The 456,395-nt window shown below is 57.7% G+C and carries 436 protein-coding genes, 8 tRNA genes, 1 other RNA gene, 3 pseudogenes and 1 other annotated feature (1 of these 449 only partly in view); of the genes and pseudogenes, 210 read left to right on the top strand and 238 right to left on the bottom strand.

Annotated elements, in window-relative coordinates; translation table 11 throughout:
* Window positions 1–76 precede the first annotated feature (76 nt).
* Window positions 77–511, top strand: coding sequence for a DoxX family protein (locus AC6I8P_RS09800; protein ID WP_058769762.1), 435 nt, complete (start codon window positions 77–79; stop codon window positions 509–511).
* 68 nt (window positions 512–579) lie between these two features.
* On the opposite strand, the gene hglS is transcribed toward AC6I8P_RS09800, so the two are convergent.
* Entirely contained in the window at window positions 580–1,920 is a 1,341-nt protein-coding gene (hglS, locus tag AC6I8P_RS09805; protein WP_498030566.1) for a 2-oxoadipate dioxygenase/decarboxylase HglS, read from the bottom strand.
* An 88-nt stretch (window positions 1,921–2,008) separates the two neighbouring features.
* Entirely contained in the window at window positions 2,009–3,343 is a 1,335-nt protein-coding gene (locus AC6I8P_RS09810) for an MFS transporter (protein WP_104092913.1), read from the bottom strand.
* Window positions 3,344–3,666: 323 nt separating this feature from the next.
* Between AC6I8P_RS09810 and AC6I8P_RS09815 the strand changes: the two genes are divergently transcribed.
* A complete protein-coding gene (locus tag AC6I8P_RS09815; protein WP_021506104.1) occupies window positions 3,667–4,587 on the top strand; it encodes a LysR substrate-binding domain-containing protein in 921 nt (306 codons plus the stop codon).
* Here the strand turns inward: AC6I8P_RS09815 and smrA are convergent.
* A complete protein-coding gene (gene smrA / locus AC6I8P_RS09820; protein ID WP_498030567.1) occupies window positions 4,584–5,150 on the bottom strand; it encodes a DNA endonuclease SmrA in 567 nt (188 codons plus the stop codon). The two genes, AC6I8P_RS09815 and smrA, sit on opposite strands and share 4 nt — an antisense overlap.
* 297 nt (window positions 5,151–5,447) lie before the next feature.
* Here smrA and fnr point away from each other — a divergent pair, with 297 nt between their 5' ends.
* Window positions 5,448–6,200, top strand: coding sequence for a fumarate/nitrate reduction transcriptional regulator Fnr (gene fnr / locus AC6I8P_RS09825; RefSeq protein ID WP_031279133.1), 753 nt, complete (start codon window positions 5,448–5,450; stop codon window positions 6,198–6,200).
* Window positions 6,201–6,319: 119 nt separating this feature from the next.
* Window positions 6,320–7,276 (top strand): universal stress protein UspE, encoded by a 957-nt coding sequence (gene uspE, locus AC6I8P_RS09830; protein WP_058758505.1) that lies wholly within the window; start codon window positions 6,320–6,322, stop codon window positions 7,274–7,276.
* 76 nt (window positions 7,277–7,352) lie between these two features.
* Here the strand turns inward: uspE and pntB are convergent, their stop codons facing one another.
* Together pntB and pntA are read right to left on the bottom strand one after the other, a co-directional pair.
* Complete coding sequence (gene pntB / locus AC6I8P_RS09835) at window positions 7,353–8,741, bottom strand: Re/Si-specific NAD(P)(+) transhydrogenase subunit beta (RefSeq protein ID WP_127834059.1); 1,389 nt, start codon at window positions 8,739–8,741, stop codon at window positions 7,353–7,355.
* 11 nt (window positions 8,742–8,752) lie between these two features.
* The gene (gene pntA, locus AC6I8P_RS09840) at window positions 8,753–10,285 is read right to left on the bottom strand and encodes a Re/Si-specific NAD(P)(+) transhydrogenase subunit alpha (protein ID WP_498030568.1); all 1,533 of its coding nucleotides are present in this window, start codon (window positions 10,283–10,285) and stop codon (window positions 8,753–8,755) included.
* Between the two features lie 538 nt (window positions 10,286–10,823).
* Here pntA and ydgH point away from each other — a divergent pair.
* Together ydgH and AC6I8P_RS09850 are read left to right on the top strand one after the other, a co-directional pair.
* The gene (gene ydgH / locus AC6I8P_RS09845) at window positions 10,824–11,780 is read left to right on the top strand and encodes a DUF1471 family protein YdgH (RefSeq protein WP_021506110.1); all 957 of its coding nucleotides are present in this window, start codon (window positions 10,824–10,826) and stop codon (window positions 11,778–11,780) included.
* Between the two features lie 206 nt (window positions 11,781–11,986).
* Entirely contained in the window at window positions 11,987–13,378 is a 1,392-nt protein-coding gene (locus tag AC6I8P_RS09850; RefSeq protein WP_498030569.1) for a basic amino acid/polyamine antiporter, read from the top strand.
* Here AC6I8P_RS09850 and AC6I8P_RS09855 read toward each other — a convergent pair whose 3' ends face one another.
* The gene (locus AC6I8P_RS09855) at window positions 13,379–13,792 is read right to left on the bottom strand and encodes a hypothetical protein (RefSeq protein ID WP_136546783.1); all 414 of its coding nucleotides are present in this window, start codon (window positions 13,790–13,792) and stop codon (window positions 13,379–13,381) included.
* 175 nt (window positions 13,793–13,967) lie between these two features.
* On the opposite strand from AC6I8P_RS09855, the gene rstA reads away from it, so the two are divergent.
* From rstA to AC6I8P_RS09885, 6 genes are all read left to right on the top strand, one after another.
* Window positions 13,968–14,690 (top strand): two-component system response regulator RstA, encoded by a 723-nt coding sequence (gene rstA / locus AC6I8P_RS09860; protein WP_021506113.1) that lies wholly within the window; start codon window positions 13,968–13,970, stop codon window positions 14,688–14,690.
* Window positions 14,690–16,000: a two-component system sensor histidine kinase RstB gene (rstB, locus tag AC6I8P_RS09865; protein WP_021506114.1), complete on the top strand. Its 1,311-nt coding sequence runs from the start codon at window positions 14,690–14,692 to the stop codon at window positions 15,998–16,000. Before rstA ends, rstB begins: the two co-directional genes overlap by 1 nt.
* Window positions 16,001–16,012: 12 nt before the next feature.
* Window positions 16,013–17,500: a carboxypeptidase M32 gene (locus AC6I8P_RS09870; protein WP_498030570.1), complete on the top strand. Its 1,488-nt coding sequence runs from the start codon at window positions 16,013–16,015 to the stop codon at window positions 17,498–17,500.
* 203 nt (window positions 17,501–17,703) lie between these two features.
* A complete protein-coding gene (gene asr / locus AC6I8P_RS09875) occupies window positions 17,704–18,180 on the top strand; it encodes an acid resistance repetitive basic protein Asr (protein ID WP_071813568.1) in 477 nt (158 codons plus the stop codon).
* A gap of 81 nt (window positions 18,181–18,261) precedes the next feature.
* Complete coding sequence (ydgU, locus tag AC6I8P_RS09880; RefSeq protein ID WP_021506117.1) at window positions 18,262–18,342, top strand: small membrane protein YdgU; 81 nt, start codon at window positions 18,262–18,264, stop codon at window positions 18,340–18,342.
* A 116-nt stretch (window positions 18,343–18,458) separates the two neighbouring features.
* Window positions 18,459–19,265, top strand: a complete 807-nt coding sequence (locus AC6I8P_RS09885) for a trypsin-like serine peptidase (protein WP_021506118.1) — start codon at window positions 18,459–18,461, stop codon at window positions 19,263–19,265.
* Window position 19,266: 1 nt separating this feature from the next.
* Here AC6I8P_RS09885 and hrpA read toward each other — a convergent pair whose 3' ends face one another.
* Window positions 19,267–23,163: an ATP-dependent RNA helicase HrpA gene (hrpA, locus tag AC6I8P_RS09890; RefSeq protein WP_150361046.1), complete on the bottom strand. Its 3,897-nt coding sequence runs from the start codon at window positions 23,161–23,163 to the stop codon at window positions 19,267–19,269.
* Window positions 23,164–23,417: 254 nt separating this feature from the next.
* Between hrpA and azoR the strand changes: the two genes are divergently transcribed.
* The gene (azoR, locus tag AC6I8P_RS09895) at window positions 23,418–24,017 is read left to right on the top strand and encodes an FMN-dependent NADH-azoreductase (RefSeq protein ID WP_021506120.1); all 600 of its coding nucleotides are present in this window, start codon (window positions 23,418–23,420) and stop codon (window positions 24,015–24,017) included.
* A gap of 78 nt (window positions 24,018–24,095) precedes the next feature.
* On the opposite strand, the gene AC6I8P_RS09900 is transcribed toward azoR, so the two are convergent.
* Genes AC6I8P_RS09900 through AC6I8P_RS09910 form a run of 3 tightly spaced genes read right to left on the bottom strand, consistent with a single transcriptional unit; the run spans window position 24,096 to window position 27,231 of the window.
* Window positions 24,096–24,416: a YdbL family probable chaperone protein gene (locus AC6I8P_RS09900; protein WP_166718928.1), complete on the bottom strand. Its 321-nt coding sequence runs from the start codon at window positions 24,414–24,416 to the stop codon at window positions 24,096–24,098.
* 11 nt (window positions 24,417–24,427) lie between these two features.
* Window positions 24,428–24,616, bottom strand: coding sequence for a YnbE family lipoprotein (locus tag AC6I8P_RS09905; protein ID WP_010618431.1), 189 nt, complete (start codon window positions 24,614–24,616; stop codon window positions 24,428–24,430).
* Window positions 24,613–27,231, bottom strand: a complete 2,619-nt coding sequence (locus AC6I8P_RS09910) for a YdbH family protein (RefSeq protein WP_498030571.1) — start codon at window positions 27,229–27,231, stop codon at window positions 24,613–24,615. The genes AC6I8P_RS09905 and AC6I8P_RS09910 overlap by 4 nt, the downstream gene beginning before the upstream one ends.
* A gap of 165 nt (window positions 27,232–27,396) precedes the next feature.
* Between AC6I8P_RS09910 and AC6I8P_RS09915 the strand changes: the two genes are divergently transcribed.
* Window positions 27,397–28,389 carry a 2-hydroxyacid dehydrogenase gene (locus AC6I8P_RS09915; RefSeq protein ID WP_498030572.1) on the top strand — a complete coding sequence of 331 codons (993 nt, stop codon included), beginning with the start codon at window positions 27,397–27,399 and terminating at the stop codon, window positions 28,387–28,389.
* A 15-nt stretch (window positions 28,390–28,404) separates the two neighbouring features.
* Here AC6I8P_RS09915 and AC6I8P_RS09920 read toward each other — a convergent pair whose 3' ends face one another.
* Window positions 28,405–28,677, bottom strand: coding sequence for a putative hemolysin (locus tag AC6I8P_RS09920; protein ID WP_021506124.1), 273 nt, complete (start codon window positions 28,675–28,677; stop codon window positions 28,405–28,407).
* Between the two features lie 188 nt (window positions 28,678–28,865).
* Between AC6I8P_RS09920 and AC6I8P_RS09925 the strand changes: the two genes are divergently transcribed.
* Window positions 28,866–29,522 carry an MgtC/SapB family protein gene (locus tag AC6I8P_RS09925; RefSeq protein WP_021506125.1) on the top strand — a complete coding sequence of 219 codons (657 nt, stop codon included), beginning with the start codon at window positions 28,866–28,868 and terminating at the stop codon, window positions 29,520–29,522.
* A gap of 78 nt (window positions 29,523–29,600) precedes the next feature.
* Here AC6I8P_RS09925 and AC6I8P_RS09930 read toward each other — a convergent pair whose 3' ends face one another.
* Entirely contained in the window at window positions 29,601–29,801 is a 201-nt protein-coding gene (locus tag AC6I8P_RS09930; protein ID WP_010618426.1) for a DUF2767 family protein, read from the bottom strand.
* Window positions 29,802–29,946: 145 nt separating this feature from the next.
* On the bottom strand, window positions 29,947–30,312 hold the full coding sequence (iraP, locus tag AC6I8P_RS09935) for an anti-adapter protein IraP (RefSeq protein WP_136546798.1): 366 nt from the start codon (window positions 30,310–30,312) through the stop codon (window positions 29,947–29,949).
* 325 nt (window positions 30,313–30,637) lie between these two features.
* Here iraP and ttcA point away from each other — a divergent pair, with 325 nt between their 5' ends.
* Window positions 30,638–31,573, top strand: a complete 936-nt coding sequence (gene ttcA / locus AC6I8P_RS09940) for a tRNA 2-thiocytidine(32) synthetase TtcA (protein WP_021506126.1) — start codon at window positions 30,638–30,640, stop codon at window positions 31,571–31,573.
* Window positions 31,574–31,626: 53 nt separating this feature from the next.
* Here ttcA and AC6I8P_RS09945 read toward each other — a convergent pair whose 3' ends face one another.
* The 3 genes from AC6I8P_RS09945 to AC6I8P_RS09955 form a co-directional block, all read right to left on the bottom strand.
* Window positions 31,627–31,773: a hypothetical protein gene (locus AC6I8P_RS09945; RefSeq protein ID WP_021506127.1), complete on the bottom strand. Its 147-nt coding sequence runs from the start codon at window positions 31,771–31,773 to the stop codon at window positions 31,627–31,629.
* 308 nt (window positions 31,774–32,081) lie between these two features.
* Window positions 32,082–33,065 carry a zinc transporter ZntB gene (gene zntB / locus AC6I8P_RS09950; RefSeq protein ID WP_498030573.1) on the bottom strand — a complete coding sequence of 328 codons (984 nt, stop codon included), beginning with the start codon at window positions 33,063–33,065 and terminating at the stop codon, window positions 32,082–32,084.
* 128 nt (window positions 33,066–33,193) lie between these two features.
* Window positions 33,194–34,813, bottom strand: a complete 1,620-nt coding sequence (locus AC6I8P_RS09955; protein ID WP_498030574.1) for a peptide ABC transporter substrate-binding protein — start codon at window positions 34,811–34,813, stop codon at window positions 33,194–33,196.
* Window positions 34,814–35,001: 188 nt separating this feature from the next.
* Here AC6I8P_RS09955 and mpaA point away from each other — a divergent pair, with 188 nt between their 5' ends.
* Window positions 35,002–35,715 (top strand): murein tripeptide amidase MpaA, encoded by a 714-nt coding sequence (gene mpaA / locus AC6I8P_RS09960; RefSeq protein WP_498030575.1) that lies wholly within the window; start codon window positions 35,002–35,004, stop codon window positions 35,713–35,715.
* Here the strand turns inward: mpaA and ycjG are convergent.
* Window positions 35,684–36,670 carry an L-Ala-D/L-Glu epimerase gene (gene ycjG / locus AC6I8P_RS09965; protein WP_498030576.1) on the bottom strand — a complete coding sequence of 329 codons (987 nt, stop codon included), beginning with the start codon at window positions 36,668–36,670 and terminating at the stop codon, window positions 35,684–35,686. The two genes, mpaA and ycjG, sit on opposite strands and share 32 nt — an antisense overlap.
* A gap of 151 nt (window positions 36,671–36,821) precedes the next feature.
* Between ycjG and tpx the strand changes: the two genes are divergently transcribed.
* Window positions 36,822–37,325, top strand: a complete 504-nt coding sequence (gene tpx / locus AC6I8P_RS09970; protein WP_021506132.1) for a thiol peroxidase — start codon at window positions 36,822–36,824, stop codon at window positions 37,323–37,325.
* Window positions 37,326–37,383: 58 nt separating this feature from the next.
* Here tpx and tyrR read toward each other — a convergent pair whose 3' ends face one another.
* From tyrR to pspA, 7 genes are all read right to left on the bottom strand, one after another.
* Window positions 37,384–38,949 carry a transcriptional regulator TyrR gene (tyrR, locus tag AC6I8P_RS09975; RefSeq protein WP_481657657.1) on the bottom strand — a complete coding sequence of 522 codons (1,566 nt, stop codon included), beginning with the start codon at window positions 38,947–38,949 and terminating at the stop codon, window positions 37,384–37,386.
* A gap of 213 nt (window positions 38,950–39,162) precedes the next feature.
* Window positions 39,163–40,236, bottom strand: coding sequence for a YcjF family protein (locus tag AC6I8P_RS09980; RefSeq protein WP_264441289.1), 1,074 nt, complete (start codon window positions 40,234–40,236; stop codon window positions 39,163–39,165).
* Window positions 40,233–41,630 (bottom strand): YcjX family GTP-binding protein, encoded by a 1,398-nt coding sequence (locus AC6I8P_RS09985; protein ID WP_264441290.1) that lies wholly within the window; start codon window positions 41,628–41,630, stop codon window positions 40,233–40,235. The genes AC6I8P_RS09980 and AC6I8P_RS09985 overlap by 4 nt, the downstream gene beginning before the upstream one ends.
* A complete protein-coding gene (gene pspD / locus AC6I8P_RS09990; protein WP_058769747.1) occupies window positions 41,611–41,859 on the bottom strand; it encodes a phage shock protein PspD in 249 nt (82 codons plus the stop codon). The genes AC6I8P_RS09985 and pspD overlap by 20 nt, the downstream gene beginning before the upstream one ends.
* A 48-nt stretch (window positions 41,860–41,907) precedes the next feature.
* Window positions 41,908–42,255: an envelope stress response membrane protein PspC gene (pspC, locus tag AC6I8P_RS09995; RefSeq protein WP_058758492.1), complete on the bottom strand. Its 348-nt coding sequence runs from the start codon at window positions 42,253–42,255 to the stop codon at window positions 41,908–41,910.
* Window positions 42,252–42,476, bottom strand: a complete 225-nt coding sequence (pspB, locus tag AC6I8P_RS10000) for an envelope stress response membrane protein PspB (protein ID WP_021506138.1) — start codon at window positions 42,474–42,476, stop codon at window positions 42,252–42,254. Before pspB ends, pspC begins: the two co-directional genes overlap by 4 nt.
* A gap of 57 nt (window positions 42,477–42,533) precedes the next feature.
* The gene (pspA, locus tag AC6I8P_RS10005) at window positions 42,534–43,199 is read right to left on the bottom strand and encodes a phage shock protein PspA (protein ID WP_021506139.1); all 666 of its coding nucleotides are present in this window, start codon (window positions 43,197–43,199) and stop codon (window positions 42,534–42,536) included.
* Window positions 43,200–43,355: 156 nt separating this feature from the next.
* Between pspA and pspF the strand changes: the two genes are divergently transcribed.
* Window positions 43,356–44,351: a phage shock protein operon transcriptional activator gene (gene pspF, locus AC6I8P_RS10010; RefSeq protein ID WP_498030577.1), complete on the top strand. Its 996-nt coding sequence runs from the start codon at window positions 43,356–43,358 to the stop codon at window positions 44,349–44,351.
* Between the two features lie 119 nt (window positions 44,352–44,470).
* Window positions 44,471–46,156, top strand: coding sequence for a 2-isopropylmalate synthase (leuA, locus tag AC6I8P_RS10015; protein ID WP_498030578.1), 1,686 nt, complete (start codon window positions 44,471–44,473; stop codon window positions 46,154–46,156).
* Here the strand turns inward: leuA and AC6I8P_RS10020 are convergent.
* Window positions 46,107–46,889 carry an AraC family transcriptional regulator gene (locus tag AC6I8P_RS10020; protein ID WP_059008734.1) on the bottom strand — a complete coding sequence of 261 codons (783 nt, stop codon included), beginning with the start codon at window positions 46,887–46,889 and terminating at the stop codon, window positions 46,107–46,109. The genes leuA and AC6I8P_RS10020 overlap by 50 nt on opposite strands.
* On the bottom strand, window positions 46,890–47,753 hold the full coding sequence (locus AC6I8P_RS10025) for an NAD(P)-dependent oxidoreductase (RefSeq protein ID WP_058769741.1): 864 nt from the start codon (window positions 47,751–47,753) through the stop codon (window positions 46,890–46,892).
* Between the two features lie 215 nt (window positions 47,754–47,968).
* On the opposite strand from AC6I8P_RS10025, the gene pqqU reads away from it, so the two are divergent.
* Entirely contained in the window at window positions 47,969–50,092 is a 2,124-nt protein-coding gene (gene pqqU / locus AC6I8P_RS10030; protein WP_498030579.1) for a TonB-dependent receptor PqqU, read from the top strand.
* Between the two features lie 35 nt (window positions 50,093–50,127).
* Here the strand turns inward: pqqU and AC6I8P_RS10035 are convergent, their stop codons facing one another.
* Entirely contained in the window at window positions 50,128–50,607 is a 480-nt protein-coding gene (locus AC6I8P_RS10035; protein WP_058769739.1) for a DM13 domain-containing protein, read from the bottom strand.
* A 416-nt stretch (window positions 50,608–51,023) separates the two neighbouring features.
* Between AC6I8P_RS10035 and AC6I8P_RS10040 the strand changes: the two genes are divergently transcribed.
* Both AC6I8P_RS10040 and AC6I8P_RS10045 read left to right on the top strand, forming a co-directional pair.
* Window positions 51,024–52,022, top strand: coding sequence for a hypothetical protein (locus AC6I8P_RS10040; protein WP_498030580.1), 999 nt, complete (start codon window positions 51,024–51,026; stop codon window positions 52,020–52,022).
* Window position 52,023: 1 nt separating this feature from the next.
* On the top strand, window positions 52,024–52,428 hold the full coding sequence (locus tag AC6I8P_RS10045) for a hypothetical protein (protein WP_498001063.1): 405 nt from the start codon (window positions 52,024–52,026) through the stop codon (window positions 52,426–52,428).
* 130 nt (window positions 52,429–52,558) lie between these two features.
* Here the strand turns inward: AC6I8P_RS10045 and AC6I8P_RS10050 are convergent, their stop codons facing one another.
* The 3 genes from AC6I8P_RS10050 to AC6I8P_RS10060 all read right to left on the bottom strand — a co-directional run bounded on the left by AC6I8P_RS10050 (window position 52,559) and on the right by AC6I8P_RS10060 (window position 54,198).
* Window positions 52,559–53,113 carry an isochorismatase family protein gene (locus AC6I8P_RS10050; RefSeq protein ID WP_058758482.1) on the bottom strand — a complete coding sequence of 185 codons (555 nt, stop codon included), beginning with the start codon at window positions 53,111–53,113 and terminating at the stop codon, window positions 52,559–52,561.
* A gap of 16 nt (window positions 53,114–53,129) precedes the next feature.
* Window positions 53,130–53,555 carry a MarR family winged helix-turn-helix transcriptional regulator gene (locus AC6I8P_RS10055; protein WP_021506146.1) on the bottom strand — a complete coding sequence of 142 codons (426 nt, stop codon included), beginning with the start codon at window positions 53,553–53,555 and terminating at the stop codon, window positions 53,130–53,132.
* 97 nt (window positions 53,556–53,652) lie between these two features.
* A complete protein-coding gene (locus AC6I8P_RS10060) occupies window positions 53,653–54,198 on the bottom strand; it encodes a helix-turn-helix domain-containing protein (RefSeq protein ID WP_159378206.1) in 546 nt (181 codons plus the stop codon).
* Between the two features lie 97 nt (window positions 54,199–54,295).
* On the opposite strand from AC6I8P_RS10060, the gene AC6I8P_RS10065 reads away from it, so the two are divergent.
* From AC6I8P_RS10065 to AC6I8P_RS10080, 4 genes are all read left to right on the top strand, one after another.
* Window positions 54,296–55,474 carry a benzoate/H(+) symporter BenE family transporter gene (locus AC6I8P_RS10065; RefSeq protein WP_021506148.1) on the top strand — a complete coding sequence of 393 codons (1,179 nt, stop codon included), beginning with the start codon at window positions 54,296–54,298 and terminating at the stop codon, window positions 55,472–55,474.
* Between the two features lie 153 nt (window positions 55,475–55,627).
* Window positions 55,628–56,944, top strand: a complete 1,317-nt coding sequence (locus AC6I8P_RS10070; RefSeq protein WP_262255749.1) for an SrfA family protein — start codon at window positions 55,628–55,630, stop codon at window positions 56,942–56,944.
* A gap of 2 nt (window positions 56,945–56,946) precedes the next feature.
* On the top strand, window positions 56,947–59,919 hold the full coding sequence (locus AC6I8P_RS10075; RefSeq protein WP_498030581.1) for a virulence factor SrfB: 2,973 nt from the start codon (window positions 56,947–56,949) through the stop codon (window positions 59,917–59,919).
* Window positions 59,916–62,288, top strand: a complete 2,373-nt coding sequence (locus tag AC6I8P_RS10080) for a virulence factor SrfC family protein (protein ID WP_498030582.1) — start codon at window positions 59,916–59,918, stop codon at window positions 62,286–62,288. The genes AC6I8P_RS10075 and AC6I8P_RS10080 overlap by 4 nt, the downstream gene beginning before the upstream one ends.
* Here the strand turns inward: AC6I8P_RS10080 and AC6I8P_RS10085 are convergent, their stop codons facing one another.
* The 3 genes from AC6I8P_RS10085 to AC6I8P_RS10095 form a co-directional block, all read right to left on the bottom strand.
* Window positions 62,289–62,558 (bottom strand): barstar family protein, encoded by a 270-nt coding sequence (locus tag AC6I8P_RS10085; protein ID WP_262255756.1) that lies wholly within the window; start codon window positions 62,556–62,558, stop codon window positions 62,289–62,291.
* A 2-nt stretch (window positions 62,559–62,560) separates the two neighbouring features.
* On the bottom strand, window positions 62,561–62,995 hold the full coding sequence (locus tag AC6I8P_RS10090) for a ribonuclease domain-containing protein (protein WP_021506153.1): 435 nt from the start codon (window positions 62,993–62,995) through the stop codon (window positions 62,561–62,563).
* An 87-nt stretch (window positions 62,996–63,082) separates the two neighbouring features.
* A complete protein-coding gene (locus tag AC6I8P_RS10095) occupies window positions 63,083–63,433 on the bottom strand; it encodes a helix-turn-helix domain-containing protein (RefSeq protein ID WP_021506154.1) in 351 nt (116 codons plus the stop codon).
* 292 nt (window positions 63,434–63,725) lie between these two features.
* Between AC6I8P_RS10095 and AC6I8P_RS10100 the strand changes: the two genes are divergently transcribed.
* Together AC6I8P_RS10100 and oqxB are read left to right on the top strand one after the other, a co-directional pair.
* On the top strand, window positions 63,726–64,880 hold the full coding sequence (locus AC6I8P_RS10100) for an efflux RND transporter periplasmic adaptor subunit (protein WP_498028005.1): 1,155 nt from the start codon (window positions 63,726–63,728) through the stop codon (window positions 64,878–64,880).
* Window positions 64,881–64,898: 18 nt separating this feature from the next.
* Window positions 64,899–68,054, top strand: a complete 3,156-nt coding sequence (gene oqxB, locus AC6I8P_RS10105; protein WP_058758475.1) for a multidrug efflux RND transporter permease subunit OqxB — start codon at window positions 64,899–64,901, stop codon at window positions 68,052–68,054.
* A 192-nt stretch (window positions 68,055–68,246) separates the two neighbouring features.
* Here the strand turns inward: oqxB and AC6I8P_RS10110 are convergent, their stop codons facing one another.
* Window positions 68,247–68,732, bottom strand: coding sequence for an RrF2 family transcriptional regulator (locus AC6I8P_RS10110; RefSeq protein ID WP_058774737.1), 486 nt, complete (start codon window positions 68,730–68,732; stop codon window positions 68,247–68,249).
* Between the two features lie 778 nt (window positions 68,733–69,510).
* A complete protein-coding gene (locus tag AC6I8P_RS10115; RefSeq protein WP_104092895.1) occupies window positions 69,511–70,698 on the bottom strand; it encodes an MFS transporter in 1,188 nt (395 codons plus the stop codon).
* A 210-nt stretch (window positions 70,699–70,908) separates the two neighbouring features.
* Here AC6I8P_RS10115 and tus point away from each other — a divergent pair, with 210 nt between their 5' ends.
* A complete protein-coding gene (gene tus, locus AC6I8P_RS10120; protein WP_104092894.1) occupies window positions 70,909–71,835 on the top strand; it encodes a DNA replication terminus site-binding protein in 927 nt (308 codons plus the stop codon).
* 53 nt (window positions 71,836–71,888) lie between these two features.
* Here tus and fumC read toward each other — a convergent pair whose 3' ends face one another.
* A complete protein-coding gene (gene fumC / locus AC6I8P_RS10125) occupies window positions 71,889–73,286 on the bottom strand; it encodes a class II fumarate hydratase (protein WP_021506162.1) in 1,398 nt (465 codons plus the stop codon).
* A gap of 197 nt (window positions 73,287–73,483) precedes the next feature.
* Between fumC and manA the strand changes: the two genes are divergently transcribed.
* From manA to AC6I8P_RS10160, 7 genes are all read left to right on the top strand, one after another.
* Complete coding sequence (gene manA, locus AC6I8P_RS10130; protein ID WP_481657666.1) at window positions 73,484–74,659, top strand: mannose-6-phosphate isomerase; 1,176 nt, start codon at window positions 73,484–73,486, stop codon at window positions 74,657–74,659.
* Between the two features lie 129 nt (window positions 74,660–74,788).
* A complete protein-coding gene (locus AC6I8P_RS10135; RefSeq protein ID WP_058769727.1) occupies window positions 74,789–76,288 on the top strand; it encodes a YdgA family protein in 1,500 nt (499 codons plus the stop codon).
* Between the two features lie 133 nt (window positions 76,289–76,421).
* Window positions 76,422–76,985 (top strand): fasciclin domain-containing protein, encoded by a 564-nt coding sequence (locus AC6I8P_RS10140; protein ID WP_031279149.1) that lies wholly within the window; start codon window positions 76,422–76,424, stop codon window positions 76,983–76,985.
* A 43-nt stretch (window positions 76,986–77,028) separates the two neighbouring features.
* Window positions 77,029–77,583: a sigma-70 family RNA polymerase sigma factor gene (locus AC6I8P_RS10145; protein WP_021506166.1), complete on the top strand. Its 555-nt coding sequence runs from the start codon at window positions 77,029–77,031 to the stop codon at window positions 77,581–77,583.
* On the top strand, window positions 77,580–78,227 hold the full coding sequence (locus AC6I8P_RS10150; RefSeq protein WP_104092891.1) for an anti-sigma factor: 648 nt from the start codon (window positions 77,580–77,582) through the stop codon (window positions 78,225–78,227). Before AC6I8P_RS10145 ends, AC6I8P_RS10150 begins: the two co-directional genes overlap by 4 nt.
* A 392-nt stretch (window positions 78,228–78,619) precedes the next feature.
* Window positions 78,620–80,062, top strand: a complete 1,443-nt coding sequence (locus AC6I8P_RS10155) for a methyl-accepting chemotaxis protein (protein WP_233210682.1) — start codon at window positions 78,620–78,622, stop codon at window positions 80,060–80,062.
* 62 nt (window positions 80,063–80,124) lie between these two features.
* Window positions 80,125–80,361 (top strand): hypothetical protein, encoded by a 237-nt coding sequence (locus tag AC6I8P_RS10160; protein WP_058769724.1) that lies wholly within the window; start codon window positions 80,125–80,127, stop codon window positions 80,359–80,361.
* 73 nt (window positions 80,362–80,434) lie between these two features.
* Here AC6I8P_RS10160 and AC6I8P_RS10165 read toward each other — a convergent pair whose 3' ends face one another.
* Together AC6I8P_RS10165 and malI are read right to left on the bottom strand one after the other, a co-directional pair.
* Window positions 80,435–81,760 (bottom strand): glycosyltransferase, encoded by a 1,326-nt coding sequence (locus tag AC6I8P_RS10165; protein ID WP_338670281.1) that lies wholly within the window; start codon window positions 81,758–81,760, stop codon window positions 80,435–80,437.
* 276 nt (window positions 81,761–82,036) lie between these two features.
* Window positions 82,037–83,062, bottom strand: coding sequence for a Mal regulon transcriptional regulator MalI (malI, locus tag AC6I8P_RS10170; RefSeq protein ID WP_031279152.1), 1,026 nt, complete (start codon window positions 83,060–83,062; stop codon window positions 82,037–82,039).
* A 177-nt stretch (window positions 83,063–83,239) separates the two neighbouring features.
* Between malI and malX the strand changes: the two genes are divergently transcribed.
* The 4 genes from malX (at window position 83,240) to AC6I8P_RS10190 (ending at window position 88,356) form a co-directional block, all read left to right on the top strand.
* Window positions 83,240–84,826 (top strand): maltose/glucose-specific PTS transporter subunit IIBC, encoded by a 1,587-nt coding sequence (gene malX / locus AC6I8P_RS10175; RefSeq protein ID WP_498030583.1) that lies wholly within the window; start codon window positions 83,240–83,242, stop codon window positions 84,824–84,826.
* A gap of 2 nt (window positions 84,827–84,828) precedes the next feature.
* Window positions 84,829–86,004, top strand: a complete 1,176-nt coding sequence (locus tag AC6I8P_RS10180) for a MalY/PatB family protein (protein ID WP_498030584.1) — start codon at window positions 84,829–84,831, stop codon at window positions 86,002–86,004.
* A 118-nt stretch (window positions 86,005–86,122) separates the two neighbouring features.
* A complete protein-coding gene (add, locus tag AC6I8P_RS10185; RefSeq protein ID WP_498007531.1) occupies window positions 86,123–87,124 on the top strand; it encodes an adenosine deaminase in 1,002 nt (333 codons plus the stop codon).
* 374 nt (window positions 87,125–87,498) lie between these two features.
* Complete coding sequence (locus AC6I8P_RS10190; RefSeq protein ID WP_498030585.1) at window positions 87,499–88,356, top strand: hypothetical protein; 858 nt, start codon at window positions 87,499–87,501, stop codon at window positions 88,354–88,356.
* A gap of 135 nt (window positions 88,357–88,491) precedes the next feature.
* On the opposite strand, the gene AC6I8P_RS10195 is transcribed toward AC6I8P_RS10190, so the two are convergent.
* The 5 genes from AC6I8P_RS10195 to AC6I8P_RS10215 form a co-directional block, all read right to left on the bottom strand.
* On the bottom strand, window positions 88,492–89,532 hold the full coding sequence (locus tag AC6I8P_RS10195; RefSeq protein WP_498030586.1) for an oxidoreductase: 1,041 nt from the start codon (window positions 89,530–89,532) through the stop codon (window positions 88,492–88,494).
* A 77-nt stretch (window positions 89,533–89,609) separates the two neighbouring features.
* Window positions 89,610–90,527, bottom strand: coding sequence for an arabinose operon transcriptional regulator AraC (gene araC, locus AC6I8P_RS10200; RefSeq protein WP_211726228.1), 918 nt, complete (start codon window positions 90,525–90,527; stop codon window positions 89,610–89,612).
* Between the two features lie 57 nt (window positions 90,528–90,584).
* Window positions 90,585–91,571 (bottom strand): L-arabinose ABC transporter permease AraH, encoded by a 987-nt coding sequence (gene araH / locus AC6I8P_RS10205; RefSeq protein ID WP_498030587.1) that lies wholly within the window; start codon window positions 91,569–91,571, stop codon window positions 90,585–90,587.
* Between the two features lie 17 nt (window positions 91,572–91,588).
* Complete coding sequence (araG, locus tag AC6I8P_RS10210; RefSeq protein ID WP_058758463.1) at window positions 91,589–93,109, bottom strand: L-arabinose ABC transporter ATP-binding protein AraG; 1,521 nt, start codon at window positions 93,107–93,109, stop codon at window positions 91,589–91,591.
* Window positions 93,110–93,283: 174 nt separating this feature from the next.
* Window positions 93,284–94,267 (bottom strand): arabinose ABC transporter substrate-binding protein, encoded by a 984-nt coding sequence (locus AC6I8P_RS10215; protein WP_021506179.1) that lies wholly within the window; start codon window positions 94,265–94,267, stop codon window positions 93,284–93,286.
* Between the two features lie 366 nt (window positions 94,268–94,633).
* Between AC6I8P_RS10215 and AC6I8P_RS10220 the strand changes: the two genes are divergently transcribed.
* Both AC6I8P_RS10220 and araA read left to right on the top strand, forming a co-directional pair.
* Window positions 94,634–96,319 (top strand): ribulokinase, encoded by a 1,686-nt coding sequence (locus tag AC6I8P_RS10220; RefSeq protein WP_498030588.1) that lies wholly within the window; start codon window positions 94,634–94,636, stop codon window positions 96,317–96,319.
* An 11-nt stretch (window positions 96,320–96,330) separates the two neighbouring features.
* Window positions 96,331–97,821 (top strand): L-arabinose isomerase, encoded by a 1,491-nt coding sequence (araA, locus tag AC6I8P_RS10225; RefSeq protein WP_241797861.1) that lies wholly within the window; start codon window positions 96,331–96,333, stop codon window positions 97,819–97,821.
* Between the two features lie 470 nt (window positions 97,822–98,291).
* On the opposite strand, the gene yjfF is transcribed toward araA, so the two are convergent.
* From yjfF to ytfQ, 4 genes are read right to left on the bottom strand one after another with little or no spacing between them, the layout of a single operon-like run.
* Window positions 98,292–99,278 carry a galactofuranose ABC transporter, permease protein YjfF gene (gene yjfF / locus AC6I8P_RS10230; RefSeq protein WP_021506182.1) on the bottom strand — a complete coding sequence of 329 codons (987 nt, stop codon included), beginning with the start codon at window positions 99,276–99,278 and terminating at the stop codon, window positions 98,292–98,294.
* Window positions 99,275–100,291, bottom strand: coding sequence for a galactofuranose ABC transporter, ATP-binding protein YtfT (gene ytfT, locus AC6I8P_RS10235; protein WP_058758461.1), 1,017 nt, complete (start codon window positions 100,289–100,291; stop codon window positions 99,275–99,277). Before ytfT ends, yjfF begins: the two co-directional genes overlap by 4 nt.
* The gene (locus AC6I8P_RS10240) at window positions 100,284–101,804 is read right to left on the bottom strand and encodes a sugar ABC transporter ATP-binding protein (RefSeq protein WP_058774750.1); all 1,521 of its coding nucleotides are present in this window, start codon (window positions 101,802–101,804) and stop codon (window positions 100,284–100,286) included. The genes ytfT and AC6I8P_RS10240 overlap by 8 nt, the downstream gene beginning before the upstream one ends.
* 54 nt (window positions 101,805–101,858) lie before the next feature.
* A complete protein-coding gene (gene ytfQ / locus AC6I8P_RS10245) occupies window positions 101,859–102,815 on the bottom strand; it encodes a galactofuranose ABC transporter, galactofuranose-binding protein YtfQ (protein WP_021506185.1) in 957 nt (318 codons plus the stop codon).
* A gap of 674 nt (window positions 102,816–103,489) precedes the next feature.
* Here ytfQ and ydgT point away from each other — a divergent pair.
* The 9 genes from ydgT (at window position 103,490) to nth (ending at window position 110,854) form a co-directional block, all read left to right on the top strand.
* Complete coding sequence (gene ydgT / locus AC6I8P_RS10250; RefSeq protein ID WP_010618950.1) at window positions 103,490–103,705, top strand: transcription modulator YdgT; 216 nt, start codon at window positions 103,490–103,492, stop codon at window positions 103,703–103,705.
* A 109-nt stretch (window positions 103,706–103,814) separates the two neighbouring features.
* Entirely contained in the window at window positions 103,815–104,258 is a 444-nt protein-coding gene (locus AC6I8P_RS10255; RefSeq protein ID WP_058758460.1) for a DUF2569 domain-containing protein, read from the top strand.
* A gap of 123 nt (window positions 104,259–104,381) precedes the next feature.
* Window positions 104,382–104,963: an electron transport complex subunit RsxA gene (rsxA, locus tag AC6I8P_RS10260; RefSeq protein ID WP_021506188.1), complete on the top strand. Its 582-nt coding sequence runs from the start codon at window positions 104,382–104,384 to the stop codon at window positions 104,961–104,963.
* A gap of 1 nt (window position 104,964) precedes the next feature.
* Window positions 104,965–105,543 (top strand): electron transport complex subunit RsxB, encoded by a 579-nt coding sequence (gene rsxB / locus AC6I8P_RS10265; protein WP_021506189.1) that lies wholly within the window; start codon window positions 104,965–104,967, stop codon window positions 105,541–105,543.
* Window positions 105,536–107,833, top strand: a complete 2,298-nt coding sequence (gene rsxC, locus AC6I8P_RS10270) for an electron transport complex subunit RsxC (protein WP_498030589.1) — start codon at window positions 105,536–105,538, stop codon at window positions 107,831–107,833. The genes rsxB and rsxC overlap by 8 nt, the downstream gene beginning before the upstream one ends.
* Window positions 107,834–108,892 carry an electron transport complex subunit RsxD gene (rsxD, locus tag AC6I8P_RS10275; protein ID WP_058769716.1) on the top strand — a complete coding sequence of 353 codons (1,059 nt, stop codon included), beginning with the start codon at window positions 107,834–107,836 and terminating at the stop codon, window positions 108,890–108,892.
* A gap of 2 nt (window positions 108,893–108,894) precedes the next feature.
* On the top strand, window positions 108,895–109,527 hold the full coding sequence (gene rsxG, locus AC6I8P_RS10280; RefSeq protein ID WP_031279157.1) for an electron transport complex subunit RsxG: 633 nt from the start codon (window positions 108,895–108,897) through the stop codon (window positions 109,525–109,527).
* A complete protein-coding gene (locus AC6I8P_RS10285; protein WP_058769715.1) occupies window positions 109,524–110,225 on the top strand; it encodes an electron transport complex subunit E in 702 nt (233 codons plus the stop codon). Before rsxG ends, AC6I8P_RS10285 begins: the two co-directional genes overlap by 4 nt.
* Window positions 110,222–110,854, top strand: coding sequence for an endonuclease III (gene nth / locus AC6I8P_RS10290; protein WP_058769714.1), 633 nt, complete (start codon window positions 110,222–110,224; stop codon window positions 110,852–110,854). Before AC6I8P_RS10285 ends, nth begins: the two co-directional genes overlap by 4 nt.
* Window positions 110,855–110,906: 52 nt before the next feature.
* Here nth and AC6I8P_RS10295 read toward each other — a convergent pair whose 3' ends face one another.
* Window positions 110,907–111,593: a CTP synthase C-terminal region-related (seleno)protein gene (locus AC6I8P_RS10295; RefSeq protein WP_394516641.1), complete on the bottom strand. Its 687-nt coding sequence runs from the start codon at window positions 111,591–111,593 to the stop codon at window positions 110,907–110,909.
* A gap of 664 nt (window positions 111,594–112,257) precedes the next feature.
* On the opposite strand from AC6I8P_RS10295, the gene dtpA reads away from it, so the two are divergent.
* The 3 genes from dtpA to gstA all read left to right on the top strand — a co-directional run bounded on the left by dtpA (window position 112,258) and on the right by gstA (window position 115,473).
* Complete coding sequence (dtpA, locus tag AC6I8P_RS10300; RefSeq protein WP_058757699.1) at window positions 112,258–113,763, top strand: dipeptide/tripeptide permease DtpA; 1,506 nt, start codon at window positions 112,258–112,260, stop codon at window positions 113,761–113,763.
* Between the two features lie 122 nt (window positions 113,764–113,885).
* Window positions 113,886–114,794: a LysR family transcriptional regulator gene (locus tag AC6I8P_RS10305; protein ID WP_498030590.1), complete on the top strand. Its 909-nt coding sequence runs from the start codon at window positions 113,886–113,888 to the stop codon at window positions 114,792–114,794.
* A gap of 73 nt (window positions 114,795–114,867) precedes the next feature.
* The gene (gstA, locus tag AC6I8P_RS10310) at window positions 114,868–115,473 is read left to right on the top strand and encodes a glutathione transferase GstA (protein WP_181444756.1); all 606 of its coding nucleotides are present in this window, start codon (window positions 114,868–114,870) and stop codon (window positions 115,471–115,473) included.
* 43 nt (window positions 115,474–115,516) lie between these two features.
* On the opposite strand, the gene pdxY is transcribed toward gstA, so the two are convergent.
* The 5 genes from pdxY to anmK all read right to left on the bottom strand — a co-directional run bounded on the left by pdxY (window position 115,517) and on the right by anmK (window position 119,982).
* Window positions 115,517–116,377 (bottom strand): pyridoxal kinase PdxY, encoded by an 861-nt coding sequence (pdxY, locus tag AC6I8P_RS10315; protein WP_058776274.1) that lies wholly within the window; start codon window positions 116,375–116,377, stop codon window positions 115,517–115,519.
* A gap of 53 nt (window positions 116,378–116,430) precedes the next feature.
* Window positions 116,431–117,705 carry a tyrosine--tRNA ligase gene (gene tyrS, locus AC6I8P_RS10320; protein ID WP_059011053.1) on the bottom strand — a complete coding sequence of 425 codons (1,275 nt, stop codon included), beginning with the start codon at window positions 117,703–117,705 and terminating at the stop codon, window positions 116,431–116,433.
* Window positions 117,706–117,844: 139 nt separating this feature from the next.
* On the bottom strand, window positions 117,845–118,501 hold the full coding sequence (pdxH, locus tag AC6I8P_RS10325; protein ID WP_021506201.1) for a pyridoxamine 5'-phosphate oxidase: 657 nt from the start codon (window positions 118,499–118,501) through the stop codon (window positions 117,845–117,847).
* A 20-nt stretch (window positions 118,502–118,521) separates the two neighbouring features.
* A complete protein-coding gene (locus AC6I8P_RS10330) occupies window positions 118,522–118,851 on the bottom strand; it encodes an MliC family protein (RefSeq protein ID WP_498030591.1) in 330 nt (109 codons plus the stop codon).
* Between the two features lie 9 nt (window positions 118,852–118,860).
* Entirely contained in the window at window positions 118,861–119,982 is a 1,122-nt protein-coding gene (anmK, locus tag AC6I8P_RS10335; RefSeq protein WP_104092879.1) for an anhydro-N-acetylmuramic acid kinase, read from the bottom strand.
* Window positions 119,983–120,267: 285 nt separating this feature from the next.
* Between anmK and slyB the strand changes: the two genes are divergently transcribed.
* Window positions 120,268–120,735 carry an outer membrane lipoprotein SlyB gene (slyB, locus tag AC6I8P_RS10340; protein WP_021506204.1) on the top strand — a complete coding sequence of 156 codons (468 nt, stop codon included), beginning with the start codon at window positions 120,268–120,270 and terminating at the stop codon, window positions 120,733–120,735.
* Window positions 120,736–120,776: 41 nt separating this feature from the next.
* Here slyB and slyA read toward each other — a convergent pair whose 3' ends face one another.
* Window positions 120,777–121,214: a transcriptional regulator SlyA gene (gene slyA, locus AC6I8P_RS10345; RefSeq protein ID WP_010618966.1), complete on the bottom strand. Its 438-nt coding sequence runs from the start codon at window positions 121,212–121,214 to the stop codon at window positions 120,777–120,779.
* 150 nt (window positions 121,215–121,364) lie between these two features.
* On the opposite strand from slyA, the gene AC6I8P_RS10350 reads away from it, so the two are divergent.
* From AC6I8P_RS10350 to AC6I8P_RS10360, 3 genes and pseudogenes are all read left to right on the top strand, one after another.
* Window positions 121,365–121,601, top strand: a complete 237-nt coding sequence (locus AC6I8P_RS10350; RefSeq protein ID WP_021506205.1) for a DUF1656 domain-containing protein — start codon at window positions 121,365–121,367, stop codon at window positions 121,599–121,601.
* A 6-nt stretch (window positions 121,602–121,607) separates the two neighbouring features.
* Window positions 121,608–122,465, top strand: coding sequence for an efflux RND transporter periplasmic adaptor subunit (locus AC6I8P_RS10355; protein ID WP_125309672.1), 858 nt, complete (start codon window positions 121,608–121,610; stop codon window positions 122,463–122,465).
* 7 nt (window positions 122,466–122,472) lie between these two features.
* A pseudogene (locus AC6I8P_RS10360) lies at window positions 122,473–124,472 on the top strand (FUSC family protein).
* Here the strand turns inward: AC6I8P_RS10360 and AC6I8P_RS10365 are convergent.
* The 4 genes from AC6I8P_RS10365 to AC6I8P_RS10380 all read right to left on the bottom strand — a co-directional run bounded on the left by AC6I8P_RS10365 (window position 124,473) and on the right by AC6I8P_RS10380 (window position 126,870).
* Window positions 124,473–124,940 carry a hypothetical protein gene (locus AC6I8P_RS10365; RefSeq protein WP_021506208.1) on the bottom strand — a complete coding sequence of 156 codons (468 nt, stop codon included), beginning with the start codon at window positions 124,938–124,940 and terminating at the stop codon, window positions 124,473–124,475. It abuts the pseudogene before it with no gap.
* Window positions 124,941–125,068: 128 nt separating this feature from the next.
* Window positions 125,069–125,587: a superoxide dismutase [Cu-Zn] SodC gene (gene sodC / locus AC6I8P_RS10370; RefSeq protein WP_498030592.1), complete on the bottom strand. Its 519-nt coding sequence runs from the start codon at window positions 125,585–125,587 to the stop codon at window positions 125,069–125,071.
* Window positions 125,588–125,668: 81 nt separating this feature from the next.
* Window positions 125,669–126,565: an aldo/keto reductase gene (locus tag AC6I8P_RS10375; RefSeq protein WP_104092875.1), complete on the bottom strand. Its 897-nt coding sequence runs from the start codon at window positions 126,563–126,565 to the stop codon at window positions 125,669–125,671.
* Window positions 126,566–126,630: 65 nt separating this feature from the next.
* A complete protein-coding gene (locus tag AC6I8P_RS10380; RefSeq protein WP_021506211.1) occupies window positions 126,631–126,870 on the bottom strand; it encodes a DUF1289 domain-containing protein in 240 nt (79 codons plus the stop codon).
* Between the two features lie 220 nt (window positions 126,871–127,090).
* Between AC6I8P_RS10380 and eptA the strand changes: the two genes are divergently transcribed.
* The 5 genes from eptA (at window position 127,091) to rnt (ending at window position 131,797) form a co-directional block, all read left to right on the top strand.
* Window positions 127,091–128,728 carry a phosphoethanolamine transferase EptA gene (gene eptA / locus AC6I8P_RS10385; protein ID WP_215480251.1) on the top strand — a complete coding sequence of 546 codons (1,638 nt, stop codon included), beginning with the start codon at window positions 127,091–127,093 and terminating at the stop codon, window positions 128,726–128,728.
* Window positions 128,729–128,767: 39 nt separating this feature from the next.
* Window positions 128,768–129,364, top strand: a complete 597-nt coding sequence (locus AC6I8P_RS10390) for a TetR/AcrR family transcriptional regulator (protein ID WP_031279165.1) — start codon at window positions 128,768–128,770, stop codon at window positions 129,362–129,364.
* Window positions 129,365–129,413: 49 nt separating this feature from the next.
* Entirely contained in the window at window positions 129,414–130,511 is a 1,098-nt protein-coding gene (locus tag AC6I8P_RS10395) for an alkene reductase (RefSeq protein WP_058776267.1), read from the top strand.
* A gap of 101 nt (window positions 130,512–130,612) precedes the next feature.
* Window positions 130,613–131,020 (top strand): lactoylglutathione lyase, encoded by a 408-nt coding sequence (gloA, locus tag AC6I8P_RS10400; protein ID WP_021314698.1) that lies wholly within the window; start codon window positions 130,613–130,615, stop codon window positions 131,018–131,020.
* 108 nt (window positions 131,021–131,128) lie between these two features.
* A complete protein-coding gene (gene rnt, locus AC6I8P_RS10405; protein ID WP_021506216.1) occupies window positions 131,129–131,797 on the top strand; it encodes a ribonuclease T in 669 nt (222 codons plus the stop codon).
* 53 nt (window positions 131,798–131,850) lie between these two features.
* Here rnt and AC6I8P_RS10410 read toward each other — a convergent pair whose 3' ends face one another.
* The gene (locus AC6I8P_RS10410; RefSeq protein WP_021506217.1) at window positions 131,851–132,183 is read right to left on the bottom strand and encodes a Grx4 family monothiol glutaredoxin; all 333 of its coding nucleotides are present in this window, start codon (window positions 132,181–132,183) and stop codon (window positions 131,851–131,853) included.
* Between the two features lie 366 nt (window positions 132,184–132,549).
* On the opposite strand from AC6I8P_RS10410, the gene AC6I8P_RS10415 reads away from it, so the two are divergent.
* Entirely contained in the window at window positions 132,550–133,341 is a 792-nt protein-coding gene (locus tag AC6I8P_RS10415) for a C40 family peptidase (RefSeq protein WP_498030593.1), read from the top strand.
* 56 nt (window positions 133,342–133,397) lie between these two features.
* On the opposite strand, the gene cydH is transcribed toward AC6I8P_RS10415, so the two are convergent.
* A complete protein-coding gene (gene cydH, locus AC6I8P_RS10420) occupies window positions 133,398–133,487 on the bottom strand; it encodes a cytochrome bd-I oxidase subunit CydH (protein ID WP_021506219.1) in 90 nt (29 codons plus the stop codon).
* A 273-nt stretch (window positions 133,488–133,760) separates the two neighbouring features.
* Here cydH and purR point away from each other — a divergent pair, with 273 nt between their 5' ends.
* Window positions 133,761–134,786, top strand: coding sequence for an HTH-type transcriptional repressor PurR (purR, locus tag AC6I8P_RS10425; protein ID WP_021506220.1), 1,026 nt, complete (start codon window positions 133,761–133,763; stop codon window positions 134,784–134,786).
* Here the strand turns inward: purR and punR are convergent.
* Window positions 134,783–135,694 (bottom strand): DNA-binding transcriptional activator PunR, encoded by a 912-nt coding sequence (gene punR / locus AC6I8P_RS10430; RefSeq protein WP_481657673.1) that lies wholly within the window; start codon window positions 135,692–135,694, stop codon window positions 134,783–134,785. The two genes, purR and punR, sit on opposite strands and share 4 nt — an antisense overlap.
* A 109-nt stretch (window positions 135,695–135,803) precedes the next feature.
* On the opposite strand from punR, the gene punC reads away from it, so the two are divergent.
* A complete protein-coding gene (gene punC / locus AC6I8P_RS10435) occupies window positions 135,804–137,006 on the top strand; it encodes a purine nucleoside transporter PunC (RefSeq protein ID WP_481657674.1) in 1,203 nt (400 codons plus the stop codon).
* Window positions 137,007–137,316: 310 nt separating this feature from the next.
* Window positions 137,317–138,465 carry a cyclopropane fatty acyl phospholipid synthase gene (gene cfa, locus AC6I8P_RS10440; RefSeq protein WP_021506223.1) on the top strand — a complete coding sequence of 383 codons (1,149 nt, stop codon included), beginning with the start codon at window positions 137,317–137,319 and terminating at the stop codon, window positions 138,463–138,465.
* A gap of 48 nt (window positions 138,466–138,513) precedes the next feature.
* On the opposite strand, the gene AC6I8P_RS10445 is transcribed toward cfa, so the two are convergent.
* Window positions 138,514–139,167 (bottom strand): riboflavin synthase subunit alpha, encoded by a 654-nt coding sequence (locus AC6I8P_RS10445; RefSeq protein WP_498030594.1) that lies wholly within the window; start codon window positions 139,165–139,167, stop codon window positions 138,514–138,516.
* Between the two features lie 198 nt (window positions 139,168–139,365).
* Between AC6I8P_RS10445 and AC6I8P_RS10450 the strand changes: the two genes are divergently transcribed.
* The 6 genes from AC6I8P_RS10450 to AC6I8P_RS10475 all read left to right on the top strand — a co-directional run bounded on the left by AC6I8P_RS10450 (window position 139,366) and on the right by AC6I8P_RS10475 (window position 143,437).
* Window positions 139,366–140,739 carry an MATE family efflux transporter gene (locus tag AC6I8P_RS10450; RefSeq protein ID WP_058769700.1) on the top strand — a complete coding sequence of 458 codons (1,374 nt, stop codon included), beginning with the start codon at window positions 139,366–139,368 and terminating at the stop codon, window positions 140,737–140,739.
* A 153-nt stretch (window positions 140,740–140,892) separates the two neighbouring features.
* A tRNA-Val gene (locus AC6I8P_RS10455) sits at window positions 140,893–140,969 on the top strand.
* A gap of 3 nt (window positions 140,970–140,972) precedes the next feature.
* Window positions 140,973–141,049 (top strand) — tRNA-Val (locus AC6I8P_RS10460).
* 12 nt (window positions 141,050–141,061) lie between these two features.
* A tRNA-Val gene (locus AC6I8P_RS10465) sits at window positions 141,062–141,138 on the top strand.
* A gap of 344 nt (window positions 141,139–141,482) precedes the next feature.
* Window positions 141,483–142,895, top strand: a complete 1,413-nt coding sequence (gene pykF / locus AC6I8P_RS10470) for a pyruvate kinase PykF (protein WP_021506226.1) — start codon at window positions 141,483–141,485, stop codon at window positions 142,893–142,895.
* Window positions 142,896–143,200: 305 nt separating this feature from the next.
* A complete protein-coding gene (locus tag AC6I8P_RS10475) occupies window positions 143,201–143,437 on the top strand; it encodes a major outer membrane lipoprotein (protein WP_007374746.1) in 237 nt (78 codons plus the stop codon).
* Window positions 143,438–143,512: 75 nt separating this feature from the next.
* Here AC6I8P_RS10475 and AC6I8P_RS10480 read toward each other — a convergent pair whose 3' ends face one another.
* The 7 genes from AC6I8P_RS10480 to sufA all read right to left on the bottom strand — a co-directional run bounded on the left by AC6I8P_RS10480 (window position 143,513) and on the right by sufA (window position 150,183).
* Window positions 143,513–144,550: a L,D-transpeptidase family protein gene (locus AC6I8P_RS10480; RefSeq protein WP_498030595.1), complete on the bottom strand. Its 1,038-nt coding sequence runs from the start codon at window positions 144,548–144,550 to the stop codon at window positions 143,513–143,515.
* A 62-nt stretch (window positions 144,551–144,612) separates the two neighbouring features.
* A complete protein-coding gene (sufE, locus tag AC6I8P_RS10485; RefSeq protein ID WP_264441319.1) occupies window positions 144,613–145,029 on the bottom strand; it encodes a cysteine desulfuration protein SufE in 417 nt (138 codons plus the stop codon).
* Window positions 145,030–145,049: 20 nt separating this feature from the next.
* Complete coding sequence (gene sufS, locus AC6I8P_RS10490; protein ID WP_498030596.1) at window positions 145,050–146,273, bottom strand: cysteine desulfurase SufS; 1,224 nt, start codon at window positions 146,271–146,273, stop codon at window positions 145,050–145,052.
* Window positions 146,270–147,547: a Fe-S cluster assembly protein SufD gene (sufD, locus tag AC6I8P_RS10495; RefSeq protein ID WP_059012320.1), complete on the bottom strand. Its 1,278-nt coding sequence runs from the start codon at window positions 147,545–147,547 to the stop codon at window positions 146,270–146,272. Before sufD ends, sufS begins: the two co-directional genes overlap by 4 nt.
* Window positions 147,522–148,268 (bottom strand): Fe-S cluster assembly ATPase SufC, encoded by a 747-nt coding sequence (gene sufC, locus AC6I8P_RS10500; RefSeq protein WP_021506231.1) that lies wholly within the window; start codon window positions 148,266–148,268, stop codon window positions 147,522–147,524. Before sufC ends, sufD begins: the two co-directional genes overlap by 26 nt.
* Before the next feature lie 39 nt (window positions 148,269–148,307).
* Window positions 148,308–149,801 (bottom strand): Fe-S cluster assembly protein SufB, encoded by a 1,494-nt coding sequence (gene sufB, locus AC6I8P_RS10505; RefSeq protein ID WP_021506232.1) that lies wholly within the window; start codon window positions 149,799–149,801, stop codon window positions 148,308–148,310.
* Between the two features lie 7 nt (window positions 149,802–149,808).
* Window positions 149,809–150,183, bottom strand: coding sequence for a Fe-S cluster assembly scaffold SufA (gene sufA, locus AC6I8P_RS10510; RefSeq protein WP_010616252.1), 375 nt, complete (start codon window positions 150,181–150,183; stop codon window positions 149,809–149,811).
* A 390-nt stretch (window positions 150,184–150,573) separates the two neighbouring features.
* On the opposite strand from sufA, the gene AC6I8P_RS10515 reads away from it, so the two are divergent.
* On the top strand, window positions 150,574–150,978 hold the full coding sequence (locus AC6I8P_RS10515; RefSeq protein WP_021506233.1) for a hypothetical protein: 405 nt from the start codon (window positions 150,574–150,576) through the stop codon (window positions 150,976–150,978).
* A 30-nt stretch (window positions 150,979–151,008) separates the two neighbouring features.
* Here AC6I8P_RS10515 and ydiJ read toward each other — a convergent pair whose 3' ends face one another.
* A complete protein-coding gene (gene ydiJ / locus AC6I8P_RS10520) occupies window positions 151,009–154,062 on the bottom strand; it encodes a D-2-hydroxyglutarate dehydrogenase YdiJ (protein WP_125309696.1) in 3,054 nt (1,017 codons plus the stop codon).
* A 204-nt stretch (window positions 154,063–154,266) separates the two neighbouring features.
* Between ydiJ and ydiK the strand changes: the two genes are divergently transcribed.
* Complete coding sequence (gene ydiK / locus AC6I8P_RS10525; protein WP_021506235.1) at window positions 154,267–155,379, top strand: AI-2E family transporter YdiK; 1,113 nt, start codon at window positions 154,267–154,269, stop codon at window positions 155,377–155,379.
* Window positions 155,380–155,709: 330 nt separating this feature from the next.
* Window positions 155,710–155,817, top strand: an RNA gene (rprA, locus tag AC6I8P_RS10530) — antisense sRNA RprA.
* 140 nt (window positions 155,818–155,957) lie between these two features.
* Here the strand turns inward: rprA and ppsA are convergent.
* Window positions 155,958–158,345, bottom strand: a complete 2,388-nt coding sequence (gene ppsA, locus AC6I8P_RS10535; protein ID WP_058757679.1) for a phosphoenolpyruvate synthase — start codon at window positions 158,343–158,345, stop codon at window positions 155,958–155,960.
* A gap of 448 nt (window positions 158,346–158,793) precedes the next feature.
* On the opposite strand from ppsA, the gene ppsR reads away from it, so the two are divergent.
* Entirely contained in the window at window positions 158,794–159,621 is an 828-nt protein-coding gene (ppsR, locus tag AC6I8P_RS10540) for a posphoenolpyruvate synthetase regulatory kinase/phosphorylase PpsR (protein WP_021506237.1), read from the top strand.
* Window positions 159,622–159,771: 150 nt separating this feature from the next.
* A complete protein-coding gene (locus tag AC6I8P_RS10545) occupies window positions 159,772–160,818 on the top strand; it encodes a 3-deoxy-7-phosphoheptulonate synthase (protein ID WP_021506238.1) in 1,047 nt (348 codons plus the stop codon).
* Between the two features lie 6 nt (window positions 160,819–160,824).
* Here the strand turns inward: AC6I8P_RS10545 and AC6I8P_RS10550 are convergent, their stop codons facing one another.
* The 15 genes from AC6I8P_RS10550 to AC6I8P_RS10620 all read right to left on the bottom strand — a co-directional run bounded on the left by AC6I8P_RS10550 (window position 160,825) and on the right by AC6I8P_RS10620 (window position 174,703).
* Window positions 160,825–162,264, bottom strand: a complete 1,440-nt coding sequence (locus tag AC6I8P_RS10550; RefSeq protein WP_125309700.1) for a protein adenylyltransferase SelO — start codon at window positions 162,262–162,264, stop codon at window positions 160,825–160,827.
* Window positions 162,265–162,361: 97 nt separating this feature from the next.
* Entirely contained in the window at window positions 162,362–163,105 is a 744-nt protein-coding gene (locus tag AC6I8P_RS10555) for an EAL domain-containing protein (protein ID WP_021506240.1), read from the bottom strand.
* 316 nt (window positions 163,106–163,421) lie between these two features.
* Window positions 163,422–163,880, bottom strand: coding sequence for an NlpC/P60 family protein (locus AC6I8P_RS10560; protein ID WP_021506241.1), 459 nt, complete (start codon window positions 163,878–163,880; stop codon window positions 163,422–163,424).
* Between the two features lie 64 nt (window positions 163,881–163,944).
* A complete protein-coding gene (gene btuD / locus AC6I8P_RS10565; protein ID WP_125309702.1) occupies window positions 163,945–164,691 on the bottom strand; it encodes a vitamin B12 ABC transporter ATP-binding protein BtuD in 747 nt (248 codons plus the stop codon).
* Complete coding sequence (locus AC6I8P_RS10570) at window positions 164,691–165,236, bottom strand: glutathione peroxidase (RefSeq protein ID WP_021506243.1); 546 nt, start codon at window positions 165,234–165,236, stop codon at window positions 164,691–164,693. The genes btuD and AC6I8P_RS10570 overlap by 1 nt, the downstream gene beginning before the upstream one ends.
* Window positions 165,237–165,275: 39 nt before the next feature.
* Entirely contained in the window at window positions 165,276–166,259 is a 984-nt protein-coding gene (btuC, locus tag AC6I8P_RS10575) for a vitamin B12 ABC transporter permease BtuC (RefSeq protein ID WP_021506244.1), read from the bottom strand.
* Window positions 166,260–166,392: 133 nt separating this feature from the next.
* Window positions 166,393–166,695 carry an integration host factor subunit alpha gene (ihfA, locus tag AC6I8P_RS10580; protein ID WP_021506246.1) on the bottom strand — a complete coding sequence of 101 codons (303 nt, stop codon included), beginning with the start codon at window positions 166,693–166,695 and terminating at the stop codon, window positions 166,393–166,395.
* Window positions 166,696–166,699: 4 nt separating this feature from the next.
* Entirely contained in the window at window positions 166,700–169,087 is a 2,388-nt protein-coding gene (gene pheT / locus AC6I8P_RS10585; RefSeq protein ID WP_021506247.1) for a phenylalanine--tRNA ligase subunit beta, read from the bottom strand.
* Between the two features lie 14 nt (window positions 169,088–169,101).
* Window positions 169,102–170,085: a phenylalanine--tRNA ligase subunit alpha gene (gene pheS / locus AC6I8P_RS10590; RefSeq protein ID WP_021506248.1), complete on the bottom strand. Its 984-nt coding sequence runs from the start codon at window positions 170,083–170,085 to the stop codon at window positions 169,102–169,104.
* 71 nt (window positions 170,086–170,156) lie between these two features.
* Window positions 170,157–170,282, bottom strand: a sequence feature (Phe leader region).
* Window positions 170,233–170,277 carry a pheST operon leader peptide PheM gene (pheM, locus tag AC6I8P_RS10595; RefSeq protein WP_121626058.1) on the bottom strand — a complete coding sequence of 15 codons (45 nt, stop codon included), beginning with the start codon at window positions 170,275–170,277 and terminating at the stop codon, window positions 170,233–170,235. (Overlaps the previous feature by 45 nt.)
* A 115-nt stretch (window positions 170,283–170,397) precedes the next feature.
* A complete protein-coding gene (gene rplT / locus AC6I8P_RS10600; RefSeq protein WP_010616241.1) occupies window positions 170,398–170,754 on the bottom strand; it encodes a 50S ribosomal protein L20 in 357 nt (118 codons plus the stop codon).
* Window positions 170,755–170,922: 168 nt separating this feature from the next.
* Entirely contained in the window at window positions 170,923–171,120 is a 198-nt protein-coding gene (rpmI, locus tag AC6I8P_RS10605) for a 50S ribosomal protein L35 (RefSeq protein WP_006118955.1), read from the bottom strand.
* Between the two features lie 99 nt (window positions 171,121–171,219).
* Window positions 171,220–171,762, bottom strand: a complete 543-nt coding sequence (infC, locus tag AC6I8P_RS10610) for a translation initiation factor IF-3 (RefSeq protein ID WP_058757673.1) — start codon at window positions 171,760–171,762, stop codon at window positions 171,220–171,222.
* Between the two features lie 4 nt (window positions 171,763–171,766).
* Entirely contained in the window at window positions 171,767–173,695 is a 1,929-nt protein-coding gene (thrS, locus tag AC6I8P_RS10615) for a threonine--tRNA ligase (RefSeq protein ID WP_021506250.1), read from the bottom strand.
* A 246-nt stretch (window positions 173,696–173,941) separates the two neighbouring features.
* Window positions 173,942–174,703 (bottom strand): DUF481 domain-containing protein, encoded by a 762-nt coding sequence (locus tag AC6I8P_RS10620; protein ID WP_031279185.1) that lies wholly within the window; start codon window positions 174,701–174,703, stop codon window positions 173,942–173,944.
* A 333-nt stretch (window positions 174,704–175,036) separates the two neighbouring features.
* Between AC6I8P_RS10620 and ghoS the strand changes: the two genes are divergently transcribed.
* Both ghoS and AC6I8P_RS10630 read left to right on the top strand, forming a co-directional pair.
* Window positions 175,037–175,327, top strand: a complete 291-nt coding sequence (gene ghoS, locus AC6I8P_RS10625; protein ID WP_058757672.1) for a type V toxin-antitoxin system endoribonuclease antitoxin GhoS — start codon at window positions 175,037–175,039, stop codon at window positions 175,325–175,327.
* A 90-nt stretch (window positions 175,328–175,417) separates the two neighbouring features.
* Window positions 175,418–176,311 carry a fructosamine kinase family protein gene (locus AC6I8P_RS10630; protein WP_058776250.1) on the top strand — a complete coding sequence of 298 codons (894 nt, stop codon included), beginning with the start codon at window positions 175,418–175,420 and terminating at the stop codon, window positions 176,309–176,311.
* 4 nt (window positions 176,312–176,315) lie between these two features.
* Here the strand turns inward: AC6I8P_RS10630 and AC6I8P_RS10635 are convergent, their stop codons facing one another.
* Window positions 176,316–176,852 (bottom strand): YniB family protein, encoded by a 537-nt coding sequence (locus AC6I8P_RS10635; protein WP_021506254.1) that lies wholly within the window; start codon window positions 176,850–176,852, stop codon window positions 176,316–176,318.
* A 144-nt stretch (window positions 176,853–176,996) separates the two neighbouring features.
* On the opposite strand from AC6I8P_RS10635, the gene hxpB reads away from it, so the two are divergent.
* The 4 genes from hxpB to AC6I8P_RS10655 all read left to right on the top strand — a co-directional run bounded on the left by hxpB (window position 176,997) and on the right by AC6I8P_RS10655 (window position 180,612).
* A complete protein-coding gene (hxpB, locus tag AC6I8P_RS10640; RefSeq protein WP_058757670.1) occupies window positions 176,997–177,665 on the top strand; it encodes a hexitol phosphatase HxpB in 669 nt (222 codons plus the stop codon).
* Between the two features lie 199 nt (window positions 177,666–177,864).
* Entirely contained in the window at window positions 177,865–178,452 is a 588-nt protein-coding gene (locus AC6I8P_RS10645; protein ID WP_021506256.1) for a metal-dependent hydrolase, read from the top strand.
* A gap of 186 nt (window positions 178,453–178,638) precedes the next feature.
* On the top strand, window positions 178,639–180,030 hold the full coding sequence (locus AC6I8P_RS10650; RefSeq protein WP_021506257.1) for an L-cystine transporter: 1,392 nt from the start codon (window positions 178,639–178,641) through the stop codon (window positions 180,028–180,030).
* 195 nt (window positions 180,031–180,225) lie between these two features.
* On the top strand, window positions 180,226–180,612 hold the full coding sequence (locus AC6I8P_RS10655; RefSeq protein ID WP_031279187.1) for a DUF6515 family protein: 387 nt from the start codon (window positions 180,226–180,228) through the stop codon (window positions 180,610–180,612).
* Window positions 180,613–180,666: 54 nt separating this feature from the next.
* On the opposite strand, the gene osmE is transcribed toward AC6I8P_RS10655, so the two are convergent.
* On the bottom strand, window positions 180,667–181,002 hold the full coding sequence (gene osmE / locus AC6I8P_RS10660) for an osmotically-inducible lipoprotein OsmE (protein WP_021506259.1): 336 nt from the start codon (window positions 181,000–181,002) through the stop codon (window positions 180,667–180,669).
* A 192-nt stretch (window positions 181,003–181,194) separates the two neighbouring features.
* Here osmE and AC6I8P_RS10665 point away from each other — a divergent pair, with 192 nt between their 5' ends.
* The 3 genes from AC6I8P_RS10665 to cho all read left to right on the top strand — a co-directional run bounded on the left by AC6I8P_RS10665 (window position 181,195) and on the right by cho (window position 184,302).
* Window positions 181,195–182,385, top strand: coding sequence for a multidrug effflux MFS transporter (locus AC6I8P_RS10665; protein WP_498030597.1), 1,191 nt, complete (start codon window positions 181,195–181,197; stop codon window positions 182,383–182,385).
* A gap of 117 nt (window positions 182,386–182,502) precedes the next feature.
* A complete protein-coding gene (gene nadE / locus AC6I8P_RS10670; RefSeq protein WP_021506261.1) occupies window positions 182,503–183,330 on the top strand; it encodes an NAD(+) synthase in 828 nt (275 codons plus the stop codon).
* 111 nt (window positions 183,331–183,441) lie between these two features.
* Window positions 183,442–184,302 (top strand): excinuclease Cho, encoded by an 861-nt coding sequence (gene cho / locus AC6I8P_RS10675; RefSeq protein ID WP_058757668.1) that lies wholly within the window; start codon window positions 183,442–183,444, stop codon window positions 184,300–184,302.
* A 78-nt stretch (window positions 184,303–184,380) separates the two neighbouring features.
* Here cho and spy read toward each other — a convergent pair whose 3' ends face one another.
* The 6 genes from spy to AC6I8P_RS10705 all read right to left on the bottom strand — a co-directional run bounded on the left by spy (window position 184,381) and on the right by AC6I8P_RS10705 (window position 191,291).
* Window positions 184,381–184,875, bottom strand: a complete 495-nt coding sequence (spy, locus tag AC6I8P_RS10680; RefSeq protein ID WP_498030598.1) for an ATP-independent periplasmic protein-refolding chaperone Spy — start codon at window positions 184,873–184,875, stop codon at window positions 184,381–184,383.
* Window positions 184,876–185,210: 335 nt separating this feature from the next.
* Window positions 185,211–186,206, bottom strand: a complete 996-nt coding sequence (gene astE / locus AC6I8P_RS10685) for a succinylglutamate desuccinylase (RefSeq protein ID WP_058757667.1) — start codon at window positions 186,204–186,206, stop codon at window positions 185,211–185,213.
* Between the two features lie 45 nt (window positions 186,207–186,251).
* On the bottom strand, window positions 186,252–187,580 hold the full coding sequence (astB, locus tag AC6I8P_RS10690) for an N-succinylarginine dihydrolase (RefSeq protein ID WP_498030599.1): 1,329 nt from the start codon (window positions 187,578–187,580) through the stop codon (window positions 186,252–186,254).
* Window positions 187,577–189,046: a succinylglutamate-semialdehyde dehydrogenase gene (astD, locus tag AC6I8P_RS10695; protein ID WP_498030600.1), complete on the bottom strand. Its 1,470-nt coding sequence runs from the start codon at window positions 189,044–189,046 to the stop codon at window positions 187,577–187,579. Before astD ends, astB begins: the two co-directional genes overlap by 4 nt.
* Window positions 189,043–190,074, bottom strand: a complete 1,032-nt coding sequence (gene astA, locus AC6I8P_RS10700; protein WP_021506267.1) for an arginine N-succinyltransferase — start codon at window positions 190,072–190,074, stop codon at window positions 189,043–189,045. The genes astD and astA overlap by 4 nt, the downstream gene beginning before the upstream one ends.
* Window positions 190,071–191,291 (bottom strand): aspartate aminotransferase family protein, encoded by a 1,221-nt coding sequence (locus AC6I8P_RS10705; protein ID WP_498030601.1) that lies wholly within the window; start codon window positions 191,289–191,291, stop codon window positions 190,071–190,073. Before AC6I8P_RS10705 ends, astA begins: the two co-directional genes overlap by 4 nt.
* An 870-nt stretch (window positions 191,292–192,161) precedes the next feature.
* Between AC6I8P_RS10705 and AC6I8P_RS10710 the strand changes: the two genes are divergently transcribed.
* Window positions 192,162–193,250, top strand: coding sequence for a porin (locus tag AC6I8P_RS10710; protein WP_031279188.1), 1,089 nt, complete (start codon window positions 192,162–192,164; stop codon window positions 193,248–193,250).
* 93 nt (window positions 193,251–193,343) lie between these two features.
* Here the strand turns inward: AC6I8P_RS10710 and AC6I8P_RS10715 are convergent, their stop codons facing one another.
* The 16 genes from AC6I8P_RS10715 to otsB form a co-directional block, all read right to left on the bottom strand.
* Window positions 193,344–194,783 carry a YchO/YchP family invasin gene (locus AC6I8P_RS10715; protein WP_498030602.1) on the bottom strand — a complete coding sequence of 480 codons (1,440 nt, stop codon included), beginning with the start codon at window positions 194,781–194,783 and terminating at the stop codon, window positions 193,344–193,346.
* Window positions 194,784–195,009: 226 nt separating this feature from the next.
* Entirely contained in the window at window positions 195,010–195,651 is a 642-nt protein-coding gene (cheZ, locus tag AC6I8P_RS10720; RefSeq protein WP_058757663.1) for a protein phosphatase CheZ, read from the bottom strand.
* Between the two features lie 9 nt (window positions 195,652–195,660).
* Window positions 195,661–196,050: a chemotaxis response regulator CheY gene (gene cheY / locus AC6I8P_RS10725; RefSeq protein ID WP_021506272.1), complete on the bottom strand. Its 390-nt coding sequence runs from the start codon at window positions 196,048–196,050 to the stop codon at window positions 195,661–195,663.
* A 39-nt stretch (window positions 196,051–196,089) separates the two neighbouring features.
* A complete protein-coding gene (locus tag AC6I8P_RS10730; protein WP_021506273.1) occupies window positions 196,090–197,139 on the bottom strand; it encodes a protein-glutamate methylesterase/protein-glutamine glutaminase in 1,050 nt (349 codons plus the stop codon).
* Entirely contained in the window at window positions 197,136–198,011 is an 876-nt protein-coding gene (gene cheR, locus AC6I8P_RS10735) for a protein-glutamate O-methyltransferase CheR (RefSeq protein ID WP_031279190.1), read from the bottom strand. Before cheR ends, AC6I8P_RS10730 begins: the two co-directional genes overlap by 4 nt.
* A 104-nt stretch (window positions 198,012–198,115) precedes the next feature.
* Window positions 198,116–199,795 (bottom strand): methyl-accepting chemotaxis protein, encoded by a 1,680-nt coding sequence (locus AC6I8P_RS10740; RefSeq protein ID WP_058769680.1) that lies wholly within the window; start codon window positions 199,793–199,795, stop codon window positions 198,116–198,118.
* 153 nt (window positions 199,796–199,948) lie between these two features.
* On the bottom strand, window positions 199,949–201,610 hold the full coding sequence (locus tag AC6I8P_RS10745) for a methyl-accepting chemotaxis protein (protein ID WP_127833955.1): 1,662 nt from the start codon (window positions 201,608–201,610) through the stop codon (window positions 199,949–199,951).
* Window positions 201,611–201,782: 172 nt separating this feature from the next.
* Window positions 201,783–203,456: a methyl-accepting chemotaxis protein gene (locus AC6I8P_RS10750; RefSeq protein WP_021506277.1), complete on the bottom strand. Its 1,674-nt coding sequence runs from the start codon at window positions 203,454–203,456 to the stop codon at window positions 201,783–201,785.
* Window positions 203,457–203,629: 173 nt separating this feature from the next.
* Entirely contained in the window at window positions 203,630–204,127 is a 498-nt protein-coding gene (gene cheW, locus AC6I8P_RS10755) for a chemotaxis protein CheW (protein WP_021506278.1), read from the bottom strand.
* A 22-nt stretch (window positions 204,128–204,149) separates the two neighbouring features.
* Window positions 204,150–206,141, bottom strand: a complete 1,992-nt coding sequence (gene cheA / locus AC6I8P_RS10760; protein WP_498031164.1) for a chemotaxis protein CheA — start codon at window positions 206,139–206,141, stop codon at window positions 204,150–204,152.
* Between the two features lie 10 nt (window positions 206,142–206,151).
* Complete coding sequence (gene motB, locus AC6I8P_RS10765) at window positions 206,152–207,183, bottom strand: flagellar motor protein MotB (RefSeq protein ID WP_498030603.1); 1,032 nt, start codon at window positions 207,181–207,183, stop codon at window positions 206,152–206,154.
* Window positions 207,180–208,067 (bottom strand): flagellar motor stator protein MotA, encoded by an 888-nt coding sequence (gene motA / locus AC6I8P_RS10770; RefSeq protein WP_021506281.1) that lies wholly within the window; start codon window positions 208,065–208,067, stop codon window positions 207,180–207,182. Before motA ends, motB begins: the two co-directional genes overlap by 4 nt.
* A gap of 133 nt (window positions 208,068–208,200) precedes the next feature.
* Complete coding sequence (gene flhC, locus AC6I8P_RS10775) at window positions 208,201–208,779, bottom strand: flagellar transcriptional regulator FlhC (RefSeq protein ID WP_021506282.1); 579 nt, start codon at window positions 208,777–208,779, stop codon at window positions 208,201–208,203.
* Window positions 208,779–209,129 (bottom strand): flagellar transcriptional regulator FlhD, encoded by a 351-nt coding sequence (flhD, locus tag AC6I8P_RS10780; RefSeq protein WP_325967600.1) that lies wholly within the window; start codon window positions 209,127–209,129, stop codon window positions 208,779–208,781. Before flhD ends, flhC begins: the two co-directional genes overlap by 1 nt.
* 1,117 nt (window positions 209,130–210,246) lie before the next feature.
* The gene (gene otsA, locus AC6I8P_RS10785) at window positions 210,247–211,683 is read right to left on the bottom strand and encodes an alpha,alpha-trehalose-phosphate synthase (RefSeq protein ID WP_498030604.1); all 1,437 of its coding nucleotides are present in this window, start codon (window positions 211,681–211,683) and stop codon (window positions 210,247–210,249) included.
* A complete protein-coding gene (otsB, locus tag AC6I8P_RS10790) occupies window positions 211,680–212,468 on the bottom strand; it encodes a trehalose-phosphatase (protein WP_241797841.1) in 789 nt (262 codons plus the stop codon). The genes otsA and otsB overlap by 4 nt, the downstream gene beginning before the upstream one ends.
* A gap of 358 nt (window positions 212,469–212,826) precedes the next feature.
* Between otsB and umuD the strand changes: the two genes are divergently transcribed.
* Window positions 212,827–213,258: a translesion error-prone DNA polymerase V autoproteolytic subunit gene (umuD, locus tag AC6I8P_RS10795; protein ID WP_058757656.1), complete on the top strand. Its 432-nt coding sequence runs from the start codon at window positions 212,827–212,829 to the stop codon at window positions 213,256–213,258.
* Here the strand turns inward: umuD and AC6I8P_RS10800 are convergent.
* Window positions 213,255–214,160, bottom strand: a complete 906-nt coding sequence (locus AC6I8P_RS10800) for a LysR family transcriptional regulator (RefSeq protein WP_498030605.1) — start codon at window positions 214,158–214,160, stop codon at window positions 213,255–213,257. The genes umuD and AC6I8P_RS10800 overlap by 4 nt on opposite strands.
* A gap of 132 nt (window positions 214,161–214,292) precedes the next feature.
* Between AC6I8P_RS10800 and AC6I8P_RS10805 the strand changes: the two genes are divergently transcribed.
* Window positions 214,293–215,069 carry a DeoR/GlpR family DNA-binding transcription regulator gene (locus AC6I8P_RS10805; RefSeq protein ID WP_498030606.1) on the top strand — a complete coding sequence of 259 codons (777 nt, stop codon included), beginning with the start codon at window positions 214,293–214,295 and terminating at the stop codon, window positions 215,067–215,069.
* 96 nt (window positions 215,070–215,165) lie between these two features.
* On the opposite strand, the gene AC6I8P_RS10810 is transcribed toward AC6I8P_RS10805, so the two are convergent.
* Window positions 215,166–215,819, bottom strand: a complete 654-nt coding sequence (locus tag AC6I8P_RS10810; protein ID WP_058776238.1) for a cupin domain-containing protein — start codon at window positions 215,817–215,819, stop codon at window positions 215,166–215,168.
* Window positions 215,820–216,193: 374 nt separating this feature from the next.
* Here AC6I8P_RS10810 and AC6I8P_RS10815 point away from each other — a divergent pair, with 374 nt between their 5' ends.
* Complete coding sequence (locus tag AC6I8P_RS10815) at window positions 216,194–216,484, top strand: hypothetical protein (protein WP_031279201.1); 291 nt, start codon at window positions 216,194–216,196, stop codon at window positions 216,482–216,484.
* 147 nt (window positions 216,485–216,631) lie between these two features.
* Here AC6I8P_RS10815 and AC6I8P_RS10820 read toward each other — a convergent pair whose 3' ends face one another.
* Window positions 216,632–216,760: a hypothetical protein gene (locus tag AC6I8P_RS10820; protein WP_256378112.1), complete on the bottom strand. Its 129-nt coding sequence runs from the start codon at window positions 216,758–216,760 to the stop codon at window positions 216,632–216,634.
* A 445-nt stretch (window positions 216,761–217,205) separates the two neighbouring features.
* Here AC6I8P_RS10820 and blaOXA point away from each other — a divergent pair, with 445 nt between their 5' ends.
* The 3 genes and pseudogenes from blaOXA (at window position 217,206) to AC6I8P_RS10835 (ending at window position 218,975) form a co-directional block, all read left to right on the top strand.
* Window positions 217,206–218,009, top strand: coding sequence for a class D beta-lactamase (blaOXA, locus tag AC6I8P_RS10825; protein WP_498030607.1), 804 nt, complete (start codon window positions 217,206–217,208; stop codon window positions 218,007–218,009).
* Window positions 218,010–218,220: 211 nt separating this feature from the next.
* A pseudogene (locus AC6I8P_RS10830) lies at window positions 218,221–218,319 on the top strand (glutathione transferase GstA); the annotation flags it as partial.
* A 176-nt stretch (window positions 218,320–218,495) separates the two neighbouring features.
* Entirely contained in the window at window positions 218,496–218,975 is a 480-nt protein-coding gene (locus AC6I8P_RS10835; protein WP_264443697.1) for a glutathione peroxidase, read from the top strand.
* A gap of 74 nt (window positions 218,976–219,049) precedes the next feature.
* Here AC6I8P_RS10835 and AC6I8P_RS10840 read toward each other — a convergent pair whose 3' ends face one another.
* Entirely contained in the window at window positions 219,050–219,376 is a 327-nt protein-coding gene (locus AC6I8P_RS10840; protein WP_058769857.1) for a winged helix-turn-helix transcriptional regulator, read from the bottom strand.
* 205 nt (window positions 219,377–219,581) lie between these two features.
* Here AC6I8P_RS10840 and AC6I8P_RS10845 point away from each other — a divergent pair, with 205 nt between their 5' ends.
* Complete coding sequence (locus AC6I8P_RS10845) at window positions 219,582–220,361, top strand: SDR family oxidoreductase (protein WP_058757650.1); 780 nt, start codon at window positions 219,582–219,584, stop codon at window positions 220,359–220,361.
* A gap of 265 nt (window positions 220,362–220,626) precedes the next feature.
* Here the strand turns inward: AC6I8P_RS10845 and AC6I8P_RS10850 are convergent, their stop codons facing one another.
* Window positions 220,627–221,229 carry a helix-turn-helix domain-containing protein gene (locus AC6I8P_RS10850; RefSeq protein ID WP_498030608.1) on the bottom strand — a complete coding sequence of 201 codons (603 nt, stop codon included), beginning with the start codon at window positions 221,227–221,229 and terminating at the stop codon, window positions 220,627–220,629.
* Between the two features lie 43 nt (window positions 221,230–221,272).
* Here AC6I8P_RS10850 and AC6I8P_RS10855 point away from each other — a divergent pair, with 43 nt between their 5' ends.
* Both AC6I8P_RS10855 and AC6I8P_RS10860 read left to right on the top strand, forming a co-directional pair.
* On the top strand, window positions 221,273–221,959 hold the full coding sequence (locus AC6I8P_RS10855) for a B3/B4 domain-containing protein (RefSeq protein WP_498030609.1): 687 nt from the start codon (window positions 221,273–221,275) through the stop codon (window positions 221,957–221,959).
* Window positions 221,960–221,988: 29 nt separating this feature from the next.
* Complete coding sequence (locus AC6I8P_RS10860; RefSeq protein ID WP_498030610.1) at window positions 221,989–222,882, top strand: dihydrodipicolinate synthase family protein; 894 nt, start codon at window positions 221,989–221,991, stop codon at window positions 222,880–222,882.
* Between the two features lie 197 nt (window positions 222,883–223,079).
* Here the strand turns inward: AC6I8P_RS10860 and AC6I8P_RS10865 are convergent, their stop codons facing one another.
* Complete coding sequence (locus AC6I8P_RS10865; protein ID WP_141495618.1) at window positions 223,080–223,973, bottom strand: LysR family transcriptional regulator; 894 nt, start codon at window positions 223,971–223,973, stop codon at window positions 223,080–223,082.
* Window positions 223,974–224,134: 161 nt separating this feature from the next.
* Between AC6I8P_RS10865 and attM the strand changes: the two genes are divergently transcribed.
* Window positions 224,135–224,926 (top strand): AttM family quorum-quenching N-acyl homoserine lactonase, encoded by a 792-nt coding sequence (gene attM / locus AC6I8P_RS10870; RefSeq protein WP_498030611.1) that lies wholly within the window; start codon window positions 224,135–224,137, stop codon window positions 224,924–224,926.
* Between the two features lie 128 nt (window positions 224,927–225,054).
* Here the strand turns inward: attM and AC6I8P_RS10875 are convergent, their stop codons facing one another.
* Window positions 225,055–226,416 carry an esterase-like activity of phytase family protein gene (locus AC6I8P_RS10875; protein ID WP_498030612.1) on the bottom strand — a complete coding sequence of 454 codons (1,362 nt, stop codon included), beginning with the start codon at window positions 226,414–226,416 and terminating at the stop codon, window positions 225,055–225,057.
* 288 nt (window positions 226,417–226,704) lie between these two features.
* Here AC6I8P_RS10875 and AC6I8P_RS10880 point away from each other — a divergent pair, with 288 nt between their 5' ends.
* From AC6I8P_RS10880 to AC6I8P_RS10905, 6 genes are all read left to right on the top strand, one after another.
* Window positions 226,705–227,286, top strand: coding sequence for a response regulator transcription factor (locus tag AC6I8P_RS10880; RefSeq protein WP_498030613.1), 582 nt, complete (start codon window positions 226,705–226,707; stop codon window positions 227,284–227,286).
* A gap of 228 nt (window positions 227,287–227,514) precedes the next feature.
* Complete coding sequence (locus AC6I8P_RS10885) at window positions 227,515–228,027, top strand: GNAT family N-acetyltransferase (protein ID WP_498030614.1); 513 nt, start codon at window positions 227,515–227,517, stop codon at window positions 228,025–228,027.
* A 275-nt stretch (window positions 228,028–228,302) separates the two neighbouring features.
* Window positions 228,303–228,470: a con-10 family general stress protein gene (locus AC6I8P_RS10890; protein WP_021506316.1), complete on the top strand. Its 168-nt coding sequence runs from the start codon at window positions 228,303–228,305 to the stop codon at window positions 228,468–228,470.
* A 185-nt stretch (window positions 228,471–228,655) separates the two neighbouring features.
* Entirely contained in the window at window positions 228,656–228,853 is a 198-nt protein-coding gene (locus AC6I8P_RS10895) for a hypothetical protein (protein ID WP_275029088.1), read from the top strand.
* Entirely contained in the window at window positions 228,853–229,638 is a 786-nt protein-coding gene (locus tag AC6I8P_RS10900) for a hypothetical protein (RefSeq protein ID WP_275025213.1), read from the top strand. The genes AC6I8P_RS10895 and AC6I8P_RS10900 overlap by 1 nt, the downstream gene beginning before the upstream one ends.
* 79 nt (window positions 229,639–229,717) lie before the next feature.
* Complete coding sequence (locus AC6I8P_RS10905; protein ID WP_275025215.1) at window positions 229,718–229,840, top strand: hypothetical protein; 123 nt, start codon at window positions 229,718–229,720, stop codon at window positions 229,838–229,840.
* 49 nt (window positions 229,841–229,889) lie between these two features.
* Here AC6I8P_RS10905 and AC6I8P_RS10910 read toward each other — a convergent pair whose 3' ends face one another.
* Complete coding sequence (locus AC6I8P_RS10910; RefSeq protein WP_498030615.1) at window positions 229,890–232,241, bottom strand: phosphoketolase family protein; 2,352 nt, start codon at window positions 232,239–232,241, stop codon at window positions 229,890–229,892.
* Window positions 232,242–232,522: 281 nt separating this feature from the next.
* Between AC6I8P_RS10910 and AC6I8P_RS10915 the strand changes: the two genes are divergently transcribed.
* Together AC6I8P_RS10915 and AC6I8P_RS10920 are read left to right on the top strand one after the other, a co-directional pair.
* A complete protein-coding gene (locus AC6I8P_RS10915; protein ID WP_211075038.1) occupies window positions 232,523–232,822 on the top strand; it encodes a hypothetical protein in 300 nt (99 codons plus the stop codon).
* A 193-nt stretch (window positions 232,823–233,015) separates the two neighbouring features.
* Window positions 233,016–233,216: a hypothetical protein gene (locus tag AC6I8P_RS10920; RefSeq protein ID WP_021506322.1), complete on the top strand. Its 201-nt coding sequence runs from the start codon at window positions 233,016–233,018 to the stop codon at window positions 233,214–233,216.
* Window positions 233,217–233,247: 31 nt separating this feature from the next.
* On the opposite strand, the gene AC6I8P_RS10925 is transcribed toward AC6I8P_RS10920, so the two are convergent.
* The 6 genes from AC6I8P_RS10925 to AC6I8P_RS10950 all read right to left on the bottom strand — a co-directional run bounded on the left by AC6I8P_RS10925 (window position 233,248) and on the right by AC6I8P_RS10950 (window position 236,183).
* A complete protein-coding gene (locus AC6I8P_RS10925) occupies window positions 233,248–233,514 on the bottom strand; it encodes a biofilm development regulator YmgB/AriR family protein (protein WP_021506323.1) in 267 nt (88 codons plus the stop codon).
* Window positions 233,515–233,567: 53 nt separating this feature from the next.
* Entirely contained in the window at window positions 233,568–233,858 is a 291-nt protein-coding gene (locus AC6I8P_RS10930; protein WP_058769661.1) for a hypothetical protein, read from the bottom strand.
* Between the two features lie 164 nt (window positions 233,859–234,022).
* Entirely contained in the window at window positions 234,023–234,268 is a 246-nt protein-coding gene (gene ycgZ / locus AC6I8P_RS10935) for a regulatory protein YcgZ (protein ID WP_021506325.1), read from the bottom strand.
* Between the two features lie 473 nt (window positions 234,269–234,741).
* Window positions 234,742–234,927 (bottom strand): con-10 family general stress protein, encoded by a 186-nt coding sequence (locus tag AC6I8P_RS10940; protein ID WP_071813571.1) that lies wholly within the window; start codon window positions 234,925–234,927, stop codon window positions 234,742–234,744.
* A 275-nt stretch (window positions 234,928–235,202) separates the two neighbouring features.
* Window positions 235,203–235,664, bottom strand: coding sequence for a DUF421 domain-containing protein (locus AC6I8P_RS10945; RefSeq protein ID WP_021506327.1), 462 nt, complete (start codon window positions 235,662–235,664; stop codon window positions 235,203–235,205).
* A 12-nt stretch (window positions 235,665–235,676) separates the two neighbouring features.
* Window positions 235,677–236,183 (bottom strand): hypothetical protein, encoded by a 507-nt coding sequence (locus tag AC6I8P_RS10950; protein ID WP_498030616.1) that lies wholly within the window; start codon window positions 236,181–236,183, stop codon window positions 235,677–235,679.
* A gap of 232 nt (window positions 236,184–236,415) precedes the next feature.
* Between AC6I8P_RS10950 and AC6I8P_RS10955 the strand changes: the two genes are divergently transcribed.
* From AC6I8P_RS10955 to dcuR, 10 genes are all read left to right on the top strand, one after another.
* A complete protein-coding gene (locus AC6I8P_RS10955; RefSeq protein WP_058769659.1) occupies window positions 236,416–236,907 on the top strand; it encodes a nicotinamide-nucleotide amidohydrolase family protein in 492 nt (163 codons plus the stop codon).
* Between the two features lie 317 nt (window positions 236,908–237,224).
* Window positions 237,225–237,392, top strand: coding sequence for a con-10 family general stress protein (locus AC6I8P_RS10960; RefSeq protein ID WP_021506330.1), 168 nt, complete (start codon window positions 237,225–237,227; stop codon window positions 237,390–237,392).
* 158 nt (window positions 237,393–237,550) lie between these two features.
* A complete protein-coding gene (locus AC6I8P_RS10965) occupies window positions 237,551–238,024 on the top strand; it encodes a YciE/YciF ferroxidase family protein (protein ID WP_021506331.1) in 474 nt (157 codons plus the stop codon).
* Between the two features lie 27 nt (window positions 238,025–238,051).
* Window positions 238,052–238,567: a ferritin-like domain-containing protein gene (locus tag AC6I8P_RS10970; RefSeq protein ID WP_021506332.1), complete on the top strand. Its 516-nt coding sequence runs from the start codon at window positions 238,052–238,054 to the stop codon at window positions 238,565–238,567.
* A 36-nt stretch (window positions 238,568–238,603) separates the two neighbouring features.
* Entirely contained in the window at window positions 238,604–239,473 is an 870-nt protein-coding gene (locus tag AC6I8P_RS10975; protein WP_021506333.1) for a manganese catalase family protein, read from the top strand.
* A 226-nt stretch (window positions 239,474–239,699) separates the two neighbouring features.
* The gene (gene umuC / locus AC6I8P_RS10980; RefSeq protein WP_498031165.1) at window positions 239,700–240,968 is read left to right on the top strand and encodes a translesion error-prone DNA polymerase V subunit UmuC; all 1,269 of its coding nucleotides are present in this window, start codon (window positions 239,700–239,702) and stop codon (window positions 240,966–240,968) included.
* Window positions 240,969–241,356: 388 nt separating this feature from the next.
* A complete protein-coding gene (locus tag AC6I8P_RS10985) occupies window positions 241,357–241,782 on the top strand; it encodes a hypothetical protein (protein ID WP_223815622.1) in 426 nt (141 codons plus the stop codon).
* Window positions 241,783–242,128: 346 nt separating this feature from the next.
* Complete coding sequence (gene msrA / locus AC6I8P_RS10990) at window positions 242,129–242,665, top strand: peptide-methionine (S)-S-oxide reductase MsrA (protein ID WP_059010355.1); 537 nt, start codon at window positions 242,129–242,131, stop codon at window positions 242,663–242,665.
* A gap of 114 nt (window positions 242,666–242,779) precedes the next feature.
* Window positions 242,780–244,414: a sensor histidine kinase gene (locus AC6I8P_RS10995; protein WP_058769658.1), complete on the top strand. Its 1,635-nt coding sequence runs from the start codon at window positions 242,780–242,782 to the stop codon at window positions 244,412–244,414.
* The gene (gene dcuR / locus AC6I8P_RS11000; RefSeq protein ID WP_021506339.1) at window positions 244,407–245,126 is read left to right on the top strand and encodes a two-component system response regulator DcuR; all 720 of its coding nucleotides are present in this window, start codon (window positions 244,407–244,409) and stop codon (window positions 245,124–245,126) included. Before AC6I8P_RS10995 ends, dcuR begins: the two co-directional genes overlap by 8 nt.
* On the opposite strand, the gene AC6I8P_RS11005 is transcribed toward dcuR, so the two are convergent.
* Both AC6I8P_RS11005 and AC6I8P_RS11010 read right to left on the bottom strand, forming a co-directional pair.
* Complete coding sequence (locus AC6I8P_RS11005) at window positions 245,120–246,085, bottom strand: FAD:protein FMN transferase (RefSeq protein WP_498030617.1); 966 nt, start codon at window positions 246,083–246,085, stop codon at window positions 245,120–245,122. The genes dcuR and AC6I8P_RS11005 overlap by 7 nt on opposite strands.
* A 50-nt stretch (window positions 246,086–246,135) precedes the next feature.
* The gene (locus AC6I8P_RS11010; protein WP_498030618.1) at window positions 246,136–248,916 is read right to left on the bottom strand and encodes a flavocytochrome c; all 2,781 of its coding nucleotides are present in this window, start codon (window positions 248,914–248,916) and stop codon (window positions 246,136–246,138) included.
* Between the two features lie 605 nt (window positions 248,917–249,521).
* Between AC6I8P_RS11010 and AC6I8P_RS11015 the strand changes: the two genes are divergently transcribed.
* Window positions 249,522–251,033: an anion permease gene (locus tag AC6I8P_RS11015; protein WP_058769656.1), complete on the top strand. Its 1,512-nt coding sequence runs from the start codon at window positions 249,522–249,524 to the stop codon at window positions 251,031–251,033.
* Window positions 251,034–251,197: 164 nt separating this feature from the next.
* On the top strand, window positions 251,198–252,841 hold the full coding sequence (gene fumA, locus AC6I8P_RS11020) for a class I fumarate hydratase FumA (protein ID WP_058769655.1): 1,644 nt from the start codon (window positions 251,198–251,200) through the stop codon (window positions 252,839–252,841).
* Between the two features lie 71 nt (window positions 252,842–252,912).
* On the opposite strand, the gene AC6I8P_RS11025 is transcribed toward fumA, so the two are convergent.
* Window positions 252,913–253,077 (bottom strand): hypothetical protein, encoded by a 165-nt coding sequence (locus tag AC6I8P_RS11025; RefSeq protein ID WP_021506344.1) that lies wholly within the window; start codon window positions 253,075–253,077, stop codon window positions 252,913–252,915.
* A gap of 167 nt (window positions 253,078–253,244) precedes the next feature.
* Window positions 253,245–254,765, bottom strand: a complete 1,521-nt coding sequence (gene exaC / locus AC6I8P_RS11030) for an acetaldehyde dehydrogenase ExaC (protein WP_021506345.1) — start codon at window positions 254,763–254,765, stop codon at window positions 253,245–253,247.
* Window positions 254,766–255,037: 272 nt separating this feature from the next.
* Here exaC and AC6I8P_RS11035 point away from each other — a divergent pair, with 272 nt between their 5' ends.
* Window positions 255,038–255,601, top strand: a complete 564-nt coding sequence (locus AC6I8P_RS11035) for a class I SAM-dependent methyltransferase (protein ID WP_021506346.1) — start codon at window positions 255,038–255,040, stop codon at window positions 255,599–255,601.
* Here the strand turns inward: AC6I8P_RS11035 and AC6I8P_RS11040 are convergent.
* A complete protein-coding gene (locus tag AC6I8P_RS11040; RefSeq protein WP_058769654.1) occupies window positions 255,589–256,302 on the bottom strand; it encodes a glutamine amidotransferase in 714 nt (237 codons plus the stop codon). The two genes, AC6I8P_RS11035 and AC6I8P_RS11040, sit on opposite strands and share 13 nt — an antisense overlap.
* Window positions 256,303–256,488: 186 nt before the next feature.
* Between AC6I8P_RS11040 and AC6I8P_RS11045 the strand changes: the two genes are divergently transcribed.
* Together AC6I8P_RS11045 and AC6I8P_RS11050 are read left to right on the top strand one after the other, a co-directional pair.
* Window positions 256,489–257,373: a DMT family transporter gene (locus AC6I8P_RS11045; RefSeq protein ID WP_058757622.1), complete on the top strand. Its 885-nt coding sequence runs from the start codon at window positions 256,489–256,491 to the stop codon at window positions 257,371–257,373.
* Between the two features lie 46 nt (window positions 257,374–257,419).
* Window positions 257,420–258,781 carry a CoA transferase gene (locus tag AC6I8P_RS11050; protein WP_498030619.1) on the top strand — a complete coding sequence of 454 codons (1,362 nt, stop codon included), beginning with the start codon at window positions 257,420–257,422 and terminating at the stop codon, window positions 258,779–258,781.
* A 4-nt stretch (window positions 258,782–258,785) separates the two neighbouring features.
* Here the strand turns inward: AC6I8P_RS11050 and AC6I8P_RS11055 are convergent, their stop codons facing one another.
* Genes AC6I8P_RS11055 through ghrA form a run of 3 tightly spaced genes read right to left on the bottom strand, consistent with a single transcriptional unit; the run spans window position 258,786 to window position 261,066 of the window.
* Window positions 258,786–259,343, bottom strand: a complete 558-nt coding sequence (locus tag AC6I8P_RS11055) for a TorD/DmsD family molecular chaperone (protein ID WP_021506350.1) — start codon at window positions 259,341–259,343, stop codon at window positions 258,786–258,788.
* Between the two features lie 27 nt (window positions 259,344–259,370).
* On the bottom strand, window positions 259,371–260,108 hold the full coding sequence (locus tag AC6I8P_RS11060; protein ID WP_136548503.1) for a phosphatase: 738 nt from the start codon (window positions 260,106–260,108) through the stop codon (window positions 259,371–259,373).
* 19 nt (window positions 260,109–260,127) lie between these two features.
* Window positions 260,128–261,066: a glyoxylate/hydroxypyruvate reductase GhrA gene (ghrA, locus tag AC6I8P_RS11065; RefSeq protein ID WP_498030620.1), complete on the bottom strand. Its 939-nt coding sequence runs from the start codon at window positions 261,064–261,066 to the stop codon at window positions 260,128–260,130.
* 206 nt (window positions 261,067–261,272) lie between these two features.
* On the opposite strand from ghrA, the gene treA reads away from it, so the two are divergent.
* Both treA and AC6I8P_RS11075 read left to right on the top strand, forming a co-directional pair.
* Window positions 261,273–262,949, top strand: a complete 1,677-nt coding sequence (gene treA, locus AC6I8P_RS11070; protein ID WP_421039317.1) for an alpha,alpha-trehalase TreA — start codon at window positions 261,273–261,275, stop codon at window positions 262,947–262,949.
* 245 nt (window positions 262,950–263,194) lie between these two features.
* A complete protein-coding gene (locus AC6I8P_RS11075) occupies window positions 263,195–265,291 on the top strand; it encodes a TonB-dependent siderophore receptor (RefSeq protein WP_498030621.1) in 2,097 nt (698 codons plus the stop codon).
* 62 nt (window positions 265,292–265,353) lie between these two features.
* Here AC6I8P_RS11075 and AC6I8P_RS11080 read toward each other — a convergent pair whose 3' ends face one another.
* A complete protein-coding gene (locus AC6I8P_RS11080; RefSeq protein ID WP_021506355.1) occupies window positions 265,354–265,602 on the bottom strand; it encodes a GlsB/YeaQ/YmgE family stress response membrane protein in 249 nt (82 codons plus the stop codon).
* 184 nt (window positions 265,603–265,786) lie between these two features.
* On the opposite strand from AC6I8P_RS11080, the gene AC6I8P_RS11085 reads away from it, so the two are divergent.
* Together AC6I8P_RS11085 and AC6I8P_RS11090 are read left to right on the top strand one after the other, a co-directional pair.
* Entirely contained in the window at window positions 265,787–266,521 is a 735-nt protein-coding gene (locus tag AC6I8P_RS11085) for a flagellar brake protein (protein ID WP_058757616.1), read from the top strand.
* 89 nt (window positions 266,522–266,610) lie between these two features.
* Complete coding sequence (locus AC6I8P_RS11090) at window positions 266,611–267,738, top strand: mechanosensitive ion channel family protein (RefSeq protein WP_127833936.1); 1,128 nt, start codon at window positions 266,611–266,613, stop codon at window positions 267,736–267,738.
* A gap of 15 nt (window positions 267,739–267,753) precedes the next feature.
* Here the strand turns inward: AC6I8P_RS11090 and emtA are convergent, their stop codons facing one another.
* Entirely contained in the window at window positions 267,754–268,383 is a 630-nt protein-coding gene (gene emtA / locus AC6I8P_RS11095) for a membrane-bound lytic murein transglycosylase EmtA (protein WP_072208977.1), read from the bottom strand.
* Window positions 268,384–268,546: 163 nt separating this feature from the next.
* Here emtA and ldcA point away from each other — a divergent pair, with 163 nt between their 5' ends.
* A complete protein-coding gene (gene ldcA / locus AC6I8P_RS11100; RefSeq protein WP_058776494.1) occupies window positions 268,547–269,470 on the top strand; it encodes a muramoyltetrapeptide carboxypeptidase in 924 nt (307 codons plus the stop codon).
* A 23-nt stretch (window positions 269,471–269,493) separates the two neighbouring features.
* Window positions 269,494–270,156, top strand: coding sequence for an MBL fold metallo-hydrolase (locus tag AC6I8P_RS11105; protein ID WP_021506360.1), 663 nt, complete (start codon window positions 269,494–269,496; stop codon window positions 270,154–270,156).
* Here AC6I8P_RS11105 and AC6I8P_RS11110 read toward each other — a convergent pair whose 3' ends face one another.
* Window positions 270,157–270,570 carry a GNAT family N-acetyltransferase gene (locus tag AC6I8P_RS11110; RefSeq protein ID WP_058757613.1) on the bottom strand — a complete coding sequence of 138 codons (414 nt, stop codon included), beginning with the start codon at window positions 270,568–270,570 and terminating at the stop codon, window positions 270,157–270,159.
* 21 nt (window positions 270,571–270,591) lie between these two features.
* On the bottom strand, window positions 270,592–270,975 hold the full coding sequence (locus AC6I8P_RS11115; protein ID WP_058780734.1) for a hypothetical protein: 384 nt from the start codon (window positions 270,973–270,975) through the stop codon (window positions 270,592–270,594).
* Between the two features lie 219 nt (window positions 270,976–271,194).
* Between AC6I8P_RS11115 and AC6I8P_RS11120 the strand changes: the two genes are divergently transcribed.
* Complete coding sequence (locus AC6I8P_RS11120; protein ID WP_421039319.1) at window positions 271,195–271,551, top strand: DUF4186 domain-containing protein; 357 nt, start codon at window positions 271,195–271,197, stop codon at window positions 271,549–271,551.
* 18 nt (window positions 271,552–271,569) lie between these two features.
* Here the strand turns inward: AC6I8P_RS11120 and AC6I8P_RS11125 are convergent, their stop codons facing one another.
* Window positions 271,570–271,749: a hypothetical protein gene (locus AC6I8P_RS11125; protein WP_031279245.1), complete on the bottom strand. Its 180-nt coding sequence runs from the start codon at window positions 271,747–271,749 to the stop codon at window positions 271,570–271,572.
* A gap of 203 nt (window positions 271,750–271,952) precedes the next feature.
* On the opposite strand from AC6I8P_RS11125, the gene AC6I8P_RS11130 reads away from it, so the two are divergent.
* Both AC6I8P_RS11130 and AC6I8P_RS11135 read left to right on the top strand, forming a co-directional pair.
* Window positions 271,953–272,282 (top strand): hypothetical protein, encoded by a 330-nt coding sequence (locus tag AC6I8P_RS11130; protein ID WP_021506365.1) that lies wholly within the window; start codon window positions 271,953–271,955, stop codon window positions 272,280–272,282.
* A 61-nt stretch (window positions 272,283–272,343) separates the two neighbouring features.
* Window positions 272,344–272,892, top strand: a complete 549-nt coding sequence (locus tag AC6I8P_RS11135) for a hypothetical protein (RefSeq protein WP_058769856.1) — start codon at window positions 272,344–272,346, stop codon at window positions 272,890–272,892.
* Between the two features lie 24 nt (window positions 272,893–272,916).
* Here AC6I8P_RS11135 and AC6I8P_RS11140 read toward each other — a convergent pair whose 3' ends face one another.
* Complete coding sequence (locus tag AC6I8P_RS11140) at window positions 272,917–273,123, bottom strand: DUF2767 family protein (protein WP_021506367.1); 207 nt, start codon at window positions 273,121–273,123, stop codon at window positions 272,917–272,919.
* Window positions 273,124–273,303: 180 nt separating this feature from the next.
* On the opposite strand from AC6I8P_RS11140, the gene AC6I8P_RS11145 reads away from it, so the two are divergent.
* Window positions 273,304–273,552, top strand: a complete 249-nt coding sequence (locus AC6I8P_RS11145) for a DUF883 family protein (RefSeq protein WP_021506368.1) — start codon at window positions 273,304–273,306, stop codon at window positions 273,550–273,552.
* Between the two features lie 332 nt (window positions 273,553–273,884).
* Here the strand turns inward: AC6I8P_RS11145 and AC6I8P_RS11150 are convergent, their stop codons facing one another.
* Window positions 273,885–274,082 carry a DUF6404 family protein gene (locus AC6I8P_RS11150; RefSeq protein WP_021506369.1) on the bottom strand — a complete coding sequence of 66 codons (198 nt, stop codon included), beginning with the start codon at window positions 274,080–274,082 and terminating at the stop codon, window positions 273,885–273,887.
* A gap of 268 nt (window positions 274,083–274,350) precedes the next feature.
* On the opposite strand from AC6I8P_RS11150, the gene AC6I8P_RS11155 reads away from it, so the two are divergent.
* From AC6I8P_RS11155 to AC6I8P_RS11165, 3 genes are all read left to right on the top strand, one after another.
* Complete coding sequence (locus AC6I8P_RS11155) at window positions 274,351–274,533, top strand: type II toxin-antitoxin system HicA family toxin (RefSeq protein ID WP_058757609.1); 183 nt, start codon at window positions 274,351–274,353, stop codon at window positions 274,531–274,533.
* A gap of 39 nt (window positions 274,534–274,572) precedes the next feature.
* Window positions 274,573–274,965: a type II toxin-antitoxin system HicB family antitoxin gene (locus AC6I8P_RS11160; protein WP_022548759.1), complete on the top strand. Its 393-nt coding sequence runs from the start codon at window positions 274,573–274,575 to the stop codon at window positions 274,963–274,965.
* Window positions 274,966–275,049: 84 nt separating this feature from the next.
* The gene (locus tag AC6I8P_RS11165) at window positions 275,050–276,306 is read left to right on the top strand and encodes a mechanosensitive ion channel family protein (protein WP_021506372.1); all 1,257 of its coding nucleotides are present in this window, start codon (window positions 275,050–275,052) and stop codon (window positions 276,304–276,306) included.
* 121 nt (window positions 276,307–276,427) lie between these two features.
* Here AC6I8P_RS11165 and AC6I8P_RS11170 read toward each other — a convergent pair.
* Window positions 276,428–276,583 (bottom strand): annotated as a pseudogene (locus AC6I8P_RS11170) (NADP-dependent isocitrate dehydrogenase); the annotation flags it as partial.
* A gap of 815 nt (window positions 276,584–277,398) precedes the next feature.
* On the opposite strand from AC6I8P_RS11170, the gene AC6I8P_RS11175 reads away from it, so the two are divergent.
* Together AC6I8P_RS11175 and AC6I8P_RS11180 are read left to right on the top strand one after the other, a co-directional pair.
* Window positions 277,399–279,342 (top strand): acyltransferase family protein, encoded by a 1,944-nt coding sequence (locus tag AC6I8P_RS11175; protein WP_481657694.1) that lies wholly within the window; start codon window positions 277,399–277,401, stop codon window positions 279,340–279,342.
* 567 nt (window positions 279,343–279,909) lie between these two features.
* Window positions 279,910–281,046, top strand: coding sequence for an acyltransferase family protein (locus AC6I8P_RS11180; RefSeq protein ID WP_481657695.1), 1,137 nt, complete (start codon window positions 279,910–279,912; stop codon window positions 281,044–281,046).
* A 302-nt stretch (window positions 281,047–281,348) separates the two neighbouring features.
* On the opposite strand, the gene icd is transcribed toward AC6I8P_RS11180, so the two are convergent.
* The gene (gene icd, locus AC6I8P_RS11185; protein ID WP_010617214.1) at window positions 281,349–282,599 is read right to left on the bottom strand and encodes an NADP-dependent isocitrate dehydrogenase; all 1,251 of its coding nucleotides are present in this window, start codon (window positions 282,597–282,599) and stop codon (window positions 281,349–281,351) included.
* Window positions 282,600–282,700: 101 nt separating this feature from the next.
* Between icd and rluE the strand changes: the two genes are divergently transcribed.
* The 8 genes from rluE to AC6I8P_RS11225 all read left to right on the top strand — a co-directional run bounded on the left by rluE (window position 282,701) and on the right by AC6I8P_RS11225 (window position 290,617).
* Entirely contained in the window at window positions 282,701–283,369 is a 669-nt protein-coding gene (gene rluE, locus AC6I8P_RS11190) for a 23S rRNA pseudouridine(2457) synthase RluE (RefSeq protein ID WP_481657696.1), read from the top strand.
* 44 nt (window positions 283,370–283,413) lie between these two features.
* Window positions 283,414–283,887, top strand: coding sequence for an NUDIX domain-containing protein (locus AC6I8P_RS11195; protein ID WP_211725098.1), 474 nt, complete (start codon window positions 283,414–283,416; stop codon window positions 283,885–283,887).
* Between the two features lie 41 nt (window positions 283,888–283,928).
* Entirely contained in the window at window positions 283,929–285,041 is a 1,113-nt protein-coding gene (gene mnmA, locus AC6I8P_RS11200) for a tRNA 2-thiouridine(34) synthase MnmA (RefSeq protein ID WP_058780735.1), read from the top strand.
* A gap of 34 nt (window positions 285,042–285,075) precedes the next feature.
* Window positions 285,076–285,717: a high frequency lysogenization protein HflD gene (gene hflD / locus AC6I8P_RS11205; protein ID WP_222951043.1), complete on the top strand. Its 642-nt coding sequence runs from the start codon at window positions 285,076–285,078 to the stop codon at window positions 285,715–285,717.
* Between the two features lie 44 nt (window positions 285,718–285,761).
* Window positions 285,762–287,132 (top strand): adenylosuccinate lyase, encoded by a 1,371-nt coding sequence (gene purB / locus AC6I8P_RS11210; protein WP_267410748.1) that lies wholly within the window; start codon window positions 285,762–285,764, stop codon window positions 287,130–287,132.
* Window positions 287,133–287,305: 173 nt separating this feature from the next.
* A complete protein-coding gene (phoP, locus tag AC6I8P_RS11215) occupies window positions 287,306–287,974 on the top strand; it encodes a two-component system response regulator PhoP (protein ID WP_010617222.1) in 669 nt (222 codons plus the stop codon).
* A 3-nt stretch (window positions 287,975–287,977) separates the two neighbouring features.
* Entirely contained in the window at window positions 287,978–289,438 is a 1,461-nt protein-coding gene (gene phoQ / locus AC6I8P_RS11220) for a two-component system sensor histidine kinase PhoQ (RefSeq protein ID WP_021506378.1), read from the top strand.
* A gap of 57 nt (window positions 289,439–289,495) precedes the next feature.
* A complete protein-coding gene (locus AC6I8P_RS11225; RefSeq protein ID WP_058776487.1) occupies window positions 289,496–290,617 on the top strand; it encodes a ribosomal protein uL16 3-hydroxylase in 1,122 nt (373 codons plus the stop codon).
* A 362-nt stretch (window positions 290,618–290,979) separates the two neighbouring features.
* Here the strand turns inward: AC6I8P_RS11225 and pepT are convergent, their stop codons facing one another.
* The gene (gene pepT, locus AC6I8P_RS11230) at window positions 290,980–292,206 is read right to left on the bottom strand and encodes a peptidase T (RefSeq protein ID WP_021506380.1); all 1,227 of its coding nucleotides are present in this window, start codon (window positions 292,204–292,206) and stop codon (window positions 290,980–290,982) included.
* 300 nt (window positions 292,207–292,506) lie between these two features.
* Here pepT and potA point away from each other — a divergent pair, with 300 nt between their 5' ends.
* Genes potA through potD form a run of 4 tightly spaced genes read left to right on the top strand, consistent with a single transcriptional unit; the run spans window position 292,507 to window position 296,290 of the window.
* Window positions 292,507–293,622 carry a spermidine/putrescine ABC transporter ATP-binding protein PotA gene (gene potA, locus AC6I8P_RS11235; protein ID WP_058759491.1) on the top strand — a complete coding sequence of 372 codons (1,116 nt, stop codon included), beginning with the start codon at window positions 292,507–292,509 and terminating at the stop codon, window positions 293,620–293,622.
* Window positions 293,615–294,466 (top strand): spermidine/putrescine ABC transporter permease PotB, encoded by an 852-nt coding sequence (potB, locus tag AC6I8P_RS11240; protein WP_104092825.1) that lies wholly within the window; start codon window positions 293,615–293,617, stop codon window positions 294,464–294,466. Before potA ends, potB begins: the two co-directional genes overlap by 8 nt.
* Window positions 294,463–295,236: a spermidine/putrescine ABC transporter permease PotC gene (potC, locus tag AC6I8P_RS11245; protein ID WP_481657698.1), complete on the top strand. Its 774-nt coding sequence runs from the start codon at window positions 294,463–294,465 to the stop codon at window positions 295,234–295,236. Before potB ends, potC begins: the two co-directional genes overlap by 4 nt.
* Before the next feature lie 10 nt (window positions 295,237–295,246).
* Window positions 295,247–296,290 carry a spermidine/putrescine ABC transporter substrate-binding protein PotD gene (gene potD, locus AC6I8P_RS11250; RefSeq protein ID WP_058776483.1) on the top strand — a complete coding sequence of 348 codons (1,044 nt, stop codon included), beginning with the start codon at window positions 295,247–295,249 and terminating at the stop codon, window positions 296,288–296,290.
* A 161-nt stretch (window positions 296,291–296,451) separates the two neighbouring features.
* Here potD and cobB read toward each other — a convergent pair whose 3' ends face one another.
* The 4 genes from cobB to lolC form a co-directional block, all read right to left on the bottom strand.
* On the bottom strand, window positions 296,452–297,285 hold the full coding sequence (gene cobB, locus AC6I8P_RS11255) for a Sir2 family NAD+-dependent deacetylase (protein ID WP_125309342.1): 834 nt from the start codon (window positions 297,283–297,285) through the stop codon (window positions 296,452–296,454).
* Window positions 297,286–297,432: 147 nt separating this feature from the next.
* Window positions 297,433–298,677: a lipoprotein-releasing ABC transporter permease subunit LolE gene (lolE, locus tag AC6I8P_RS11260; protein ID WP_498030622.1), complete on the bottom strand. Its 1,245-nt coding sequence runs from the start codon at window positions 298,675–298,677 to the stop codon at window positions 297,433–297,435.
* On the bottom strand, window positions 298,677–299,378 hold the full coding sequence (gene lolD / locus AC6I8P_RS11265) for a lipoprotein-releasing ABC transporter ATP-binding protein LolD (RefSeq protein ID WP_260641321.1): 702 nt from the start codon (window positions 299,376–299,378) through the stop codon (window positions 298,677–298,679). Before lolD ends, lolE begins: the two co-directional genes overlap by 1 nt.
* On the bottom strand, window positions 299,371–300,570 hold the full coding sequence (lolC, locus tag AC6I8P_RS11270) for a lipoprotein-releasing ABC transporter permease subunit LolC (RefSeq protein WP_166709960.1): 1,200 nt from the start codon (window positions 300,568–300,570) through the stop codon (window positions 299,371–299,373). The genes lolD and lolC overlap by 8 nt, the downstream gene beginning before the upstream one ends.
* A gap of 248 nt (window positions 300,571–300,818) precedes the next feature.
* Here lolC and AC6I8P_RS11275 point away from each other — a divergent pair, with 248 nt between their 5' ends.
* Window positions 300,819–301,028, top strand: a complete 210-nt coding sequence (locus AC6I8P_RS11275; protein ID WP_021506388.1) for a hypothetical protein — start codon at window positions 300,819–300,821, stop codon at window positions 301,026–301,028.
* Between the two features lie 186 nt (window positions 301,029–301,214).
* Window positions 301,215–304,658: a transcription-repair coupling factor gene (gene mfd, locus AC6I8P_RS11280; protein WP_211725120.1), complete on the top strand. Its 3,444-nt coding sequence runs from the start codon at window positions 301,215–301,217 to the stop codon at window positions 304,656–304,658.
* 125 nt (window positions 304,659–304,783) lie between these two features.
* Here the strand turns inward: mfd and AC6I8P_RS11285 are convergent, their stop codons facing one another.
* The 22 genes from AC6I8P_RS11285 to yceD all read right to left on the bottom strand — a co-directional run bounded on the left by AC6I8P_RS11285 (window position 304,784) and on the right by yceD (window position 323,487).
* Window positions 304,784–305,326: a glycine zipper 2TM domain-containing protein gene (locus AC6I8P_RS11285; protein WP_031279257.1), complete on the bottom strand. Its 543-nt coding sequence runs from the start codon at window positions 305,324–305,326 to the stop codon at window positions 304,784–304,786.
* 294 nt (window positions 305,327–305,620) lie between these two features.
* Window positions 305,621–306,925: an NAD(P)/FAD-dependent oxidoreductase gene (locus tag AC6I8P_RS11290; RefSeq protein ID WP_058780742.1), complete on the bottom strand. Its 1,305-nt coding sequence runs from the start codon at window positions 306,923–306,925 to the stop codon at window positions 305,621–305,623.
* A 212-nt stretch (window positions 306,926–307,137) separates the two neighbouring features.
* Window positions 307,138–307,680, bottom strand: coding sequence for an alpha/beta hydrolase YcfP (gene ycfP / locus AC6I8P_RS11295; protein WP_021506392.1), 543 nt, complete (start codon window positions 307,678–307,680; stop codon window positions 307,138–307,140).
* A 39-nt stretch (window positions 307,681–307,719) separates the two neighbouring features.
* Window positions 307,720–308,763 carry a beta-N-acetylhexosaminidase gene (gene nagZ / locus AC6I8P_RS11300; protein WP_267410767.1) on the bottom strand — a complete coding sequence of 348 codons (1,044 nt, stop codon included), beginning with the start codon at window positions 308,761–308,763 and terminating at the stop codon, window positions 307,720–307,722.
* A 15-nt stretch (window positions 308,764–308,778) separates the two neighbouring features.
* Entirely contained in the window at window positions 308,779–309,594 is an 816-nt protein-coding gene (thiK, locus tag AC6I8P_RS11305; RefSeq protein WP_498030623.1) for a thiamine kinase, read from the bottom strand.
* Window positions 309,581–310,177, bottom strand: coding sequence for a penicillin-binding protein activator LpoB (lpoB, locus tag AC6I8P_RS11310; RefSeq protein WP_021506395.1), 597 nt, complete (start codon window positions 310,175–310,177; stop codon window positions 309,581–309,583). Before lpoB ends, thiK begins: the two co-directional genes overlap by 14 nt.
* A gap of 10 nt (window positions 310,178–310,187) precedes the next feature.
* Window positions 310,188–310,553 (bottom strand): YcfL family putative periplasmic lipoprotein, encoded by a 366-nt coding sequence (locus AC6I8P_RS11315; RefSeq protein ID WP_021506396.1) that lies wholly within the window; start codon window positions 310,551–310,553, stop codon window positions 310,188–310,190.
* Window positions 310,554–310,571: 18 nt separating this feature from the next.
* Window positions 310,572–310,922, bottom strand: coding sequence for a purine nucleoside phosphoramidase (gene hinT / locus AC6I8P_RS11320; RefSeq protein WP_021506397.1), 351 nt, complete (start codon window positions 310,920–310,922; stop codon window positions 310,572–310,574).
* A gap of 333 nt (window positions 310,923–311,255) precedes the next feature.
* A complete protein-coding gene (ptsG, locus tag AC6I8P_RS11325) occupies window positions 311,256–312,689 on the bottom strand; it encodes a PTS glucose transporter subunit IIBC (protein WP_058759479.1) in 1,434 nt (477 codons plus the stop codon).
* Window positions 312,690–312,975: 286 nt separating this feature from the next.
* Window positions 312,976–313,767, bottom strand: coding sequence for a metal-dependent hydrolase (locus tag AC6I8P_RS11330; protein ID WP_021506399.1), 792 nt, complete (start codon window positions 313,765–313,767; stop codon window positions 312,976–312,978).
* 17 nt (window positions 313,768–313,784) lie between these two features.
* On the bottom strand, window positions 313,785–314,774 hold the full coding sequence (holB, locus tag AC6I8P_RS11335; protein ID WP_315655797.1) for a DNA polymerase III subunit delta': 990 nt from the start codon (window positions 314,772–314,774) through the stop codon (window positions 313,785–313,787).
* Window positions 314,771–315,406 carry a dTMP kinase gene (gene tmk / locus AC6I8P_RS11340; protein ID WP_275025316.1) on the bottom strand — a complete coding sequence of 212 codons (636 nt, stop codon included), beginning with the start codon at window positions 315,404–315,406 and terminating at the stop codon, window positions 314,771–314,773. Before tmk ends, holB begins: the two co-directional genes overlap by 4 nt.
* Entirely contained in the window at window positions 315,396–316,415 is a 1,020-nt protein-coding gene (mltG, locus tag AC6I8P_RS11345) for an endolytic transglycosylase MltG (protein ID WP_058769629.1), read from the bottom strand. Before mltG ends, tmk begins: the two co-directional genes overlap by 11 nt.
* Entirely contained in the window at window positions 316,412–317,224 is an 813-nt protein-coding gene (gene pabC / locus AC6I8P_RS11350) for an aminodeoxychorismate lyase (protein ID WP_222951054.1), read from the bottom strand. The genes mltG and pabC overlap by 4 nt, the downstream gene beginning before the upstream one ends.
* Window positions 317,225–317,347: 123 nt before the next feature.
* Window positions 317,348–318,589: a beta-ketoacyl-ACP synthase II gene (gene fabF / locus AC6I8P_RS11355; protein WP_031279267.1), complete on the bottom strand. Its 1,242-nt coding sequence runs from the start codon at window positions 318,587–318,589 to the stop codon at window positions 317,348–317,350.
* A gap of 85 nt (window positions 318,590–318,674) precedes the next feature.
* Window positions 318,675–318,911 (bottom strand): acyl carrier protein, encoded by a 237-nt coding sequence (gene acpP, locus AC6I8P_RS11360; RefSeq protein WP_010617251.1) that lies wholly within the window; start codon window positions 318,909–318,911, stop codon window positions 318,675–318,677.
* 153 nt (window positions 318,912–319,064) lie between these two features.
* Window positions 319,065–319,799, bottom strand: a complete 735-nt coding sequence (gene fabG / locus AC6I8P_RS11365; protein ID WP_104186878.1) for a 3-oxoacyl-ACP reductase FabG — start codon at window positions 319,797–319,799, stop codon at window positions 319,065–319,067.
* 10 nt (window positions 319,800–319,809) lie between these two features.
* Window positions 319,810–320,742 (bottom strand): ACP S-malonyltransferase, encoded by a 933-nt coding sequence (gene fabD, locus AC6I8P_RS11370; protein WP_104186880.1) that lies wholly within the window; start codon window positions 320,740–320,742, stop codon window positions 319,810–319,812.
* Window positions 320,743–320,758: 16 nt separating this feature from the next.
* Window positions 320,759–321,712, bottom strand: coding sequence for a beta-ketoacyl-ACP synthase III (locus AC6I8P_RS11375; RefSeq protein WP_021506407.1), 954 nt, complete (start codon window positions 321,710–321,712; stop codon window positions 320,759–320,761).
* Complete coding sequence (gene plsX, locus AC6I8P_RS11380) at window positions 321,713–322,753, bottom strand: phosphate acyltransferase PlsX (protein WP_498030624.1); 1,041 nt, start codon at window positions 322,751–322,753, stop codon at window positions 321,713–321,715.
* 27 nt (window positions 322,754–322,780) lie between these two features.
* Window positions 322,781–322,951, bottom strand: coding sequence for a 50S ribosomal protein L32 (gene rpmF / locus AC6I8P_RS11385; RefSeq protein WP_016192161.1), 171 nt, complete (start codon window positions 322,949–322,951; stop codon window positions 322,781–322,783).
* Window positions 322,952–322,965: 14 nt separating this feature from the next.
* Window positions 322,966–323,487: a 23S rRNA accumulation protein YceD gene (yceD, locus tag AC6I8P_RS11390; RefSeq protein WP_058759469.1), complete on the bottom strand. Its 522-nt coding sequence runs from the start codon at window positions 323,485–323,487 to the stop codon at window positions 322,966–322,968.
* Window positions 323,488–323,630: 143 nt separating this feature from the next.
* Between yceD and AC6I8P_RS11395 the strand changes: the two genes are divergently transcribed.
* Window positions 323,631–324,212, top strand: a complete 582-nt coding sequence (locus tag AC6I8P_RS11395) for a Maf family protein (RefSeq protein WP_262264014.1) — start codon at window positions 323,631–323,633, stop codon at window positions 324,210–324,212.
* 10 nt (window positions 324,213–324,222) lie between these two features.
* Here the strand turns inward: AC6I8P_RS11395 and rluC are convergent, their stop codons facing one another.
* On the bottom strand, window positions 324,223–325,182 hold the full coding sequence (rluC, locus tag AC6I8P_RS11400; RefSeq protein ID WP_021506411.1) for a 23S rRNA pseudouridine(955/2504/2580) synthase RluC: 960 nt from the start codon (window positions 325,180–325,182) through the stop codon (window positions 324,223–324,225).
* Window positions 325,183–325,755: 573 nt separating this feature from the next.
* Here rluC and rne point away from each other — a divergent pair.
* On the top strand, window positions 325,756–329,034 hold the full coding sequence (gene rne / locus AC6I8P_RS11405) for a ribonuclease E (protein WP_498030625.1): 3,279 nt from the start codon (window positions 325,756–325,758) through the stop codon (window positions 329,032–329,034).
* A 182-nt stretch (window positions 329,035–329,216) separates the two neighbouring features.
* Here the strand turns inward: rne and flgL are convergent, their stop codons facing one another.
* The 11 genes from flgL to flgB form a co-directional block, all read right to left on the bottom strand.
* A complete protein-coding gene (gene flgL / locus AC6I8P_RS11410) occupies window positions 329,217–330,182 on the bottom strand; it encodes a flagellar hook-associated protein FlgL (RefSeq protein WP_059010446.1) in 966 nt (321 codons plus the stop codon).
* A 17-nt stretch (window positions 330,183–330,199) separates the two neighbouring features.
* Window positions 330,200–331,843 carry a flagellar hook-associated protein FlgK gene (flgK, locus tag AC6I8P_RS11415; RefSeq protein ID WP_021506414.1) on the bottom strand — a complete coding sequence of 548 codons (1,644 nt, stop codon included), beginning with the start codon at window positions 331,841–331,843 and terminating at the stop codon, window positions 330,200–330,202.
* Window positions 331,844–331,959: 116 nt separating this feature from the next.
* Window positions 331,960–332,901, bottom strand: coding sequence for a flagellar assembly peptidoglycan hydrolase FlgJ (gene flgJ, locus AC6I8P_RS11420; protein WP_021506415.1), 942 nt, complete (start codon window positions 332,899–332,901; stop codon window positions 331,960–331,962).
* Entirely contained in the window at window positions 332,901–333,980 is a 1,080-nt protein-coding gene (locus tag AC6I8P_RS11425; protein ID WP_241797958.1) for a flagellar basal body P-ring protein FlgI, read from the bottom strand. Before AC6I8P_RS11425 ends, flgJ begins: the two co-directional genes overlap by 1 nt.
* Before the next feature lie 39 nt (window positions 333,981–334,019).
* Window positions 334,020–334,730 (bottom strand): flagellar basal body L-ring protein FlgH, encoded by a 711-nt coding sequence (locus AC6I8P_RS11430; RefSeq protein WP_021506417.1) that lies wholly within the window; start codon window positions 334,728–334,730, stop codon window positions 334,020–334,022.
* A gap of 62 nt (window positions 334,731–334,792) precedes the next feature.
* A complete protein-coding gene (gene flgG / locus AC6I8P_RS11435; protein ID WP_021506418.1) occupies window positions 334,793–335,575 on the bottom strand; it encodes a flagellar basal-body rod protein FlgG in 783 nt (260 codons plus the stop codon).
* Between the two features lie 17 nt (window positions 335,576–335,592).
* The gene (locus AC6I8P_RS11440) at window positions 335,593–336,351 is read right to left on the bottom strand and encodes a flagellar basal body rod protein FlgF (protein ID WP_058759464.1); all 759 of its coding nucleotides are present in this window, start codon (window positions 336,349–336,351) and stop codon (window positions 335,593–335,595) included.
* A gap of 20 nt (window positions 336,352–336,371) precedes the next feature.
* A complete protein-coding gene (gene flgE / locus AC6I8P_RS11445) occupies window positions 336,372–337,574 on the bottom strand; it encodes a flagellar hook protein FlgE (protein WP_021506420.1) in 1,203 nt (400 codons plus the stop codon).
* Between the two features lie 25 nt (window positions 337,575–337,599).
* The gene (gene flgD / locus AC6I8P_RS11450) at window positions 337,600–338,274 is read right to left on the bottom strand and encodes a flagellar hook assembly protein FlgD (RefSeq protein WP_021506421.1); all 675 of its coding nucleotides are present in this window, start codon (window positions 338,272–338,274) and stop codon (window positions 337,600–337,602) included.
* A gap of 12 nt (window positions 338,275–338,286) precedes the next feature.
* The gene (flgC, locus tag AC6I8P_RS11455; RefSeq protein ID WP_021506422.1) at window positions 338,287–338,691 is read right to left on the bottom strand and encodes a flagellar basal body rod protein FlgC; all 405 of its coding nucleotides are present in this window, start codon (window positions 338,689–338,691) and stop codon (window positions 338,287–338,289) included.
* A 2-nt stretch (window positions 338,692–338,693) separates the two neighbouring features.
* Entirely contained in the window at window positions 338,694–339,107 is a 414-nt protein-coding gene (gene flgB, locus AC6I8P_RS11460; protein WP_021506423.1) for a flagellar basal body rod protein FlgB, read from the bottom strand.
* Window positions 339,108–339,261: 154 nt separating this feature from the next.
* Here flgB and flgA point away from each other — a divergent pair, with 154 nt between their 5' ends.
* The 3 genes from flgA to flgN all read left to right on the top strand — a co-directional run bounded on the left by flgA (window position 339,262) and on the right by flgN (window position 340,767).
* Window positions 339,262–339,921, top strand: coding sequence for a flagellar basal body P-ring formation chaperone FlgA (gene flgA / locus AC6I8P_RS11465; protein ID WP_021506424.1), 660 nt, complete (start codon window positions 339,262–339,264; stop codon window positions 339,919–339,921).
* A 106-nt stretch (window positions 339,922–340,027) separates the two neighbouring features.
* Window positions 340,028–340,330: a flagellar biosynthesis anti-sigma factor FlgM gene (gene flgM, locus AC6I8P_RS11470; RefSeq protein WP_104186892.1), complete on the top strand. Its 303-nt coding sequence runs from the start codon at window positions 340,028–340,030 to the stop codon at window positions 340,328–340,330.
* A gap of 5 nt (window positions 340,331–340,335) precedes the next feature.
* Window positions 340,336–340,767 (top strand): flagellar export chaperone FlgN, encoded by a 432-nt coding sequence (flgN, locus tag AC6I8P_RS11475; RefSeq protein ID WP_421039334.1) that lies wholly within the window; start codon window positions 340,336–340,338, stop codon window positions 340,765–340,767.
* A gap of 67 nt (window positions 340,768–340,834) precedes the next feature.
* On the opposite strand, the gene murJ is transcribed toward flgN, so the two are convergent.
* The 4 genes from murJ to rimJ all read right to left on the bottom strand — a co-directional run bounded on the left by murJ (window position 340,835) and on the right by rimJ (window position 344,670).
* Window positions 340,835–342,373 carry a murein biosynthesis integral membrane protein MurJ gene (gene murJ / locus AC6I8P_RS11480; RefSeq protein WP_058759461.1) on the bottom strand — a complete coding sequence of 513 codons (1,539 nt, stop codon included), beginning with the start codon at window positions 342,371–342,373 and terminating at the stop codon, window positions 340,835–340,837.
* A 121-nt stretch (window positions 342,374–342,494) separates the two neighbouring features.
* Window positions 342,495–343,415: a Gfo/Idh/MocA family protein gene (locus AC6I8P_RS11485; protein WP_150058331.1), complete on the bottom strand. Its 921-nt coding sequence runs from the start codon at window positions 343,413–343,415 to the stop codon at window positions 342,495–342,497.
* 1 nt (window position 343,416) lies between these two features.
* Window positions 343,417–344,061 (bottom strand): DUF480 domain-containing protein, encoded by a 645-nt coding sequence (locus AC6I8P_RS11490; RefSeq protein WP_059010451.1) that lies wholly within the window; start codon window positions 344,059–344,061, stop codon window positions 343,417–343,419.
* Window positions 344,062–344,076: 15 nt separating this feature from the next.
* Window positions 344,077–344,670, bottom strand: a complete 594-nt coding sequence (rimJ, locus tag AC6I8P_RS11495) for a ribosomal protein S5-alanine N-acetyltransferase (protein WP_021506430.1) — start codon at window positions 344,668–344,670, stop codon at window positions 344,077–344,079.
* Window positions 344,671–344,914: 244 nt separating this feature from the next.
* Here rimJ and mdtH point away from each other — a divergent pair, with 244 nt between their 5' ends.
* The 10 genes from mdtH (at window position 344,915) to AC6I8P_RS11545 (ending at window position 352,724) form a co-directional block, all read left to right on the top strand.
* Window positions 344,915–346,117, top strand: coding sequence for a multidrug efflux MFS transporter MdtH (mdtH, locus tag AC6I8P_RS11500; protein WP_059010456.1), 1,203 nt, complete (start codon window positions 344,915–344,917; stop codon window positions 346,115–346,117).
* Between the two features lie 89 nt (window positions 346,118–346,206).
* Window positions 346,207–346,854 carry a glutaredoxin 2 gene (gene grxB / locus AC6I8P_RS11505; RefSeq protein WP_021506432.1) on the top strand — a complete coding sequence of 216 codons (648 nt, stop codon included), beginning with the start codon at window positions 346,207–346,209 and terminating at the stop codon, window positions 346,852–346,854.
* 115 nt (window positions 346,855–346,969) lie between these two features.
* Complete coding sequence (locus AC6I8P_RS11510) at window positions 346,970–347,533, top strand: lipoprotein (protein WP_021506433.1); 564 nt, start codon at window positions 346,970–346,972, stop codon at window positions 347,531–347,533.
* 218 nt (window positions 347,534–347,751) lie between these two features.
* Complete coding sequence (gene pyrC, locus AC6I8P_RS11515; RefSeq protein WP_021506434.1) at window positions 347,752–348,798, top strand: dihydroorotase; 1,047 nt, start codon at window positions 347,752–347,754, stop codon at window positions 348,796–348,798.
* Between the two features lie 68 nt (window positions 348,799–348,866).
* On the top strand, window positions 348,867–349,112 hold the full coding sequence (gene dinI, locus AC6I8P_RS11520; protein ID WP_021506435.1) for a DNA damage-inducible protein I: 246 nt from the start codon (window positions 348,867–348,869) through the stop codon (window positions 349,110–349,112).
* A 144-nt stretch (window positions 349,113–349,256) separates the two neighbouring features.
* Window positions 349,257–349,526, top strand: coding sequence for a hypothetical protein (locus AC6I8P_RS11525; protein WP_010617279.1), 270 nt, complete (start codon window positions 349,257–349,259; stop codon window positions 349,524–349,526).
* 287 nt (window positions 349,527–349,813) lie between these two features.
* Window positions 349,814–350,068, top strand: a complete 255-nt coding sequence (gene bssS, locus AC6I8P_RS11530; RefSeq protein WP_021506436.1) for a biofilm formation regulator BssS — start codon at window positions 349,814–349,816, stop codon at window positions 350,066–350,068.
* Between the two features lie 106 nt (window positions 350,069–350,174).
* Window positions 350,175–351,290 carry an N-methyl-L-tryptophan oxidase gene (gene solA / locus AC6I8P_RS11535; protein WP_058769615.1) on the top strand — a complete coding sequence of 372 codons (1,116 nt, stop codon included), beginning with the start codon at window positions 350,175–350,177 and terminating at the stop codon, window positions 351,288–351,290.
* A gap of 284 nt (window positions 351,291–351,574) precedes the next feature.
* Complete coding sequence (locus AC6I8P_RS11540) at window positions 351,575–352,147, top strand: cytochrome b (RefSeq protein ID WP_498030626.1); 573 nt, start codon at window positions 351,575–351,577, stop codon at window positions 352,145–352,147.
* 1 nt (window position 352,148) lies between these two features.
* A complete protein-coding gene (locus AC6I8P_RS11545) occupies window positions 352,149–352,724 on the top strand; it encodes a YceI family protein (RefSeq protein ID WP_021506439.1) in 576 nt (191 codons plus the stop codon).
* Window positions 352,725–352,768: 44 nt separating this feature from the next.
* Here AC6I8P_RS11545 and trhO read toward each other — a convergent pair whose 3' ends face one another.
* A complete protein-coding gene (trhO, locus tag AC6I8P_RS11550; RefSeq protein ID WP_021506440.1) occupies window positions 352,769–353,824 on the bottom strand; it encodes an oxygen-dependent tRNA uridine(34) hydroxylase TrhO in 1,056 nt (351 codons plus the stop codon).
* Window positions 353,825–354,091: 267 nt separating this feature from the next.
* Here trhO and AC6I8P_RS11555 point away from each other — a divergent pair, with 267 nt between their 5' ends.
* The 3 genes from AC6I8P_RS11555 (at window position 354,092) to AC6I8P_RS11565 (ending at window position 356,359) form a co-directional block, all read left to right on the top strand.
* Window positions 354,092–355,015, top strand: a complete 924-nt coding sequence (locus AC6I8P_RS11555; protein ID WP_021506441.1) for a Kdo(2)-lipid IV(A) acyltransferase — start codon at window positions 354,092–354,094, stop codon at window positions 355,013–355,015.
* Window positions 355,016–355,572: 557 nt separating this feature from the next.
* Window positions 355,573–355,839, top strand: coding sequence for a hypothetical protein (locus AC6I8P_RS11560; protein ID WP_021506442.1), 267 nt, complete (start codon window positions 355,573–355,575; stop codon window positions 355,837–355,839).
* A 121-nt stretch (window positions 355,840–355,960) separates the two neighbouring features.
* Window positions 355,961–356,359, top strand: coding sequence for a MysB family protein (locus tag AC6I8P_RS11565; RefSeq protein WP_021506443.1), 399 nt, complete (start codon window positions 355,961–355,963; stop codon window positions 356,357–356,359).
* A gap of 1 nt (window position 356,360) precedes the next feature.
* Here the strand turns inward: AC6I8P_RS11565 and AC6I8P_RS11570 are convergent, their stop codons facing one another.
* The 3 genes from AC6I8P_RS11570 to AC6I8P_RS11580 form a co-directional block, all read right to left on the bottom strand.
* Entirely contained in the window at window positions 356,361–356,600 is a 240-nt protein-coding gene (locus AC6I8P_RS11570) for a YceK/YidQ family lipoprotein (protein WP_021506444.1), read from the bottom strand.
* 227 nt (window positions 356,601–356,827) lie between these two features.
* Window positions 356,828–359,380 carry a glucans biosynthesis glucosyltransferase MdoH gene (gene mdoH / locus AC6I8P_RS11575; protein ID WP_058769612.1) on the bottom strand — a complete coding sequence of 851 codons (2,553 nt, stop codon included), beginning with the start codon at window positions 359,378–359,380 and terminating at the stop codon, window positions 356,828–356,830.
* Window positions 359,373–360,908 carry a glucan biosynthesis protein G gene (locus AC6I8P_RS11580; protein ID WP_182688977.1) on the bottom strand — a complete coding sequence of 512 codons (1,536 nt, stop codon included), beginning with the start codon at window positions 360,906–360,908 and terminating at the stop codon, window positions 359,373–359,375. Before AC6I8P_RS11580 ends, mdoH begins: the two co-directional genes overlap by 8 nt.
* Before the next feature lie 278 nt (window positions 360,909–361,186).
* Between AC6I8P_RS11580 and mdoC the strand changes: the two genes are divergently transcribed.
* Window positions 361,187–362,332, top strand: a complete 1,146-nt coding sequence (gene mdoC, locus AC6I8P_RS11585; protein ID WP_021506447.1) for a glucans biosynthesis protein MdoC — start codon at window positions 361,187–361,189, stop codon at window positions 362,330–362,332.
* 40 nt (window positions 362,333–362,372) lie between these two features.
* On the opposite strand, the gene AC6I8P_RS11590 is transcribed toward mdoC, so the two are convergent.
* On the bottom strand, window positions 362,373–363,833 hold the full coding sequence (locus AC6I8P_RS11590) for a phospholipase D-like domain-containing protein (RefSeq protein ID WP_481657708.1): 1,461 nt from the start codon (window positions 363,831–363,833) through the stop codon (window positions 362,373–362,375).
* 152 nt (window positions 363,834–363,985) lie between these two features.
* On the opposite strand from AC6I8P_RS11590, the gene AC6I8P_RS11595 reads away from it, so the two are divergent.
* Window positions 363,986–365,125: a beta-glucosidase gene (locus AC6I8P_RS11595; protein ID WP_127833908.1), complete on the top strand. Its 1,140-nt coding sequence runs from the start codon at window positions 363,986–363,988 to the stop codon at window positions 365,123–365,125.
* Here AC6I8P_RS11595 and AC6I8P_RS11600 read toward each other — a convergent pair.
* From AC6I8P_RS11600 to AC6I8P_RS11625, 6 genes are all read right to left on the bottom strand, one after another.
* Complete coding sequence (locus tag AC6I8P_RS11600; RefSeq protein WP_021506450.1) at window positions 365,122–365,298, bottom strand: hypothetical protein; 177 nt, start codon at window positions 365,296–365,298, stop codon at window positions 365,122–365,124. The two genes, AC6I8P_RS11595 and AC6I8P_RS11600, sit on opposite strands and share 4 nt — an antisense overlap.
* A 313-nt stretch (window positions 365,299–365,611) precedes the next feature.
* Window positions 365,612–367,813 (bottom strand): TonB-dependent receptor, encoded by a 2,202-nt coding sequence (locus tag AC6I8P_RS11605; RefSeq protein ID WP_481657709.1) that lies wholly within the window; start codon window positions 367,811–367,813, stop codon window positions 365,612–365,614.
* 181 nt (window positions 367,814–367,994) lie between these two features.
* On the bottom strand, window positions 367,995–369,365 hold the full coding sequence (locus AC6I8P_RS11610) for an efflux transporter outer membrane subunit (protein ID WP_241797802.1): 1,371 nt from the start codon (window positions 369,363–369,365) through the stop codon (window positions 367,995–367,997).
* Complete coding sequence (locus AC6I8P_RS11615; RefSeq protein ID WP_211724755.1) at window positions 369,362–370,453, bottom strand: HlyD family secretion protein; 1,092 nt, start codon at window positions 370,451–370,453, stop codon at window positions 369,362–369,364. Before AC6I8P_RS11615 ends, AC6I8P_RS11610 begins: the two co-directional genes overlap by 4 nt.
* Window positions 370,450–372,135: an MFS transporter gene (locus AC6I8P_RS11620; RefSeq protein WP_132465245.1), complete on the bottom strand. Its 1,686-nt coding sequence runs from the start codon at window positions 372,133–372,135 to the stop codon at window positions 370,450–370,452. The genes AC6I8P_RS11615 and AC6I8P_RS11620 overlap by 4 nt, the downstream gene beginning before the upstream one ends.
* A gap of 2 nt (window positions 372,136–372,137) precedes the next feature.
* A complete protein-coding gene (locus AC6I8P_RS11625; protein WP_058769594.1) occupies window positions 372,138–372,569 on the bottom strand; it encodes a MarR family winged helix-turn-helix transcriptional regulator in 432 nt (143 codons plus the stop codon).
* A 478-nt stretch (window positions 372,570–373,047) separates the two neighbouring features.
* On the opposite strand from AC6I8P_RS11625, the gene AC6I8P_RS11630 reads away from it, so the two are divergent.
* Both AC6I8P_RS11630 and AC6I8P_RS11635 read left to right on the top strand, forming a co-directional pair.
* On the top strand, window positions 373,048–373,305 hold the full coding sequence (locus AC6I8P_RS11630) for a biofilm/acid-resistance regulator YmgB/AriR (protein WP_125309408.1): 258 nt from the start codon (window positions 373,048–373,050) through the stop codon (window positions 373,303–373,305).
* Window positions 373,306–373,456: 151 nt separating this feature from the next.
* On the top strand, window positions 373,457–374,956 hold the full coding sequence (locus tag AC6I8P_RS11635; RefSeq protein ID WP_498030627.1) for a SulP family inorganic anion transporter: 1,500 nt from the start codon (window positions 373,457–373,459) through the stop codon (window positions 374,954–374,956).
* A gap of 41 nt (window positions 374,957–374,997) precedes the next feature.
* Here AC6I8P_RS11635 and rclA read toward each other — a convergent pair whose 3' ends face one another.
* The gene (rclA, locus tag AC6I8P_RS11640) at window positions 374,998–376,323 is read right to left on the bottom strand and encodes a reactive chlorine resistance oxidoreductase RclA (RefSeq protein WP_338670346.1); all 1,326 of its coding nucleotides are present in this window, start codon (window positions 376,321–376,323) and stop codon (window positions 374,998–375,000) included.
* Between the two features lie 138 nt (window positions 376,324–376,461).
* Between rclA and AC6I8P_RS11645 the strand changes: the two genes are divergently transcribed.
* A complete protein-coding gene (locus AC6I8P_RS11645) occupies window positions 376,462–377,325 on the top strand; it encodes a helix-turn-helix domain-containing protein (protein WP_058780781.1) in 864 nt (287 codons plus the stop codon).
* A 110-nt stretch (window positions 377,326–377,435) separates the two neighbouring features.
* On the top strand, window positions 377,436–377,606 hold the full coding sequence (locus tag AC6I8P_RS11650) for a hypothetical protein (RefSeq protein WP_058769590.1): 171 nt from the start codon (window positions 377,436–377,438) through the stop codon (window positions 377,604–377,606).
* Between the two features lie 112 nt (window positions 377,607–377,718).
* On the opposite strand, the gene AC6I8P_RS11655 is transcribed toward AC6I8P_RS11650, so the two are convergent.
* The 6 genes from AC6I8P_RS11655 to uvrY form a co-directional block, all read right to left on the bottom strand.
* A tRNA-Leu gene (locus tag AC6I8P_RS11655) sits at window positions 377,719–377,804 on the bottom strand.
* 11 nt (window positions 377,805–377,815) lie between these two features.
* Window positions 377,816–377,889 (bottom strand) — tRNA-Cys (locus AC6I8P_RS11660).
* A 43-nt stretch (window positions 377,890–377,932) separates the two neighbouring features.
* A tRNA-Gly gene (locus AC6I8P_RS11665) sits at window positions 377,933–378,008 on the bottom strand.
* A gap of 151 nt (window positions 378,009–378,159) precedes the next feature.
* Complete coding sequence (gene pgsA, locus AC6I8P_RS11670) at window positions 378,160–378,708, bottom strand: CDP-diacylglycerol--glycerol-3-phosphate 3-phosphatidyltransferase (protein ID WP_021508275.1); 549 nt, start codon at window positions 378,706–378,708, stop codon at window positions 378,160–378,162.
* Between the two features lie 68 nt (window positions 378,709–378,776).
* Window positions 378,777–380,609 carry an excinuclease ABC subunit UvrC gene (gene uvrC / locus AC6I8P_RS11675; protein ID WP_058769589.1) on the bottom strand — a complete coding sequence of 611 codons (1,833 nt, stop codon included), beginning with the start codon at window positions 380,607–380,609 and terminating at the stop codon, window positions 378,777–378,779.
* Window positions 380,602–381,261, bottom strand: a complete 660-nt coding sequence (gene uvrY / locus AC6I8P_RS11680) for a UvrY/SirA/GacA family response regulator transcription factor (RefSeq protein WP_021508277.1) — start codon at window positions 381,259–381,261, stop codon at window positions 380,602–380,604. The genes uvrC and uvrY overlap by 8 nt, the downstream gene beginning before the upstream one ends.
* Window positions 381,262–381,693: 432 nt before the next feature.
* On the opposite strand from uvrY, the gene AC6I8P_RS11685 reads away from it, so the two are divergent.
* Window positions 381,694–381,921 (top strand): DUF2594 family protein, encoded by a 228-nt coding sequence (locus AC6I8P_RS11685; protein ID WP_010616664.1) that lies wholly within the window; start codon window positions 381,694–381,696, stop codon window positions 381,919–381,921.
* 31 nt (window positions 381,922–381,952) lie between these two features.
* Here AC6I8P_RS11685 and AC6I8P_RS11690 read toward each other — a convergent pair whose 3' ends face one another.
* Both AC6I8P_RS11690 and AC6I8P_RS11695 read right to left on the bottom strand, forming a co-directional pair.
* On the bottom strand, window positions 381,953–382,564 hold the full coding sequence (locus AC6I8P_RS11690; RefSeq protein ID WP_031279842.1) for an acyl-homoserine-lactone synthase: 612 nt from the start codon (window positions 382,562–382,564) through the stop codon (window positions 381,953–381,955).
* A gap of 124 nt (window positions 382,565–382,688) precedes the next feature.
* Window positions 382,689–383,411, bottom strand: a complete 723-nt coding sequence (locus tag AC6I8P_RS11695; protein WP_021508278.1) for an autoinducer binding domain-containing protein — start codon at window positions 383,409–383,411, stop codon at window positions 382,689–382,691.
* 539 nt (window positions 383,412–383,950) lie between these two features.
* Between AC6I8P_RS11695 and AC6I8P_RS11700 the strand changes: the two genes are divergently transcribed.
* Entirely contained in the window at window positions 383,951–384,625 is a 675-nt protein-coding gene (locus AC6I8P_RS11700; RefSeq protein ID WP_498030628.1) for a DUF4396 domain-containing protein, read from the top strand.
* Window position 384,626: 1 nt separating this feature from the next.
* On the opposite strand, the gene AC6I8P_RS11705 is transcribed toward AC6I8P_RS11700, so the two are convergent.
* On the bottom strand, window positions 384,627–385,325 hold the full coding sequence (locus AC6I8P_RS11705; protein WP_058769587.1) for an extensin-like domain-containing protein: 699 nt from the start codon (window positions 385,323–385,325) through the stop codon (window positions 384,627–384,629).
* A gap of 286 nt (window positions 385,326–385,611) precedes the next feature.
* On the opposite strand from AC6I8P_RS11705, the gene cycA reads away from it, so the two are divergent.
* Window positions 385,612–387,003: a D-serine/D-alanine/glycine transporter gene (gene cycA, locus AC6I8P_RS11710; protein ID WP_021508281.1), complete on the top strand. Its 1,392-nt coding sequence runs from the start codon at window positions 385,612–385,614 to the stop codon at window positions 387,001–387,003.
* A 41-nt stretch (window positions 387,004–387,044) separates the two neighbouring features.
* On the opposite strand, the gene AC6I8P_RS11715 is transcribed toward cycA, so the two are convergent.
* A complete protein-coding gene (locus AC6I8P_RS11715) occupies window positions 387,045–388,019 on the bottom strand; it encodes a metal-dependent hydrolase (protein ID WP_498030629.1) in 975 nt (324 codons plus the stop codon).
* 25 nt (window positions 388,020–388,044) lie between these two features.
* Window positions 388,045–388,680, bottom strand: coding sequence for an HTH-type transcriptional regulator RutR (gene rutR / locus AC6I8P_RS11720; RefSeq protein ID WP_031279844.1), 636 nt, complete (start codon window positions 388,678–388,680; stop codon window positions 388,045–388,047).
* A gap of 308 nt (window positions 388,681–388,988) precedes the next feature.
* On the opposite strand from rutR, the gene rutA reads away from it, so the two are divergent.
* The 6 genes from rutA to rutG are packed head-to-tail and all read left to right on the top strand — an operon-like array spanning window position 388,989 to window position 393,935.
* The gene (gene rutA, locus AC6I8P_RS11725; protein ID WP_058759710.1) at window positions 388,989–390,080 is read left to right on the top strand and encodes a pyrimidine utilization protein A; all 1,092 of its coding nucleotides are present in this window, start codon (window positions 388,989–388,991) and stop codon (window positions 390,078–390,080) included.
* On the top strand, window positions 390,080–390,790 hold the full coding sequence (gene rutB / locus AC6I8P_RS11730; protein WP_141496467.1) for a pyrimidine utilization protein B: 711 nt from the start codon (window positions 390,080–390,082) through the stop codon (window positions 390,788–390,790). The genes rutA and rutB overlap by 1 nt, the downstream gene beginning before the upstream one ends.
* A 42-nt stretch (window positions 390,791–390,832) precedes the next feature.
* Window positions 390,833–391,228: a pyrimidine utilization protein C gene (rutC, locus tag AC6I8P_RS11735; protein ID WP_021508286.1), complete on the top strand. Its 396-nt coding sequence runs from the start codon at window positions 390,833–390,835 to the stop codon at window positions 391,226–391,228.
* On the top strand, window positions 391,228–392,028 hold the full coding sequence (rutD, locus tag AC6I8P_RS11740; RefSeq protein WP_021508287.1) for a pyrimidine utilization protein D: 801 nt from the start codon (window positions 391,228–391,230) through the stop codon (window positions 392,026–392,028). The genes rutC and rutD overlap by 1 nt, the downstream gene beginning before the upstream one ends.
* A 14-nt stretch (window positions 392,029–392,042) precedes the next feature.
* Window positions 392,043–392,564, top strand: a complete 522-nt coding sequence (gene rutF / locus AC6I8P_RS11745; protein ID WP_481658079.1) for an NADH-dependent FMN reductase RutF — start codon at window positions 392,043–392,045, stop codon at window positions 392,562–392,564.
* A gap of 45 nt (window positions 392,565–392,609) precedes the next feature.
* Window positions 392,610–393,935: a pyrimidine utilization transport protein G gene (gene rutG / locus AC6I8P_RS11750; RefSeq protein ID WP_058769582.1), complete on the top strand. Its 1,326-nt coding sequence runs from the start codon at window positions 392,610–392,612 to the stop codon at window positions 393,933–393,935.
* On the opposite strand, the gene AC6I8P_RS11755 is transcribed toward rutG, so the two are convergent.
* A complete protein-coding gene (locus AC6I8P_RS11755; RefSeq protein ID WP_021508290.1) occupies window positions 393,932–394,846 on the bottom strand; it encodes a DMT family transporter in 915 nt (304 codons plus the stop codon). The genes rutG and AC6I8P_RS11755 overlap by 4 nt on opposite strands.
* 110 nt (window positions 394,847–394,956) lie before the next feature.
* Window positions 394,957–395,121: a con-10 family general stress protein gene (locus AC6I8P_RS11760; RefSeq protein ID WP_010616548.1), complete on the bottom strand. Its 165-nt coding sequence runs from the start codon at window positions 395,119–395,121 to the stop codon at window positions 394,957–394,959.
* Between the two features lie 312 nt (window positions 395,122–395,433).
* Here AC6I8P_RS11760 and wrbA point away from each other — a divergent pair, with 312 nt between their 5' ends.
* From wrbA to AC6I8P_RS11775, 3 genes are read left to right on the top strand one after another with little or no spacing between them, the layout of a single operon-like run.
* Entirely contained in the window at window positions 395,434–396,033 is a 600-nt protein-coding gene (wrbA, locus tag AC6I8P_RS11765; RefSeq protein WP_021508291.1) for an NAD(P)H:quinone oxidoreductase, read from the top strand.
* A gap of 20 nt (window positions 396,034–396,053) precedes the next feature.
* On the top strand, window positions 396,054–396,284 hold the full coding sequence (locus AC6I8P_RS11770) for a YccJ family protein (protein WP_021508292.1): 231 nt from the start codon (window positions 396,054–396,056) through the stop codon (window positions 396,282–396,284).
* 52 nt (window positions 396,285–396,336) lie between these two features.
* Window positions 396,337–397,710 carry an NAD-dependent succinate-semialdehyde dehydrogenase gene (locus AC6I8P_RS11775; protein ID WP_498030630.1) on the top strand — a complete coding sequence of 458 codons (1,374 nt, stop codon included), beginning with the start codon at window positions 396,337–396,339 and terminating at the stop codon, window positions 397,708–397,710.
* A 119-nt stretch (window positions 397,711–397,829) separates the two neighbouring features.
* Here the strand turns inward: AC6I8P_RS11775 and agp are convergent, their stop codons facing one another.
* From agp to AC6I8P_RS11790, 3 genes are all read right to left on the bottom strand, one after another.
* Window positions 397,830–399,452 (bottom strand): bifunctional glucose-1-phosphatase/inositol phosphatase, encoded by a 1,623-nt coding sequence (gene agp, locus AC6I8P_RS11780; RefSeq protein ID WP_498007587.1) that lies wholly within the window; start codon window positions 399,450–399,452, stop codon window positions 397,830–397,832.
* A 256-nt stretch (window positions 399,453–399,708) separates the two neighbouring features.
* A tRNA-Ser gene (locus AC6I8P_RS11785) sits at window positions 399,709–399,796 on the bottom strand.
* A 39-nt stretch (window positions 399,797–399,835) separates the two neighbouring features.
* Window positions 399,836–399,923, bottom strand: a tRNA-Ser gene (locus tag AC6I8P_RS11790).
* Window positions 399,924–400,146: 223 nt separating this feature from the next.
* Between AC6I8P_RS11790 and yccA the strand changes: the two genes are divergently transcribed.
* Together yccA and tusE are read left to right on the top strand one after the other, a co-directional pair.
* Window positions 400,147–400,803, top strand: coding sequence for an FtsH protease modulator YccA (gene yccA, locus AC6I8P_RS11795; RefSeq protein ID WP_021508295.1), 657 nt, complete (start codon window positions 400,147–400,149; stop codon window positions 400,801–400,803).
* Between the two features lie 100 nt (window positions 400,804–400,903).
* Window positions 400,904–401,230: a sulfurtransferase TusE gene (tusE, locus tag AC6I8P_RS11800; protein WP_010616552.1), complete on the top strand. Its 327-nt coding sequence runs from the start codon at window positions 400,904–400,906 to the stop codon at window positions 401,228–401,230.
* On the opposite strand, the gene yccX is transcribed toward tusE, so the two are convergent.
* A complete protein-coding gene (gene yccX, locus AC6I8P_RS11805; RefSeq protein WP_058769579.1) occupies window positions 401,231–401,509 on the bottom strand; it encodes an acylphosphatase in 279 nt (92 codons plus the stop codon).
* Window positions 401,510–401,591: 82 nt separating this feature from the next.
* Here yccX and rlmI point away from each other — a divergent pair, with 82 nt between their 5' ends.
* Both rlmI and hspQ read left to right on the top strand, forming a co-directional pair.
* A complete protein-coding gene (rlmI, locus tag AC6I8P_RS11810; RefSeq protein ID WP_031279846.1) occupies window positions 401,592–402,782 on the top strand; it encodes a 23S rRNA (cytosine(1962)-C(5))-methyltransferase RlmI in 1,191 nt (396 codons plus the stop codon).
* Window positions 402,783–402,841: 59 nt separating this feature from the next.
* Window positions 402,842–403,159 (top strand): heat shock protein HspQ, encoded by a 318-nt coding sequence (hspQ, locus tag AC6I8P_RS11815; protein WP_021508298.1) that lies wholly within the window; start codon window positions 402,842–402,844, stop codon window positions 403,157–403,159.
* Window positions 403,160–403,190: 31 nt separating this feature from the next.
* On the opposite strand, the gene AC6I8P_RS11820 is transcribed toward hspQ, so the two are convergent.
* Window positions 403,191–403,604 carry a CoA-binding protein gene (locus AC6I8P_RS11820; RefSeq protein WP_058775393.1) on the bottom strand — a complete coding sequence of 138 codons (414 nt, stop codon included), beginning with the start codon at window positions 403,602–403,604 and terminating at the stop codon, window positions 403,191–403,193.
* 174 nt (window positions 403,605–403,778) lie between these two features.
* Between AC6I8P_RS11820 and AC6I8P_RS11825 the strand changes: the two genes are divergently transcribed.
* Window positions 403,779–404,405 (top strand): YccT family protein, encoded by a 627-nt coding sequence (locus AC6I8P_RS11825; protein WP_021508300.1) that lies wholly within the window; start codon window positions 403,779–403,781, stop codon window positions 404,403–404,405.
* A gap of 68 nt (window positions 404,406–404,473) precedes the next feature.
* Window positions 404,474–404,935, top strand: a complete 462-nt coding sequence (locus AC6I8P_RS11830) for a methylglyoxal synthase (protein ID WP_021508301.1) — start codon at window positions 404,474–404,476, stop codon at window positions 404,933–404,935.
* Window positions 404,936–404,939: 4 nt separating this feature from the next.
* Here the strand turns inward: AC6I8P_RS11830 and helD are convergent, their stop codons facing one another.
* Complete coding sequence (gene helD / locus AC6I8P_RS11835; protein ID WP_498030631.1) at window positions 404,940–406,994, bottom strand: DNA helicase IV; 2,055 nt, start codon at window positions 406,992–406,994, stop codon at window positions 404,940–404,942.
* A gap of 123 nt (window positions 406,995–407,117) precedes the next feature.
* Here helD and AC6I8P_RS11840 point away from each other — a divergent pair, with 123 nt between their 5' ends.
* Entirely contained in the window at window positions 407,118–407,561 is a 444-nt protein-coding gene (locus AC6I8P_RS11840; protein WP_021508303.1) for a YccF domain-containing protein, read from the top strand.
* Between the two features lie 8 nt (window positions 407,562–407,569).
* A complete protein-coding gene (gene yccS / locus AC6I8P_RS11845; RefSeq protein ID WP_498030632.1) occupies window positions 407,570–409,708 on the top strand; it encodes a YccS family putative transporter in 2,139 nt (712 codons plus the stop codon).
* Here yccS and AC6I8P_RS11850 read toward each other — a convergent pair.
* Window positions 409,705–410,334: a TfoX/Sxy family DNA transformation protein gene (locus AC6I8P_RS11850; protein ID WP_021508305.1), complete on the bottom strand. Its 630-nt coding sequence runs from the start codon at window positions 410,332–410,334 to the stop codon at window positions 409,705–409,707. The two genes, yccS and AC6I8P_RS11850, sit on opposite strands and share 4 nt — an antisense overlap.
* A 224-nt stretch (window positions 410,335–410,558) precedes the next feature.
* Here AC6I8P_RS11850 and sulA point away from each other — a divergent pair, with 224 nt between their 5' ends.
* Together sulA and ompA are read left to right on the top strand one after the other, a co-directional pair.
* Complete coding sequence (sulA, locus tag AC6I8P_RS11855; protein ID WP_031279848.1) at window positions 410,559–411,050, top strand: SOS-induced cell division inhibitor SulA; 492 nt, start codon at window positions 410,559–410,561, stop codon at window positions 411,048–411,050.
* Window positions 411,051–411,398: 348 nt separating this feature from the next.
* Entirely contained in the window at window positions 411,399–412,469 is a 1,071-nt protein-coding gene (gene ompA, locus AC6I8P_RS11860) for a porin OmpA (protein ID WP_058759727.1), read from the top strand.
* 68 nt (window positions 412,470–412,537) lie between these two features.
* Here the strand turns inward: ompA and matP are convergent, their stop codons facing one another.
* A complete protein-coding gene (gene matP / locus AC6I8P_RS11865; protein ID WP_021508308.1) occupies window positions 412,538–413,005 on the bottom strand; it encodes a macrodomain Ter protein MatP in 468 nt (155 codons plus the stop codon).
* Between the two features lie 53 nt (window positions 413,006–413,058).
* On the opposite strand from matP, the gene AC6I8P_RS11870 reads away from it, so the two are divergent.
* On the top strand, window positions 413,059–414,921 hold the full coding sequence (locus tag AC6I8P_RS11870) for an AAA family ATPase (RefSeq protein WP_058775388.1): 1,863 nt from the start codon (window positions 413,059–413,061) through the stop codon (window positions 414,919–414,921).
* A gap of 67 nt (window positions 414,922–414,988) precedes the next feature.
* Window positions 414,989–415,507 (top strand): bifunctional 3-hydroxydecanoyl-ACP dehydratase/trans-2-decenoyl-ACP isomerase, encoded by a 519-nt coding sequence (fabA, locus tag AC6I8P_RS11875; RefSeq protein WP_010616565.1) that lies wholly within the window; start codon window positions 414,989–414,991, stop codon window positions 415,505–415,507.
* Between the two features lie 66 nt (window positions 415,508–415,573).
* On the opposite strand, the gene rmf is transcribed toward fabA, so the two are convergent.
* From rmf to rlmKL, 6 genes are all read right to left on the bottom strand, one after another.
* Window positions 415,574–415,741 carry a ribosome modulation factor gene (rmf, locus tag AC6I8P_RS11880; RefSeq protein WP_013508548.1) on the bottom strand — a complete coding sequence of 56 codons (168 nt, stop codon included), beginning with the start codon at window positions 415,739–415,741 and terminating at the stop codon, window positions 415,574–415,576.
* 267 nt (window positions 415,742–416,008) lie between these two features.
* Window positions 416,009–416,575, bottom strand: coding sequence for a membrane integrity-associated transporter subunit PqiC (gene pqiC, locus AC6I8P_RS11885; protein ID WP_058759729.1), 567 nt, complete (start codon window positions 416,573–416,575; stop codon window positions 416,009–416,011).
* Window positions 416,572–418,215: an intermembrane transport protein PqiB gene (pqiB, locus tag AC6I8P_RS11890; RefSeq protein WP_021508311.1), complete on the bottom strand. Its 1,644-nt coding sequence runs from the start codon at window positions 418,213–418,215 to the stop codon at window positions 416,572–416,574. The genes pqiC and pqiB overlap by 4 nt, the downstream gene beginning before the upstream one ends.
* Entirely contained in the window at window positions 418,187–419,470 is a 1,284-nt protein-coding gene (gene pqiA, locus AC6I8P_RS11895; RefSeq protein WP_058780796.1) for a membrane integrity-associated transporter subunit PqiA, read from the bottom strand. Before pqiA ends, pqiB begins: the two co-directional genes overlap by 29 nt.
* A gap of 16 nt (window positions 419,471–419,486) precedes the next feature.
* A complete protein-coding gene (locus AC6I8P_RS11900) occupies window positions 419,487–421,394 on the bottom strand; it encodes an ABC transporter ATP-binding protein (RefSeq protein WP_159378296.1) in 1,908 nt (635 codons plus the stop codon).
* A 5-nt stretch (window positions 421,395–421,399) separates the two neighbouring features.
* Window positions 421,400–423,517, bottom strand: coding sequence for a bifunctional 23S rRNA (guanine(2069)-N(7))-methyltransferase RlmK/23S rRNA (guanine(2445)-N(2))-methyltransferase RlmL (gene rlmKL, locus AC6I8P_RS11905; RefSeq protein WP_264239576.1), 2,118 nt, complete (start codon window positions 423,515–423,517; stop codon window positions 421,400–421,402).
* Between the two features lie 96 nt (window positions 423,518–423,613).
* Here rlmKL and AC6I8P_RS11910 point away from each other — a divergent pair, with 96 nt between their 5' ends.
* Window positions 423,614–424,723 (top strand): YcbX family protein, encoded by a 1,110-nt coding sequence (locus AC6I8P_RS11910; RefSeq protein ID WP_159378298.1) that lies wholly within the window; start codon window positions 423,614–423,616, stop codon window positions 424,721–424,723.
* Between the two features lie 3 nt (window positions 424,724–424,726).
* On the opposite strand, the gene AC6I8P_RS11915 is transcribed toward AC6I8P_RS11910, so the two are convergent.
* From AC6I8P_RS11915 to AC6I8P_RS11935, 5 genes are all read right to left on the bottom strand, one after another.
* Window positions 424,727–425,269 carry a cell division protein ZapC gene (locus tag AC6I8P_RS11915; RefSeq protein WP_058759732.1) on the bottom strand — a complete coding sequence of 181 codons (543 nt, stop codon included), beginning with the start codon at window positions 425,267–425,269 and terminating at the stop codon, window positions 424,727–424,729.
* Between the two features lie 150 nt (window positions 425,270–425,419).
* Window positions 425,420–426,430 carry a quinone-dependent dihydroorotate dehydrogenase gene (gene pyrD, locus AC6I8P_RS11920; RefSeq protein ID WP_021508317.1) on the bottom strand — a complete coding sequence of 337 codons (1,011 nt, stop codon included), beginning with the start codon at window positions 426,428–426,430 and terminating at the stop codon, window positions 425,420–425,422.
* Window positions 426,431–426,550: 120 nt separating this feature from the next.
* On the bottom strand, window positions 426,551–427,555 hold the full coding sequence (locus tag AC6I8P_RS11925) for a glycosyltransferase family 2 protein (protein ID WP_058780800.1): 1,005 nt from the start codon (window positions 427,553–427,555) through the stop codon (window positions 426,551–426,553).
* The gene (locus AC6I8P_RS11930) at window positions 427,552–429,069 is read right to left on the bottom strand and encodes a lipopolysaccharide biosynthesis protein (protein ID WP_021508319.1); all 1,518 of its coding nucleotides are present in this window, start codon (window positions 429,067–429,069) and stop codon (window positions 427,552–427,554) included. The genes AC6I8P_RS11925 and AC6I8P_RS11930 overlap by 4 nt, the downstream gene beginning before the upstream one ends.
* A gap of 102 nt (window positions 429,070–429,171) precedes the next feature.
* Window positions 429,172–429,966 (bottom strand): hypothetical protein, encoded by a 795-nt coding sequence (locus tag AC6I8P_RS11935; RefSeq protein WP_058780801.1) that lies wholly within the window; start codon window positions 429,964–429,966, stop codon window positions 429,172–429,174.
* A 732-nt stretch (window positions 429,967–430,698) separates the two neighbouring features.
* Between AC6I8P_RS11935 and ssuE the strand changes: the two genes are divergently transcribed.
* From ssuE to ssuB, 5 genes are read left to right on the top strand one after another with little or no spacing between them, the layout of a single operon-like run.
* Complete coding sequence (gene ssuE, locus AC6I8P_RS11940) at window positions 430,699–431,250, top strand: NADPH-dependent FMN reductase (RefSeq protein ID WP_104092779.1); 552 nt, start codon at window positions 430,699–430,701, stop codon at window positions 431,248–431,250.
* Between the two features lie 10 nt (window positions 431,251–431,260).
* On the top strand, window positions 431,261–432,220 hold the full coding sequence (locus AC6I8P_RS11945) for a sulfonate ABC transporter substrate-binding protein (RefSeq protein ID WP_150058378.1): 960 nt from the start codon (window positions 431,261–431,263) through the stop codon (window positions 432,218–432,220).
* Between the two features lie 11 nt (window positions 432,221–432,231).
* Window positions 432,232–433,377 (top strand): FMNH2-dependent alkanesulfonate monooxygenase, encoded by a 1,146-nt coding sequence (gene ssuD, locus AC6I8P_RS11950; RefSeq protein ID WP_058775379.1) that lies wholly within the window; start codon window positions 432,232–432,234, stop codon window positions 433,375–433,377.
* Window positions 433,378–433,387: 10 nt separating this feature from the next.
* Entirely contained in the window at window positions 433,388–434,179 is a 792-nt protein-coding gene (gene ssuC, locus AC6I8P_RS11955) for an aliphatic sulfonate ABC transporter permease SsuC (protein ID WP_125308465.1), read from the top strand.
* Window positions 434,176–434,967 carry an aliphatic sulfonates ABC transporter ATP-binding protein gene (gene ssuB, locus AC6I8P_RS11960; protein WP_021508325.1) on the top strand — a complete coding sequence of 264 codons (792 nt, stop codon included), beginning with the start codon at window positions 434,176–434,178 and terminating at the stop codon, window positions 434,965–434,967. The genes ssuC and ssuB overlap by 4 nt, the downstream gene beginning before the upstream one ends.
* A 79-nt stretch (window positions 434,968–435,046) precedes the next feature.
* Here the strand turns inward: ssuB and pepN are convergent, their stop codons facing one another.
* On the bottom strand, window positions 435,047–437,662 hold the full coding sequence (gene pepN / locus AC6I8P_RS11965; protein WP_481657714.1) for an aminopeptidase N: 2,616 nt from the start codon (window positions 437,660–437,662) through the stop codon (window positions 435,047–435,049).
* A gap of 245 nt (window positions 437,663–437,907) precedes the next feature.
* On the opposite strand from pepN, the gene pncB reads away from it, so the two are divergent.
* The 4 genes from pncB (at window position 437,908) to AC6I8P_RS11985 (ending at window position 443,461) form a co-directional block, all read left to right on the top strand.
* Window positions 437,908–439,113, top strand: a complete 1,206-nt coding sequence (gene pncB, locus AC6I8P_RS11970; protein WP_058780857.1) for a nicotinate phosphoribosyltransferase — start codon at window positions 437,908–437,910, stop codon at window positions 439,111–439,113.
* A gap of 155 nt (window positions 439,114–439,268) precedes the next feature.
* Window positions 439,269–440,669, top strand: coding sequence for an asparagine--tRNA ligase (gene asnS / locus AC6I8P_RS11975; RefSeq protein WP_031279853.1), 1,401 nt, complete (start codon window positions 439,269–439,271; stop codon window positions 440,667–440,669).
* A 300-nt stretch (window positions 440,670–440,969) separates the two neighbouring features.
* Window positions 440,970–442,070, top strand: coding sequence for a porin OmpC (ompC, locus tag AC6I8P_RS11980; protein WP_274526761.1), 1,101 nt, complete (start codon window positions 440,970–440,972; stop codon window positions 442,068–442,070).
* 200 nt (window positions 442,071–442,270) lie between these two features.
* Window positions 442,271–443,461 (top strand): amino acid aminotransferase, encoded by a 1,191-nt coding sequence (locus AC6I8P_RS11985; protein WP_021508330.1) that lies wholly within the window; start codon window positions 442,271–442,273, stop codon window positions 443,459–443,461.
* Between the two features lie 31 nt (window positions 443,462–443,492).
* Here AC6I8P_RS11985 and AC6I8P_RS11990 read toward each other — a convergent pair whose 3' ends face one another.
* The 7 genes from AC6I8P_RS11990 to cmoM all read right to left on the bottom strand — a co-directional run bounded on the left by AC6I8P_RS11990 (window position 443,493) and on the right by cmoM (window position 454,134).
* Entirely contained in the window at window positions 443,493–444,122 is a 630-nt protein-coding gene (locus AC6I8P_RS11990; protein WP_058775376.1) for an MBL fold metallo-hydrolase, read from the bottom strand.
* A 36-nt stretch (window positions 444,123–444,158) separates the two neighbouring features.
* Window positions 444,159–444,710: a peptidoglycan L,D-endopeptidase MepK gene (gene mepK, locus AC6I8P_RS11995; RefSeq protein ID WP_031279855.1), complete on the bottom strand. Its 552-nt coding sequence runs from the start codon at window positions 444,708–444,710 to the stop codon at window positions 444,159–444,161.
* 188 nt (window positions 444,711–444,898) lie between these two features.
* Entirely contained in the window at window positions 444,899–446,701 is a 1,803-nt protein-coding gene (ldtD, locus tag AC6I8P_RS12000) for a L,D-transpeptidase (RefSeq protein WP_166709879.1), read from the bottom strand.
* A 156-nt stretch (window positions 446,702–446,857) separates the two neighbouring features.
* Window positions 446,858–451,324, bottom strand: coding sequence for a chromosome partition protein MukB (gene mukB / locus AC6I8P_RS12005; RefSeq protein WP_058780807.1), 4,467 nt, complete (start codon window positions 451,322–451,324; stop codon window positions 446,858–446,860).
* Window positions 451,321–452,049 carry a chromosome partition protein MukE gene (mukE, locus tag AC6I8P_RS12010; protein ID WP_031279857.1) on the bottom strand — a complete coding sequence of 243 codons (729 nt, stop codon included), beginning with the start codon at window positions 452,047–452,049 and terminating at the stop codon, window positions 451,321–451,323. Before mukE ends, mukB begins: the two co-directional genes overlap by 4 nt.
* Entirely contained in the window at window positions 452,030–453,352 is a 1,323-nt protein-coding gene (gene mukF / locus AC6I8P_RS12015; RefSeq protein ID WP_058757757.1) for a chromosome partition protein MukF, read from the bottom strand. Before mukF ends, mukE begins: the two co-directional genes overlap by 20 nt.
* Before the next feature lie 11 nt (window positions 453,353–453,363).
* Window positions 453,364–454,134: a tRNA uridine 5-oxyacetic acid(34) methyltransferase CmoM gene (cmoM, locus tag AC6I8P_RS12020; RefSeq protein WP_058769552.1), complete on the bottom strand. Its 771-nt coding sequence runs from the start codon at window positions 454,132–454,134 to the stop codon at window positions 453,364–453,366.
* Between the two features lie 124 nt (window positions 454,135–454,258).
* Here cmoM and elyC point away from each other — a divergent pair, with 124 nt between their 5' ends.
* Window positions 454,259–455,044 (top strand): envelope biogenesis factor ElyC, encoded by a 786-nt coding sequence (gene elyC / locus AC6I8P_RS12025; RefSeq protein ID WP_021508338.1) that lies wholly within the window; start codon window positions 454,259–454,261, stop codon window positions 455,042–455,044.
* Here the strand turns inward: elyC and AC6I8P_RS12030 are convergent.
* Entirely contained in the window at window positions 455,024–455,917 is an 894-nt protein-coding gene (locus AC6I8P_RS12030; protein ID WP_498030633.1) for a YcbJ family phosphotransferase, read from the bottom strand. The genes elyC and AC6I8P_RS12030 overlap by 21 nt on opposite strands.
* A 109-nt stretch (window positions 455,918–456,026) precedes the next feature.
* Window positions 456,027–456,395, bottom strand: the final stretch of a protein-coding gene (gene kdsB, locus AC6I8P_RS12035) for a 3-deoxy-manno-octulosonate cytidylyltransferase (RefSeq protein WP_498030634.1). Its footprint extends 381 nt past the window's final position; the window shows 369 of its 750 coding nt (coding positions 382–750); its start codon lies off the right edge, out of view; the stop codon is at window positions 456,027–456,029.

The raw sequence follows: 456,395 nt of genomic DNA on the forward strand, positions 1-456,395 counted from the left end.
TCAAATTTTTTGGTTAACTGCAGCGGCGCATTCTGTTTTATGGTTTCAAGTTAACCTGGCGTGACGGAGAGACGCGATGTTTGCTGGCATCAATCAGCTGTTCACCCGGATGAGCGATCACCCGGATTTCGGTAAATTGCTGTTACGCTTAACCTTCGGCGGGCTGTTGCTGTTTCATGGCGAGTTTAAGGCGATTCATGGCGTCGGCTGGATCGCCCATCTGCTCAGCGTCAAAGGCATGCCAGGTTTCATCGCTTACGGTGCTTACATCGGGGAAATTGTGGCACCCATTATGGTCATCGTTGGCCTGCTGACGCGCCCGGCGGCCTTTATCATTGCCGTTAACATGGTAGTCGCAACGCTGCTGGTGAAAATGGGCGCACTCTGGCATCGCACCGATGTCGGCGCCTGGTCGCTGGAAACGGAAGCGCTTTACCTGCTGGGCGCGCTGGCCATCCTGTTCCTGGGTGCCGGAAAATATACGCTGGTGCGCGACGCACGCCTGCAATAATCATCAGAAAGAAAACCAGCCGGCCTGTAAAAGTGATCCTGTCACTTTTCAGGCCGCTTTTCTACGCCCTATTCCTGCACGCCGCAGCGCGCCAGACTGCGCTGTTGCGTCTGCTGATACAGCACCATCTCATCCTGCACGGCGGCACCGAGCGCGGCTTCAAAATCGGCACGACTGGCATTGCCGGCGCTGCGGGCCTGAGTCTGGTTGCCGAGATTCGACTGGAAGATACCGGCCGCGCTCACCGGCAGAAAATCTTCGTAGACAATCGGTTCCGCCTGTAAACGTCCGGTGGCCAGCAGCTGCGCCACGGTTTCCCCGGCGCGCGGCGGCTGATGCTCGCCCTGCGGCGTCAGACGGTAGCGGAACCACGCCAGCTCCTGCTCGCGCAGCGTCTGTTTATCATCAGGAAAATCACGAAACACCGCGCTGAGGTGCTGCTGATGCTGCTGGTTATCGCTGCCGGTACCGGCCTGCGCCAGCAGCCGGTCGTACAGCGCGCGGCCTTTAGGCGTAAGCGCCGCGCCGCGCTGCTCAATTTCACCAAAGCGCGCGGTATGGGTGCCAGGCGTGCCATCATTAAAATGCACCGCCTCTTCCAGCGCTTTGAAGCTGGTCTGGCGCAGCAGAATCGGCACCGCGCGCGGCGGCGGTCCCTCAATCAGGATTTTCGGTTCGATGCCGCGCGAAGGCATCAGCGCCTGCACGCGATCGATGTCCAGCGTGCGTGGCGTCAGGTGATTAATGTGGCAGCCGCGGAAGCACACGACGTCGGCAATCAGGCGATGCTGCTGGCTCAACGCGCGGTAGGTGGCGCTGTCCACCGTGGTGTGCGCATGCCAGCGAAAAGTTTCCAGCGCCTCCTGAACAAAGCGGGCGGCATCGGCAGCATTGAGACCGCCCTGCTGCTGATGCTGTGCGATCAGTGCCCGGCAGCCAGGCGTGAAGATGTCGCGTGCCGCCAGAATAGCCGCAGCTTTGTCACGCAGTGCGGCATCGTCGATCAGCTCCAGCCGCAGCAGCGAGGTGAAAACGCGGAAGGGATTGCGCCGCAGCGCGCTGTCGCTGACCGGGCGAAAGGCAGTAGAGTGCACCGGCACGCCCGCCTGTGACAGATCGTAATAGCCCACCGGCTCCATCCCCATCACGGCAAACATCTGCCGCAGCGTGCTGAGCTCTGCGGCCGTGCCGACGCGAATGGCACCGTGACGCTCCACGCCGAGCCGGCTCAGCTCATCGGCGGCGGCCAGACGGTTTTTCAGCGCCGGCTGCGCTTCTAAGGTGCGTTCGTTAACGGCGGTAACCAGCTGCGTCAGGGTGCCATATTGCGGCACCTCCTGCTGGTACATGGCCGACATGGCCTGAGAAAACAGCGTGCGGATGGCATCGCGGGTGAGAAAGTTATCCATGGTCATCACCTTGGGCTAAAGGGTTGCTGCTACTGTAGATCAACCCTTTAGCGGCGGGTAACATTTTCGCGGAACTGTGATCGCCCTGTCACTCGGTGGCGCGCGGCCGGTCACCAAAGCGGCATTTCAGTACCAGCATCAGCGTGGTCAGCGCCGCCGGCAGCGCCAGCAGCAGAAAGATCTGGCTAAACGACCAGCCGAGGGACAGCAGCTCAGCGCCAACGAAGGCGCTGATGATCGCGCCGATGCGGCCGACGCCGTGCATCCAGCTGGAGCCGGTCGCGCGGGCATGGGTGGGATAGTAACTGGCCGAGAGTGCATTCATGCCGGTGTTGGCACCGTTAAAACAGAAGCCGCTGCAGAAGGCGATGGCGCTCATCAACCCGACCTGCGCCGGGGAAAACCCGAGCGCCACAATGGCGATGCCGCCGCAAAAGTAAATAATGGCCAGCGCCAGATTGGCGTTGATGCGGTCCATCAGCCAGCCGGCAAACAGTGAGCCAACGGTGCCGCCCGCCTGATACATGGCGGTGACGATAGCCGCTTCGGTGACAGACATGCCCAGCGTGTTGATCAGCGATGGCAGCCAGCTGCCAATCAGGTACACCAGAAACAGCCCCATAAAGTAGCCGCCCCACAGCATCAGACTGCCAAACAGATAGCGCGGTGAGACGACGGTGGCCACTGCACCGTGGCGCGCGGCCAGCGGTTCACTGCTTTGAAAATGGCTGTCAGGCCGGACGCTACCCGGCAGCATGCGCGCCAGAATAGCGTGAATGCGCGCAGCGGGCGCGCGCTGGCTGATGAGAAAGCGCACCGACTCCGGCAGGCCGCGCAGCAGAAACGGCAGCACCAGCAGCGGCAGCACGCCGCCCATCAGCATCACCGAATGCCAGTCATAGCGCGGCAGCAGCCACGAGGCGGCAAAACCGCCGGAGGCCGCGCCAAAGGTGAAGCCGCAGAACACCACGGTGATAATAAACGAGCGACGCCGCTCGGGCGCGTATTCGGCCACCAGCGTGCCGACGTTGGGCATCGCCGCTCCCAGCCCCAGACCGGTGAGGAAACGGAACAGCATCATCTGTTCGATGTTTTGCGCCATGGCGGTCGCCAGCGTCCAGAGGCCAAAAAACAGCACGCTGAGCAGAATCATCACGCGGCGGCCGTAGCGATCGGCCAGCGGTCCAGCCACCATGGCACCCAGCGCCAGCCCAATCAGCGCCGCGCTGATCACCATCCCCAACTGATGATTGGTCACGCCCCAGCTGGCTTTCAGCGTCGGCGCGATAAAGCCCATCAGCGCGATATCCATGCCATCCAGCGCTACCACGACAAAGCACAGCGCAATTAAACGCTTCTGCCAGCTGCTTAACGCGCTCTGGTTGATGAGCTGGCGGACGTCAATGGCTTCAGCGCTGGTCACGGTACCACTCCTGCAGGATTATCACGAATAGGTCATCAGTTTTGGTAAAAAAAACGGCGCTTATGATAGCGCATCGTTAACAATAACGGGCAGGATTTTTAAGTGAAATTGAGAATTATTCAACATTTTACCCACTAAGCTACTGATAACGCTGAATGCAGAAACGCGCCCGGATGCCCGGTTATTTATAAAGCCAACTAATACAGTCACTTACTAAAACTTCTCACGCTGACTGTTTTTGTTAATATAATTTTGCAGGTAAGTTAACAGAATCTCGGTCAGCCACTTGCCGCTGACCACTCTGACTCATTACGCTGGCGTTTATGGACAAAAATCATCTCTTTAATCAGCGCATTCGTCTGCGCCATTTACACACCTTCGTGGCAGTCGCGCAACAGGGCACGCTGGGCCGCGCTGCGGAAACCCTCAATCTGAGTCAGCCGGCGCTGTCTAAGACGCTGAATGAGCTGGAGGAACTGGCGGGCGCGCGTCTGTTTGAGCGCGGTCGTCTCGGTGCTCAGCTGACGACGCTGGGAGAACAGTTCCTGACCCACGCGGTGAAAGTACTGGATGCGCTTAACCACGCCGGACAAAGTTTCAACTCGCCGGTTTCCGGACGCCCGATCGTGATCCGCCTTGGCGCCCTCACCACCGCCGCCATGGGGATGCTGCCGCAGATCCTGGATCGCTTCCACGAACAGCAGCCGAACACCACGGTACAGGTGGCCACGCTGCACAATAATGTGCTGCTGGCTGGCCTGCGCGCCGGGGAGTTTGATATTGGCATTGGCCGTATGGCGGACAGCGAAATGATGACCGGCCTGACCTACGAATTGCTGTTTCTCGAATCGCTCAAGCTGGTGGTACGACCGGAGCACCCGCTCTTAAGTGACAACGTCACACTTTCCCGCGCTATGCAGTGGCCGGTGGTGATTTCGCCTGAAGGCACCGCGCCGCGGCGCATTGCCCAGCACATGCTGGATGAACAAGGCTGCTCGTTGCCGGGCAACTGTGTCGAAACCTCGTCCACCTCGCTGGCCCGCCAGCTGGCGCTGCGTTATGACTATGTGTGGTTTGTGCCATCCGGCGCGGTGAAGGAAGATTTAAGTCACAATGCGCTCAGCGCACTGCCCATCGCATCGCCCGGCCCCGGCGAGCCGGTGGGCATTATTACCCGCAGCGGCCACTCGCTCTCGCTAAGCGCGGAAGTGCTGATGGCCACCATCCGCAAATTTCACAGTTAACGGCTGCGTTTGGCGTGGCGTTCGCGATTATCGAGGCGCGCGCGATCGGTTTTGCGCAGCCCGACATAGACTGCGCCGCTGCCGCCGTGTTGCGGTTGCGCACTGCAGAAAGTTTGAACGTCGTCAAATTGTCGCAGCCAGCGTGCCACGTAGCTGCGGACAATATTGGCGTGCGCTTCATCATCCCGCCCTTTGCCATGAATAATCAGCAGATTGCGCAGGCCCTGTTTGCGCGCTTCCAGCATAAAGCTGAACAGCGATTGCCGGCAGGTCTCCACCGGCTGGCGCAACAGATTAAGACTGGCGTCCAGCGTATATTTGCCTAGCCGCAGCTTATCGAGCACGCCCTGCTGAATGCCATCGGCTTTATAATCCAGCGGCGTGTCGCGCGGGATAATCTCAAGGAAGCCGCGCGTCAGGAAGTTTTCCGGTGCGTCGTCATGCGGCTGCTGGCGCGGCGCTTTGGTAGACGGCGCGCGCAGCCACTGGGTGTTGGCGCAATCTTTTAACGGGGTTACATCACCCATGGCATCGCGGAAAAGGTCTTCATCATCAAGGTTCATGGTGTTTTCCTCACGCCTGGTGGTGAATCGGGCGCAACATGCCACCCGAAAGCAAAATAGTAGCAAAGGTTATCGGCTATCACATCCGTCACTTTCTGCGCGGGATCAGGTTGTGTCCGGATGTAAATATGGAAAGAAAACGTTCCAGATCAAAAACCGGCTGGTAATTTGCAGACATCAAAGCCGCGAATACCCAGCATTTGTGCGGTTTTGATCATTATTACTGCTCGGATGAGTTCACATGACAAAGAAAAATGTTAAAATTGACGACAGTCAATAATCATCGAGCGTACCTATATGATCCCGGAAAAACGCAGCATTCGACGTATTCAGTCTGGCGGTTGTGCCATCCACTGTCAGGATTGCAGTATCAGCCAGTTGTGTATTCCCTTCACGCTGAACGAACATGAACTGGATCAGCTGGACAATATTATTGAACGCAAAAAGCCGATTCAGAAAGGCCAGACGCTGTTCAAAGCCGGTGATGAACTGAAATCCCTTTATGCTATCCGCTCCGGCACCATTAAAAGTTACACCATTACCGAACAGGGTGATGAACAGATCACCGGTTTCCATCTGGCGGGCGATCTGGTGGGCTTTGACGCCATCGTCAGCGCGCATCATCCGAGCTTCGCTCAGGCGCTGGAAACGGCCATGGTATGTGAAATTCCGTTTGAAACCCTCGACGATCTGTCCGGTAAAATGCCGGCGCTGCGTCAGCAGATGATGCGTCTGATGAGCGGCGAGATCAAAGGCGATCAGGATATGATCCTGCTGTTATCGAAGAAGAACGCGGAAGAGCGTCTGGCGGCGTTTATCTGGAACCTGTCGCGTCGCTTCGGCCAGCGCGGTTTCTCACAGCGTGAATTCCGCCTGACCATGACGCGCGGTGACATCGGTAACTATCTGGGACTCACCGTCGAAACCATCAGCCGTCTGCTGGGACGTTTCCAGAAAAGCGGCATGCTGGCGGTGAAAGGCAAATATATCACCATCGAAAACCATGCGCTGCTGGCTGAACTGGCCGGCCAGACCGATCAGGCAGCGTAACCGCCTGCCGGGTCGATAAATGTTATTTTATTGATCCGGCAACAACTTTTCCGCTTCTGCCCTGCGCCATCTTAGGCTATCTTTAATCCAACTTCGCTTTGGTTTGAGGAGAGTGCCTTATGTCCCGGTATCAGCATATTCTGGTGGCGATTGATGCTCAGCAGGACGACCAGCCGGCGCTGCGGCGTGCGGTGTATCTCAATCAACGTATCGGCGGAAAAATCAAAGCCTTCCTGCCTATCTACGACTTCTCCTACGAAATGACCACCCTGCTGTCGCCCGACGAGCGCGTCAACATGCGCAAAGGGGTGATTAGCCAGCGCACCGAATGGATCCGCGAACAGGCGCAGGCCTATCTGGAAGCCGGCGTGGATATCGAGATCAAAGTGGTGTGGCATAACCGGCCGTACGAAGCCATCATTCAGGAAGTGCTGGCGCATCAGCATGATTTGGTCCTGAAGATGGCGCACCAGCACGATCGTCTGGAAGCGGTGATTTTTACCCCCACCGACTGGCACCTGCTGCGTAAGTGCCCGTGCCCGGTGTGGATGGTTAAAGACCAGCCATGGCCGGAAGGCGGCAAAGCGGTGGTGGCGGTAAACCTCGCGAGCGAGGAACCGCATCATGATGAGCTTAATCAAAAACTGATCCGCGAGACCACGCGGCTGGCCGAAATGGTGAATCACACCGAGGTGCATCTGGTGGGCGCCTATCCCGTCACGCCGATTAACATTGCCATCGAATTGCCGGATTTTGATCCCAGCGTCTATAACGATGCCATTCGCGGCCAGCATCTGGTGGCGATGAAAGCGCTGCGCCAGAAATTCTCCATCGGCGAGGAGTTTACCCACGTAGCGAAGGGCCTGCCGGAAGAAGTCATCCCGGATATCGCGTCGCATCTCGACGCCGGGATTGTGGTGCTGGGCACCATCGGTCGTACCGGTCTGTCAGCTGCGTTTCTCGGCAATACCGCTGAACAGGTGATCGATCACCTGCGCTGTGATTTGCTGGCGATTAAGCCGGATGATTTCAAATCGCCGATTGACCTCGACGATGAGGAAGATGAAGAGGATTAAATAACGCAGGGCGGCCATCCTGCGCCGCCCCGGTTTGTGCCTGTCAGGGCGGTGACATCACCGCCCTTTTCGTTTCCTACAGCGCGCGCAGAATGCCTTCGACGCTGGCTTTGGCATCGCCAAACAGCATCTGGGTGTTCTCTTTAAAGAACAGCGGGTTCTGCACTCCGGCATAGCCGGTGTTCATCGAGCGTTTGAACACGATGACGTTTTGCGCTTTCCACACTTCCAGCACCGGCATACCGGCAATCGGGCTGCGCGGATCGTCCTGGGCCGCCGGGTTGACGGTGTCGTTGGCACCGATAACCAGCACGGTGTCGGTATCGCTGAAATCATCGTTGATCTCATCCATCTCCAGCACCACATCGTACGGCACTTTGGCTTCCGCCAGCAGCACGTTCATGTGCCCCGGCAAACGACCGGCGACCGGGTGAATACCGAAACGCACCTTGATACCGCGCGCGCGCAGTTTCTCGGTGATCTCTGCCACCGGATACTGCGCCTGGGCGACCGCCATACCGTAGCCCGGCGTGATGATCACCGAGGTCGAGTTTTTCAGCAGTTCTGCCGTCTCTTCCGCGCTGATTTCACGGTGTTCACCCGCCTCTTCGCCCGCGTCGGCACCGCTCACGTCAGTGCCGAACCCGCCGGCAATCACGCTGATAAAGGAACGGTTCATCGCTTTACACATAATGTACGACAGGATGGCACCGGAGGAGCCCACCAGCGCACCGGTGACGATCAGCAGGTCGTTGCTCAACATAAAGCCCGCCGCCGCCGCCGCCCAGCCCGAATAGGAGTTGAGCATCGAGACCACCACCGGCATATCCGCACCGCCAATCGACGCCACCAGATGCCAGCCGAACACCAGCGCAATCACCGTCATAAGGAGCAGCGCAACGACCTGTGCAGCGGTGCTGTCGGTACGCACAAACCACAGCATCAGCAGGAATGAGACCACCAGCGCCGCCAGGTTCATTTTATGGCGATGCGGCAGCATCAGCGCTTTTGAGGAGATCTTGCCGCGCAGTTTGCCAAATGCCACCACCGAGCCGGTGAAGGTCACCGCACCGATAAAGATGCCGAGGAACACTTCGGTCAGATGGATATTTTCCATCACTGCCGACAGTCCTGGCGCGTGGTCAAGGTAGCTGTTGAACCCGACCAGCACCGCCGCCAGACCGACAAAGCTGTGCAAAATCGCCACCAGCTCCGGCATTTCGGTCATTTCGACTTTCTTCGCCAGACGCACGCCAATCGCACCGCCGATCACCATCGCCAGCAGAATCCACGCCACGTTGCCGCTGTGCGGACCAAAAATGGTGGCGAGCAGCGCCAGCGCCATGCCGCTGATACCAAAGATATTGCCCTGCTTTGAGGTCTCATGCTTCGAGAGCCCGGCCAGGCTGAAAATAAACAGAATTGCGGCAACAATGTATGCTGCAGTCACTAATCCGCCAGACATGTTGTTACCCCTTAATTCTTACGAAACATTTTCAGCATGCGCTGGGTGACGGTGAAACCACCGAAGATATTGATGCTGGCAATCAGGACGGCGATAAACGCCAAAAAGGTGACCCAGCCGCCATGGCCCATCTGCAGCACCGCGCCCACCACAATAATGCCGGAGATGGCGTTGGTGACGGACATTAACGGCGTATGCAGCGCGTGACTGACGTTCCACACCACGTAATACCCGACGACGCAGGCAAGCGCGAACACGGTGAAGTGCGACAGGAATTCCGCTGGCGCGACGTTGGCCAGGCAGCCGAACAGCACTACCGCGAGCGCCAGCAGCAGATATTTGCGCCACGGCGCAGCGGGCTTCTCTGCCGCTTTCACCTGCGGCTGTGCGGCAGGTTTTGCGGCCTGTGGCGCAGCAGAGACCTGAATCGGTGGCGCAGGCCAGGTCACTTCGCCGTCACGAATTACCGTGACGCCGCGCACCACGACATCGTCAAAATCAACCACGATCTCGCCGTTTTTCTCTTTACACAGCAGCTTCAGCAGGTTCACCAGGTTGGTGCCGTACAGCTGCGAGGACTGCGTTGGCAGCCGGCTCGGCAGATCGGTGTAGCCGATGATTTTGACGCCGTTGTCGCTCAGCGTGACGCGGTCGGCGACAGTCAGATCGCAGTTACCGCCGGTGGCTGCCGCGAGATCAACAATCACGCTGCCCGGCTTCATGCTGGCCACCATCTCTGCGGTGATCAGCTTCGGTGCCGGTTTGCCCGGGATCAGCGCGGTAGTGACGATAATATCCACTTCCTGCGCCTGCGCCGCGAACAGCGCCATCTCCGCCTTGATAAAGGCCTCGGACATCACTTTGGCGTAACCGTCGCCGCTGCCCGCTTCCTCTTCAAAGTCGAGTTCAAGGAACTCGGCGCCCATACTCTGCACCTGCTCTTTCACTTCCGGACGGGTGTCGAAGGCGCGCACGATGGCACCGAGACTGCCCGCCGCGCCAATCGCCGCCAGCCCGGCCACGCCAGCCCCGATGACCATCACTTTGGCCGGTGGCACTTTACCGGCGGCGGTGATTTGCCCGGTGAAGAAGCGGCCAAACTCATGGGCTGCTTCAACAATGGCACGGTAACCGGCGATGTTCGCCATCGAGCTGAGCGCATCCAGCGACTGCGCGCGCGAAATACGCGGTACGGAATCCATCGCCATCACGGTGATGTTGCGTGCGGCTAATTTCTCCAGCAGCGCCGGGTTCTGCGCTGGCCAGATAAAGCTCACCAGCGTGCTGCCCGCGCGCATCAGGGCGATCTCGCTGTCGTCTGGCGCGTTCACCTTCAGCACGATGTCGGACTGCCAGACATCCTGCGGATTACTGATGCTGGCACCGGCGGCGATAAAACTGTCATCATCAAAGCTGGCGTGCAACCCGGCGCCCTGCTCAACGGTGACGCTGAATCCCAGCTTGATGAGCTGCTCAACGGTCTTTGGCGTCGCTGCGACGCGGGACTCGTTAGCTAACCGCTCTTTGGGTATCCCAATTAACATACTGTTTCCTTTCCATGATTAAAGGATGAGGTTCTGTAAGGGGCACATGCTTAAAAGCCGAAACGCTGTTTCAGCTTTTTATGAGCGAAATGCACTATGTAACAAAGTCTTTATAACCTACTGAAAATGCCCAGGACGATCTAGCGCCATAACGCACACTTATGACATTCACACAGATATTCAGATGCCAGCGATGAATACCGCGGGATGCGACCAGGTTTGCGGCAATATGGAAAATAATCTGCTGTGCCTAATCGTGTCATGACGAATTAACTGTTTTTAAAAACCTATATTTAACAATGCGTTAACTATTCTGGTACTAAGCGATACCGGTTAAAGCGGTAAGCTGACCAAAAAAAAGCCATAACAGCGAAAGATGACAGGCCGATGAATAAAATGCTGGGATTGTCAATGTTATGCGCATAAATTGGCTGAGACAGGCCGATTATTACATGCAATAATCAGCGGCTAATCTGTTATACATCAAGAGTCCAGCACGTTTTCGTACTCAATTTGCGTAAGGCGAAGGATCATTTTTATGAAGCTGAAGAACACCATTCTGGCGTCGACCCTGTTATCACTGCTGGCAGCCAATGCGTTTGCTGCCAAAGAGTTAACGCCAGAACAAGCGGCCGCGTTAAAACCATTCGAACGTATCAATATTAGCGGCCGTTTTAATGCAATTGGCGATGCAACAGACGCCGTGTCTAAAGCCGCCGACGCCAAAGGCGCGGACTCTTTCTACGTGCAGGGCATAAACGACAGCAACGGTAACGGTGGCAACTGGCGCGTTACCGCCGATCTGTACAAAGCCAATGCAGCGAAAGTGGAACAAAGCACGCAATACCGGATGTTCAACGGCGTGAAAGAGCTGCCTAAGGCGGAAGCATATCGCCTTGAGCCGTTTGACACCGTCTCCGTCAGCGGCTTCTTCTCCAGCCAGCCGGACGTGAACGAAGCCATCGCCAAAGCGGCGAAAAACAAAGGCGCGGCCTCCTTCTTTATTGTGCGTCAGGTGGATGCTAACAACGGTGGCAACCAGTACGTGACCGCCTACGTGTATAAAGCCGATGCCAAAGCGCGCGTGGTGCAGGATACGTCTGACTCCATTCCGGCTGATTCAGAAGCCGGTAAAGCAGCGCTGGCTGCGGGCGGCGCAGCGGCGAAGAAAGTGGCAATCCCTGGCGTTGCTTCCTCAGATACGCCAAGCACCAGCGTGGGTCGTTTCTTTGAAACCCAAAGCTCTACCGGTCAGCGTTATACTGTGACGCAGCCGGATGGCCGCAGCGTGCAGGAAGTCAATGCTATCACTGCCGCACAGATGCAGCCGTTTGACACCATCTCCTTCTCCGATCACTTCGGCACGCCAACCGAGATCTCAGAAGCCGTGGGCAAACGCGCCATCGCCAAAGGCGCGAAGTACTATCACATTACGCGCCAGTGGCAGAACCAGAGCGGCGGCAACCTGACCGTCACTGCTGACCTGTTTAAATAATCCCCGCGCAGGGCGGCGCCCGTCGCCCTGCCGTTTGCATAATCCGTGTGCAAATCTGCATAGTCTTGCATTGCCTTCACCGTTCGCTCTCCGTAAAATCTGCCGCCTGTTTTCAGGGTATTCCGTTTTAAACGGGACTGATTGCCACGTTACACTCTGGCTGAACAACTACTACCCAGCACACTCTGCTGCTCAGGAATGGCGTTTTGGATAAAAAATTAGGTCTTAGCGCGCTCACTGCGCTGGTGCTCAGCTCGATGCTCGGCGCGGGCGTCTTTAGCCTGCCACAAAATATGGCGGCGGTTGCCGGTCCGGCGGCGCTGCTGATCGGCTGGCTGATCACCGGTGTCGGTATCCTCTTTCTGTCGCTGGCGTTGTTGCTGCTGACGCGTCTGCGCCCGGAACTGGATGGCGGTATCTTCACCTACGCGCGCGCCGGCTTCGGCGAGCTGACCGGCTTCTGCTCGGCATGGGGTTACTGGCTGTGTGCGGTGATTGCCAACGTCTCGTATCTGGTGATTGTGTTTTCAGCGCTGAGCTTCTTTACCGATACGCCGGATCGCATCGTGTTTGGCGATGGCAACACCTGGCAGGCGATGCTTGGCGCTTCTGTACTGCTGTGGCTGGTGCACTGGCTGGTGCTGCGCGGCGTACAGACGGCGGCCAGCATCAACCTGCTGGCGACGCTGGGCAAACTGGTGCCGCTGCTGCTGTTCGTGGTGCTGGCGCTGCTGGCATTTAATTACGATCGCTTCCGTTTTGACTTTGACGGCGCGGCGCTCGGCCAGCCGCTGTGGCAGCAGGTTAAACAGACCATGCTGATCACCCTGTGGGTATTTATTGGCGTGGAAGGCGCGGTGGTGGTCTCTGCCCGCGCGCGCCACAAGAAAGATGTCGGGCGCGCCACGCTGCTGGCGGTGCTGGCCGCGCTGCTGGTCTACCTGCTGGTGACGTTGCTGTCGCTTGGCGTGGTGCCGCGTGCGGAACTGGCGCAGATGCGCAATCCGTCGATGGCCGGTCTGATGGAACGGCTGCTCGGTCACTGGGGCGATGCGGTGATTGCGGTTGGCCTGATTATCTCGGTGTGCGGGGCCTATCTCAGCTGGACCATTATGGCGGCGGAAGTCCCGTTCCTCGCCGCGCAGCAGGGTGCGTTTCCGCGCAGCATTGCCCGGCAGAACCGCCATAACGCGCCGGCGGCGTCACTGTGGCTGACTAACGGCAGCGTGCAGGTGTGCCTGATTCTGATTGCGGTTACCGGCGCGGATTACAACACGCTGCTGACTATCGCCTCAGAAATGATCCTCGTGCCCTATTTGCTGGTCGGTCTGTATCTGGTCAAAGTGGTACGTGGTCAGCACAAACCGCTGGCCCTCTTGACCGGTCTCGGTGCCAGCGCCTATGGACTCTGGCTGCTCTACGCCTCGGGGCCGCTGCATCTGCTGTTGTCGGTGGTGCTTTACGCGCCGGGTCTGCTGCTGTTCCTGTATGCACGACGCGGTGGCCGCGGCGACCAACCGCTGTTTGCGCTGGAGCGCATCGCCATCGTGCTGTTAATTGCCGCCTCACTGCCCGCGCTGTGGCAGCTGACGCGCTAATCAGTGCGGTTGTAAAGGAATGGAAACGCACAGCAGATCGTTCTGCTGTGTCAGATTGAGCGGCTTGCGGTATTCCAGATGGATGGCGTCAAGCTGCTCAGTGGACAGCGGATAAGGCAGCTGAATATCGAAGCGGCTGATGTGCTGCTGTTCGGCCAGGGTAATAAGGCGGGCAATGTTAATTTCGTCGCTGACCTGGGTTGAAATGATTTGTAATGCTAATTCTTTCAGATGGTCGTCGCTGGCCTGTAAACTGTGCCCGGACTTGCGCGTCACCATGCCAAAAATTGGCATCACGCCGTAAATGGCATCGACAAAGCTCCAGCGTTTTTTGCAGGAAGCGGAAAGGAAGTCACTGTAGTTGAAGCAGATGCGGTCACTGTATCCGGCTGAAGCCAGCTCTTTATCAGACACCCTCGCACTCCTCCTGTTTTCAGTACGATTCCGAACCTTGCGCCAGAACGCGCCGGTAATAATGGCACATTTCACGGTGTACATACCAGTAAGACAAGGATAATTCGTGCGGTAGCGTAGAGCTCAGGACCAGGAAAAGCTATGCTGCTGACATTCTCAGCCATGACAGAGCATTATGAACAAAATTGTCTATGTGGAAGATGAGCCGGAAGTCGGCGAACTGATTGCGGCTTATCTTGGCCGCCACGATATTGAGGTGCTGGTTGAGACGCGCGGCGATCGCGCGGAAGCGACCATTCTCGCCGCCGATCCGGATCTGGTATTACTGGATATCATGCTGCCGGGCAAAGATGGCATGACGCTGTGCCGCGATTTGCGTGCGCACTGGCAGGGACCGATTGTGCTGCTGACCTCGCTCGACAGCGACATGAACCACATTCTGGCGCTGGAGATGGGCGCCAATGACTATATTCTGAAAACCACGCCGCCGGCGGTGCTGCTGGCGCGTCTGCGCCTGCATCTGCGCCAGGCGCACGTGGCCAAACCGGAAGCCGCACCCGCCGTGCAGAGCTCGCAAAAGGTGCTGCGGTTTGGTTCACTCACCATTGATGCGCTCAACCGCCAGGTGATCCTGTTCGACGAACCGATCACCCTTTCGACCGCCGATTTTGACCTGCTGTGGGAGCTGGCGAGCCACGCCGGAGAAATTCTCGACCGTGACGCGTTGCTGAAAACCCTGCGCGGCGTGAGCTATGACGGCATGGATCGCAGCATCGACGTCGCTATTTCACGCCTGCGCAAGAAACTGTACGACAGCGCCACCGAGCCGTTCCGCATCAAAACCATCCGTAACAAAGGCTATCTGTTCGCGCCGCAGGCCTGGGATACCCGCTCCTGATGAGAAAGCTCTTCATTCAGTTCTATCTGCTGCTGTTCGTCTGCTTCCTGGTGATGACGCTGCTGGTGGGTCTGGTGTACAAATTCACCGCCGAGCGCGCCGGACGCCAGTCGATGAACGACCTGATGGCCAGCTCGCTGTTTCTGATGCGCAGCGAACTGCGTGAGATCCCGCCGCGCGACTGGAATAAAACCATCCGCAACCTCGATCTCGATTTATCCTTTGAGCTGCACATCGAACCGATGAGCAAATATCAGCTGGACGAAGCCGACATGAAGCGGCTGCGCGCCGGTGAGATCGTCGCCCTTGACGATCAGTACACCTTCCTGCAGCACATCCCGCGCAGCCACTATGTGCTGTCGGTCGGACCGATTCCTTACCTGTTTTATCTGCACCAGATGCGCATCCTTGATATCGCCCTGCTGGCGTTTATTGGCATGTCGCTGGCGCTACCGGTGTTCATCTGGCTGCGCCCGCACTGGCAGGAGATGCAGCGGCTGGAGAAAGCGGCTCAGCGCTTTGGTCGCGGCGAGCTTGACGTGCGCACCCATTTTGAAAACACCTCCAGCCTGCACAGCCTTGGCGTGGCGTTCAACCAGATGGCGGACAACATCAATACGCTGGTGGCGAGTAAAAAACAGCTGATTGACGGTATCGCGCACGAACTGCGCACGCCGCTGGTCCGGCTGCGTTACCGGCTGGAGATGAGTGAAAACCTCAGCGCGGCAGAATCCGCAGCGCTGAACCGTGACGTCGGCCAGCTGGAGAGCCTGATTGAGGAGCTGCTGACCTATGCGCGCCTCGACCGGCCGCGCGTTGACCTCAATCTGCAATCTTTCGATCTGGCCCAGTGGCTGCGCGTGCACATCGCTGACGTGCAGACCATGAATCCGCAGACGCACATTACGCTGGATATTCCGCAGCTGGAAAACATTGGCGCGGCAGATACGCGCCTGATGGAGCGGGTGCTGGATAACCTCGTTAATAACGCCCTGCGCTATGCGCAGCAGCGGCTGCGTGTCAGCCTGTGGTTTGACGGCGCCATCGGCAATCTGCAGGTTGAAGATGATGGTCCGGGCATTCCGCCGGATGAACGCCAGCGGGTATTCGAACCTTTCGTACGGCTCGATCCCAGCCGCGATCGCGCCACCGGCGGCTGCGGCCTCGGTCTGGCGATTGTGCACTCTATTGCGCAGGCGCTGCAGGGCCAGGTCTCGATTGAGAGCAGTCCGCTGGGCGGCGCCTGCGTGCGCTTCTGCTGGCCAGTTGATCTCCCCCTGCGCGACGTGACGCCGCGCTTACCTTCATAAGGAGCTTGTTACATGACTGCAGCTTATCAGGAACTTAGCCGCACTTTTCAGCGCCTGGCGCGTTTTGGCCATCTGGGCGCGATTGCCGGCGTGGATATGCAAACCACCATGCCGCCGGGCGGCAGCCAGGCGCGTGGAGAAGCGATGGCAGAGCTGAGCGTATTTATGCACGAGCTGCTGACCGACAAGCGCCTCGGCGGGCTGTTTGACGCCGCCGCGCAGGAGTCGCTGAACGATGTGGAACAGGCCAATCTGGGCGAAATGCAGCGCGCGTGGCGCCAGGCAACGCTGCTGCCGGCCTCGCTGGTGGAAGCCAAATCGCTGGCTGGCTCGCGCTGTGAACACGCGTGGCGCAGTCAGCGTCAGGCCAACGACTGGCAGGGCTTCAGCGCTAACCTGAAAGAAGTGGTGAAGCTGAGCCGCGAAGAGGCACAACTGCGCGCCGATGCGCTCGGCGTATCACGCTACGATGCGCTGCTGGATGTGTTTGAGCCAGGCATGACCAGCGCGCAGCTCGACAGCACCTTTGGCGATCTGAAAAGCTGGCTGCCGGACCTGCTGCAAAAAGCGGTAGCCCGCCAGCAGGCAACGCCAATTGCCCAGCCGGTCGGCCCCTTCGCCATTGAATCGCAGAAGCAGCTCGGACTGAGCGTGATGGCGACGTTAGGGTTTGATTTTAATCACGGCCGGCTGGACGTGAGCGCGCACCCGTTCTGCGGCGGCGTACCGGAAGATGTGCGTATCACCACACGCTACAACGAAAACGATTTTCTCAGCGCGCTGATGGGCGTGATCCACGAAACCGGCCATGCGCGCTATGAGCAGAATCTGCCACAGCAGTGGCGCGGACAGCCGGTGGCGCTGGCGCGCTCAACCGCGATGCATGAATCGCAGAGCCTGTTTATGGAGATGCAGCTGGGTCGCAGTCACGCCTTCCTGCAGCATATTCATCCCCAGGTGGTGGCGCTGATGGGCGACCAGCCGGCGCTGGAGCGCAACAACTTTATTCGGCTGACCCAGCGCGTGAAACCGGGCTTTATCCGCGTCGATGCCGACGAGCTGAGCTATCCGGCCCATGTGATTTTACGTTACGAAATCGAGCGGGCGCTGATTGAAGGCGAGATTGAAGTCGAGGATATTCCGGCGTTGTGGGATGAAAAAATGCAGCAGTCGCTGGGGATCGATACGCGCGGCAACTACCGCGACGGCTGTATGCAGGATATTCACTGGACCGACGGCGCCTTCGGCTACTTCCCGACCTACACGCTGGGCGCGATGTACGCCGCTCAGCTGTTCCAGGCGGTAAAACGCGCCATTCCGCAGGTGGACGAATTGATTCAGCAGGGCGAACTGCAACCGGTGTTTGACTGGCTACAGCAGAACATCTGGCAGCACGGCAGCCGCTTCCCGACGCAGCAGCTGCTGATCAATGCCACTGGCGAAGCGCTCAATCCACACTATTTCCGTCAGCATCTGGAACAGCGTTATCTCTCTGCCTGATCCGTGCGGCGGCCTGCCCGGCCGCCGTTTTTTCCACGGAGAGTGATCCGCACTTATCCCCGCCCTGCCCGGTTTTCCTGCTTTGTACAATCCGTTACACGCCGATACCATTCCCTCACTGAAGGCGCGAATTGTTTTACATATAGTGCATTCACCGGCCCCGCAGTGGGCTACACATGAAAAAATAGTTCGAGGGTTTTGCAATGAAAAAATTATTTGCGCTGGTGATCGCCGCTGCTATGGGTCTGTCTTCTGTAGCCTTCGCTGCTGAGACAACAACTGCTGCTCCTGCTGCTGCTGCAACTACCGCTGCACCGGCTAAGCACAAAGCTGTTCACCACAAAAAAGCCGCTGCTCAGAAAGCGCAGGCTGCCAAAAAGCACAAGAAAGTAGAGAAGAAAGCACCAGCGGCTCAGAAAGCGCAGGCGGCTAAAAAGCACCACAAGAAAGCCACCAAACCAGCTGCTCAGAAAGCCCAGGCCGCTAAAAAGCACCACAAGAAAGCCACCAAGCCAGCGGCTCAGAAAGCCCAGGCTGCTAAAAAACACCACAAAGCCACTAAGCCAGCTGCACAGAAAGCTCAGGCGGCTAAAAAGCACCACAAAAAAGTAACCAAACCAGCTGCTCAGAAAGCTCAGGCTGCTAAAAAGCACCACAAAGCGAAAAAAGCTGCTAAATAAGGTTGCCTTGCGCGCCAACACCGCATTAATGATTGAAAACACCCGGTTCTGCCGGGTGTTTATTTACTGGAGTAGCGAAAAATGGTGCGTCGCTATCGCTTCGAAATTATCCTGATTGTCATGATTCTGTGCGGCATTATTGCGGCCAGCTTTTTTATCTAGTCGTTGTAGCGTGCTGATTACTCCAATATTTCTCCCTTTTTTACCGCTCACCGACTATAGTTATCGCTCAAGCGTGATGACCATAACCTCTATTTATTCTCGCCATTGAGAGAACTATGCGCCTGGCTATCCTGTTATTTGTAGGTCTTTTTAGCTTTAACCTCACAGCCCATGCCGATGATGAAGACGGCCCCAGCCCGGAAGAGATTAAGACCCTGTTCTTCGGCAAAGATCATCGTAAAGCCATTACCGACGTCAGTGCGGCGCCGTGGGATGCCATTGGTCAGTTAGAGACGGAAAGCGGCAATCTGTGCAGTGCCACGTTGATTTCGGCCCATCTGGCGCTGACGGCCGGACACTGCTTACTGACGCCCCCGGGCAAATTTGACAAGCCGGTCGCGCTGCGCTTTATGGCGGGTGCCAAAGGCTGGCGTTACGAAATTCATGATATCGACGCGCGCGTGGAGCCTTCGCTGGCGCGGCGTCTGCAGGCGGATGGTGAAGGCTGGATCGTACCGCCAGACGCGGCGCCTTACGATTACGGCCTGGTGATTCTGCACAATCCACCGTCCGGTATCGTGCCGATTCCGTTGTTTGACGGTTCGCGCAGCGATTTAACCGCCGCGCTGAAAACCACCGACCGCAAAGTGACACAGGCCGGTTATCCCGCTGACCATCTGGATACGCTCTACTCGCACAGCGATTGCCTGATCACCGGCTGGGCGCAGCGTGCCGTGCTGTCGCACCAGTGCGACACCCTGCCCGGCGACAGCGGCTCTCCGCTGCTGCTGAAGCGCGACGGCGAGTGGCAGCTGATTGCGGTACAGAGCTCGGCGCCGGCACCGGCCGATCGTTATCGCGCCGATAACCGCGCCATCGCCGTTACATCCTTTAAAGACAAGCTGGAAGCGCTGGCGCAATAAGTCAGCTCAGCTGCTCCATCGCCTGCAGAATACGTTTGTCGGAGATGGGATACGGCGTGCCCAGCTGCTGCGCAAAATAACTGATGCGCAGCTCTTCCAGCATCCAGCGAATCGCCTGTACCTCTTCATCGTCCTGACGCTGCGGCGGCAGCTTGTTGCGCCAGCTTTGCCACGCCTGCTCTACCGCCTGCACTTTCAGCATCCGCGCCCGATCGCTGTGCGGATCGACCGGCAGCTTCTCCAGCCGGCGCTCAATACCGTGCAGATAGCGCAGTGTGTCACCCAGCCGCTGATAGCCGTTGCCGGTGACAAAACCGCGATACACCAGGCCGCTCAGCTGCGTTTTGATATCCGCCAGCGCCAGTGCCAGCGTCATGTCCACCCGCCCCTTGAGGAACTTGTTGATGTTGAACACGCTGGTGAGAATCTGCTCGACCTGGCTGGCGATGGTCACCACCGTGTCGTTGAGTTCGGCGCGTACTTTATCGCGCAGCTGCTCGAAGTTTTCCTGCTGCCACGCCGGCCCACCGGCGTCCGCCATCAGCTTATCCACGCCGCAGGCGATACAGTCATCAATCAGCTCCAGCACTTTGCCGTACGGATTGAAATAGAGTCCGAGCTTGGCTTTGTTTGGCAGCTTCTCGTGCAGATACTTGATCGGCGAAGGGATGTTCAGCAGCAATAACCGCCGCTGGCCGCGCCACATCATCTTCTGCTGCTCGCGTTCACTGTCAAACAGGCGAATCGCGACGCTGTCTTTTTCATCCACCAGCGCCGGCCAGGCTTTGACCTGATAGTTGCCGCGCTTCTGCTCGTAGCTTTGCGGCAGATCGCCGAAGCTCCACAGATGCAGCCCGCGCTGTTCCAGCCCGTCATCCGCCACGTTGGACAGCGTTTCCTGCACCTTGCCCTTCAGCACCTGCTTCAGCTGATGCAGGTCTTTGCCTTCCTGCAGCTTCCGGTTGTGCTCATCCACCACGCGGAAGGTCATTTTCAGGTGATCGGGCACCTGATCCCACTGCCAGGCGTCGCGCTCAATGGTGACGCCAGACATGCGGCGGAACTCACGCTCCAGCGCATCCAGCAGCGGCTGCTCCAGCGCCGTCACGCGGCCAAGAAAGGCTTCGGCGTAGTTGGGTGCCGGCACAAAGTTGCGTCGCACCGGCTTGGGCAGCGACTTAATTAGCGCGATGATCAGCTCGCGGCGCACGCCAGGGATCTGCCACTCGAAACCGGCTTCGTCGACCTGGTTAAGCAGCGGCAGCGGGATGTGCACCGTCACACCATCCGCATCGGCCCCCGGTTCGAACTGGTAGCTGAGCTTCAGTTTCAGGTTGCCCTGATACCAGAAGTTCGGGTAATCCAGCTGGCTGACCTTCTCCGCGCCGTCTTTGATCAGCATCTGCTTATCAAAGCTCAGCAGATCCGGATTGTCCTTACTGGCCTGTTTCCACCAGCTGTCAAAGTGCCGCGCTGAGACCACCTCGCTGCCAATGCGGCGATCGTAAAACGCAAACAGCGTCTCGTCATCGACTAAAATGTCGCGCCGCCGCGATTTGTGCTCCAGATCCTCGATTTCACTGCGCAGTTTCAGGTTATTGCGGAAGAAGGCGTGACGCGTCTGCCAGTCGCCTTCCACCAGCGCATGACGGATAAACAGCTCCCGGCTGAGTTGCGGATCGATGCGGCTGTAATTGACCTTACGCGCCTGCACAATCGGCAGCCCGTACAGCGTGACCTTCTCGGTGGCCATGACTGCGCCCTGCGCTTTCTCCCAGTGCGGTTCACTGTAGCTGCGCTTCAGCAGATGCTGGGCCAGCGGTTCGATCCACTCCGGGTCGATGCGCGCCGCAACGCGGCCCCACAGGCGACTGGTTTCCACCAGTTCCGCCACCACGGTCCATTTTGGCGGCTTCTTAAACAGCCCGGAACCGGGGAAAATAGCAAAACGCGCGTTGCGTGCGCCGGTAAACTCCTGCTTTTCCGCATCTTTCTGACCGATGTGTGACAGTAAACCGGTGAGCAGCGCGCAGTGCACTTCGCGATACGGTGCCGGCTCGCTGTTAAGCGGCATGCCCAGTTCCCGCACCACCTGACGCAGCTGGGTGTAGATGTCCTGCCATTCGCGCACGCGCAGGTAATTGAGATAATCGCTTTTACACTGGCGGCGGAACTGGTTACCGGACAGCGCTTTCTGCTGTTCCTGCAGGTAGTTCCAGAGATTAACAAAAGCGAGAAAATCCGACTCTTTGTCGGCAAAACGCCGGTGTTTCTCGTCAGATGCCTGCTGTTTCTCCACCGGACGCTCGCGCGGATCCTGAATCGACAGCGCAGCGGCAATAATCATCACTTCGCGCACACAGCCAAATTTCTGCGCTTCCAGCACCATGCGCGCCAGCCGCGGATCGACCGGCAGCTGCGCCAGGCTGCGCCCGGACGGCGTCAGTTTGTACGCACCTTCCTCGCTCAGGGTGATCGCGCCGAGCTCCTCCAGCAGGCGCACGCCGTCCTGAATATTGCGCTTATCCGGCGCTTCGACGAACGGGAATGCGGCGATGTCGCCCAGTCCAAGCGCCGTCATCTGCAAAATTACCGACGCCAGGTTGGTACGCAGAATTTCCGGGTCAGTAAACGCCGGGCGGCTGAGGAAATCATCCTCTGAATAAAGGCGGATACAGATCCCTTCCGACACGCGGCCGCAGCGCCCTTTGCGCTGGTTAGCCGACGCCTGCGAGATCGGCTCGATCGGCAGACGCTGCACTTTGGTACGGTAGCTGTAACGGCTGATGCGCGCGGTGCCCGGATCGATGACATATTTAATGCCCGGCACGGTGAGCGAGGTCTCGGCGACGTTGGTCGCCAGCACAATGCGGCGGCCGCTGTGCGCCTGGAACACCCGGTTCTGTTCGGCGTTGGACAGGCGCGCATAGAGCGGCAGAATCTCGGTGTGCGGTAAATCGCGCTTCATCAGCGCATCGGCGGTATCGCGAATTTCGCGCTCGCCGCTCATGAAGATCAGGATATCGCCGCGCCCTTCGCTGCTCAGTTCGTCAACCGCATCGAAAATTGCCTGCAGCTGATCGCGCTCGGTGTCTTCGGCATCTTCTACCACCGGACGATAGCGTACATCGACCGGATAAGTGCGGCCCGAAACCTCGATTACCGGGGCATTATTGAAGTGGCGCGAAAAGCGCTGCGGATCGATGGTCGCGGAGGTGATGATCACTTTCAGATCGGGACGACGCGGCAGCAGCTCGCGCAGGTAACCCAGCAGGAAATCGATGTTCAGACTGCGTTCATGCGCTTCATCGATGATGATGGTGTCATACTGCAGCAGCAGACGATCCTGCTGAATTTCCGCCAGCAGAATACCGTCGGTCATCAGTTTGACCTGGGTGGTTTCGCTGACCTGATCGTTAAACCGCACCTTATAACCGACGGTGCCGCCGGGTGTGGTTTCCAGCTCTTCGGCAATGCGGTTCGCCACGGTGCGTGCCGCCAGGCGACGCGGCTGCGTATGCCCAATCAGCCCTTTCACACCGCGCCCGAGCGCCAGACAGATCTTTGGCAGCTGGGTGGTTTTACCTGAGCCGGTCTCACCGGCGACAATCACTACCTGATGATCGCGAATCGCGTCGGCGATGTCCTGCTGCTTCTGGCTGACCGGCAGATTGTCCGGAAACGTAATGCGCGGCGTCGCGGCGGCGCGCTGCGCCACGCGCTGTTCTGCCGCGGCGAACACCGGCTCCAGCTCAGCCATAATTTCCTGCTGCGCAGCGGGATTTTTCACCTTTGCCGCACCGTGCAGACGACGCTGCAGCGCTTTGCGGTCGCGCAGCATCAGGTTATCGAGCCGCGACCAGAGGGGGGCCAGAGGTGACGTAACGGATGATGACATAGTGATGAATTACCTGTTGTTGCAGTGAGCCGGCACTTGCGGCTCGGCGCCGGGCAGAATTTTCCGGCGGATTCAATCGATTAATGCCCGCCATCTTAGCACAGATTGGAACATCTCACCTGACCGGACGTGCCACCTTATTCAATAATTTCGAACATAGGCCTCGAAATATTGCGCTTTTACCTGCCGGACGAACTCCGTAGAGTGTAACGCATTGAGCGGTAAGCCAACCGCGTAACGTACAGGAAAATACCATGAGCAAAGTTTTAGTTCTGAAATCAAGCATCCTTGCCGGTTACTCACAGTCTAACCAGCTGGCAGACTTCTACGCTGATGAAGCCCGCGCCAAAGGCGACGAAGTGACGGTACGCGATCTGGCTGCCCAGCCGATTCCGGTACTGGACGGTGAACTGGTTGGCGCCCTGCGTCCTTCAGACGCCCCGCTGTCACCACGTCAGCAGGACGCGCTGGCCCTGTCCGATGAATTGATTGCTGAACTGCAGGCGCACGATACCGTGGTTATCGCCGCTCCGATGTACAACTTCAACATTCCTACTCAGCTGAAAAACTACTTTGACCTGATTGCCCGTGCCGGCGTCACCTTCCGCTACACCGAAGCAGGCCCGGAAGGTCTGGTGAAAGGCAAGCGTGCGGTGATCCTCTCCAGCCGTGGCGGCATTCACAAAGACACCCCGACTGACCTGCTGACTCCGTACGTGAAACTGTTCCTCGGCTTCATCGGCATCACCGACGTTGACTTCGTGTTCGCCGAAGGCATTGCCTACGGCCCGGAAGTGGCAACCAAAGCCGCCAGCGATGCCAAAGACGCCATCAAACAGATTGTTGCTGCGTAATCATCATTAAAACAATGCTATCTGTCTTGCCGGGCCTGAGTGCCCGGCTTTTTTATGCCTGCGCTATCGTGGAAGCAGCTATTTCTGCACCCACTGGCCATTGATCCCGCGCACATATTCGCCGCTGCCGGCACGGTTAACCAGCTTCTCGCCGGCGATGCGCGCTACTTCGGCGGTGGTGAGATTGTTCTGCTGCGCCACGCGCTGATACTGCTGGCTGCGGCCGTCATTGATGCGCTTAACCAGCGCCAGCGTCTCGTCATCCTGCTGACGAGCGGCGATGTAACCGCTCAGCGTTTCGCCCACACGCCCCTGCTGGCGCGCCTGATCCAGCGTCAGCGCCCAGGCCGACGGCACCAGCAAAAGCGCCACTAACAGCGCAATCCCCTTGCGTTTCATCGAGCCTCTCCTCAAAACAGTCCGCTCTGATTCTTCAGCAGCGCTTCGACGTCTTTATCCACCTTGATGTGGATTTCATGTTCGATTTTTACGTTCATGTTGATGGTGATTGGCTCTTTGGGTGCGGCGACTTCGATGCGCGGCACACAGCCCAGCAGCGGCAGTCCCGCTGTCAGCACCAGTAATGCCCTCAGGCTCATGGTTTCGGGTCCTTGTTGGATGGCAGGGTGGCGTTTTGCTCCACCCAGGATTGCAAATTATCGCCAAAGCGCAGGCTGCGCCACAGCTGGAACAGGTTTTCCTGATGACGGTAATTAAGATTGACGGACTGGCGGCGGTTACTGAACTGGCTGGTGCCTTTCACCTCGCTTTGCAGAATCAGGTTACCGAAGTTATCCAGATCCAGCGTCGCCCACGAACGGGCAATCTCCATGTAGCGCAGCCAGTCCATCGCCGCCCCGGCGGCCACGTTATTGCTGACAATCGCATCCGCCATGTCTTTGTCCATGCGGAACGTCAGCGGGCCGCTGTTGGCGATCCAGCCCTTTTCGATCAGCCAGTGCGGATTGTTCACCCACAGCGGCAATTCGCCATTCACTTTACCGGACATGGCAAACTGCTTCGGTTTGAGCGCCGTCACCAGCCGGCTGAGATCAATGTCACGCAGCGAAATCCGCGCAGGCTGATGCTGCGGTAAACGCAATGCTGGCATGCTGACGTGCCCGCCGAGCAGATCGAGATTGACGTTGCTGAGCGTCAGCGGCTGGCGCTCCTGCCACGGATAGTGGCCCTGCAGATCCGCGGTAATGTTCTGCAGCGCAAACTGGTTTTTCACTTCGGCGATGCGCAGCGACACCGGCCCGCGGCGCCCCAGCTGCCACTGATGATCTTTCAGGCGGAACGGCAGGGTAAAATCGATGCCGTTGATTTCGCTGTCCGGCATCCATACGCTGCCCTGTTTCACCGCCCAGAAACCGCCCGCCTCAAACCCCTGGCCGCTGGCGGCGGAAAAGGCCATCTGCGCGCGCAGCTCGCCAGACTGAATACGCATCTTCAGATCGCTGCTCAGCAGCGGCTGAAAGACGCTGAGCGACTGCGCCGGCCACCAGGCTTCGCCGCGCAGCCGCTCGCCGTCCCAGCGGCCATGCACGCGCAGCGGTCCGATGTCTTCCGCGGTGAGCTGACCGCGCCACAGAAAATGTCCTGGATCGCGCCCTTTGGCATCGAAACGCAGTTCGGACGGCGGCAGCCAGCCACCGTAGCTGAAGCGCGTCTGGCCGGAACGCAGCGCAAACCCGCCGTTAAACGCCGGCTGTGCCACATCGCGCTGCCAGCGCACCGGCGCGGTCAGCGTCAGGCGCGGCTTATCCACCTGCACCATGCCGTACGCCAGCTGATCAAACCCGGTGTTCAGCGTATCGAGGCTGATCAGGGTGTCGTGCCAGCTGCCGGTGCCCTTCACATCCCATTTGGCGCTAAGCGGCGCCATCACGCCTTCGCCCCAGTAACGCCAGTTCCAGCGTCCGCTGTCTGGCCAGAAGTCGCTGGCGCGCCCGTCGAGATGCAGCCTGAAGCGGCCGAAACTGGGGTCGTGCGCGTTGAGAATCGCCTGTAACCGGCCGTTGATGCCGCGCGAAGCCACGCTGACGCCGGCCAGCGGCCAGCGCGCTTCATCCACTTCCAGCGTCGAGAGTAAGCGTCCGCGCAGGCGCAGCAGTGCGCCAGGCTGCAGGCTGAGCTGCGGATCGCTGAGCATGCCATGTACTTGTCCGGGGATGGTGCCGTACAGCTGCAGGTCGGCAAATTTGCTTTCGCCGGTTAACTGGAACGGCAGTGCGCTGTCAGTCAGGCTCAGCTTGCCCGGCCCAACGCTCAGTACCAGGTTGCCTTTCCCGCCGCGTCCGGCGGTCAGTAAATTGAAGCGGCCGCGGATCTGCGTCTGTTCCAGCCCCTGCTGCCAGTCATCCAGCGTCAGCGCCACGCCGCCCGACAGCGGTTGCGACCCGAACGGCCAGCGCCAGTGACCGGCAGTGATGCGGATTTGCTGCGCATCGACCTGCCACGGCAGCTGTAACAACGGCTGTGGTTCCTGTTGCTGGCGCACCACCAGTTCGCCCTGCTGCTGCTGCCAGTTAAGCGTCAGCGCCAGCGGCTGCGGCCACTGCGTCAGGTTAAGCGCACCGCTGAGCTCACCCGCCACCGGCAGGCCATCGGCAAAAGTCGGCAGCGTCAGATTGCCATGCAGTTCGACCGGTTGCGGCAGTAAAGGATGGCTGAGCTGGAGCTGATCAATGTGCAACTGCTGCCCCTGCATGCGCGCGGCGACGCGCAGGTTGTCGCCCTGATAACGCAGCTGCTGAAGGTCTTTGTCTAAGGTCAGATCGAAGCGGCCCGCATATTGCTGCCATGGCAAAATACTGAGCTGTTGCAGATGGATATCCGCGCCGGGCAGCATCTGCTGCCACTCTGCGAGGCTGCGCGGCGCATCGCGCGTGGCACTGTGCGGCAGCGCCTGCAGACAATCGCTGTTGAGCGCCACCTCGCGCGCATCAAGCTGCCAGCGCTGTTGCGTCCGGCCAAGTCCCACGTCGGCGACCTGCGCCAGCAGGCAGTCGCCGGCCAGATAGCGCACATCAGGAAACACCAGCCGGCCCTGCTGCCAGTGCGGCGCGCCGTGTAGCTCGACGCGGGTATTTTCCGGCAGCCAGATACCTGCCAGCCGCGGCAGCCAGTGCGTCAGCGTTAGCAGCAATCCCAGCAGCAGCAGTATCAGCGCCAGTAGCGCAGCAAGTAGTCGACGGAGGCCCCGCGTCATGGCTGTTAACGTTCCTGTTCTTTACCCAATCCTGACAGAGATGATGGCATGTTACGCCCGGCAAATGAAGGCGTTACCGCTTTAGTCTGGCTGAAGAACAGCAAAATGACGCGGAAAACGTTATCCTGATGTGATACCGACGTAACATTTTTCAGGAGCGAAACAATGAAAGTTGCGGTTTACAGCACCAAGCATTACGACCAGAAATACCTCGAGCACGTTAACGAAGGCTACGGATTTGAGCTGCAGTTTTTTGACTTCCTGCTGAGCGAAACCACAGCAAAAAACGCCGCTGGCTGTGACGCGGTCTGTATCTTCGTTAACGATGACGGGAGCAAAGCGGTGCTGGCGGAGCTGGCGGCGCTGGGCGTGAAATATATCGCGCTGCGCTGTGCCGGTTTCAATAACGTCGACCTCGACGCAGCCGCCGCGCTGGGACTGCAGGTGGTACGCGTGCCCGCCTATTCGCCGGAAGCGGTGGCGGAACACGCGGTAGGCCTGATGATGACGCTTAACCGCCGCATTCACCGCGCTTACCAGCGCACGCGCGATGCCAACTTCTCGCTGGACGGCCTGACCGGTTTCAACATGCATAACAAAACCGCTGGCGTGGTCGGCACCGGCAAGATTGGTGTGGCGACGATGCGCATCCTGAAAGGTTTTGGCATGCGTCTGCTGGCGTACGATCCGTACCCCAGTGACGCCGCGCTGGCGCTCGGGGCGGAATATGTTGATTTGAAAACGCTGCTGGCGGAGTCCAATGTCATCACCCTGCACTGTCCGCTGACGCCGGAAAACCATCATCTGCTCAACGCACAGGCGTTCAGCCAGATGAAAGATGGCGTGATGATTATCAATACCAGCCGCGGTGGGCTGATTGATTCACAGGCGGCGATTGAGGCGCTGAAACAGCAGAAAATCGGCTCGCTCGGCATGGACGTGTATGAGAACGAACGCGACCTGTTTTTTGAAGACAAGTCGAATGACGTGATTCAGGACGACGTGTTCCGCCGCCTGTCGGCCTGCCACAACGTGCTGTTTACCGGCCATCAGGCCTTTCTCACCGCCGAAGCGCTGACGGCGATTTCAGAAACCACGCTCAGTAATTTACAGCAGCTGTCACGCGGGGAAACCTGTTCGAATCAGGTTAAGGCGTAAGGTTTTGCGCCTGCGTTAGCGGGCGCAGGCACCGCCGATCAGCGCCTGTTCGTCGCAGCGACGACCGTTAGCCAGCTGACACATCCCGATGCGTGAACCGTCTAACTGACGCGAGAACGCCAGCGTGCCGCCTGCGCTGTTGCAGTTGGCTTCTGCCATGGACGACATCACAACGTGCGGCTGCACGTGCGCGGCGGTGGCCTGTTGCGGCGGTTCATTGTCGCTGTTGCTGCTGCAGGCAGAGAGTAACAGCGCTGCGCCGGCCAGCAGTAAAGTTGCGGCTTTCATCGGTCGGGCTCCGGGAGTGTGAGCGGAAAAGTCGCACCAGCATATGTCAGCAGCGGTGCGCGATCGATAGGCGACACAGCTTTTTACAAAATTTAATATCGTCATTGGCAAGCAGAATTATCCTGATTGCAGCATTTTCCCTCTTTCTCTGCCTGTTCATACGAAACATCAATCAATAAGGAGGAAGGATGTTAGCCGACATGCTCATCCGCATCGCGTTAGCCGGAATACTGGGCGGACTGATTGGCCTGGAGCGCCAGATGCGTGCTAAGGAAGCGGGCCTGCGCACCCACATTCTGGTCGGTATTGGCAGCGCCATGTTCATGCTGGTGTCAAAATATGGCTTTGCCGATATGCTGACTAACGATCATGTGGCACTGGATCCCAGCCGTATTGCGGCGCAGGTGGTCAGCGGCATGGGCTTCCTTGGCGCTGGCACCATCATCATTCAAAAGCAGATTGTGAAAGGCCTGACGACCGCCGCCGGCCTGTGGGTGACCGCCGCGATTGGCCTGGTGATCGGTAGCGGGATGTACGAAATCGGTATTTACGGCACGGTGCTGGCGCTGGTGGTGCTGGAAACGTTCCGCCGTATCAGCCACTGGCTGATTGGCCGCCATCACACCCTTATCGTCCATCTCAAAGCCAAAAGCGTACCGCTGGTGTTGCTGGTACTGCAGCGCGAAAATTTGCGCTATGGCCACATCGCTGTGGTCAATCGTAACGAAGAGAGCGGCCTGTGCGAGCTGAGCGTTGAGGTGACATTGTCACGCAGATTTCCGATGCACAGCATTTATGACAAAGTGATGGAAATCAAAGGCGTGCAGTCGCTGGAAATGGTTTGACTGCGCTGGCGCTTGCGGGTTAACCGCTGCGGTGGATGTAAGATAAAAAAGCCCGGCACTGAAGGCCGGGCGGCTGGGTTAGCAGGGTTTGAGTTGCCCAATCGCCATTTCAACGGCGCGGTTAGGCGCGCCGGTTAATTCCCGGTAGCGCAGTTGCAGGTTACGCAACTCGCTGGCCAGCACCTCTTTTTCGGTAGCGGCACCGCGCTGCGCCAGTTCCAGATAGCATTGCCCCACCAGCCGGCATGCCTCCTCAAACACCATATCGTACGTTTGCATTGTCCTCTCCTCACCTTTAAAAACTAAAAAAAGCGCTGAATCCATCCTGTCAGCGCAGTGAGAAGAAATCTTTACCCAGATCAATAAATATGCAGTTACCGCTGGCAAAATGTGCGCAATGGTAGCCGACTGCGGCGCTGCGCGATTAGAACGGGTCCTTTTTATCGTCATCGCTGGCGCTGCTCACACCGGTAATACCTTCCAGCGCCTGCTGGTTGATGACATCATCGGCGCTGTCAACCGCACGCGAAATCGTCAACAGATCCTGAAACTCGCTCAGCAAAATAGCGGCGTCCGACTTAAGCATATCGTCAGCCTCGGCTGACTCAATCACCATGTTGATGGCTTTGTTGGCGCTTTCAATAACTTCAGTGACGCCGCCTTTCTTACTGACGGCCAGTACCAGCGCACCGATCAGCAGCGACTGAGCCTCAACGCGCGCGGTCAACTGCTTGGTGGTGGCATCAATTTGTGAAATCTTCGCCAGCATGCTTAACACAACATTTTTCATCGCTTATTCCTCCCTGGGGAAGCAGGCAGTGTACCGCTTGCCAAATCCGCGACAAACTAAAAATTGTGAATAGCGCAACAGGTCTCTGACCGCGATCGCGCGGCGCACAGAGCGCATCACCGGCAAACCCATAAATCGTGCTGGAATTTGGCGCTGTAATCCGTACCATACGCCACAGACTTTTCCTGCTGACTGCGGTCAGCCGGCACCCATAAAGGCCAGCGCAGCGACCCGCAGCGTGCGCAGACACGGTTAATGCAGGCCTGACCAGGGCCGCATCAACGCGACATCCGCAGCTGACCAGCGATCACCGAGACCGAAATTCATGTCTGAACATCAAGAAGTTAATAAAAAAGAGCAGTACAACCTGAACAAACTGCAGAAGCGCCTGCGCCGTAACGTCGGTGAAGCGATTGCGGATTTCAACATGATTGAGGAAGGCGATCGCATCATGGTGTGCCTGTCCGGCGGTAAAGACAGCTACACCATGCTGGAAATTCTGCGTAACCTGCAGCAGAGCGCGCCGGTCAACTTTTCGCTGGTGGCAGTGAATCTTGACCAGAAACAGCCGGGATTCCCGGCACACGTGCTGCCGGCTTACCTCGACACGCTGGGCGTGGAGTATCAGATCGTCAACGAAGACACTTACTCCATCGTTAAAGAAAAAATTCCGGAAGGCAAAACCACCTGCTCGCTCTGTTCACGCCTGCGTCGCGGCATTCTTTACCGTACCGCCACTGAACTGGGCTGCACCAAGATTGCCTTAGGTCACCATCGCGATGACATCCTGCAAACGCTGTTCCTCAACATGTTTTACGGCGGCAAGATGAAAGGCATGCCGCCAAAACTGATGAGCGATGACGGTAAACATATCGTGATTCGCCCGCTGGCCTACTGCCGCGAAAAAGATATCGTGCGATTCGCCGAAGCGCGCCAGTACCCTATCATTCCGTGCAACCTGTGTGGTTCACAGCCGAACCTGCAACGCCAGGTGGTTGCCGATATGCTGCGTGACTGGGACAAGCGCTATCCGGGCCGCATTGAAACCATGTTCAGCGCCATGCAGAACATCGTGCCATCACATATGGCTGATATTAATCTGTTTGATTTTAAAGGCATTAAGCATGGTGATGCGGTGGTTGACGGCGGGGACATTGGTTTTGATCGCGAATCGCTGCCAGCGCAGCCCGTCGGCTGGCAGGCTGACGAGGACGATCAGCCGGACCTGAGCGCTCGCCTCGACGTGCTGGAAATTAAATAACGCGGTGACTTTGCAACATAGAGGCGCGTCGCTGCGGCAACGCGCCTTTTTTATTAGCGGTGCGGTGGAGGATCGCTAATCGGCGGAAACTCAGGATCGTGCGGCGGCTCAGGCTCGGGAATCGGCTGCGGTTGCGGCACGGGTTCGGGAATCGGTGGCGGATCGGTCGGGATAGGTTCGCTGGCGTGAATCATGCGCATGCCGTTCTCCTGTTCGCTGAATGTCTGTTAAGCATAGGAAAGGATGCGGCAGCAAGCCAAACGGCAAAAAAAAAGCCGGCGGATAAGCCGGCGTCGTACGAATCAAATGTGCTATGCAGTAATTCAAAAAAAGGAAGTAAGACAATATGGAGCGCAACGCCCATCGCTTGACGTTGCATTCACCTGCGGGAGAGAGTTTGCCCCGGTTGGGCTATGCGCTTATTGATGTCGATCAGGTTTTTTCCGCTTTTCTCCCCTGCACCGCCACAATTACCCGTTCATGACCTGCAGATAACCCCCTGATAACATCACAGCCAGTTGCGGCGTTTCAGCCACAGCGCGACCCCCAGCACCATCACCAGTAACAACCCGCAGAACATGGTAAAGCCGTGCGGCCAGCTGCCACCGGGAATGCCGCCGAGATTGACGCCAAACAGCCCGGTGAGAAACGTGGCAGGCAGGAAAATCATCGCCATCAGCGACATGGTGTAAGTGCGCCGGTTCATGGATTCCGCCAGCAGCGAGGCCACTTCATCCGCCAGAATACCGGTACGCGCCACGCCCGCATTGAGGTCATCCAGTCCGCGCCCCAACCGGTCCGCGACATCCTGCATGCGGCGGCGATCGTCGTCGCTCATCCACGGCAGTTTCTCGCTTGCCAGCCGCGCATAGACATCACGCTGCGGCGCCATATAGCGGCGCATCACGATCAGCTGTTTGCGCAGCAGCGCCAGTTCACCGCGCGCCGGGACCTGCTGGTCCATCAGCGCATCTTCCAGCGCGATAATTTTATCGTGCATCTCTTCAATGAATTCGCTGGCGTGATCGGTGAGCGCATCGCAGACGTCCACCAGCCAGCTGCCGCCGTCCACCGGCCCGTTGCCGTTTTGCAGATCGGTCAGCACTTCATCGATGGCATACACTTTGCGACGGCGGGTAGAAACAATCAGCTTGTCATTGATAAATACCCGCATCGCCACCAGCTGGTCCGGGCGCGAATCGGCGTTATGATTCACGCTGCGCAGTACGATCATAAAGCCGTCACCGAGGCGCGTCACGCGCGGTCGCATGCTGTCACCGGCCAGCGCATCCCGCACCGCATCAGGGATCAGCGGCGTGTGCTGCAACCAGTCGGCGCTTTGCCGCTGGGTATAGTTCAGGTGCAGCCAGCAGTGAGACTCGCAGTTGATGACATCTTTATCTTCAATGGCGATAACGCCACCCTTGCCGTCGAACTGGCAGGCGACAATCGCATCCGACACCTGCAGCGCTTTTCCTTCAATGACGTTCACGTACTCGCCTCACTAGCAAAAACAATACGATACAGTCTAGCGCGGCGCGGGACAGTTGCAATTACCAGGGTGTGAGTAAAAATGACAGCGCAACCGGATCGTTCACCGCCCTCCGTGGCGGTTCAGCGTCAGTGCTTCTCAATCCACAATTCCCGGCTGTAGGCAACGTCTTCCGGATTAGTGATGGGATAGCCCTTAACCCACGGCTTGATCAGCCGCCCGTTGGTGTACTGGTAGATCGGCGCAATCGGCGCCTGGTCAGCGATGATCTGCTCGGCTTTGTTGTAATCGGCATTGCGCGCCGCCACGCTGGTTTCATTGCTGGCCTTACTGAGCACCGCATCATATTCCGCGTTACTGAAGCGGGAAATATTACCGCTGTGGCTGGCGGTCAGCAGGCTGAGGAAGGTCGACGGCTCATTGTAATCGCCCACCCACGAAGCGCGAATCACATCGAAATTACCGCTGTTGCGGCTGTCGATATAGGTTTTCCACTCCTGGTTCTGCAATGTCACGTCAACGCCGAGATTCTTTTTCCACATCGAGGCCACCGCAATCGCAATTTTCTGGTGACTTTCAGAGGTGTTATACAGCAGCGTCAGGTGCAGCGGTTTAGCCGGGCCGTAACCGGCGGCGGTCAGCAGGGATTTGGCCTGCGCATTCAGTTCCTGCTGGCTGTGCTGCTGCAGAAAGCTCTGCTGCGGCGTGAAGCCGGCGGTGACGTCTGGTGTGAAGTGCCATGCCGGTTTCTCGCCGGTGCCCAGCACTTTTTCCGCAATGATGCGGCGGTCAATGCTCCATGACAGCGCCTTACGCACCCGCACATCCGCCGTCGGCCCTTTCTGGGTATTAAACGCGTAATAGTAGGTGCCAAGCTGATCCGGCGTATACACCTGCCCCGGCAGCTCTTTTTTCAACAGGCCGTACATATTTTTTGGGAAGGATTCCGTGATATCGATATCCCCGGCGCGGTAACGCTTGGTGGCGCTGGATTCTTCATTGATGGGAATGAAGGTCACTTTCGTCAGTACCGAATGGGCGTTATCCCAGTAGTGCGGGTTACGCACCAGCACAATCTTTTCGTTAACTACGCGCTCCTGCAATTGATAAGCGCCGTTGCCCACCAGTTTACCTGGCGCAGTCCAGCCATCGCCGTTTTGCGCAATGACCTTTTGCGGCACCGGGAACATCGCCACGTTGGCCACCATGCTGGGGAACCACGGTAGCGGACGTGACAATGTCACCTTAAGATGCGTCTCATCGGTCGCCACCACGCCCAGCTTGTCCGGGCTCATCTGCCCTTTGGTGATGGCTTCAGCATTCTCAATGCCGCTCAGCGCAGCAAACCAGGCAAAAGGCGAACTGTTTTTAGGATCGACCAGACGTTGCCAGCTATAGACAAAATCCTGTGCGGTCACCGGCTGGCCATTAGACCAGCGTGCGTCTTTGCGCAGCGTAAACAGCCAGGTTTTGTTGTCGTTGCTGCTCCAGCTCTGCGCAACGCCCGGCACGATTTTGCCCTGCGCGTCCTGGTTAGTCAGCCCTTCAAACAGATCGCGTAGCACCTGAATCTCCGGCAGACCGACCGCTTTGAGCGGATCAAGCGAGGCCGGTTCATCTTTGATATGGCGCACGATTTCCTGGCTGCTGGCCAGTTGCGCCCCGGCAGGCACACTGGCGGCATAGGCGGATGAGAGAGCGCTGCTGATGATGAGCGCGGCCAGCGTGGTGCGGAAAGTTAGTTTCATCGCGACTCCTTGACCCGAAAAAAGGGCGACGGCCAAACCAATGCGTCGCCAGCAACTTTTCGCACTTTATCGCAAATCGCTGATTGATAAATAGCTATTTCCCCATCTGCTGTTTACCGTTATGTTGAGGCTGGATGGCAGCTCACAATTTTTGCGGCTGAACGCGATGCATGACAGAGAGGAAGGTTATGTCGACACACCACCCGCGCCCGCTGCGCGGTAAGCTGGACGCCGTCTGGCAACAGTATGGACATTCGGTGCTGGGTGCGCCGCTGCTGTGGTTTCCGGCACCGGCGGCTGACGAAGACAGCGGACTGATTATCGCCGGCACCCACGGCGATGAAAACGCGGCGGTGGCCACGCTCTCAGCCGCCATGCGCACGCTGCCGGACACGCTGCGGCGTCATCATGTGATTCTGGCGGTCAATCCGGACGGCTGCCAGCTCGGGCTGCGCGCCAATGTCAACGGTGTCGATCTCAACCGCAACTTCCCTGCCGCCAACTGGCAAGCGGGCGATACTGTCTATCGCTGGAACAGCGTGGCTGACGCGCGCGATGTGCTGCTGTCGACCGGCACAGCACCGGCGTCGGAGCCGGAAACTGCCGCGTTGTGTCAGCTGATTCATCGTATCCGACCGCGCTGGGTCGTCTCCTGGCACGAACCGCTGGCCTGTATTGATGATCCGCACCACAGCCCGCTGGCCAGCTGGCTGGCGGAACAAACCGGTCTGCCGGTGGTGAGCAGCGTCGGCTACGCCACGCCGGGCTCGTTTGGCAGCTGGTGCGCCGATCTCAGTCTGCCCTGCATCACCGCCGAAATGCCCGCCATCTCGGTGGACGAAGCCACCGAGGTGTATCTCGATGCGATGATCAACCTGCTGCGCTGGCAGCCGTCGTCTTAAGCACGCCGTGCGAGAAGTGCAGCGACGGTTCCACATCGGCCGCCAGCCACGTCGGACCGTCGAGATCAGCAAACGTGGCCTGCGGCGTTAACGGTAGCGCGGCACGAATGGCGCGCGAGGTACACAACATACAGCCCAGCATGATGGCAAATCCCTGCGCGCGCGCGGCCGTGGCCAGCGCCAGCGCTTCGGTCAGCCCACCGGTTTTATCCAGTTTGATATTCACCATGTCGTAGCGCCCGTGCAGGGCTGCCAGACTGTCGCGCGTGTGGCAGCTCTCATCCGCACAGATCGGTAGCGGATGGATAAAATGGGCCAGCGCCGCATCCTGCGCGGCAGGCAGCGGCTGCTCCAGCATCGCCACCTGCAAATCCGCCAGCAGCTGGCAGCGCGCCGCCAGCCCTTCTGCCTGCCAGGATTCATTGGCATCGACGATCAGCGTGGCGTCCGGCACCGCACTGCGGATCGCCACCAGCCGTTCGCTGATCAGATGGTTATCCAGCTTAATTTTCAGCAGGCGCGCGCCGTGCTGCCACAGCGCCAGCGCGCTGCTGGCCATCGCTTCTGGCGTATCGATGCTGACGGTATGCGCCGTGACGATCTCCTGTGCCGGCACCGCCTCACACAGCGCCGCCAGGCTGGTGCGCTGCTGCTGGCGCTCCAGATCCCACAGCGCGCAATCAATCGCGTTGCGCGCGGCACCGGCCGGCAACGCCTGTTGCAGCGCCGCCCGCGTCATGCCGTTTTGTAACGCAGCGAGCTGTGAAGCAATCTGCTGCAGCACCGAAGCCTCACTTTCGCCATAGCGCGCATAGGGCGTGGCCTCGCCAATCCCTTTGAGGCCATCCTGCTCAATCTCCACCACCACCACGTGCGCCTCGGTGCGGCTGCCGCGCGAAATCACAAACGGCGAGTGCAGCGGCCAGGCTTCCGGATAACTTTTCACTGTTCTCATACTGACTCCTCAAATCCATGACGTCATAACGTGCTGGTGCAGCTCCACGTTGAATTAGGCTCGTAAACCCTTAAAATTTATGTCATAAACAAACGCTATACCTGTTCTGGTGGGGTTAACGCCAGATATTTCATCGTTAAAAGGAAATTGTATGTCGCAGAATGTTCACTTTCAGGGCAATCCGGTGCCGGTTGCCGGCCACTTCCCGCAGGCTGGCGAGCAGGCAAAACCGTTCAACCTGGTAGCGAAAGATCTCAGTGATGTGTCCCTTTCTCAGTATGCAGGCAAACGCAAAGTTCTGAACATTTTCCCAAGCATTGATACCGGCGTGTGCGCCGCGTCGGTGCGCAAATTCAACGAGCGTTCTGGCGAAGCTGACAACACCGTGGTGCTGTGCATCTCTGCCGATCTGCCGTTTGCGCAATCGCGCTTCTGCGGCGCCGAGAACGTCAATAACGTAGTGACGCTGTCTACACTGCGCGGTGCAGAATTCATTGAAGGTTACGGCGTTGCCATCGCCGATGGCCCGCTGAAAGGCCTGACCGCCCGCGCGGTGGTGGTGCTGGATGAGAACGATAAGGTGCTGTACAGCGAGCTGGTGAATGAAATCACCGAAGAGCCGAACTATGAAGCGGCACTGGCAGCGCTGAAGTAAGGCTATTGCTGATAAAAAAGCCGTCTGTCACAGACGGCTTGTTGATGCAGAACGCGGATTATTCGCCTTCGCTGCGTTTCTGACCGAGGCCATATTCGCGCAGCTTGTTGGCGATCGCGGTGTGTGACACCCCAAGGCGTTTCGCCAGTTTACGCGTGCTGGGATACGACAGATAGAGACGAGTCAGCACTGAACGCTCAAAACGGCTGGTAATTTCATCCAGCGACCCTTCCATTGCCTCTTCGCCCAGCGACACATCCAGCGCCTGCTCCGGCAGCACGATATCCTGCGGACGCAGTTCATAACCTTCCAGCTGCGTGAGCGCGCGATACAGCGCATTTTTCAACTGGCGCACGTTGCCCGGCCAGTTATAGCGCGTCAGGAACGGCGTCAGCTGCGGAGACAAACGTGGGCGCGGCAGCCCCTGCTCATCCGCGAAGCGCGCCACAAACATTTCGGTAAGCGGCAGAATATCCAGCGGACGTTCGCGCAGCGGCGGCAGATTCAGCGTCAGCACGTTCAGACGATAGAACAGGTCTTCGCGGAACTCACCGCGCTGCACCAGCTCAATCAGGTTCTTTTGCGTGGCGCAGATCACGCGCACATCCACATGCACTTCATGATCTTCGCCGACGCGGCGGAAGGTGCCATCGTTCAGGAAGCGCAGCAGTTTGGTCTGCATGCGCGGCGACATCTCGCCGATTTCATCCAGCAGCACCGAGCCGCCGTTCGCCTGCTCAAAGAAGCCCTTCTTGCCTTCCAGCGCGTTGGGATACGCGCCCGCCGCGTGACCAAACAGCTCGCTTTCAGCGACGTCATCCGGGATCGATCCGCAGTTGAGCGCCAGGAACGGTTTTTTGCCGCGTGCGCTGCGCAGATGGCAGGCGCGTGCCAGCATATCTTTACCGGTGCCGGTGTCGCCAACAATCAGCAGCGGCGCATCGTGCATCGCCAGCTTGCGCGCCTGGTCGATCACCTGACGCATTTTCGGCGTCACCGCCACGATGTGATCGAATTCGGAGTCATCGGTGACGCTGAGATTCTGCAACTGCCGCCCCATGCGCGCGGTGGATTTCAGGGTGATCATCGCACCTACCGGCTGGTCGTTCTGCTCATCTTCCTGCGCCAGATAGATCGGGCGCGCTTCCATGAGGAAATCACGCCCCTGGATCACCACATGCTGCGCCTGCGCGTCAACACGTTCACTCTCCAGCCAGCGCTGGAAATTAAAGCCGGCAATCAGCGTGCCGGCGTTCTGATTACGGATCTTCTGTTCGTCGAGGTTAAACAGGTTCTGCGCCGCCGGATTCGCCAGTTCGACTTTACCTTTCAGGTCGAGGGAGAACACCGGCTCGGGCATCGCCACCAGCAGCGCGCTCAGCGCGCGATGTTCACGTTCAGACGGCATGAAAGACACGGTGCGAACGTCTGTCACGCCCGGTGTACGGCGAATCTCCGCCATCAGGCTACTGAATGCGTCAAATTCCAGCGCAGAAAAGTTGAGGTAGATGCGGCCCAGCGAGGCAATTTCAATGCCGCGCAGGTCAATATTACGGGCAACCAGCAGGTCGAGTAGCTCGCGCGCCAGACCGATACGGTCCTGGCAGAAAACTTCCAAACGCATTGCGATGAGCCTTAGTCAGGTTTTGATTTTAAAGATAATACGCTAACTTGCAGCGCCCCAGAAGGGTTCTGTCATGAAAAGTTGACACTCTGAGGCAGGTGATGAAGAGAAGTGTAGCGGAACAACCAACAATAATCCCGCCAGAAATCACTCTGAGCACAGATAATTTTACCTTTCACGCCATCGGCAGCGTGAAAGGCAGACAAGGTGAGATTATTTAGCAGCCTGACCTGCTTTATCACCACTTTTGGCCAGCGATTCTTTAAGCTGTCCCACCAGTTCACGGCGGAAATCGCCGAGCCGCGGTTTGTCCTCCGCCAGCCACGGCAGCGGACGGCATAATTCCATCGCTTTGATCCCCAGTCGGGCGGTGAGCAGCCCGGCACCGATGCCCTGCGCCGCACGCGCCGAGAGACGGGCGGCGATGTCCTGCGACATCCAGTCCATACCAACTTCGCGCACCAGCTCTGACGCACCGGCAAACGCCATATTCAGTAATACCAGCCGGAACAGTCGGATGCGACTGAAGTAGCCGAGCTCAATGCCGTAGATGGCCGCTATGCGGTTCACCAGCCGCAGGTTGCGCCAGGCGATAAACGCCATATCCACCAGCGCCAGCGGGCTGACGGCAATCATCAGCGTCGATTCTGCCGCGTGGCGGCTGATTTCGCGCCGCGCCTGACGGTCCAGCACCGGCTGCACCAGCTGGGCATACAGTGTGACAATTTCGCGGTCGTTATGGGTTTCGTGCAGCGCCGCGTGCCAGCGCTGCAGTGCCGGATGCGCCTGATCCAGCTGCGCCTGGCGCGCCAGCTTTTCGCAGAACGCCCGGCCTTTGCCGATGCCGTGGCTGGCCAACAGCTCACGGCCAACGTCCCGCTCTTCCGCCCGCTGACGCAGACGATACAGCCGACGCCATTCGCCAATCAGCGCGCCCGCGCCAGCGGCGACAATCAGCCCACCAGCCACGCCGCTGCCCAGTGCAAACCAGTCGCGCGTCAGCCAGGCATCGTGCAGCCACTGGGCGCCCTGCGCCACCACGCTGATGCCAAAGATGCCCAGCCCGACGCCCACCATTTTGCGCCACAGGCTGCGCTTTGGCCGCAGCGCGGCTTCCACCACTTTCTCGCCGGCGCCCTCTTCCAGCGGCTCCGCGTCAGGCGTCACCAGAAACCCCTGTTGCGCGTCGCTGCTAAAGGTGTGCGCCGCGCGCAGGGTCGGCTCCACAGGCTCCTGCAACGGGCGGGCAAAATCTATCCGTGGTTTGAGTGGCGTTTCATTGCTCATCGCAATTTATCTCCCAGTAAAAATTCCAGCGCAGCATCCATGCGGATATGCGGCAATGGCCGATCGACATCCAGCTGCTGCGGCCGGAACTGTTCAAACTGAAACCCCTGCTGCTGCCAGAAGCTGTTGCCCGGCAGGCGCGGCGGTACTTCGCCCGGGTAAAAAGTCAGCGGTTCACCGTCGGAGAGGCGATGACCGCGCAGCGCCGGTAATTTTTCTCCGCGATGATCCACCAGCCCGCTCTCGGTCGCCTGCACCGACGCCAGCCCCAGGCAATCCATGCTGATGCCTTCAAACGCGGCGTTCTGCCACGCGTCCTGCACCAGCTGCTGCAGCAGAGACACCATATTGGCGTGCTGATCGGCAGTGATGTGATCGGCCTTGGTGGCGGCAAACAGCAACTTATCGATGACCGGCGAGAATAGACGGCGGAACAGCGTGCGCTGGCCATAGTGAAAACTTTGCATCAGCTGGGTCAGCGCCAGCCGCATATCATTGAACGCCTGCGGTCCACTGTTGAGCGGCTGCAGGCAATCGACCAGCACGATCTGACGATCGAAGCGCAGGAAGTGATTTTTATAAAACCCTTTCACCACATGCTGACAGTAGTAGTGAAAACGCTGCTGCAGCATGGCGAAATTGCTGCCGGCCGGCGCCTGAAGCAGCTTGCCGGCCTGCTGTTCATCGACGTTGGGCCACGGGAAAAACTGCAGTGCCGGCGCGCCAGCCATGTCACCCGGCAACACAAAACGTCCCGGCTGGATGAAGTGCAATCCTTCGGTTTTGCACTGATGCAGGTAGTCGGTCCAGGCCGCGGCGATCTCCGCCAGGCGGTTTTCATCGGCGGGCGCGAACGGGTCGAGATCGGCGCTCAGGCTGTGCCAGCGCGCGGCCCACTGCTGACGATCGCCCTGCAGCAGGCCGACCATCTGGCGTGACCAGCTGAGATAATCCTGCGCCAGCATCGGCAGATCGAGCAGCCACTCGCCGGGATAATCGACAATTTCGAGGTAAAGGGTGGCGGTATCTTTGAAATGACGCAGCAGAGACTGATCCGGCCGGTAGCGCAGCGCCAGGCGCATCTCGCTGACGCCGCGCGTCGGGGTCGGCCACATCGGCGGCGTGCCGTACAGCTGGGCCAGCCCTTCGTCATAGGTAAAGCGCGGCGTGCCCAACTCACGCTGGGGTACGCGCTTCACGCCCAGCAGTCGCTCTTCGCGTACCACGGAAAACAGCGGCAGACGCGCGCCGCTGTGGACATTAAGCAGCTGGTTAACCAGCGAGGTGATAAAGGCGGTTTTGCCGCTGCGGCTCAGGCCGGTGACGGCGAGGCGCAGATGACGATCCACGCCGCGGTTCATCAGCCCCATCAACTCATTTTGCAGTCTTTTCATCGCTCTCCCTGATGAAACGTGCTGACAGGCGGTTAAACGCCTTACTCAGCAACGGTTCCAGGGCGGCCGCCAGCAACAGGCGCAGCGGACGGCGCGCCACCGATTTCACTGCCCAGCCGGCCAGGCCGCCGGGCGCATAGGTTACTGCACTGATGATGATGAATTTTCCCGCCGACTTCAACGCAGGCGTTGCGCGGCGGCGCAGAGCAGTAAAACGTTGCGTATGCATAGCGCCTCTCTTAGAGCAGCGGACCCGCTGACGGGCCCGCGACAGGGATTAAATCTGGCGGAAACGGCTGCGTACGCTGAAGGTTTCTGAGGTCACGTAACGCTCAATATCGCGTACGTTACGCTCATCCGCGGTGAGCGTGTTCTCCAGCTCATCCAGCAGTTCGCGCGCCGTTGGTGTGCGCTCAGAGGGTGCGTCCAGCGGTTTTTCATCCAGCACGTAGCCGAGGATAAAGTAGGCGGTCACGGTGATCATAAACAGACCGAAAAACAGTGACAGCACCACAATCACACGCAGCAGCCGCACCGGAATATCCAGGTACTCGGCCAGCCCGGCACACACGCCGCGCACTTTGCCCTGCTGCGGAATACGCCACAGTTTGCGTCCGTTCATCATGGCTGCCTCCAGTTCGGGTGTTCGGCATCGAGGATCGCTTCCAGCGCCTCGACCCGGTCACGCATGCGGCGCGCTTCCTGCGTCAGCTGCTGCAGGCGCTGCAGGTCACCGGACGATAGCGTCCCGCCGTTGCGTTTGTTGCTGTAGTGCAGCCATAACCAGATCGGTGCCACAAACAGCACGAAGATCGTTAACGGTATGGCCAGAAATAGTGCGCTCATTGACTCTCCTTTTTCAGTACACCCGGCAATCCGGGCCCGTTAGCAGGCCCGGGGCGATCACTCGCTGCGGTTCATTTTGGCTTTCAGCGCAGCCAGCTGCTGGCTGATTTCGTCATCGGCTTTCAGATCGGCAAACTGCTGGTCCAGCGTTTTGCTTTTACCGAAGCGCTGGCTTTCCGCTTCTGCTTCCATGTGATCGATGCGACGTTCAAACGATTCAAAGCGTGCCATTGCCTCATCCAGCTTGCCGCTGTCGAGCTGACGACGCACATCGCGTGACGATGAAGCCGCCTGGTGACGCAGCGTCAGGGCCTGCTGGCGGGCGCGGGTTTCGCTGAGTTTTTTCTCCAGCTCGCCAATCTCGCCTTTCATGCGATCCAGCGTCTCTTCAACGTGGCTGGCTTCCTGCTGCAGCGCAGCGATCAGGTCGGTCAGCTTCTGTTTCTCAATCAGCGCCGAACGGGCTAAATCTTCTTTCTCTTTACTCAGCGCCAGCTCAGCTTTTTCCTGCCATTCGGCCTGCTGAGTTTCGGCCTGCTCAATACGGCGCAGCAGCTGTTTCTTTTCTGCCAGCGCGCGGGCCGAGGTGGAACGCACTTCCACCAGCGTGTCTTCCATTTCCTGAATCATCAGGCGTACCAGTTTCTGCGGATCTTCGGCACGCTCCAGCAGCGAGTTGATGTTAGCGTTCACGATATCGGCGAAACGAGAAAAAATACCCATAATGATGTTCCTCTGGTTGTCATGTCTTTACGCTCATGACTAATACAAGATGCGTGCCAGTTTTTAATATGCTGATTTTACTGGATTTGACTGTTTTACACGCGCGGCGCAATCCGTTAAAGTAGTGAAATTAATTAATCAGTGGTGAATTTCATCATGGCAAATGGTAAAGACAATCTGCTGGGCGAGTCGAATAACTTTTTAGAGGTGCTGGAACAGGTATCGAAACTGGCACCGCTGGAGAAACCGGTGCTGGTGACTGGCGAACGCGGTACCGGTAAAGAGCTGATTGCCAGCCGCCTGCACTACCTCTCCGACCGCTGGCAGGGGCCGTTTATTTCGCTCAACTGCGCCGCGCTGAATGAAAACCTGCTGGATTCCGAGCTGTTCGGCCATGAAGCCGGAGCCTTTACCGGCGCCCAGAAGCGCCACCTTGGCCGCTTTGAGCGCGCCGATGGTGGCACGCTGTTTCTGGATGAGCTTGCCACTGCGCCGATGCTGGTGCAGGAGAAACTGCTGCGCGTGATTGAGTATGGCCAGCTGGAACGCGTTGGCGGCAATCAGTCGCTGCAGGTTAACGTGCGGCTGGTGTGCGCTACCAATGAGGATCTGCCCGCGCTGGCCGCCGCCGGCCGTTTTCGCGCCGACCTGCTCGATCGCCTGGCGTTCGATGTTGTCCAGCTGCCGCCGCTGCGCGAGCGCCGCAGCGATATTCTGGTGATGGCCGAGCATTTTGCCATTCAAATGTGCCGCGAGCTGGGCCTGGCGCTGTTTCCCGGCTTTAGCGAGCGCGCTCAGCTCACCCTGTTGCAGCACAGCTGGCCGGGCAACGTGCGTGAACTGAAAAACGTGGTGGAGCGCTCGGTGTACCGTCATCACAGCACCGAACAGGCGCTCGACACCATCATCATCAATCCGTTTGCGCCACGCAGCGCTCCTGCGATAACAGAGCCAGCAGCAGAACAGCGTGAAAACGCCCTGCCGGCGCTGCCGCTGGATTTACGCCAGTGGCAAAACCAGCAGGAGCGCGCACTGGTCGAAGCCAGTCTGCAACAGGCGCGATACAACCAGCGCCGCGCCGCTGAACTGTTGCGCGTCACTTATCATCAGCTGCGTGCGATGATGAAAAAACACGGGATCGAAGCACAGTAGGGTTTAACTGACGGGTATCGCTGCGGCAGCTGTCAGTTTTGCACGCCGGGTTGTCAGCTATGCGTGAGCCGCGTCCGGCAGGTTACTGCAGACTACAGGCAGACCTCAAGGAGACCCCCATGCTGACTCAACCTGCTGAAAAATATCGCCCGTGGCCTGTCATCAATCTGGCGGATCGCCAGTGGCCGTCTCGCCAGATCACCCGCACGCCGCGCTGGCTCTCAACCGATTTGCGTGATGGCAATCAGGCGCTGGCCACGCCGATGGACAGCGCGCGCAAATTAGCATTCTGGCAACTGCTGCTGCGCTGCGGCTTTAAAGAGATTGAAGTGGCGTTTCCCGCCGCCTCGCAAACCGATTTTGATTTTGTGCGCCTGCTGATTGAACAGCAGCACATCCCTCACGACGTCACTATTCAGGTATTAACCCAGGCGCGCGGCGATTTAATCGATCGCACCTTTACAGCGCTGCGTGACGCGCCGCAGGCGATTGTCCATCTGTATAACGCCACCGCCCCGCTGTTCCGTGAGCGCGTATTTCGTCAGAGCAAAGCTGAGATCGTCGAGCTGGCCTGCGCCGCCGCGCGGCAAATCCGCGCACGCTGTGCGGCGCAGCCCGCCACACACTGGACCTTTCAGTACTCGCCGGAAACCTTCTGCTTTACCGAGCCGGAATTTGCGCTGGAAATCTGTGAAGCGGTCGCCGCCATCTGGCAGCCGGGACCGCAGCGGCCGATGATCATCAATCTGCCCGCCACGGTGGAAGTCAACACGCCCAACGTGTATGCCGACCAGATCGAATATTTCTGTCGCCACTTCAGCCAGCGCTCGCAGGTGGCCATCAGCGTCCATCCACATAACGATCGCGGCACCGGCACCGCCTGCGCCGAGCTGGCGCTGCTGGCCGGGGCCGATCGCGTTGAAGGCTGTCTGTTTGGTAACGGCGAGCGCACCGGCAACGTCGATCTGGTGACGCTGGCGCTGAATCTCTATACCCAGGGCGTGACGCCTGAGCTGGACTTTAGCGATATGCGCGAGGTGCTGGAAGTGGTGACGCGCTGTAACCAGCTGCCGGTCCATCCGCGCCATCCTTACGCCGGCGAACTGGTGTTCACCGCCTTCTCCGGTTCGCATCAGGATGCCATTCGCAAAGGCTTTGCCGAACGCAGCGCACGTAATGAAGTGGTATGGCAAATGCCCTACCTGCCGCTCGATCCGCTGGACATCGGCTGCAGCTATGAAGCGGTGATCCGCGTGAACAGCCAGTCCGGTAAAGGCGGTGCCGCCTGGCTGCTGGAACAAAATCACGGCCTGCAACTGCCGCGCGGCCTGCAGCAGGATTTCAGCCGCTGCGTGCAGCAGCAGACCGATGCTCACGGCCAGGAGATGACGCACCACGCGCTGTGGCAGCTGTTCTGTCAGCAGTACGGCCTGCAAAAGCCGCGGTGTCGCCTGCTGCAGTCGGAGAGCCATAGCGATGATCAGGGCGAGACGCGGATTAAAGCGCGCCTGCAGCAGGGTCCGCAGCAGCTGACCCTGGAAGGGCGCGGCAACGGACTGCTGTCAGCAGCGGTGGCCGCGCTGCGTCAGCGCTTCGATCTGGCCGTAACCATTGAGGATTACCATGAACACACGCTGGGCAAACGCAGCGACAGCCGTTCGGTGTGCTATATCAGCTGCATCACGCCGCGTGGCGAGCGTGCGTGGGGGGTGGGTATTGATAATGACGTGACGCGCGCCTCGCTGCAGGCGTTGCTTAACGCGGCGGGCGCTTTTCTGCCGCCGGAAAGTAGTTCGCTGGCGTAACGCCCAGCACGCGACGAAACATGGCGCTGAAGGCGCTCGGGCTGTCATAGCCGAGATCGAGCGCCACGGCCAGCACCGTATCGCCCTGCGCCAGCCGGGTCAGCGCCACGCTCAGCCGGGCACGCCGCAGCCAGTCGCTAAACTGCAAACCAGTTTCGCGACTGAAATGGCGCGCCAGCGTCCGTTCCGCCACACACAGCTGCGCCGCCGCGCGCGCCAGCGTCCAGCTCTCGCCCGGTGACTGCTGAATCTGCTGGCACAGCGCCAGCAACCGGTCGCTGTGCGGCAGTGGCAGGCCAAACGGCAGCACGTCCATCACGCGAATCTCATCGAGAATCAGCTCGTAAATGCGCTCGGCGCGACTGCCAGACGCGTAATGCTCCGGCAGCGTGAGCGCGCTGACAATCAGCTCCCGCAGCAGCGGCGATATCTGCACCACCTGACAGCTGGCGGGCAGATCGGCGCGCGCCAGCGGATCGACAAACAGCGTGCGCGCCGCCACGCTGCCAACGATGTGCAGCGCATGACGCGTGCCGGCCGGCAGCCACACGCCGCGGCTGGGCGGCACAATCCAGCTGCCGTGTTGCGTTTCCACTTTCACCACGCCGCTCAAAGTATGTATCAGCTGCGCGCAGTGGTGATAGTGCCACGGCTCCGCATCGCCGTGCGCGTAATCATGCGCATACGGCACCAGCGGACGCTGCGAGAAGTCAAAGTCGAGCCGCTGACTCATTTAGCGTTTCAGGTACTGATAAACCGCCGCCAGATCCTGCTCGCCGTAACCGGCATCGACCGCCTGCTGCCAGACATCGACGATGTTTTCCAGCGCCGGCAGTGAGGTGTCGCCGGCCGCGTCCAGCGCCAGCCGCGCATCCTTCAGCGCCCAGATCAGATGCATCTGCGGCGTAAAGTCGCCGCTGGCAATCATGCCGAGTTTCATTTTGGCGTACGGCGCTGCCAGCGGACCGCCTTCCAGCACCTGCCAGAGATCGTCGGTAGTGAAACCAAACTGCTCTGCCAGCCGGGTGCTTTCGGCAAGACTCTGCATCAGGCCAATCAGCCAGCTATTCACCACCAGCTTCATGCGCGAGCTGGCGCCGGCGGCACCCAGCCACTGCGTCCCTTTACCAATCGCGGCAAACACCTGCTCCGCCGCCTGGGCACGCTGCCGGTCGCCGCTGGCCATCACCAGAATCTGCGCGTTTTCAGCCGGCGCTTTGGTACCGGAGACCGGCGCATCAATAAACACCACGTCCGGCCGTGCGGCCGCCAGCCCGGCGATCAGCGCGTCGGTCGCTTCAACACCGATGGTGCCCATCTGCGCCACGGTAGCCCCCTGCTGCAGTGCGTTCTGCACCTGGTTAAGCGTGGCGCGCGTGGTAGCGCCGTCCGCCAGCATGGCAATCACCACGTCTGCGCCTTCCACAGCCTGCGCGGCGCTGTCGCTCAGCGTCAGGCCTGCGGCCACCAAATCTTCCCCTTTGGCACGCGTGCGGTTCCAGCCGCGCACGGTAAAGCCCTTCTTCAACAGATTGGCGGCAAATGCGTGTCCCATCGCGCCTAATCCCAGTACCGCAACTACAGGTTGCTGATTCATGTTTTCTCCTTCTTCTTACCGCAGGCAAAACGATCACACTGACAGAAATTGGGGCTGACAGCCAGGCCAGAGGTGCGGTGAAAGGACATTTTTCACGCCACACTTAACAGGGTTCTGCCCTACTATTAACGCTTTTCAAACCCGCGCTAAAACGATTAACATACGCGCGATAAATGTCCCGATTGGTTCATTTCACGTCTTTTACGGTTATTAAAATGAAAATTGCTCTTTTGCGACAGGCACCGTTGCTGATGCTGCCTGCACTCCTGCCGCTGCCGCTATTGGCGGCGGACAATGCCAGCAATACCCTGGTAGTAAGCGCCGCGCCCGCGGCCAGTGGACTTTCTGAGCTGGATACTCTGGCGGCGGTCAGCGTTGTCAGCGGCGACGATATGCGCCACGCCGCACCGCGCGTTAACCTGTCTGAAAACCTCACCAGCGTACCGGGTCTGCAAATTCAAAACAGACAAAATTATGCGCAGGACCTGCAGATTTCAGTGCGCGGCTTTGGTTCGCGTTCCACCTTCGGCCTGCGCGGCATTCGCCTGTACGTTGACGGCATTCCGGCCAGCATGCCAGATGGCCAGGGGCAAACCTCGAATATCGATATCGGTTCCATCGATCGCGTGGAAGTGCTGCGCGGCCCGTTCTCCGCGCTGTACGGTAACGCATCGGGCGGCGTGATCAATGTGGAAACCCAGCGCGGCCAGCAGCCGACTACGCTGGAAGCCAGCAGCTGGTACGGCAGCTACGGTAGCTGGCGCAACAGCGTGAAAGCGAGCGGTGCCACCGGTGATGGCAGCCATGCCGGCGATGTTAACTATACGGTGTCGGCTTCGCGCTTCACCACGCACGGCTATCGCGACCACAGCGCCGCGCAGAAAAACCTCGGCAATGCCAGGCTTGGCGTGCGCATTGACGATGTCAGCACCCTGACGCTGCTGTTCAATAGCGTTCACGTTGAGGCGCAGGATCCGGGCGGCCTGACGCCGGATCAGTGGCGTGATAATCCGCGCCAGGTGGCCAGCAACGTCGCGCTGTACAACGCGCGTAAAACCGTCGACCAGACCCAGGCGGGCCTGCACTATCAGCGCCAGATGAGCGATAACGACGATCTCAGCGTGATGCTCTATGCCGGTGAGCGCGAAACCACCCAGTATCAGTCCATCCCGCTGGCGACCCAGCTGAAAGCCGGCTATCCCGGTGGTGTCATTTCACTGGTGCGCCACTACCAGGGCATTGATACGCGCTGGACGCACCGCGCTACGCTGTTGACGCTGCCGGTGATCCTGACCGGCGGCCTCGACTATGAAACCATGAGCGAGAAACGCAAAGGCTATCAGAACTTCACCCGCAGTGACGGCGCCACCGACTACGGCGTGCAGGGTGATCTGCGCCGCAACGAGCGCAACCTGATGTGGAACCTCGATCCCTATCTGCAGACCGCGTGGCAGCTGAGCGATCGCTGGTCGCTGGACGCCGGCGTGCGCTTCAGCACGGTCAATTTCGATGCTAACGACTATTACGTGACCGCCAGCGATCCGGATGACAGCGGCAATCGCCGCTATCACCGCTGGCTGCCTGCGGCCTCGCTCAAATACGCGATTGATGATGGCTGGAACGCCTATGTTTCCGCCGGTCGCGGCTTTGAAACGCCGACGCTGAATGAACTCTCCTACCGCGCGGCGGATCAGGCCGGGCTCAATCTCAACCTGCAGCCGGCCACCAGCAATACCGTGGAGCTCGGCAGCAAAAAACGCCTCGGCAACGGCCTGCTGACCGCCGCGCTGTTTCAGACCGATACCAAAAACGAGATCGTGTCAGACAGCAGTTACGAAGGCCGCACCAGCTACAAAAATGCCGGTGAGACGCGCCGCCGTGGCCTGGAACTCGGGCTCGATCAGCAGTTTGGCTATGACTGGCACCTGAAAGCCGCGTGGACACTGCTCGACGCGCGCTACCGCAGTAACGCCTGCGGCAGCGACAGCTGTGACGGCAAGCGCATCCCCGGTATTGCACGCAATATGGCCTACGCCGGACTGGCCTACGCGCCGGAGCAAGGCTGGTATGCCGGCGGCGACCTGCGCTACCTGAGCGACATTGCGGCCAACGACCAGAATAATGTCAAAGCGCCGGCGTATACGGTGGTGGGACTGAACAGCGGCTATAAATGGCTGGTGCAGAACTGGACGCTGGATCTGTTTGGCCGCGTGGATAATCTGCTCGATCGCCACTATATCGGCTCGGTCATCGTTAATGAGAGCAATGGCCGGTATTACGAACCCGCACCGGGGCGTAATTACAGCGTCGGCCTGACGCTAAGCTACGCTTTCCAGTAATCTAAATGGGGCACCGGCGCACGTCGGTGCCTTATTCAGGTGCGATAACGCGCTGAGCCGACAAATTTCGAAAATTGCTCACTCCAGATTTGTACGGCACAATATTCCTGCGGATCGATGCCTTCCGGCAGCGATTTAATAAAATCACCAAAGTTATTTAAATCGCCAATTAACGCCGATTGATGTTTTATTTGCAGAAATGAGTGCTGATCAAACGCCTGAGTTTTGGTGAGGTAAATTTTATAGTGTGGACCGGGGGCAATTTCCCCCTCAAAGGCGATGACGTTTTCATTGAGATAGACCTTGCCGCTGGCCCAGTACAGCGCATCACTGCCCGGCTGATGGCGATCAAACTCACCGCTATATAGTGCTTGCTGTTTCACCAGATTAACCTCCTTTTGCGTGGCATTTACTTCCGCGGTAATTAACGGTGACAGCACCAGACCTAAGGTAATACCGGTGCCCAGAAAAAACAGGCTGGCGATGAGATAAAGCACGTTTAATTTTTTTAGCATCCCTACCTCCCTGCAGCAGAATAGCGCTGTACTGCTCTGCCCGATCCTGCTGCTCACTGGTGTTAATAAAAACGTAAAGTCAGGCTAAATATTGGTTATCGTGTTGCTGTGCATACTGTGACAGTAACCAGCGCTGTTACAACCAACTCTCAACGGCGGCAGGGAAAGCGAGGCGCAGCAGAATAACCAGTGTCAGGGAGCGGCAAAGACAAGGGCCGGCAGCACCAGCCCTGGAGGGAAAAGATCAGTTCAGCAGCGCGAGAATTTCGTCAGTGGTGCCGGTTTCGCATTTACGCATCTGAGCGCTCACACCACATTTGTTAGCCAACACATTTTGCGCCGCGCAATAGAATTACTTATATTGTTTGCTGCAGTCAGGCGTGCAGGATGTTAGTCAGGGAAGGGAGAAAGGATTCATGACACGTAACATCGCCCCGGGATATTGTGTTGTCGAACGCGCTGGATCACTGGAGTACCAGGCCAGAGAATTGTTTCGCGACACCTGTGCTCCGGCAGTTACCATGTTTATGCAGTTGAACGCTGACACGCCCTGGTTAAGGCCGGGACAGATACTGATTGTTGCTGACCCAGAGACGCCGGCCCCTCTAACCATGCAAGCACTTACAGCATTAAAACAGGCAAAGTCCCGCACTAATAACGCCCTGGTCGGAGTCAGCGTTGACGAGTCCGGTTTTATGCAGAAACACTATGGCATAATTGCTGCGCTAACCAGTGCTGGAGATAAGGTTTTCGGAACCGTCGGTGATGCTGGTGAAAAATACTTCAATGCCATTGAGCAGACGCTTAAGAAAATCGAAGCAAGTTATCAAAACCAGTTTCGCACTCAGGGAACACTGATAAGCCAGCAATTTTTTATTGAGCGAAATCAGTTGTTGAACCAGCTGAAAGAACTGGTCAACAAACCTGTGCTTAGTAATCTTGCTCGATATTCAGTTAAGTTTCAGCAATACGAGAATATGAAACGCGCACTTAACCTGTCCAGTAGATCTATTGTGCATGAGTGGTCTACCGTTGGGATGGGTGGAATTCCAGGCTATTCATATTACGTAGGGAATGCCGCCAGGGCGGCTCGTTTTCTCAGGATGGGCGGTTTTATTGGTATCGGTTTCTCATTTGCAAACACCACTAATGAGGTAGTTAACGCGTGCACCAGGGGACGCGAGAGTGAATGTGGCAAAACTGCCTTTAAAGAATATAGTAAATTCGCCAGCGGTACATTTGCTGGTATTACTGGAGGGACGCTGGGTGCATCTGCTGGTATCGGTATTTGTTTTGCTGTAGGCATAGCCACTGCAGGAGCCGGAGGGGTTGCTTGCGCCGCTGTAGGTTCATTAGTGGCTGGGACTGCTGCCAGCTCAGCAAGTGATTATCTTATGGATCTATGGTTGAAATAGCATGAACACGACTCTTTCTTATGTTGCTCTCGGATGCGCGATCATCCCTTTTTTTATAACTACGCTACAGTTTATTATTTATTTAATTAACAAACGCAAATATAACACTTTGTTATCGCAATATCTCGACAGCGCATTCGAATTACCACCACTGTATAGATTCTACGGCTCCATGGGTTTTTTTGGCTCTTTTGGCATGTCCTACTTCTTCTCCAGGCTTAAAAAAGGCCAGAAAATTATTTTTCAACCCAAAGAGCAGGCGGCTATTTCCACCTTTCTTAATGCTATCGATGCAAACGTAACAAAGTGGCTTGACACTTATTATTACCTGTCAATATTTTCATTACTTTTATATGCGGTTTTTCTAGTAATGAGCCTGATAAAAATGGTTACTATCCAACTTTAAAGCCTACTTCCTGGGCTGTTTCTTTCTTTAAATTAACTATTCATCGCCAGCCTAACATCCAGTAGCGCCAGACAGCCTTCAGCGAGCGGCAAAGATAAGGGCCGGCAGCACCAGCCCTGGAGGGAAAAGATCAGTTCAGCAGCGCGAGGATTTCGTCAGTGGTGCCGGTTTCGCCGAGGCGCGGGAAGATGCGCTCAATGCTGTTGTGGTGGGTTTCGGCGTTCAGGCAGCTCATCGCATCAGTCGCCAGCGTAACGTTGTAGCCCAGCTCGTATGCCTGACGCGCCGTGGATTCCACGCCGATACTGGTGGCAATCCCGCACACCACCACCTGCGTCACGCCACGCTGCTGCAGCTGCTGGTGCAGATCGGTATTGTGGAACGCGCCCCAGGTTTTTTTCGTTACGCTGATATCGCCCGGCTGCGGTGTCATTTCCGGCACCAGCACCGCCCAGTCTGCCGGCAGAGCAGCATCGTGACGCGGCTGCTGATTGCGGCCCGGCGCGCCGCCAGCCACATTCACCAGCACCACCGGCAGCTGTTTCGCGCGAAACGCCTGCGTCAGCTGCGTGGCGCGTGCAATCACTTCATCCGGATGGCGCGGCGTAACCGGCAGGCGGACGATGCCGTGCTGCAGGTCGATGACAATCAGGGCGGTTTGGGCATCTAACGTGGTGACAGCCATGGTGAGTCCTCTCAAATTAGTGGTCAGCGAGTCGTTGCAGTAAGGGAATGGCGGCCAGCAGCGTTTGCTGCTCCTGTGGGCTGAGCAGGCTGCTGATGCTGTGTAGCAGCCAGTCGTCACGCTGGGCGCGATTGCTGGCGATGAGCTGCAGGCAGGCAGCGGTAGGCTGATAACGGGTTTTGCGGCCATCCTGCGCATCAGCCACGCCCTGTACCAGGCCCAGCGTCTGCAGGCTGGCGACCGTGGCACTCATCGACTGGCTGCGCACCCCTTCGCGCGCGGCCAGCTCGGTCACCGTCATTGCGCCGTCGCGCACCAGATACCCCAGCACGGAAACCTGCGGCCAGGTGAGATCGCCCGGCGGGGCCGATTCACGCAGGCGGCGCATCAGTTTGCCATTAATGCTGCGTAACGCGGCAGCGGCGCTAATCAGCTCGCTCATCGCCCTTCTCCTTTACTGATGAGACCGCAGTATATAAATACGAAGGTAAACTGTGTAGTTTGCCTTCGTATCAATTTGTAATTGTGCATCCCGCCGCTCAGCTGCGCTGCAAATAGTGTATCAGGCTATGAAAGCGCAACGGGCTGGCCAGCGGATTGCGGTAGCTGTGCGGCTGATCGGCGGCGAACTGGCTGGCCTCGCCGGCCTGCAGGCGACGCCAGCTGCCCGCCATGCCCAGCAACAGCTCACCTTCCATCACCACCACCTGCTCAATCACCCCGCTTTCGTGCGCTGACGAATCGCTTTGCGCGCCCGCTGCCAGCGTCACTTCCAGCAGATCGAAGCGCAAACGCGCGTCATACGGCAGCAGCGGCTTCACCTGCATTTGTGCATTGGGCTGGCTGAAGGTCGCCACGTCGCCCGACGGCTGCGCCCCGCTCTGCACAAAAAAGGAGAACGGCACATTAAAGCCGGTGGCGATTTTCCATAGCGTGGCGATCGTTGGACTCGACTCGCCGCGCTCAATCTGACCGAGCATGGCTTTACTCACGCCGGTGCGCGCCGCCGCCAGCGTCAGGCTCCAGCCATTAGCCTGACGCAGCTGCTTCAGCGCCTGGCTGAGATGTTGATGCAGATTTTCCATGAATTCTCCTGAAAAGCGGGCGCGCAGTGTACCACTTGTGCGCGCCATACCGTGCGTGCCACAATGTGCGTTATAACGCACAACAGGATGTGATTCCATGACCACTGCGACTGTTCGTCCGGCTTTTTCCTTTCCGATGCTGATTTCCGGCCTGATCGCCGTGCTGGTCGGCTACAGCAGCACCGCGGCGCTGATCTTCCAGGCGGCGCAGGCCGCAGGCGCCTCACCGGCGCAGATTGGCGGCTGGCTGTCAATGCTGGGCGTGGGCATGGGGCTGGCGTCACTCGGCCTGTCGCTGTGGACGCGGATGCCGGTGCTCGCCGCCTGGTCGACGCCGGGTGCCGCGCTGCTGGCCACCAGCGTGCACGGCCTGACGCTGAATGAAGTGGTCGGGGTGTTTGTCGCGACCAATCTGCTGATTGTGCTGAGCGGCGTGACCGGCCTGTTTGCCCGACTGATGAACCATATTCCCCAGTCGCTGGCGGCCGCGATGCTGGCGGGGATTCTGCTGCGTTTTGGCATCGGCACCTTCAGCGGTTTACAGGATCATTTTGCCCTGTGCGGCAGCATGTGTCTGGTGTGGTTGCTGGGCCGCCGCTGGCTGCCGCGTTATGCCATTCTGCTGGCGCTGGTGACAGGCGTACTGGTGGCGCTGGGTCAGCGCGCCATCCACTTTCCGCCTCATGCGCTAACGCTGAGCGTGCCGGAATTTATCATGCCGCACTTTAATCCTGCCGCGCTGATTGGCGTCGGCTTGCCCTACTTCCTGGTGACCATGGCGTCGCAGAATGCGCCCGGTATTGCCACGCTGCAGGCGCATGGTTACCGGCCGCCGGTCTCCGCGCTCACCGGCTGGACCGGCCTGATCGCGCTACTGCTGTCGCCGTTCGGTGGCTTTTCGGTGTGTATTGCGGCGATCACCGCCGCGATCTGCATGGGCGATGATGTCGATCCGGACCCGGCGCGCCGCTGGGTGGCTTCCGCGCTGGCGGGCGTGTTCTATCTGCTGACCGGCTTTACCGGCGCGCTGATCGCCGTGATGCTCAGCGCATTGCCGCCGGTGCTGATCGCCACGCTGGCCGGTCTGGCACTGCTGGCCACGCTGGCGGGCAGCCTGCAGCGCGCGCTGGCGGAACCGGCGCAGCGCGACAGCGCCATCGTGGCATTTCTGATCACCGCCAGCGGAATCTCCCTGCTCGGCGTCGGCTCGGCGTTCTGGGGCCTGATCGGGGGCGTCCTCACCCATTTGCTGCTCAGCCCACGCCGGAACGGTTAACATTTCACCACCCCGCGTACCGTGGGGGGAATAACGCCCTGTTTTCCCCCCTTTTTCCCCCGTTTGATTGCGGCGCATTTGGCTTAAGATCACTACCATCGCCCATCACACCCGATGTTTGGCTTCAGATAACCACCGATAAGGGCCCAACGAGTGGCAAAAACTTTTCTGCGCAGCGGTAATCTCGACGCGTTACTGGCACTGGGGGAGAACGGCCAGCCGGTCTGGGCTTCTGCCCTGCAAATTCGCGAAACCTTACGTTTGCGCCGCCAGACGACACTGGCCAACTGCCTCGCGATCCCGCAGGCCAACGAGCGCGGTGACCGCCTTGACTGGTACGCGCCATTCAGCGGCAAAGTGAAATCCTGGCTGGCGGCCAGCGATCGCGAAAAGCGTCAGGCGCTGGATCAGCTCACCCTTAATCAGCAGGATTTGCAGGCGCTCAGCCTGCGCGCCCGGGATGCCGACAATCCGGCGATGCGCCTGTTTGGGGCGCTGCTGGCAAAGACGCTGCAGTTTCCCGATCAGCAATACGTCTATCTGGTGGATGGCAAGCCGGTGATCACCTTCTGGGGCTTCGTCGACCCGCAGGCGCGCACGCGTGATGATGCGCTGGCCTGCCTGCGCGACAGCCTTGATGAAGAACTGCCGCCGCTGGTGGTGCCCGCGCCGGAGCCAGAAAGGGCTGCCGCGCCTGAACCGGTTGCGGCCCCCGTTGTGGCGGAGCCCGAGCCGGAACTGCTGGCGGAACCCGAACCACAGCCCGAACCCGCACCGCTGAGCGTTGTAGCCGACGCGCCCGCGCGGAAGAAATCCGCACTGCGCCCGCTGCTGCTGGTGCTACCTCTGGCCGCTGCTGCTGCAGCGGGCGTGGCCTTCTGGTTACACGACGCGCCGGTCCGGCCGGCAGAAACCGAAACCGTGCCAGTGGTTAGCGCCGCGCCTGCGCTTGCCCCGGCGATGCTGGCGAAAGCACAGACGCTGGCCGCCACGCTGCCGCACAGCAGTGCGACAGTGACGCCTGCGCCGGCACCGGCTGCCCCACCGGCACCGCCGGAGGTCGTAGCGGAACATACCGAACCGGCCAAAGCGGACGATCTGGTGATGACGCCCGATGACGCGCGCCTCGGCTCGGTGAAATTTATCAATGGTACCTGGCGCGTGACGCTGCGTCAGACCAATCTGCCGACCGGCAAGCCGCCGAGCCTGCGCTATCAGATCCGCAACGGTAAAGGCAGCGCAGTGATTACCCAGGGCGACAATATTCGCTGTAAAGCCGATGTCACCGCCGCCATGACCAGCGCCGGCACCATGGTAGTGCGCAGCCGCTATACTGCCAGCTGCAGCGATAAATCACGCTATCGCATGCCGGAGCTGGTGTGCAAAGCCGGTGATGGCATTGCCAGCTGTACGGCGCAGTATGGCGCCGATCAGGTGTTCCCGTTGACGATTAAGCGTGAGAGTAAGTAACCATGTTGGCTCCCCTGATTGATGACAAACAGAAAATCACGCTGATCGAAGACAGCGGTGTGCAGTTTCTTGATTTTGGTCTGCGCCTGTCCGCGTTACAGGCGCGGCGGCAGTTTGTGCGCCAGACCGCCAATGGTCCGCTGCTGCGCCTCAACGTTGATGGCAACAGCGGCAAGTTTCTGCTCTATCCACAGGATGGCGGTGCCGCTGAGGTGGTGCGCCCGGAAACTGATATCGCGCTGGCCGATTCCCTGACGCTGCTGGCCGGGCAGTGGTTGCCGCTGCCGGTGCTGCGCTGTTCCAGCGGCCGTCGTTTCATCGGTGGCCCGGATAACTGGGCGCGTCTGCGCCTTGCGCCGCTCAGCCAGCCCGACGCGGCGGGCAATACCCATCGCATCACCCTCGCCTTTGATACGCGCCTGGTGGCCGACGCGGACGGCGGTGAGCAGCTGGGGTTGAGCAAAGCCGATGCGCAGAACGGCGTCAGCTTCGCGCTGGCGTGGCACAACTATGAACTGGGCGAGTTCCTCGATCTCACCTGGGTTGACGGCTGGCTGCGCGAGACGTTCAGCCAGCAGGTGTATGCGCTGGAATCACGCCGCGAGCAGGAAGTGAACCAGGCGCTGCGCGAATTTGAATATCAGGCGCACTATCTCAACGTGCTGGAACTGCTGGGCGAACAGCTCGATCTGGCAGAAATCACTATCCAGACGGCCTCACCGCAAACGCCGGCGGTCAACGTGGATATCATTCTTGACGTCGGCAACTCGCACACCTGCGGCATTCTGGTGGAAGATCACCCCGAAGAGAGCAACGGCCTGCGCCAGACCTATGAGCTGCAGCTGCGCGATCTGTCGCAGCCGCACCGGGTCTACAACGAGCTGTTCGACAGCCGACTGGAGTTTGCCGAAACGCACTTTGGCAAAGCCAACTTCTCGCTGGAGAGCGGCCGCGAAAACGCGTTTATGTGGCCCTCGCTGACCCGCGTCGGTCGCGAAGCCAGTCGTCTGGCGCTGCAGCGCGCCGGCACCGAGGGCAGCACCGGCCTCTCCAGCCCGCGACGCTACTTATGGGACGAAGCGCGTTATCAGCCCGGCTGGCGCTTCAACGCCAGCGGCGGCAGCGACGAGCCGCAGGCCACTGCGCTGCCGTTTACCCTGTTGCTCAACGATGAGGGGCAGCCGCTGCATGCCCTGCCGGAAGATGACCGCCTGCCGGTGTTTTCTGCCAGCTACAGCCGCAGCTCGCTGATGACCTTTATGCTGTGTGAACTGCTGGCGCAGGCCATGATGCAGATGAACAGCGTGGCCCAGCGCCAGCGTATGCCGCAAAGCCAGGCGCCGCGCCAGCTGCGTCATGTGATCCTGACGCTGCCGTCGGCCATGCCGAAGCCGGAGCGGGAAATTTTCCGTCGCCGCATGCAGGAAGCCATCGCGCTGGTGTGGAAAGCCGAAGGCTGGCATCCGGCCGACGCCGCGTTTGACGCCGCCAGCCAGGCACACAGCCTGCGTCCGGTACCGGATGTGCAGATGGAGTGGGATGAAGCCACCTGCGGTCAGATGGTGTGGCTGTTCAACGAAACCCAGGTGAACTTTGCCGGTCGCGCGGAAGATTTCTTCAGCAGCATGGCGCGCCCGGATCGCCCGCGCGAAGCGGATGAGCTGCCGGGCAAAAGCCTGCGCATCGCCTCGATTGATATCGGCGGCGGCACCACCGACCTCGCCATCACCCAGTATCGTCTGGATGATGGTCAGGGCAACAACGTGAAAATCACCCCGCGTCTGCTGTTCCGGGAAGGGTTTAAAGTGGCCGGCGATGACATTCTGCTGGACGTGATTCAGCTGTGGATCCTGCCCGCGCTACAGCAGAGTCTGCAAAAAGCCGGCCTGGCGCTGGCGGAACCGCTGATGAACAAGCTGTTTGGACACGACAGCCGCATGGACGGTCAGGCCACGCTGCGCCAGCAGGTCACCCTGCAGCTGTTTATTCCGCTGGCGCAGGCGGTGCTGGAGCGCTATGAAAACTGGAATCCGCTCGACAGCCACAGCGAAATTAACGCGCTGTTTGGCGAGCTGGTGCCGCAGAAGCCAGCCAGCAGCGTGCTGGCGTTTGTCAACGGAGAGATTCAGCGCGCGCTCGGCGGCGACAGCCGTTTCGATCTGCTTGACGTGCCGCTGGTGGTGAGCATGGCGCAGTTGCATGCTGAGTTTCTGCAACACCGGATGGCAATCATCCCGGCGCTGCGCGCCATGTGCGAAGTGGTTTCCCTCTATCAGTGCGATGTGCTGCTGCTGACCGGTCGCCCGTCGCGCTTCCCGGGCATTCAGGCGCTGGTGCGTCATTTGCAGCCGCTGCCGGGTAGCCGCATTTTGTCGCTGGAGGGGTATCACACCAGCGACTGGTATCCGTTCAACAAACAGGGGCGCATTGACAACCCGAAATCCACCGCGGCGGTCGGTGCCATGCTGTGTCTGCTGGCACTCGATCTGCGTCTCAGCAGCTTCTGGTTCCGCGCCGGCGATTTTGAACCCTACTCGACCATTCGCTACCTTGGCGTGCTGGATGAAAACGCCACGCTGAGCGATGACAATCTGTGCTACAGCGAGATTGATCTCGACAGCCACAGCTTCGCGCTGGACCGTAAAAGCAGCTTCCGCATTCGCGGTAACGTCTGCCTCGGTTTCCGCCAGCTGGAGAACGACCGCTGGCCGGCGACACCGCTCTACAGCCTGAGCATTACCGATCCGCAGCTGGCGCGCCAGGTAGCGGGCGAAAGCGTGCTGCGCATCAGGCTGGCGGTACAACCGGGCCCGGATAACCTCGGCCCGGAGCGGCTGGTGCTGAGCGAGGCGCGCATGGACGATGGCACGCGCGTGCCGCTGGAGCAACTGAGTCTGAAACTGAATACGCTGTCGGCCACCGGCAACGCCAATGCGCAATACTGGATCGACAGCGGGAGCGTGTGTAAACGATGAGAACTGCCAAAAAAGCTACGCCGGCGACGCCTGCTAAACGCCTGGGCCTGCTGCAGGAGACGGTTGATGGCGCGCTGAACTGGGTGGAGAGCCACCAGGCGCACTCGCCGCGTCTCGCGCTGGAAGCCGATACGCTGCGGCTCCAGCTGCGTCGCGCCCGCGCTGAGAGCCACGCGCTGGCGCGACAGCTGGCGCGACCGGTCACCCTGGCGCTGTTTGGTCAGTCGCAGGCGGGTAAAGCCTGGCTGTTGAGTGAAATGGTCGGCGACGCGCAGGGCCAGCTGATCGCCCGTCTCGGCGACAAAACCCTGAACTATTTTCAGCACATCAATCCCGGCAATCTCGATTTTGCCATCGCCACCCGTTTCAGCCATCAGCGTGAAGCGCAGTCAGGCGCGTGGCCGCTGGAGATGACGCTGCTGAGCGAAGCCGAGCTGATTCGTCTGATGCTGGCCGGTGCCAGCGCGGACACCCAGCCGGACAGCGCGGCGATTGATGCCGCGCTGCAGCGCCTGCAGCGCCATCGCCAGAGCGAGATGCAGCCCGGCCTCGACAGCGACGCGCTGGTGACGCTGTGGGCGTGGCATCGCCGCCAGCCCGACCACGCCGAGGTGCTGGACCGTCATTTCTGGCCGCAGGCGATTGAGCTGGCACCGTGGCTCAACGTAGACGACCGCGTGCAGCTGTTTGCGCTGCTGTGGCCGCAGCGTCCGGCGCTGAATGAAACCCTGCGCAGCCTGCTGCATCTGCGCCATCAGCTGCGGCACGCGCCGCGCGTGCTGGCACCGCTCAGCCTGCTGGTGGATGACGCCTCGCTGCCCGCTGAAAAGCTCATCGGCCATGACGCCGACCTGAATGAATTGATTGAAGTGTGTCCGGTTGTCGCCAACCGCGTGGGCAAACCGCAGTCGGTACCGCTCGGCTGGCTGGCGCTGCTGACGCTGGAAATCACCCTGCCGCTCAGTTCGACGCCGCGTCAGGCGCTGTATGACGACGCCGATATGCTGGAACTGCCCGCACCGGGCACGCCCGCCGACCGCGATCAGCAGGACGAGCGCGCAAGGCTGCAGGCGCGTGATGCGCTGCGCGCCAGCTTGCTGGAGCAGAAACGTGCCCTGCTGCCGGGCTTCTATGCCGCACGTCAGGGCATCGATTTAATGCTGATTTGTACCGCCGCCAGCCAGCGTCAGGATGCGGATCTCGCCGCCAGCGCGCTGCGCGAGTGGCAACTGCAGCAGAGCGCGACGGCCAGCGCAGACAAGCCGCGCCTGATTTGGGCGATTACGCCGCACGATGCGCGCTATCAGCAGTCGCAAATCAACGTCGATGAAGCGGTACAGCGGCAGATTGGTCAGCCTGGCCAGAGCTGGGGCTCTATGCTGGCGCGCGATCGCGCCGGTGTTGACCGCATGAGCAGCTGGCTGCAGGATGAGATGCAGCCGGAGGCACGGCGCGACCGGCTGGCGCTGCAGCTCAGCACGCTGCAGCAGAAACTGGTGGAGCGTCTGCAGCCGTGGACCGAAGCCAGCGCCACGCCGGAACAGGCCGCGCGGAAACAGGCCATCGCCGATACGCTGCTGAAGTGTTTACAGCATCGCACCGGCCTGCACGGCGAGCTGCTTGAGCGTTTACAGCCCTCGCGCGAAGCGGTGCGCCAGCTGTGGCTGAGTCAGAGCCACGGCAGCACGCCGTCCACCGGCGGTCAGGCAGCCGCGGTGGAGCAGAGCTATTTTGGTATTGGTTTTGAGTTTGACCTGTTTAACGATGAGCCGGTAACCACCGCCGAACCGCGCAGCAGCAGCGGCCAGCGCGATCAGCAGTTTCCTCAGCAGGTGTTCGCGCTGTGGCTGGCACACCTGCGTCAGTTGCCGGAGAGCCAGAGCCTGCTGGCGCTGCTCAACGTTGATAAGCCGACGCTGGAACTGCTGGTGGAGGAGCTCATCACCGCCAGCTTCCGTCTGCAGGTGCTGAGCAAACTGCAAAGCGCGCTCAACGAAACGGAGACGCAGGCCAGTGCCCATGAAGCGCGCACCGATCGCCAGGTGTCGCGTGCCATGACGGTGCTGGGTGACTTTGTCGCCTGGCTCGGCTTCCTGCAGCGGGATGAACGTGAACGGCCGCAGAGTCGCGTCAATCGCGGCAGCCCGATTTTCGCCCGCCCGCCGGCGCCAAGCGTCAGCTTTTCTTCAGGCCAGCGTCTGACGCGGCTGTCTGCCGCGCCGGCTAATCACACCGCCTATTATATTTATGACTGGCTGGTGGGGTTAAATTCGCTGATCGTCGAGAATAACGGCTACACCGGCGGCGGCGATTTGCCGGCCAGCGCACGCCAGACGCTGGCGATTATGCTGCTGCCGCTGCACGCGTAGTCAGTGAGTAATCAGGCGCAGCTCACCCGCCAGCTGCTGCGCCGCCTCTTCCAGCAGCGCCAGCACCGGGGCAAACTCCGCACTGGCGCTGACCTCGGCGACATGCTCCAGATGCAGCGTTGCCGGCAGCGCCATACCGCCGGTCAGCCAGTCCCACAGCGCATCCAGATTGTAACCAAAGCGTTCACCGCAGCCGCTCTGATCGACCAGCGCCTGATAAAAGGCCTGGCGCGTATCCAGCGTGCGAAAATCAAAATGGAGTGTCAGCATAGTCAGGGTACCGGCGTGAAGCTGCGATAGTGATCGGTAGTGAGAAAGATCAGCCCATCAGAAGAGTAAAGCAGACGATCGGCATCGCGGTGGCCGCAGTCGTAATTGACGTCCGCTTCATACCACTGCCGTCCCGCCTGCATCGGCAGCCGCCGTTCGCGGTTACTGAAGCGGTCGCCGCCAATCGCGCGCCCCGGCAACACCTCACACAGGTTCCCCTGCGCCGGGTTCCAGCCCTGACGACGTGCCGCACTTTTGGTGAGATAAAAATCAGGCAAACGGTGATGCTGCTGCAGCCAGCGCGCCACGCGATGTGCATCGGTCAGTTGCGCAATATCCGTCTGTTTTTCTGGCGCAGTACCGCTCAGATGGGGCTTCAGCCCGATCCAGCAAACCACCAGCGCAAACAGTAATCCAATCCAGAGTTTTTTCGACATAGTGACATCCTGAAAAGCAGGACGCCGATAATAGCAGGTTTCAGGCGGGGAAAAACGCGGGCCAGCATGGCTGGCCCTGGCGGAGGTTTACTGCTGCATCGCGCTCGGGGTGTGCGCGGCGTGACGACGCCATGCGCCCGGTGCCACGCCATACTGGCGCTTGAAGCTGCGGTTAAACGACTGCTGTGAATCGAAGCCCAGCGAAATGGCCACGTTAAGGATCGGTTCGTTGGTGGTGGTCAGGCGGTCGGCCGATTTTTTCAGCTTCTTGGCCCGGATGTACTCACCCAGCGGATAGCCGGTGTGCTCTTTGAACATGCGCTGCAGGTGCCACTTCGAATAGCCGGCGCGCCCCGCTACGGTGTCCAGATCCAGACGTGCTTCAATGTTGTTATCAATCCAGTCGATCAGATCGTGAATAAAAGCGTCGCTCATCATCCCATTCTCTCCCGTCGCCATGGCGAACAGTATCAGTATCAGTTGCAATTACACTTTAAGGGTGACTGACTATCGCACTTAATGCAAGTTTTATTATTGCATTAAATGCCGCACTCGCCGTAGGGGCTTTCGCTACCTGTTACGAATTGATCAAAACCGCACATAAAGTGTATCAGATATTCTTGCAGATGCAGTTCGCCCAAGCCTACACTCCTGTGGTTTTAATGCAATCTTAAAAGTTGCAGATTTTTCGTACGTCTCCTTTCTTTTTCACCAACGCGGAATAACAACAATGCATCTGCAAACATATGGGGTTCGTCGGGCCGTAAGCCTGTCAGGAGTGATGTTGCTGGGAAGCCTGCTGGCCGGTTGTGATCGCGGTGTAGCGCAAAATGCGCCGCCGCCTCCGCCCGAAGTGAGTGTCGCGCAGGTGGTGCAACAAAAAGTCAGCCAGTGGGATAGCTTCAATGGCCGCATTGAAGCGGTGCAGAGCGTGCAGCTGCGTCCGCGCGTCTCGGGCTATATCGATCAGGTTAACTATCGCGAAGGCGATGAGGTGAAGAAAGGTCAGGTGCTGTTTACCATTGATGACCGCACCTACCGCGCCACGCTGGAGCAGGCGCAGGCCGAACTGGCCAGCGCGCGGAGCCAGGCGGCGCTGGCCCGCAGCGAGTCGGCCCGTACCGACAAGCTGATCGGCACCCAGGTGGTGTCGCGCGAAGAGTGGGAACAGCGGCGTTCGACCGCCAGTCAGGCGCAGGCCAGCGTGCTGGCCGCCCAGGCGGCAGTCGATATGGCGCAGCTGAACCTCGACTTTACCCGCGTCACCGCGCCAATTGATGGTCGCGCCAGCCGGGCGATGATCACCACCGGTAACCTGGTGACCGCCGGCGACAGCGCCAGCGTTCTCACCACGCTGGTTTCGCAGGACCGCATGTATGTCTACTTTGACGTCGACGAAGCGATTTATCTGCAGTACCAGGCGATGGCGCGTCAGGGCCAGAACCGCGGTTCGCTGCCGGTAGAGATTGCGCTGACCGGCGAACAGGGCTATCCGCACCGCGGCACTGTCGATTTTCTCGATAACCAGCTGACCGCCAGCACCGGCACCATTCGCATGCGCGCCACGCTCGACAATCAGCAGCGTCAGTTTACCCCAGGCCTGTTTGCTCGCGTGCGGCTGCCGGGCAGCGCAGAATTTAACGCGCTGCTGGTCGACGACCGCGCGGTACTGACCGACCAGGATCGTAAATATGTTTACGTGGTTGATGCGCAGGGCAAAGCCGAACGCCGCGATGTTCAACTGGGCGATCTGGCTAACGGCCTGCGTATTGTGCAGCAGGGTCTGAAGCCAGGTGACAAGGTCATTGTCAACGGTCTGCAGAAAGTGTTCATGCCCGGTATGCCGGTAAAAGCGCAGCCGGTGGCCATGCGCTCCGATCAATAATAATCGAGACTGCCCGTTATGGATTTCTCCCGCTTTTTTATCGACCGACCGATTTTCGCCGCGGTGCTGTCGATTTTGATATTTACCACCGGACTGATCGCCATTCCGCTGTTGCCGATCAGTGAATACCCCAACGTGGTACCACCCAGCGTGCAGGTGCGCGCAGAATATCCCGGTGCCAACCCCAAAGTGATTGCTGATTCGGTGGCAACGCCGCTGGAAGAAGCGATCAACGGGGTGGAAAACATGATGTACATGAAGTCGGTGGCCGGCTCAGATGGCGTGCTGGTTACCACCGTGACCTTCCGCCCGGGAACCGATCCCGATCAGGCGCAGGTCCAGGTGCAAAACCGCGTGGCACAGGCTGAAGCGCGTCTGCCGGAAGAGGTGCGTCAGCTCGGCCTGACCACCCAGAAGCAGTCACCTACCCTGACGCTGGTGGTGCATCTGTTCTCGCCCCACGGCAAGTACGATTCGCTCTATCTGCGTAACTACGCCACGCTGAAGGTGAAAGATGAGCTGGCGCGCCTGCCGGGCGTCGGCCAGATTCAGATCTTCGGTGCCGGTGATTACGCGATGCGCGTCTGGCTCGACCCGAACAAAGTGGCGGCGCGCGGCATGACCGCCGGCGACGTGGTCAGCGCCATGCAGGAGCAGAACGTGCAGGTTTCTGCCGGGCAGCTGGGCGCAGAGCCGACGAAGAAAGAGAGCGATTTTCTGCTGTCGATCAACACCCAGGGGCGGCTGGAAGATGAGGCGCAGTTTGGCAACATCATCCTGAAAACCGCCGATGACGGCACGCTGGTGCGCCTGCGTGACGTGGCGCGCATCGAGATGGGCTCCGGCAGCTATGCCCTGCGTTCGCAGCTGAACAACAAGGATGCGGTTGGTATCGGTATCTTCCAGTCGCCGGGCGCAAACGCCATCGACCTGTCGAATGCGGTACGCGCCAAGATGGCCGAGCTGGCAACGCGCTTCCCGGATGACGTGCAGTGGGCCGCGCCTTATGACCCGACGGTTTTCGTGCGTGACTCGATCCGCGCCGTGGTCCAGACGCTGTTCGAAGCCATCGTGCTGGTGGTGCTGGTGGTGATTCTGTTCCTGCAGACGTGGCGCGCCTCGATCATCCCGCTGCTGGCCGTGCCGGTGTCGGTGGTCGGTACCTTCAGCGTGCTCTACCTGCTGGGCTTTTCGCTCAATACCCTGAGTCTGTTCGGGCTGGTGCTGGCGATTGGGATCGTGGTCGATGACGCCATCGTGGTGGTGGAGAACGTCGAGCGGAACATTGAACAGGGCTTAACACCGGTGGCGGCGGCTCACCAGGCGATGCGCGAGGTCTCCGGGCCGATTATCGCCATCGCGCTGGTGCTGTGTGCGGTATTTGTGCCGATGGCCTTCCTCTCGGGCGTAACCGGTCAGTTCTATAAGCAGTTTGCCGTGACCATTGCCATTTCGACGGTGATTTCGGCGATTAACTCGCTGACGCTCTCTCCGGCGCTGGCGGCGAAACTGCTGAAGGCGCACGGTGCGCCGAAGGACCTGCCGACGCGCCTGATCGATCGCCTGCTGGGCTGGGTGTTCCGGCCGTTTAACCGCTTCTTCCAGCGCAGCTCAGACGGCTATGAATCGATGGTCGGCAAAACCCTGCGCCGGCGCGGTGCGGTGTTTGGCGTGTACGTGCTGCTGCTGGCCGGTGCCGGCTTTATGTTCCATACCGTGCCAGGTGGCTTTATTCCGACGCAGGATAAGCTGTACCTGATTGGTGGCGTGAAGATGCCGGAAGGCTCATCGCTGGCGCGTACCGATGAAGTGATTCGTAAGATGAGCGAAATCGGCATGAACACCGAAGGCGTGGCCTACTCCGTAGCCTTCCCCGGCCTGAATGCGCTGCAGTTCACCAATACGCCCAATACCGGCACGGTGTTCTTCGGTCTGAAGCCGTTCAGCGAGCGCAGCCGCACTGCGGCGGAAATCAATGCTGAGATCAACGCGAAAATTTCCAAAATCCAGCAGGGCTTCGGTTTCTCCATCATGCCACCGCCGATCCTCGGTCTGGGCCAGGGATCGGGCTATTCGCTGTATGTGCAGGACCGTGCGGGCCTGGGCTATGGCGCACTGCAAACCGCGATTAATACCCTGTCCGGTGCGGTGATGCAGACGCCAGGCATGATGTTCCCGATCTCCTCCTATCAGGCCAACGTGCCGCAGCTGGATGTGCAGGTCGATCGCGACAAAGCCAAAGCACAGGGCGTATCGCTGACCGATCTGTTCACGACGCTGCAGGTGTATCTGGGTTCGTCTTACGTCAACGACTTCAACAAGTTTGGTCGTACCTGGCGTGTGATGGCGCAGGCTGACGGGGATTTCCGCGACAGCGTGCAGGATATCGCGAACCTGCGCACCCGTAACGATCGCGGTGAGATGGTGCCGATTGGCAGCATGGTGAACATCACCACCACCTACGGTCCGGACCCGGTGATTCGCTATAACGGCTATCCGGCGGCCGACCTGATTGGCGATGCCGATCCGCGCGTGCTCTCTTCCGCGCAGGCGATGGAGAAACTCGAGGCGATGTCCAGCCAGGTGCTGCCGAACGGCATGAATATCGAATGGACCGACCTGAGCTATCAGCAGGCAACCCAGGGCAACACCGCGTTTATCGTGTTCCCGGTGGCGGTGCTGCTGGCGTTCCTGGTACTGGCGGCGCTGTATGAGAGCTGGACGCTGCCGCTGGCAGTGATCCTGATCGTACCGGTGACGATGCTATCCGCACTGGTCGGCGTGTGGCTGACCGGCGGCGATAACAACGTGTTTGTCCAGGTCGGTCTGGTGGTGCTGATGGGGCTGGCATGTAAGAACGCCATCCTGATCGTCGAGTTCGCCCGCGAACTGGAGATGCAGGGCAAAGGGATTGTGGAGTCGGCGCTGGAAGCCTGTCGCCTGCGTCTGCGCCCCATCGTCATGACCTCCATCGCCTTTATCGCCGGCACCGTGCCGCTGATTCTGGGCGAAGGTGCGGGCGCCGAAGTGCGCGGCGTCACCGGCATCACCGTGTTCTCGGGCATGCTGGGGGTTACGCTGTTTGGCCTGTTCCTGACGCCGGTGTTCTACGTGACGCTGCGTAAGCTGGTGACGCGCAAACAGCAGCCGGCGGTGGAAACGCAGACGGTGTAAACGCTAAGGAGTAAAACCCATCCGGGCCATCGTGCCCGGATTTTTTTTGCCTGTCGCGGCATGACGATGTTACACAGCAACAGTGCGCCTCTGCGCCAGAGCACAGCAGCGGGATTTCACAGGATTTACAGGGGTAGATTGCGCGTGCAGAAGCGGAATGGAAAGGTGCGCATCAGCGATGCGCACGCGAGGTTAGCGGTGTTTTTTGCAGAGTTCGGCGATTTCGAGGTCAGGCAGCGGTTCGCAGTTGCTGGTATCGTGCTTTTTCAGCTCGTTAAGGGCATCGGCGACGGTGCGGGTTTCCAGCACTTTAAGCGACGCCTCTTCCGCTTGCTCCGCGATCGATTTGAAGTACCAGCACAGGTTGGCGCTGACCAGGCAGCGCGGTGCGACATCGGGGCGCGACGCCCACAGTTTTTTGTCTTCAATCACTGAAGTGTAGATATCGCGCAGCGTGATCTCAGCGGCCGGACGACCCAGATGGATCGAGCCGGTACGGCCAAGCGTCGAGACAATGATGCCATCGCGCGTTAACGGAACCATGAGTTTCCGAATGAAACTGGGGTTCGCTTCAAGACCATACGCCAGAATGGCACTGGTCGAGCGTTTACCCAATTGCTCCGCCATCGCTACGCTCAAAACCATCTGCAAAGCTGTCGGGAAGCGGTAATCTAGCATTTCTGTTTCCTGAGTTGCGGCCTATCTTCTTGTTTTCATACCGCGGCAGTGAATAATCAATGAGCAATAAATATAACAAACACTGTTGCTTTTTAGAATACCGAAAATGCTTTCCACCCGTGACTAACCTGCGCTATTACCCGCCTTGATATCGACTTAAATTCTTGAATTTAGATAAAAATATTCCAGTATGGCATGCCGCTGACCGCTTTAGCACTCTGAGCCTTGCGCAACAATATGCGCGACGTGTCACTTTTTTGCCCCCACCGCTGTAGCTGCGGGCTGGTGAAGGACGTTGTGACAAAGGGACGATTATTTCTGCACGGGTGTCGCGCCGTGTGCGCAACCGACCTTCAGACAAGCCATTGTTTCTGTGTAAGAAACAAAAACACACCGGCGAAGGGGCTGCGTCAGGGTCGATTAACCGGTTTCTGAAAGGAATAATATTGATCAGGGTCATGATTCCCTTGCTATTTTTTGCACAAAATGCGCGCCGTTACTATTTTCGAGGCGCGAAATAATGTCTGTATTATCCCCGGTCGTCGGCGCGTTATTGCTGACCGTTCTCCCGCTGACGGTGGGCATCATCACGGCGGCAACCAGCTGCCTGAACGCGCCAACCTTATGGCAATGCGTACGAATGGCACCCCTGCCTTTCATTGTCTCGGCTGGCTGCACTCTGCTGTTAAGCGCGTTGTGTTGCCTGCTTCAATATCTGACGGATCGCCACTAAAGCGCAGCAGCGGCCATCTCTGCCCGTTAGCCGTCAGTGGCGATTTCACCCTGCGGATTCCGGAGCGCCTGCCGGCAATTTCCGCTTCAGCACCACCACCAAAAGCACGTTGATGAGCGCCAGCCCGCATAACAGCCACAGTGTAGCCTGCGCGCCGGAATGCTGGAAAATATAGCCGCCAATCAGCGGCGTGAGCGCCTGACCAATCAGCGCCGGTCGCGCCATGCGGCCAACCACAATGGCGTACTCTTCCGGTTTTACCATCGCCAGCGGCAACGTACCGCGCACGATAGCCCGCAAGCCATTTCCTGCACCGTACAGCACCATACTTACCAGCGCCCACGCGGGATAACAGGCCAGCAGCAGTAATCCCAGCGCCACCAGCCCGACTGAGAAGAAAGTGGTCCAGATGGGATGGCCGCGCTTAAACGCCATATCGACAATGCGCGACGCCACCTGGCACGGCCCCAGCAGCGTGCTGATCGCCAGCGCGGCGCTCAGCGAATGCCCGCTCGCCTGCAGCAGAGTAATCAGCTGCACCGATATCGCCGTCATGATCACCGACGCAAGGGTAAAAATGCTGCACAGCAGCCAGAACAGCGTGGGAGCCAGTGAATTCTGTGCGGTATGCTGTTGCCTGGTTTTTGGCATCGATGGTGTGCGCGGCGCCGGCAGCGCATACAGGTAAGCCGGCAGCACCGCCAGACACAGCAGCGCGGCAATGGCCAGACAGGCACCGCGCCACTCCAGCCAGTGGATCAGCAGCGCGATGCCGGGCCACACCAGCGAGGTGCAGAATCCTGAAATCAGCGTAATACCGGTAATCGCGCCACGCGCCTGGCCGCCATATAAGGTGCCCAGCGTGGCGAACAGCGCGTCATACAGGCCCATCGCCATGCCCGCGCCGATAATCAGCCAGGCGAACAGAAACAGCGGCAAATTGTGGCTCAGCGCCATGATCACCAGCCCGAGCGCCATCACCGCCCCGCTCGCCGCCAGCAGTCGGCGACCCTGTGCGCGGGCAATCAGCCGGCCGCACAGCGGTGCCAGCAGGCCGGAGACCAGAATGCCGAGCGAAAGTGCGCCATACACCCACTGCTGCGACCAGCCGGTTTCCGCGATGATCGGGTTAGCCATCACGGCCATCAGATAAAACGATCCGCCCCACGACAGGATCTGCACGGCGCCGAGCGTAACGATAGCGGGCGCGCCCGGTTTTGGCTGATACTCCACAGCTAATATCCGTTAACAGGTAAATCACGGTTATAACATGTTCATCCGGCAGGAAAAATGCCCGCGCGCCCTGTTGAGCCGAATTCCACGCCGGGGTTTCAGCGACTGGATGGATAAATCTTATTTTAGTATGTTGTAACTAGTATGCCTGCTTGCTCGCCGCGTCATTCAGTGCCACCCTTTGGTATGTTGTAACTATGGAGAATTGTAATGGCTCGCTACGATTTGGTGGCTGATTTACACGAATGCGTGAATACGCTGGAGCGCGAACTCACTGCACTGCGGGCGTCGGTTGAACAGCAGCCGCTGTTGCTGGCGCGCGTGTTTAGCCTGCCGGAGATCGAGAAAGGCAAAGAGCATGATGAAATCAACCGCATCGCGGTGACCCAGCATCTCGGTAAACGCGCGCGCGAACTGGCCCTCGCCCACTACTGTCGCCTGTTTATGCAGCATCAGTCAGAAAAACTCAGCACCAAAGCGGCGGTGCGTCTGCCTGGCGCCCTCTGCATTGAGGCGGATGAGGCAGCCAGCCAGCGACTGGAGCAGCAGGTCACGACCATCAACACCCTCAAACAGCGGCTGGAGCAATTAATCACCGTCGACTCCGGCCTGCCGAGCGAGGCGCGTTTTGAGTTTGTGCACCAGCATCTGCGTGGCCTGATCACGCTCAATGCCTACCGCAGCGTCACGCTACTGCAGGCGCCGGATACGCTGCGTTTTGGCTGGGCGAATAAAAACATCATCAAGAAGGTGACGCGCGAGGCCATCGTCGGGCAGCTGGAGCGCAGCCTGAAGGCGAACCGCGCGCAGGCACCGTGGACGCGCGAACAGTGGGCAGAGAAAGTGCAGCAGGAGCTGGAGCGGGTGCGGTCATTGCCGGACGGCGCGCAGCTGAAGATCAAGCGACCGGTCAAAGTGCAACCTATCGCGCGGCTGTGGCGCGCCAGCGAGAAAAAACAGCTGCAGCTGGCCTGCCCTTCGCCGCTGCTGGTGTTGTGCCGCGATCGTACGCAGGTGCCGACGCTGGGTGAACTGCTGGATTACGATGCTGAAAACATCGCGCACCGCTACAAGCCGCTGGCGCAGCCGCTGCACCTGATCATCCCGCGGCTGCATTTATGGAGTGACCGTCTGTAAGGCAAAAAAACAGCGCGACAGGTCGCGCTGTAGTGTCCGGCAGTAAAGCAAAGCTATTGCTTCATGCTGCCAACCATCTCTTCCGGCCGCACCCATTCGTCAAACTGCGCTTCGGTCAGGTAGCCGAGCTGCAGCGCCGAGGCTTTCAGCGTCAGCCCCTGTTTGTGCGCCTGCTTGGCAATTTCCGCCGCTTTGTCATAGCCGATATGAGTATTCAGCGCGGTAACCAGCATCAGCGACTCGTTGAGCAGTTGATCGATGCGCTCGCGGTTGGGCTCAATGCCCACCGCGCAATGGTGATTGAAGCTGTCCATGCCGTCGGCCAGCAGCCGTACCGACTGCAGGAAGTTGTGGATCACCATTGGCCGGTAGACGTTGAGTTCGAAGTTACCGGACGCACCGCCCATGTTCACCGCCACGTCATTGCCCATCACCTGGCAGCACAGCATGGTCAGCGCTTCACACTGGGTAGGATTGACTTTGCCTGGCATGATCGAGCTGCCGGGCTCATTTTCCGGGATGCTGATTTCACCGATGCCGCAACGCGGACCGGACGACAGCCAGCGCACGTCGTTAGCGATTTTCATCAGCGAGGCGGCCAGGCCTTTCAGCGCGCCGTGCGCATGCACCAGCGCGTCGCAGGTCGCCAGCGCTTCAAACTTGTTGGGCGCGGTGACAAAAGGTTGCTGCGTCAGGTCGGCCAGCGCTTTCGCCACGCGCACCGCATATTCCGGATGGGTATTCAGGCCGGTACCGACCGCCGTGCCGCCCAGCGCCAGCTCGGCGACGTGCGGAATACTGTGTTCGATGTGCTTCAGATTGTGCTCCAGCATGGCAACCCAGCCGGAAATCTCCTGGCCGAGCGTCAGCGGTGTGGCGTCCTGCAGGTGGGTACGACCAATTTTAACGATGTCTTTAAACGCGGCGGACTTCTCGCTCAGGGTGTTTTTCAGCACCTCAATTTGCGGGATCAGCTGTTCGCGCAGCGCAATCACCGCAGCAACGTGCATCGCCGTCGGGAACACATCGTTGGAGCTCTGGCTCTTGTTAACATCATCATTCGGATGCACTTTGCGTGACATGCCGCGCTCGCCGCCCAGCAGTTCGCTGGCGCGGTTCGCCAGCACTTCATTCATGTTCATGTTGGTCTGGGTGCCGGAGCCGGTCTGCCAGATGGCCAGCGGGAACTCGTCGCTGTGCTGGTCGGCCAGCACCTCATCAGCGGCGTCGATAATCGCCCCGGCCCGTTCAGCCGGCAGCAGCCCCAGATCGCGGTTCACCTGGGCGGCGGCGCGCTTGGTCAGCGCCAGCGCGTGCACCAGCGCCACGGGCATCTTCTCGGTGGAGATACGGAAGTGCTCCAGCGAACGCTGCGTTTGTGCGCCCCACAACTTATCTGCCGGAACTTCGATCGGACCCATTGAATCTTTTTCAATGCGGTTGGCTGCCATGACTACGTCTCCTTAGCTCAGATTTTGAGGTTTCCGCCTAAGTCGTCTTCCCGCGACGCCTTAGAGCGAGCAAGATTGTCACATACAAGAAATTAACATTATGCGAGCCCATCGCGTTTATTGCACTTGTTCGTGTATTTTCTATGGCACTTTCTGCTTTAATACGCTTATTTACTTACCGTTATTAAGGGTAAACGATGCAAAAATTGAACAATTCGCTGCAAAATTATGCATGGGGCAGCAAAACCGCGCTGACCGAACTCTACGGCATCGAAAACCCGCAGGGATTGCCGATGGCGGAATTATGGATGGGCGCGCACCCCAAAAGCCCCTCTACCGTTGAAGTGAATGGCGTCACCCGTTCGCTGCGTGACGTGATCAACGACGATCCGCTCGCGACGCTGGGCGCAGCGGTAGCGCAGCGTTTTGGTGAGCTACCGTTTCTGTTTAAAGTGCTGTGCGCCGATCAGCCGTTATCGATTCAGGTGCATCCCAGTAAAACCGCCGCAGAAGCCGGTTTCGCGCGTGAAAACGCGGCGGGCATTCCGCTCAGCGCCGCCGAGCGCAACTATAAAGATGATAATCACAAGCCCGAGCTGGTGTATGCCCTGACGCCGTTCCAGGCGATGAACGGCTTTCGCGAACTGCCTGAGATTGTCTCGCTGCTGGAGCCGGTCGCGGGCGCGCATCCGCAGATCGCCCATTTCCTCGAAAACGCCAGCGAAGCCGCGCTGGCTAAACTGTTCGCTACCCTGCTGTCGCTGAAAGACGAGAGCAAAACCCGTGCGCTCGGCGTACTGAAATCCGCGCTGAACGCGCGCGAAGGCGAACCGTGGCAGACCATCAAAACCATCGCCAGCGACTATCCGGACGATAATGGCCTGTTCTCACCGCTGCTGCTGAATGTCATCACCCTGCAACCGGGTGAGGCGATGTTCCTGTTCGCCGAAACGCCGCATGCCTATCTGAAAGGCGTGGCGCTGGAAGTGATGGCCAATTCGGATAACGTGCTGCGCGCCGGCCTGACGCCAAAATTCATTGATATTCCGGAACTGCTGGCCAACCTGAAGTTCGAGGCCAAACCGGCGGCAACGCTGCTCACGCAGCCGCAGACGCAGGGCGACAGCCTCAACTTCCCAATTCCGGTAGAGGATTTTGCCTTCGCCATCCATACGCTTTCGGCCACGCCGCAAACGCTGGCACAGCACAGTGCCGCCCTGCTGTTCTGCATCGAAGGCCAGGCGGTGATTGAAAAGGCCGGGCAGCAGCTGGTCCTGCAACCGGGCGAATCCTGCTTTGTCGCAGCCAGCGAGTCGCCGGTGAGCGCGGCGGGGACCGGGCGTCTGGCGCGGGTGTACAACGCGCTGACGTGAGGCGGCTGACGCCTGCAGCATTAACTGCTATTATTTCAAACTATTAATTAAAAAACGCCTGCGGGCGTTTTTCTTCACCCGTCGCGCGGCCCAACGGTATGCGCACGCAAGGATAAGGACGACTCAGCGATGAAAAAGACCAAGGTTGCCGTAGGTGTGATTGTGGCGCTCGGCGTAATCTGGACTGGCGCAGCGTGGTTTACCGGTAAACAGCTGGAAAGCCACATGGATGAGATGCTGCAAAATGCCAACAGCCAGATCAACGCGTACGCGCCGAATAGCCGTCTGACGCTCAGCTATCAGGATTACCAGCGTGGCGTATTCAGCAGCAAAACCAAACTGGTGATTCAGGCCAGTTCGCAGACCGAAGACAATCCGCTGCTGAAGCCGGGTCAAAGCATCGTGCTCAACGAAACCATCGACCACGGTCCTTTCCCGTTTGCTCAGCTGAAGCGCGGCAACCTGATCCCCAGCATGGCCTCGGTGCACACCGAACTGGAAAACACCGATGCGGTGAAGAAACTGTTTGAACTGACTCAGGGCAAATCGCTGGTTAATGCCGATACCCGCGTTGGTTACAGCGGCGCGACCGATACCGCGCTGCACCTGCTGCCGGTGGATTACAGCAATGCGCAGACCGGTGATCGCCTCGCCACTAACGGCGGCACGCTCAACGTCAGCGCGGACAGCAAAGGCGACAAAGTGAGTCTGCAGGGCGACTTCTCGAGTATCGCCGTCACCAGCAAAAACCAGCTGCAGCAGCCGGTGCTGTTTACCCTTAATGGTCTGAAGCTGGGCGGTGACACCCACCTGAGTCCGGAAGGCGTGCGCGTCGGCGACCAGACCATCACGCTGGATAAGCTCGACGCCAGCATCAACGGTCAGGAAGGCCTGACGCTGGAGAAGCTGGACGGGAAGTCCTCGTTCGACAACAAAGACGGTAAGATTGGCGGCCAGATTGATTATCAGGTCGATAGCATCAGCCTGCAGAAACAGCCGTTCGGCGAAGCCAAACTGGCGATGAAATTTGCGCAGTTTGATGCTCAGGCGGTGAAAACCTTCTCTGACCAGTACAATGCGCAGATGCAGGATCTGCTGAACCAGCCTGGCGTGGTGGACGATCCTATCCGCTACCAGGCCAGCGTGCAGACCATTCTGAGAAATAACCTGCCGACCCTGCTGAAAGGTTCGCCGACCGTAAGCGTGGCGCCGCTGAGCTGGAAAAATGACAAGGGCGAGAGCACGTTCAACCTTAACGTCGGTTTTAACGATCCGGCGACCGTCACCGGTGAACCGCAGAGTCTGGGTGCCGCCGTGGATCGCGTGCTGAAAACGCTCGATGGCAAGCTGAGCATCAATATGCCGATGGCGACCGAAGTGATGCGTCACGTCGGGCTGGCGGAAGGTTATCAGGGTGATGATGCGCAGAAGCTGGCCGATCAGCAGGTGAAAGGTCTGGCGGCAATGGGCCAGATGTTCCGTCTGACGCAGCAGCAGGACGATAACATCACCACCAGCCTGCAATACGCTAACGGTCAGGTCACCATGAATGGCGACAAAATGACGCTGGAGCAGTTCCTGTCGCGCTACATGTTAGGCGCGCCAACCAGCGAAGGCATGCCAGAGTAATCCCCGCGGCAGCCCGCTCCGGGCTGCCGTTTTCCCCCGGCAAAAAAATTTCACCCTTTTCTGCATCCGTTCAGCCGCACCGTACGTATATCCCTTTGTGAGCACCCTTCTGCTCTTTCAATGAGGATATATGATGAAAAAGTTAATCAGTTATGCCGTCCTGTCTGCCGCCCTGCTTGGCGCGAACGCTGCGATGGCGGCCATGCACGCCGATTCGGTGATGGTAGGCGGCGCGGCAATGTATCCACAAAAAAACATTATTGAAAACGCCCTGAACTCGAAGGATCACACTACGCTGGTCGCTGCCGTTAAAGCCGCGGGTCTGGTCGATACCTTACAGGGCAAAGGCCCGTTTACGGTGTTTGCGCCGACTAACGCCGCCTTTGCCAAACTGCCTGCCGGCACCGTTGATGCACTACTCAAACCAGAAAACAAAGCCAAACTCACCAGCGTGCTGACCTACCATGTGGTCGCCGGTAAATATGATATGAAAGCGCTGGAGCAAAAAATTAAACAGGGTGGCGGTAAAGCCGAATTGAAAACGGTGAATGGTCAGCCGCTGTGGATTATGAGCAACGGGCCACACAATATTCAGCTGAAAGATGGTCAGGGTAATGTGGCAAATATCAGCACTTATGATGTAAACCAGAAAAATGGCGTCATTGACGTTATTGATACCGTCTTAATGCCTGAATAACTGTCTATACTCGGTAAGGTTAAACAAACCGGCCAGGAGTATTATGGACGCCTCTCAGGCTGAGCAACAAATAGCCTTAATACAGGCGGTCGCGAAGCGCGATCGCCTGGCTTTTGAACAGCTGTACCGGCTGACTTCCCCGCATCTGTTTGCGGTAGCGCTGCGCATGTTACGCCAGCGGGCGTGGGCGGAAGAGATTCTGCATGAATGCTACATCACGGTCTGGCACAACGCCGCGTCATTTAATAGCGCGCTCAGTTCTCCCCTGACCTGGATGACGCACATTGTACGCAACCGCTGTATTGACTGGCTGCGCAGCGGCTATGCCAGACAATTCCATGCCGATGAAGCCTGGCTCGACGATTTAAGCAGCACGCCGGGTGACGTCAGTCTGGATGAGCAGCACGATCGCGAGGTTGCCCGCCTGCACCACTGTCTGCAGCATTTGAGCAGTGAACAGCGCCAGTCGATTGCGCTGGCCTATTATCAGGGCTTATCACATAGCGACATTGCCGGGTGGCTGCAGCAGCCGGTCGGCTCGGTTAAAAGCTGGATTCGACGTGGCCTGGACCATCTGCGGGAGTGTGTTGGACGATGAGTGACAAGGTGCAGCGGGATGACGCCCTGGCGGCGGAGTACGCCCTCGGCACGCTGCGCGGCAGCGCGCGATTGCGCTTTCAGCGCAGACTGCAGGCCGAGCCGGTGCTGGCGGCGCAGGTCGCCCGCTGGCAGACGCTGCTGGCGGGTCTCGATCAGGCTCAGCCGCCCGTCACGCCGCCGGAAACGCTATGGAAAAAAATTGCCCTTTCTCTGCCGCCCGACAAGCGCGTCGCCCCCGCACGCCGGACGCTGCCGTGGCTGGCTGCCGCCTGCGTCGCGCTGGGCTTCGCGCTGTCGGCTTACTGGCTACGCGAGCCGGTTATGACACCGCTGGCGGTGCTGACCGATGCGCAACACAGTCAGCAATGGGTGGTGAGCGCCAGCCGCCGGCAGGACGTGATCAGTCTGGCGCCGCTGCAGGTCAGCGCGGTCAGGGCGGATCAGAGTCTGGAACTGTGGCTGATTCCGCCGGGCCGGGCACCCGTTTCACTTGGTCTGGTCACCGGAAGTGCGCCGCAGCAGTATCCGATTGAGAAACAGCAGTCGCTGGTTAAGGCGACGCTGGCGATCAGTCTCGAGCCGCACGGCGGTTCGCCAACCGGACGTCCAACGGGCCCGGTGCTTTACAGTGTGAATTTATAATCGGTGATGGTCACGGGTGAAATTAGCGTTAACACGGCAGCGTTTATTATTTGTTGACGCCCAGCGTGTTGCAGGCGGAGTGCTGTTAATCATTGCGGCGTGACTTAAGCTAAATTAACGGGCACTGAACGCTCAATTTCAGCAAACGGCAAAAACAATGAAAGTTTATTTATCCGCCGGCGAGCCTGACTGCCGCGGCCAGGCGAAATAACCCTCTTGTAAATTAATCTGGCATATCTTTGGGAAAGAAATATTTTATCGACGATTCATTTTCTTTTTCAGAATTCCCTGCCATGCTTAAAACGCTAAACCATAGTACGCGATATTATCGCGAACAATAAATAATAACGCTCGACACCATTGTGTCTTAAACGACACCGGGGAAACTCACCATGCAATTTCTTAAAAACTTCACCATTCGCCGGGTTGTGCAGTGCATCCTGGTCGCGGCGCTACTGATTGTGGCGCTGGCCGGGATCTATGGCAGCACGGTGCTGCGCGACATGCATCAGCGCGAACTGCATAACGCCACCCTGACCAGCCAGCTGCTGTTTCTCAATCGCGCAAGTTTAGTGATGGCATCGGGAACCACGGCGGCGAAAGCGGCTGTAGCGACCGATGCCCCGGCCGATAGCGACTGGGCGCCGCTGCGTACCGCCCTCACCGCATCGCCGGCTGACTTTGCGGTGCCTGCGGCTGAGCGCCTGCATTTCCTGCAGCGCGACATCGCAGCGAATAACCATGCCGACCAGTCCGATCGCCAGCGTCTGCAAATGGCCTTTGGCATTGCTGCACTGCTGATGCTCGCGCTGCTGCTGTTCTGTGACCGTTTTCTGGTCACGCATCTGGTACGGCCGCTGGGGGCGCTGCGGGAACATTTCCGCGGCATCGCCGCTGGCGATCTTACGCGGGAACCGCAGGATTTTGGCCGCAACTGTGTGGGTCAGCTGATTCCGCTGGTCAGGCTGATGCAGCAGAGCCTGCTGACCACGGTGCGTGCCGTGCATGACAACACCGACGTGCTACGCAAGGAGTCTGCGGATATCGCCAGCGGCAATGCCGATCTGTCCGACCGCACCACCCGCCAGGCGGCTGCGCTCGAGCAGACCTCGGCCAGCATGGAGCAGCTTAGCGCCACCGTAGAGAAAAATGCCCACAGCGCGGGCGAAGCGCGCGAGCTGGCTGAGGATGCGGCGCGCACCACGCGCGACGGCGAAGCGCTGGTGAAAAGCGTGTCAGCGATGATGGCCGATATCGCCGCCGAGGCCGATAAAATCCGTCAGTTCACCGCCACGGTTAACAGCATCGCATTTCAGACCAATATTCTGGCACTGAACGCGGCTGTTGAAGCCGCTCGCGCCGGTGAGCAGGGACGCGGCTTTGCCGTGGTGGCAGCTGAAGTGCGCACGCTGGCACAACGCAGCGCCAGCGCCGCGAAGGAGATCGAAGGGCTGATTAATGGCACCGTGACGCGCGTTGGCGAGGGAGCGCAGACCGCGCAGCGCGCCGGCGCCATCATGGACAGCGCCACGCAAAGCGTTTCCGCCGTCACGTCGCTGATTGGCCAGATTGCGCTGGCGTCAGACGAACAGAGCAAAGGCATTGCCCAGGTTACGCTGGCCGTGACCGATCTGGATCGCGTTACCCAGCAGAATGCCGCTCTGGTGAAAGAGATCGCCACCTCGGCCGGCAGCCTGAATGGCCGTACCGGAACGCTGGCTGCGGTCATCAGCCATTTTCGTTTTTCTGACAGCCCACCGCCCGGGGCTCAATCCGGGTTAACAACATCCGGCACCGGCACCGCTGCTGTTGCGGCCAGCCTTGCCAGCCTCTGACCGACGCTGCGTGCAGCACATAACAACACCGCCAGGGAAAGGCCACAATAAGAGAAAAATTTATGAGTCATCAATTATTGCAGCACCTTGTACCGGTTCAAACCGATGTCCGCGACTTGCGTATTGCCGCAGGCATGACACAATTGCTTGCCGCGGAGCGCTTCGACCTCAGCCTGCGCGTCTGGCAGATGAAGGAGTCCACCGCAAAACCCTCCCCGCTCAGTCAGGGAGAATATGAGTTTTTGCTGCTGCTGGCGGGCAAACATCCCTTTCTTGATCTGACGACGAAAGCACGTTAACTCACCTGGCGCTGGCCGTCAGGCCAGCGCCGCTCTGCCCCCAGGGTTGATGAGAAGCGGCTAAACCGGCCGGTCATATATCCACTCGCTTTGGTGCGTTCACGCCTGAGGCCCGATCGGCCTCGCCAGCTAACTGATAAAAAGCGTCCAGGCTGGCGCGAAAGCGCGCCGGATCGTGCTGGTCTTTAATTCTTTGCAGCGCCCGCGCCGAGCGGGTGCTGATCGCCTCGCGCTGCGCCATCATCTGCATGATGATCTGTTTGAGCTGCGCAATAATTCTGGCCCTGATCGCCTGTTTCTCCTGCGCTGAACCGATAGCGATTTCAAACATATCATTCAGCGGACAGTCAATAAGCCAGCCGGCCGAGGCCGGGTTTATTTCCGGCAGTGCGCGTACATTGGTGGTAATAACCGGACAGCCGCACGCCTGCATTTCCAGCACTGAAAAGCCGTAGGTATCCTGCCAGGTCGGTAATAATCCGACATCGGTCTGTTCGAGCATTTTCATCAGCCGATCATTTTGCAAAAATGTTTCATGCCTGAAGATTGCCTGCTGATTAATCAGGTCTTCAATCCGCTGATGAAATTGCGCGTCATCCTGCTGCGCGCCGTGCGCGATATTATAGCGATGCTTCAGGTTGCCCGTTAAATTCACCTGCACGCTGTCAGGGTGAATGATGCCTTCTGCCAGCAACTCGCTAAACGCCAGCACCACTTCCGCCCCACCTTTACGATAAAACTCATTGCCGACAAAGCTGAACGTCAGCTTCGCCTGATTCACCGGCCTGACCCGATCACAGATAATTGCCTGTGGCGGATGCAGGGTGTGCAGTTTGGGCAAAATGGCTGCAGCCTGCTGCGGAAACGCCTGTAACAGCTTGATTTGAATTTTTTTCGTCGCGTCGGAGATAGCCAGCAGCGCCGTACACTGCGGTGCCGCGATCAGTTTGAGTTGTTTCTGCAATTGTGGATTATGCAGTTTGGCCATGCCCGGCACCGGCAGCACGCGCGGAATTTCGGTTTCAAATGTCGCCATCCAGCGTTTTTTCGTGCAGGCCACTTCATTAAAAAGATGGATGATTTGTGCATCGTCCGGCACCGAGAACGGTAGCGGCGCGAAAATAAACAACTTATTGGCTTTGCGGATTTTCTGCCTGACGGCGTTACGATAAAACCAGATATTTTTATATTTCAGATTGAGATAATGGTGTGAATCGTTGACGATGATATTTCTCTTTTCCGGATAACCTTTCCCATTTACGATTATTTTCATACGTGCCCCGGCACAGGAAAAATAAGCATAGCTGGCAGTATATTCCTCGCCAGTCACAAATCCAGCGAGCAAGTAAACCCGCGCTAAACAATAAGAAAATACACATTTTGTGACAGGTAATAACATCAGCCAGCCTGAATAAAATACAGGCGCGGCCGGTAAAGAATATTAATCAATACAAAATTCGCGGAATTCAGATAAATGGCTAACGCGTTGATTTTCATTTAACGCTGGCCATATTATGACAGTTTCGTGTCAATATTTGATGCTGAAGCTTAATCTTTATTTTCTGCTGGCCCGCAATGCATAAGCAGAACGATGATCACAGGCCAGCTGACAATCGGTAAGCAGCGGTAACAGAAACGTGGCGAGTAATGATCTGACGCCGGGCGGGCGACAGGCTTAGCGGCCCTGCACCAGCTGCGGCGGCACGATTAACGTCTGCACATCGGCCTGTGGCTGCGCCAGGCGCTGTAATATGCGTTCTGCCGCGCGCCGCCCGACGATGCGCGCTTCACTGCTGACAAACGTCAATGCCGGATCGTTCAGCTCAGGCTGCGGATCGTCGTTGAACCCGACCAGCGCCAGCTGCTGGGTGTAGTAACTGTCCACGGCGTCTTCCCCGAGGGTGCGGCCGCTGCGCAGCGCGCCGAAATAGCAGCCGAGCGTGGTGCTGGCATTGTGGGCCAGGATAGCGGTAATACGCGGATGCTGATGCAGCAACGCCTGCGTCAGCGCGGAGACACTCTGCTGGCGATCGTCACATTCGATAATCCAGTCCGGGCGAAACGGCAAACCGTACTGCAGCAGCGTGGCGCAATAGCCGCCGATACGTTCGGCGCGCGTCAGTGAGGACCCCAGACCGCCCACCCAGGCAATGCGCTGATGTCCCTGTTTGATCAGATACTCGGTGGCCATCCGCGCCGCCTGGCTGTTATCCGGACGCAGCGAATCGACTTTCTCCAGACTGCTGGCGCGCGCGGCGCAGATCAGCGCAATATTTTGCTCCTGCGCCTGTAACCGCAGCGATTCCGCCTGCGCCACCGCACCGCCCAGCACAATGCCATCGGCACCCTGCGCCGCCAGCGAATCAAAACAGCGCTGCAGATGCTGGCCGTGCTGGCCGCTTTGCGTCAGCACCAGCACTTTGCCCTGCTGCTCCAGCACCTCGCTCAGTCCCGCCGTCATTGCCGCATAAAATGGCTGGCTGAGATCGCGGACGATCAGGCCAATCACCCCGCTCTCACCGCCGCGCAGCATGGAGGCTGAGCGGTTACGCACATAGCCGAGTTGCTCAATCGCCTGATTCACCCGCGCGGCGGTGGCGGGTGAAATACGCCCTTTGCCGGACAGCACCAGCGATACCGTGCTGACCGATACGCCAGCGGCCTGCGCGACATCATGGATGGTGATTTTTTGCTGGGACATAGTGTGACGCTATTCGTTGCCGGAAAATTCAAAGAGGTAAAACGTTACACTGATTCACATAAAAATAAAGCCCGATGCTCGTCACGCTTTGTGATTATCACCACAAAAAGCCGTGATAAAACGTTTTATCATCCCCCACCACTTTACCCGCTTGTTACTTTTTAGCCAGGAGAGACTATGCCTCACAGCCAACCCAAAATGTCGCTCTGGGAATTTTTCCAGAGCCTGGGGAAAACCTTCATGCTACCCGTGGCGCTGCTGTCGTTTTGCGGCATCATGTTAGGGATCGGCAGTTCACTCAGCAGCCATGATGTACTGACGTTGATCCCGCTGCTCGACCAGCCGTTCCTGCAATACCTGTTTATCTGGATGGCGAAAATCGGCTCCTTTGCCTTTAGCTATTTGCCGGTGATGTTTGCCATCGCCATCCCGCTGGGCATGGCGCGGGAAAACAAAGGCGTGGCGGCATTTGCCGGCTTCGTCGGCTTTGCGGTGCTCAATCTCAGCGTTAACTTCTGGCTGAACATCAACGGGATTCTGCCGACTACCGATGCGGCGGTGCTGAAAGCCAATAACGTGCAGAACATTCTCGGCATTCAGTCCATCGACACCGGTATTCTCGGCGCGGTGATTGTCGGCATTGTGGTGTTCTGGCTGCACGAGCGTTTCCACAATATTCGCCTGCCGGATGCGCTGGCATTCTTCGGCGGCACGCGCTTTGTGCCGATTATCACTACCGTGGTGATGGGCCTGCTGGGGCTGGTGGTACCGCTGATCTGGCCATTCTTTGCGCGCGCGATCACCGGTCTTGGCTGGATGATCAACAGCGCGGGCGAATTCGGCCCAATGATCTTCGGCACCGGTGAACGTCTGCTGCTGCCGTTTGGCCTGCAGCATATTCTGGTGGCGATTATTCGCTTTACCGATGCCGGTGGCACCATGGAGGTATGTGGTCACAGCGTCAGCGGCGCGCTGACGATCTTCCAGGCGCAGCTGGCGTGTCCGGAAACTCACGGCTTCGCGGAAAGCGCTACCCGCTTCCTGTCGCAGGGTAAAATGCCGGCATTCCTTGGCGGCCTGCCGGGGGCAGCGCTGGCGATTTACCACTGCGCACGCCCGGAAAACCGATACAAAATTAAAGGTCTGCTGATTTCGGGCGTGGTTGCCTGCGTGGTCGGCGGCACCACCGAACCGATCGAATTCCTGTTCCTGTTTGTCGCACCGGTGCTGTATCTGATCCACGCGCTGCTGACCGGTCTCGGTTTCACCGTAATGGCGATGCTTGGCGTGACCATCGGTAATACCGACGGTAACGTGATCGACTTCTTCGTGTTTGGCGTGCTGCACGGCCTTTCTACTAAATGGTACTGGGTGCCGGTGATTGCCGCCGTGTGGTTTGTGGGTTACTACGCCATCTTCCGTTTCGCCATCACCCGCTTCAACATCAAAACACCAGGCCGCGAAGCAGAAACCAGCCGCGTTGAGCAGCAGGTCAGCCGCGCCGGCGTGGGCAAATCCGGCTACAACACGCCAGCGATTCTCGCGGCGCTGGGTGGCGTTGACAACATCACCTCGCTGGATAACTGCCTGACGCGCCTGCGCCTGTCGGTGGCCGACATGAGCAAGGTCGACGATGCCGCGCTGAAAGCCAACGGCGCCATCGGCGTGGTGCACCTCAATCAGACCAATCTGCAGGTAGTCATTGGCCCGCAGGTGCAGTCGGTCAAGGATGAAATGGCCCATCTGATGAGCGCGACGGTGTAAATATGCAGGCGTTTAATTTTGATCGGGTGGTGGATCGCCACGGCAGCTGGTGCACGCAGTGGGACTTTGTCGCCGACCGCTTCGGCGTACCAGATCTGCTGCCTTTCACCATCTCGGACATGGATTTCGCCACCGCTCCCTGCATCATTGACGCGTTGCAGCAGCGGCTGAATCACGGCGTGCTGGGCTACAGCCGCTGGCAGCACGAGGATTTCCTCTCCGCCCTGCAGCACTGGATGCATAGCCGCTTTGCCAGCGAGATCGTGGCAGAGTCGCTGGTGTACGGCCCGTCGGTGATTTATATGGTGGCACAGCTACTGCGCCACTGGACACAGCCGGAGGATGAAGTGCTGATTCACACGCCCGCCTATGATGCGTTTTACCAGACAATCATCGGGAATCAGCGCAGGGTGCTGGAACTGCCGTTGCAGCGCGCTGGCGACACATGGCGCTGTGATATGGCTCAGCTGGAAAGCCTGCTGGCGCGGCCGCGCTGTAAGGTGATGTTACTGTGCAGCCCGCACAATCCCACCGGCAAAGTGTGGCAGCGCGCAGAGCTGCAGCAGATGGCGGCACTGTGCGAACGGCATGGCGTGAGCGTGATCAGCGACGAAATCCATATGGATATGGTGCTGAGCGAGGCGCGCCACACGCCGTGGTGCGAGGTGGCACAAGGCCGCTGGGCGCTGTTTACCTCGGCCTCGAAGAGCTTCAATATTCCGGCGCTGACCGGCGCCTGGGGCATTATTCCGGACGCGGACGATCGCCGGGCGTGGTTTCACGCGCTGAAGCAGCAGGACGGGCTGTCGTCACCGGCGGTGATGGCGCTGGCTGCCACCATTGCCGCCTACCGTCACGGCGCACCCTGGCTCGACGCGCTGCGCGATTATCTGCGTGCCAATATGCAGCACATTGCGCAACGGCTCAACGCGGCGTTTGCCGGGCTTAACTGGCAACCGCCGCAGGCCACTTATCTGGCATGGATTGACACCGCGCCGCTGGCCATTGATGACGTCGCGCTGCAGCAGCGGCTGATCCAGCAGCATAAGGTGGCGATTATGCCAGGCAGCACTTACGGCAGCGCCAGCCGCAGCTATCTGCGTCTCAACGCCGGCTGCCCGCGCAGCAAGCTGGATGACGGGCTGGACCGGCTGATTGCCGCACTGCAATCGTTCTGAACCACAGCGGATGCTGATTAATTCAGCATCCGCTGCCCGCTTTGCGCAAATCACTGGCGCGGTTGCGCAAGATGTTTTTATAATGGTCTGCACTTTACGTTAATTCAGCGAGTGCGACATGATTGATGCGAAACTTCCCCTCACCGACCTTCACCGCCACCTTGATGGCAATATCCGCGCCCAGACCATCCTTGATTTAGGTCGTCAGTTCAATCTTGCGCTGCCCGCCGATACGCTGGATACGCTGCGTCCGCACGTGCAGGTGACCGCCAACCAGCCGGACCTGGTGAGCTTCCTGCAGAAGCTTGACTGGGGCGTCAAAGTGCTGGGCGATCTCGACGCCTGCCGCCGCATTGCGCTGGAAAACGTCGCTGACGCCGCGCAGGCCGGTATCCATTACGCTGAGCTGCGCTTCTCCCCGGGCTACATGGCGATGAACCATCAGCTGCCGATTGCTGGCGTGGTGGAAGCGGTGATTGATGGCGTGCGCGCGGGCGTGCAGCAGTACGGCGTTGATGTGAAGCTGATTGGCATCATGAGCCGCACCTTCGGCGAAGAAGCCTGCCTGCGCGAGCTGGAAGGTTTGCTGGCGCACCGCGACGGCATCACTGCCGTCGATCTGGCCGGTGACGAACTGGGCTTCCCGGGCAGCGAATTCCTCAGCCACTTTAACCGCGCACGCGATGCCGGATTCCGCATCACCGTGCATGCCGGTGAAGCCGCCGGACCGGAGAGCATCTGGCAGGCGATCCGCGAGCTGGGCGCTGAGCGCATCGGTCACGGTGTCAAAGCGATTGAAGACCGCGCGCTGATGGATTTTCTCGCCGAACAGCGCATTGGTGTTGAATCCTGCCTGACGTCGAACATTCAGACCAGCACCGTGGCCTCGCTGGCCAGCCATCCGCTGAAGGCGTTCCTGCAGCACGGCATTCTGGCAACCATCAACACTGACGACCCGGCGGTCCAGGGCATTGAGCTGGCGCATGAATATGAGGTCGCTGCGCCACAGGCGGGCCTGAGCGCCGCTGAAATCCGTCAGGCACAAGAGAACGGCATCGCTATCGCCTTTTTAACCGAGGCGGAGAAAGCCGCGCTGCGCCAGCGCGTGGCGTTAAATTGACCTCTCATTTAATCGGGTTATTATAAATTTATTTGATATCTACTGCTGAAACTTGCACTTTCAGCAGTAAACCATCTAAAAAAATTCACTTCGATACTTAAATTATAACCTGTATTTTTCCGTATCCCTTAACCTCCTGAACATCTTATAAAAAATAACAACTGTAGAATTTCGTTCCCCCGCGAATCATCACTGCGATAAAAACACGTTTCTTAAAATTAAATTTTTGCGAAATCATTAAACTAACAAGTTAAAAATTAAAAGATAAAAAATGTAATTGATAACTATTAAATCAAACGCTAGATTTGATATTGCCTGCACTACTTAGGCATTTAATTATCTGAATTCAGTGTCATCAATGAGAAGGAAGTAAAATGGAATATAACAAGTTTCATTTAGGCAAAACACTTGCGCGCTCCAAAACCAATGACCTTGGACATGGCGCAATCAGATTGAAAGATAGTCAACTTGATCCATTCTGCTTACATTATTCATCTTCAATAAAAAATGATAGCAAAGCAATTAATGCAGATGGTGGTTTTATTAGTAATTATAGATTGCCTGATAATGAGGATGTGATTTTCAAACCTCACCCAGAGAGAGAAAATGATGGCCATGTGATTTATCAATATGCCAAAGATATCTACTTATTGAAAAAAATGCCATTTTGTCTTAGCGACAAACGCTACGCCCCTCTCGAACGTGTACGTATTGAAGGTCTTGATCTGCGAGTGGTGAATGTCTTTATTTTATTGGGTGTTAAAGGAATAGGTCATATTGAGGATGGCCACTTCTATGGCGCCAAAGTGAAGTTTTTATGTAAAGCGACGACACCTGTCAGGCACGTACTAGCCCATACTGTTGCTCTTTTTCCTGAATATGCTCAGGGCACATTTCTCGAGAAGTATTGTAAAAACGTTAACTTTGACAAAATAGGCTATGATGAGAAAAATAATAAGCTCTATGATAACCCTCATCATATTACCCAAACAGGGAAATATTGGTCGAAACTTGGTCTTCCATGGGAAAGAATTGGTAAGCATGGCATGACAAATCCCGGCAAGGCCTTAAAGAAAAGTGCAAGTATTGCTCAAAATGGCATTACTGATAATAAGGGAATTATTTTCTGTAATGCCTGGAAAAGAGGAAACCATTTACAATCATATCCAAAATCAGAAAAGCCCAACTGGAAAGAAATGTCAGTAAATACATTTTTTGACATATTACTTTGAGTTTAAAGAATTCATATACCACTAAAAAGGAATCGTATGTGGCCAACTTGACACTTAAATGATTTGGAATTTTATTATTTGTAAGTTCACTCATTACTTAGAGTGAACTTACATTACCATAATATGCCTTTTTTATTATCGCAGGGAAAGTGTCTGGCGTTTATCCGCCGACTGCAGGCCAAGCTCAATCAGCTCCATCACCTGAATCGCCTCTTCCGCCGTAACCGGGTTGGCACCGTTACCGGCAATGGCGTCGCGGATCGCCGCATAATAGGCCGGATAGTTGCCCGGCAGCGTCAGCAGCTCTTTTTCCACCATCACGTCGCCCTCGGCCAGCGTCAGCGTGCCGTTGCGCATGTCGTAGCCCCACTCTTCACGCGGCGGACGTTCACCGGCTTTCAGACGGTCCTCCTGCGGATCGAGCCCATACTTAACGTAGCTGCCGCGCGTGCCGTGCACCACAAAACGCGCCGATTCCGCCGCTACCAGCATGCTGGCGTGCAGCACCACGCGCCGGGTGGGATAAGTCAGCACCGCGTGGAAGTAATCGGTGGTTTGCGCGCCCGGACGCAGTTCAGCCATGTCGACGTTGATCGCCACCGGCGGTCCAAACAGCTGCAACGCCTGGTCCAGCACGTGCGGTCCAAGATCGAACCAGATCCCGCTGCCCGGGCCTTTCATTTCGCGCCAGCGCTGACGCACTTCCGGACGGAAACGGTCAAAGTGCGACTCCAGATAGCGCACCTCGCCCAGCGTGCCGTCGTTCAGCAGCGTTTTCAGCGTCAGGAAATCGCTGTCCCAGCGGCGGTTATGGAACACCGACAGCAGCAGCCCTTTGGCTTTGGCCAGCTGATCAAGCTCGCGCGCCTGTGACAGCGTCACGGTAAACGGTTTATCGACCACCACATGCTTGCCGGCATTAAGTGCCGCTTTGGCGAGCGGGAAATGGGTGTCGTTCGGGGTAGGAATTACAATCAGGTGCAGCGTCGGGTCATCCAGCAGTGCCTGAGGATCGGCCACCACCTGCACCGACGGCCAGTCAGCGTGCACTTTACTGGCATCGCTGCTGGAGATCGCCGCCAGCTCAACGTCTGGCGTACCGGCGATCAGTGGCGCATGGAAGGTTTTGCTGGCAAATCCGTAGCCAATCAGGCCGACACGTAGTTTATCGCTCATTCTCATTCCTCTTGTTCGTGACCTGACTGATTTAAGACGAATCAGTCAGTAAGAACAAGGCGGAATCACCTGAAAGCTCAGGAGATCGCACTCCGTGCCGGTTGCCAGCTCTCCTGGGCCACCAGTGCGTCGTGCGCATCCTGACTGCGGCGGCGGAAATCGCTCGGACTGACGCCCACCCGCTTGCGGAACACGCGCGAGAAGTAGAGCTGGTCGTCGTAGCCGACCTCGCGCCCCACCGAGGCGATCGGTTCCTGAGTGGTTTGCAGCAGCAGCTTGGCGCGGATCACCCGCTGATCTTCGCGCCAGCGCAGCAAATTAATGCCCATCTGTTCGCGGAACAGATGGGCCAGACGCGACGGCGACAGACAGACGTGGCGCGCCACTTCCTCGATTTTCACCTCGCTGGCCAGATGATTGGTGACGTACTGGCAGGCTTCAATCACGCGCGGATCGCGAATTTGCTGATGGCTGCGCGGATCCTCTTCTACCGCACGCAGCAGCAGGCGTTCCAGCAGATTCATCGCCAGCTCTTCGGCGAAGCGGCGTCCGGAATTATGCGTCTGTTCGATGCTGGCAAACAGGCGGTCAAATTCGACGCGCAGCGCATCCGGCAACCGCAGCCGGCCAACGCCCTGGTTCTGATCCTGCCACTGCAGCCAGTCGGTCCAGTAGGCGCGCGGACGGAAATAGACCCAGCGATGGTGCCAGCACGGACTGTCCGGCGCGCGGCCATAGTAGTGCGGCGTTTTCGGCTGAAACAGCAGCAGGTCGCCTGGCTCGCAGTCAAACGCTGACGCCCCGTCAAACACCCGTCCCTGACCTTTGATGGTCAGATTGAGGATGTAACCTTTCATGCCGTGCGGGCGATCGATAAAAAAATCGAGCTGATCGCCGGCGTTGATTGGCGTCAGGCCGGCCACCAGCCAGGCGTTAAACGGATAGCCCGGCAGTAACGGATTTTGCTGTTCACTCGGCGCTTCGCGGTGGTACATAAGGATCTCCCGGTTCGTGTGACGTTGGGGCGCAGCGTTGCGGCTGCGCCCGCGGGATCAGGCGGTTCTGCTTTTCTGTTTGTAGCGGTCAAAGATCACCGCCGCTAACAGTATCAAACCGCGCACCACATACTGTGAGAATGGCGAGATATTCAATAAATTCATCGCATTCTCGACGGTACCCAGAATCAACACCCCGGCGACCACGTAGGAGATCTTGCCGATACCGCCCTTCAGCGACACGCCGCCCAGCACGCAGGCGGAGATAACGATCAGCTCATAGCCGAGCGAGGTCATCGGCTGACCGCTGGTCATGCGCGAAGCCAGGATAATACCGGCCGCCGCTGATACCAGCCCGGAAAGGATAAAGATGATGATGCGCGTGCGCACCACCGGCACCCCGGCCAGCCGCGCCGCTTCCTCATTGCCACCAATCGCCAGCGTGTTGCGGCCAAAGGTGGTTTTGTTCAGCAGGAAACCGAACACGATCATGGTGGCGATGGTCAGCCAGATCGGTGCCGGCACGCCCAGCCAGTTGGCGTAGCCGAGGGTGAAAAAACGTTCATCCTCAATCCCCACCGCTTTACCGTCGGAGAAGATATAGGCCAGGCCGCGCACAATCTGCATGGTCGCCAGCGTGGTAATCAGCGCGTTAATTTTGAGGCGCGCAATCACGAAGCCGTTAACGAAACCGGTGGCCATACCGAGCAGCAGGCCGGCGGCGACGCCGATCCACAGGCTTTCGGTCATGTTGATCACCACGGCGGTGACGACGCCAGCGCAGGCAATCACCGACGCCACCGACAGGTCGAAATCGCCGGAGGCGAGGCAGAACAGCATGCCGCACGCCACCATGCCGGACATCGACATCGCCAGGCCCAGCCCTTTCATGTTGATAAAGGTGCCAAAATTAGGCACGAAGATGGCGCAGATGATAAACAGCAGCGCAAACACCACCAGCATGCCGAAGTTGTCCCAGATGCGCCCGAGCTGCAGGCCACTGCGCTGCACCGGTGGCGTATTGGACGTGGTAGATGAAGCCATTTTTACTCTCCTTTACCTCAGGCCACGGCGGCCGCTTGAGTGGTTTTCGGCATGGCCAGGCTCAGCGTCAGCTGCTCCGTGGCGGCGTCGTGGGGCAGTTCACCGGCAATCTCACCTTCGCGCATCACTACGATGCGGTCGGCCAGTCCCATCACTTCGGGCAGATCGCTGGAGGCAAACAGCACCGCGATCCCTTTGTTCGCCAGCTGATAAATCAGGTTATAGATTTCATGTTTGGCGCCGACATCAATGCCGCGCGTCGGTTCGTCGAGCAGGATCACGTTCATCTCCTCCGACAACCAGCGGCCCAGAATTGCCTTCTGCTGGTTGCCACCGGACAGATTCATGATCAGCTGATGCGCACCCGGCGTTTTGATGTTCAGCGAGCGAATGTGGTGGTCCGCGTTTTTCGCTTCCCAGCCCGGCTTGATCAGACAGCCGGCACTCAGGTTGTGGCGGCGCGCGCTGATATTGATGTTCTCGCGCACCGAGTGCACCGGGATGATGCCTTCGGCTTTGCGATCTTCCGGGCACAGCATGATGCCGGCGCGGATGGCATCAATCGGTTCGCGAATGTTGAGCTGTTTACCGTCCAGCGTGACCGTGCCTGCGCGCAGCCGGGTGGCACCAAACAGCCCTTTCATCAGTTCGCTGCGGCCGGCACCGACCAGTCCAAACAGACCGACAATTTCTCCGGCGCGCACCGTCAGCGATATCGGCATCCGCACGCCTTTCGCTTCCACCTTGTCCAGCTGCAGACGCACGGGACCCAGCTCACGTGGCGCGTAGCCATAGATATCTCCGAGGTTGCGTCCGACCATCGCCTCCACCAGATCGTCATGGTGGGTATTGGCCATATCCGTGAAGGTGCGCACGTAGCGCCCATCCTTAAACACGGTAATGGCATCGCTCAGCGCGAAAATTTCTTCCATGCGATGCGACACGTACAGCACCACCCGGCCCTGTTCGCGCAGCTGGCGAATCACGCGGAACAGATGCTCAATTTCGCGCGCCGACAGCGAACTGGTCGGCTCATCAAAGGCGATGATGCGCGCGTTGCGCGCCAGCGCTTTGGCGATTTCGACCATCTGCCACTGGCCGAGCGACAGGTATTTCAGCGGCATGTCGGGGTCGATATCCATGCCAAGATTTTTCAGCTGCAGACCGGCTTCGTAGCGCAGCAGCTTACGGTTAACCAGCCCGCGCTTGTGCGGCAGCTGGCCAAGATAGATGTTCTCCGCCACGCTCATTTCCGGTACCAGATGCAGCTCCTGGTAAATGATCGCCACGCCGGCATCCAGCGCATCAACGGTATTGCTGAAGCTTTTCGCTGTGCCTTTGATGCGGATTTCGCCGCCGCTGGGCTGATAGCTGCCGCTGAGGATTTTCAGCAGCGTGGATTTGCCCGCGCCGTTTTCTCCCATCAGCGCGTGCACTTCCCCGGCGCGGCACTGAAAAGAGATATCCTGCAGCGCTTTCACACCAGGGAAGGTTTTGCTGATGCCATGAAATGACAGAAATGCTGGATCCGTGTTCATGGGAACTCCTGAGCCTCTATATTTCGCACCGTAGCGGCGTTGGCTGCGCACATTTACCCCGGTCACTGACCTCAGTAAGCTCCCGGGGATAAACGTGCCTGCCGCCTTGCTACAGCACGAACTATGCCGGCTGACTGTTAATTAACATCACATTGAGGACGGCTTAAAACCGACTTACATCAGCCCTTTCTTCGCCAGCTCGGTTTTGAAATTGTCGCGGGTGATCAGCACCACGTCGGTCACTTCGGTGAATTTCGCTGGCTCCTGCCCTTTGGTCACCCAGTTGTAGAGCATTTCGCTGCTCTTATAGCCGTGCACGTCCGGGCTCGGCAGCAGGGAACCGTAGAAGCCGGTTGGCGCGCCCTTCGACAGCTCGCTTACCGCGTCCACGCCGTTGATACCGATGCCGATCACGTCCGGTGCCTTGAAGCCCTGGCCTTCGGTGGCGCGCACGCCGCCCAGCACGGTGTTGTCGTTCATGCCGACAATCAGCCAGTGCTTCACTTCCGGATGCTGCACCAGCAGCGAGTTACCGGCGTCAAACGCGCCCGGGATATCGTTAGATTTGGTCGGCACCTGATAAATCTGCTTCTCCGGGAAGCCGGCGGCTTTCAGCGCGGCCATTGAGCCACCGGTGCGGCGGCGTGCGGTATCCAGTTCGTTAGCAGTAATCGCCATCACGGCGGTTTGCTTCACATCCCAGCCGCGTTTCTGCATCTCTTTGTACAGCTCCTGGCCCTGACGCTCGCCGATTTTGGTCGCCGCCATCATCACCAGCGGTACGGTATCCATTGGCTTGCCTTTGGCGGTGACAAACTGGTCATCCACGGCAATCACTTTCAGGTCATAGCTGCGTGCTTTGGCGACGATGGCCGAGCCCAGCTTGGGATCCGGGGTACAGATGACAAAGCCTTTGGCGCCGCTCGCCGCCAGGCTATCGATAGCGTTCAGGGTTTTTTCACCGTCCGGCACGGCAATTTTGATCACTTCAAAGCCGAGATCTTTGCCGGCCTTATCGGCGAATTTCCACTCGGTCTGGAACCAGGGTTCCTCCGGCTGTTTGACGAGAAAACCGAGCTTCATGGTCTCGGCGATAGCGGATTGTGACATAAGCGCGGCGAGGCCTGCGGCCGCCAGTGCTTTAGTGAATTTATGCATGATGCTCTCCGGCACAATGGTGTTTTATCGCTGTTATCAACGAATCGGTGTAAACGCTACCAATCAGATTTCACGTTCGGGTACAGCGCAAAATCAGCGCGTTAGCTCAAAGGTTGTACAAAGGCTGTGCAAACGCTGGGCTAGTTGTAGCGGGAAAAGCGCGGAAAAATGTAGAGCGGTATCACATCCCAAAACGATGACTAAATCCTCCATATATTCAGCAAAATTAACCGGACATTAACTTTTGCTGTCGATCACACAACCCCGCCGATGACAGAAAAGTGCATATTCTCAGCCGCTGATGACTAACCGCCGCCCGCGCCCCATTCCAGGATAGAGCGAGACAACTCACACAGGAGAATCCCGATGAGCGCGGGTGCCATAACAATTGGGCTGGATTTCGGCAGTGACTCGGTACGGGCGCTGGCCGTGGAGTGCCACAGCGGTAAAGAGCTGGAAAAGGCGGTGGTCAACTATCCGCGCTGGGCAAAGGGTGAATTCTGCGATGCCCACGCCAACCGCTTTCGTCATCATCCTCAGGATTATATTGATGCGCTGGAACAAGCCATCGTCAGCGTGGTGCAGGCGTTAAGTCCGGCGCAGCGCGCCGCGGTGGTGGGTATTGGCGTCGATTCTACCGGCTCGACGCCGGCCCCCATCGATCGCGACGGCAACGTCCTCGCGCTGCGTCCGGAATTCGTCAGCAATCCCAACGCCATGTTTGTGCTGTGGAAAGATCATACCGCCATAGAAGAAGCCGAAGAGATCAACCGCCTGTGCCGCAGCGGCCAGTTCACCGACTATACCCGCTACATCGGCGGCATTTACTCCTCCGAATGGTTCTGGGCCAAAATCTTGCACGTATCGCGTGCCGATGCCGCGGTGCGTGAGGCGGCGGTTTCGTGGGTAGAGCTGTGCGACTGGGTGCCTGCGCTGCTGAGCGGTACCACCGCACCGGCCGATCTGCGGCGCGGACGCTGTGCCGCCGGGCACAAATCATTGTGGCATCCGGAGTGGCAGGGTTTACCGCCGGCGGCGTTCTTTCGCGCGCTCGATCCCATGCTGGTGGAACAGCTCGATTCGCCGCTGTTCAGCGATACTTTTACCGCCGATGTGCCGGTCGGCACGCTGTCGGGCGAATGGGCGCAGCGTCTTGGCCTGTCAGAACAGGTGATGCTGTCCGGTGGCGCCTTTGACTGCCACATGGGCGCGGTTGGCGCGGGCGCACAGCCGTACACGCTGGTGAAAGTCATCGGCACCTCGACCTGCGACATCCTGATCGCCGACAGCGAACAGGTGGGCGATCGCGCGATCAAAGGCATCTGCGGTCAGGTCGACGGCAGCGTAATGCCGGGCGCCATCGGCTGTGAAGCCGGACAATCGGCGTTCGGCGACATCTACGCCTGGTTCAGTCGCCTGCTCGGCTGGCCTTTGCAGCAGGCGGCGCAGCGCCATCCTGAATTACAGCCGCAGCTGGCCGCGCTGCAGCAGGATTTGATCCGCCAGCTGACCGACGCCTGGGCGGCAAATCCGCAACTCGATCACCTGCCGGTGGTGCTGGACTGGTTTAACGGTCGCCGCACGCCGGACGCCAACCAGCGCCTGAAAGGCGTGATTACCGACCTCAACCTCGGCACCGATGCGCCGGCGCTGTTCGGTGGCCTGATTGCCGCCACCGCCTTCGGCGCTCGCGCCATCATGGAGTGCTTCGAACAGCAGCAGATTCCGGTGCAGAACATCCTGACGCTCGGCGGCATTGCGCGCAAATCCCCTGCCATCATGCAGGCCTGCTGCGATGTGATGAACCGGCCGCTGGACATTGTCGCTTCCGATGAGTGCTGCGCGCTGGGCGCGGCGATTTTTGCCGCCGTTGCCGCCGGCGTTTACCCCGATGTGCCGGCGGCGCAGCAGGTGATGGCCAGTCCGATTGCCGTCACCCTGCAGCCGGACAGCGCGCGCGTGGCGACTTATCAGCAGCTTTATCAACGTTATCAACACTGGTGCCAGGCGGCTGAACCGCAGTACGCCGCGCGCGCCGCATCCGCTAAGTAAAGGAGCGATGAATGGAACAGAAAGTCTGGTTTGTGATTGGTACACAGCATCTCTACGGAGCGGAAACCCTGCGCCAGGTTGAGCAGCATGCGCGCCAGGTGATGGACGGCCTGAACCAGGCCGGTACGCTGCCGGTGCCGCTTGAGCTGAAGCCGCTGGTGAAATCACCGGATGAAGCGCTGGCACTGTGCCGCGAGGCCAATCACGACAGCCAGTGCGTCGGTATCATTACCTGGCTGCATACCTTTTCGCCGGCAAAAATGTGGATTGGCGGACTGAGTATTTTGCATAAGCCGCTGCTGCAGTTTCACACCCAGTTCAATGCGGAAATTCCGTGGGACAGCATGGACATGGACTTCATGAACCTGAACCAGACCGCGCACGGCGGCCGTGAGTTCGGCTTCATTGGCGCGCGCATGGGTCTGCAGCACAGCGTGGTGACCGGTCACTGGCAGGATAAAACCAGCCAGCAGCGTATTGCGCGCTGGATCAATGCCGCCCTGGCGAAGCAGGCCAGCCAGCAGCTGAAAGTGGCGCGCTTCGGTGACAATATGCGCGAAGTGGCGGTCACCGAAGGCGATAAAGTGGCAGCGCAGATTCAGTTTGGCTATGCGGTTAACGGCTGGGGCGTCGGCGATCTGGTTGAGGTGGTGAACAGCGTCAGCGACGGCGATGTCAACGCGCTGGTCGACGAGTACGAGAGCCAGTATCTGTTCAGCGCAGCGGCGTCTGTAAACGGCGACAAGCGGCAGAATGTGCTGGATGCCGCACGCATTGAGCTGGGCCTGAAGCGCTTCCTCGATAGCGAAGGCTGTAAAGCCTTTACCACCAATTTCCAGACGCTGCACGGTATGACCCAGCTGCCCGGTCTGGCGGTTCAGCGCCTGATGGCTCAGGGCTACGGTTTCGCCGGTGAAGGCGACTGGAAAACCGCCGCACTGCTGCACATCCTGAAAGTGCAGGCCGGCACGCGCGCCGGCGGCACCTCGTTTATGGAGGATTACACCTACCACTTCGCGCCGGGCAATGAGCTGGTGCTGGGCTCGCACATGCTGGAAGTGTGCCCGTCGATCGCCAAAGAGGAGAAGCCGCTGATTGATGTGCAGTTCCTCGGCATTGGCGGTAAAGCCGATCCGGCGCGTCTGATTTTCTCGACGCCGGCGGGTCGCGCGGTGAACGCCAGCGTGATCGACATGGGCGACCGCTTCCGTCTGCTGGTCAACGTGGTCGATACCATTGAACAGCCGCAGGCGCTGCCGAAGCTGCCGGTGGCACGTGCGCTGTGGCGCGCGCAGCCGTCGCTGGCCACCGCTTCTGAAGCGTGGATCCTGGCGGGCGGCGCACACCATACGGTGTTCAGCCAGGCGCTGGATGTTGAGGATATGTACCTGTACGGCGAACTGCACGGCATTGAAGTGCTGGTGATTGATGACGAGACGCGCCTACCGGCCTTCAAAGATGCGCTGCGCTGGAACGATGCGTACTACCGCCTGCAACGTTAATAGCCTGAAATGTTGAAGCAAGCCGCGAGGGTATCGCGGCTTTTTTTATGGCGAAACTGCGGTCCAGTCAACAACGGCAGGCGTTACGTAAAGCCGGCGTGAATACCTCCCTGTCGCCCCGGCCGCCTTGATCTCCTTAATGCAGGTTGGTTGCGCTTTTACCGGAGCCGAATTTGCATCAGCCATTAAGCGTCGTACTGACTACAGCAATGACAGTCCCACTTGCCCCATCAAGACCAGCCCGAATAGCAAAGCGTCCGCGCCAGGGATGGCGCGGCCGATCGGCATGGATGCGGGGTTTCTTTGCGATCGGGCTGGCCTTGATGGGGCCGGGCACTCAATTAACAGCAAACCCACCAAACTTTCACGACTCTGAGCGCTAAAACAGCAACCCCACCCAACATCCACGAATCTGTGCATAAAAAAAGGTGCGCCAGTTTGCGCACCTCTTAACACACATGCGATCACGACTAAGACGTTAAACGCTTAACCGGCGCGTTCTGCTGGCGGTCCCACATCACCGTCAGCAGACGCTGCAGCGCAATAAAGGCAAACAGCAGAATACCGATGGCGATTTTGGTCCACCACGAACTCAGCGTGCCGTCGAAGTTAATCCATGTCTGAATCAACCCCTGAATCAGCACCCCGAACAGCGTGCCCAGCACCGTACCGACGCCCCCCGACAGCAGCGTACCGCCAATCACCACCGAAGCAATGGCATCCAGCTCGACGCCCAGCCCGGCCAGCGCGTAGCCGGCCGAGGTGTAAATGGAAAATACGATGCCTGCCAGCGTCGCCAGCGTGGTCGACAGCATATAAATCTTAATCGTGGTGGCGCGCGTCGACACGCCCATCAGCTGAGCCGACGTCAGATTGCCGCCAATGGCGTACACCTGATTACCGAAGCGCGTACGGTGCGCCAGCAGAATGCCCCCCGCCACCACCACCAGCATAATCACCGCCAGCAGGCTGAGACGTCCGCCGCCGGGAATTTTCCACGCCAGGCTCGACAACGTGGTATACAGCGGATGATCGATAGGAATCGAGTTCTCCGACACCAGATAGCTGCAGCCGCGCAGGAAAAACATCCCGGCGAGCGTGATGATAAAGGCCGGGATTTTTAATGCATCAATCAGCCAGCCCATCATGGCACCAAACAGCGCGCCTGCCGCCAGAATCAGCGCAAAGGCCAGCAGCGGATCGACATGGTAGTCGCCGATGATGCGCGCCAGGAACACGCCGGTGAAAGCGATCACCGCGCCAACGGACAGATCGATGCCGCCGGACAAAATCACAAACGTCATGCCGACGGCGATGATGCCGAGAAACGCATTATCCGTGAGGATGTTGCAAATCACCCGCGTTGAGGCAAAGCCGGGAAACTGGCTGAGGCAGAACAGGTAACCCGCGACAAACACCAGCAGGGTAATCATTAACGGTAAATGACGCTTGATCATGGTTTACGTCTCCCCTTCAGCATGGCGATAAAGCGCGGCGACTGCAGCAGCAGAACGCACATCACCACCACCGCTTTCACCACCTGGTTCAGCTCTGGCGGAAAACCTGACAGCAGGATGCCGGTATTCATTGACTGGATTATCAGCGCGCCAACCAGCGACAGCACCAGGTTAAAACGCCCGCCCATCAGCGAGGCGCCACCAATCACCACCGCCAGAATGGCGTCCAGCTCCAGCCACAACCCGGCATTATTGGCATCGGCACCGCGAATATCGGCGGCGACAATCAGCCCGGCTACCGCCGCACACACGCCGCTGATGGCGTAGGTGGACATCACCACCAGCCAGCCGGTCACCCCGGCATTGCGCGCCGCGCGCAGGTTGATGCCTACCGCTTCGATGAACAGGCCAAGCGCGGTTTTGCGCGTCAGCAGCCACACCGCCACGGCCACCAGCAGGGTAATCCACACCGGTACCGGCAGCAGCCACAGCGAACCGCTGCCAAACCACGCGAGGCTGTCACTGTTAAAGGTGACGATCTGTCCCTGGGTGATCAGCTGCGCGATGCCGCGCCCGGCCACCATCAGGATCAGCGTGGCAACAAACGGCTGAATCTTCAGCAGCGCCACCAGCACGCCGTTCCACAGGCCGCATAGCAGCCCGGTTCCGAGCGTGGCCAGGATAATAAAACTCAGGCTGTGCCCCGCCACCGTCAGCGTCGCCGCCGTCGCGCCGGCAATCGCCATTACCGCGCCCACCGACAGATCGATCCCGCCGGTGGCAATCACCAGCGTCATACCAATCGCCAGCAGCGCCACCGGTGCGGCGCGGTTGAGAATGTCAATCGGGCTGCCGAATAACCGCCCGTCCTGAATGTGAATAGCAAAAAAGTTATTCGCCACCAGGCTGTCGATCAGCAGCACCAGAATCAGCGCGACGATCTGCGGCATGCCCGGCGGCAGCTTCGGCTTCCGCCGTTCCGGTTTTTCGTGTGTCATAGGCGATTCAAGCATGTTGTGCTCCTCCGTCCGCGATGGCGTTGACGATCGACGCCACCGACAGCTGTTCCAGCGGAATTTCGGCGACCTGCTTCAGATCGCGCATGATCAGCACGCGATCGGCATAGCCCACCAGTTCTTCCAGTTCAGAGGAGATGACCAGCAGCGCCAGTCCGTCGGCGCACAGGGATTCTATCAGCCGAATGATCTCGGCGTGGGCGCCTACGTCGATACCGCGCGTCGGCTCATCCAGAATCAGAAACTGTGGTTTAGTCACCAGCCAGCGTGACAGCAGCACCTTCTGCTGGTTGCCACCCGACAGCAGCTCCACCGGCTGGTCGGCGTGCGGCGTGCGAATACCCAGGCTCTTGATAAAACGCTCGGCTATCGCCTGCTGCTCACGGCGTTTGATCGGCCGCAGCCAGCCACGCTGCGCCTGCAGCGCCAGAATGATATTTTCCCGCACCGAGGCCGCGCCGATGATGCCGTCAGTTTTACGATCTTCCGGGCAGAAGCCCATGCCGAGACGCGAGGCTTTGGCCGGCGTGCGGATGTGCTGCACTTTGCCTTTGATGGTGGCGGTACCGCGATCGGCGCGGCGGATGCCAAACAGCACCTCGGCGGTCTCGGTGCGCCCGGAGCCGAGCAGTCCGGCCAGCCCCACCACTTCGCCCGGCCGTACCTGCAGGCTAAACGGTTCAATGGTGCCTTTCTTGCCGTAATCCTCAAACGACACCACCGGCTGATTGCTGCGTAACGTGCTGCCCTGGCGCTGCAGTGCGGTTTCCAGCAGCTCTCGCCCCAGCATCAGCTTGATCAGCTCAATCTGCGGCAGCGTAGCGGTGTCCCGCGTGGCGATAAACTGGCCGTTGCGCAGTACGGTAATCCGGTCGGTAATGCGGTACACCTGGTCGAGAAAGTGGGTGACGAAAATCAGGCTCATGCCTTTGGCTTTCAGCTGCGCCATCAGGGTAAACAGCATCTCCACTTCGCTGGCATCGAGGCTGGCAGTCGGTTCATCCAGAATCAGTACCTGCGCGGAGAGATCGACTGCGCGGCAGATCGCAATGATCTGCTGCATCGCCACCGAGTAATGGCCGAGCGGACGCGTCACATCCAGCGCGAAGCCGTAGTTGCGCATCAGCGCATCGGCGTCGCGCACCATGCGCTTGCGATCGATCATGCCGAAGCGGCGCGGCTCGCGGCCAATGTATAGGTTATCCGCCACCGACATATTCGGCAGGAGATTCACTTCCTGATAAACGGTGCCAATGCCCATCTGCTGCGCATCGGCGGTACTGTGCGGCGCAATCACCGCGCCGTTGAGGGTGATAGTGCCGGCATCCCGCGTGTAGACGCCGGTCAGCACTTTAATCAGGGTCGATTTCCCCGCGCCGTTCTCACCCAGCAGCGCCATAATTTCGCCCTTGCGGATGCTGAACGACACGTTATCCAGCGCTTTGACGCCGGGAAAGCCTTTGCTGATGCCGTTGAGGCTCAGCAGGGGTGTTTCATCGTAGCTGCTCATCAGATTCTGCCTCGCTTACGTCATAAAAACCGCCCCGAAGGGCGGTTGCGGGGATCAGTAACCCATGCCTTTTTTCTTATCCAGCTCCGCCTGAGCGTCAGCCGGTAAGAACAGTTTTGATTCGGTTTTGATGATCTTCGGCGGCAGCGTGCCGTCTTTTTTGAATTTCTCCAGCGCGTCAAACGCCGGGCCAGCCATGTCCGGCGTCAGCTCAACGTTGGCGTTGGCCTCGCCGGCCAGCATCGCTTTATAGATATCCGGCACGCCATCAATCGAACCGGTAAGAATATCTTTGCCCGGTTTCAGGCCGGCTTCTTTAATCGCCTGGATGGCGCCGATCGCCATGTCGTCGTTATGCGCATACACCATGCAGATGTTTTTGCCGTTGTTCTCGGCTTTGATGAAGCTCTCCATCACCTCTTTACCCTTACTGCGGGTAAAGTCACCGGACTGCGAGCGAATCACTTTGATGTTGTTGTGGCCGGCGATGGCTTCGGCAAAGCCTTTCTTACGGTCGATCGCCACGCTGGCACCGACGGTACCCTGCAGTTCCACCACGTTACACTGCTTGTCACCGACGGTTTTCACCAGCCAGTCACCAATCAGTTTGCCTTCCAGCACGTTGTCGGCCGTCACCACCGCCATGTACAGCGATTTATCTTTCACCACGATGGCGCGGTCCAGCAGGAACACCGGGATTTTGGCGTCTTTGGCCTCTTCCAGCACCGGTTCCCAGCCAGTCTGTACCACTGGCGCGATGAATATGGCGTCAACGCCCTGAGCGATAAACGAGCGCACCGCTTTGATCTGGTTCTCCTGCTTCTGCTGACCATCGGCAATTTTCAGGGTGATACCGCGCTTTTGCGCTTCACTTTTTGCCACGTTGGTTTCGGCAGAACGCCAGCCGGATTCAGAACCGACCTGCGAGAAGCCCACCGTCATGTCGGCAGCCAGAACCGATGTGCTGAGTGCGGCGCTGACCATGGTGGTCAAGAGTAAACGTTTCCACATAATTTTCATTCCTCTGAAGGGAGTGTGCTGTAGGGGTACAAACGCGCTTCAAGCCTGGCGCAATTGCGCTAAAACAAGCGCGACACACCTCACAAAACAGAATGAATTAAAGGGGTTACGCGTATCAGCGTGTCAGACAGCTGACTCAGCTTATGGACAAAACGCCTGAACTTTATGTCAGCGGAGGTTAAATAACTGTAATAAACAGAAGCGGTTATGACCGCAGGCACTGGAAACGATTACAACGGACACGTAAAGAATGGTTATTCATGCGCGCAGCAGGCAATGTTCTGTTTTGTGATAATTCGCACACTTGCGATTTGACGTTTCATCACAGCTGCACCCTTGTGCGTCACCCGTTACCGATAAATCGCTTTTTCGCGCCTGCTGCGTTTCAAAATAAGCGCAACAAAAGTGCGAAAAATAGCGTCTGGAATACCGTTTAAGGCAGCTGTTAAATTTTCTCACCAGCCCCCGGTTAACGGGGCCAAAAACGGGCCTGACGCGCAGAAAAATGCGCGTTAAAAAAGATAAAAGCGTAAAAAAGTCCCTTTTGATGAGCGAATTAGCGCACGTTGTCTGAATTTTGAATTTTTTTAACCGCGGTGTCTGGACTCTGGCCGCGTGCTCCCTATACTTGAGCACTTCCCCGTTCTTTATCTTTTATGGCAATCATGACTGCGCTCGATTACCTGCTGAAATTTCGTAAAGTGAATAATCTTGAGAGTCTGGAAAAACTCTACGATCACCTCAATTATTCGCTCACTGATGATAACGAGATCATCAATATGTACCGCGCCGCCGATCACCGCCGTGCTGAACTCGCCTCAGGTGGCCGTCTGTATGACCTCGGCTGTGTGCCGAAATCCGTCTGGCGCTACGTGGTGTAAAGCGCGCTTATCCCTGTTTCTGCCCCTGGTGCGCTGTCCGAATCGGGCGTGACCCGTTTGGACATGGTACGCTCTGCCTCGTCTTTTTTCTTACATCAGGATGAACAACATGTCCGAATCGGTAAACCCGCCGCGTATTGCCGGCTGGCTGCTGCTGCCGCTGGCCTGGCTGATTATGACGATGCTGACCAGCGCGCTGGTGGTGGCGCTCTATCTGCGGCCGCTGTTTGACACGGAACTGCGCACCACGCTGTTTTCTCACGCCAGTATTTTAATGACGCAGTGGCTGGTGTCCTTACTCACCGCCGCCGCGGTGTGGCTGTACAGCATCTGGGTGTGCTGGATCTTTTGTCAGCGTTCGCGCCGTCTGCCACGTCACTACATTCTCTGGCTGCTGATGACCGTATTGCTGGCGCTGAAAACCTTCGCTTTTACGCCGGTGGCCGATGGGAAAGCGATCCAGACATTGCTGCTGGCCCTGCTCTCGGCGGCAGTCTTTGTGCCCTACTTCAAACGCTCACAGCGGGTCAAACAGACCTTTATTCAGCCCTGATGACGCTCTTTTCGTCAGGAATTTAATTCTGAGTGCTCTCAGCCAGCGCACGAATCGCGCAAAGGTTGAGATGCACCTCTCAATTCCGGATAATAAACGCCTTTCGGCTTCCCAGGTTAAAAAATGACCGATTACTTACTGCTCTTTATTGGCACAGTGCTGGTGAACAACTTCGTGTTGGTCAAATTCCTCGGCCTTTGCCCTTTTATGGGCGTGTCAAAAAAACTGGAAACGGCCATTGGCATGGGACTTGCCACCACGTTCGTCATTACGCTGGCGTCGATTTGCGCCTGGCTGGTGAATCACCTGATTCTGCTGCCGCTCGATCTGGTGTACCTGCGTACCATGGCCTATATCCTGGTGATTGCGGTAGTGGTGCAGTTCACCGAAATGGTGGTGCGTAAAACCAGCCCGTCGCTGTATCGCCTGCTCGGTATCTTTTTGCCGCTGATCACCACCAACTGCGCGGTGCTGGGCGTGCCGCTGCTGAGCGTCAACCTCAACCACACGTTCCTGCAGGCGGCGCTGTACGGCTTCAGTGCGTCACTCGGCTTTTCGCTGGTGATGGTGCTGTTCGCTGGCATGCGTGAACGTCTGGTGCTGGCCAACGTGCCGGCTCCGTTCAAAGGAAGTTCCATTGCCCTGATCACCGCTGGCCTGATGGCACTGGCGTTCATGGGCTTTACCGGTCTGGTGAAATTCTGATATGACCGCGATTTGGATTGCTATTGCTGTTCTGGCGGCGCTGGCACTGGTGTTTGGTGCCCTGCTGGGCTACGCCTCGCGCCGCTTTGAAGTAGAAGAAGACCCGATTGTCGAGCAGATCGATGCGATTCTGCCGCAGAGCCAGTGCGGCCAGTGTGGCTATCCCGGCTGCCGTCCGTACGCCGATGCGGTGGGCAATAACGGTGAGGCCATTAACAAATGTGCGCCGGGCGGCGAACAGACCATGCTGAAGCTGGCCGAACTGCTTAACGTTGAACCGCAGCCGCTGGATGGCGGCGCGGAGGTGCTGACGCCGGTGCGCACCGTGGCGTGGATTGACGAAGCCAACTGCATTGGCTGCACCAAATGTATTCAGGCCTGCCCGGTTGACGCCATCGTCGGTGCCACGCGCGCCATGCATACCGTGCTGAGCGATGTCTGCACCGGCTGCGACCTGTGCGTCGCGCCCTGCCCGACCGACTGCATTGAGATGCGTCCGGTTGCCACCACCACGGCCAACTGGAAGTGGGATCTTGACACCATACCTGTACGGGTGATCCCGGTAGAACATCATGCTTAATCTGTTATCACTGCTGCGCAAAGACAAGCTGTGGGATTTCGAAGGCGGGATTCACCCGCCGGAAATGAAAACCCAGTCCAGCGGCACGCCGCTCAGCCAGCTCCCGCTGCCTGAACAGTTCATTATTCCGTTAAAACAGCATATTGGCCACGAAGGCGAAATCTGTGTCGCGCCGGGCGATAAAGTGCTGCGCGGCCAGCCGCTGACCTTTGGCAGCGGCCGGATGCTACCGGTGCACGCGCCCACTTCCGGCACCATTGAAGCCATCGCGCCACACATGACCGCGCACCCTTCCGGCCTGTCCGAGCTATGCGTTTTCCTGCGCGCCGATGGCGAAGACCGCTGGATGCCGCTCGATCCGCAGCCGGACTATCGCGCGCTGGGTCGGGACGCGGTAGTGAAACGCATCCACGAAGCCGGTATTGCAGGCCTCGGCGGCGCGGGCTTCCCGACCGCCACCAAACTGCGCGGCGGACTGCGCGGCGTCAACACGCTGATCATCAACGCCGCCGAGTGCGAACCTTACATCACAGCGGACGATCGCCTGATGCAGGATTGTGCGGCGGAAGTGCTGGAGGGCTGCCGCATCCTCGCCTGGGTGCTGCAGGCGGAGCGCGTGCTGATTGGCATCGAAGACAATAAGCCGGAGGCGATTGCCGCGCTGAAACAGGCGCTGGCCGGTGACCGCGAGCTGCAGCTGCGGGTGATCCCAACCAAATACCCATCCGGCGGTGCCAAACAGCTGACCAAAATTCTCACCGGGCGGGAAGTGCCGCACGGCGGACGCTCCACCGACATTGGCGTGCTGATGCAGAACGTCGGCACCGCCTGGGCGGTGAAGCGCGCCATTGTCGATGGCGAACCGATTACGGAGCGCGTGGTGACGCTGACCGGCGAGGCCATTGCCCGGCCGCGTAATGTCTGGGGCCGTCTCGGTACCCCGGTAAGCCATCTGTTGCAACAGGTTGGTTTCACGCCGGGTGCGCGCCAGATGGTGATCATGGGCGGGCCGCTGATGGGCTTTACCCTGCCGTCCCTCAACGTGCCGGTGGTGAAGATCACCAACTGTATTCTGGCACCGTCGGCCAGCGAGATGGGGCAACCGCAGGAAGAACAGTCCTGCATCCGCTGCAGCGCCTGCGCTGACGCCTGCCCGGCAAAACTGCTGCCGCAGCAGCTGTACTGGTACAGCCAGGGTGGCGATCATGACAAAGCGCGCGCCCATCACATTGATGACTGCATTGAGTGCGGTGCCTGTGCGTATGTCTGTCCCAGCAATATTCCGCTGGTGCAGTATTACCGCCAGGAAAAAGCCGAACTGCGCGCCATCGATCTGGAGGCCAAACGCACCGCCGAAGCCAAAGCACGCTTTGAAGCGCGTCAGGCACGCCTTGAGCGGGAAAAACTGGCGCGGGAAGCGCGCCACGAGCAGGCCAAACAGCGGGTTGCGCGCAGCGATAAAGCCGAGCTGGAAGCGGCAACCGGGCGCGTGAAAGCGCGTCAGGCGAAGACGCCGGAACAGGAAGCGGCCGAACGCGAAGCGCGCCATGCGCAGGCGCTGGCGCAGCAGGCCGAGAAGCAGGCTGAAACCGAACCGCTAAGCCGCCAGGCCATTGACCCGCGCAAGGCCGCCGTGGAAGCCGCCATTGCGCGTGCTAAAGCGAAAAAAGTGGCCGCGCCGGCACGGCCAGCCGCTGACACCACGACCGCAGAAAGCGATCCGCGCAAAGCGGCGGTCGAGGCGGCTATTGCGCGCGCCAAAGCGAAGAAAGCGGCGGCGGCGCAGACGCCGGCCGACGCTGAGCCGGCAGCGGAAACGCCAGCGGCTGAGGTCGATCCGCGCAAAGCCGCAGTCGAAGCGGCTATTGCGCGTGCCAAAGCGAAGAAAGCTGCGGCCGCGCAGACGCCGGCTGATGCTGAGCCGGCAGCGGAAACGCCAGCGGCTGAGGTCGATCCGCGCAAAGCCGCAGTCGAGGCGGCTATTGCGCGTGCCAAAGCGAAGAAAGCCGCGGCCGCGCAGACGCCGGCTGATGCTGAGCCGGCAACGGAAACACCGGTGGCTGAGGTCGATCCGCGCAAAGCGGCGGTTGAAGCGGCGATTGCCCTTGCCAAAGCGAAGAAAGCCGCGGCCGCAGCGCAGCAGACAGCCGACGCGCCCGCCGCATCCCCTGAAGTGGAGGCCGCTGCCTCTCCTGACTCCGCCGACCCACGCAAAGCGGCGATTGCCGCAGCGGTCGCCCGTGCCAAAGCGCGTAAAGCGCAGCAGCAGCCTTCGACGACTGAGGACTAAATGGCTTTTCGTATTGCAAGTTCGCCTTATACCCATAACCGCCGCAGCACCGGCAACATCATGCTGCTGGTGGTGCTGGCCGCGCTGCCCGGCATGGCGGCACAATGGTATTTCTTCGGCATCGGTTTCCTGATTCAGGTGCTGCTGGCGGTCGCTACCGCATGGATCACTGAGGGCGCGATTCTGCGCCTGCGTCACGCGCCGGTAGTGCCGACGCTGGCGGATAACTCTGCCCTGCTGACGGCGTTGCTGCTGGGCATCAGCCTGCCGCCGCTGGCGCCGTGGTGGCTGGTGGTGCTCGGTACCGTATTTGCTGTGGTTATCGCCAAGCAACTGTACGGCGGCCTCGGCCAGAATCCGTTCAATCCGGCCATGGTCGGTTATGTGGTACTGCTGATCTCCTTCCCGGTGCAGATGACCAGCTGGCTGCCGCCGGATGTCCTGCAGGCCATTAAACCTGGCCTGATGGACTCACTCAGTATGATTTTTACCGGCCACACGCTGGCCGGTGACACCATGCAGCAGTTGCAGCTGGGTGTGGATGGCGTGAGCCAGGCCACGCCGCTGGATACCTTTAAAACCGGCCTGCGCGCCGGACACAGCGCCGAACAGCTGCTGGCCCAGCCGATTTACGGCGGCGTACTGGCCGGCCTCGGCTGGCAGTGGGTCAATCTCGGCTATCTGCTCGGCGGCATGCTGCTGCTGGCGAAGAACGCCATTCGCTGGCATATCCCGTTCAGCTTCCTGCTGTCGCTGGCGCTGTGCGCCACGCTCGGCTGGCTGTTCGCGCCGCAGTCGCTGAACTCGCCGCTGGTGCATCTGTTCTCCGGGGCGACCATGCTCGGTGCCTTCTTTATTGCCACCGATCCGGTCACCGCGTCCACCACCAACCGTGGCCGGCTGATTTACGGTGCGCTGATTGGCCTGCTGGTGTGGCTGATTCGCAGCTTCGGTGGCTATCCGGATGGCGTCGCCTTTGCGGTGCTGCTCGCCAACATCTGCGTGCCGCTGATTGACTACTACACGCAGCCGCGCGTGTATGGCCATCGCAGGGATTGATGATGATCGAAACCATTCGTAAAAACGCGTTCACGCTGGGCATGTTTGCCGTGATCACCACCGGCGTGACGGCGGTGGTCAACTATGTCACCAAACCGACGGTCGATCACCAGACCGCGCTGCAGCAGAAAAACCTGCTCGACCAGGTGGTGCCCACCGATTTGTACGACAACAATATTCAGCAGGAGTGTCTGCTGGTGACCGATGCCCGCGCGCTCGGCAACGACAAACCGCATCATCTGTATGTGGCGCGCAAAGGGGATCAACCGGTGGCCGCCGCACTTGAGACCACCGCCCCTGACGGCTATTCTGGCGCAATACAGATGCTGGTCGGCGCTGATTTCCATGGCAAAGTGCTGGGCGTACGCGTAATTGAACATCATGAGACGCCGGGTCTGGGTGATAAAATTGAGCTGCGAATTTCCGACTGGATCAACAGTTTTAACGGCAAAGTGGTGCACGGTGCCGACGATAAAGCCTTTGCGGTGAAAAAAGACGGTGGCGAATTTGACCAGTTTACCGGCGCGACCATCACGCCGCGCGCGGTGGTCAACGCCACCAAACGCACGGCGCTGCTGATTGAAACGCTGCCAGCGAAGCTCGCTTCGCTGCCTGAATGTGGAGATGCACCATGAGTGAAGCGAAAAATTTACTGATTGGCGGACTGTGGAAGAATAACTCGGCGCTGGTGCAGCTGCTGGGGCTCTGTCCGCTGCTGGCGGTGACCTCAACCGCCACTAACGCACTGGGCCTTGGACTGGCAACCACGCTGGTACTGACCATCACCAACAGTGCGATTTCCGCTTCGCGCCGCTGGGTGCCGGGTGAAATTCGTATTCCGATCTACGTGATGATCATCGCCTCGGTGGTGAGCTGCGTGCAGATGCTGATCAACGCCTATGCCTATGGCCTGTATCAGTCGCTGGGCATCTTTATCCCGCTGATCGTCACCAACTGCATTGTGGTGGGACGTGCGGAAGCGGTGGCATCGAAAAGCAGCATTCCCCTCTCCGCGCTGGATGGCTTTGCCATCGGCATGGGCGCTACCTGCGCAATGGTGACGCTGGGTTCGATTCGTGAACTGATTGGTAACGGCACGCTGTTCAACGGCGCTGACCAGCTGCTGGGGCCATGGGCTAAAGCGCTGCGCATTGAAGTGGTGCATTTTGATTCACCGATGCTGCTGGCGATGCTGCCGCCGGGTGCGTTTATCGGCCTCGGTATGCTGCTGGCCGGCAAATACCTGATCGATCAGAAAATGAAGCAGCGCGCCGCACGTCAGCTGGAGGCTGCTGCTGCCGCGCCGCAGGGCGAAACCGGGAAGGCTGTGTGAATAAGGATAAACGCCTGCAGATCCTCACGCGGCTGCGTGACGCCAATCCCCATCCGACCACCGAACTGAATTTCAGCTCACCGTTTGAGCTGCTGATCGCTGTGCTGCTGTCGGCACAGGCAACCGATGTCAGCGTCAACAAAGCCACCGCCCGACTCTATCCGGTGGCCAATACGCCAGCGGCAATGCTGGCGCTCGGCGTGGAAGGCGTTAAAGAGTACATCAAGACCATTGGCCTGTTTAACAGCAAAGCGGAAAACGTCATCAAAACCTGCCGCATTCTGCTGGAGCAGCACGGCGGTGTGGTGCCGGAAGACCGCGCGGCACTGGAAGCCCTGCCCGGCGTCGGGCGTAAAACCGCCAACGTGGTGCTCAATACCGCCTTTGGCTGGCCCACCATTGCCGTGGATACCCACATTTTCCGCGTCAGCAATCGCACCCGCTTTGCGCCGGGTAAAAACGTTGAGGAAGTGGAGCAGAAGCTGCTCAAGGTGGTGCCGGCCGACTTTAAGGTTGACTGCCATCACTGGCTGATTCTGCACGGTCGCTACACCTGCGTGGCGCGTAAACCGCGCTGCGGCTCCTGCCTGATTGAAGATTTGTGTGAATTTGCGGAAAAGACCGACTGACTGCGGGCTAACAACGGCGCGACATCGCGCGCCGTACTCTCAGCAATAATCGTTATCGCGCCGCCTGCAGCCACGCCACCACCAGCGGCGACAGCCGGTTCTGAAGCGCAGCACGTTCAGACTGGAACAGCGTGGCGACAAAGAACGGATGATCGGTCAGCTCTACCCCGCGCACATCCCCCTGCAAATCCCATGAGGTAATGCGGAGATTGCGCGTGGCCAGCGCCTCGCTGAACTCAGCGTTAACGCCAAAGTTGCAGTGATAGCCTTCGTTACTCTGCAGCGCGCCGTAGGCCTGAGCAATACGCGAACCCGGCTCAAACGTCACCTCACCGCGCTGTTCCACCAGCGAGCAGGCCAGCGGCGCAATCACCCAGCGCGCGTCAGGGTCGGTCTCGGCATGGCCAGCATCCTCCCAGCCCAGCACGTTGCGCGCATACTCCACTACCGCATACTGAAAGCCGGCGCACGAGCCTAAAAAGGGTTTACCGCTTTCGCGCGCCCAGCGAATGACGTCGAACACGCCGGCATCATTCAGGAAGGGACTGCCAGGCACTACCCAGACGGCATCATAGTCGTGCAGACGCGGCAGATCGATTTCCGGCGTGGCGATCCAATCGGCGGTTACGTCAAGGGAGAGTGTGGCGGCGGCAAGCTGAATGGCAGGAGGAATGGCCTGATGCGCGACGGCACTGGCACGGTAATCGCCCACGAGAGCGACACGAACGGACTGCTTCATGATGAGTTCCTTGCAGGGAAAAAACGAGGTTACAGCAATTTCTTCAGGCTGTCGAAGGGCTGGCGATCGGCTATCCATCCTCCCCCTGCCTGGCGCAACAGGTCGCTGCCGCCGGGGGCGTTGCAGAGCTTATACAATGAAAGCCGCGATTAAGTGGTGAAATTGTCGGCAAACGGGAGAGCGGCAATCGTTTTCTTTTTTTACATTTCTAATTAATTGATAATTTTGTGCGCAGGATCAACAAATTAGCCTGCGGCGAACCGTCAGCTGCGTATTGTGCTCAACAATCAGACAATTGCGCTTACTTCTTCGGCAAAAATCAGGGGAATCATCCAGCTTAATGGGCTGGATAATATTATGTCCTGCCCGGAGCAGGAAAAGCAGTTTATCTCAGGAAAATCCATCAACCGATCTGCAACAAGAACAATTATCCTGCTATAATGTCACGCAGTGATATTTAACACTGATTTACAAGTTATTATCCTGGTTATAACCCTGCCTGTAACAAGTATTTCAGCGTGCAGAAAATGCTTGCCCTGTTGGCCTGATTCAGCCAAATTAGGCGCCGTTTTTCCTTTCTAATAACAATGTTGCGCGGGATTACCCAGCCCGACGCAGACTTAATTCCTGTTGTAAAACAGGCGATGTATAAACTGAGGTATACGTGTCAACTGCAAACAAACACACTGATGAGGCGGTAAGCCTTAACGCCTTCCGTCAGCCGAAAGCGTTCTATTTGATCTTCTCCATCGAACTGTGGGAGCGTTTTGGCTACTACGGTCTGCAAGCCATCATGGCGGTCTATCTGGTGAAACAGCTGGGGATGTCCGAAGCGGACTCCATCACCCTGTTCACCTCGTTCAGCGCACTGGTTTACGGCCTGGTTGCCATTGGCGGCTGGCTGGGCGACAAAGTGCTCGGCACCAAACGCGTGATTATTCTCGGCGTCATTGTGCTGGCGCTGGGCTATGCGATGATTGCCTTCTCCGGTCATGACACCACCATGGTGTATGTGGGCATGGCGACCATCGCCGTGGGTAGCGGGCTGTTCAAGGCTAACCCTTCTTCACTGCTGTCGACCTGCTACGAGAAAGACGATCCGCGCATCGACGGTGCCTTCACCATGTTCTACATGTCGATCAACATCGGTTCGCTGTTCTCCATGATGCTGACTCCGTGGCTGGCGGCCAAATATGGCTGGGGCGCGGCGTTTTCGCTGTCGGTGGTGGGCCTGGTGATCACCCTGCTGAACTTCCTGTTCTGCCAGCGTCTGGTGAAGAATTACGGCTCCAAACCAGACTTTGCGCCGCTGCAGGTCGGTAAGCTGCTGATGACCCTTGTCGGCGTGGTTGCGCTGATCGCGCTGGCCACCTGGCTGCTGCATCATCAGAGCATTGCCCGCATGACGCTGGGCGTGATCGCGATCGGTATCGTGCTGGTGTTTGCCAAAGAAGCCTTTGCGCTGCACGGTGCGGCACGCCGCAAAATGATCGTTGCATTCCTGCTGATGGTCGAAGCTATTGTGTTCTTCGTGCTGTATATGCAGATGCCAACCTCGCTGAACTTCTTCGCCATCCGTAACGTCGAGCACGCGATTCTCGGTATCACCTTTGAGCCGGAACAGTTCCAGGCGCTCAATCCATTCTGGATCATGGTGGCCAGCCCGATTCTGGCGGCAGTCTATAACAAGCTTGGCGATAAGCTGCCGATGCCGCACAAGTTTGCCATTGGCATGGTGCTGTGCTCTGCAGCGTTCCTGGTGCTGCCGTTTGGCGCGAAATTCGCAAACCAGGCGGGTATCGTTTCGGTAAACTGGCTGATTCTGAGCTACGCGCTGCAGAGTATCGGTGAGCTGATGATCTCCGGTCTCGGACTGGCGATGGTGGCGCAGCTGGTGCCGCAACGTCTGATGGGCTTTATTATGGGCTCCTGGTTCCTCACCACCGCTGGCGCCGCGATGATTGCCGGTAAGGTAGCGAACCTGATGGCGGTGCCGGAAAACGTCACCGATCCACACGCCTCACTGGCCGTGTATAGCCAGGTGTTCCAGCAGATTGGTATCGCCACTGGCGTAATCGCCCTGCTGATGCTGATTACCGCCCCGCTGCTCAACCGCATGACGCAGGATGACGCGCAGGCAGAACTGAAGCGCGCCAGCGCTAACCAGTAATCGTTTCTGAGCCGGGCTAAGCCCGGCTTTTTTTATCCCCCTTCACAACCCCCGCTTTCCGCTGTAGTTTAAGCAACACGCTTTTTATGCTCGCCTTGCACGGCTGAGATCGGGAATGGCTCATGGACAGATTTGACGAGCTGCAGGTGTTTGTTGCGGTGATTCAGCAGGGCAGCCTGGCTGGCGCGGCGCGCGTATTGCAGCGTTCGCCGCCGGTCATTACCCGCACGCTGAATGCGCTGGAAGCACGTTTTGGCACCACCCTGATTGAACGCACCACGCGCCAGCTGGCTCCAACCGAGAGCGGCTGGCAGCTGTTTGAGCAGGCGCAGCGCTTGCTTAACGATTACCAGAGCGCGCTCGACAGCGCCCACCACAGCGGACTGTACGGCCTGCTGCGCATCACCGCCCCGGTGATGTGTGGCCGTCGCCACGTGATGCCGCTGGTCAATGCCTTTCTGCAACAGCATCCGGAAATGCAAATCGAACTGATTCTTAGCGACAGCTATCAGGACCTGATTGAAAACGGGCTGGATATTGCAGTGCGCATTGGCGAGCTGCAGGATTCGTCGATGGTGGCGCGCAACGTCGGCAGCGTACGCTCGATGCTGGTCGCCAGCCCGGGCTACCTTCGCCATGCCGGAATACCGGCCCATCCGGCTGAGCTCAGCATGCATGCGCTGGTGGCAGGCGTGCGCCATACCCGTGAGTGGCGCTTCGCGCACGACCTGCGTGTGCGCATCACCCCACGCCTGCGCGTCAATGATATCGCCAGCCAGCTGGATGCATTGCGCAGTGGCCAGGGCATTGGCCGTCTGTTGTCTTATCAGGTGATAGATGAACTGCAGGCTGGCACGCTGATCCGCCTGCTGAGCGAGTGGGAGCCGGCACCGCTGCCGGTGCATCTGGTGGCGCAGCGGGTGAAAAACATGGCGCCCAAGGTACGCTGTTTCTGGGATTTCGCGCTCACGGCACTGCCGCCGCGACTGCAGGCGGCCGCTGAATTTCCCGCGCCCGCCCGCAATTCCTGATCGCTGTCACTGGTAAAAATTTCTGGCAGTTTTATGCTGCTGTCATCACAACAACTCATCAGGAGAGGCCATGATGAAACTCTATTGTAAGCCCGGTGCCTGTTCGCTCTCGCCGCATATCGTTGCGCGCGAATGCGGGCTGGATTTTACGCAGGTCAATGTCGATCTGCAGAAGAAAGTCACCGAGCGCGGAGAAGATTACTGGCAGATAAACCCCAAAGGACAGGTTCCCGCGCTGCAGTTTGATGACGGCAGCATACTGACGGAAGGCGTGGCGATTGTGCAGTATCTGGCGGATCTCAAGCCGGATCGCAACCTGCTGGCACCGACCGGCAGCCTGACGCGCTATCACACGCTGGAGTGGCTGAGCTACATCAGCAGCGAATTGCACAAAACCTTTTCCCCGCTGTTCCGTCCGGATACGCCGGAAGAGTACAAAGCCATAGTGCGTGCACAGCTGGAGCAGAAATTTCAGCGCGTTAACGACGCGCTGCAGGATAAACAGTGGCTGATGGGGTTACGCTTTACCGTCGCCGATGTCTATCTGTTTGTGGTTACGCGCTGGGCAAAAGCCATCAAACTGAATCTCGAAGGTTTGAGCGCGCTGGAGGCATGGTTTGCGCGGGTGGACGCACGGCCGGCGGTTCAGGCCGCACTGAAGGCTGAAGGTCTGGTCTGACGCCACAGGCCGGCGTGCTGGCCGGCCTGTTGATTAGCAGCGATTATAGCTGTTCTGCCGCAAAGTGCTGCGTGGGTTGCGCAATCGCATCCTGCGCCGCCACCAGTTGCAGTTCATACTCGCCCATCTCGTGGGTTTTCAGCATCACTTCATATACTGCCGCCGTGACATGTTCCAGCGCATCCTGCAGCGATTTGCCGTGCAGCAGGTCAACCAGCAACAGGCCACTGGTCAGATCGCCAACCCCCACCGGCTGACGCACACCAAAATCCACCAGCGGACGGCTGATGTGCCAGCACTGATCGGCGGTGACCAGCAGCATTTCAAAGCGATCGCTACGGCGTCCGGCGCGCGCCAGGTGTTTCACCAGCACCACGCGCGGCCCCTGCGCAATCAATGCGCGAGCGGCAACCACCGCCTGTTCCACGTTAGCGACCGTCTGGCCACTGAGCATCTCCAGCTCCAGCAGGTTCGGCGCGATAAGATCGCTGGCCGGCATCGCCTGCTTGCAGTGAAACTCCGCCACGCCGGGCGCGACGATACAGCCTTTTTCCGGATGGCCCATCACCGGGTCACAGAAATACCAGGCGTCAGGATTCGCCGCCTTCACCATACGCACGATTTCCAGGATCTGTTCGCCCTGCTCCGCCGAGCCGAGATAGCCGCTCAGCACCGCATCGCAGGTTTTCAGACGATCGATGGCGGCGATCCCGCTGACGATATCGGTCAAATGGGTGGCGGGCATCACGGTGCCGGTCCAGTGACCATACTGGGTGTGATTGGAAAACTGCACGGTGTTTAACGGCCAGACGTTGGCGCCCATGCGTCGCATCGGGAATTCGGCCGCGCTGTTACCGGCGTGGCCATAAACCACGTGAGACTGGATTGCGAGGATATTTTTCATTATTGCCCTGTACTGCTTGCCATAAAAAAGGGCCGGAGACCGGCCCTTGCACCTTACTGCCAGCTAATCAGGCAGTAGTGTTTTTTGCCGCGACGCAGCAGCGTGTAACGACCAAACAGTTTGTCGCTGTCGCTGAAACGATACTCGGCATCAGACTGTTTCTCACCGTTGACAGATACCGCGTTGGAGCCAATCATGGTGCGCGCCTGGCCGCGTGACGGCACCAGTTCCGCCGCCACCAGCGCCTGTTGCAGATCGTCGTCCGCCTTCAGGCTAATGGTCGGCATGCCATCCTGAGCCAGCTGCTCAAAGTCCGCTTCGGTCATGTCGCTCAGACTGCCGGAGAACAGGCTGTCGGTGATGCGCTTCGCCGCGCTCAGCCCGCTTTCGCCGTGCACCAGACGCGTCACCTGCTCAGCCAGCACATACTGCGCGCGCGGCGCTTTGCCACTGGTTTTGTCTTCTTCTTCCAGCGCATTGATCTCCTCAATGCTCATGAAGGTGAAGAACTTCAGGAAGCGATAGACGTCCGCGTCGGCGGTGTTAATCCAGAACTGGTAGAACTTGTACGGACTGGTTTTCTTCGCATCCAGCCATACCGCACCGCCTTCGGTTTTACCAAATTTGGTGCCGTCCGATTTGGTGATCAGCGGCACAGTCAGTCCCCACGCCTGCTGCTGATGCAGACGACGCGTCAGATCGATGCCGGAGGTGATGTTACCCCACTGATCGGAGCCGCCAATCTGCAGCACCACGTCGTAGCGCTTGTTCAGTTCGGCAAAGTCGTAACCCTGCAGCAGGTTGTAGGAAAACTCGGTGTAGGAGATGCCCTGATCTTCACGGTTCAGGCGCATTTTCACCGCTTCACGGTTGATCATCTGGTTGACCGAGAAGTGCTTACCGATATCGCGCAGGAAGGTCAGCACGTTCATGCCGCCAAACCAGTCATAGTTGTTGGCCGCGATGGCGCTATTGTCGCCGCAGTCAAAATCGAGGAAAGGCGCAACCTGTTTGCGGATCTTCTCTACCCACTCGTTAACGGTTTCCGTGGTATTGAGTTTACGTTCGGCCGCTTTAAAGCTGGGATCGCCGATCAGGCCGGTGGCACCGCCGACCAGGGCCACCGGCTTGTGGCCGGCATCCTGGAAACGTTTCAGGCACAGCAGCGGCACCAGATGGCCCAAGTGCAAGCTATCAGCGGTGGGATCAAAGCCGCAATAGAGTGCAATTGGCCCTTGCGCCAGCCGCTCTGCTAACGCTTCCTCGTCCGTTACCTGGGCTACTAAGCCTCTCTCTTGCAATTGTTGTATCAGGTTACTGCTGGTCATCACTGACTCCAAATTGATCAGACTGCACCTATGCTGGTACACAGCTGTCCGCTGACGTGCGGATACGAAAAAAATGAGGGCTATAGCATAAAGCGCTGACGAGCCGCGCGCCAGCGCTGAAAGGGGATAAAACGCAGTTTTACGGTGCTAAACGGTCGATTGTCCAGCCGCTGCCATCACGCTGATAAAGGAAGCGGTCATGCAGGCGATGTTCGCCGCCCTGCCAGAACTCCATGGTGTGGAATCTGACGCGGAATCCACCCCAGAAACTCGGCAGCGGCACTTCCCCCTGCTGAAACTTCTGCTTCAGCTCAAGGAATTTGCCCTCGAGCACGCCACGCGCGGAAATCCGGCTCGACTGTTTCGATACCCAGGCACCAATCTGGCTGTCTCGCGGACGGCTGTGGAAGTACTTCAGCACTTCCAGCGGCGACAGTTTCTCCACTTCGCCCAGCACCATCACCTGACGCTCAAGGAAATGCCAGGGGAAATGCAGGGAAATGCGCGGATTGTCCGCCAGCTGCAGCGCTTTACGGCTGCCGAGGTTGGTGTAAAACACCATGCCCTGCTCATCGTAGTGTTTAAGCAGTACGATGCGCTGATAGGGCTGGCCGCTGCTGTCCACCGTCGCCACCGTCATGGCGGTGGGATCGGGCAGCTGCGCGGCGCACGCCTGCTGCAGCCACTGCTCAAACAGCGCCAGAGGAGTATCTGGCAAATCTTTGCGCCGCAGCCCGCCGCGCGTGTACTCCCGACGCAGGTGGGCAATGTGTTGCAAGCTGTCACTGTCGCTCATGCTGGTATCCCGGTTCTCTCTTACTGTGGGGAGGCATCCGCGTTCTGCAGTTCACAATCATTAATCACGATTTTATCGTTGCGTTCAACAAAGGCGCCATTGCCTTTTGACCAGAAAACGTAGTTCCCATCGCTGTAGCGCGCGCCGGAGGCAGACACCGTCTGGGTCAGCGTGAGCGGTTTGCCGTCCAGAATAAAGCTAACCTGCTGCTTCGCGTTGTCCAGCGTGACCGTCAGCGGCAGCGTGCCGCACTGGTAATGTAACGTCTCTGGCGCGGGTGCGGGTTTATGCCAGATACCACAGCCGCTGAGTAAGGTCAGGGTGCCGGCCAGCACGATCATCTTTTTCATATTTGCTCCTTAACGTATTGCGTGGGGATTGGCGGGATAGATGGCACCCAGCACGCTCATTTCGCGCGCGCCGGTCACCGCCGGCAGATTGCCCGGCAGCCCGGACAGGGTGCGGAACGCCAGCCAGGCAAAGGCCAGCGCCTCCATATCATCACCGCTGATACCGGCCTGATCGGTGGTGCCCACCTCAGTGCCAGACAAATGCGCGGCCAGCCGCGCCATCAGCAGCGGATTGCGACTGCCGCCGCCGCACACCAGCAGACGATCGCAGCCATCGTTGAGCTGTACCTGATGGGCGATAGTCAGCGCGGTCAGCTCGCACAGCGTTGCCTGCACATCCTGCGGGGCCAGCGCCGGGAAGCGCTGCAGCTGCTGTTCCACCCAGCCCAGGTTAAAGTATTCCCGACCGGTGCTTTTGGGTGGCGGCAGCGCAAACCACGGATCGCCGAGCATCTGCTCCAGCAGCGCGGGCACGACCTGGCCACTGCGCGCCCAGCCGGCATCTTTATCAAACGGCAGGCCTTTGTGGCGCCAGATCCACGCATCCATCAGCATATTACCTGGTCCGGTATCAAAGCCACGCACCGGCTGACCGGGTATCAGCAGCGACAGATTGGCGATGCCGCCAATATTCAGCACCATGCGCCGTTCAACGCTGTCCATCAGCAGCGCCTGGTGAAAAGCCGGTACCAGCGGTGCGCCCTGGCCGCCCAGCGCCATGTCGCGGCGGCGAAAATCGCCCACCACCGTGACGCCGGTCGCGGCAGCGATCTGGTTATTGTCGCCAATTTGCAGCGTATTCGGTGCCGCCGACTGCGGCTCGTGCCACACCGTCTGGCCGTGGCAGCCAATCGCCATGATATCGCTGGCCTCCAGCGCCTGCTGCTGCATCAGCGTCAGTACGGCTTCCGCAAACAGCTGGCCGAGCCGGGTATCAAGCTGACCGAGCTGCGACAGCGTCAGCGTCTGTCCCTGACAAATCGCCAGCACCTGCTGACGCAGCGCCAGCGGGATGGGATGGCAGTAGCTGGCCTGTTGCGCCACCATATGCTGGTCGATCGCGGCCAGCACGACGTCTACGCCGTCCAGGCTGGTGCCGGACATCACGCCGATATAGCGTCCTGATTTCATAGCGCTTCCTTACCCGTTTGCGGGCCTGCAATGCATCTGTGTTTAGCCTGGCAAATTACCGGGGCTAATTCTATGATAAATTTCCGCTTTTCAACTGCGCTGCGACACGCATTCCGGCAGCAAACTATTTTCATCCGGCAATTGAATTTTTGTTGATGGGCGGTGGTCTATGCTTCGGCCCAGCCGCATATTGTTCGGACATCGCGTCAATTGACCATTTTCTGACTTATACTGTTGCAGTACAGGACGAGAATATGGCGTTTTTTTGCATTAAGGAGCTTTCTCATGATTAAGCGTTTCGTAGCCGTAGCCCTGGCGGGTATCACGCTGGCTGGCTGTGTTAATAACGATACCCTTTCCGGCGATGTTTACAGCGCCAGCGAAGCCAAGCAGGTTCAAAGCGTCTCATACGGTACGCTGGTCTCCGTGCGTCCGGTAAAAATTCAGGGCGGCGATGACAGCAATGTGATCGGTGCCATTGGCGGTGCGGTGCTGGGTGGTTTCCTCGGTAACACCATCGGCGGCGGCGCAGGGCGCAGTCTGGCAACGGCCGGGGGTGCGGTACTGGGCGGCGTAGCCGGTCAGGGCGTGCAGGGTGCGCTCAACAAATCTGACGGCGTAGAGCTGGAGATCCGTAAGGATGACGGCAATACCATTATGGTGGTGCAGAAGCAGTCCGCCAGTCGTTACTCGGTCGGCCAGCGCGTGGTGATGGCCTCCAACGGCAGCCAGGTCACCGTCTCTCCGCGCTAAGCGCAAAGATAAAAAAAACCGACGCCAGTGCGTCGGTTTTTTTATTTCTCGCGGTTCTGCAACTCGAGAATGTTTTTTTCCAGCCGGGCAATCAGCGTCACCATCTGATTGATCTCTTCGAGGCTGATGCCGGAGAGGATGTCGTCACGCGTCGCGTCTATCACGTTTTCGACCTGCTCAATGATCGGCTCAGCCTGACGGGTCAGCTTGATGCGCTTGGCGCGGCGATCGTTAGCGCAGGTGGCGCGGGTGATGAGCCCCTTCTCTTCCAGCTGATCCAGCGTACGCACCAGCGACGGCTGCTCAATACCGATGGCTTTCGCCAGCTGAATCTGCGACTGCTCTGGCGGGAGTTGATGAATATTGTGCAACGTCACCCAGTGGGTTTGTGTCAACTCAAGCGGCTTCAGACGCTGGTCGATCAACGCGCGCCAGATGCGCACCAGGCGAGACAGATCTGTTCCAAGCGGCGTATCCATTTCATCTCCTTATAATTAGCTTGCTAGCTATCAAGCCAGATTTTACACTATTCTGCGAGTTTACAGGACAAATTACAAATCCCGGGCCAGACGGCACGCCCGCTGTCTACACTTGATTTAACCGTGCCCGGGTAAAAAGGATGATGCCACGTGTCAATCTTCGCGCTCACCGCGACGGCGCCGCTGACCGATCTGGTATTCGGTGCCTCACTGTTCTTCCCGCCGCTGTTCAAAGCGGTGCTGCTGGGCTTCTTTTTCTGGCTGCTGATTCATCCGCTGCTGCGCGGCTGGATCTACTCCGGCGATGTCTGGCACCCCACCTTAATGGATCTCTCACTGTTTGTTCTGTGCGTGAGCGGCGCACTGTGGATACTGAGCCTCGGATAAATCACCATGAAATTCAACCCCTTTAAGTACTTTTCTACCCTTGTGGTGTTTGCCCTGGCGCTGCTCGCAGGCTGGTGGATGTGGAACTACTACATGCAGGCCCCGTGGACGCGCGATGGCAAAGTGCGCGCTGAATTGGTGGACGTGACGCCCGAGGTCTCCGGCCGCATCAGCGCGCTGGCCGTGCGCGACAATCAGTTTGTGCATAAAGGCGAGGTGCTGCTGACGCTGGATCCGGTGCCGTGGCAGATTGCGCTGACCAATGCGCAGGCCCAGCTGGCGAAGGCGCAGGCCGACCTCGCCAAAGCGCAGCATGAGGCGGATCGCCGTGCCAGCCTGCCGCGTAACGTGATCTCCGCTGAAGATATGGACGCGGCGCGCCTCAACGCGAATGCGGCAGCCGCCACAGCGAAAGCCGCACAGGCGATGCTCGATCAGGCGCGCTGGAACCTGCAGCAAACCACGGTGACGGCACCGACCGACGGCTGGGTCAGTAACCTGACGCTGCGTGCCGGCAATTACGCGACCGCCGGTACGCCAATGTTCGCGCTGGTCGACAGCCACTCTTACTATGTGATGGGCTATTTCGAAGAGACCAAACTGCGCCATATCCAGCCCGGCGCGGCGGCGCAAATCGTGCTGTATAGCAACGGCGCACGACTGCAGGGCCAGGTGGAGAGTATCGGGCGGGCCATTTACGATCAAAGCATCGCCAGCGACGGCGGTCTGGTGCCCGATATCAAACCCAACGTGCCCTGGGTCAGGCTGGCGCAGCGCGTTCCGGTGCGTATCCGGCTAAACGCGGTACCGGATAATGTGCCGCTGGTGGCCGGTACCACCTGCACCATCTCTGTCGCGCACTGAGGCCGGCATGAATCTGCAGTGGCTGGCCTGCACAATCTGCCGTGGATAAAGGCAACCGGCGGCGAGTGGCGCTATGCGTTGCGTAACGCAATCGCGATGTGTCTGGCGCTCACCCTGGCGTATGCGCTGCAGCTGGATCAGCCTTACTGGGCCATGACGTCCGCCGCAGTGGTGAGTTTCCCCACCGTCGGCGGCGCCATCAGCAAAAGCCTGGGTCGCATCGTCGGCAGCCTGCTCGGTGCCAGCGCCGCGCTGCTGATCGCCGGCCATACGCTCAACGAACCGTGGCTGTTTGCCTTTTTCATGGCCGGCTGGCTGGCGCTCTGCACCTGGGTCGCCAGCCATTTTCAAAACAATGTGGCCTACGCCTTTTCACTGGCCGGTTACACCGCCGCGATTATCGCCTTCAGCAGCGTCAACGTTAGCGACGTCAGCCAGCTGTGGGACATCACCCAGGCGCGCGTGTGCGAAGTGATCGTCGGGATTCTCTGTGCCGGGCTGATGATGATGATCCTGCCCAGCACCTCGGACGGCAGCGCGCTGATGCTTTCGCTGCGCCAGATGCACACCCGCCTGCTCGACCACGCGGTGCTGCTGTTGCAGCAGAGAAGCACGGAAAATGTGCGCACCGCCCACGAAACGGTGATCAGCCAGATCCTCACCATGAATCTGCTGCGCATTCAGGCCTTCTGGAGCCACTATCGCTTCCGCCGGCAAAATAACGTGCTTAACTACGTGCTGCATCAGCAGCTGCGCCTGACCAGTGTGCTCTCCAGCCTGCGGCGCATGCTGCTTAACTGGCCCGACGCGCCACCGGCGCTGTACAGCGCAATGCAACAGCTGTTGCACGAACTGGCGCAGCCGCAGTGTGATAAATACCGGCTGGCGCAGATTCTGCGCAGCATCACGCCGGACGTGCACGGTGATTTCCGCCAGCGTGCTTTTGTCCAGCGGCTGCGCTACTTCTGCTGGGTGTGGCTGAATGTGGAGCGCTGGATTCGCCTGATTGAGCGCGCCGACGCTGACACCCGTTTCCAGCCACCGTACGCGCCGGCACTGGCACGTGCCAGCGACAGTGCCGAAGCTGGCTGGAGTGCGCTGCGCACGTTTAGCGTGATCATGCTGGGCTGCGCGTTCTGGATCGGGACCCAGTGGGACGCTGGCGCCGCCGCGCTGACGCTTACCGCTATTGCCTGCGTGCTCTACTCGTCATCGCCTTCGCCCGGCGGCAGCGTGTCGCTGCTGCTGAAAACGCTGTTGTGGCTGTCGCTGTTCAGCTTTGTGCTGCAGTTTGGTCTGATGGTGCAAATCAGCGCGCTGTGGCAGTTTTTGCTGCTGCTGTTCCCGCTGCTGCTGACGCTGCAACTGTTTAAGCTGCAACAGAAGCAACGCGCCGCGCTGTGGGGCCAGTTTATTGTGTTTATGGGATCGTTTATCGCGGTAAGTAATCCGCCAGACTGGGATTTCCAGAGCTTCCTTAACGATAACCTGGCAAAAGTGTGTGGCGTCCTGCTGGCGTGGCTGGCGTTTCAGGTGTTACAGCCGGGTTCTGATGCGCGCCGCAGCCGGCGCCATATCCGGGCGCTGCGCCACGCTTTTCTCGATCAGCTACGTCGCCAGCCGCGCCTGAGTGAAAGCCGGTTTGAATCGCAGATTTATCATCACATCAGCCAGCTGAGCCACAGCCGTGATGAGCAGGCGCGCCTGTGGCTGCTGCGCTGGGGCGTGGTGCTGCTGAACTGTTCGCACATTGTCTGGCAGCTGCGCGCCTGGCAACCCCGCTCACCGGCGCTGGCGCAGCTGCGCGACAGCAGTCTGCAGGATTTGCAGCGCATTATGAGTCTGCGCGGTGTGCGTCACGACTCGCTGCAGACCGCGCTGGATACGCTGCAGCAGGCCATTGATCAGCTTCAGGGGCAGCCGGAGAGCGACGCGAATACCCTAGCGGGTATTTTGTGGCGCCTGCGCTGTTCGCTGGCGCAGCTGCGTCAGGCAGTGCCGGATTGATCATTCACAGTACTGGGTAAACTGCCGATCAAAGTCATCGTGCAGCTGTTGCAGGGTCTTCTGCCCTTCAAAGCGGGTTTTATCCTGCTCGGACATCGGTTCGATCACCAGCGCTTTCTCGTCCGACGAGTAGATAAAGCGCCGTGCCAGCGTGCTGCCGGTAAAACTGGTGCCCTGAATGCCGCCGCACACCACGGTGATGCTGTGACGGCGGATTTCGGTATGGGTGAAATTGGTTTCGGTGGCGCTGCGCAGGACGTTCTGACAGCCTTTAGCTTGCAGCCGCTGCAGGGTATGCTGCGTCAGCCATTCGCGGCCGCGGGCAATATTTTCACAACTGGCGCGCAGCGGATTGGTATCTATATCTCGCTGCAGCTGACGGCTGGCCTCCAGTCGCAGCTGGGTATCATTCGGGCGATCGCAGCCCACCAGCGCTAAACACAACAGCAAAATCCCACGCGTTTTCATGCCTGCCCCTGAGCGGTTCCGTTCCTGAATCAACATCATAGGATGGAATGTTGCCGCTGAGTAGCAGGAAAATGGGTCAGAATTTTTCTGCGCGGCGGCGGCGGGTCAGGCCCGTCGCCGCCCGGTAGTCAGATCACGCCGCAGGCCAGACGTGCCCCGCCACCGCCAAGCGGTTGCGGATGGTCTGCATGGTTATCGCCGCCGACATGCACCATCAACGCTTTGCCTTTGATCTCGCTCAGCGATTTCAGACGGGGCGCCACCACGGGATAGCTGGCTTTGCCGTCGTCGGTGACATACAGCGCGGGCAAATCGCCGAGGTGACCGTCAGCGTAGGGAGCGAGGTGCTTGCCGCTGTTGTGCGGATCGAGGTGACCACCCGCCGCGCCGGCCGCCACGGTTTTGCCGGCGGATTCGCCGGGCTCACAGCTGCCTTTAGCGTGGACGTGGAAGCCGTGAATGCCGGGTTTCAGCCCGCTCAGCGCCGGCGCGAACTGCAGGCCATACGGGGTTTCGCTGATGGTCACCTTACCGATCGACTCACCGATACCCTGCGCCGTCACCTGATGCAGCGTCACGTCTTCTGACGCCGCGTGTGCACCGGCAGCACACGCCAGCGTCAGCACGGCCATAATGGTTTTTTTCATAACGTCTCCTTACGGTTCAGATTCCCTCTAAGCCTGGACTGCTTTTGCCCAGGCTGCCGTAGTTTGACGCAGATTTACGCTTCAGGGCACATCGTAGCCGAGCGCCGCCTTGCGAATACGGAACCACTGCTGGCGATCCAGCGTCAGTTCACAGGCTTTCACTGCGTCGCTCACGCGCGCGGTTTTACCGGAACCGATAATCGGCAGCGGACGACTGGGCAGCTTCATTACCCAGGCATAGACCACCTGCTCGATATTGCTGGCACCGATCTCCTGACGCACCTGTTCCAGCTCATCGCGCAGCGGCTGGTAGTGCGGATCGTTAAACAGGCGGCCGCCACCGAGGCACGACCACGCCATCGGGCGCATACGCGTCTGCTGGCACTGGTCGAGCGTGCCGTCGAGCAGCGCTGACTGCTCCAGCGGTGAGATTTCCAGCTGGTTGGTAACCAGGCTAAACGGCAGGCGGGATTGCAGCAGCGTGAACTGCGCAGCGGTAAAGTTGGAGACGCCAAAATAACGCACCTTGCCGCTCTGATGCAGCTGCAGGAAGGCTTCAGCGATTTCATCCGCATCCATTAACGGATCCGGACGGTGAATCAACAGCAGATCGAGATAATCGGTGGCAAAGTGGCGCAGCGAATTTTCCGCACTGTGCAGGATGTGGCTGGCTTCGGTGATGTAGTGACCGATTTTATGCTCGGGTTTCGCGCGGGTGGCAATGCCGCACTTGGTGACGATTTGCAGTTGCTGGCGCAGCTGCGGTGCCAGGCGCAGCGCTTCGCCGAACGCGGCTTCACAGCGATAGTCGCCATAGATGTCGGCGTGGTCAACGGTGGTGATGCCCAATGCCAGGTGATGCTCAATAAACTGCACCAGCTGCTGCGGCGTCATGCCCCACTCCATCAGCCGCCAGTAACCGGCGATCAGCGGCGAAAAAGCGGGTCCCTGTGGGGCAATAGCGTGCGGTTGTAACATGGTTAAACTCCCTTCTGCGCAATAGCGAAAGCGCGAGTATAACCAAATGCGCACGGCGCGTTTTCTTAAAACAGCTCCGGTTGCTGTGGATCAGGATTTTCATCCACTTTTTGCTGCCGCTGCAGGCGCAACAGGCGCTGACGACACAGGCGCAGCACCTCGCGTTTTTGCGCATCGCTGAATTTCATCCAGTTGAAGCGCTCCTCCCGGCTGCGCAGACAGCCACGGCAATAGCCGCGCGCATCGCTCTGGCAGATACCGCGACAAGGGCTCGGAACCGGAAAAAACTCTAATTGCTCAGCCACATCACCTCCGCAATGAACCTATCCACTCTTATTGATAACAGCTTAGTGACATAGTGCAAGGCATAAACCGTTATTGCTGGTACTGTACACGGCGACAACCACGCCAGCGTCCGTCACCGTGGCAATAGTCAGGGAATCAATCAGGTAAGGAGACGCGGTTAAGGTTTTCCTCATCTTCAATTCATACGATTGTCATATTCCGTTATTCCGATGAGTCTCCATGAAACTGATCTCTAAGTTACAGTGTCACGACAACAGTTTTAATTTACTGGCCGCGTTGTTCTTTGCCGTTGTTCTCAATGCCCTGTTTTTATTGCGCGCGTGGGAAATTATTCCCTACACCCGCGTGCATGATTACCTGTTCGCCGCCAGCATGCCGGTGGTGCTGGTCGCGGCGTTTTATTTGCTCTTCTCGCTACTGGCCTGGCCGTGGATACGCAAACCGTTGCTGATTGTGCTGATTCTCGCCAGCGCCGCCGCCAACTACTTTATGCACAGCTTTGGTACGGTCATCGACACCAACATGATTGAAAACGTGTTTGAGTCGAATGCGCAGGAAACCGGCGCGCTGATGAGCCGCAACTATGTCATCTGGATGCTGCTGATGGGCATTCTTCCGGTCGCGCTGGTGTGCAGCGTCCGTATCAGCAATCGCCAGCGCTGGTGGTGGAATCTGCTGCAGCGCCTCGCCAGTGCGCTCGGTGCCGTACTGGTGATTCTGCTGATGGCCGTGCTGTTCTACAAAGACTACGCTTCGCTGATCCGCAATAACAAAGGGCTGGTGAAGATGATCACTCCTGCCAATATTGTCAGTGGCACCGGCCATTATGTCGATCAGCGCTATCTGCAGGGCAGCCAGGCGCTGGTAAAGATTGGCGAAGATGCGAAGAAAGGGCCGCTGATCACCGCCGGGTCGAAGAAGACGCTGGTGGTGCTGGTGGTGGGTGAAACTGCGCGCGCGGAGAACTTCTCCCTCGGCGGCTATGCGCGCGACACCAACCCACAGCTGAAAAAGCAGCAGGTGATTTATTATCCCAACGCCAGCTCCTGCGGCACGGAAACCGCCATTTCGGTGCCGTGCATGTTCTCGAATATGCCGCGCGAGCACTATGACGCGAACCTCGCCCATCATCAGGAAGGCGTGCTGGATGTGCTGGCCCATGCCGGAATCAGCGTGCTGTGGCGCGAAAACGACGGCGGCTGCAAAGGTGCCTGTGACCGCGTGCCGCATACCGATATGACGCAGTGGCAGCTGCCACAGTACTGCCACGATGGCTTCTGCCTCGATGACGTCCTGCTGCATCGCTTTGATAACTATGTCGACAGCCTGCACAATGACGGCATCATCGTACTGCACCAGATGGGCAGCCACGGTCCGGCTTACTTTAAGCGCTATCCGGCCGCGTTCCAGCGCTTTACGCCTACCTGCGACAGCAATCAGATTCAGGATTGCGACCACCAGGCGCTGGTCAACACCTACGATAACTCGCTGCTGTATACCGACGATATGCTGAGTCGCACCATCGATAAGCTGAAAGGCCTGAGCAATCGCTTTAACGTGGCGCTGGTGTACCTGTCCGACCATGGCGAATCGCTGGGCGAACACGGCATGTACCTGCACGGTGCGCCGTACCTGTTTGCGCCGTCGCAGCAGACGCACATCCCGCTGCTGCTGTGGATGTCGCCGGGCTACGCCGCGGCGTATCACATTGATCAGGCCTGTCTGCGCCAGCAGGCGGCAGAGACAGCGGTGTCGCAGGATAATCTGTTCCACACGGTGCTCGGCCTGTTCAACATCCAGACGCAGCAGTATCAGCCACAGCTGGATATGATCAAATCGTGCCAGAATCGCGCCTGAGGATTGCATTAGACCGACTGGTCTAATACTCTGCCTGCCATGAACAAGACAGTGCAACGCAACGAAACCCGTGAACATCTGCTCGCCACCGGCGAGCAGGTCTGCCTGCAGCGCGGTTTCACCGGCATGGGGTTGAGCGAAATGCTGGCGCTGGCGGAAGTGCCGAAAGGCTCGTTTTATCACTACTTCCGCTCGAAAGAAGCGTTTGGTGTGGCGCTGCTCGAGCGCTATTTCGTCAACTATCAGCAGCAGGTTGAACAGCAGCTGACCCAGCCCGGTGTTACTGCACGTGAACGCTTACTGCAGCATTTTCGCTACGCGGAACGGCTGTTTATCGAGCAGGGTCACATTGTCGGCTGTCTGGGCGTTAAGCTTTCCGGCGAAGTGTGCGATCTGTCAGAACCGATGCGCGATGCGCTGCAGCGCGGTGCTACGGCCATCACGGCGGCTTATGCACGCTGTCTGACGGAGGTCGCAGCCGAACAGCCGCTGCCCTATGGGCAAAGCCCGCAGCAGCTGGCGCAGCGCTGTTATCTGCTGTGGCTGGGTGCCAGCCTGCAGAGCAAGATTTCACGTGAGCCCGGGCCGATTAGCCTGGCGCTCGACACCATCGAACAGTGGCTTAATCACCGCTGATTTTTAAAAACGGCAATTTCTAGACGACCGGTCTATTACAGGAGTCATCATGGCGAGTAAACAGCTGTTCACCCCGCTGAAAGTGGGCGCGATTACCGTACCTAACCGTGTATTTATGGCGCCGCTGACGCGTCTGCGCAGCATTGAACCGGGCGATATTCCTACCCCGCTGATGGCGGAGTATTATCAGCAGCGCGCCAGCGCGGGTCTGATCATTACCGAAGCCACCCAGGTTTCGTTCCAGGCGAAAGGCTACGCCGGTGCGCCGGGTTTACACACCGCGGAGCAAATTGCTGCGTGGAAAATGATTAACGAAGGTATTCACGCCGCGCACGGTCACAGCGCCGTTCAGCTGTGGCACACCGGCCGCATCTCGCATAATAGCGTGCAGCCGGATGGCAAAGCGCCGGTCGCACCGTCCGCGATCGCCGCTGGCACCCGCACCTCGCTGCGCGCCGCCGACGGCAGCGTATACCGCGAAGATACCTCCATGCCGCGTGAACTGAGCGTGGCAGAAATTCAGCAGATCGTTAAAGACTTCGGTCAGGCGGCAGCCAATGCGCGCGACGCCGATTTTGATCTGCTGGAACTGCACTCTGCGCACGGCTATCTGATGCATCAGTTCCTCGCACCGGGTTCTAACCAGCGTACCGATGAATACGGCGGTTCGATTGAGAAGCGCGGCCGTTTCGCGCTGGAAGTGGTCGATGCGGCAATTGCTAACTGGTCAGCCGATCGCATCGGTATCCGTATCTCGCCAATCGGCGCCTTCCAGAATCTGGAAAACGGTCCGGATGAAGAAGAAGCGGCACTGTGGTACATCAGCGAACTGGGCAAGCGCGGCCTCGCCTACCTGCACCTGTCTGAGCCAGACTGGGCGGGCGGTAAGCCTTACACCGATGAGTTCCGCCAGAAAGTGCGCGCCGCCTTCCCGGGCGTGATTATCGGTGCCGGTGCCTACACCGTGGAAAAAGCGGACGATCTGATTGCGCGTGGCCTGATTGACGCGGTGGCCTTTGGCCGTGACTTCATCGCCAACCCGGATCTGGTGGCGCGCCTGCAGCAGGATGCACCGCTTAACCCGCAGCGTCCGGAGAGCTTCTACGGCGGCGGCGCGGAAGGTTACACCGACTACCCGACACTGTAAGTCAAACGCGGCCGCAGCGGATGTGCGGCCGCGTGCTTTCTTCAGGGCATTCCCTCGCTATACTAAGCGGGTTCCCTGATGACTTTTGAAAAGAGGATGTTATGCGTTTACTTCACACTATGTTACGCGTTGGCGATCTGCAGCGCTCCATCGATTTTTACACCCGCGTGCTGGGCATGCGCGTGCTGCGTCAGAGCGAAAACACCGAATACAAATACACCCTGGCTTTCGTGGGTTACACCGAAGAGAGCGAAGGTGCGGTCATTGAGCTGACCTACAACTGGGGCGTGGATAAATACGACCTCGGCAATGCCTACGGCCACATCGCGCTGGGCGTGGATGATGTCGCGGCGACCTGCGACCGCATCCGTCAGGCGGGCGGTAACGTCACGCGTGAAGCCGGCCCGGTCAAAGGCGGCAGCACCATCATCGCTTTCGTGGAAGATCCGGACGGCTACAAAATCGAGCTGATCGAAAACAAACACGCCGGTCACGGCCTCGGCAACTAATGCCGTTAGTCAGCCTGCTAATTTGCGGGCTGACTTCCCTCTCCTGCTGCACCCTGCGCCGATTTTTGCCATAATGCGCGCTGCCCCATTTCCTGCAATGAGATCCTGATGTCTGAATCGAACGCCTTAAACGCTCTCCATCAACGTTTCCGTGGTTTTTATCCTGTGGTGATTGACGTTGAAACCGCCGGTTTTAATGCGCAAACCGATGCGCTGCTGGAAATCGCCGCCACCACGTTAAAAATGGATGAGGATGGCTGGCTGCACCGCGATGAAACCCTGCATTTCCACGTGGAGCCGTTCGAAGGGGCGATTCTCAATCCTGAAGCGCTGGCGTTTACCGGCATCGACCCCAGCAATCCGCTGCGCGGTGCGGTGAGTGAATATGAGGCGCTGCATGCCATATTCAAAATGGTACGCAAAGGCACCAAAGACAGCGGCTGTAACCGGGCGATTATTGTGGCGCACAACGCCACCTTTGATCATAATTTTCTGATGGCGGCGGCAGAGCGCACCGGCATGAAGCGTAACCCGTTCCACCCGTTCGCCACCTTTGACACCGCCGCGCTGAGCGGGCTGGTGCTGGGACAAACGGTACTGGCGAAGGCCTGTAAAGCGGCGGGGATAGATTTTGACAGCACTCAGGCGCACTCGGCACTGTACGATACCGAACAGACCGCCACGCTGTTTTGCGAACTGGTGAATCGCTGGAAACGCCTCGGCGGCTGGCCGCTGGCGGTGAGTGAAGAGCCGGCCGAAGACGATGCCTCGGCCTGAGGCCCGTCAGACCGCAGCCAAAAAAAAGGCCGACACTGCTGTCGGCCTTTTTCTTATTCTGCTTCTTTGTGCTTCTCAGCGGTCTCTTTGATCAGCGGTTGCAGTTCGCCGCGCTGGAACATCTCAACGATGATGTCACAGCCGCCGACCAGCTCGCCATCCACCCACAGCTGCGGGAAGGTTGGCCAGTTGGCGTATTTCGGTAACTCAGCGCGGATATCCGGATTTTGCAGAATGTCTACGTACGCAAAGCGCTCACCACAGGCAGACAGCGCCTGTACCGCCTGCGCAGAGAAACCGCAGCTTGGCAGTTTCGGCGAACCTTTCATGTACAGCAGGATCGGGTTTTCTGCGATCTGGCGCTGAATTTTTTCAACAGTACTCATTTTTGCCTTCCTTAATCCTTCACTTCGTGTTTGTTTATTGTAGCGACTTCGCCCCGCGACTGAAAACGGGATTTTGCCTTAGCCGGCGCATATCGCCATGTTTGTTAAGTTCGCGCGCCACGAATAACATTTTCGTATCATTAATAAGCATTAATCAATTAATAATTAGCAATAATTCCGCTGGGTTAAACAGCTGAAATCGCTCATTTTTGCCCCACTTTCAGTACCGTGACAGATTAATGGAAAAAGACCTTACCTTTTGCAAAAAAAGTGGATTAGAATTGCCCCGGTGCTGATCGTCGATCAGATTTTTCTAACTTTACCGCGGTCTGGCTTCCTGCCGACGGCTTAACCTGTAACCGGACTATGCGTTTACTGATTACGCTTTTCATACTGGCTTTTGCCCAACTGTTCTTTAATGTGGCGGCGGCTTCTCCGCATGCGCCGGTTAATGCCAGTTTGCAGAAAGCGGAGAAAAAGAACGCGCGTGAAGATGAGCGTCGCAAACGACGCCCGGTGAAAACCACCAGCAAAAAGTCACGCCTGACGTCGGTACAGAAGTTTAGGCTGAAAAAACAGCAGAAAAGCGAAACGGTACTTCAGTACACCACGCAGCGCAAATCCTCACTTAAGCTCAGTGCGAAAAAATATGGTCATCAGCGGCTGGCGAAAAAATCGCGTGACGTTGCCGTTGATGATGAAGTGCAGCAGCTGAGCGGCATTAAAATGAGCAAGGCCCACCGCCTGCGCTATCAAAAAGCGCGCGAAACCGCGATGACGAAACTGATGGGCCAGCTGGGTAAACCGTATCAGTGGGGAGGTACCTCACCGCACACCGGTTTCGACTGCAGTGGTTTAGTGTGGTACGCCTACAAAGACCTGGTGAAGTTTAAATTTCCCCGCACCGCCAATGAGATGTATCACCTGCGCGACGCCGCGCCGATCAAGCGCGAGATGCTGGAGAAAGGCGATCTGGTGTTCTTTCGCATCAACAACCGCGGCACCGCCGACCATGTCGGGGTTTATCTGGGCAATGGTAAATTCATTCAGTCTCCGCGCACCGGTAAGGACATTCAGATTAGCGCGCTGGGCGAGGATTACTGGCAGAAGCATTACGTTGGCGCACGCCGTATGATGACGCCGAAAACCGTGCGCTAACCCCAGCGTTGCGCAACAAAAAAGCCGGTGGCTGCTCAGCAGCACCGGCTTTTTTATTAATGCAGAATGGCGGTAAAGCTAAAGGCAATAATCATCAGCAGAGCAGCGGCGGTGGTGGTCAATGCCAGTTTTAAATCGGTACTCATCACAACTCCTTAGTCACACAGTTTGCATGGTTAAATAATTTTCGCACAGTGATGGGCAAAAATCTCGTGTTATCCGCCCCGGCTTGCTAGAATCGCCGCCTTTCGTTGCGCAACAGATTTAGCGCATGCTGCATTGACAGCCTGCTGAAGGATGTTTCCCTGCCCGATTAAGCAGATTAGCCCTGATATTCAGGGCGCAAAACCATTAGCAGACGCAAACGTTTAACAATATACTTATCAGTAAGTTGCGATAAGCCCAGGAGTACCATTTTCATGGCAACCATTAAAGATGTGGCGAAACGCGCCGGGGTCTCAACCACCACGGTTTCGCATGTCATCAACAAAACGCGTTTTGTCGCGGAAGAGACGCGTAACGCCGTATGGGAAGCGATTAAAGCGCTGCACTATTCACCGAGCGCGGTGGCCCGCAGCCTGAAGGTGAATCACACCAAGACGCTGGGCCTGCTGGCGACCTCCAGCGAAGCGCCCTACTTCGCCGAAATTATTGAAGCCGTGGAGAATCACTGCTTTGAGCGTGGTTACACGCTGATTCTCGGCAACGCGCATAACGATCTGCAAAAACAGCGTGCCTATCTGTCGATGATGGCGCAAAAGCGCGTCGATGGCCTGCTGGTCATGTGCTCCGAATATCCCGACGATCTGCTGCAGATGCTGGAAGAGAACCGCAATATCCCGATGGTGGTCATGGACTGGGGCGAATCGCGCGGGGACTTTACCGATACCGTGCAGGACAATGCGTTCCACGGCGGTTACCTCGCCGGACGATACCTGATTGAGCGCGGCCATCGTGATATCGGTGCTATCCCTGGCCAGATGGAGCGCAACACCGGTGGTGGCCGTCATGCGGGTTTTCTGCAGGCGATGCAGGAAGCGGGCATCAGCGTCCGTCCCGAGTGGATTGTGCAGGGTGACTTCGAACCGGAGTCAGGTTATCAGGCGATGCAGCAGATTCTGAACCAGAAACAGCGCCCGACGGCGGTGTTCTGCGGCGGCGATATCATGGCGATGGGCGCGATTTGCGCGGCCGACGAGATGGGACTGCGCGTGCCGCAGGATATTTCGGTGATTGGCTACGACAATGTGCGCAACGCGCGCTACTTCACCCCGGCGCTGACAACCGTGCACCAGCCGAAAGCGCAGCTGGGGGAAAAGGCACTGGAGATGCTGCTGGACCGCATCACCAGCAAACGCGAAGAGCCGCAGACCATTGAAGTGCAGCCCACGCTGATTGAGCGCCGCTCCGTGGCCGATGGCCCGTTCCGCGATTACCGCCGTTAAGCCGCCTTCTCGCTGAGCCACTCGTGGTTCAGCGTCTCCGCATCGCCCAGATATTCCAGTAACCACGCCAGCGCCGGTGACGCGCGCTGCTCAGACCAGCTGACGCAACACGGGCTGTCCGGAAACGGCTGCGGCAACGCCAGCTCCACCAGCGCGCCGCTGTCCAGCAGCGGGCGCGCCAGGTGCCCCGGCACCATGCCCACGCACAATCCAGCCTGCAGGCAATCCAGCCCGGTTTCCCACTCCGGCACCACCAGCCGCCGCTGGTTATCCAGCGTCCACGTCATGCGGCGCGGCAGCGCGCGTGACGTATCTTCCAGCACCAGCGACGGCCAGGCGCGCAGGGTTTCGTCGTCCAGCTGCGGACTGTGGGCCAGCGCATGCTGCGGACTCACCACACAGCGCCAGTTGAGCGCGCCCATATCCTGAAAGGCGAAGCGGCCGCCGACCGGAATGGCCTGGGTGGCGCCAATCGCCACATCGACACGCCCATCAGCCAGCGCGTCCCACACGCCGTTAAATACTTCGTAGCTGATGATCAGCTCCATATCGGGGAAATGGCGGTAAAAATCCTTTACCAGCTGGCGGGTGCGCTGCGGTTTGACGATGCAATCTACCGCGATACTGAGCTGACCGCGCCAGCCGTTAGCCAGCTGCTGACACTGACGGCGCGTGGCCATCATTTTTTTGATAACAGAACGCCCTTCACGCACAAAATGCTCGCCTGCTGCCGTCAGCACCACTTCGCGATGCTGCCGCTCAAACAGCGGTACCGCCAGCCAGCCTTCCAGCTGGCGCACGGTATAGCTGATGGCAGAGGGCACGCGGTGCAGCTCATGCGCCGCCGCGCTAAAACTGCCGGTGCGCGCTACCGCGTCCACTACCTCAAGTGCATATTCCGACCACATAGTTTTCCCTTCAAAAATTTTAACAGCACCCTGCAAATATTAGCGTTTCACAAAGCCCGCTGCACCCTTTTACACTCCCCGCCGTTCAACCTGCCGAATGAGAAAAATCATGCTGTCATCCAAAGGATTTCTGCCTTACCTTGCCGTGCTGAGCATGCTCGGCTTTCTGGCCACCGATATGTATTTACCCGCCTTCGGCGCCATGCAGCGCGACTTTGCTTCCGCACCGGGCACCATCAGCGCCAGCCTGAGCCTGTTTCTGGGCGGCTTTGCCTGTGCGCAGGTGCTGTGGGGTGTGCTGTCGGACCGCTTCGGCCGTAAACCCATTCTGCTGGCGGGCCTGAGCCTGTTTGCGCTGAGCTGTCTTGCCATGCTGTGGGTAACTAACGTCTGGCTCATGCTGGCGCTGCGCTTTGTGCAGGCGGTAGGCGTATGCGCCGCGGCGGTGAGCTGGCAGGCGATGGTGGTTGATCGCTATCCGCAGGCCAAAGCCAACAAAGTGTTTGCCACGATTATGCCGCTGGTGGCGCTGTCACCGGCGCTGGCACCGCTGCTGGGTGCCTGGCTGATGGCCCATTTCCACTGGCGCGCCATCTTCCTCGCGCTCACGCTGGTGACGCTGGTGCTGCTGTTCGGCACGGTGAAACTGGCCAGCGCGCCGCGTGCGCGCCACGAAAGCACGCCGCAGCCCAGCTGGCTGACGCTGCTGGCGACGCGTATTTACAGCGGTAACGTACTGATTTATGCCGCCTGCTCCGCCAGTTTCTTCGCCTGGCTGACCGGCTCGCCGTTTATCCTCGCCGCCGCGGGTCTGAGCCCGGCGGACATTGGCCTGAGCTATATTCCGCAGACCATCGCCTTCCTGCTGGGCGGGTTTGGCTGTCGCGCACTGCTGAACCGTTTTCAGGGTGCGCAGCTGCTGCCGTGGTTGCTGATGATTTACAGCCTGAGCATTCTGGGTCTGTTTGCGGTGGCGCTGATCACCACGCCGCCGCTGGTGGCTCTGCTGCTGCCGTTCTGCGGCATGGCGCTGGCTAATGGCGCGATTTACCCGATTGTAGTGTCCAGCGCCCTCGCCCCGTTCCCGCAGGCCACCGGCAAAGCGGCCGGCCTGCAGAATCTGCTGCAGCTGGGCTTATGCTTCCTCGCTAGCCTGATTGTTTCCGCCGGTCTGCAGCAGGCGCTGTTGCATACCACGCTGGTCATGGTCGCCACGGTGATCCTCGCCTGGGCCGGTTTCCTGTGGCAGCGCAGCGCCAGCGCACAAAGTGATATTGCTCACGCTTCCCGTCCCTGCGAAGATAATTGCTAAGGCAACGATTATCGTTAGCAAACTAACGATAAGCCATTGAATACTGACCTGCGTGAGCATATACTCAGTGGGTCAGCATTTCTGCAACAAATCAATAACATAATGAGCGTATTTTTTAGCGACACTGTCGCTGGGATGGCGTCTGCACGATATTCACCTCCGGAGTTGTGGCAGACATTTCTATTCAGATTCATACCTCTGTAGTACGTCGGCTATCTGGCGCACGGATTTTCCGTGAGTTCTCTCACAGGCCTGAGGAATTTGACTATTCTTTTTCTCAGGTTCAAATCGGAAAGGTGATGGAGAAGCTATGAGTTCATCGTGTATAGAAGAAGTGAGCCTTGAAGAAAACCAATGGTTTCGTATCGCCCATGAATTACTGGAGCGGGCGGACATTCACATCAACGGCACACGTCCCTGGGATATTCAGGTCAGACATGCGGATTTTTTCAAACGGGTCCTGCAGGAGGGATCGCTGGGCCTCGGTGAAAGCTACATGGACGGCTGGTGGGAGTGTGAACGTCTGGATATGTTCTTCCACCGCGTGCTGAAACATCATCTGGATAAGCAGTTACCGCACCATTTTAAAGACACGCTGCGCATTGCTGCGGCGCGCCTCACCAATCTGCAGTCAAAGAAACGCGCCTGGATTGTTGGTAAAGAGCACTACGATCTTGGCAACGACCTGTTCTCACTGATGCTCGATCCGTTTATGCAGTACTCCTGCGGCTACTGGAAAAGCGCGGAAACGCTGGAGCAGGCACAGCAGGACAAGCTGGATATGATCTGCCGTAAGCTGCAGCTTGAGCCAGGCATGACGCTGCTGGATATCGGCTGCGGCTGGGGCGGACTGGCGGAATTCGCCGCGCGTCATTACGGAGTGAAAGTGCATGGCGTGACTATCTCTGCCGAGCAGCAGAAAATGGCGCAGCAGCGCTGTGCCGGTCTGGATGTGACCATTCTGCTGCAGGATTACCGTGATTTGAACCAGCAATTTGACCGCATCGTGTCGGTGGGCATGTTCGAACACGTCGGGCCGAAAAACTATGCCACCTACTTCGATGTGGTTGATCGTAACCTGAAACCGGAAGGCCTGTTTTTGCTGCACACCATTGGGGCGATCAGAACCGACATGAACGTCGATCCGTGGATCGATAAATACATTTTCCCCAACGGCTGTTTACCGTCGGTACGGCAGATTGCCGATGCCAGCGAATCTCACTTCATCATGGAAGACTGGCATAACTTTGGCGCGGATTATGACACTACGCTGATGGCCTGGTACGAGCGATTCCAGGCGGCATGGCCGCAGCTGGCGGAGAAGTATGGCGAGCGTTTCGAACGGATGTTCAGCTATTACCTCAACGCCTGCGCCGGTGCGTTTCGCGCGCGCGATATTCAGCTGTGGCAGGTAGTTTTCAGCCGCGGCGCTGAAGGCGGTTTGCGCGTGGCGCGTTGATTTCCGTGCAATGCTAAAAGGCGCTTACCGCGCCTTTTTTATTCGCGATTACTCCGCGTCCGGCAGCGTTTGTGCCAACAGCGCAGCCGCGGCATCACGCTGCGCCAGCACACGTTCAACGGTGTCGACAATCGCCTGGGTATGCGGATCGATTTCGATATTGACCCGATGCCCCAGCTTCTTCGCGCCCAGCGTGGTGCGCTCCAGCGTTTCCGGGATCAGGTGCACGCAGAACTTACTTTTGGTGACATCACCGACTGTCAGGCTGATACCATCGATGCCGACGAATCCTTTATGCAGAATATATTTGATCTGCTCAGCGTCCTGTAATTTAAACCACACTTCGCGGTTATTCTCTGACTGGATAATTTTACAGATTTCGGCGGTGGTCATAATATGGCCGGACATCAGGTGTCCGCCAATTTCATCGCTGAATTTCGCGGCGCGCTCAATATTCACGATGTTACCAACCTGTAATTCACCGAGGTTGGTGATGCGCAGCGTCTCTTTGATGAGATCGAAGCTGACGCGATCGCCGTCAATGGCGGTCACCGTCAGGCAGCACCCGTTGTGCGCTACCGAGGCGCCCAGCGCCAGGCCGGGCAGCAGCTCAGCAGGCAAGCGCACGGTATGGGTGCGGAACAACTCTTTTTCTTCAATGGCGACAATTTCTGCCGTGCCCTGCACAATTCCGGTAAACATAATTTCAGCCTCTGCGAAGTTTGTGGCAGTTTATCACAGCTTGCGCCGCAAGGTTTAATTTGCCGGCGCGCAAACTTTACACAAATGGCGCAGCCAAATGCGATCAATGTTTGGCGGAAGTGCGGGCTACCGCTACACTAGGTCGCGCATTCTTTGGGGATTTCGCCCCGCTCTCTTCTTAAATTACGCAGGTGATACGTGCAGAAGTATTTAACAGAAGCGCGTCAATTGCTGGCCCTCGCGATCCCGGTCATTCTTGCTCAGGTGGCACAGACCGCGATGGGATTTGTGGATACCATAATGGCCGGTGCGGTTAGCGCCACGGATATGGCCGCCGTTGCTGTCGGCACCTCTATCTGGCTTCCCGCCATTTTGTTTGGTCATGGTCTGCTGCTGGCATTGACGCCAACCGTTGCGCAACTCAATGGATCCGGGCGACGCGAACGCATCGCAGAACAGGTGCGCCAGGGTTATTGGCTGGCGGCGGGCGTGGCGCTGCTGATTATGGTGGTGCTGTGGAACGCCGGCTACCTGATTCACACCATGCATGACATTGATCCTCAGCTGGCGGCCAAAGCAGAAGGTTATCTGCACGCGCTGCTGTGGGGCGCACCGGGCTACCTGTTTTTCCAGGTGGCACGTAATCAGTGTGAAGGGCTGTCGAAGACCAAGCCGGCGATGCTGCTGGGTTTCCTCGGCCTGCTGACCAACATTCCACTGAACTATGTGTTTATTTACGGCCATTTCGGTATGCCTGCGCTGGGCGGCGTGGGCTGTGGCGTCGCCACCGCGTCGGTTTACTGGGTGATGTATCTGGTGATGCGCTTCTGGCTGAAACGCATGCCGGCCATGCGCGATATCCGCATGCATAGCCGCTGGTCGCCACCGTCGCGCGCCATCCTGACGCGCCTGTTCACGCTGGGATTACCGGTCGCGCTGGCGCTGTTTTTCGAGGTCACGCTGTTTGCCGTGGTGGCGCTGCTGGTGTCGCCGCTCGGCATTGTGAAAGTGGCTGGTCATCAGATCGCGCTCAATTTTAGCTCGCTGATGTTTGTGCTGCCGCTGTCGCTCGGCGTCGCCACCACCATTCGCGTCGGCTACCGTCTGGGCCAGGGCTCGGCCGAACAGGCCCGCATCGCCGCGTGGACCGGTCAGGGCGTGGGTATCACCATGGCGGCGATCACCGCGCTGTTTACCGTGACCTTCCGCCACGATATTGCCGCGCTCTATACCGCTAACCCGGAAGTGATTACCCTGGCGGCACAGCTGATGCTGCTGGCGGCCATCTACCAGTTCTCGGATTCGATTCAGGTGATCGGCAGCGGTATCCTGCGCGGCTATAAGGACACGCGCTCGATCTTCTTTATTACCCTGATCGCCTACTGGGTGCTGGGGCTGCCGGTGGGTTACGTGCTGGCGCTGACCGACTGGGTGGTGGCACCGCTGGGGCCGGCCGGTTTCTGGTGCGGATTTATCGTCGGTCTGACGTCGGCGGCGGTGATGATGATCTGGCGCATCCGCCGTCTGCAGCGTTTACCGGCGCAGGTGATTCTGGCGCGCGCCGCGCGCTAAGTGGCTGAGCGGGCGTTTATTTGGCCCGCGATGGCGAAAAAAACGACGCATAGCACAGTTGCTGGTCAGTCGTCAGGAAAAATCACTTTTCCGCTTGCCAGCATCACGGCCTGCCGTTAATATTCGTCCCCGCTGTCGCCCTGACAGCGTGTTGCGCTCTTAGCTCAGTTGGTTAGAGCACCACCTTGACATGGTGGGGGTCGATGGTTCGAGTCCATTAGAGCGCACCAAGTGCGTCCGTAGCTCAGTTGGTTAGAGCACCACCTTGACATGGTGGGGGTCGGTGGTTCGAGTCCACTCGGACGCACCAGATTTCTGAAATGCGCTCTTAGCTCAGTTGGTTAGAGCACCACCTTGACATGGTGGGGGTCGATGGTTCGAGTCCATTAGAGCGCACCACTTTTGCTGTTATCTCCCTTGCGCAACTCGCCTTTCCTTGATCTGAGTCGGTTTTCTCCCTCTGCTTTTATATTGGTTTTCGCATACTTAGCGACTATACTATGCCGCGTTGTTCCACCTGAAAGGTTTCAGCGCTAACGTGCCTATGCCAGCCACTTACATCATTTGCGCAACGCCGTCGCTACGGTCTCTCCGCCCGGCGCATAACTTCTCTGCACGCTTAGCCGTCGTCACCTATTCTTACTTCTGTGTCAAACGTACCAACACCAAACAGATTTTTACTTCGGTGCCAGGCGCATCGAACCCCGACCTTTATCATCCATCACAACTTACAGAAATCTGACATGAAAAAGACCAAGATCGTTTGTACTATCGGTCCGAAAACCGAATCCGAAGAGATGCTGACTCAACTGCTGGAAGCGGGCATGAACGTCATGCGCCTGAACTTCTCTCACGGGGATTATGCCGAACATGGTCAGCGCATCACCAACATGCGTGCCGTCATGGAAAAAACCGGTCGCCAGGCCGCGATTCTGCTGGACACCAAAGGCCCGGAAATCCGTACCATGAAACTGGACGGTGGCAATGATGTGTCCCTGAAAGCTGGCCAGACCTTCACCTTCACCACCGATCAGTCAGTGATTGGTAACAGCGAGCGCGTTGCCGTTACTTACGCCGGTTTCACCGAAGACCTGAAAATTGGTAACACCGTGCTGGTCGACGATGGTCTGATCGGCATGGAAGTCACCGAAGTCACCGAAAACACCGTGGTGTGTAAAGTGCTGAACAATGGCGACCTTGGCGAAAACAAAGGCGTCAACCTGCCAGGCGTGTCCATTCAGCTGCCAGCGCTGGCGGAAAAAGACAAGCGTGATCTGATCTTCGGCTGCGAGCAAGGCGTGGATTTTGTTGCGGCTTCCTTCATCCGTAAACGTTCTGACGTGCTGGAAATCCGTGAGCACCTGAAAGCCCACGGCGGTGAGCACATTCAGATCATCTCCAAGATCGAAAACCAGGAAGGCCTGAACAACTTCGACGAGATCCTGGAAGCCTCTGACGGCATCATGGTCGCGCGTGGTGACCTCGGTGTGGAAATCCCGGTTGAAGAAGTGATCTTCGCGCAGAAGATGATGATCAAGAAGTGTAATAAAGCGCGCAAAGTGGTGATCACCGCGACGCAGATGCTGGATTCGATGATCAAGAACCCGCGCCCTACCCGTGCTGAAGCCGGCGACGTGGCCAACGCCATCCTCGACGGTACCGACGCGGTGATGCTGTCCGGTGAGAGCGCCAAGGGTAAATACCCGCTGGAGTCGGTCACCATCATGGCGACTATCTGCGAGCGTACCGATCGCGTGATGAAATCGCGCATCGATTCCCTGCAGGATTCGCGCAAGCTGCGTATCACTGAAGCAGTGTGCCGTGGCGCCGTTGAGACCGCTGAGAAACTGGAAGCGCCGGTGATTGTGGTGGCGACCGAAGGCGGTAAGTCAGCTAAATCCGTGCGTAAATACTTCCCGGATGCCACCATTCTGGCCCTGACCACTAACCAGACCACTGCGCGTCAGCTGATCCTCAGCAAAGGGATTGAAACGCGTCTGGTGAGCGAAATCGCCTCGACCGATGATTTCTACCGCATCGGCAAAGAGATGGCGCTGCAGAGCGGCTACGCGCAGAAAGGCGATGTCGTGGTGATGGTTTCGGGTGCGCTGGTACCGAGCGGAACCACCAACACCGCGTCGGTGCACGTACTCTGATCGAGCCGGTGATGTTTATTTAAAAGAGCGCCTTTCGGGGCGCTTTTTTTATTCCGCGCCTGAGACAGAAAGCGGAAAATTCCAATCGATAATAACTATTCAATATCCCGCAGAATTAAGGTTAATCCGATTAAATCTCTCTGTTTTAGCTAAATATTTTCATCATGTTCTGCGAAACGCTGCTTCTTTGAGCGAACGATCAAATTTAAGCATGTTCTCATCAAAAATTTATTCTCAACTTAAAAAGCTTTGTGTAATACTTGTAACGCTACATGGAGATTAACTCAATCTAGAGGGTATAAATAATGAATCGTACTAAACTGGTACTGGGCGCGGTAATCCTGGGTTCAACTCTGCTGGCTGGTTGCTCAAGCAACGCTAAAATCGACCAGCTGTCTTCAGACGTTCAGACTCTGAACGCTAAAGTTGACCAGCTGAGCAACGACGTGAACGCAATCCGTTCTGACGTTCAGGCTGCTAAAGACGACGCAGCTCGCGCTAACCAGCGTCTGGACAACCAGGCTCACTCTTACCGTAAGTAAGAGTTCTGGTTTGAAAAATGGTGCCCTTGTGGCACCATTTTTTTTGTCCGGATTCTGCCGTCCGCTGGCCCTGAATCACGGTGTCGCAGCGGCTTCGCCCTGCGCCTGACTGATGGTGGCTTGCGCACCGCCTGTTGCCCCCTGCTGCGTCTGCAGCACTGCCGGCAGCGGCGTCGCCTCATTCACCGGTTCCCCACTGCTCACCAGCACCGGCATGCCTGAACGACGTTCAATCGCCGCCTTTATCAGCGCACTGTCGCTCTTCGCGCTCTTTATAAAGGCTTTCAGCGGCGCGCTCAGCGCAATTGGCATGGTCTGCGGATCGTCCTGTTCATTACGCGACAGCGGCTGGTGTACCTCGATGTAGCGTTTGCCGTCGGGTTCGATGGCATATTTGATCGGCTGGTTAATCACCTGTACGCGTGTACCCTGCGGCACGCTGTTAAACAGCGCTTCGATATCGTCCGGGCGCAAACGAATACAGCCGGAGCTGACGCGCATCCCGATGCCGAAGTCGGCGTTGGTGCCGTGAATCAGATATTGGCCGCTGCCGCGCGCCAGACGCAACGCAAACAGCCCCATCGGGTTATCCGGCCCGGCAGGCACCATCGCGGGCAGCGTGATGCCCTCTTTGGCGTAGCGTTTGCGGATATTGACGGTGGGCGTCCAGGTGGGGTTAGGGATTTTCTGGCTGATACTCGTCACCATGCTCGGCGTGGCGGCACCCAACTGACCGATGCCGATCGGATAAACCACGACGCGATTTTCCCCTTTGGGATAGTAGTAGAGGCGCAGTTCGGCCAGGTTGATCACGATGCCTTCACGCGGCGCATCCGGCAACAGCATCTGCAGCGGCACGGTAAGCTGCGTTCCGGCTTTCGGCAGCCAGGGGTCGACGCCCGGGTTGGCTTCCAGCATGCCGAGCATGCCTATCTTATAACGCGCGGCAATGCTCTCCAGTGGCCGTTTGTCATCCGGGACGGTGGTCAGAGTGTTTTCGCCAATCAAACGGCTATCAGCGGTTGGCAGGGGATATTCCGTAGCAAACGCAGGTGCAGACAGTCCGAAACAGGACAACAGCAATGCACCGGCTAAACGAAGCGCAGGTTTCATGCAATTTTCTCTTTGTCGGATGGAACAGACCCCGGTCATGGCCGGGGTCTGGAGAGTGTAACTTAGCTGAAAGACTGTGCGTTATGCCGGATCGCGCGAATCATCGCTTCCAGCCCCTGCGAACGCGAAGGGGTGAGGTGTTGCGTCAGGGCCAGTTCGCCAAACCAGTGGGCGACATCCAGTGCCAGAATCTCTGGCGCTTTAAGCCCCTGATACAGGCTAAATACCACGGCAATCAAGCCCTTAACGATGGCGGCATCGCTGTCACCTTCAAAAGCAATGGTGCCGTCTGCCTGTGGGGTCATGCGAATCCATACCTGACTCTGACAGCCGGAAATGACGTACTGCGGCTGATGCAAGCTTTCAGAGGATTCTGGTAATTTTGCCCCGAGTTCAATGATGTAGAGGTACTTCTCTTCCCAGTTGGCGCAACGATTGAAGTTGCGCACCAGTTTCTCTTTTTCTGGCAGGTTTGCCATGCATAACTCCTGAAATCTGCTCAACCGCCCAGAAGACGATGAATGCGCGTCAGGCCAGCCGCCAGGCGATCGGCTTCCTCTTCGCTGTTGTAGAGCGCGAAAGAGGCGCGACACATCGCGGGCACCGCATAATGACGCATCAGCGGCATGGCACAGTGGTGGCCGGTGCGGATGGCAATGCCGTACTGGTCGAGGAAGCTGCCAACGTCAAAAGCGTGGTGCTTACCGAGGTTAAACGCCACCACGCCGCTGCGCTCGGCCGGGCCGTAAATAACCAGGTCCGGCACCGACCCCAGCTTGTCCAGCGCGTAACGCATCAGCTGGCTCTCGCGCTGCTGGATCGTCTCCAGACCGAGTTCGCTGATCCACGTCAGCGCTGCGCCAAGGCCAATGATGCCGCCGGTGTTCGGCGTGCCGGCCTCAAAGCGCCACGGTGCGCCATTCCAGGTGGTGCCTGTGGGCAGCATGACCTGATCGATCATCGAACCGCCGCCTTCCCACGGCGGCATGATCTCCTGCAGCGCCTTACGCGCGTACAGCACGCCAATCCCGGTCGGCCCATAGATTTTATGGCCGGAGAACACGTAGAAATCGCAGCCGATATCCTGTACGTCAACCGGGTGGTGCATCACAGCCTGAGCGCCGTCTACCAGCGTCACTACGCCCGCAGCTTTCGCCTGCGCCACGATGGCTTTCACCGGGTTAACCGTGCCGAGCACGTTGGAAACGTGCGTCACGGCCAGCAGGCGCGTACGGCTGTCGATCAGCCCCGCCAGCTGTTCCAGCGCCAGCTCGCCGTTGTCGTTAAGTGGCAGCACACGGATTTCCGCGCCGGTGCGCTGGGCCACCATCTGCCATGGCACGATGTTGGCGTGATGCTCCATCTCAGTGACAATCAGGTTATCGCCCGGCTGCAGCTGACTGCCGCCCCAGCTGTTAGCCACCAGATTGATGCCTTCGGTGGTGCCTTTCACGAAGATGATCTCTTCCGGCGCGGCGGCATGCAGAAAACGCGCCGCCTGGGCACGCACGTTTTCCATGTCGCTGGTCGCCTGTGCGCTCAGCGAGTGAATGCCACGGTGCACGGCCGCATAGCCGTGCTGATAGAAGTGACTTTCCGCGTTGATCACCGCGAGCGGGCGCTGTGCGCTGGCCGCGCTGTCAAGGTAGGCCAGCGGATGTCCGTTGACCTCACGACTCAGAATCGGAAACTCCGCTCTGACTCGTTCGAGATCGAAACTCATGACTCAACTCCCGGGAAACGATCGGTAATACGTTGTAGTACCACCTGACGCAGCGCGTCATCTTCCAGCGCTTCCGTCAGTTCAGCGGCGAAAGCATGGATGATCATCTGCTGCGCCGCGTCTTCGGCGATGCCGCGCGAGCGCAGGTAGAACATCTGCTCATCGTCGATGCGACCAATAGTCGCGCCGTGGCTGCACTTGACGTCATCGGCGTAGATTTCCAGCTGCGGCTTGGTGTCCACTTCCGCCAGGCGACCGAGCAACAGGTTGTTGTTGGTCATCTGGCCATCAGTTTTCAGCGCGTGCTGTGCCACTTTGATGTGGCCGTTAAACACCGAGCGCCCTTTGTCACGCGAAATGGTTTTGTGCAGCTGGCGACTCAGGCAGTGGCCTTTGTTGTGCTCCAGATAGCTGCGCGTATCCGCCACTTCGCTGCCTACCGGCAGCACCAGGCTGTTCAGCGACAGCTGGGTGTTCTCACCGTTCAGCTGCACGCTGGTGTTGTGACGCGACAAACCGGCACCCAGCAGGAAGCTGGTGCTGCTCACCTGCGCGTCACGGCCAATCACGATGTCGTTGTGCGCAAAGTGGTAGCTGCTGCTCTCTTCAAACGCTAGCTTGGTATGCTTCAGCTGCGCATTGTCGCCCACCGCAAAGGTAAAGCGCGCGCCGGTGAAGTGGGCGCTGCCATTCAGCGTCACGTAATGCTCGATCACCTGCGCTTCCGCGCCGGACTCCAGCTCCAGATGGTGACGATGATGCACCGTGTTGAGCGCATCCGCCTGGCCGCTGGTAATGTGCAGCAGATAGAGCGGCTGCGCCGCAGCTTTGCCGCGCGGCAGACGAATCGAGGTCACCTCTTCCGCCAGACTTTCCGTCAGGTGCAGGAACACCTCCGGCTGTACTGCGGCCGGTAACGGACGTCGCTCAGCGGCACGGCTGTGCTGCACGTCAAACAGACCGGTATCACGCGCGCTCAGCTCAGGCTGGAAGCGACCATCGACGAACACCAGGCAAATCGCGTCCAGCGGCAGCGCCAGCGCAGCCACCTGCTCAGCGCTCACGCCTGGCGCTTCCGCCTGCACAAACTGCTGAGCCAGCAGGCTGTCCAGCGCGGTGTATTTCCAGTTTTCATGCTTGCGCGTCGGCAGGCCGACACGCATCAGCTGCTGCCAGTGCTGCTGTGCCTGCAGCGAACGCTGTTCGCCGCGTGACTCAAACAGGTGATGCCACTGCTGCAGCGCGTTATCACTCCTGGTCGGTAAGCCAGCCATAGCCTTGCTCCTCCAGCTGTTTCACCAGCGTAAAGTCGCCAGACTTCACGATTTTGCCCTGATACAGCACGTGCACGTGATCTGGCTTGATGTAATCCAGGATGCGCTGGTAGTGCGTTACGATGATGAATGAGCGCTTGCCGTCGCGCAGGCTGTTCACGCCTTCTGCAACAATTTTCAGCGCATCGATATCCAGACCGGAGTCGGTTTCATCGAGGATGCACAGCTCAGGCTCCAGCGCCGCCATCTGCAGGATGTCATTACGCTTCTTCTCACCGCCGGAGAAACCGACGTTGACGGAACGGGTCAGCAGATCTTCCGGCATCTTCAGCAGCTTGATCTTGTCTTCGATGAAGTCCTGGAAGTCGAAACGGTCCAGCTCTTCCTGCTCACGGTATTTACGCACCGCATTGACCGAGGTCTGCAGGAAAAACTGGTTGCTGACGCCCGGGATCTCGACCGGGTACTGAAACGCCATGAAGATGCCTTCACCGGCACGCTCTTCCGGCTCCAGCTCCAGCAGGTCTTTGCCTTTAAAGGTCACGGAACCGCCGGTGATTTCATAATCTTCACGACCGGCCAGCGTGGCAGACAGGGTGCTCTTGCCGGAACCGTTCGGGCCCATGATGGCATGCACTTCGCCCGGCTTAACCTCGAGGTTCAGACCGCGCAAAATCTCTTTGTCTTCAACGCTAACCTGTAAATCTTTAATGCTTAACATACTCTTTCCTTCACATTGCTTCCGGCAACGCGTGTGGCATCAGCCGACACTGTGCTCAAGGCTGATCGCTAACAATTTTTGCGCTTCCACGGCGAATTCCAGTGGCAGCTCGGAGAAAACGTCTTTACAGAAGCCGTTGACGATCATCGAGATCGCATCTTCTTCGCTAATGCCGCGCTGCAGGCAGTAGAACATCTGATCTTCACCGATGCGCGACGTCGTGGCTTCGTGCTCAAGCTGCGCGCTGTTGTTGCGCGTTTCCACGTACGGGAAGGTGTGCGCACCGCAGTCCGGCCCAATCAGCATCGAGTCACACTGGGTGAAGTTACGCGCGTTAGTCGCGGTCGGCATGATTTTCACCAGGCCGCGGTAGGTGTTCTGGCTCTTACCGGCCGAAATACCTTTCGAGATGATGGTCGATTTGGTGTTTTTACCAATGTGAATCATCTTGGTACCGGTATCGGCCTGCTGGCGACCGCTAGTCAGCGCGACGGAGTAGAATTCGCCCACTGAGTAATCACCGCGCAGGATGCAGCTCGGGTATTTCCAGGTGATGGCTGAGCCGGTCTCGGACTGCGTCCACGACATCTTGCTGTGCTCACCTTCACACAGCGCACGCTTGGTCACGAAGTTGAGGATACCGCCCTCGCCTTCTCCGCCCGGGAACCAGTTCTGCACCGTGGAGTATTTCACTTCGGCGTTTTTGTGGATGATCACTTCAACCACCGCTGCGTGCAGCTGGTAGGTGTCGCGCACCGGCGCTGAACAGCCCTCGATGTAGCTGACGTAGCTGTCTTCATCAGCAATCAGAATGGTACGTTCGAACTGACCGGTTTTCGCGGCGTTGATGCGGAAATAGGTCGACAGCTCCATCGGGCAACGCACGCCTTTCGGGATGTAGACGAAGGTACCGTCGGACGCCACCGCCGAGTTGAGCGCAGCAAAGAAGTTATCGTTGTGCGGCACCACGGTGCCAAGATACTTCTGTACCAGCTCCGGATGATCGTGGATCGCTTCACCGAAGGAGCAGAAAATAATGCCCTGCTCAGCCAGCTTGTCACGATAAGTGGTCGACACGGACACCGAGTCGAAAATGGCGTCCACCGCCACTTCTCTGCCTTCACGCACCGGCACGCCCAGCTGGTTAAACGCGTCTTCCACTTCTTTGGTCAGGTAATCGCTGGAGGCGACGCTGCCGGACGTCTGGGTGGCACCCGGTTCAGAGGCACAGCTGTCATCGCAATTGCCGCAGGACGGCGCGGAATAGTAGCTGTAATCCTGATAATCGAGTTTGTCGTAGTGCGCTTTCAGCCAGTGTGGCTCTTCCATCTCCAGCCAGGCGCGAAACGCCTTGAGACGGAACTCCAGCATCCACTCGGGTTCGTTACGTTTGGCCGAAATGGCACGCACCACATCTTCATTGATGCCGTGTGCCAGTTCGTCGGTTTGCAGCTGGGTGAAGAAGCCTTCTTTATAGTTCAGGCTGCCTTCCCAGGTTTGTACATCGTCAGATGCTTCGCTGTGTCGTGACATATTTCACTTACTCGACGCCAAAGCTTTCACCGCACCCGCAGGCGTGCTGAGCTTTAGGGTTGTTGAATTTAAAAATCTGGTTCAGGCCTTCGCGGACATAATCCAGCTCGGTACCGTCAACAAACGGCATCGCCTGAAGCGGCACAAACAGTTTTGCGCCATATTGCTCGAACTGCAGGTCGTCATCGGCAGGCGCTTTCACCAGGTCCATAACGTACCCAAAACCGGCACAGCCGGACTGTTTCACACCCAGTTTCAGGCCCTTAACTTCCGGGTCCTGTTCCACCAGGCTGAGAATCTGTTTCGCTGCCGACTCGGTCAGCGTGAGCCCTTTCCAGACGAATTCGTCAGGTGAAAAAGACGCTGCATTTACTGATGACATAGTGCTACCTCGTAAGTCTGGGCCTTTTCAGGCTATCCCCCTATGGTAGTGATATCAGATATCACTTCAACCTCTTGTTTTGCAGGGATAATCATCTCGTGCTGTTTTTTACTGCTGCTTTATTAAGCATAGTCCCTTCCCACCAGCTTGTGCGCGCCATTCCCGCGCGCGCCGTCAAAACGTAACCTGTTCATAAGCCGTAAATTTTCCAGTTCGCTTTTTACGTTTATGCTCTGATTGATAGGTTACGCCTTTGCTGAATGTAAAGAGATTGTTATTGCCGATTTTTGTAACAGGCAAAGGAAATCAATAAAATTTCACGGCGGGAATTGCATTCCTGGCGCGGTTTAATATGATAATGATTATCATTAACCTACTTTGGGTGGCGACATGACGCTTTCCGTCTCAGCCTGGTTACAACACAAAATCGACGAATATAAGTTTTCGGTCCGCGATATCACCGTCGACTTCTATCTGGCTCAGGCAAAGCTCAACCGCACCGATTGTTCCATTGAACAACTGCGTCGTTTTAACGATACCTGTCTCGACATGGCCGAAATCTGCCAGCTGAACGGCGACGATCACAGCTACCTGCACGCGATGGGCAAGCTGCACCACCGCTTAGTACAGGAGATGGGCAATGCCGATCGCGATCGCCTGTTCCGTATTCAGGCTTACCAGCTGGCGCGCCTGTCGCTGACCCGTTTGTGTCATCAACTGGCGCTCAGCGGCGACTGGGACCAGGCGACCCGCCTGCAAAGTGATTTCGTCCGCCACGCAGGCTGGATATTCTAATCCAGCTTTGTGACGGCTCCTACAATTTGTTTACATCAATTCCAGCAAAGCCTGTAGCGGATGGCGCATACCGTTGCCCTCGGCGCGTTTCACCTGGCTGCGGCAGGAGAAGCCGGTCGCCAGACAGCGCTGACGCGGCAGCTTCTGCAGTTGCGGATGCCACGACAGTTCATAAATGCCCAGCGAGTTGGCTAGATTTTTACTCTCGTGACCATAAGTGCCGGCCATGCCACAGCAGCCCACGTTGATGTTCTCCAGCTTCGCGCCAAAACGGGCAAAAATAGCCTGCCACTGATTGGGCGTTGACGGCAGCGCCGTGACCTCAGTGCAGTGGGCAAACAGATACCAGGCTTCGCCGCTGGCGATCTGCACCTCGCGCCCGGCCAGCACGCCGTGCAGCCATTCATGCACCAGCTGCACACTGAACGCGCCGCGCTGCTCGCCCAGCACCTGCTGATATTCGTCGCGATAGCACAATACCGTGGCCGGATCGACACCGACCATTGGCACACCGAGCTGCGCCACCCGGTTGAGGAATTCGGCGGTTTTGCCGGCGGTGCGGGCAAAGCGCTGCAGAAAACCTTTCACGTGCTGCGCTTTCCCGTTAGGTGAGAACGGCAGCAGCACCGGCCGGTAGCCGAGTTTTTCAATCAGCCGGATGAAATCGGTCACCAGCTGCGCTTCGTAATAGCTGGTAAACGGATCCTGCACCACCAGCACGTGCTGTTCGCGCTGGGCCGCATCCATCGCCTCCAGTTGCTCCAGCGTGACCCGCATCGCCGGGTGGCCGCTCAGCTGCTGCTTCAGGCTCGGCGAGGAGAGCAGCGGCAGATCCACCATGCCGATGTGGCGCTGGCTGAGGTCGCGCATCCACGGCTGTTTCAGGAAGAAGTTGAACACCCGCGGTGCTTTCGCCATCAGCGGCGCATAGCTTTCAACCGACGCCACCAGATGGTCGCTGACCGGGCGCAGATAGCGGGTGTGATAAAGCTGCAGGAAGCGCGAGCGGAAGTTCGGCACATCGATTTTAATCGGGCACTGGGTCGAACAGGCTTTACACGCCAGGCAGCCGGACATCGCCTCTTTCACTTCATGCGAGAAGTCATATTCGCCCTGCTTCGCATGCCACGAATTGCGCGTGCGCTGAATCAGACTGCGCAGGCTGGCGCCCTGTGCTGGCAAGGCCTGCTCCAGCTTAAGCGGGTCGACGCCCTGCTCCGCCAGCAGGCGCAGCCACTCACGCGTTAGCGTGGCGCGTCCTTTTGGCGAGTGGATACGGTTACGGGTGATTTTCATCGACGGGCACATCGGGCTGCGCACGTCAAAGTTAAAGCACAGTCCGTTGCCGTTACACTCCATCGCGCCGCGCCAGTCATTGCGTACCGTCAGCGGAATCTGGCGATCCCAGCTGCCGCGCGTTGCGGCATCGACCTGCATCATGGGTTCGTCGTTACCCAGCGGCGTACAGATTTTGCCGGGGTTGAGACGGTTATCCGGATCGAACGCCGCTTTGATGCGGCGCAGCTCATTAAACAGCGTTTCGCCAAAGAACGCCGGACTGTACTGGGCACGGAAGCCTTTGCCGTGCTCGCCCCACAGCAGACCGCCGTAGCGCGCGGTAAGCGCCACCACTTCGTCCGAGATCTGCTTCATCAGCATCTCCTGCTGCGGATCGCACATGTCCAGCGCCGGACGCACGTGCAATACGCCGGCATCCACGTGACCAAACATGCCGTAGCTCAGGCCGTGGCTGTCGAGCAGCGCACGAAAATCCACAATATAATCCGCCAGATGCTCCGGCGGCACGGCGGTGTCTTCCACGAACGGAATCGGTTTGGCGCGCCCTTTGGCGTTGCCAAGCAGACCTACCGCTTTTTTACGCATGTTATAGATGCGCTCAATGCCCGCCAGATCATCACACAGCTGATAGCCCATCACGCCACCCTGCTGCTGCGCCATCAGCTCATCCAGCCGCGCGCACAGCGTGGTCACCTGCTGCGCAATCAGCGCCGCATCGTCGCCGGCAAACTCGACAATATTCAGGCCGAGCATCTCTTTACCTGGCACATCGGTGATCAGCTCGCTGACTGAATGCCAGACGATATCCTCGCGCGCCAGGTTAAGCACTTTCGAATCCACTGTCTCCACCGACAGGGCCTGCGCCTCGACCATAAAAGGCGCATTGCGCAGAGCGGAATCGAACGAATCGTACTTAATGTTCACCAGCCGGCGCACTTTGGGAATGGGTGTGATATCCAGCCGGGCTTCGGTGATAAAGGCCAGCGTGCCTTCGGCGCCGCATAACAGGCGCGTCAGGTCGAAAGTTTGCAAATCATCACTGAACACATGGCGCAGGTCATAACCGGTAAGGAAGCGGTTCAGTTTGGGGAATTTTGCCAGAATCAGTTCACGCTGCTCGCGGCAGCGGTTAAGCACTTCTTTATAGATGCGCCCTTCAGCAGTCGGCGTCGTGGCCAGCTGTTCCGCCAGCGCGGTGGGCATGGCGCGCGTATCAAGAATTTCGCCGCCCAGCAGCACGGCACGCAGGCCTTCGACGTGATCGGAGGTTTTACCATACACCAGCGAACCCTGACCGGAGGCATCGGTATTGATCATGCCGCCCAGCGTGGCGCGGTTACTGGTCGACAGCTCCGGAGAGAAGAAAAAGCCGTACGGCCTAAGCCAGGCGTTAAGCTGGTCCTTCACCACGCCGGCTTCTACCCGCACCCAGCCCTGCTCGGTGTTGATCTCGAGGATGCGGTTCATGTAGCGCGACATGTCGACCACAATGCCCTGATTGAGTGACTGCCCGTTAGTGCCGGTACCGCCGCCGCGCGGGGTAAACACCAGGCTGTTGAAACGCGGCTCACCAGCCAGTCGGGCGATCAGCGCCACGTCCGCCGTTGAACGCGGAAACAGCGCCGCATCGGGCAGGAGCTGATAGATGCTGTTATCGGTGGAGAGCGTGAGGCGGTCGGCATAGCTGGTCGCGGTGTCGCCGGTAAAACCTTGTTCTTTCAGCGACTGCAGGAATGTCAGCACCAGTTGAACGAGGCCTGGCGCCTGAGAAATCTGTGGGATCATTATTTCGTGACCGGGATGTTGTAAACGTTTGCGTGGTTAATTTTTTTCAGCTCTTGGTTGTATCACATTTTTTTGCCGCCCGCTGTTTTTTCAGGAAAACGGCCGCGTCGCGCTGCTTTTTCTGTTTAATTTTCAGGAAATAGATCATCATTGTGAAGGCGCCGTGGAGCGCCCTCCTGAAGGATTACTGAGGTCTGTGTTGTGATGAAAAGCCTGCAACGCGGTGTGGATCTACCGCAAATGTTGTTCTCGCTGATGTTTATTTTGCTGATGATCATTGCCTGTCTGTGGGTGGTGCAGCCGTTCATTCTCGGCTTCGCCTGGGCCAGCATGGTGGTGATTGCCACCTGGCCGCTGATGATTCGTCTGCAGCAACTGCTATGGGGTCGCCGTTCGCTGGCGGTGATTGCCATGACGATTCTGCTGTTGCTGCTGTTTATTATTCCTATCGCGCTGCTGGTCAGCAGCCTGATTGATAACAGCGCGCCGGTCATCGCCTGGGCGACCCAGCGCCATCTGGTGCTGCCGGATCTTGCCTGGCTGCGCGATATTCCCTATGCCGGACGCAAACTCTATTCCAGCTACCATAAACTGATCGACGGCGGCGGCGCGGCGATCATGAGCCAGGTCCAGCCTTATATTGGCCGCACCACCGGCTTCTTTGTCGCCCAGGCCGGACACTTTGGCCGTTTCATGCTGCACCTTGCCCTGATGCTGCTGTTCAGCGTGCTGCTGTACTGGCGCGGTGAGCAGGTTGGTCTCGGCATCCGGCATTTTGCCTACCGCATGGGCGGACGGCGCGGTGACGCCGCCGTGCTGCTGGCCGGTCAGGCGATCCGTGCCGTGGCGCTCGGCGTGGTGGTGACTGCGCTGGTGCAGGGCGTGCTGGGCGGCATCGGCCTGGCGATTTCCGGCATTCCGTATGCCACGCTGCTGACCGTATTAATGATTCTTACCTGCCTGGTGCAGCTTGGACCGTTGATTGTGCTGGTGCCGGCAATTATCTGGCTCTACTGGAGCGGCGACACCACCTGGGGCACGGTGCTGCTGGTGTGGAGCTGCGTGGTCGGCACGCTGGATAACGTGCTGCGTCCGATGCTGATTCGCATGGGCGCTGATTTACCGATGATTCTGATACTTTCCGGCGTCATCGGCGGGCTGATCGCCTTCGGTATGATTGGACTGTTTATCGGTCCGGTCGTGCTGGCGGTCTCTTACCGGCTGGTTTCGGTGTGGATGCATGAAGCGCCGGCACCGGATGACGATCCGGAAACGGCCATCGAAGCACTGGCCGAACACGAAGAGCCGCAGCCGTAACGCGCTTCCGGCGCATAACCGGGCGTCCAGCCCGGTTTGCTTATCCGCTTTTCCCTTACATCACCCAACGCGATTTGCATTAGTCAGCCGTGGTTAACACTCATTAATCCGTACCACTTAATTTCGCGGCACAATAATTTTTTCCATTAGTGATTTTTAAGAAAAAACGCACTTTTCAGCGTTTAAGCCCGATCGCACCGATAAAATGATTATTTTTCGCACTGATTCCTGTGCCGGATGGGTCATAAAACGTAATGAAAGATTATCAGCTTTAAACTAATAAGAGGATTCTTAAAGACGCCAGCGGCGGCGGTGAATAACATGTTCACTATGTTTTAAATCAAGCCACTGATTTTTAAACAACCTTTTTCCCCTGAGTAAAGTGAAGAATTGCTGTGTGTAGTCTTTGCCCATCCCCTGTGATGGGCTTTTTTTTGCCTGCAATTCAGCGATAAACAGAGCGGCCCGGCGGCGAACGCCGTCAGCGCTGGGTTTATGGCAATCTTATGTTGTGAAAAGTGGGATGGGATAAGGGACAGGTGCCCGACGGTTGCCGGGCACCAGGCAGGTGTAACAGATTACGCTTTGGCCGCGTCCAGCTCAGCCAGGCTCAGCCAGGTTTCCACCACGGTATCCGGGTTGAGCGACAGGCTGTCGATGCCCTGCTCCATCAGCCAGGCAGCAAAGTCCTGATGATCGGAAGGCCCCTGGCCGCAGATACCGACGTATTTGCCTTGCTTCTTCGCTGCCTGAATCGACATCGACAGCAGCGCCTTCACCGCATCGTTACGCTCATCAAACAGCGCCGACACCACGCCGGAGTCGCGATCCAGCCCCAGCGCCAGCTGCGTCATGTCGTTGGAGCCGATAGAGAAGCCGTCAAAGTGCTGCAGGAACTGCTCTGCCAGCAGCGCGTTGGACGGGATCTCGCACATCATGATCACCTTCAGTCCATTCTCGCCGCGTTTCAGGCCCTGCTTCGCCAGCTCGGCCACCACGGCCTCGGCCTGATCGACGGTGCGTACAAACGGCACCATGATCTCAACGTTGGTCAGCCCCATGTCGTTGCGTACGCGCTTCACGGCTTCACACTCCAGCGCAAAGCAGTCGCGGAAGCTGTCCGCCACGTAGCGTCCGGCGCCGCGGAAGCCCAGCATCGGGTTTTCCTCTTCCGGCTCGTAACGCTCGCCGCCGACCAGGTTGGCATACTCGTTGGTTTTGAAATCCGACAACCGCACAATCACCCGCTTCGGCGCAAATGCCGCCCCCAGCGTGGCGATGCCTTCGGTCAGGCGCGCGATGTAGAACTCCACCGGATCGTCAAAGCCTTTCATCATCTGACCAATCTGCGCCTGCAGTTCCGGTGTCTGCTGATCAAACTCCAGCAGGGCTTTCGGGTGCACGCCAATCATGCGGTTGATGATGAACTCCAGCCGCGCCAGACCAACGCCTTCATTTGGCAGGCAGGCAAAGTCAAACGCGCGATCCGGGTTACCGACGTTCATCATAATTTTCAGCGGCAGATCCGGCATGGTATCAACCTGCGAGCTGGTGACTTCAAAGTCCAGCAGATCGTTATACACATAGCCGGTATCGCCTTCGGCACATGACACCGTGACCTTATGACCGTCCTTCAGGTGCTCAGTGGCGTCACCACAGCCCACCACCGCGGGAATGCCCAGCTCGCGTGCAATGATTGCCGCGTGACAGGTCCGGCCGCCACGGTTGGTGACGATCGCCGACGCCTTCTTCATGATCGGTTCCCAGTCCGGGTCGGTCATGTCGGTGACCAGCACATCGCCTTTCTCGATGCGGTGCATCTCGCTGATGTCGTGAATCACCTTCACTTCACCCGCACCGATGCGATGGCCGATGGCCCGGCCTTCCACCAGCACGCTGCCTTTGCCCTGCAGGCTGTAGCGTTCCATCACCTGTCCGTTGGAACGCACCGTTTCCGGCCGCGCCTGCACGATGAACAGTTTACCGGTGTGGCCATCTTTGGCCCACTCAATATCCATCGGACGCTTATAGTGCTGCTCAATCAGCACCGCCTGGCGCGCCAGCGCCTGCACTTCGTCATCGGTCAGGCTAAAGCGGTCTCGCTGTTCCTGTTCCACGTCCTCAATGCGCACCTGTTCGCCGTGCTCCTGCGAATCGGCATACACCATGCGGATCTTCTTCGAGCCCAGGGTCCGGCGCACAATCGCCGGGCGATTAGCAGCCAGCGTCGGTTTGTGCACGTAAAACTCATCCGGGTTGACCGCGCCCTGCACCACCATTTCGCCAAGACCGAACGCCGAGGTGATGAACACCACCTGGTCGAAGCCGGATTCGGTATCAATGGTGAACATCACGCCGGAGGAGGCGAGATCGGAACGTACCATGCGCTGCACACCGGCTGAGAGCGCCACGCCACGGTGGTCGTAGCCCTGGTGCACGCGGTATGAAATGGCGCGATCGTTAAACAACGAGGCGAATACGTGCTTCACGGCCACCAGCACCGCGTCGAAGCCCTGCACGTTAAGGAAAGTTTCCTGCTGGCCGGCAAACGAGGCATCGGGCATATCCTCGGCGGTGGCCGAAGAGCGCACCGCAAAGGAGGCTTCGGCGTCATCAGCAGAAAGTTGTTCATAGGCGCTGCGGATCGCCGCTTCCAGCTCTGGCTGGAAAGGCGTATCCACCACCCATTGACGAATCTGTTTGCCGGCCTGCGCCAGCGCTGCAACATCATCAATATCCGTGTTGTCCAGCAATGCATAAATACGCTGGTTCAGTCCGCTTTGGTCGAGAAACTGATTAAAAGCGTAAGATGTCGTCGCGTAGCCGTTTGGCACGGATACCCCGAGCGACGACAAATTGGTAATCATTTCTCCCAGGGAAGCATTCTTGCCCCCTACCCGATCAACATCATGCATGCCAAGCTGGTTGTACCAGAGCACTAGCGACTGTTGGTCTTGATTGGACATTGAGATTATCCTTTTAAATGATTGGAGCACATGGAACATTTTGCTATTCGCCAAATCAGCCTGGCACAATCAATTAATAAAGACTAAGTGTTGAATCGTTAAAGCAGAAAATCAGCGTTAAAATCGGATTACTCCCCGAAAAGCGCCTTGTTGCGCAACGCAGCTATTTTTTGCCAACCTATTGGCAATGCGTTATTTTTCACTTTTTCATGAGGTTAGGCGCGTTTTTTGTTGCGCAACGCTTGCCGTTTTTATTTTGCGCCCGCGCGGGCAAAAGCGAGAAATTAGCGCTGAACAACCCGGTATTTCATCTATGATGGGTAATCAGCGCAGCGTAAAAATAGATTATTCGCCGGCCAGATATGGATATTTCATTTTACCCTTAGTGAAAATGAAATATTTTAGGCGATAATGTTACGCAAAAGTAAACAAAAGCATGAGGTCAACCATGAGCACTGAACGCAGCGTATTCTATATCTCTGACGGCACCGCCATCACCGCGGAAGTGCTGGGCCACGCGGTGCTGTCACAGTTTCCGGTGAATACCAACAGCGTGACGCTGCCGTTCGTGGAGAATGTGCAGCGCGCCCAGGCGGTGAAAGCCCAGATCAATGCGCTCTACCAGCAGAGCGGCGTGCGCCCGTTGGTGTTTTTCTCGATTGTCACACCGGAGGTGCGCGACATCATTCTGGAGAGCGAAGGTTTCTGCCAGGACATCGTGCAGGCGCTGGTGGCACCGCTGCAGAGTGAACTGGGCGTGGCCTCGATGCCGGTGGCGCACCGCACCCACGGCCTGACCGCCAGTAACTTAGGCAAGTACGATGCCCGCATCGCCGCGATTGATTACACCCTGGCGCACGATGACGGTATTTCGCTGCGCGGGCTGGAAGATGCGCAGGTAATTTTGCTGGGGGTATCGCGCTGCGGCAAAACGCCGACCAGCCTGTATCTGGCGATGCAGTTTGGTGTACGCGCGGCTAACTATCCGTTCATCGCTGATGACATGGATAACCTAAAGCTGCCGCCTGCGCTGCGCGCCCATCAGCACAAGCTGTTTGGCCTGACCATCGATCCGGAACGGCTGGCGGCGATTCGTCAGGAGCGCGCTGAAAATACCCGTTATGCGTCGATGCGTCAGTGCCGGCTGGAGGTCGGTGAAGTGGAGGCGCTGTTCCGCACCCATCAGATTCGCTATCTCAACAGCACCAATTACTCTGTCGAAGAGATCGCCACCAAAATCCTCGACATCATGGGCCTGCGCCGCAGCATGTACTGACCTCACCTGCCAGGTTGTAAAGCCTGGCTGCCGTCAGTAATGAATAGCCTTTTGATTTAGCTGGTTGAATTCACGGGCTAATGGTTTATTGTGATCATCATCACTTCCCGGTATTTCACCGCTGCGAAGAACAGATTTTTGAGAATCCCAATGAACAAAACTGATGAACTGCGCACCGCGCGCATCGGCACGCTGCTGACGCCGGCCGCGCTGGCGCAACAACACCCCATTTCGGCGGCGATTGCCGCTAACGTTACCGCCGCGCGTCAGCGCATCGCGCGCATCCTGACCGGTGAAGATCCACGCCTGCTGGTGATTATCGGCCCCTGCTCGCTGCACGACCCAAAGGCCGCGCTGGAGTACGCAGAGCGTCTCAATCTGCTGCGTGAACAGCACAAGGACCGGCTGGAAATTGTGATGCGTGCCTACTTTGAGAAGCCGCGCACCGTAGTCGGCTGGAAAGGTCTGATTTCCGATCCGGATCTCGATGGCAGCTTCGACGTCAACCGCGGCATCGCTATCGCGCGCCAGCTGCTGCTGGATATCAACGCCATCGGCATGCCAACCGCCACGGAATTTCTCGATATGGTGATCGGCCAGTTTATTGCCGACCTGATCAGCTGGGGCGCGATTGGCGCGCGCACCACCGAGAGCCAGATTCACCGTGAAATGGCCTCGGCGCTCTCCTGCCCGGTGGGCTTCAAGAATGGCACCGACGGCAACGTGCAGATCGCGGTTGATGCGATTCGCGCCGCGCGCGTCAGCCATATGTTCCTGTCACCTGACAAAACCGGGCAGATGACGATTTATCAGACCAGCGGCAATCCGCACGGTCACGTGATCCTGCGCGGCGGGCGTCAGCCAAACTACCACGCTGAAGATGTCGCCGCTGCGGCCGCCAACCTGCGCGACTTCAACCTGCCGGAACAGCTGGTGATCGACTTCAGCCACGGCAACTGCCTGAAGCAGCATCGCCGCCAGCGCGATGTGGCGCAGGACGTGGCGGCGCAGATCCGTGCCGGTTCGCGGGCAGTGGCGGGAGTGATGATTGAGAGTTTCCTGCAGGAGGGGAATCAGAAAGTGGTGAGCGGCCAGCCGCTGACCTACGGCCAGTCGATTACCGATCCGTGCCTCGGCTGGGATGACAGCGCGGAGGTGCTGGCGCTGCTGGCGGCTGCCGTGGACAGCCGCTTCTGATGCCTGCTAGCTGGAGCAGCTTACCTCCAGCGTTTTTCCCCACTCCGGCGGCCGCTGGCGCAGTTCCGGGCTGATAGCCGCCTCGTTAAACGGCTGCTGCAGCGCCAGATGTAATCTGGCCAGCGCCGCCGTTTCCCCCTGCTCAACCTCATCGATCACCTGCTGGGCCAGATAGTTGCGCAACACCAGCGCCGGGTTAGCCGCTTTCATGACTGCCTGACGCTGCGCATCGCTGACGCCATCCTGCAGCAGGCGCTGGCGATAGCCGTGATACCAGCGGTCGAAGGCGTCACGGTCGATAAACTCATCGCGCAGCGGTGAACGCGTCTCTGCCTGCTGCGTCTCGCTCAGCAGACGGAACGTCAGGGTGTAATCGCTGTGCTCTGCGGTCATCAGCGCCAGCAGGTCAGTGAGAATAGCGTTATCCCCCGCATCGGCGGTCAGCAGCCCGAGTTTCGCGCGCATTTTCTCGCCCCACACCCGCATCAGCTCGCTCTCGTAATGGCTGAGCGCTTGTTTCAACTGTTCAGTGCTCAGCAAACCGGACAGCGCATGCGCCAGGCGGTTAAGATTCCACAAGCCGATCATCGGCTGGTTGCTGAAGGCGTAGCGCCCCTGATAATCGCTGTGATTACAGATGAAATCCGCATCGTAGTCATCGAGGAAACCGTAAGGCCCGTAATCGAGCGTCAGGCCGAGGATCGACATATTATCGGTATTCATCACGCCATGCGCGAAGCCGACGCTCTGCCACTGGGCAATCAGGCTGGCGGTGCGTTTGACGATATCGGTAAACCACAACAGGTAGCGATCGGCCTCCTGCTCCAGCTGCGGCCAGTGATGATGAATCGCGTAGTCCGCCAGCTGGCGCACTTTCTCCGGCTCGCCGCCGTAATAGAAATGCTCGAAGTGACCAAAGCGCAGATGGCTGTCGGCGATGCGCATCAGCATCGCGCCGCGCTCGCGGGTTTCACGCTGGACCGGTTCGTTGCCAATGGCCAGCGCCAGCGCGCGCGTGGTCGGGATGCCTAGATGGTGCAGCGCTTCCGAGGCGAGAAACTCGCGCACGCTGGAGCGGATCACCGCGCGGCCATCGCCCATGCGTGAATAGGGGGTCAGGCCCGCGCCTTTCAGATGCCAGTCAAGTTTGCGGCCGTCGGCCAGTTGCTGCTCGCCAAGCAGCAGACCGCGTCCGTCGCCCAGCTGGCCAGCCCACACGCCAAACTGGTGCCCGCTGTAGACCTGCGCCAGCGGCGACATCCCAGGAAGTAACGCTGCGCCATACCACACGCCGTGGCCTTTGCCAGCAAACAGCGCGGCATCCAGGCCCATCTCCTGCGCCAGCGGGGCATTGTGATAACACAGCCGCCCGCCAGCAAGCGGCGTCGGGTCCAGCGCGGTGTAGAATCCCGGCAACGTCTGCTGCCAGCTATTAATAAATTGCATCGACACTCCGGAAGGTGCGCAACGGTGCGCCACCCGCATTGCGTTTAAAGATAAAGCGTAGTCTACCGTCGGGGTGACGGAGAAGACAGATGAAAGGTTACTGCTGTGAAGGCGTGGTGAGCGTGACGTGCGGATAGATGAGATCGCTTAACCGTTCCGCTTTAACCACCGGGAACAGACTGCCCTGCAGCTGTGCGCCGCTCAGGGAACTGACTTTCTCCAGCAGGGCATTATCGTCAACGCCACAAATAATTATTTGCGGGGCGTAAGCGGAAAAATTATCGATAACAGTCTGAATAAATGGCGTAAATGAGGCACGTTTCGCCAGCGCATGAATAAACGCTTTGTCCATTTTTAACACGCTAAACAGATTTTCGTATACTGCCGTAGCCGGGGCTTTTCCTGCCCCAAATTGAGAAAGCGATAAGCGAAATTCCTGTTGCAGGCGTGCTAACAGCGGCTGCTTTTTACCAGCCGATAATTGCGGAAACGTTTCACTGATATCCAAAACAATAAAGGGAAGTTGTTTAAATTTCCTTAAGAGAAACTCACTGGCCAATAGCGTCGTGGCCATAGATTCATCAATACGAACCAGCGCGATAATTTGATGTAACTCAAAAAAGTCACGGTACTTTTCCAGCAGCACTAACTGGCTCTGCAGCAAACGTAATTGCTGGGCATCGTCAAGCTGCGGCAACAGCAAGTCCTGCGGCAGCGTAATCGGCGCACTGTCGTGAACAAACTGGGTGACCAGCTCAACCGCAGTCAGCTGGCCCGCCAGAGAATAGGCAGGATAAAACCAGGTTTCCGACTGATAGTCGGCAGATAAATGGACTTTCATTTTTTACAGCCAGATGCAGTGGCAATTGGCGCATCGTATATCAATGAAAACGGTCAGGCAATAGGACCAAACGTTAGAAGAGACGCCGTTTTCTGTCTAATTACCGACTTTTCTGCATCAAATAATACTTAAGCCAAATGATCCAGGTTAATGTCCATACTGATTAAATTCACTGACGTCTATTTTTAGTCGCAAACCCGATTGCGGTAAAGTGCCATTTTAAATGAGAGTTATATCTGGCGGAAAAAAACAAATAAATCAGTTCAAAACCCATCTGTTTATTACGCCTTTTTTTAACACTAATGGGTTAAGCGGATTAGATGCGACGTGCCTGCCAGAATACTTTGCGCCAGTAAACATTATCCAGCGAGGAGCGGATCACGCCCTGGCTGGTAGAGGCGTGAATGAAGGTATTGTCGGTGTCATAGATGCCGACGTGAAGGCCATTTTCGCCGCTGCCGGTTTTGAAAAATACCAGGTCGCCGGGCAGCAGATCGCTTTTATCGATGCGCGTGCCAATATCGGTCTGATCAATCGTTGAGCGCGGCAGCTGCAGGTCAAAGCGGTCACGAAAGGTCAGGTAGACAAAGCCAGAGCAATCCACGCCACCGCGGCTTAACCCGCCATAGCGATAAGGCGTACCACGCCAGCGGCTGAGCTGATCGTTAAGTTGCGCAATCACGGTGATGGAGTCAGACAGACGGCCATTGGGCGGCGGCGCATGATGGCTACAGCCCGCCAGCAGCAACACGAGGAGAAACAGGGTCAGCCGCATCAGAATAGTCCTTAAAAACGTCGTCCGGCTGACACTGTAGCGACAAAGCGGCGCGGCGCGCAAGTCAGGGAAGATAAAGCAGCGGCCCCTGTGGCGTCTCCAGCTGCACGAATTCGGCCTGATAAAGCGGTGCCAGCCGCTCGGCAGTCAGCACCTCGCGCGCCCTGCCCTGACTGACTACGCGGCCCTGATGCATCAGCCAGACGCGATCGGCATGGCGCAGACTGTGGTTGAGATCGTGTCCGCTGGCGATAATGGCGATGCCGGCCTCGCTGAGCTGCAACAGCAGCTTATCCACCGCGCGCTGCTGTGCGATGTCGAGCGCGGTGAGCGGCTCATCCAGAATCAGTAACGCACCGCGCGGATTAATTGCCGGATGGATCTGCAGCACCACCGCCGCCAGGCGCACCCGCTGCCACTCACCGCCGGAGAGCTGCGCCAGCGGACGCGTCAGCTTATCCTGCAAGCCAAGCTGCTGCAGCAGGTCAGTGAGCGTCGCCTGCGCGTTATCGCCGCCCGGCGGGCTGTGCAGCCGCAGATAGTGCCACACCGGCAGCGCCGCAGGTGCCGGCTGCTGCTGCGGGAGCCAGGCGCGCTGCTGTGCCAGTGCGGCCCCCGACCAGCTTCGCAGCGGCTGGCCGGCCAGCGTCAGCTGCCCTTCGGCGTCGAGCAGGCCAGCGAGCGCGGTCAGCAGCGTGCTCTTGCCGGCGCCGTTAGGGCCGACCACGTGCACGCGCTCACCGCGGCTGAGCGTCAGCTCCCCCGCGCTCAGCCGTCCGGGCACGCGCAGGCCGTGGCACTGCAGCAGCATTACGCCGCCAGCGCCTGCTCAATGCGCTTCAGAATGATCGGATCGTCCGGCGTCATGTCCGGCGAGAAGCGCGCGATCACCTCACCCTGTTTGTTGATGAGGAATTTTTCGAAATTCCACAGGATATCGCCCGGCGCTTTCGGCGCGCGGCCTTTGCTCTCCATGCGCTCAAGGAAACCGCTGCCTGCCGGGCGTTCGGCTTCCGGCTGCGCGGCGACCAGCTGACGGTACAGCGGATGACGCTGCTCGCCGTTGACGTCCGTTTTATCGAACAGCGGGAAGGTTACGCCGTATGTGGTGCTGCAGAAGGTTTTGATCTCTTCATTGCTGCCCGGTTCCTGCTCGAGAAACTGATTGCAGGGGAAGCCCAGCACGCTGAAATCTTTGTCCTGCCAGGCCTTCTGCAGCGACTCAAGCTGCTCATACTGCGGCGTCAGGCCGCATTTTGATGCTACGTTAACCACCAGCAGCACCTTGCCCTGATACTGTGCCAGCGTGGTTTTTTCACCGTCCAGCGTAACCAGTTCTGTCTGATAAAGGCTCATCGTCGATTCCCGTTGTTGATTGCACTGTGCCAGCCGCAGCTAGCGCGAAGACTTCACTAATAACATGATAAACAGCGGCGCGCCGAGCGTGGCAGTGACCACCCCAATCGGCAGCTCGGCCGAGGTGAGCACCAGCCGTGCCAGAATGTCCGCCGCCAGCAGTACCGCCGCGCCCGCCAGCGCCGCGGCCGGCAGCAGGTAGCGATGATCGCTCAGGCCGCTGAGGCGCAGCAGATGGGGGATAACCAGTCCGACAAATCCAATCGCACCGGCCATCGCCACGCTGACGCCCACCAGCCAGCCCATCGCCAGCACCAGCAGATTACGCCACAGCAGCAGTGGCAGGCCGAGCTGCCGCGCCGACACCTCCCCCAGCGCCAGCAGATTAAGCGTCCGGGCGCTGGCCAGCAGCGCCAGCGTCACCGGCAGCAGCGCCAGCATCATCCAGCCGTAGCGCCAGTCGATACCGCTAAAGCCGCCCATCATCCAGTACATCAGCTGGCGCAGATCGAGGCTGGTGCTAAAGTACACCGCCCACGTCATGATGGCGCTACAGATAATGCCGAGCGCCACGCCGGTCAGCAGCAGACGGCTGGCCGACAGCTGACGATGGGCAAAATGCAGCAGGATTAGCGTGATCAGCAGCGCGCCCGCCATCGCTGCCAGCGCCAGGCTCCACAGTGCGCCGTTACCCAGCAGCACTGCCAGCACCAGGCCAATGCCGGCACCGTTCGATACGCCCAGCAGCCCGGGCTCCGCCAGCGGATTGTTGAACAGCGCCTGCATCACCACGCCGCAGACTGCCAGCGCCGCGCCCACCAGCAGCACCGCCAGAGTGCGCGGCAGGCGCAGCTGCCAGACGAACAGATCGCCGCTGGCAGAAAACCATTGCAGCGGAGAAATCCAGCTGTCGCCCGTGCACAGACTGAGCACCAGCAGCAGCAGCACTGCGGCAGTAAGCGCGCCGAGCCAGCGCCGGCTGCGACGGTCGGCCTGTTGGGCCAGCTGATCCAGCAGAGTCATAAGTAAGATTGGCAGAGAAAACAGAGATTTGATTGTAGAGAGATTACGCTAAAAAGAAAGCCGCGCCTGCAGCGTGCTGCCGGGATTGCGCGCATAAAAAAGGCCGCTGAGCGGCCTTTTTGTCATACTGAAATCAGTCAGCATCCTTGGGTGACGCGTTCTCCACGCGACTTTTCAACTTCTGCCCCGGACGGAATGTCACCACGCGGCGGGCGGTGATTGGAATATCTTCCCCCGTCTTCGGGTTACGGCCCGGACGCTGGTTTTTGTCACGCAGATCAAAATTACCAAATCCGGACAGTTTTACCTGTTCTCCGTTTTCCAACGCGCGGCGAACTTCTTCGAAAAAAAGCTCTACCAACTCTTTGGCATCGCGTTTGCTCAACCCGAGTTTTTCAAACAGGTACTCTGACATTTCAGCTTTTGTAAGCGCCATAGGTTCAATCCCTCAAGGTTGCCTGGAATCGCTCTTTTAATGCTGCAACGCATTTGGCAACGGTCGCAGCAATCTCCTCTTCTTCGAGTGTCCGGCTGGTATCCTGCAAAATCAGGCTAATCGCGAGGCTCTTTTCACCCTCGTTTACGCCCTTACCACGGTACACGTCAAACAAGTTTACGCCAACTACCTGATTTACGCCAACTTTCTTACACTCCGCGATGATATCTGCTGCGGGCACATTTTCAGCCACTACCACAGCGATGTCACGGCGGTTTGCCGGGAAGCGTGAGATCTCGCGCGCGTCAGGCAGGACGCGGTCTGCGACCTTATTCCAAAGCAGTTCAAACACTAAGGTGCGGCCGTTAAGATCCAGCTTACGTTCCAGCTCCGGATGAACCACCCCGATAAATCCGATTCGTTCGCCGGCTAAATAAATGCCTGCACTCTGTCCCGGATGCAGCGCCGGATTGGCTTCTGCACGGAACGAAATCGCGTCGAGTTTACCGGTCAAATCCAGCAGCGACTCTAAATCGCCTTTCAAATCATAGAAGTCAACCGTCTGGCGCGCCAGATCCCAGTGCTCTTCGTAGCGGTTACCGCTCAGCACGCCCGCCAGCATAAGATCCTGACGGATGCCGAGATCGGCCTGCGTATCAGGCACAAAGCGTAAACCGCTCTCAAACAGGCGCACGCGGCTCTGCTGACGGTTCTGGTTATACACCACGGCGCCGAGCAGACCGGTCCACAGCGACAGGCGCATCGCCGACATATCGCTGGAAATCGGGCTGGGCAGAATCAGCGCTTCTTCGCCCGGATGCAGCAGCTGCTGCACTTTCGGATCGACAAAGCTGTAGGTAATCGCTTCCTGATAGCCTTTATCCACCAGCAGGTTTTTGGCACGCTTCAGCGACAGATCGGCTTCACGGTGCTGGGTCATCAGCAGGCTGGCTTTCACCGGCACATCCGGAATGTTGTTGTAGCCGTATACGCGCGCCACTTCTTCGACCAGGTCTTCTTCGATAGCCATATCGAAGCGCCAGCTCGGGGCGACGGCCTGCCATTCGCCGTTGCCGACGGTGACGTCACAGCCGAGACGGGTCAGGATATCGGTCACCTGCTCATCCGCAATGACGTGGCCAATCAGGCGGTCCAGCTTCTCACGGCGCAGCGTAATGGTGGCGCGAGCCGGCAGTTTGCTGGCATCGGTCTGATCGATAACCGGGCCGGCTTCGCCGCCGCAAATCGCCAGCAGCAGCTGAGTGGCGCGCTCCAGCGCCTTATGCTGCAGCGCCGGATCGACACCGCGCTCGTAGCGGTGGGAAGCATCGGTATGCAGACCATGACGACGCGCACGACCGGTGATCGCCAGCGGATCGAAGAACGCGCACTCAAACAATACATTCTGCGTCGCTTCGTTGACGCCGGAGTGCTCACCGCCGAAGATGCCGCCCATCGCCAGCGCTTTGTGGTGATCCGCAATCACCAGCGTATCGCTGTGGAGGGTCGCTTCGCTGCCGTCGAGCAGCGTCAGGGTTTCCCCCTCTTTCGCCATGCGCACCACGATACCACCGTCAATGCGGTCGAGATCGAAGGCGTGCATCGGCTGGCCGAGCTCCAGCAGCACGTAGTTAGTGATATCCACTACCGGATCGATCGAGCGGATACCGCAGCGGCGCAGTTTTTCGCGCATCCACAGCGGCGTTTCAGCTTTCACGTTTACGCCTTTTACCACGCGGCCCAGGTAGCGCGGGCAGGCATCGGTGGCGTCAACGCGAATCGGGAAGGTGTCGCTAATGGTGGCTTTAACCGGCTCGATGACCGGCGCCTGCAGCGGCAGGCCATTAATCACCGCCACGTCACGCGCGATACCGATGATGCCCAGACAGTCGGCACGGTTCGGCGTCACGCTGATTTCGATGGTGTTGTCATCCAGCTGCAGGTACTGGCGAATATCAGTGCCCACCGGCGCATCGGCTGGCAGCTCGATAATACCGTTGTGATCGTCAGAAATCCCCAGTTCGGAGAACGAGCACAGCATGCCTTCTGACGGCTCACCGCGCAGTTTTGCCGCTTTGATTTTGAAATCACCCGGCAGTACCGCACCAACAGTCGCCACCGCCACTTTCAGGCCCTGACGGCAGTTTGGCGCGCCGCAGACGATATCCAGCAGGCGATCGCCACCGACGTTGATTTTGGTGACGCGCAGTTTGTCGGCGTTCGGATGCTGGCCGCACTCCACCACTTCACCCACCACAACGCCATGAAACGCGCCTGCCACCGGGTCGACGCCGTCGACTTCCAGACCGGCCATGGTGATTTGCTCAGACAGCGCGGCGCTGTCCAGGGCTGGATTTACCCATTCGCGTAACCAGAGTTCACTGAATTTCATTGGATAACTTGCCCTTATTTAAATTGTTTGAGGAAACGTAAATCGTTTTCGAAGAAGGCGCGCAGATCGGTCACACCGTAGCGCAGCATGGTCAGACGCTCCATGCCCATACCGAAGGCGAAGCCGGAGTAGATTTCCGGATCGATGCCCACGTTGCGCAGTACGTTCGGATGCACCATGCCGCAACCCAGCACTTCCAGCCATTTGCCGTTTTTACCCATCACGTCCACTTCTGCTGACGGTTCGGTGAACGGGAAATAGGACGGGCGGAAGCGAATCTGCAGGTTCTCTTCGAAGAAGTTGTTCAGGAAGTCATGCAGCGTGCCTTTCAGATTGGTGAAGCTGATGTCTTTATCGACAATCAGACCTTCCATCTGATGGAACATCGGGGTGTGCGTCTGATCGTAATCGTTACGGTAAACGCGGCCCGGCGCGATAATACGAATCGGCGGCTGCTGATTTTTCATGGTGCGGATCTGCACGCCGGAAGTCTGGGTGCGCAGCAGGCGCGTGGCATCGAACCAGAAGGTGTCGTGATCGGCGCGCGCCGGGTGATGGCCCGGAATATTCAGCGCATCAAAGTTGTGATAATCGTCTTCAATTTCCGGACCGGTCGCCACCGCGAAACCCAACTCGCCGAAAAAGGTTTCGATACGATCGATGGTGCGGGTCACCGGATGCAGACCGCCGTTCTCAATACGGCGTCCCGGCAGCGACACGTCGATAGTCTCAGCCGCCAGGCGGGCATTCAGCGCCGCGCTTTCCAGCGTATCTTTACGCGCATTGAGACGGTCCTGTACCTGCTGTTTGGCGTCGTTGATGACCGCACCGGCCGCCGGGCGCTCTTCCGCCGGCAGTTCACGCAGGGTGGTCATTTGCAGCGTCAGGTGCCCTTTTTTACCCAGAAATTCGACGCGCACGGCGTCCAGGGCGGCGATATCCGACGCCTCGTCGATGGCGGCCGTGGCACGGGCCACCAGGTCTGCGAGTTGGGACATGATTTCCTCTTCTTCCAGCCGGGCTGGTCAGTTCTCGTTGGGATCGTGCGATCCGATTAAGTGTCGCCGGAAACAAAAAAGCCTCCACGAGGGAGGCTTTCAGCGCGATTTTTCGTTTCTTTTCTTATGCGCAAAAGCCCCTGACGATCAGGCGCTAAAGTAAAAAAAGAAACGGAAAATAGCAGCGTGCATGCTTGCGTTACCTTGTCTTGATAGAAACCGCACTATTGAAATGCCCTGCGGCTAAAATGTCAATCATTTGCGTGGGTTGCAGGCAATAAAAAAGGGAGCAAGCTCCCTTTTTTACCTGACTTACGCCAGAGCTGATTTTGCTTTTTCAACCAGTGCAGTGAATGCCACTTTGTCGAATACAGCGATGTCAGCGAGGATTTTACGGTCGATTTCAATGGACGCTTTTTTCAGGCCATTGATGAAACGGCTGTAAGAGATACCGTTCTGACGCGCCGCAGCGTTGATACGTGCGATCCACAGCTGACGGAACTGACGCTTACGCTGACGACGGTCGCGGTAAGCATACTGACCAGCTTTGATAACAGCCTGGAAGGCAACGCGGTAAACACGTGAACGTGCACCATAGTAGCCTTTAGCTTGTTTTAAGATTTTCTTGTGACGTGCGCGAGCAATTACACCACGTTTTACGCGAGCCATGTGAGCTCTCCTATATCATATTCTGTGATTTCCCCATCATCTTTCGTGCCGCAGTGGCGTTGGCTGCCTTCATTCATCCCAGGCACTTACTGATGTAAGCTCCAGGATTCATTTCTTTGCCGCCTGACTGCAACCCGAAATCTATCGGGGAATTAAAAAAGGGTTAACTTATGCGTACGGCAGGCAGGCAACAACCAGACCCAGATCGCCTTTAGACACCATGCCTTTTGGACGCAGGTGACGTTTACGCTTAGTAGACTTTTTAGTCAGAATATGACGCAGGTTTGCGTGCTTACGCTTGAAGCCGCCAGAAGCGGTCTTCTTGAAGCGCTTTGCGGCGCCACGTACAGTTTTAATCTTTGGCATTTTTACAAATATCCACTTCGCATTGTTAATAAAATGAACCAGACAGGCGAATAAAAATCCGCGCAGCGCGAACGCTACGCGGCATTATTACTTGAAAGCCTACTGTTTCTTCTTAGGTGCGAGCACCATAATCATCTGGCGGCCTTCGATCTTCGTCGGGAAGGATTCGACCACTGCCAGTTCATTCAGATCTTCTTTCACGCGGTTAAGCACTTCCATACCGATCTGTTGATGCGCCATCTCACGACCACGGAAACGCAGCGTGATTTTGGCTTTATCGCCCTCTTCCAGAAAACGAATCAGGCTGCGGAGTTTTACCTGATAGTCGCCTTCATCGGTACCAGGACGGAATTTGATTTCCTTGACCTGGATAACTTTTTGCTTCTTCTTCTGTTCCTTAGAAGATTTGCTCTTTTCATAAAGGAACTTGCCGTAATCCATAATGCGGCAAACCGGCGGTTCGGCGTTCGGGCTAATTTCAACTAAATCTACGCCAGCTTCTTCTGCTTTCTCAATCGCTTCGCGCAGTGAGACAATGCCAAGTTGCTCGCCGTCTACGCCAGTTAAGCGCACTTCGGTGGCACGGATTTCGCCGTTGATACGGTTCGGACGCGTCGGTTGTACTCGTTTTCCGCCTTTAATAACCTTATTCCTCTAATTGGTGAAGATGTCGGCTGCGAATCTCTTGTTGCAGCTTCTCAACAAACACATCTACGTCCATGCTCCCGAGGTCTTTACCACGGCGGGTGCGCACGGCAACCTTGCCTGCTTCCACCTCTTTCTCACCGCAGACCAGCATGTAAGGGACGCGACGTAATGTGTGCTCGCGGATTTTAAAGCCTATCTTCTCGTTTCTCAAGTCTGCTTTGACACGAATGCCAGCATTCTGCAATTTCTTCGTCAATTCACTGACATATTCTGCCTGGCCGTCGGTGATATTCATCACCACTGCCTGTACCGGCGCCAGCCAGCTCGGGAAGAAACCGGCGAACTCTTCGGTCAGAATCCCGATGAAGCGCTCCATCGAACCCAGAATCGCACGGTGAATCATCACTGGCGTCTGACGATCGTTGGTTTCGCCCACGTAGGTGGCGTCCAGACGTTTCGGCAGGGAGAAGTCTAGCTGAACGGTGCCGCACTGCCAGGCGCGGTCGAGACAATCGTGCAGCGTAAACTCTATTTTCGGGCCGTAGAAGGCGCCTTCACCCGGCTGATATTCGAACGGAATGTTGTTCTCTTTCAGCGCTTCGGCGAGGTCCACTTCGGCACGATCCCACATCTCATCGCTGCCAATGCGCTTCTCAGGGCGCGTCGACAGTTTCACCACGATTTTTTCAAAACCGAAGGTGCTGTACATGTCATAGACCATGCGGATGCAGCTGTTCACTTCATCACGCACCTGATCTTCAGTACAGAAGATGTGGGCGTCATCCTGGGTAAAGCCGCGCACGCGCATCAGACCGTGCAGCGCACCTGACGGTTCGTTACGGTGACAGCTACCGAACTCCGCCATACGCAGCGGCAGGTCGCGGTACGATTTCAGACCCTGGTTAAAGATCTGCACGTGACCCGGACAGTTCATCGGTTTGATGCAGTACTCACGATTCTCGGAAGAGGTGGTGAACATCGCTTCTTTGTAGTTGTCCCAGTGCCCGGTTTTTTCCCACAGCACGCGGTCCATCATGAACGGACCTTTCACTTCCTGGTAGTCGTACTCTTTCAGCTTGGTGCGCACAAACACTTCCAGCTCGCGGAAGATAGTCCAGCCGTCATTGTGCCAGAATACCATACCCGGTGCTTCTTCCTGCATATGGTAGAGATCGAGCTGCTTACCGATTTTACGGTGATCGCGCTTCGCGGCCTCTTCCAGGCGCTGCAGATACGCCGCCAGCTGTTTCTTGTCTGCCCAGGCCGTACCGTAAATACGCTGCAGCATTTTGTTGTCGCTGTTGCCGCGCCAGTAGGCTCCGGAGATTTTCTGCAGTTTAAAATGATGGCAGAAACGCATATTCGGCACGTGCGGACCGCGGCACATGTCGATGTATTCTTCATGGTGATACAGGCCAGGACGATCGTCATGGCTGATGTTTTCGTCGAGAATAGTGGTTTTGTAGCTTTCGCCCCGCGCGGCAAACACGTCACGCGCTTCCTGCCAGCTCACCTTCTTCTTCACGACGTCGTAATTGGTCTCAGCCAGCTGGTGCATGCGCTTTTCCAGCAGCTCAAGATCTTCCTGGGTCAGCGTATGGTCGAGATCGACATCATAATAGAAGCCGTTATCGATAACCGGACCGATGGCCATTTTGGTATTCGGCCACAGCTGTTTGATCGCATGCCCTAACAGGTGCGCACAGGAGTGACGAATAATTTCCAGACCGGCTTCATCTTTCGCGGTGATGATGGCGACCTGCGCATCGCTGGTGATCGGATCAACCGCATCCACCAGTTCGCCATTGACGCGACCGGCAATGCAGGCTTTCGCCAGACCCGGACCGATATCCAGCGCAATGTCCATCACGCTGACCGGACGGTCAAATACGCGCTGGCTGCCATCAGGAAGAGTAATTACTGGCATTTCATATCCTTAATTGCAGTGGTAAGCCACACGAAAGCCTACATGCAACACTGAGTTTTGTTTGGTTAACCTGGCGCGATGTCAGACCCACACTGTCGGAATGACGCCAGGCGCGTAAAGCGGCAACGATGATAACAGCTTTCCGCAGTGAGCAAAACCCGCGAAGAAATGCGCTAAGCCAAAGAGAGATCAAAAAAAACCGCCGCGCGGCACAGGCCGGGCGACGGTGTAACAATGCGCTCTGGTTTACATCGCGTAAGAGAGCTGGACCGTGGTTTTGGTGTCGGTACGGTCTGGCGCAGATTCTGGCGGATTGTTATTCCAGGTAACGTTGTAGCCCAGTTTCAGCGCAAAGTGGTCGTTGATCGCTACCTGCAGTGCGGTTTCGGAGTTCAGCGTGGTGTCTTCACCAAAGCTGCTCAGCACCGACACACCCTGGATGAATTTGGTGGTGTCAGTCAGCTGCCACTGATAGCTCAGCGCGCCGTAGCCCAGTGCTTTGGTTTCGTGGCCGCCATCGTGGAAGTCATCGTAACGTACACCCGGACCGAATTCAGCACGCAGCGAGTGCACCGGACCGTTGAGGATCTGACGACCGTAACCGGCGGTCAGGACATCACGTGAATCATAACCGTTCAGGCGATCGCTCAGCCAGCTCGCCTGACCGAACAGGTAGTCAGCGCTGTTGAGGTTGTAACGGCTACGGCCACCGATGTTATAGGTTTCCGACGAGCGCTCATCGTTGGATGAGGTATTCGCGGCGTTACCCCACAGGCTGTACGCCGTTGAGGTCTGATACCAGGTCATGCTGGTTGACGCGGTCAGCGATGAGCTGGTGGTGTTGCCGGTCTGTGCCAGGTAACCGGCTGACGCGGTGCCTTCAAACGGTTTTTTTGCCGTAGAAGGGTCATCCATTGAGGTGAAGACAGCGTTATCTGCAAAGGCCTGGTGACAAAATGCTCCGGCGGAGAGCAACAAAACAGCGGACAGCTTATTGAAGGCTTTCATTAAAAGGTAACCCGTACGACAGTTGAAAAAAGAGATGAGTCTGGAGAATTTTCCCGGGCAATCAATGCAATTTACGGTAAGTTTTGTAAAAAAGTATGAAAGCACCAGAATCGCCAGGTTTTGCGCTGGCGCCGCGTGTGGATTGGGAATCTTCCCATTTCCGGCGCGCATTATAGGCGGCAAATAACCAAATAACAGCTTAAATGCTACAAGAATTTTCTGCCGACCCTGACAGGACTTTACGCTGTGCGCCGCCGGGCGATTGTGCAGAATTCGCTCTATCGCAGGCGCTGGTCTACGCTGAAATCTGTTCGATAACAATGAGGTGAAAAGATGAGCGATCATGATCTTAAGCGTTACGTTGTCACCTTCCGTTATCAGGAAAGGGGTCTCGGCGATCTGCAGGCGCTGAATAGCGCGATGGTTAACGGCGGTTACAGCACCACGTTACACGATGCGGATGGCCATCCGCACGAGCTGGGCACCAACAGCTTTGGCATTGTCAGTGCGCTGGAGGAGCAGGCGCTGGCGGAACACGCCGCCGGGCTGGCGGCAGTGGCGCTTGATCAGCAGCCGGACGCTGATGTCACCACGCTGGAGGCGTTTCTCAAAGCGCAAGCCTGACGCAATCCGCAAATTGCGCATTGGCGCTGGAGTTGTGCAAGTTTTGCGCGTTACAATCGATCTTACGCAGCGAATAAAGAGGATTACCCGATGTGGTCAGCCATTAGTCGTCTGTTAAGCGAGTACGCCGGTGATGCCGAAATCACGGAACGTCATGAATTGCCCGGTGGCGATATTCATCCGGCGTGGCGCCTGCGCTACGGTGAGCTGGAAGTGTTCGTCAAATGCAACACGCGCGACATGCTGACGCTGTTCAGCTGGGAAGCCGACCAGCTTGATCTGCTGGCGCGTACCCACACGGTGCGCGTGCCGAAGGTCTACGGCGTCGGTAACGATCGTGACACCAGCTTTCTACTACTGGAATACATTCCCCCGCAGCCACTCGACGCCCAAAGCGCATTCCAGCTTGGCCAGCAGCTGGCCCATCTGCACCAGTGGAGCGAGCAACCACAGTTTGGTCTCGACTTCGACAACAACATTACCACCACGCCGCAACCCAACAGCTGGTTACGCAAATGGTCGGTGTTTTTCGCCGAACAGCGCATCGGCTGGCAGCTGCAGTTGGCGGCGGAGAAAGGCGTGCACTACGGTGACATGGAGTTGATCGTGGATTGCGTGCAGCGCAGCCTCGCCAGCCATCATCCGCAACCGTCGTTACTGCATGGTGATTTGTGGCCAGCCAACTGCGCCGGCAGCGCCAGCGGCCCGTGGCTGTTCGATCCCGCCTGCTACTGGGGCGATCGCGAATGCGACCTGGCGATGCTCAGCTATTACGCCGATCTGCCGCGCCAGATTTACGAAGGGTATCATGCGGTGTGGCCGCTGCCGGAAGGCTTCTCGCAGCGTCAGCCGGTGTACCAGCTCTACTATCTACTTAACCGCGCCAACGTTTTTGGCGGCAACTGGGCCGGCGAAGCGCAGTTCGCTATTGGCCAGTTGCTGGAGGAGGATGCGCTGGGCCAGCGCCAGGTCAGACCGGCCTGACGCCTTACAGCATGCCAAGCAGTTTCAACACGAAGTAACCGGCCACGGCGATGATCACCGGCAGAATATACAGCGGAAAAATCTGCAGCAAAATGGTGTGGCGCGGCACATGGATTTTCTCTTCCAGCTGCGCCCGCGTGCGCCCTTCGCTGCCCTTTGCCTGTTCCAGAATCATCTGGTCTTCAATGCCTTCTTTAATATGGCGCGCCTGACGCCACATGCGTGCGCCCGAGGCCTGCAAAGCGATGCCCACAAATATAAGGATATAGATCAGCCAGAAGCCAATATTGGCCCCGCCGTTGAATTCCGGCACCGGCGAATTGTTCCAGAACACATTGAGAAACGGCGTGTTGAACTTAATCATATCCACCATCACATGCACGAAGTCGAGCATCACGGCGTCAATGCCGGGCTGCTTTTCGCTGTGTTTAAACATAAAGCCTAAGATGGAGATAAGGGTGGATAACAGCGCCGGAATAAAAATCACCCAGCCAGCCACTCGCTTGAGGATGGCGATGCGGCCAGCCTGTTGATACGTCATGGTGTCTTCCCTTCACAAACAGTAGTTTTGCCCTAAGTCTACCTGCACTACAGCAAATTTTCCTGAAAAATGCGTAACCTGCCGTAAGTCGGTTTTCGCCGCCGCCCATGTTAAGGTAGGGCAAACTGTCAATGGAGCTGTTGTATGACCTATCGTCGCCCTGTGCTGGCCGCTATTTTTGATATGGATGGCTTACTGATCGATTCTGAACCGCTATGGGATCGCGCCGAGCTGGAGGTGTTTGCCAGCCTGAATGTGGATATTAGCCGCCGCCACGAGCTGCCGGATACGCTCGGCCTGCGCATCGATCAAACCGTACGCATGTGGTACGAAGCGCTGCCGTGGAACGGGCCGGATCAGGCCGAAGTCACTCAGCGCATTATTGCCCGCGCGCTGGCGCTGGTTGAAGAGACGCGGCCGCTGTTGCCTGGCGTAGAGCAGGCGCTGCAGCTGTGTCAGCAACAGGGTCTGGCGATTGCGCTGGCCTCGGCGTCTCCGCTGGCGATGCTGGAACGCGTGCTGGAGATGTTCAATCTGCGTCACTACTTTAGCGCCCTCGCCTCGGCTGAAGCGCTGCCTTACAGCAAACCGCATCCGCAGGTGTATCTGGATGCTGCGGCAAAGCTGGGGGTTGATCCGCTCAACTGCGTGGCGCTGGAAGACTCGTTCAACGGCATGATCGCCAGCAAAGCCGCGCGTATGCGTTCCATCGTGGTGCCTGCCGCCGAACATCGCCACGATGCGCGCTGGGCACTGGCCAATGTGCAACTGGAAAACCTGACGCAGCTGCAGGCGGAACATCTGTTTAACTGATCGCTGTGCATCGTGCGTTACGCCTGGCGGATGTTTCGCCCGGTTGCAGGTGCAAAAGTAAGCCAGACCGTTAATTTCCCGCGCTTTTTTCAGGCGCGGGCCAGTAAAAAATTCACTCTTCGTTACAGCGTCACCGTTCTCATTTACTGGATAAATCCCTATACTGGATGCATCGACAGTTTTGCAGCCAGGTTCCATCATGACGGCCGAAGGCCATATCATTTTTGCCATCGCCAGTGCGATATTTGCCAAACGCGCCGAACTGACGCCGGTGATGGCCAGTGCCGACTGGTGGCATCTGGTGCCGGCTGCGCTGCTGACTTGCCTGCTGCCGGATATCGATCACCCTAAATCGGTGCTGGGCCAGCGGCTAAAATGGCTGTCGCAGCCGATAGCCCGCGCTTTTGGCCATCGCGGCTTTACCCATAGCCTGCTGGCGGTGGCGGTCAGCCTGTGGCTGTTTCAGATTAACGTGCCGGCCGACTGGTTCCTGCCAGCGGATGTCCTGCAGGGCATGACGCTCGGCTATCTGAGCCACATTGTCGCCGATATGCTGACGCCCGCCGGCGTGCCGCTGCTGTGGCCGTGCCGCTGGCGCTTTCGCCTGCCTATCCTCAACAGCCAGCAAGGCAACCAGCTGGAGCGCGCGCTGTGCCTCGCACTCGTAGGTTATGCGCTGTGGTTTCCGCCCGGTATGCCGTCGTTTGGCGCTAACGGCTGGCCGGAGCAGCTGTTCAACAACCTGCAGAACGGCATTGGCCGGCTGGTGAACGGCAGTACGCGCTGAAGTGTTTTTCCTTCTGCCAGCGATTGCTGAAATAATCGCCTTAAATTCCATTTAGTTATAACCCAGACGATTTAGATATATTGTTCCCGCAGGGCCAACTGGTACCATGCCGCGACAGTTACAGAGGATCCCTCTGCTATTTACGGTTACGCGGCGCGATCGCGTGGCGACCTTCAGGAGTTAACAATGAATATTCCTCTGATCATCAATATCGTGGCATTTGTCGCGCTGCTGATTGCGTTAAACCGCGTCGGCAACCAGAGCTGGAGCCTGTCGAAGCGTGTGCTGACCGGCCTGGTGCTGGGGGTGATCTTTGGCCTGGCACTGCAGGCCATTTATGGCGAAAACAGCCCGGTGGTGAAAGAGTCGATTGGCTGGTTTAACATCGTCGGCAACGGTTATGTTCAGCTGCTGCAGATGATTGTCATGCCACTGGTGTTTGCCTCAATCCTTAGTGCGGTGGCGCGGCTGCATAACGCCTCGTCGCTGGGCAAAATCAGCGTGCTGACCATCGGCGTGCTGCTGTTTACCACCGCCATTTCCGCACTGGTAGGCGTGCTGGTGACCGGCCTGTTCCACCTCAGCGCCGAGGGACTGGTACAGGGCGCGCAGGAAACCGCGCGTCTGAGCGCCATCCAGAGCAACTACGTTGGTAAAGTCGCGGATCTCAGTACGCCGCAGTTGCTGCTCTCCTTTATCCCGAAAAACCCGTTTGCCGATCTGGCCGGTGCCAATCCAACGTCGATCATCAGCGTAGTGATTTTCGCCGCTTTCCTCGGTGTGGCGGCGCTGCAGCTGCTGAAAGATGACAAAGCCAAAGGCGAGCGCGTGCTGGTGGCGATTGATACCCTGCAATCCTGGGTGATGAAGCTGGTCCGTCTGATCATGAAGCTGACGCCGTACGGCGTGCTGGCGCTGATGACCAAAGTGGTTGCCGGTTCCAACCTGCAGGACATCATCAAACTGGGCGGCTTTGTGGTGGCCTCGTATCTCGGCCTCGCGATCATGTTTGGCGTTCACGCGCTGCTGCTGTCAATCAACGGTATCAACCCGCTGCGCTTCTTCCGTAAAGTCTGGCCGGTGATTACCTTTGCCTTCACCAGCCGTTCCAGCGCCGCCAGTATTCCGCTGAACGTGGAGACACAGACGCGTCGTCTGGGCGTACCGGAATCCATCGCCAGCTTCTCGGCCTCGTTTGGCGCGACTATCGGCCAGAACGGCTGTGCCGGCCTCTATCCCACCATGCTGGCGGTGATGGTAGCGCCGACCGTGGGTATCAACCCGTTTGACCCGGTATGGATCGCCACGCTGGTCGGTATTGTCACGCTGAGTTCAGCCGGTGTGGCGGGCGTCGGTGGCGGCGCGACCTTTGCCGCGCTGATCGTCCTGCCGGCGATGGGACTGCCGGTCACGCTGGTGGCATTGCTGATCTCCATCGAACCGCTGATTGATATGGGCCGTACCGCGCTCAACGTTAACGGCTCGATGACCGCCGGTTCACTGACCAGCCGCTGGCTGGGTATGACCGACAAAAAAGTGCTGGAGAGCGACGAACACGCGGAACTGGCGCACCGCTAATTAACCCGTTTTCCCGTAACGGCAGGCCGCAAAGCCTGCCGTTTTTTTTGCCGTTTTCTGCACTTTTTCCGCAATCATGGCGCTAACGTCAGGAAAGCGTTAAGCGTGGTAAACGAAGGCAAAATCGACGGTTTTTTGCTTGAGTTTGCGCGCTGAAAGGCGAATGCTGCGGGGAGTTACCGCAGGAGAACCGTCATGAGAAACGTTATCGCCTCAATGCTGGCGTTAACCCTGATAGCGCCAACCGTAAGTTTTGCTCATCCGTATGGCTGGGGTCCTGGACCCGGCCCGCACTGGGGTGGTCCGGGTCCCCGCTGGGGCCATCCCGGACCGCTGCGTTTTCTGCCGGAGGCCGCGACTGCCGTGCTGATTGGCGGACTGACCTACTACCTGCTGAACGGTAGCTACTACCAGCGGCAGGGCGACACCTACGTGGTGGTCCAGCCACCGGATGGCCCACCGGCCAGCGCCATGCGCGTTCTGGATTACAATGGCAAACGCTATTACGTGCAGGATGGTCACTACTATCAGCGCGAGATCAGCGGCAGCTACATTGAGGTGCCGCGGCCGTATGGGCTGTAAGCGCACAAAGAAAAACGGCCCGTCTGAGACGGGCCGTTTGTTATTCTGCTGCCGTTACTGCGCGGCTTGCGGATCGGTATCGTAATCCTTACAGCTCTGGAAGCCGTAGTTCATGACGCGACCGGTGTCGTTATAGCTCACAAAGTAAGTCTGCTGTTTGCCATCACGCTCACCAATCACGTAGGTCTGGCAGGTACCCCGTGCGTGAACCATGGTGATCTCGGTTGACGCCGGTCCGGCAATCTGGCGCACCTGTTCACGCGTCATGCCTTTTTTCACATCCTTCACCACAGGCTTAGTCACGTAGCTTTCCGCACGATCGTAAGTTGTACAACCAGACAGGGCTGCCAGCGTCATAGCGGCAGCGATACATCCCAGCACTTTATTCATCTTGTTGTTCCTCATACTTTATCCATGTCCCACTAAGCCTGGAACATAATTCCAGATTTATCAACTCAATGGCGGTGCTTTCGGTCAGTTCTGAAGCGTCAGGATTACGTAAAGATACTGTTTTGCCGTCACCGGCTCCGTATAATCGCGGCGCAAGATACATCTTAAAGCCAAAAATAACACAGAGGATCAATGACACCTGCACACCCTAACCGGCTGGTTTATGCCATCACGCTCGGCCTGCTCGCCGCGCTCGGGCCGCTTTGTATCGATCTCTATCTGCCCGCCCTGCCTGAACTGGCGCGCGACCTCGGTAGCGAAACCGCTACTGCCCAGCTAAGTCTGACCGCCGGTCTGCTGGGGCTGGGCGCCGGACAGCTGCTGTTTGGTCCGATGAGCGATAAGTTTGGCCGTATTCGTCCGCTGCTGCTGTCGCTGGCGCTGCTGTTCATCGCCTCAATTGGCTGTGCGCTGGCGAAGGATATTCACGCTCTGCTGGTGGCGCGCCTGTTTGAAGGGCTGGCCGGTGCCGGCGGCGCGGTGCTGTCGCGTGCCATTGCCCGCGATATGTATAGCGGCCATGAGCTGACGCGCTTTTTTGCCCTGCTGATGCTGGTGAATGGCCTGGCGCCGATTGGTGCGCCGGTGCTGGGCGGTGCGCTGATGACGGTGCTGAACTGGCGCGGCATCTTTGTAGTGCTGGGCGCGATTGCCGTGCTGCTGATTCTGCTGGCGCGCTGGAAGCTGCACGAAACCCTGCCCGCCGAACGCCGCAGCCAGGGATCGATCTTCTCCGCCTGGGCGGCGCTCGGCCAGGTCATCACCCACCGACCATTCATGGGCTTCTGCCTGACGCAGGGCTTCATGATGTCCGGCATGTTTGCTTATATCGGCGCCTCGCCGTTTGTACTGCAGCAGATTTACGGCCTGTCACCGCAGGCATTCAGCTTGTGCTTTGCGGCGAACGGTATTGGCCTGGTGATTGCTTCCCAGACCAGCGCCCGGCTCTGTCCGCTGTGGGGCGAATATCGCGTGCTCAAGGGCGGCCTGACGCTGGCGTTTGTCGCCTCCAGCTGCCTGCTGCTGGCCGGCGTGAGCGGCGCGCCGCTGCCGCTGGTGCTGGTGGCGCTGTTCTTCACCATCGCCAGTAACGGCGTGATCGCCACCACCGCGTCATCGCTGGCGATGCAGAGCCAGGGCCACCGCGCCGGCAGCGCCTCGGCGGTGATCGGCGTTGCGATGTTCTCGCTCGGCGCGCTCAGCGTACCGATCACCGGCCTTGGCGGCACCTCGGTCATCAGCATGACGGCCACCATCTTTGGCTGCTTTATGCTGGCCATCGTGATGTTCATGCTGCTGGCGCAGAAACCAAAAAGCGCCTGAATTGCCAACAGAAACACCGGACAACAAGCCGTTCGGCTTGTTGTTTTTCTGCGGAGGCGTTAGCTTTAGCACATGATTCGCATTGTGCCGTCAGGCTACCGACTTGAGGAGAGGTTCATGTCACTGCAGCAGGAAATCATTCAGGCCCTGGGTGTTAAACCGGTTATCGACCCGCAGCAGGAGATCCGCGTCAGCGTCGATTTTCTGAAGTCCTATCTGAAAGCCCATCCGTTTATCAAAACCCTGGTGCTCGGCATCAGCGGCGGTCAGGACTCAACGCTGACCGGCAAGCTGGCGCAGACTGCCATTACTGAACTGCGTGAAGAGACCGGCGATCACGACTACAGCTTTATCGCCGTGCGCCTGCCATATGGCGTGCAGGCTGACGAGCAGGATTGCCAGGATGCGCTGGCATTCATCCAGCCGGATCGCACGCTGGTGGTCAACATCAAAGAAGCGGTACTGGCCAGCGAGCGCGCACTGCAGGAGGCGGGCATTGCCCTGTCGGATTTTGTGCGCGGTAACGAGAAAGCGCGCGAACGCATGAAAGCCCAGTACAGCATTGCCGGCATGACCAAAGGCGTCGTGGTCGGCACCGATCACGCCGCAGAAGCCGTGACCGGCTTCTTTACCAAGTACGGCGACGGCGGCAGCGACATCAACCCGATTTTCCGCCTCAATAAAGGCCAGGGCAAACAGCTGCTGAAAGCGCTCGGCTGCCCGGAACACCTCTATCTCAAACACCCCACCGCCGATCTGGAGGACGATCGTCCCGGTCTGCAGGATGAAGTGGCGCTGGGCGTGACCTATCAGCAGATTGATGATTTCCTCGAAGGCAAAACCATCGACGCCGACGCGGCGAAAATCATTGAAGGCTGGTATACCAAAACCGAGCATAAACGTCGTCCGCCGATCACCGTGTTCGACGATTTCTGGAAGAAGTAATCCCTGCGGCTTCCCGCTCCCCTTGCGGGAAGCCTGCCTCTTCACGTCCCCGCTGGCGAGAAAACGCGCACGCTGATATACTGTATGCACAACCAGTAAGCGGAGCGTTCTTTGGTCAGACGAGCAAACCGCCATCGCCTCGAATTTGATGCGGCGGCTATCTATCAATATCCCGAACATCTGCGTCAGTGGCTGGAAGGCTTGCCTAATCAGCCGGGCGTTTACACTTTCCACGGTGATAACGACAACCTGCCGCTGTACATCGGCAAGAGTATCAACCTGCGCAGCCGGGTGATGGCCCATTTTCGCACGGCGGATGAAGCCAGCATGCTGCGCCAGGCGCGACGCGTCAGCTGGATCCCCACCGCCGGGGACGTGGGCGCACAGCTGCTCGAAGCGCAGATGATCAAAACACAGCAGCCGCTGTTCAATAAGCGCCTGCGCAAAAACCGCCAGCTGTGCTCGCTGCAGCTGGGCGATGGCGCACCGCAGGTGGTTTACGCGCGCGATCTCGATTTCTCCTCCTCGCCTGACCTGTACGGGTTATTCCGCAGCCGCTTTGCCGCGTTAGAGAAGCTGAAAAGCCTCGCCGATGAGCTGCGCCTGTGTCACGGCCTGCTGGGATTAGAGCGCCTGCAGCCGGGGCGCGGCTGTTTCCGCGCGGCGCTTAAACGCTGTGCCGGTGCCTGCTGCGGGGCGGAACCGCTGGCGGCGCATCAGCAGCGCCTGCTGGCAGGGCTGGAGCAGCTGCGCGTGGTGTGCTGGCCGTGGCAGGGCCCGGTGGGTATGGTGGAGCGCGGGACGGAGATGACGCAGATTCACGTCATCGATCACTGGTTCTGGCTGGGATCGGTCAGCAGTGAGCAGGAAGCGCGTCAGCTGCAGCGTGCGCGTCACGGCTTCGACCATGACGGCTACAAAATTCTCTGCCGACCGCTGCTGTCCGGCGTTTATCCGCTGATTGAGCTGTAACGCAAAACCGCCGACGCTGCCCAAAGCAGCGTGTGCAATGGACAACGTCGGCGGTCTCAAACCGGTGAGCTAAACGGCTTATTCACCATCAGCCGGCGGTGGCGGCATTTTACCGTCATGCGGGCCTTTTTCTGTCAGACGTTTCTCAAAGTTGGCGTTGTACTGCTTCTTCTGGTCTGGCGTCAGCACGTTATAGATCTTGTTCTGGGTTTCCAGCATCTTCAACGCATGCTCTTTCGCATTGGCGCTCATTTTGTCTGCCTGCGCTTCTGCTTTGGCACGGTCAAAGGTGTCGGATGCGATGATGCTGTGGTTAGCACGACGCTCTTCCAGCGATGGACGCTTCATGTCTTTGTGGCTGTCACGCAGGATGTCGCGAATCTGGGTTTTCTGCGCGTCGGTCAGGTTGAGTTCTTTGAACATCATGTCCATGCCGTGGTGGCGCATCGGCTTGTGCATCGGTTTTTCACTGCCCGCTGGCGGCGGCGTCAGGTTGTCAGCCGCAGCATGGACGATATTGGCGGCACCGAAAGCCATTGCGGTAGCCAGAAACAGGGAGGTCAGTTTACGCATAATATTGTCCTTACTTTTCAGTTTAATGACGACAGCCTGTGTCGCGTCTTCGGAAACAAGCATACGACGCTGAACGTCAACTACTCAGAGGCTGAGTAAAGCCCTGCAAGCATAAAAGACAGATATCGGGCAATCATGGAGAGATTGCGAAGAAATGCGTGAGGAATTGCAAAAGAGTATGACGATCAAGGGGAAAGCGCAGGAATTAAGGAGGAGTGTAATGGCTTTGTCGGTTTTGCGGAAGGGAAAATGTCGTTAATTTGCACACATTCTCTGCTCACCCGTGACCTCTCCCGTCACAGGGAGAGGAGGGATTGCCGGGTAGAGCTTTCGGATTACAACTCCAGCGCCTGGGTCTGCTCACTCTCCTCCACCAGCATCAGCCCGGCGCGCAGGCCCGGTGCCACGTTGGGATTGGGGAACAGCACATATTCACGCGCCTGCTGCACGTAATAGCGCCGCTCACCCTCTTCCGCCAGCAGCGTGCCCTGCGGGAAAGCCGTGAAGTTGAGAGTTTCCGGGCCCATGTGCAGAACAAACTGCTCGCCGTGCCGGGTGATTTGCTGTGCCACGCGATAATGGCGCGGCGTCTCGCGCACCGGCGGCAGCGCCTCACCGTACAGCAGCGCCGCCAGCGCACGCTGCACACCGCTGAACTGCGTGAGATCGTTCTCGCCAAACGGCAGCGCCTTTCCCAGCTCCAGCGTACAACTGGCTGCCGCGTAGTGTTCACAGCTGAAGTGGGTGAAGGTGCCGCCCGGCGCACGGTGAAACACCAGCGCTTCCAGTTCGGCCGCTGCCAGCCAGTGTAAAAAATCTGCTGGCCACGGCTGGCTGTTGAGCGGCATCACGCCAAAGCGCGTATGCCACGAACCGCGAATCGCGGTGTGCAAATCGAGATGCCAGCGAATTTCGTGATCGAGGCACTCGCACCAGAAGTTCTCCAGCGCCTGCTCCAGCTGGAGCGCGCGCTGCGCCTCCGGCACGTCGGCCACCTGTTGCCAGCGGCCACCGAACAGCCGGTTGATATCATAATGCTGGTAGCGTTTGCCGCTGCGCAGCGCCGCCGGGTTGCCGAGGATCACCAGCAGGCGCACGGCCAGCGGTTTTTCCCCCTGCAGCAGCGGCGTCAGCAACAGATTGAGGATCTCCACCGGGGCGGTCTCGTTGCCGTGAATCCCGGCGGAGAGAACCAGCGCCTGCTGCGTGGGCGTATGCGGTGTCAGGGATAGTATGCCCTCATCATGCCACTGCCAGTGCAGGTGGGCGTTACTGCCCTGCCGCTGCGCGGGCGGGCGGCCTGACAGGGTTTGCTGTAAAAAGTCCTGCATGTTCACTCCTTTCTGACACAGGGGGCAACACATTTGCCCCCGGCGTTAACGCTGAAACGCGTAGACACTGCCTAAGTCTAGCAGCTGTGTCAGCTCGTCCAGCGCGCTTCGCCCTTCGCTCAGCAGCTGCGGATCGGCCAGGTCGGCCTGCGTCAGGCGGTCGCGATAGTGACGATCCACCCAGTCATTCAGACGCGTAAACAGGCGATCGTTCATCAGCACCGCCGGATTGACGGCCTGACGCTCCGCCTCGGTTAACACCACGCGCAGACGCAGACAAGCCGGTCCGCCGCCGTTGCACATGCTCTCGCGCAGATCAAACACCTGCAGCTCACGAATCGGGCCGCCGCTCTCCACCAGCTCGCTCAGGTAGCGCCACACGCCGGCATGCTGACGCGACTCTTCCGGCAGCACCAGCCGCATACCGCCGTCCGGATGCTGCAGCAGCTGGCTGTTAAACAAGTAGGTGTTCACCGCATCGGCCACTGACACCCGATCGCGCGGCACCACAATCGGCTGGAAGCCTGGCACCTGCGCCGCCAGCTGTTGCAGCAGCTGGGGCTGGTCGACAAACGCCTCTTCGTGGCAGAAAAAAACCTGCTGATTGCTGACGGCGATTACGTCGTTGTGGAACACCCCCTGATCGATCACCGCCGGATTTTGCTGAGCAAACAGCGTGCGCGCGTCATCCAGCTGATGCAGTCTCGCCACCGCCGCGCTGGCTTCACGCGTCTGACGCGCCGGATAGCGCGCCGGTGCGCTGCCCTGCTGCTGGCCGTCGCGGCCGTAGACAAACAGCTGCACGCCGGGCGTGCCATAGTCAGCGCCGAAGCGGTTATGGTTGGCTGCACCTTCGTCACCAAACAGCGCCACCTGCGGCAGCGCGTCGTGTACGCTGAAGTGGCGGCCATCGCGGAAGATGGAGCGCAGCAGGTCGGCGGTTTCCGGCGCTTCAATCGCCCGGTGGAACTTATTGTTCAGGTTGGCAACGGTAAAATGCACTTTGCCGTCGGCGCTGTCGGCAGAGGGCGAAACCGTGGCCGCATTGGCCACCCACATCGCCGACGCCGAACTGGCCGCTGACAGCAGTTGCGGTGCCTGCTGCGCCGCTTTGGCCAGCACCTGCGCATCGCTGCCGCTGAATCCCAGCTGGCGCAGCAGCGGCAGATTAGGCCGCTCGTGCGGAGGGATAACCCCCTGCACATAGCCCATGTCGGCCAGCGCCTTCATTTTCAGCAGCCCCTGTTTGGCCGCCAGTCGCGGATTGGAGGGCTGCAGCTGATTGCGCGTGGAGGCTTCGTTGCCAAACGACAGGCCGGCGTAATGGTGCGTCAGGCCGACCAGACCATCAAAGTTTGCTTCAAACGCCTTCATGATGTCGCTCCTGAAGCAGCAAAATCGAGCCCTGGCGACAGGCTGCCCGGCAGCGCTAAGCTGCTGCTCTCCAGCGAGGCCATCGGCCAGGCGCAGTAATCCGCCGCGTACCAGGCGCTGGCACGGTGATTACCGGAAGCGCCCACGCCGCCAAACGGTGCCGAACTGGCGGCGCCGGTCAGCGGTTTATTCCAGTTCACGATGCCGGCGCGCGCTTCCAGCAGCAGCTGATCAAACTGGTCACGCTGCGGTGACACCAGTCCGCACGACAATCCGTAGCGCGTGTCGTTGGCGAGGCCAATCGCCTGCGCGTAATGGTCGTAGCGGATGACCTGCAGCAGCGGTCCGAACACCTCTTCGTCAGGTAGTCCGGCGACGCCGGTCATGTCGATGATGCCGGGCGTAATAATCGCGCTGTCGCGATCCGGCCAGCGCATCGCCAGCAACTCCTTTCCACCCAGCGCAATCCGCTGCTGCCAGGCAGCGAAGATCTGCCCGGCGGCGGCGGGCGAAATCACGCTGCCCATAAACGGCTGCGGTTCGGCGTCCCACGCTGCCGGTTTGAGGCGCGCACTCACCTCGACCAGGCGCTGCAGGAAGGCATCACCCGCCGCACCGCGTTTCACCAGCAAACGACGCGCGCAGGTGCAGCGCTGGCCGGCGGTAATGAACGCCGACTGAATGGCGATATGCACCGCGCCATCAATGTCGGCCGGATCTTCCACAATCAGCGCATTGTTGCCGCCCATCTCCAGCGCCAGCATTTTCTCCGGCTGTCCGGCGAACTGGCGATGCAGGTGATAGCCGGTGGCCGCGCTACCGGTAAACAGCAGGCCGTCAATCTGCTCCGCCTGCGCCAGCGCCTGGCCGGTATCACGTCCGCCCTGTAACAGCGCCAGCGTACCCGCCGGCAGGCCCGCTTCCTGCCACAGCTGCACAGTTTTCTCTGCGGTTGCAGGCGTCAGTTCGCTTGGTTTAAACAGCACGCAGTTGCCCGCCAGCAGCGCCGGCACGATATGTCCGTTTGGCAGATGGCCAGGGAAGTTATACGGCCCAAACACCGCCAGCACGCCGTGCGGCCGGTGGCGCAGCGAACTCTCGCCCTCCGCCTGCTCGCCGGTGCGGGTGTGATAAGCCTTAATCGAAATGGCCACTTTATTGATCATCGCCTGCACTTCGGTCAGCGTTTCCCAGCGCGGCTTGCCGGTCTCACGTGCGATGATCGCCGCCAGCTCGGTTTTATCCCGCTCCAGCAGACGGGCAAAATCCTCTACCCGCGCCTGGCGGGCAGCAAACGGCAGACGTGCCCATGCCGGGAACGCCGCGCGAGCCGCCTCACAGGCCGCCGCCACCTGCGCCGCAGAAGCAGCGTTGCCCTGCCATAAGATCTCGCCGCTCACCGGATTGTGTTTACTCAGCGTCCCCGCGCTGCCCGGCTGCCATTCACCGTTGATAAAATGCGTCATGCGTTATTCTCCTCGCGACCCAGGGTAACCACCCGCAGCGAATCGCCATAGTCGCAGCGCAGCGCGGTGCGCTGCTGCTGATTAATCAGAACCTGTCCGGATGCGACATCGACCGGCAGCAGCGCCACGCGAAACTGCTGATAGTCGCAGTTCGCCACCAGACACAGCGGCCAGTGCGCCTCAGCTTCGCCTTCGCTGGCGGTCAGCACTTTGCTCTTGCGGATGGCGCGGATGCGGTCAATCTCACACTCCAGCGTCGGGCCGCCGTCAAAGATGTCGATATAGTTGAGATAGCGGAAACCCTCGGCTTCCAGCACCGCGCGCGCCGGCGCGGTTTTCGGGTGGACTTCACCAATCACCTGCTGTGCCGCTTCCGACAGATAGTGGATATACAGCGGATGCTTGGGCATCAGTTCAGCGATAAAGGCTTTTTGCCCGGTGCCGCTGAGAAAATCGGCCTGGCGAAACTCCATAGAGAAGAAACGGCTGCCCACGCTGTCCCAGAATGGCGAATGTCCCTGCTCGTCGCTGACGCCGCGCATCTCCGCAACCACGTGCTTCATGAAGCGCTCGCGGAAATTCGCCATAAACAGAAAGCGCGACTTGGACAGCAGATGGCCGTTTTTACCGTCGCGGTAGTCAGGATCGAGGAACAGCGTACACAGTTCGCTGCTGCCGGTGTGATCGTTACTCAGCGACAGCGTCGGCAAACTGGCGTAAACGTTCAGCTCTTTCGAGGCGTGTACCTGAGTACCGACGCGGAAGTTGTACCAGGGATCCTGCAAACCTACCGCCACTTCAATGGCGCAGATGCCAACGGCGCGATTGTCACTGCTATCCGCCAGCACAAATACGTAGCCCTGTTCAGCGCGCGGCAGCGCGTCCTGCCAGGTTTGCAGCGAGCGCTCAATGCGCGCTTTCAGCGTCTCGCTGTCAGCGGGCAGCGAGGTCAGACCGCCGCCGGTTTTCCCCGCCAGCGCCAGCAGCTGCGGCAGATCGTCACGTTCGACGGGGCGGATCACCATCATGATGTGGCTCCTTTGAGCACGCGTGCGCAGGCGCGTTCGAAGCGCGCCAGCCCTTCTTTTACTTCACGCTCGCTGATGTTCAGCGCCGGCGCAAAGCGCACCACGCTGGCACCGGCGATCAGTACCATCACGCCCTCTTCCGCCGCCGTCAGGTTGAACTGTTTGGCTTTACCGGCAAAATCGTCATTCAGTACCGCGCCAATCAGCAGGCCCAGGCCGCGAATCTCTTTAAACACCGGCAGCCGCTGGTTGATCTCCTGCAGCGCCGTGACAAACCACTGGTGCCGCTCGGCGACGCCAGCCATAAACTCAGGCTGATTGATCAGCTCCAGCACTTTACCGGCCACCGCACCGGCCAGCGGGTTGCCGCCGTAAGTGGTGCCGTGCGTGCCGACGCCCATCACCTGCGCCAGATCTTCACGCGTCAGCATCGCACCGATGGGGAAGCCGCCGCCCAGCGCCTTGGCGGTGCTCAGCACATCCGGCGTGACGCCGTAATGCATATAGGCATACAGCGAGCCGGTACGGCCGACACCGCTCTGCACTTCATCAAAAATCAACAGCGCCTGATGGCGGTCGCATAGTTCGCGCAGTCCGCGCAGGAACGCCGGATCGGCCGGTAATACACCGCCCTCGCCCTGAATCGGCTCGACGATGACCGCGCAGGTCTGGTCATTAATTAAGGTCGCCGCCGAGGCCAGATCGTTAAAGGTGGCATGCTGAATGGCTGGCGGTAACGGGGCGAAATCGCGCGAATAGGCGGGCTGGCCGCCGGCTGAAACGGTGAACAGGGTGCGGCCGTGGAAGGCATTGGTGAAGGCGACGATACCGTTTTTTTCGGCACCGAAACGGTCGTGCGCCACTTTACGCGCCAGCTTCAGCGCGGCCTCGTTGGCTTCCGCCCCGGAGTTACAGAAGAACACGCGGTCAGCAAAGGTGGCATCAATCAGCTGCTTCGCCAGGCGCAGAATCGGTTCGTTGGTGTAGCCGTTGCCGGTGTGCCACAGTTTACCGGCCTGCTCGGTCAGCGCCTGCTGCAGCGCGGGATGCGCATGGCCAAGCGCGTTCACCGCGATGCCACCGGCAAAATCGATGTACTCTTTGCCCTGCTGATCCCACAGCGTAGAACCCTCGGCACGCACCGGCACAAAAGCCGCAGGGGCATAAACCGGCATCATCCATTGATCGAAATCGTGACGTGAAACCTGCAGTGACATAGCCATTTCTCCTGCCTCACTTCGGGTGAAGCTTTTGTTTTAAAATTGTTAAAAGTTGCTGAGTTGCAGCTCGACTATAGAGTGCAGTTAACGTGCCAGCCAGAGGAAAAAATGCATAAATCAGGTTAGCCAACGAAATATCAATAACTTACACCCTTTCGCTATGCACATTTAATGCATAAAAAGTGAATAACCATCCGATGACAGCGGCACCGCAGTAATTTGTTTAGCGGATTTATGCATTCGCAAAATGAAATATTGCTTTTGTGATCGCACAGCGGATATTTCGCCAAAATGAGGCGTCTGCTGCGCCATTTTGGGGCGTGCTGCGCTCAGCGGGTGCAAGTGACAGCCCGGTTCAGGCATCGGCGTGGTGCATGTCAGCCGTTTATTAGTAACAACTGATTAACTTATTTTGGCTACCTTGTGCCAGGCTGGCCGGTAATTAAACGTATTAAAGATCGGGATATTATTTAGCCTGAAATAAACCGACACAGTGCGTCAATGCGGATAATTTACGGGGTGACTATCAGCCTGCTTTGATTCATAAGCATTGAACTTTAAGGCATAGGCTTGTGCTATTTAAGGCAATAAAACGCTATTTTTATTAAGTCATATCCCTCTTACTTTAATCATTACTTATCAATAATATAAATATTAATCGTCGATTAAACGCTCACTTAATCATGATAAGTAAAAGCGATTCCCATTTCCGAATAATGGAATTGGCGTATAAAAATCGCACAAATAGCCAATAAGAAATTATTTGTTACAACTATTGCACTACTGATCTTTATCCTTTTGTGTCATTTTCTTGTCACCCCACCAGGGGCTTAAAAAATTAAAAAATAACACAGGGTAAAAATATAAATGATGAAGCGCACTTTACTGGCAGCAGTCATGCCATTGCTGCTGGGATTTTCTGTGGCTCAGGCCGCTGAAATCTATAATAAGGATGGTAACAAGCTGGATCTGGTCGGCAAAATTAACGTGTCGCACCTGTTCTCCGATGACACCACCAATGATGGTGATACCTCATCGTATGTCCGTATCGGTTTTAAGGGCGAAACCAAAATTACCGATCAGCTGACCGGCTACGGTTTCTGGCAATCGCAGTTCAGCCTGCGTAACACGGAAGGCGCCGATGCGCAGGCCGGTAATAAAACCCGCCTCGGCTATGCGGGTCTGAAGTTTGCGCAGTTTGGTTCGATCGACTATGGCCGTAACTATGGTCTGATTTATGACGTGCTGGGCTATACCGATATGCTGCCTTTCTTCGGCGGTGATTCCGGTTATGTCGATGCTTTCCTGTCCGGTCGCTCCACCGGCGTGCTGACCTGGCGTAACAAAGATTTCTTCGGTCTGGTTAAAGGCTGGAACGTCGCAGCGCAGTACGAAGGCAAGAACGAGCGCAGCGACAGCGCGGCAACGCCAAACCTGGCGGTACGCCGCTCCAACGGTGATGGTTTCGCCCTTTCCACCTCGTATGACACCGACTTTGGCCTGAGCGCGGTGGCCGCCTATGCCAGCCTCAATCGCGTCAGCGCGCAAAACCTTGCCACTTACGGCAGAGGTGAGAAAGCCGAACACTGGGAAACCGGGGTGAAATATGATGCTAACCAGCTCTATCTGGCGACCATCTACGGCGAATCCCACAACGCTACGCCAATCGGTAACAGCGGGTTCGCCAACAAAGCGGTGAATTTTGAAGCCGTGGCGCAGTATCAGTTCCTGAACGGTTTCCGTCCGTCGCTGGGCTACGTGAGCTCAAAGGGCAAAAATATTGAAAACGTCGGCGACGCCTGGCTGTTCAAATACGCGTCCGTGGGTGCCACCTACTACTTCAACAAGAACATGTCGGTCTACAGCGAATACCGCATCAACCTGCTGAAAGATGACAACGCGCTGCGCCTGAAAACCGACGATATTACCGCGGTCGGTCTGGTGTACCAGTTCTGATGATGATTTACCCTCATGGCATCCCGGCAAGTGTCGGCTGAGGATGCAGCAAAGGGCAGCTCCGGCTGCCCTTTTTCTCTGGTGCCGCGCTGATTATGGCGCCAGCAGGTCGAAGCGGTTTTCATCCCCCTGATCCAGCATCACCGGCGGCTGCACCTGCAGCGTAATCCAGTTGGAAGTCACGCGATTTTGCTTGCTGTCCTCCAGCGCCACCGACAGGCGATAACTGTTGTTCGCCTCAGGCGACGCATCCCACGCGGGCATAATAATACTCCAGCCCTGCGGGTCGTTGGGATCGGCACCCGGCGTCAGGCTCAGCGCCTGCGTATCGCCCTGCCAGCTGACTTTACTGATTGGATGAGCACTGCGGATCTGCAGTTTCAGTGGCAAACTCTCGCCCGCATTGAGCTGCCACGGCGGCGTGGCGAGGAATACCGACAGGGTTTTACGCTGGCGGAACTCCAGCACCGGCGTATTGCTGCGCGTGACCAAATCATAGCGGCTACCGCGCAGCGAACGCGCGGCGGCGACGTTATCCGGATTGAGCTGCTGACTGAGCGCCACGCCAAAGCGGTAGTTGAGACGTAAGCCGAGCTGATCCTGGCTCTCGCCTTCATTACTGGTTTTGTGGCTGGCCGATACCGTGACCAGCGGCACCGGCGTATAGGAAACGCCGAGCGTCAGCGCCGATGGATTGTGATAGCTGTTGCCGGAATTAAACAGATCGACATTGTTGCCGAGATATTGCTGCCAGCTGACCGACACGCCCAGCTGGCGGTAAAACGGCAGATAGCCCTGAGTGGTGACATCATACCCGCGCGCCAGCCGCTGCTGCTGGAACGGATTGCGGTTGCGCCAGCCGGACAGCGGCGTGTAGTAGTTGGCGGATAAGCGCAGATAATCGCTCCAGGCTTCGGTGCCCAGCGAGGCGCGCTGCAGTCCGCTGTCAAACAGCCGGTCAACAAAGCCGTTGTAGCCCAGCAGCCAGCCGCCCGCGGCCCAGCGCTGGCCCAGCCCGGCATTGCCCACCATGCCGTCATCGGTCTGGTGCACGCCAAGCTGGCTAAACGTGAGGTAATTGTAGCGATCGGCCCACGGTGTCAGCAGCGAGGCGCCGCTGCCGCTGAAGTTACCGTCCATATCGACGTTAAGATCGATCTGCGCCTGGCCATAAGGCGACAGCAGCGACTGCCCTTCATCCGCCACGCGGGTGGCGACCTCATCGCGAAAATGGTTAAACGCCCAGATACCGGCCTGCTGGCCCAGCGTGGTGTCGCTGTCGCTGTTCTGGCTGGCCTCGCCAATGCTTTTGGCAATGCCCGCCAGCTTTTTACTGAACGCCGCGGTATCGTCCTGATAGCCCAGTGCCGGTAAGGTCTCGGCGATTTTCTGGAAACGCGCGGGGTCGGCAAACGGCGTCGCGGAGACTTCAGTGTCGTCGGTGAAGGCCTGCGCAGGCGCAACGGCAACAAGAACGGGGGCACCGAGGGCGGTAGCAGCGAAAATTTTGCGGGTCAGAACCAATGGCAGCATAGCAAAAGAGTATTCGTTTCAGTTTAGAATTTGAGGTAGCTCACAAAACTGTACGACTTTACCTTAACATATCCTCGCGCCAACGTAGGACTTGTCTTGCTATGTTTCAGAATTTACGCCACCCGCGGGCATGCAGGGCGATCAGACGGGAAAACACGTCGTGCGTTCCCCTCTCCCGGGCGGGAGAGGGTTCGGGTTCGGATGCGGGTTGAACACCCGATCAGCATTAAAAACCTAAACTGTCCAGCAGGTCGTCAACCTGATCCTGGCTGGATACCACACCTGGCGCGTTAGCATGGATCTGCGGACCGTTCAGCAGGCTGTTGCCCTCTTTACGTGCCGCCGCATTGGCTTCCGGCATGTTCTCCAGCAGTACCATCAGCAGCTGACGTTCAATCTCCTGGATCACATCCATCATGCGCTTGATTACCTGACCGGTCAGGTCCTGGAAATCCTGCGCCATCATGATTTCCAGCAGCTGCTTGTTGGTGTACGCCGTGTGAGACGGAACGTCGTCAAGGAACTGGCGCGTATCCGAAACCAACTCGCGTGCATCCGCCAGCTCGATCGGGTTTTCAAACCAGGCATCCCAGCGGCCTTTCAGCTGGGTGGCGCCGGCTTCCATCTGGTCCTGGTGTGGCTGCGCCGCTTCCACACAGTTCAGCGCACGTTCCGCTGCCTGTGCGGTCATCTGCACCACATAATCCAGACGGTCACGCGCGTCCGGAATCGCTTCTGCCGCTTCGGCAATGGCCTGATCCAGCCCCAATTCGCGCAGGCTGTCACGCAGCATACGTGTCAGAGAGCCAATCCGGGCAATAATCTCGTGTGCCGAAGCTTCTTCAGTTGGTTTCGGAAGGTCGCTCATCACATCTCCTTACATACCCAGTTTTTCGAAGATTTTGCCCAACTTCTCTTCCAGCGTGGCGGCGGTGAAAGGCTTCACCACGTAACCGCTGGCACCGGCCTGCGCGGCGGCGATGATGTTCTCTTTCTTGGCTTCGGCAGTGACCATCAGCACCGGCAGTTTGCCCAGCGTGGCGTCGGCGCGAATGGTCTGCAGCAGTTCCAGACCGTCCATGTTCGGCATGTTCCAGTCAGAGATAACGAAATCGAAGCCGCCTGCACGCAGTTTGGTCAGGGCGTCGACGCCATCCTCGGCCTCTTCCACGTTATTGAATCCCAGCTCTTTCAGCAGGTTACGGACGATACGACGCATCGTGTTGAAGTCGTCCACTACCAAAAAGCGCATGTTTTTATCAGCCATATCTACTCCTGTGTTGTCTTGTCCGGCAGGACCGGCTCGTTAAATTCGCAATGCCTGTCCGGCGCTAATTTTGGCCAGCATATGCTGGCTGATGTGACCCAGATCGACCACTTCACTGGTGCCGCCCATCGCTATCGCTTCGCGCGGCATACCAAATACCACACAGCTGGCTTCATCCTGGGCGATGGTCCACGCGCCGGCGCGGTGCATTTCCAGCATCCCGGCCGCGCCGTCGTTGCCCATGCCGGTCAGAATGACCCCCACTGCATTTCGCCCGGCGTTGACCGCAACCGAGCGGAACAGGACGTCCACCGACGGTTTATGGCGGTTCACCGGCGGTCCGTCGTTCAGTTTCACCACGTAGTTGGCACCGCTGCGCGCCAGCTCCATGTGCATCGCGCCCGGCGCGATATAGGCGTGACCGGGCAAAATACGCTCGCCGTCTTCCGCCTCTTTCACGGTGATCTGGCACAGCTTGTTCAGCCGCTCGGCAAACGAGCGGGTAAAACCGGGCGGCATATGCTGCGTAATCAGCAGCGCCGGGCTGGTGGCCGGCAGCGGCTGCAGCACATGGCGAATCGCCTCGGTGCCGCCGGTTGAAGAGCCGATAGCAATCAGCTTTTCACTGCTCAGCAGCGGTCCCGCTTTCAGCATTACCGGCTGCGGCGTGGCAGCACGCGCATGCAGTTTGGCGCGCGCGGCGGCGCGAATCTTGTCGGCGATCATCTGGCTGTAGGCCAGCATGCCTTCACGGATGCCGAGCTGCGGCTTGGTGACGAAATCCACCGCGCCTAACTCCAGCGCACGCAGCGTCACTTCCGATCCTTTACCGGTCAGCGACGAAACCATCACCACCGGCATCGGCCGCAGGCGCATCAGTTTTTCGAGGAAGTCGAGGCCATCCATACGCGGCATTTCGACATCCAGCGTCAGCACCTGCGGGTTATACTGTTTGATCAAATCCCGCGCTACCAGCGGGTCCGGCGCCGTCGCGACCATCTCCATATCGGGATGGCTGTTGATGATCTCCGTCATCAACTGGCGCATCAGCGCGGAATCATCCACGCACATCACGGTGATTTTGCTCATCGTCTTTCCTTGGTCAGTCCATAGACAGTCTGTCCACGCAGCCAGAACTCTTTACTGATCTGACTGAAGTTTTCCGAATGCCCGGCAAACAGCAGACCGCCCGGCTTCAGCAGGGGGACAAAACGGCGCAGAATTTGTTCCTGCGTCTCTTTATCGAAATAGATCATCACGTTACGACAGAAAATCGCGTCGAACGGCCCCGGCAATGCCCAGTCGTGCGCCAGTAAATTGAGCTGCGCATAGTTCACCATGTTGGCCAGCTCGCTGCGCACGCGCACCATGCCGGCGTGTGGGCCGGTGCCGCGCAGGAAGAAGCGCTGCAGCTGCGACTGCGATAAGGTGCGCAGCTCCTCCTGGCGATAAACGCCCGCTACCGCTTTTTCCAGCACCTGGGTATCAATATCACTGGCGTGGACGGAAAATTTCCCCGGTCCGGTGCCCAGCGTTTCCGCCAGCGTCATGGCAATCGAGTACGGCTCTTCACCGGTTGAAGCGGCGGTGCTCCACACGCTGTAGTTGCCGCTGCGTTTGCGCGCATGCTCTGCCAGAATCGGGAAGTGGTGCGCCTCACGGAAAAATGAGGTCAGGTTGGTGGTCAGTGCGTTAATAAACGCCTGCCACTCGGCACTGTTCGGGTCCTGCTCCAGCAGCGCCAGATAGCGACCAAAATCATCAATATTCAGCATGCGCAGCCGACGTACCAGACGGTTGTAAACCATCTCGCGTTTGTGGTCGGCCAGCACGATGCCCGCGCGCTGATAGATCAGCTGGCTGATACGACGAAAATGTGTATCGGAAAGCGGCAGGCGCTGCACCATTTGTGAGAGCAGCGTCGTGGCTTCATTTTGATCCAATAACGTCGATTTCTTCATTTCGGGTCACCCGGCAACAAACTGATTAAATTGTGATACTGCGGTTGCTACTGTGCTGCCAGTGCACACCATTCACACGGGCCGCCCTGCGGCGGCCACAAGGGTTAAAAGGTTTCCCAGTTATCGTCAGCGCCACGAGCTCCTGCCGCTTGCGCCAGCGCCTGCGGTGCAGACGGACGCGCAATTTTTGGCGCTGTAGTTACGTTAACGGCCTGGGCGACAAATTCTTTACCAATATTGAACACCGCCACCGACTGTTTCAGTCGGCTGGCCTGATCTTCCAGCGCCGCCGCCGCCGTCGCGGACTCTTCCACCAGCGCCGCGTTCTGCTGGGTGACGCGGTCCATCTCGTTCACCGCCAGGCCAACCTGGTCGATACCGCGGCTCTGCTCATCGGAAGCCGAGGCGATTTCGCCCATGATGTCGGTCACGCGGGTCACCGCGTTGACGATCTCGCTCATGGTTTCGCCCGCGCTCTCTACCAGCACCGAGCCGGTATTGACGCGGCTGACCGAATCTTCAATCAGGCCTTTGATCTCCTTCGCCGCCTGCGCGCTGCGCTGCGCCAGACTGCGCACCTCGCCCGCGACCACGGCGAAACCACGCCCCTGCTCACCGGCGCGTGCCGCTTCCACCGCAGCGTTCAGCGCGAGGATATTGGTCTGGAAGGCGATACCGTCAATCACGCTGGTGATATCGGCAATCTTCTTCGAACTGCCGGCGATGTCCTTCATGGTGCTGACCACGCCATCGACCACTTTGCCGCCCTGTTGCGCCGTTTCGGACGCGTTCAGCGCCAGCTGCGACGCCTGACGGGCGTTTTCCGCGTTCTGCTTCACGGTGGCGGTCAACTGCTCCATGCTGGCCGCGGTCTGCTCCAGCGATGCGGCCTGCTGTTCGGTACGCGAAGAGAGATCGTTGTTGCCCATGGCGATTTCGCTGGCGCCGGTGTAGATGGCGTCCGAACCGTCGCGCACGATGCGTACGGTGCGCGCCAGCTCCTGCTGCATGTGCTGCAGCGAACTGAGCAGGTCGCCCATTTCGTTACGTACGCTGAGATCGACCGGCTGCGTCAGATCGCCGCGCGCAATATGGCGGATGTGCTCAATGCTCTGCTGCAGCGGACGGATCAGCGCCGTACGCATACCGCTCCACACCAGCGCAATCACCAGCAGCGTCACCAGCAGCGTACCGACCACCAGCATAATCGCGTGTTGGTAAGCGCTCTCGTTGGCGTCAATGCCCTGTTTTGCCAGCACAATGTTGTAGGCGAGCCAGGCGTTGTAATCCTTTTCAAATTTGTCCTGAAAACCCTGCGTTGGCTGATCGACAAAGCCTTTAAAGTTACCGGCACTGAGAAAATCAATCAGCTCGGCCAGCGCCCCGCGAAACGCGTTGTAGTTGGCCTGCAGCGTCAGCACGTTCTCCGCGCTTTTGCCCTTTTCCGACAGGTTAGCGTTGAACTCGGCAAAGCTCTGATCGGCGGTTTTCAGCTCCGTATTGGCCAGCGCTACCAGATCTTTTACCGTGGCACCGGAGCCGGCCTGCTGACTGTCCAGCAGATAGCGGATACCGGCACGGTTCAGCGTGTTACGCGCCTGTACCAGCGAAACCCATGAGGTGCCCATCGCCCGCTGCAGGGTGCTAAGACGTTGGTTGTACGCAAAATTATCTTTATCGGCTTTCACCGTTGAAAAAAACATTCCTCCGGAAAACAGCTGCAGTAAGGCAAATAACGCCAGCACGCACAGCAGGCCGGATACCACTCGAACACGACTAAACATAAACACCTCATTAATTGGCGGATCGCTGGTGTTATCGGCGCGCAGGCGCGGATCTTTATGTGAGGTGAAAGGGGTAAGACCAGCAGCAAACCGGAGAAGGGCCAGCCACGCGACCCTCTCCCGCTGCGGGAGAGGGGACGATTCAGGCAGTGATTAAAACGTTTCCCAGTTTCCGTCACTCACCGGGGCCGTAGCGGCTTTACGCACCGCCGGCGGTGTCGTGGTCACCGGGGGACGCACGGCGACCGCTGCCGACGCGCGCGGAATGCGGAACACCGCCACCGACTGGCTCAGGCGGCTGGCCTGCTCCTCCAGCGAGGCCGCGGCGGCGGCCGACTCTTCTACCAGCGAGGCGTTCTGCTGCGTGACGCGGTCCATCTCGGTCACCGCCTGGCCCACCTGGTCGATGCCACGGCTCTGCTCATCCGAGGCCGAAGCGATTTCGCCCATGATGTCAGTCACGCGCGTCACCGCACCGACGATATCCTGCATGGTGTCACCTGCGGTGCCGACCAGCTGCGAACCGGCGTTAACCCGGCTGACCGAATCGTCAATCAGTCCTTTGATCTCCTTCGCCGCCTGCGCGCTGCGCTGCGCCAGGTTGCGCACCTCGCCCGCTACCACGGCAAAACCACGGCCCTGCTCACCGGCGCGCGCCGCTTCGACCGCCGCGTTAAGCGCGAGGATGTTGGTCTGGAAGGCAATGCCGTCGATCACGCTGGTGATATCCGCGATCTTCTTCGAACTGCCGGCGATGTCATGCATGGTGCGCACCACGCCTTCGACCACGTCGCCACCTTTGCGTGCGGTCTCCGACGCGCTGAGCGCCAGCTGCGAGGCCTGCCGGGCATTCTCGGCGTTCTGCTTCACCGTGGCGGTGAGCTGCTCCATGCTGGCCGCGGTCTGCTCCAGCGACGCCGCCTGCTGTTCGGTACGCGCCGAGAGATCGTTGTTGCCGGCGGAAATTTCGCTGGCGCCGGTAAAAATGGCGTCCGAACCGTCGCGTACGTTGCCGACGGTGTGCACCAGCGACTGCTGCATCTCATGCAGACTGCTGGCCAGCTGGCTCATTTCGTTACGCCCTTCAACGGTGATGGTCTGCGTCAGATCGCCTGCGGCGATATGGCGAATGTGACCGAGCAACTGATGCAGCGGCTGAATCAGCACCGTGCGCAGGCCAAACCAGCAGGCGACAATTACCGCGATCACCATCACGGCGACGATCGCCAGCAGCCACATCATGGTGTGGAAGGCACGCTGGTTCTGCGCCACGCCCTCAGCGGCTAAAGCACTCTGCGCGCTGCGCCACTCTTCATAGGTGGCTTTCATTTTGACCTGTTTGGCTTCAATGTTCTGATCAAACATGCCCTGCAGATCGTTGGCTTTCAGCCGGGCCAGCATCGCCTTCAGGCCGTTATTGAACGCGGCATAATCCGCTTCCAGCCGGTCGCGCAGCGCATCAGACAGTCCTGGCGTCGCTGGCAAATCGTAATAGCGCTGATAGTGACCGGCCGCGGTGTCGAGCTGTTTCTCCGTCTGCGCGATCAGTGCATTAAGCTGACCGCCGTTGGTCTGCGACGCCATGCTGCCCTGCATGCGCAGCATGGCGCGGTTGAGCACCGTACGGGTTTGATTCAGTTCAATCCAGGCATCGGACATGGCAGCGACGTTATTACTTGACGTTTGTGCCACAGCAAACGCCTCTTTATCTTTTTGTAATGCCGACCAGAACAGCCCGCCGGACAGTAATTGCATAGCACCGAACACCAGCAGGACTGCGATCAGGCTGGTGACGACGTTGATTCGTTTTAACATGGTGTCTCCAAAAAGGGGGTTACGCCCTGTTTATCGACCGCTGCGCTGAATATTTGAGAGGGTTTACCGGACTTTACGAGGGATAATGCTGAATTAAAGCTTTTTTACAGCGTTTTATAAGTAAAGAAAGCAGGAGATGAGGGAGCGGCGCGCTGTCCGCTCCCGTTTCAGCTTAGAACGTTTCCCAGTTGGCGTCGCTGACCGGCGCGGTCAGCGCTTTGCGTGGCGCACTGGCCTGCGGGGGGGCGATCTGCGGATGGCGCACACCCGTGCTGCTGACAGGCTGAGCGCCACGTGGAATGCGGAACACCGCCACCGACTGGCTGAGACGGCTGGCCTGCTCCTCCAGCGAGGCCGCCGCCGCCGCCGACTCTTCCACCAGCGAGGCGTTCTGCTGCGTGACGCGGTCCATCTCGGTCACCGCCTGGCCGACCTGATCGATACCGCGACTCTGCTCGTCCGACGCCGAGGCGATCTCGCCCATGATGTCGGTGACGCGCGTCACCGCATTGACGATTTCGCCCATGGTATTGCCCGCCGTGCCGACCAGCTGTGAGCCGCTGTCAACGCGACGCACCGAGTCTTCAATCAGCCCTTTGATCTCCTTCGCCGCCTGCGCGCTGCGCTGGGCAAGGTTGCGCACTTCACCGGCCACCACCGCGAAGCCACGGCCCTGTTCCCCGGCGCGCGCCGCTTCGACTGCGGCGTTGAGCGCGAGGATGTTGGTCTGGAAAGCGATACCGTCAATCACGCTGGTAATGTCGGCAATCTTCTTCGAACTGCCGGCGATATCGTGCATGGTGCGCACCACGCCTTCCACCACTTCTCCGCCTTTCTGCGCGGTTTCCGATGCACTGAGCGCCAGCTGCGAGGCCTGCCGCGCGTTCTCGGCGTTCTGCTTCACCGTGGCGGTGAGCTGCTCCATGCTGGCCGCAGTTTGCTCCAGCGACGCCGCCTGCTGTTCGGTACGCGCCGAGAGATCGTTATTGCCGGCGGAGATTTCGCTGGCGCCGGTAAAAATAGCGTCCGAGCCGTCGCGCACGTTGCTGACGGTGCGCACCAGCGCCTGCTGCATCTCCTGCAGCTTGCTCGCCAGCTGGCTCATTTCATTACGTCCTTCGACGGTGATGGTCTGGGTTAAATCGCCCTGCGCAATGTGTTCAATGTGCTGGATGCTGTCGTTGAGCGGCTTAATCAGCACCTTACGCAGGCCGAACCAGCACAGCACGATCACGCCCACTACCAGCGCCAGTACCAGCCCCAGCAGCCACATCATGTGCTCGTAAGCGGCGCTGTTCGCCGCCACGCCGGCCGCCGTCAGACGATCCTGATCGGCGCGCCACTGGGTGTAGTTTTCCAGAAAGGCACTTTGCGTCGGGGCCACCGGTACTTTGCCGGCTGCGGCGGTATCGTTGTGCTGCAGTACCTGCTGCATCTCAGCCAGTGCGCTGGCGTAAGCTTTATAGGTCTGTTCCAGCTGCTGATTGAGCTGCAGGTTCTGGCCCGGCGTGTCCGGCGTGTTTTTAAACAGGGTGAATTTGTCCTGCGCCGTCTGCTGGAACGTCCTGCTCTGCCCGAACAGCGTACTGATGTCAGCTTCGGTGCCGGTCAGTTTACTGGTGGCAATACGCAGCTGGATGCGCGTCAGGATCACGCGGCTTTGGTTGAGGCTCATGTAAGCATCATTGATGGCGGCAATGTTTTTGCTCGCCAGCTGAGAGGTATTGAAACTTTTTTTGTCGTCACTCAGCGCTTTAAAAAACAGCGAGCCGGAAGCCAGCTGCAGTACGCCAAACACCAACAATACCAGCAACAGGCTGGTCACAACGCGGATTTTCGTAAACATAGTTTGCCCTGGGGAAATGAAGAAAAATCGTGCAATACAGTTATCGACCTGGCGGCGGGAATATTGAGCGAGGGCAGGAAATATTTGTGGGCTTTGCTATTGATTTATAACGGTTTAATAAAGGATGTAATAGTCACGGGCCGCATCAGCGACCCGTGACTCTCTGCGAACGATTATGCGCTACGCAGCGTATCCACCAGCGCCATCTCTTCACTGCTCAGCAGTTTTTCGATGTCGACCAGAATCAGCATACGCTCGCCCAGCGCACCGAGACCGGTGAGGTACTCAGTCGACATGGTGACGGCAAATTCCGGTGCCGGACGGATCTGATCCTGCGTCAGCGACAGCACGTCAGACACGCCATCCACCACGATGCCGACCACGCGATGCTCAAGATTCAGCACGATCACCACGGTGTTTTCGTTGTACTCCACGTCCGGCTGCGAGAACTTCACGCGCAGGTCGATAATCGGCACAATCACGCCACGCAGGTTAGTCACGCCCTTGATGAACTCCGGCGTGTTAGCGATACGCGTTACCTGATCGTAACCACGAATCTCCTGCACTTTAAGGATATCGATGCCGTACTCTTCGTCACCGAGGGTGAAAACCAGGAACTCCTGGCCGACGGTTTCGCCGGCGATTTTCGTCACGGTTGCCATGTCAGTCATTTTTTTACCCTTTCGTTATCTGTTACGCTGCGGCACCGGCCACACGCTTCTCACGGTTCAATGATTGCAGTGCCGATACGTCGACAATCAGCGCAACGCTGCCATCGCCGAGGATGGTGGCGGCGGAAATGCCCGGCACTTTGCGGTAGTTGCTTTCCAGGTTCTTCACCACCACCTGATGCTGACCAATCAGCTGATCGACCAGCAGCGCATAGCGACGTCCTGCGCTCTGCAGGATCACCACGATGCCCTGCGTGGCGTCGGTTTTGGCGTTCTGCACGTCAAACACGTTCCACAGCTCAACCAGCGGCAGGTACTCGCCGCGCACTTCCAGTACGCGCTCGCCACCGGCCAGCGGTTTCAGCTCTTCAGCCGTGGGCTGCAGTGACTCCATCACCGCGTTCAGCGGCAGGATGAACACTTCGTCTGCCACGCGCACCGACATCCCGTCGAGGATCGCCAGCGTCAGCGGCAGCAGAATGCGAATGGTGGTGCCTTTGCCCTGCTTCGAGGAGATTTCGACGTGACCGCCCATCTCCTGGATATTACGTTTCACCACGTCCATGCCGACGCCGCGGCCTGATACGTCGGTCACCTGTTCGGCGGTCGAGAAGCCTGGCGCGAAGATCAACATGCCGACTTCTTCATCGCTCATGCTGTCGCTGACCGGCAGGCCGGACGAGAGCGCTTTCGCCAGGATACGTTCACGGTTGAGGCCGGCACCGTCATCGATCACTTCGATGCAGATGTTGCCGCCCTGGTGTTCCGCCGACAGCGTCAGATTGCCGACCGCCGTTTTGCTGGCGGCCAGCCGTTTTTCCGGGGTTTCGATGCCGTGGTCGAGGCTGTTACGCACCAGGTGCGTTAACGGATCGATGATGCGTTCAATCAGGCTCTTATCCAGTTCGGTTGAGCTGCCGAGCAGCGTCAGTTCAACCTCTTTGCCCAGCTTGCTGGCCAGATCGCGCACCAGACGCGGGAAGCGGCTGAACACGTACTCCATCGGCATCATACGAATCGACATCACCGATTCCTGCAGGTCGCGGGCGTTACGCTCCAGCTGACCCATGCTGTTGAGCAGGTCACCATGTGCCACCGGATCCAGTGCACCGGAGCGCTGCGCCAGCATTGACTGGGTAATCACCAGCTCGCCGACCAGGTTGATCAGCTGGTCAACTTTTTCCACCGCCACGCGAATACTGCTGGATTCGCTGCTTTTGGCGGGCGCGGCAGCACGCTTGCTCTCACGCTTCACCGCCGGGGTAATGTCGGTGACGGTCGCCGTTTGCTGCACCGGCGCTTCGGCTTCGGCCTCAGCGACTGGCGCGGCGGCAACGGCGGCGGGTGCGGCGTCCTGCGGGAACTGAATCTGCGCTTCATCAATCACGAAACACAGCACCGCCACGATATCGTCTTTGCCGACACCGTCGATGGTGGCTTCCAGCGAGCTGGCGCCTTTCACCACATTGGTCAGGGTGCCGAGGTTGCCCAGCTCTTCCAGCAGCAGATCCGGCTCTTTCTCTTTCAGATTGATCAGCTGCAGGCGCAGGCCGCTGCTGGCGGGCGCGGCAGGTGCTGCCACGTCGGCGAGCGCCACCACCGGTGCGGCGGCTTGCGGGGCTATTCCTTTGGCTTCCAGCGCCAGCTGGCGCAGGGCTTCACAGATGTAGTTAAAGCTTTCTGCGTTTGGCTCCTGCGCGGTTTTATAGGCATCGAGCTGTTCCTGCATAATATCTTTGGTTTCCAAAAACAGGTTGATGATGTCGGTGCTGAGCTGCATTTCGCCACGGCGCGCACCATCCAGAATGTTTTCCAGGATGTGGGTGGTTTCCTGTAAAACCGTAAAGCCAAACGTACCGGCTCCGCCCTTAATGGAGTGGGCGGCGCGGAAGATGGCATTCAACTGCTCGGAATCGGGCTCCTGGGGATCCAGTCCCAACAGGTGTTGCTCCATATCCGCTAACAGCTCATCGGCTTCATCAAAAAACGTCTGGTAAAAATCGCTGATGTCCATGCTCACGGGATCACCTCGGCTGTGAGGGTTGGTCTGGTGTCACCGCGCTGGCGGCGGGCGATGCCGCTGCCGGCGGATTCGCCGCGGCTGCCGGTGTGGCCGGTGCTGCGGTAGAACCCGTGGGGGCAGTTGGCGCCGCCGGACCAGCCGGTGCGGTAATGCTAGGTAAAATCTGCGCCGGGTCACTCACCTGAACGGCATCGCTCTCGGCATTCTCTTTTTCAATCGCCGCTTCGGTGTCATGGTTCAACACCAGCAGGCTGATACGACGGTTCACCGCGTCGTTGGCGCCGCGGTTTTTCAGTTTCATGGTGTCGGCCATGCCGACCACGCGCAGCATTTTGCCGCCGTCCAGCCCGCCCGCCACCAGCTCACGGCGTGAGGCATTGGCACGATCCGCCGACAGTTCCCAGTTGCTGTAGCCGCGATCGCCGCTGGCGTACTGGAAGTCATCGGTATGGCCGGACAAACTGATTTTGTTAGGAATATCATTCAGCAGCGGCGCAATGGCGCGCAGGATATCGCGCATGTATGGCTCCACTTCCGCGCTGCCGGTTTTAAACATCGGGCGGTTCTGGCTATCGATAATCTGAATGCGCAGTCCCTCTTCCACCATGTTGATGATCAGATGCGGACGCAGCGCTTTCAGGCGCGGATCGGCCTCGATCAGCTGGTCGAGCTTTTCACGCAGCCGGTTCAGGCGGATGTCATCCAGCTGGCGCTTTTGCGCATCCATATCGACCTGCTTTTGCACTTCGCCTTTTTTCTGCGTCGGATCATCACCGCCGCCGGGAATCGGGCTTTCGCTGTCGCTGCTGCGCTGGCCACCGGTCAGAGCAACCTTGAGCGGCGTTTTAAAGTATTCCGCAATCTGCACCAGCTCCTGCGGGTTGGCGATCGAGATCAGCCACATCACCATAAAGAACGCCATCATCGCCGTCATAAAGTCGGCATAGGCAATCTTCCACGAGCCATGGCTGCCTTCATGCTTTTTATGTTTGCGCCGTTTGACCAGCACAATCGGGCGATTTCCGTGCTTCATGAAGGCGTATCCGAGGTCTGCTTAGCCGGGTTTTTCGCGTTACGCACGTGCTCTTCCAGTTCGGTAAAGGACGGACGCTCGGTGGAATACAGGGTCTTACGGCCAAACTCGACGGCGATCTGCGGCGCGTAACCGTTCAGGCTGGAGAGCAGCGTGACTTTGACGCACTGCATCATCTTGGTGGTTTCCGCGCACTTCTGGCGCAGCACCGAGGCCAGCGGCGAAATGAAGCCGTACGCCAGCAGAATACCGAGGAAGGTTCCCACCATGGCGTGTGCAATCAGCGCGCCCAGCTCGGCCGCCGGACGGTCCGCCGATGCCAGCGCGTGCACCACGCCCATTACCGCGGCGACGATACCGAAAGCCGGCAGGCCATCACCGACCGCCGCTAAGCTTTGTGCTGGTACTTCGCACTCGTGTTCGTAGGTTTCGATCTCTTCGTCCATCAGGGCTTCGATCTCGAAGGCATTCATATTTCCGCTCACCATCAGACGTAAATAGTCGGTAATAAAATCCACTAAAGGTTTATCGGACAAAATACGCGGATAGTTAGCAAAAATTTCGCTCTGGCTGGGATCTTCGATATCGCGTTCCAGCGACAGCATGCCCTGCTGACGTGATTTCGCCATCAGGCGATACAGCAGCGCCATTAAATCCATGTATACGGCTTTGTTATATTTTGAGCCGCGCATTAACAACGGCAGCGCTTTCAGTGTCTTTTTAATCGATTTGCCGTTGTTGCCCACCAGAAAGGCACCAATACCGGCGCCGCCGATAATCAGCAGCTCCGACGGCTGGTAAAGTGCGCCAAGATGGCCACCTACCATCATGTAACCGCCCAGCACGGAACCGAGGACTACGATATAACCCACAATAATCAGCACAAAAACATCCTTACGTCCGTAACGTGTTGGTGGAAGTTAAGCCAGAGAGCCGCAGGTGTTATTCGCATCGTGTGGACAAAAAAAAAGCAGCGGTATTAACCGCTGCTGGATGTTTTCCACGATGCGAACAAACTTAAACGGCGCGTTTAACCTGTTCATCCAGCAGTTGTGGAAAGGTATCGGCAGAATCTGCAGAAAGTTTACGTCTTTTTACGGCACGTGACGGCGGCTGGCACAGGCTGCAAACGAAGCTGCCCGGCGGCTGATGCGCGTGGTTGATGAAGCTTCCGCCACAGCATTTGCAGTCAGATAATTCCAGCATGCCACTTTCAACGAATCGCACCAGGGTCCAGGCGCGGGTCAGCGCCAACAGCGGGCCCTCGTCCGATTGCGGACACTGCTCAAGATACAGGCGATAGGCTTTGATGACCGCCTCTACGCCACTGCTCAGCCGGGTTTTCAGCAGAAACTGCCAGGCGTTGCAGAACATCGACGCATGAATATTTTGTTCCCAGGTCATGAACCAGTCGGTAGAGAATGGCAGCATGCCTTTCGGTGGCGGTGCACCGCGCAGCTCTTTGTACAGTTTAATCAGGCGACCGCGGCTCAGCTGGGTTTCACTTTCCAGCATCTGCAGTCTTGCGCCTAATGTAATCAGCTCCATTGCCAGCTGAATATCACGCGCTTCCTGAACGATACTTTTTTCGGTCATTACACCGCCCTCTTTTTAGCAGTCGCATCATCTTTCGACGCGCTGCGCAATAAACGGCTGGATAATAAAATACCGGTGTGGATTTGCTGCAAATCATCCACACGTGATTCCTGCGTCAGACGGTTAATGAGATTGTGATCGGTAAAGCGGAACTGGCAAACCAGTTGATTGGTTTCCGCTAATTTTACCATCTCAGGTAAAGTCAATTGCTGCAATGCATCCGCCATTGGCTCATCGATACCTAAACGAAACATTGCTGAAGCTTTTTCCTGGTTAATTAAACGCTGTGCAAGTAATAAATATGACAGATTGATGTCATATATATGTTTTAGTAATTCTGATGTACCCATTTTTTTCCATCCTGATAGACGCGACATATATACGGCCACAGAATTAAGTGTTCTATGGTTCGGGTTGCTGGTTGGTAAATCTAAAGATGGCAAAAAAATAATCAGGCATAAGCCAACGTGTACTGAACTGTTTCACTTCCCACCGGGATATTGATCAGTAGTAGTCAAAACTCCAGGCCAATCTTTTCTTGAGTTGTAACCATCTTCCGTGACGTCTGCTTACAGTTTTTTAAGACTAATCCGAAAACAAGGCAAATCTATATCGTCTGATTTCGACATACAACGTGACTGGCATGAAATTTTAGATAAAGTGTGATCCAGATCACACTTTTAAGGCAAATTTTTCAACTGAAGCTTCAGTAATGCTTTTCTGTTGTTCTTTTTTTGAGCGATTTTGAAACGTTTCGCTAATATTTCGCAGGAAAAGTCTTAATTTTGTAGTGTGTCGCCGATTGTCGCCGTGAGGCGATCTTTTATCTGCTCCGTTGGCTTTAGGCAAAGACAATACGCCGGATTTGACCGAAATAACAGCATAAAACTCCAAAAACAGAAGGAATTATTCGTTTTTAAATTAATCACTTACAGGGAATATTGCCTGGCAGGACTAAAGCAGAGGTGTTAGCGAAGCGTAAAGAGTGGGGACCGCGTGCTGGCGCAGTGTAAGGAGTTTATCCGGAACGTTTAGCGGGCAATAAGGGATGTAACAGCACGTTACATTAGCGATATGAATGAGTTGACTAACTAACGCACTGATGTATCAGAACTATCGGCCTGGCCAGCCGAATCTTTAGGGTTGCGCGGAAAAATTTATGTTTTTGCCTGCTGAATGGCTGGATTTTAACCAATCCGTGCGCTTTTGGGTGCCGGTGCAGCGGTTTAGCGCTTATCAAAATGAAATCGATTTCATCAGATAACCCTGTCACGTGGAAACGCTGTGCAGCGCTGGCCTGAATGTGCCTTCTGAGCCAGCCTTCCCGGGTGACGGGAAAAAGACGCTCCGCGACGGCAAGCGGTGTTGATGACCCCGGAGGCGATCAGAAAATTCGCCTCCGGGTGATTTCCTCTCCCGCAGGCGGGAGAGGATGCTGGTGCGGGGAAAAGGCTTCTCCCCGCTTAATTACGCTAGCTTCTGGAACGTCGCGACTTTATTATCGCTGCCGTGGCTGGCGCTGCGCGCCGGCAGCGTATGCAGATCTTTCAGGAAGCTCTCGCGCCAGTGCGAAATATCCTGCTTGCGCAGCACCGCCATCATGTCGTTGTAGCGCGAAATACGCTCGGTGCGCGGCATGGTCAGGGCGCGGTCCAGCGCCGCCGCCACATCATCACGGTCGTACGGGTTGACGATCAGCGCGGAGGTCAGCTCGTTGGCCGCCCCGGCGAAGCGTGACAGCACCAGCACGCCCGGGTCGTCCGGATCCTGGGCAGCGATATACTCTTTCGCCACCAGGTTCATGCCGTCGCGCAGCGGTGTCACCAGCCCGACGTCGGTCAGCCGGAAAATCTTCATCAGCAGGCGACGGTCAAAATGCTGGTTGAGATAGTAGAGTGGCGTCCAGCCCAGCGTGCCGTACTTACCGTTGATGCGCCCTGCTTCTGTTTCCAGCTGATGACGAATATCCTGATACGCCTGCACGTCACCGCGCGAGGTCGGCGCAATCTGTGAGTAGCGGATTTTGCCGCGGTGCTGCGGGAAGTTTTCCAGCAGCGCTTCATAGGCAAGGAAACGCTCCGGCAAGCCTTTGGAATAGTCGAGACGCTCACAGGCGATAATATTCTGCAAATCGCCCAGCTCACGCTTCATCGCGGCCATCTTCGGTGGCAGCGGCCCTTCCGCCATCTCTTTAATGCTGTCCGGCTCGATACCGATGGGGTAAACCTCGGTCATAAAGGTGTTGCCAAAGGCGCGATGCTTCTTCTCGCCTTTATTCTGCAGCTGCGTCAGCTGGCTCAGGCTGTCGAGAAACGCCACGCGATCGGATTCTGTCTGGAAACCCAGCAGATCGTATTCACACAGCATTTCCAGCAGTTCCTGATGCGGCGGCAGCGCATTGAAAATTTCCGGCGTCGGGAACGGGATATGCAGAAAGAATCCGATTCGGTTATTGATGCCCTGTTTACGCAGTTCAGCGGCAAACGGCAGCAGGTGGTAATCGTGGATCCACAGGATATCGTCCGGCTTGATCAGCGGTTTCAGCCGCTGCGCCAGCAGGGTATTCACGCGGCAGTAGCCTTCCCAGGCTTCACGCTGGTACTGCACCAGATCGAGGCGATAGTGGAACGCGGGCCAGATCACCGTGTTAGAAAACTGGCAGTAGTACTGATCGTAATCGTTTTGATTGAGGGGGAATGAGGCATAGGTAATGCCGTCTTGTTCGATCTGGGTAAGTTCCTCATCTTCTTCACCGGAAAACTCACTGATCTCTCCGTTCCAGCCAAACCACAATCCTCCGGTGGTCTGCAGCGCATCCAGAATGCCGACGGCGAGACCGCCTGCGTTGGTTTTGCTTCCATCAGGAATAGCGATACGGTTAGATACGACGACTAAACGACTCATAACCTAAACTCCTTACCGACGTTGTCATGTTCTAGTTGTAATAATAGTTGTTCCAGCCAGTGCCAGACCGCTGCCACATCGGGCAGACGATAGCGCGCCTGGCTTGGACCTTCACCGACCTTGACCGAGATGCCGTGCATGGCATTGACTGCAAGAAAGCCTTTCTCATCGGTCAGATCGTCGCCCACAAATACCGGAATGCGACCGGTAAATGGCGCTTCCTGCATAAATTCGCGTACCGCAGCACCTTTATCGATGCCCTGCGGTTTCAGTTCCACCACACATTTACCTGGCTGCAGCGCCAGTGCCGGAAAGCGGGTTACCGCCTCTTCGGCCAGCTGCATGATGGCGTTTTCATACTCTGGCGCGTTGCGGTAGTGCAGCGCAAAGGCCATGCCTTTTACTTCCAGCAGCGTACCGGGCCACTGGTCAAGGGTCTGCTGCAGTTCAACCTGCAGCGTTTGCGCCACCTCATCGGGCAGCGACTGACGGTGCAGATGTCCGCTGGCATCGCGGCGCTCAGCGCCGTGCACGCCCGCTGCCGGGGCTTGCAGCGGCGCGACCAGCTCATCCAGCTGGCTGATCGGACGGCCGGAAACCAGCGCCAGCGCGCCGTGACTTAAATTAGAAATTTGTTGCAGATGCTGGCGCACCGATGCGGGGATGGAAACCGACTCGGGCTGCGACTGAAGCGCGGCCAGCGTGCCGTCAACATCAAAAAAGAAGGCGTAAAGTCCGCCACTTAGCGACGGCAGGGTGCTGTTCTCATTAACCGCAGGGGTCACGTTTCCTCCTGTATCTGAACGTAAACGGGCAGTCTGTTCGCAGGCAGGCAGGAAGTGAGGAGGTTTTTCCGTAAACACGGGAATCGAAAGGGTAACGCTCCAGAACTAAACGAAATTTTCATCAACACTGCAACCGCACTACGAACATCGGCAACATTAAGTGTAGACAACAATTGAAGTTTCGCCAGACGGGCGCACAGAGTGCTTAGCGAAGAGTGCCCTTTTCAGCGGTTTGCCCGGCAAAAAACTGAATTCTGCTGTTTTTCATACGCTTCGCTTTTTTTACCGCAGGCAGACTTGATCATAGCAAAAATCGCCTGATACTGTATATAAAAACAGTATCTATGGAATATTCGCTATGACGCGTTTCTTTTTGCCACAGCTTTCACCGCCTTCGCGCTCCCGCCCGCTATTCCTTGACGCGGTGCACGGCGGTTTCCCCTCACCCGCTCAGGACTACATTGAGCGCCAGATTGATCTCAATGAGCTGCTGGTGACCCGCCCGAGCGCCACCTATTTTGTGCGCGTCGAAGGCGACTCGATGCGCGATGCCAATATCCGCGAAGGTGATCTGCTGGTGGTCGACAGCTCACTCAATGCCCGGCACGACGACATCGTGATCGCCGCCATCAACGGCGAGTTCACCGTCAAGCGGCTGCAGACGCATCCCTGCGTACAGCTGATGCCGATGAATCCGCGCTATCAGCCCATCCGGCTGCGTGAAGAGGAGGAGCTGGAAATTTTTGGCGTGGTGACGTTTATTATTTACGCCGCACGCATCCAGCGTTAGCGCATCGTTTCGGCGCGGATCATCTCAATCAGCCGGCGTAAACCCGGGTGCAGCTGGCGACGGTCGGGGTAATACATCACCAGCGGTTCGTCTTCGCTGCACCAGTCCGTCAGCACGCGCACCAGCTGCCCGCTCGCCAGCTGCGCCTGTACGTAGCGCTCCGGGCAGTAGCCGAGACCGTAACCGCCGGCGACCGCATCAATAATCATGTCGCTCTCATTGAGCGTCAGCGTGCCCGGCACATCGACCTCATACGCCACCTTGCCCTGCGCCAGCGGCCACTTATACAGCGTGCCATTGCCAAGGCGCATGCGAATACAGCGATGGTTGCGCAGACCGTCCGGATGCTGCAGCGGCGGCGCGTCGCGCAGGTAATCGGGTGACGCCACCACGATCCAGCGCAGTTTGGGCGTCAGCGGCATGGCGATCATATCTTTCGGTACGCTGGCGCCGTAGCGGATCCCAGCGTCATAGCCGCTGCCGATGATATCCACCAGATTGTTATCCACCGTAATTTCCAGACTGAGCTCCGGATAGGTCGCCATAAAGCGCGCCAGGATCGGCCGAAACAGCAGCTGCCCGGCATCACGCGGGATGTTCAGCCGCAGGCGGCCGCTGGGTGATTCGCGGTACAGGTGCAGATCGTTCAGCGCCAGCTCAATTTGCGCAAAGCCGGTTTCCAGGTGGCGCAAAAAAGCGGCACCGGCGTCCGTCGGCACCACCGCCCGGCTGGTGCGGTTGAGCAGGCGCACGCCAAGACGCGCTTCAAGACTGCGCAACGTGTGGCTGATGGCCGACGTGGTGACCCCCAGTTCCAGTGCGGCGAGGCGGAAGCTTTTGCGCCGGCAAATCAGCAGAAAAACATTCAGATCGGCCAGTTCATTACGTTGCAGGGCGGGCATTTTCGTGTCTCCTGACTCATTGCCTCGTTGAATCTGATTCAACTTCAGATGAGCTATCATAGCGAAGCTGCCGTACAGGACGCTATGCGTGCGTGGCATGGCAGGCAAAACGTCACTTTTAACCCTGAGCTCATGATGCTGCCCGAAGACCGAAAAGACGCTATTTATCGCTACCTGTTTGCGAAACGATCGGCCACCATTCACGAACTGGCCACGCTGATGGCGGTGTCGGCGATGACCATCCGCCGCGATATTAAATTCCTGCAGGACGCCGGCCTGGTGGTCGGCATACACGGCGGTGCCAGGTTGCCTGCCGTGGTCCATCAGGCATTACCGTATGTGGATAAGGCACAGCTGAACGTGCACGCCAAACAAAGCCTTGGTCGTTATGCCGCATCGCTGGTACAGGATGGCCAGGTTGTCTACCTCGATGCCGGTACCACCAGCTATGAAATTGCGCGTGCGTTAGGCGATCAGACAAGTCTCACCGTGCTGACTAATGACTTTACGATTGCCGCCTGGCTGATGCGTCACAGCCACATCACGCTATTTCATACGGGTGGCAAAGTCGATAAACGGCATATTGCCAGCGTGGGTGCCATGGCGGCGACCGCCCTTGCCTCGTTCAATATTGATCTGGCTTTCCTCAGCACCAGCGCGTGGGATGTCACGCACGGCCTCTCGACACCCGACGAAGACACCTTGCTGGTGAATCAGGCAGTGCTGGCCGCCTCAGCGCAGCGTTATCTGGTGGCTGACAGCAGCAAATATGGTCGTTACAGCGTGTATTCCGTGTGTAAGCTGCAGCAGCTGGACGGCGTGATCACTGATGACGATTGCCCCTGTGCTGCCATTGAGGAGATGAAACAGCGTGGTATTCGTCTGCACCGGGTAAATCGCCGCGGCTGAGCGGCATCCCGGTAAAGACCATTAATTAAAAAGGAGGCGCGAACGCCTCCGGTGGCTACAGGGAAATCACATCGACTATCTCTCGCAGGTCACGGTTTACGGCGTAGGGGCGACTTTAGGATTGGAGCTGAACCAGCCGCGGCGATCCTGCCAGTTGCCATATTCATCCACAATCGCCCCTTTACTGTTGGCCATCAGGAAATGATAGCTTTCCAGTTTTTTCAGCGACAGCGTTTCGCCCTGATGCTGAATGACGACATTGTGGCTTTGCACCGGACCAAAACTTTTTGGCGTCGGCGGAATATCCGCTGATGCGGCGCCAATTTCTGAGAAGTTATATACCCAGCCATCGAGGACGCGCCACGATTCATGTTTTGCCGGACGTGCCGGCGGCGCGCTAATCGGCATGTGTCGATGCTCCGGAATCATCTGATTCGGCAGCAGATACATGGTCATGGCGTAATAACCGTAATCCAGATTATTGACCCAGGTGATGCTGGCCAGGCCAACATGCTGATAATCGCCCAGCCCGAAATCATTGACCCACAGCTGCTGGCGCATGGCCGGCGTCAGCGTATGACCATAAGAGGCGAGCAGTTGCGCTATTGCATCTTTCGCCACCTCTTTCTGGAAGACGCCATTTTTATAGAAATCTTTATTGGTATAAACGTGATGCGGCTGAGCCGCAATGGATGCGGTGGCATTGAGCGCCAGTAAGGCCGCAGCGAACGCCAGAGCAGGTTTTGTCATAATTCACCTCCTGTTTATGACAGCCATGTTGATGCAAATAAAAATTTCACCGGCCGGTAAAACGCAAGGGTGGCCAGCGCGGAGAACAGAGTTGCAGATGGCGATGCGGAGGGGAAATTCATTTAGAGAATCGGATCTATCTAATTATCAGATACGGCTGTGCTTTTTTGTGATTATTAACAAATAATCACAGGCTATTCTGCCCGGTAAAGCATCCAGCTGCTGACGGGCACAATTTATCTGCTGCTAAAGAAATTCTTAAAATGTTGGTTGCGCTCGCAATTGTGACAGGCGCGCGGCCAATTGTGTTTGACCTGCTTTTCACATCAATGCACACTGGCGGGCGTGAAAAACGGCAGATGAAGAGCCAAGAGATGTTGCAGAATTATAGTCAGCGCGTCCATTTCTATTACTGCATTCTGGTTGCGTTAAAACTCTATGTGAACAGCAAGAAGTCCGGCGGCGTACGCGGGAAAAATAACTTTTTGCTGAAGTGGTTACGCAACGCGCAAAACAACACCATCTTTCATCCTGATATCACCAGTGAAATTGAATGGCTGCGCGGAAAAATTATCAGCGCCGGACCGGATGCCGATTTAGAACCGATGCTGCAATACGTTTACGAGACAGCAAAACGCGCCGAAACGCTGCGTCTCGGGCCGTAATCGCACGGGCTGCGCATTGCATTACCCCTGTCTGCAGGCAAAAAAAAGGGGGCAACGCGCCCCCAACCACTACAAAAATTTCATCCCTGACGCCCTGGTGCGGATTCCCTTCCGGCTGGCGCTAATTCTCTTCGCACTGGCTACGCGTTACAGGGTTAGCACCAGCACGCTGATCAATAACCAGCAGCCCGCGCAAAATGCGCCCGCCGCCACCCAGGTTAACGCCCGGGTATTTAAATTGCAGACATCGCGTTGCCAACGTTTAACCGGCTGCATAACCACTCCTGAAAATTTATTCTCATTATGCCTGGCAGAGGATTGCTGTGAACTGCGGATAAGCTTGTCACGTATTAATATTCCTGACCATCGGATGTGCTTACCGGTTATGTAGGCGCAGGACTACAATCCATTAATTACCGCTTATATCGCCGTCGAGACGAAAAATGCCGCAGGTGTGCAGATCGCAATAGCGTCGTTTTCGCGCCGTTTGTCATCCGGAAATGCGGTTTCACATCGTTTAGTTTTCCTAAAAAACAGGCGCAGATTTAATCGTTTTTATTTACCCCTGCTCAGGGTTATTAATAAGCACACCGGACGCGATAATTTGCAGATGATAAAGGGATGTGGCGTGACCAGTCTCTTGATGCACAGCCTGACCGCGTTCAGTGCCCTTTCTCAGGTTCTGAATTACGTTAGCATTTAACTTTGGATTCAATTATCAATGAAAACCCGTCTGGCCGTTATGGCCTCTGTTGCTGCGATATTATTTTCACAGCAGGCATTCGCCAAAAACCTGTGCACCCTGATTGTTGACGCTGAATCAGGCAAAGTCCTGCTGGAGAGTGGCAACGACTGCAGTGGAGAAGTCACACCCGCATCCACCTTTAAAATAGCCATCAGCCTGATGGGATTTGATGCCGGCGTGCTGAAAAATGAAAAGGAACCCGCCTGGGATTACCAACAAGGATACCCGGACTGGGGCGGTAAAAACTGGATGAATAAAATCGATCCTACGGCGTGGCTAAAATATTCGGTCTTCTGGTATTCGCAGCAGGTTGTTAAAAAAATCGGGCAACATCGCTTTGAAGACTATGTAAAGGCGTTTGCTTACGGAAACGAAGATGTTTCCGCCGTTGACGTCAGCGCCCCCGGTCAGAATAGGGTGTGGGTTATGTCATCCCTGCAGATCTCACCGGTTCAGCAGATTGGCTTTTTAAGGAAAGTTGTTAACCGTGAGCTGCACGTAAACAAGCATGCCTATGACATGACAGATAATATTACCCGCTACGACGTCAGCGTTAAGGGCTGGACGGTGCACAGCAAAACAGGAACCGGCTCACCGGGGAAAAATAATCAATACGATCCGCACCATGCCTATGGCTGGTATGTCGGCTGGGCGACCAAAGGCAGGAAAAAAATTGTTTTTGCCAAACTGATTCAGGATGAACAGGTGTTAACGCCGAATGCTGGCCTGAGAGCACGTGACGAAGTGTTGAAGCAGATGTCGGCGGTCATTGCGCCCTGATGGCATAACACACGGATGCCACGGATTTTTATTAACCTCCCGGTTTTCATGCGGCTGACAGCTTGCGGCGAGGCCCTTCATTATGAAACTGACGGTTAGCCAGCCGATGAAGTGACCTCCGGACCGCCGCTTATCTTTCTTTACGCAGCGTCGTCAGCAGTGACTGCGCAGCAACAGAAGACTGACCGGATGGCGAACACACCAGACCAAACTGACGCTGAATCGCTGGCCTGCGCTACTGGCGTATATGGCACGGATCAATGCGCGCCCTGCTGTGCAGGCGGCACTGATGGCAGAGGCGTCTGAGTGAGAATGGCAGACAGAGTTTTGTGCCAGCGACCAGGCTCTGTCTGCAAGGTTAGATGTCAGTGTTATTGTGACAACGGCGCGCAGAAAGTTATGCTGTGCGCGCCAGGCTATGAAGCCCGCTATTGGGCCCGCGTGGCAACATCAACATCGAACCTGTGCTGTTTTGAGGACACTGACATGCCCCCTTCTTTTTATCAGTTTTCGGCCACCAGCCTGACCGGTCAACCTATCTCTATGGCCGACTACGCTGGCAAGGTGGTTCTGGTGGTGAATACCGCCAGTCATTGCGGCTTTACGCCCCAGTACGCCGGCCTTGAAGCGCTCTATCAGAAATATGCCGCACAGGGTCTGGTGGTGCTTGGCTATCCCTGCAATCAATTCGGTAAGCAGGAACCGGGAAACGCTGATGACATCTCACAAACCTGTCATGTTAATTACGGGGTAAGCTTCCCGATGTTCGGCAAAGTCGAGGTTAACGGCAGCGCAGCGCACCCGATATTTCGCTATCTGAAAGCGGAACTACCCGGCGTGCTGGGCGGACGGATTAAATGGAATTTCACCAAGTTTCTCATCGGACGCGACGGCAAACCGCTGAAACGCTTTGCACCGATCACGCCCCCGGAGAAAATGGAAGCCGCGATACTCGCTGCACTTTAAGGTAGAGCGTTACCGGATTCGCAGCATTAATTTTAGAGCACAGCGGAAATTGATGGCATCCGGCGGGAGGCTGGTTAAGTCGGGCGCCTTTCCGCCCATTTCAGCATGGCATCAAGAGCAGGACAAAGTGCCTGTCCCCATTCAGTGAGTCGATATTCCACTTTCGGTGGCACCTGAGGATACACCATCCGCGACACTATACCGTCGGCTTCCAGCTGTCTCAGTTGTTGCGCCAGCATCTTCTGCGAAATACCGGGAATTAATTTTTCAAAATCTGAATAGCGCTGTACTTTGCCGTCGAACAGATGAAAAAGGATGATTAATTTCCAGCGCCCTTCCAGCAGTTGAATAACCTGCTCCACTCCGCTTGCGGCTGATTCCGGACTGTATAACTTACTCATCATTCAGTAACTCACTTTTTTGTGCGTACTTGTCAATTTAACAGTCTATGTGGAATATGACCGTACTGTAAACAAAGGGAGTACAGGTCTATGCCATTTACATTACTGCTCGCTATTTATGACGACTTCGCGCTCAGCAAGGGTGGCGATATTGCCAGCATTACTGATTATTGTACTGCCACATCAACAGACCGGAGATTCTCCAATGCCATGTGATCTCGATTTCCACGGTAAACGCATATTGGTCACTGCGGGTACCAAAGGTGTGGGTAAAGCGGTAGTTGGGCTATTCAAACAGCTGGGTGCAACAGTATTAACAACCGCACGCCACGCATCCGCAGAATGTAGAGCAGACGCTTTCGTAACGGCAGACCTGACCACGGTTAAAGGGTGTAACTCAGTCGCGGAAGCCGTTCAGACACATCTGGGAGGCGTCGACATCATTGTTCATGTGGCTGGCGGTTCTACTGCACCCGGTGGTGGCTTTGCAGCATTGGGTGAAGAGGAGTGGCAACAGGAGCTCAATCTTAATCTGTTGCCCGCGGTACGTTTAGATCGTGCGCTGTTGCCTGCCATGCTGCAGCAGGGGGGCGGAGTGATCATCCATGTCACTTCTATCCAGCGAGAACTGCCCTTACCAGAATCAACCACGGGTTATGCAGCAGCGAAAGCGGCGCTGTCAGCCTACAGTAAAAGCCTGTCGAAAGAGGTTGCGTCGCAGGGGGTTCGGGTGGTTCGCGTGGCACCCGGCTGGATCGAAACCGAAGCTTCCGTGGCCATGGCGGAACGGCTGGCGCAGCAGGCAGGAACAGATTACGAAGGCGGTAAGCAGATCATCATGAAGGCACTTGGCGGTATTCCGCTGGGACGCCCTTCTCAACCCATTGAGGTAGCAAATCTCATTGTCTTCCTCGCATCATCTTATGCTGCCGCGATCACCGGTACTGAATTTGTCATCGATGGCGGCACTATTCCAACGGTGTAGTCAGATATCCTCATCGATCCATTCTGGTAGCGATCCGGATATTTTATACACCTTAATAAGGCGCCAGCGGCTATTAGATCAAGCCATGTGCGATATCGACCTGGCCGCTATGTGATATTCCCCGGCTCTTTGTCGCTAATATCCGCTCCTCGCTCATGGCGAATACACAGTCCGCCTGGTGGCAGAAACGGACATGAATAGCGAAAACCAAGGATGATTATTTGCGCACAAATCAGGGCTTCTTTGGCCGTCCATTGAAAAACGTTTATGACGCTTTTTCATTTACCGTCATGATAAAGTTCAGCGTGTTTTCTCCCTGGTTTGCGTAGAAATGTGGAACATCGGTTTTGGCTGTAACGGAGGATCCCGCCGTTACCTGAAATACGCTCTCTTTCACGCCAAGCGTGAGGGTTCCGGATTTTACGTGCAGTAGCTCCAGCGTGCCTGAGCTATGCCCGGGTGATTCAAACTTTTCGCCTGGCCGCATTTCCCACAGCCACAGCTCAAGCATATCGGGTCCACCTGAGCCGGCCAGCAGCCTGGCGCTTCCCCCTTTGTCACCTGTCCAGAGTTCGGGGATGTCCGTATCAGCGATGATGTGCACATCAGGCCTGGCGCTGACATCAACAAAATCCGCCACGGACACGCCCATGGCAGCAGCAAGCCGGCATAGCAGCGCAATGCTGGGATTAGCCTTGCACCCTTCTATCTCAACCAGCATCCCCTTACTGACACTGGCTTTGCGGGATAACTCATCGAGAGAAATTTTTCTTTGTTTACGAAACTGCTTAATCCGCAGGGATACGGCTTCGTTAACCGTGTTGACATCTGCACCGGAAAAGGTCACTAAATTGACTTTTTTGGTCATTGGTCGCTATTATGGAATAAAATGGTCATTACAGGATTATCGCGTGTTAATCGTTTCCCCGTCAATTTCCCCTGAAATCTACCAAATTGCCCCTGGCTTTCGGGCGCTCAGTATCAGCGTGCAGGCAGCGCCTGTCGTGAATCCGCACGTCGGGGTAACGGCACTGAAGGCGGCCTGTGAGGCGGTGCTGTCAGATTCCCCCAACTGGGCTGAATCCCATCTGGCCGCATGGGCCGATGTGTTTCAGAAATTTGGTGCCAAACCCAAACGCACGCCCTGTTCTGCTGAGGCGCTACGCAAACGCGTGCTTCGCGATGGCACCCTGCCCGCACTCGATCCGGTCGTTGATCTTTATAACGCTGTCAGTCTGCGTTATGCCGTGCCCGTAGGGGGAGAAAATATTGCCGCGTACAAGGGCGCACCTCGCCTGACGGTGGCAACAGGCACGGAACCTTTTGATACCATGAAAGAAGGGGTTATGGCGGTGGAATATCCTGCGCCTGGCGAAGTCGTCTGGTGTGATGATGCCGGCGTAACCTGCCGTCGCTGGAACTGGCGGCAGGGAATCAGGACTCGCTTAAGCGTTGAAGCGCAACACATGTGGTTTATTCTGGAAAGTCTGCCGCAGATACCGCTCGATCAGCTGCATGAAGCTGGAAAGATGCTGACCGACGGCCTTGAAGAAATGATGCCCGGACGGCAGTGTAACGTCACCCTCATCGGCGAGTAACACCTTTAACTCAGTTCTGGAGACTCTGCATGTTCACCGGCTTGTCTGCTTTCCCGTTAACGCCTGTCACCGCGCGTGGTGTCGATGAACAGGGTTTCACGAAGATCCTGGCTCGCCTGACGGCAGCCCGTGTCGATTCTTTGGGTGTTCTGGGTTCAACCGGCAGCTATGCTTACCTGAGCAGAGAACAGCGCAAACGCAGCGCAACGCTGGCCCGTCAGGTTGCCGGGGAGATTCCCGTGATGGTTTGCGTGGGTGCTATCAGTACCGATGCCGTACTGCATCTGGCTGAAGATGCGCAGTCCGCAGGCGCTGATGCGCTGCTGCTGCCGGCGATGAGTTACCAGCCGCTGCGTGATGAAGAAGTGTATGCCCTCTTTGAGACGGTTACCCGCCATGCTTCAGTACCGGTTTGTGTTTATGACAACCCCGGAACCACGCATTTCCGCTTTACCGACGAACTGCTCGGGCAGCTGTCGTCACTGAAAGGGATTCGCTCAATTAAAATTCCGGGAGTACCGGATACCCCCATCGCTGCAGCTGAACGCGTTGCTGCATTACGACAACATCTTCGTCCTGGCGTGACCCTGGGTATTAGTGGTGACGCCAGTGCCGGGCTGGGGCTGAATGCCGGTTGCGAAGTCTGGTATTCCGTTTGCGGCGGTATCTTCCCGGAAACCGCCAAACAAATTACGCAGGCCGCAGCCATTAACGACGCTGAACGCGTTACTGCCCTAACTCACCGCCTTAAACCTTTGTGGGATCTGTTCCGTAAGCATGGCGGAAGTCTCCGCGTGATCGCAGCGGCAGCAGGCATACTGGGGCTGACCGATGCCGACTGTCTGCCTCGCCCCCTGTTACCCTTATCGACTGCAGAGGTGGCAGAAGTAGCAGCAGTGATGGCCGCTCTGGACCTGAAGTAACGCGCCGGCGGAATCGGTCCTGCGCCAAACCTTGAGATATCTGGCAGGGTCATACCTTGATGATGGTCTTTGATCATTACCGCCACTGACCGGGTGGGTTTACTCACCCGTGCAACGCGTGAGGTTGTTATGACTGCTTCCCGCTCAAAGCGGAACCTTATCCTGCCAGCATATCTGCTTTGTGCCAGGCGCAGACGTTATTCATATTCCATCATTTCAGACAGAGAAGTTTTTAGATAACGCTCCAGCAGACCTGCACAAATTCGCGTTTCATATGACATCATGCCAGCCGGTGGATGGAGCAACCAGGCGTTAAAAGGCGGGATCGGATAGTGACTTAAAATGGGGATGAGCGAACCCTGTGCAATTTCATTTCTGCATACCGGAAATTGCAAAACACCAATGGCATGTCCTGCTAATAAATAGGAGAGTACACTTCTCCAGTGCGTGGACTGAAATTTAACGTTGACGGGAACATTAACGAGTTGGGCTTCAGAGGTGAGCATTGGAATGCGATTACTGGCAAATACACCAGAAACAGCAGCAAATGGATAATCAGCCAGCGCATCCGGAGAGCGTGGATAACCGATTTTAGCCAGCAAAGATGGAGAGGCCAGCAACACTCTGTGCACGCTACCAAGTGGACGTGCGACAAAAAATCCTTCTGAGATCTCTCCCAGCCTCAGGGATATATCCACCCCCTCAGTGACGGGATCGATGATACGGTCGTTAAAAATGACATCGATCTGCAGCTCCGGATGTTTGATCTGAAGCTGTAACAACGCAGGCATCAGCAAGCTTTCTCCGGCAGAATAAGGCGCCGCGATACGGATTTTGCCTTGCAAAGCCTGATTTTCTTCATTCACAGAAAGAGCGTGCTCTGCCGCCTGAATCGCTGTTTTACTTCGCTCATAAAACACATTACCGCTATGTGTCAGAGACATATTCCGCGTGTTGCGCCTTAGTAAACGCGTACCAAGATGTGCTTCCAGTTTTTCAATTCTTTCACTGACGGCAGGCTGGCCAATGCCGAGATCGCGGGCTGCAGCCGACATGCTGCCCCGCTCAACCACCCTGATGAATATGCGCATTGCAGAGAAGAGATCCATGTAGCGATTATATTGGTTTTGCCGATAAATGTAATTCGATACAGGTATCTACTGCTCTTCTACGAGATGATGAAAACTCATCGTTCAGGTAAGGATTCAGCAAATGTTGATCTATAAAATTGATTTTTAAATGGAATACAACCATGTCAGATATCAAACTTTTCATGTTCCAGTCAGGAACGCAGCAATGTAAATATCAGCATATTCGGATGAATCAGGGCGCAGGCGAACGTTATGAAATTCCGGTTCCCTGGTTTCTGCTGACCCATCCGGAGGGTTTTACCCTGATTGACGGTGGTCTGGCTGTAGCAGGATTGAAAAACCCTGCTGCCTATTGGGGAAAGGGTATAGAGCAGTTTAAACCGGTGATGTCAGAAGAACAGGGCTGTCTGGAACAGCTTAAAAGGCTTGGCATCGCTCCAGAGAAGATCCGCTATGTGGTGCTGTCCCATTTGCACGCTGATCACACTGGCGCAATCGGTCACTTCCCCCATGCCACTCATGTGGTTCAGAAGCGAGAGTTTGAATATGCCTTAGCTCCTGACTGGTTTACATCGGACGCCTATTGCCGACACGATTACGATCGTCCTGAACTCAACTGGCTTTTTCTCAACGGATTGCCTGAAGATAACTATGACCTTTACGGTGATGGCACGATAAAGTGTGTTTTCACGCCAGGGCATTCCCCGGGGCATCAATCTTTTCTTATCAGCTTACCCAGCGGTAAACATTTTATGCTGGCGATTGATGCGGCTTATACCTTAGATCATTACCATGAGAGGGCGCTCCCTGGACTGATGACGTCAGCCACGGATGTCGCTAAGTCCGTCCGAAAACTGCGTCAGCTAACCGAACGATTTAACGCGACATTAATACCCGGTCATGACCCTGAAGAGTGGGGAAAAATCAGGCTTGCTCCAGCCTGGTACAGTTGAATTATTGCTCACTCATTCTTTTACATATTAAACCCGGGTCCGCGATGCCCCCCCGATGAAGCAAGGGGGGCATTCAGCCATTAGCATTTTCGTGCTGGCACCGGTGTTCAGCGCCAGCACGGCAGCCTCTACGGTTGCAGCGGTTCCGCCAGCGTTATGATAAACAACTCACTGTCCGAGCTGGCTTTATCCAGCGGCTTCACGCTGATGGTGGTGGCAACCGGCTTATCATCTACCGTCAGCCTGCCCTGGTCGTTGATCCGATAATCCTTGCGCTTCTTACCTTCCACCGGATTTTGCAGCACCATTTTCACGCCGAAGTCATTGTCATTGATGACCGCCAGCGTGTTGCTGTCGATCAGGGCCAGCCCTTCGGCCTTCTCCTGCTGCCAGCCGAGTTGACGCAGATCCACCACCCGCGTTTTCGTTGCCAGCACGATGCCGCGCTGCGCCAGCGTTTTTGCGTCGTCAAACTCCGGGTAGTCACCGGCCTTATCGAATGCGGTCAGATCGCTAGCCTGACTGAGATCCACCTTATAGATAAGGTTACGCACCGCGTCGTCTTTGTCGCTGCCCTGCTCAATCAGCAGGATGTGCTGATTATCGATCGCCACGATATCGCCAATTTTCGCGTCACTGTTTTTACTGTACGCCTCGCTGTCGATAGGGTAACCATACATCGCGGTTTTACCGGTGGCCGGATCGAAGCTCACCAGGCGGGTAAAGCGTGCCTGCTTTTTACTTTTACCGTTGATATCCAGCGTGCTCTGCACCGCGGCGATGATGCGTCCATCCGGCATGCGCGTGATCCCTTCAAAGCCACGATTTGGCTGACGCCATTTAAGAACGTTCGGCAGACCACCCGCGATCGATTTTTCCCCTTCCATGGCCTGCGGCCCGTGAATCGCCAGGATCCTGCCCTGCTTATCAACGTTAATCAGGAACGGACCATACTCATCGCACAGCCAGTATCCGCCCTTCCCGTCCAGCGTAATGCCTTCCGTATCCAGACCCCGGTTATCGCCCTGCAGCACGTGCAACTTATCGCTTAGCGCGATCTCATTGGTTGACCCGATGACGCCATTTTGCAGCGGCAAGCCGTTAATATTGCCCTTTGCGTCGTGCAGCGGTCGGGCGTCCGTCGCCTGCGCTTTGCCGTTCTTCACCTGGATATTCATCAGCAGCGGCGCGAAGTCCGGCGTGACGAAAATTTTCGACTCCTGTTTACCCATGTCAGGCGAGTCGGCATTCGGTCCGCGATCGGTGATGGTCACAAAGTTGAGCGTATCTCCCTGCCTGCCGGTAAACAGCAAACCGGAACCGATGCCCACCGGCAAACCCTCCGGAAACGCGCTGGCGAACGCACCGCTGTAGCTTACGCGCGTCCCCTCAGGAAAAGTGACGCTATAGTGTTCGGTTTGCGGCTGCGCCGCCAGTGTTGATAACGAGAGGGTACAACCGAGAACCAGGGGAAGCGTTTTTCTTTTCATATTATTCATGTCCATACAGAGGAGCTGACACCCTAAAGACTAAAAATGACAGGAAAATGAAATTGCAGAGCAACAGTGGCGGCTGACATCCTCCCGGGCGATCTCGCCGGTTCGCAACCGCACCGGTTTTGCCTCATTCATCAGGGGCCGCCTTTCCTGTTACGCCCCCTGCAGCTCAGCCATAGCAGACATTTTTCAGCCATTCCCTACAAGCTGACGCAGGTCGTCTGATATCGGCTCAGCGCGGTTTCCGTTCAAATGGGTTAACCGCGTGCACAGGAGGAAACAATGCTGAACATCTTCACTATGGATAGCGACCGCTGGATTACGGAAGGGCTGCGCCTCTACTTTTCCGGGCTGATGATAAGCTGCCTTACGCTTACCTCGCCGGATGACCCGCTGCCCACCGGACGTGGACGTAACGTGATGATCAGCGAACTGCATTTTGCCAATAAAAACCTGGAAGAGACGCTGCGTAGCCTGCTGCTGATGCAGCTCAAAACACCGGGCGTTGAGCTGGTGATTCTCACCGACATCAGCGATGAAGCCGTGCTGAATTACGTGGCCCGCCACCTGAAGAAAGCGCTGATCCTGAGTAAAAAATGCCCGCTGGCGACGCTGGTCAGTGCGGTGCTGACGCCGGAAAACGTTGCCGCCGTCGCCGTACCGCACGGCAACGCCGATGTGCTGACCGAGCGCGAGTTCACGCTGCTGCGCTGGCTGGCGGGTCCGCGCCGCATGACTGAGATCGGGCATGCGCTGCACCTCAGCAATAAGACCATCAGCCACTACAAGAACACCATCTCACGCAAGCTGGGGTGTAAAAACCACATGGATTTTTACCATCGCCTCACCAGCTACGGCTTTTAATTCGCGCCTCCCGCCTCAATTCAGGATGTTCAGCCCGCTGGACATCCTGCGCCTGCCTCCTTTCCTGTTAAAAAATCAAGACATTCAGCCAACTTCCTTACCGCAAAAGGGATGACACCCGGTTTGATTCGCGCATAATGACGGGTCACCTGTACGGGCAGGATGCCCGCTGACACCCCCACTCTGCCGTAACGCAGGATAAAACATAAAAACTGAAGGAAGACTGGCATGGAATTCACCATACGCAACGCGCAGCCTGATGATGCCGAACTGCTGCATCAGCTGGGGCGCATGACCTACAGCGCCCACTTCAAACATATGTGGGTCTCCGAAGCCGAGCTGGATGAATTCATCGACAAAGAGTACGGCCTGGCCGAACTGCGCAGCAGCCTGGTAGCCCCCAACGAAAGCTGGCTGATTGCCGAAACCAACAAACCCATCGGCTTTGCCAAAGTGACCTGGAATACGCCGATACCGGACTCCGGCATGAGCGGTGCCCAGCTGAATAAGCTCTACCTCAATCCGCAGGAAACCGGTAAAAACTATGGCCGGCGCATGTTCGAAAGCATTATCCACGCCGCGCGCGATAAGCAGGAAGGCTATCTGTGGCTGGAAGTGATGGGCGAGAACGTGCGCGCACGCAAATTTTATGAAGCCTTTGGCATGCAGCACATCAAAGACATTCCTTTTATTACTGCTTCGCAGCAGAGCATCCTGCAGATTTTAGGCATGGTTATTTAGCGTGGCTCACGGCGCCGGGTCAGCTGTCTGGCCCGGCCGGTTGGGTGCACTGGAGTGTTTCATTTTATTACTTCACCGCCGCAAAAGTTTTAAATAAGCGCAGCGACAGCGCAGAACTATTGTTATTTCAACAAACTAAGATAAAAAATAAAAACGCCTTTTTTATGCGCCGTCACGCTTGCAGAAATAGCACCAGCGATTAGTATTAAATACGCAACACGCACATGACAGCGCAACAACGTCATGTTATTTATTACTCATGAAGAGGATATATTATGACTCAGCATCGAGGCGGTTCAGGTAATTTCGCAGAAGATAAACAGAAAGCATCAGAAGCCGGTAAAAAAGGCGGACAGCACAGCGGCGGCAACTTTAAAAACGACCGCGAAAAAGCGTCCGAAGCCGGTAAAAAAGGCGGTCAGAGCAGCAATCGCGGCTCGTGATTAGCCGGCCAGCACAGGATGAGGCGGCCATGGCGCAGGGAGCGCGCCGTTACCCACCGGATTATTGTCTTACCCTGCGCTGACTTTCCTCACGTTTAACAGATAACTCTGAAACAGCCTGAATCTGGCAGAAAACGTTATATGATCAAATATCTACTTTTGCCTTACAGGAACAGCCTGACGTGATACTGCGCTATTTTACCTCTCTTTTTTCCAGCCCGGAGTCATTACTGCAGGTGATGAGCCGCCAGGATATTCGTGAATCTATTCAGGAAGGTGACCGGATTATTATTGACGAAGACGGTAACGCTTCGGTTAATCCCCTGAGTCCGCAGGTACAGCAGGACTTTGCCAACCACGTTAAGCGCTTAAAGGATATCTGATGGGAACCGCGATATTTATGGTGCTGATGGTATGTGGCTACTGGTATACCAGCCGCGATATGTCCAGCCGGTTAAAAATAAAACGATCCTTCGGCTGGGACGTCTATTTCCTTATCGCGCTTTACGGCTGCATTTTCGTTGTCCAGGGCGTTATCGCCACCGGACTGGTGTGGCTGATACTGCTGGCGGCATCGGCCATCAATAACAACCTGGCGCTTTCTGCCGACCTGCATGCACGCTGGCACGTCGATTTCATGACCTGGAGCTTTCTTGGCATTCAGGCACCGGTGGTGATCATGCTGGCATTTGCCGTGCTGTTCTGTGTTTATCGTTCCAATTCCGGCAGCGCGCGCCTGACCGCCGGCAGCCGTAAAGAGCTGTATCAGCGCCTGTCACGCTCGAACGGAATTGAGCAGCTGCTGCTGCACTGCATGGAAGAAGGTGAGCTGGCGTGGGTGACGCTGAAATCGCGCCGTATTTACATCGGCATGATTCACGCCGCTACTTTTGAATATCCCAGCACCGCCAACATCGTGCTGATTCCGATGCTCAGCGGCTACCGTGATTCGCGCACGCTGAATCTGGCCGTTGAGCACAACTATAGCCGCTGGTATCACCAGCACGACATCAGCTTTGTTTCCACGCCGAAAAGCGCGCTGGAGTTCCGCAAGGTCCTGATGGTCGATCAGATTGAGAGCCTGTCGCTGTTCGATCCCGCCAGCGCCAGCGCGCTGGCCATGGGAAAATGCCAGCAGGCAGAGAAACGGCGGAACATACCGGGCTGAAATGCCCAGCCGCCCTTTACATCCGCGTTATCTGGCAACAGTGACGCGGCGTCACGTGGTAACCGCTAAGGAGTATGCAATGACCGATCGTCCCGTTCACGGCGACCAGCCGGATTACGATCCGCGCAAAAACAGCCCCGACCAGAAGCCGAAAGATGATGAAAGCAGTGCGCCTGAATCCGGGGATAAGCAGGCCGATTAAATTAAAAACCGCCTTCTCAGGCGGTTTTTTTTTCGCTGGCGGGGCCGATTTAGCCCGGCCACAGCCAGTTACGCACCTCCGGCACGTCTTCGCCGTGTTCACGCACATAGCGGTGGTGCTCCGCGATGCGCTGCTGCAGATCGTCGAGCAGTTCAGGATGGCGATCGGCCAGGCCCGGCACGTGCAAAATGGCCGCCTGCGCCAGATGATAGCGGTCCAGCTCGTTGAGCACCGTCATATCAAACGGCGTAGTGGTGGTGCCCTCTTCGTTGAATCCGTGCACGTGGAAACTGGCGTGATTGCGGCGCTGATACGTCAGACGATGAATCAGGCTGGGATAGCCATGAAAGGCGAAAATAACCGGTTTGTCGCGGGTGAACAACGCATCGAAATCCTCTTCCGACTTGCCGTGCGGGTGCTGCTGCTGCGTCTGCAGTGCCAGCAGATCCACCACGTTGACCACGCGAATGCGCAGCGTGGGCAGATAGTTTCGCAACAGATCCACCGCCGCTAACGTCTCCATGGTGGGCACATCGCCGGCGCAGGCCATCACCACGTCTGGCTCACCGGCATCACTCGCCCAGCGCCACTCGCCCATGCCGGCCTCACAGTGGGCAATAGCGCTGTCGATATCCAGCCACTGCGGTGATGGCTGCTTGCCGGCGACAATCACATTGATACGATCCCAGGTACGCAGACAGTGATCGCCCACCCACAGCAGGGTGTTCGCGTCTGGCGGCAGATAGATGCGCACGATATCCGCCTTTTTGTTCGCCACGTGATCGATAAAACCGGGATCCTGATGGCTGTAACCGTTGTGATCCTGGCGCCAGACGTGTGACGACAACAGATAATTGAGCGAGGAGATCGGCTGGCGCCAGCCCAGCTTGCGCGTCACCTTCAGCCATTTGGCGTGCTGATTGAACATCGAATCGATGATATGAATAAAGGCTTCATAGCAGTTGAACAGGCCGTGCCGCCCGGTGAGCAGATAGCCCTCCAGCCAGCCCTGGCACTGGTGTTCACTGAGGATCTCCATCACCCGGCCATCTCGCGCCAGCTGCTCATCATACGGTTTGATCTCCGCCATCCAGCTGCGGCTGGTGACGTCAAAGACCGGCGTCAGGCGATTCGAGGCAGTTTCATCCGGCCCGAACAGGCGGAAATTGTCGGCGTTGCGCTGAAAAATCGCACTGAGGTAGTGACCGAACTGCTTCGTCGCTTCGCCGCGCTGACTGCCCGGCGCGCCGGTCTCCAGCGCAAACTCGCGGATGTCCGGCGTGTTGAGCGTGCGGCGCAGCCGGCCGCCGTTGGCATAGGGCGAGGCGCTCATGCGTTTGTCGCCCAGCGGCGCCAGTGCGCGCAGTTCCGGCCTGAGTTTCCCCGCCTCGTCAAACAGATCCTCCGGCTGATAACTGCGCAGCCACTGCTCTAACAGTTGGCGATGCGATGCATCTTCGCGACATCTCGCCACCGGCACCTGATGCGCACGCCAGAAATCTTCCACCTTTTTACCGTCCACCTCTTTTGGACCGGTCCAGCCCTTTGGGCTGCGCAGCACAATCATCGGCCAGCGCGGAATTGTCTGCTGCGCCTGGCCGCTGCGCGCCTGCTGCTGGTACGCAGCAATCTTATCGAACGCATTATCCAGCGCTGCCGCCATTTGCGGGTGCATGTCGGCCGGATCGTGACCACAGACAAACAGCGGCTCATAGCCGTAACCGCTGAACAGCTGCTGCAGATCGTCATCGCTGCTGCGCCCGAACAGCGTGGGGTTGGCAATTTTATAGCCGTTCAGATGCAGGATCGGCAGCACCGCACCATCACGCTGCGGATTGAGAAATTTGATGCCGTGCCAGCTGGCGGCGAGCGGTCCGGTTTCCGCCTCACCGTCGCCAATCACACAGGGAACAATCAGCTGCGGATGATCGAAAACCGCGCCAAACGCATGCGACAGCGAATAGCCCAGCTCGCCGCCTTCATTAATCGAGCCCGGCGTTTCTGGTGCCGCATGGCTGGGAATGCCTCCGGGAAACGAAAACTGCTTAAACAGCCGCTGCATACCGGCGGCATCTTCACTGACGTGCGGATAGATTTCGCTGTAGCTGCCTTCGAGCCAGCTGTTCGCCACCATACCCGGACCGCCGTGCCCCGGACCACAGACGTACAGCAGATCCACCTCGCGCTGGCGGATGATGCGGTTGAGGTGCGCATAGATAAAGTTCAGGCCGGGCGTCGTGCCCCAGTGGCCGAGCAGACGTGGCTTGATATGCCCGGGCTGCAGTGGTTCGCGTAACAGCGGGTTGGCCATCAGGTAGATTTGCCCGACGGACAGATAATTGGCGGCGCGCCAGTAGCGATCGATCAGCGCCAGTTCATCGGCGGCACTCGGATTGGTCATGCCTCTTCTCCTTTGGTTAGCCATCAGTTAACCCTAATAGAGGATAGGCGATGCTGCGAGCCAGACGGTATTTCTGCACTGTTGCTATTAACCGCTGCGCTTATTCAATCTTTCACGAAAATATAAGCGCAGCGGTAAAAGCTGTACACGTAAATATTTTTTCCATTTTGTGCACTATTTAATGGGTCGTGACCCGCAAAACTGGCGCTTTTTCACTTTTGGTCTATTGTGCCTTCTACAGGTAATACCAGTAGAAAATAGAAAAATAAAAGGATCCTAAAATGGACTACAAAATGTTCGCTAACCGACTGCAGCAGTGGCCGCAGTTACATTTTACGGCGATTGAACTGCAGCAACGCGAGATGACCTGCGAGATCTACGCCACGGCGGCTGAGCACCAGACCATGAGCCAGCTGTTTATTTGTCGCGTCAGTGATGAAAAAAATGCGCAGGAATTAATCAGGCAGTATCGCAGCTGGCTGCATAAATTTAATCTCGGTCGCAGCAGGCGCGATAATTCCCGCCCGCCGCGCAGCGTGTCGGTGAATGTTCCGGGCGCAATAAGCGCAGCGCTAAAATAGAGTTATCGGCATGCTTAACCATTTTTTAGTTGCATGAGTCTGCTACAGCAGCGTATTACTATTCGCGCAGCGTGATAACACCTGGCAATGTGTCTGACTAATAACCTGTGCCATTTTCACTGACAGCAGAAAAAGGTGTTGGGTTGTTATCACCTGTGTAACACTGTACGGATATACAAGTCCCGGAGGTGACGTGAAACAAGTTAACCGTCCTGCACCGGATCTGTATGCGCTGATAGGCATCGCGGTGACGGAATTTATCAGGGAAGGTAGCGTATTCAGGATACATGACGTGACGCAGGTGCTGCATACGATGAAAGCAGACGCGCGTGATGAGGATTTCCGGCATCGCTGCGATGCCGCAATAAGGCTACTGGCAGATCTTATGCACTGAACCGATCCCCGCCTGCGCGGGGACCACTACCTCAGGCGTCGTCTGGCGTATAACCGACCACAATTTCCAGCGTTCTGCGCAGCACACTTGCCTGCGCTTCGTCCTGTGTCGCTTCCAGCGCCATAATCAGACATAGAATGATGGATTTGTTACTGACGCGGCCTTCGCTGGCCAGCACGCTACGAATGACATCATTCAGTACCGCGGCCTCTTCACTCAATGCCACTCCGGCATCGCGAAAATGCGCCGCCAGTTCCGTGTCCGGCAGCGCAGAATAGAGAGAGTGATTCTCCGACATCGTTCTTTTCCCGTACTGTGAGCAATACAGTCAGATTATAATTTAACTGTCAGTCAGTGCTTGCGGCTGCCGCCACCCTGACCGTTGTGGCCAAACAGCGGATGCACATTATCGCGATCCGATTGTTCGCCACGCCGCTTTTGTCCAGCCGTCATGCTCGACCGGACTTCATCGATTGCCGTGCGAATCGCAGCCGCCTGCGCATCATCGCTGGCCTGCTGCTGCATAATGTGGAGCTCATCAAGCAACGCCTGGGTGGTGACCGGCCCGGAACGCTGCAGCAGCGTTAACGCCGCTTCGCCGATGATCTCATCAATAAGAGTCTGGTGTTCGCTTCTGTTCATATCATAAGAAATCTCTGCATGCTGCCTGCCCCGACCGGGAGCGCGACAGAAAAACAGCGCCGCTATCCTGCGGCGCGATACAGCCCGTCACAAGTCATACATGCAGTGATACGTTATCAGAATGGCGTTTTCGTGTGTACAACCTGGACGCTTTCGCTTCGCTCTCAGCTCTCGCGTTCAAATAGCAGGCCAATCAGCTGGTGATAATGATGCTCTTCTTCCGTGGTAGAAGCGAGCTCCAGACGACGCAGCAGCTTAGTACACAGCGATTTACGGTTCAGATTACGGCCTTCACGCAGGATTTCGACCACGACCTGGCCCAGCGTCTCCTGCTGCGAAGGCAGCGTAGCTTTGCTAAAATAGTTGGCAATCGCCTCGACTGAGTTCGGAGTGTATCCGTTCTGGCGCATAAGTGACTCCCGTTAACATTAAATTGTCAGAAAAATGTTCTGGCTAAGTTGTACAAGTTTTTCAAAATCTGTACAAGAGGATAAACAACTGAATGGGGGATTTTTGTTGCAAAAAGTGCTACCGAAAAGTTATTAACCCATGCATAAATTGAAATTTTTTAACATCGCCAACGCCCGATCAGGTCCACATTAATAATGAGTCGATAACGTATCGCTTCGTTATCAGTGCCACCTAATCTGCCTGTTACTTATTTCCTCTCGCGCTAACAATCGTTATTGGTGGTTGCAGCCGCTGCGCTTATCAGATATTACCGCGCGTCATTTTTTCGTTCCCTGCAGCACGGCAGCTGGTGATATAAAATGCGTGCGGCGCAATGGACCACTCCCTGAATTGCGCCGCTGCGTTACCGATTAAGCCGCCTCAGGGTAGCTTAACTGATTACGCTGACTGCATTTATATTAAAGAAGGCGGTTTAAGCTTCCGCCGCTGCGGTTTTGCCGCGACGACTTACTTTTCCACCGCGTCTGCCCGCTTCTACTGCCCTTTCAGGACAGTTTTTAAAATTCCCGCTGCTGACGCTGCCGCCTTTTTTACCCGCTTCGCGAGCACGCTCGGTATTTTCTGCAAAATTACCTGCACCACCACGTCGTTGTGTCATATGTCACCCCATTGATAAAAATAATTAAGTAGTTAAACGACAGAATATCTCCACACAGGAACAATATGGATGGGATTGGAGATAAAACAACATTTAATATGCATATTTGCGCTGACAAAAAGCCATGCGCAAATGGTTATTTTCACCGCTGCGCTTATAGCGGGTTGCTTGTAAAGATTTTTTTTCAAACTTGTACAAAATAATTTTAGTGGTATAAAATCAATTAATTAACAAAAGTGTGATCTTTATCACAAACAAGTATTGAGAGATTGTTGCTATTTTTCAGTTTTATCTGAATTTTCCGGGATGATGGAAATATGACCGCTCACTTCCAGCACCGCGTATTTAATTTGATCGATGCGTTCCAGCCCCTGACCTGAACGCGCGGCCTCGAGGATATCTTCCCGACTGATGCCCGACATTTTTAGCCGCTGCGTTAATATCCGGCCATGCTCCACCAAAATCAGCGGTCCTCCCTCCGCCATTTGTTCGAATAGCGGAAAGCGCGCTTTGAGTTTGCCCAGCACAATATCAATAGTGATTAAGGTAATGATGGTGAGGCTGGCACCGGTAACGGAAAAGTCATCACCCAGCAATGCCTGCTGTGTGGCTTCGCTAATAATCAGCAGCAGAATCAAATCGAATGAGGTCATTTGCAGCAGTGTGCGTCGACCGGCAATTTTAAATACCACCATTAACAACAGATAAATGGCGGCTGCGCGTAATACCGTTTCCATAACGCTCTCCTTTTATGGGTAAATCCACTGCGATACCTTTACCGGTACCTGATGATTGACGTGCACGCTCAGCGCAACCCGTCCCGCCGTCTGCGGCTGAATCCCCAGCCAGATCACATGACCTTCTGCCGCCTCGCTGGCGTAAGTAAGCTGCAGCGTGTTATCCCGCGTGATGGCCTGCTGTGGCTGTGGCTGTAGCGTCTGGATCTGCAAATCGTCTAACGCGCCGCTGCCTAGCGTGACGGTGAAATGCTCGCCGCTCTGCGGTGCCACGCGAATCCGCAGGTTCATATTGCTGTCGATGCGACCAAAACGTTCATAGCGAATGCTGACGGAACCATCAGCCGACTGCGCCTGCCCGTCGCTTAATATGCCTTTGGAAAACAACCCGCAGGCACCCAGGATCACAATCACCATTAGCACGTATTCACCGATACGCTGTATAACGCTCTCCCTGCGTTGCCAGCGCATATCCTCCTGCACCGGATAATCACGGCTGGCTAACTCATCTTTCTTCATGGTGTTATTCCTCTTGCAGTTAATTAGCTGACATCATGTCGCTCCGGTTATTCCCTCTTCGTTCTGAATTTTAAGCTTAGCGGTAAACGCCGGGAGCTTCGGTAACAGTTTAATTCGGCTGAGCAGCGGTGCAGAAATTACTCCTATAATTCGGATGCACGCCGCTGGCAATGCATATGAGCAGCGGCAGAGACGGCGTTTATTAATTTCACTCTGACAAGGGATACAGAATATGGATGAAGAACTGGTTAATTTAGCGACCGAAGTGGGTAATAAATTACTGGCCGCCGGCCTGAGCGTCACCACCGCCGAATCCTGCACCTCTGGCTGGGTCGGTTCCGCGCTGGCGGCCGCCAGCGACAGTAGCCGCTTTTACAGCAGCGGCTTTATTACTTACACCAATCAGGCGAAGCAGCGCGTGCTGGGCGTCAGCGCAGAGACGCTGGCGCGTGATACCGCCGTCAGTGAAGCCGCGGTACGGGAGATGGCCTGCGGCGCGAAAAAGCTCTCCGGGGATACGCTGGCTATTGCCGTCAGTGGCTATGCCGGCCCGGACGGCGGTGAGGACGGCACGCCAGCCGGCACCGTGTGGTTTGCATGGTGTCTGGCAGATGGCAGCGTGCACACCAGCCGGCAGTGGTTTTCAGGTGAAGGTGAAGAAGTGGTGCGCAAAGCAACCCTTTTTAGTCTGGCGGAATTGAACCGTCTGCTCGACGCTATTTAGCGCCGCTTCGCCGTTCAATGATTAAACGTAAATAAATAAGCCGGGCGGATAAAATCCCCACCGGAGGAAAACGTGTTGAGCATAAATAATCATCAGGCGGGTTAAAAGCGAGACCGTAATATGGACCGGCTCGCTAAAAATAGCGTGGTTATTTTACACCACAATCTCCAGCCTTCTCATTAATATAGCGTTAGCGAGGCGTGAAAAATATAACCGTCGCGCTTGTCAGTGAGGCAGCCTGCATTAGTATTAAGTGTGCAAAACATGCATGGCGGCAGATGCGTCATGTTATTTATTACTCATCACGAGGTAATAGTATGACAGAGCATAGAGGCGGTTCAGGTAATTTCGCAGAAGACAAAGAGAAAGCATCTGAAGCGGGTAAAAAAGGCGGACAAAACAGCGGCGGTAATTTCAAAAACGACCGTGAGAAAGCGTCCGAAGCCGGCAAAAAAGGCGGACAGAATAGCCATCGCGATTCCTGATGCGCTGTAACGCAGAGTAAGGAATGTCTCGGAGCAGGGAATGCTCCGTCATCAACAGGATGACAGGGATTTATTGCTTCGTTTCATTCCCTCTCTTTAATCGCGTTATCACTTAATGGCTTCAGCCTCCCGTTAATCACCGATTCGGAGAATATTTCATGAAAGTTAAATCGCTACTTGATCTTTTTATTCACGATCTTTCGGACGTTTACAGCGCGGAGAAACAGATCACCCGTGCGTTACCCAAACTGGTCCGGGCAGCCTCCGATGAAAGTTTAAAAAACGCTTTTCAGCAACATCTGGAAGAGACCCAGGGACAAATTGAGCGCCTCGATCAGGTCGTAGAGAGCCACGATGAGCTGCGCATCATGCGTATGAAGTGCCACGCGCTGGAAGGCCTGGTAGAAGAAGCGCAGGAGCTGATTGAATCCACTGAAGCCGGCCCGGTGCGCGATGCTGGCCTGATCGGCGCAGCGCAGAAGGTTGAGCACTACGAAATTGCCACTTACGGCACGCTGGTGGCCATGGCGAAAAAGCTGGAGCTCAACCAGGCCGCAGAGTTGCTGGCTGCCACGCTGGCAGAAGAAAAATCCACCGATGAAAAACTTACGGATATCGCGGAAAAACAGTAACGCGACTGCCGTACAACGGAGGTAGATATGACGACCACATCCGCACTCTCGCATTATCACGACTGGCTGCGCGACGCTCACGCCATGGAAAAACAGGCCGAAACCATGCTCGAGCAGATGGCAAAACGCCTGGAAAACTACCCGCAGCTGCGGGCTCGCATTGAGCAGCATATCGAAGAAACCCGTCAGCAGCAGTCTCTGCTGGAATCCATTCTCGACCGCCACGGTATTTCCCACTCCAGCGTGAAAGACGTGATGGGGAAAATGGCCGCCATGGGCCAGGCGTTTGGCGGTACCTTCGCGGAAGACGAAGTGGTGAAAGGCGCTATCAGCGGCTACGTGTTCGAGAATGCCGAGATTGGCAGTTACACCAGCCTGATCAGCGCCGCCACGCGTGCCGGGGATCAGGAGAGCGTGGCCATTCTTAAACAGATCTGTGAACAGGAGATCGCGATGGCGGACTGGATGTTAACGCACATGCCTGAACTGACCGATCAGTTCCTGCTGCGCAGCGAAGACCCGGACGCGAAAGCGAAACGCTGATTTTCTCTTTTCGTAAGAGACTTTTTGAGGTGAGCTATGTTTCGACACGTTAAGAAATTGCAGTATACGGTGCGCGTCAGTGCACCGAACCCGGGCCTGGCCAATCTGCTGCTAGAGCAGTTTGGCGGTCCGCAGGGCGAACTGGCTGCGGCCATGCGCTATTTTACCCAGGGCCTGGGCGATGAGGATTTAGGACGCCGCGACCTGCTGATGGATATCGCTACCGAGGAGCTCAGCCATCTTGAGATTATCGGCTCGCTGGTTGGCATGCTCAATAAAGGCGCCAAAGGCAAGCTGGCCGAAGGCACTGAAGAGGAAGGCGAACTGTATCGCTCAATCACGGGTGCCGGTAACGATAGCCATCTGACTTCGATTCTTTATGGCGGTGGTCCGCCGCTGACCAACTCCGGCGGCGTGCCGTGGACCGCGGCTTACGTGGATACTATCGGGGAGGTGACGGCCGATCTGCGTTCAAATATCGCCGCCGAAGCGCGCGCCAAAATCATCTATGAACGCCTGATCAACGTCACTGACGATGTCGGCGTTAAGGATGCGTTAGGCTTCCTGATGACGCGTGAAGCCGCGCACCAGCTTTCGTTTGAGAAAGCGCTGTACTCCATTCGCGACAACTTCCCACCGGGCAAGCTGCCGCCAATTGAGCAGTATGCGCACAACTACTACAACATGTCAGAAGGTGATGACGTGCGCGGTAGCTGGAACTCCGATGACAACTTCGATTATGTGGCCGATCCGCAGCCGGCGGTGGATGGCGGCGATGGTCTGCCCTCCGTGACGCTGTCGCCGGATGAGCAGCGCGACATCGATGCGCTGGCCGCACGCACCGCGTCCGATCCGCTGATCGATCCGATCACCGGGGCGGAAGCGGGCAGCAAGAAGTCGCCCTGACGTTCAGTCAGACCAGGCAGTGACACATTTTTTTCTCGCGCAGTAACTGGCCCCTGGCCCACGGCGTTTCCCTGACGGGAACGCCGTTTTTTTCGTCCTGCTGTCTGTAACCACTCTGTTCTTTTCCCCCATCAGCAACCTGGCCGGACAGATCGATTTCTGCTTCTCATTTTTCCTGCATCTGACCTATACTGTTTTTATATACAGTATTTTCAGGGTGCCGATGATGTATGCATTGGTCGACGTAAACTCTTTCTACGCCAGCTGCGAAACGGTGTTTCGCCCGGATCTGCGCGGCAGGCCGATCGTGGTGCTGTCAAACAATGATGGCTGCATTATCTCGCTGAGCCGCGAAGCGAAGGCGCTCGGCATCAAAATGGGTGCGCCGTGGTTCAAGCATCGCGACGAGCTGATGCGTCATCAGGTGGTGGTGTTTTCATCTAACTATGCGCTGTACGGCAACATGTCGGCGCGCGTGATGGAGACGCTCGACCGGCTGGCGCCGCGCGTGGATGTCTACTCGATTGACGAGGCCTTTCTTGATGTCAGCGGAATTGAAGGCTACACCTCGCTGACGCGCTTTGGAGAGCAGGTACGTGACTGCCTGTGGAAAGAGACGCACCTGAAAGTGGGCGTCGGCATCGCGCCAACGAAAACCCTCGCCAAGCTGGCTAACTGGGCGGCCAAACGCTGGACCAAAGCCGAAAACGTCATGGACCTCTCTGATCCGGCGCGCCAGCGCGGCCTGATGCAGCGGGTGGGCGTAGAGGAAGTGTGGGGCGTCGGCCGCCGTTTATCCAGCAAGCTGAACCTGATGGGCATTCAAACCGCCCTGCAGCTGGCGGAGACGCCCACTGCGCTGATTCGCAAGCATTTCGGCGTGGTGCTGGAGCGCACCGTGCGCGAGCTGCGCGGCGAACCCTGTCTGGCATTTGAAGAGGTGATTCCGCACCGGCAAAATATCCTCTGCTCGCGCTCGTTTGGCGATCGCATTACCGACTATCAGGATATGCGCGAAGCCATCGCCAGCTATGCGGCACGCGCAGCGGAGAAACTGCGCAGCGAGCGTCAGTATTGCCGCTACATTGGCACCTTTATCCGCACAAGCCCGCACGATCCGCATCAGCCCTACTATGCCAACGCCGCCAGCCAGACGCTGATTACCCCTACCGCCGACAGCCGCGACATTATTCAGGCCACGCTCAACTGTCTGGATCGCATCTGGATCCCCGGCAAGCGCTACCTGAAAGGCGGCGTAATGCTGGGCGACTTTTTCAGCGACGGGGTGGCGCAGCTTGATATGTTTGCTGACTATCAGCCGCGCCGTAACAGCGATCAGCTGATGGCGCTGATGGATAAGATCAACGCCCACCAGCGCGGTGCCTTGTGGTTTGCCGGTCAGGGCATTCAGAAACCCTGGGCGATGAAACGCGACATGCTGTCTCCGGCTTACACCACGCGTATTAGTGACGTGCCGCGCGTGAAGGCAAAGTGACTTAATCTCTCTCCCGCGGCGACCCTGAACCTGTCACGCTACTCGGAATAATCGCAAGGCGGCGGGAGAGAAAATTGATAATTCACACCAATCGATACGCGATTAATGATAAAATTAATTTACAGATAATTGATCAATATCGGGCGCTGACGAATACAGCACTTAATGCTTAAACCTCACTGCCCTAAATGGCCGACGCTATTTTAAAATCAATGAAAATTTATTGCCGGCGCATCACAACAAAAACAAATCCATATCAAAAGGTTAGCCATAATTAAAATTGCCGCATCAGCAAAATGAGATAAAGCGCACCATTATAATATTGCGCAACCATTAAGGCCGTGATATTTAAATCTGGACTTTACAATAAACTTACAAAGAGGGAAAAATGAAAATTAACCTTATGGGTTTGATGGTGATGCTCGTTATCCTGTTAAGTGGATGTTCGTCGACAGGGGGTGAGGATAAATACAGCGCGACCTACGTTCAGTCACACATTAAAGAAGGGAAAACCACCAAGGCGGAAGTGCAGCAGCTTTATGGTGTCCCGGATGATAATCAAAAATCCTCTCAGGGCACCACCTGGATTTACGAGAAAAATGCGGATTACAGCAGCGCCTCTTCGCTGCTGGGCTACATCCCGGGAGCGGGAGCCGTATCCGGCGCGTTAGGTATGGCAAACTCAGCAAGTGAAGTATCCTCTACGGCAGGCAAAATGGCAGATAAACGTAGTGGAAATACCGAAATACACGGTAATAGACTCTATATCACTTTTAATAATAGCGATATTGTAGATTACTGGAGTATCCGTTAATCCGCACCGACAGAAAGCCATTTACCTGATGCGGCTCAGCTGAGCCGCATTATTCTATTTAAACAAGAATATTATCTGCTTCGTATCATCCGGGCTATTACGCGCAAATAAACCACGACATCTCACCGCTGAATAACGTTTTATCGCGCAGGTAAAAGCGCCGCTGGCAGATCAACTGGCGTGTGCATCAATGCTGCACCCGTGCGGCGCAAATCGTCTGCGCGCAATGGCAAGGCGCTACGGGCTAAGCCGCGCCAGGTTGCGCCAGAAATGTTAACAGAAAGCGGCTTGAATTCAGCGTGCTGAACCCCCACTCTAACGCTTTCGCCCTGACAGGAGTAAAACAATGGCAACCGAATATGCGATTATCGCGGGTGGCTGTTTCTGGTGCACCGAAGCAGTATTCAAAGATGTGATTGGCGTCGAGTCAGTCGAAAGTGGTTACACCGGCGGTGAACGTCCTAATCCCACCTACGAGCAGGTGTGCAGCGGCGCGACCGGCCACGCCGAAGCGATTCGCGTAGGCTTCGATCCGGAGAAGGTGAGCTACGGCGATCTGCTGGACATCAGCTTTGCCACCCACGATCCCACACAGCTGAACCGTCAGGGTAATGATGTCGGCACCCAGTACCGTTCGGCAATTTTCCCGGCTAACGCGGAGCAGGAAGCCGAAGCGATTGCGGCAATTGCCCGCGCGCAGGAAGATCACAGCGAGCCGGTGGTGACCACTATCGAGCCGCTGAAAGCCTGGTATCCGGCAGAAGATTATCATCAGGATTACTGGGATGGCGCGGGTCAGCGCAACGGTTACTGCCTGGCGGTGATCCCGCCGAAGCTGCAGAAACTGCGTAAAAGCTTCGCGAACCGGGTGAAACAGGCCTAACCCGCCCGCACTCCCCCACGGAAGGTCGTCATCGCTGACGGCCTTCCTGCATTTAGCGCGACCCGCTGCGGATTATCCGTCATAATAGCCCCCCGTTTTCCGCAGAGCACGACCATGATCTCACCACAGCAAGCCACGCCGGTGCGCAGGCGACCGATGAAGCTCAACACCCTGGTAACGCTGATGCTCAGCGCGGTGATTGTGCTGGTGCTGCTGAGCGTACACATGTTTTATTTCTTCCAGATTGGCGCCGCGACGCGCAGCCAGCTGGAGGATAAAGCCATGGCGGTGGCGCGCACGCTGGCGAAATCACCTGAAATTCAGCAGGCGCTGCGCCTGCCGCCCGACCGGGCCGCTATCCAGCCCATCGCCAAAGCGGTGGAAGAGAGCAACCATCTGCTGTTTATCAGCATCACCAACATGGATGGCATCCGCTACTCGCACCGTAATCCGGAGCTGGTGGGCAAACACTTTATCGGCCCGGACATCGAACCGGCGCTGCGCGGCAACGAGAATGTCTCCGTGAATCAGGGCTCGCTGGCCAAATCGCTGCGCGTGTTTACCCCGGTGTATGACGCCCAGCAGCGGCAGATTGGCGTGGTGGCTATCGGCATCTCGCTGGAGGCGGTCACCGACCAGATCAACCAGAGTCGCTGGAGCATTCTGTGGACCATTCTGATCGGCACTTTTGCCGGCGCGGTTGGCACCTTCATTCTGGTGCGCGTGCTGAAGCGTATCCTGTTCGGCCTCGAGCCATACGAAATTTCCACCCTGTTTGAGCAGCGCCAGGCGATCCTCAACTCCGTCAAGGAAGGCGTGGTGGCGATGGACGATCAGGGCGAGGTGACGCTGGTCAATCAGGCGGCGCGCCAGCTGCTGAGCGATAAAATGGGCAGCAGCGTGGTGAGTACCGCGCGCATTTATGATGCCTCGGTGATCGACCAGCATCTGCAGGAAGTGCTCAACGGCGGTCGCGCACGGCGCGATGAGGAGCTCAACGTCAATGGCCGACTGCTGCTGAGCAACACCGTGCCGGTGCGCAGTCAGGGACGCATTATCGGCGCGGTCTGCACCTTCAGGGACAAGACCGAAATCAGCCAGCTGATGCAGCGTCTGACCGGCATGGTAAACTATGTTGATGCCCTGCGTGAGCGCTCGCACGAGTTCATGAATAAGCTGCATGTGATCCTCGGCCTGCTGCACATGAAAAATTATGCGCAGGTAGAAGCCTATATTCTGAAGACCGCTAATAACTATCAGACGGAAATCGGCTTCCTGCTGGAGAAGATCAAATCACCGGTGATTGCCGGTTTTCTGCTCAGCAAAATTAACCGCGCCTCTGATTGCGGCCATCGTCTGACCATCAGCGATGCCAGTTACCTGCCGGACAGCGGCAACGAGCAGCAGATGGCGGCGCTGATCACCGTGGTCGGCAACCTGGTGGAGAATGCGCTGGATGCGATGAGTGAGCAGACCGAGGGCGAAATCCACGTCATGCTGCACTATCAGAACGGCTGGCTGACCTGTGAAGTGAGCGATGACGGACCGGGTATTGCGCCGCAGCATCTGGCAACCGTGTTTGACAAGGGCTTCTCTACCAAAGGCGAGGATCGCGGGGTCGGCCTGTTCCTGCTGAAACAGCAGACGGAGCACCTCGGCGGCAGCGTCAGCGTGGAGTCCGAGCCCGGCGTGTTCACCCAATTTTTAGTCCAACTTCCGTGGGATGGAGGAACCAAACCGCATGATTAACGTGTTAGTGGTCGACGATGACGCCATGGTGGCCGAGCTGAACCGCAGCTTTATCGGCCAGGTACCGGGCTTTCACTGCGTGGGTACCGCCGCGACGCTGCAGCAGGCGCGCGAGTTCCTGTTCAATAGCGAAACGCCGATCGACCTGGTGCTGCTGGATATCTATATGCAGCAGGAGAACGGGCTCGATCTGCTGCCGGAGCTGCGCCAGGCGCAGAGTTCAGTGGAAGTGATCATCATTTCGTCAGCGGCCGACGCGGAGAATATCAAAACCTCGCTGCACTACGGCGTGGTCGACTACCTGATCAAACCGTTCCAGTTCCCGCGTTTTGAAGAGGCGCTGACCGGCTGGCGGCAGAAAAAATCGCTGATGGACAACCAGCACTACTACCAGCAGTCGGACCTCGATCTGCTGATGCACGGCAGCCCGGCCACCCAGCACGACAACAAACGGCTGCCGAAAGGCTTAACGCCGCAGACGCTGCGCACGCTGTGTCAGTGGATTGACGCCCACCCCGGCCATGAGTTTTCTACCGACGAGCTGGCGGCCGAAGTGAACATTTCACGCGTTTCGTGTCGCAAGTACCTGATCTGGCTGGCGCAGATTAATATCCTGTTCACCAGCATTCACTACGGTGCCACCGGCCGCCCGGTGTATCGCTATCGCCTGCAGCCGGAGTACCATTCGCTGCTGCAGCAGTACTGTCAGTGACGCAGCTGCCAGCTGAAATCCAGCTGGCTGAAGCGGAAATGGCGCGCCGGCGAGCAGATAATCTGCCGATTGCGGGTGACAAACACAGCGTCGATATCAGGCTGGCCGGCGAGATACGCCAGCCCCTGCTCTACGCCCATGCCGTACAGCAGCGTGGTATAGATATCGCCATCCAGCGAGCGATCGGCAATCACCGTCACGCTCAATAACTCATTGTCCAGCGGATAGCCGGTGTGCGGATCAAAGATGTGATGCCAGCAGCGGCCGTCGCGTTCAAAGTAGCGCTCATAAATCCCGGACGTCACCACCGATTTGCCCTGCACCTGCAGCGTACCCAGCAGCTCATCGTCCCGGCCAAACGGTTTTTTGAGCCCGATGCCCCAGCCCTGCGGCTGATGCGGCGGGCTGCCGAGCGTCTGCACATTGCCACCGAGATTAATCAGCGCCTGCGCAACACCCTGCTGACGCAGAAATGCCTGCACCACATCGGCGATGTAGCCTTTCGCGATGGCGCCCAGATCGATATCCATGCCCGGCAGCGGCAGAAACACCGAGTGCTGTTCGGCATCGAGTACCACCTGATGCGGATCGGTGAGGCGCAGCAGCGCCTCAATCTCCGCTGCGGGCGGCACTTCTCGTCCCTGAAAACCAATCTTCCAGCGTTTCACCACCGGACCGATGGTGAAGTTAAACGCGCTGTCCGGCAGGATGCTCACCGCGTGCGCCACACTAATCAGCGCAAACACCGGCGCGCTCACCACCACCGGATGGCGTCCGGCGGCGTGATTAATGGCCATCACTTCGGATTCGGCGCGGTTGACGGTAAACAGGTTTTCCTGCTGTTTGATCAGGCGAAAGACCTGGCTGGCCAGCGTGGGATTGTCTTCGAACAGTTTGAGCAGAATGGGCGAACCCATGAGGACGGCAGAATAGGAATGGACGCCAGCGTCGCTTGTCATTGTGGCCCCGCAAGAGAACGATGCCCGCAGGGCGCGGGCATCGTGATAGCTTAGTTACCTAACGCCAGTTTAGCGGCATTACGACCCGCTTTGATACCAAAGATAATGATATCGGCGACGGCGTTACCGCCGATGCGGTTCGCACCGTGGATGCCGCCGACCACTTCACCCGCCGCCCAGGCACCAGGAATCACCTGTTTCTGCGCGTCAAGCACCGCAGTCTCAGTGTTGATGGTCACGCCGCCCATGGTGTGGTGCACGCCCGGTGCGATACGAATCGCGAAGAACGGACCCTGATTGAGCGGATGACGCAGCGCGGTGGCACGGCCAAAGTCTTCGTCTTTCTGGTTAAGCACAAACTCATTGTAACGGCCCAGCGTGCTTTGCAGCGTTTCCTGATCCATGTTGAGTTTCACCGCCAGCTCGTGAGGCGTTGGCGCGCTAATCACAAAGCCTTTGGCGATGTATTCGTCCGCCGCTTTGTTGTTGGCACGTACCTGCTCATCGAACACAATCCACGCGCTTTTTTCCGGCAGCGCGATAATCTCGGCAGAAACTTTGTCACGGGTTTCCATTTCATTGTAGAAACGCTTACCGGCCTGGCTGACCAGAATCGCCCCGCCGCCGCGCATCGCTTCGGAAATCAGGTACGAGGTGGTCTGCTCAACGGTTGGGTGGATCTGGATTTCGCCCATGTCGACGGTCTCAGCGCCAATTTTCTGCAGCATGGCGATACCGCTGCCGGTGGCGCCTTTGTGGTTGGTGGTGACGAAACCATCCAGCTCCGGACGGTATTTCACCACCATCTCGCGGTTGGCACTGAAGCCACCGGTGGCCACAATCACGCTTTTCGCATTCAGTATACGGCTGTCGTTGTACTCATCGACCACTTTCACGCCGGTCACCGCACCGTTTTCAAACAGAATCTCGGCCACCGAGGTTTCCAGCAGCACTTCGATGTTGCGCTGGTTAACGTTTTTCACCAGGCCGCTAATCAGGAAGCCGCCCACTGCCGAGCGATCTTCCGGACGGTGCGTACGGTCAATGCTCATGCCGCCGGTGATGGTGATATCGCTCAGCTCAATGTCTTTCGCCGCCAGCCACTCAATGGCTTCTGGCGCACGCTCAACGAACTCACGCAGCAGCACCGGGTTGTTTTTGAATTTGCCGCCTTTCAGCGTTTCCTCGTAGAACAGCTCTTTGCTGTCTTCGATGCCTTTCAGTTTCTGATAACGGGTTTCCGCCGCGTTCATCCCCACCGACGCTTTGATGGTGTTACCGCCAATGGTGGGCATCTTCTCAATGATCACCACGCGCGCGCCGTCATCGTGTGCCTGAATCGCCGCCGCCAGACCGGCTCCGCCGGTACCAACCACCACCACATCGTAATTGACCGGCGCATTCGGGTTGCCGCCCTCTTCAATCACATACTCTTTGCTGGAGGTGGTGAGCGCGCGCGATACCGCTTTCTTCAGCGCCTCACTCTGCGTGGTAGCACCGGTGATGGCATCGACGTGCGGACTGTTCGCCACCAGAATACGTTCACGCAGGCTTTCAAAGGTGCTGGTGAAATCGACGTCGAGGTTAGGATCCGGCACCAGCGAGATGTCGGTGATACGGTCGGTGTCGAGCGTTACGTTGATTTTCAGCTTCAGCGCTTCGGCTTCTACTTTCGCCTGGTAAACGCCGGCTTTGTACTTACGATGGCCATCGCTGACGTCACGGATCATCGCATCCACCAGCGAGAAGCGCCACAGCGGTTCCGGAATGGTCAGCGCTTCGCGTTTGGTGCTGTCGATGTACAGATCCATGTGCTCGTTTTTGATGATGCGATCGGCCCAGTCCGGATAGGCAATACAGGCTTTACCAATTGCCACCAGATCGAAGCCCGAGGCCAGCGCCAGTTCGGCATCCTCTTTGTTCACCACGCCGCCAACGCCAATCACCGGCACTTTCGCCAGCGTTGCCGAGCGCTGTTCAATGTATTTGCTGATTAACGGCGTCGGATCCTGGGTGTCGACAATCGACGGACGCAGCAGCTGGCCGACGGAGAAGTGCACGTAATCCAGCCCGCGCGCCGCCAGTTTTTCCAGCAGGTACAGCGTGTCGTCCCAGCGGATACCGGGCACTTCCAGCTCTTCCGGCGAGAAACGATAGCCGATGATGAAATCCGCTGCGGCGAAGCGCTCCGCCATTTTGTGGGTGATTTCCAGCACTTCCAGCGGGAAGCGCGCGCGGTTGTCGCGGCTGCCGCCCCATTTGTCGTCGCGCTGGTTAGAGTTCGGCGAGTAGAACTGCTGAATCAGGTAGGTGTTAGCGCCGTGGATCTCCACGCCGTCGAAGCCGGCTTTGATGGCGCGGTTCACCGCATCACCAAACTTGGTGATCATCACCTCCACTTCTTCCGCCGTCAGCGCCTGCGGGGTGCTGGCACCTTCACGCGGCGCGGCGATAGCGCTGGGTGCGACCGGGGTTTTCCCGCCGATCAGCGCCGGCTCAACCATGCGGCCGCCGTGGTAAATCTGCAGAATGGCTTTGGAACCCTGGGACTTGATGGCGTGCGCGATTCTGGCCAGGCCAGGGATTTTGTTGTCGCTGTCGATGCCGATAGCGCCCGGGAACGCCGGACCGCGGTTATCGATAAAGGCGCACTCGACGATCACGGTGCCGATGCTGCCGGCACGCACGCGATAATACTCAACGAGATCGCTGGTCACGCCGCCGTCGTAATAGCCGGTACAGGTGGTCATCGGGGCCATCACCAGGCGGTTTTTCAGCACCGCCCCTTTCGGTAATGTCAGCGGATTAAGAATCGGGGTGAGCGTATTCATGATGAGCAACTCCAGAATTAAGAAATCGTGTATTCAATTCTTTGGCAGTTCGGAGGTCTTTATAATTAATTTAAGTGGTCCGACTTCATGGTATAAATATACCATTTTATTTAGTTACATAACCAAGAATGTTAGTTATATAAGTTTTACGCGTGAAAATACTTTTTATTGCTCATTGCTGAAATCCGCGCTCCGCTAAGTTTTAACCAATACTTGACAAAAATCAACTTTTTCCTTACATTTAAAACAAATGACGTAATATCAAAGAGATAAAAAGAGCCTTTCGACCGATTCTGGCGGTATTTTTGCCGTTCCGTTCACTTTTAACACATATTTTACACCTGTTGGTTCATTTATTACGGCGCAAAACGTTAAAACAAAAAACCCGCTAATAATTTTATTGATCCAGATCAAAATAGATATTTTAATTAATCGCATCATAGCGTCATTCAATAGATAATTCGCGAAGCAAAATTGCAATAACGAAGATTCATGTAAAAGACACTTTAAAACGTCCCGGTTGATCTGCTACAAGCGTTTCGTAACTAAAAAAATCAACCCGACCGGGCCGTCAATCGCATTCCCATAACTTGCAGACCAAAACTATGAATACACAAACAACCCAGAGTGAACCCCTAAAGGCGCCACCTGCCGCACCGGGGAAAAAGAACCGGCTAGTCATGTTGTGCCTGCCGATCGTGGTTGCCGTGCTGTTGCTGCTGGTGCCCACCCCTGCCGGGCTGGAGCCGTATGCATGGCACTTCTTCGCCATCTTCGTCGGGGTGATTGTCGGCCTGATCTTCGAACCGCTGCCGGGCGCGGTCATCGGCCTGACCGGCGTGGTGATCATCGCGCTGTTCAGCCAGTACGTGCTGTTCAGCCCGGCAGAACTGGCCGATCCGAAGTTCAAAACGGCCGGACAGGCGTTTAAATGGGCGGTGAGCGGCTTCGGCAACTCCACCGTGTGGCTGATTTTCGGCGCCTTCATGTTTGCCGCCGGCTACGATAAAACCCAGTTTGGTCGCCGCCTGGCGCTGATTCTGGTGAAATATCTCGGCCGTCGCAGCCTGACGCTCGGCTATGCCATCACCTTTGCCGACCTGCTGCTGGCACCGTTTACGCCGTCCAACACCGCGCGCAGCGGCGGGACGATCTATCCCATCATTGCCAACCTGCCGCCGCTGTACGGTTCTAAACCTAACGACCCAAGCGCACGCAAAATTGGTTCTTACCTGATGTGGGTTGCTATCACCGCCGCCTGTATCACCAGTTCAATGTTCCTCTCCGCGCTGGCCCCTAACCTGCTGGCGCTGGCGCTGGTAAAAAGCGTGGTTGGCTTTGATATCTCGTGGGGCATGTGGTTCCTCGCCTTCCTGCCGCTGGGTATCCTGCTGATTCTCACCATGCCGCTGCTGGCTTACTGGCTCTATCCACCAGAAGTAAAAGTGAATGACGAAGTGCCACGCTGGGCTAAAGCCGAGCTGGAGAAACTGGGTCCGCTGTCGCGCAATGAAATTCTGCTGCTGGTGTTCGTGGTCGCCGCGCTGATGATGTGGATCTTCGCCACTGCGTGGATTGAACCGGCGATGGCCGCCCTGCTGGTTATCGTGCTGATGCTGTGGACCGGCGTGCTGAACTGGAACGACATCACCAGCAACAAAGCCGCCTGGAACACCTTTGCCTGGTTTGCCACGCTGGTCGCGCTGGCTGATGGTCTGGCGCGCGTAGGCTTCATCGCCTGGCTGGGTAAAGAAGGTGCGCTGCTGCTGCACGGTTACGACCCGCAGGTTTCCGCGGTGGTACTGCTGGTCGCCTTCTACCTGCTGCACTATCTGTTCGCCAGCACCACGGCGCACACCACCGCCCTGCTGCCTGCCATGCTGACCATTGCCGCCTCGATTCCGGGCATCAACATGCCGGTGTTCTGCCTGATGATGTGTACCTCACTGGGTGTGATGGGCATTATCACCCCGTACGGCACGGGCCCAAGCCCGATTTACTACGGTAGCGGCTACCTGCCAACCAAAGACTACTGGCGTCTCGGTACCATCTTTGGTGCCCTGTTCCTGGTGGCGCTGATGGTCATTGCCTACCCGTGGATGGTGATGATGTTCTGATGATGTTGCTTTGATGTTAAAAACGCAGCCGCGTAATAACGTTAAAGTGGTATGATACTCGCCAGTCAGCTCTTGCCGCGGACTGGCGAGAGAAAATCGAATAACAGATCGCCTAATTTGTCGCCCGTCATGCTGGCGGGCAACACGAAGCTAAGTGAGCCAACATGTCGAACAAACCCTTCTACTACCAGAATCCCTTTCCTCTCGCCAAAGATGATACCGAGTACTATCTGCTGAGCCGCGACCATGTTTCGGTGGCCAACTTTGACGGTGAAGAAGTCCTGAAAGTCGACCCGAAAGCGCTGACGCTGCTGGCGCAGCAGGCGTTCCACGATGCCTCTTTTATGCTGCGCGCCTCACATCAGCAGCAGGTGGCGTCGATTCTGGCGGACGATGAAGCCAGCCAGAACGACAAATACGTGGCGCTGCAGTTCCTGCGCAACTCGGAAATCGCCGCCAAAGGCGTGCTGCCGACCTGCCAGGACACCGGTACCGCCATCATCATGGGTAAAAAAGGCCAGCGCGTCTGGACCGGCGGTGGCGATGAAGCTGCGCTGTCTCAGGGCGTTTACAACACCTTTATCGAAGATAACCTGCGCTACTCGCAGAATGCGCCGCTCGATATGTACAAAGAGGTCAACACCGGCACCAACCTGCCGGCGCAGATCGATCTCTACAGCGTTGACGGCGACGAATACAAATTCCTGTGCATCGCCAAAGGTGGCGGTTCTGCTAACAAAACCTATCTGTATCAGGAAACCAAAGCGCTGATCACACCAGCGAAGCTGAAAAACTACCTGATCGATAAAATGATGTCGCTCGGTACGGCGGCCTGTCCGCCATACCACATTGCGTTTGTGATCGGCGGCACTTCCGCTGAGAGCACGCTGAAAACCGTGAAGCTGGCGTCAACCCACTATTACGATTCGCTGCCGACCGAAGGTAACGAACACGGTCAGGCGTTCCGTGACGTGCAGCTGGAACAGGAACTGCTGGAAGCCTCGCAGAAACTCGGCCTCGGCGCGCAGTTTGGCGGTAAATATTTTGCTCACGATATCCGCGTGGTGCGTCTGCCGCGTCACGGCGCATCCTGCCCGGTAGGTATGGGCGTTTCCTGCTCGGCTGACCGCAACATCAAAGCCAAAATTAACCGCGAAGGCATCTGGATCGAGAAGCTGGAAGACAATCCAGGCCGCTATATCCCGGAAGCGCTGCGTCAGCAGGGCGAAGGCGAAGTGGTCAGCGTCGATCTCAATCGCCCGATGAGCGAGATCCTCGCCCAGCTATCCGCTTACCCGGTGGCGACGCGTCTGTCGCTGAACGGCACCATCATCGTGGCGCGTGATATTGCGCACGCCAAACTGAAAGAGCGCATCGACAACGGCGAAGGTCTGCCGCAGTACATCAAAGATCACCCGGTGTACTATGCAGGCCCGGCGAAAACACCGGAAGGTTACGCGTCCGGTTCACTCGGTCCGACCACCGCCGGCCGCATGGACTCCTACGTCGATCTGCTGCAGGCTAACGGCGGCAGCATGGTGATGCTGGCCAAAGGTAACCGCAGCCAGCAGGTCACCGATGCCTGCCATAAACACGGCGGCTTCTATCTGGGCAGTATTGGCGGCCCGGCGGCGGTGCTGGCGCAGCAAAGCATTAAGAGTCTGGAGTGCGTGGAGTATGCCGAACTGGGCATGGAAGCGATCTGGAAAATTGAAGTTGAGAACTTCCCGGCTTTCATCCTGGTGGATGACAAAGGCAATGACTTCTTCCAGCAAATCCACAACCAGTGTGCTGCCTGCGTGAAATAAGCCGGCCTGCAATAAAAAAATCCGCGGCGTAAAAGCTGCGGATTTTTTTTGTCTGCCAGCCCCTGCTGCGCTCACACACCGCGCAGCTGCACGTCCAGCAACAGATCGGCATCGTCGTCGTTCTGGCCAATCACGTAGATTGCCTGGCGGCCCGGCAGATTTACGGTAATGATATTCTCTTCGACCGCATCCAGCACTTCGTCGTGCTGCTCCTGAAAGTGGTACAGGGTGTTCATCTTCTCTCCTTAAAAACGGTGCGTTACTGTATAAACTCACGCCTCTTAATATCGACAAGACGCGTCTTAATAACAGGGGGAATAATCTGTTTTTTCTGTCAGCACTGTGACAGGGCTGTGTGACGTTGCCATGAAGGCGGCAGCGGCGCGCACCGCTGCCGGTTAAATCAGAAAAAGCCGAGAGGCTGCGTACTGTAGCTGACCAGCAGATTTTTAGTCTGCTGGTAGTGATCGAGCATCATTTTGTGGGTTTCACGGCCAATCCCGGATTTTTTATAGCCGCCAAACGCGGCGTGCGCCGGATAGAGGTGATAGCAGTTGGTCCAGACGCGACCGGCTTTGATCGCGCGACCTACGCGGTAAGCACGGTTAATATCGCGCGTCCACACGCCCGCACCGAGGCCGTAAATCGAATCGTTGGCGATGGCAATCGCTTCCGCTTCGTCTTTAAAGGTCAGCACGCCGACCACCGGTCCGAAAATCTCCTCCTGGAAGACGCGCATGCTGTTATCGCCTTTCAGCAGCGTCGGCTGAATGTAGTAACCGCTGGCAAACGCCTCACCGATTTTCTCCACCCCGCCGCCGTGCAGCACCTGTGCGCCCTCCTGCTGCGCAATCTCCAGATAAGAGAGAATTTTGTCGAACTGCTGCTGCGAGGCCTGCGCGCCGATCATCGTCTCGGTATCGAGCGGATCGCCACGCTTAATGGTCTGGATGCGCTTCATCACCGCCGCCATAAACGGCTCAAAAATCGACTCCTGCACCAGCGCGCGTGACGGACAGGTACAGACTTCGCCCTGATTAAGGAAGCCCAGCACCACGCCTTCGGCCGCTTTTTCGATGAAGCTTTCCTCCGCCTGCATGATGTCTTCGAAGAAAATGTTGGGCGACTTGCCGCCCAGCTCGACGGTGGACGGGATCAGGCTTTTTGCCGCCAGCTCAAGAATGTGGCCGCCGGTGGCGGTCGATCCGGTAAAAGCGATTTTGGCGATACCCGGATGCGAAGCCAGCGCCTCGCCGGCCTCTTTGCCGTAGCCGTGCACCACGTTAATCACGCCCGGCGGCACCAGGTCTTTAATCAGCTCCATCAACAGGGTAATGGAGAGCGGCGTCTGTTCGGCGGGCTTCAGCACCACGCAGTTACCGGCACCCAGCGCCGGCGCCAGTTTCCACGCCGCCATCAGCAGCGGGAAGTTCCACGGAATAATTTGTCCGACGACCCCAAGCGGCTCATGAAAGTGGTAGGCGGCGGTGAATTCGTCGATCTCTGCCGCGGTGCCTTCCTGGGCGCGCACGCAGCCGGCAAAGTAGCGGAAGTGGTCAACCGCCAGCGGCAAATCAGCCGCCAGGGTTTCACGCACCGGCTTACCGTTATCCCAGGTTTCATTGACCGCGATGGCTTCCAGATTGGCTTCCAGCCGGTCGGCAATTTTCAGCAGCAGCAGCGAACGCGCCTGCGGCGAGGTTTTGCCCCATGCGTCCGCAGCGGCCTGCGCGGCGGCCACGGCGTTGTCGATATCCTGTTTATCCGAGCGCGGGAATTCGCCGATAGTCGAGCCGTTGATCGGCGTGGTGTTAACAAAATAGTTACCGTTTACCGGCGGAACAAATTCGCCGTTGATGAAGTTGCCATAACGCGATTGCAGATGGATGAGAGAACCGGTTTCTCCCGGAGCAGCGTAACGCATGGTGTTTCTCCTTGCGGGACAGAGTGGCGATTAACAACATTTAAACTTGTTATTAACACTGAGCGAACAATGCCAGCCTGTCAGATCGCTCAGCGGGAAACTGTGACCGCATCGAAGGAAAAGAGGGCATTAAGAAACGGCCCTGCCGTCACGCCATAACCTGCGCCTGTCGCAGACAGATAATTCCGAGTTTGGCCATAAGCGCGATGAAAAGCGGAACATGTGCGATTTGTGCGGTCAATATGAAGCAGACCCGTGAACAGGAGAACAAGATGCTGGCTTCAGCCCTGATGGTAATGCGCGCCAAAGCGAACTTCGTTCAGCAATTTATCCGCAATCCGCGCAAAATGGGCAGCATCACGCCCTCTTCAGCCGCCCTGTGTCGCGCCATGTGTGAAACGGTCAACTGGGAGCACAGCCTGCGCATTGCCGAGCTGGGTGCCGGCGACGGCGTGCTGACCCGTCATCTGCTGGCACATATGGCACCGCAGGCGCAGCTGGATGTGTTTGAAATCAGTCCCGAACTGGTAAAAGGGTTACGCCGCTGGAACGATGCGCGCATGCAGGTGCGCGCCTGCTCGGCAGAGTATCTGTCCGGGGAGTACGATGTGATTTTTTCCGGCCTGCCGCTGCTGTCGCTGCCGCCCGCAACGCGCGACGCCATTCTCAGCGCGGTACATGAAGGACTGGGACCGCGCGGCGTGTTTGTCCAGTTTCAATACACCTCGCTGACGCAGCCCAGCCTGTCACGCTACTTCACCTGGCAGCGCCAGCGGGTGCTGAAAAATATGCCACCCGCGTGGGTTTATCGCTGCACGCGGCATTACGCGCCCTGAGCCTGCGCCTGCGGGCGCGTTTGCTGCCAGAAACGCTGCAGCAGCTCGCGCGCCCAGTCTTCGCCAGACAGCTGCGCGCCATCATCGCTGACGCCGGAAGGCAGACAGGCGGTCATGATGTTATGGTCGAACTCCGGATGGAACTGCACTGACAGCGCCTGCGGCGAATAGCGCAGAATCTGGCAACCATCCAGCGCTGAACGCGCCAGCACCTGTGCCTGCGGCGGCGGTACCAGCACCGACTGGCGGTGCGACAACCACGCCGGGAAGGCCTCCGGCAACTGTGCCAGCCACGGATCGCGGTGCGGGGTGCGCGTCAGGGTTTTCAGTCCGCGCTCCCAGCCGTTCGGGTTATCGCCCACTTTACCGCCCAGCGCATAGGCCATCAGCTGATGGCCATAGCAAACGCCGAGCAGCGGCAGTTGCGCGTCGATGGCCGCACGAATCCAGGCGGCGGTGCGCTCGCTCCAGTCGGCGTGATCGGTCACCATCGCCCACGAACCGCTGAAAATCGCGCCGCTGATGCCAGAGAAAGCCGGCAGCTCTTCTCCGAGATGCGGCCGCACAATGACATAATCATCCGGCTGTAGCGCCAGGGCTGCAATAAACCACTGTGGTTGTTCACCAATTTTTGCCACCACCTGCGGCGGCGGCGTTTCGAGTTGAATCAGAGCAAGGGGTAAGGTGCGGATCTGTGTCATGCCGAATACGGTCCTCAAATGATCGTGTTTCGGACATCCACTCTGACAGTAAATTTGCCCCCTGTCCTGGATTTTTCGGCATAAGCTAATGCCATTACGAAAAAAAGCGTCGCCCGCGTGCGCCAACCGATCGCCTTCGTGCCATCATTAGACGGTGACAACATCGATAAAACAAAGGACAGCAGCGTGGCGGTGCGGCATTTTTTTCTGGTTCTGATGGTGGTGTGCATCTGGGCGTTCAATAACGTGGCGATAAAGTGGGGATTGCTGGAGCTTCCGCCGCTGTTTCTCACCTGGATGCGCTTTGTGGTGGTGGCTATCGTGCTGGTGCCGTTTTGCCGCATCACGCGCGCCCAGCTACCGTGGCTGCTGACGCTGGCGTTTACCTTTGGCTTCATGCACTTTTCGCTGCTGTTTGTCGGCATGCGCTATACCGATGCCGGCACCGGGGCCATTGTGGTCCAGCTGGGCACGCCGATTGCCATGCTGCTGGCGATGGTGGTGCTGAAGGAGAAACTGCGGCTGGTGCAGCTGTGCGGTATCGCCATCTCGCTGGCCGGGGTGGTGGTGCTCTCCGGCAGCCCGACAATTCCGGCGTGGTGGGTGCTGTGTATTCTGCTGTGCAGCGCCACTGGCTGGGCGGTGAGCAATATGATTGTGAAAAAGTCACCGCCGATTAAACCGCTGACGCTTACCGGCTGGATCTCCTTCCTTGCGGTGCCGATTGTCGGCGCGGCCTCATGGCTGACCGAATCGCAGCAGTTTACCGCGCTGAGCCACGCCGGCTGGCGCGGCTGGTTTGGCATCCTGTATAGCGCCCTCGCCTCGTCAATTGTCGCCTACACGCTGTGGTACGCGCTGCTGAAAAAATATAACGTCAACCTGATTATGCCCTACTCGCTGCTGACGCCGGTGCTGGCGGTACTGATGGGCGTGCTGGTGCTGGGCGACAGCATGAACAGCTTCAAAATTCTGGGTGCCTCGCTGGTGGTGCTGGGGACGGCGATTGCGGTGATTAACCTGCGTAACCTGCGCATGCATGCCCGCTTTCCGCGTCTGCGCCGCCGCTAATCCACTCTGCTATGCTTGAAGCTCGCGTGTTTTCCGGAGGTTTAGCATGGATTCTCAACGCGCTGCCGCATTGTGGCAGCAACTTTGGCAGGGATTGCGGGGTGCGGAACACGCGCCGACGATCCACTTTCTTCAGACCGACAGCTTCCCCTCGGCTTTTGCCGTTAGCGAACTCGCCGCCACCAGCATCGGCCTCGCCAGCCAGGCGCTGAGCGATCTGCTGGGGCGCCCGGCCCCGGTCAGCGTCAACGTCCGCCTGGCCTCGCGCTGGTTTCAGCACAGCCTGACGCCGCTGAACCGTCCGCCAGCCGCCCAGTGGGACGCGCTGGCCGGTGACTATCCGTGCGAGGATGGCTGGATCCGCCTGCACACCAACGCACCACACCATCGCGCCGCCATGGCGCGCGTGCTGGGCGAGCACGCCGATCGGTCATCGCTGGCGGCGGTGGTGGCACGCTGGCAGGGACACGCGCTGGAGCAGGCCGTGGTCGACGCCGGCGGCTGTGCCGCCTGGATGCGCAGCGCACAGCAGTGGCAGCAGCACGCGCAGGGACTGGCGGTAAGCGAAGAAGCGCTGATTGCCCAACGGGCAACCGGCGAAGCGCCCACGCCGGGCTGGGCGCTGCTGCCGGCGCGGCCGCTGCTGGGCGTGCGGGTGCTGGATCTGACGCGCATCATTGCCGGACCGGTAGCGACCCGCTTTCTGGCCAGCCTCGGCGCGCAGGTACTGCGCATCGATCCGCCCGGCTGGCGTGAACCGACGCTGGAAGAGGAGATCAACTGCGGCAAACGCTGCGCGCAGCTGGATATCAAAACCCGCGCCGGGCGCGATCGGCTGATTACGCTGCTACAGCATGCGGATGTGCTGGTGCACGGCTACCGCGCGGACGCACTGGAAAAGCTGGGGCTGGATGCGGAGAGCCGTCAGCGGCTGGCGCCGGGGCTGGTGGATGTCAGCCTCAACGCCTGGGGCTGGCACGGGCCGTGGCGCAACCGGCGCGGTTTTGACAGCCTGGTGCAGATGGCCTGCGGCATCGCCGAACAGGGTATGCGCTGGCAGGCAGGCGTTAAACCGACGCCGCTGCCGGTGCAGGCGCTGGATCACGCCACCGGCTATATGATGGCGGCCGCGGTGCTGGAAGGATTACGCCAGCGCCGCGTTAACGGCACCGGCTGGCAGGCGCGTTTGTCGCTGGCGCGTACCGCGCTGCTGCTTCAGCAGCACGGCGCAGCGCCACAAGGCGAACAGCGTGGCATTACGCCGCAGCCGCACGATGCGCTGAGCGCGCTGGAGATCAATCGCTGGGGGATTGGCGAGCGCCTGCGCGCCGCGGCTTATCTGCCCGGTACGCCGATGCTGTGCGCTTCACCGGCGCAGCTGCCCCGCAGCAGCCATCCCTGCTGGTGACGACTCAGGCGTCGTCGCCCTCTTCACGCAGTTCGTCATACATCGCCTGAATCGCCTCACGGCTCAGCGCCGCCAGCGTGCGATAAAACGCGGTGGTGGCGTGGGCTTCCACTTTACCGAGGAAGGCGCCGCACCACGGCAGCAGGTAGTCATCGAACAGCGCCAGCTGGGCCGCCGCCTCATCTTCTGCAGACTGATCTTCCAGCCAGGAGGCCGCCAGCAGCAGCACGCCAAAGTGATCGGCCGGCGACTCGCTCAGTGGCATACCGCGTGAGGTTAAAAACGCCCGCACCTCGGCTTCCTGCGGTCCGTTCGGCCACTGTGAGGCGTACGGCGGTACGCTGCAGTCGCTGCCGACGAACAGCGCGTTGTAATCCGCCGCCAGCGCCTGCGGATCGCTATTCTGCTGCAGCCGGGTCAGCAGTTCATCCTGCTCCAGCGGCCACTGATCTTTCAGTTTGCCTTCGCGCAGCAGGGTGAACAGCGGCACCAGCAGCGGGTCCTGCGGCTGGCGATTAAACAGCGAGCCGATGACGCGGCAGAGAATGGAAAACTCATTCATGCAACAGAATTCCTTGAGGCAAAAAAGTTAAAAGTCGGCAAATTCCGCAATGTGTTTGCCGGTGCGCTGTTCGAGAAAGTCGAGCAGGCGACGCGGCGTGACATTTAACACGCGATCCTGCGGAAAATCCACTTCGCGCGTAATACGCAGGCAGTGTTCGAAATCACCGAGCGTAAAGGCGGTGTGCGAATCGGAGCCAAACGCCAGCCGGCCACCGGCGTCACGCACCGCTTCCGCAATCGCGCGGCAGTTAGGTTCACTGCCCGGGCGCGAATGGGTGAACGACGAGTTGTTGATCTCCAGCGCCACATCGTAGTGCGCGGCGGCTTCCGCGATAGCGCGAATATCCACCGGGAATTTCGGGTTGCCCGGATGGCTGATGATGTGTACCAGTCCGCTGGCCATGGAGGCAATCATCGCTTCGGTGTGGTGAGCCTTGTCACGCGGCGCATAGACCGGCTCATGGAAGCCAGCGACGATCAAATCCAGCGCATCCAGCATCGGCCCGCTGCAATCAATCTCACCCTGCTGATTTTTGATGTTGGCTTCAATGCCGCGCAGCACGCCGACGCCGTCAATCACGCGCGGCCAGATGCGCATATTCACAAAATGCCAGTAGTGCGGCGCATCGGCCATGTCCGGACCGTGATCGGTAATGGCGAACAGCTTCAGGCCGTTCCGTTTCGCCTGCGCGACGTAATCGTGCAGCGTGCTGTAAGCATGGGTGCTGGCCACGGTGTGCATATGTAAATCGACGGGATACATCCTCTTCTCCTCTGCTGAATTAATAGCCACGCTGGCGATCGACCAGACCGCGCGGCTGTTGGCCCTGCTCCAGTGCCGTGATGGCACCGGCGATATAGTCCATCGCCTCATGCGGCAAGGTGGTGGCGGCATTATGCGGGGTAATCATGACACGCGGATGAGACCACAGCGGACTCGCGGCTGGCAGCGGTTCCACCTGGAATACGTCCAGCGCGGCGGCGGCCAGCTGACCGCTCTCCAGCGCCGCCAGCAGATCGGCCTCTACCACGTGCGCACCGCGCGCGAGGTTGAGGAAACAGGCGCCGCGCGGTAGCGCGCTAAGAAACGCGCCATCGATCAGGTTGCTGGTTTCCGGCGTGGCGGGCAGCAAATCAATCAGTATCTGCGTGCCGGCAAGGAATTCCGTTAGCTGGTCGCGGCCGTGAAAGGTGGTGACACCGGCAATCTGCTTCGGCGAGCGGCTCCAGCAGCGCAGCGGGAAGCCCCACTGCTGCAGGCTCTCCAGTACGCTGCGGCCGAGCACGCCGGCCCCCAGCACGCCAATGGTAAAATTAGCACGTTCGCGGTCCGGCAGCGGCTGCCATAGCGCCTGTCGCTGCTGCTGGTGATAGTCGGCGAAGCGGCGGAACCAGCCCAGCACGCACCAGTTCGCATACTCCTGCATCTGGCGTGCCATGCCGGTGTCTTCCAGCCGGTAGAGCGGCACCGCGTCAGCCAGCATCTCAGGGTGCGTGCGCAGCTGCCGCAAAATTTCGTCCACGCCGGCCCCCATGGCGAATACGCCACGCAACGCCCGTCCCGCCAGCATCTCCACCGGCGGCGATCGCACAATGGCGTAGTCGGCGGGCGCACTGTCGCCCGGCTGCCACTGGCGGATGCGCACCGCCGGCAGGCGCTGGCGCATGCCGTCCAGCCACGGCTGCGGATTCAGTGACGGGTGATACCAGATGATCTCCATACTGCTCTCCTTTTTTTCTTTCAGCCTCAGTCAAATAGCGGCGCAGGGCAAGTAAAAACCCGCGCGGCACCGCAATTTTCCGGCGATTAATCGCGAAGGCTTCACATTTCCGCCGCTGCAAAAGGCTAAGCGGCGCGTTAACGTCTAAAGTTGTTCGGGTGGTCAATGCGTTAGCGCACCACCTTTTCGGACAAGGAGAAAAACCGATGATAAAAAATGTAGTGTTTACGCCTGCGCGTCTTACCCTATTGCTCAGCGCGGCGCTGCTGAGCGCGTCTGCTGTGCACGCTGAGGATAACAGCCGCATGCTCAGCGCCCAGCCGCAGCCGCCGGATGTGCGACTCGGCCCACTATTCAGTGCCGTGCAGCAGGCCAGATTTTATCCGGATCAGAAAACCTTTGCCGATGCGGTCCCCAAATATGACCCGGCGTCGATTCTCGCCGACTGGCAGATGCAGAAAAATCAGCGTAATTTCGATCTCAGGCGTTTCGTGGATACCAACTTCACCCTGCCCAAAGCGCAGGATAAATACGTGCCGCCCGCCGGCCAGAGCCTGCGCGCGCACATCAATGGTCTGTGGCCGGTGCTGACGCGCAGCACGCCAACGGCCAGCCAGTACGATTCGCTGCTGCCACTGCCGAAACCGTACGTGGTGCCAGGCGGGCGTTTCCGCGAAGTCTATTACTGGGACAGCTACTTCACCATGCTCGGGCTGGCAGAGAGCGGCCATTGGGATCGGGTGCAGGACATGGTGGACAACTTCGCCAGCGAGCTGGACAAGTACGGCCACATCCCTAACGGTAACCGCAGCTATTATCTCAGCCGCTCGCAGCCGCCGTTCTTCAGCCTGATGGTGGATTTGCTGGCCAGCCACAAGGGAGACGACGTCTACCGCCAGTATCTGCCACAGCTGCAAAAAGAGTATGACTACTGGATGGCGGACAGCGACAAGGTGGCTGCCGGCCAGGCGAGCAAGCGCGTGGTGAAGCTGAGCGACGGCACCCTGCTCAATCGCTACTGGGATGACCGTGACGTGCCGCGCACCGAATCCTGGCTGGACGATGTCAACACCGCGAAAAAAGCGCCTGAGCGCAATAAACAGCAGGTGTATCGCGATCTGCGCGCGGGCGCCGCCTCGGGCTGGGACTTCAGCTCACGCTGGTTCACCGATGCGCACAATCTGGCCTCGATTCGCACCACCCAGCTGGCCCCGGTTGACCTCAACAGCCTGCTGTTCCACCTGGAGCAGACGCTGGCGAAAGCCGCGAAGCTGGCAAAACAGAATGATAAAGCGCAGCAGTTTGCGGCGGATGCAGAGAAGCGCCAGGCAGCGATCAATCATTACCTGTGGGATGACAAACAGGGCTGGTATGCCGACTACGATGTCCAGAAAAAGCAGGTGCACAATCAGCTCACCGCCGCCACGCTGTTCCCGCTGTATATGCAGCTGGCGGGCGACAAACAGGCGGAACGCACCGCTGCCGCAGTGGAAAAACAGCTGCTGAAACCAGGCGGGCTGGTCACCACCACGGTAAACAACGGCCAGCAGTGGGATGCGCCTAACGGCTGGGCCCCGCTGCAGTGGGTAGCGGTCGAAGGTCTGGAGCACTATAAGCAGAACCAGCTGGCGCAGCAGATTGGTCAGCGCTTCCTGCAAAATGTGCAGCATACTTACGATCGCGAGCACAAGCTGGTTGAGAAGTATGTGGTCGACGGCGCCCAGCTGGGCGGTGGTGGTGGCGGCGAGTATCCGCTGCAGGACGGTTTTGGCTGGACCAACGGCGTAACGCTGAAGCTGCTGGATAAGTATTGTCCGAAAGATAAAACCTGTAACAGCACACGCGACATCCCCTCAATGCCGACGCTAAACGCGGCGAAATAACCCTGACGTCAGGTGCGCCGCCGTGCGCACCTGCTTCTCAGGCCCGATGCCACAGCCAGGCGATGGCCACGCCCGGCGCTGCGGCATCCCCCCTGCGCATCACACTTTTCCATTACTTATCTTTTACATCTTGAAACACCCCTTACTAAAAGATAATAATTCTCAATCTTAAAATGACTCTTTTTCTCATCATTAACCGCCGCGCTGGTGTGGTGCGGCTTTTATTCTCTGCCAAAGGAATCATTATGACCGCGCTGTTCCCCCTCAACCGTGGCCGGCTGCTGTGCGCGCTGGCGCTGGCGTTTCCGGCACTCGGCGTAGCCGAACCCTTTCTGGTGGTCACCGCACAGCCGCAGGAGAGCGCCACCTCGCCTACGGCGGGCTATCTCGCCACCCGCAGCGGCGCCACGAAAAGCGATCGTCCACTCGTCACCACGCCGCAGTCCATTTCCGTGGTGACGCGTCAGCAGATTGACGATCAGGGCGCGCAGGATCTGAACCAGGCGCTGGGCTATACCCCGGGGGTTTTCACCAACTTTGGTGGCGCGGCCACGCGTTACGACACCATTTCGCTGCGCGGTTTCCACGGCGGTGACGTCGACAACACCTTCCTTGACGGTCTGCGCGTGATGAGCGACGGCGGCAGCTTCAACATCCTGCAGGTGGATAACTGGTTCCTTGACCGCATCGACGTAATTAAAGGCCCCTCTTCTGCCCTTTATGGTCAGACGGTGCCGGGCGGGCTGGTGAACATGGTCACGAAGCGGCCGCAGTTTGCTTCGCAGGGCCATTTACGCTTCGCCACCGGCAGCAATGCCAGTAACAGCGCCGCCTTTGATTACACCGACGCGATTAACGATCAATGGGCGTACCGCCTGACCGGCATCACGCGCAACAGCGATACCCAGTACGACCACACGCGCGAAGAGAAATACGCCCTGTCACCCCAGCTGCTGTGGCAGCCGGATGAAGACACCAGCCTGCTGCTGCGTGCTTATCTGCAAAAAGATCCCTCAGGCGGCTATCACGGCTCGGTGCCGGCGGAAGGCACGCTGTACAGCCACAATGGCCGCTGGCTGAGCGACGGCTTTTATGAGGGCGACAGCGCGCTGGATCAGTTCAAACGTCATGAGCAGATTTACGGCTACGACTTCTCGCACCGTTTCGATGAAGTATGGTCGGTGCACAGCACCGGCAGCTACAGCCATTCCAGCGTGGCGCTCGACCAGGTGTACCAGATTGGCTGGAACAGCGACAATCCGGACCTGCTCAATCGCTACTACTCCGGTGAGCGCTCTTCGCTCAGCGCGTGGGCGACCGATAACCAGCTGCAGGCGGAGTTTGCCAGCGGTGCGCTGCAGCATCGCGTCACGCTTGGCGCGGAGTATCACCGCTACAAAAATGATCTGAGCGACGCCAGCGGCGCCGCCTCACCGCTGAATGCCTGGAGCGGCGAGGCCATCGGCAGCCAGCCGGATTACCTCTGGACAGCGCAGACGCGCCGCTACTATCAGAGCGGCCTCTATCTGCAGGATGAGATGGCGTGGCAGCGCTGGCATCTGGATTTGTCTGGTCGCTATGACCGCATCGTGTCAGAGAATGGCAATAGTCGTCGTCAGGACGATCACGTCAGCGGCCGCGCCGCGCTGCTGTACGCCTTTGATAACGGCGTGTCGCCGTACGTCAGCTGGAGCCAGGCGATTACCCCGGCTTCGCTGACCGATCCCGACGGGAATCAGCTGAAACCGACCACCTCAGAGCAGTATGAAGCCGGGGTGAAATACCAGCCGAACGGCACGCGCGATCTCTACAGCGTGGCCCTGTACGATCTGACGCAGAACGATGTGGCCAACCGTAACGTGCAGGACGGCACCTACACCCCGTCCGGCAAAGTGCATGCACAGGGCATTGAACTGGAGGCGCGCAGCCAGCTGACCGAACGGTTCAGCACCATTGCCGGTTATACGCTCAACCATCTGCGCTTTAAGGATTCCGTGGACGGCAACGATGGCCATACGCCGTACGTCACGCCAAATAGCATGGCGTCGCTGTGGGGGCATTATCAGTTTGATTACGGCCTGAGCGCGGGTGCCGGGGTGCGCTATATTGGCCGCCAGTGGGCCGATAACGAAAACACCACCCGTTTGCCGTCGGTGACCCTGTTTGACGCCTCGCTGCGCGCCGATCTGGGCGCGTGGCAGCCGAATCTGAAAGGTGCCTGGCTGCAGCTGAATGCCCGCAATCTGACGGATAAAAAGTATCTGGCAGCCTGCTACGGCACCGGTTACTGCTATCGCGGCGCGGAGCGGACGCTGACCGCCACAATCGGCTACGATTTCTGACGACATAAAAAAATCCGCAGCCCCGGACGGGACTGCGGATCTTGTTGAATCGTGATTTGGCGTCAGCTGCGGACTTTACGGTAGATCCACAGCACCACAATGGCACCGATCACCGCGACCACGAAGCTGCCAAAGTTGAAGCCGTCAACCCGGCCAAAGCCGAACAGGGTACTGATCCAGCCGCCCACCACCGCACCGACAATCCCGAGTACCACGGTCAAAATAAATCCGCCGCCATCTTTACCTGGCATGATCCATTTAGCGATAATCCCGGCAATCAGACCAAAAATAATCCATGAAAGAATACCCATTTGCTGCTCCTTACGTTATGAATCAAGGTGTTCATCGCGCTAAGTATAGCCGGGAATTTTTTCTCTGCTACATCAACATCATGATGAATTCGTTCACGCCGGCTAAAGCTTTTACCGCCCCGGTCGATAACCGACGAAGAGCAGTCGCACTCGTAAAATAGCAATCGGACAGGTGGAGCAGGACGTGAAAGACGCCGATAAAGAACAATATCTCAAGCGCGGTACGCTAGCGGTGTTGAACGTGATGAAGGATTTGTTGCGTTATCAAACCCTGCTGATGGTCAATTTCTCCCGTGGTCAGTTCATCAGCCGGCTGCTGGCCGCGGATGAAGATCGGGTGATTTTTGATCTCGGCAGCAACGCGCTGGACAATGATTTGGCACTGCAGGGTGGCGAAGTGAATATTGCGGCCGAAACCCACGGTGCCAAAGTGGAGTTTGGGCTGCAGGGATTAACCCGCATCGATTATGACGGCCTGCCCGCCTTTGCCGCCGCGCTGCCCGACCTGGTGTGGCAGATTCAGCGCCGGGAGTTCTTTCGCGTCAACGCGCCGCTCGAACCAGTATTCTACTGCCACAGCCAGTGGCCGGACGGCAGCACCGCGCGCTTTCGCCTGCAGGATCTGTCGCTTGGCGGCGTCGGCGTGCTGCTGGATGAGGCGCTGCCGGAAGGTCTTAACCGTGGCGATACCTTCAAAAAGCTGCGCGTTGAGCTGGGCGAATATGGCCAGTTCGAAGTGACCGCACAGCTGCTGCACATCGGCGAGCGCAGCACCGTGACCAGCAAGAACGAAACCCGCATCACGCCGCGGCTTAGCTTCCGTTTTACCGCCATCGAACCGGTGCAGGAGCGTCAGCTGCAGCAGGTGATTTTTGCGCTGGAACGGCTGGCGCGCGACAAGGCCAATCGCTTCCAGTAAACCGCCGGCGTCCCGCGCGGCGCCAGCGTAGTCTATGCTTTCTCCTTGCACATTCTTTTCACCGGCTCCCAGCAAGGAGATTCTCCCCAATGGAAAACTGGCTTTCTGCCCATCGTTTACAACTTATCTTTCTCAATCAAAACTTCTGGATTAATAGCGCCATCATTGTGTTCGGCACGCTGATTGTTTACTGGCTGCTGCGCACCGTCATTCGTTTTGTCTCTAACCGTATCGCCCACTACAGCGAACAGCGCCACGTGCGCTTCACCGGCATTCTGGTGGAGATTCTGCGCAGCACCAGTCAGCTGCTGCTGCTGATCTTCTCGCTGCTGATCGCGCTGAAATTTGTCGACCTGCCGGACAGCTGGAGCGTCGCCATCGCCCACGGCTGGTTCCTGGCGCTGATTCTGCAGCTCACGCTGTGGATTGACGGCGGCATTCGCCTGTGGCTGCACTCGTTGCTGCGCGATCCGCTGCACGTGCGCAATCCGGTCACCACGGTGATCCTCGGTATTCTGCTGCGTGTCGTGGTGTGGGTGATGATGCTGCTGGCGATCCTCTCCAATATGGGGATCAATATCACCGCGCTGGTGGCCAGCCTCGGCGTCGGCGGTATCGCCATCGCGCTGGCGATTCAGACGGTGCTGAGCGATGTGTTCGCTTCGCTGGCGATTGGCTTCGATAAGCCCTTTGAGCACGGCGACTTTATTGTGTTCGGCGACATCGCTGGCTCCATTGAGCACATTGGCCTGAAAACCACCCGGCTGCGCAGTCTCGGCGGCGAACAGATTGTCTGCTCCAACACTATTCTGCTGCAGCAAACCATCCACAACTACAAACGCATGCAGCAGCGACGCATCGTGTTTAAGTTCGGGATTAATTACGGCACGCCGGCGGAGAAAGTGCGGCAGATTGGCGGCATGGTGCAACGCATCATTGAAGGCGTGCCGGACACGCGTTTTGATCGCGCCCATTTCCTGTCGTTTGACGAATCGCAGCTGACGTTTGAGGTGGTCTATTTCGTGCTGAGCGCCGATTACAACAAATACATGGACATTCAGCAGGAGATTAACCTGCAACTGATGGCGCAGCTGGAGCAGAAACAGATTCGTTTCGCCTTCCCGATGCGCCGCGTGGAGTTCACCGGCGGCGTGCTGCCGCGCATTAACCTCAGCGATGCCTCAAATGAGGCTGCGGCAGAGCGCGCACAGCACTGAGTCCCGCCAGCGGCATTAGCCGATGGTGCGATAGGCGGTGGTGACTTTCCACAGGTAGCGCGGCGCCTGGGCGGCCGGATGCTTGTTCTGCACGTGCTGGTAGAACTCATCCGGCGTCATGGCGTTGATCATTGCAATGGCGCGATCGCGGTCGCGCGAGAAGGTACGTAGCAGCGCGCCGGCACCGTTGGCATAGGAAACAATGGTGGCATAGCGCAGCGTCAGCGGATCGCGAATGCCCGCCAGCGCGGAATCCTGCAGAATCCGGATATAGGCCGCGCCGATATCAATATTTTTCGCCGGGTCGCGCAGTTCGGAGTTACTCGGCTGGCCGTGGCGTCCCTGTGCGCGATACACCTCGCGTCCGGCGGTGGCGGCTTTGATCTGCATCAGCCCGACCGCGTTAGAACGGCTTACCACGGTTGGGTTGCCCCCGGATTCGACACTAATAATGGCGCTGATCAGCTTCTCATCAACGCCATAATGACTGGCGGCATCTTCGGTAAACAGTGACCATGCATCATTCACTTTCGACGGCGGCGCCTGGGTTAATGGCGTATTCTTCTCCGGCGTCACCGGTTTTTCCGGCTCGCTGGCACAGCCAGCCAGCAGCAAAGCAGACAGCATAAGTAGTCGAATTTTCACTGATTTTCGGTTCCGCTATAAGATTGGCGCAAGCTATCATAACCATGACGGTAAAAGGTAAAATTACCGTTTATCCTAAATACGTAAAAAACCTTGTGCTACCGTGACTTCGGTAACGCATTTCGTCATCATCGGCAGGCCAACAGACAGCAGGATGGAAGTTATGCTCGCCCCTCGTTCAATACGCCTCATCGCCCCTTCCGGTTATTGCCACAATCAGGACGCCGCCCGGCGCGCGGTGGAGCGCCTGCAGGCGGAAGGCCATCAGTTGCAAAACCCGGAAGCCATTACGCGCCGCTGGCAGCGTTTTGCCGGTGATGACGCGCAGCGCCTGCAGGATGTGAATGCGCTGGCGTCGCTGGCGTCGCTGCCGGATATCGTACTGGCGGTGCGCGGCGGCTATGGTGCCTCACGCCTGCTCGATCACCTCGACTATGTGGCGCTGCAGCGTCGCCTGCTTAATCAGCCTGTCGCGTTGTGCGGCCACAGTGATTTCACCGCTATTCAGCTGGCGCTGCTGGCGCAAACCGGGCTGATCACCTTCAGCGGACCGATGCTGGCCGGCAATTTTGGCGCGGAGGCTTTATCTGAATTTACCGTCAGCCACTTTTGGCAGGCGCTAACATCTCCTACAGTCAATCTGGCGTGGCACAGCGCCAGTCCGGATCGCGGCCGCTGGCAGGGCACGCTGTGGGGCGGCAATCTGGCGATGATCTGCTCCCTGATTGGCACGCCGTGGCTGCCGCAGATTGAAGACGGCATTCTGGTGATCGAGGATGTGAATGAGCATCCGTTCCGCATTGAGCGTATGCTGATTCAGCTGCAGCAGAGCGGTATTCTGGCGCGCCAGCGCGCCATTGTCACCGGCAGCTTCACCAGCACCGCCCTGTCCGATTACGACAACGGCTTTGATTTCGCCACGGTGTGGCAGCGGTTGCGTGATGAGTACCAGATTGCGGTGATCAGCGATCTGCCGTTTGGCCATGATGCCGATACCGTGACGCTGCCGCTCGGCGCCAGCGCCACGCTTGAGATTGACCAGGGCGCCGCGCGGTTAGCCTTTACCGGCCATCCGACGTTGCGCTGACGTGTTGCCGCAGGAGACCGCTATTGAAGCCGCTGTACGAAGACTTGTGGATCTCCACGCCGGAATTTCCCGCCGAAGAGACGGCCAATGATTTAATGATGCACGGGTTTATGCTGCGCCATCCGCGCGGCAACCTGTTGATTGGCCGCGTTGAGCAGTTGCTGGATCATGAAGTGCTCGCGGACGCGGGCGGCGTGATTCGCCACTATTTTACCCACTGGCATGAAGCCGCGCCGGGCGCGCGGGCCATTCAGCAGCGCTTCAATAGTGCGCTGTATTGCCACAGCCGATCGCTCGGCCCGGTGAGCCTGGTGATTGAGCCGGACGAAACCTTCACGCATCAGGACGTGCACTTTGGCGACTTTCACCTGCTGCCCACGCCGGGCCACACGCCGGGCAGCTGCAGCTACCTGTATCACTCACCGCTCGGCCAGACCTACCTGTTTGTCGGCGACACCCTGACGCGGGATTACCATCGCTGGATTAGCGTGCTGGTGCCGGACAGTAATCCAGCGGAGCTGCAGCAGTCGCTGGAGCTGTACCGCTCGCTGCGTCCGGATGTGGTGCTGATGAGCACCACGCGCGGGCATCTCTCCTGGGCGAAGGTCGATTTACAGAGCTGGCTGGCCGCGATTGATGAAGCGGAACAGTCGCCGCTGGATCTGCGCCAGCAGCCACTGCTGTGATTACAGCGTCTTGCTCAGATAGTGACGCTGATGTTCGCGCGGATAGTGATCAAGGCTAAAACGTAGCGTATAGCCAAGCTTTTCATAAAACGGCCGCGCCTGAAAGCTGGCGGTATCCACCTGGGCGTAACGGCAGCCGCGTGCGCGGGCTTCCTGTTCGGCAGCCTGAATCAGCTGGCTGCCGGCGCCCTGCCCGCGTAACCCATCGCTGACCCACAGCATATCAATGCGTAACCAGTTGCCATAGGTTGAACCCGTCAGCCCCGCCAGCTTTTTCCCGGCGCCGTCTTTGATGAACACACCGATGGCTTTCATCTCATTGATGTCAATAAAGCGGCTGTTGAAGGCGTTCAGGCCGAGGCGCATTTCATCCAGATCCTGATGCGTGACGCTATCCGTAACGCTTAATTGCATGGTCGGCTCCTTGTGGCGGCATTATGAAGAGGGGTGCTGGCGGTCGTCGTAGCGCTCCAGCGACAGAATATCAGCATCGCGTTTTTCCGTGCGGTTGCAGGGCAACAGCTTATCGCTGTCGGCGTAGACGAAAAAGGTTTCGCCACTGTTTTTATTCACGATCAGCTGATCGCCATTGCGGAAACGGGTAATGGCGACCTTATCGCCGTCCTGCAGATGCGTGCGCTGCTGCCCGGCGGCAATCTGGAAATGCCGGGTTGGCCACATCAGCGTGCTGAGACCGTAAGCGGCACGCGATACCGTCATGGTGGGGCGGCCCGGGCAGGTGATCTGGAATTCGCTTTCGCTCCACGCGGGGGCAATCTGGCAGGCCATCAGGAGCGCGGCAAGGGTTATCGCCTTCATGGGGGGTTCTCCACTGAGGTTAGATCATGATTTTACAGGAATTTAATTGACCAGAGGGTAACATACAACCGCCGCCGGTGCGGTAATCTGCGACCGCAGGTCAGCCACTGCGGGCAGGAAGAACGTCTCCACACCACTGATTTTGTGAGGTTTTATGCGATCGGGATATCTTTGTAACGAGTTAAGTAAAATGCGCTAAGATCGCGTCAGGAGGATGTTATGCGAGATGAACAGGCATTATTCGCGCGGCTGGCGCAATCGCCGTTTCGCCGCCGCTTCCATTTAGGCGCGAAAGAGCGACAGGACTGTATTGAGAAAGGCCCGGCGGTGATCGACCAACACGCGGCCGATTTTATCCAGCAAAGACTGGCTGCAGCCGAACCAAAGAATGATGGCAAACAGACGCCAATGCGCGGCCATCCGGTATTTATCGCCCAGCACGCCACGGCAACCTGCTGCCGCGGCTGTCTGGCAAAATGGCATGGCATTGCTGCGCATCAGCCGTTAACGGCAGAGCAGCAGCAATATATGGTGCGGGTGATTCACCGCTGGCTGGTGGGTGAAATAAATGGTTAAGACCGGGATGGGATGGAACTACTCTGCCGCGACCTGCGCGGCCACCAGCATCAGCGCCAGTCCGGCATCGTCTGGATCGAAACGCTGCATAACTTCATGGATCGCCGTCACGCAGTTCATCACCTGCTGTTTTTTGTCGGCGTCTAACTTATCAATCGCGTGCTGAAGAATCATTAAACTGGCTTCTTCTTCTCTCATGGATTTACCCTTGTTTTGCTTACCTGGTGCGCAACGCTGGCAAGAATAACGTTTATCTGCTAGCAAAGTCACCCCTTTACATGCTTACCGCTTAACGATTAAACAAATGGCAAATGGGCAGTGGCGTCAGACATGCTATGATCGGATCAGTGGCGCGCATCGTCAGGCCAGCATAAATCAGGGAATGCACCAGGAACAGGACCATGTTAAGACTCAGTTTTCTACTCACACTTATCCTGCTGGCTGGCTGCAGCTCCACGCCGAAAGGCGTCGATTGCCCCGGCGAGGTCGCAACGCTCTATGGTCAGTCGCTGGGCCACACCGAAGGGCGCATTTTCGATTTAGTGAATTCGTTTTCGGTGGCGCGCGATGGCGTAACGCTGAGCAGCGGCGCACTGCACTCCACCGACCGTTTCCGCTATGTCCCTTCTGCCGTGACGCCGGAAGGCTTTTATGCACAGCGGCTCAGCGACAAGCAGTTCCGCCTGATCAACCCGGCGCGTAACACCATGATTACCTGGACGTGTCCATAAGCCGTGCGTGGCGCGCGCAGATGGTTTATTGTCAGCGTTTGTCATGCTGCGGACCTGCATTATGGAAAAGAGTCTGGACAATAACGGTTATATCGATTTCCCCTTTCCGGCCACCCGAGACGCGGATGGCTCGGTCAACCCGTGCGGTTTTGACCTGACGCTGGAAACCGATCGCATTGATGAGATCGCCGCCGGTAAACATTCTGAAAATTTGCGTCGTCTGCTGGAAGAGGTCAATCTGCAGGATGGCCTGTTTATGACGCTGGCCTGTGACTGGCAGCAGCGCGCAGACGGCGTGTGCGGCTTTCTCGATGTGGCGTTCCGCCCCACGCTGGACTGTAGCAGCGAAGAGACACAGAGTCTCGATCAGTTCTTTGAGATGTATCTGCGCCGCCAGGAGCAGCAGCACAGCATGCCGCGCGACGCGCTGGTCAACTATGCGCGCGCGGTGCTGGACTGGAGCTGGTCGCCGCTGCAGCAGCGCCATCGTCGCTATGAGAAGGTCACCATTCGCTATTACTGCCAGCAGGCGGACGATGCCGAATGGTGTTTTGATCATCTGCGCCACTTCCTGGTGAGCTGGTACCCGGCGTATCGCGGCCAGCAGTGAGGGCGTCCGCGTGACGCCCTGCGCTCAAGGCCGTACCAGACGAATCGCGTGCTCCAGCATACGCTGTTCATCGCGTTCGTCGTGGGCGCGATCGTGGCGCGTACGCTGCAGCAAACGGGCAATCTCCTCCCGTCTGGTTTCATGACCGCACTCGGAAAGGACAATCACCGCATCGCCAATCACCCGGCAAACTTCATCGTAATCGTCTTCATTCAGGATATCGCGTTTCATTTCTCCTCCGTTCAGTGGGCGCTGCGTGAGGTTCGTGCAGCTTAACGTGGTCCTTACCAGGTATGGACAGCAATGCCGATTCCTGCAAACCACTGTTACATCCTGAAAAGCCACCAGGTTGCTGGTCTGCACTTCTCTGTCTACGCTGAAAGAGACATTCACCACTCTCAGGGAGTCAATATGACCGATAAAGCGGAAGCAAAATTGAATGAAGCGGCGGGTGCCGTACAGGAAAAATTTGGCGAGTTCACCGGTTCACGCCGTCATCAGGCACGCGGTGCCGCGCGACGCTATCCGGCGCAGGCCAGTTATGCGGTGCAGGATGCAGCAGACTGCGTGGTGAGATCGGTACGCGACAACCCGGCGACCGGACTGGCCGTTGCCGCCAGCATCGGCGTGATTGTCGGTTTCCTGCTGGGCCGTAAATAATCCCCGGCGATCGGGGCCCGTGCGGCCCCGATACTCAATGCCGCTGCGGCACGCCGTCCCGTCGTTCCTGAATATGTTCATCCGGCGTCTCGGCGACATCTGCCGTACTGCTGTGCCCGGCAAGGTGGCGCCCATGCTGTCCCGCTATCACCACAGGCCCCACCGGTAATTGTGCACTGGCCGCCAGTGATAGCAGCAAAAAAAACCATCCCGTCAGTAACGTTCTTCCCATCCTGCCCGCCTTACACGCTGATTAGTGAGCGCTCAGCTTGCCGGATGGCATGCAAATTAGCGTCAGCGCGACGCAAAGCTATGTCGGCAGTTGTGAATAATCAGGCCTGTGCGCGCCGCGCTTTATAACGCGCCACCATGGTCATTAATGCCTGATAAATCAAACCGGCATACAGGCTCATGACAATCATCATGCCCGGCGTTTTGCCCTGTGCCTGCCAGGATACAAACCACATGAAAATGCCCCACAGCAGGGAAAAAATCAGCCAGCCTTTTACAAACTTGATCACACCTTGCATAGCACCTCCGGATTGATGAAGGCTGAAGATAGCGGTTCAGCCCGCAAATGGCACGCGCGCCGGTGCCGGGATGTTAACTATTTCAAAGTTTTACGCAAACCACTATCGCAGCGGGAAAAAGCCGTGGAAAACAGCACGCAGAACGCAGCATCAATGGGTGCCTGTCGCGGCCGTCCCGGTTAGTTTGGCCATGACCCGCCGATGTGATGGCAGAGACCGCCTTGCATCAGTGTGTATTGTGTGTATAATTTCACCTACAGGAAGTCCGATGAAGAGCGCGACGCTGATTAAACTGCTGCAAAAGAATGGCTGGAAGCTGGAGCGCATACGCGGCAGTCATCATCAGTTCTCGCACCCGGATTTTGCTCATCTGATCACCGTGCCGCATCCGCAGAAGGATATGAAGACAGGCACGCTGATGCAGATTCTGAAAGACGCCAGGCTGGATTGATCCATGCTGGTTTTATTCCGCTTGCTCAGAGGTGACATGATGCTGTTTCCCGCTTTGGTAGAGATTGACGCTGACGGCTCGGCCAGTGGTTATTTCCCGGATGTCACCGGCTGTTATTTTGCCGGTGATACGCCCGAGCAAACGCTGCAGGATGCGCAATCTGCGCTGCATGCCCACTTTGAACTGATGGCGGAGAAAGGCTTATTGATTCCGGAGCCGGCGCAGCACTGGCAGCAGGAATTTAGCCAGCCCGGCGTGTGGATCTACGTTGATATTGATGTCACCCGCTATCTGGGCAAATCCGAGCGCATCAATATCACTATGCCGCATCTGCTGATTGAGAAGATCGATAAGATGGTCAGTAATAACGCGCGCTACAGCAGCCGCAGCCATTTTCTTGCCGAGGCGGCACGCAAAGCGCTGGTCTCGTAGCAACACTTTTGCGCACGCGTCGCTTATCGTCCGTGGCCGCTTTATGTTTGAATTCCCGCCTCAACCGGCCGGCATGTGGTTAAAATGAATTACTTACGCGACATACAAACGTTTATTGAAGGCAACACGGTGCTCTCCGCCACCTTCAGCCTGCTGCTGTTACTGGTTGCCGGCATGGTCACCCATCTGATCTGCAAGTTCTTCGTGGTAAAAGTGGTGCGCCGCGTGTTCTTTAGCACGCATAAAAACCAGGTGCCGCTGGATAAAGACGTCCGGCTCTCAGAAAAGCTGTCGAATTTTATTCCGGTGATCACCGTCTATTACCTGCTGCAGTTTATGCCGGACCTGCCCGAGCATCTGCTGATCGCGGTGAAAACCATCTGCGGCATTCTGTTTTTTGTATATCTGTCGCTGTTCTTTAACGAAGTGCTGGAGATCGTTAATAACTCCTATTCGCGTAAGTCGAAGCGTAAGAACCACTCGATAAAAGGCTATATCCAGATCGGTAAGATCCTGGTGCACATCATTTCCGCCATCATGATTCTGGCTATCATGTCGAACAAATCGCCGGTGATTATCATCTCCAGTCTGGGTGCGGTCGCGGCGGTATTGATGTTAGTGTTTCAGCACACCCTGCTGTCGCTGGTGGCCAATATTCAGGTGTCATCGAACGATGTGCTGCAGCTCGGCGACTGGATTGAAATGCCGGATAACGGCATCAGCGGTGAAGTGATTGATATCGCTCTGCATACCATTACCATCCGCAACTGGGACAATACGCTGTCGCGGATCCCGACCAAAAATTTCCTGACCGAAACCTACACCAACTGGCAGGCGATGTTCTCCTCCGGCGCGCGGCGTATCATGCGCAGCTTTCATCTCGACCAGACCTCGATTCGCTTTCTCGATCAGCAAATGGTGCAGCAGATGAGCCAGATTCGCGGCGTCAGTGAGCAGCTTTCAATCCTGATGGATGGCCGCGATAGCAGCGTGGTCGGTGACCGCTGGTTTGCCGAAAACGGCATCACCAACCTCACGGTGTTCCGTCACTATCTCACCGCCTGGCTGGCGCAGCGCGACGATATTAAAAAAGATATGTATATCGTGGTGCGCGCGATGAAACCCTCACCGGAGGGATTGCCGGTAGAGGTTTATTGCTTTACCTCCTCGGTGCTGTGGGTTGATTACGAGAATTCCCAGTCGGCGATATTTGAATTCATCTACGCCATCGTCGGTCAGTTTTCGCTGCGGATTTACCAGCATCCGGCCGGCAATGATTTCTGGCGTTTGTCGCAGGCGCGCGATAGCCAGATCGGTCAGTTACAGCCTCCGGCGGAATGAAGCCACGCATCGCACAGTCATCATGCATGGCAAACCGGCGGTGACATGAAGTCCTTCCCGCTGCCAGCATAAAAAAGGGAGCCCTGCGGCTCCCTTTCATGTTGCATTTGCTCAGGGCAAATTACATGTTCGCGATGATCGCGTCACCAAACTCTGAACATTTCAGCAGCTTAGCGCCGTCCATCAGACGCTCAAAGTCGTAAGTCACGGTTTTGGCAGCGATTGCGCCTTCCATGCCTTTAACAATCAGGTCAGCCGCTTCGAACCACTCCAGATGATAACAGGCCGCCAATTCACCACCAGCTTTATCATCATCTACGTTATCATTCTCATGCTATTGCATTCTCAAGCGCATCAACTCCGAGCACTCTGTCACCCGATGTCGTCGGTAGCGCTTGTTGATCATCATGAAATCACAAAGCTGGACTAAGAGTAAATCGTCTGGTCGCGTCTTCACCATCAGGTTAACGAATAGGCAACCTGTCGCCGTCTCAATCATGAATGAGTTCGCATAGTTCGATATAAGTATCTGCTTCAAACTGATGCTTGACTTAAATAGTCAGAATCCGCTCAAGAAAATGAAAATAGATCACCCTTTCCATAATGCATAATGCATAATGCAAGAGTGCGTTTCGCACCATCACCATCGGTAATGTTAAAGAAGATTCTCTTCTTGCGAGTTGCTCACTCGATACAAGAACCAGTCGTGATTAACCTTATGAAACTCATCACGGAAATTTAACTTCGGGTAACCCTAAAAGAGTTGGTGATTAGAGTTTTGGCTAGCGAGAAAGCCTATGTATCTCGTAACAAATTACAGTCAGTCGCCATAACCACTGCATATAAAAACAGTACTATTATTCGGATAAACTGATGTGGGGGGACAAGCAACCTGAAGATTTGTTAACTGTAAAGTGAGTTTAGTGAGAAAGTGATAGTCCTCTTTTTTGATGGCATTCACTGTTTTTCGCAGAGGATTAATAAGTGATACTAATCATTTTGTATCAAGGATATAAAACAACATCCTCTGGACTTAACTCCTAATAGCAAGAATAAAACAAGGGCTATCAGCCACATAAAAACGGACAAAAAATGGTAACTGGTGTTGAGAACCTTAAGCCGGTCAAGGCTTACCGTAGTGACATTGACGGTCTTCGTGCAATAGCTGTGCTTTCGGTCATGCTGTATCACTTTTCAGTGTGGTCGTTCACAGGAGGATTCGTCGGTGTTGATGTATTTTTCGTCATCAGCGGATATTTGATAACTGGCGGCATACTGAAGGATGACTCGCATCATTCGTTCACTTACTCTGATTTCTACGTAAGGAGGGCGAGAAGACTTTTTCCGGCACTTCTAAGCACTATATTCATTTCCTATGCGGTTGCGTTTTGTGTTTTTTCTCCAATCGATTTCGAAAAAATGTCTGCATCCACTGTTTTTGCTCTCAGTGGACTGTCTAATTTTTATTTCTGGATGAGCGCAGATTATTTTGATACAGCATCAATACTTAAACCACTTTTACACACATGGTCATTAAGCGTTGAGCTACAATTCTATCTTCTGTGGCCTTTGGTATTAATTACGCTCGCAAGGTTTGGCCGTTTGACTGTAGCAATTGGAACGGCTACGCTCACTATGTTAGGATTTCTGTTTTCATTATATGCCATTGAATATGATTCGACAGGCGCATATTATTTAACACAGTATCGTTTTTGGGAGTTTGCAGCAGGTGGTCTTGCATTCTTGTTTAGAAGGTCTTTACTTTCAAATGCCATTTTAAGAATTTATGGACTGCTCTTTATGACTGGATTGGCATTGGTTATTTTCCCGATCTTTTCGTTCTCAGTAAAAACCACTTTCCCGGGAATCAATGCAATTTTTCCTGTCATTGGTTCAATTATGATCATCCTGTCAGGTGATAAAACCAGAATAGGCTGCCTACTAACTTTAAAGCCACTAAGATACATTGGCGAGATAAGTTATTCGCTTTATTTGGTTCACTGGCCTCTGATTGTGTTCTCTCAATACATTCTGGTTAAAGAGTTCTCTGGATTTTTTGGTCTTATGCTTTTGATTGCATCTTTCGTTATTGCAATTCCGATGCATCGATACATAGAAAAACCTCTGCGCAATCCAAAATCGGTAAATTTTTCAGGTGCAGCATTTTGCCTGGTATGCTCATGCTTTGCGATCTTAATCATGGTTCCTTCAGCAAGTAGCTGGGCCGATAAAGGGTGGATATGGAGGCTTCCCAAAGAAATACAAATGATTAATGATTATGATCTTATTAGTCTTCAAAAGTATGTTGGCAGTACTGAAAACATTTTAAAGGAAAGAAAAAGTTTTTTACATGACGGAAGGCCAAGGCTTGTTATCGTTGGCGACTCTCAGTCTGCTGATATTTCTAATATTATGAAAGAGTCCGGGCTCCTTAATAAATTTGACGCAGTAACCAGATCAATAAACACAAGATGCAGGTCTATATACGTTACACCATCTGAAAGGGAATATTACTGGAAAAAGGAAAATGGTGGTACTGTTGCCTTGCCCCAGTTTATACCTATGTGTGAACATCAAATGAATGCGTTAGATGATAAAACTCTATTGCAGGATGCTGATTTCATATTTATAGCCATGAAATGGCGTGATGAGTCAATATCAAAAATGCCAGAAGCTATCGACATGTTAATGCGCAATTCTAAAGCAAAAATATTTTTGTTCGGTAACAAAAACCTTAACAAAAGTAGCATCGAAATCATTAACTCCTACGGAAGAACTAGCGGATTGGAAATTTATGCTTCAAAATTCCACGAATTAAATTCAGATAGAATTAATGATGTAATCAAAAAAACAGCCAATATCAGGTTCATTGACATGATGAAATTAACCTGTCCAGCAAAAAATCACTGTAAAGTATTAACTTCTGATTTAAAGCCAATATTCTTCGATCAAGTTCATTTGACTCGTGAAGGTGCGATTTTTTTTGGAGATGCTTTCCAGAAGTCATTAGAAGCTCAAGGATTGCACCTTAATTAATTAAGGGTAGCCAGGTAATATGCAGGTGTATGGCTCACCTGCTATGCTACCTGTTGATTAACACACCATAATGTCAGTAAACTTTTAATTAGGGACGTGAGGATATCTACAAAATCTGGTACTATATCGAGTAACAGATTATGAGCATTAACTGACAGGCATAATCCGTGCTTTCTGCTCAGGAATTCTACCGCAAGTATGCAACTAAAGATGTCACATTTTACACCCAGATAATCTAACTTGGTAGTACAGAGAGCCATTAAAAAAAGAGAAAAGGCTTAACCCTCTTGCTGAGGAGAACAATAACCTCAAGAGCTGCCTGATGAAGCAATGCTAAATACGCAAGCCAATCTTATCGACGATCGGGGAATGTCTGTATTATTCGTGTCCATCTCTTAGAGGTCCACACCACATTCTAATTCAGGTATCCACCATGAGATATTTAACGATTATCTGACCAATGTCGTTATGTTGCTATATAAAATGTATACCTGTAATATTTAAGTAACTATTATAGCCTGGTGAATGACAACGATCGCCACCAACCTTCACATATAAGTGAGAGCCATGAAATTTCATATCCTATGGATAGCATTCTGTATAATATCTGCCGCATTAATTTTTGGATCAAAAAAAATCGAAATCGAAGAAGGAAGAGAGAAAAACATTGATGGATTGCGCTATCTTTTAGCAGCTTTTGTTGCATTCCACCATAATGATGCTTCTTTTGCTTATTTTAAGTTTGGTAGTTGGAGTAAACACGGAATCGAGCTGGGATATATTGGCCAGTTTGGAGTTGCTGTTTTCTTCATGATTACTGGGTATCTATTTGGAAGAATAAAAAATGACACAAACTGGATATCATTTTTCACCAAGCGTTTCTTTAGAATCGTCCCAATGACTTACTTTTCATCTATTGTATGTATTGTGATTGCAAGCTATATTGGCTTGAAGATGGGAAATAAAGCAGATTTTAAAGATCTTCTTTACTGGTTCGATGGTGGGCTATCCGGATTGAAAGGTCCAATATTTGGATATAAAGATACCTATTTGATCCCTGCTGGCGTGACCTGGACTTTGTACTGGGAATGGGCTTTCTATCTTTCACTTCCTTTATTATCCCTTGCATTTAATAAAAAATATACTGCAGGAATATGTATCGTAGCAATATCTCTCATCGCCCATTTATCTTCATCTTCGCTCTTTAAAATCCCCAATCCATACCCATCATTCTTGCTTTTTTTTGCAATTGGTGTTTTAGTAAGGAATTTAAAAGGGCTGGTGGAAATACCTAACAAAATAAAAAACCACTTGGCCACACTACTATTAATTTATTGTATTTTCATATCAAACAATCATATCGCTTATAATATAACATCATGCATCTTTATCGGGATAATCTTTTATCTGATTGCAACTGGTGCGGATTTTTATGGGATTCTAAAAAGCCGTGGCTTTGTCGCCTTAGGTGATGCAAGCTACAGCATCTACCTACTCCATGGAATAGGCTGGTTCTGTATGAATAAAATTGTCTTCCATTATGGAATAGAATCAAAGCCAGTTAACTATTACTTAATTCAAACAGCAGCTTGGTTTATCATTTGTTTTTCATCATTAATTACGTACAGATTTATTGAAAAACCATTTATTACTTATGGAAAGAAAGTCGCCTCGAAAATAGAAGCTACGAACTCCGAAAAATAATAGCAAAATTTGCTCATGCTGGGACAGTCGGCCAATACAATTCTTGACCTTACTGGCCACTGATAACAAACGTTGTGAACGACGTCATCGAGATCAGTTATGAATTTGAAGCAGCTTCTCGGAAATAAAACCAGGTTTAGACGGATAAATATAATGATTACAAGGGCGAAGAATGGCTGATTATAGCCGACTAATTCAGAGTCTTTTTTGAGCAATTTTAAGAAGTTTTGCAGAGAGGATTTTAGAGTGCGAATGTCACCCCAACTTCCAAAAAGGAAACGGGGTGACAATAACATCAGTTATTACATGTTCGCGATGATCGCGTCACCAAACTCTGAACATTTCAGCAGCTTAGCGCCGTCCATCAGACGCTCAAAGTCGTAGGTCACGGTTTTGGCAGCGATTGCGCCTTCCATGCCTTTAACAATCAGGTCAGCCGCTTCGAACCACTCCAGGTGACGCAGCATCATTTCTGCAGACAGGATCACGGAACCTGGGTTCACTTTATCCTGGCCCGCATACTTCGGTGCCGTACCGTGGGTAGCTTCGAACAGTGCGCACTCGTCACCGATGTTGGCGCCCGGTGCGATACCAATACCGCCTACCTGTGCCGCCAGGGCATCAGAAATGTAGTCACCGTTCAGGTTCATACAGGCGATAACGTCATACTCGGCTGGACGCAGCAGGATCTGCTGCAGGAAGGCGTCGGCGATCACATCTTTAACGATGATCTCTTTACCGGTGTTCGGGTTTTTGAACTTCATCCACGGACCGCCATCGATCAGCTCGCCGCCGAACTCTTCTTTCACCAGCTGGTAGCCCCAGTCTTTGAAAGAGCCTTCGGTGAACTTCATAATGTTGCCTTTGTGCACCAGCGTCAGGGAATCACGGTCATTGGTGATGGTGTATTCAACCGCGGCACGCACCAGACGTTTCGTGCCCTCTTCTGAACACGGCTTCACGCCAATACCACACTGCTGCGGGAAGCGAATTTTCTTCACGCCCATCTCTTCACGCAGGAATTTGATCACTTTGTCCGCTTCCGGCGTACCGGCTTTCCACTCGATACCAGCATAGATATCTTCGGAGTTTTCGCGGAAGATCACCATGTCGGTATCTTCAGGACGTTTAACCGGGCTTGGCGTGCCTTTGTAGTAACGTACCGGACGCAGACACACGTACAGGTCCAGTTCCTGGCGCAGTGCCACGTTCAGGGAACGAATACCGCCACCTACCGGGGTAGTCAGTGGGCCTTTAATGGCTACGCGGTACTCTTTGATTAAATCGAGGGTTTCCTGCGGCAGCCAGACATCCTGGCCATAGAGTTCGACGGATTTTTCGCCGGTGTAAATTTCCATCCAGGAAATTTTTCGCTCGCCGTTGTAGGCTTTCTTCACAGCGGCATCAACCACTTTCAGCATCACCGGGGAAACGTCAACCCCAATACCGTCACCTTCAATGTAGGGGATGATCGGGTTATTCGGGACATTCAGTTTGCCCTGATCCAGGGTGATTTTTTGACCTTCCGCCGGAACAACTACTTTGCTTTCCATTAACCTCTCCTTCGAGCGATTTTTTGTTAATGATTTGTAAGATGCGCGTCAATACTACTTGAATATTTCCGCCACGCCAATCACCGCAGTTTCGCGCTATAATGCGCCGATTGTTACCAACTGCAAAGCCCATGCGAAAAACTTCTCAACGAATTCACCAGCATAAGCGCCCTGCTGCCCCGGCGCGCCAGCCCGCGCGGCGTGACACGCGGCCAAAAGGTCCGCGTCGCGTCATACTCTTTAACAAACCTTTCGATGTTCTGCCGCAGTTCAGCGATGAGGCTGGTCGCCGCACGCTGAAAGATTTTGTGCCGGTGAGCGAGGTGTATGCCGCAGGCCGTCTCGACCGCGACAGCGAAGGGTTGATGATTCTGACCAACGATGGCGCACTGCAGGCGCAGCTGACGCAGCCGGGCAAGCGCACCGGCAAAATCTATTACGTTCAGGTGGAAGGCGTGCCGCAGGAATCAGATTTATCCCGCCTGCGCCGTGGCATCACCCTCAACGATGGCCCAACGTTGCCGGCGGGCGCAGAAGTGGTGCCTGAACCCGCGTGGCTGTGGCCGCGCACCCCGCCGATTCGCGAGCGCAAAACCATCCCCACCTGCTGGCTGAAAATCACGCTGTATGAAGGACGCAATCGCCAGGTCCGAAGGATGACGGCGCACATTGGCTTTCCAACGTTACGCCTGATCCGTTTTGCCATGGGTGATTACCAGCTGCAGGATTTGGCACCTGGCGAATGGCGCGACATCAGCGACCGGACGTAATTTATACATTTCGATAACGTCAGGTTAACGATTCAGGAGAAACGATGTTTAAACCTCATGTAACTGTCGCCTGCCTGGTGCACGCGCAGGGTAAATTGCTGGTGGTGGAAGAGCGTGTCGACGGACGCATCACCTGGAATCAGCCGGCCGGACATCTTGAGGCCGATGAGACGCTGCTGGAAGCGGCACAGCGCGAGCTGTATGAAGAGACCGGCATTGCCGCGCAGCCCGACTATTTCCTCGGCGTGCAGCAGTGGATTGCGCCGGACCATACACCTTTTGTGCGTTTTCTGTTTGGCCTCGATCTGCCTGCCACCCTTGCCACCACGCCGCACGACAGCGATATTGACTGCTGCTGGTGGCTGTCACCCGCGCAGATTCTCAGCGCAGAGACGCTGCGTTCGCCGCTGGTGGCCGAAAGCGTGCGGCTGTGGCAGCAGGGGGCACGCTATCCGCTGCAGCTGATAGCCCCGTATCAGTGGCCGTTTCATGAGGGTGCGCACAACGCTTCCGCGTGATAGAATGCGCCGCCTGTTTTTATCGTAATCAAGAGTGCGTCATGTCTGACAACAGCCAGAAAAAAGTGATCGTCGGGATGTCCGGCGGCGTCGATTCTTCCGTTTCCGCCTGGTTACTGCAGCAGCAGGGCTATCAGGTTGAAGGCCTGTTCATGAAGAACTGGGAGGAAGACGATGGCGAGGAGTATTGCACCGCCGCTGACGATCTGGCTGACGCACAGGCCGTGTGTGACAAGCTCGGCATCAAACTGCACAAAATCAATTTCGCCGCTGAGTACTGGGACAACGTGTTCGAGCACTTTCTGGAAGAGTACAAGGCCGGACGCACGCCGAACCCGGATATTCTGTGTAACAAAGAGATCAAGTTCAAAGCGTTTCTCGAATTCGCTGCAGACGATCTCGGCGCAGACTACATTGCCACCGGCCACTATGTGCGCCGTGCCGATGTCGACGGCACCAGTCAGCTGCTACGCGGTCTCGACGGCAACAAAGATCAGAGCTATTTCCTCTACACGCTCAGCCACCAGCAGATTGCACAGAGCCTGTTCCCGGTCGGCGAACTGGAGAAGCCTGAGGTGCGCCGCATCGCCGAACAGCTCGATCTGATTACGGCGAAGAAAAAAGATTCCACCGGTATTTGCTTTATCGGCGAGCGTAAATTCCGCGACTTCCTCGGTCGTTACCTGCCGGCCCAGCCGGGCGTCATCGAAACCGTTGACGGTGAAGTGGTCGGTGAACACCAGGGGCTGATGTATCACACCCTGGGTCAGCGTAAAGGGCTGGGCATCGGCGGACGCAAAGAGAGCAATGACGATCCATGGTATGTGGTCGACAAAGATGTCGCGCGCAATACGCTGATTGTGGCACAGGGCGGCGATCATCCGCGCCTGATGTCGGTGGGCCTGATAGCACAGCAGCTGCACTGGGTCGATCGCCAGCCAGTGACCGCAGCGCTGCGCTGCACGGTGAAAACCCGCTATCGTCAGAGCGACATTCCCTGCGAGATCATTCCGCACGGCGACGATCGCATTGAAGTGCGTTTCGATGAGCCGGTCGCGGCCGTCACCCCGGGCCAGTCCGCGGTATTTTACCTCGGTGACGTGTGCCTTGGTGGCGGTATTATTGAACAGCGCCTGCCGCTGACAGAGGCCTGAGTCGGCACTGCCGACGCGTCTACAGGAGTGAAGCGTGGCTAAAAACTATTATGAGATAACGCTGGCGCTGGCCGGCGTTTGCCAGGCAGCCCATCTGGTGCAGCAGCTGGCACACCAGGGGAACTGCAACAACGCGGCGCTGCAGGTGTCGCTGCGCAGCCTGCTGGATTTAAATCCAGGCTCAACGCTGGCGGTGTTTGGCAACGATGAAGCCAACCTGCGCCCCGGGCTGGAAGCACTGATGGCGGTGCTGAACAGTGGCAGCCGGCAGGGTGCCAGCGCAGATTTGACGCGTTATACCCTGAGCCTGATGGTGCTGGAGCGTAAACTGCACGGTAACAAAACCGCGCTAAACACCCTGGCGCAGCGCATCGGCCAGCTTGATCGTCAGCTGGCGCATTACGAACTGGAATCAGACACCATCACCAGCGCCATGGCCGGCATTTACGTCGATGTGATCAGCCCGCTCGGCCCGCGCATTCAGGTGACCGGCTCACCGCAGGTGCTGCAGAATTCGCAGGTGCAGAGCAAAGTTCGCGCTGCGCTGCTGGCCGGTATCCGCGCGGCGGTGCTGTGGCAGCAGGTCGGCGGCGGTCGTCTGCAGCTGATGTTTGCGCGCCAGCGTCTGCTGCGCGAAGCGAAAACCCTTTTATCCCGGCTGGGTCCGGCGTATTAAGCGCCGCCCTGCCCTAAATTGTTAACGATTCAGGAGTTGCACTGATGGAATTATCCTCTCTGACCGCCGTCTCACCTGTCGATGGTCGTTACGGCGATAAAGTCAGCCCGCTGCGTGCGATTTTCAGCGAGTTCGGTTTGCTGAAATTCCGCGTTGAGGTTGAAGTTCGCTGGTTACAGAAACTGGCCGCGACCGCAGAGATCAAGGAAGTTCCTGCATTTGATGCCGACGCAAACGCTTTCCTTGATGCAATTGTCGCCGGTTTTAGCGAAGAAGATGCAGCGCGTATCAAAACCATTGAGCGCACCACCAACCATGACGTGAAAGCCGTCGAGTACTTTCTGAAAGAGAAAGTAGCCAACGTGCCGGCGCTGCACGCGGTGTCTGAGTTTATCCATTTCGCCTGCACCTCCGAAGATATCAATAACCTGTCACACGCGCTGATGCTGGAAACCGCACGCCGCGACGTGGTCGTGCCGTTCTGGAACCAGATCATTACCGCCGTGAAGGGCCTGGCGCAGGAGTATCGCGACATTCCACTGCTGTCGCGCACCCACGGTCAGCCGGCAACGCCGTCCACCATGGGCAAAGAGATGGCCAACGTGGCCTACCGCATGGAACGCCAGCTGCGTCAGCTGAGCAAGGTGGAAGTGCTGGGCAAAATCAACGGCGCGGTGGGCAATTACAATGCGCACATCGCCGCATATCCGGAAGTGGACTGGCATCAGCTGAGCGAGCAGTTTGTGACCTCACTGGGCATCAGCTGGAACCCGTACACCACGCAGATCGAGCCGCATGACTACATCGCCGAGCTGTTTGACTGCATCGCGCGCTTCAATACCATCCTGATTGATTTTGACCGCGACATCTGGGGTTACATCGCCCTGAACCATTTCAAACAGAAAACCATTGCTGGCGAAATTGGCTCTTCAACCATGCCGCACAAGGTTAACCCTATCGACTTCGAAAACTCCGAAGGGAATCTGGGGCTGGCCAATGCGGTGATGCAGCACCTGGCCAGCAAACTGCCGGTATCACGCTGGCAGCGCGATCTGACCGATTCTACCGTGCTGCGTAACCTCGGCGTCGGCGTCGGCTATGCATTGATCGCCTATCAGGCCACGCTCAAAGGTATCTCCAAGCTGGAAGTGAACCGCGATCGCCTGCTGGACGAGCTGGATCACAACTGGGAAGTCCTGGCAGAGCCGATCCAGACCGTGATGCGCCGCTACGGCATTGAAAAGCCGTACGAGAAGCTGAAAGAGCTGACGCGCGGCAAGCGCGTGGACGCAGCCGGTATGCAGGCGTTTATCGACAGCCTGGAGCTGCCGGAAGCAGAGAAAGTGCGCCTGAAGCAGATGACGCCAGCCAACTACCTCGGCCGCGCGATTCAGATGGTTGACGACCTGAAGTAATTCCTTGCTCTGAAAACTCAGGCTATGGCAAGTTGGTGTTACCTCAGTCACGCACGTCACGTGGCGGCTGAGGTTCCCCTGCCAGTGCATCACAGCGGAGTGTTAATCTGCGGTTTAGCTGGCGTAGCGTATACTTTTCGCCATCATCACTGAGTTGAAGGTAAGGAAATTCTATGCGTGTTCTGGTTGTGGAAGATAATGCCCTGCTGCGCCATCACCTCGCAGTCCAGTTACGTGACATGGGTCATCAGGTGGATGCCGCCGAAGACGCCAAAGAAGCCGACTATTTCCTGCAGGAACACATTCCCGATATCGCGCTGGTCGATCTCGGCCTGCCCGACGAAGACGGCATGTCGCTGATTCGCCGCTGGCGTGGCGATGCCATTCGTCAGCCGATTCTGGTGCTGACCGCGCGCGAAGGCTGGCAGGCGAAAGTTGAAGCGCTGGAAGCCGGTGCCGATGACTACGTGACCAAGCCGTTCCACATTGAAGAGGTCGCCGCCCGCTTACAGGCGCTGATGCGCCGCAACAGCGGACACGCCTCGCAAATTATCTCCATGCCGCCGTTCCAGGTTGACCTTTCGCGCCGCGAGCTTACGGTGAATGACGCGCCGGTCAAGCTGACCGCGTTTGAGTACACCATTGTTGAAACACTGATCCGCAATGCCGGTAAAGTGGTCAGCAAAGACTCGCTGATGCTGCAGCTGTATCCCGATGCGGAACTGCGCGAAAGCCACACCATTGATGTACTGATGGGCCGGCTGCGCAAAAAAATTCTCGCGCTGCACCCGACCGAAGTGATCAACACCGTGCGTGGCCAGGGATACCGCTTTGATCTCTGATTTATGAAGCTGCTCCGCCGTCAGCGCCCTTTCTCCTTACGCGCGCGTTTCCTGCTGGCGACGGCGGCGATCGTGCTGTTTTTGTCGCTGTCGTATGGCATGGTGGCGGTCATTGGCTACGTCGTCAGCTTTGATAAAAATACCTATCGCGTGATGCGCGGCGAGAGCAATCTGTTCTTCACCCTCGCGCAGTGGAAAGACAACAAGCTCACCATCGCCCAGCCGGAACGCATGACGCTCAATTTCCCGACGCTGGTGTTCATCTATGACGAGCGCGGTAAGCTGCTGTGGCAGCAGCGCGACGTGCCGGAAATCCGCAAAAACATTCGCCGCGACTGGCTGATGAAGCCAGATTTTTACGAGATCGATACCAGCAATCGCACCAGTATGGCGGCGATGGGTAACAATCCGCAGGCACAGCAGCGGCTGCACGCGCTGGACAGTGACAGCAATGACACCTTCACCCACTCGGTGGCAGTGAACCGCTACGACGCGACCACCAATCTCCCGGCGCTGACCATTGTGGTGGTGGACTCGATCCCGCAGGAGCTGCAGCACTCAGACGTGGTGTGGTCGTGGTTTAGCTATGTGCTGGCGGCCAATCTGCTGCTGGTGATTCCGCTGCTGTGGCTGGCGGCACACTGGAGCCTGCGTCCGATTGGCCACCTGACTTCGCAGGTGCGCGAGCTGGAAACCGGCCACCGGGAAAATCTCGACGACAACCCGCCGCAGGAGCTGCGCAGCCTGGTGCGCAATCTCAATCTGTTGCTCACCAACGAACGGCAGCGCTACACGCGCTATCGCACCACGCTGTCGGATTTGACGCACAGCCTGAAAACGCCGCTGGCGGTGCTGCAAAGTACGCTGCGCTCGCTGCGCGGTGGCAAAGAGCTGACCATCGAACAGGCTGAGCCGGTCATGCTCGAGCAGATCAGCCGCATCTCGCAGCAGATTGGCTATTACCTGCATCGCGCCAGCATGCAGGCGGATCACAACCCGCTACAGCGCGATCTGCATTCGGTCTCGGCCCTGCTGGATAGCCTGTGTTCCGCGCTCAATAAGGTGTATCAGCGCAAGGGCGTTGAGATCACGCTGGATATTTCGCCGGAGCTGACCTTTATCGGCGATCAAAATGACTTTATGGAAGTGTTGGGCAACGTGCTGGATAACGCCTGCAAATACTGCCTCGAATTTATTGAGGTCAGCGCGCGCCAGACGGAAAACGCGCTGCATCTGTTCATTGACGACGACGGCCCCGGCATTCCCGAAAGCAAGCGCGATCTGATCTTTGTGCGCGGCCAGCGTGCCGATACGCTGCGTCCCGGTCAGGGACTGGGACTGGCGGTAGTGCGCGATATTCTCGAGCAGTATGCAGGTCAGGTAATCGCCACGACCAGCCCGCTCGGCGGCGCACGCATGGAGGTGATTTTTCAGCGGCAGGAAGTTGAACATCACCGCGAGTAGAACCGGACGCGGGCTGTTATACTTGGCAGCAATTATGGCCCTAACCGGAATCCTCGCATGGACTATCAGCTCGACATCAACTGGCCCGACTTTATTCAGCGCTACTGGCAAAAACGCCCGGTGGTGCTGAAACGGGGTTTCAAAAACTTCATTGATCCGATTTCTCCGGATGAGCTGGCCGGTCTGGCAATGGAAAACGAGGTGGACAGCCGCCTCGTCAGCCACAACAACGGCAAATGGCAGGTCAGCCATGGTCCGTTTGAAAGCTACGATCATTTGGGTGAAAGCAACTGGTCGCTGCTGGTCCAGGCGGTGAACCACTGGCATGAACCTTCTGCTGCGCTGATGCGCCCGTTCCGCTTTCTGCCCGACTGGCGTATCGACGACCTGATGATCTCGTTCGCAGTGCCGGGCGGCGGCGTAGGCCCGCACTTTGATCAATACGATGTGTTTATTATTCAGGGCACTGGCCGCCGTCGCTGGCGCGTAGGCGAAAAAGTGCCGATGAAACAGCACTGCCCACATCCGGATCTGCTGCAGGTTGAACCGTTCGACGCCATCATCGATGAAGAGCTGGAACCAGGCGACATTCTGTATATTCCACCGGGTTTCCCGCATGAAGGCTATTCGCTGGAGAACGCGCTCAACTATTCAGTCGGCTTCCGCGCACCTAACGGACGCGAGCTAATCAGCGGCTTTGCGGACTACATGCTGGCGCATGAACTGGGCAGCTACCGCTTTAGCGATCCGGATGTGCCGGCGCGTGACTGCCCATCGCAGATTCTGCCGTCGGAAGTAGAAGGGATCCGCAAGGTGATGCTGGATGTAATTAATCAGCCGGAGCAGTTTAACCAGTGGTTTGGCGAATTTATTTCCCAGTCGCGTCACGAGCTGGATGTGGCACCGCCGGAACCGCCGTATCAGCCGGATGAGATTTATGACGCGCTGCAGCAGGGTGATGCGCTGACGCGCCTCGGCGGCCTGCGCGTGCTGACGCTGGGCGACGCGGTGTACGTCAACGGTGAGCGCGTCGAGTGCGCACATCCGTCGGTACTGGCTGCACTGGCACACAAACACGTATTGACGCTGGAAGATTTCGGCGATGCGCTGGACGATCCTTCGCTGCTGGCTCAGCTGGCGGCACTGGTGAACAGCGGGTACTGGTTTTTTGCTGATTGAGTTGATCAGGTCCTCTGCGCCCGTTTCCCTCACCCCGGCCCTCTCCCGCCCGCGGGAGAGGGAGAAAACCGTGCGACGATTGCAGTAAAGCGCCGGCCATAAGATGCGTAAGAAAACAGGGGCACAAACAGGAGTTAAGGCAATAAACAAAGCCTGATTCCCGCTCGATCGGTCCTCTCTCCCGCCCGCGGGAGAGGGAGAAAACCGCGCGATGATTGCAGTAAAGCGCAGGCCATAAGATGCGTAAGAAAACAGGGGCATAAACAGGAGTTAAGGCAATAAACAAAGCCTGATTCCCGCTCGATCGGTCCCCTCTCCCGCAGGCGGGAGAGGGTTAGGGTGAGGGCAAGCCCCTCTCCGCCCTACTTCTTCTCCGCCGCGAGCGCGGCCAGGCGCACGATCACCTCAACCGACTTCGCCATCACATTCAGCGACGCAAACTCATGTTTACCGTGGTAATTGTAGCCGCCGGTAAACAGATTCGGACACGGCAGTCCTTTCCATGACAGCGCCGATCCGTCCGTGCCGCCGCGAATTGGCTTCACGTTCGGTTCGATACCGCAGTCGCGCATCGCCTGCAGCGCCAGTTCAATGATGTGCGGATGCGGTTCCACCTTCTCCCGCATATTGCGATAGCTGTCGCTGATCTCCACCTTAATGGAGCACTCAGCCTGCAGACCTTTACTGACGCGGCGGCCAATCTCCTGCAGCAGCTGCTTACGCTGTTCGTAGCTGTCGGCATCAAAATCACGAATCAGGTACATCAGCTCGGCGTGCTCAACCGATCCCTTAATAGTGTGCAGGTGGAAAAAGCCTTCATAGCCGTCGGTAAACTGCGGCTTCTCTTTGGCCGGCAGCTCGGCGTGGAAGCGCATCGCCAGGTCCAGCGCGTTCACCATCACGTTTTTCGCACTGCCGGGATGCACATTGTTACCGGTGATTTTGACCAGCGCCGTCGCGGCATTAAAGTTCTCGAACTCAAACTCGCCGAGATCGCTGCCGTCAACGGTATAAGCCCAGTCAGCCGCAAACCCCTCAACGTCGAAGTGCGACGTGCCGCGACCGATCTCTTCATCCGGGGTAAAGGCCACGCGAATGGCGCCGTGCGGCACATCCCCTTTGGCCAGCTCGGCCATTGCCGTCATGATCTCAGCGATACCGGCTTTATCATCAGCGCCCAGCAGCGTTTTACCGTCGGTGGTGATCAGCGTATGCCCGGTCAGCTTGTGCAGCACCGGGAACATCACCGGCGAGAGCACTTCATCCCCGTTGCCCAGCGCGATGTCACCGCCACGATAGTTTTCAATGATCTGCGGATTGACATTTTTCGCGGTGAAATCCGGCGAGGTATCCATGTGGGAAATAAAACCGATCACCGGCGTCGGCCAGTCGACGTTTGCCGGCAGGGTGCCCATCACACAGCAATGATCGCTTAAGGTGACGTCCACAAAACCCAGCGCAATAAGCTCTTCCTGTAACTGACGCGCCAGCGTCCACTGCCCTTCGCTGCTCGGCACCTGCCGCGCCTGAGGTTTTGCCTGGGTTTCTACTGCCACATAACTGAGAAAACGCTCAAGTAATTGATCCATCTGTCATCCCTCTAAAGAACCTGCATTATTATCATGGGGCCTGATTATCGCCATGTTGCGTCAAATCATTATCCTTCAGGTTAGCCCTCTCAGCTCAATCGTGCGCTGAAATTCGCCCTGCCAGCCACCCGTCCGGCTGGCCCGATGAGCATACTCCAGCAATTTGCAGACTTTTCAAGGTTATTCCGTGTCTGAACATGGCAATGGCGCATTTTTCAGGTATTATCGCGCCCTTCATCACGGCAAGCTGTCGCCGGCGGCTATGCTGTAACCTGATTCTCATCAGACTGAGTGACTATAATGACGCAAACACGCGCGCAGCAGGCGCTGGTTACGCTTTCTGGCATCAGTAAAGCTTTCGATGGCAAAACCATCATCCCGGATTTCGACCTGACCATCGGTCATGGCGAATTTATCACCCTGCTTGGCCCCTCCGGCTGCGGTAAGACCACGATTCTGCGCCTGATCGCCGGGCTGGAAAACGCCGACAGCGGACGTATCCATCTGGATGAGAGCGACATCACTGAAACGCCCGCCGAGCATCGCCATATCAATACCGTGTTTCAGAGCTACGCGCTGTTTCCGCACATGTCGGTGTTTGAAAACGTCGCGTTTGGCCTGCGCATGCAGAAAACCCCGGCGGCAGAGCTGACGCAGCGCGTCAACGAGGCGCTGGCGATGGTGCAGCTGGAAAGCTTTGCCGCGCGCCGGCCGCACCAGCTCTCCGGCGGCCAGCAGCAGCGCGTGGCGATTGCGCGCGCAGTGGTCAACCGGCCCAAAGTGCTGCTGCTTGATGAGTCGCTCTCCGCGCTGGATTACAAACTGCGCCGCCAGATGCAAAACGAGCTGAAAGCACTGCAGCGCAAGCTGGGCATCACGTTTGTGTTTGTCACGCACGATCAGGAAGAAGCGCTGACCATGTCCGACCGCATCGTGGTGATGCGCGACGGGCGCATTGAGCAGGACGGCACGCCGCGCGAGATCTACGAAGAGCCCGCGAACCTGTTTGTGGCGCGCTTCATTGGCGAAATCAACGTGTTTGATGCAGAAGTGATCGGTAGCGCGCACGCTCCGCAGGTACGGGCTCGCGTCGAAGGCCGCGAGTGTGATATTCACTGCCCGTTCCCGGTCAAACCCGGCGATCGGCTGCATGTGCTGCTTCGACCGGAAGATTTGCGCGTCGAGGAGATCGATCACGACAGCCGCAGCGAAAACCTGATCGGCTATGTGCGCGAACGCAACTATAAAGGCATGACGCTGGAATCCACCGTCGAACTGGAGAACGGCAAGCTGCTCACCGTCAGCGAGTTCTTTAATGAGGACGATCCGGATTTTGACCACTCGCTGAACCAGAAAATGGCGGTCAGCTGGGTGCCAAACTGGGAGGTGGTGCTGCCGTATGAAACGGATGCGTAATCGTCTGCAGAAAGCCATTGTGGCACTGATCGTCGGCTGGCTGACGCTGTTCGTGTTGCTGCCGAATCTGATGATCTTCGTCACCAGCTTTCTGACGCGCGACGACGCGCACTTTGTCAGCATGGTGTTCACCCTGAACAACTACGGCCGGCTCCTCGATCCGCTGTATGCCGACGTGCTGCTGCACTCACTCAACATGGCCTGCATCGCCACGCTGTGCTGCCTGCTGCTCGGCTACCCTTTTGCCTGGTGCCTGACCAGACTGCCGGCGCGTCTGCGTCCGCTGATGCTGTTTCTGCTGATTGTACCGTTCTGGACCAACTCTCTGATTCGCATTTATGGTCTGAAAATTTTTCTCAGCACGCGCGGCTGGCTCAATGAATTTCTGCTGTGGCTCGGCGTCATCGACAAGCCGTTTCGCATCATGTTTACCCCGGAAGCGGTGATCCTCGGGCTGATCTATATTCTGCTGCCATTTATGGTGCTGCCGCTCTACTCCAGCCTTGAGAAGCTGGACAAATCCTGCCTGGAAGCGGCGCGCGATCTTGGCGCCAGCAGGCTACAGACCTTCATCCGTATCATTTTGCCGCTGACCCTACCCGGTATCGTTGCCGGCGCGCTACTGGTATTTATCCCGGCGATGGGGTTGTTCTACGTAGCGGATTTAATGGGCGGGGCAAAGAACCTGTTGATCGGTAACGTAATCAAAAGCCAGTTCCTCAATATTCGTGACTGGCCGTTCGGCGCCGCCACCAGCATTGTCATGACGCTGCTGATGGGGCTGATGCTGCTGGTTTACTGGCGCGCAGCGCGTCTGCTGAATCACAAGGCGGCGTTGCAATGATGGCGCGCGGATTACGCTACGGCTTCATGGCCGTGATTTATGCCTGGTTCTACATTCCGATCATCATCCTGATCTTCAACTCCTTCAATGCCTCGCGCTTCGGCATCAACTGGCAGGGCTTCAGCACCCAGTGGTATCGCCTGCTGGTCAATAACGACAGCCTGATTCAGGCAGCGCAGCATTCGCTGATCATGGGCGTGCTGTCGGCCAGTTGCGCGACGCTGATCGGCTCGCTCACCGCCGTGGCGCTGTACCGCTATCGTTTTCGCGGCAAGCCGTTTGTCAGCGGTATGCTATTTGTGGTGATGATGTCGCCGGATATCGTAATGGCGATTTCGCTGCTGGTGCTGTTTATGCTGCTGGGGATTTCGCTCGGCTTCTGGTCGCTGCTGTTTTCCCATATCACTTTCTGCCTGCCGTTTGTGGTGATTACCGTCTATTCGCGCCTGAAAGGCTTTGACGTGCGCATGCTGGAGGCGGCAAAAGATCTCGGCGCCAGCGAAGTGACTATTCTGCGTAAGATTTTACTGCCGCTGGCGCTGCCGGCAGTGGCCGCGGGCTGGCTGCTGAGTTTCACTCTGTCGATGGATGATGTGGTGGTGTCGTCATTTGTCACCGGTCCCGGCTTCGAAATATTGCCGCTGAAAATTTATTCCATGGTGAAAGTAGGCGTGTCGCCGGAGGTGAACGCGCTGGCTACCATTTTGATGCTGCTGTCGCTGCTGCTGGTGGCAGTCAGTCAGCTGTTGCTGCGTGATAAAACCAAATAGAGGATAACCGATGAAAAAGTGGTCTCACTGGCTGGCGGCTGGGGCGCTGGCACTGGGTATGCAAAGCGCTCAGGCGGATGACAACAACACGCTTTACTTCTATAACTGGACCGAATATGTGCCGCCCGGGCTGCTGGAGCAGTTCACCAAAGAGACCGGCATCAAAGTGATTTATTCCACCTATGAATCCAATGAAAGCATGTACGCCAAGCTGAAAACCTGGAAAGCAGGCGCTTACGATCTGGTGGTGCCGTCGACCTACTTCATCGCCAAAATGCGCAACGAGGGCATGCTGCAGAAGATCGACAAGTCACAGCTGAGCAACTTCCGCAACCTCGATCCCGACCTGCTGAACAAGCCGTTTGATCCGAACAACGACTATTCCATTCCCTATATCTGGGGCGCAACGGCGATTGGCGTGAATACCGACGAGGTGGATCCGAAAACCCTGACCCAATGGGCCGATCTGTGGAAACCACAGTATAAGCAGAGCCTGCTGCTGACCGATGACGCGCGTGAAGTGTTCCAGATGGCGCTGCGCAAGCTCGGCTACTCCGGTAATACGCAGGATCCAAAACAGATTGAAGCCGCCTATGAAGAGCTGAAAAAGCTGATGCCGAACGTGCTGGCGTTCAACTCGGATAATCCCGGCAATCCGTTTATGGAAGGCGAAGTCAACGTCGGCATGATCTGGAATGGCTCCGCCTGGGTGGCGCGCCAGGCTGGCACGCCGCTGCAGATTATCTGGCCAAAAGAGGGCGGGATTTTCTGGATGGATAACCTGGCGATCCCGGCGAATGCGAAAAATAAAGCGGGCGCGCTGAAGCTGATTAACTTCCTGCTGCGCCCGGATGTGGCGGCTAAAGTGGCAGAAACCATCGGTTATCCGACGCCCAACCTGGCGGCAAGAAAGTTGCTGCCGCCCGAGGTGGCCAGCGATCCGTCACTCTATCCGCCGGCTGAAGTGATCAAAAACGGCGAGTGGCAGAACGATGTCGGTGCCGCCAGCGTGCAGTACGAAACGCTGTTCCAGAAGCTGAAAGCGGGACGGTGAGGTTCTGAGGTGGAGGTTGTGCAGCCTGGCCCTCACCCTGCCCTCTCCCAGAGGGAGAGGGTTCATTTGTGCCGGATTCAGCCTGAACTTAAATCCTGCGCGTTTTTCCCCTTCTCCCGCCGGGAGAAGGCCGGGATGAGGGGAAACGCGCAGTACGCTGACTATTTATACAAGCCGCGTAAAAAAGTATGCACGAATTCGGGCACCACTTCGCTGGCTAAGCCGTAATGCGCTTCAGCGAATTCGTTACCGACCTGACTGGGGGCCAGATTCAGCTCCACGGTATGCGCACCCTGCAGTTTCGCCTCGTGCACAAAGCCTGCCGCCGGGTAGACGTGGCCTGAAGTGCCGATGGCGATAAACAGATCGGCCTGTTCCAGCGCCTGATAAATCTCCTCCATGCCGAGCGGCATTTCACCAAACCACACCACGTGCGGACGCAGCCGCGACGGGAACTGGCAGCAGGTACAGCGATCGTCCGGACCGACGTCCTCTGTCCACGTCAGCACCTGACCGCTGTGCTCACAGCGCACCTTCAGCAATTCACCGTGCATATGCAGCACGCGCTGGCTGCCGGCGCGCTCGTGCAGGTTATCGATGTTCTGCGTAACCAGCAGGAAATTATCGCCCAGCACTTGCTCCAGTTCGGCCAGCGCTTTGTGCGCCGCGTTAGGCTGGATTTCTGGCTGCTGCAGCTGACGCCGGCGCGCATTGTAGAAGCCCTGCACCAGCGCCGGATCGCGGCGAAAGCCTTCGGGCGTCGCCACATCTTCCACGCGATGCTCTTCCCACAGGCCATCTTCCGCGCGGAACGTGCGAATGCCGGATTCTGCCGAAATTCCGGCACCGGTCAGCACCACCACGTGCGGCTGCGGATGGGCGGCAAGTTCAACCTGACGATCGCGCTCAAAGATGCGCTGGCGAAAGCGCTGATGCACTTTGCGGCGGTTCTTTTTGTAGCGGGCGAGTCGAAGGCGGCGGCGCGGTTGGCGCATAAAGGCTCCTTAATCTGCGGCGCTGAACGCCGCGCTGCGGGTGTTTTCCGGGTTACTCAGACCCGATAATAGCGGCTGGGTATGACGGCTGCATGCCGCAGACGCTGAAAATGTGCGCAGCCGCGAAGGCGGCTGCGTGTTTTGTCTTTACTGACCGCTCAGCACGCGGGCAGGATCGATGCGGCTGGCGCGCCGCGCCGGATACCAGCTGGCAATCAGGCTCAGGCCAATCGCCGTCGCCAGCACGATGGCCACATCCAGCCAGTGCAGCTCGGACGGCAGAAAGTCGATAAAGTAGATATCGCCCGCCAGCAGCTGATGCCCGGTAAGGTGCTCCACTACGCGCATCACCGGCGTCAGATTGAGCGCCACCAGCACGCCGACCACCACACCGCTGACGCTGCCCAGCAGCCCGGCCAGCAGGCCATACCAGATAAAGATGGCACGGATCAGGCCGTCTTTCGCGCCCAGCGTGCGCAGCACGGCGATATCGCTGCTCTTGTCCTTCACCGCCATCACCAGCGTCGACACGATATTAAAGCAGGCCACGCCAATCACCAGCACCATCGCCAGATACATAATGGCGCGAATCATCTGGATGTCACGATACATGTAGCCGTAAGTGCCAATCCAGCTGCGGATGGTGACATAGGAGTGGGTGGCTTCGCCGGCATCGCGCACCAGCTTCTGTGCCTGGAACGGATCGCTCATCTTCAGCGCAATGCCGCTGACGCTGTCGCCCAGATCCAGATACTTTTGCGCATCGGCCAGCGGCACCAGCGCCAGACTGTGATCCAGCATGCCGCTCAGCTGCAGAATACCGCTCACCTGCAGACGAATGCGTTTTGGCTGCAGCAGTTTGTTCTCGCCATCATTATTCGGGATCATGATGGTGATCCAGTCGCCCTGCTTCACGTTGAGCGATTTGGCGATACCGCCGCCAAGAATGATCTGCTGCCTGCCGGCGCTGAACTGCGACCAGGCATCACCGCTGACAAAACGCGGCAGCGCGCTGAGCTGCGGTTCCTGCTGCGGATCAACGCCCTTCACCTGCAGCGCCTGCAGCTTCGCACCGCTCTCAATCAATCCGGTAAAGTTAACGTAAGGCGCCGCTGCGGCGATGCCCGGCACCTGTTCGATGGGCGCAATCATCGGCTGCCAGTTGCGAAAGGGCTGGTTAACCGCCTCAATTTCGCCGTGCGGCACCACGGCCAGAATGCGGTTGTTGAGCTCCCGCTCAAAACCGTTCATCGCGCTCAGCCCGATGATCAGCACCGCCACGCCAAGCGCAATGCCGATGGTCGAGATGATGGAGATCAGCGACACCATGCCGCCGCGCCGCCGGCCGCGGCTGAAGCGCAGCCCGAGCAGCAGGGATAAAGAGGACGCCATTAGATCGCTCCCAGCGTCAGGTGATCGCTCAGCTGGCCGTCGCGCATTTCCATCTGCCGGCTCAGGCGCTTCGCCAGGTTGAGGTCGTGCGTCACCACCAGAAACGCGGTGCCCTGCTGTACGTTGAGCTCGCCGAGCAGTTCAAAAATGGCATCGGCGTTGCGCGCATCGAGGTTACCGGTGGGCTCATCGGCCATCACCAGCCGCGGCCGGTTCACCAGCGCCCTGGCAATCGCCACGCGCTGACGTTCACCGCCTGACAGCTCAGCAGGCCGGTGCGCCGCGCGCTTTTCCAGACCTACCGCCGCCAGCATCTCACGCGCACGCGCTTCCGCTTCGGCTTTGCCGGTTTTGCCAATCAGCAGCGGCATCGCTACGTTCTCCAGCGCGCTGAAGTCCGGCAGCAAATGGTGAAACTGATAAATGAAGCCGAGTTCCCGGTTGCGCAGCTCCGCTTTGGCCGCCGAGGACATGGCATTGAGCGATTTGCCGTCAAACACCACATCGCCGGAGGTCGGCGCATCCAGCCCGCCCAGCAGGTGCAGTAAAGTACTTTTGCCGGAACCGGAGCTGCCGACAATCGCCGTCAGTTCGCCCGGCTGCAGGCTAAAAGCCACATTGCGCAGCACATCGGTCTGCACGCTGCCTTCCTGATAGCGTTTGCACAGGTCACGACACTGCAACAAAGGGGTATTACTCATAACGTAAAGCCTCAGCGGGTTGAACGGCGGCAGCGCGCCATGACGGATAGAGAGTTGAGAGCAGCGCGACGGCCATTGAGACCAGCGCAATGGTGATCACCTGCCAGACATTGATATCCACCGGCAGCGCCGCACCATCAAGGAACAGGCCGATCACCGGCATTAAATTATTGAGCTGGCTGGCCAGCAGCACGCCCAGCAGCGTACCGAGCAGCGCGCCGATAATGCCGGCGCTGGCGCCCTGTACCATAAATACCGCGACGATTTGCCGCCGCGTTAAGCCCTGGGTTTGCAGGATCGCCACTTCCGCCTGCTTCTCCATGATCAGCAGGCCCAGCGAGGTGATGATGTTAAAAGCGGCCACGGCGATGATCAAGCTGAGCAGCAGCCCCATCATGTTTTTCTCCATGCGCACCGCCTGGAATAGATCGCCCTTGCGTTCGCGCCAGTCTTTCCACGTCAGCCCCTGCGGCAGCGGCTGCTGGCTGAGCGCATCGACATTCAGCGGCTTATCCAGCCACAGGCGCCAGCCGGTGATGTTGCCGAGCGGATAGCGCATCACGCGCGAAGCATCCTGCTGGTTCACCAGAATCTGATAGCCATCGACTTCGCTGTTGGCCGCGTAGGTGCCGGCAACGGTAAAGATACGCTGGCTCGGCACGCGTCCCACCGGGGTAAACTGGCTGACCGATGGCACCATCAGGCGCAGCTGATCGCCGCGCTTCACACCCAGCTGCTGGGCCAGCAGTTCACCGAGAATGACCTTATACTGCCCCGGCTGCAGCACGCTCTGCTGGGTATTGACCAGATAAGGCGTCAGCGGATCCGGTTCGTCGGGATTGATGCCCAGCATCACGCCAACTGAAACGTTGCGCGCACTCTGTAACACCACATCGGCGGTGGTCAGCGGCGCAATCCGCGTTACGCCCTGCAGTTTGAGATCCTGCGCGCGCATCTGCTGCGGATTGATGCTGCCGGTGTCGCTGGTCACCAGCGCCTGCGGCATCAGACCGAGGATGTTGCCTTCCAGCTCGCGCTCAAAGCCGTTCATCACCGACAGCACGGTCACCAGTGCCAGCACGCCGAGCGTGATACCGATAGTCGAGAGCCAGGAGACGAAACGACCGAAACGGTCTGAAGCACGTCCACGCATGTAGCGCAAACCGATGAATAACGCGACTGGTTGATACATGAGATCCGTCTTGGCCGTTGCCCAAAATTAAGTAGAGCGATGATAAAGGAGCCGTCTGCTTTATGAAACCTCTAACCCGCTGAGTCAGTTGCAAAGTTGCGTCAAAATGCGTCCTCCTGCGCGACAATGCACAAAATTACGACAAAATAGTGACGCTATTAGTACGATTATTCGTCAGCAGGTGGGTTAGACTTAGCCTGCAGTACCGGTTTTCGCATCACAGTAAGCGCAGTACGGAGGTTCTTACCATGAGCAGGTTTCCTAAAGGCAGTATCGTTAAACATAAATCTGGCGAGATCAAAGGCGAAGTGGTCAATGTCTTTGAGCAGGGAGATGCGCTAACCGGTTATTATGTGAAGTGGGACGATGGCAACAACAGCTACCATGTCGAGCGCGAGCTGTCATGGGCTAATGTGGATCGTCCTCGCATGCACTACACACAGCAATCCAGTAAATAACGTGACGCGGCCAGGTCGCCATCAATGACGACCTGGCAACCGGCAACGCTGGCGGCCCTTCAGGGGGCAACTGATGTAAGGTGCGCATTGCTGCGCCCTGACATAAACTCAGAAAGGAGAGATGATCCTCACGGCGGAATGTGGAATGATGACGCCCTGGAAACTGAGGAGAGAATGTCGGACCTTATGTCGGAACAGCGTCGTTATACCCTGCCTGCAAAAGCAGGCGACCATCGTCAGCTCGGCCAGCTGGTCGGCGCCGCGCAGGCGGTTGAGTGTGCCAGCATCACCGAACGCCACCGCGGTCCGGTGCTGATGATCACCCCGGATATGCAATCGGCCCTGCGACTGCAGGAGGAGATCAGACAGTTTACCGATCTGCCGGTCACCAATCTTGCTGACTGGGAAACGCTGCCCTACGACAGCTTCTCGCCCCATCAGGACATTATCTCCGCCCGTCTCTCCACTTTGTATCAGCTGCCCACCCTGACGCGCGGCATGCTGATTCTGCCGGTTAACACGCTGATGCAGCGCGTTTGCCCGCACAGCTTCCTGCACGGCCATGCGCTGGTGATGCAGCAGGGCCAGAAGCTGTCGCGCGATGCGCTGCGCGACCAGCTGGAGCAGGCCGGTTATCGCCATGTCGATCAGGTGATGGAGCACGGCGAGTACGCGACGCGCGGCGCGCTGCTCGACCTGTTCCCGATGGGCAGCGATCAGCCTTACCGCATCGATTTCTTTGATGATGAGATCGACAGCCTGCGCCTGTTTGACGTCGACTCACAGCGCACGCTGGAGGCGGTGAGCGCCATCAACCTGCTGCCGGCGCATGAATTTCCCACTGACAAAGCGGCCATTGAACTGTTCCGCAGCCGCTGGCGTGAAACCTTTGACGTGCGGCGCGAACCCGAGCACGTCTATCAGCAGGTGAGTAAAGGCACGCTGCCGGCCGGGATTGAGTACTGGCAGCCGCTGTTTTTCGAGCAGGAACTGCCGACCCTGTTCAGCTATCTGCCTGCCAGCACGCTGGTGCTGAACAGCGGCGATCTGCACGCCAGCGCTGAACGTTTCTGGCAGGATGCTAACGCGCGCTATGAAAATCGCCGCATCGATCCAATGCGCCCGCTGCTGGAGCCGGCCACGCTGTGGCTGCGCCCGGATGCGCTGCTGAGCGAGTTGAAAAACTGGCCGCGCATGCAGCTCAGCGCGGAGACACTGCCGGAAAAAGCCGCGAACAGCAATCTCGGCTATCAGCCGTTGCCGGAGCTGACGGTGCAGGCGCAGGCCAAAGCGCCGCTCGATCTGCTGCGCCAGTTCCTCGAGCAGTTTACCGGTCAGGTGATTTTCTCGGTAGAAAGTGAAGGTCGCCGTGAGAGCCTGCAGGAGCTGCTGTCCCGCATTAAACTGCGGCCGCAGCCGATCGACCGCTTCGAGCAGGCCGATGGGCAGCCGTACAGCCTGATGATTGGGGCCAGCGAGCGCGGCTTTATCGACACCCAGCGCCAGCGCGCGCTGATTTGCGAAAGCGATCTGCTGGGTGAGCGCGTCAGCCGCCGCCGTCAGGACAATCGCCGCACCATCAATCCGGACGTACTGATTCGCAACCTCGCCGAGCTGCACCCGGGGCAGCCGGTGGTGCATCTTGAACACGGCGTGGGCCGCTACATCGGCCTGACCACGCTGGAAGCCGGCGGTATCGTGGCCGAGTATTTGATGCTCTCCTATGCCGGCGACGCCAAACTCTACGTGCCGGTGTCATCGCTGCATCTGATCAGCCGTTACGCCGGCGGCGCCGATGAAAATGCACCGCTGCATAAGCTGGGCAGCGATGCCTGGTCACGCGCGCGGCAGAAAGCGGCGGAGAAAGTGCGTGACGTGGCCGCTGAGCTGCTGGACATCTACGCCCAGCGCGCGGCCAAAGCCGGCTTTGCCTTTAAGCACGACCGCGAACAGTATCAGCTGTTCTGTGAAGGCTTCCCGTTTGAAACCACGCCGGACCAGGCGCAGGCAATTAACGCCGTGCTCAGCGATATGTGTCAGCCGCTGGCGATGGACCGGCTGGTGTGCGGCGACGTTGGCTTCGGTAAAACCGAAGTGGCGATGCGCGCCGCCTTCCTCGCGGTGGAAAACGGCAAACAGGTGGCGGTGCTGGTACCAACCACCCTGCTGGCGCAGCAGCACTACGACAACTTCCGCGACCGCTTTGCCAACTGGCCGGTGCGCATTGAGATGCTGTCGCGCTTCCGCAGCGCCAAAGAGCAGGCGCAGGTGCTGGAACAGGCCAGCGAGGGCAAAATTGATATTTTGATCGGCACCCACAAGCTGCTGATGAGCGACCTGAAGTGGCGCGATCTCGGTTTGCTGATCGTCGACGAAGAGCACCGCTTCGGCGTGCGTCACAAAGAGCGCATCAAAGCGATGCGCGCTGATGTCGATATTCTGACGCTCACCGCCACGCCGATTCCGCGCACCCTGAACATGGCAATGAGCGGCATGCGCGATCTGTCGATTATCGCCACGCCACCGGCGCGCCGTCTGGCGGTGAAAACCTTCGTGCGCGAGTATGACAGCCTGGTGGTGCGCGAAGCGATCCTGCGTGAAGTGCTGCGCGGCGGCCAGGTTTACTATCTCTACAACGACGTCGAGAACATCGAGAAAGCAGCGCAGCGGCTGGCCGAGCTGGTGCCGGAAGCGCGCATCGCCATCGGCCACGGTCAGATGCGTGAGCGCGATCTGGAACGGGTGATGAACGATTTCCACCACCAGCGTTTCAACGTGCTGGTGTGCACCACCATCATCGAAACCGGGATCGATGTGCCCAGCGCCAATACCATCATCATTGAGCGCGCCGACCATTTCGGTCTGGCGCAGCTGCATCAGCTGCGTGGCCGCGTTGGCCGTTCACATCATCAGGCCTATGCCTGGCTGCTGACGCCGCACCCGAAAGCGATGACCACCGATGCCCAGAAGCGACTGGAAGCGATTGCCTCGCTGGAGGATCTGGGCGCTGGCTTTGCGCTGGCGACGCACGATCTGGAGATTCGCGGTGCCGGTGAACTGCTGGGTGAAGATCAGAGCGGTCAGATGGAGACCATTGGCTTCACGCTCTACATGGAGCTGCTGGAAAACGCGGTGGATGCACTCAAGGCCGGACGTGAGCCGTCGCTGGAAGATCTCACCAGCAATCAGACCGAGATTGAGCTGCGCATGCCTGCCCTACTGCCGGATGATTTTATTCCGGACGTCAATACGCGCCTGTCGCTGTATAAACGCATCGCCAGTGCAGCCGATGAACAGGAGCTGGCTGAGCTGAAAATTGAGATGATCGACCGCTTCGGCAAGCTGCCCGACGCCGCGCGCAACCTGCTGGACATCGCCGCGCTGCGCCTGGTGGCGCGTCAGCTGGGGCTGCGTAAAATCGAAGCCAGCGAAAAAGGCGGCTTCTTTGAGTTCGCGCCGCAGAATCAGGTCGATCCCGGCTGGCTGATCGGCCTTCTGCAGAAAGATGCGAAGCAGTGGAAGCTGGATGGCCCGACGCGACTGAAATTCACCCGCGATCTCAGCGAACGCAAAACGCGCATGGAATGGGTGCAGAATTTCGTCGCCGAACTGGCGAAGAACCGGGTTTGATCGCCCTGCCGTCACGCAGCAGCGCTATGTGACGCGCTGCTGCGTAAGGTGCGGTAGCCTGAGTATAAAAAAAGCGCCTTGCGGCGCTTTTTTTGTTACTGCTGCTGTGAAGTAGCTTTGCCCAATCAGGCCTGATTCGAATTCAGGATCAGCTGACCATTACGGTCGAGCGGGATGCGGGTGCCAGGGTCATTCTCCATGCGGATTTTGCCCTGCTGGTCGCCTATTTTATAGGTCACGTCATAACCCAGCATTTTTTCCTGTTTATCGTACACGGTTTTGCAGCGCTGCTCGCTGGTGGTGTAAGTGTCACGATCCTGCAGCGCACCCTGCACCTGATTACCGCCGTAGCCGCCTGCCAGCGCACCGGCTACTGTCGCGATATCCCGGCCGCGGCCACCGCCGAACTGGTGACCAATCACCCCACCGGCCACGGCACCCAGTACGGAACCGGCGATGCGGTTCTCATCCTGCACCGGACGACGGTGCGTGAGGGTAACGTTGCGGCACTCCTGACGCGGTTGCTTGATGCTCTCTTTGATTGGCGTTGCCGAAAGCACCTGAGCATACTGCGGGCCACGATCAAACACATCCATGCTGGCGACGGCGGCCACGCCCAAGGCTGCTGCTACGCCGATTCCAATACCCGCTAACATTGATTTATTCACAGGAATGTCCTCCTGAAGTTGTTACCGCGCATTCCTGCCGCAACCCGATCCCGGGTTACCGAGGCATAACCGGCGTGCGCGCCGCGCCGTGTTCGTTGGCATAAGTTTTACAGATGGTCCGAAAATGCAACATCAGATTAATGGAGGAAACGCAGCGGAAAGCCAGCAGGACCAGCTTTTAGGAGAGTTCTGAGCGGCAGTGTCATTGCGCCGTAACCTGGCGCTGATTGAACGGCAATCAGCCGGTTACGGCAGCCGGGCGCGCAGCGGGCGGTGGCTGCCGCCCGCCAGCGATCAATGCAGTTTGAGACGCGGACGCAGCACGCGGTTGAGGCTGCCGACCAGCATCATCAGACCGGTCTTGAAGTATCCATGGAGCGCAATCTGGTGCATACGGTACAAGGAGATGTAGACAAAACGCGCAATACGCCCTTCCACCATCATCGAACCGCGCATCAGGTTCCCCATCAGGCTGCCGACGGTACTGAAGCGGGACAGCGACACCAGCGAGCCGTGATCTTTATACACGTAGGCTTTGAGCGGCTTGCCTTTGCGCTGGGCGAGGATGTTTTCCAGCGCACGCGACGCCATCTGATGCGCCGACTGCGCGCGCGGCGGCACGAATCCGCCGCCCGGCAGCGCGCAGGAGGCGCAGTCGCCGATGGCGTAAATATCGTCGTCCAGCGTGGTCTGCAGCGTCTCTTTGACCACCAGCTGATTAATGCGGTTGGTCTCCAGCCCGCCAATCTCTTTCATGAAGTCTGGCGCTTTAATACCGGCCGCCCACACCATCAGATCGGCTTCGATGAATTCGCCCCCTTTGGTATTCAGACCGTTGGCTGCTGCGCTGGTGACCATGGTTTGCGTCAGTACGCGCACGCCAAGCTTGCTCAGTTCCTGGTGCGCCGCTGCGGAGATGCGCGGTGGCAGTGCAGGCAGAATACGCTCGCCGGCTTCCACCAGCGTGACGTTGAGCGCGTTGCTGTCGAGACCTTTATAGCCGTAGCTGTGCAGCTGTTTCACTGCGTTATACAGTTCTGCCGACAGCTCGACGCCGGTCGCGCCGCCGCCGACAATGGCGATATTGACTTTCTGCAGCTGCCCTTCGCTGGCAGAGAAGCGCAGGAACAGGTTGAGCATCTCATTATGGAACCGACGCGCCTGATGCGGGTTGTCGAGGAAGATGCAGTGATCTTTCACGCCTGGCGTGCCGAAATCGTTCGAGGTGCTGCCCAGCGCCATTACCAGACGGTCATACGCCAGTTCGCGCTGCGGTACCAGCAGCCCACCCTCCGCGTCGCGGATCTCAGCCAGTTCAATGGTTTTAGTGTCGCGATTAATTTGCGTCAGCGAACCCAGCTGGAACTGGAAACCGTGGTTGCGCGCATGCGCCAGATAGCTGAGCGCATCAATACCTTCATCCATCGAACCGGTCGCCACTTCATGCAGCAGCGGTTTCCACAGATGGCTGTGGTTACGATCGACCAGGATGATCTCCGCCTTTTTTTTGCGGCCGAGTTTATGGCCGAGCTGCGTTGCCAGCTCCAGCCCTCCGGCACCGCCACCGACGATGACGATTTTTTCCATGCTTGTAGTCAATGAAGACCCCCTCAAAGTTGTAAACCAAAAGTTAATTAATGGTTATATAAAACCTTAATAAACATAGGGTTGGCGACATTTAATCGCGAGCTGAGGGCAGAATAGCACGGCATAATCATCCGGACATAAGAAAATTGATGTACATCAATCTTTGCACTGCATTATCAGAATGTTACACGTTTTGTGCGCCGCATCACACGGCGCAGCAGCACTCAGGCAAGGGTTTTGAACGCTTTGATGCGTTGCAGATGCGGGGCAATATTTTTGAATTTGTGGCTGGCCTCCTCGTCCCACACGATCTCATAGTACGGGTGCAATGCGGCCGCGCTGCGCTGATTATCCAGCGCTTCATCGTGACGTGACAAAATGGTCAGGCAGCGGTCGCGGTTCTTTTCACGGAAGTTGCTGACGCATTTGGTGGCGATATCAAGATACTCTTCCGGCCGGTCGATCTTGCCTTCCATGTTTTCATCGGGAAACAGGTTGGGATTGAATATCGCCTGGCGCATGCCGCAAAGGAAGCCGATGCGTTCTGCCCAGTAGCCGCCCAGGCCGACGCCACAAATCAACGGATGCGCATCGCTGCCCTGCTGGAGCAGTTTGTCGCACTCTTTCAGCAGAAACTGCATGTCGTGTTTCGGATGGCGGGTGCTGTAGCTAATAAGTCTGACGTCCGGGTCAATAAACTGCAGCTGCAGCACCTTTTCATGGTTGCCCGGACTGTTGGAATCAAAACCGTGCAGATAGATGATCATGATTATCCTCAGCGTGGAGTGAGATCCGGGCAGCGGCGATTATCTGCCCGACGCTTTGTGCGCCAGCCAGCGATCCTGCAGGTCACTGAGCTGACGCTGATTTTGCCGCCAGCGCTCGCTGGCCTGCAAACTCTGACGGTCAAAACGTCCCTGATGGTATAACTGCGTGACGCGCGTCGCCTGGATCGGCGTCAAATTATCCAGCACGCTCACCGCGCCAGCACGCTGATTGCACACCAGGATCATATCGCAGCCGGCATTCAGCGACTGCTGAGCCCGTTCCGCGTAGCTGCCCATCACTGCCGCGCCCTCCATCGACAGATCGTCTGAGAAGATCACCCCGTTGAAGCCCAGCTCCTGCCGCAGCACCGTTTGCAGCCAGTAAGGCGAACCACTGGCCGGCAGCGGGTCCACTTCAGTATAGATAACATGCGCGGGCATCACCGCATCCAGCAGCTGCTCATCAATCAGCTGCTGGAAGATTGCCATGTCGTGCTGGCGCAGCGTGGCCACATCGCGCGTGTCGCGCGGCGTCTCTTTGTGCGAATCCGCGCTGACCGCGCCGTGGCCCGGGAAGTGCTTGCCGGTGGTTTTCATGCCGGCTTCGTGCATGCCGTGGATAAACTGGCGCGCCATCTGCAGCGCAATCGCCGGATCGGCATGGAAAGCGCGATCGCCGATGGCCGCGCTGATGTGGCCGATATCCAGCACCGGCGCAAAGCTGATATCGATATCCATGGCGATCATTTCCGCCGCCATTTGCCAGCCGGCCTGCTGCGCCAGCTCGCCGGCGCGCGCCATGTCATGCAGCGCGGCGAAGGATTGCATCGCCGGCAGCTGAGTAAAACCGTCGCGGAAGCGCTGCACGCGTCCGCCTTCCTGATCGACCGCCACCAGCAGCCGGTTGCGCGACGCCGCGCGAATCTGGCGCACCAGCTCCGCCAGCTGCGCAACATCATGGAAGTTGCGGGCGAACAGGATCAGTCCGCCTGTCAGCGGATGTTGCAGAATTTCGCGCTCTTCGGCGTCCAGCTCGTAGCCTTCGACGTCCAGCATCAGCGGTCCGGGCGTTGTCATCGTCATGTTTCGATTCCTGAATTAAAGATCCTGCCAGCTGGACTGCGCCAGCCGTTGCAATGTTTGATCGTGGCTCTGCTCGGCGCGCAGCTGATACCAGCTGGCCATCAGCAGCTGCAGCCACGGCTGCCAGCGCCGGCTTTGACGCCGCAGCGCCGTTGCCGACAGCCGCGCCTCGGCGGCATAGTCGGTGATCCAGTGATCGTGTTGTACACCATCCACCGCGCCGACAGCGGCCAGCTCCAGCGCCACGTCGCCATCCGCAGCATATTCCCAGTCAATTAAACGCAGACCATCCGGCGTGGCAATCAGATTGCCGGGATGGACATCCATGTGCAGCGGTGCCAGCCGCAGCGGCGACGGTTCACCGCGCTGCAGCAACTGATTTAAGCGCCGCTGCCAGCGCCAGTGCCGCTGCTGACACAGCTGCCAGTAGCGCTGCAGCAGCGGTGTCAGCCGTAAGCGATAGCCGGTCAGCGGCTGATGATGCAGGCGCAGCAGCAGCGTCAGCACCGCTGCGCGCTGCGCGCTGAACTGGGCCGGCGACAGCACCTCGCCCGGCAGCCAGCGCTGCAGCAGCCACGGCGCCTGCCACGCAAGCGGCTGCGGCGCCAGCGCCGTAGTACGCAGCTGACGCAGGATGCGGTATTCGCGCTGGCGATCAACAAACGGGATGGGCTGTGACGGCGTCCGGCGCGCCAGCAGATCGCCCTGCTCGCTGCGTACCTGCACGCTGTTACCGCTCAGTCCCGGCAGCGCGAAAAAATGACCGGCAGCTTGCGCCGTCGGCCATTGTTGCTGAACCAGATGCTGCAGCCGGGGATCAGGGTTGTGCAACGCCGTTGCCCGACCAGATGATTTCGCCGGTCTGCACCAGCATCAGCTGCATTTGCAGCGCAGGGGCTTTCACATCGCCCTGCGCGTTGCTGTACAGCACATACTGCGCGTTGACGATGCGCGCCAGGCCAATCGCTTTGCTGCGTGAGTTGAGGCTATCCTCTGGCGACAGGCCGAGCGTTTGCTTCGCCTGATTAAGCTGATCGTTTGAGACCAGGCTGAACTTGCCGTTATTGGCCAGCGCGTTCTCAATCGCTGCCGTGGCTTTTTCCGTTTGCAGCGAGCCGTTGGTGCTGTTTTTGATGCGATCCACCAGCAGCACGCTGCCCGGATTGACGCCCGCCGACTGCACCATATTGGCGACTAACGGCTGGACGCTGGCGTTCCAGTTGATGGTTTTCAGCTTCGGCGGCTGCGGCACAGTTTGCGGCGGCGGCACCGGCTGCGCGGGCGGTTGCTCTGGCTGGGTTGGCGTGGTCGGCTGCGTCGGTTCAACCGGCGCCGGGGTTTGTTGTTTCACCACACAACCGGTGAGCATCAGCGCAAACAGTAGCGCGCCGGAACGTTGTACACTGCGAATCACAGGTTACTCCTCAAAGATAAAGATAGAGACGCACCTTGCTGGCGGTCGGGTTACCCATTTGCGAGGCCACTTCTACGCTGCCGTGCGCCGGTACGGTTTGAGTCTGCGCCGGCTCCTGCGGCTCAATCTCCAGCCCTTTGTCATCGTACCAGTAGAAACGATAGTGCACGGTGACCGGCGTTTCACGCAGATTTTGCAGCACGCTGGCGGCGCGCTGCTGGCCGTCGCGGCTGGTCAGCGCGGGCTCATCGGTGATGATGCCCGCCGACAGTACGGCAGACTCCATCACCAGCGACTGGGAGGTGTTGATCATCGGCTTATCGCTGCTGCAGCCCACCAGGGTCAGCAACAGCAAGCCGCTCAGCCATTGACGCATCACAAGGTCCGCCTGAGGTTAGATGGCCAGCATCGGGCCCAGCGGCTGTCCGCCGACCAGGTGCATATGAATGTGGTAAACCTCCTGCCCACCGTGACGGTTGCAGTTGATGATGAGGCGATAGCCATCCTCGGCGATGCCTTCATCACGGGCAATTTTTGCGGCGGCGGTGACCATGCGGCCCAGCGCCTGCTCATGCGCCGCCTGCACATCGTTGGCAGTCGGAATCAGTACGTTGGGGACAATCAGAATATGGGTAGGCGCTTTGGGCGCGATATCGCGGAAGGCGGTGACCAGTTCGTCCTGATAAACCACGTCGGCGGGAATTTCGCGACGAATGATTTTACTGAAAATGGTTTCTTCAGCCATGGTGCAGTTCCTTAAGCCTGAGTTCAGTCAGGCAGTATGCGTGAGGAATTCCGTTTCTTTCAACCTCAGGACTACTTTTCTTCATTAAATGGCTGCCTTTGCATCACTTTTTCACGCTGGCGCGGCACGGCGGGTGGTGTCTGGCGGCACTAAAATAAAAAACCCCTCGGATGAGGGGTTTTGTCGCACCGAAGTTGCAGTGCGGTGAAGCGGCGGCAGAGGAGTAAAGCGTCCCGCGACAGGGATGTCGCGGGCCGAGCCCCAGGGATGGTGTTGGCGTCTTTACGATCTGACGCCGCTTCACCGCACCGGCCCGGCCTGCCGTCATGTCACTTACATACTGCGGATATAGTCATCCATCTCGGTTTTCAGGTTATCGGACTTGGTGCCGAAAATCGCCTGCACACCGGAACCCGCCACCACAACACCACGCGCGCCGAGGTTTTTCAGTTCAGCCTGATCCACCTTCGCTACGTCCGCCACGCTGACGCGCAGACGGGTAATACAGGCATCAAGGTTAGTGATGTTCTCTTTGCCACCGAACGCCGTGACCAGCTTGCCCGCCATTTCACTGCCGGTCGCGCTGCTCTGCTCAATCGCCGTATCTTCACGACCCGGGGTTTTCAGATTCAGTTTTGCGATCAGCACGCGGAACACGGTGTAGTACACCAGACCGTAGATGATACCGACAATCGGGAACAGCCAGATTTTGCTGCTGTTGCCGCTCAGCACGATGAAGTCGATCAGACCGTGTGAGAAGCTGGTGCCATCACGCATGCCCAGCAGAATACAGATTGGGAACGCCAGGCCCGCCAGGATGGCATGGATCACGTACAGGATCGGTGCCACGAACATGAAAGAGAACTCGATCGGCTCGGTGATACCGGTCAGGAACGAGGTCAGCGCGGCGGAGATCATGATACCGCCCACTTTGGCGCGGTTTTCAGGTTTAGCAGAATGCCAGATGGCGATAGCCGCAGCCGGCAGACCGTACATCTTGAACAGGAAGCCGCCAGACAGTTTACCGGCAGTCGGGTCACCCGCCATGTAGCGCGGAATGTCACCGTGGAAGACCTGACCAGCCGCGTTGGTGAATTCACCAATCTGCATCTGGAAAGGAACGTTCCAGATGTGATGCAGACCAAACGGCACCAGCGCACGCTCAACCACACCGTAAATACCGAACGCCACCACCGGGTTCTGATAAGCCGCCCACTGGGAGAAGTCCTGAATCGCGGTACCAATAGGTGGCCAGATGAAGGACAGCACCACACCGGTGAAAATCGCGGTCAGACCGGAAATGATCGGCACAAAGCGCTTACCGGCAAAGAAGCCGAGGTATTCCGGCAGCTTGATGCGGTAGAAGCGGTTGAACATGTAGGCTGCAATCGAACCGGCAATAATGCCGCCCAGCACCCCGGTATCGGCGAGGTGTTTGGCTTCGATCTCGGCTGCCGGCAGATGCAGCACCAGCGGCGCGACCACAGCCAGGGTTTTCACCATAATGCCGTAGGCGACCACGGCGGCCAGCGCCGACACGCCATCGTTATTGGTAAAGCCCAGTGCCACACCGATCGCAAAGATCAGCGGCATGTTAGCAAACACCGAACCACCCGCTTCGGCCATCACGTGGGAAACCACTTCCGGCAGCCAGCTGAAGTTAGCAGAACCAACACCTAACAAAATACCGGCAATCGGCAGAACCGATACCGGCAACATCAGCGATTTACCTACCTTTTGCAGGTTCGCAAATGCGTTCTTGAACATAGAAGCTCCTGAGTATGAGTGCATTTTTTAGCGCAGTGCGCATGGCAAAGGGGGAGGATCCTTAGCCGGGGTGACGCTGAGCGTCTTTTGATTTATTACGAAGGGTAAAATAAATGACGACACGTTACTTTGACGGCTATCACGTTTCACCAAACACAGCGCTGAAATTTCAGTCATTTCTTACTGACTTGCTGCTATAAACAGCAATAAATCACTGCCTGCGCCGCGAAACACGCAGCGCAGATGAGTGATTTCAGATTAATTACAGAGTTTGAAATAAAGCGCGTTAGCCGCCGAGTCGGCTCATCGGCACCTTAAACAGGCGGGAGAAGTTTTCCGTGGTGGCGGCCGCCAGAGTAGCAAGATCGACGCCCTTCACCACGGCCATATACTCAGCCACGTCGCGGGTGAAGGCAGGCTGATTTTCTTTGCCGCGATGCGGTACCGGGGCCAGATAGGGTGAATCGGTTTCAACCAGAATGCGATCCAGCGGTACATAGCGCGCTGCTTCGCGGATCTGTTCAGCGTTGCGGAAGGTCACAATACCGGAGAAGGAGATGTAGAACCCAAGATCCAGCAGCTGCGCCGCCGTCTCTTTGTCTTCGGTGAAACAGTGCAGCACGCCGCCGCACCGCTCTACCTGCTCTTCACGCAGAATGGCCAGCGTGTCTTCGCGCGCATCGCGGGTGTGGACAATAATCGGCTTATTCAGCGCAATGCCGGTGCGGATGTGCTCACGGAACGAGGCCTGCTGCTGGGCTTTGGTCTCCTGCTGGTAAAAATAATCCAGCCCGGTTTCGCCCAGTGCAATCACCTGCTCTTCCGCCGCCAGACGGCGAAACTCTTCCACGTCATACGGCGTTTCCTGATTGAGCGGATGCACGCCGCAGGCCAGCGCGATGTTGTCACGATCGCCGACCAGCTGTTTGATTTTGTAGTAATCCGGCAGCGTGGTGGCAATCGCCAGCATGAATTTCACATCCCGCGCCGCCGCTTTGGCAATCACGTCATCCAGATCGCGGTGCTGGGTTTCATAATCAAGGCCATCAAGATGGCAGTGCGAATCAACAATAAACATAAATTTCTCTTTTACCCTTAGCCGACCGTAGCGGGAGACAGCAAACGTCCCCAGGCAAGCAGACAGTCGGTCAGAATCAGTTCACGATTAAGCGCCGCCACGTGCAGCAGCTGCTCGCGACACTGCAGCCACTGCTGCACGCTCGCATTCAGCGCGCTGCTGCTGAACTGCTGCGCCAGCTGCGTCACCACGTCCGGGCGATCGCCATTACTCAGCCAGTTGCTGGCGCCCTGCTGCACCTTCATCGCATCCACCAGTAGCGAAAGCAGCCAGCCGAGGCGAACCGCCACATCGTCGCTGTTGAGCGCCGGCAATAGCTGCAGAATATCGCCGCTCAGTGCGCTGTTCAGGCTGTCGCACAGCGTTTGCCGTGCCTGCCAGCGGTCCGGCTGTAACAAGGCCAGCGCCGCAGCCGGTGCACCGTTGCTCAGACGCAGCGCCGCGCGCAATATCGCTTCCGGCTGCGGCTGCTGTTTCTGCAGCCATTGCAGGCTGTGCGTCTCTTCCGGCGGCGACAGATGCCACGTCATACAGCGGCTGCGCAGCGTGGCCAGCAGTCGCGACGGCTCGCGCACGCTGAGGAAAAACCAGCAGTTGGCGGGCGGCTCTTCCAGCGTTTTCAGTAGCGCGTTGGCGGCGGCTTCGGTCAGTTGCGTCGCATCCGGCAGCCAGACAATTTTCGCGCCACCCTGCTGGGCAAAATGGTACAGCTTCTCACTGACGTCGCGAACCGCATCAATGCCGAGCGAGGCTTTCCCCTTTTCCGCTTCCAGCCGATACCAGTCCGGATGGGTGTTTGCCTGCATCAGCTGGCAGCCGTGGCACTGACCGCAGCTTTTCAGTCCCTGCGGCTGCTGACACATCAGCCAGCGGCTGACGCCCCATACCAGCGCATCGTCGCCCATGCCGTCGATGGCCTGAATCAGCAGCGCATGATGTGCCTGTCCACTCTGATGGCGGGCAATGATCTGTCGGTACGGCTGGTTCAGCCACGGATACCAGTTCATGCCGCCTGACTCGCCAGCCACTGACGCAGCACGGTTTTAAGTGACGCTGTCACATTTTCAATCGGCTGTGTCGCATCGATAGTTTTGATGGTTGGATCGGCAGCGGCCAGCGCCTGGTAGCGTTCGCGCGTGCGGGTAAAAAAGTTCAGCGACTCCTGCTCAATGCGATCCAGTTCGCCGCGCGCCCGGGCACGCTGCAGGCCAATCTCCGGCGTGACGTCGAGATAGAGCGTCAGGTCGGGACGAAAATCGCCCAGCACCGCATCGCGCAGCGTGGTCATCAGCTGGGCGTCGAGCCCGCGACCACCGCCCTGATACGCCTGCGACGAAAGATCGTGACGGTCGCCCACCACCCAGGCACCGCGTGCCAGCGCCGGTTTGATGACGTTTTCTACCAGCTGCACCCGCGCCGCATACAGCATCAGCAGCTCGGCTTTATCACTCACCTGTTCGCCATCAATGCCCTGTTTTACCAGCACGCGCAGCTGTTCGGCCAAAGGCGTGCCGCCCGGCTCACGGGTAAAGACCACGTCTTCAATACCCTGCTCATGCAGGACCGCAACCACCGCCTCACGCGCGGTGGTTTTGCCCGCACCTTCCAGCCCTTCGATGACGATAAACTTACTTTTCATTTTTTTCCTTCATCGCCAGCCGGTAAACCTGCACGGCTTTATTATGACTGGCCAGATTGGTGGTAAAGGTGTGACCGCCTTTGCCATCCGCGACGAAATAGAGGTAATTGGTCTTCTCCGGATGGGCCGCCGCTTCCAGCGAGGCGCGCCCCGGCATGGCAATCGGTCCCGGCGGCAGGCCGCTGATGGTATAGGTATTGTACGCGGTCGGCGTCTCAAGATCCTTGCGCGTCAGCGTACCGGTATAGCTGTCGCCCATTCCGTAGATCACCGTGGGATCGGTCTGCAGTTTCATACCGGTGCGCAGGCGATTGATGAATACCGAGGCAACGCGCGCGCGCTCTTCGCTGACGCCGGTCTCTTTTTCGATAATCGACGCCATGGTGACCATCTGCTGCGGTGTTTTATACGGCAGACTGGCCATCCGCCCCTGCCAGATCTCATCCACCAGCTTGTTCATGCGCGTGTGCGCCCGCTCCAGCAGTGCCACATCGCTGGTGTTGGCAGTATATAGATAGGTATCCGGATAGAAACCACCTTCCAGCTGGCTGACATCAAGCTTAAGCGCGGCCGCAACGCTGGCAAATTCATCATCCGGCAGCGTGTGTTTAAGGTATGGCGCTTTACGCAGCTCAGCCAGCCACTCTTTCAGCCGGGAACCCTCGACAAAGCGCAGCGGAAATTGCGCCTCTTTGCCGCTGGCCAGCAATTGCAGTAGCTGGCGCACCGTCATGCCGGTCTCAAGGCGATACGTCCCGGCTTTGAAGTTAGCCAGATCGGGCTCCAGCTTCAGCAACGGGCCAAACCAGATGCTTTGCGGAATGATGTGCTGGCTCTCCAGCTGCGCTTCCAGCACCACGCGACCGCTGCCGGCCGGCAGGGTATACAGGGTTTCCTGGTGAATGGTTAATGGCGTCGCGGCAAAGCGTTTAATCTGCCAGTAGCTCAATGCGGCAGCCAGGCCAGCGATGACTACGGCGCCGGCAACTATTTTTTTCATTCGGGTCATGATGCTTCCATCGTCTGGCAACTGGCGAGCAGTTGCTGGTACAGCGTGCGTGCGGAAAAGGTGACGTCGTCAATTTGCCGCACGGGTAATACTGGCATCAGCGCGTTACAGATCACCACTTCATCGGCGCTCAATACCACTGATCGGCTGGCCTCCACCTGCTGGCAGTCGTGACCGGCCTGGGCCAACTGCGCCAGCAGATAACGACGCATGATGCCATCAACGCCGGCCTGCGCGAGGCGCGGCGTGAAAATGGCCTCACCGCTGCGCCAGAATAAATTGGCCGCACAGCATTCCACTACCGTCCCGGCGGTGTCAAGCACCAGCGCTTCGTCAGCGTCGCACGCGTCCAGCTGCTGGCGAATCAGCACCTGCTCCAGCCGGTTGAGGTGTTTGATGCCGGCCAGCAGCGGGTTCTGCGCCAGCCGCACCGGGCTGGTCACCAGCCGCGCGCCCTGCTGCTGCAGCGTGGCGTAGTGCTGTGGCCAGGGTGCGAGCGCGATGATACGCGTGGGTTGCGTGCAGCCGGCGCGACTGTAGCCGCGTCCGCCCGCGCCGGGCGTCAGAATCACTTTGAGCACTGCTTCGCGCTGGCCAGCCGCCGCGCGGCGCATCTCTTCCGCCAGTAAGGCGCGGTCCGGCGCGGCCATCAGCAAACGCTGGCAGCCGTCCTGCAGACGCTGCAAATGCGCCTCCAGCAGCTGGATACGGCCCTCTCTGACTGCCGCGGTGGTGAAACAGCCGTCGCCGAACTGCACCGCGCGGTCGCGGGCAGAAAGGGTGTCCTGTGCCACTCCGTTAATCCACATGCGCTTCTCCTCTGCCGCTGGCGTCAGCGTTGAATAGCACTGTGGCGCGTAACATTCCACGCCACTGCATGACAAAATATAAAAAAGGCCCGCATTGCGGGCCTCTGTTCGGCTGGATAGCGCTTATACCTTGCGGAAGATCAGCGAGCCGTTGGTGCCGCCGAATCCAAAGGAGTTACACAGCGTGTACTCCAGTCCGCTGACCTGGCGCGCCGTATGCGGCACAAAATCCAGATCGCAACCTTCGTCAGGATTGTCGAGGTTGATGGTGGGCGGAACCGCCTGGTCGCGCAGCGCCAGAATCGAATAAATCGCTTCTACCGCGCCCGCCGCACCCAGCAGGTGACCGGTCATCGACTTGGTCGAGCTGACCATCACACTATGCGCTGACGCACCAAACACTGACTTCACCGCCTGCGCTTCTGCTTTGTCACCGGCCGGCGTTGAGGTGCCGTGCGCGTTAACATAGCCAATCTGCGCCGGATCCAGTTGCGCGTCACGCAGCGCGTTAACCATCGCTGCGGCTGCACCTGAACCGTCTTCCGGTGGTGATGTCATGTGGTAAGCGTCGCTGCTCATGCCGAAACCAACGATTTCCGCATAAATCTTCGCACCGCGTTTTTTCGCGTGTTCGTACTCTTCCAGCACCACGATACCGGCACCGTCGCCCAGCACGAAACCGTCACGATCTTTATCCCACGGACGGCTCGCCGCCTGCGGATTATCGTTACGGGTAGAGAGCGCACGCGCCGCGCCGAAACCGCCTACGCCCAGTGGCGTACTGGCTTTCTCAGCACCGCCGGCCAGCATCACATCCGCGTCGTTATACGCGATGATGCGCGCTGCATGACCAATATTGTGCACGCCGGAAGTACAAGCGGTCGCAATCGAGATGCTCGGACCTTTCAGGCCGTACATGATGGTCAGGTGGCCTGCGACCATGTTAACGATGGTTGAAGGCACGAAGAATGGACTGATTTTGCGCGGACCGCCATTGACCAGCGAGGTATGGTTATCTTCGATCAAACCCAAACCGCCGATGCCGGAACCGATAGCCGCACCGATGCGTCCGGCATTCTCGTCGGTTACGACCAGACCGGAGTCCGCCATAGCCTGAATACCGGCCACAATGCCGTACTGGATGAAGTCATCCATCTTGCGTTGATCTTTGCGCGAGATGTATTCATCGCAGTTAAAATCTTTCACCAGACCCGCAAAACGCGTTGCGTAGGCACTGGTATCAAAATGGTCGATCAGGTTAATGCCGCTCTGACCGGCAAGGAGAGCACGCCAGGTAGACTCTACGGTATTGCCGACAGGAGACAACATGCCAAGACCGGTCACAACTACACGACGCTTAGACACGTTCGTCCTCCAGGGAGGGAAATAATGACGCTATGTGGGGCAAACATAAAACTCAGGCGGTCGAATGACCGCCTGAAGATATTCATTAACCTTTATGGTTATTGATATAGTCGATCGCTGCCTGAACGGTAGTGATTTTCTCAGCTTCTTCGTCTGGAATTTCAGTATCAAACTCTTCTTCCAGAGCCATTACCAGCTCAACGGTGTCAAGAGAATCTGCACCCAGGTCTTCAACGAAAGAAGCGCCGTTAACCACTTCGTCTTCTTTAACGCCCAGCTGCTCAGCTACGATTTTCTTAACGCGTTGTTCGATATCGCTCATACTATTTAATTTCCTATCAAAACTCGCTTTCGCGATGGTTTTCGTAGTGTATAAAATGTTGAAAAAGATGCAACAAAATCCCGGCTGGTCGAACCACGATTTTGCGTTATTCTGCGGTGTTTACCGCAGATAATGCAAATGATTTCGTGATTATCAGACCATGTACATGCCGCCATTGACGTGCAGCGTCTCACCCGTGATGTAGGCGGCTTCGTCAGAGGCTAAGAATGCAACAGCATTGGCAATCTCCTGCGGGTCGCCTAAACGACCTGCCGGCACTTCTGCCAGAATGCCCGAGCGCTGATCTTCGTTCAGTGCACGCGTCATGTCCGTCTCAATAAAGCCCGGAGCCACGACGTTTACGGTAATGCCACGTGACGCAACTTCTCGCGCCAGTGATTTGCTAAAGCCAATCAAACCTGCTTTTGCTGCAGCATAGTTTGCCTGACCCGCGTTACCCATGGTTCCAACTACCGAACCGATGGTAATGATACGGCCCACGCGCTTTTTCATCATGGCACGCATGACCGCCTTCGACAGGCGGAACACCGATGTCAGGTTGGTATCGAGGATATCCGCCCACTCATCGTCTTTCATGCGCATCAGCAGATTGTCACGCGTAATGCCTGCATTATTGACCAAAATGTCAACTTCGCCAAATTCGGCGCGAACTTTCTCGAGCACGCTCTCAATAGAGGCCACATCGGTCACGTTCAGCAGCAGACCTTTGCCCTTGTCGCCGAGGTAAGCACTGATGGCTTCCGCGCCGCTTTCGCTGGTGGCAGTACCCACCACTTTTGCACCGCGTGCCGCCAGCGTTTCCGCGATGGCACGTCCGATACCGCGGCTGGCGCCGGTCACCAGCGCTACTTTACCTTCAAAGCTCATGATTTTCCTCTTATTCCTGGCCAAGCGCCGCAGCCAGTGACGACGGATCGTTCACCGCTGCAGCCGTCAGGCTGTCCACAATTCGTTTGGTCAGGCCGGTCAGCACTTTACCCGGACCGATTTCCAGCAGTTCAGTCACGCCCTGTGCAGCAATAAACTCAACCGCCTCAGTCCAGCGCACCGGGCTGTACAGCTGACGCACCAGCGCGCTGCGAATCGCCGCGGCGTCGCTTTCGCACTTAACGTCAACGTTATTGACCATCGGTACCGACGGCGCATTGAAGGTCACGCTTTCCAGCGCCACCGCCAGCTTATCCGCCGCAGGTTTCATCAGTGCGCAGTGTGACGGCACGCTGACCGGCAGCGGCAGCGCGCGCTTGGCGCCGGCCGCTTTACAGGCGGCACCAGCACGTTCAACCGCTTCTTTATTGCCGGCGATAACCACCTGACCCGGCGAGTTGAAGTTGACCGGCGAAACCACCTGGCCCTGCGCGCTTTCTTCACAGGCTTTGCGAATTGCCGCGTCGTCGAGACCGATAATCGCCTGCATGGCGCCCGTGCCTTCCGGCACCGCTTCCTGCATCAGTTTGCCGCGCAGTTCTACCAGCTTGATGGCGTCAGCAAAATTCAGCACGCCCGCACACACCAGCGCAGAGTATTCACCGAGGCTGTGTCCGGCCATCAGCGCGGGCTGCGCGCCATTTTTGCTCTGCCAGACGCGATAAATCGCGACCGAGGCTGCCAGCAGCGCCGGCTGGGTCTGCCAGGTTTTGTTCAGCTCTTCAGCCGGGCCCTGCTGGACCAGCTGCCATAAGTCGTAACCCAGCGCGTCAGAAGCTTCACGGAAAGTGGCTTCAACCTGTGGATTTTCCGCTGCCAGATCGGCCAGCATGCCGACGGTCTGCGATCCCTGTCCCGGGAAAACAAAAGCAATTTGCGTCATCTTGCGTTCCTGTCAATCAAAAGCGAACCAGCGCCGAGCCCCAGGTGAAACCGCCACCAAAGGCCTCGAGCAAAATCAGGTGTCCGGGCTTGATGCGGCCATCACGTACCGCTTCGTCCAGCGCGCTTGGCACCGACGCTGCCGAGGTGTTGCCGTGTCGATCCAGCGTCACCACCACTTTATCCATGCCCATACCGAGCTTTTTGGCGGTGGCGCTGATGATGCGCAGGTTGGCCTGATGCGGCACCAGCCAGTCAAGCTGTTCACGATCGAGATTATTCGCCTGTAGCGTTTCATCGACGATATGCGCCAGCTCAGTGACCGCGACCTTAAACACTTCGTTGCCGGCCATGGTGAGGTAAGCCGGCTCATCCTGATGCGCGCGATCCTGGTACGGCAGCGTCAGCAGCTTACCGTAGCGGCCATCGGCATGCAGATGCGTGGAGAGAATGCCCGCTTCTTCGCTTGCGCCGAGCACCACGGCACCCGCGCCATCACCAAACAGGATGATGGTGCCGCGATCGTCAGGATCGAGGGTGCGAGCCAGCACATCCGCGCCGATCACCAGCGCGTGCTTCACCGCACCGTTTTTGATGTATTGATCGGCCACGCTCAGTGCATAGGTAAAACCGGCACAGGCAGCTGCGAGATCGAAGGCGGCGCAGTCGTTGATTTCCAGCATCTGCTGAATCATGCACGCTGAGCTCGGGAAGGCGTGGCTGGAAGAAGTAGTTGCCACGATGATCAGGCCAACGTCGCTGGCTGCCACGCCCGCCATCTCCAGCGCACGCTGGGCAGCGGTGAAGCCCATGCTGGCTACCGTTTCATCCGGTGCCGCAATGCGACGTTCACGAATACCGGTCCGGGTGACAATCCACTCGTCCGAAGTCTCCACCATTTTTTCCAGGTCCGCGTTGCTGCGAACCTGCTCAGGCAAATAGCTGCCCGTACCGATAATTTTGGTAAACATCTACGCTTTGTCACTCCTGGCTAATACAGCGTCAAGGCGCGCGGCAATTCTCTCGGGAACTTGCTTGCGCACCGCCTGCTCTGCCTGTTCTATCGCCACGGCAAACGCGCGTTGATTCGCCGCGCCGTGGCTCTTGATCACTGTCCCGCGCAATCCTAACAGACAAGCGCCATTGTACTGGTCGGGGTTGAGATGACCGAAACGTTTAGCCAGACGCTTTTGGATCCAGCGTCCCAGCCATTTCAGCCACCAGGCCCGTTTTTTTCCTTCACCTGACGATTTGAGCAGAGAAAGAAACATTCTTACCACGCCTTCCATGGTCTTCAACGTGACATTACCCACGAAGCCATCACAGACCAGCACATCCGTCTTGCCGGTGAGGAGATCGTTCCCCTCAAGGTAACCAATATAGTTGATCTGCGGCGAGGCCCGCAGCACCGCCGATGCGGCGCGAATCGTCTCCAGCCCCTTCGTCTCTTCCTGACCGATGTTGAGCAGCGCGACGCGCGGCTGGCTGATTTCCAGCACTTCTTCCGCCATCACCGCACCCATCACGGCAAACTGCACCAGCATTTCACTGTCGGAATCGACGTTAGCGCCCAGATCCAGCACCACCGTCTTGCCGTGCTGCTGATGCGGCAGCACGGTCATCAACGCCGGACGCTCAATGCAATCCAGCGGCTTCAGTAATAATTTTGCCAGGCCCATCAGCGCACCGGTATTGCCGGCACTGACGCACGCCTGCGCTTTCCCCTCTTTCACCAGCTCTAATGCCACGCGCATGGAGCTGCCGCGGCTGTTACGAATCGCCTGCGAGGGTTTGGCATCACTTGCAATAACCGATTCGGCAGGGATTACCTGCACACGCCCCAGTAACGAGGAATCCGCTTTGGCAAGAAATGACGAGATGATGTCGGGATCGCCGACCAGAAGAAGAACCAGCTGCGAATGAGAGGCCAGTGCCTGCAAGGCTGCAGGCACTGTCACGCAGGGACCGAAGTCCCCGCCCATGGCATCAACTGCCAGGGTCAAACGTGTCAAGGTATCGCCTTGCGTAACCGCAAAGAATTACTTGGTGATAACCTTGCGACCGCGGTAGTAACCATCCGCAGTGATATGGTGACGCAGATGAGTTTCACCAGAAACTTTATCTACTGACAGAGTGGTAGTGGTCAGCGCATCGTGCGAACGACGCATACCACGCTTAGAACGGGTTGGTTTATTCTGTTGTACGGCCATGGACCTTACTCCTATTACTTACGCTTTAAACTGGCTAATACGGCAAATGGGTTTGGTTTTTCCGCCTCTTCAGGCAGCTGGCCAAAGACCATGTCCGCGTCGGACACTTCACAGTGTTCAGAATCATGCACCGGAACGACCGGCAGCGCGAGGATGAGTTCATCTTCGATCACCGCCAGCAGGTCGATTTCACCGAAATCGTTGACATCGACCGGCTCGTAGGCTTCCGGCAGTGCCTCGGCCTGCTCATCAGAAGAGACAGGACTGAAGCAATAGCTTACGTGCACAGCATGCGGGAACGGTTGGTTGCAGCGTTGACATAACAACGTTACCTGCACATCGGCTGTTCCTTGCAGAACCGCGAGGCGCTGGTTGTCAACCGCAAACGACATGGCACATTCCACATCACTGTCCACACTCACGACCGTTTCGGCCAGGCGCGCCACCAATTCAGGTGCGTAAACACCGTGATAATCCAGGCGTTTTTGCGCGGCGCGGACCGGATCGAGCGTCAGGGGTAATTTTACCTTTTGCATAGGGCGCGCATATTAACTTTGTAACGTCATAGAGTCAAAGAAAAAGGCCGGTTTACAGCATCTTTCACCCGTTAGTCGCATCCAGTGCGGCGCATAGTTTAAAATGCCTGTCATCTTTACGCTATCACTTCTGCAAAAAAATGATGACACCGCTGGTTTTAGCCTCAACCTCTCCGTTCCGTCAGGCGCTGCTGCGCAAGCTCGGCCTGCCGTTTATCACTGCCGCCCCTGAAAGCGATGAAACGCCGCTGCAGGGAGAAGCCGCGCCGCAGCTGGTGCAACGTCTGGCCATTGCCAAAGCGCAGGCGCTGGCCGTGCGCTATCCTGCGCACTGGATCATTGGGTCCGATCAGGTCTGTGTACTGGATGGCCGCATCGCCGGCAAGCCGCATACCGCAGAGAACGCCTGTCAGCAGCTGGCGCTGGCGAGCGGTAAAGCCATCACCTTTTATACCGGTCTGGCGCTGATTCACCCCGCCAGCGCGCAGCAGCATGTGCTGTGTGAACCCTTTACCGTGCATTTTAGGCAACTGAGCGCGGCTGAGATCGCGCGCTACGTCGAGCTGGAGCAGCCGCTGCAGTGCGCCGGCAGTTTCAAAAGTGAGGGACTGGGGATTTGTCTGTTCGAACGGCTGGAGGGGCGCGATCCCAATAGCCTGATTGGCTTACCGCTGATCGCGCTGAATGGCCTGTTAAGGCAGGCGGGCATCAATCCGCTGGGCTGATGCCACGCTGTCAGGCTTTTTTCTGCTGGCGCAACTGGGACAGGCAGTGCTTCAGTGCCTTATCCAGCGGCGCTTCCATACGCAGACTTTCGCCGGTGTTGGGATGGGTAAACGTCAGCGCGGCAGCATGCAGGAACAGCCGCGCCAGACCGGTTGGTGCCAGCTGGCGATCGAATTCGCGATCGCCATAGCGATCGTCAAAGGCAATCGGGTGCCCGCCATGCAGGGTATGCACGCGAATCTGATGCGTACGTCCGGTCACTGGACTGGCTTTAACTAATGTCGCCAGGCCAAAACGTTCTTCAACTTTAAAGCGCGTTTCTGACGGCTTGCCCTCCGCGCTGACCCGCACCACGCGCTCGCCGCTTTGCAGAATGTTTTTCAGCAGCGGTGCCTGCACCACTTTCAGATGCGATGGCCAGTCGCCGCGCACCAGCGCCAGATAATCCTTCTGCATGCCCTTCTCACGCAGCTGCTCGTGCAGCGAACGCAGCGCCGAGCGCTTCTTCGCCACCAGCAAAATGCCAGACGTGTCACGATCGAGACGGTGCACCAGTTCAAGGAAACGCGCCTCCGGGCGCAGCGCGCGCAGCCCTTCAATCACGCCGAAGCTCAGCCCGCTGCCGCCGTGCACCGCGGTGCCGGACGGTTTGTTCAGCACCAGCAGATAATCGTCTTCATACAGAATGCACGACTCCAGCGCCGCTACTTTATCCAGTTTGGGCGACACTGCCTGCTCTTCACGCTCGGCCACGCGCACCGGCGGCACGCGCACTTCGTCGCCGTCTTCCAGCTTATATTCAGGTTTTACGCGCTTCTTATTCACCCGCACCTCGCCTTTACGCAGGATGCGGTAAATCATGCTTTTCGGCACCCCTTTCAGCTGGGTGCGCAAAAAGTTATCAATACGTTGACCGGCATTTTCAGCCGTGATGGCGACAAACTGTACGCCGGGATTCTCTGTTTTCATGGCGGCGATTCTAAATAGTGTCCCCGGATAGCGCCACCCCTTTTTCTGTGCTTAACTCTGACTTTATCGCCGCGTTACGCGGCCAGAATGCTGGCTTTTTCAACGATGCGATGATTACCCCTGCAAATGAACAGGTTAAGGATGAACAAACTTCACAGCTCGGTAAAAGTCGCCTTGCTATAAGTTGCTAAGCAATGGAATAATGCAGAGGTTTCTGTCCTGGAAAGAGTCAGGCAGGAAAAAGAGCGAAATTAAGGTATTTTGCCGGATGAAACGGACACGCAGCAATGGCGTAAGACGTGATGTTTAATCAGGCACTTAGCGGGCTGCGGGTTGCGGCCTGGACGACAGACTGGGATGTGTGGATTTTTGAATACTCTGTAGCACTTCCACCTTCAGGCGCTGGTTTTCCTTATGAAAAACAGGCCACCGACAAGATTTGCGCCCCTTTAGCCGCCGACAACCGTGAGGTTGACGTCAGTGCATGCAGACACGGGGCCATCGGTTGATTCTCGTCCAGGGTAACGATGCCCGCAGCTTTATCACTCATGTGAGAATAACGAGTAAGTCACGATGAAAAGAATGTTAATCAACGCAACTCAGCAGGAGGAGTTGCGCGTTGCCCTTGTTGACGGACAACGTCTGTACGATCTGGATATCGAAAGCCCCGGACACGAGCAGAAAAAAGCCAACATCTACAAAGGTAAAATCACCCGTATTGAACCCAGCCTCGAAGCTGCGTTTGTTGATTACGGTGCCGAGCGTCACGGTTTCCTCCCTCTGAAAGAAATTTCCCGCGAATACTTCCCTGCTAATTACAACGCGCATGGCCGTCCGAACATCAAAGATGTGCTGCGTGAAGGCCAGGAAGTGATCGTACAAATCGATAAAGAGGAGCGCGGTAATAAAGGGGCAGCACTGACCACCTTTATTTCGCTGGCCGGTAGCTATCTGGTGCTGATGCCCAACAACCCGCGCGCCGGCGGCATTTCCCGCCGTATCGAAGGTGATGACCGTACCGAGCTGAAAGAGGCGCTGTCAGCGCTGGAGCTGCCGGACGGCATGGGCCTGATCGTGCGTACCGCTGGCGTCGGCAAATCTGCCGAATCGCTGCAGTGGGACCTCAGCTTCCGTCTGAAGCACTGGGAAGCCATCAAAAAAGCCGCAGACAGCCGCCCGGCACCGTTCCTGATTCATCAGGAAAGTAACGTGATTGTGCGCGCCTTCCGCGACTACCTGCGTCAGGATATCGGCGAAATCCTTATCGATAACCCGAAAGTGCTGGAGCTGGCGCGTCAGCACATCGCCGCGCTCGGTCGTCCGGACTTCAGCAGCAAAATCAAACTGTACACCGGTGAAATTCCGCTGTTCAGCCATTACCAGATCGAATCGCAGATTGAATCGGCGTTCCAGCGCGAAGTGCGTCTGCCGTCCGGCGGTTCTATCGTTATCGACAGCACCGAAGCGCTGACCGCCATCGATATCAACTCCGCCCGCGCTACACGCGGTGGCGATATCGAAGAGACCGCCTTCAACACCAACCTGGAAGCCGCCGACGAGATTGCCCGTCAGCTGCGTCTGCGCGACCTCGGTGGTCTGATTGTTATCGACTTCATCGATATGACGCCGGTGCGCCATCAGCGCGCCGTGGAAAACCGTTTGCGTGAAGCGGTACGTCAGGATCGGGCGCGTATCCAGATCAGCCACATTTCACGCTTTGGTCTGCTGGAGATGTCGCGTCAGCGCCTCAGCCCGTCACTGGGTGAGTCCAGCCATCACGTCTGCCCGCGCTGTAGCGGTACCGGCACCATTCGTGATAACGAATCGCTGTCGCTGTCGATCCTGCGTCTGATTGAAGAAGAAGCGCTGAAAGACAACACCAAAGAAGTGCACGCCATTGTGCCGGTTCAGGTGGCCTCTTACCTGCTGAACGAAAAACGTGAAGCGGTCAGTGCGATTGAGAAACGTCAGGGCGGCGTGCGTGCCATCATCGTGCCAAACGATCAGATGGAAACGCCGCACTACTCGGTGCTGCGCGTGCGCAAAGGTGAAGAGACGCAAACCCTCTCCTATCACCTGCCGAAACTGCATGAAGCTGAGATGGCGCTGCCTTCGGAAGAAGAGCACGCTGAGCGTCGTCGTCCGGAGCAGCCTGCACTGGCCGCCTTCGTGATGCCGGATGCACCACCGGCTCCGGTTGAAGTGAGTGAAGAGAGCCAGCCGGCAGCGGTTGACGTCAAAGCCAAACCGGCGGTCGCAGCACCCGCGACGGTCAGCACCGGTTTTGTTGCGCGCCTGCTGGGTGGCCTGAAAAAACTGTTTGCTGGTGATGCACCCGCCGCGGCCCCTGCTGAAGAGAAGACCGAAGCGAAAACGGCTGACGGTGAGAATACGCAGCAGCGTGGTGAGCGTCGTAACAATCGCCGCAACAACAACAATCGCCGCGAGCGCACACCGCGCAACGGTGAGTATGCGCAGAGCCGTGAAGGCCGTGAGCCACGTGAAGCGCGCGAGCCGCGTGAACCCCGTGAGCCTCGTGAAGCACGCGAGCCACGCGATCAGGATAACCGCCGTAACAAGCGTCAGAATGACGCGCGCGGCGAGCGTCCGGCGCTGACTGAAGAGCAACTGCAGCAGCGTGATGAGCAGCAGCAACAGCGTCGCGAACAGCGTGCTGAGCGCCAGCGTCGTCGTCAGGAAGAGAAGCGTGCGCAGCAGGAACCGCAAGTTGCTGAGCAGGTGCCTGTTGTTGATAGCGTTGATGACAGCGTTGCGCAGGAAGACGAACGCGTTCAGGTTATGCCGCGTCGCAAACAGCGCCAGCTCAGTCAGCGCGTGCGCGTAGGTGACAACGCTGACGCGATGCCTGCTGAGCTGCCTGCCGCTGCCGTTACTGAAGCGGTGCAGGAAAACAGCCAGCGCGCCCAGCTGAAAGAGCAAGTTGAAACCGCTCAGGATGAGCAGGATGACAGCGAGAACCGTGACGGGGCCAACATGCCGCGCCGTTCACGTCGCTCACCGCGTCATCTGCGCGTCAGCGGTCAGCGTCGTCGTCGCTATCGTGACGAGCGTTACCCTACGCAGTCTGCGATGCCGCTGGAAACAGCAGCTGCCTCACCAGAGATGGCGTCAGGCAAAGTGTGGATCACCTATCCGGTCACGCAGACTCACGAGCACTTCACTTCTAACCAGGCGCTGAACGAAATGCCAGACTATGGCTATCAGGATGCCGCCCCGGCGGAAGAACTGCCTGTGGCTGTCGAAGCCGCTGCCGTGGCACAGCCCGAAACGCCAGCGCCAGAAGTGGTGCATCAGGCTGAACCGCAGGCGCACACTGAGGTGCCGGTGGTGAATACTGATGACCTGACGCCAGTGGCGGCACCGGTTGATCACCAGCCAGCAGTGATTTCCGCAGCCGATGAAGCAGTTGCACAGGAAACCGCAGCAGAAGCGCAACCGGCTGTTACGCCTGCCGAAGAGACGCCGCCAGTGGTTACCGAAGCGGTTAGCGCAGCGGAACAGGCTCCGATCGAGGTGTCACCCGCGGTTGAAGCGCAGGTAGAAGAAGTGCTGTCCGCGCCGGTAGCGGCCGAAGCACCAGTCGCGCCGGTCACCGAACCGCACGCACCGGTTGCCGCCCGTGATACCGGGGTCAGCCATGCTGAGACCCGCTTCAAGCATCACGCTACGGCGCCGATGACCAAAGCACCGGCACCGGCATGGGAACCTGAGCCCGTGCGTCACAGTGACTGGGTCCGTCCGGCCTTCAACTTCGAAGGACGCGGTTCAGCCGGTGGTCACAGCGCCACGCATCAGGCTACCGCACCGGCTACCCGTCCGGAAAGCGCGTAAGTCTCTGCTGTAGAGCGCTACCGTCTCCAAACCCCGGCTGGTCCGGGGTTTTTTATTGCCCGCATTCTCCCCTCCCCACCTGACTGAACACCCTGATTACAAGCCAAAAAAAATCCCACGGCCCTCGCAGGCAGTGGGAAAAACTAAGCGTACCCGGTTTAAGTACGCTCAAACAGTCAGGTTTATTTATTCATCTGGAACAGCGACATCTTCGACATATCGCTAAAGGTGGTGTACGACGCCTGCAGCAGCTGCTGCTGCATGGTGTAGGTAGAAATGGCTTCGGTGTAATCGACGTTAACCAGCGTGCTCATCTGATCTTTCAGCGTCACCTTGCGGTCGTCACCTTTTGCATCCAGCGTATCCAGTTCGTCCAGCTGGGTACCAATCTCAGAACGCACCGCCAGCACGTTGTTCAGCGAGTTGCTGAAGCCACGGTTGGCCTTGTCCATCGCCGCGCTGAAGGTCTGTTTAGTGGCATCGTCAGCATCATTCTGCGGCACTTTCAGCGCCGCAATGGCGTCATCCAGCATATCGAACAGGTTAGTCTGGCTGGCGCTGCCATCCGGCTCTGGCTTGGCGTTGCTGGTCAGCTGGTCAAAAATTGAATTACCGGTATGGCCCACCGTCATGGTGCGTTCGCTGTCGACTTTCTGGGTGATCGCGTCGCTGCCACCGCTATAGATGATTTTACCGCTGGCATCTTCGGTGAACGGCGGCTTGTCGGACGCATAGCCGGCAAACAGGTAGCGGCCGTTCCCGTCTTTGCTGTTGGCCAGGTTGAGCAGCTGCGAGCGAATGCCCTCCAGCTGGGTAGCATAAGACGCGCGGTCATCGTCACTCAGCGAGCCGTTACCGGCGCTGATCAGCGTGGACTGCGCCGACTGAATCGCCGTCGTGACATCACTCAGCGTGCTCTCTTCCAGCGACAGTCCCTGATTCGCAAACGAACGCGCCAGCGCGAACTGACTGTCGCGCGCCTGCGTCTGCGACAGCACCACGGCGCGCGAAGCGGCGATCGGATCGTCAGACGGATTGGTCACGCGGCGACCGGTTGACAGTTGTTCACCCGCTTTCAGCCAGGAGGATTGCGCGTCAGTGACGCCGCGCACCTGCTGGTCGAAAATCATATTGGTACTGAGTCTCATCGGTCAGGCCTCCCGTATTAACCGCGAATGCTCATCAGAGCATCGAAAATGGTATTGGCGGTTTGCAGTACCTGCGCGTTCGCCATGTAAAATTGCTGATATTTGCTCAGGTTGGCGTACTCTTCGTCGAGGTTTACGCCAGAAACCGACTGCTGACGTTCAGTCAGCTGCGTCACCACGCCCTTCTGGGTGGTGGCGGCGGTTTCGAGGTTTTTGGTTTTGTTGCCGACGGTGCTCACCAGGCTGGCATAACCCTGCGCCAGCGTGGCGTTACCATTAATCAGTTTGGCATCCTGCAGGTCCAGCAGCTTTTGCGCGTTACGGTTATCGCTGGCGCCACCCGCAGCCGAAGCTGCCGCGATCTGTGATTCACTGGTGATAGCCACTGACATGCCGCTAATCACATCCTGCACCGGTTTGACCAGGAAGCTGTCTTTGGCGTTAGCCGTTCCATTTACCGTTAATGACAGTCCATCAAAGCTCATGGTGGTATTACCGGCACCATCGCTGCCCATGGTCGGCGTCACTTTCACGTTGTCCGAAAGACGCGTCACCGACCAGTTGCTGCCGTCATAGCTGACGCTGTAGTTAGAGGCTTTCATCGCTCCGGTATCGGTCCAGCTGGCACTGACGGTGGCGGCTGAGGTGTTTTTGCTGTTGGTCACCACTGTCGGGCTACCAATATTGAAGAAGTTGATGCCGGTGTTGCCTTTGCTGTCATAGCCCTGGCTGTGCACCTGGTTGAAGCTGGTGGTGAATGCCGCTGCCAGCTGCCCGAGCTGGTTCTGCGCGTTATCCAGATCCTGGGTACGGAACGCCAGCAGGCCCCCGAGCGAACCGGTGGTCAGCGTTTTTTCCGGGATCTCAACGTTACCGGCCTGCTTATCGACATAGCCCACGGTAATGCGCGACGCATCGCTGCTGGAAGGCATGGCGATCAGCGAGGTGGTTTTGCTGCCGTTGACCAGCGTGGTGTTGCCCATCGAGACGATATAGTTACCGTCCTGCTGCGACACGTTCACGCCGACCAGGCCATTCAGGTTATTAACCAGCTGATCGCGCTGATCGAGCAGGTCGTTAGGCGCAGAGCCGCCGCCGGTGGTCAGCTTGGCGATCTGCGTGTTGAGATCGGCAATCTGGCTGGAGTAAGTGTTGATCTGCTCGACGCTGGCTTTGATGTCCGTATTGACGCTGTTTTGCATGCTGGTCAGATACTGTGCGGTAGTCTGGAACTGGTTTACCAGTCCCTGCGCATAGCTCAGCATAGACTGACGCGCAGAAGGATCGTCGGCGTTACTCACCACGTTCTGCACGTTAGTGAAAAAGCTCTGAATCGAGTCAGACAGGCTGGTGGTCGACGTCGACAACAGATCATCAATATTCGAAATCTGGTTGTACTGTGAATTGACCGCGCTGTAGTTGGCGCTGTTACCGCGCAGCTGGGCGGTAATAAACTCATCGTATTCACGCTGCACGCCGGTCACATTGACGCCGTTGCCATAATAGTTGCTGCCCTGCAGCGTACTGTTGGCCTGCGACAGCAAAATCGTCTGGCGCGAATAACCGGCCACGGTGTAATTACTGATGTTGTTACTGGTGGTGCTTAATGCGGCCTGTGCGGCGCTCAGCCCGCTCATCGCGGAGTTAATTATGCTGGACATCTCGGTTCCTTTTTCCCGTTAACCGGGCTGGCAGTCATCAGTGCGATTGCGCGGGCCACAACGCCCGCGGCATGTGAAGGTTATCGGCGTGCTTAAGCGAAACTTGAGCGGAAAAATCAGAACAGGTCGGTGAAATCCTGGCTGTAAGCCTTAACCACTTTTTCGCCCATGTTTTTGAATTGCTGAATCATTCCTACCAGTTTCTGCGCATATTTCGGGTCAGTCGCGTAGCCGGCTGCCTGCAGCGCGCGCGCGCCCTGCTCGGCGCTCGGTGCGTTCGCTACTGCCGCATAGCGTGGGTTACTGGAAATCAACCGCACGTAGTCGCTGAGCGCTTCGAAGTAGGAGCCATAAACGCGGAAGGTGGCGCGCACTTTCTTCGCTTCACCGCCCTCGTATTCCGTGGTCATGATGTCGGTGGTTTCGCCCTTCCAGTCGCCGCTGGCTTTGATCCCGAACACGTTGTAGCTCGGCTTACCGTCGCGCGTCAGGATCTGCCGCTGGCCCCAGCCGGACTCCAGTGCCGCCTGCGCCAGAATCAGATGGTGAGGAATGCCGCTCTGCTGGCTGGCCACTTTCGCCGGCTGCGCCAGCTGGGCGATAAACTCATTGCTGTCACCGGGCAGGCTGGCCGGCGAGACCGGCAGACGCGGCACCGCTTTGCGCACCATCTGCTCCAGCTGCGTGGGCGCCATGCTGCTATAGATGAAGCTGTTATCCAGTTTCATCGGCACGGTACCGGCGCTTTCGTCCGGTGCCTGCGCCGGCTGCATCTGTTTGACAATGGTGTCGGCCAGACCCAGCCCGCGCTTGCCGATTTCCTGCGCAATCTGCTGATCGTAAAGCGAGGTGTAAAGCCGCGTCTGATCGTTGCTCAGCATGCCATCCTGCGGCAGCGCTTCACGCATGCTCTTCAGCATCATCTGCACGAACATCCCTTCGACCTGCTTCGCCACCTGCAGCGCTTTGCCTTTCGGGTCCACGGCAGCCTGGCGTTTCAGTTCGTTCAGCGAGCGGCTGTCATACGCCGCGTTCATCAGCGATTGCGTATCGGTCATCAGATAATTTCCAGCTTCGCGCGCAGGCAGCCCGCGCTCTCCATCGATTGCAGAATCGACATCAGCTCAATCGGTGTCGCACCCAGCGCATTCAGCGCCCGCACTACGTTGTTCAGGTTGGCACTGGCGTTAACCCGCTGCAGCGCGCCGCCGCTCTGACGCAGATCGATCTGCGTTTGCGTGGTGGCAACCGTCTGACCACCGGCAAACGGCGTATCCGGCTGGCTGACATTCTGCTGCTGGTTAACCGTGACCGACAGGTTGCCCTGCGCCACCGCACAGGTGTTGAGCGTCACTTCGCGATTCATCACCACCGAACCGGTGCGCGAGTTAATGATCACTTTGGCGTCTTCCAGCGGTACCGACACGTCGATGTTCTGGATCTCCGCCAGCAGACGTACCTGCGAGCTGTTATTTGGCGACACGCGGATTTGCACGGTACGGGCGTCCAGCGGCAGCGCTGACCCCACGCCACGACTGTTGATGGCATCAGCAATGCGCTGCGCCATGGTGAAATCTTCGTTGTTAAGCTGCAGGTTGATGGTGTTCTGGCTGCCGAAGTTGCTCTGCAGCTCACGTTCCACAGTGGCGCCACCGGTAATGCGGCCGCCGTTGAGCTGGTTAACCTGTACGCTGCTGCCACCGGCCGAGGCGCCCGCCCCGCCGACCAGGATGTTACCCTGCGCCAGCGCGTAAACCTGGTTATCGACGCCCTTCAGCGGCGTCATCAGCAGCGTACCGCCGCGCAAGCTTTTGGCGTTACCCAGTGAGGACACCACCACGTCAACCGTCTGTCCCTGACGGGCAAACGACGGCAGTTTGGCGGTGACCATCACCGCCGCCACGTTTTTCAGCTGCATGTTGGTGCCGGCAGGCACGGTGATGCCCAGCTGCGACAGCATGTTACTCACCGTTTGCGTGGTGAACGGCGTCTGGGTGGTCTGGTCACCGGTGCCGTCAAGGCCAACCACCAGACCGTAACCAATCAGCTGGTTATCGCGTACGCCCTGCACGCTGGTGAGATCGCGGATGCGATCGGCCTGCGCCATCAGGCTGCTGATGCCGAGCAACAGGCCCATGCCCAAACGCAGCAGTGTAGTGTTTTTCATCATGACCTCTTACATCGGCGAGACGTTCAGGAAGAAGCGCTGGAACCAGCCCATGGTCTGCGCCTCATTGATATAACCGTTACCGACGTACTCAATACGTGCATCGGCGACCTGCGTTGACAGCACCGCGTTGCTGGCGCTGATGGTGCGCGGGTTCACTACGCCAGAGAAGCGAATAAATTCGGTGCCCTGGTTGATTTCAATCTGTTTCTCGCCGACCACGCGCAGGTTGCCGTTCGACAGCACCTGGTTAACGGTGACGGTGATGGTGCCGGTAAAGGTGTTGTTGGCGGTTGCGCCACCTTTGCCAGCGAAATCGTTTTTGCCGTTGGCGTCGAGCGCGGCTTTTTCGCCGCCGGCACCCACCAGTCCGGCCAGGCCGGTTGGGATGGCGCTCAGGCCAAAGCTATTGCTGCCATCGCGGCTGGCATTGGCTGAAGAGCTTTTGCTGGCGCTGACGTTTTCCTGCAGCGTAATGGTCAGGGTGTCACCAATGTTACGTGGACGACGATCCTCAAACAGCGGCTGATAGCCGTAGTTGAGCGGCGCCACGCCCTGAAAAATGGAACCGTTCACCACCGGCGGTGCAGATGGCGTCGGCTCAGCCGTCGTCGCGCCCTGTACCAGTGGCGTGCGCGGCACCAGCGCACAACCGTTAAGGGTCAGTAGCAGCGTGGCTACTAACCAATGCCCAGGCTTGAGAATCACTTGCTTCGCCACGGAGTTCTGACCTTTTTCATGTTCTTAATCGGGCCAGACGCGCTGGCCCAACGATCCCGGCATTACAGCTGGGTTAACTTCTGCAGCATCTGATCGGAGGTGCTGATCGCTTTGCTGTTGATCTCATAAGCGCGCTGCGTCTGGATCATGGTCACCAGCTCTTCCGCCACGTTGACGTTGGAGGTTTCCACGTAACCCTGATACAGCAGACCGGCCCCGTTCTGACCCGGCGTGCTTTCGGTCGGCGCGCCGGAAGCCTGGGTTTCCTGATAGAGGTTTTCCCCGACGCTATCCAGTCCGGCATCGTTCATGAAGGTGCTGAGCGTCAGCTGGCCAACCTGCGCCGGCTGCGTCTGCCCCTGCTGCGTCACCGTCACCACGCCGTCACGCGCAATGGTGATGCTGGTGGCGTTCGCCGGAATAGTGATGCCTGGCTGCACCGGGAAACCGGCGTTGGTCACCAGCTGGCCGTTCTGGTCCACCTGGAAAGAGCCGTCGCGGGTATACGCCGACGTACCGTCCGGCATCTGCACCTGAAAATAGCCCTGACCATTAATCGCCACATCTTTTGAGTTGCTGGTCTGCGACAGGTTGCCCTGGTTGTGCAGACGCTCGGTGGTCACCGGACGCACACCGGTACCGATCTGCAGGCCCGACGGCAGCGTGGTCTGTTCTGACGACTGCGCACCCGGCTGACGCAGGGTCTGGTACATCAGGTCTTCGAACACCGCGCGTGAACGCTTAAAGCCGTTAGTGCTGACGTTCGCCAGGTTGTTGGCGATGACGTCCATGTTGGTCTGCTGTGCGTCAAGACCGGTTTTCGCGATCCATAAAGAACGAATCATTGTGTTTTCCTTAAGCCTTAGCTGCTCATATTGAGCAGCTGATTAGCCCGCTGTTCGTTTTCATCGACGTTGGAGATCACTTTCATCTGCATCTCGAAACGTCGGGCGTTGGCGATCATGTCGACCATGGTTTCCACGGGCTTCACGTTGCTGCCCTCCAGCACGCCCGGCATCACCTGCACGGTCGCGTCATTCGGCAGCGCCGCGCCGCGCTGTGCCTGAGTGGCGGCGCTGGGACGGAACATGCCGTCATCACCGCGCGTCAGTTCCTGGCCTGTGGCACGTACCAGCTTCAGCCGTCCGAGCTGCACCGTGGCGTTCGGCGCGTCACCGGCGTTAAGCGCGGTGATGGAGCCGTCGGCGGCAATGGTCAGTTGCGCGCCCTGCGGCACGGCAATCGGACCGCCATCGCCCATCACGGGATTGCCCTGAATGGTCAGCTGGCCGGTCGGGCTGATCTGCATGTTACCGTTGCGGGTATAAGCTTCGCTGCCGTCAGCGGTACGCACCGCCAGCCAGCCATCCTGCTGCACCGCCACATCGAGCGGACGCTCGGTGTAATCGAGCGAGCCCTGCGACATATCGGCACCCGGCGTCGAAGCGGCGACCAGCGTACGTGTTGGCAGCGACCAGCCGTTGACCGGCACCGCGCGCAGCGCATTGAGCTGAGCACGAAAGCCCGGCGTCGAGGCGTTGGCGAGGTTGCTGGCGGTGACAGACTGTTGCTCCATCGTCTGACTGGCCGCGCCCATCGCGGTATATATTGCGTGATCCATAAAGCAATCCCGTTAGCGTATTAACGAAGGTTGACCAGGGTGTTAAGAATCTGGTCCTGCGTTTTGATGGTCTGGCTGTTGGCCTGGTAGTTACGCTGGGCAACGATCATATTCACCAGCTCTTTACTCAGGTCGACGTTGGACGCTTCCAGCGCGCCGGAGGTCAGGTTGCCGTAGGTACCGGTGCCAGCCAGACCGACTGCCGCCTGGCCCGAGGAGTTGGTTGCCGACCAGACGTTATCACCCTCAGACTTGAGCCCTTCCGGGTTAGAGAAACTCGCCAGCACAATCTGACCCAGCAGCTGGGTTTTCTGGTTGGAGTAAGTCCCGGTGATGGTGCCATCGTCGTTGATGGTGTAGCTGGTCAGATCGCCCGGTGCATAGCCATCCTGGGTTGGGTTACCGAAGTTGGTTTTGCCGGTGTTCTGCTGCAGGCTGCCGAGCACACTGAGGCTGACGGCCTGGTTGGCCGCGGCACCGTTCGCTCCCTGAATGGTCAGCGCGACGGTGCTGGCCGAGGTCAGGTTACCGCTGGTATCGAATACCATGTTGAAGTTACCGGCAGCCTGACCGGTGGTGGAATCAATCGCGTGCACCGTCCAGTTGTTGTCGGCCGTTTTGACGTAGTACAGATCCAGCGCGTGGTCGTTACCCTGCGAGTCGTACACGGTCACGGTGCTTTTGGCGTTGTAAGTATCCACGTTGGTCGCCGTGAACGCACCGCCGGTTGGCACCGCATCGGTTGAGTTCAGGTTGGATACCATAGTGGCGGTAGTGGTGGCGCGTGCCGACATCTGGGTGGTCGGAATGCTCAGCGCGACCGGGTTGGCACCGGCCTGAATGGTTGGCGGGGTGCCGTTAGCCGGATAGCCGGTTACGGTCAGGCCCTGGGTGTTCACCAGGTTACGGTTTTCGTCCAGCGTGAACTGGCCGTTACGCGAATAGAACACGCCGCCGCTGGCGTCGGTCAGACGGAAGAAACCGTTGCCGCTCAGCGCCACGTCCAGCCCACGGCTGGTAGAGGTGGTGGTGCCGTCGTTAAAGTTCTGTATCACCGCTGCGACTTTGGTACCCATACCGACGTTCGAACCGGCGAACATATCGGCAAACGCGATGGTGCTGGATTTAAAGCCGGCCGTCGCCGAGTTGGCGATGTTGTTACCAATAACGTCGAGGTTGCTGGAGGCAGCGCCCAGGCCGCTCACCGCTTGTGAAAATGACATGCTATTTCTCCTGCTAAGAGGTTAGTCAGAGAATCTGACGAATTTCATCGAGGGTCGCGGAGCCCATGGTGCCGAGATCCAGTTTTGCGGTGTTATTCACGGTGCTGACGCCGTTGACATAGGCGTAGTTCAGCGGCTGTGCCACCAGTTGGGTGCTGCCATTGCTGGCGGCGAGTGAAACCGTATATTTGCCGTCCGGTGCGGCGCTGCCATCGTCCATCTTGCCGTCCCACGAGAAGGTGTGAACGCCGGCGCTGAGACCGCCGAGATCGATGGAGCGCACTACGCTGCCGTTACCATCTTTGATGGTGACGCTGGTGGCAGTCGACGCGGTGCCCAGCTCCACGCCAAACGGCGTGCTGGTGCCGCTGCCGACCAGCACCTGGCTGCCCTTCACCATCACGCCATGGCCGATCAGCGTTGAGCTCTGCAGCGACTGGCTGGTGCTGATCTGACCGGAGATCGATCCCAGCGTGGTATTGAGTTTTTCAATGCCGCTCAGGGTGTTGATCTGCGTCAGCTGGGTTGTCAGCTGACTGTTGTCCATCGGGTTAGTCGGGTCCTGATTTTTCAGCTGCGTCACCAGCATGTTCAGGAACTGGTTTTGCAGATCCTGCGCGCTGTTGCCGCTGCCGGTGCTGCTGCTGGAGCTGAGGACCGTGGGGTCGAGGTTGTCTTTAATCCCTACTGCAAGGCTCATAATGCGTCTCCGTTACTGACCCATGGTGAGGGTTTTCATCATCATTGATTTCACCGTGTTCAGCACTTCGACGTTGGCCTGATAGCTGCGCGACGCGGACATGGTGTTAACGGTTTCGGCGACCACGTCGACGTTAGGCATTTTGACGTAGCCTTTCTGGTCAGCCAGCGGATTACCCGGGTCATACACCAGTTTGGCGGGCGTCGGGTCGTTCACGACACCGGCCACTTTGACGCCGCCGGTGGCCGCGCCCTGAGCGGCATCGGTCTGGAAAATCACCTGCTTCGCCACGTACGGCTGGCCGTCCGGCCCGGTGACGCTGTCGGCGTTGGCCAGGTTACTGGCGCTGACGTTGAGCCGCTGTGACTGTGCGGTCATCGCAGAACCGGCGATATCAAAGATATTCAGCAATGCCATGATTATTGCCCCTGCAGAACGCTCATCATGCCTTTGATCTGGCTACTGATGAGGGTGAGATCGGTTTGGTATTTCAGGCTGTTATCCGCAAACTGCGTACGCTCGCGATCCATATCCACGGTGTTACCATCCGCGGCAGGCTGATCGGGAATGCGGTACAGCAGATCCAGTGCGGGCTGTGAGTTGGTCTGCGCTTCAATGTGACGTGATGACGTGACATTGAGCGCCAGGCTGCTGCCTTCGGCACGGCCGTTCTGCATCACCTTGCTCAGCTGGCTGGCAAAGTCGATATCCCGCGCCTGGTAGCCCGGGGTATCGGCGTTGGCAATGTTAGACGCCAGAATCTCCTGGCGCTGCGCCCGCAGGTTTAATGCTTCTGTACCAAATCGCAGCGCGGCATCGAGTTTGTCGAGCATGCTTCCTCCGCGAATGAGAATTTCGAGCTGACAGCTTAATGGGACAAAAGCAAGGGCTATCGTCTGAATAGCAGCAAAAATCGTGGCTATTTTTCACCTTGAATTTTTTGTGCGCGGAGTAGACTCAGTGCCATCTTTTCGACAGGAGGCGTTGATGCGTACAACTTCTTCCCTGCTGGCCCTGCTGTGGCTGGCCTTCGCGACGCCCGGCTATGCCGCCGATCTCAGCGCGCAGCTGACTCAGTTCTTTCAGGCACGCGATCCGCAGCACGCCGCCGGTATGACGGTGGTGGTCCGCACGCCGCAGACGCAGTGGCCCGCCTGCGACACACCGCAGCTGCTGCTGCCGGGTAACAGTCGCCAGTGGGGCAATCTGAGCATTGCCGCCAGCTGCGGCCAGAATCGTCGCTATCTGCAGGTGCAGGTGCAGGTCACCGGCGAGTATCTGGTGGCCAATCGTCAGCTGGCGCGCGGCAGCAACGTCAGCGCCAGTGACTTCCGCCTGGAGAGTGGCCGGCTGGATACGCTGCCGGCGCGCGCGCTGCTCAGCAGCAGCAATCTGGCGGACGCCATTGCCCTGCGTGACATTGCGCCAGGCCAGCCGGTGACGGCCACTATGCTGCGCCAGCCGTGGCGGGTGAAAGCCGGTCAGAATGTGATGGTGATTGCCAGCGGCAACGGCTTTAATGCCAGCAGTGAAGGTCGTGCGTTAAACAACGCCAGCGCGGCGCAGACGGTGCGCGTGCGCATGAGCAATGGCCAGGTGGTAAGCGGTCGTGTCAGCGAGGATGGGAATATTCTGATATCGCTATAAAGCGTTAAAGAACGCTGTTGTTCTGCCGATAGAGATATCAACAATGATATTACCCTATGCTGACTCAGTTGGCTGATCCCCAACTGACCCTAACAGGAGCCACACCATGAGTATCGACAGAACGCAGCCTTTAAAACCGGTGAGCACTGTACAAACCCGTGACAGCAGCGACAACCAGGCAAAAGTGCGTCAGAACAGCGCACCGGCCACCAGCACCAGCCAGAATGGTGCGGAAGTGACGCTGAGTCCCGCTCAGGCGCAGCTGATGCAGCCGGGCAGCAAAGATATTAACACAGCGCGCGTAGAGCAGTTGAAGACCGCCATTCGTAATGGTGAACTGAAAATGGATACCGGTAAGATCGCCGATGCGCTGATCGCCGATACCAGGGCGTTTTTAGAGGGTAAATAGTCCCGATGGATAATCTGCTGACCACCTTAGATAAAATGCAGGATGTGCTGAGTTCGCTTAACGTCGTGATGGATGAAGAGCAGCAGCAACTTTCTGCCGGACGGATTAATGGCAACCTGCTGCAGCGCATTACAGAAGATAAAAGCGCGCTGCTGACGACGTTGAATTATCTGGACGAAATGCGCCGCAAAACCGAGCTGTCGCTGGGTACCAAAGCGCCTTATCGTGGTCACAATGATATCGCACGCCGCTGGCACAGCATTCAGCAACATACCCAGCGTCTGCGCGACGCCAATCAGCACAATGGCATGCTGTTGCAGCATCAGATGACCTTTACCGAACAGGCACTTTCGGTGCTGAAACCGCATCAGACCCAGTCGTTTTACGGTCCGGACGGTCGTGGTTTAGGCCAGAGCACGCTGAGCCGCAAAGGCTAAACGCAGCCGTGCTGCGGGTCCGCTGAATCAGGGTCGCCACACCGGGCGACCCTTTTTTATTGTGCGCTCACACCGCCGTGCGGCGGGCAAAATCGCGCGGGCGGAAGCCCAGTAAACCGAGCATCACGAAGTAAGCGCCGCCGCCAATGGCGCACACCGCCGCCAGCCGCAGTAGCCGCCACCACATCTGCCCCTCTTCCCACGCCGGCATCACCTGCAGAATGCCCAGCAGCGCAGCAGCCATCACCGCGACGGCGACCAGCAGACGCAGCAGGAAACCGTGCCAGCCCGGCTGCGGCTGAAAGATTTGCTGTTTGCGCAGCTGCCAGTAGAGCAGCGCCGCATTCAGGCAGGCAGCCAGACCAATCGACAGCGACAGACCGGCGTGCTTCAGCGGGCCGATAAACGCCAGGTTCATCAGCTGGGTCATGATCAAGGTGGCGATAGCAATCTTTACCGGCGTTTTGATGTCCTGCCGCGAATAAAAGCCCGGCGCCAGCACTTTCACCACGATCAGCCCCATCAGCCCAACCGAATAGGCAATCAGCGCGCGCTGGGTCATCGCCGCATCAAAAGCGGTAAATTTGCCGTACTGGAACAGCGCCACGGTGAGCGGACCGGAAAGAATGCCCAGCGCAACCGCGCTCGGCAGCGCCAGCAGGAAGCACAGACGCAGGCCCCAGTCCATCAGACGGGAATATTCATCGTGGTTGCCGCTGGCAAAACTCTTCGCCAGCGACGGCAGCAGGATGGTGCCGAGCGCCACGCCCAGCACGCCAGAGGGAAACTCCATCAGACGATCGGCGTAGTACATCCACGACACCGAGCCGGAGACCAGAAACGAGGCGAAAATGGTATTGATGATCAGCGAGATCTGGCTCACCGACACGCCGAGAATCGCCGGGCCCATCTGGCGCATCACCCGCCACACGCCGGCATCGCGCAGGTTGACGCGCGGCAGTACCAGCATGCCAATCTTTTTCAGGTGCGGCAGTTGATAAAACAGCTGCAGCAGCCCGCCCACGACCACTGCCCACGCCAGCGCCATCACCGGCGGATGGAAGTGCGGCGCGGCAAACAGCGCAAAGCCGATCATGCTGATATTCAGCAGCGTGGGCGCGAACGCCGGGACGGAGAAGCGGTTCCAGGTATTAAGAATCGCCCCGGCCAGCGACGCCAGCGAGATCAGCAGAATATAAGGAAAGGTGACGCGCAGCAGCGAACTGGTTAAGGCGAACTTGTCGGCGGTATCGGCAAAACCCGGCGCCGTTACCACGATTACCCAGGGCGCAGCGACCATGCCCAGCACTGTCACCACTGCCAGCACCAGCGTCAGCAGGCCTGATACATAAGCAACAAACACCCGCGTGGCGTCTTCGCCCTGCTTGCTTTTATATTCGGCAAGAATTGGCACGAAGGCCTGTGAAAAGGCGCCTTCGGCGAAAATACGGCGCAGCAGATTGGGCAGTTTGAACGCCACAAAAAAGGCATCGGTGGCCATGCCAGCCCCGAAAACGCGCGCCACGATGGCGTCGCGGGCAAAGCCCAGCACGCGGGAAAACAGGGTCATCGAACTGACCGCAGCCAGCGATTTCAGCAAATTCATAATGAGTGGCGCATCCTGAAAAGTGTCGGATAAATGAGCAACTTAGCGCGGACATCCTGCGATGTCCGGCGATAGTCTACTGCTGCGGTGGGAAATGACCAGCATTGAGTGTTACAAGGGGTTATTCCTGTACGGCGTCGCGCCACAGTTTTTCCACCAGACGCTGCGCCGCCAGCGCCTGTTCACCGCTGGTTTCAGGCATCGTCTGATTTTCCACGCACTGGATAAAATGGTGTGCCGCACCGCTGAAGCCACGCTGGGTCAGATGACTTTGCCAGGCCGGCGGGACATCACTGCGCAGGCCACTAAGCGTCTCTTCACGCCAGTCGCGCATCTCATTAATCTCGATGTAACGCCCGTCGCAGATGGCGCTGACCACTTCACGCTGCGTGCCCGCGCGGCGATGCATACTGGTGGTAATTTGCAGCGATCCGGCCGAGAAATGGTGCTCGCCGTAGAGCATTGCGCCGTCATCATGGGTGTCGATATGGCCGAACTCCAGCCTGAGCTTGCCGCCGGCCAGCCACAGCGCGGTATCGACCACGTGCAGATAGTCATCCAGCAGGGTAAAGCGCAGGTCGTGCGGGCCGACGCTGTCTGCCCGGTGTTTCTCAATGCGCAGCGAGGACGCGCCCGGCAGCTGCGCTTTCAGCTGCTGGTAGCGCGGTGCAAAGCGCCGGTTGAAGGCCACCATCAGTTTGCGTTTGCGCTTTTCCGCCAGCGCCACCAGCGTCTCCGCCTGCTGCAGCGTTTCGGCCAGCGGCTTATCGACACAAACATCTTTACCGGCCAGCAGCAGCGCCTGCACTACCTCAAAATGGCTGGCGGTGCTGCTGTGTACAAACACCGCATCGCTGGCCGCCGCCAGCGCATCCAGCTGACTAAAATAAGGAATACGGTAACTGTCGCAGATCGGCTGCGCCCGCGCCTGGCTGGGCGAGAACGCGCCGACCAGCTGCCAGCCGCTGGCCTGCGCCAGCACCGGCAGCCAGGCTTTCTGCGCGATACCGCCAAGCCCGACCACACCAATACGCAGCGTCATTTCACGCCTCCCGCTGCAGCAGTTGCTGCAGCTGAGCATCAAGGCGCGCCACCTGCGCTTCCAGCTGAGCAACGCGCACGGCCAGATCGTCAGACTCAGGCGACGCTGTGTGGCTCGCGGATAGCTCGTCCGCCACCTCGCCGCCAAACAGATGCATATAGCGGCTTTCTCGCTTGCCCGGCTCGCGTGCCAGACGCACCACCATGGGGCCGTCATCGCGCGTCGTCAGCCCCTCCAGCGTGCGTTCCACTTCGGCCATGTCCTGAAACTCATGCAGACGACCACTGCGGGTACGCAGTTCGCCCGGCGTCTGCGCGCCGCGCAGGAACAGCAGCGTCAGCACCGCCACTTCGGCGGCATTCAGCTGCAGATTGCCAAACGCCGAGTTGCAGAAACGCTGTTCATATTTGCTGACGCGCTGACCGAAACCGCTGTTAGCGGTGACCAGATGCTTTTTCACCAGCTCATCGAGCTGAGCCTGCACCTCGCTTTCGCTCAGGTTCATCACCGGCTCGCGGTTAGATTTCTGATTACAGGCGGTGACCACGCCATTGAGGGATAACGGATATTGATCCGGCGTGGTGACCTGCTTCTCCAGCAGGCAGCCGATCACGCGCAATGCCTGCGCGGAGAGAGCCATCTTCATTACGTGTTCCTTTTATTATTGTCCGCGACGATCCGGGTTCCATTCGCGCCAGGTAAGCGCCGTCAGCACATGATCCTGCCAGCGGCCATCAATCAGTAAATAGTCTTTGGCGTAGCCCTCTTTTTCAAAACCGAGGCGCGCCAGCAAATCACCGCTGCGCTGATTGTGCGGCATATAGTTGGCCATGATGCGATGAATGCGCTGCTGGCGCTGCATGTAGCGAATCGCCGCCTGCAGCGCCTCAAACATCATGCCCTGCCCCTGCCACTTCTCTCCCAGCGAGTAGCCGAGATAGCAGGCATGAAACGATCCGCGCAGCACATTGCTGAAGTTGGCGACGCCGCGCACTTCATGCTCTTCCGGGTCCATCAGCACAAAATAGAACGCGGAGCCCTGTTTATGCATGTCGGCAATTAAACCCAGGCGCGCCTGCCAGCCGGAAGGATAACAGTGGCTCTCATCGCGCACCGGTTCCCAGGGTTTAAGAAAGGCGCGGTTTTCGGCGTAGTAATCCGCCAGACGCCAGGCATCGCGTTCATGTACTAAACGCACCACCAGACGATCGGTGGTAAGCCGCACGCGCGGGCCAGCAGAGCGATAGCCAAACATCATGACTCCTGAAATCCATAACGAAAGAAAGATGTACGCCAGCGGCGTTACTTCTCACTATAACCGTCACCCCGGCTGCGGTAAAACCCCGCGCATCGCTCACGGCAATTGATTCCGATTAAGGATTAATTTCTCTTCAGGCTGGATAAAAAAATATCATCCTGAAAACGCTATTTTTCCCGCCGGAGCAGGCAGAAAATAGACCAGCTGGTCACTTTTCCTTCTCACTTGCTCAGGATTCAGCATGTCACGGGTTGCGCGGGCACGACGCCTTGGAAAAACGTTTCTGTTAGTCGATAACATGCTGGTGGTAATGGGATTCTTTGTGGTGTTTCCCCTGATCTCCATTCACTTTGTGGAACAGCTTGGCTGGGCCGCGCTGCTGGTGGGCATTGCGCTCGGCCTGCGTCAGCTGGTGCAGCAGGGGCTGGGTATCTTCGGTGGGGCCATTGCAGACCGTTTTGGCGCGCGGCCGCTGATCGTCACCGGCATGCTGATGCGTGCCGCCGGTTTCGCCTGTATGGCGCTGGCGCATCAGCCGTGGCTGCTGTGGCTGGCCTGCCTGCTGTCCGGACTGGGCGGCACGCTGTTCGATCCGCCACGCAGCGCGCTGGTGGTGAAACTGGTGCGGGCACGCGAGCGCGGACGCTTCTTTTCGCTGCTGATGATGCAGGACAGCGCCGGCGCGGTGCTGGGCGCGCTGATTGGCAGCTGGCTGCTGGCGTGGGATTTCCGTCTGGTGTGCTGGGTCGGTGCGGCGGTGTTTGTCGTCGCCGCCATCTTTAACGCCGTGTGGCTGCCAGCATGGCGCATTTCTACGGAGCGTATCGCCATGCGCGAGGGAATGCAGCGCGTGTGGCGCGACCGCCGTTTCCGCCTGTATGTCTTTACCCTGACCGGCTATTACATTCTCGCCGTGCAGGTGATGCTGATGCTGCCGGTCATGGTCAATCAGGTGGCGGGCGCACCGGCGGCGGTGAAGTGGATGTATGCGATTGAAGCGCTGCTGTCACTCAGCCTGCTCTATCCGCTGGCGCGCTGGAGTGAAAAGCGCTTCCGCCTCGAGACGCGCCTGATGGCCGGGCTGTTTCTGATGACCTTCAGCCTGCTGCCGGTTGGCATGACCGATTCGCTGCCGTCGCTGTTTTTGCTGATCGCCGTCTTCTATCTCGGATCGATCATCGCTGAACCGGCGCGTGAAACCCTGAGTGCGTCCCTGGCCAGCGCCCGGGCACGCGGCAGCTACATGGGGTTCAGCCGGCTCGGCCTGGCGATTGGCGGACTGATTGGCTACTCCGGTGGCGGCTGGATGTTCGATATGGGCCAGAAGCTGGCGCTGCCGGAGCTGCCGTGGATGCTGCTCAGCACCGTCGGTATCATCACGCTGCTGGCGCTGTGGTGGCAGTTCCAGCCGCGCCAGGTGGCACCGGCGATCTTCAGCAGCTAGTTTGCCGGTTCAGGCGTTCTCTTCCATACTTCCCGCACGTCCGGAAAAAGGGTGACCTCCGTCACCCTGAGAATCACAGGAGAAACGGGATGAAACTTTACATCTACGATCACTGCCCTTTCTGCGTCAAAGCACGCATGATATTTGGCCTGAAAAACCTGCCGGTTGAGCTGATTGTGATGCTCAATGACGATGAAGCAACGCCGAAAAAGCTGATTGGCCAGAAAATGGCGCCGATTCTGCAAAAAGCCGATGGCAGTGCGATGCCAGAGAGCATGGATATCGTGCGCTTTGTCGATAATCAGGATCGCCAGCCGCTGCTGACCGGCAAGCAAAATCCCGCCATCGCCGACTGGCTGCGACGGGTCAATGGCTACATCAACAAGCTGCTGCTGCCGCGCATCGCTGAGGCCGCCTTTGCTGAATTCGCCACTCCCGAAGCACGTGATTACTTCCGCGAAAAGAAACAGGCCAGCCTCGGTGACTTTGCCGAACTGCGTAAACATGCCCCGGGTTTCATCAAAAATATCAGCGATGATTTGCGCCAGCTGGATAAATTGATCGTCAAACCCAACGCGGTGAACGGCGAGTTGTCTGAGGATGACATTCATCTGTTTCCGCTGCTGCGCTCGCTGACGCTGGTTTCCGGTATCGAATGGCCGAGCCGCGTCGCCGACTACCGCGATAATATGGCGAAACAGACGCAGGTGAATCTGCTGTCGTCGATTGCGGCCTGATGGCGCTGTGATGAGAAGCGCGCGGCTGCGTTTCTCATCTCTCTCCTGGTGACACCTGGCCCTGAATCAGGCAGGCTTAAGGCTGTTTGGCCGTATCAACCAGGAAGAAGAAATGATGAAGAAGGCGTTTCCCGGGCTGTTTGCCCTGTTTTTTGCCGTGCTGCTCAGCGGCTGTAACCAATTGACGCAATACACCATCAGCGAGCAGGAAGTGAATCAGGCGCTGCAAAAGCGCAACAACTACGAGAAAGACATCGGCGTGTCCGGGCTGGTGAATGCCCATATTGTACTGACCGACCTGAGCAGCCAGATTGGCCGTGAAGAACCCGGCAAAGTGACGCTGTCTGGTAAAGCCAACATCAACGTCAGCTCGCTTTTTGGTCCGCAGCAGGCCGAAATGCAGCTGAAGATGAAAGCGCAACCGGTGTATAACGCGCAGCAGGGCGCCATTTATCTGCAGGACCTCGAAATCGTCGACGCACAGGTGCAACCTGAGAAGATGGCGTCGATCATGAAAACCCTTACGCCGTATCTGAACGAATCCCTCAAGCGCTATTTCAATGAAAAACCCGCCTACGTGCTAAGCGCCGACCGCAGCAAAGGCGAGGCGCTGGCGAAGAAACTGGCTAAAGGGCTGGAAGTGAAGCCTGGCCAGCTGGTGATTCCGTTTACCGATTAACGTTGCAAGCGGCCGTTCTCAGCGGCGGCCATGCATAGCGTGGCAGGATGCCGGCATGATTCTGCCCGCGCCTGCCACGCAGCTACGCAACCTGCCGCGCCTGCGGTTATTTCTCTCCCGCACTGCAAAATCCCGTGCAAACGGTTGCCCGCCCCCTTATGATTAGTCCCCGGCCTAAACGAGCCATTTCGTTTTCACCTCAGCCGGAGCCTTTTTGAATGACAGCCCAACCCCAGCAAATCACGATTCGCCGCCCTGACGACTGGCACATCCACCTGCGCGATGGCGCGATGCTCAATGCAGTGCTGCCCTATACCAGCGCGGTGAATGGTCGTGCGATTGTCATGCCAAATCTGGTTCCGCCGGTCACCAGCGTTGCGGCTGCCGAAGCGTATCGCGCACGCATCATGGCGGCGCTGCCTGCTGAGCATCACTTCACGCCGCTGATGACCTGTTACCTCACCGATTCGCTTGATGCGGACGAAATCGAACGCGGCTTCCGCAGCGGTATTTTTACGGCGGCAAAACTCTATCCGGCACACGCCACCACCAACTCCAGCCATGGCGTCACCAACATTGCCTCAATTGCCAGCGTGCTGGAGCGCATGCAGGAAATCGGTATGCCGATGCTGGTGCACGGCGAAGTCACCGATGCGCACATTGATATCTTTGATCGTGAAGCGCGCTTCATCGAAACCGTGCTGCAGCCGCTGCGCCAGCAGTTCCCGGGCCTGAAAGTGGTGATGGAACACATCACCACGAAGGAAGCTGCGGAGTATGTGGCCGCCGGCAATGAACTGCTTGGCGCGACCATTACGCCACAGCATCTGATGTTCAACCGCAACCACATGCTGGTGGGCGGCGTGCGCCCGCATCTCTACTGTCTGCCCATTCTGAAGCGCAACATTCATCAGGAAGCGCTGCGTAACCTGGTGGCAAGCGGCAACCGTCGTGTCTTCCTGGGCACCGACACGGCACCGCACCTGCGCCATCTGAAAGAAGCCAGCTGCGGCTGTGCCGGCGTATTTAATGCGCCGACGTCGCTGCCCGCTTATCTGACCGTGTTTGAAGAGCTTGGCGCACTGGAGCATTTTGAAGCCTTCTGCTCTGAGAACGGCCCCAGGTTCTACGGCCTGCCGCTCAACGACGGTACCCTGACGCTGGTGCGTGAGCCGTGGACGGTGCAGGAGAGCATCACGGTCGCTGACGATACGCTGGTTCCGTTCCTCGCCGGTGAAACCCTTAACTGGCGCATCAAAGAATAATCATCTGCCGCTTGCCTTCGGGAATTTTATACTGTACAAATAACCAGTATATTATCCCGGAGGCGTTTATGCGTGTTGAAATTACCGTAGCAAAGACTCAGCCCCTTCCCGCCGGTGCACTGGATGCACTGAGCGCTGAACTCACTCGCCGTATCTCCCGCGATTTTCCCGACGACAATCATCACGTCAAAGTGCGCTATGCCGGTGGTAACCAGCTCAGCGTGTTTGGCGGCTGTAAAGAATCACGCGACCGCATCAGCGATATTTTGCAGGAAACCTGGGAAAGCGCTGACGACTGGTTTATTACCGATTAACCGCCACTGTGCCGTTTTTGCCGGGCCCGCCGCCCGGCTTTTTTGTTTTTATTTCCCGCTCGCCAGAAAAACCCGCGCCAGCTAGACTCTGATTAAACGATGTCCTATTCTTGCCTCGTCGTGCTTACAGGAGGTGTGTTGCACATGACTACTGAAAAACCAGAAGAGGCGATGACGTTTGGAGAATTACTGGCCTTCATTGCTGAACAGCAACGCCGTTTGACCGTGCTGGAAAATGCCTTTGCCACACTGACCTTCTGTCTGGACGATCGCGCCAGCCAGCTGCTGGCTCACAATCTGACGCTCGAAGCGCAAAACCAGAATCATGACGCTCAGTTACAGCAGCATTTTGCCCGGCTGGCCGACGAGATCCATCGACGCAAAGGGCAGTTGCCTGCCGAGTCGCAGGGATAATTTCAGATTTTTACCCTGGCGTTCAGCCCGTTAAAGTTTTAATGCTGAGATGCCGATAATCGGTATGACGACACGTTGCGCTGCGACAATAAATACCCAGCTGCGAAAGGCGTTTATTTATTCGTTGAAAACCGGCTTTTGGCTGCTTTTATTTTGCTGTGTTTTTAGTCACCACACTTTTTAACTACTGTACTGTTAATTCCATGTTATAATTATCTCGCTAGTGCAAGATACAGACGCATTGAACCTCGAAAGCACTTCGTTTAACGAGTAATAAGGAGGTTATAATGGACAGAAGTAAAGACGTCATCCAGACCCATCCGCTGGTGGGATGGGATATCAGCACCGTTGACAGCTATGACGCCATGATGATCCGCCTGCACTCGCTATCATCGCAGGACCAGAAAGAAGAAGAAGCTGACGTGGGCCCAACATACTGGCTGACAACTGACGTAGCCAGACAGTTTATCTCTATCCTCGAAGCTGGCATTGCAAAGATCGAGTCCACTGAGCAATACCTACGCGATAATCGCAAGCACTAATCATCACCATCGCGTGAAAAGGCACCCTACAGGGTGCCTTTTTCATGGGCGCACTCTTTTGATATGCTATTGAAAAAAATCGCCGTTTTGCAGGAGTGATGTCGTCATGGTTTATGATCTGATTGTGGTGGGAAGTGGTTCCGTCGGAGCTGCCGCGGGTTTCTACGCAACCCAGGCGGGCCTGTCGGTGCTGATGATCGACAGCGCGCACCCGCCCCACAGTCAGGGGACGCATCACGGCGAAACCCGCCTGATTCGTCATGCTTACGGCGAAGGTGAACGCTACGTGCCGCTGGTGCTGCGCGCCCAGACGCTGTGGGATGAGCTGGAGCGCCAGAGCGGCGAACGCATTATGCACCGCAGTGGCATTCTTAATCTGGCGCCGGCCAGCTCGGATTTCATTCACAACGTAATCGACAGCGCTAACCGCTGGCAGTTAGCGGTGCAGGTGTTACAGGCCGATGAGGTGCGTAAACGCTGGCCGCAGCTTAGCGTTCCGGACGGCTACGTAGGCGTATTTGAGCCTAACTCTGGCTTCCTGAAATGCGAACAGGCGGTGCGCAGCTGGGTGCAGCTGGCGGAACAGGCTGGCTGCGCGCAGCTGTTTAACTGCCCGGTCAGCGCGATTGGCCGCGAGGGCGATCTGCAGCAGGTCACCACCAGCGATGGCGTATTCCGCGCGCGCAAGCTACTGATCAGCGCCGGCACCTGGGTCAGTCAGCTGGTGGACAATCTGCCCGTTACGCCGGTGCGTAAGGTGTTTGCCTGGTATCAGGCCGATGGGCGCTACAGCGAAAATAACCAGTTCCCCGGCTTTACGGTAGAGATGCCGGATGGCAGCCATTTCTACGGCTTCCCGGCAGACAATAATGCCCTGAAAGTGGGACGCCACGATGGCGGTCAGCCGATGCAGACGCCAGCGGACCGCAAACCGTTCGGCAGCATCGCCGCTGACGGTAACGAAGCCTTTAGCTTCCTGCGCCAGTTTCTGCCAGGCGTAGGCGTGTGCCTGCATGGTGAAGCCTGCAGCTATGACAACACGCCGGATGAAGATTTTATTATCGATACCCTGCCCGGCGAGCCTGACCGACTGATTATCACCGGCCTGAGCGGCCACGGGTTTAAATTCGCCAGCGTGCTGGGTGAACTGGCCAGCGAATTTGCGCAGAATAAACCGTTCTCCTTTGACCTCACGCCCTTCTCACTTACGCGTTTTGCCTGATTTTGTTGCTGCCGGTGCGGAGCGCACTGGCAGTTATTGACCTTTCCTGACACAGATTTACTTTCCGCCCGCGTTTATGGCGCATTTGGTGAAGCAATACCCATTGCCGCCAGGGCTAAAACTGCTTTTTGCTTATCTATTCAGAATTATTGAATTACACCGCCAGCCTTTCGCCATATATATCGAACCCCTAAATTCAAAGTTATAGAAAAGTAAGGACGATTGATTTTCTATTTCAGGTTGTAGATTCTCATTACCACTTATTTCCTGATAACGGCTTAACTATGTGGCGTAATTCTCCACGGCATTACGGTGCGTTAACCATTGCGTTGCACTGGCTGATGGCGCTGACGATTTACGGTATGTTCGCGCTGGGTTTATGGATGGTCGGACTTGGCTATTACGACGGCTGGTATCACAGCGCCCCTGAGATTCACAAAGGCATCGGCATCTTACTGTTTGCTGCTCTGCTGCTGCGCCTGTGCTCGCGCGTGATATCGCCGCCGCCGGCACCGCTCAACAGTTACTCGCCGCACGTACGCCGTGCCGCCCATGCTGCGCACTGGCTGCTGTATGGCCTGCTGCTGGTGTTGCTGATCAGCGGCTATCTGATCTCTACCGCAGACGGCAAGCCGGTCTCAGTGTTTGGCTGGTTTGAGGTACCGGCACTGTTTAGCGGCGCGGGTGAGCAGGCCGATGTCGCCGGTGAGGTCCATTTATGGCTGGCGTGGGCTCTGGTGCTGTTGTCTGCCCTGCACGCCCTGGCCGCGCTGAAACACCATTTTGTCGATCGCGACATGACGCTGAAACGGATGCTCGGTTACCGCATCCCCTTAACCTCTGAAAAGGAAAAGTAATATGATCAGGAAAACCCTGCTGGCGCTCAGCGCCGCTGCCCTCTTTTCGACCAGCCTGAGTGCCAGCGCGGCTGAGTATAAGTTTGATAAAGAGGGTCAGCACGCGTTTGTCCAGTTCCGCATTCAGCATCTTGGCTACAGCTGGCTGTACGGCAGCTTTAAAGATTTTGATGGCAGCTTTACCTTTGATGAAGCCAATCCCGCCGCGGACAAGGTCAACGTGACCATCAATACCAACAGCCTCGATACCAACCATGCCGAGCGCGACAAGCATTTGCGCAGCGCGGATTTCCTCAATACCGGCAAATTCCCGCAGGCCAGCTTCAGCTCGACTGAGGTTAAAAAACAGGGCAAGGACTATAAGATCACCGGCAACCTGACGCTCAACGGCGTAACGAAGCCGATCACGCTGGATGCGCAGCTGATTGGGGAAGGCAAGGATCCGTGGGGCGGTTATCGCGCTGGCTTTGCCGCCAGCGGCGAAATTGTGCTGAAAGAGTTCAACATCAGCAAAGATCTCGGTCCGGCCTCGCAAAAAGCCGAGCTGATCATTTCAGTCGAAGGTGTGCGTCAGTAATCAGCAGTACAGCCTGGCGGGCAATGCGCCAGGCTGTTAAGCCATTACTTTTTGTCCGGCGCGGGGATCGCCATGGTCATGTTGAGTAAACCGCGCGATTTATTGAACACTTTGTTGCCATTTTCACGGCCAGCGCGGCGCGCGCGCTGCTCTTCCGGCGCCAGTTTCGACTCTTCCATGCACAGCGGGCTGCAGCAGTTCTGATACTTTTCCGCACAGCTCGGGCACTGAATAAACAGCAGATGGCAGCCGTCATTAACGCAGTTGGTGTGGCTGTCGCACGGCGCACCACACTGGTGGCAGCTGGAGAGAATATCGTCAGAGATACGCTCGCCCATGCGCTCGTCAAACACGAAGTTTTTGCCTTTGAAGCGCACCGGTAAACCCTGCTCGCGCGCGCGGCGGGTATATTCGATGATGCCCCCTTCAATGTGGTAAACATCATCAAAACCGTTGTGCTTCATCCACGCACTGGCTTTTTCACAGCGGATGCCGCCGGTACAGTACATGACGATTTTTTTGTCTTTCTGCGCCTGCAGCATATCCACCGCCATCGGCAGCTGATCGCGGAACGTATCGGCTGGCACTTCCAGCGCGTTGTCGAAGTGGCCCACTTCGTATTCGTAGTGGTTACGCATATCCACAAACACCGCATCCGGATCGTCGAGCATGGCGTTGACTTCGGCCGCTTTGAGATAGTTACCGACGTTACTGGCGTCGAAGCTACCGTCTTCAATACCGTCAGCCACGATGCGATCGCGCACTTTCAGGCGCAGCACCCAGAACGATTTGCCGTCGTCATCCAGCGCGATGTTCATGCGCAGATTGTCGAGCGCCGGGTCAAAGGCATAGAGCATCGCCTTCATCGCCTCATAGCGACTGGCCGGCACGCTGATTTGCGCATTAATCCCTTCCTGCGCCACGTAGACGCGGCCGAATACCTTCAGCTGGGTTAAGGCAACATAGAGACGGTCGCGGAATGCCTGTGGATCGGCGATCTGGAAGTATTTATAAAAAGAGACTGTGGTACGCGGCTCGGTTTCGGCCAGCATACGTTCTTTCAGCTCTTTATTGGAAACGAGGTTGTGTAACACTGGCATGGTGAACACCTGTTAGCAATCAGAGAAATTTAGCGCGCATATGATACCTGAATTGAGCGTGATGCAAAGCCTCTGGTGCAATTCTCCTGCCATCAGCAACAATCGACGGGGTTCTGCGTTGTGCTCGCTAATATCTGCGCAGAAATGCTGTTCGTCGTGCGCTGACGCACGGATGGTTGATTTCAGTCAGAGAGAAAAAATGGCATAATCCCGGCCAATTACAGAAACCGGACTCTCTGGTACACGACGCAGGACATTGATATTTCCATGACGCAACTTCCGCAATTTACCCGCGAACTCCTTCATCCACGCTACTGGCTGACCTGGCTGGGCATCGGTTTCCTCTATGTACTGGTGCTGTTGCCCTACCCGCTGCTGTACGTGACTGGCTGCGGGCTGGGACGCCTTGCCATGCGTTTTATGAAGCGTCGTGTTCAGGTCGCGCAACGCAATCTGGCGCTGTGCTTCCCCGATATGCCGACCAGCGAACGCGAAGCCATGGTGAAGCACAATTTCGAATCGGTGGGAATGGGGCTGATTGAGACCGGCATGGCATGGTTCTGGCCGGACTGGCGTATTCGTAAATGGGTCAGCACCAGCGGCCTGGAGCACGTTACCGAGGCGCTGGCACAAAAGCGCGGCATCCTGCTGATTGGCATGCACTTCCTGACGCTGGAGCTGGGTGCGCGCGTGTTTGGCATGTACAACCCGGGCATTGGCGTGTATCGCCCTAACGACAACAAGTTACTGGACTGGCTGCAAACCTGGGGACGCATGCGTTCCAATAAAAGCATGCTGGATCGCAAAGATCTGAAAGGCATGATCCGCGCCATGAAGAACAACGACATCATCTGGTATGCGCCCGATCACGACTACGGCCCGCGCAGCAGTGTATTCGCCCCGTTCTTTGCCGTTCAGGAAGCCGCGACCACCACCGGCACGCATATGCTGATTCGTCTGGCTAATCCGAGCGTGGTGCCGTTTCTGGCACGCCGCCTGCCGCACGGCCGCGGCTACGAACTGAAAATGATGCCGGATATCCGCCACAAATTCTCACTGGAGAGTGAACTGGATACCGCTATCGTGATGAATAAAGTGGTAGAAGAGACGGTGCTGCTGGCGCCTGAGCAGTATATGTGGCTGCATCGCCGCTTTAAAACCCGGCCTGAAGGGCAGCCTTCACGCTATTAATCGGTTGCGGGGTATTATCAATGCCCCGCGTTATTTACCGCACATTTGCCTTAATTCACGTGATTGTCTGCGCAGTGGCGCGCTAAAAAAGGCCCAGCCTGAACTGCTATGCCTTCCACACGGCGACACTCAAGTCAACGACACCCTTTACGCTGACTGCTGCTATCTTACGCATTAATCACGGTTTTTCGCTGTTACGCCGACGCGTTCTCCCTCGCCCGCCGCTGCTTTTCAGTGCCTGAGTTTGTACGGCAATATGCGTAAATATGACGGGTGCGGATCTGATTTTGATGACTTCCAGGCCTTTTCCTATTTAATTTTACTCAGGCTTGCCGTCTTGTTTACTTATCTAATAAATTTTACTGATTAAACAAGTATTTGTCTGAAAGTTAACCGCCATATTCTTTTTTGATTAAAAATTCATCTTTAATATATCTTTATGGAATTGGTTAGCCCGATCGAATCCAGTTAGTTTCGACCCTGACAGTTAGCTCGTTAACTGCGCGTTTAAAAATATAAAAAGATTACACACAGCAAAAATATTCAGGACACATAATATGAATAAAGGTATCTACTACTACGTGACGATCAGTACCGATCAGGAGGGTTACCATCTGCTGCATCGGAAAGAGTGTAAACGTCTGCCGGTTAAGGAGGATATGGTGTTCATCGGTACGCTCTATAATTTAAATCAGGCTTTGGCCACCGCACGAATTAATTTTAAAAAGGTGAAACCCTGTATTAAATGCTGCATCCGTTATTCTGCACCCGTGTTACGCGAGTCGGTACGACCGGTTCTGCACTTTCCGCAAAAAATGATGTAACCGGCGCGGGTGGATGACTTTTTACGCATCCACCCCGTCATTGTTCTCTCCCGCCCTGACAGCCGCCAATTTTCGTCTATTCTTCTGTGAAATCCCTTTTTGCACTGACAAGGAGTTGCAGATGAGCCTGTATAGTACGTTAGAAGAAGCCATTGAAGCCGCACGCGAAGAGTTCCTCGCCAGCCAGCCTGAGCTGGAGCAGGATGACGCCAGTGTCAGCCAGTTTGCGCTGCAGAAGTACGTGATGCAGGATGGCGACATTATGTGGCAGGCGGAGTTTTTCGCTGATGAAGACGGCCAGGGCGAATGCCTGCCAATTTGCAGCGGTGAAGCGGCGCAGGCGGTGTTCGACGGTAATTTCGATGAAATTGAGCTGCGCCAGGAGTGGCAGTCGGAAAATACCCTGCACGAATGGGACGAAGGCGAATTTCAGCTGGAGCCGCCGCGCGACCTGGAAGAAGGCGAGGCAGCGGCCGAAGAGTGGGAAGACGACGACAGTCCGTCAGACAACTGGGCGTAAGTTACTCGTACGGGCCGTGCTGTGCGTCAACCGGCAGTAGCAGCGTGTCCATCACCAGCGACAGCGGCAGATCGAGAATGGTCAGCACGCGCCACGGCCCGTCACGCACATCCCACTGCACGCCCGGATAATACTGGTTGCCGTGCCCCTGTCCGGGTACGGTCCGGCTGATAATGCTGCCACAGCCCGTCAGCAGCAAAATGGCGGCGCACAGCGCGATTAACTTCAGGCAATATTTCACTGCATTTACTCACCCTGAACTGACACCCCTGATTCTGATGTGCGTCAGTGACTGTTTAAATGTGCTCAGGAACACTGGCACGTGTCATCGCGCCATTTTAGCTGCGGGTGCAGCTAAACCGCTATGTCTTTATGCGTAAAGATTGTGTGAGGCGCGTTAAGCACTTCGCTGAAGCGCAGGCATAAAAAAAGCGGCATCGCTGCCGCTTTTTCATCACCGTTAGCCTGTCAGGCGCGCTGAGGCAGCGCCTGCGGGTTAAGCGTGAGTTTCTGATAACTCTCTACCCACTGATGATATTTATCCGCACTTTCCCACAAGCGCGTGTGCACGCGCGCCAGCACCACCGGATCGCTGATCAGCTGCAGACGCTGTTCGCGATTCAGTTTTTCCGGCGCATCGCTCAATGCCTGATCGACGCGGCGATCGCGTGCGTGATCCAGCAGTCCGCTCTGCTTATGGCGCGATGTCGCCATCGCCGTCGCCAGCGCGTTGAACGCCGGATTGAACAGCGCATGCATGAAGCCATGCTTCAGCGCACGTTCCCGGTTCAGCTGCAGATAGTGATCGGTGTCGACCAGCTCTTTCGGCGGCTCATACTCTTCCGGGATCAGGAACAGCCTGGCACGCTTACTCTTCAGCCCGACCGTGGCGCGGCTCGACATCACCGAGACAAACGGCGACAGAATCAGCGAGAAGACGATTGGCGCCAGCCACCACAGGAAGTTGAGATCGAGCACACCCATTCCGACGGCCCAGACAATGCCCAGCAGCATCTGTGAACCGTGGCGACGGAACGCTTCGCTCCACGGCGTGGCATCATCGTCACGCTGCGGCGAGTTCCACACCACTTCCCAGCCGAGGAACGCGCTGACCACAAACACGGTGTGGAACAGCATGCGCACCGGTGCCAGCAGCACTGAGAACAGCATCTCCAGCAGCAGCGAGAGGAACAGGCGGAATGCGCCACCGTACGGTTTCGCCCCTTTAAACCAGATCAGCACCACGCTGAGCAGTTTTGGCAGGAACAGCAGCACCAGCGTGGTGGAGAACAGCGCAATCGCCAAATCCGGACGCCACTGCGGCCACACCGGGAACAGCTGACGCGGCTGCAGGAAGTAGGTCGGTTCCATCAGCGTATGCACCACCTGCAGGGCGGTCGACAACGCAAGGAACATAAACCACAGCGGCGCCGACAGGTAGGACATCACGCCGGTCAGGAACACCGCGCGGTGCACCGGGTGCATGCCTTTTACCAGGAACAGGCGGAAGTTCATCAGGTTGCCGTGGCACCAGCGACGGTCACGCTTCAGCTCATCAAGCAGGTTCGGCGGCAGCTCTTCATAAGAACCCGGCAGATCGTAGGCGATCCACACGCCCCAGCCGGCACGACGCATCAGCGCCGCTTCCACGAAGTCATGTGACAGGATCGAACCGGCGAAGGAGCCTTCACCCGGCAGCGGCGCCAGCGCACAGTGTTCAATAAACGGCTGCACGCGAATGATGGCGTTGTGCCCCCAATAGTGCGATTCGCCCAGCTGCCAGAAGTGCAGACCGGCGGTAAACAGCGGCCCGTAAACGCGGGTGGCGAACTGCTGACAGCGCGCATACAGCGTATCCATGCCTGACGCTTTTGGCGAGGACTGGATAATACCGGCGTTCGGGTTCGCTTCCATCATGCGCACCAGACCGGTAAGACACTCACCGCTCATCACGCTGTCGGCGTCCAGCACCACCATGTAGCTGTAGTTGCTGCCCCAGCGACGGCAGAAGTCATCGATGTTGCCGCTTTTACGCTTCACGCGGCGGCGACGACGGCGATAGAAGATCTTGCCTGCCCCACCGACATCCCGCACCAGCTCCATCCACGCTTTTTGCTCGGCGATGGCGATGTCGGCATCGTAGCTGTCGCTCAGGATGTAAACATCGAAATGCTCCGCGTTACCGGTGCGTTTCACCGACTCCCAGGTGGCGCGCAGACCGGCGAACACGCGTTCCACGTCTTCGTTACAGATTGGCATGATTAGCGCGGTGCGATGTTCCGGATTGAGCGGCTCATCACCGGTGGTCGAGTACGAGATGCTGTACTTATCGCGGCCGATCAGCAGCTGCAGGAAGCCCATCAGCGCGGTCCAGAAACCGGCCGATACCCAGCAGAACAGGATGGCAAACAGGAACAGGATGCCGGTCTGCAGAATATACGGCAGGATCAGCTCCACCGACTGCAGCCAGTTCTGGTTAAACAGCTCGACCGGATCGAGCAGCGTCCAGCCCTGATACGGCAGAATGGTTTTCATGTACCAGGTGGCGACCACGGTCTGCAGAATGGTCAGAATCAGCAGCACGTAGCGACGCATGGAACCTACGTGGCGCCATTTGTCTTCCGCTTTCTGCTCTTCCACCGTGGCATAGCGTGGGTTGCCTTTTTGCCCGCGCAGTGAATCCCAGGCGCGCGCGATCGGGTTAGTACGCCAGGCTTCCGGGAACATCAGCGAACGCTTCACCGGCGGCATCGCCTTCAGCGTGGTGCGGTCGAGGTAATCTTTACTGAGCTGCTGGCCATCGGCGAGCGAATCCGGCCACGCCATGGATACGCGCGACGAGACCGATTTCAGCGGCGCATCGTCCGGCCGTTCGCTGGCGGCGATATCCTGCCCCAGCGCGCTGTGAATGGCATGAAACGCCTGCGCATTCTGCAGCGAGGCGCTGAGCGTGGCGCGTGCTGCCGCATCAAGCGGCAGCGCCTCCACATAAGATTGAGGTAAATAAGTCGATTTATTCATTGGCAGGTAACTGATAGCTCCAGGTTTCCGTCAATGTCTTGTCGCCGCTTACCAGCGCCGCACGCATTTCGGTCGGCTGCTTGTTGTCTTTGACGCGCAGACGCAGCACCAGACGCCAGCCTTTGGTGACCGGGTTGTAGCGTACGCTCTGCTCGACCACGTCGGCGTTGTTACCGACGCTGACCTGCGGCGCCACCTGGGTGTTTTCCGGCAGCTTGCTCATCGCTTTACCGACAAAGTCCACGGTAAAGGCGATGGAACCATCCGGCTGACGCACCAGGTTAGACTGCTTCACATCGCCCGCAGAACGCAGCGTGTCTTTCACCCAGGCCACATCGTCCTGGTGCAGCTGGTTTTCATCACGCGTAAAGTGCAGACGGTATTTGAAGTTCATCTCTTTGCCTGGCTCTGGCAGGCTCTCCGGCGTCCAGAAGGCCACGATGTTATCGTTGGTTTCATCTGCCGTCGGGATCTCCACCAGCTCTACGCGGCCTTTGCCCCAGTCGCCCTGCGGCTCAACCCAGCCGCTTGGACGCAGATCATAGCGGTCGTCCAGGTCCTGGTAATGGCTGAAGTCACGGCCACGCTGCAGCAGACCGAAGCCTTTCGGGTTTTCGATGGTAAAGGTGCTGACCGCCAGGTGTTTCGGGTTATTGAGCGGACGCCAGATCCACTCGCCATTTCCGGCGTGAATCGACAGGCCGTTCGAATCATGCAGCTCCTGACGGAAGTTGCTGACCGGCGACGGCTGGTTAGCGCCAAACAGGAACATACTGGTGAGTGGAGCTACGCCGAGTTTGCCGACGTTGTCACGCAGATACACTTTAGACTGCACGTCCACGGTGGACTCTTTGCCCGGCTGGATCACAAAGCGATAAGCACCGGCGGCGCGCGGAGAATCCAGCAGCGCATAAATCACCAGCTGTTTATCCTGCGGCTTCGGCCGCTCGATCCAGAACTCTTTAAAGCGCGGGAACTCCTCACCGGAAGGCAGCGCGGTATCAATCGCCAGACCACGCGCCGACAGGCCATACACCTGGCCTTCGCCAATCACGCGGAAATAGCTGGCACCCAGGAAGCTGGTGATCTCATCGTCTTTACCCTTTTTATTTAAAGGATACAGCACTTTGAAACCGGCAAAACCGAGGTTTTTCACCGCATCGGCATCGTGTTTCACGTTGCCGAAATTGAAGTAGTCAGGGTTATATTTGATTTCACGTACCGAAGACGCGGTGACTTCATTGATTTTCACCGGCGTGTCGAAATACATGCCCTGATGATAGAACTCGAGCTTAAACGGCGTGCGCAGTTTGCCCCAGTATGCTTTGTCGTGGTTAAACTGGATCTGCTGATAGTCAGCAAACTTCATTTCACGAAACTGAGAGGGTAAATTGCTTTTTGGCGCTTCAAAACCTTTCCCTGCCAGCGCCTTAGCTTGCTTTGCCACATCATCAATGTTGAACGCCCAGCTATTGTTGGCGTACAACGCCAGCAGAACTGCTGCGCCTACCCAGCGCATCTTCACCAGCCCGCCATTATTCTTCACTTTAGTCAGCACATCCCCCCCTTTCGTGTGCTTAGATCAAACCCATTTATCTTAAAGGATTATTCGGTTTTCCGACAGCTTATGTAAAAGATTGTTCCCCTGATTCGTAAGCCGAAAGTGTACTTTTCGGATAATTAAACCCGGAAGATTAAGAAACAGATTCACCTGATAGTATACGCTGTTTACAGCCGGTAGAATTTCGTCCGGCATAATCCGGTTTCAGGGTGAAACCGGCAAGTAAACTGACAAACCGGAAGCTTATGAGTTCAGCCAAACCCGAACGTGAATATTTCCTCGACTCGATTCGAGCGTATTTAATGCTGCTGGGCGTGCCTTTCCACGTCTCACTGATTTACTCGACCCAACGCTGGTCGGTTAACAGCCAGGACGCCTCACTGTGGCTGACGGTGCTGAATGATTTTATTCACGCCTTCCGCATGCAGGTGTTCTTTGTTATTTCAGGTTATTTCTCGTATATGCTCTATCTGCGCTATCAGCCCAACCGCTGGCTGAAGGTGCGGCTGGAGCGCGTCGGCATTCCGCTGTTAACCGCGGTGCCGCTCATTACCCTGCCGCAGTTTTTTATGCTGAAAAATCTCACCAGCAAAGTCGGCGACTGGGCAAACTTCTCGCTGTATGACAAGTACAACGCGCTGATGTGGGATCTGATTTCGCACCTGTGGTTTTTACTGGTACTGGTGATTCTCACCGCGTTTGGCATGCTGAGCTTCCGCTGGCTGCGCGATCAGCAGCGCCGCATCGATTATCAGCAGGTTGGCTGGGGCAAGCTGACGCTGGCCCTGCTGGCCTATGCGCTGGTGTGGTGCGCCTTCCGCCGGCTGATTTTCCACTTTGCTCCCGCGCTGTTAATGGATGGCCTGTTCAGCATTGCGGTAATGCAGTCGCTGTTCTTCCTGCCGTTCTTTATGCTGGGTGCGCTGAGCTGGAAACATCAGGCGCTGAAAGCGCTGTTTGTGCGGTTTAATCCGGTGATGTGCTTTGGTGCCATTGCGGTGTTTATCGCGTACAGCCTGAATCAGCGCTACAGCAGCGGTGAAGGCTGGCTGTACGAGCTTGATGCCATCATTTCTACGCTGATGGGCTTGTGTATGCTGAACGTCTGCTTCAGCTTCGGCCACAAGCTGCTGAACAGCCACTCGCCGCGCATCATGTATTTGGTGAACGCGTCGCTGTTTATTTATCTGGTGCACCATCCGCTGACCATCCTGTACGGCATCTACGTTACGCCACACATCAGCAGTAATACGCTGGGCTTCTTTGTCGGACTGCTGATGGTGTTTGGCGTTGCCTTTGCCCTGTACGAGATTCATCTGCGTATCCCGCTGCTGCGCTTTTTGTTCTCCGGCAAGCCGCAGCGCAAACCAGAGACCTCCGCGCAGACGTAACGGCGTGCTTACCCGCCGGGCTGCGCGCGGTGCAGCCCGGCTATAGCAGCCACTCCACCGGCAGACGCCATACCAGCCGCACCAGCAAACGCTGCAACAGCGTGCACTGCGGCTCGTGCTTATGCACCACTTCCCGCGCTTCGCCGCTGTACTCCACCCAGTTAACGCGGCCCCACTTATCCAGCCGCAGTGCCCAGGCGCGGTCGCGCATGCCGCTGCTGAAGCGCTGATGAGTCTGCTGCGCCAGCGCTTCGCTCTCAATCACCAGCCCCATTTCCGTATTCAGCACCGCCGAACGCGGATCGAAATTAAACGAGCCAATAAACACTTTGCGGTTATCGACGGTGAAAGTCTTGGCGTGCAGGCTGGAGCCGGAATTCCCGGTCAGGCCGCGATCGTGCGGGGCATCCGCGGCATTGGCCTGCGGCTTCAGTTCGTAGAGCGCAATGCCGTGACGCAGCAGCTTCTTGCGCCAGCGCGCATAGCCGGCGTGAACCACGGTGACATCATTGGCGGCCAGCGAGTTAGTTAAGATGGCGATCTTAACGCCCCGCCGCTTCAGCGCCAGCAGCTGCGCCACGCCGGCACGGGTCGGGACAAAATAGGCCGAGATGATATCGAACTGCTGCTGCGGCGTGCCGATCACCTCCAGCATGCGCTGCGGCAGCAAAGAGGAGCGCTTCGCTTTGCCCAGCCCTTTGCGCGGATCGTCACTTAACAGCCGCGTGTGTGCCCAGGTCATGCTCAGCGAGCTCTGCTCCAGCTGGCTGACAAACGAAGATTTCTCCAGCCGCGCCAGATAGCGCTGCACCGCCTCGCTCTGCTGCCACTCCGGCGGTAAACGCACCGCTTCATGCGGCGGTGCGCCGTTGTCCACGACGCTGCGCAACGGCGATACCGCTTTGCTGTGCCAGTAGCGGGCGAAATCTTCCGCCACTTCCTCTACCGCAGGTCCCAGCGCCAGCACGTCGAGATCGGTAAACAGCGGCTCATTACCGGTGCCAAAATATTCGTCGCCGATATTACGGCCGCCCACCAGCGTCACCGCGCCGTCAACCGTCAGACTCTTGTTGTGCATCCGACGATTCAGGCGGGCGAAGTCGGTCAGATAGCCCAGCGCGCGCAGGGTGCGAAACGAGAAGGGATTGAACAGCCGCACGGCGATGTTCGGATGCCGATCGAGTTCGGCCAGCGTGTCATCCAGCCCGGGCGTGTTGTTGTCATCCAGCAGCAGGCGCACCTGTACGCCGCGCTCCGCCGCATCCAGCAGCGCGCTGAACAGCAGGCGTCCGGACATGTCGTTGTGCCAGATGTAATACTGGACGTCGATGGTGTGCTGCGCCATGCCCATCAGCAGATAGCGTGCCGCAAACGCATCCAGCCCATCGTTCAGCGGATGAATGCCGCTCAGTCCCGGATGACGGGCACATTGCTGTTGCGCATGTTCTCTCAGCCCGTCGCCCGGCCGTTCGCGTGAGGAACGCAGTGCCGCTTCGCTCATACTCAATCCCTGCTTACCCTGAAGCTGTTATTGTTGGTATCACCGCACGTAAAGGCAATCAGAGCCGTCTACTTCCGCGTCGGGTGCGGCGTTAATTTAGTCTAGACTTAGCCAGGCGTTCTGCATCCGGCGTTCTTCGTGAGGAGAAGATCATGACTCAGCTATCCCCGCGCCATCAGCCCCGGCTATTTCGCAGCTTTTTTCAGGGCAGCTTCCCCTGCTCTACCGCCTGCCGCAGCGGCGGGCGACGACTGGATATGGTCATCAGCAGCGGCCACGACATGCTGCTGGAGAAAGATTACGCCGCGCTGGCGCAGGAGGGATTGCGCACCGCGCGCGACGGCGCCCGCTGGCACCTGATTGAGGCCACGCCAGGTGAATACGACTGGCGCACCTTTCTGCCGATGATTCACGCGGCGGCGCGCCATGATTTACAAATCATCTGGGAGCTGGCGCACTTTGGCTACCCCGATCATCTCGATATCTGGAAGCCGGCGTTTGTGGAGCATTTTGGCCGCTTCGCGCGCGCCATGGCGCAGCTGATGCGGGATGAGGGCGTGGAGCAGCCGTTCTTTACGCCTATCAATCAGATATCCTTCTGGTCCTGGGCCGGCGCCGATGTCTCGTGGCTCGATCCCTACGCCAGCGCGCGCGGCCGCGAACTGAAACGTCAGCTGGTGCGCGCCTCACTGACGGCCATGCACGCCATTCGCGACGTCTATCCGGATGCCCGCTTCGTGCTGACCGACCCGCTGGTGCAGATCGCCGCCGATCCGCATAACCCCGACAGCAAACCCTATGCCGACAGCCAGCATCAGGCGCAGTTTGAAGCCTGGGACTGGCTGGCAGGACGCGATGCGCCGGAGCTGGGTGGTCAGCCCGATTTTCTCGACATCCTGGGGCTGAACTATTATCCCGACAACCACTGGTTCTTCTCCGGCGACACCATTCCGCCCGACCACCCGCAGCGTCAGCCACTGCACCGGCTGCTGATGCAGTGCTGGCAGCGTTATCAGCGCCCGCTGCTGCTGGCGGAAACCGGCGCGGAAGGTGACGCGCGCGCGCCCTGGCTGCGCCATGTCAGTGATGAAGCGCGGCTGGCCTTAGCGCAGGGCGTGGCGCTGGAGGGCATTTCGCTCTATCCGGTGGTGGAGTATCCGGCGTGGGCCGACGATCGGCGCTCGCCTGGCGCGCTGTTTGGTCTGGGCGATCCCAATGGCAATCGCACCCTGCATGAAGCGCTGGCGCTGGAGTTACGCAGTCAGCAGATTAAATGGCGCACCCAGGATTAAGAGTGCTGCACCGGGCTGGCGGTTTTGGGCGGGCAGGTTTGTACATCCAGTGACGGATCGGCTGGATGGCGCACGTCCGTCAGCCAGGTCATGGTGAAAAGGAACACTACGCCGATCAGGCAGGCGGAAAGCAGTCCAATGATGGCGATCAGTTTGTCATCCCGGGATTCCATCGACATCTCCTTGCGGGCGTCCGTAGTCGGTTGCTGGCCTCAGCTCATCCATAATGTAAGCATCAGGACGAAGATTATAAGGGTAACCGAGGTCACTGCAAGTACCACAATGGCGAAGTGCGCATCATCCAGCGGTTGCCGTAAAGGTTCGTCGTGATCGTCAGGTGGCGCGGGTGAACTCATGATGACTCAACAGGAAAGAGGCGTTTTTCAGCGGGATTGCCGCACAGAGTGTAATGGAATAGCGGCCAACGTACAGCACTATTTCTGTCGGAAAAGACCACGGAGCGTCACTACGCCCCGTGGTGGCCGCTTAGAAATCGTAGCTCATGCTGATTTTCAGCGTGCGCGGGTCGCCCTGCGCGAGATAGGTGCCGGTGTCATCAACGTTTGACCAGTACTTCTCATTGGTGACGTTTTCGACCGCCACGCGCCACACCAGATCGTTCTGATTCACCTTCATGCGGTAACGCATACCAAGATCCAGCGTGGTATAGCTGTCCAGCTTGAGGGTATTGGCCGAGTTGGCGTACTGAGAGCCGCTGTGGTTGAGCAGCGCCGTGGCCGTCAGACCCTCCACCGGCTTGATGTCATACTCCGCGCCCAGCGCGTAGGTGTAGCGCGGCACGCCGATCGCCTGTTTGCCATCGTAAGTGCCGCCGGCGGTTTTCTTCATCACCGGATCGATCCAGGTGGCGCTGGCGTTGAGGCGCAGGCCCAGCACCGGCTCACCAAACACGTTGGCTTCCACGCCGCGATGGCGTTGCTCGCCATCCATGACGTAGACATTGTCACTGTTGATCAGGCCGGACGGTTTCTGGATTTCAAACAGCCCCAGCGAGCCGCCGATGCGGCCGAAATCCGTTTTCACACCGATCTCATTCTGCTTCGAGTGCGCCACGCCGGTCACAGTGCCATAGTTGACGGCGTCTTTAGGGGCCACTTCACCAGGCTGCAGCGCTTCCGTATGGTTCGCGTACAGCGCCACTTCTTTCCATGGCTTGTAAACCACGCCGTAGGTTGGCATCCAGCGGTCGTTGGTGAAGCGCGAATCAACGCTTTCCGCGCCGGTGTTGTAGTTATAGCTGCGCACCACCACTTTCTGATGGCGAGCACCGACGGTCACCAGCAGCGTATCGTCCAGTAATCCGAGCGTATCGCTCAGCAGATAGCCCTGGGTGCGGGTACGTGACGTGGTAAGCGGATCGGAGAACTTGCCGCCGGCGAAGGTGGCCGCCGGTTCCGCCACGTCACCGCTGTGGTAGATATTAAACGGCGTGCCCACCAGCGACATGTCGTAGGCATTTTTCGCATTGGTGGTCAGCGCCGAGTAACCCACGTTGACTTTATGACTGACGAAACCGGTGTGGAACTCACCGCGCAGCCCCACCATGCCGCTCATGTTGTCCTGAATACGGTTGGAGTAGAAGCTGCTGATGGTACCGTCACCGTTGCTGTTGGTAATGGTCGGCGCGCCGTAGTTGCCGGTTTCATGAGCGTGCTGTGCGCCGAGACCGGCATAGGCCGTCCAGCTGTCGGTAATATCGTATTCTGCTTTGGCGATACCGAATTCAGATTCCATATCGCTGTACACCCATTTCTGGCTGTAGTTGTGCGAATTTGACGGCACCGCCGGGATCACCCCGGCGCTGGCGAATTTCACGCCCTGTAAGCCGTCATGGAAGGTTTTCTTCTGATAGCCAACGTCCAGCGAGGTGCGCAGCCGGTCGCCGCGATAATCAAGACCGATCGAAGCCGCCGTGGTGCGTTTTTTCTCGCCGTCAACGCCGGTTTCACCTTCGCGATGTACGGCATTAACCCGCACGCCAAACTGATTGTTATCGCCAAAGCGGCGCCCCACGTCCAGCGTTCCGCCAACCTGAGACGAGGAGGTGTAATCGAGGCCAACGCGATTGATCGGCGTATCTTCGGCATGTTTCGGCTCGAGGTTAATCATACCGCCGACGCCGGAACTGGCTGCGCCGTTAACCAGACTGTTCGCGCCTTTGAAGATCTCCACGCGATCGATCAGCGAAGCGTCCATCACCTGGCGCGGCACCACGCCCGGCAGACCGCCGAAAGTCATATCATCGCCGTCGAGAGTAAAACCCCGAATGCGGTAAGTTTCAGCAAAATTGCCGTAACCTTTGACGTTCTGCACGCCCGCATCGTTGCGCACCACATCGGCGATGGTTTGCGCTTGCTGGTCCTGAATCATTTTTGCCGTATAGCCGATGACGTTGAACGGCACGTCCATGGCGTTTTGCTCGCCCAGCATGCCGAGGCGACCGCCGTGGGCAATCTGGCCGTCGAGAAAGGCCGGTACTAAGTCGTTGCCGCCGGGTTTGAATTCACTCTGCGGCGTGGCGGTAACGGTCAGCGTCTGCTGTTCGTTAGCGCCCTGAGGAGCATTACTGGTGTTAGTGGTAGCAGCCATCACTGGCAAACAACCGGCGCTGACCAGCATGGCCAGCAGCGTCGGTTTCATTCCGGGATTGAAAGGCGTTCTGCGCATGGTTATCCCCTGATGTAAATTATACTGAGAATCATTATTATTGCGGTTTGCGATTATGCGCAGCGTACAGCTAAATGCAAGCAATTTGCTAAAAGTGATGTTCAGTGAGAGGAGAGGCAAGAACCGCCGCTAAACAAGGAAAGCGTTGCAGCAGTCACGTACCAACGTAACTGCCGCAGTGTTACCCCTGCCAACCGCCGCCGAGAGCGCGGTAGAGATCGATTTGCGCCAGCAGCAGCGTGTTTTTCACCGCCACAATATTCAGCTGGGTGCTGAACAGCGTGCGCTGCGCATCAAGCTCATCGAGATAGGACGCATAGCCATTCTGATAACGGTTGCGCGCAATCCGCCACGCCTCGGCAACGTAGCGTTCCTGCGCCTGCAGTTCCGTCAGCTGCTGCTGGCTGCGCGTGATGGCATCCAGTGCGTTATCCACCTCGGCAAAGGCGTTGCGCACCACCCTTTCGTAGCCGTACAGCGCCTGGTTGCGCGACGCCATCGCCACATCCACCTGCGCGGTCAGGGCTTCGCGGTTGAGCAGCGGTGCCAGCACGCTGCCGCCGATGCTCCACAGGCGGAACGGATTATCCAGCAGATCGTGTAGCTGGCTGCTCTGCAGCGTGCCGGACGCCGTCAGGTTGATCGATGGCAGCAGCTGTGCCTGTGCCGCCGCCAGCGACGCGTCGCTCGCCAGCAGCAGGCGCTGCGCCTGGACTATGTCAGGCCGGCGATTCAGCAGCTGCGACGGCAGCAGCGCCGGCAGTGCGTGTGGTCGCAGCTGGTCGAACTGGCTGCTGCGCGCGATCTGGCGCGGATTCATGCCGACCAGAATGCTGAGCGCGTTCTCCTGCTGGGCGATCTGATGCTGCAGCTGCGGAATTTGCGCTTTCGCCGTCTGATACTCCGACGCCGCCTGCATCCATTCCAGCCGCGAAGTATAGCCAGTTTCGAACTGACGCTGCGCCAGGTTCAGCGAGTTCTGTCGCGTTTCCAGCGTGGCCTCGGTGACGCGCAGCTGCTCGTCGAGCGCGCACAGGCTGAGGTAACCGGACGCGACCGAACTGGCCACCGTCAGCTCGGCTGCCGAGGCCGCCGCACGCTGCGCCGCCAGCGTGGCTTCCGCCGCGCGGATGCTGTTGCTGCGGCTGCCCCACAAGTCGACCTCATAATTCGCCTGCAGCAGTCCCTGAAATACCGCACTTTCGTACGGCTGACCGGTCGCCGCTGACAGCGCACGCTGATGGGTTGCCGCCACGCCCGCCGACAGCGTGGGGAAGTTGTCGCCCTGCGCAGCGCGCAGCTCGGCGCGATACTGATCGACGCGCGACCGGGCAATGAGAATATCGCTGTTGTGCTGTAGCGCCTGGTTCACCAGCCAGTTCAGGCGATCATCACCAAAGCTGCGCCACCACTGCGCTTCCGGCGCGGCAGCGGGCCCGACCTGCTGGCGCCAGTCGGGCGGAATCGGCAGCGACGACGGCGCCTGCTCCACGTCGCGGGCGCAGCCGGTCAGTAGCAGCGCGATGAGCACCGCGAGTAACGGCCGCTTCATAACGCATCCCGGTGTGGTTCGGCGGCGGTATCAATGTCGACTTCCACCGACATCCCCGGCCGCAGCTGCTGCAGATCGTCACCAAGAATTTTGATACGCACCGGAATGCGCTGGGCGATTTTCACGAAGTTACCGGTGGCGTTATCTGGCGAGATGGCGCTGAACTCAGATCCGGCGGCGGGCGAGATAAACTCAACGCGGCCGTCAAAGCGCTTGCCGTCCAGCGCATCAACGCGGATCGACACCGGCAGGCCGGGGCGCACGCGCGCCAGCTGGGTTTCCTTCAGGTTGGCGATCACCCATTTATTATCCGGCACCACCGAGGTCAGCCGCGTGCCGGCAGTAACGTAGGTGCCTTTGCGCACCGACAGCTGACCGAGCTGGCCGCTGTCCGGCGCGATAATGCGCGTATTGTCCAGATCGATATTGGCCAGCTCCAGTGCCGCCTGCGCGCTGGCTACGTCGCCGGCCAGCGCCGCGCGGTTGACGATGGTGGTTTGCAGATTCTGCTGCGAGACCGCCACCTGCGCCGCCGCCTGGCGCAGCTGGGCCTGAGCCTGCGCATTGGCTGCGCGCGCGGCGTCACGCTCGCGTACCGACAGCGAGCCATCCGCCGCCAGATTTTCCACCCGCTTCAAATCCAGACTGCTTTTCAGCGCCTGCGCTTTGGCATTCTCCAGCGCGGCTTTATTGCTGGCGATAGTGGCCTCCGCACTCTTCTGCTGCTGCTGGTTGTTATTATGCGCGGCAATCTTCATCGCCAGCTGTGCCTGCGCCTGATGCACGCGCTGGCGATAGATACGATCGTCAATGGTCATCAGCAGCTGTCCTTTGCGCACCGGCTGCAAATCAACTACCTCAACGTTCGTCAGGTAGCCGCTGACCTGCGGGCTGATAAAGGTCACCTGGCCGCGCACATAGGCGTTTTCCGTTGACTGGATAGTGCTGGTAAAGGGCCATAGCTGCCAGGCGTATAAAATCACCAGCACGCCCACGATGGCGATACCGCTCCCGGCGGCGATAGAGAGAATGCGTCGGCGGTTGGTGCGCTCGCGCTCCGCAGCCTGTAGATCGTCCTGTTGACTCATGGGGTCTCCGTTCGGTTTGCTGGCGCAGCCTGCTGCTGTTGCTCAGTCAGATTATGTCGCGCCTGGCGCCAGTTAAGATAACGCAGCCGCGTCAGGCGCCACAGCACCCACATCAGCGTTATCATTGCCAGCGCGGCGGTCAGTAAATAGGTATCGTTATAAGCCAGCACGTTGGCCTGCAGCGTGGCCACGGTTTGCAGCTGACTGCTGCTCTGCGCGCTGAGCAGGCCGCTGTCCGCCAGCTGGCTGCGAAACAGCGCGCTGTACTGGCTGAGGCGATCAACCACATTGGGATCGAGCAGCGACAGCTGATCGCCCAGCAGGCTGGAGTGATATTTTTCACGCCACGTCTGGAAGGTGCCGAGAATGGCGGAGCCAATCAGCCCGCCAAGATTCTGGCTCATACCAAACAGCACGACAAAACTCACCAGATTTTTCGGCTGAGTCACCACGCCGCCGATGCCAAGCAGCATCGCTGGCCCAAGGAAAAAAGCACTGCTGAAACCGAGCAGAAACTGGCTGAAGTAGAGATTGCTGGCGCGCGTCAGCGGGCTGGATTGCGCATCCATCAGCGAGGCGACAATCATTACGGCCAGCGAGACCACGATTGGCCAGCTCAGATGGTTGGGTTTAATGGTCAGCGCGCTGGCAATCATGCCGCAGATCACGCCCGCAATGATCGCCAGCGCCAGTCCGCGCATCTGATCGTTGAGCAGGCCCAGTTGCTGCAGAAAGCCCACCGCCCCGGTATTCTGCTCGGCCAGCACGATGCGCATCATGATCATCACGATGCCGAGCCGCACGATCATGCCATTGCTCAGCCAGCGGGTGTTAATCAGCGGGTTAGCGCGGTTATGCTCCAGCACCACCGCCGCGACAATCAGCACCAGCGCCAGCGCCAGACAGACGCCAAGCCAGGGGGTGCTGAACCACCACTCAATGCGCCCGAGCGACAGCACGCCGCACAATAACGCCATGCCCGGTGCCAGCAGCATAAAGGTGACGAAATCGAGCTTTTCGAACGCTTTGATGCGGTCGCCCGGCGGCAGCTTGACCACCAGCACGCAGCCCAGCGCAATCATCGCCAGGCCCAGTTCAAACAGATAGAGGCCGCGCCACTCCTCCAGCTGCAGCAGCTCGCTGGAGAACAGCCGCGCGAGCGGAATCGCCAGCTGTGAGGCAGTGATGCCAATCACCAGCGCTTTGAGACGGTGCTTCGCCGGCCAGGCCTGGATCTGATAATAGATGCCCAGCGAGCTGAGCGCCGCGCCCACCATGCCGTGCGCGGTACGCACGATAATCGCTGAGCTGAGATCGTTAGCGAGGATGTGAAAAAACGCCACGATGACGTACAGCACCAGAAAGGCTTCGGTAAACAGCCGCAGACCAAACTGCTGGCGGAACTTCACCAGCAACAGATTAATGGAGATATTGCCCATTACGTAGACCGCCGGCAGCCAGGCGATTTCGTTGCTGTATGCGGCGAAGGTGCCCTGCAGATTGGTGAGGTTGGCGGTCACCAGCGCATTACTCAGCGCGCCGGTAATGGAGATCAGCAGGCCGATCAGGCCAAACGCGATGCGTTTCGATGGCGCATGCAGCGGTGTCGAGGGCGATCCCGGCAGCATCGGCTTTTCGTGCGGCAGCCATTCGCGGGGGGCGTACGGGTTACGTTTCGCCACGGCTATACGTTTCCTAAGCGTTCAAGCAGCTGCTGCAACACGTTTTCGGTCACTGCCAGCGCGGCGGGATCGATATCGGCCAGCAGCTGGGCGCGCAGCGCATCCGCCTGCGTTTTTACCGTAGCGAACGCCTCGCCGCCCTGCTCGGTTAACACCAGCAGGCGCTTGCGACGATCTTCCTTTGGCTGCACCCGTGCCAGCAGCTGCTGTTTCACCAGCCGATCGACCAGCGGCACCACACTGGCTTCCTCCAGCCCCAATAGCTGTGCCAGCGCCTTTTGCGTCGGCGGTTCACTGGCGGTCGCTACGCTGGCAATTGCCAGCCAGCTACTCATACTCAAACCGCTCTCTTTCAGGCGGCGATCAACCGCCAGCCGCCACGCATGGGCAGTAAGATGCAACAGACGGGAAAACGGTTGTGGATGGTCAGTCAAAGCGTAGCGGCCTAATGGTTAGAGTTCTAACTAAATTGGAAGGTTATTATAAGCTAAGCGACGTGCGAATGAAAAGTTTGCTTACATCAGCAAATTTAGTCGTGCTGCGCGCAGATTACCAGTTTCACTTAAGTCGCAAAAAGGCCCGGCCAGGCCGCGTGTACAGCTTGCCTGTATAACTTTTTTCGGCAAAATACCCTATAATATTGAGTAAATTAGCCTGATAAGCACGAAATGCACAAGCCGCCGCTTGTACAGATTAGGGGTTACTGTATAACTTTAGCCGCCATGAATCGGTTAACGATTCGGTAACGAATGATGCAGTTGCGTCGCCTCTGAAGGTGTTGTGGATTTCCACCTTCAGAGGTGTCTTTTTGTGTTGGGTGGTGAGTCAGGTTTTTCGCGCCTGTCCGCGCGGAAATATTTCATCCTGGTTGTGCTGGCCGCAGGGCCATCAGCCAATCTTAAGGGCTTACACATGCAAAATGCCGTCAACAGCAGCGATGCCATCGCTGACAATTTTAAACAGGCTGTTAACAGTGAAACCAATGAGATGGAAGTCTTAGGCCATCTGATTGCTGAAATCCTGCACAGCGGTATGCCGGTGACCAATAAGGCCATTATTGCCGCCCTGATTAGCCGGCTGGAGCAGGAAGCCGATGTCGTCCAGCTGGATGTCTACCGTCACCTGCTGGAACTGGTGGTTCACCAGACCCCGGATGATTTTTCGCTGTAGCCGCAGCGGATTCCAGGGATGGAATCAACCTTATCGCCCCGTTTTACTGGCGCCTCGCGTCATCCCCCGGTAACATCGCCCGCGTCAACTTTTCCATTAAATATTGCTATGCCGTGACGGCATGCGCATCCAATAAAAGAGCCTGCAACAGATGAGTCAAACTGCCGATCGCCCCGCTGCCACAGCGAGCGACATCACGGTCGCACGTGTGCTGCGTTCACCCTCTCTTTTCACCCGCGAGTGCCTGGCCGGGGTGATTACCGCCCTGGCGCTGATACCGGAAGTGATTTCGTTTTCCGTGATTGCCGGCGTCGACCCTAAAGTCAGCCTTGTCGCTTCGGTGGTGCTGTGCCTGACGCTGTCGATTCTGGGAGGACGGCCAGCGATGGTCACCGCGGCGGCCGGTTCCGTCGCGCTGGTGATCGGGCCGATGGTGCACGCGCATGGCGTGGAGTACATTCTGCCGGCAGTGATCCTCGGCGGTGTTATTCAGATCATTTTCGGCCTTGCCGGGCTGTCGCGCATGATGCGCTATATTCCGCGCTCGGTGATGATCGGCTTCGTTAACGCGCTGGGAATACTGATTTTCTTTGCGCAGGTGCCGCACGTCTGGGGCCAGTCGGGTCTGGTGTGGCTGCTGTTCGCCGCCACGCTGGCCATCGTGCTGCTGCTGCCCAAAGTGCTTAAAAGCGTGCCTTCGCCGCTGGTGGCTATCGTGGCTGTCACCGCTGTCGCGCTGCTGCTGGGCTATCGCGTGCCCAACGTCGGCGATGAAGGGCCAATGCACGCCGGCCTGCCGGATTTCAATACCCTGCTGGTGCCGCTTAATCTGCAGACGCTGCAGATTGTCTGGCCCACCGCGCTGTCGGTCGCCTTCGTCGGCCTGATGGAATCCCTGCTGACCGCCAAACTGGTGGATGACATGACCGATACGCCTTCCGGCAAGCGGCGTGAATCCTGGGCGCTGGGCGTCGGCAATATTCTGGCAGGCTTTTACGGCGGTATCGCCGGCTGCGCGATGATCGGCCAGACCATTGTTAACGTTGAGCTGGGCAAGGCGCGTACCCGGGTGTCCACCGTGGCCGCGGCGCTGGTGCTGCTGTTGCTGGTCACCGGTCTTAGCCAGATCATGGCGCAGATTCCGATGGTGGTGCTGGCGGGCATTATGATGGTGGTCGCGGTGAAAACCGTGAACTGGCACAGCCTGCAGCCGGCCACGCTGAAACGCATGCCGTGGTCGGAAACGCTGGTGATGGTGCTGACCGTCGCCGTCACGGTGTGGACCGGTAACCTCGCGCTTGGCGTGCTGGTGGGCGTGATGCTGGCCATGATGCTGTTTGCCCGCCGCATCGCTCACGTGATCCATGCCGAACGTCAGCTGAGTGACGATGGCGAGCAGGTGCACTACACGGTACGTGGCCCGCTGTTTTTCGCCAGCAGCAACGATCTGTTTGAGCATTTTGACTACGGCCACGATCCGCAGCGCGTCACCATCGATTTGACCCACGCGCAGATTTGGGATGCCTCCAGCGTGGCGGCGCTCGACGCCATTGAGTACCGCTACCAGCGGCACGGCGCCAGCGTCACCTTCACCGGCCTGGATAACCGCAGCAGCGATTTCCGCGATCGCCTCAGCGGCAATCTCGGCTAGATGTGCGATAGGGACGCCCGGTGCGGGCGTCCTGTTCGGCATTATTTTACCAGGGCAAACAGATCATTGAGCGATTCGCTCATGGTTGGGTGGGTAAAAATCTGGTCACGCAGCACGCTATACGGCAGCCCGGCATCCATTACCGTTTTCACGATGTTAATGACTTCATGCGAGTCCGCTGCCAGCAGCGCCACGCCGAGAATCTGCTGGCTGCCATTATCAACCACGGCTTTGAGCATGCCACGGGTATCGTCAACAACGCGCGCACGCGGAATCGCGGCGACCGGCAGTGTCACCACCTGAATATCCCGCCCCTGCGCGCGCGCCTGCGCTTCAGTCAAACCAATGCGTGATAACACAGGCGTCATAAACACGGAATATGGGATGTTAACGCGGTCTTCGGTGGTGCGCGTACCCTTACCCAGCAACTGATCGTAAACGATGCGGAAGTCATCTAGCGAAATATAGGTAAACTGTGGCCCGCCGGTAACATCGCCCAGCGCCCAGATATGATCCACGGAAGTTTTAAGCTGTTTATCGACGCGCACCGCGCCGCGCGCATCGGTCACCACTCCCGCGTTTTCCAGTTTCAGTGCCTTCGTCGCCGGGCGACGGCCCGTGGCGACCAGCAGCACATCGACTTCACGATCGCCCTGTGCGGTATGCAGCGTCACGCTGTCGCGACCGCTGGTTACACGCTGTAATGCAGTGTTGAGCTCGAGCTTAACGCCCTGCTCCTGCAGGATCCCGGCTATCGCCGCACTGATATCATCATCTTCCCGCGCCAGAAATTGCGGTGCACTTTCAAACAACGTCACTTCGCTGCCAAAACCGGCAAACATGGAAGCAAACTCAACGCCAATATAACCGCCGCCAAGGATCCCCAGCCGCTGCGGCAGTTGCGTTAAATTCAGGATACCGCTGCTGTCAACCACGCGCGGTCCGGCAACTAAGCCTTCCAGTGCGGGAAACACCGCTTCGGCACCGCTATTGATAAAAATACGCTCAGCATGAATCTGGCTGACCTGCTGCGAAGAGGTGATTTTCAGCGTGTGGGCATCCACAAATTCCGCCTCGCCATCAATAACATCGACCTGCGCAATAGCGGCCAGGTTGAGGTAATTCTTCTCACGCAACAATTCTACTACTGCCGCTTTGCGCTGCATGGCATCGCTGAAACTGGCATGATGTTGCACATCGTGTACCAGTGCTTTCGTTGGGATACAGCCAACATTAATGCAGGTGCCACCATACATTACGCGGGATTTTTCGATGATCGCGACACGCCATCCGGCGCGCCCCAGAGCCGCCGCCAGCGTTTTACCTGCTTTACCAAAGCCGATGATTGCTGCCTGATAATGGTTCATGATGTTCTCCATAAGCGTCAAAAATAGTCATCACCCAAAGCTTACGGTTTGCTGCCGCGCCGTATTTCGCCGCAACGCTGATATTTTTGTCTTTGCGTCTGAATCAAGCGGGCAGCTCAGGGAAAAGGGAAAAAACAGATGGATCCATTGAGTCAACTGCTGCTGCTGCATAACCCGCAGGGCAGCATAGATAAGAACTGCGTGCTGAGCGGTGAGTGGCAACTGCCGCACAGCGCCGGGCACCTGTGCGCAGTGCGCTGGCATACGGTCACAGGTGGCCCGGTCATGCTGGATATGCCCGTCACTGCGGGTGTCGAACTCAATGCTGGCAGCGTCATATTTCTGCCGCAAAACGCCGCGCATCGTATTTATCAGCGCCATACGCAGCCAACCCAACTGGTATGCGGCCTGCTGGAACTGCCCGCGTCGGCGCATGCTTTCCTCACCGCCCTGCCCGAAGTGCTAATGCTGGCCCCCGAACCCACAAGCAGCGATGGGCGCTGGCTGGCTGCGGTGCTGCCGTTCATCACCCAGAGTGCTGATGCACTGCCAGCTGCTGGTGATGCCGCACTTCGCAGCCAGCAGATTGGCAGCCTGTTCACACTGGCGGTGCGCCATGGGCTCTCAACTCACGCAGCGCACCCTGGCTTACTCTCCCTGGCTCTGCATCCACGGCTTGGTCCTTTAATCACCCAACTGTGCGCCGCGCCGGAAAGACCGTGGACGGTAGAAGCCATGGCTCAGCAAGTGTTTATGTCCCGCGCCTCATTCGCGCTGCTGTTCCGCCAGCTCAGCGCTACCACGCCGCTGGCCGTGCTCACCGCCCTTCGTCTGCAACTGGCCGCTCAGCGACTGGCGCGCGAAACAGCCCCGTTAATCAACATCGCTCTGGCCGTCGGCTACGCCAGCGAATCATCCTTTCACAAAGCGTTTGTCCGTGAGTTTGGCTGCACTCCGGGAGAATACCGACGTCGCGTTGAAACGCTGGCGCAGGACCGCTAAGAGTAAAGAAGAAAACTGTACGCGCTTCGCTTGCGTAAAGGCGGATTCGTGGCTTTGCTTATTTCTCAGTGCGTTAACGATTACGCGGTTCGTAACAGGAGGAGAGCAAGATGAGTGGTTTGATGAAGGCAGCCTTAGCGGCACTGACATTGGTTACCCTGGCCGGCTGTATGCAACACAGCGATGCGGTGGGCAGTGACGGACGTCCGCACGCACCCAGCAAGCAGTCAGTACCTGGCGCCAGCGAAGGCGAAGGCCCGGTCGGCCAGCCACAGGATTGAGATTAGCGGGACAGACGTTATGTCCCGGTTTTATTTTTCAGGCACAAAAAAACCGCCCTTGGGCGGTCACGACATTGCTACTTATTGCTTTGATTTTATTCGGTATTAAATATGGTGCCCGGGGCGGGACTTGAACCCGCACGACCATAAGCCGAGGGATTTTAAATCCCTTGTGTCTACCGATTTCACCACCCGGGCAGGGTGTAAACTGGAGGCGCGTCCCGGAGTCGAACCGAGGTGGACGGATTTGCAATCCGCTGCATGGCCACTCTGCCAACGCGCCTTTTAATCTGAGGTGCAAGCCGTCTGCGACGTATTGCAATATCTGGAGCGGGAAACGAGACTCGAACTCGCGACCCCGACCTTGGCAAGGTCGTGCTCTACCAACTGAGCTATTCCCGCATGTGCTTATGCTTCACCGAACTTGCTGATTTTATTCAGCTTCTTGCAGCCTTGCTGCCGTTCGATGCGATGCATTCTACTTATCTGACGCAACGAGTCAATAGAATTATCCACACACTGCGTCCGTTTGCTGCTTTTTAAATCGCATCGATCAGCTATCGAGCAAATCGCCGCGTGCCGCGCTTAAATACTGGAACATTGACCAGAAAGTCAGCACCGCTGCGATGTACAGCGCCACCACGCCAACGCCGACTACGGTCGCGTCCGGACGCCACAGCAGCGCCACCAGCGACAGCATCTGCGCCGTGGTCTTCACTTTGCCAATCCACGACACCGCCACGCTACTGCGCTTGCCAATCTCCGCCATCCACTCACGTAAGGCCGAGATAATGATTTCACGCGCGATCATGGTGGCGGCCGGCAGCGTGATCCACCAGGCGTGGAAATACTCGGCGACCAGCACCAGCGCCATCGCCACCATCACTTTGTCAGCGACCGGATCGAGAAAGGCACCAAAACGTGTTGTCTGCTTCCAGCGACGCGCGAGGAAGCCATCAAACCAGTCAGTGACCGCAGCAATGACAAACAGCAGCGCCGTCGCGAAGGGAGCCCAGTGAAATGGCAGATAGAACGCCAGCACGAAGAACGGGATCAGAACAACTCGAAACAGGGTAAGACACGTCGGAATGTTAAATTGCATATGCCAGTAACTGTCTGGTGTGAGTAGGATTTAACGTATGTTCCTACATTGCCCACCCTGTTTCAATGTTAGTGTTTCAGCGAGTAGTAGATTTTTTCCGCCAGGGCGAAGGAGATACCCGGTACTTTAGCGATCTCATCGACGCTGGCATTCATCAGCGGTTGCAGGCCGCCCATGTACTTCAGCAGCTGCTGACGCCGTTTGGGTCCGACGCCTTCAATGCTCTCCAGCGCGCTGGTGTTCTTCACTTTGGCGCGTTTTTTCCGGTGGCCCGAAATTGCGTGATTGTGAGCGTCGTCACGAATGTGCTGGATAACATGCAGCGCCGGCGAGTCCGGCGGCAGCGAAACGCCCTCGCCTTCCGCCGCAAAGAACAGCGTTTCCAGGCCGGCTTTACGGTCGCTGCCTTTTGCCACGCCGAGCAGAATCGGCCGGTTTTTATCCCATGGCACATCCAGTTCCGCAAACACCTGCTGCGCCTGCGCCAGCTGCCCTTTACCGCCATCGATCAGGATCACATCCGGGATCTTTTCCGGTTCCAGCGCCTTGCCGTAACGACGGCGCAGCACCTGATTCATCGCCGCGTAGTCATCACCGGGGGTGATTCCTTCAATGTTGTAGCGGCGATAGTCAGCGCGCAGCGGGCCGTCACGGTTGAACACCACGCAGGACGCGATGGTCTGTTCGCCCATAGTGTGGCTGATGTCGAAACACTCCATGCGGTTAATCTGCTCCAGTTTGAGGAACGCCGCCAGCGCCGCCAGACGCTGCTGGATGGTCGAGTGCTGCGCCAGCCGCGTCGTCAGCGCCGTGGCGGCATTGGTGCGCGCCAGCTTCAAATAGCGCGCGCGGTCGCCGCGCGGTTTGCTCTGAATGCTGACTTTGCGCCCGGCCAGTTCGCTCAGCGATGCGGCCAGCAGTTCCCGCTCAGGCAGAGTGAAGTCCAGCAGGATGTCCGCCGGTAAGGTACGTGCTTCGCTGCCCTGCAGATAGAACTGCCCGACAAACGTCTGCACCACTTCGGTGAGTTCCGTGTCCGCCGGCACCTTCGGGAAATAGCTGCGGCTGCCCAGCACTTTGCCCTGCCGGATAAACAGCACGTGCAGACAGGCCATGCCGGCGTCATAGGCCACGCCCATCACGTCGAGATCATCGCCCTGATTGGAGACGAACTGTTTCTCTGTAATCCGCCGCACCGCCTGAATCTGGTCCCGCAGGCGCGCCGCCTCTTCGAAGCGCAGGCCCACGCTGGCCTGCTCCATACGCTGCACCAGCTGATTAATTACCTGATCGTCTTTACCGGCCAGAAACAGCCGCACATAGTCGGTTTGCTGCGCATATTCCTCTTCGCTCACCAGGCCGGCGACGCAGGGGCCGAGGCAACGGCCAATCTGATACTGCAGGCACGGACGTGAGCGGTTGCGGTAGACGCTGTTCTCGCACTGGCGAATCGGAAACACCTTTTGCAGCAGCGCCAGGGTTTCACGCACCGCATAGCCGTTGGGAAACGGACCAAAGTATTCGCCTTTGGCGTGTTTGGCACCGCGGTGCATCGCCAGGCGCGGATGCGGATCGCCGCTAAGGAAAATATAGGGGTACGACTTATCATCGCGCAGCAGCACGTTGTAGCGCGGCTGATACAACTTGATGTAGTTGTGCTCCAGCAACAGCGCTTCGGTCTCCGTATGGGTGACCGTGACATCAATATTATGGATGTTGCTGACCAGCACTTCGGTCTTACGGCTCCCCACCTGCGTGCGGAAATAGCTGCTCAGGCGTTTTTTAAGGTCTTTGGCTTTACCAACATAGATCACCGTGCCTGTCGCGTCATACATGCGGTAGACGCCGGGCTGACTGGTCACGGTGCTGAGAAAGGCTTTGGGATTGAAAACGTCACTCACTACTGATTAACGGCTCCGCATTAAACAGGCCATGGCGTATGGCCAGATGCGTTAACTCTACGTCACCACTGATGTTCAACTTGCTGAACATGCGATAGCGATAGCTATTAACGGTTTTCGGGCTCAGGTTAAGCTGCTCGGAAATCTCCGTCACCTTTTGCCCTCGGGTAATCATCAGCATAATCTGCAATTCCCTTTCCGACAAACAGCTGAACGGTGATTCGGCGCGCTGCGGCTCAATCTGGCTCAGCGCCATCTGCTGAGCGATATCAGAGGCGATGTAACGCTGACCGGCGTGCACCGAGCGAATGGCGCTGACCACTTCCTGCGGCGCCGCCCCTTTGCTGAGATAACCTGCCGCACCGGCCTGCATGACTTTCGCTGGCAGGGGGTTTTCGGTGTGGATAGTCAGCATGATGATGCGGATATCCGGATTGAAGCGCACGATTTTGCGCGTCGCCTCCAGTCCGCCAATGCCGGGCATGTTCATGTCCATCAGCACCACATCCACAGGATGTGTGCGGCACCATTTTACCGCATCCTCACCACAGGCCACTTCCCCGGCAATCACCAGTCCCTTCATATCTTCCAGTATGCGACGAATACCGGCGCGTACCAGTTCATGGTCATCGACAAGAAGCAGGCTGATCAACGGGACGTACTCCGCAGGTTAGTGGGGGAAAATATATTTCAGGGGCGTTATCTTACCGGGTTTCGCGTGGAAAGAACATCAGGGGCGCCAGATAAATCTCAAAACCAATGACCCATGTCAAATAGCAGGCAGCGGTGATTGTTTTTTTAGCTGATGCAATACCATACTGGAATAAAATTGTTAAAATGTGACTAATATCATTAAGTTATAATTTATAACCCGCCTTCGCTTCTTCCCGCCGGCAGCACCTAAAAATAATCTTTCCGTGGAAGTTTTTTGCGCACAAAAAATAACGAACGGCGCAATTAATTAACCGTCTGCGCGCGGGTCGATGATGTGGCCTAAATTCTTCCATCAAGCGTATGATATACTCTGTTTTTTATGCACGGGAAGAATGTGTGCGCACAAGGTCATTCCACTAAGGAGATAATGATGAGTGATGAAGATTTCGTAACATCGCGCGATACCCAGGCGCTGGCGGATGAAGTCGCCTGCCTGAAAATGATGGTGACGCTGATCCTGAAAGGTATGGGCCAGGCTGATGCCGGTAAGGTGATCATCAACATGGAGCGCTACGTTCAGTCCGCGCTGGCTGATAAACCGCAGGCCGAGGTGTTCAGCAACACCATTCGCCAGATTAAAACCGCCTACCGTCAGTAAGCGGCGTGCCCTGCGCATCCTGCGCGGGGCGTTAGCTGTGTGACTGCCAGTTGACCGACACGCCCAGCGAGGGCAGCACTTCTTCCGGACTGAAGCGACGCGTGCCGCGATACTTCTCCGCCAGCGCCGGCTGCTGCACCGGAATACGAATGGCAAACAGATTGTCTTCTGACTGAATCAGTCCCGGCGAGAGCGGCTCGTACACCACCTGATGCTGCTCAAACATTTTCTCCAGCATCGGCGTGGCCGAACTGATCAAATACTCCATCCCGCTCAGCTCAGCCAGCTGTACCGAATGCCATAAGATGTTCAGCGGCAGTTCGGCATCCACTTCAAGGCGGGCCGAATAGCGCGACATTTCCCACACTTTTTGCTGATCAAAAGGCAGCACCATGCCTTCCGGCACTTCCGGCTCGTGCCATGGTAACAGACGTGCGCAGCCACAAATGCCCTGACGCGCAGTCCAGGCAATCAGCCAGGTGACATCGGAACGATCGAAGCGATCGTACTCCTGTCCCGGCGTGCTGAGTCGCGGCGGAATTGACCAGCCCTCGCCACGCGCAAAGACGCTGTAACGATAGGTGCCCAACTCGGCCAGCAAAGAGGACGGCATATCCTTTAGCTGTGTTTGAATTATTTTCATCATGCGCCCCTGACATCCCCATGTTTGCAATGATTTATTAAGCGCCAGCCTGGCGGAGTTTCCGGCGCAGGGTAGACAACTGACTGCGGCTTAGGAACTACTAAAATTAGTAGTTGCCTTTTCGCTATATCAGGCCGATGGCTGCGGCATAACAGGCAATCTGCGTTTTATTGGAAACATTAAAACGCTTTTGCATATTCTTTTGGTGAAAATTTACCGTGTGTTCAGAAATAGCCAGAATGAGGGAAATTTCGGCTGAGGTTTTTCCCTCCGCTGTCCATTTCAATATTTCCAGCTCGCGCTGACTAAAATCATTCGATAACACCACCATTGAGCCGTCATTCAGACGGTCCAGCACACGCAAACTCAGTTCCGCCAGGAAGTGCAGTTGCACCTCCAGCTCAACGCGTCTGTGCTGGGTCTGGCTGGGTTGTTGCGATGCTATAGATAATATACCAATGGCACGATTTAGCGCCATTGCCGAGCATGAAAAGCCACTTACCAGCCCTGCTGCATTGGCTTCTGCCCATAAATTGCCTGCGCCGGTAAATAAATCACGCGTCCACTCCACGCCGCGACCGGGCTGCTGGCAGAGCATTAACACCGGATCCACCGCATAGTAATTTTCACTTTCGTAGCGTTTCACCCAGCTCTGCGGATAGGTGCTAAAGAGAAAAATACGCGGTCGGGTAAAAGGCACCGGATGCTGTACCAAAAAGGCAAAAGCATCAAATCCAAGGGCCTCAACATGTTTTTGCAGCAGCGATTTCAATTGCAGCACTTCGGAAAGCGCCTGAAATTCTTTTTCAGTTTCGCCTCGCCAGACGAAATAATTATCGATGGTCATTATTGCCCTGGCGCTGTTTCACGCCTTATTCATAACAGGATATCTGTGCCGATTAATGTAAAAAATAAATTAACCAGAGAAAAAATATTGATTGAAACCAGAGCGGCATTGCGGGCAAAAAGTGATAACTACCTTGTTGTCAATATGTTACCCAAATGAGAAATTAAACTATGGTGCGTTTGCCAGCGGCACCATCAGGATGATAAGTCGTGCGAATCAGAATAAGATTTTTCTGAAGAATTTTCAATCGTCCTGTTGATTAAAGGCCAGACTTCGCAGATAAAACATTCGCCTCATCATTAATCGCTATTATCTTTGCCATTCCCCTTTTTTATACCGCCCGTCATAATCTTTCTGCTGATTAAGTCCGCAGCGCGGCTTAATTCCAGTTATTTCTGCAGTGTTTCCCTGCCGTGCCCCTGTGGCAGACATTTCCGGCACCGTCTTTTCCAGCTACGCTTTAGCAGAGGCGCAAGGTGGCAGGCACCAGCATAGCTCCGCAGGCTGGCGCGATTTCAGTAAACTGAGTGGGACTGACTATGTTAAACCAGCTGGCATTACCTTTTCTGGTCGTGGGCGTGTGTACCGCCCTGATGATCGCTAAAGATCTGTTGCGTCACCCGCATCCGCTGGCGGTCATGAATATCATCTGGCCGCTCACCGGGCTGTACATGCCGTTTTTCGGCTGGCTGGCATGGTGGTATCTCGGGCGTAAACCGTCACGTCAGCGAAAACTGGCGCTGCTGCTGCCATCCGGATTAACCGGTTATGCCAGCTGGCAAACCATTTTTATTTCCACTTCGCTCTCTGCCGCCGCCTGTATATTCGGCGACATCATCACCCTGCCAATAGTCACTCTGCTCAAGCATTTTGCTATTAGCCCGGCGCTGTGGTTTCAGGCGGTTATTTGCGTGATGATTTCGTTACTGGCGGGATTATTTTTTCAGTTTCTGGCCATTCGCCAGCGGGAACAACTTTCTATTGTCCGTACGTTATTATTAGCGCTGAAAACAGAAACCTTTCCGCTGCTGATTTATCAAACGGGAATCTTTATCTTTATGACGCTGGCCCTAAAATATGTGCTTAATCAACAGCTCAATCCCCTGCTCAGCGCCTTCTGGTTTATGTTACAGCTGGCGATGCTCACCGGATTTATTTTCTCCTGGCCGGCAAATCATTTCCTCATCAAACGCGGATTAAAGCCGGCGGTGTAGTTTAGCGACAAAAGCCTGCGCCGCGCATGCCAAGGTGGAAATGGCTGGCATGCGCCGCATTGTAATCCGGCCCCAGCGCATTACCGAAGCTGGCACAGCCGTTGCGCCATAACGCGTGCAAACCGGCAGCGGCCTGCGGCGGTTGCTGCCAGTTTTTGCCTACCTGTAGCCAGCGCCCATCCGCCAGCTGAAAGCCCGTGATGTCCCACGCCTCCGCCGTCGCGTGTTCACTGCGGCGTCCTTCCTGGCGGTGATAAATATTGCGGCAGGCGTAACTGCCAACATGCGCGATGCGGCGCAGCGGCGAGGTAATGCCGGCCTGCTGCAGCGCCGCATTGCTGCGCGTAACATACAGCGTGCTGGCCACCGCCATCGGACAGCTGGCAAGAAAACTGCTGCTCAGCGTGACCTCACCGAAGCGGCTGATGCGCAGCGGTTGATCAATCGGACAATCGCCCTGCAGCGGCGGCACCTCACGGAAACTGACTCTGCCCTGCGCGCTGGCCGCACGCATCACCGCCAGACACGCGGCCGGATCGCTGCTCAGCCGCTGCAGCTTATAGCGCGTCATCCAGCCCGGCGGATCGGTAACCTGGAGCGGTATAAACGGATTCCACTGTGGCGGCAGATGGGTTTTCAGCCAGGGTAAACTCCACCAGCCGCACAGGGCCAGCAGCACTATCGCGAGCAATGCGCGCACGCTGCCTCACTTTTTCCGGGTTCATCGAAATGACAAGTGTAGAACCCTGCGCAGCGCTGCGTGGTGCAAGCGGCTCATTTGCAGAACATTTACGCAAAATGACGGCACGGCGCGCCATGTAAATATTTACTGACACGGTAAAGCACGCAAAAGGGCACAAAGGTTTAAAAACCATTACCGAGAGTGGCCGCCTTTCCTCTATCTTATGCCCTCTTGCCCTGTGCAACAGCACGTTATTCAACAGCCAGCAGAGCTGACACAACATCAAGACAGGAAAGATATTTTTATGGTTGATCAATCTAAAGCGGCGCCCATTGAGGCCGAACAGCCGGAAAAACTCCGGCGCAACCTGCATAACCGTCACATCCAGCTTATCGCCATCGGCGGTGCCATTGGCACCGGTCTGTTCATGGGCTCCGGTAAAACCATCAGCCTGGCGGGTCCGTCGATCATCTTCGTCTATATGATCATCGGTTTTATGCTGTTCTTTGTGATGCGCGCCATGGGTGAGCTGCTGCTCTCCAACCTTGAGTACAAATCCTTCAGCGACTTTGCCGCCGATCTGCTCGGTCCGTGGGCCGGTTATTTCACCGGCTGGACTTACTGGTTCTGCTGGGTGGTGACCGGCATCGCCGACGTGGTGGCGATCAGCGCCTATTTCCAGCTGTGGTTCCCGGACTTCTCGATCTGGATGAGCGCGCTGCTGTGCGTGTTTGTTTTCCTTGCCCTGAACATCGCCACGGTAAAACTGTTTGGCGAGATGGAGTTCTGGTTCGCCATTATCAAAATTGTCGCCATCGTGGCGTTAATCATCACCGGGATTGTGCTGGTCAGCCTGCATTACCCTTCGCCGAACGGGAGCCACGCGGCGCTGAGCAATATCTGGGATCACGGCGGCATGTTCCCGAAAGGGCTGAGCGGTTTCTTTGCCGGCTTCCAGATTGCGGTGTTTGCCTTTGTCGGCATTGAACTGGTGGGTACGGCGGCGGCGGAGACCAAAGATCCGCATAAAGTTCTGCCGCGTGCCATCAATGCGATCCCGCTGCGCATCATCATGTTCTACGTGCTGGCGCTGCTGGTGATCATGGCGGTGACGCCGTGGAACCAGGTCATGCCGGATCGCAGTCCGTTCGTTGAAATGTTTGTGCTGATTGGCCTGCCGGCCGCTGCCAGCATCGTTAACTTTGTGGTGCTGACCTCCGCGGCCTCCTCAGCCAACAGCGGCATCTTCTCCACCAGCCGCATGCTGTATGGCCTGGCGGAACAGGGCGTGGCGCATAAGGCGTTTGGCCGTCTCTCGGCGCGCGCGGTGCCGACCACCGGCCTGTTCTTCTCCTGCCTGTGTCTGCTGGCTGGCGTGGCGTTGATCTACCTGATTCCGGATGTGATGACGGTCTTCACCATGGTGACCACGGTTTCGGCGATTCTGTTTATGTTTGTCTGGACCATTATCCTGTGCAGCTATCTGGCCTACCGCAAACAGCATCCGCAGCGTCATGCGGCGTCACGCTTCAAAATGCCACTCGGCAAGCTGATGTGCTGGGTGTGCATGGCTTTCTTTGCCTTTGTGCTGGTGCTGCTGACCCTGCAGGAAGATACCCGCCAGGCGCTGATGGTGACGCCACTGTGGTTTGTGGTGCTGACCATGGGCTGGCTGCTACGCCGGCGTAAAGCCTGATCCACCTAAACGAAAAGGCCCGGTTATCCGGGCCTTTTTCGTTATAAGCGTTCTGTGAATTTGTGCCACGCCTGCCCCAGCGACGGCCGCAGCGAATCTTCCCGCTGTGGTGCTGCTGCCGGCGCTGCGGCGGGACCGAGATTAAAGGTAAAGGTGTAATCCGGCTCTTCCCCCATGCGCAAATCCACGATCAGCGTGTCGTTGCCCTGCTGGCGCATGGCATAAAATCCATGGCTGAACCACGCAACGCGTTCCGCGTGCCACTGGCCTTTAAACGGGGCAAAAAGCGCGGGATGGCGATCGTACCAGCGGATCTGTAAGGGACGATCGGGCGACAGCAGCGACCACCAGGCTTCCCCGTAGCGCTGCGGCGTGATAATTACCGTGCGCCACACCAGCGTGTTGAACGCGGTGGGCGTCACCAGCAGTTGCTGCGGCTGCACGGCCTGCTGCGTCAGCTGGTGCTCAATATGCCGGGTAGCAACACTTTGCGCCACCATGCTCCAGCCCAGGTACAGCGTGCTGATGAGCAATCCGGCCTGATTCCAGCGCAGCCCGCACGCATCCCGCCGCCACAGTGCGACGATCAGGGCGATCAGCAGCGGCAGCGTGTAAAGCGGATCGATGATGAACATGCTGCCGATGGCGAACGGGTAATCGGTCAGCGGCAGCCCGAGCTGCGTGCCGTACACCGTGGTCAGGTCCAGCAGCGGATGCGTGATCAATGCCAGCCAGATGGCGAGGCACCAGGCGCGCCAGTGCTGCCGGCTGCGCGTCGCGCCAGCCACCAGCCAGCCAAATAACGGTGCCACCAGCGTCAGCCACAGCAGCGCGTGGCTCTCGGTGCGGTGCAGCGTCATGTTGCGAATGGCATCGCCGTGGTCGATAAACACGTCGAGGTCTGGCAACGTGCCCGCGACCGCCCCCGCCAGCGCCGCCTGCCACAGCGGCACGCGTTTGCCCATTACGGCCACGGTCACCGCCGCGCCCAGCGTTAGTTGTGATAGCGAATCCATGCACTCTCCTGGTCAGCCACGGGGATCAGCGCACGCGGATCCCTTCAATGATCATGCGCTGAACGTTATCCAGCGTCTGGGCAAAAAATTCCGCATCGTTTAGCGTCTGGCCGGTGATGGCTTCCACCTGGGACGCGAAATCAGCGTAGTGCTGCGTGGTCGCCCACAGCAGAAAGAACAGATGCTGCGGCTGCACGCCGGCAATACGCCCTTCGGCGATCCACTGTTCGATAATCGCCGCTTTGTCATCCACCAGCGCTTTTAAATCCCCCGCCAGCTCGCCCTTCAGCAGCGGCGCGCCCTGCAGCATCTCCAGACAGAACAGGCGCGATGCCTGCGGGTGGTCACGCGACACTTCCAGCTTGAGACGAATATAGTTGCGGATGGCCACCAGCGGATCCTGGTCATGACGCAGCGCACGTAGCGGCGCCAGCCACACATCAAGAATCTCTTTCAGTACCGCCACATACAGCACTTCTTTTGACGGATAGTAGTAAAGCAGGTTAGTTTTTGAGACGTCCGCGCGCTCAGCCACCTTATCCAGACTGGTGCCGTGAATGCCAAACTGCGAGAAGAAGGCCAATGCCGCTTCCAGAATAGCTGCCCGTTTCGCCGCAACGGCCCGCGATCGGCGTCCTGGCTTTTTTTCATCGCTTTTCACACTGTTACCTCTTCCATCCTGCGAAATCGCATCATAACAAACGCCCTGTATCCTGCCTAATGCTGTGCCCTGCACCTTTTTCGCTCAGGTGACGCATGAAAAACGTGCAATTTGTTTTGACCAGATGGTCTGTTTTGGACCAGTCACTCAGGATTCATTACGTCGCCAATTTTAACTGATTGTTATGTATCACTTTTAAAATTGTGGCACAGGCTTTGCAATTTTGTGATCGAGCGCCGCCCGCAGGATGCGTGCAGGAAGCAACGCAGCGCGTGAAGCAATCCATGTTCAATGCAGAGAGGTTTCACATGAAAATTGGCGTTTTCGTTCCGATTGGCAACAATGGCTGGCTCATCTCCACGCATGCCCCGCAATACAAGCCGACCTTTGAGCTCAACAAAGCGATTGTGCTCAAGGCTGAGCACTATCACTTCGACTTTGCCCTGTCGATGATTAAGCTGCGCGGCTTCGGCGGCAAAACCGAATTCTGGGACCACAACCTGGAGTCCTTCACCCTGATGGCCGGGCTGGCCGCGGTGACCTCACGCATTGAAATCTACGCCACCGCCGCCACCCTGACGCTGCCGCCCGCCATCGTGGCGCGCATGGCCGCCACCATCGACTCCATCTCGGGCGGCCGCTTCGGCGTCAATCTGGTGACCGGCTGGCAGAAGCCGGAGTATGAGCAGATGGGGCTGTGGCCGGGCGATGAATATTTTGCCAGCCGCTACAACTACCTGACGGAGTACGTCACGGTGCTGCGCGACCTGTGGGGCACTGGCCAGAGCGACTTCAAAGGTGAGTTCTTCACCATGAACGACTGTCGCGTCAGTCCGCAGCCGCAGAAGCCGATGAAGGTGATTTGCGCCGGTCAAAGTGATGCCGGCATGGCCTTTTCGGCGCAATACGCTGATTACAACTTCTGCTTCGGCAAGGGCGTCAATACCCCGACCGCCTTTGCACCCACCGCCGCACGCATGAAACAGGCCGCGGACAAAACCGGGCGCGACGTCGGTTCCTACGTGCTGTTTATGATTATCGCCGCCGAAAGCGACGAAGCCGCGCGCGCCAAATGGGAACACTACAAAGCCGGTGCTGACGAGGAAGCCCTCGCCTGGCTCACCACGCAGAGCCAGCAGGACACCAAATCCGGCAGTGACACCAATGTGCGCCAGATGGCCGATCCGACCTCTGCCGTCAACATCAATATGGGCACGCTGGTCGGTTCCTATGCCAGCGTGGCACGCATGCTGGATGAAGTGGCGCTGGTGGAAGGCACCGAAGGCGTGCTGCTGACCTTTGATGATTTCCTGCAGGGCATTGAAGATTTTGGTGAACGTATCCAGCCGCTGATGGCGTGCCGCCGCGCGCTGATTGACGCCCACAAGGAGGTTGCATAATGAATACCGTCGTTTGTGCCCACAGCAGCAGCCAGCCTGCAGTGACTCTGCCGGCGCGCCCGGAAGCCATCGCCCTGCCGCCGGCGCAAAGCGCGCTGATTGTGGTGGATATGCAGAACGCCTACGCCAGCCAGGGCGGCTATCTCGATCTGGCCGGGTTTGATGTCTCCGCCACGCAGCCGGTTATCGCCCGGATTCATCAGGCGGTCACCGCCGCCCGCGCGGCAGGGATGCAAATTATCTGGTTCCAGAACGGCTGGGATAATCAGTATGTCGAAGCCGGTGACGCCGGTTCGCCTAATTTCCATAAATCCAACGCGCTGAAAACCATGCGTCAGCGGCCGGAGCTGCACGGCACGCTGCTGGCAAAAGGCGGCTGGGATTATGCGCTGGTGGATGAACTGGTGCCGCAAGCCGGCGATATCGTGCTGCCCAAACCGCGCTACAGCGGCTTTTTCAACACGCCGCTCGACAGCATGCTGCGCAGCCGCGGTATTCGTCATCTGGTGTTTACCGGCATTGCCACCAACGTCTGCGTGGAATCGACGCTGCGCGACGGCTTTTTCCTCGAGTATTTCGGCGTGGTGCTGGCCGATGCCACCCATCAGGCCGGACCGTCGTTTGCTCAGCAGGCGGCGCTGTTCAACATTGAAACCTTTTTTGGCTGGGTCAGCGATACCGACACCTTCTGCGAGGCGCTGAAGTCGTAACCGCCGTTTCACCTGCACGCTTAATAATAAGGACTCTGAGTCATGCCTAAAACAGTGATTATTCCTCCCGGCACCACGACGCCGATCGCTCCGTTTGTGCCCGGCACTTTAGCCGATGGCGTGGTGTACGTTTCCGGTACGCTGCCGTTCGATGCCGACAACAACGTGGTGCACGTCGGGGATGCGGCGGCGCAAACCCGCCACGTGCTGGAAACCATCAAAAAAGTGATCGAGACCGCCGGTGGCAGCCTGCAGGACGTCACTTTCAACTCGATTTTCATCACCGACTGGAGCAACTACGCGGCGGTAAACCAGGTGTATGCCGACTATTTCCCCGGCGACAAACCGGCGCGCTTCTGTATTCAGTGCGGTCTGGTGAAACCCGATGCGCTGATTGAAATCGCCAGCGTGGCACACATTGGCCGGCAGGAGGCGTAATGCATCTGGACATTCAGGGATTAAGCGCGCCCGACGCGCCAACGCTGGTGCTGTCGTCCGGGCTAGGCGGCGTGGCCGCTTTCTGGCAACCGCAGCTGGCGGCACTGACGCCACACTATCGCGTGGTGACCTACGATCAGCGCGGCACCGGTCGCAGCCCCGATACGCTGCCGGAAGGTTACAGCATGGCGATGATGGCAGCGGAACTGGCCGACGCGCTGGCGGAGCACGGCATCGAACAGTATGACATCGTGGGCCATGCGCTTGGCGGGCTGATTGGCCTGCAGCTGGCGCTCGATTATCCGCAGCGCGTGGGACGCGTGGTGGTGATTAACGGCTGGCTGGCGCTGGATGCCCACACCGAGCGCTGCTTCCAGGTGCGCCAGGATCTGCTGCTCAACGTTGGTGTTGAAGCGTTTGTGCGCGCGCAGCCGCTGTTTCTTTATCCGGCCGAATGGCTGGCACGCCATCAGTCGCGCATCAGCGCGGAGGATGTGCATCACGTGGCGCATTTCCAGGGCATGGAGAACCTGCTGCGGCGTCTGCACGCGCTGAAATCGGCCGATTTCCGTCCGCACGCCTCGCGAATCACCCAGCCGGTGCTGGCGATATGCAGTCAGGATGACCTGCTGGTGCCGTGGAGCTGCTCGCCGCAGCTGGCGCAGGCGCTGCCCAACGGCAGCCTGATTGAGATGCCGTGGGGCGGCCATGCCATGAGCGTGACCGATGCCGACAACTTTAATGCGCTGCTGCTGCGCTGGCTGGCGGACACCGCCACGCCGGCTCGCCGCGCCAGCTAATCACGGAGCCGATGATGAGCGTACATGAACTGCCCCTGCTGCCCGAAGTGAGCCAGCAGGCTTTCCGCGATGCCATGTCCGGCCTGGGCGCGGCGGTCAATATCATCACCACCGACGGGCCGGCCGGACGCGCCGGTTTTACCGCCACCGCGGTGTGCAGCGTCAGTGATACGCCGCCGACGCTGCTGGTCTGCCTCAATCGTAATGCATCGGTGTGGCCGATCTTCCGCGACAACGGCGTGCTGTGTGTGAACACGCTGGCCGCTGGCCAGGAATCGCTGTCAACGCTGTTTGGCGGTAAAACCCCGATGGCGGAACGTTTTGCCGCCGCCCGCTGGCACACGCAGCGCAGCGGCGCACCGCTGCTGCAGGGGGCACTGATGGCGTTCGACTGCACTATCACGCAGGTCGTCAGCGTGGCGACACACGACATTCTGTTTTGCAACGTGATGGCGCTGGAGCGCCATGATGCCCAGCCCGGTCTGATGTGGTTTGACCGTCGCTACCATGCCCTTTCACGGCAGGACGCCCGCTAACGCCGCACCGTGCGGCCCGGTTCGACCACTACCCTGGAGAAGACGATGGCGAGTTCCTGGTTCCCCCGCTGGCAGAAAAAGTCAGCCATGAGCGATAACGGGCTGATTGCCCCCGACGAGACTCTGCCGCTTGGGCAGACGTTCGTGCTGGGCCTGCAGCATGCGGTAGCAATGTTTGGCGCAACGGTGCTGATGCCGCTGCTTATGGGGCTGGACCCCAACCTGGCGATTCTGGTTTCCGGTATCGGCACCCTGCTGTTCTTTATCATTACCGGTGGTCGCGTGCCGAGTTATCTCGGATCGAGCGCCGCGTTTGTCGGCGTGGTGATCGCCATTACCGGCTTCAACGGTCAGGGGCTCAATCCCAACCTGGCGCTGGCGCTGGGCGGCGTTATTGCCTGCGGCGCGCTCTACACGCTGATTGGCCTGGTGGTGATGAAAGTGGGTACCGGCTGGATTGAACGGCTGATGCCACCGGTGGTCACCGGTGCGGTAGTGATGGCCATCGGCCTTAATCTGGCACCGATTGCGGTGCACAGCGTCTCCGCCTCGATGTTTGATAGCTGGATGGCGGTGATGACGGTGCTGTGCATCGGGCTGGTGGCGGTGTTCACCCGCGGCATGGTGCAGCGGCTGCTGATTCTGGTCGGACTGATTGTCGCCTGGGCGCTGTACGCTCTGCTGACCAACGTGATGGGCTTCGGCAAGCCGGTGGATTTCAGCCGCGTGGCCAGCGCCGCGTGGTTTGGTCTGCCGCACACCACCGCGCCAGTATTTGATATGCAGGCAATCGTGATGATCGCACCGGTGGCGATTATTCTGGTGGCAGAGAACCTCGGCCATATTAAAGCGGTGGCGGGCATGACCGGGCGTAATCTCGATCCGTGGATGGGACGCGCGTTCGTCGGCGACGGCCTGGCAACCATGCTGTCTGGTTCCATCGGCGGCAGCGGCGTCACCACCTATGCCGAAAACATTGGCGTGATGGCGGTGACCAAAGTCTACTCCACGCTGGCGTTTGTCGCTGCGGCGCTGATTGCGCTGGTGCTGGGCTTTTCGCCTAAGTTCGGCGCGCTCATCCACACCATTCCCGGCCCGGTGATTGGCGGCGCTTCAATTGTGGTGTTTGGCTTAATCGCCGTGGCGGGCGCGCGCATCTGGGTGCAGAACCACGTCGATTTTAGCCAGAACAGCAATCTGATTATGGTGGCCACCACGCTGGTGCTCGGCGCCGGGGATTTTGCGCTGAAGATCGGCAGCTTTACCCTCGGCGGCATCGGCACGGCCACCTTCGGTGCCATCATCCTCAACGCAATTCTGCAGCGACGCGGTGCCGCGCTGACCCAGCCGGCGGCGCGCCCGCAGCCTTAAGGCTTCTGCGGTGCCTGCTCCGGCACCGCTTTTTTGCGCCGCAGGCGCAGTTCACTGACAATCACCCCGCAGACAATCAGTGCGCCGCCCAGCAGCGCCGCGGCCGGTAACCGTTCGCCGGCAATGCGTCCGACCACACCGGCCCACACCGGCTCGCCGGCATAAATCACTGTGGCGCGCGTCGGCGAGACGCTGCGCTGCGCCCAGTTCATGGTGACCTGAATCAGCGCGCTGGCCGCGCCGAGGCCCAGCGCGCTAAACAGCAGCGGTGCCGATAGCGTGGGTAAAGATTCGCCGTTGGGCAGCATCAGCACGAAGGCGCAGGCCGAAGCCACCAGCAGCTGTACCAGCGTCACGCGGCGCACATCGACCTGCCCGGCGTAGCGGCTGATAAGAATGATCTCGGCGGCAATGGCGAGGGTGCTGAGCAGCGTGGCGATCTCACCGGCATTCAGCGTCAGGCTGCCATCCTGCGGACCCGCCACCAGCACCAGACCGGTGAACGCCAGCAAAATGCCCAGCCACGCCATCAGGCCCGGCGGCCGGCGCAGAAACAGCCATTGCAACAGCGGCACCACCGGCACGTAAAGTGCCGTCAGAAACGCCGACTGGCTGCTGGAAATGGTTTGCATACCCCAGGTTTGCAATCCGTAACCGCCGGCAATCGCCACGCCAATCAGCGCACCCGCTTTGATTTCCAGCCAGGTAATGTGACGCAAATAGCGGCGAAAGAAAAAGGCCAGCAGCAGCGAGGCGGTAGCGAAACGCAGCCCGACAAAAAAGAACGGCCCCGAATGCGCCATGGCGCGATGCACCACCAGAAAGGTGCCACCCCAGACCATAGTGATAAAAATAAGTACCAGCTCCTGACGCGTAATACGCAGGCTGAGGCGGGAAGTGGAAGCAGACATAACGCACCAGAATAGAGGACTGGCGCACATTTTTGCTGATTAGCCGGGCAAATTGCAATCATTGTAACCGCCGGGCGTACCCGGCGGCCGAGGATACCGTCACAGACGCACTATTTTTTCGCGCGGCTGCGTCCCCCCTTTTCACCTGCTTCGGCAGCACGCTGCGGATCATTTCTGAAATTCCCGCCGCTGTTTTTACCGCCTTTTCGACCCGCTTCCGCGGCCCTTTCGCGATCTTCCGCGAAGTTGCCTGATCCTCCACGATGTTGAGCCATCATTTCCTCCAGGTATTGAGCATAGGTGGTGAAGACATTTCACTGCGCTAACAGTGTCAGGTCAGGTGCGTAATATCTCGCCACACCCGCTTAAAGCATAGCCAATGGATGCGCACAATCAGGCACATATTCATACTTTGCAACAGATAAACCGCTTAGCATCGCTTTTATGGCAAGATATTAAGCTGAAAAACAAGCGGTTAGCGGCAGAAGTCGCAGCGCGATCTCCGTGACTGTTCAATGGCTGACCAGCATAGCGCGCAGCCTCTTCTATACTTCTTTCTGTTCCTTACACCACAGGATGAAAACACGATGGCAAAAATTCTGGTGCTTTATTACTCCATGTATGGACATATCGAGACCATGGCTAACGCGGTGGCGGACGGTGCGAAGAGCGTGAGCGGTGCCGAAGTCACCATTCTGCGCGTGCCGGAAAGTATGGATGCCGAACGGTTTGCTCAGGTCGGCGGGAAGGTTAATCAGCCGGCGGCGGAAGCCAAACCGGACGACCTGCCGCAGTACGATGCCATCATCGTCGGCACCCCGACGCGCTTCGGCAACATGTCCGGTCAGATGCGTAATTTCTGGGACCGCACCGGCGGCCTGTGGGCCTCTGGCGCGCTGTACGGCAAGATTGCCAGCGTGTTTGCGTCTACCGGCACTGGCGGCGGTCAGGAGCAGACTATCACCTCGGTGTGGACCACCCTGGCACATCACGGCATGGTGATTGTGCCCATCGGCTACGGCACCAAAGAGTTGTTTGATATTTCGCAGGTGCGTGGCGGTACGCCGTATGGCGCAACCACGCTGGCGGGCGGTGATGGATCGCGCCAGCCCTCGGCGGAAGAACTGGAAATTGCCCGTTATCAGGGCCAATACGTCGCCGGTCTGGCGGTAAAACTGAAAGGATAAATTCCCAACAGGAGAGAGTTATGGCAACAGAACAGTTTAAAGCTCACCACGTGGGCGAATGGGCGACCTTACGTCACACCTCACCGGAAATCGCTGAAGCAATTTTCGAAGTGGCGAATTATGACGAACGGCTTGCCGAAGAGATCTGGCGCCAGCAAGGCAGCGATGAGGTGTTATTCCGCGCCTTCGAGAAAACCGATCAGGATGTCCTGACGTGGGACGATAAACCGGTCGAACGTAAAAACATCTGAAGCACTGGCGGGCATGTCCCGCCTTCTCATTTTTAGCCGTCAGGGAGCCTTTATGTCAGCCTATCAAAGCATTAATCCGGCCAACAATCAGCTGCTGAAAACCTGGCCATCACACGATGACAGCTACACGCAGCAGGCGCTGCACACCGCCGATGCGCTCTACCATTCGCCGTGGAGCAAAGGCGATATTCAGCCGCGTCTGCAGGTGCTGCAGCGTCTGGCAGAGTTGATCGATCAGCGCAGCGAAGAGCTGGCCACCATCGCCAGCAAAGAGATGGGTAAGCTGATTGGCCAGAGCCGCGGCGAAGTAAAAATCTGCGCCAGCATCGCGCGCTATTACGCCGAACACGCGGCAAGGCTGTTGCAGGCACAGCCCTATCCCAGCGATGTCGGTGATGCCTGGCTCGAATACCATCCGATTGGCGTGGTGGTGGCCGTCGAGCCGTGGAATTTCCCGTATTATCAGCTGATGCGCGTGCTGGCACCGAACCTGGCACTGGGCAACCCGGTGCTGGCGAAACATGCCAACATTGTGCCGCACTGTGCCGACGTGTTTGAAAAGCTGGTGCTGGAAGCCGGTGCGCCGCAGGGCGCGTGGACCAATCTGTTTATCTCTAACCAGCAGGTGGCCGATCTGATTGCCGATCCGCGCGTGCAGGGCGTGGCGCTCACCGGTTCAGAGCGCGCCGGCAGCGCGGTGGCTGAGCAGGCCGGTAAGCACCTGAAAAAATCCACGCTCGAGCTGGGTGGTAACGATGTGTTTGTGGTGCTGGATGATGCCGACATTGATGAAGCGGTGCGCCAGGGGGCGCAGGCGCGGCTCAGCAACTGCGGTCAGGTGTGTACCGCGGCCAAGCGCTTTATTCTGCATGAAAAGATTGCCGAAAGCTTTATGGCTAAGTTTAGCGCGGCGCTGCAATCCGCTACGCCCGGCGATCCGTTAGATGAAAAAACCACGCTGGGGCCGCTGTCGTCACAGGATGCACGTGACCGGCTGGTGAAACAGGTGGACGAGGCGGTGGCGCATGGCGCACGCGTGGAGTGCGGCGGACGCGTAATCGACGGCGTCGGCTGCTACTACCAGCCAACCATCCTGACCGGCCTGACGCCGGATAACCCGGCTTATTATCAGGAGTTTTTCGGCCCGGTGGCGCAGGTGTATGTGGTGGCGGACGATCGTGCTGCCGTGGCGCTGGCTAACGATTCGCACTACGGTTTGGGCGGTTCCGTGTGGACGCGGGACATTGCGCGCGGGCGCAACATGGCTTCGCAGATTGAGACCGGCATGGTGTTTATCAATTCGCAGAGTGATACCGCGGCTGAGCTGCCGTTCGGCGGCGTGAAGCGTTCCGGCTATGGCCGTGAACTGTCCGATCTCGGGCTGAAGGAGTTTGCTAACCAGAAACTGGTCGTGGTAGCCGGTTAAGCGGCATGAAACCACCGTGGAACTGAACGGTGGTTTTATTCGATTTACTGCGGTGCGCGTCAATGCGCAGCCGGTAACAACACAGCAGGGTCGCCGTGCATGGCGACCCTGCTGGCGTTTTAGTTGCTGGCTGCTGCCGGCTGTTGCGCGGGTTTCGCGTCCGCCTCCGGCTTCGCCGGCGCTGCTTCAGCCTGCGCTTTCTGCGCCGCTGCAGCATCGGCTTTCGCCTTCTCATCTGCGGCCTTCTGAGCGCTGGCCTTCTCAGCTTTGGCTTTGTCGTCCGCCGTTTTTTGCGCCGCGGCCTTGTCCGCCTTCACTTTTTCCTCAGCGGCTTTGGCGTCAGCGGCTTTCTGCGCTGCAGCTTTATCAGCCGCGGCTTTGTCAGCCGCCGCTTTATCTGCGCTGGCCTGATCCGCTTTGGCCTGTGCGTCATCGCTGGCTGCCGGCGCGGCAGCAGGCTGTGCGGCCGGTGCCGGTGCGGCTGGCTGCAGCGGTGTACCCTGCAGCGCGTTGTTCAGCGCGCTGGTGAACTGATCCCAGCTGCAGTAGCCGTTGGCGTCAGTGTCACACCCCGCCAGCTGCAGCGTAACGCGCTTCGGTGGGTTCTTCAGGCTCAGCACATCGGCATTACGCAGCTGATCCGCCGTCTGATAGACATACTCCACTTTCAGCAGATCTTTATTGTTCTTCGCATCGTGCCAGCGTTCAAACACCACCTGGCCGCCAATCGGGGTTTTCTCGTCGTTACCCGGCAGCTCGTATGGCTTAATCTGCAGCGCGCTGAGCAATGACGCGATATTCGAATCGTGTCCGACCATCAGCGTGACTTTTGGCGCGGTGGCTTTGTCCTGATCGACCAGCTGGCTGCGGATGTAATCCACCAGCGGTGCGGCAACGTCACGCGCCACTTCCGGCGCGGTAAACAGCGCATCCTGATAGCCATTTTTGATCGCCGCCAGCTCTTTCCACTGTTCAGGCGTTTTGATTTGTCCCCAGGCAACCTGATCCGCCGGGAAACCTTCGTAATACTGCAGCGTGAAGGCGTCGACCAGCGAGTTACCCACTTTCAGCGGGCCATTGACGCCGGGCTCTTTGCCGTTTTCCGCGCTAAAGGTGTTGTCGCCGCTGCTCAGGTCGCACTGTTTCTTGCCGTTACAGGCCGGGGCTGATTTGTAATCGACGATTTTTTCCAGCCGCTGGAAGGCCGGCTTCAGCGCCAGCTTCTCATTGGCTGCGGTCATCGCCGCCAGCGCTTTCTTGTTAAACGCTTCGCTGCCATCGGTGATTACCGGATTAAAGATTGGGTCCATAGTGCCCATCGCATCCTGATGGGTGACAGCGATATCGCAGCCCGGGAAAGCCCCGGTGACGAAATACTGCGCCGTTGCGACGGTGCGCTGCAGGCTGTTGGCATAGACAAAGATGTTGCTGCTGTCCGGACAGGTGCCGTTCTGTACCAGCCCCTGCTGGGCCAGCCACTGACGGGTGTAGTTACCCATGTAGACTTCCAGCACGCCGCCTTTGGTGGTCAGCTCACCGCCGGGCACATCCCACTGCGGCCAGCTTTTTTTCGTCGCCTGCTCCAGCACGCTGCCGTTGTTGGCCAGCGGGGCACGCAGGTTGTGACGACTCAGCATCAGGACCTGCTGCAGTTGCATGTCGCCATCCGCGGCATAAGCGCTCATACCCATCGGCAGCGCCGCGATCACTGACAGCGCGCAAAGACTCAGTTTCTTGATCATTGTGCCTATTCCATAATTCATCAGGGAAACACTCTGGCATTCAAGCGATTAGCTCGCCAAAGAGCGAATTACCGCACAGTGTAACCCAGCTTGCCTGAGAAAATCGCCAGATGTTTGCAAAAACCGTGCATCGACTATAGCAGTAAACGCGCTGGCCGTCGGGTTACGGCAGCAGATTGAAAAGCTTCAGGATGTTTTTCAGAAGGATGGAAAGCAGAAAAGCGAAAAGCCCGCATCGCTGCGGGCTTCTCTTATATGGCGGAGGAACAGAGATTCGAACTCTGGGATGGTTTCCCATCGGCGGTTTTCAAGACCGCTGCCTTAAGCCACTCGGCCATCCCTCCTGAAATCTTTTTGTCACCTGACACTGCGAGAGTGTGAAGTGGCGGAGGAGGAGAGATTCGAACTCTCGGATGGTTTCCCATCGGCGGTTTTCAAGACCGCTGCCTTAAGCCGCTCGGCCACCCCTCCGCAATGAGGCGCACTATAAACATCCCCCCGAACGATGTAAAGCATCCAGTGATTCGTTCGCCTGAAAAACAGTCAAAAATGATTTTTTTGCCGTCTTAATCGTCATTCTGCTCAGTGAAACAGCAATTTATCGCGTAAAGATGGGTAAAACGCCTTTTCTGTCCTCTGGCCGTTGCGTATTCTCAGGCCATATTTGGTGTTCTCTCACTAACAGGAGCGCATGATGGACAGAATAATTAGCTCGTCACAGCAGCAGTCGCTACTCAGCACCCATAAAGTGCTGCGCAATACTTATTTCTTACTTGGCCTGACGCTGGCGTTTTCCGCCGTCACCGCCACGCTCAGCACCGTCTATGCCCTGCCCTCGCCGGGACTGATTCTGATGCTGGTGGGCTTTTACGGGCTGATGTTCCTGACCTATCGCCTGGCGAACAGCCCGGCGGGTATTCTGGCCGCGTTTGCCTTCACCGGCTTCCTCGGTTACTGCCTCGGTCCGATTCTCAGCTCGTTCCTCACCGCCGGTATGGGTGATGTTATCGCCATGGCGCTGGGCGGCACCGCGCTGGTGTTCTTCTGCTGTTCCGCCTATGTCCTGACCACGCGTCGCGACATGTCTTTCCTTGGCGGCATGATGATGGCCGGCTTTGTGGTGCTGCTGGTGGCCGTGGTTGCCAATATCTTCCTGCAGCTGCCCGCGCTGCACCTGGCGATCAGCGCCCTGTTTATTCTGTTCTCTGCCGGTGCCATTTTGTGGGAAACCAGCAACATCATTCAGGGCGGTGAAACCAATTACATTCGCGCCACCGTCAGCCTGTATGTCTCGCTGTACAACATCTTTGTCAGCCTGCTGAGCCTGCTGGGCTTCGCCAACCGCGACTAAGACGTAACGCACGCACCGTTAAACCCCGCTCCGGCGGGGTTTTTGCTTTTTATCCGCCGCCGCCTTTACAATAGGCGCGCTGACGATATGAGGAAACAACGTGATTTTTGCCGGTAAAGAGATTGCCACTGACGCAGAAGGCTATCTGAAAAATAGCGCTGACTGGAGTGAAGCGCTGGCGCAGGCCATCGCCCAGCAGGAAGCGATTGAGATGAGTGAAGCGCACTGGGAAGTGGTGCACTTTGTGCGTGATTTTTATCAGCAGTTTAATACCTCGCCGGCGGTGCGCATGCTGGTCAAAGCCATGGCGCAAAAATATGGCGAAGAGAAAGGCAACAGCCGCTATCTGTTTCGCCTGTTCCCGGAAGGTCCGGCCAAACAGGCCACTAAAATCGCTGGCCTGCCAAAACCGGCGAAGTGTCTGTGATCATCCGGTAGTAAACCGCGTCGGCCGCTCCGCCAGCTGATGCGGCTCCACCAGCACCTTATCGACCCGGGCACTGGGCGGTCCGCCTGCCTTCAGCCATGCAATCAGTGACTCCACCTGCTGCGCTTCTCCCGCCGCCAGCACCTCCACGCTGCCATCGGCCAGATTATGCGCATAGCCGGTGACGCCCAGCGCGTTCGCCTGCGCCTGGGTGTAATAACGAAAGCCCACGCCCTGCACCCTGCCGTGAACCCAGATTTTATAACCTGTCGTCGCCATGGCGATCTCCCCTTTGTGCGTTGCATTTTGCCGCCATCCACCGGAAAATGGCGCCTCATTTTTTCAGGTAAGCATAGCAAACATGACCGTTCGATTGATTCTCGCTAAGGGACGTGAAAAATCCCTGCTCCGCCGCCATCCGTGGGTGTTCTCCGGCGCCGTTGCCCGTATGGAAGGTAAAGCCCAGTCGGGTGAAACCATTGATATCTGTGACAGCAACGGCAAATGGCTGGCCCGTGCCGCCTACTCTCCTCAGTCACAAATTCGCGCGCGCGTCTGGAGCTGGCAGCAGGATGAGTCAATCGACATCGCCTTCTTTGTGCGCACGCTGCAGAAAGCCCAGCAGTGGCGCGACTGGCTGGCACAGCGCGACGGGCTGGACAGCTATCGTTTGATTGCCGGCGAGTCCGATGGACTGCCGGGCGTCACGATTGATCGCTTCGGTAACTTCCTCGTTCTGCAACTGCTGTCGGCCGGGGCGGAGTATCAGCGCCCGGCTCTCGTCTCGGCGCTGCAGCAGTGCTATCCCGACTGCGCCATCTACGACCGATCTGACGTGGCAGTGCGCAAGAAAGAGGGACTGGAGCTGGCGCAGGGTCCGGTAAGCGGTGAACTGCCGCCTGCGCTGCTGCCGATAACCGAGCACGGCATGCAGCTGCTGGTGGATATTCAGGGCGGTCACAAGACCGGTTATTACCTCGATCAGCGCGACAGCCGTTTTGCCACCCGTCGTTACGCGGAAAATGCCCGCGTGCTTAACTGCTTCTCCTACACCGGCGGGTTTGCGGTCTCTGCTCTGCTCGGCGGCTGCCGGGAAGTGATCAGCGTGGATACCTCGCAGGACGCCCTTGACGTAGCAAAACAGAACGTGGCGCTTAACGGGCTGGATGTCTCACGCGCGCAGTTCCTGCGTGACGATGTGTTCAAACTGCTGCGTCGCTACCGCGACAGCGGCGAGAAGTTCGACATGATCGTCATGGATCCGCCGAAATTCGTTGAGAATAAAAACCAGCTGATGGGTGCCTGCCGCGGCTATAAAGACATAAATATGCTGGCGATGCAGCTGCTGAATCCGGGCGGCATTCTGCTGACTTTCTCCTGTTCCGGGCTGATGGCCACCGAGCTGTTCCAGAAAATTATCGCCGATGCCGCTGTTGATGCCGGTCGTGATGTACAATTTATAGAGCAGTTCCGTCAGGCAGCCGACCATCCGGTGATAGCCAGCTATCCTGAAGGGCTTTATCTGAAAGGCTTTGCCTGTCGCGTGCTGTGACTTGAAAACGCTGTCCCTGCCCCCATATCGGTGGCAGGGCAAAGTTTTGGGAGGTCACAATGATTGCCAGTAAATTTGGAATTGGACAGCAGGTCCGGCACCGTCTCTCCGGGGTGCTCGGCGTGATTGTGGATGTCGACCCGGAGTATTCGCTGGACGATCCGCAGCTGGATGAGGTTGGCGCGACGGAATCGCTGCGTGCGGCCCCCTGGTATCACGTAGTGATGGAAGATGAGGAAGGCGAACAGGTGCATACCTATATCGCTGAGATTCAGCTGGCCGGCGAAACCTCGTTCGAACATCCGGAACAGCCATCCATGGATGAGCTGGCCGCCTCGATCCGCCAGCAGCTGCAGGCACCCAGCCTGCGGCATTAATCATGCGGCGACCCGGAGTCGCCGTTTTTATTTACCGCGTCACGCCCAGCCGCGGAATCTCCATCTTCGGACAGCGATCCATAATCACCGTTAGCCCGGCATCACGCGCCAGCACCGCCGCCTGCTCATTGATCACGCCCAGCTGCAGCCACAGGGTTTTGGCGCCGATAGCAATCGCTTCCTGCGCCACGCCCCATGCCGCTTCGGAATTGCGGAACACATCCACCATGTCGATCTTGCCCGGGATCTCCGCCAGCGTGCCATACACGGTCTGGCCCAGCAACTGCTGTCCCGCCAGCTTCGGGCTCACCGGCACCACGTCATAACCCTGATCGAGCAGGTATTTCATTACGCCATAGCTGGCACGCTCAGTGCGATCGCTGGCACCGACCAGCGCGATGCGTTGGGTTTGCGTCAGGACATCGCGAATCGTTTGATCGTTCATGTTTTTCTCCTTGTTCACTCGCCTGAGTGTAGATGCCATTGCGCGCTAAAGTGCAAGCGCAGCGCACGAAAAGTTTGCGCGGCGACACGAATAAATATGTTAAAATGTAAATTAACTGCCATAATGTAATAATTTGCTACACATCGCCCTTTTTCCCCTGTTCCGGGAGTTGAAATGAAGCTGTCTCTGGCTGTTACGGGTTTGCTGTTGCTGCTCGTATCGGCAACCTGCCATGCCATCACCCTGAAGCTCGATCCGCAGATCGACCTGCTGGTGCTGGATGGGCGCAAAATCTCAGGTTCGCTGCTGAAAGGCGCGGACAGCCTTGAGCTGGAGCGCGGTCAGCATCAGTTTCTGTTTCGCGTGGATAAACCCTGCGCCGATGCCACTCACTTCCGCTCAGAACTGATGATTGTCACCTTCACCGCCGACGCCCATTCCGTAGCGATTCGCCTGCCGGCGCTGAATAACCGCCGCGAACGCAGCCTGTTTGATAAATCGTTAAACTTTCAGCTGATTGATGAGCGTGGTAATGAAATAGCCAGCATTCGCGATCGGTTGCCGGGTGAGAGCAGCGGCAATGTTGAACAGGCGATGATCAATTACAACCGTACGGCGCAGGCGGCCAGCGTGCCGCGCTTTGCGCTGCAGGCGGCCAGCGTACCGGACGCCAGTCTCAGTCTGGATATGGTATGGCAGGACGCCAGTAATTTGCCCGCGCTGCAACGCTGGCTGCAGCGTGTTGATGCCGCCACGCGGCAGCGTTTTATCAGTTGGGTGAAAACCCTACGCGCAAGTTGATAGCAGCTGAACGCCAGGGGTAAACTCGTGCATTCACTACGTTTGCACGCGCCGAAACAGGAAGCCCCATGGAGCAGACCGTTCGTACCCTGAAAGTTCAGAAACACATCGCCCTCGTTGCCCACGACCACTGCAAAGCCTCGCTGCTGGACTGGGTAAAAATCAATCAAAATGCGCTGCAACCTCACGTGCTATACGCCACCGGCACCACCGGCAACCTGATCAATCGTCACACCGGACTGGATGTGAATGCCATGCTCAGCGGGCCAATGGGCGGCGATCAGCAGGTCGGCGCGCTGATTGCAGAAGGCAAAATTGATGTGCTGTTCTTCTTCTGGGATCCGCTCAATGCAGTACCGCACGATCCGGACGTCAAAGCGCTGCTGCGCCTGGCTACCGTATGGAATATACCGGTAGCGACCAACCGCGCCACCGCGGATTTCATTATCCATTCGCCGATGTTTGCCAGCGAAGTGACGATTCAGATCCCCGATTATCAGCGCTACCTGACGGAACGCCTGAAAGCCTGATGGCTCAGGCCTTCCGGCTCTGCGGAACGCCCAGTTCGCGCAGGTGTTCAACAAACACGGAAGGCCGCTCTTTATCAAACATTAGCCACACCTGCTGACGCGCACGCGTGATGGCCACGTAGGCCAGGCGCCGCTCTTCCGCATGCGGAAAATCCTCCGGCTGCGGTAGCAGTACCTCTTCCATGATCGACTCGCGCGCCTGCGCCGGGAAACCGTCACGCCCTTCGTGTAGCCCCAGCACGATGACAAAATCCGCCTGCTGGCCTTTACTGGCGTGGATGGTCATGAAGTCGATACGCAGTTTCGGCCAGCGGGTTTTGGCTTTATCCAGCATGGCCGGACGCAGATGATGGTAACGCGCCAGCAGCAGTACGCGCTCGTCCGGCTTTGCGTAACCGCTCAGCTTGTCGAGCAGCGCTTCCAGTTGCTCCTGCGGCAGCAGCGTAATGGATTTTTTGTTCCCTTTGCTCAGGCTGTTGAGCGGCTTGCGCAGCTGATGCGGATTCTGCTGCACAAAGCGGTTGGCAATGTCACCGATGCGATCGTTGAAACGGTAGGTGGTATCCAGTACGCAGCGGTCGCCTTCGCCAAAATAGTGATGAAACGCGGTGGTCAGGCTCATCTCCGCGCCGCTAAAGCGATAGATCGCCTGCCAGTCATCGCCGACCGCAAACAAACTGGTGCGCTTATTTTGCTGCCGCAGCGCGCTGAGCAGCGCCGCCCGCTGCGGGGAAATATCCTGGAATTCATCCACCAGAATGTGCTTCCACGGGCTGATAAAGCGGCCCTTCTCCAGCACAGCGATCGCCTGATGGATCAGCCCGGAGAAATCCACCGCGCCCTCGGCTTTCAGTGCGCTTTTCCATGCTTTGAGCAGCGGTGCCATCAACCTGACGCGCTTCGTGAAATTGTCGCGCAGCGGTTCCGGCACATCGGCAATCATCGCCGCCTGCGCGCCGCCGTGCATGCGCATCAGGCCGAGCCAGCGCTCCAGCCGCACGGCAAGACGCTGCGCCAGTTTGTCATCCTGCCAGAACGGACCTTCCGGCACGTCCCACGCCAGCTCTTCCTGCAACCACTGTCGCCAGCCGCTGGCCTGCGCCTTTTTGCTGTTGCACTGCTCACGCCAGTTTTCGATCAGCAACTGACGTCGTGCGCTGCTGTCACTTTCCAGCCGGCTGATGACCGGCTGCTTATTGCTGCCTTCACGAATGATGTGCAGCGCCAGCGCGTGAAACGTACGCGCCTGAATCGCGCTCTCACCCAGCCGCGTCTGGATCCGATCGTTCATCTCTTCCGCCGCCTGGCGACCAAAAGCCAGCAGCAGGATTTGCTCCGGCTGCGCCAGTTTGCGCTGTAACAGCCAGCCGGCGCGCGCCACCAGCACCGAGGTTTTACCGCTGCCCGCGCCGGCCAGCACCAGCAGCGCGTCTTCACCGTTGACCACCGCCTCACACTGCGATGGATTGAGCGGCGTGGTTTCGACGGTGGAGAAGAAGGCGTGATTATCGCTGATCACCCGCGCGCTCCATTCACGGTTGCGCTGCCGAATCGCGCTCTCGCCCTGCTCGAGCCACTGCTGGCAAAAGCGCCACAGCGTGCGGCAGTTATCAAACTCCTCCAGCCGTGCCAGCGGCAGCGGTAAGGCGGAAAACTGGCGCGTGATGGTCTCTTTTACCGCGGCCAGTTCGCTGCGCTTCAGCCAGCGATCCTGGCCGGTAAACGCGACGATCTCCTGCTGCAGCGCGCTCAGCACCTGCGCGCTGATTTCGCTCATCTCGAGGCTCCACTGCTGCCACGCCTGCTGCAGGTAATGATAAAAACGCTGGGTTTCCTGCCACTCGGTGCCGTGCAACCGCACCACTTTCTCTTCCGGTAACAAAAATTCCAGCTCGCCCCACACCAGGCCGCGTTTGCAGGTAATACCGATCAGCTGATTAAACGGGATCAGGTACTCGTGGCGATCGCCGCTGACTTCCACACCGGCAGCCAGCAGTCGCACCCGGTTATAGGGATGCTGTGCCAGCCGTTTGCCCATGGATGTTGCTTTTATTTCCATCTCCGCACCGTCATGTGGAATTCAATTATCGCGCAGTTTACCTGTCAGACCCTTAGCGCTCCAGCCTTAAAACACGCTAAACTGGGCGACACATATTGCGGATTGCAAAAGGAAAATCGCGTTATGCGCACCGTGCTTAATATTCTGAATTTTGTTCTTGGCGGCTTTATCACCACCCTCGGCTGGCTGCTGGCCACGCTGATCAGCATCGTGCTGATCTTTACCCTGCCGCTGACCCGCTCCTGCTGGGAGATCACCAAACTGTCCCTGCTGCCGTTTGGCAACGAAGCGGTTCACGTTGACGTGCTGCGCCCGGAGAGCAAAAGCCACGTGCTGAACGCCGGCGGCACCTTCCTCAACCTGTTCTGGCTGATTTTCTTTGGCTGGTGGCTGTGCCTGATGCACATCTCAACCGGCATCCTGCAGTGTCTGAGCATCATTGGTATTCCGACCGGCATTGCCCACTTCAAAATCGCCGCTATCGCGCTGTGGCCGGTAGGTCGCCGCGTGGTGTCAGTGGAAGAAGCGCAGGCGGCGCGTGAAGCCAACGCGCGGCGCCGCTACTGAGGCTGAAGATGATGCCTGACGCTTTGCCCGGCTGGCGCCGTTATCTGTTCAACAGCAGCCTGCGCTACCTGCTGCGCATCTTCTTTGCGCTGGCCGGCTGTGCCGCCGTTCCCTGGTGGCTGCAGCAGATTGAGTGGACCATTCCGCTGACGCTCGGCGTCGTGGCGGCGGCGCTGGCCGATCTTGACGATCGCTGGACCGGCCGCGTGCGCAACCTGCTCATCACGCTGGTGTGCTTCTGCATTGCCTCGGTTTCGGTTGAGCTGCTGTTTCCGCACCCGTGGCTGTTTGCTATCGGTCTGGCGCTCTCCAGCTGGGGATTTATTCTACTGGGCGCGCTGGGGCAGCGCTACGCCACCATTGCGTTTGGTGCCCTGCTGATCGCGGTGTACACCATGCTGGGCATTGGCCTGTTTCCGCAGTGGTGGATGCAGCCGGCGCTGCTGCTGATTGGCGCGCTGTGGTACAACCTGCTGACCTTTATCGGCCACCTGATGTTTCCGGTGCGCCCGGTGCAGGAGCAGCTGGCCGCCAGCTTTTCCCAGCTGGCGCGCTATCTGGAAGCCAAGGCCAATCTGTTTGATCCCGACGGCGGTGAGCAGGATGACGCGGCGCTGATCGCCACCGCGATGGTTAATAGTCAGCTGGTGGCGCAGCTCAACCTGACGAAAACCACCATTCAGAGCCGTTTACGCGGCGACCGCGGCTCACGCAGCACGCGGCGCAGCCTGCATTACTATTTTGTGGCGCAGGATATTCACGAGCGCGCCAGCTCGTCGCATCTGCAATATCACCTGCTGCGCGATGACTGGCGCTACAACGAGGTGCTGTTTCGCTTTCAGCGACTGCTGAACATGCAGGCGCAGGCCTGTCGCCAGCTGGCAGAGAATATCGTGCTGCGCCAGCCGTGGCACCACGATAGCCATTTTGCGCGCAGCTTTGAACGGCTGGAGACCGCCCTGCAGCGCCTGCAACATAACGATCCGCAGGCGACGCACATTCGTCCGCTGTTCTGGTTGCTGCGCAACTTACGCGCCATTGACGCGCAGCTGGCGTCGATCGAATCAGAGCAGCGGCTGGCAGAACCGCTGATGCAGAGCGATCACCATCTGTCGCGTGAAGGCTTGAGTGGCTGGGCGGATATCCGGCTGCGCCTCAGTCGCCATCTGAGTCCGACCTCGGCGTTGTTCCGCCACGCGGTGCGCATGTCGCTGGTGCTGTGCGTGGGGTACGCCTTCATTCAGCTTACCGGCCTTCATCGCGGCTACTGGATCCTGCTGACCAGCCTGTTTGTCTGCCAGCCTAACTACAACGCCACACGGCGGCGGCTGGCGCTGCGTATTGGCGGAACCCTGGCCGGTATTGCGATTGGCCTGCCGGTGCTGTGGCTGGTGCCCTCTATCGAGGGCCAGTTGGTGTTGATTGTGCTGAGCGGCGTGCTGTTTTTTGCCTTCCGCCAGATTCAGTACGCGCAGGCGACGCTGTTCATCACCCTGCTGGTGCTGCTGTGCTTCAATCTGCTGGGTGAAGGCTTTGATGTCGCCCTGCCGCGCGTGGTGGATACCTTGCTCGGCTGTGGCCTCGCCTGGCTGGCGGTGGCGTTTGTCTGGCCTGACTGGCGTTTCCGTCAGTTGACGACCGTTGCCGATCGCACGCTGAATGCCAACTGTCGTTATCTTGATGCCATCCTGGAACAGTATCATCAGGGTAAAGATAACCGTCTCGCCTACCGCGTGGCGCGCCGTGACGCGCACAACGCCGATGCGGAACTGGCGTCCGTGGTGTCCAATATCAGCGGCGAACTGAAGCAACAGCCGCCGCTGCGCGAGAATGCGTTCCGTCTGATGTGCCTTAACCACTCGTTTCTCAGCTACATCTCAGCGCTGGGCGCGCACCGGGAGCAGCTGACGCAGGGCGAACTGCTGACACTTTTAGATGACGCGGTATGCTTCGTCGAGGATGTGCTGCAGATCGATCGCGTCAGCGAAGCGCAGGCGGAAACGATGCAGCAGGCACTGATGCAGCGCCTGAGCGCGCTGAAAACCAGTGAGGAGGCGCAGGCACCGCTGGTGTTGCAGCAGCTGGGGCTGCTGGTTGCGCTGCTGCCGGAAATTGCTCGTCTGCGCCGCACCCTCGCTGCCGCTTAAGGCAACAGGCGCTCCGCCGCGGCGTGCTGGCGGAGCGTTTCCTGATACCAGGCGCTCAACTCTTCACGTACCGCCGCCGGCAAAGCGGCCTGGTGATGGCCGGAAATGGCGCCTTCCAGCGCCAGCAGCGTTTTCAGGCCGATATCTTTATTCACCGCCCGCAACTTCAGCCAGCTCTGACGCGAGCCCATTTCATACAGCAAGCGAACAGAATTGATCCCGACTTTGTGCAGCATCAGCTCCATGCGCAGGCTGAGATTGGGCAGATCTTTCAGCCTGAGCAAGACAAGTCTGTTCGCCGCCTCGGCGCGCGCCGCAGACAGCGAACTGGCCGATAAGCGCAGCAGCTGATCGGCGTCCTGCCAGAGCTGATTATCCACTTTGTAGTAGCTGAGCGTCACCGGCATGCCGCGCTTGCGATATATCAACGGTTCCAGCGGGCGCTGTGCGGCATAGTGCTGTAGCGCCTCACTGGCGCGCAGATAGAGCGCATCCTCATTGATGTAAGCAAACACCACCTTTTCGACCGCCAGCGCGTAACCACCAAACTGGGTGCGCGATTCAATTTTTCCCAATGCCGCTAACTGGGCTTTGGACTGCTCAACCACCGGATTATTTTTCTTCATAACGTCCCCTTTTCCTCATTCCTTGCGCGGGAAATTTCCTATAAAAAGCTCAGAGATTCATCTGGTTAGAAGATAGAAAAAACGATTTAGCTGTTCAATGAATAAAAGCGGCAACGCGCGGTTCTTGTGCGGAATTTGCGAGGCATTTTCAGAAATTGAGGTTGATCTTTATCCAGGAACTCATTACTGTATATTCATACAGTTCATTACTGAGTGATTAAAATATGCGTACTCAATACTCTGGCCCTGCTGATCGTGCTCACCGTTTCGCTGCGACGGGCTTAACGCAACCTTCTCTGGGTGGTATTACTGAACTGCGTTATAGCGAGCAGCCCGGCATCATGCCGCTGCTGTTACTGCCGGTCCTCAAGCAGCTGAGCACGCAGTCACGCTGGCAGCTGTGGCTGACGCCAGCGCACAAACTGAACCGCAGCTGGATGCAGCAGTCAGGATTACCGCTGGAAAAGAGTATGCATATTACGGAATCCGAGCGTTTAAGCACGGTTGAGAGCATGGTGAAAGCGTTGCGCACCGGCAACTACAGCGTGGTACTCGCCTGGATTCCTTATGAATTGAGCAATGAAGAGCGCCTGGAACTTGAGCAGGCAGCCGCCGAAGGCGAAGCGCTGGGATTGATTATGCGTCCTCAGGGGCGGGATCTTGCTCTGTCCAGACAGCCAAACAGCGCAAAAATTCCCTCTGATTTGTTTCATTAAGTAAAACTAAGATTTTTCTCACGCTATTTTTTCACAAAGTTGCGGCTAAGCCACTGATTCTTTTCCCGCCAGCTATGACAATGGCTTAGCCGCATTTTTCTTTTCTGGTAGCGAAAATTTTGCCATGTCATTTGTTAAAATGTGTGTATAAATCCCTGTTTTTTTATCCGCTGACGTCACATCATACTTGTAAGTTTCCAATCTCGTTGTAGACTTTACCTCGCCAGGGTGCTCAATAACCTCCGTTTTTTCGGTAGAGTCATAAGCGAGCGTTTAGACCCGGCGAAGGATTACAACCAAGAGCAACCTTTTTGCTCATTGCCTATTTGGATGATAACGAGGCGCAAAATGAAAAAGACAGCTATCGCAATTGCAGTGGCACTGGCTGGCTTCGCTACCGTAGCGCAGGCCGCTCCTAAAGATGACACCTGGTATACCGGTGCTAAACTGGGCTGGTCTCAGTATCACGATACTGGTTACTACGGTAACGGTTACGAAAACAACGACGGTCCAACTCACGAATCTCAGCTGGGCGCAGGTGCTTTCCTGGGCTACCAGGCTAACCCATACCTGGGCTTCGAGCTGGGCTACGACTGGCTGGGCCGTATGCCGAACAAAGGCAACGTGACCAATGGCGCATTCAAAGCACAGGGCGTTCAGCTGGCAGCTAAACTGAGCTACCCAATTGCTGACGATCTGGACGTGTACACCCGTCTGGGCGGCATGGTATGGCGTGCTGATTCAACTCAGACCAACCCAGACAACGGCCGCATCAGCAACCACGACACCGGCGTTTCTCCGCTGGCTGCTGTTGGTGTTGAATACGCACTGACCAAAAACTGGGCGACTCGCCTGGACTACCAGTGGGTTAACAACATCGGTGACGCAGGTACCGTTGGTGCGCGTCCAGACAACAGCATGCTGAGCGTCGGCGTTTCTTACCGTTTCGGTCAGGACGAAGCTGCTGCACCAGTTGTTGCTCCAGCGCCAGCTCCGGCTCCGGTTGTTGAAACCAAGCGTTTCACTCTGAAGTCTGACGTGCTGTTCACCTTCAACAAATCTACCCTGAAGCCAGAAGGCCAGCAGGCTCTGGATCAGCTGTACAGCCAGCTGAGCTCAATGGATCCGAAAGACGGTTCTGTTGTGGTTCTGGGCTTCACCGACCGCATCGGTTCAGACCAGTACAACCAGAAACTGTCTGAGAAACGTGCTCAGTCTGTTGTCGACTACCTGGTATCTAAAGGTATCCCGGCTAACAAGATCTCTGCACGTGGCATGGGTGAATCTAACCCAGTTACTGGCAACACCTGTGACAGCGTGAAAGGCCGCAATGCCCTGATCGACTGCCTGGCGCCAGACCGTCGCGTTGAAATCGACGTGAAAGGTATCAAAGACGTTGTAACTCAGCCACAGGCTTAAGTTATCGCGCAATAAAAAACCCCGCTTCGGCGGGGTTTTTTTTGGCTTTTTATCACACGCATTTTTTGCTATTCGTTATCCGCGCCACCTTTACCCAGAATCGCCTGCAGATCCTGCTTCAGCGTTGACATCTGACTGGCATACTTCTCTTTGCGTTCTGCATCTTCGATCAGCTGAACGATGGTCTCTGATAAGGTGCTGTTACGACGCTGCGCCAGACCGGCCAGACGCTGCCACACCAGATACTCCAGATCGATCGATTTTTTCCGCGTGTGCTGATGCTCTGCGTTGAAATGACGTTTACGCCGCGCGCGTATGGTCTGCTTCAGACGGTTTTCCAGCTCCGGATGGATATGCTTTGCGATCCAGTCACCGACCTCAACCGGGTTATTCTCCATCGCCAGCAACGTCTCTACCGCCGCCTGCGCAGCGCTCAGCTCAATATGCCGGGTGATCAGCTCACCTTCCCGATGCTTTTTCACCAGGTATTTCCACTTCCATCCACTTTCAAGATTTTCGAGTTGCTGGTATTTCATCGGAATCTCATCGTGATCACGTAACAAACTAAGAATAACAGCTTTTTTCCCGGATGCAGCAAGGAAAAACATGTTGCGGCCATCACAGTTCAGGCCGGAAGTGCGCCGTGCTTAACCGGGTTGAATCCTGTATAATCGCGCTTTTCCTGAACCAGACTAATGCGAATATTTTGACCAGCACTCAACTTACGTGGCAAGCCCTGCAGCCGGATAGCTCACGCTACCAATCACTTTTCTCAACCGTCTCTCTGGAAGATAGCGATACGCTTGCCGCGGTTCAGCCGCGTCTGCTGAATGCGCTGGCGCATTTACATCATCAAACGCTGGGCTTTCCGCTGCTGCTGTTACGCAGCCAGGAAAACAGTGATTATCTGGCGTGGATTGCCGAAGCGGCACAGCGCTTCCAGCCGGATGAGACTGCGCTGTACGGCGGTGATTACCATGTGATGGGCGATAATGTCAGCCTGCAACCGCCTGTTGACGCCAGCCGTCCGTTCACCAGCGCTGGCGGCGTACATTACGCCGACTGGATTGAGTCCGAGCAGCTGTTCGGCTGCGTGCGTCAGTATAAAGATCGCGTGCAGCTGGAGCCCGGTCTGCTGCATCAGGCTAACGGTGGCACGTTGATTCTGTCGATCAATACCCTGCTGGCACAGCCGCTGCTGTGGCTGCGCCTGCGCAAAGTGATTGAACTGGGTCGCTTCGACTGGTATTCACCGGACGAGCGCCGCCCGTTGCCGGTGACCATTCCCCCACTGCCGCTGCAGCTGCGTCTGATTTTATGTGGCGATCGCGAGGCGCTGGCCAGCTTCCAGGAACTGGACGTTGAAGTGCACGAAATGGCGCTCTACAGCGAGTTCGAAGAGAATCTCCAGCTGGTCGATGATGATGACATGGCCAACTGGTGCCGCTGGACGCTATGCCAGGCGGAACAGGCCGGTCTTACGCCACCCGAAGCTGATTTCTGGCCGCTGCTGATCCAGGAAGCGGTGCGTCTGACCGGAGATCAGGACACGCTGCCGCTGTGCCCGCGCTGGCTGCGCCGTCAGCTGCAGGAAGCCGCGCTGCACGGTGAGACACTGAATGGTGAGGCGCTGAAAGAGGCGCTGGAAGCACGCCAGTGGCGCGAGAGTTTCCTTGCCGACCGGATGCGCGATGAGATCCTGTTAAATCAGATCATGATCGAAACGGAAGGCGAAGTAGTTGGTCAGATCAACGGCCTGTCGGTGATTGAATTCCCTGGTCATCCACGTCCGTGGGGCGAGCCATCACGCATCACCTGTGTTGTGCACCCGGGCGATGGCGAATTTACCGACGTGGAGCGCAAAGCGGAGCTTGGCGGCAACATCCACGCCAAAGGCATGATGATCATGCAGGCATATCTGATTTCCGAGCTGGAGCTGGAACAGCAGCTGCCCTTCTCGGCATCGCTGGTGTTTGAGCAGTCTTACTCCGAAGTCGACGGTGACAGCGCCTCGCTGGCCGAGCTGTGCGTGCTGATCAGCGCGCTGGCAAACCAGCCGCTGAACCAGCAGATTGCCGTTACCGGTTCGGTGGACCAGTTTGGTAACGTGCAGCCGGTGGGTGGTCTGAATGAGAAAATCGAAGGCTTCTTCCACATCTGCCAGTCGCGTGAGCTGACCGGCAAACAGGGCGTGATTCTGCCTGCCAGCAACGTGCGCCATCTCAGCCTCAGCGACGACGTGGTAGAAGCGGTGCAGCAGGGCCAGTTCCATATCTGGGCGATTGAGCGCGTTGACGAAGCGCTGCCGCTGTTAACCGGTATTGCCTGGCAGAGCGAAAGCGGCGACTCGCTGCTGAGCACCATTCAGGAGCGCATTACTCAGCTCAATCAGCAGGAAAACCGACCGCGGCCCTGGCCATTACGCTGGCTCAACTGGTTCAACCACAGCTGATTACATTGCCCAGCGTACAACTGTTCGCTAATATTCGGGCTTCACTAAAAGAAGGCATATTGAGAACATGGTAGATAAACGCGAATCCTATAGCAAAGAAGACCTGATTGCCTCTGGTCGCGGCGAACTGTTTGGCGAGAATGGCCCACCGCTTCCGTCTGACAACATGTTGATGATGGACCGCGTGGTCAAAATGACCGAAGACGGCGGCAAATTCGATAAAGGTTATGTGGAAGCCGAACTGGATATCCGCCCTGACCTGTGGTTCTTTGATTGCCACTTTAAAGGCGATCCGGTGATGCCAGGCTGTCTGGGTCTGGATGCTATGTGGCAGCTGGTTGGCTTCTATCTCGGCTGGCTGGGTGCGGAAGGTAAAGGCCGTGCGCTGGGTGTGGGTGAAGTGAAATTCACCGGCCAGGTTCTGCCGACGGCGAAGCTGGTTACTTACAAAATTCACTTCAAACGCGTCATCAACCGCAAGCTGGTGATGGGCGTGGCCGATGGCGAAGTGTTCGTCGACGGTAACCTGATTTACACCGCGACTGACCTGAAAGTGGGCCTGTTTAAAGACACTTCAGCGTTCTGACCCGCCAACAAAAACCTCCGCACGCAGCGGAGGTTTTTTTTCCTGTTTACAGACATCCGACGGTGCCTAAGCCACCGCCGACCTGTCCTCCATGGCTTGTCGCCAACCTCCCAACCAGTGAGACCGGGCATCGATCATTTGATAAGGGCATATCTCTTTTGAGCGGCCGGTAATGCCTGCCTGATAGCCTCGTGAATGTGCTCGTTCCAGGCGGTCTCTCTTCTGTCTCTTCATACCTCGTTTCCCTCATTTCAGGTCTGGTGGAATCTGGTGGAAAGAAAGAGTGGTGAATTAATGTTCAACCACAGTAATGTTCTAACCTGTGGTGGGTGAAAGGTCAATGCGCAAAATTCACGCCAATGTCATCAATTTGCCGTGAAATCGACACAAATTCCTCAGTGCCGCTGCCATATCTGGCTGATTCCGCAATAAAAAAGTCCCTGATTTGCGCGCCGTCACATAACGGCAAATCAGGGACTTAGCATAAGCATCGAACAAATCCTAATTTAGCGTCACCACGCTGTTAGCAATTTGCTGTGCCGTTTGCTGCCAGCCGAGCGCCAGCGTGCGTACCAGCGCATCGTAGCCATCTTCGGTCTGCGGCAGCGTCAGATTAAAGCCACGTTTGATAAGCCGGCCTTGATGTTGTAACAGCCATTCACCGCTTACTACCACCTTGCCGTCATAGCGGCCGTGGAAGCCGGTGACGTGCACGCTGAGCGTATCGTGCGTGTCACCCAGCGGCTGACTGGCCACCAGCCGGCCGGGCAACGCCTGCCCGAGGTTACTCACCAGTGTCTGCTGCAGCTGCTGGTCGAGCGGACTGGCCCACAGATTATTGGCGGCAATCACGTACTTCACGTCGCTGGTTTGATAAACCAGCCCGTTGCCGGCGAGATAATCCGGCACGCTCACCTGTTCAACCCAAATCATCGGCTGGCTGGCGGAGGCGTCACTGCTGACGCGCGCCATATTGCTGCCCGCAGGCAGCTGGTAATAAGTGGTGTCGATGGTGCTGCTGCAGCCCGCCAGCAGCAGCACAGCACCGATAATCAGCCCTTTTTTCACTGTTTCGCCCTCTTTGGCTGCGGATCCTGACCCGGTTTGGCTTCAAATACCAGCGCGTTGCTCTTACTGTTGAGCGTTTTCAGCACCGGCTGCAATTCGCGCAGCACCTGGTCAAGGCGCTGCATATCGCCCACCAGTTTGTTATAGGCTGGCGATCCCGGCTGCAGCCCCTTCATGCTGCGATTAAGCTCGCGCAGGGTTTGCTGCATATCGGCCGGCAGCGTTTTCATCGCCGGGTTGGCGGTGATCTGATTGAGGTTATCCAGCGTTTTCTGCAGCTGCTGCAGGGTGCGCTGGCTCTCTTTCAGCGTGCCGGTGGCCTGGTTGATCATCGGGTTGAGCGGCAGCGCGTTGATCTTATCCAGCGCCGCCATCAGTTTCTGCTGAATCTGGCTCAGGCCGCCGCTTACGGTCGGAATCACTTCCAGCCCCGCCACTTCGTTCGGTCCTTTGTAAGCCGGTGCATTATCATAGAAGTCGAGATCGACAAACAGCGCACCGGACAGCAGGTTGCCGGTTTTCAGCGTGGCGCGCAGGCCGCGTTTCTTACCATCCTGCAGATGCTGTTCAAGATTGAAGTCGCCACCCAGACGGCTAATAAAGCGGTCCGGCTCGATGCGGATCAGCACCGGCACGCGGTAATCGGTGTTCAGCGCCTGATTCACGCCCGGGATCATGTAAGGCACCTGAGCCACGGTACCAAGACGAATGCCGCGGAACTCTACCGGAGCGCCGACCTGCAGACCACGAATCGAGTCGCTGAAGAACATCAGGAAATCAGTATGTTTGGTGTACAGCGAATCCTGAATGCTGCGCTGGTCATCATACAGATGGTAGTCGTCCTGGTTTTTGGCCAGCTCGCCGAGTTCCCAGCCGTCCGGCACGTCAAAGCTCACACCACCGCTAAACAGGGTCGTCAGCGAGCCCATTTCGACGCGCATGCCGGAAGCGGACATATCCACCGCAATGCCGCTGTCTTTCCAGAAGCGCACATTGGTGGTAATCAGGCGATCGTAAGGCGCGGCGATGAACAGCTGATAGGTCATCATGCGCTTGTCGGTATCAAAGGTGCTGGTTTCCACCGTGCCGACGCGATAGCCGCGGAACAGCACCGGATCGCCCGGATTAAGCTGGCCGGCTTTTTTGCTGTCAAGGATGACGCGAATACCTTTGGCATCCGGCGGTGCCAGCGGCGGCGCATCGAGCAGCTGATAGTGCTCTGGCTTATCCCCTTTGGCGCCGGGCTGCAGTTCAATGTAGGCGCCGGAGAGCAGCGTACCGAGGCCCGTCACCCCTTCCCGGCCAATCTGCGGCTTCACCACCCAAAACACGCTGTCTTTATGCAGCAGTTTTTCCATGCCGGCATTCAGGCGCGCGGTGATCTCCACATGGTGCAGATCGTCCGTCAGCACCGCGCTTTCGACGGTGCCCACGTCGACGCTGCGGCTTTTAATGGTGGTTTTACCGGCAACAATGCCTTCGGCGTTTTCGGTGATCAGCGTGACCTGCGGCCCCTGATGGCTGAAGTGATAAAACAGAATCCATCCGCCGATTAACAGCGTGACGATAGGTACGATCCACACCGGCGACCAGCGTTTAATCTGGTCGACGTTAGCAATGCCGTGTTGGTTGTCCGTCAAGACGCGGCTCCTTACGTTCAGTTTCCTGTAGGCGATCCCAAATCAGGCGCGGATCAAACGTCATGGCGGCGAACATAGTCAGGATCACCACCAGCGCAAACAATAGCGCGCCTGGCGCAGGGTAAACACTCATCAGCTGGCCCATGCGCACCAGCGCAGACAGCACAGCGATCACAAACACATCAATCATTGACCAGCGGCCAACAAACTCCACCACCTCATAAATCAGGTGCATCTTCTCGCTGTCGCGCCGGCCGCGGCCGCTGGCGTGCCAGCACAGCCAGCCAATTGCCACCATCTTCAGCGAAGGCACCATAATACTGGCGATAAAAATCACCAGCGCGACCGGCCAGGAACCATCGCCCCACAGCAAAATCACGCCGGCCATAATGTTGGAGGGATACTGCGAGCCGAGCGTTTCGGTCACCATGATCGGCATAATATTCGACGGGATATACAGCATCACCGAGGTGATCAGCAGCGCCAGCGTCCACTGCAGGCTGTGCTGCCTGCGCGGCGCAGCGCTCACGCCGCAGCGCGGACAGGTTTTCTGCGCGGCCGGCAGAATCGCGGTGCAGCACGGACAGCTGCGCAACCCCTGCTTCAGTCCGCTGATGCCCGCCTGCGGCGTTTGCGCCAGCGGCGGCAGCGGATCGATGCGCTGCCAGACCCAGCGGCGATCGACGCACTGAAACGCACGCAGCTGCAGCAGACAAAACAGGCACCACGGCCAGAAACTGCTGCCAAGGCCAATTTCACCGTAGGCCATCAGTTTGACGAAGCTGACCAGCACGCCGGCCATGAAAATTTCTGCCATACCCCAGCTGCGCAATTGAAACAGAATGCGTGCCAGCCCGAGTCGCAGGCTGTGCGGCAAGCGCACCGGATTCACCAGCAGCAGAATGGCGATCATGCAGAAAGCCGGAATGCCCTGCACAAACAGCAGGAACAGCGTGGCGAGGCTGCGATAATCCTCGCGATCCATCACCTGCGGGATAGCCATCAGCGAGATCTGGCTGCTGAGCCCAGCCACATGCATGCTGATAAACGGAAACAGATTGGCCAGCAGCAGCATAAACAGCGCCGCCAGCGCATAGCCGGTGGGACGTTTACGCGGTTCGTGCCAGTTAGCCACCAGCGTGGTGTGACAGCGCGGACAACGCGCACGGCTGCCCACCGGTACGGCGGGCAGTTTTACGGTTAAATCACACTGCGGACAGAGCATCCAGTGCTGCGTCTGATGCGTGGCACACATGCTGACTCCCTCTGCGTTATGCGCCGTTTTTCAGCGCTTCCAGCTCTTCCCACCGTTCAAAGGTGGTTTCCAGCTCCTGCTCCGCCTGCGCCAGCGCATCCAGCACCGGCTGCGTTTTGTCGTGCGGCTGGCTGAAGAAGTCCGGATGACTCATCTGCGCCTGCAGCTCACCGATACGCGTTTCCAGCTGCTCCAGCTTTTGCGGCAGCTGTTCCAGTTCACGCGTCAGGTTATAGCTTAGCTTGCCTGCGCTGCGTTTGGGGGCGTCGGCTTTTTCTGCCGGTTTAGCCGCTGTGCTTTTGACCGGTGCAGCTTTGGTCTGTTTGTAGGCGGCGCGCTGCTGCTGCGCATCATGGTAGCCACCGACGAAGGTACCGATCTCGCCGTTGCCTTCAAAGATCCAGCATTCGGTCACGGTGTTATCCACAAACTGACGATCGTGGCTCACCAGCAGCACGGTGCCCTGATAGCCATCAACCAGCTCTTCCAGCAGCTCGAGCGTTTCGACGTCAAGGTCGTTGGTCGGTTCGTCAAGAATCAGCAGGTTACTGGGCTTGAGGAACAGACGCGCCAGCAGCAGACGGTTACGCTCGCCGCCGGACAGCGCACGCACCGGCGTCATGGCGCGTTTCGGGTGGAACAGGAAGTCCTGCAGATAGCCGAGCACGTGGCGCGGCTTGCCGTTGACCATCACTTCCTGTTTGCCTTCCGCCAGGTTGTCCATCACGGTTTTATCCGGATCCAGCTCCGCGCGGTGCTGATCGAAGTAGGCGATTTCCAGTTTGGTGCCGCAGTGCACGCGACCGACATCTGCCTTCAACTGGCCGAGCATCAGCCGCAGCAGCGTGGTTTTACCGCAGCCGTTCGGGCCAATCAGGGCGATTTTGTCGCCGCGCTGCACCTGGGTGGAGAAATCCTTCACCAGCGTTTTGCCGTCAACGCCGTAATCCACGTTTTCCAGCTCAAAGACGATTTTGCCGGAACGCGCCGCTTCACCGACCTGCATATTGGCTTTGCCCATCACGTCACGCCGTTCGGAGCGTTCACGACGCAGTGCTTTCAGCGCGCGCACGCGGCCTTCGTTACGGGTGCGACGCGCTTTGATGCCCTGGCGAATCCACACTTCTTCCTGCGCCAGCTTGCGGTCGAATTCGGCGTTTTGCATTTCCTCAACGCGCAGCGCTTCCTCTTTGCCGAGCAGGAACTGATCGTAATCGCCCGGCCATGACACCAGCTTGCCGCGATCGAGGTCGACAATGCGCGTCGCCATATTGCGGATAAACGAGCGGTCGTGCGAAATAAACACGATGCTGCCGTTGAAGGTTTTCAGGAAGCTTTCCAGCCAGTCGATGGTTTCGATATCGAGGTGGTTAGTCGGTTCGTCGAGCATCAGCACGCGCGGGTTGCTGACCAGCGCTCGGCCCAGCGCGGCTTTACGCAGCCAGCCACCGGAGAGTGACGACAGTTCGGTGTCCGGCTGCAGCCCGATTTGCTGCAGCACATCGTTGATGCGGCTGTCGAGCTGCCACAGGTTGTGATGGTCGAGAATCGTCTGCAGTCGCCCCATTTCGTTGAGGTTTTTCTCGCTCGGATCTTCCATCACTAAATGCGATATGGCGTGGTAGGCCTTGAGGTGCTCAGCCTGTTCGGCCACGCCCTCGGCGACGAAGTCGTACACCGAACCGGTGATATTGCGTGGCGGATCCTGTTGCAGCCGCGCGACCACCAAATCCTGCTCATAAATAATGCGGCCGTCATCCAGCGGCTGTTCGCCGTTGATGATTTTCATCAGCGTCGATTTACCGGCGCCGTTGCGCCCAACCAGACAGACGCGCTCGCCCTCTTCGATATGCAGTTCGGTGTTATCCAACAGCGGCGCATCGCTGAACGACAGGTAAGCGCCATGGATACTGATCAGTGACATAAAACTTATTCCTTACCGGCGTGGCTTACCAGCCAGCAGTTGTGAATTTGACGGTTGCGCGCAAAGTCCTGCGACAGCGTTTTTTGCGTAATTTCCTGCGCCTGCAGACCCAGACGCTGCAAGCCGTCCAGATCCATTTTGAAGCCGCGCTTGTTATTGGAGAACATAATGGTGCCGCCGCGACGCAGCATGCGCTTCAGGTTCTGCAGCAGCATCAGGTGGTCGCGCTGCACATCGAAGTCATCTTCCATGCGTTTGGAGTTGGAGAAAGTCGGCGGATCGATAAAGATCAGATCGAACTGCTCATCGCTTTCGCGCAGCCAGCTCAGGCAGTCCGCCTGCATCAGGCGATGCTGGCGCCCGGTTAATCCGTTCAGGCGCAGGTTACGCTCGGCCCACTCCAGATAGGTGCGCGACATATCGACCGTGGTGGTGGACTTGGCGCCGCCCAGCCCGGCATGCACGCTGGCGCTACCGGTATAGGAGAACAGGTTAAGGAAATCTTTCCCCTGGCTCATCTGGCCCAGCATCTGGCGCGCAATACGGTGGTCGAGGAACAGGCCGGTATCGAGATAATCCGTCAGGTTCACCAGCAGCCGCGCGTTAAACTCCTGCACTTCAAAGAATTCGCCCTTCTCGCTCAGCTTCTGGTACTGGTTTTTGCCCTTCTGCCGTTCGCGGGTTTTCAGCACCAGGCGATTGGCCGGTATCTCCAGCACGCTCAGCGTGGCACCGATTACGTCAAACAGGCGCTGGCGCGCTTTGGTCGCGTCCACGGTTTTCGGCGGCGCGTACTCCTGAATCACCACCCAGTCGGCGTAGCGATCGACCGCCACGTTATACTCCGGCAGATCGGCGTCATACAGGCGGTAGCAGTCAATATTCGACTGGCGCGCCCACTTGTCCAGTTTTTTGCTGTTCTTACGCAGGCGGTTAGCAAAGTCTTCGGCAATCTGTGCGCCGCCTTCGGCGCTGTTCTCCGCCAGCTGGTAGTTCTTCTGTACGCACTCCAGCGGACCGTTTTTCGCTTTAAACTGGCGATCGGCGCGCAGCTGCAGGCAGCTGAGCAGCTCGGGTGAGGCGCTGAACAGCGACAAATTCCAGCCGCCAAACTGCTGTTTCATGATGCGGCCCAGCTGGCTGTGCAGCGCAATCAGCGCCGGCTCGCTCTCCAGACGCTCACCGTACGGCGGGTTACTCAGCACCGTACCGCTGACCTCTTCGCCTGCCAGCGGATTTTTCAGCTGCAGCACATCCTGCTGCGCAAAAGTGAACAGATCGAACACGCCGGCGCGGCGCGCGTTGGCACGTGCCCACTCCAGCACGCGACCATCATTATCATAGCCAAAGAAGCGTGACGTGGTGGCGGCCGTGCCGGCGCGCGCACGCTGCAGCGCGTCGCTGCGCACTTCCTGCCACAGTGCATTGTTGTGGCGTTTCCAGCGGCTGAAGCCCCAGTGCGAACGCAGCAGGCCCGGCGCGCGATCGCAGGCGATCAGCGCCGCTTCAATCAGCAGCGTACCGGAGCCGCACATCGGATCGACCAGCGGCGTGCCGTTCTGCCAGCCGGAGCGCATCACAATCGCCGCCGCCAGGTTCTCTTTAAGCGGTGCCTGGCCGGTTTGCTGACGATAGCCGCGCTGGTGCAGCGCAGTGCCGCTCAGATCCAGCGCGATGCTAACGCGATCTTTGTTCAGCCACGCGTTAATGCGGATGCCCGGCTGCTCGCGATCGACACTCGGACGTTCCAGATTCTGCCGGGTAAAGCTATCGACAATCGCATCTTTGATGCGCAGCGCACCAAACTGACTGTTGCGAATCACCTCATTGGTGCCGCTAAAGTGGATGGCGAACGTGGTGTTGCTGTCAAACAGCTCGCTCCACGGGATGCTTTGCGCGCCGACGTAGAGATCGAGATCGCTCCAGACGCCGAATTCTCCCAGCGGCAGCAAAATACGTGAAGCCAGACGGCTCCACAGCAGGCTTTGGTACATTACGCGGTCGTCGGCTCGGAAGTGGACGCCGCCCTGCACCACCTGCAAATCCTGCGCACCCAGCGCGTCCAGCTCAGTTTTCAACAGCTCTTCGAGCCCACGCGCCGTACTGGCAAACAGAGAATTCATATCGTCACTTTTACTCTTGCTAAAATTGTTGCGCATTATAGCGAATCAGCGTCCTATGTCATAAAGTTAGCTTCTTTTTGTCTGTACGGAGTTGTGATGATTACCCTGTCTCGCCTGTATATTCACCCGGTTAAATCGATGCGTGGTTTGCAGCTGTCACACGCACAGGTGCTGGAAAGCGGTCTGGCCTTCGATCGCATCTTTATGGTGACCGAAGCGGACGGGACCTTTATTACCGCCCGCCAGTTTCCGGAGATGGTGCGTTTCACGCCCGCCCTGCTGCCCGACGGGCTATTCATCACCGCGCCGGACCGCAGCCAGGCGCTGATCCGCTTCAGCGATTTCAGCACCCAGCCGGCACCGACGGAAGTGTGGGGAAACCAGTTCACCGCCCGTATTGCGCCTGACACCATCAACCAGTGGCTGAGCGGCTTTTTCCCGCGCCCGGTGCAGCTGCGCTGGGTTGGCACTGAGCCGTCTCGCCGGGTAAAACGCTTCGACCAGGTCCCGCTTGGGTTCGCTGACGGCTTCCCTTACCTGCTGGTCAACATGGCGTCGCTGCAGGATCTGCAGCAGCGCTGTCCGGCCAGCGTGCGGCTGGAACAGTTCCGCCCCAATCTGATCGTCAGCGGCGCCAGCGCCTGGGATGAGGACAGCTGGAAACGTATTAAGATCGGCGAGATCACCTTCGAGATGCCGAAGCCGTGCAGCCGCTGCGTGTTTACAACCATCGGCACCGAAAGCGGTCGCAAGCATCCGCAGGGCGAACCGCTCGCCACGCTGCAGCGTTTTCGCAGCGCGCAGGACGGCAGCGGTGATATCGATTTCGGCCTGAATCTGATTGCGCTTAACAGCGGTATCGTGCGCGTCGGCGATACGGTTGAAGTGCTGGAACGGCAAACACCGCGCGCTTACGGTGCCGGTGAGGTGGTGGAAACGCTGCAGGCGGCCAGCAGCGCGCCGGCCGCCGTGACCATTGGCTATAAGGGTCAGCAGTTTGCCGGCGATAATCAGCAGGTATTACTGGAACAGCTGGAGATGCAGGGCTTTCGCATTCCCTATTCATGTCGGGCCGGAATCTGCGGCAGCTGCAAAATGACGCTGGTGTCGGGTGACGTGAAGGCGCTGAAGCAGAGCGCGGTACGCGGTGACGGCACCATTCTCAGCTGCAGCTGTATTCCGAACGGAGATATCGAACTGGCGTAAGCGCTACACCGCGCGGGCGAAGGGCGCGCTGCTCTCCTGCAACTGTGGCTGCAGGCGATCGTTCATGATCTTGATGGCATCGCCGAGCTGCATCCCTTTGCCCGCCACCGTCAGCGCACTCTGCGCCAGCAGACAGAGCGCGGCATTCTCGCCGCTCTCAACCACCAGCAGCTGTGCCTGTTCGCCGCTGTCGGCCAGCGTTACCGCCACCATATCGCCCGCGACGGGCTGCCAGCTGTGCGCATGGCTGGTGAAGTGCCAGCTTTTCGGCATCAGCGGCTTAAGGAAACGGCTGGCCACCAGCGCATTCAGCACCAGCTCGGCGCGCTGATCGCTTTTTAAACCGCTCTGGCGACAGCGCTCTTCAAAAGTAAAATAAAGCGCAGCGTCATCAACGCAAAAACCGCTGTCATTAAAGGCATCGGGCGTCAGCATTTTGCGCGAGAAGCGCGAGCGAAATAACATTCCATCGGCCAGATCCAGCATCATCCGGTCATGCTCTGCGTCAAAATACCAACGCCAGTTGTCATCGGGTTTGATTTTCATGGGGTGCCCTGTGGATTTACGCTGCGCTAAACGGCGCTCAAATTTAAAATATTGCTTTAAGGAAAAAGCTGAAAATTGTACGAACAGGACAAAATATAAACGAGCCGGAGGGAGAAATAAACCCCCCGGCCAGGGAAAGTGAGAAATGTCTTAGAGATGGGTCACGATATCTTTAATTAAACCCGGACCTTTATAAATAAAGCCTGAGTATATCTGCACCAGCGTTGCGCCAGCCGCCATTTTTTCCCGTGCCGCGACCAGCGAATCAATGCCACCGACGCCAATAATAGGCAGACGTCCCTGCAGCTCCTGCGCCAGACGGCGAATCACCTCGGTGCTGCGCGACTGTACCGGACGGCCACTTAATCCCCCCGCTTCGTCGGCATATTTCAGCCCGCTCACCAGCGAACGATCGAGCGTAGTATTGGTGGCGATCACGCCGTCTATTTCGTGGCGCACTAAACTGTCGGCAACCTGGATCAATTCTTCTTCAGAAAGATCCGGCGCGATCTTCACCGCCACCGGCACATATTTCAGATGGCTTTCCTGCAGCGCCCGCTGTTTTAATTTAATCGCCGACAGCAGATCGTCCAGCGCTTCGCCATATTGCAGCGAACGTAATCCGGGGGTATTCGGTGAGGAAATATTGATGGCAATATAACCGGCGTGCGCATACACCTTTTCCATGCAGGTGAGATAATCGTCTTTGCCCTGCTCTACCGGCGTGTCTTTATTTTTACCAATATTGATGCCAAGCACGCCTTTAAAGCGCGCCTTTTTCACATTCTCTACCAGGTGATCGACGCCGAGATTATTAAACCCCATGCGGTTGATGATACCTTCCGCCGCCACCAGCCGGAACATGCGGGGTTTGTCATTGCCCGGCTGTGCGCGTGGTGTCACCGTGCCCACTTCAACAAAGCCAAAGCCCATGGCGCCAAAGGCATCAATGCACTCCGCGTTCTTATCCAGACCCGCAGCCAGACCCAGCGCGTTCGGAAAGGTCAGCCCCATACAGGTCACCGGGCGTGACGGCAGCGACTGACGAATCAGCCCTTCCAGCGGCGTGCCGCTGATGAAGCGTAACTGTTGAAAGGTGAGTTCGTGCGCGCGCTCTGGATCGAGCTTAAACAGCGCCGGCCGGACGATAGGATATAGCATGCACTCTCCTGAATGGCGGAAGCTTCGTGAAAGTCGGGTGCACGGGAATTTGTGCGCCAGAATGGTAAGGTGCTCTGGCGCAAAAGTAAATTACTCTGGGATGCAACAATTTGATCGGTATCAGCGTCGGGCGGAATAGCGTCCCAGACGATCGCGGCAGGCCTGTAAGCCGCTGTAAATCGCCGGGCAATACCACAGCAGTTTCAGACGCGCGTTGTGCTGTAACACTTTACGCACCAGCTGATTCACCTGCGGCTGCCATTCAGCGGGCACCGTCATGTGATTTTTGCGGATTTGCGTCAGGCAGCCGTGCATCACCGTCTGGTAATAATCGTCCAGCAGCGCCTCATCGTGCGGCAGTTGCTGCTGCTGCAGGAACTGCTCACTGCCGGCGCGGGCGATAAAGTAATTTTTCACCCACGAGAAGTCGCGCGTGCTCTGCGACAGTGAACTCAGCATAAAGCGTTTGTAGTAGTAGCTCTGACTGGTGCAGTACAGCGCGCGCGCCTGCAGGTAGAGGGCGAACATAAAAGGCGCGTCTTCATGGTTCTGGATCGGCAGAAACTGCAGATCGAGCTGGTCAATCAGGCGACGCGAGATGATGCTGCTCCAGATCACCCGATGCGCCGACTGATGCTGAATCAGCGTGCGCAGCGTAGCGCTACCGCCCGGCAGCAGGCCGCTGACGTGGCGCTGATGGATAGTCTGATAATGGCGCTGCGGCGCTGGCAGGTCGAAAAACATCTTCGCGCCAAAGCAGAACAGATCAATCTCCGGGTGACGCGCCTGCACGCGGCGGAAATCGGCGAACAGTTCGGTCGAGACGAAGTCGTCGGCATCCATAAAATAGACGAAATCGCCGCTGGCTGCGGCCAGCCCCTTCATGCGAGCGGCACTGACGCCGCCGCGTCCGCCACTCAGCAGCGTCACCTGCGGATGCTGCGCAGCAAACGCCGTCAGCCAGGCCACGCTGTCATCGCTTGAGCCATCATCAATAATGATGATCTCTTCCGGCGGCGATGACTGGCGAAGCAGCGACCCCAGGGTTTCCGGCAGCCAGGGCGCGCAGTTCCAGTTAGGGATAATTACCGAAACCGTCGGCGTGCGGCGTGATGTCATGCTCATCCTCTTTCCTCTGCGTTAACAAGCGGCGCGCGCAGGCGTTTTAGCACCAGGCTGTGTAACAGACAGCACACGCCAAGGTTAAAGGCCCCGATCAGCCCCAGCCACAGCAGGTTGATCCAGCGATTCTGGTTCCACTCAATGGGCAACAGCGTGCTGAGCCAGGCAATCAGTGCCGACACCGCCCAAATCAGCGCTACGTCGCGCGTCAGCCAGCTGAAATGGATGCCCGGCGCAAAGCGGCGATGCACCAGCCACGCCCAGCCAACTAAATAGAAGATGTTTTGCCCCAGCCACAGCCAGCCGGTGCCCAGCGCCCCGTAATGGACGGCACACCAGATGTTGAGCGGCACCAGCACGACGGCAAAACAGGTGAATCCCTGCATGTGCAGTTTCAGATTGCCGTTGACGTATTGCAGGTGATACAGCAGGCCGCAGATCGCCTGGATGCCGCTGCCGAGCGCATACAGGCTAAGCACGAACGCCATCTCTTCGACAATTTGCGGTTTCTGCGTCCACGCCCACAGCAGCGGTCCGGCATAGCAGGCAATGGTGATGCTGAGCGGGGCCATAAAAATTGCCACCGCCTGGGTGGTATAGCGATAGAGCTTCAGCGATTCGGCATCGCCCTGCTGACGGGTTTTCATGCCGGTCATGCGCGGCACAATTGCCTGCATAATCGGACTGCTCAGCAGCAGGATCCCGGTCGCAGCCGTGGCGACCACGGTGAACGAGCCGTACTCGCTCAGCGGCAGGGTTTTTGACAGCACCAGCCGGTCAATCTGCGAAATAAAGGTCCACACGGCGCTGGAGAAGGCGGCGCTCAGCGCGAAGCGGATAAAGGGTTTGAGCACGCCTTTCAGGTCGTCGCGCTTCTCTTTGCGCGCTGCGCGGGGCACCAGCTGACAGGATTTCCAGATACAGCAGGCGGCTTCGGCAATCGACACCAGCAATTGCCAGATAAAGAAGGTCAGCAGCGGATTCGGGAACAGCTGGATCACCAGTACCGCGCCAAAAGTACGCAGCGTGGTAATGATCAGGTTCACGCCGTTGAGCCAGACCTGATGCTCAAAACCGACAATCACGCTGCGATACGGGCTGGTACGCCAGCGAATCGCGGCGGTGATCACCATGATCGCCACGGCCACCACCACATCGCTGGCGGGTAAGTGCTGCGCATCCAGCCAGTGCGTGGCAATCCATGGCGTCGCCAGCCAGCCGAGCACCACCAGCACCAGGGTGGAGAACAGGAAGAAGCGGGTCAGCGTGGCAAACAGCGCCGGAAACCAGACAAATTCTGCCTGATTTGCCCGGTAGCGTGCCGCCTCGCGCATCAGCGTGGTGGAAACGCCCGCGTCGAGCAGCTGCAGCCAGGTCAGCAATATAGAAAAGAAGCCCACGAGACCGTAAGCTTCCATACCTAAATGCTGAATATACAGGGGAACTACTAAAATACCTGACAGCGTCAGATAGATCTGGCCAACATAGTTGGCAATCGCGTTACGTTTGATAGACATAAAAACTCTGGCGTCTGGGTATTTTTCTCAGTGTTAACAGCGTGACACAAAAATACCTCAGCGCCCACGGGAGTAATTCTTAAAATTAACGCTGGCGCTATCTCAGCGGCTTTTTCTCATTTTCATCAGTGAGAAATAGAGGTCGGGCTGTTTCAGTAACAGTTTTTCCATTGTGCTCTGCGGTGAAAACTGATCGGCAAAGTAGCGCACCGCGTGCCGCACATTATTAGAGAACTGCGTTTCAGCGTTTAATTCCTGCTGTACCAGCTGTAATAACCCGCTGCGTAAATAACTCTGGCGATAGCGGTTTCGCTCCGGAATAAAGTGTGACAAACGGGTGACCTTTTCATATTCCGTCATAAATTGCTGATAGCTGGGCGGTGGATTAACCGTGGTGACCTCATGCTCTGCGCGGGCATCCAGCAGCCATACCGTTTGCGTATTTAACAGGCCGGCCAGCATCACATCCTGAATGCGTACCAGCGGAGCGGCATTTTTCACCAGCGCGGCGCGCAGGATGACCGCATAGTTATTCTGCTGCCACAGGCGCTGCGCCTGCAGCTGCTGAAACAGCTGCAGCGACGGCTGCAGGCCGCTGCTCAGTGCGCGCGGTGCCAGTGAAACCAGCATGCAGTTGAGCTCCGGGCGCTGATGGCTGAGCTTTGCCACTTCCTGCAACAGTGCAGCAGAGGGCACAAAGCCGTCGGCGGCAAACAGTAAAAACGCGTCGTCGCTGACGCTCTCTGCCGCTGGCTGCGGCACAGCGGTAAACTGGCTGTGCGCGGCATCCGGCTGCAGCAGATAGCACAACAGCGGATTAACGTTATCAGCCGCGACGCGCGCAGGCTGAGCGGCGACCGGCTCAGCCGGATGCACTAACAGAGCAGACCTTCCCATATTCCTCTCCCTAAAAATAATACTGAATAATGGCCAGATAAAAATCCGCCCAATTAAGGCGCAAATAAGGCAGTGACTTTTTTTTAGCGTAAGAAAACTCAATCGATTATAAACAGCCCGCCGACGGCATGACTATTGGCCCTTGCCAGGCTGGCTGTTTATTTGCCTTTTATTGTTAAGCGTCACTAAAGAAAGCCCCACTTAAGCGCAGAGGAAATTAGCAATACTCGTAACAGGAAACGTTGAGACATGGCTCAATTTTAATAAAAGGCTACGTTTTGACACACTTCCTCTTCAATTTAAGGCCAACTTAAAATGGAGCAGCGAAAACAGCAGGTGAGAAAAATCCTGGTGATAATTTTTAACTTAGGCCGCCATTTCTTCGCTACAGCTTAAATTACCTCATCTATTTCTTCTTAAGCCTGACGACAATCGCGCGCCCGGCGATATGTGTCGACGGTTACACCTCTGATTTAACCAGGCAACAGCGCTTTTAATCATTCTCACCTTGCCCGTGACGGAAGCCGCTAATGAAAACCCGGCAACCTGCGGGTGTAATTCAGATTAACCTTAGAGGCGCTTTTCCCTTCTTTTATAAGAGCGCGCTATTCCCGCCTGACGGCTATCCATTGCCGGATAAATCATTTACGCCTCGCCGCCTGCTCTGTCAGGATTGAACGCATCAGTTCTCAATAATTGCTAATCAATAACTTTCAGTTATAAGGAGTGACCATGCGGGTTATTACGCTGGCGGGGAGTCCGCGTTTTCCTTCACGTTCTACGGCGCTGCTGAGTGTGTGTCAGCGGGCGCTGGAAGCGCGTGGCGTTGAGGTGATTCCGTGGAACATTCACAACTTTCAGCCGGAAGATTTGCTGTATGCGCGCTTCGACTCACCGGCACTGGCCGCGCTGAAAGCGGATTTAGCGCTCGCAGAGGGGCTGATCGTCGCCACACCGATTTATAAAGCCTCTTTCTCTGGCGCGCTGAAAACCCTGCTCGACCTGCTGCCAGAGCGCGCGCTGGAACATAAAGTGGTGCTGCCGCTGGCGAGCGGCGGCAGCGTGGCGCACATGCTGGCCGTTGACTACGCGCTGAAACCGGTGCTGAACGCGCTGAAAGCGCAGGAAGTTCTGCACGGCGTGTTCGCCAGTGATACGCAAATCACCCACTACGACCGCCAGCCTGAGCTGGATGCGCTGCTGAGCGAGCGCATTGATGAGGCGCTGGAAACCTTCTGGCAGGCGCTGCACCGTCGTCATCAACCCTATGCTCAGGCTGTATAAAGGAACCGCGATGAAAAGGATGTTAACCCGCTGGCTGCTGCCAACCGTTACCGCGCTGTTTGCCCTGACCCTCGCGGCTCAGGCTGCCGAAGCGCCGGCACAATTCCGTATCGGCTATCAGAAAGGATCGGTCAGCATGGTGCTGGCCAAATCGCATCGGCTGCTGGAGCAGCGCTTCCCGGCCACCAACATTCAGTGGATCGAGTTTCCGGCCGGTCCGCAAATGCTTGAGGCGCTGAACGTGGGCAGCATTGACCTGGGCAGCACCGGCGACATCCCGCCGCTGTTTGCTCAGGCCGCCGGGGCGGATTTGCTGTATGTCGGCTCGGAGCCACCGAAGCCGCAGGCCGAGGTGATTCTGGTGCCGAAGGACAGTCCCATCCACAGCGTGGCGCAACTGAAAGGCCATAAAGTGGCGTTCCAGAAAGGCTCCAGTTCGCACAATCTGCTGCTGCGCGCGCTGGAACAGGCCGGGCTGAGCTTTAACGATATTCAGCCGACTTATCTGACGCCAGCCGATGCGCGCGCCGCGTTTCAGCAGGGTGATGTTGACGCCTGGGCGATCTGGGATCCCTACTATTCCGCTGCGCTGCTGCAGGGCAACGTCCGTGTGCTGGTGGACGGCAGTAAGCTGAACCAGACCGGTTCGTTCTACCTCGCCACGCGCAGCTTTGCTACCGAGCACGGTGACTTCGTGCAGCAGGTGCTGCACACCTTTAGCGAAGCCGACGCGCTGACGCGCAGCCAGCGCCAGCAAAGTATCGATCTGCTGGCACAGGCGATGGGCCTGCCGAAGCCGGTGATCGCCAGCTACCTTGACCATCGTCCCCCGACCACCATTACGCCGGTCAGCGCCCACACGGCGCAGGCCCAACAGCAAACTGCCGATCTGTTTTATGCCAACCATTTAATGCCGGTCAAAGTCACCATTGCCGATCGCATCTGGCAGCCACTGCCGGCCCGGCCATAAGGAAATTTATCATGAGCGTATCCGTATTCTGGTTTCTTCCCACCCACGGCGACGGCCACTATCTCGGTACCGCCGAAGGCGCGCGCCCGGTGGACCACGGTTATCTGCAACAGGTGGCGCAGGCCGCCGATCGCCTCGGTTTTGGTGGCGTGCTGATCCCCACCGGCCGGTCGTGTGAAGATGCATGGCTGGTGGCCGCATCCCTGATTCCTGTGACGCAGCGCCTGCGTTTCCTGGTGGCGCTGCGCCCGGGAGTGATTTCCCCGACGCAGGCCGCACGGCAGGCCGCCACGCTCGATCGTCTCTCCAACGGACGCGCGCTGTTTAACCTCGTCACCGGCGGCGATCCGGAAGAGCTGGCGGGCGACGGCGTTTTCCTCGATCACCGCGAGCGTTATGCCGAATCTGCGGAGTTTACCCGCGTCTGGCGCCGGGTGAGTGAAGGCGAAACGGTCGATTACGAAGGCAAGTACGTCAAAGTGCGCGGTGCACGATTAATGTTTAAAGCGGTGCAGCAGCCACGTCCACCGCTGTGGTTTGGCGGCTCATCGGATGCCGCGCAGGATCTGGCCGCGGAGCAGGTGGATGTCTATCTGACCTGGGGCGAACCACCCGCGCTGGTCAAAGAGAAGATTGAACAGGTGCGCGCCAAAGCGGCGGCCCAGGGGCGCACGGTGCGCTTCGGCATTCGTCTGCACGTAATTGTGCGTGAAACCAATGAAGAAGCATGGCAGGCGGCAGACCGGCTCATCGCCCATCTTGACGATGCCACCATTGCTAAAGCGCAGGCGGCCTTTGCCCGCACCGATTCAGTCGGTCAGCAGCGCATGGCCGCGCTGCATGGCGGACGGCGCGATCGGCTGGAGATCAGCCCGAACCTGTGGGCCGGCGTCGGTCTGGTACGCGGCGGTGCCGGGACTGCACTGGTGGGCGACGGTCCGACGGTCGCGGCGCGTATGCAGGAGTATCAGGATCTCGGCATCGAGACCTTTATTCTGTCTGGCTATCCGCATCTGGAAGAGGCCTATCGCGTGGGCGAGCTGCTGTTCCCGCATCTCGACCTGGCCGTGCCGGAAATCCCGCAACCCCGCGTGGTGCAGGCGCACGGTGAAGCGGTCGCCAATGATTTCACCCCGCAAAAAGTCGCGCAGAGTTAAGGAGTCGCATATGGCAAAGGTCAATAAACAGCTGAGCAATGCCCTGCTGCCGTGGGCGCTGCCGGTGCTGCTGGTGGTGGTGTGGCAGATTGCCTCACAGGCCGGCTGGCTTTCGACGCGCATCCTGCCCTCGCCGGAGAATATTGTCATCACCTTCTGGCATCTCGCGGCCAGCGGTGAGTTGTGGCAACACCTCGCCATCAGCGGCTGGCGAGCGGCAATCGGCTTTGCCATTGGCGGTTCGATTGGCCTGATTCTCGGGCTGATTACCGGCACGTCGCGCACCGGCGAACGGTTGCTGGATACCTCGGTGCAGATGCTGCGTAACGTGCCGCACCTGGCGCTGATCCCGCTGGTGATTTTGTGGTTCGGCATCGACGAGTCAGCCAAAATTTTTCTTGTGGCGCTCGGCACGCTGTTCCCTATCTACCTCAATACCTATCACGGCATACGGAATATTGACCGCGGCCTGGTGGAGATGGCGCGCAGCTATGGTCTCTCCGGCTGGAGCCTGTTTATTCAGGTGATTTTGCCGGGCGCGCTGCCGTCAATCATGGTTGGCGTGCGCTTTGCCCTCGGTCTGATGTGGCTGACGCTGATCGTGGCCGAAACCATCTCGGCCAACTCCGGTATTGGTTATCTGGCAATGAACGCCCGTGAGTTTCTGCAAACCGATGTGGTGGTGGTCGCCATCATTCTCTATGCCCTACTGGGCAAACTGGCCGACGTGACGGCACAGCTGCTGGAGCGTGTCTGGCTGCGCTGGCATCCGGCTTACCAATTGAAGGAGGAGAACGCATGAGCAACGCAACGCTAAGTCCGGCGCGCCTGAACCGCGGTACCCCGGTGGGCGTCAATGGCGTCACCAAGCAGTATGGCAATCGCACCATCCTGAATCATATCGATTTACATATTCCGGCCGGCCAGTTTGTCGCGGTGGTCGGCCGCAGCGGCTGCGGTAAAAGTACCCTGCTGCGCCTGCTGGCCGGGCTGGAATCCACCACGCACGGTGAACTGCTGGCGGGCAACGCGCCGCTGGCCGAGGCGCGCGAAGATACCCGCCTGATGTTTCAGGATGCGCGTCTGCTGCCGTGGAAGAAAGTGATCGATAACGTTGGCCTCGGTCTGAAAGGCCGCGAGTGGCGCAGCGCCGCGCTTGAGGCGCTGGCGGCGGTCGGTCTGGCCGATCGCGCACATGAGTGGCCGGCAGCGCTCTCCGGCGGACAGAAACAGCGGGTGGCACTGGCGCGGGCGCTGATTCATCGCCCCGGCCTGCTGCTGCTCGATGAACCGCTCGGCGCACTTGATGCACTGACGCGCATTGAAATGCAGGGCCTGATTGAGTCGCTGTGGCAGCAGCATAATTTTACCGTGTTGCTGGTGACGCACGATGTCAGCGAAGCGGTGGCGATGGCCGATCGCGTGCTGCTGATTGAAGAGGGTCAGATCGGGCTGGATTTGGCGGTGGATTTACCGCGTCCGCGCCGCAAAGGATCGGCGCGCCTCGCCGAGCTGGAGGCCGAGGTGCTGGATCGGGTGATGAAGCGGGGAACCTCAGAGCAACCCCTGCAGTTCGCGCAGCAGCGTTAATTCAGGACGCGCGATAAATCGCGCCGCTACAGAGGATTGCAACTCTTTGTAGCGGCGCAATTTATTGCGCATTTTTTTCTTACGCGTTCAGCGCTTTGGTGATCTTCTCGTACAGATCGCCGGACAGATTCTCCAGCCCTTTCAGCGTCTCCAGCGCCTGACGCATCAGCGCCTGACGGTCGGCATCATAACGCTTAAGACGAATCAGCGGCTCAATCATGCGCGCTGCCACCTGCGGGTTACGGCGGTTGAGATCGGTCAGCATCTCCACCAGGAACTGGTAGCCGCTGCCATCTTTGGCGTGGAAGGCTGCCGGGTTGGCCGAGGCAAACGCGCCAATCAGCGAACGGATGCGGTTCGGGTTACCCATGGTGAACGAGCGATGCGTCAGCAAGCTACGTACCTTGCTCAGCACGTCAGCCGCCGGGCTGGTGGCCTGCAACATAAACCACTTATCCATCACCAGACCATCCGGATGCCAGCGCTCGTCGTAAGCCGCCAGCAGCGCATCACGGCACGGCAACTGGGCCGCCACCGCCGCTGACAGCGCGGCCAGCGCATCGGTCATGTTGCTGGCTTTGTCGTACTGCGCCTGCACCAGTTTGCTGGCCTGCTCCGCGTCCGCAAACGCCAGATAGCTCAGGCAGACATTCTTCAGCGCGCGCTTGCCGATCTCGGCATGCTCGACTTTGTAGTCGCTGCTCTGGTTGGCGAGATACACCGCATAGAATTCATCGCTCAGCTCATTCGCCAGCGTGCGCACCAGCGCCGCGCGCACTGCGGCAATCGCCAGCGGGTCGATCACCTCGAACAGCTCGGCGATCTCATTCTCTGACGGCAGCGACAGGATCAGCGCCATCAGCGCCGGATCGCCCTGCTCATCCAGCAGCACCGCGCGGAAAGCATCGGCGACGTGCAGCGGCAGCGACAGCGGCTGGCCCTGCTGATGGCGCGCCACGTTGAGGCGGATATACGTCGCCAGCAGGCTTTGCGCCGCATCCCAGCGCGAGAAGTCGTTGCGCGCGTGGCGCATCAGGAAAGTCAGCTGCGCATCGCTCCATTTATAGTCGAGCTTCACCGGTGCGGAGAATTCCCGCAGCAGCGACGGCACCGGCTGGAAATAGACGTTGTCGAAAATGAAGGTCTGGAACTCGTCGGTGACGTTCAGCACGTGATGAACCGGATGACCGTTGTGCTGCAACGGAATGACCTTGCCTTCACCGTCATACAGTTCGATATCCAGCGGGATGTGCAGCGGCAGCTTCTCTTTTTGATCGGCGGTCGGTGGCGTGTGCTGCGTGACGTGCAGCGTGTACTGCTCCAGCTCCGGGTTGTAGTCATCACGCACCGTCAGCACCGGCGTGCCCGACTGACTGTACCAGCGGCGGAACTGTGACAAATCGACGTTGGAGGCATCTTCCATCGCCTGCACGAAATCATCACAGGTGGCGGCGCTGCCATCGTGACGCTCGAAATAGAGCTGCATCCCCTGCTGGAACTGCTCTTCACCCAGCAGCGTGTGCAGCATGCGAATCACTTCAGAACCCTTCTCATACACCGTCAGGGTGTAGAAGTTGTTCATTTCGATCACCTGATCCGGACGGATCGGATGGGCCATCGGGCTGGCATCCTCGGCAAACTGCGCGCCGCGCATCACGCGCACATTATCAATACGGTTGACCGCGCGCGAGCCGAGATCGGAGCTGAACTCCTGATCGCGGAAGACCGTCAGACCTTCTTTCAGGCTGAGCTGGAACCAGTCGCGGCAGGTCACGCGGTTGCCGGTCCAGTTGTGGAAATATTCGTGACCAATCACGGCTTCAATGCCGAGATAGTCTTTGTCGGTGGCGGTTTCCGCTTTGGCCAGCACGTATTTGGAGTTGAAGACGTTGAGGCCTTTATTCTCCATCGCGCCCATGTTGAAGAAATCCACCGCGACGATCATAAAGATATCGAGGTCATATTCGAGGCCGAAACGCTCTTCGTCCCATTTCATGCTGGCTTTGAGCGAGGTCATCGCCCAGTCCGCGCGGTCGAGGTTGCCGCGATCGACAAAAATTTCCAGCGCCACGTTACGGCCGGAACGGGTGGTAAAGCTGTCGCGCAGCACATCGAAATCGCCGGCGACCAGCGCAAACAGGTAGCAGGGTTTCGGGAACGGATCCTGCCATTTCACCCAGTGACGCCCATCCTCGTGCTGACCGCTCTCCAGCTTGTTGCCGTTGGACAGCAGGTACGGATAGCTAGCCGCGTCGGCGATCAGGGTGGTGGTGAAGCGCGCCAGCACGTCCGGGCGATCGAGATACCAGGTGATATGCCGGAAGCCTTCGGCTTCACACTGGGTGCAGAGCGCCTCGCCGGATTTATACAGCCCTTCCAGCGCGGTGTTTTTATCCGGATGGATTTCATTAATGATGGTCAGGGTAAAGTTGTCCGGCAGCTGGCTGATGATCAGCGCGCCCTGCTCTTCGCGGTAGTGCGGCCACGGATTGCCATCCACCGCCAGCGACAGCAGCGTCAGCGCCTCACCGTCCAGACGCAGTTCAGCCTGCTGCGCGCCAAGGCGTTTTACCTGACTGACGGCGGTGACGCGCGTGGTGGCCGCATCAAGATCAAACGTCAGGTCGATATCGGTGATGGTGTAGTCCGGCGCCCGGTAGTCGTGGCGATATTTAATTTGCGGCTGTTGCGTCATAAATCCTTCTCGCATCGTTAATATAGTCAACCCTCAGAGTCTAAGCGGGTTGCGCCCGGGTTGCCACGCACAATGCGTGCGTTGCGCCAAAAGTCTACAATTCATTAACAATGGCACAAATGACCCTCGACCTGTCACCTGCAATTATGGTGTGATCGCGGTGATTACTGTTTTATACTCCTGCGTCTTTATGACTTTGTTGAATACCGGGCTCTGCTCCGCGGAAGAGGATGCTGAAACGCACCATGACTGGACACGCTTCCCCGATTTTGACCACGCTGCTTGATACCGATGCCTATAAGCTTCACATGCAGCAGGCCGTTTATCATCGTTATTACGATGTCCCGGTAACGGCAGAATTTCGCTGCCGCAGCGATGAGCAGCTCGGCCAGTATGCCGACGCCATCCGCACGCACATTACTGCCATGCAATCTCTGGCGCTGAGCGATGACGAATATCGTTACCTCAGCAGCTTACCGTTTTTCCAGCAGGATTATCTCGACTGGCTGCGCCAGTTCCGCTTCGATGCCTCGCAGGTTGAGGTGCGCGACGATCACGGGCATCTGCGCATACAGATTCGCGGCCCGTGGCGTGAAGTGATTCTGTGGGAAGTGCCGCTGCTGGCGCTGATCAGCGAAGTGGTACACCGTCACCGGACGCCGGAAAGCGGCGCGGAACAGGCGGTGGCGCATCTGCAGCAGAAGCTGGTGCACTTCCGTGAGCAGGTGGGTGATCTCGATATGTCGCGCTTCCAGCTGATGGACTTTGGCACGCGCCGTCGCTATTCGCGCGCGGTGCAGGAAGCGATTGTCAGCACGCTGAAAAACGAATTCCCGTGGCTGCTGGGCACCAGTAACTACGATCTGGCGCGCCGGTTGCAGCTTAACCCGGTCGGAACCCAGGCACACGAATGGTTCCAGGCGCATCAGCAGATCAGCCCGGTACTGGCCAACAGCCAGCGCGCGGCATTGCAGTCGTGGCTGGATGAGTACGATAACCAGCTCGGCATTGCCCTGACCGACTGCATCACGATGGACGCCTTCCTGCGTGATTTCGGCCCCGGTTTTGCCCATCGCTATCAGGGCCTGCGCCATGATTCGGGCGATCCGGTGGAGTGGGGAGAAAAAGCCATTGCGCATTATCAGCGGCTGAATATTGATCCGCTCAGCAAAACGCTGGTGTTCTCCGACAATCTCAACCTCGATAAAGCACTGGCGCTGTATCGTCATTTCGGTCAGCGCGCGAACGTGGTATTTGGCATCGGCACCCGCCTCACCTGCGATATTCCCGGCGTCACGCCTTTGAATATCGTGATCAAACTGGTGAGCTGCAACGGTAAACCGGTGGCCAAACTCTCCGACAGTCCCGGTAAAACCATCTGCCAGGATAAAGCCTTCGTGCGCGCCCTGCGCAAAGCCTTCGACCTGCCGCTGGTCAAACGCGCCAGCTAATCGGCCTGAGCAGGGTGCCTGCGCCCTGCTCTGCGCCAGAAAATCTCTTTATTCTCCGGCAATTTTGCTTGTTTCCTGGTGGCTCGCAAGTAACATAGCTAAACCCCGGAATGGGGCTTATTTCACTCCATCTTCATTTATATAGAGAGATTTTTATGAGCGTAGTGCCTGTAGCGGATGTACTGCACGGCCGTGTCGCGGTTGACAGTGAAGTCACCGTACGTGGTTGGGTACGTACCCGAAGAGATTCCAAAGCCGGTCTTTCCTTCATCGCCGTTTATGACGGTTCCTGCTTTAATCCCGTTCAGGCCGTCGTCAATAATTCTCTGAATAATTATCAGGATGAAGTGCTGCGTCTGACCACCGGCTGTTCGGTGATCGTCACCGGTAAAGTGGTGGAGTCACCGGGTGAAGGCCAGGCATTCGAACTGCAGGCGACCCAGGTTGAAGTCACCGGCTGGGTGGACGATCCGGATACCTATCCGATGGCGGCTAAACGTCACAGCATCGAATACCTGCGAGAAGTGGCGCACCTGCGTCCGCGCACCAATATTGTCGGTGCCGTGGCGCGCGTACGTCATACGCTGGCGCAGGCGCTGCATCGCTTCTTCCATGAAAACGGCTATTTCTGGGTCTCCACGCCGCTGATCACCGCCTCTGACACCGAAGGTGCTGGCGAGATGTTCCGCGTTTCAACGCTGGATCTGGAAAACCTGCCGCGCGACCCGCAGGGCAAAGTCGATTTCGATAAAGACTTCTTTGGTAAAGAGGCTTTCCTGACCGTTTCCGGCCAGCTGAACGCCGAGACCTACGCCTGTGCGCTGTCCAAAGTGTATACCTTTGGCCCGACGTTCCGTGCCGAGAACTCGAATACCAGCCGTCACTTAGCGGAATTCTGGATGCTGGAGCCGGAAGTGGCGTTCGCCACGCTGGACGATGCAGCTGCCCTGGCGGAAGCGATGCTGAAGTACGTGTTTAAAGCGGTGCTGGAAGAGCGCGCTGATGATATGGCGTTCTTCGCCGAGCGCGTCGACAAAGAAGCCATCGCCCGTCTGGAGCGCTTCATCACCACGGATTTCGCCCAGGTAGACTACACCGACGCCGTCGACATCCTGCTGAAAAGCGGTCAGAGCTTCGAGAACCCGGTGTCATGGGGTGTCGATCTCTCTTCCGAACACGAGCGTTATCTGGCGGAGAAACACTTTAAAGCGCCGGTGGTGGTGAAGAACTACCCGAAAGATATTAAAGCGTTCTATATGCGTATGAACGACGACGGCAAAACCGTAGCGGCGATGGACGTGCTGGCGCCGGGCATCGGTGAAATCATCGGCGGCTCGCAGCGTGAAGAGCGTCTTGATGTGCTGGATGCGCGTCTCGCTGAAATGGGCCTGAATAAAGAAGATTACTGGTGGTATCGTGACCTGCGTCGCTATGGCACCGTACCGCATGCCGGCTTCGGTTTAGGTTTCGAACGTTTGATCGCCTATGTCACCGGTGTACAAAATGTAAGAGACGTTATCCCGTTCCCACGCACGCCACGTAACGCGAATTTCTAAGATTTAAGATTAAATATAAGAAATTCATATATATATTGAGGTCGGCCCTGCCGGCCTTTTTTTATTTTTGTAAATTTTGAGTTCTCTCACAAAGTTCCCGATATTTTACAAATTGTAATACAATTTTGCTTTTTGATACGCAATTACGAGAATTGAATCATTTTCGGGCTAGAATTAGCAACCCCGTGATGGAAAGATGCGTGCAGACACAGGAGACATCAAACTTCTTTCAAGGTTCCCGTAAAGGTTTCTTGACGGCAGTGGCAGATGTCCAAATAACTCCAATGAGGGTAATAAATAATGATGAAGCGCAACATTCTTGCAGTGGTTATCCCTGCTCTGTTAGCTGCCGGCGCAGCAAACGCAGCAGAAATCTATAACAAAGACGGCAACAAACTGGACCTCTACGGTAAAGTTGATGCGCGTCATCAGTTCTCTGACAACGCTGGTGATGACGGCGACAAATCTTATGTTCGTTTTGGCTTCAAGGGTGAAACTCAGATTACCGACCAGCTGACCGGTTACGGCCAGTGGGAATACAACATTCAGGCTAACGTGACTGAGAACCAGGGCACCGAAGGCTCTAAAACTCGTCTGGGCTTTGCCGGTCTGAAATTTGGTGATGCAGGCTCCTTCGACTACGGCCGTAACTACGGCGTTCTGTACGACGCAATGTCTTACACTGACCAGCTGCCAGTATTCGGTGATGATACCCTGTATCAGGACAACGACAACTTCATGGTTGGTCGTTCAAACGGCCTGGCGACTTACCGTAACAGCAACTTCTTCGGTCTGGTTGATGGTCTGAGCTTTGCCGTGCAGTATCAGGGCAAAAACGAAGGCCGTGACGTCCTGAACCAGAATGGCGACGGCTGGGGTTCTTCTGTAGCGTATGACACCGGTATGGGCATCAGCGCTGTAGGTGCATACTTCTCTTCTGACCGTACCGATGCACAGGTTCTTGATGGCAACGGCGATAAAGCTGACGCTTACGGTTTCGGTCTGAAATATGACGCGAACAACGTATACCTGGCTGCATTCTACGGTGAATCACGTAACACCACGCCTTACGGTGGCACCAACACCCAGACTGCTAACAAAGTTCAGGCTTTCGAAGTTGTTGCTCAGTACCAGTTCGACTTCGGTCTGCGTCCATCCATCGCTTACCTGCAGTCTAAAGGTAAGGACCTGAGCGGCGCGACTGGCAACGGTTCAACCTTCGCTGGCGGCGATGCTGACCTGGTTAAATACATCGAAGTGGGTACCTACTACTACTTCAACAAAAACATGTCCACCTATGTTGACTACAAAATCAACCTGCTGGACGACAACGACTTTACCCGTGCGAAGGGCATCAGCACCGACGACGTGGTTGGCGTTGGCCTGGTTTACCAGTTCTAATCTGCCGATTCGAACTGCGTAACACCTCAGAAACGGAGCCTTCGGGCTCCGTTTCGCATTTCAGTGATCGGGCTCCCGATTAGCGCCATTACTTTATACGCCACAGTTATTTCTTTTTTATGTCAGCGGTTGGCAAGCGTTGCGTCTGACGTTAACCTGATAGCTCATTTTGCTAAAGTTCACCCAAACGGAACTGACTCATGTTTGAATCAATCTCTGCCGCACCAGCCGATCCTATTCTGGGACTGGCTGACCTGTTTCGCGCCGACGACCGCCCGAATAAAATCAATCTTGGCATTGGTGTTTATAAAGATGAAACCGGCAAAACGCCGGTGCTGACCAGTGTGAAAAAAGCTGAGCAGTATCTGCTGGAGAACGAGACCACCAAAAACTACCTCAGCATTGATGGTCTGGCTGATTTCGCGCGCTGCACGCAGGAACTGCTGTTTGGCAAAGAGAACGCGCTGATTAGCGCTGGCCGCGCCTGCACCGCGCAGACGCCGGGCGGCACCGGTGCGCTGCGCGTCGCCGCGGATTTCCTCGCTACGCAAACCAATGTCAAACGCGTCTGGGTGAGCAATCCCAGCTGGCCGAACCACAAAAACGTGTTCAACGCCGCCGGTCTGGAAGTGTGTGATTACCAGTATTACGATGCGGCGACCCACAGCCTCGACTTTGATGGCATGCTGGCCTCGCTGCAGGAAGCGCAGGCGGGCGACGTGGTGCTGTTCCATGGCTGCTGCCATAACCCGACCGGTATCGATCCTACCGCTGACCAGTGGCAACAGCTGGCGCAGCTGTCGCTGGAGAAAGGCTGGCTGCCGCTGTTCGACTTCGCCTACCAGGGCTTCGCACGCGGTCTGGATGAAGATGCTGAAGGCCTGCGCATTTTCGCCGCATCCCATCAGGAACTGATCGTCGCCAGCTCCTACTCGAAGAACTTTGGTCTGTACAACGAGCGTGTCGGTGCGCTGACGCTGGTGGCGGCAACGGCCGACGTGGCGAAGACAGCATTCAGCCAGGTGAAATACAGCATCCGCGCCAACTACTCTAATCCGCCGTCGCACGGTGCTGCCGTGGTCGCCACCATTCTCGGTAACGACGCGCTGCGTACCATCTGGGTGCAGGAACTGACCGACATGCGCCAGCGCATTCAGCGCATGCGTCAGCTGTTTGTGAATACCCTGGCGGAGAAAGGCGCACAGCGCGATTTCAGCTTCATCATCAAACAGAACGGCATGTTCTCGTTCAGCGGTCTGACCAAAGATCAGGTGGTGCGTCTGCGTGAAGAGTTTGGCGTGTATGCGGTGAATTCTGGTCGCGTTAACGTGGCAGGCATGACGCCGGATAATATGTCGGCGCTGTGCGAAGCGATAGTCGCCGTGCTGTGACCAACGAAAATGGGCCTGATGGCCCATTTTTTTATTGCAGGAAAGGATTACTGACGCGCTCGTGGCCGAGGGTGGAAATCGGGCCATGGCCGGGGACAAACGTCACATCATCACCCAGCGGCAGAAGTTTATCCCGGATTGCCGCGATTAGATCGCTGTGGCTGCCCTGCGGGAAATCGGTGCGTCCGACGCCACCGTTAAAAATCACATCACCTGAGAGCAACAGACGGCCAGCACGATCAAAGAACACGATATGACCAGGCGTATGCCCTGGACAGTGCAGCACTTCCAGCGTCACGTTGCCCAGCTGTACCGTCTCGCCCTCTTCCAGCCAGCGATCTGGCGTCAGCGGCGCACACTCCGGCAAACCAAACATCCGGCTTTGAGTGGGCAGGTTATCCAGCCAGAAGGCATCGGCTGGCTGCGGCCCGACGATCGGCACCTGATAGTGCTGCGCCAGTTCGGCAGCAGCACCGACGTGATCGAGATGGCCGTGGGTCAGCAGGATTTGCGACGGCGTTAAGCCTCGCTCCGCCAGCACGGCAATAATGGTTTCGGCATCGCCGCCGGGATCAACCAGCGCAGCCTGTTGCGTCTCGTCATCCCAGATAACGGAACAGTTCTGTGAAAAGGCGGTGACCGGAATAATCAGGTAATTCATAGCGCTCCATGACCGACACACGCAGCGCTGCCGGTATCAGGACCAGTGCCTTGCAGGCCCGGTATCAATGTGTACAAAGTTGCTGCGCGGGTAATATCCTACACCACCGGCGCGCATAGATAACGCCGCTTTGCGAACATTGCTAAGAGAAATGCCCTCAATGTGGAAATCCATCGCCTGCCCTTTGGTGTGATAGCTGTGTTTAGCCACGCCAGGGCCCGATTCACGCAGCATATTATTGGTCGCCAGCGTACGGTAGCCGGAGATCAGCTGCACCGGTTTGCGCGTGTTGAGCAGCGTCTGCAAACGATACAGCTGGTCAAACAGATGCGGATCGATGTGTTTAACCTGATTGGCGCGGTAATCGCGGAAGAAGTGGTTTAAGCGAGCTAACTCATCCTTGTCATAACTCTTACCGTTAAAAAACTCAGTTTTGAGGGTTTCACCGGTATGCATGTTACTGAGCGTTAATACCCGGGGGCGGGAGGTGGAAACTGACGCCAGCGCTGCACCCGGCAGCAGTGACAATCCAGCCGCTGCGCCACCCAGCAGCAATAAACGACGACGTTGAGAATCAAAATTAGCCATGAAGCGGGGTTACCTAATCTAAAACGATAAAAATATGTGCAAAAAGTACACAAGGCCGAACAGTAACCGCAGCCTGGAGAGCAGTCAACCCGCAATCTGTCACAGAATGCGCAAAACCGATCTGAAATCAATTTTCCAGACCGGTCTTGCCATTTTCTTTGAGGAAAGGATAACAGGGAAATCAACGCTTAGAGCAGCAGCTGCCCCGCTTTGGTCAGCACCTGGCTGCCGGAGCGCGCCGGGTTATCATAATTGTAAATATCTGTACGATACTGCGGCTGGCCATCATCCGCCACCCAGGCCGTAAGGTAGTAGAGATTGACCGGAATGCGATGGCGAATCGGCACGTAGCGCGTATCGCCCTGCTTCAGCGTGTCAGAGATACGGCTGTCGTTCCAGCCCGCGTCCTGCAACAGCAGATCGGCCAGTTCAGAAGCTTTGTTGACGCGCACGCAGCCGGAGCTGAGCGCGCGGATATCACGCTGGAACAGGCCATGGTTCGGCGTGTCGTGCAGATAAATTGCGTCTGAACTCGGCATGTTGAATTTATAGCGGCCCAGCGAGTTGCTGGCACCCGGCGCCTGACGAATGCGATACGGGAAACTGGCGGCGGACACCATGTGCCAGTCAATCATCGACGGATCGATCACTTCCGCATCGGCGCTCCAGCCCGACAGCAGCGTGTAGCCGTGCTTATACAGATAGCTCGGATCCTGCTTCACCTTCGGCACGATATCCTGGCGCACCAGTGTGGTAGGCACGTTCCACGGTGGATTGAGCACCACATTGTTGAGCGCGCTGCGCATCAGCGGCGTTTTGCGGTCCGGACGACCGACAATCACCCGCGAGGACAGAATGGTATTGCCGTTGTTGTAGTAGGTCAGGGAATAGTTGGGAATATTCACCATGATGCCGTTGTGCATGTCATCCGGCAGCAGACGCAGACGCTGAATATTCAGCGCCAGCAGCGCCGCACGCATCTGCGGCGAAACATTCAGCCACTCGCGGGTACGCGGGCCGATGGCACCGTCGTCGGCCAGTCCCTGCCAGTGCTGGAAGCGTTTTACCCCCTCCACCAGCGTGTTGTCGTAGACATTATTGCTGGCAGCCGGAGTGACCGTGCTGATGTTGCCGCTGGCCTGCGGTACCTGCGCCGGCAGATCGCTGACGATGGTGGCCGACGGGCTGACGGCCACGGGCTGATCGCTCTGACTCACCGGCTGCGGCGCCGTCGGGACGGCATCGTCGGCTGGCGTGGGCGTCGCGCTGTGCGTGCCGGTCAGCATCCCGGTGCGCTGCAGAATCTCACGCAGCGCCGGCACATCATCGCTGATCTGACCCGGGCGCAGCGTGCCCTTATCGCGCAGCTGCGGCCACGGCCGGTTATCTGTCAGCAACGCTTTTAACGCGCTGTGCATCGGTGCGTACTGCGGATGCTGCGGTTGCAGCGACACCACAAAGGCGCGGCTGCCGCCGCCGTTCACCGCGTTCTGCCACTGATTGATGGCGGAGAGTGACGGCATGGTCAGCTTGTACGGCACATTGCTGTACAGCCAGGTTTCGCCCTGGGTCGGTACGTTAGCGACAAACTGCAGATAGCCAAGCATGGCGTCGCTCAGCACCACGTCCCGCGCGAAGCCTTTGATATCCGGATTAGTGAGCAACTCTACCCAGCGGGTAAACTGCGGCTGTACGCCGGAGAGCGCCACTTCTGCCAGCTGCTGCTGGAAAGCCTGCACGGCGTCGCGATCCTGCCACAGCGGCGCCATGTTGCGTGCCGCATAGATGCCGGCGAGGCCGGGCAGATAAAAGGGTCGTTCGCTGGGGCTAAATGCCTGCTGAATTTGCTGCTGGCTGGCAGCTACAGACAGCGTGCTGTGCGGCAGCGCGCCGACGTCTGCCGCCTGGCTGATAGCCAGCGGTGCCGCCATCAGTGACAAACTGAGTGCTATTGCAGCACGATTAACTCTGCTCTTCTTGTTCAGCAACATCCCTGCCCCCTTCTTACCAAAGACACAGCATCCTGAAAACGCCGTGTACCGCCTGTACTCTTATGGTTGAGTATAAAATAAAAAACGGCATCCGCCTCGCAGGGCCGATGCCGTTTACAGATTAACCGCAGCCTGAATTTTTAACCAGATTTGCTGCTAGCTATTTTCAGTGGCCACGCCTGCGCCAGGATTTTCCTGTTTCACCGGCGTCGGATCGGCGGAGAAACCGCGCAGTCCGACCACGTGCACATGCTCCGTATTGTTAAAGACTTTACGTACCAGCTTATAAGTGGTGCCTTTTTCCGGACTGATATTCTCCGGCGCGGCGATCACCAGCTGCATTTCCAGACGCTCGCACAGTTCGAACAGCGTGGCGATGGAGCGCGCATCAAGACGCGCGGCTTCATCGAGGAACAGCAGGCGACACGGTGAAATATCTTTACCGCGCAGACGCCGTGACTCCTCTTCCCAGCTCTGCACCACCATCACCAGAATCGACATACCGGTACCGATCGCTTCACCCGTCGACAGCGCCCCGCTTTCAGCGCGCAGCCAGCCGTCTGAGCCGCGATTCACTTCCACTTCCATCTCAAGGTAGTTGCGGTAGTCGAGCAGCTCTTCACCGATGGTCTGCGCCGTGCGCTGGCCCATATCAATCTGCGGATTGAGACGCTGATACAGCTTCGCCAGCGCTTCCGAGAACGTGAGGCGATTGCTGGTAAACAGATCCTGATGCTGTTCATGCTCTTCCGACAGCGTATCCAGCAGCATGGCGTGCGTTTCGCGTACGTTGACGTTCAGCCGCACGCTGCGCACCTGACCAAAGCTCACCGCCTGCAAGCCCTGGTTCAGCTGACGGATGCGGTTCTGCTCGCGCTGAATGGTTTTGCGGATGATATTGGCCGCACTGCGCGAACTGATCGCCAGCGTCTGTTCACGCGCCGTCAGCTCTTCGGTCAGACGGTTCAGCTCAATCTCCATCTGCTCGATAGCTTCAACCGGATCGTCGGTACGAATGATGTCCTGACGGATACGTTCACGAAGATGCTGATAGACGGCGATAAAGAACTGAATCTTGCGCTCCGGCCGTTTTGGATCTTCCGACATGCGCAGCACATCGCGCAGGTGTTCATTATCCGCGACCGCCAGGCGCAGCGCACCGAGGGCCTTATCCGACATTGAGCGTAGCTCGTCGCCACTCAGGTAAGCCAGTTCGCGGCGATGCAGACGGCGCTCGACGCCGTTCTCTTTCACCAGGCGCAGCACGGTGCACCAGCCCGCTTTGGCGCTGACCACCTGCTCACGCATCAGGTGATAATCGCGCTCCAGCTTGCGCAGTTTCTTCTGCAGGCTATCCATCTCGGCTTCGCAGAAGGTGAGCTGTTTCTCCAGCTGATTGCGACGCGCACGGTTGTGGCTGAGCGCCGTGTAGAGTTCGTCACGCCGGCTGCGCGCACGCTCCTCGGCGCTGGCATCAGCGTGCACGCCAATATCCTGCATCTCCTGCTGCAACTCTTTCAACATGTCGCGCTTGGCGTCGTACGAACTCTTCAGCGATGCCAGCACCTGGGAATACTGCGTCAGCTGCGCCTGATGTTCGCGCAGGCGTTCGCGCGCGCGGCTGCGTTCGCCTTCCGCCTGCTCCAGACGCTGGCGCAGTTTTTCGTTGAGATCGCTGTTACCGGTCAGCATGCCAGCCGAATCTTCATAGCTGAAGTGCGCGCGGCGCTGCACCACTTCGGTCAGGGCAAATGCCTGCTGACGCGCTTCGCGCTGCTGCTGCTGCGCCTGCTGATAATCACGCGTCAGCTGTTCGTGCTGCTGCGGATCGCTCTGCAGCACCGCCACCAGCGGCTCCAGCTTGCTGAGTTTCGCGCCGTGCTGATGCAGGAAGCGCGCGGCTTCCTGGGCTTCTTCCACCCGCTCACGAATCTCTTCGCAGCGGTCGGCCAGCGAGTCGTCAAGCAACAGGTTAACGCGCGGGAGCAGGCGGTTGAGCTGCGCCACACCCTCTTTTGCCTGCTCAAACTGGGCACGCTGCTGCTGGTTGTCATTCTCGTGCTGCGCCAGCGCGCGCTCCAGCTCGCCACGACGGCTATTGAGCTGGCGCATCTGCGCTTCCGGATCTTCGTCGAAGGCCACCGCCAGGTGGCTGCCGATAAAGCGGCTAAACGACTGATGCAGACGCTGGGTTTTCTGCACGTCAAACGACAGCGTGGCAAAACGTTCGGCCAGCTGGTCGCGCTCATTGTTCAACAGCTCCAGCTGATTTTCCCGCGCCGCGCGACCAAACAGCGGCACTTTCGGGAAGCGCGAATAACGCCACTGGCGCTCCGCCACTTTGACAACGACCGCATTTTCCAGCTCGTCAACGCTAAAGACGCTGTCATCAAACGACTGCGGATCGCCTTCGATCAGATAGAGATCTTCCGGACACTCTTCCAGGCCGTCGAGCATCTCGCGCACCAGCGACAGGTCCGGCACCACAATGGCGTGACGCGACGGGCCATACAGCGCGGAGAAGTACGGCGCATCATCCAGCGTCACGTCATCGTAAATTTCTGACAGCAGCACGCCGCCAAACCGCTCCGCCAGCTGAGTCAGGCGCGCATCTTCCGCGCCGCCCGGCTGGCTGAGTCGCGCAATCTGCTGCTCGACTTCACGCTTGCGCGCCGCCACTTCATCACGCTCAACGGTGGTTTCACGCTCGCGCTCCAGCAGCTGCTGCATATATTCGGTGATCTGCTGGCTGCTGCTCAGCGTCTGGCCGGTCTGCTCGCTCAGCTGGGTAAGAATCTCCTGCGCCGCCAGCCAGTGCGGTGCCCGTGCGGTCAGCGCAGTGATACGCTCGCGCAGCTGCTCCAGCTCCTGGCGCATCAGCATGCGGCGTTCACCGGCGTCGGCCACGCTTTCGTTCAGCTGTTCTATCTGCGCTTCCAGTTCACGCTGCAGGCCTTCCAGCGCGTCAGCGTCATACTGCTGGCCCTGACGTTTACAGAAGTCGGCCAGCAGACGTTCGGCGTCATGCTGCTCGCGCAGGCGGGTTTCCAGTTCGTTGAGACGCAGACGCAGCGAAGAGAGCTGTTCGGCATGATGGCGCTGGTTAGCGGCATCGCGCAGCAATTCGCGCCCGACCTGCCACGCATCCTGCCGGCTTACCTCGCCAGCAATACTGGTGACCAGCGCCAGCGCCTGTTCAAACTGGCTGTGCGCCGCTTCCGCCACGCTCAGCTTCTGCTCCAGGCGCAGCAGCCGTTCGGTGGCCTCTTCTTCGCGCGCCTGGAAGGTTTCCTGCCACTCTGCGGCGTTGTCGATGGTGAGGTCCGGCAGCTGGCACTGCGCCCGCGCTTTTTCCAGCGCCTGCAACGCCTGCTGATACTGGATGGCGCGGGTTTGCTGCACATCAAGCGCCTGCTGAAAATCGGCCAGCTGGCTTTTCAGCTCGTCGACTTCAATTTCCGCCGCTTCAGCGCGCGCTTCGTTCTCTTCCTGCACCTCACGCGCTTCGGCCACCACTTCATTCTGCTCTTCGAGACGATAAGTCAGCTCTTCCAGATCGGCGTCGTAACGCGCGATCTTCTCCTGCTGACGCATCGCCGTCTGGACCAGATTAAGGTGATCGCTCGCCGCCTGATAATCGGTTTCCAGATCGCTCTCTGCGCCGTTGTGCTCAGAGAGTTCGCGCGCCATTTCGATGTGACGATACTGTTCCGATGCCAGCTGATTGCGGCTGGTGAACAGCTCGTTACGCAGCTGCAGCGCACCGTCGAGATGGATGCGACGCTCGTTGGCGTGGCGCATGTAGTCGGCAGAAACGTAGCTGGTGGCTTCAGAGATGAGATGCTTAAACAGATCGCGATCCGACTGCGTGACGCGAATCGCTTCCAGCGTCATGCGGTTTTCGCGCAGCGCCGCTTCCATATCCTGGAACGCTTTACGCACGCCACCGTTTTCCGGCAGCAGGTAATCACGCAGCGAGCGGGTAATGGCGCTGGAGATACCGCCATACAGCGAGGCTTCGATCAGACGGTAGAATTTGCTGCGATCGCCGGCGGTGCGCAGACGACGCGGCACCACGCCGAGCTCAAACATCATGGCGTGGTAGTCCGTGACCGAGCTGAACTGGCGGAACTGCACGCCCTCCTGCGCTTCCACCCGCTCCTTCACTTCTGCCAGCGGCAGCACGCGCGCCTGACGGCTGCCAAGAATTTCGGTCAGCATATCGGTTGGCAGCGTATCGGTCGGCAGGCCGTGAATACTGAACGGCTTGATGTCGACTTTCTTATCGCGTCCGGCCACCTGCTGCAGGCGCACGCCAGCCACCACGCGCTGATGGCGCGAGTTGACCACATCCAGCACCGCATAGCAGACGCCCGCGCGCAGTTTGCCGTGCAGGCCCTTGTCGCGCGAGCCGGACGTGGCACCGGCTTCAGTGGTGTTACGGAAATGCAGCAGGGTTAAGTCCGGAATCAGTGCCGTAACAAACGCCGCCATGGTGGTCGATTTACCGGCACCGTTACCGCCGGACAGCGTGGTGACCAGCTCATCCAGATCAAAGGTGCGGGCAAAGAAACCGTTCCAGTTGATCAGCGTGAGCGATCGAAATTTACCGCGTTCAATCATGCCTGTTCATCCTCCGCGCGCTCGCTCGCGTCGTGTTCGCTGTCATTTTCTGCCTCGTCGCTCTCACTGGCGACCGGTGCGTTCTCCAGCGTCATCGCTTCACCGTCACGAATCAGACGCAGCTGCGCTTCACGTGCGTCGTCACCGCTGCGCACATCCGCACCAAAGCGGAAAACGGACTCCATGATGCGGAACTTGCTGCTGTCGTTGCCCATAAACCACACCATGCCGAGACGGCGCAGACGGCTGAGCGACGCACGCATCTTCTCCTGCAATTTGGCGCGATCCAGGTCCGACCCGGTGGAGCGCTGGTTAACCAGCTTCAGCAACCTGCTTTCATCCGCCAGCGACAGCAGCTCGTCGTACAGCTCCTGCTGGGTGAAAATGCCCTCGTTGGCCAGCCGCTCCGGGCTCAGGTAGAGATAACAGAGAATTTTACCCACCATCATGTCGAGCTCGGACAGCACCGAGCGCGGGATCAGCGTGGTTGAGCGCGGACGCAGATAGAAAAAACCTTCCGGTGCGCGGATCAGCTCAACGTTGTAGCGCGCATAAAACTCTTCCAGAAACGGCTGGTAATCCATCAGAAAAGCGTGATTATCCAGCTCTTCAATACCAATGTGGCGGCCGGCGCGTAACTGGCTATCGAGCGCGGGAAAAATCGGGTTTGCCAGTGCCAGCGCCAGTTTGACCGGCATCACTTGTTCAATATTTGTCGATGACATGTGCCTGCACCTTGGCTCCGTAATCATTAATGGTCTGCCATTCCGCAGGCAGACCGGCTAAATCGGCTTCGGCCACGCCGAGTCGCACCGCCTGATCGATGACGATGCGTGCGAGGTCGAAGTGACGCGCGCGGGGATACTGCGCCAGATAGTCACGCATCACCGTGGCGAGATGCAGCGGCTTCTGCTGCTGCTTGTAAATCTGCAGCGCTTCTTCAATCATCGCCGCCAGCTGCTCGCGGATTTCGTTAAACTCTTCGTACTCCATCTCCGGCGGCAGCTCGCCCATCACCTCGTCGTTACGCAGCGTCATCTCTTCATCGCGCATGTCATACAGACGGTCGGCATTGGCGTAGGTCAGCGCCCACGGCTGATCGAAATAGTTCTGCACCGACTGGCGTAAACGCTGCGCGAACACGCGGTTTTTATCCATGTCGATGGCAGTACGAATAAATTTGTGCACGTGGCGGTCGTAACCGATCCACAGATCGATGGCCTGCTGGCCCCAGCTGATAATGCGATCGAGCTTGTTTTGCAGGTCAAACACCAGCTTGTCGACAAAGCCCAGATCCGGGCTGCTCAGCGTGGCGTCCTGAATCCGCAGCAGGTTAGCCTGCAGCTTGTCGCCTGCCGCTTCCAGCGTATCCTGCAGTTCGCGCAGCGTGCCGGAGGTCTCCGACAGCAGCAGCTCACAGCTGGAGATGGCCGCGCGCCAGTCTTTATTCAGCAGATCGGCGATATCGCTTTTCACCGCCTGCTGCTGTTCGTCCATCAGGCGCTGCGTCATGTCGATGCTGTCAAAGATTTCCGCGACCGAATATTTCAGCGGCGCAAAGACGTTGCGGTGCCAGTGAAACTCGTCGCCATCTTCCTCGGCGGCGTCGGCGGCGCGCTTCAGCTCCTGCGCGACAATCGACAGCTGCATCGACAGGCGCAGCGTGGAAAATTCGCGCTGGCGGATGTAATAGTCGGTGATGCCGATCGCCAGTGGCGTCAGACGATAGATGGCGTGACCTTCGGTCAGCTCGCTGGTAAAGCGGTTAAGCAGGCGCTGACGCACCATGTCGTTGATGGCGTTGTTGGCACGGACCTGAACGGTTTCGTGGGTTTGTTCAAACGCTTTGCTGACGTGACGAAAGGCGTCAATCAGCTCACCTTCACTCATCTCGCCGTCCATGCGCTCCCCGTTGAGGGTGGCGATGGCCAGCAAAAACGCCAGACGTTCTACCGGCAGCGCAAGGGAAAAGTCATTCTTGCGCGCCCATGCCACCAGTTCGGGGACCGTCTGGGAAAATTCGCTCATAGTTGATCCTTCTACCTGGGTTTGCGCGCAGTCACGTGGATATAGCGCCCTAAGCTCAAAAAGGGCTCCTGACGACAGTAGCGCCGTTCCATCTCAATAATTTCCTCAACGCTCTTCCCGGCGCCGGGCTGCGGCTTCATGTAGTCACTGAACACGCGGATACCGGCACGCTGCTCGGTGATAAATCCGCACTGCGTCAGCCAGCGCTGTACATCGTCAGGATCGCGGGGGAAATCCGGCGACAGCGTGCGTTTTTTGCGCTTGTTCATGTTGGCGCGCAGATAGCCGAAATTGCCGAGCGTCAGAGTGCGGAACGTCAGGCCGTGCGCGTTATAAAACATCAGCGACAGCACACCACCGGGTTTCAGCGTATGCCACAGCGCCTGCAGCACCGCCAGCGGATCCGCCACCCACTCAAGCACAGCGTGAAACAATACCAGATCCACCGGCTTATCCAAATGTTCGCCAACCTGCTGCGCGCTAATTTGTTTGAATTGCATGTTGTGGCTCACACCTGCGCTGTGCGCATGGGCGGCGGCCAGCTTAAGCATCTCGCCCGACAGGTCGCACAGCAATACCTGGTGCCCCTGCGCGGCGAGGCCGCTGGAGATCTGACCGACGCCACCACCGGCATCCAGCACAGTCAGCGGGCCAGCGGGCAGCGTCGGCAGAATGGCGTTCAGCTCATCCCAGATGATCGCCTGACGCACCTGGCCTTTACGGGTGCCATAAATATTTTGCGAGAATTTATCCGCCAGATCGTCAAAGTTACGATCCTGCATGGTGATGGCTCCGCTTTGCTGCATTCAACTTGTGCTATTTTGTCACAGGCTCGACAAGAATGAACCTTTCATGCCGCAGTAACTGTCTGGCTGCTGTTTTTTCGGACAAAAGGAGACGTTTTCGATGTTTTTTGCCTTAAAAAAATGGATTGGCGCGATGCTACTGCCTTTGCCATTGCTGTTAACGCTTATGGCGGCAGGACTTTTACTGCTCTGGTTCAGCCGCTGGCAAAAAAGCGGCAAAATCCTTATCTCATTGAGCTGGCTGATGCTGTTACTGCTGAGTCTGCAACCGGTGGCCGACCGGCTGCTGGCCCCGCTGGAAAACCAGTATGCCACGTGGAATGGCAGCGAGCCGGTGGACTATATCGTGGTGCTGGGCGGGGGTTACACCTATAACCGGCAGTGGGCACCGAGCTCCAACCTGCTGAACAACAGCCTGCCGCGCGTGACCGAAGGCGTTCGCCAGTGGCGACGCTATCCTCAGGCCAAAATGATCTTCACCGGTGCCGCTGCGGGCTACAATCCGCGCAGCAACGCCAGCGTTGCCGCTGACGTGGCGCGCAGCCTTGGCGTGCCCGACGATGCCATTATCGTGCTGGATCAGCCGCATGACACCGGCGAAGAAGCGCTGGCGGTGAAGCAGACCATCGGGCAGCATCCGTTTCTGCTGGTGACGTCTGCCAACCATCTGCCACGCGCCATGCACTTTTTCCAGAGCGCCGGCCTGAATCCGCTACCGGCACCGGCTAACCAGCTGGCGATCACCTCACCGATCAGCGTCTGGGATCGCACGCTGCCCTCGCCGCTGTGGCTCAGCCATAGCCAGCGCGCGGTGTACGAAACGCTGGGGCTGATCTGGCAGCGGCTGCGCGGCAGTGGCGAACCTTCAGCCGAGCCAGGGGAGTAGCTGTGCGCGGGCATGGTCAAAGCGCGGCCGGTCAAACTGGCCGCTGCTGACCAGCGTGTCAACGCAATCCCACAGCTGATAGAGCCAGCGGCGCCAGACGAAACCTTCATCCACCGGCGCACGCTGTAAATAGTGCTGCAGCAGCGATGCTTCAGCACCGTTTTCCGCCAGGCGCATCAGCTCATACTCACGCGGGGCCCACAAAATGGTGCCCGGCTGGGTCATCGCCACCAGCTGATCGCTGTGCGGGTCTTTCAGCATACTGGCGAGACGCAGATTGCCGTGCATTAGCACGCACGGGTCGTCAAAGCCGGCAAACAGCTGCGCCAGCTGTTCGCGGCTGCGAAACAGAATCTGGCGATCGGCGTGGGTAAATCCGGGGGGCGACAGATAGCCCAGCGTGGACCACAGCACTTCCACCCGCTGGCGATACCACGCCGGCCAGCGATTTTCCTGCACGCTGTCAACGCTGCCGACCAGGCCATGGCTGTCAATGCGGTGCCACGCCAGCAGCCCTTCGACAATCTGTTCACACAGCTGCCCCCAGCGCGCTGCCGTGCGCGCCGGCGCTTCGGCCGATACGCCATTTAAGCGCGCCAGCAGCAGCATTTCATGCGCCGGCGGTTGCTGACTCAAAACCAGGCCGTACACCGTGGGCAGCGTAATCAGCCCTTCATGCGCCAGCATGGTGAGTTTTTTCGCTTCGAGCGCGGCGCGTCCCTGATGACGAAAATATTTGGCCACCAGCGGCATCGGCTTGCCTTGGTCATCATAGAGGGCGTAAAGACGCGATTGTGCCTGTTCGCTGATGGTTTCCAGCCGGCTAACGCCTTCGCCCAGCACCAGCGCCAGTTCTGCACGGAGTTGTTCCATGGAAGAGTCCTCCGGAGTTAACACATTGCACCATCCTGGAGGTCATGACGGCGCAAAACTTAGCGCCAGATCAAACTTTGCGGCCAGCCGGGGCGCTGGCCGCTGACGATTAAGCCTGCATCGCTTCAAGCACGCGCAGCAGATCGTCCGGCGTATCCACACCGACGCTCGGCACGGTGGCCGCTACCGCCACGTGGATCTTTTCGCCGTACCACAGCACGCGCAGCTGCTCCAGCAACTCGATCTGCTCCAGCGCACAGGGTTGCCATGCCACATAGCGACGGATGAAACCGGCGCGATAGGCATAAATACCGATGTGGCGCAGCAACGTGTCGCCAATCTGCTCACGCGACTGCGCGTAACGTTCGCGATCCCACGGAATGGTCGCACGTGAAAAATAGAGCGCATAGCCGCTGGCATCAGTGACCACTTTTACCGCGTTGGGATTGAACGCCTCTTCTGCCTCGTGAATCGGTAC

This window comes from gamma proteobacterium symbiont of Lampromicra miyakona, from assembly GCF_059730895.1.

Bases quoted from the DNA above. Each gene is read 5' to 3' on its own strand.
- AC6I8P_RS09800 (WP_058769762.1), top strand. From the start codon at position 77: ATGTTTGCTGGCATCAATCAGCTGTTCACCCGGATGAGCGATCACCCG.
- hglS (WP_498030566.1), bottom strand. From the start codon at position 1,920: ATGGATAACTTTCTCACCCGCGATGCCATCCGCACGCTGTTTTCTCAG.
- AC6I8P_RS09815 (WP_021506104.1), top strand. From the start codon at position 3,667: ATGGACAAAAATCATCTCTTTAATCAGCGCATTCGTCTGCGCCATTTA.
- smrA (WP_498030567.1), bottom strand. From the start codon at position 5,150: ATGAACCTTGATGATGAAGACCTTTTCCGCGATGCCATGGGTGATGTA.
- fnr (WP_031279133.1), top strand. From the start codon at position 5,448: ATGATCCCGGAAAAACGCAGCATTCGACGTATTCAGTCTGGCGGTTGT.
- uspE (WP_058758505.1), top strand. From the start codon at position 6,320: ATGTCCCGGTATCAGCATATTCTGGTGGCGATTGATGCTCAGCAGGAC.
- pntB (WP_127834059.1), bottom strand. From the start codon at position 8,741: ATGTCTGGCGGATTAGTGACTGCAGCATACATTGTTGCCGCAATTCTG.
- pntA (WP_498030568.1), bottom strand. From the start codon at position 10,285: ATGTTAATTGGGATACCCAAAGAGCGGTTAGCTAACGAGTCCCGCGTC.
- ydgH (WP_021506110.1), top strand. From the start codon at position 10,824: ATGAAGCTGAAGAACACCATTCTGGCGTCGACCCTGTTATCACTGCTG.
- rstA (WP_021506113.1), top strand. From the start codon at position 13,968: ATGAACAAAATTGTCTATGTGGAAGATGAGCCGGAAGTCGGCGAACTG.
- rstB (WP_021506114.1), top strand. From the start codon at position 14,690: ATGAGAAAGCTCTTCATTCAGTTCTATCTGCTGCTGTTCGTCTGCTTC.
- AC6I8P_RS09870 (WP_498030570.1), top strand. From the start codon at position 16,013: ATGACTGCAGCTTATCAGGAACTTAGCCGCACTTTTCAGCGCCTGGCG.
- asr (WP_071813568.1), top strand. From the start codon at position 17,704: ATGAAAAAATTATTTGCGCTGGTGATCGCCGCTGCTATGGGTCTGTCT.
- ydgU (WP_021506117.1), top strand. From the start codon at position 18,262: ATGGTGCGTCGCTATCGCTTCGAAATTATCCTGATTGTCATGATTCTG.
- AC6I8P_RS09885 (WP_021506118.1), top strand. From the start codon at position 18,459: ATGCGCCTGGCTATCCTGTTATTTGTAGGTCTTTTTAGCTTTAACCTC.
- hrpA (WP_150361046.1), bottom strand. From the start codon at position 23,163: ATGTCATCATCCGTTACGTCACCTCTGGCCCCCCTCTGGTCGCGGCTC.
- azoR (WP_021506120.1), top strand. From the start codon at position 23,418: ATGAGCAAAGTTTTAGTTCTGAAATCAAGCATCCTTGCCGGTTACTCA.
- AC6I8P_RS09900 (WP_166718928.1), bottom strand. From the start codon at position 24,416: ATGAAACGCAAGGGGATTGCGCTGTTAGTGGCGCTTTTGCTGGTGCCG.
- AC6I8P_RS09905 (WP_010618431.1), bottom strand. From the start codon at position 24,616: ATGAGCCTGAGGGCATTACTGGTGCTGACAGCGGGACTGCCGCTGCTG.
- AC6I8P_RS09910 (WP_498030571.1), bottom strand. From the start codon at position 27,231: ATGACGCGGGGCCTCCGTCGACTACTTGCTGCGCTACTGGCGCTGATA.
- AC6I8P_RS09915 (WP_498030572.1), top strand. From the start codon at position 27,397: ATGAAAGTTGCGGTTTACAGCACCAAGCATTACGACCAGAAATACCTC.
- AC6I8P_RS09920 (WP_021506124.1), bottom strand. From the start codon at position 28,677: ATGAAAGCCGCAACTTTACTGCTGGCCGGCGCAGCGCTGTTACTCTCT.
- AC6I8P_RS09925 (WP_021506125.1), top strand. From the start codon at position 28,866: ATGTTAGCCGACATGCTCATCCGCATCGCGTTAGCCGGAATACTGGGC.
- AC6I8P_RS09930 (WP_010618426.1), bottom strand. From the start codon at position 29,801: ATGCAAACGTACGATATGGTGTTTGAGGAGGCATGCCGGCTGGTGGGG.
- iraP (WP_136546798.1), bottom strand. From the start codon at position 30,312: ATGAAAAATGTTGTGTTAAGCATGCTGGCGAAGATTTCACAAATTGAT.
- ttcA (WP_021506126.1), top strand. From the start codon at position 30,638: ATGTCTGAACATCAAGAAGTTAATAAAAAAGAGCAGTACAACCTGAAC.
- AC6I8P_RS09945 (WP_021506127.1), bottom strand. From the start codon at position 31,773: ATGCGCATGATTCACGCCAGCGAACCTATCCCGACCGATCCGCCACCG.
- AC6I8P_RS09955 (WP_498030574.1), bottom strand. From the start codon at position 34,813: ATGAAACTAACTTTCCGCACCACGCTGGCCGCGCTCATCATCAGCAGC.
- mpaA (WP_498030575.1), top strand. From the start codon at position 35,002: ATGTCGACACACCACCCGCGCCCGCTGCGCGGTAAGCTGGACGCCGTC.
- ycjG (WP_498030576.1), bottom strand. From the start codon at position 36,670: ATGAGAACAGTGAAAAGTTATCCGGAAGCCTGGCCGCTGCACTCGCCG.
- tpx (WP_021506132.1), top strand. From the start codon at position 36,822: ATGTCGCAGAATGTTCACTTTCAGGGCAATCCGGTGCCGGTTGCCGGC.
- tyrR (WP_481657657.1), bottom strand. From the start codon at position 38,949: ATGCGTTTGGAAGTTTTCTGCCAGGACCGTATCGGTCTGGCGCGCGAG.
- AC6I8P_RS09980 (WP_264441289.1), bottom strand. From the start codon at position 40,236: ATGAGCAATGAAACGCCACTCAAACCACGGATAGATTTTGCCCGCCCG.
- AC6I8P_RS09985 (WP_264441290.1), bottom strand. From the start codon at position 41,630: ATGAAAAGACTGCAAAATGAGTTGATGGGGCTGATGAACCGCGGCGTG.
- pspD (WP_058769747.1), bottom strand. From the start codon at position 41,859: ATGCATACGCAACGTTTTACTGCTCTGCGCCGCCGCGCAACGCCTGCG.
- pspC (WP_058758492.1), bottom strand. From the start codon at position 42,255: ATGATGAACGGACGCAAACTGTGGCGTATTCCGCAGCAGGGCAAAGTG.
- pspB (WP_021506138.1), bottom strand. From the start codon at position 42,476: ATGAGCGCACTATTTCTGGCCATACCGTTAACGATCTTCGTGCTGTTT.
- pspA (WP_021506139.1), bottom strand. From the start codon at position 43,199: ATGGGTATTTTTTCTCGTTTCGCCGATATCGTGAACGCTAACATCAAC.
- pspF (WP_498030577.1), top strand. From the start codon at position 43,356: ATGGCAAATGGTAAAGACAATCTGCTGGGCGAGTCGAATAACTTTTTA.
- leuA (WP_498030578.1), top strand. From the start codon at position 44,471: ATGCTGACTCAACCTGCTGAAAAATATCGCCCGTGGCCTGTCATCAAT.
- AC6I8P_RS10020 (WP_059008734.1), bottom strand. From the start codon at position 46,889: ATGAGTCAGCGGCTCGACTTTGACTTCTCGCAGCGTCCGCTGGTGCCG.
- AC6I8P_RS10025 (WP_058769741.1), bottom strand. From the start codon at position 47,753: ATGAATCAGCAACCTGTAGTTGCGGTACTGGGATTAGGCGCGATGGGA.
- pqqU (WP_498030579.1), top strand. From the start codon at position 47,969: ATGAAAATTGCTCTTTTGCGACAGGCACCGTTGCTGATGCTGCCTGCA.
- AC6I8P_RS10035 (WP_058769739.1), bottom strand. From the start codon at position 50,607: ATGCTAAAAAAATTAAACGTGCTTTATCTCATCGCCAGCCTGTTTTTT.
- AC6I8P_RS10040 (WP_498030580.1), top strand. From the start codon at position 51,024: ATGACACGTAACATCGCCCCGGGATATTGTGTTGTCGAACGCGCTGGA.
- AC6I8P_RS10045 (WP_498001063.1), top strand. From the start codon at position 52,024: ATGAACACGACTCTTTCTTATGTTGCTCTCGGATGCGCGATCATCCCT.
- AC6I8P_RS10050 (WP_058758482.1), bottom strand. From the start codon at position 53,113: ATGGCTGTCACCACGTTAGATGCCCAAACCGCCCTGATTGTCATCGAC.
- AC6I8P_RS10055 (WP_021506146.1), bottom strand. From the start codon at position 53,555: ATGAGCGAGCTGATTAGCGCCGCTGCCGCGTTACGCAGCATTAATGGC.
- AC6I8P_RS10060 (WP_159378206.1), bottom strand. From the start codon at position 54,198: ATGGAAAATCTGCATCAACATCTCAGCCAGGCGCTGAAGCAGCTGCGT.
- AC6I8P_RS10065 (WP_021506148.1), top strand. From the start codon at position 54,296: ATGACCACTGCGACTGTTCGTCCGGCTTTTTCCTTTCCGATGCTGATT.
- AC6I8P_RS10075 (WP_498030581.1), top strand. From the start codon at position 56,947: ATGTTGGCTCCCCTGATTGATGACAAACAGAAAATCACGCTGATCGAA.
- AC6I8P_RS10080 (WP_498030582.1), top strand. From the start codon at position 59,916: ATGAGAACTGCCAAAAAAGCTACGCCGGCGACGCCTGCTAAACGCCTG.
- AC6I8P_RS10085 (WP_262255756.1), bottom strand. From the start codon at position 62,558: ATGCTGACACTCCATTTTGATTTTCGCACGCTGGATACGCGCCAGGCC.
- AC6I8P_RS10090 (WP_021506153.1), bottom strand. From the start codon at position 62,995: ATGTCGAAAAAACTCTGGATTGGATTACTGTTTGCGCTGGTGGTTTGC.
- AC6I8P_RS10095 (WP_021506154.1), bottom strand. From the start codon at position 63,433: ATGATGAGCGACGCTTTTATTCACGATCTGATCGACTGGATTGATAAC.
- AC6I8P_RS10100 (WP_498028005.1), top strand. From the start codon at position 63,726: ATGCATCTGCAAACATATGGGGTTCGTCGGGCCGTAAGCCTGTCAGGA.
- oqxB (WP_058758475.1), top strand. From the start codon at position 64,899: ATGGATTTCTCCCGCTTTTTTATCGACCGACCGATTTTCGCCGCGGTG.
- AC6I8P_RS10110 (WP_058774737.1), bottom strand. From the start codon at position 68,732: ATGCTAGATTACCGCTTCCCGACAGCTTTGCAGATGGTTTTGAGCGTA.
- tus (WP_104092894.1), top strand. From the start codon at position 70,909: ATGGCTCGCTACGATTTGGTGGCTGATTTACACGAATGCGTGAATACG.
- fumC (WP_021506162.1), bottom strand. From the start codon at position 73,286: ATGGCAGCCAACCGCATTGAAAAAGATTCAATGGGTCCGATCGAAGTT.
- manA (WP_481657666.1), top strand. From the start codon at position 73,484: ATGCAAAAATTGAACAATTCGCTGCAAAATTATGCATGGGGCAGCAAA.
- AC6I8P_RS10135 (WP_058769727.1), top strand. From the start codon at position 74,789: ATGAAAAAGACCAAGGTTGCCGTAGGTGTGATTGTGGCGCTCGGCGTA.
- AC6I8P_RS10140 (WP_031279149.1), top strand. From the start codon at position 76,422: ATGAAAAAGTTAATCAGTTATGCCGTCCTGTCTGCCGCCCTGCTTGGC.
- AC6I8P_RS10145 (WP_021506166.1), top strand. From the start codon at position 77,029: ATGGACGCCTCTCAGGCTGAGCAACAAATAGCCTTAATACAGGCGGTC.
- AC6I8P_RS10150 (WP_104092891.1), top strand. From the start codon at position 77,580: ATGAGTGACAAGGTGCAGCGGGATGACGCCCTGGCGGCGGAGTACGCC.
- AC6I8P_RS10155 (WP_233210682.1), top strand. From the start codon at position 78,620: ATGCAATTTCTTAAAAACTTCACCATTCGCCGGGTTGTGCAGTGCATC.
- AC6I8P_RS10160 (WP_058769724.1), top strand. From the start codon at position 80,125: ATGAGTCATCAATTATTGCAGCACCTTGTACCGGTTCAAACCGATGTC.
- AC6I8P_RS10165 (WP_338670281.1), bottom strand. From the start codon at position 81,760: ATGTTATTACCTGTCACAAAATGTGTATTTTCTTATTGTTTAGCGCGG.
- malI (WP_031279152.1), bottom strand. From the start codon at position 83,062: ATGTCCCAGCAAAAAATCACCATCCATGATGTCGCGCAGGCCGCTGGC.
- malX (WP_498030583.1), top strand. From the start codon at position 83,240: ATGCCTCACAGCCAACCCAAAATGTCGCTCTGGGAATTTTTCCAGAGC.
- AC6I8P_RS10180 (WP_498030584.1), top strand. From the start codon at position 84,829: ATGCAGGCGTTTAATTTTGATCGGGTGGTGGATCGCCACGGCAGCTGG.
- add (WP_498007531.1), top strand. From the start codon at position 86,123: ATGATTGATGCGAAACTTCCCCTCACCGACCTTCACCGCCACCTTGAT.
- AC6I8P_RS10190 (WP_498030585.1), top strand. From the start codon at position 87,499: ATGGAATATAACAAGTTTCATTTAGGCAAAACACTTGCGCGCTCCAAA.
- AC6I8P_RS10195 (WP_498030586.1), bottom strand. From the start codon at position 89,532: ATGAGCGATAAACTACGTGTCGGCCTGATTGGCTACGGATTTGCCAGC.
- araC (WP_211726228.1), bottom strand. From the start codon at position 90,527: ATGTACCACCGCGAAGCGCCGAGTGAACAGCAAAATCCGTTACTGCCG.
- araH (WP_498030587.1), bottom strand. From the start codon at position 91,571: ATGGCTTCATCTACCACGTCCAATACGCCACCGGTGCAGCGCAGTGGC.
- araG (WP_058758463.1), bottom strand. From the start codon at position 93,109: ATGAACACGGATCCAGCATTTCTGTCATTTCATGGCATCAGCAAAACC.
- AC6I8P_RS10215 (WP_021506179.1), bottom strand. From the start codon at position 94,267: ATGCATAAATTCACTAAAGCACTGGCGGCCGCAGGCCTCGCCGCGCTT.
- AC6I8P_RS10220 (WP_498030588.1), top strand. From the start codon at position 94,634: ATGAGCGCGGGTGCCATAACAATTGGGCTGGATTTCGGCAGTGACTCG.
- araA (WP_241797861.1), top strand. From the start codon at position 96,331: ATGGAACAGAAAGTCTGGTTTGTGATTGGTACACAGCATCTCTACGGA.
- yjfF (WP_021506182.1), bottom strand. From the start codon at position 99,278: ATGATCAAGCGTCATTTACCGTTAATGATTACCCTGCTGGTGTTTGTC.
- ytfT (WP_058758461.1), bottom strand. From the start codon at position 100,291: ATGCTTGAATCGCCTATGACACACGAAAAACCGGAACGGCGGAAGCCG.
- AC6I8P_RS10240 (WP_058774750.1), bottom strand. From the start codon at position 101,804: ATGAGCAGCTACGATGAAACACCCCTGCTGAGCCTCAACGGCATCAGC.
- ytfQ (WP_021506185.1), bottom strand. From the start codon at position 102,815: ATGTGGAAACGTTTACTCTTGACCACCATGGTCAGCGCCGCACTCAGC.
- ydgT (WP_010618950.1), top strand. From the start codon at position 103,490: ATGACTGCGCTCGATTACCTGCTGAAATTTCGTAAAGTGAATAATCTT.
- AC6I8P_RS10255 (WP_058758460.1), top strand. From the start codon at position 103,815: ATGTCCGAATCGGTAAACCCGCCGCGTATTGCCGGCTGGCTGCTGCTG.
- rsxA (WP_021506188.1), top strand. From the start codon at position 104,382: ATGACCGATTACTTACTGCTCTTTATTGGCACAGTGCTGGTGAACAAC.
- rsxB (WP_021506189.1), top strand. From the start codon at position 104,965: ATGACCGCGATTTGGATTGCTATTGCTGTTCTGGCGGCGCTGGCACTG.
- rsxC (WP_498030589.1), top strand. From the start codon at position 105,536: ATGCTTAATCTGTTATCACTGCTGCGCAAAGACAAGCTGTGGGATTTC.
- rsxD (WP_058769716.1), top strand. From the start codon at position 107,834: ATGGCTTTTCGTATTGCAAGTTCGCCTTATACCCATAACCGCCGCAGC.
- rsxG (WP_031279157.1), top strand. From the start codon at position 108,895: ATGATCGAAACCATTCGTAAAAACGCGTTCACGCTGGGCATGTTTGCC.
- AC6I8P_RS10285 (WP_058769715.1), top strand. From the start codon at position 109,524: ATGAGTGAAGCGAAAAATTTACTGATTGGCGGACTGTGGAAGAATAAC.
- AC6I8P_RS10295 (WP_394516641.1), bottom strand. From the start codon at position 111,593: ATGAAGCAGTCCGTTCGTGTCGCTCTCGTGGGCGATTACCGTGCCAGT.
- AC6I8P_RS10305 (WP_498030590.1), top strand. From the start codon at position 113,886: ATGGACAGATTTGACGAGCTGCAGGTGTTTGTTGCGGTGATTCAGCAG.
- gstA (WP_181444756.1), top strand. From the start codon at position 114,868: ATGAAACTCTATTGTAAGCCCGGTGCCTGTTCGCTCTCGCCGCATATC.
- pdxY (WP_058776274.1), bottom strand. From the start codon at position 116,377: ATGAAAAATATCCTCGCAATCCAGTCTCACGTGGTTTATGGCCACGCC.
- tyrS (WP_059011053.1), bottom strand. From the start codon at position 117,705: ATGACCAGCAGTAACCTGATACAACAATTGCAAGAGAGAGGCTTAGTA.
- pdxH (WP_021506201.1), bottom strand. From the start codon at position 118,501: ATGAGCGACAGTGACAGCTTGCAACACATTGCCCACCTGCGTCGGGAG.
- AC6I8P_RS10330 (WP_498030591.1), bottom strand. From the start codon at position 118,851: ATGAAAAAGATGATCGTGCTGGCCGGCACCCTGACCTTACTCAGCGGC.
- anmK (WP_104092879.1), bottom strand. From the start codon at position 119,982: ATGAAATCAGGACGCTATATCGGCGTGATGTCCGGCACCAGCCTGGAC.
- slyB (WP_021506204.1), top strand. From the start codon at position 120,268: ATGATTAAGCGTTTCGTAGCCGTAGCCCTGGCGGGTATCACGCTGGCT.
- slyA (WP_010618966.1), bottom strand. From the start codon at position 121,214: ATGGATACGCCGCTTGGAACAGATCTGTCTCGCCTGGTGCGCATCTGG.
- AC6I8P_RS10355 (WP_125309672.1), top strand. From the start codon at position 121,608: ATGAAATTCAACCCCTTTAAGTACTTTTCTACCCTTGTGGTGTTTGCC.
- AC6I8P_RS10365 (WP_021506208.1), bottom strand. From the start codon at position 124,940: ATGAAAACGCGTGGGATTTTGCTGTTGTGTTTAGCGCTGGTGGGCTGC.
- sodC (WP_498030592.1), bottom strand. From the start codon at position 125,587: ATGAAAAAAACCATTATGGCCGTGCTGACGCTGGCGTGTGCTGCCGGT.
- AC6I8P_RS10375 (WP_104092875.1), bottom strand. From the start codon at position 126,565: ATGTTACAACCGCACGCTATTGCCCCACAGGGACCCGCTTTTTCGCCG.
- eptA (WP_215480251.1), top strand. From the start codon at position 127,091: ATGAAACTGATCTCTAAGTTACAGTGTCACGACAACAGTTTTAATTTA.
- AC6I8P_RS10390 (WP_031279165.1), top strand. From the start codon at position 128,768: ATGAACAAGACAGTGCAACGCAACGAAACCCGTGAACATCTGCTCGCC.
- AC6I8P_RS10395 (WP_058776267.1), top strand. From the start codon at position 129,414: ATGGCGAGTAAACAGCTGTTCACCCCGCTGAAAGTGGGCGCGATTACC.
- gloA (WP_021314698.1), top strand. From the start codon at position 130,613: ATGCGTTTACTTCACACTATGTTACGCGTTGGCGATCTGCAGCGCTCC.
- rnt (WP_021506216.1), top strand. From the start codon at position 131,129: ATGTCTGAATCGAACGCCTTAAACGCTCTCCATCAACGTTTCCGTGGT.
- AC6I8P_RS10410 (WP_021506217.1), bottom strand. From the start codon at position 132,183: ATGAGTACTGTTGAAAAAATTCAGCGCCAGATCGCAGAAAACCCGATC.
- AC6I8P_RS10415 (WP_498030593.1), top strand. From the start codon at position 132,550: ATGCGTTTACTGATTACGCTTTTCATACTGGCTTTTGCCCAACTGTTC.
- cydH (WP_021506219.1), bottom strand. From the start codon at position 133,487: ATGAGTACCGATTTAAAACTGGCATTGACCACCACCGCCGCTGCTCTG.
- purR (WP_021506220.1), top strand. From the start codon at position 133,761: ATGGCAACCATTAAAGATGTGGCGAAACGCGCCGGGGTCTCAACCACC.
- punR (WP_481657673.1), bottom strand. From the start codon at position 135,694: ATGTGGTCGGAATATGCACTTGAGGTAGTGGACGCGGTAGCGCGCACC.
- punC (WP_481657674.1), top strand. From the start codon at position 135,804: ATGCTGTCATCCAAAGGATTTCTGCCTTACCTTGCCGTGCTGAGCATG.
- cfa (WP_021506223.1), top strand. From the start codon at position 137,317: ATGAGTTCATCGTGTATAGAAGAAGTGAGCCTTGAAGAAAACCAATGG.
- AC6I8P_RS10445 (WP_498030594.1), bottom strand. From the start codon at position 139,167: ATGTTTACCGGAATTGTGCAGGGCACGGCAGAAATTGTCGCCATTGAA.
- pykF (WP_021506226.1), top strand. From the start codon at position 141,483: ATGAAAAAGACCAAGATCGTTTGTACTATCGGTCCGAAAACCGAATCC.
- AC6I8P_RS10475 (WP_007374746.1), top strand. From the start codon at position 143,201: ATGAATCGTACTAAACTGGTACTGGGCGCGGTAATCCTGGGTTCAACT.
- AC6I8P_RS10480 (WP_498030595.1), bottom strand. From the start codon at position 144,550: ATGAAACCTGCGCTTCGTTTAGCCGGTGCATTGCTGTTGTCCTGTTTC.
- sufE (WP_264441319.1), bottom strand. From the start codon at position 145,029: ATGGCAAACCTGCCAGAAAAAGAGAAACTGGTGCGCAACTTCAATCGT.
- sufS (WP_498030596.1), bottom strand. From the start codon at position 146,273: ATGAGTTTCGATCTCGAACGAGTCAGAGCGGAGTTTCCGATTCTGAGT.
- sufD (WP_059012320.1), bottom strand. From the start codon at position 147,547: ATGGCTGGCTTACCGACCAGGAGTGATAACGCGCTGCAGCAGTGGCAT.
- sufC (WP_021506231.1), bottom strand. From the start codon at position 148,268: ATGTTAAGCATTAAAGATTTACAGGTTAGCGTTGAAGACAAAGAGATT.
- sufB (WP_021506232.1), bottom strand. From the start codon at position 149,801: ATGTCACGACACAGCGAAGCATCTGACGATGTACAAACCTGGGAAGGC.
- sufA (WP_010616252.1), bottom strand. From the start codon at position 150,183: ATGTCATCAGTAAATGCAGCGTCTTTTTCACCTGACGAATTCGTCTGG.
- AC6I8P_RS10515 (WP_021506233.1), top strand. From the start codon at position 150,574: ATGACGCTTTCCGTCTCAGCCTGGTTACAACACAAAATCGACGAATAT.
- ydiJ (WP_125309696.1), bottom strand. From the start codon at position 154,062: ATGATCCCACAGATTTCTCAGGCGCCAGGCCTCGTTCAACTGGTGCTG.
- ydiK (WP_021506235.1), top strand. From the start codon at position 154,267: ATGAAAAGCCTGCAACGCGGTGTGGATCTACCGCAAATGTTGTTCTCG.
- ppsA (WP_058757679.1), bottom strand. From the start codon at position 158,345: ATGTCCAATCAAGACCAACAGTCGCTAGTGCTCTGGTACAACCAGCTT.
- ppsR (WP_021506237.1), top strand. From the start codon at position 158,794: ATGAGCACTGAACGCAGCGTATTCTATATCTCTGACGGCACCGCCATC.
- AC6I8P_RS10545 (WP_021506238.1), top strand. From the start codon at position 159,772: ATGAACAAAACTGATGAACTGCGCACCGCGCGCATCGGCACGCTGCTG.
- AC6I8P_RS10550 (WP_125309700.1), bottom strand. From the start codon at position 162,264: ATGCAATTTATTAATAGCTGGCAGCAGACGTTGCCGGGATTCTACACC.
- AC6I8P_RS10555 (WP_021506240.1), bottom strand. From the start codon at position 163,105: ATGAAAGTCCATTTATCTGCCGACTATCAGTCGGAAACCTGGTTTTAT.
- AC6I8P_RS10560 (WP_021506241.1), bottom strand. From the start codon at position 163,880: ATGCGGCTGACCCTGTTTCTCCTCGTGTTGCTGCTGGCGGGCTGTAGC.
- btuD (WP_125309702.1), bottom strand. From the start codon at position 164,691: ATGCTGCTGCAGTGCCACGGCCTGCGCGTGCCCGGACGGCTGAGCGCG.
- AC6I8P_RS10570 (WP_021506243.1), bottom strand. From the start codon at position 165,236: ATGAGCCTTTATCAGACAGAACTGGTTACGCTGGACGGTGAAAAAACC.
- btuC (WP_021506244.1), bottom strand. From the start codon at position 166,259: ATGACTCTGCTGGATCAGCTGGCCCAACAGGCCGACCGTCGCAGCCGG.
- ihfA (WP_021506246.1), bottom strand. From the start codon at position 166,695: ATGGCGCTTACAAAAGCTGAAATGTCAGAGTACCTGTTTGAAAAACTC.
- pheT (WP_021506247.1), bottom strand. From the start codon at position 169,087: ATGAAATTCAGTGAACTCTGGTTACGCGAATGGGTAAATCCAGCCCTG.
- pheS (WP_021506248.1), bottom strand. From the start codon at position 170,085: ATGTCCCAACTCGCAGACCTGGTGGCCCGTGCCACGGCCGCCATCGAC.
- rplT (WP_010616241.1), bottom strand. From the start codon at position 170,754: ATGGCTCGCGTAAAACGTGGTGTAATTGCTCGCGCACGTCACAAGAAA.
- rpmI (WP_006118955.1), bottom strand. From the start codon at position 171,120: ATGCCAAAGATTAAAACTGTACGTGGCGCCGCAAAGCGCTTCAAGAAG.
- thrS (WP_021506250.1), bottom strand. From the start codon at position 173,695: ATGCCAGTAATTACTCTTCCTGATGGCAGCCAGCGCGTATTTGACCGT.
- AC6I8P_RS10620 (WP_031279185.1), bottom strand. From the start codon at position 174,703: ATGAAAGCCTTCAATAAGCTGTCCGCTGTTTTGTTGCTCTCCGCCGGA.
- ghoS (WP_058757672.1), top strand. From the start codon at position 175,037: ATGAGCGATCATGATCTTAAGCGTTACGTTGTCACCTTCCGTTATCAG.
- AC6I8P_RS10630 (WP_058776250.1), top strand. From the start codon at position 175,418: ATGTGGTCAGCCATTAGTCGTCTGTTAAGCGAGTACGCCGGTGATGCC.
- AC6I8P_RS10635 (WP_021506254.1), bottom strand. From the start codon at position 176,852: ATGACGTATCAACAGGCTGGCCGCATCGCCATCCTCAAGCGAGTGGCT.
- hxpB (WP_058757670.1), top strand. From the start codon at position 176,997: ATGACCTATCGTCGCCCTGTGCTGGCCGCTATTTTTGATATGGATGGC.
- AC6I8P_RS10645 (WP_021506256.1), top strand. From the start codon at position 177,865: ATGACGGCCGAAGGCCATATCATTTTTGCCATCGCCAGTGCGATATTT.
- AC6I8P_RS10650 (WP_021506257.1), top strand. From the start codon at position 178,639: ATGAATATTCCTCTGATCATCAATATCGTGGCATTTGTCGCGCTGCTG.
- AC6I8P_RS10655 (WP_031279187.1), top strand. From the start codon at position 180,226: ATGAGAAACGTTATCGCCTCAATGCTGGCGTTAACCCTGATAGCGCCA.
- osmE (WP_021506259.1), bottom strand. From the start codon at position 181,002: ATGAATAAAGTGCTGGGATGTATCGCTGCCGCTATGACGCTGGCAGCC.
- AC6I8P_RS10665 (WP_498030597.1), top strand. From the start codon at position 181,195: ATGACACCTGCACACCCTAACCGGCTGGTTTATGCCATCACGCTCGGC.
- nadE (WP_021506261.1), top strand. From the start codon at position 182,503: ATGTCACTGCAGCAGGAAATCATTCAGGCCCTGGGTGTTAAACCGGTT.
- spy (WP_498030598.1), bottom strand. From the start codon at position 184,875: ATGCGTAAACTGACCTCCCTGTTTCTGGCTACCGCAATGGCTTTCGGT.
- astE (WP_058757667.1), bottom strand. From the start codon at position 186,206: ATGCAGGACTTTTTACAGCAAACCCTGTCAGGCCGCCCGCCCGCGCAG.
- astB (WP_498030599.1), bottom strand. From the start codon at position 187,580: ATGAAGGCGTTTGAAGCAAACTTTGATGGTCTGGTCGGCCTGACGCAC.
- astD (WP_498030600.1), bottom strand. From the start codon at position 189,046: ATGACGCATTTTATCAACGGTGAATGGCAGCCGGGCAGCGCGGGGACG.
- astA (WP_021506267.1), bottom strand. From the start codon at position 190,074: ATGATGGTGATCCGCCCCGTCGAACGTGACGATCTGCCGCAGCTGCTG.
- AC6I8P_RS10705 (WP_498030601.1), bottom strand. From the start codon at position 191,291: ATGTCACTGCAGGTTTCACGTCACGATTTCGATCAATGGATGATGCCG.
- AC6I8P_RS10710 (WP_031279188.1), top strand. From the start codon at position 192,162: ATGATGAAGCGCACTTTACTGGCAGCAGTCATGCCATTGCTGCTGGGA.
- AC6I8P_RS10715 (WP_498030602.1), bottom strand. From the start codon at position 194,783: ATGCTGCCATTGGTTCTGACCCGCAAAATTTTCGCTGCTACCGCCCTC.
- cheZ (WP_058757663.1), bottom strand. From the start codon at position 195,651: ATGAGCGACCTTCCGAAACCAACTGAAGAAGCTTCGGCACACGAGATT.
- cheY (WP_021506272.1), bottom strand. From the start codon at position 196,050: ATGGCTGATAAAAACATGCGCTTTTTGGTAGTGGACGACTTCAACACG.
- AC6I8P_RS10730 (WP_021506273.1), bottom strand. From the start codon at position 197,139: ATGAGCAAAATCACCGTGATGTGCGTGGATGATTCCGCGCTGATGCGC.
- cheR (WP_031279190.1), bottom strand. From the start codon at position 198,011: ATGAAGAAATCGACGTTATTGGATCAAAATGAAGCCACGACGCTGCTC.
- AC6I8P_RS10740 (WP_058769680.1), bottom strand. From the start codon at position 199,795: ATGTTTAGTCGTGTTCGAGTGGTATCCGGCCTGCTGTGCGTGCTGGCG.
- AC6I8P_RS10745 (WP_127833955.1), bottom strand. From the start codon at position 201,610: ATGTTAAAACGAATCAACGTCGTCACCAGCCTGATCGCAGTCCTGCTG.
- AC6I8P_RS10750 (WP_021506277.1), bottom strand. From the start codon at position 203,456: ATGTTTACGAAAATCCGCGTTGTGACCAGCCTGTTGCTGGTATTGTTG.
- cheW (WP_021506278.1), bottom strand. From the start codon at position 204,127: ATGACTGACATGGCAACCGTGACGAAAATCGCCGGCGAAACCGTCGGC.
- cheA (WP_498031164.1), bottom strand. From the start codon at position 206,141: ATGGACATCAGCGATTTTTACCAGACGTTTTTTGATGAAGCCGATGAG.
- motB (WP_498030603.1), bottom strand. From the start codon at position 207,183: ATGAAGCACGGAAATCGCCCGATTGTGCTGGTCAAACGGCGCAAACAT.
- flhC (WP_021506282.1), bottom strand. From the start codon at position 208,779: ATGACCGAAAAAAGTATCGTTCAGGAAGCGCGTGATATTCAGCTGGCA.
- flhD (WP_325967600.1), bottom strand. From the start codon at position 209,129: ATGGGTACATCAGAATTACTAAAACATATATATGACATCAATCTGTCA.
- otsA (WP_498030604.1), bottom strand. From the start codon at position 211,683: ATGAGTCGTTTAGTCGTCGTATCTAACCGTATCGCTATTCCTGATGGA.
- umuD (WP_058757656.1), top strand. From the start codon at position 212,827: ATGACGCGTTTCTTTTTGCCACAGCTTTCACCGCCTTCGCGCTCCCGC.
- AC6I8P_RS10800 (WP_498030605.1), bottom strand. From the start codon at position 214,160: ATGCCCGCCCTGCAACGTAATGAACTGGCCGATCTGAATGTTTTTCTG.
- AC6I8P_RS10805 (WP_498030606.1), top strand. From the start codon at position 214,293: ATGATGCTGCCCGAAGACCGAAAAGACGCTATTTATCGCTACCTGTTT.
- AC6I8P_RS10810 (WP_058776238.1), bottom strand. From the start codon at position 215,819: ATGACAAAACCTGCTCTGGCGTTCGCTGCGGCCTTACTGGCGCTCAAT.
- AC6I8P_RS10815 (WP_031279201.1), top strand. From the start codon at position 216,194: ATGTTGCAGAATTATAGTCAGCGCGTCCATTTCTATTACTGCATTCTG.
- AC6I8P_RS10820 (WP_256378112.1), bottom strand. From the start codon at position 216,760: ATGCAGCCGGTTAAACGTTGGCAACGCGATGTCTGCAATTTAAATACC.
- blaOXA (WP_498030607.1), top strand. From the start codon at position 217,206: ATGAAAACCCGTCTGGCCGTTATGGCCTCTGTTGCTGCGATATTATTT.
- AC6I8P_RS10835 (WP_264443697.1), top strand. From the start codon at position 218,496: ATGCCCCCTTCTTTTTATCAGTTTTCGGCCACCAGCCTGACCGGTCAA.
- AC6I8P_RS10840 (WP_058769857.1), bottom strand. From the start codon at position 219,376: ATGAGTAAGTTATACAGTCCGGAATCAGCCGCAAGCGGAGTGGAGCAG.
- AC6I8P_RS10845 (WP_058757650.1), top strand. From the start codon at position 219,582: ATGCCATGTGATCTCGATTTCCACGGTAAACGCATATTGGTCACTGCG.
- AC6I8P_RS10850 (WP_498030608.1), bottom strand. From the start codon at position 221,229: ATGACCAAAAAAGTCAATTTAGTGACCTTTTCCGGTGCAGATGTCAAC.
- AC6I8P_RS10860 (WP_498030610.1), top strand. From the start codon at position 221,989: ATGTTCACCGGCTTGTCTGCTTTCCCGTTAACGCCTGTCACCGCGCGT.
- AC6I8P_RS10865 (WP_141495618.1), bottom strand. From the start codon at position 223,973: ATGCGCATATTCATCAGGGTGGTTGAGCGGGGCAGCATGTCGGCTGCA.
- attM (WP_498030611.1), top strand. From the start codon at position 224,135: ATGTCAGATATCAAACTTTTCATGTTCCAGTCAGGAACGCAGCAATGT.
- AC6I8P_RS10875 (WP_498030612.1), bottom strand. From the start codon at position 226,416: ATGAAAAGAAAAACGCTTCCCCTGGTTCTCGGTTGTACCCTCTCGTTA.
- AC6I8P_RS10880 (WP_498030613.1), top strand. From the start codon at position 226,705: ATGCTGAACATCTTCACTATGGATAGCGACCGCTGGATTACGGAAGGG.
- AC6I8P_RS10885 (WP_498030614.1), top strand. From the start codon at position 227,515: ATGGAATTCACCATACGCAACGCGCAGCCTGATGATGCCGAACTGCTG.
- AC6I8P_RS10890 (WP_021506316.1), top strand. From the start codon at position 228,303: ATGACTCAGCATCGAGGCGGTTCAGGTAATTTCGCAGAAGATAAACAG.
- AC6I8P_RS10900 (WP_275025213.1), top strand. From the start codon at position 228,853: ATGGGAACCGCGATATTTATGGTGCTGATGGTATGTGGCTACTGGTAT.
- AC6I8P_RS10905 (WP_275025215.1), top strand. From the start codon at position 229,718: ATGACCGATCGTCCCGTTCACGGCGACCAGCCGGATTACGATCCGCGC.
- AC6I8P_RS10910 (WP_498030615.1), bottom strand. From the start codon at position 232,241: ATGACCAATCCGAGTGCCGCCGATGAACTGGCGCTGATCGATCGCTAC.
- AC6I8P_RS10915 (WP_211075038.1), top strand. From the start codon at position 232,523: ATGGACTACAAAATGTTCGCTAACCGACTGCAGCAGTGGCCGCAGTTA.
- AC6I8P_RS10925 (WP_021506323.1), bottom strand. From the start codon at position 233,514: ATGTCGGAGAATCACTCTCTCTATTCTGCGCTGCCGGACACGGAACTG.
- AC6I8P_RS10930 (WP_058769661.1), bottom strand. From the start codon at position 233,858: ATGAACAGAAGCGAACACCAGACTCTTATTGATGAGATCATCGGCGAA.
- ycgZ (WP_021506325.1), bottom strand. From the start codon at position 234,268: ATGCGCCAGAACGGATACACTCCGAACTCAGTCGAGGCGATTGCCAAC.
- AC6I8P_RS10940 (WP_071813571.1), bottom strand. From the start codon at position 234,927: ATGACACAACGACGTGGTGGTGCAGGTAATTTTGCAGAAAATACCGAG.
- AC6I8P_RS10945 (WP_021506327.1), bottom strand. From the start codon at position 235,664: ATGGAAACGGTATTACGCGCAGCCGCCATTTATCTGTTGTTAATGGTG.
- AC6I8P_RS10950 (WP_498030616.1), bottom strand. From the start codon at position 236,183: ATGAAGAAAGATGAGTTAGCCAGCCGTGATTATCCGGTGCAGGAGGAT.
- AC6I8P_RS10955 (WP_058769659.1), top strand. From the start codon at position 236,416: ATGGATGAAGAACTGGTTAATTTAGCGACCGAAGTGGGTAATAAATTA.
- AC6I8P_RS10960 (WP_021506330.1), top strand. From the start codon at position 237,225: ATGACAGAGCATAGAGGCGGTTCAGGTAATTTCGCAGAAGACAAAGAG.
- AC6I8P_RS10965 (WP_021506331.1), top strand. From the start codon at position 237,551: ATGAAAGTTAAATCGCTACTTGATCTTTTTATTCACGATCTTTCGGAC.
- AC6I8P_RS10970 (WP_021506332.1), top strand. From the start codon at position 238,052: ATGACGACCACATCCGCACTCTCGCATTATCACGACTGGCTGCGCGAC.
- AC6I8P_RS10975 (WP_021506333.1), top strand. From the start codon at position 238,604: ATGTTTCGACACGTTAAGAAATTGCAGTATACGGTGCGCGTCAGTGCA.
- umuC (WP_498031165.1), top strand. From the start codon at position 239,700: ATGTATGCATTGGTCGACGTAAACTCTTTCTACGCCAGCTGCGAAACG.
- AC6I8P_RS10985 (WP_223815622.1), top strand. From the start codon at position 241,357: ATGAAAATTAACCTTATGGGTTTGATGGTGATGCTCGTTATCCTGTTA.
- msrA (WP_059010355.1), top strand. From the start codon at position 242,129: ATGGCAACCGAATATGCGATTATCGCGGGTGGCTGTTTCTGGTGCACC.
- AC6I8P_RS10995 (WP_058769658.1), top strand. From the start codon at position 242,780: ATGATCTCACCACAGCAAGCCACGCCGGTGCGCAGGCGACCGATGAAG.
- dcuR (WP_021506339.1), top strand. From the start codon at position 244,407: ATGATTAACGTGTTAGTGGTCGACGATGACGCCATGGTGGCCGAGCTG.
- AC6I8P_RS11005 (WP_498030617.1), bottom strand. From the start codon at position 246,085: ATGACAAGCGACGCTGGCGTCCATTCCTATTCTGCCGTCCTCATGGGT.
- AC6I8P_RS11010 (WP_498030618.1), bottom strand. From the start codon at position 248,916: ATGAATACGCTCACCCCGATTCTTAATCCGCTGACATTACCGAAAGGG.
- AC6I8P_RS11015 (WP_058769656.1), top strand. From the start codon at position 249,522: ATGAATACACAAACAACCCAGAGTGAACCCCTAAAGGCGCCACCTGCC.
- fumA (WP_058769655.1), top strand. From the start codon at position 251,198: ATGTCGAACAAACCCTTCTACTACCAGAATCCCTTTCCTCTCGCCAAA.
- AC6I8P_RS11025 (WP_021506344.1), bottom strand. From the start codon at position 253,077: ATGAACACCCTGTACCACTTTCAGGAGCAGCACGACGAAGTGCTGGAT.
- exaC (WP_021506345.1), bottom strand. From the start codon at position 254,765: ATGCGTTACGCTGCTCCGGGAGAAACCGGTTCTCTCATCCATCTGCAA.
- AC6I8P_RS11035 (WP_021506346.1), top strand. From the start codon at position 255,038: ATGCTGGCTTCAGCCCTGATGGTAATGCGCGCCAAAGCGAACTTCGTT.
- AC6I8P_RS11040 (WP_058769654.1), bottom strand. From the start codon at position 256,302: ATGACACAGATCCGCACCTTACCCCTTGCTCTGATTCAACTCGAAACG.
- AC6I8P_RS11050 (WP_498030619.1), top strand. From the start codon at position 257,420: ATGGATTCTCAACGCGCTGCCGCATTGTGGCAGCAACTTTGGCAGGGA.
- AC6I8P_RS11055 (WP_021506350.1), bottom strand. From the start codon at position 259,343: ATGAATGAGTTTTCCATTCTCTGCCGCGTCATCGGCTCGCTGTTTAAT.
- AC6I8P_RS11060 (WP_136548503.1), bottom strand. From the start codon at position 260,108: ATGTATCCCGTCGATTTACATATGCACACCGTGGCCAGCACCCATGCT.
- ghrA (WP_498030620.1), bottom strand. From the start codon at position 261,066: ATGGAGATCATCTGGTATCACCCGTCACTGAATCCGCAGCCGTGGCTG.
- treA (WP_421039317.1), top strand. From the start codon at position 261,273: ATGATAAAAAATGTAGTGTTTACGCCTGCGCGTCTTACCCTATTGCTC.
- AC6I8P_RS11075 (WP_498030621.1), top strand. From the start codon at position 263,195: ATGACCGCGCTGTTCCCCCTCAACCGTGGCCGGCTGCTGTGCGCGCTG.
- AC6I8P_RS11080 (WP_021506355.1), bottom strand. From the start codon at position 265,602: ATGGGTATTCTTTCATGGATTATTTTTGGTCTGATTGCCGGGATTATC.
- AC6I8P_RS11090 (WP_127833936.1), top strand. From the start codon at position 266,611: ATGGAAAACTGGCTTTCTGCCCATCGTTTACAACTTATCTTTCTCAAT.
- ldcA (WP_058776494.1), top strand. From the start codon at position 268,547: ATGCTCGCCCCTCGTTCAATACGCCTCATCGCCCCTTCCGGTTATTGC.
- AC6I8P_RS11110 (WP_058757613.1), bottom strand. From the start codon at position 270,570: ATGCAATTAAGCGTTACGGATAGCGTCACGCATCAGGATCTGGATGAA.
- AC6I8P_RS11115 (WP_058780734.1), bottom strand. From the start codon at position 270,975: ATGAAGGCGATAACCCTTGCCGCGCTCCTGATGGCCTGCCAGATTGCC.
- AC6I8P_RS11120 (WP_421039319.1), top strand. From the start codon at position 271,195: ATGCGAGATGAACAGGCATTATTCGCGCGGCTGGCGCAATCGCCGTTT.
- AC6I8P_RS11125 (WP_031279245.1), bottom strand. From the start codon at position 271,749: ATGAGAGAAGAAGAAGCCAGTTTAATGATTCTTCAGCACGCGATTGAT.
- AC6I8P_RS11130 (WP_021506365.1), top strand. From the start codon at position 271,953: ATGTTAAGACTCAGTTTTCTACTCACACTTATCCTGCTGGCTGGCTGC.
- AC6I8P_RS11135 (WP_058769856.1), top strand. From the start codon at position 272,344: ATGGAAAAGAGTCTGGACAATAACGGTTATATCGATTTCCCCTTTCCG.
- AC6I8P_RS11140 (WP_021506367.1), bottom strand. From the start codon at position 273,123: ATGAAACGCGATATCCTGAATGAAGACGATTACGATGAAGTTTGCCGG.
- AC6I8P_RS11145 (WP_021506368.1), top strand. From the start codon at position 273,304: ATGACCGATAAAGCGGAAGCAAAATTGAATGAAGCGGCGGGTGCCGTA.
- AC6I8P_RS11150 (WP_021506369.1), bottom strand. From the start codon at position 274,082: ATGCAAGGTGTGATCAAGTTTGTAAAAGGCTGGCTGATTTTTTCCCTG.
- AC6I8P_RS11155 (WP_058757609.1), top strand. From the start codon at position 274,351: ATGAAGAGCGCGACGCTGATTAAACTGCTGCAAAAGAATGGCTGGAAG.
- AC6I8P_RS11160 (WP_022548759.1), top strand. From the start codon at position 274,573: ATGCTGTTTCCCGCTTTGGTAGAGATTGACGCTGACGGCTCGGCCAGT.
- AC6I8P_RS11165 (WP_021506372.1), top strand. From the start codon at position 275,050: ATGAATTACTTACGCGACATACAAACGTTTATTGAAGGCAACACGGTG.
- AC6I8P_RS11175 (WP_481657694.1), top strand. From the start codon at position 277,399: ATGGTAACTGGTGTTGAGAACCTTAAGCCGGTCAAGGCTTACCGTAGT.
- AC6I8P_RS11180 (WP_481657695.1), top strand. From the start codon at position 279,910: ATGAAATTTCATATCCTATGGATAGCATTCTGTATAATATCTGCCGCA.
- icd (WP_010617214.1), bottom strand. From the start codon at position 282,599: ATGGAAAGCAAAGTAGTTGTTCCGGCGGAAGGTCAAAAAATCACCCTG.
- rluE (WP_481657696.1), top strand. From the start codon at position 282,701: ATGCGCCGATTGTTACCAACTGCAAAGCCCATGCGAAAAACTTCTCAA.
- AC6I8P_RS11195 (WP_211725098.1), top strand. From the start codon at position 283,414: ATGTTTAAACCTCATGTAACTGTCGCCTGCCTGGTGCACGCGCAGGGT.
- mnmA (WP_058780735.1), top strand. From the start codon at position 283,929: ATGTCTGACAACAGCCAGAAAAAAGTGATCGTCGGGATGTCCGGCGGC.
- purB (WP_267410748.1), top strand. From the start codon at position 285,762: ATGGAATTATCCTCTCTGACCGCCGTCTCACCTGTCGATGGTCGTTAC.
- phoP (WP_010617222.1), top strand. From the start codon at position 287,306: ATGCGTGTTCTGGTTGTGGAAGATAATGCCCTGCTGCGCCATCACCTC.
- phoQ (WP_021506378.1), top strand. From the start codon at position 287,978: ATGAAGCTGCTCCGCCGTCAGCGCCCTTTCTCCTTACGCGCGCGTTTC.
- AC6I8P_RS11225 (WP_058776487.1), top strand. From the start codon at position 289,496: ATGGACTATCAGCTCGACATCAACTGGCCCGACTTTATTCAGCGCTAC.
- pepT (WP_021506380.1), bottom strand. From the start codon at position 292,206: ATGGATCAATTACTTGAGCGTTTTCTCAGTTATGTGGCAGTAGAAACC.
- potA (WP_058759491.1), top strand. From the start codon at position 292,507: ATGACGCAAACACGCGCGCAGCAGGCGCTGGTTACGCTTTCTGGCATC.
- potB (WP_104092825.1), top strand. From the start codon at position 293,615: ATGCGTAATCGTCTGCAGAAAGCCATTGTGGCACTGATCGTCGGCTGG.
- potC (WP_481657698.1), top strand. From the start codon at position 294,463: ATGATGGCGCGCGGATTACGCTACGGCTTCATGGCCGTGATTTATGCC.
- potD (WP_058776483.1), top strand. From the start codon at position 295,247: ATGAAAAAGTGGTCTCACTGGCTGGCGGCTGGGGCGCTGGCACTGGGT.
- cobB (WP_125309342.1), bottom strand. From the start codon at position 297,285: ATGCGCCAACCGCGCCGCCGCCTTCGACTCGCCCGCTACAAAAAGAAC.
- lolE (WP_498030622.1), bottom strand. From the start codon at position 298,677: ATGGCGTCCTCTTTATCCCTGCTGCTCGGGCTGCGCTTCAGCCGCGGC.
- lolD (WP_260641321.1), bottom strand. From the start codon at position 299,378: ATGAGTAATACCCCTTTGTTGCAGTGTCGTGACCTGTGCAAACGCTAT.
- lolC (WP_166709960.1), bottom strand. From the start codon at position 300,570: ATGTATCAACCAGTCGCGTTATTCATCGGTTTGCGCTACATGCGTGGA.
- AC6I8P_RS11275 (WP_021506388.1), top strand. From the start codon at position 300,819: ATGAGCAGGTTTCCTAAAGGCAGTATCGTTAAACATAAATCTGGCGAG.
- mfd (WP_211725120.1), top strand. From the start codon at position 301,215: ATGTCGGAACAGCGTCGTTATACCCTGCCTGCAAAAGCAGGCGACCAT.
- ycfP (WP_021506392.1), bottom strand. From the start codon at position 307,680: ATGATCATCTATCTGCACGGTTTTGATTCCAACAGTCCGGGCAACCAT.
- nagZ (WP_267410767.1), bottom strand. From the start codon at position 308,763: ATGACGATGACAACGCCCGGACCGCTGATGCTGGACGTCGAAGGCTAC.
- AC6I8P_RS11315 (WP_021506396.1), bottom strand. From the start codon at position 310,553: ATGCGTCAATGGCTGAGCGGCTTGCTGTTGCTGACCCTGGTGGGCTGC.
- hinT (WP_021506397.1), bottom strand. From the start codon at position 310,922: ATGGCTGAAGAAACCATTTTCAGTAAAATCATTCGTCGCGAAATTCCC.
- ptsG (WP_058759479.1), bottom strand. From the start codon at position 312,689: ATGTTCAAGAACGCATTTGCGAACCTGCAAAAGGTAGGTAAATCGCTG.
- AC6I8P_RS11330 (WP_021506399.1), bottom strand. From the start codon at position 313,767: ATGTTTATTGTTGATTCGCACTGCCATCTTGATGGCCTTGATTATGAA.
- holB (WP_315655797.1), bottom strand. From the start codon at position 314,774: ATGAACTGGTATCCGTGGCTGAACCAGCCGTACCGACAGATCATTGCC.
- tmk (WP_275025316.1), bottom strand. From the start codon at position 315,406: ATGAAAAGTAAGTTTATCGTCATCGAAGGGCTGGAAGGTGCGGGCAAA.
- mltG (WP_058769629.1), bottom strand. From the start codon at position 316,415: ATGACCCGAATGAAAAAAATAGTTGCCGGCGCCGTAGTCATCGCTGGC.
- pabC (WP_222951054.1), bottom strand. From the start codon at position 317,224: ATGTGGATTAACGGAGTGGCACAGGACACCCTTTCTGCCCGCGACCGC.
- acpP (WP_010617251.1), bottom strand. From the start codon at position 318,911: ATGAGCGATATCGAACAACGCGTTAAGAAAATCGTAGCTGAGCAGCTG.
- fabG (WP_104186878.1), bottom strand. From the start codon at position 319,799: ATGAGCTTTGAAGGTAAAGTAGCGCTGGTGACCGGCGCCAGCCGCGGT.
- fabD (WP_104186880.1), bottom strand. From the start codon at position 320,742: ATGACGCAAATTGCTTTTGTTTTCCCGGGACAGGGATCGCAGACCGTC.
- AC6I8P_RS11375 (WP_021506407.1), bottom strand. From the start codon at position 321,712: ATGTTTACCAAAATTATCGGTACGGGCAGCTATTTGCCTGAGCAGGTT.
- rpmF (WP_016192161.1), bottom strand. From the start codon at position 322,951: ATGGCCGTACAACAGAATAAACCAACCCGTTCTAAGCGTGGTATGCGT.
- yceD (WP_058759469.1), bottom strand. From the start codon at position 323,487: ATGCAAAAGGTAAAATTACCCCTGACGCTCGATCCGGTCCGCGCCGCG.
- AC6I8P_RS11395 (WP_262264014.1), top strand. From the start codon at position 323,631: ATGACACCGCTGGTTTTAGCCTCAACCTCTCCGTTCCGTCAGGCGCTG.
- rluC (WP_021506411.1), bottom strand. From the start codon at position 325,182: ATGAAAACAGAGAATCCCGGCGTACAGTTTGTCGCCATCACGGCTGAA.
- rne (WP_498030625.1), top strand. From the start codon at position 325,756: ATGAAAAGAATGTTAATCAACGCAACTCAGCAGGAGGAGTTGCGCGTT.
- flgL (WP_059010446.1), bottom strand. From the start codon at position 330,182: ATGAGACTCAGTACCAATATGATTTTCGACCAGCAGGTGCGCGGCGTC.
- flgK (WP_021506414.1), bottom strand. From the start codon at position 331,843: ATGTCCAGCATAATTAACTCCGCGATGAGCGGGCTGAGCGCCGCACAG.
- flgJ (WP_021506415.1), bottom strand. From the start codon at position 332,901: ATGACCGATACGCAATCGCTGATGAACGCGGCGTATGACAGCCGCTCG.
- AC6I8P_RS11425 (WP_241797958.1), bottom strand. From the start codon at position 333,980: ATGGGCCTGTTGCTCGGCATCAGCAGCCTGATGGCGCAGGCCGATCGC.
- flgG (WP_021506418.1), bottom strand. From the start codon at position 335,575: ATGATTCGTTCTTTATGGATCGCGAAAACCGGTCTTGACGCACAGCAG.
- AC6I8P_RS11440 (WP_058759464.1), bottom strand. From the start codon at position 336,351: ATGGATCACGCAATATATACCGCGATGGGCGCGGCCAGTCAGACGATG.
- flgE (WP_021506420.1), bottom strand. From the start codon at position 337,574: ATGTCATTTTCACAAGCGGTGAGCGGCCTGGGCGCTGCCTCCAGCAAC.
- flgD (WP_021506421.1), bottom strand. From the start codon at position 338,274: ATGAGCCTTGCAGTAGGGATTAAAGACAACCTCGACCCCACGGTCCTC.
- flgC (WP_021506422.1), bottom strand. From the start codon at position 338,691: ATGGCATTGCTGAATATCTTTGATATCGCCGGTTCTGCGATGACCGCA.
- flgB (WP_021506423.1), bottom strand. From the start codon at position 339,107: ATGCTCGACAAACTCGATGCCGCGCTGCGATTTGGTACAGAAGCATTA.
- flgA (WP_021506424.1), top strand. From the start codon at position 339,262: ATGCGTACAACTTCTTCCCTGCTGGCCCTGCTGTGGCTGGCCTTCGCG.
- flgM (WP_104186892.1), top strand. From the start codon at position 340,028: ATGAGTATCGACAGAACGCAGCCTTTAAAACCGGTGAGCACTGTACAA.
- flgN (WP_421039334.1), top strand. From the start codon at position 340,336: ATGGATAATCTGCTGACCACCTTAGATAAAATGCAGGATGTGCTGAGT.
- murJ (WP_058759461.1), bottom strand. From the start codon at position 342,373: ATGAATTTGCTGAAATCGCTGGCTGCGGTCAGTTCGATGACCCTGTTT.
- AC6I8P_RS11485 (WP_150058331.1), bottom strand. From the start codon at position 343,415: ATGACGCTGCGTATTGGTGTGGTCGGGCTTGGCGGTATCGCGCAGAAA.
- AC6I8P_RS11490 (WP_059010451.1), bottom strand. From the start codon at position 344,061: ATGAAGATGGCTCTCTCCGCGCAGGCATTGCGCGTGATCGGCTGCCTG.
- rimJ (WP_021506430.1), bottom strand. From the start codon at position 344,670: ATGTTTGGCTATCGCTCTGCTGGCCCGCGCGTGCGGCTTACCACCGAT.
- mdtH (WP_059010456.1), top strand. From the start codon at position 344,915: ATGTCACGGGTTGCGCGGGCACGACGCCTTGGAAAAACGTTTCTGTTA.
- grxB (WP_021506432.1), top strand. From the start codon at position 346,207: ATGAAACTTTACATCTACGATCACTGCCCTTTCTGCGTCAAAGCACGC.
- AC6I8P_RS11510 (WP_021506433.1), top strand. From the start codon at position 346,970: ATGAAGAAGGCGTTTCCCGGGCTGTTTGCCCTGTTTTTTGCCGTGCTG.
- pyrC (WP_021506434.1), top strand. From the start codon at position 347,752: ATGACAGCCCAACCCCAGCAAATCACGATTCGCCGCCCTGACGACTGG.
- dinI (WP_021506435.1), top strand. From the start codon at position 348,867: ATGCGTGTTGAAATTACCGTAGCAAAGACTCAGCCCCTTCCCGCCGGT.
- AC6I8P_RS11525 (WP_010617279.1), top strand. From the start codon at position 349,257: ATGACTACTGAAAAACCAGAAGAGGCGATGACGTTTGGAGAATTACTG.
- bssS (WP_021506436.1), top strand. From the start codon at position 349,814: ATGGACAGAAGTAAAGACGTCATCCAGACCCATCCGCTGGTGGGATGG.
- solA (WP_058769615.1), top strand. From the start codon at position 350,175: ATGGTTTATGATCTGATTGTGGTGGGAAGTGGTTCCGTCGGAGCTGCC.
- AC6I8P_RS11540 (WP_498030626.1), top strand. From the start codon at position 351,575: ATGTGGCGTAATTCTCCACGGCATTACGGTGCGTTAACCATTGCGTTG.
- AC6I8P_RS11545 (WP_021506439.1), top strand. From the start codon at position 352,149: ATGATCAGGAAAACCCTGCTGGCGCTCAGCGCCGCTGCCCTCTTTTCG.
- trhO (WP_021506440.1), bottom strand. From the start codon at position 353,824: ATGCCAGTGTTACACAACCTCGTTTCCAATAAAGAGCTGAAAGAACGT.
- AC6I8P_RS11555 (WP_021506441.1), top strand. From the start codon at position 354,092: ATGACGCAACTTCCGCAATTTACCCGCGAACTCCTTCATCCACGCTAC.
- AC6I8P_RS11560 (WP_021506442.1), top strand. From the start codon at position 355,573: ATGAATAAAGGTATCTACTACTACGTGACGATCAGTACCGATCAGGAG.
- AC6I8P_RS11565 (WP_021506443.1), top strand. From the start codon at position 355,961: ATGAGCCTGTATAGTACGTTAGAAGAAGCCATTGAAGCCGCACGCGAA.
- mdoH (WP_058769612.1), bottom strand. From the start codon at position 359,380: ATGAATAAATCGACTTATTTACCTCAATCTTATGTGGAGGCGCTGCCG.
- mdoC (WP_021506447.1), top strand. From the start codon at position 361,187: ATGAGTTCAGCCAAACCCGAACGTGAATATTTCCTCGACTCGATTCGA.
- AC6I8P_RS11590 (WP_481657708.1), bottom strand. From the start codon at position 363,833: ATGAGCGAAGCGGCACTGCGTTCCTCACGCGAACGGCCGGGCGACGGG.
- AC6I8P_RS11595 (WP_127833908.1), top strand. From the start codon at position 363,986: ATGACTCAGCTATCCCCGCGCCATCAGCCCCGGCTATTTCGCAGCTTT.
- AC6I8P_RS11600 (WP_021506450.1), bottom strand. From the start codon at position 365,298: ATGGAATCCCGGGATGACAAACTGATCGCCATCATTGGACTGCTTTCC.
- AC6I8P_RS11605 (WP_481657709.1), bottom strand. From the start codon at position 367,813: ATGCGCAGAACGCCTTTCAATCCCGGAATGAAACCGACGCTGCTGGCC.
- AC6I8P_RS11610 (WP_241797802.1), bottom strand. From the start codon at position 369,365: ATGAAGCGGCCGTTACTCGCGGTGCTCATCGCGCTGCTACTGACCGGC.
- AC6I8P_RS11615 (WP_211724755.1), bottom strand. From the start codon at position 370,453: ATGAGTCAACAGGACGATCTACAGGCTGCGGAGCGCGAGCGCACCAAC.
- AC6I8P_RS11630 (WP_125309408.1), top strand. From the start codon at position 373,048: ATGCAAAATGCCGTCAACAGCAGCGATGCCATCGCTGACAATTTTAAA.
- AC6I8P_RS11635 (WP_498030627.1), top strand. From the start codon at position 373,457: ATGAGTCAAACTGCCGATCGCCCCGCTGCCACAGCGAGCGACATCACG.
- rclA (WP_338670346.1), bottom strand. From the start codon at position 376,323: ATGAACCATTATCAGGCAGCAATCATCGGCTTTGGTAAAGCAGGTAAA.
- AC6I8P_RS11645 (WP_058780781.1), top strand. From the start codon at position 376,462: ATGGATCCATTGAGTCAACTGCTGCTGCTGCATAACCCGCAGGGCAGC.
- AC6I8P_RS11650 (WP_058769590.1), top strand. From the start codon at position 377,436: ATGAGTGGTTTGATGAAGGCAGCCTTAGCGGCACTGACATTGGTTACC.
- pgsA (WP_021508275.1), bottom strand. From the start codon at position 378,708: ATGCAATTTAACATTCCGACGTGTCTTACCCTGTTTCGAGTTGTTCTG.
- AC6I8P_RS11685 (WP_010616664.1), top strand. From the start codon at position 381,694: ATGAGTGATGAAGATTTCGTAACATCGCGCGATACCCAGGCGCTGGCG.
- AC6I8P_RS11690 (WP_031279842.1), bottom strand. From the start codon at position 382,564: ATGAAAATAATTCAAACACAGCTAAAGGATATGCCGTCCTCTTTGCTG.
- AC6I8P_RS11695 (WP_021508278.1), bottom strand. From the start codon at position 383,411: ATGACCATCGATAATTATTTCGTCTGGCGAGGCGAAACTGAAAAAGAA.
- AC6I8P_RS11700 (WP_498030628.1), top strand. From the start codon at position 383,951: ATGTTAAACCAGCTGGCATTACCTTTTCTGGTCGTGGGCGTGTGTACC.
- cycA (WP_021508281.1), top strand. From the start codon at position 385,612: ATGGTTGATCAATCTAAAGCGGCGCCCATTGAGGCCGAACAGCCGGAA.
- AC6I8P_RS11715 (WP_498030629.1), bottom strand. From the start codon at position 388,019: ATGGATTCGCTATCACAACTAACGCTGGGCGCGGCGGTGACCGTGGCC.
- rutA (WP_058759710.1), top strand. From the start codon at position 388,989: ATGAAAATTGGCGTTTTCGTTCCGATTGGCAACAATGGCTGGCTCATC.
- rutB (WP_141496467.1), top strand. From the start codon at position 390,080: ATGAATACCGTCGTTTGTGCCCACAGCAGCAGCCAGCCTGCAGTGACT.
- rutC (WP_021508286.1), top strand. From the start codon at position 390,833: ATGCCTAAAACAGTGATTATTCCTCCCGGCACCACGACGCCGATCGCT.
- rutD (WP_021508287.1), top strand. From the start codon at position 391,228: ATGCATCTGGACATTCAGGGATTAAGCGCGCCCGACGCGCCAACGCTG.
- rutF (WP_481658079.1), top strand. From the start codon at position 392,043: ATGAGCGTACATGAACTGCCCCTGCTGCCCGAAGTGAGCCAGCAGGCT.
- rutG (WP_058769582.1), top strand. From the start codon at position 392,610: ATGGCGAGTTCCTGGTTCCCCCGCTGGCAGAAAAAGTCAGCCATGAGC.
- AC6I8P_RS11755 (WP_021508290.1), bottom strand. From the start codon at position 394,846: ATGTCTGCTTCCACTTCCCGCCTCAGCCTGCGTATTACGCGTCAGGAG.
- AC6I8P_RS11760 (WP_010616548.1), bottom strand. From the start codon at position 395,121: ATGGCTCAACATCGTGGAGGATCAGGCAACTTCGCGGAAGATCGCGAA.
- wrbA (WP_021508291.1), top strand. From the start codon at position 395,434: ATGGCAAAAATTCTGGTGCTTTATTACTCCATGTATGGACATATCGAG.
- AC6I8P_RS11770 (WP_021508292.1), top strand. From the start codon at position 396,054: ATGGCAACAGAACAGTTTAAAGCTCACCACGTGGGCGAATGGGCGACC.
- AC6I8P_RS11775 (WP_498030630.1), top strand. From the start codon at position 396,337: ATGTCAGCCTATCAAAGCATTAATCCGGCCAACAATCAGCTGCTGAAA.
- agp (WP_498007587.1), bottom strand. From the start codon at position 399,452: ATGATCAAGAAACTGAGTCTTTGCGCGCTGTCAGTGATCGCGGCGCTG.
- yccA (WP_021508295.1), top strand. From the start codon at position 400,147: ATGGACAGAATAATTAGCTCGTCACAGCAGCAGTCGCTACTCAGCACC.
- yccX (WP_058769579.1), bottom strand. From the start codon at position 401,509: ATGGCGACGACAGGTTATAAAATCTGGGTTCACGGCAGGGTGCAGGGC.
- rlmI (WP_031279846.1), top strand. From the start codon at position 401,592: ATGACCGTTCGATTGATTCTCGCTAAGGGACGTGAAAAATCCCTGCTC.
- hspQ (WP_021508298.1), top strand. From the start codon at position 402,842: ATGATTGCCAGTAAATTTGGAATTGGACAGCAGGTCCGGCACCGTCTC.
- AC6I8P_RS11820 (WP_058775393.1), bottom strand. From the start codon at position 403,604: ATGAACGATCAAACGATTCGCGATGTCCTGACGCAAACCCAACGCATC.
- AC6I8P_RS11825 (WP_021508300.1), top strand. From the start codon at position 403,779: ATGAAGCTGTCTCTGGCTGTTACGGGTTTGCTGTTGCTGCTCGTATCG.
- AC6I8P_RS11830 (WP_021508301.1), top strand. From the start codon at position 404,474: ATGGAGCAGACCGTTCGTACCCTGAAAGTTCAGAAACACATCGCCCTC.
- helD (WP_498030631.1), bottom strand. From the start codon at position 406,994: ATGGAAATAAAAGCAACATCCATGGGCAAACGGCTGGCACAGCATCCC.
- AC6I8P_RS11840 (WP_021508303.1), top strand. From the start codon at position 407,118: ATGCGCACCGTGCTTAATATTCTGAATTTTGTTCTTGGCGGCTTTATC.
- yccS (WP_498030632.1), top strand. From the start codon at position 407,570: ATGATGCCTGACGCTTTGCCCGGCTGGCGCCGTTATCTGTTCAACAGC.
- AC6I8P_RS11850 (WP_021508305.1), bottom strand. From the start codon at position 410,334: ATGAAGAAAAATAATCCGGTGGTTGAGCAGTCCAAAGCCCAGTTAGCG.
- sulA (WP_031279848.1), top strand. From the start codon at position 410,559: ATGCGTACTCAATACTCTGGCCCTGCTGATCGTGCTCACCGTTTCGCT.
- ompA (WP_058759727.1), top strand. From the start codon at position 411,399: ATGAAAAAGACAGCTATCGCAATTGCAGTGGCACTGGCTGGCTTCGCT.
- matP (WP_021508308.1), bottom strand. From the start codon at position 413,005: ATGAAATACCAGCAACTCGAAAATCTTGAAAGTGGATGGAAGTGGAAA.
- AC6I8P_RS11870 (WP_058775388.1), top strand. From the start codon at position 413,059: ATGCAGCAAGGAAAAACATGTTGCGGCCATCACAGTTCAGGCCGGAAG.
- fabA (WP_010616565.1), top strand. From the start codon at position 414,989: ATGGTAGATAAACGCGAATCCTATAGCAAAGAAGACCTGATTGCCTCT.
- rmf (WP_013508548.1), bottom strand. From the start codon at position 415,741: ATGAAGAGACAGAAGAGAGACCGCCTGGAACGAGCACATTCACGAGGC.
- pqiA (WP_058780796.1), bottom strand. From the start codon at position 419,470: ATGTGTGCCACGCATCAGACGCAGCACTGGATGCTCTGTCCGCAGTGT.
- AC6I8P_RS11900 (WP_159378296.1), bottom strand. From the start codon at position 421,394: ATGTCACTGATCAGTATCCATGGCGCTTACCTGTCGTTCAGCGATGCG.
- rlmKL (WP_264239576.1), bottom strand. From the start codon at position 423,517: ATGAATTCTCTGTTTGCCAGTACGGCGCGTGGGCTCGAAGAGCTGTTG.
- AC6I8P_RS11910 (WP_159378298.1), top strand. From the start codon at position 423,614: ATGATTACCCTGTCTCGCCTGTATATTCACCCGGTTAAATCGATGCGT.
- AC6I8P_RS11915 (WP_058759732.1), bottom strand. From the start codon at position 425,269: ATGAAAATCAAACCCGATGACAACTGGCGTTGGTATTTTGACGCAGAG.
- pyrD (WP_021508317.1), bottom strand. From the start codon at position 426,430: ATGCTATATCCTATCGTCCGGCCGGCGCTGTTTAAGCTCGATCCAGAG.
- AC6I8P_RS11925 (WP_058780800.1), bottom strand. From the start codon at position 427,555: ATGAGCATGACATCACGCCGCACGCCGACGGTTTCGGTAATTATCCCT.
- AC6I8P_RS11930 (WP_021508319.1), bottom strand. From the start codon at position 429,069: ATGTCTATCAAACGTAACGCGATTGCCAACTATGTTGGCCAGATCTAT.
- AC6I8P_RS11935 (WP_058780801.1), bottom strand. From the start codon at position 429,966: ATGGGAAGGTCTGCTCTGTTAGTGCATCCGGCTGAGCCGGTCGCCGCT.
- ssuE (WP_104092779.1), top strand. From the start codon at position 430,699: ATGCGGGTTATTACGCTGGCGGGGAGTCCGCGTTTTCCTTCACGTTCT.
- AC6I8P_RS11945 (WP_150058378.1), top strand. From the start codon at position 431,261: ATGAAAAGGATGTTAACCCGCTGGCTGCTGCCAACCGTTACCGCGCTG.
- ssuD (WP_058775379.1), top strand. From the start codon at position 432,232: ATGAGCGTATCCGTATTCTGGTTTCTTCCCACCCACGGCGACGGCCAC.
- ssuC (WP_125308465.1), top strand. From the start codon at position 433,388: ATGGCAAAGGTCAATAAACAGCTGAGCAATGCCCTGCTGCCGTGGGCG.
- ssuB (WP_021508325.1), top strand. From the start codon at position 434,176: ATGAGCAACGCAACGCTAAGTCCGGCGCGCCTGAACCGCGGTACCCCG.
- pepN (WP_481657714.1), bottom strand. From the start codon at position 437,662: ATGACGCAACAGCCGCAAATTAAATATCGCCACGACTACCGGGCGCCG.
- pncB (WP_058780857.1), top strand. From the start codon at position 437,908: ATGACTGGACACGCTTCCCCGATTTTGACCACGCTGCTTGATACCGAT.
- asnS (WP_031279853.1), top strand. From the start codon at position 439,269: ATGAGCGTAGTGCCTGTAGCGGATGTACTGCACGGCCGTGTCGCGGTT.
- ompC (WP_274526761.1), top strand. From the start codon at position 440,970: ATGATGAAGCGCAACATTCTTGCAGTGGTTATCCCTGCTCTGTTAGCT.
- AC6I8P_RS11985 (WP_021508330.1), top strand. From the start codon at position 442,271: ATGTTTGAATCAATCTCTGCCGCACCAGCCGATCCTATTCTGGGACTG.
- AC6I8P_RS11990 (WP_058775376.1), bottom strand. From the start codon at position 444,122: ATGAATTACCTGATTATTCCGGTCACCGCCTTTTCACAGAACTGTTCC.
- mepK (WP_031279855.1), bottom strand. From the start codon at position 444,710: ATGGCTAATTTTGATTCTCAACGTCGTCGTTTATTGCTGCTGGGTGGC.
- ldtD (WP_166709879.1), bottom strand. From the start codon at position 446,701: ATGTTGCTGAACAAGAAGAGCAGAGTTAATCGTGCTGCAATAGCACTC.
- mukB (WP_058780807.1), bottom strand. From the start codon at position 451,324: ATGATTGAACGCGGTAAATTTCGATCGCTCACGCTGATCAACTGGAAC.
- mukE (WP_031279857.1), bottom strand. From the start codon at position 452,049: ATGTCATCGACAAATATTGAACAAGTGATGCCGGTCAAACTGGCGCTG.
- mukF (WP_058757757.1), bottom strand. From the start codon at position 453,352: ATGAGCGAATTTTCCCAGACGGTCCCCGAACTGGTGGCATGGGCGCGC.
- cmoM (WP_058769552.1), bottom strand. From the start codon at position 454,134: ATGCAGGATCGTAACTTTGACGATCTGGCGGATAAATTCTCGCAAAAT.
- elyC (WP_021508338.1), top strand. From the start codon at position 454,259: ATGTTTTTTGCCTTAAAAAAATGGATTGGCGCGATGCTACTGCCTTTG.
- AC6I8P_RS12030 (WP_498030633.1), bottom strand. From the start codon at position 455,917: ATGGAACAACTCCGTGCAGAACTGGCGCTGGTGCTGGGCGAAGGCGTT.